This is a genomic window from Pseudomonas putida, from assembly GCF_028682455.1.
In the GTDB taxonomy this organism is placed as follows: Bacteria; Pseudomonadota; Gammaproteobacteria; order Pseudomonadales; family Pseudomonadaceae; genus Aquipseudomonas; species Aquipseudomonas putida_AA.
Genome location: NZ_JANHLD010000002.1, coordinates 342004 through 803376, shown reverse-complemented (window position 1 = coordinate 803376; position 461373 = coordinate 342004). Strand labels below are relative to the sequence as shown.

At 61.7% G+C, this 461373-nt stretch carries 377 protein-coding genes, 9 pseudogenes and 3 riboswitches (2 of these 389 cut by a window edge); of the genes and pseudogenes, 205 read left to right on the top strand and 181 right to left on the bottom strand.

What is annotated here, in order from left to right:
* The 4 genes in view from NPS58_RS14190 to NPS58_RS14175 are tightly spaced (at most 33 nt apart) and all read left to right on the top strand, a layout consistent with a single transcriptional unit that may run on beyond the window.
* Positions 1 to 523: the 3' end of a non-ribosomal peptide synthetase gene (locus tag NPS58_RS14190; protein ID WP_274115981.1), read on the top strand. The gene continues 2525 nt to the left of window position 1, outside the view; only the last 523 of its 3048 coding nucleotides appear in the window; the start codon falls outside the window, past its left edge; the stop codon is at positions 521 to 523.
* On the top strand, positions 520 to 11460 hold the full coding sequence (locus tag NPS58_RS14185; protein ID WP_274115980.1) for a non-ribosomal peptide synthetase: 10941 nt from the start codon (positions 520 to 522) through the stop codon (positions 11458 to 11460). Before NPS58_RS14190 ends, NPS58_RS14185 begins: the two co-directional genes overlap by 4 nt.
* Positions 11457 to 25583, top strand: a complete 14127-nt coding sequence (locus NPS58_RS14180; protein WP_274115979.1) for a non-ribosomal peptide synthase/polyketide synthase — start codon at positions 11457 to 11459, stop codon at positions 25581 to 25583. Before NPS58_RS14185 ends, NPS58_RS14180 begins: the two co-directional genes overlap by 4 nt.
* A gap of 33 nt (positions 25584 to 25616) precedes the next feature.
* Entirely contained in the window at positions 25617 to 26585 is a 969-nt protein-coding gene (locus NPS58_RS14175; protein ID WP_274115978.1) for an alpha/beta hydrolase, read from the top strand.
* 52 nt (positions 26586 to 26637) lie between these two features.
* On the opposite strand, the pseudogene NPS58_RS14170 reads toward NPS58_RS14175, so the two are convergent.
* A pseudogene (locus NPS58_RS14170) lies at positions 26638 to 27210 on the bottom strand (GNAT family N-acetyltransferase); the annotation flags it as partial.
* 65 nt (positions 27211 to 27275) lie between these two features.
* Positions 27276 to 28622: a lysine N(6)-hydroxylase/L-ornithine N(5)-oxygenase family protein gene (locus tag NPS58_RS14165; RefSeq protein WP_274115977.1), complete on the bottom strand. Its 1347-nt coding sequence runs from the start codon at positions 28620 to 28622 to the stop codon at positions 27276 to 27278.
* 178 nt (positions 28623 to 28800) lie between these two features.
* Between NPS58_RS14165 and NPS58_RS14160 the strand changes: the two genes are divergently transcribed.
* The 9 genes from NPS58_RS14160 (at position 28801) to NPS58_RS14120 (ending at position 40550) form a co-directional block, all read left to right on the top strand.
* Positions 28801 to 29796 carry a FecR family protein gene (locus NPS58_RS14160; protein ID WP_274115976.1) on the top strand — a complete coding sequence of 332 codons (996 nt, stop codon included), beginning with the start codon at positions 28801 to 28803 and terminating at the stop codon, positions 29794 to 29796.
* A 143-nt stretch (positions 29797 to 29939) separates the two neighbouring features.
* Positions 29940 to 31607 carry a cyclic peptide export ABC transporter gene (locus NPS58_RS14155; protein WP_274115975.1) on the top strand — a complete coding sequence of 556 codons (1668 nt, stop codon included), beginning with the start codon at positions 29940 to 29942 and terminating at the stop codon, positions 31605 to 31607.
* The gene (gene fhuF, locus NPS58_RS14150; protein WP_274115974.1) at positions 31604 to 32323 is read left to right on the top strand and encodes a siderophore-iron reductase FhuF; all 720 of its coding nucleotides are present in this window, start codon (positions 31604 to 31606) and stop codon (positions 32321 to 32323) included. The genes NPS58_RS14155 and fhuF overlap by 4 nt, the downstream gene beginning before the upstream one ends.
* A 16-nt stretch (positions 32324 to 32339) precedes the next feature.
* Complete coding sequence (locus NPS58_RS14145) at positions 32340 to 34718, top strand: TonB-dependent siderophore receptor (protein WP_274115973.1); 2379 nt, start codon at positions 32340 to 32342, stop codon at positions 34716 to 34718.
* Positions 34719 to 34948: 230 nt separating this feature from the next.
* Positions 34949 to 36385, top strand: a complete 1437-nt coding sequence (locus tag NPS58_RS14140) for an APC family permease (RefSeq protein ID WP_274115972.1) — start codon at positions 34949 to 34951, stop codon at positions 36383 to 36385.
* A gap of 18 nt (positions 36386 to 36403) precedes the next feature.
* The gene (locus NPS58_RS14135; RefSeq protein WP_274115971.1) at positions 36404 to 36991 is read left to right on the top strand and encodes a hypothetical protein; all 588 of its coding nucleotides are present in this window, start codon (positions 36404 to 36406) and stop codon (positions 36989 to 36991) included.
* Between the two features lie 58 nt (positions 36992 to 37049).
* The gene (locus NPS58_RS14130; RefSeq protein ID WP_274115970.1) at positions 37050 to 38093 is read left to right on the top strand and encodes a zinc-dependent alcohol dehydrogenase; all 1044 of its coding nucleotides are present in this window, start codon (positions 37050 to 37052) and stop codon (positions 38091 to 38093) included.
* Between the two features lie 55 nt (positions 38094 to 38148).
* Complete coding sequence (locus tag NPS58_RS14125) at positions 38149 to 39630, top strand: aldehyde dehydrogenase family protein (protein WP_274115969.1); 1482 nt, start codon at positions 38149 to 38151, stop codon at positions 39628 to 39630.
* Between the two features lie 83 nt (positions 39631 to 39713).
* Positions 39714 to 40550: a LuxR C-terminal-related transcriptional regulator gene (locus tag NPS58_RS14120; protein WP_274115968.1), complete on the top strand. Its 837-nt coding sequence runs from the start codon at positions 39714 to 39716 to the stop codon at positions 40548 to 40550.
* A 63-nt stretch (positions 40551 to 40613) separates the two neighbouring features.
* On the opposite strand, the gene NPS58_RS14115 is transcribed toward NPS58_RS14120, so the two are convergent.
* The 4 genes from NPS58_RS14115 to NPS58_RS14100 are packed head-to-tail and all read right to left on the bottom strand — an operon-like array spanning position 40614 to position 46554.
* Complete coding sequence (locus NPS58_RS14115) at positions 40614 to 41390, bottom strand: SDR family NAD(P)-dependent oxidoreductase (protein WP_274115967.1); 777 nt, start codon at positions 41388 to 41390, stop codon at positions 40614 to 40616.
* Positions 41390 to 42574 carry an acetyl-CoA C-acyltransferase gene (locus tag NPS58_RS14110; protein ID WP_274115966.1) on the bottom strand — a complete coding sequence of 395 codons (1185 nt, stop codon included), beginning with the start codon at positions 42572 to 42574 and terminating at the stop codon, positions 41390 to 41392. The genes NPS58_RS14115 and NPS58_RS14110 overlap by 1 nt, the downstream gene beginning before the upstream one ends.
* A gap of 20 nt (positions 42575 to 42594) precedes the next feature.
* A complete protein-coding gene (locus NPS58_RS14105) occupies positions 42595 to 44706 on the bottom strand; it encodes a 3-hydroxyacyl-CoA dehydrogenase NAD-binding domain-containing protein (RefSeq protein WP_274115965.1) in 2112 nt (703 codons plus the stop codon).
* 45 nt (positions 44707 to 44751) lie between these two features.
* The gene (locus NPS58_RS14100; protein WP_274115964.1) at positions 44752 to 46554 is read right to left on the bottom strand and encodes an acyl-CoA dehydrogenase; all 1803 of its coding nucleotides are present in this window, start codon (positions 46552 to 46554) and stop codon (positions 44752 to 44754) included.
* A 206-nt stretch (positions 46555 to 46760) separates the two neighbouring features.
* On the opposite strand from NPS58_RS14100, the gene NPS58_RS14095 reads away from it, so the two are divergent.
* Complete coding sequence (locus tag NPS58_RS14095; RefSeq protein WP_274115963.1) at positions 46761 to 47870, top strand: CaiB/BaiF CoA transferase family protein; 1110 nt, start codon at positions 46761 to 46763, stop codon at positions 47868 to 47870.
* A gap of 255 nt (positions 47871 to 48125) precedes the next feature.
* Positions 48126 to 50813, top strand: a complete 2688-nt coding sequence (locus NPS58_RS14090; RefSeq protein WP_425313070.1) for a LuxR C-terminal-related transcriptional regulator — start codon at positions 48126 to 48128, stop codon at positions 50811 to 50813.
* Positions 50814 to 51054: 241 nt separating this feature from the next.
* Here the strand turns inward: NPS58_RS14090 and NPS58_RS14085 are convergent.
* From NPS58_RS14085 to NPS58_RS14065, 5 genes and pseudogenes are all read right to left on the bottom strand, one after another.
* Positions 51055 to 51974, bottom strand: a pseudogene (locus NPS58_RS14085) (DUF6708 domain-containing protein).
* Positions 51971 to 52909, bottom strand: coding sequence for a DUF6708 domain-containing protein (locus tag NPS58_RS14080; protein WP_274115961.1), 939 nt, complete (start codon positions 52907 to 52909; stop codon positions 51971 to 51973). Before NPS58_RS14080 ends, NPS58_RS14085 begins: the two are co-directional and overlap by 4 nt.
* Positions 52906 to 53831 (bottom strand): annotated as a pseudogene (locus tag NPS58_RS14075) (hypothetical protein). Before NPS58_RS14075 ends, NPS58_RS14080 begins: the two are co-directional and overlap by 4 nt.
* A complete protein-coding gene (locus tag NPS58_RS14070) occupies positions 53828 to 54748 on the bottom strand; it encodes a hypothetical protein (protein WP_274115960.1) in 921 nt (306 codons plus the stop codon). The pseudogene NPS58_RS14075 and the gene NPS58_RS14070 overlap by 4 nt, the downstream one beginning before the upstream one ends.
* Positions 54745 to 58017: a toxin VasX gene (locus NPS58_RS14065; protein ID WP_274115959.1), complete on the bottom strand. Its 3273-nt coding sequence runs from the start codon at positions 58015 to 58017 to the stop codon at positions 54745 to 54747. Before NPS58_RS14065 ends, NPS58_RS14070 begins: the two co-directional genes overlap by 4 nt.
* Positions 58018 to 58552: 535 nt before the next feature.
* Between NPS58_RS14065 and NPS58_RS14060 the strand changes: the two genes are divergently transcribed.
* The 9 genes and pseudogenes from NPS58_RS14060 to NPS58_RS14025 all read left to right on the top strand — a co-directional run bounded on the left by NPS58_RS14060 (position 58553) and on the right by NPS58_RS14025 (position 69065).
* The gene (locus tag NPS58_RS14060; protein ID WP_274115958.1) at positions 58553 to 59698 is read left to right on the top strand and encodes an acyl-CoA dehydrogenase family protein; all 1146 of its coding nucleotides are present in this window, start codon (positions 58553 to 58555) and stop codon (positions 59696 to 59698) included.
* A gap of 34 nt (positions 59699 to 59732) precedes the next feature.
* Positions 59733 to 60875 carry an acyl-CoA dehydrogenase family protein gene (locus NPS58_RS14055; protein WP_274116542.1) on the top strand — a complete coding sequence of 381 codons (1143 nt, stop codon included), beginning with the start codon at positions 59733 to 59735 and terminating at the stop codon, positions 60873 to 60875.
* Between the two features lie 168 nt (positions 60876 to 61043).
* A pseudogene (locus NPS58_RS29635) lies at positions 61044 to 61946 on the top strand (SDR family oxidoreductase); the annotation flags it as partial.
* 33 nt (positions 61947 to 61979) lie between these two features.
* Positions 61980 to 63284 (top strand): MaoC/PaaZ C-terminal domain-containing protein, encoded by a 1305-nt coding sequence (locus NPS58_RS29630; RefSeq protein WP_425313080.1) that lies wholly within the window; start codon positions 61980 to 61982, stop codon positions 63282 to 63284.
* A gap of 110 nt (positions 63285 to 63394) precedes the next feature.
* Complete coding sequence (locus NPS58_RS14045; protein ID WP_274115956.1) at positions 63395 to 64591, top strand: thiolase C-terminal domain-containing protein; 1197 nt, start codon at positions 63395 to 63397, stop codon at positions 64589 to 64591.
* Positions 64592 to 64652: 61 nt separating this feature from the next.
* Positions 64653 to 66353, top strand: coding sequence for an AMP-binding protein (locus NPS58_RS14040; protein ID WP_274115955.1), 1701 nt, complete (start codon positions 64653 to 64655; stop codon positions 66351 to 66353).
* A 28-nt stretch (positions 66354 to 66381) separates the two neighbouring features.
* Positions 66382 to 67674: a histidinol dehydrogenase gene (gene hisD / locus NPS58_RS14035; protein WP_274115954.1), complete on the top strand. Its 1293-nt coding sequence runs from the start codon at positions 66382 to 66384 to the stop codon at positions 67672 to 67674.
* A gap of 19 nt (positions 67675 to 67693) precedes the next feature.
* The gene (locus NPS58_RS14030; RefSeq protein ID WP_274115953.1) at positions 67694 to 68596 is read left to right on the top strand and encodes an SDR family oxidoreductase; all 903 of its coding nucleotides are present in this window, start codon (positions 67694 to 67696) and stop codon (positions 68594 to 68596) included.
* Positions 68597 to 68630: 34 nt separating this feature from the next.
* On the top strand, positions 68631 to 69065 hold the full coding sequence (locus tag NPS58_RS14025) for an acyl-CoA thioesterase (protein WP_274115952.1): 435 nt from the start codon (positions 68631 to 68633) through the stop codon (positions 69063 to 69065).
* A 284-nt stretch (positions 69066 to 69349) separates the two neighbouring features.
* Here NPS58_RS14025 and NPS58_RS14020 read toward each other — a convergent pair whose 3' ends face one another.
* The 7 genes from NPS58_RS14020 to NPS58_RS13990 form a co-directional block, all read right to left on the bottom strand.
* On the bottom strand, positions 69350 to 71005 hold the full coding sequence (locus tag NPS58_RS14020; protein WP_274115951.1) for an alkaline phosphatase D family protein: 1656 nt from the start codon (positions 71003 to 71005) through the stop codon (positions 69350 to 69352).
* Positions 71002 to 72396, bottom strand: coding sequence for an FAD-binding oxidoreductase (locus NPS58_RS14015; RefSeq protein ID WP_274115950.1), 1395 nt, complete (start codon positions 72394 to 72396; stop codon positions 71002 to 71004). Before NPS58_RS14015 ends, NPS58_RS14020 begins: the two co-directional genes overlap by 4 nt.
* A 42-nt stretch (positions 72397 to 72438) precedes the next feature.
* Positions 72439 to 74001, bottom strand: a complete 1563-nt coding sequence (locus NPS58_RS14010; protein WP_274115949.1) for an acetolactate synthase large subunit — start codon at positions 73999 to 74001, stop codon at positions 72439 to 72441.
* Entirely contained in the window at positions 73994 to 75361 is a 1368-nt protein-coding gene (locus tag NPS58_RS14005; protein ID WP_274115948.1) for an MFS transporter, read from the bottom strand. Before NPS58_RS14005 ends, NPS58_RS14010 begins: the two co-directional genes overlap by 8 nt.
* A gap of 84 nt (positions 75362 to 75445) precedes the next feature.
* A complete protein-coding gene (locus tag NPS58_RS14000) occupies positions 75446 to 76507 on the bottom strand; it encodes an NAD(P)-dependent alcohol dehydrogenase (RefSeq protein WP_274115947.1) in 1062 nt (353 codons plus the stop codon).
* Positions 76508 to 76565: 58 nt separating this feature from the next.
* Positions 76566 to 78023 (bottom strand): acyl-CoA reductase, encoded by a 1458-nt coding sequence (locus NPS58_RS13995; protein ID WP_274115946.1) that lies wholly within the window; start codon positions 78021 to 78023, stop codon positions 76566 to 76568.
* Positions 78024 to 78027: 4 nt separating this feature from the next.
* Positions 78028 to 79467 carry a hypothetical protein gene (locus NPS58_RS13990; protein ID WP_274115945.1) on the bottom strand — a complete coding sequence of 480 codons (1440 nt, stop codon included), beginning with the start codon at positions 79465 to 79467 and terminating at the stop codon, positions 78028 to 78030.
* 349 nt (positions 79468 to 79816) lie between these two features.
* Between NPS58_RS13990 and NPS58_RS13985 the strand changes: the two genes are divergently transcribed.
* Genes NPS58_RS13985 through NPS58_RS13975 form a run of 3 tightly spaced genes read left to right on the top strand, consistent with a single transcriptional unit; the run spans position 79817 to position 82108 of the window.
* Positions 79817 to 80968, top strand: a complete 1152-nt coding sequence (locus tag NPS58_RS13985) for an iron-containing alcohol dehydrogenase (protein ID WP_274115944.1) — start codon at positions 79817 to 79819, stop codon at positions 80966 to 80968.
* A complete protein-coding gene (locus tag NPS58_RS13980) occupies positions 80968 to 81393 on the top strand; it encodes an acyl-CoA thioesterase (protein ID WP_274115943.1) in 426 nt (141 codons plus the stop codon). The genes NPS58_RS13985 and NPS58_RS13980 overlap by 1 nt, the downstream gene beginning before the upstream one ends.
* A 28-nt stretch (positions 81394 to 81421) precedes the next feature.
* Entirely contained in the window at positions 81422 to 82108 is a 687-nt protein-coding gene (locus tag NPS58_RS13975) for a TetR/AcrR family transcriptional regulator (RefSeq protein ID WP_274115942.1), read from the top strand.
* Positions 82109 to 82314: 206 nt separating this feature from the next.
* Here NPS58_RS13975 and NPS58_RS13970 read toward each other — a convergent pair whose 3' ends face one another.
* From NPS58_RS13970 to NPS58_RS13960, 3 genes are all read right to left on the bottom strand, one after another.
* Positions 82315 to 83874, bottom strand: a complete 1560-nt coding sequence (locus NPS58_RS13970) for an arylsulfatase (RefSeq protein ID WP_274116541.1) — start codon at positions 83872 to 83874, stop codon at positions 82315 to 82317.
* A gap of 109 nt (positions 83875 to 83983) precedes the next feature.
* Positions 83984 to 85354 (bottom strand): DUF1329 domain-containing protein, encoded by a 1371-nt coding sequence (locus NPS58_RS13965; RefSeq protein ID WP_274115941.1) that lies wholly within the window; start codon positions 85352 to 85354, stop codon positions 83984 to 83986.
* Positions 85355 to 85379: 25 nt separating this feature from the next.
* Positions 85380 to 87173: a DUF1302 domain-containing protein gene (locus NPS58_RS13960; RefSeq protein WP_274115940.1), complete on the bottom strand. Its 1794-nt coding sequence runs from the start codon at positions 87171 to 87173 to the stop codon at positions 85380 to 85382.
* 291 nt (positions 87174 to 87464) lie between these two features.
* On the opposite strand from NPS58_RS13960, the gene NPS58_RS13955 reads away from it, so the two are divergent.
* The 11 genes from NPS58_RS13955 to NPS58_RS13905 all read left to right on the top strand — a co-directional run bounded on the left by NPS58_RS13955 (position 87465) and on the right by NPS58_RS13905 (position 99386).
* The gene (locus tag NPS58_RS13955) at positions 87465 to 88652 is read left to right on the top strand and encodes a lipid-transfer protein (RefSeq protein WP_274115939.1); all 1188 of its coding nucleotides are present in this window, start codon (positions 87465 to 87467) and stop codon (positions 88650 to 88652) included.
* Between the two features lie 64 nt (positions 88653 to 88716).
* The gene (locus NPS58_RS13950) at positions 88717 to 89157 is read left to right on the top strand and encodes a MaoC family dehydratase N-terminal domain-containing protein (RefSeq protein ID WP_274115938.1); all 441 of its coding nucleotides are present in this window, start codon (positions 88717 to 88719) and stop codon (positions 89155 to 89157) included.
* Between the two features lie 10 nt (positions 89158 to 89167).
* On the top strand, positions 89168 to 89593 hold the full coding sequence (locus NPS58_RS13945) for a MaoC/PaaZ C-terminal domain-containing protein (protein ID WP_274115937.1): 426 nt from the start codon (positions 89168 to 89170) through the stop codon (positions 89591 to 89593).
* A 22-nt stretch (positions 89594 to 89615) separates the two neighbouring features.
* Entirely contained in the window at positions 89616 to 90443 is an 828-nt protein-coding gene (locus tag NPS58_RS13940; RefSeq protein WP_274115936.1) for an SDR family NAD(P)-dependent oxidoreductase, read from the top strand.
* A gap of 94 nt (positions 90444 to 90537) precedes the next feature.
* Entirely contained in the window at positions 90538 to 91161 is a 624-nt protein-coding gene (locus tag NPS58_RS13935) for a DUF2889 domain-containing protein (protein ID WP_274115935.1), read from the top strand.
* A gap of 45 nt (positions 91162 to 91206) precedes the next feature.
* A complete protein-coding gene (locus NPS58_RS13930; RefSeq protein WP_274115934.1) occupies positions 91207 to 92619 on the top strand; it encodes a DUF1254 domain-containing protein in 1413 nt (470 codons plus the stop codon).
* A gap of 12 nt (positions 92620 to 92631) precedes the next feature.
* Positions 92632 to 93708, top strand: a complete 1077-nt coding sequence (locus tag NPS58_RS13925; protein WP_274115933.1) for a DUF1254 domain-containing protein — start codon at positions 92632 to 92634, stop codon at positions 93706 to 93708.
* A 39-nt stretch (positions 93709 to 93747) separates the two neighbouring features.
* Positions 93748 to 95316: an arylsulfatase gene (locus NPS58_RS13920; RefSeq protein WP_425313079.1), complete on the top strand. Its 1569-nt coding sequence runs from the start codon at positions 93748 to 93750 to the stop codon at positions 95314 to 95316.
* Between the two features lie 101 nt (positions 95317 to 95417).
* Positions 95418 to 96560, top strand: a complete 1143-nt coding sequence (locus NPS58_RS13915) for an acyl-CoA dehydrogenase family protein (RefSeq protein WP_274115931.1) — start codon at positions 95418 to 95420, stop codon at positions 96558 to 96560.
* A 49-nt stretch (positions 96561 to 96609) separates the two neighbouring features.
* Positions 96610 to 97590 carry an alpha/beta fold hydrolase gene (locus NPS58_RS13910; RefSeq protein WP_274115930.1) on the top strand — a complete coding sequence of 327 codons (981 nt, stop codon included), beginning with the start codon at positions 96610 to 96612 and terminating at the stop codon, positions 97588 to 97590.
* A gap of 20 nt (positions 97591 to 97610) precedes the next feature.
* The gene (locus NPS58_RS13905; protein WP_274115929.1) at positions 97611 to 99386 is read left to right on the top strand and encodes an alkyl sulfatase dimerization domain-containing protein; all 1776 of its coding nucleotides are present in this window, start codon (positions 97611 to 97613) and stop codon (positions 99384 to 99386) included.
* Between the two features lie 307 nt (positions 99387 to 99693).
* On the opposite strand, the gene NPS58_RS13900 is transcribed toward NPS58_RS13905, so the two are convergent.
* Entirely contained in the window at positions 99694 to 101154 is a 1461-nt protein-coding gene (locus tag NPS58_RS13900) for an arylsulfatase (RefSeq protein ID WP_274115928.1), read from the bottom strand.
* Between the two features lie 20 nt (positions 101155 to 101174).
* On the bottom strand, positions 101175 to 102647 hold the full coding sequence (locus NPS58_RS13895) for a flavin monoamine oxidase family protein (protein WP_274115927.1): 1473 nt from the start codon (positions 102645 to 102647) through the stop codon (positions 101175 to 101177).
* Between the two features lie 206 nt (positions 102648 to 102853).
* On the opposite strand from NPS58_RS13895, the gene NPS58_RS13890 reads away from it, so the two are divergent.
* The gene (locus NPS58_RS13890) at positions 102854 to 103930 is read left to right on the top strand and encodes an AraC family transcriptional regulator (RefSeq protein WP_274115926.1); all 1077 of its coding nucleotides are present in this window, start codon (positions 102854 to 102856) and stop codon (positions 103928 to 103930) included.
* Positions 103931 to 104196: 266 nt separating this feature from the next.
* Here the strand turns inward: NPS58_RS13890 and NPS58_RS13885 are convergent, their stop codons facing one another.
* Positions 104197 to 104760, bottom strand: coding sequence for a DUF2889 domain-containing protein (locus tag NPS58_RS13885; RefSeq protein ID WP_274115925.1), 564 nt, complete (start codon positions 104758 to 104760; stop codon positions 104197 to 104199).
* 185 nt (positions 104761 to 104945) lie between these two features.
* Here NPS58_RS13885 and NPS58_RS13880 point away from each other — a divergent pair, with 185 nt between their 5' ends.
* The gene (locus NPS58_RS13880; protein WP_274115924.1) at positions 104946 to 106061 is read left to right on the top strand and encodes a CaiB/BaiF CoA transferase family protein; all 1116 of its coding nucleotides are present in this window, start codon (positions 104946 to 104948) and stop codon (positions 106059 to 106061) included.
* A 173-nt stretch (positions 106062 to 106234) separates the two neighbouring features.
* Here NPS58_RS13880 and NPS58_RS13875 read toward each other — a convergent pair whose 3' ends face one another.
* The 8 genes from NPS58_RS13875 to NPS58_RS13840 all read right to left on the bottom strand — a co-directional run bounded on the left by NPS58_RS13875 (position 106235) and on the right by NPS58_RS13840 (position 114547).
* Positions 106235 to 107050, bottom strand: coding sequence for an enoyl-CoA hydratase/isomerase family protein (locus NPS58_RS13875; protein WP_274115923.1), 816 nt, complete (start codon positions 107048 to 107050; stop codon positions 106235 to 106237).
* Positions 107051 to 107152: 102 nt separating this feature from the next.
* Positions 107153 to 108601, bottom strand: coding sequence for a DUF1254 domain-containing protein (locus NPS58_RS13870; RefSeq protein ID WP_274115922.1), 1449 nt, complete (start codon positions 108599 to 108601; stop codon positions 107153 to 107155).
* 57 nt (positions 108602 to 108658) lie between these two features.
* Positions 108659 to 110227: a long-chain-fatty-acid--CoA ligase gene (locus NPS58_RS13865; RefSeq protein WP_274115921.1), complete on the bottom strand. Its 1569-nt coding sequence runs from the start codon at positions 110225 to 110227 to the stop codon at positions 108659 to 108661.
* Positions 110228 to 110332: 105 nt separating this feature from the next.
* Positions 110333 to 111478, bottom strand: a complete 1146-nt coding sequence (locus tag NPS58_RS13860) for an acyl-CoA dehydrogenase family protein (RefSeq protein ID WP_274115920.1) — start codon at positions 111476 to 111478, stop codon at positions 110333 to 110335.
* Between the two features lie 86 nt (positions 111479 to 111564).
* Positions 111565 to 112395: an SDR family NAD(P)-dependent oxidoreductase gene (locus NPS58_RS13855; RefSeq protein ID WP_274115919.1), complete on the bottom strand. Its 831-nt coding sequence runs from the start codon at positions 112393 to 112395 to the stop codon at positions 111565 to 111567.
* Between the two features lie 35 nt (positions 112396 to 112430).
* Positions 112431 to 112850 (bottom strand): MaoC family dehydratase, encoded by a 420-nt coding sequence (locus NPS58_RS13850; protein WP_274115918.1) that lies wholly within the window; start codon positions 112848 to 112850, stop codon positions 112431 to 112433.
* Positions 112851 to 112860: 10 nt separating this feature from the next.
* Complete coding sequence (locus NPS58_RS13845; RefSeq protein WP_274115917.1) at positions 112861 to 113298, bottom strand: MaoC family dehydratase N-terminal domain-containing protein; 438 nt, start codon at positions 113296 to 113298, stop codon at positions 112861 to 112863.
* Positions 113299 to 113359: 61 nt separating this feature from the next.
* Entirely contained in the window at positions 113360 to 114547 is a 1188-nt protein-coding gene (locus tag NPS58_RS13840; RefSeq protein ID WP_274115916.1) for a lipid-transfer protein, read from the bottom strand.
* Positions 114548 to 114826: 279 nt separating this feature from the next.
* Here NPS58_RS13840 and NPS58_RS13835 point away from each other — a divergent pair, with 279 nt between their 5' ends.
* From NPS58_RS13835 to NPS58_RS13820, 4 genes are read left to right on the top strand one after another with little or no spacing between them, the layout of a single operon-like run.
* Entirely contained in the window at positions 114827 to 115582 is a 756-nt protein-coding gene (locus tag NPS58_RS13835) for an SDR family NAD(P)-dependent oxidoreductase (RefSeq protein WP_274115915.1), read from the top strand.
* A 38-nt stretch (positions 115583 to 115620) separates the two neighbouring features.
* Complete coding sequence (locus NPS58_RS13830) at positions 115621 to 116376, top strand: SDR family NAD(P)-dependent oxidoreductase (protein ID WP_274115914.1); 756 nt, start codon at positions 115621 to 115623, stop codon at positions 116374 to 116376.
* A gap of 27 nt (positions 116377 to 116403) precedes the next feature.
* Positions 116404 to 117192: an enoyl-CoA hydratase/isomerase family protein gene (locus NPS58_RS13825; RefSeq protein ID WP_274115913.1), complete on the top strand. Its 789-nt coding sequence runs from the start codon at positions 116404 to 116406 to the stop codon at positions 117190 to 117192.
* A 38-nt stretch (positions 117193 to 117230) separates the two neighbouring features.
* The gene (locus NPS58_RS13820) at positions 117231 to 118382 is read left to right on the top strand and encodes an acyl-CoA dehydrogenase family protein (protein WP_274115912.1); all 1152 of its coding nucleotides are present in this window, start codon (positions 117231 to 117233) and stop codon (positions 118380 to 118382) included.
* Positions 118383 to 118426: 44 nt separating this feature from the next.
* Here NPS58_RS13820 and NPS58_RS13815 read toward each other — a convergent pair whose 3' ends face one another.
* A complete protein-coding gene (locus NPS58_RS13815) occupies positions 118427 to 121126 on the bottom strand; it encodes a LuxR C-terminal-related transcriptional regulator (RefSeq protein ID WP_274115911.1) in 2700 nt (899 codons plus the stop codon).
* Positions 121127 to 121264: 138 nt separating this feature from the next.
* On the opposite strand from NPS58_RS13815, the gene NPS58_RS13810 reads away from it, so the two are divergent.
* A complete protein-coding gene (locus NPS58_RS13810; RefSeq protein WP_274115910.1) occupies positions 121265 to 122353 on the top strand; it encodes an acyl-CoA dehydrogenase family protein in 1089 nt (362 codons plus the stop codon).
* 67 nt (positions 122354 to 122420) lie between these two features.
* Here NPS58_RS13810 and NPS58_RS13805 read toward each other — a convergent pair whose 3' ends face one another.
* Together NPS58_RS13805 and NPS58_RS13800 are read right to left on the bottom strand one after the other, a co-directional pair.
* Positions 122421 to 122660, bottom strand: coding sequence for a pyocin S6 family toxin immunity protein (locus tag NPS58_RS13805; RefSeq protein ID WP_274115909.1), 240 nt, complete (start codon positions 122658 to 122660; stop codon positions 122421 to 122423).
* An 8-nt stretch (positions 122661 to 122668) separates the two neighbouring features.
* Positions 122669 to 123205 carry a colicin E3/pyocin S6 family cytotoxin gene (locus NPS58_RS13800; RefSeq protein WP_274115908.1) on the bottom strand — a complete coding sequence of 179 codons (537 nt, stop codon included), beginning with the start codon at positions 123203 to 123205 and terminating at the stop codon, positions 122669 to 122671.
* A gap of 152 nt (positions 123206 to 123357) precedes the next feature.
* Here NPS58_RS13800 and NPS58_RS13795 point away from each other — a divergent pair, with 152 nt between their 5' ends.
* The 14 genes from NPS58_RS13795 (at position 123358) to madM (ending at position 138866) form a co-directional block, all read left to right on the top strand.
* A complete protein-coding gene (locus NPS58_RS13795) occupies positions 123358 to 125022 on the top strand; it encodes a DUF1302 domain-containing protein (RefSeq protein ID WP_274115907.1) in 1665 nt (554 codons plus the stop codon).
* A gap of 17 nt (positions 125023 to 125039) precedes the next feature.
* Positions 125040 to 126383 carry a DUF1329 domain-containing protein gene (locus tag NPS58_RS13790; RefSeq protein WP_274115906.1) on the top strand — a complete coding sequence of 448 codons (1344 nt, stop codon included), beginning with the start codon at positions 125040 to 125042 and terminating at the stop codon, positions 126381 to 126383.
* A 73-nt stretch (positions 126384 to 126456) separates the two neighbouring features.
* Positions 126457 to 127476 carry a WD40/YVTN/BNR-like repeat-containing protein gene (locus tag NPS58_RS13785; protein ID WP_274115905.1) on the top strand — a complete coding sequence of 340 codons (1020 nt, stop codon included), beginning with the start codon at positions 126457 to 126459 and terminating at the stop codon, positions 127474 to 127476.
* A gap of 50 nt (positions 127477 to 127526) precedes the next feature.
* Positions 127527 to 129953 carry an efflux RND transporter permease subunit gene (locus tag NPS58_RS13780; protein ID WP_274116540.1) on the top strand — a complete coding sequence of 809 codons (2427 nt, stop codon included), beginning with the start codon at positions 127527 to 127529 and terminating at the stop codon, positions 129951 to 129953.
* 17 nt (positions 129954 to 129970) lie between these two features.
* Positions 129971 to 131374 carry a DUF1254 domain-containing protein gene (locus tag NPS58_RS13775; RefSeq protein ID WP_274115904.1) on the top strand — a complete coding sequence of 468 codons (1404 nt, stop codon included), beginning with the start codon at positions 129971 to 129973 and terminating at the stop codon, positions 131372 to 131374.
* A gap of 193 nt (positions 131375 to 131567) precedes the next feature.
* The gene (gene mdcA, locus NPS58_RS13770) at positions 131568 to 133244 is read left to right on the top strand and encodes a malonate decarboxylase subunit alpha (protein WP_274115903.1); all 1677 of its coding nucleotides are present in this window, start codon (positions 131568 to 131570) and stop codon (positions 133242 to 133244) included.
* Positions 133244 to 134119: a triphosphoribosyl-dephospho-CoA synthase gene (locus tag NPS58_RS13765; protein WP_274115902.1), complete on the top strand. Its 876-nt coding sequence runs from the start codon at positions 133244 to 133246 to the stop codon at positions 134117 to 134119. Before mdcA ends, NPS58_RS13765 begins: the two co-directional genes overlap by 1 nt.
* Complete coding sequence (locus NPS58_RS13760; protein WP_274115901.1) at positions 134119 to 134418, top strand: malonate decarboxylase subunit delta; 300 nt, start codon at positions 134119 to 134121, stop codon at positions 134416 to 134418. The genes NPS58_RS13765 and NPS58_RS13760 overlap by 1 nt, the downstream gene beginning before the upstream one ends.
* Positions 134411 to 135259: a biotin-independent malonate decarboxylase subunit beta gene (locus tag NPS58_RS13755; protein WP_274115900.1), complete on the top strand. Its 849-nt coding sequence runs from the start codon at positions 134411 to 134413 to the stop codon at positions 135257 to 135259. The genes NPS58_RS13760 and NPS58_RS13755 overlap by 8 nt, the downstream gene beginning before the upstream one ends.
* On the top strand, positions 135259 to 136062 hold the full coding sequence (mdcE, locus tag NPS58_RS13750) for a biotin-independent malonate decarboxylase subunit gamma (RefSeq protein WP_274115899.1): 804 nt from the start codon (positions 135259 to 135261) through the stop codon (positions 136060 to 136062). Before NPS58_RS13755 ends, mdcE begins: the two co-directional genes overlap by 1 nt.
* A gap of 5 nt (positions 136063 to 136067) precedes the next feature.
* The gene (locus tag NPS58_RS13745; protein ID WP_274115898.1) at positions 136068 to 136688 is read left to right on the top strand and encodes a malonate decarboxylase holo-ACP synthase; all 621 of its coding nucleotides are present in this window, start codon (positions 136068 to 136070) and stop codon (positions 136686 to 136688) included.
* Positions 136685 to 137620: a malonate decarboxylase subunit epsilon gene (mdcH, locus tag NPS58_RS13740; protein ID WP_274115897.1), complete on the top strand. Its 936-nt coding sequence runs from the start codon at positions 136685 to 136687 to the stop codon at positions 137618 to 137620. The genes NPS58_RS13745 and mdcH overlap by 4 nt, the downstream gene beginning before the upstream one ends.
* Positions 137621 to 137686: 66 nt before the next feature.
* Positions 137687 to 138097 carry a malonate transporter subunit MadL gene (gene madL / locus NPS58_RS13735; RefSeq protein ID WP_274115896.1) on the top strand — a complete coding sequence of 137 codons (411 nt, stop codon included), beginning with the start codon at positions 137687 to 137689 and terminating at the stop codon, positions 138095 to 138097.
* 1 nt (position 138098) lies between these two features.
* The gene (gene madM, locus NPS58_RS13730; protein ID WP_274115895.1) at positions 138099 to 138866 is read left to right on the top strand and encodes a malonate transporter subunit MadM; all 768 of its coding nucleotides are present in this window, start codon (positions 138099 to 138101) and stop codon (positions 138864 to 138866) included.
* A gap of 32 nt (positions 138867 to 138898) precedes the next feature.
* Here the strand turns inward: madM and NPS58_RS13725 are convergent, their stop codons facing one another.
* The 3 genes and pseudogenes from NPS58_RS13725 to NPS58_RS13715 all read right to left on the bottom strand — a co-directional run bounded on the left by NPS58_RS13725 (position 138899) and on the right by NPS58_RS13715 (position 140583).
* Positions 138899 to 139819, bottom strand: a complete 921-nt coding sequence (locus NPS58_RS13725) for a LysR family transcriptional regulator (RefSeq protein ID WP_274116539.1) — start codon at positions 139817 to 139819, stop codon at positions 138899 to 138901.
* Between the two features lie 84 nt (positions 139820 to 139903).
* A pseudogene (locus NPS58_RS13720) lies at positions 139904 to 140092 on the bottom strand (methyl-accepting chemotaxis protein); the annotation flags it as partial.
* Between the two features lie 203 nt (positions 140093 to 140295).
* Complete coding sequence (locus tag NPS58_RS13715) at positions 140296 to 140583, bottom strand: EAL domain-containing protein (RefSeq protein WP_274115894.1); 288 nt, start codon at positions 140581 to 140583, stop codon at positions 140296 to 140298.
* A 416-nt stretch (positions 140584 to 140999) separates the two neighbouring features.
* Here NPS58_RS13715 and NPS58_RS13710 point away from each other — a divergent pair, with 416 nt between their 5' ends.
* Positions 141000 to 142493: an acetyl-CoA hydrolase/transferase family protein gene (locus tag NPS58_RS13710; protein WP_274115893.1), complete on the top strand. Its 1494-nt coding sequence runs from the start codon at positions 141000 to 141002 to the stop codon at positions 142491 to 142493.
* 69 nt (positions 142494 to 142562) lie between these two features.
* Positions 142563 to 142772, top strand: a complete 210-nt coding sequence (locus tag NPS58_RS13705; RefSeq protein WP_274115892.1) for a hypothetical protein — start codon at positions 142563 to 142565, stop codon at positions 142770 to 142772.
* A gap of 6 nt (positions 142773 to 142778) precedes the next feature.
* Here NPS58_RS13705 and NPS58_RS13700 read toward each other — a convergent pair whose 3' ends face one another.
* Positions 142779 to 143681, bottom strand: a complete 903-nt coding sequence (locus tag NPS58_RS13700) for a LysR family transcriptional regulator (protein WP_274115891.1) — start codon at positions 143679 to 143681, stop codon at positions 142779 to 142781.
* A gap of 137 nt (positions 143682 to 143818) precedes the next feature.
* Between NPS58_RS13700 and NPS58_RS13695 the strand changes: the two genes are divergently transcribed.
* From NPS58_RS13695 to NPS58_RS13670, 6 genes are all read left to right on the top strand, one after another.
* The gene (locus NPS58_RS13695) at positions 143819 to 144646 is read left to right on the top strand and encodes an FAS1-like dehydratase domain-containing protein (protein WP_274115890.1); all 828 of its coding nucleotides are present in this window, start codon (positions 143819 to 143821) and stop codon (positions 144644 to 144646) included.
* Between the two features lie 64 nt (positions 144647 to 144710).
* Positions 144711 to 145871, top strand: a complete 1161-nt coding sequence (locus tag NPS58_RS13690) for an acyl-CoA dehydrogenase family protein (protein ID WP_274115889.1) — start codon at positions 144711 to 144713, stop codon at positions 145869 to 145871.
* A 10-nt stretch (positions 145872 to 145881) separates the two neighbouring features.
* Positions 145882 to 147249 carry an MmgE/PrpD family protein gene (locus tag NPS58_RS13685; RefSeq protein ID WP_425313069.1) on the top strand — a complete coding sequence of 456 codons (1368 nt, stop codon included), beginning with the start codon at positions 145882 to 145884 and terminating at the stop codon, positions 147247 to 147249.
* A complete protein-coding gene (locus NPS58_RS13680; RefSeq protein WP_274115888.1) occupies positions 147239 to 148465 on the top strand; it encodes a CaiB/BaiF CoA transferase family protein in 1227 nt (408 codons plus the stop codon). The genes NPS58_RS13685 and NPS58_RS13680 overlap by 11 nt, the downstream gene beginning before the upstream one ends.
* 9 nt (positions 148466 to 148474) lie before the next feature.
* Positions 148475 to 149287 carry an HpcH/HpaI aldolase/citrate lyase family protein gene (locus NPS58_RS13675; RefSeq protein ID WP_274115887.1) on the top strand — a complete coding sequence of 271 codons (813 nt, stop codon included), beginning with the start codon at positions 148475 to 148477 and terminating at the stop codon, positions 149285 to 149287.
* A 258-nt stretch (positions 149288 to 149545) separates the two neighbouring features.
* On the top strand, positions 149546 to 150184 hold the full coding sequence (locus tag NPS58_RS13670; RefSeq protein WP_274115886.1) for a dTMP kinase: 639 nt from the start codon (positions 149546 to 149548) through the stop codon (positions 150182 to 150184).
* On the opposite strand, the gene NPS58_RS13665 is transcribed toward NPS58_RS13670, so the two are convergent.
* From NPS58_RS13665 to NPS58_RS29485, 3 genes and pseudogenes are all read right to left on the bottom strand, one after another.
* Complete coding sequence (locus NPS58_RS13665) at positions 150168 to 152027, bottom strand: ABC transporter ATP-binding protein (protein WP_274115885.1); 1860 nt, start codon at positions 152025 to 152027, stop codon at positions 150168 to 150170. The genes NPS58_RS13670 and NPS58_RS13665 overlap by 17 nt on opposite strands.
* Positions 152028 to 152127: 100 nt before the next feature.
* Positions 152128 to 152478, bottom strand: coding sequence for a hypothetical protein (locus NPS58_RS13660; RefSeq protein ID WP_337994267.1), 351 nt, complete (start codon positions 152476 to 152478; stop codon positions 152128 to 152130).
* Between the two features lie 4 nt (positions 152479 to 152482).
* Positions 152483 to 152596: pseudogene (locus tag NPS58_RS29485) on the bottom strand (hypothetical protein); the annotation flags it as partial.
* Between the two features lie 705 nt (positions 152597 to 153301).
* On the opposite strand from NPS58_RS29485, the gene NPS58_RS13655 reads away from it, so the two are divergent.
* From NPS58_RS13655 to NPS58_RS13570, 18 genes are all read left to right on the top strand, one after another.
* The gene (locus tag NPS58_RS13655; protein WP_274115884.1) at positions 153302 to 153820 is read left to right on the top strand and encodes an Hcp family type VI secretion system effector; all 519 of its coding nucleotides are present in this window, start codon (positions 153302 to 153304) and stop codon (positions 153818 to 153820) included.
* Between the two features lie 61 nt (positions 153821 to 153881).
* On the top strand, positions 153882 to 155894 hold the full coding sequence (locus tag NPS58_RS13650; RefSeq protein WP_274115883.1) for a type VI secretion system tip protein VgrG: 2013 nt from the start codon (positions 153882 to 153884) through the stop codon (positions 155892 to 155894).
* Positions 155891 to 156769, top strand: coding sequence for a DUF4123 domain-containing protein (locus NPS58_RS13645; protein ID WP_274115882.1), 879 nt, complete (start codon positions 155891 to 155893; stop codon positions 156767 to 156769). Before NPS58_RS13650 ends, NPS58_RS13645 begins: the two co-directional genes overlap by 4 nt.
* The gene (locus NPS58_RS13640; protein WP_274115881.1) at positions 156769 to 158031 is read left to right on the top strand and encodes a toxin VasX; all 1263 of its coding nucleotides are present in this window, start codon (positions 156769 to 156771) and stop codon (positions 158029 to 158031) included. The genes NPS58_RS13645 and NPS58_RS13640 overlap by 1 nt, the downstream gene beginning before the upstream one ends.
* A 175-nt stretch (positions 158032 to 158206) precedes the next feature.
* Positions 158207 to 159232: an AraC-like transcriptional regulator QhpR gene (gene qhpR, locus NPS58_RS13635; RefSeq protein WP_274115880.1), complete on the top strand. Its 1026-nt coding sequence runs from the start codon at positions 158207 to 158209 to the stop codon at positions 159230 to 159232.
* A 165-nt stretch (positions 159233 to 159397) separates the two neighbouring features.
* On the top strand, positions 159398 to 159889 hold the full coding sequence (locus tag NPS58_RS13630; RefSeq protein ID WP_274115879.1) for a hypothetical protein: 492 nt from the start codon (positions 159398 to 159400) through the stop codon (positions 159887 to 159889).
* A gap of 115 nt (positions 159890 to 160004) precedes the next feature.
* Positions 160005 to 161153, top strand: a complete 1149-nt coding sequence (locus NPS58_RS13625; protein WP_274115878.1) for an amine dehydrogenase large subunit — start codon at positions 160005 to 160007, stop codon at positions 161151 to 161153.
* Between the two features lie 13 nt (positions 161154 to 161166).
* Positions 161167 to 161706 carry a MauE/DoxX family redox-associated membrane protein gene (locus tag NPS58_RS13620; protein ID WP_274115877.1) on the top strand — a complete coding sequence of 180 codons (540 nt, stop codon included), beginning with the start codon at positions 161167 to 161169 and terminating at the stop codon, positions 161704 to 161706.
* A gap of 3 nt (positions 161707 to 161709) precedes the next feature.
* A complete protein-coding gene (gene mauD, locus NPS58_RS13615; RefSeq protein WP_274115876.1) occupies positions 161710 to 162318 on the top strand; it encodes a methylamine dehydrogenase accessory protein MauD in 609 nt (202 codons plus the stop codon).
* 18 nt (positions 162319 to 162336) lie between these two features.
* Positions 162337 to 162855 carry a methylamine dehydrogenase light chain gene (locus NPS58_RS13610; protein WP_274115875.1) on the top strand — a complete coding sequence of 173 codons (519 nt, stop codon included), beginning with the start codon at positions 162337 to 162339 and terminating at the stop codon, positions 162853 to 162855.
* Positions 162856 to 162907: 52 nt separating this feature from the next.
* Positions 162908 to 163420, top strand: a complete 513-nt coding sequence (locus tag NPS58_RS13605; protein ID WP_274115874.1) for a cytochrome C — start codon at positions 162908 to 162910, stop codon at positions 163418 to 163420.
* A gap of 185 nt (positions 163421 to 163605) precedes the next feature.
* The gene (locus tag NPS58_RS13600) at positions 163606 to 164046 is read left to right on the top strand and encodes a c-type cytochrome (RefSeq protein ID WP_274115873.1); all 441 of its coding nucleotides are present in this window, start codon (positions 163606 to 163608) and stop codon (positions 164044 to 164046) included.
* Positions 164047 to 164162: 116 nt separating this feature from the next.
* Positions 164163 to 165527: a DUF1329 domain-containing protein gene (locus tag NPS58_RS13595; protein WP_274115872.1), complete on the top strand. Its 1365-nt coding sequence runs from the start codon at positions 164163 to 164165 to the stop codon at positions 165525 to 165527.
* Positions 165528 to 165557: 30 nt separating this feature from the next.
* On the top strand, positions 165558 to 165959 hold the full coding sequence (locus NPS58_RS13590) for a DUF1302 family protein (RefSeq protein WP_274115871.1): 402 nt from the start codon (positions 165558 to 165560) through the stop codon (positions 165957 to 165959).
* Positions 165956 to 167401 carry a DUF1302 domain-containing protein gene (locus tag NPS58_RS13585; protein WP_425313068.1) on the top strand — a complete coding sequence of 482 codons (1446 nt, stop codon included), beginning with the start codon at positions 165956 to 165958 and terminating at the stop codon, positions 167399 to 167401. Before NPS58_RS13590 ends, NPS58_RS13585 begins: the two co-directional genes overlap by 4 nt.
* 63 nt (positions 167402 to 167464) lie before the next feature.
* Positions 167465 to 169825 (top strand): efflux RND transporter permease subunit, encoded by a 2361-nt coding sequence (locus NPS58_RS13580; RefSeq protein WP_274115870.1) that lies wholly within the window; start codon positions 167465 to 167467, stop codon positions 169823 to 169825.
* Positions 169826 to 169833: 8 nt separating this feature from the next.
* Complete coding sequence (locus NPS58_RS13575) at positions 169834 to 170808, top strand: WD40/YVTN/BNR-like repeat-containing protein (protein ID WP_274115869.1); 975 nt, start codon at positions 169834 to 169836, stop codon at positions 170806 to 170808.
* A 78-nt stretch (positions 170809 to 170886) separates the two neighbouring features.
* Positions 170887 to 172311, top strand: coding sequence for an aldehyde dehydrogenase family protein (locus NPS58_RS13570; protein WP_274115868.1), 1425 nt, complete (start codon positions 170887 to 170889; stop codon positions 172309 to 172311).
* Positions 172312 to 172399: 88 nt separating this feature from the next.
* Here NPS58_RS13570 and NPS58_RS13565 read toward each other — a convergent pair whose 3' ends face one another.
* Entirely contained in the window at positions 172400 to 173308 is a 909-nt protein-coding gene (locus tag NPS58_RS13565) for a LysR substrate-binding domain-containing protein (RefSeq protein ID WP_274115867.1), read from the bottom strand.
* 143 nt (positions 173309 to 173451) lie between these two features.
* Between NPS58_RS13565 and NPS58_RS13560 the strand changes: the two genes are divergently transcribed.
* The 7 genes from NPS58_RS13560 to NPS58_RS13530 all read left to right on the top strand — a co-directional run bounded on the left by NPS58_RS13560 (position 173452) and on the right by NPS58_RS13530 (position 181637).
* Positions 173452 to 174549: a 2Fe-2S iron-sulfur cluster binding domain-containing protein gene (locus tag NPS58_RS13560; RefSeq protein WP_274115866.1), complete on the top strand. Its 1098-nt coding sequence runs from the start codon at positions 173452 to 173454 to the stop codon at positions 174547 to 174549.
* Positions 174550 to 174626: 77 nt separating this feature from the next.
* Positions 174627 to 175052, top strand: coding sequence for a hypothetical protein (locus tag NPS58_RS13555; protein ID WP_274115865.1), 426 nt, complete (start codon positions 174627 to 174629; stop codon positions 175050 to 175052).
* 27 nt (positions 175053 to 175079) lie between these two features.
* A complete protein-coding gene (locus NPS58_RS13550; protein ID WP_274115864.1) occupies positions 175080 to 175985 on the top strand; it encodes a sterol desaturase family protein in 906 nt (301 codons plus the stop codon).
* Positions 175986 to 176718: 733 nt separating this feature from the next.
* A complete protein-coding gene (locus tag NPS58_RS13545) occupies positions 176719 to 177342 on the top strand; it encodes a hypothetical protein (RefSeq protein WP_274115863.1) in 624 nt (207 codons plus the stop codon).
* Positions 177335 to 179209, top strand: a complete 1875-nt coding sequence (locus NPS58_RS13540) for a helix-turn-helix domain-containing protein (protein ID WP_274115862.1) — start codon at positions 177335 to 177337, stop codon at positions 179207 to 179209. The genes NPS58_RS13545 and NPS58_RS13540 overlap by 8 nt, the downstream gene beginning before the upstream one ends.
* A 14-nt stretch (positions 179210 to 179223) precedes the next feature.
* Positions 179224 to 180210: an ATP-binding protein gene (locus NPS58_RS13535; protein WP_274115861.1), complete on the top strand. Its 987-nt coding sequence runs from the start codon at positions 179224 to 179226 to the stop codon at positions 180208 to 180210.
* A gap of 56 nt (positions 180211 to 180266) precedes the next feature.
* On the top strand, positions 180267 to 181637 hold the full coding sequence (locus NPS58_RS13530) for a hypothetical protein (RefSeq protein ID WP_274115860.1): 1371 nt from the start codon (positions 180267 to 180269) through the stop codon (positions 181635 to 181637).
* A gap of 7 nt (positions 181638 to 181644) precedes the next feature.
* Here NPS58_RS13530 and NPS58_RS13525 read toward each other — a convergent pair whose 3' ends face one another.
* Positions 181645 to 182871 carry a hypothetical protein gene (locus tag NPS58_RS13525; RefSeq protein WP_274115859.1) on the bottom strand — a complete coding sequence of 409 codons (1227 nt, stop codon included), beginning with the start codon at positions 182869 to 182871 and terminating at the stop codon, positions 181645 to 181647.
* A 162-nt stretch (positions 182872 to 183033) separates the two neighbouring features.
* Here NPS58_RS13525 and NPS58_RS13520 point away from each other — a divergent pair.
* Positions 183034 to 183678 (top strand): annotated as a pseudogene (locus NPS58_RS13520) (hypothetical protein); the annotation flags it as partial.
* 76 nt (positions 183679 to 183754) lie between these two features.
* Here NPS58_RS13520 and NPS58_RS13515 read toward each other — a convergent pair.
* Positions 183755 to 184858, bottom strand: coding sequence for a site-specific integrase (locus NPS58_RS13515; RefSeq protein WP_274115858.1), 1104 nt, complete (start codon positions 184856 to 184858; stop codon positions 183755 to 183757).
* 87 nt (positions 184859 to 184945) lie between these two features.
* Between NPS58_RS13515 and NPS58_RS13510 the strand changes: the two genes are divergently transcribed.
* Complete coding sequence (locus NPS58_RS13510) at positions 184946 to 185938, top strand: DNA-binding protein (protein WP_274115857.1); 993 nt, start codon at positions 184946 to 184948, stop codon at positions 185936 to 185938.
* Between the two features lie 29 nt (positions 185939 to 185967).
* Positions 185968 to 186258: pseudogene (locus NPS58_RS13505) on the top strand (IS21 family transposase); the annotation flags it as partial.
* 877 nt (positions 186259 to 187135) lie between these two features.
* Here NPS58_RS13505 and NPS58_RS13495 read toward each other — a convergent pair.
* Both NPS58_RS13495 and NPS58_RS29480 read right to left on the bottom strand, forming a co-directional pair.
* Positions 187136 to 187606 carry a hypothetical protein gene (locus tag NPS58_RS13495; RefSeq protein ID WP_274115855.1) on the bottom strand — a complete coding sequence of 157 codons (471 nt, stop codon included), beginning with the start codon at positions 187604 to 187606 and terminating at the stop codon, positions 187136 to 187138.
* A 655-nt stretch (positions 187607 to 188261) separates the two neighbouring features.
* Positions 188262 to 188498, bottom strand: coding sequence for a BPSL0761 family protein (locus NPS58_RS29480; RefSeq protein ID WP_298730104.1), 237 nt, complete (start codon positions 188496 to 188498; stop codon positions 188262 to 188264).
* A gap of 882 nt (positions 188499 to 189380) precedes the next feature.
* Here NPS58_RS29480 and NPS58_RS13490 point away from each other — a divergent pair.
* The 3 genes from NPS58_RS13490 (at position 189381) to NPS58_RS29625 (ending at position 191930) form a co-directional block, all read left to right on the top strand.
* Complete coding sequence (locus tag NPS58_RS13490; RefSeq protein ID WP_274115854.1) at positions 189381 to 189656, top strand: helix-turn-helix domain-containing protein; 276 nt, start codon at positions 189381 to 189383, stop codon at positions 189654 to 189656.
* Between the two features lie 804 nt (positions 189657 to 190460).
* Positions 190461 to 191093 (top strand): DUF6088 family protein, encoded by a 633-nt coding sequence (locus NPS58_RS13485; protein ID WP_274115853.1) that lies wholly within the window; start codon positions 190461 to 190463, stop codon positions 191091 to 191093.
* A gap of 537 nt (positions 191094 to 191630) precedes the next feature.
* Positions 191631 to 191930, top strand: coding sequence for an antitoxin Xre/MbcA/ParS toxin-binding domain-containing protein (locus NPS58_RS29625; RefSeq protein ID WP_425313067.1), 300 nt, complete (start codon positions 191631 to 191633; stop codon positions 191928 to 191930).
* Between the two features lie 439 nt (positions 191931 to 192369).
* Here NPS58_RS29625 and NPS58_RS13480 read toward each other — a convergent pair whose 3' ends face one another.
* Positions 192370 to 194286: a hypothetical protein gene (locus NPS58_RS13480; RefSeq protein WP_274115852.1), complete on the bottom strand. Its 1917-nt coding sequence runs from the start codon at positions 194284 to 194286 to the stop codon at positions 192370 to 192372.
* A gap of 94 nt (positions 194287 to 194380) precedes the next feature.
* Positions 194381 to 194506 carry a hypothetical protein gene (locus tag NPS58_RS13475; RefSeq protein WP_274115851.1) on the bottom strand — a complete coding sequence of 42 codons (126 nt, stop codon included), beginning with the start codon at positions 194504 to 194506 and terminating at the stop codon, positions 194381 to 194383.
* Between the two features lie 26 nt (positions 194507 to 194532).
* Between NPS58_RS13475 and NPS58_RS29620 the strand changes: the two are divergent.
* Positions 194533 to 195657 (top strand): annotated as a pseudogene (locus NPS58_RS29620) (methyl-accepting chemotaxis protein); the annotation flags it as partial.
* Positions 195658 to 195816: 159 nt separating this feature from the next.
* Entirely contained in the window at positions 195817 to 196530 is a 714-nt protein-coding gene (locus NPS58_RS29615) for a methyl-accepting chemotaxis protein (RefSeq protein WP_425313078.1), read from the top strand.
* A 72-nt stretch (positions 196531 to 196602) separates the two neighbouring features.
* On the opposite strand, the gene NPS58_RS13465 is transcribed toward NPS58_RS29615, so the two are convergent.
* On the bottom strand, positions 196603 to 197442 hold the full coding sequence (locus NPS58_RS13465; protein WP_274115849.1) for an alpha/beta fold hydrolase: 840 nt from the start codon (positions 197440 to 197442) through the stop codon (positions 196603 to 196605).
* 146 nt (positions 197443 to 197588) lie between these two features.
* On the opposite strand from NPS58_RS13465, the gene NPS58_RS13460 reads away from it, so the two are divergent.
* From NPS58_RS13460 to NPS58_RS13435, 6 genes are all read left to right on the top strand, one after another.
* Positions 197589 to 199256 carry a flavin-containing monooxygenase gene (locus NPS58_RS13460; protein WP_274115848.1) on the top strand — a complete coding sequence of 556 codons (1668 nt, stop codon included), beginning with the start codon at positions 197589 to 197591 and terminating at the stop codon, positions 199254 to 199256.
* The gene (locus tag NPS58_RS13455) at positions 199253 to 200068 is read left to right on the top strand and encodes an SDR family oxidoreductase (RefSeq protein ID WP_274115847.1); all 816 of its coding nucleotides are present in this window, start codon (positions 199253 to 199255) and stop codon (positions 200066 to 200068) included. The genes NPS58_RS13460 and NPS58_RS13455 overlap by 4 nt, the downstream gene beginning before the upstream one ends.
* A gap of 97 nt (positions 200069 to 200165) precedes the next feature.
* The gene (locus NPS58_RS13450; protein ID WP_274115846.1) at positions 200166 to 201113 is read left to right on the top strand and encodes an NAD(P)H-dependent flavin oxidoreductase; all 948 of its coding nucleotides are present in this window, start codon (positions 200166 to 200168) and stop codon (positions 201111 to 201113) included.
* Positions 201110 to 202108, top strand: coding sequence for an NADPH:quinone oxidoreductase family protein (locus NPS58_RS13445; RefSeq protein WP_274115845.1), 999 nt, complete (start codon positions 201110 to 201112; stop codon positions 202106 to 202108). The genes NPS58_RS13450 and NPS58_RS13445 overlap by 4 nt, the downstream gene beginning before the upstream one ends.
* A gap of 4 nt (positions 202109 to 202112) precedes the next feature.
* On the top strand, positions 202113 to 202874 hold the full coding sequence (locus NPS58_RS13440; RefSeq protein ID WP_274115844.1) for an enoyl-CoA hydratase/isomerase family protein: 762 nt from the start codon (positions 202113 to 202115) through the stop codon (positions 202872 to 202874).
* A gap of 65 nt (positions 202875 to 202939) precedes the next feature.
* Entirely contained in the window at positions 202940 to 203740 is an 801-nt protein-coding gene (locus NPS58_RS13435; protein ID WP_274115843.1) for a FadR/GntR family transcriptional regulator, read from the top strand.
* A 3-nt stretch (positions 203741 to 203743) separates the two neighbouring features.
* Here NPS58_RS13435 and NPS58_RS13430 read toward each other — a convergent pair whose 3' ends face one another.
* The 5 genes from NPS58_RS13430 to NPS58_RS13410 all read right to left on the bottom strand — a co-directional run bounded on the left by NPS58_RS13430 (position 203744) and on the right by NPS58_RS13410 (position 207965).
* Positions 203744 to 204622: a cache domain-containing protein gene (locus tag NPS58_RS13430; protein ID WP_274115842.1), complete on the bottom strand. Its 879-nt coding sequence runs from the start codon at positions 204620 to 204622 to the stop codon at positions 203744 to 203746.
* Positions 204622 to 204783, bottom strand: coding sequence for a hypothetical protein (locus tag NPS58_RS13425; protein WP_274115841.1), 162 nt, complete (start codon positions 204781 to 204783; stop codon positions 204622 to 204624). Before NPS58_RS13425 ends, NPS58_RS13430 begins: the two co-directional genes overlap by 1 nt.
* A gap of 126 nt (positions 204784 to 204909) precedes the next feature.
* On the bottom strand, positions 204910 to 205662 hold the full coding sequence (locus tag NPS58_RS13420; RefSeq protein ID WP_274115840.1) for an enoyl-CoA hydratase-related protein: 753 nt from the start codon (positions 205660 to 205662) through the stop codon (positions 204910 to 204912).
* A gap of 8 nt (positions 205663 to 205670) precedes the next feature.
* Entirely contained in the window at positions 205671 to 206852 is a 1182-nt protein-coding gene (locus NPS58_RS13415) for an acyl-CoA dehydrogenase family protein (RefSeq protein ID WP_274115839.1), read from the bottom strand.
* A gap of 9 nt (positions 206853 to 206861) precedes the next feature.
* Positions 206862 to 207965 carry an acyl-CoA dehydrogenase family protein gene (locus tag NPS58_RS13410; protein WP_274115838.1) on the bottom strand — a complete coding sequence of 368 codons (1104 nt, stop codon included), beginning with the start codon at positions 207963 to 207965 and terminating at the stop codon, positions 206862 to 206864.
* A 285-nt stretch (positions 207966 to 208250) separates the two neighbouring features.
* Here NPS58_RS13410 and NPS58_RS13405 point away from each other — a divergent pair, with 285 nt between their 5' ends.
* On the top strand, positions 208251 to 209060 hold the full coding sequence (locus NPS58_RS13405) for a FadR/GntR family transcriptional regulator (RefSeq protein WP_274115837.1): 810 nt from the start codon (positions 208251 to 208253) through the stop codon (positions 209058 to 209060).
* A gap of 96 nt (positions 209061 to 209156) precedes the next feature.
* On the opposite strand, the gene NPS58_RS13400 is transcribed toward NPS58_RS13405, so the two are convergent.
* The 6 genes from NPS58_RS13400 to NPS58_RS13375 all read right to left on the bottom strand — a co-directional run bounded on the left by NPS58_RS13400 (position 209157) and on the right by NPS58_RS13375 (position 215662).
* Positions 209157 to 209879 carry a 2-phosphosulfolactate phosphatase gene (locus NPS58_RS13400; RefSeq protein WP_274115836.1) on the bottom strand — a complete coding sequence of 241 codons (723 nt, stop codon included), beginning with the start codon at positions 209877 to 209879 and terminating at the stop codon, positions 209157 to 209159.
* A gap of 122 nt (positions 209880 to 210001) precedes the next feature.
* The gene (locus tag NPS58_RS13395; RefSeq protein ID WP_274115835.1) at positions 210002 to 210982 is read right to left on the bottom strand and encodes an NAD(P)H-dependent flavin oxidoreductase; all 981 of its coding nucleotides are present in this window, start codon (positions 210980 to 210982) and stop codon (positions 210002 to 210004) included.
* Positions 210983 to 211042: 60 nt separating this feature from the next.
* On the bottom strand, positions 211043 to 212209 hold the full coding sequence (locus NPS58_RS13390) for an alpha-hydroxy acid oxidase (RefSeq protein ID WP_274115834.1): 1167 nt from the start codon (positions 212207 to 212209) through the stop codon (positions 211043 to 211045).
* Positions 212210 to 212220: 11 nt separating this feature from the next.
* Positions 212221 to 213009: an SDR family oxidoreductase gene (locus NPS58_RS13385; RefSeq protein ID WP_274115833.1), complete on the bottom strand. Its 789-nt coding sequence runs from the start codon at positions 213007 to 213009 to the stop codon at positions 212221 to 212223.
* A gap of 11 nt (positions 213010 to 213020) precedes the next feature.
* Positions 213021 to 214409, bottom strand: coding sequence for an FAD-binding oxidoreductase (locus tag NPS58_RS13380; RefSeq protein ID WP_274115832.1), 1389 nt, complete (start codon positions 214407 to 214409; stop codon positions 213021 to 213023).
* Positions 214409 to 215662 (bottom strand): amidohydrolase family protein, encoded by a 1254-nt coding sequence (locus NPS58_RS13375; RefSeq protein ID WP_274115831.1) that lies wholly within the window; start codon positions 215660 to 215662, stop codon positions 214409 to 214411. The genes NPS58_RS13380 and NPS58_RS13375 overlap by 1 nt, the downstream gene beginning before the upstream one ends.
* A 195-nt stretch (positions 215663 to 215857) precedes the next feature.
* Here NPS58_RS13375 and NPS58_RS13370 point away from each other — a divergent pair, with 195 nt between their 5' ends.
* From NPS58_RS13370 to NPS58_RS13325, 10 genes are all read left to right on the top strand, one after another.
* The gene (locus NPS58_RS13370; protein ID WP_274115830.1) at positions 215858 to 216568 is read left to right on the top strand and encodes a TetR/AcrR family transcriptional regulator; all 711 of its coding nucleotides are present in this window, start codon (positions 215858 to 215860) and stop codon (positions 216566 to 216568) included.
* A 123-nt stretch (positions 216569 to 216691) separates the two neighbouring features.
* Positions 216692 to 217900 carry an acetyl-CoA C-acetyltransferase gene (locus tag NPS58_RS13365; protein ID WP_274115829.1) on the top strand — a complete coding sequence of 403 codons (1209 nt, stop codon included), beginning with the start codon at positions 216692 to 216694 and terminating at the stop codon, positions 217898 to 217900.
* A 75-nt stretch (positions 217901 to 217975) separates the two neighbouring features.
* A complete protein-coding gene (locus NPS58_RS13360; protein ID WP_274115828.1) occupies positions 217976 to 220087 on the top strand; it encodes a 3-hydroxyacyl-CoA dehydrogenase NAD-binding domain-containing protein in 2112 nt (703 codons plus the stop codon).
* A gap of 2 nt (positions 220088 to 220089) precedes the next feature.
* Positions 220090 to 221208: an acyl-CoA dehydrogenase family protein gene (locus tag NPS58_RS13355; protein WP_274115827.1), complete on the top strand. Its 1119-nt coding sequence runs from the start codon at positions 220090 to 220092 to the stop codon at positions 221206 to 221208.
* Positions 221208 to 222389, top strand: a complete 1182-nt coding sequence (locus NPS58_RS13350) for an acyl-CoA dehydrogenase family protein (protein WP_274115826.1) — start codon at positions 221208 to 221210, stop codon at positions 222387 to 222389. Before NPS58_RS13355 ends, NPS58_RS13350 begins: the two co-directional genes overlap by 1 nt.
* A gap of 163 nt (positions 222390 to 222552) precedes the next feature.
* A complete protein-coding gene (locus tag NPS58_RS13345) occupies positions 222553 to 223638 on the top strand; it encodes an amidohydrolase family protein (protein ID WP_274115825.1) in 1086 nt (361 codons plus the stop codon).
* Between the two features lie 46 nt (positions 223639 to 223684).
* Positions 223685 to 224998, top strand: coding sequence for a phenylacetate--CoA ligase family protein (locus NPS58_RS13340; RefSeq protein ID WP_274115824.1), 1314 nt, complete (start codon positions 223685 to 223687; stop codon positions 224996 to 224998).
* Positions 224995 to 225687 carry a hypothetical protein gene (locus NPS58_RS13335; protein ID WP_274115823.1) on the top strand — a complete coding sequence of 231 codons (693 nt, stop codon included), beginning with the start codon at positions 224995 to 224997 and terminating at the stop codon, positions 225685 to 225687. Before NPS58_RS13340 ends, NPS58_RS13335 begins: the two co-directional genes overlap by 4 nt.
* A 49-nt stretch (positions 225688 to 225736) precedes the next feature.
* Positions 225737 to 227287 carry an AMP-binding protein gene (locus NPS58_RS13330; protein WP_274115822.1) on the top strand — a complete coding sequence of 517 codons (1551 nt, stop codon included), beginning with the start codon at positions 225737 to 225739 and terminating at the stop codon, positions 227285 to 227287.
* A 414-nt stretch (positions 227288 to 227701) separates the two neighbouring features.
* A complete protein-coding gene (locus NPS58_RS13325) occupies positions 227702 to 229084 on the top strand; it encodes a DUF1329 domain-containing protein (protein ID WP_274115821.1) in 1383 nt (460 codons plus the stop codon).
* A gap of 755 nt (positions 229085 to 229839) precedes the next feature.
* On the opposite strand, the gene NPS58_RS13320 is transcribed toward NPS58_RS13325, so the two are convergent.
* On the bottom strand, positions 229840 to 231045 hold the full coding sequence (locus tag NPS58_RS13320; RefSeq protein ID WP_274115820.1) for a cytochrome P450: 1206 nt from the start codon (positions 231043 to 231045) through the stop codon (positions 229840 to 229842).
* 32 nt (positions 231046 to 231077) lie between these two features.
* On the bottom strand, positions 231078 to 231695 hold the full coding sequence (locus NPS58_RS13315) for a TetR/AcrR family transcriptional regulator (protein WP_274115819.1): 618 nt from the start codon (positions 231693 to 231695) through the stop codon (positions 231078 to 231080).
* 256 nt (positions 231696 to 231951) lie between these two features.
* Between NPS58_RS13315 and NPS58_RS13310 the strand changes: the two genes are divergently transcribed.
* Positions 231952 to 232704, top strand: coding sequence for an SDR family NAD(P)-dependent oxidoreductase (locus tag NPS58_RS13310; RefSeq protein WP_274115818.1), 753 nt, complete (start codon positions 231952 to 231954; stop codon positions 232702 to 232704).
* A 22-nt stretch (positions 232705 to 232726) separates the two neighbouring features.
* Positions 232727 to 234184 (top strand): aldehyde dehydrogenase family protein, encoded by a 1458-nt coding sequence (locus NPS58_RS13305; protein WP_274115817.1) that lies wholly within the window; start codon positions 232727 to 232729, stop codon positions 234182 to 234184.
* Between the two features lie 227 nt (positions 234185 to 234411).
* On the opposite strand, the gene NPS58_RS13300 is transcribed toward NPS58_RS13305, so the two are convergent.
* Genes NPS58_RS13300 through NPS58_RS13285 form a run of 4 tightly spaced genes read right to left on the bottom strand, consistent with a single transcriptional unit; the run spans position 234412 to position 237254 of the window.
* The gene (locus NPS58_RS13300) at positions 234412 to 234732 is read right to left on the bottom strand and encodes a 2Fe-2S iron-sulfur cluster-binding protein (protein WP_274115816.1); all 321 of its coding nucleotides are present in this window, start codon (positions 234730 to 234732) and stop codon (positions 234412 to 234414) included.
* 19 nt (positions 234733 to 234751) lie between these two features.
* The gene (locus tag NPS58_RS13295; RefSeq protein ID WP_274115815.1) at positions 234752 to 235498 is read right to left on the bottom strand and encodes a TetR/AcrR family transcriptional regulator; all 747 of its coding nucleotides are present in this window, start codon (positions 235496 to 235498) and stop codon (positions 234752 to 234754) included.
* A 5-nt stretch (positions 235499 to 235503) separates the two neighbouring features.
* The gene (locus NPS58_RS13290) at positions 235504 to 235926 is read right to left on the bottom strand and encodes a DUF3237 domain-containing protein (protein ID WP_274115814.1); all 423 of its coding nucleotides are present in this window, start codon (positions 235924 to 235926) and stop codon (positions 235504 to 235506) included.
* A gap of 14 nt (positions 235927 to 235940) precedes the next feature.
* The gene (locus tag NPS58_RS13285) at positions 235941 to 237254 is read right to left on the bottom strand and encodes a cytochrome P450 (RefSeq protein WP_274115813.1); all 1314 of its coding nucleotides are present in this window, start codon (positions 237252 to 237254) and stop codon (positions 235941 to 235943) included.
* Positions 237255 to 237388: 134 nt separating this feature from the next.
* Between NPS58_RS13285 and NPS58_RS13280 the strand changes: the two genes are divergently transcribed.
* Positions 237389 to 238627: an NAD(P)/FAD-dependent oxidoreductase gene (locus NPS58_RS13280; RefSeq protein WP_274115812.1), complete on the top strand. Its 1239-nt coding sequence runs from the start codon at positions 237389 to 237391 to the stop codon at positions 238625 to 238627.
* 60 nt (positions 238628 to 238687) lie between these two features.
* Here the strand turns inward: NPS58_RS13280 and NPS58_RS13275 are convergent, their stop codons facing one another.
* From NPS58_RS13275 to NPS58_RS13250, 6 genes are all read right to left on the bottom strand, one after another.
* A complete protein-coding gene (locus NPS58_RS13275) occupies positions 238688 to 239449 on the bottom strand; it encodes an SDR family NAD(P)-dependent oxidoreductase (protein WP_274115811.1) in 762 nt (253 codons plus the stop codon).
* 40 nt (positions 239450 to 239489) lie between these two features.
* Positions 239490 to 240425 carry an alpha/beta hydrolase gene (locus NPS58_RS13270; protein ID WP_274115810.1) on the bottom strand — a complete coding sequence of 312 codons (936 nt, stop codon included), beginning with the start codon at positions 240423 to 240425 and terminating at the stop codon, positions 239490 to 239492.
* A gap of 22 nt (positions 240426 to 240447) precedes the next feature.
* A complete protein-coding gene (locus NPS58_RS13265) occupies positions 240448 to 241788 on the bottom strand; it encodes an aldehyde dehydrogenase family protein (RefSeq protein WP_274115809.1) in 1341 nt (446 codons plus the stop codon).
* Positions 241789 to 241798: 10 nt separating this feature from the next.
* Entirely contained in the window at positions 241799 to 242905 is a 1107-nt protein-coding gene (locus tag NPS58_RS13260; RefSeq protein ID WP_274115808.1) for an NAD(P)-dependent alcohol dehydrogenase, read from the bottom strand.
* 100 nt (positions 242906 to 243005) lie between these two features.
* Complete coding sequence (locus NPS58_RS13255; RefSeq protein ID WP_274115807.1) at positions 243006 to 243776, bottom strand: 2-keto-4-pentenoate hydratase; 771 nt, start codon at positions 243774 to 243776, stop codon at positions 243006 to 243008.
* Between the two features lie 71 nt (positions 243777 to 243847).
* The gene (locus tag NPS58_RS13250; RefSeq protein ID WP_274115806.1) at positions 243848 to 244960 is read right to left on the bottom strand and encodes a nitronate monooxygenase; all 1113 of its coding nucleotides are present in this window, start codon (positions 244958 to 244960) and stop codon (positions 243848 to 243850) included.
* 172 nt (positions 244961 to 245132) lie between these two features.
* Here NPS58_RS13250 and NPS58_RS13245 point away from each other — a divergent pair, with 172 nt between their 5' ends.
* On the top strand, positions 245133 to 246077 hold the full coding sequence (locus tag NPS58_RS13245) for a flavin reductase family protein (RefSeq protein ID WP_274115805.1): 945 nt from the start codon (positions 245133 to 245135) through the stop codon (positions 246075 to 246077).
* 31 nt (positions 246078 to 246108) lie between these two features.
* Here the strand turns inward: NPS58_RS13245 and NPS58_RS13240 are convergent, their stop codons facing one another.
* The 4 genes from NPS58_RS13240 to NPS58_RS13225 all read right to left on the bottom strand — a co-directional run bounded on the left by NPS58_RS13240 (position 246109) and on the right by NPS58_RS13225 (position 250260).
* Positions 246109 to 247641, bottom strand: coding sequence for a DHA2 family efflux MFS transporter permease subunit (locus NPS58_RS13240; protein WP_274115804.1), 1533 nt, complete (start codon positions 247639 to 247641; stop codon positions 246109 to 246111).
* Complete coding sequence (locus NPS58_RS13235; protein ID WP_274115803.1) at positions 247634 to 248878, bottom strand: HlyD family secretion protein; 1245 nt, start codon at positions 248876 to 248878, stop codon at positions 247634 to 247636. Before NPS58_RS13235 ends, NPS58_RS13240 begins: the two co-directional genes overlap by 8 nt.
* A complete protein-coding gene (locus NPS58_RS13230) occupies positions 248829 to 249296 on the bottom strand; it encodes a MarR family winged helix-turn-helix transcriptional regulator (RefSeq protein WP_274115802.1) in 468 nt (155 codons plus the stop codon). Before NPS58_RS13230 ends, NPS58_RS13235 begins: the two co-directional genes overlap by 50 nt.
* Before the next feature lie 94 nt (positions 249297 to 249390).
* The gene (locus NPS58_RS13225) at positions 249391 to 250260 is read right to left on the bottom strand and encodes an acyl-CoA thioesterase (protein ID WP_274115801.1); all 870 of its coding nucleotides are present in this window, start codon (positions 250258 to 250260) and stop codon (positions 249391 to 249393) included.
* A gap of 123 nt (positions 250261 to 250383) precedes the next feature.
* On the opposite strand from NPS58_RS13225, the gene NPS58_RS13220 reads away from it, so the two are divergent.
* The 3 genes from NPS58_RS13220 to NPS58_RS13210 are packed head-to-tail and all read left to right on the top strand — an operon-like array spanning position 250384 to position 252555.
* Positions 250384 to 251157 (top strand): SDR family NAD(P)-dependent oxidoreductase, encoded by a 774-nt coding sequence (locus tag NPS58_RS13220; protein WP_274115800.1) that lies wholly within the window; start codon positions 250384 to 250386, stop codon positions 251155 to 251157.
* Positions 251158 to 251167: 10 nt separating this feature from the next.
* Positions 251168 to 252184 (top strand): phosphotransferase family protein, encoded by a 1017-nt coding sequence (locus NPS58_RS13215; RefSeq protein WP_274115799.1) that lies wholly within the window; start codon positions 251168 to 251170, stop codon positions 252182 to 252184.
* Positions 252185 to 252210: 26 nt separating this feature from the next.
* Positions 252211 to 252555, top strand: coding sequence for a DUF6285 domain-containing protein (locus NPS58_RS13210; RefSeq protein ID WP_274115798.1), 345 nt, complete (start codon positions 252211 to 252213; stop codon positions 252553 to 252555).
* A gap of 285 nt (positions 252556 to 252840) precedes the next feature.
* Here the strand turns inward: NPS58_RS13210 and NPS58_RS13205 are convergent, their stop codons facing one another.
* The 3 genes from NPS58_RS13205 to NPS58_RS13195 are packed head-to-tail and all read right to left on the bottom strand — an operon-like array spanning position 252841 to position 255138.
* The gene (locus tag NPS58_RS13205; protein ID WP_274115797.1) at positions 252841 to 253500 is read right to left on the bottom strand and encodes an enoyl-CoA hydratase/isomerase family protein; all 660 of its coding nucleotides are present in this window, start codon (positions 253498 to 253500) and stop codon (positions 252841 to 252843) included.
* A gap of 13 nt (positions 253501 to 253513) precedes the next feature.
* Positions 253514 to 253945, bottom strand: coding sequence for a Zn-ribbon domain-containing OB-fold protein (locus NPS58_RS13200; protein ID WP_274115796.1), 432 nt, complete (start codon positions 253943 to 253945; stop codon positions 253514 to 253516).
* A complete protein-coding gene (locus tag NPS58_RS13195; RefSeq protein ID WP_274115795.1) occupies positions 253942 to 255138 on the bottom strand; it encodes a thiolase C-terminal domain-containing protein in 1197 nt (398 codons plus the stop codon). The genes NPS58_RS13200 and NPS58_RS13195 overlap by 4 nt, the downstream gene beginning before the upstream one ends.
* Before the next feature lie 132 nt (positions 255139 to 255270).
* Between NPS58_RS13195 and NPS58_RS13190 the strand changes: the two genes are divergently transcribed.
* Both NPS58_RS13190 and NPS58_RS13185 read left to right on the top strand, forming a co-directional pair.
* On the top strand, positions 255271 to 256206 hold the full coding sequence (locus NPS58_RS13190) for an alpha/beta fold hydrolase (protein WP_274115794.1): 936 nt from the start codon (positions 255271 to 255273) through the stop codon (positions 256204 to 256206).
* 12 nt (positions 256207 to 256218) lie between these two features.
* Complete coding sequence (locus NPS58_RS13185) at positions 256219 to 257217, top strand: DUF2889 domain-containing protein (RefSeq protein WP_274115793.1); 999 nt, start codon at positions 256219 to 256221, stop codon at positions 257215 to 257217.
* An 18-nt stretch (positions 257218 to 257235) separates the two neighbouring features.
* Here NPS58_RS13185 and NPS58_RS13180 read toward each other — a convergent pair whose 3' ends face one another.
* Genes NPS58_RS13180 through NPS58_RS13135 form a run of 10 tightly spaced genes read right to left on the bottom strand, consistent with a single transcriptional unit; the run spans position 257236 to position 269694 of the window.
* Positions 257236 to 258162 (bottom strand): acyl-CoA thioesterase, encoded by a 927-nt coding sequence (locus NPS58_RS13180; protein WP_274115792.1) that lies wholly within the window; start codon positions 258160 to 258162, stop codon positions 257236 to 257238.
* Entirely contained in the window at positions 258119 to 258886 is a 768-nt protein-coding gene (locus NPS58_RS13175) for an enoyl-CoA hydratase/isomerase family protein (protein ID WP_274115791.1), read from the bottom strand. The genes NPS58_RS13180 and NPS58_RS13175 overlap by 44 nt, the downstream gene beginning before the upstream one ends.
* Before the next feature lie 15 nt (positions 258887 to 258901).
* Entirely contained in the window at positions 258902 to 260050 is a 1149-nt protein-coding gene (locus tag NPS58_RS13170) for an acetyl-CoA C-acetyltransferase (protein WP_274115790.1), read from the bottom strand.
* A gap of 4 nt (positions 260051 to 260054) precedes the next feature.
* Entirely contained in the window at positions 260055 to 261239 is a 1185-nt protein-coding gene (locus tag NPS58_RS13165; RefSeq protein ID WP_274115789.1) for an acyl-CoA dehydrogenase family protein, read from the bottom strand.
* Between the two features lie 13 nt (positions 261240 to 261252).
* The gene (locus tag NPS58_RS13160) at positions 261253 to 262191 is read right to left on the bottom strand and encodes an electron transfer flavoprotein subunit alpha/FixB family protein (protein ID WP_274115788.1); all 939 of its coding nucleotides are present in this window, start codon (positions 262189 to 262191) and stop codon (positions 261253 to 261255) included.
* Between the two features lie 2 nt (positions 262192 to 262193).
* Positions 262194 to 262943, bottom strand: coding sequence for an electron transfer flavoprotein subunit beta/FixA family protein (locus NPS58_RS13155; protein ID WP_274115787.1), 750 nt, complete (start codon positions 262941 to 262943; stop codon positions 262194 to 262196).
* 45 nt (positions 262944 to 262988) lie between these two features.
* Positions 262989 to 265121 (bottom strand): fatty acid oxidation complex subunit alpha FadB, encoded by a 2133-nt coding sequence (fadB, locus tag NPS58_RS13150; RefSeq protein WP_274115786.1) that lies wholly within the window; start codon positions 265119 to 265121, stop codon positions 262989 to 262991.
* A 27-nt stretch (positions 265122 to 265148) separates the two neighbouring features.
* Positions 265149 to 266306 carry an acyl-CoA dehydrogenase family protein gene (locus NPS58_RS13145; protein WP_274115785.1) on the bottom strand — a complete coding sequence of 386 codons (1158 nt, stop codon included), beginning with the start codon at positions 266304 to 266306 and terminating at the stop codon, positions 265149 to 265151.
* A 12-nt stretch (positions 266307 to 266318) separates the two neighbouring features.
* Entirely contained in the window at positions 266319 to 268469 is a 2151-nt protein-coding gene (locus NPS58_RS13140; RefSeq protein WP_274115784.1) for a 3-hydroxyacyl-CoA dehydrogenase NAD-binding domain-containing protein, read from the bottom strand.
* A 16-nt stretch (positions 268470 to 268485) separates the two neighbouring features.
* Positions 268486 to 269694: an acetyl-CoA C-acetyltransferase gene (locus NPS58_RS13135; protein WP_274115783.1), complete on the bottom strand. Its 1209-nt coding sequence runs from the start codon at positions 269692 to 269694 to the stop codon at positions 268486 to 268488.
* 237 nt (positions 269695 to 269931) lie between these two features.
* Between NPS58_RS13135 and NPS58_RS13130 the strand changes: the two genes are divergently transcribed.
* The 4 genes from NPS58_RS13130 to NPS58_RS13115 are packed head-to-tail and all read left to right on the top strand — an operon-like array spanning position 269932 to position 274399.
* Positions 269932 to 270957: a phosphotransferase family protein gene (locus NPS58_RS13130; RefSeq protein WP_274115782.1), complete on the top strand. Its 1026-nt coding sequence runs from the start codon at positions 269932 to 269934 to the stop codon at positions 270955 to 270957.
* Between the two features lie 17 nt (positions 270958 to 270974).
* Complete coding sequence (locus tag NPS58_RS13125; RefSeq protein ID WP_274115781.1) at positions 270975 to 272261, top strand: acyl-CoA dehydrogenase family protein; 1287 nt, start codon at positions 270975 to 270977, stop codon at positions 272259 to 272261.
* Between the two features lie 35 nt (positions 272262 to 272296).
* Entirely contained in the window at positions 272297 to 273448 is a 1152-nt protein-coding gene (locus NPS58_RS13120; RefSeq protein ID WP_274115780.1) for an epoxide hydrolase family protein, read from the top strand.
* A 9-nt stretch (positions 273449 to 273457) separates the two neighbouring features.
* Positions 273458 to 274399 (top strand): NAD(P)H-dependent flavin oxidoreductase, encoded by a 942-nt coding sequence (locus NPS58_RS13115; RefSeq protein WP_274115779.1) that lies wholly within the window; start codon positions 273458 to 273460, stop codon positions 274397 to 274399.
* A gap of 77 nt (positions 274400 to 274476) precedes the next feature.
* Here the strand turns inward: NPS58_RS13115 and NPS58_RS13110 are convergent, their stop codons facing one another.
* The 9 genes from NPS58_RS13110 to NPS58_RS13070 form a co-directional block, all read right to left on the bottom strand.
* The gene (locus tag NPS58_RS13110) at positions 274477 to 276636 is read right to left on the bottom strand and encodes an acyl-CoA dehydrogenase (protein ID WP_274115778.1); all 2160 of its coding nucleotides are present in this window, start codon (positions 276634 to 276636) and stop codon (positions 274477 to 274479) included.
* Between the two features lie 72 nt (positions 276637 to 276708).
* Positions 276709 to 279090, bottom strand: coding sequence for an enoyl-CoA hydratase-related protein (locus NPS58_RS13105; protein WP_274115777.1), 2382 nt, complete (start codon positions 279088 to 279090; stop codon positions 276709 to 276711).
* Positions 279091 to 279107: 17 nt separating this feature from the next.
* Positions 279108 to 281543, bottom strand: coding sequence for a CaiB/BaiF CoA transferase family protein (locus NPS58_RS13100; RefSeq protein ID WP_274115776.1), 2436 nt, complete (start codon positions 281541 to 281543; stop codon positions 279108 to 279110).
* Between the two features lie 148 nt (positions 281544 to 281691).
* Positions 281692 to 282834 (bottom strand): amidohydrolase family protein, encoded by a 1143-nt coding sequence (locus NPS58_RS13095; RefSeq protein WP_274115775.1) that lies wholly within the window; start codon positions 282832 to 282834, stop codon positions 281692 to 281694.
* A 66-nt stretch (positions 282835 to 282900) separates the two neighbouring features.
* Positions 282901 to 283986, bottom strand: a complete 1086-nt coding sequence (locus NPS58_RS13090; protein ID WP_274115774.1) for an acyl-CoA dehydrogenase family protein — start codon at positions 283984 to 283986, stop codon at positions 282901 to 282903.
* Positions 283987 to 283999: 13 nt separating this feature from the next.
* Positions 284000 to 285193, bottom strand: coding sequence for an acyl-CoA dehydrogenase family protein (locus NPS58_RS13085; RefSeq protein ID WP_274115773.1), 1194 nt, complete (start codon positions 285191 to 285193; stop codon positions 284000 to 284002).
* On the bottom strand, positions 285190 to 286473 hold the full coding sequence (locus NPS58_RS13080) for an FAS1-like dehydratase domain-containing protein (protein WP_274115772.1): 1284 nt from the start codon (positions 286471 to 286473) through the stop codon (positions 285190 to 285192). The genes NPS58_RS13085 and NPS58_RS13080 overlap by 4 nt, the downstream gene beginning before the upstream one ends.
* Positions 286474 to 286510: 37 nt before the next feature.
* Positions 286511 to 287341, bottom strand: coding sequence for an enoyl-CoA hydratase (locus NPS58_RS13075; RefSeq protein ID WP_274115771.1), 831 nt, complete (start codon positions 287339 to 287341; stop codon positions 286511 to 286513).
* 28 nt (positions 287342 to 287369) lie between these two features.
* Positions 287370 to 288899, bottom strand: coding sequence for a class I adenylate-forming enzyme family protein (locus NPS58_RS13070; protein ID WP_274115770.1), 1530 nt, complete (start codon positions 288897 to 288899; stop codon positions 287370 to 287372).
* 632 nt (positions 288900 to 289531) lie between these two features.
* Between NPS58_RS13070 and NPS58_RS13065 the strand changes: the two genes are divergently transcribed.
* The 5 genes from NPS58_RS13065 (at position 289532) to NPS58_RS13045 (ending at position 297491) form a co-directional block, all read left to right on the top strand.
* Complete coding sequence (locus tag NPS58_RS13065) at positions 289532 to 291178, top strand: DUF1302 domain-containing protein (RefSeq protein ID WP_274115769.1); 1647 nt, start codon at positions 289532 to 289534, stop codon at positions 291176 to 291178.
* 103 nt (positions 291179 to 291281) lie between these two features.
* Positions 291282 to 292367 carry a WD40/YVTN/BNR-like repeat-containing protein gene (locus tag NPS58_RS13060; protein WP_274115768.1) on the top strand — a complete coding sequence of 362 codons (1086 nt, stop codon included), beginning with the start codon at positions 291282 to 291284 and terminating at the stop codon, positions 292365 to 292367.
* Between the two features lie 29 nt (positions 292368 to 292396).
* Positions 292397 to 294940 carry an efflux RND transporter permease subunit gene (locus tag NPS58_RS13055; RefSeq protein ID WP_274115767.1) on the top strand — a complete coding sequence of 848 codons (2544 nt, stop codon included), beginning with the start codon at positions 292397 to 292399 and terminating at the stop codon, positions 294938 to 294940.
* Between the two features lie 12 nt (positions 294941 to 294952).
* Positions 294953 to 296401 (top strand): MFS transporter, encoded by a 1449-nt coding sequence (locus NPS58_RS13050; RefSeq protein ID WP_274115766.1) that lies wholly within the window; start codon positions 294953 to 294955, stop codon positions 296399 to 296401.
* A 49-nt stretch (positions 296402 to 296450) separates the two neighbouring features.
* Positions 296451 to 297491 carry an NADP-dependent oxidoreductase gene (locus tag NPS58_RS13045; protein WP_274115765.1) on the top strand — a complete coding sequence of 347 codons (1041 nt, stop codon included), beginning with the start codon at positions 296451 to 296453 and terminating at the stop codon, positions 297489 to 297491.
* Between the two features lie 62 nt (positions 297492 to 297553).
* Here the strand turns inward: NPS58_RS13045 and NPS58_RS13040 are convergent, their stop codons facing one another.
* The 7 genes from NPS58_RS13040 to NPS58_RS13005 all read right to left on the bottom strand — a co-directional run bounded on the left by NPS58_RS13040 (position 297554) and on the right by NPS58_RS13005 (position 305989).
* Positions 297554 to 298867: an MFS transporter gene (locus NPS58_RS13040; RefSeq protein WP_274115764.1), complete on the bottom strand. Its 1314-nt coding sequence runs from the start codon at positions 298865 to 298867 to the stop codon at positions 297554 to 297556.
* A 36-nt stretch (positions 298868 to 298903) separates the two neighbouring features.
* Positions 298904 to 300097 carry a M20 aminoacylase family protein gene (locus NPS58_RS13035; RefSeq protein ID WP_274115763.1) on the bottom strand — a complete coding sequence of 398 codons (1194 nt, stop codon included), beginning with the start codon at positions 300095 to 300097 and terminating at the stop codon, positions 298904 to 298906.
* 116 nt (positions 300098 to 300213) lie between these two features.
* Positions 300214 to 301149, bottom strand: a complete 936-nt coding sequence (locus NPS58_RS13030; RefSeq protein ID WP_274115762.1) for a LysR family transcriptional regulator — start codon at positions 301147 to 301149, stop codon at positions 300214 to 300216.
* Positions 301150 to 301195: 46 nt separating this feature from the next.
* On the bottom strand, positions 301196 to 302179 hold the full coding sequence (locus NPS58_RS13025) for an aldo/keto reductase (RefSeq protein WP_274115761.1): 984 nt from the start codon (positions 302177 to 302179) through the stop codon (positions 301196 to 301198).
* A 50-nt stretch (positions 302180 to 302229) separates the two neighbouring features.
* A complete protein-coding gene (locus NPS58_RS13020; protein ID WP_274115760.1) occupies positions 302230 to 303321 on the bottom strand; it encodes an alcohol dehydrogenase catalytic domain-containing protein in 1092 nt (363 codons plus the stop codon).
* A gap of 1921 nt (positions 303322 to 305242) precedes the next feature.
* Positions 305243 to 305779 (bottom strand): hypothetical protein, encoded by a 537-nt coding sequence (locus NPS58_RS13010; RefSeq protein ID WP_274115758.1) that lies wholly within the window; start codon positions 305777 to 305779, stop codon positions 305243 to 305245.
* 18 nt (positions 305780 to 305797) lie between these two features.
* Entirely contained in the window at positions 305798 to 305989 is a 192-nt protein-coding gene (locus NPS58_RS13005; RefSeq protein WP_274115757.1) for a hypothetical protein, read from the bottom strand.
* A 283-nt stretch (positions 305990 to 306272) separates the two neighbouring features.
* Between NPS58_RS13005 and NPS58_RS13000 the strand changes: the two genes are divergently transcribed.
* The 10 genes from NPS58_RS13000 (at position 306273) to NPS58_RS12955 (ending at position 318370) form a co-directional block, all read left to right on the top strand.
* Positions 306273 to 306830 (top strand): hypothetical protein, encoded by a 558-nt coding sequence (locus NPS58_RS13000; protein ID WP_274115756.1) that lies wholly within the window; start codon positions 306273 to 306275, stop codon positions 306828 to 306830.
* A gap of 111 nt (positions 306831 to 306941) precedes the next feature.
* On the top strand, positions 306942 to 307967 hold the full coding sequence (locus NPS58_RS12995; RefSeq protein WP_274115755.1) for an AraC family transcriptional regulator: 1026 nt from the start codon (positions 306942 to 306944) through the stop codon (positions 307965 to 307967).
* A 226-nt stretch (positions 307968 to 308193) separates the two neighbouring features.
* Positions 308194 to 309537, top strand: coding sequence for an MFS transporter (locus NPS58_RS12990; RefSeq protein ID WP_274115754.1), 1344 nt, complete (start codon positions 308194 to 308196; stop codon positions 309535 to 309537).
* A 30-nt stretch (positions 309538 to 309567) separates the two neighbouring features.
* Positions 309568 to 310317: a nitroreductase gene (locus NPS58_RS12985; protein WP_274115753.1), complete on the top strand. Its 750-nt coding sequence runs from the start codon at positions 309568 to 309570 to the stop codon at positions 310315 to 310317.
* Complete coding sequence (locus NPS58_RS12980) at positions 310317 to 311579, top strand: OprD family porin (RefSeq protein WP_274115752.1); 1263 nt, start codon at positions 310317 to 310319, stop codon at positions 311577 to 311579. The genes NPS58_RS12985 and NPS58_RS12980 overlap by 1 nt, the downstream gene beginning before the upstream one ends.
* 205 nt (positions 311580 to 311784) lie before the next feature.
* Positions 311785 to 312318: a sigma-70 family RNA polymerase sigma factor gene (locus NPS58_RS12975; RefSeq protein WP_274115751.1), complete on the top strand. Its 534-nt coding sequence runs from the start codon at positions 311785 to 311787 to the stop codon at positions 312316 to 312318.
* On the top strand, positions 312311 to 312844 hold the full coding sequence (locus NPS58_RS12970; protein ID WP_274115750.1) for a DUF4880 domain-containing protein: 534 nt from the start codon (positions 312311 to 312313) through the stop codon (positions 312842 to 312844). The genes NPS58_RS12975 and NPS58_RS12970 overlap by 8 nt, the downstream gene beginning before the upstream one ends.
* A 79-nt stretch (positions 312845 to 312923) precedes the next feature.
* On the top strand, positions 312924 to 315287 hold the full coding sequence (locus tag NPS58_RS12965; protein ID WP_274115749.1) for a TonB-dependent receptor domain-containing protein: 2364 nt from the start codon (positions 312924 to 312926) through the stop codon (positions 315285 to 315287).
* Between the two features lie 192 nt (positions 315288 to 315479).
* Positions 315480 to 315914, top strand: a complete 435-nt coding sequence (locus NPS58_RS12960) for a hypothetical protein (RefSeq protein WP_274115748.1) — start codon at positions 315480 to 315482, stop codon at positions 315912 to 315914.
* A 68-nt stretch (positions 315915 to 315982) separates the two neighbouring features.
* A complete protein-coding gene (locus NPS58_RS12955; RefSeq protein ID WP_274115747.1) occupies positions 315983 to 318370 on the top strand; it encodes a DUF3772 domain-containing protein in 2388 nt (795 codons plus the stop codon).
* Between the two features lie 22 nt (positions 318371 to 318392).
* On the opposite strand, the gene NPS58_RS12950 is transcribed toward NPS58_RS12955, so the two are convergent.
* The 8 genes from NPS58_RS12950 to NPS58_RS12915 are packed head-to-tail and all read right to left on the bottom strand — an operon-like array spanning position 318393 to position 327449.
* The gene (locus NPS58_RS12950) at positions 318393 to 319433 is read right to left on the bottom strand and encodes an ABC transporter substrate-binding protein (protein WP_274115746.1); all 1041 of its coding nucleotides are present in this window, start codon (positions 319431 to 319433) and stop codon (positions 318393 to 318395) included.
* A gap of 52 nt (positions 319434 to 319485) precedes the next feature.
* Positions 319486 to 320868 carry an aspartate aminotransferase family protein gene (locus NPS58_RS12945; RefSeq protein ID WP_274115745.1) on the bottom strand — a complete coding sequence of 461 codons (1383 nt, stop codon included), beginning with the start codon at positions 320866 to 320868 and terminating at the stop codon, positions 319486 to 319488.
* Positions 320865 to 322304, bottom strand: a complete 1440-nt coding sequence (locus NPS58_RS12940) for an APC family permease (protein WP_274115744.1) — start codon at positions 322302 to 322304, stop codon at positions 320865 to 320867. Before NPS58_RS12940 ends, NPS58_RS12945 begins: the two co-directional genes overlap by 4 nt.
* Positions 322305 to 322353: 49 nt before the next feature.
* Positions 322354 to 323847: an aldehyde dehydrogenase gene (locus NPS58_RS12935; RefSeq protein WP_274115743.1), complete on the bottom strand. Its 1494-nt coding sequence runs from the start codon at positions 323845 to 323847 to the stop codon at positions 322354 to 322356.
* 34 nt (positions 323848 to 323881) lie between these two features.
* Positions 323882 to 325042, bottom strand: coding sequence for an acetylornithine deacetylase (argE, locus tag NPS58_RS12930; protein ID WP_274115742.1), 1161 nt, complete (start codon positions 325040 to 325042; stop codon positions 323882 to 323884).
* A complete protein-coding gene (locus tag NPS58_RS12925) occupies positions 325035 to 325709 on the bottom strand; it encodes a DUF1028 domain-containing protein (RefSeq protein ID WP_274115741.1) in 675 nt (224 codons plus the stop codon). The genes argE and NPS58_RS12925 overlap by 8 nt, the downstream gene beginning before the upstream one ends.
* Positions 325710 to 325719: 10 nt before the next feature.
* Positions 325720 to 326130, bottom strand: a complete 411-nt coding sequence (locus tag NPS58_RS12920; RefSeq protein WP_003201555.1) for a RidA family protein — start codon at positions 326128 to 326130, stop codon at positions 325720 to 325722.
* A complete protein-coding gene (locus NPS58_RS12915) occupies positions 326130 to 327449 on the bottom strand; it encodes a flavin-containing monooxygenase (protein WP_274115740.1) in 1320 nt (439 codons plus the stop codon). Before NPS58_RS12915 ends, NPS58_RS12920 begins: the two co-directional genes overlap by 1 nt.
* Before the next feature lie 253 nt (positions 327450 to 327702).
* Here NPS58_RS12915 and NPS58_RS12910 point away from each other — a divergent pair, with 253 nt between their 5' ends.
* Positions 327703 to 328224: a GNAT family N-acetyltransferase gene (locus tag NPS58_RS12910; RefSeq protein ID WP_274115739.1), complete on the top strand. Its 522-nt coding sequence runs from the start codon at positions 327703 to 327705 to the stop codon at positions 328222 to 328224.
* Here NPS58_RS12910 and NPS58_RS12905 read toward each other — a convergent pair.
* The 10 genes from NPS58_RS12905 to NPS58_RS12860 all read right to left on the bottom strand — a co-directional run bounded on the left by NPS58_RS12905 (position 328209) and on the right by NPS58_RS12860 (position 340571).
* On the bottom strand, positions 328209 to 329180 hold the full coding sequence (locus NPS58_RS12905) for a DNA-binding protein (RefSeq protein WP_274115738.1): 972 nt from the start codon (positions 329178 to 329180) through the stop codon (positions 328209 to 328211). The genes NPS58_RS12910 and NPS58_RS12905 overlap by 16 nt on opposite strands.
* 224 nt (positions 329181 to 329404) lie before the next feature.
* Positions 329405 to 330706, bottom strand: a complete 1302-nt coding sequence (locus NPS58_RS12900) for a carbohydrate porin (protein ID WP_274116536.1) — start codon at positions 330704 to 330706, stop codon at positions 329405 to 329407.
* Positions 330707 to 330860: 154 nt separating this feature from the next.
* Complete coding sequence (locus NPS58_RS12895) at positions 330861 to 331796, bottom strand: electron transfer flavoprotein subunit alpha/FixB family protein (RefSeq protein WP_274115737.1); 936 nt, start codon at positions 331794 to 331796, stop codon at positions 330861 to 330863.
* A complete protein-coding gene (locus tag NPS58_RS12890; protein WP_274115736.1) occupies positions 331797 to 332546 on the bottom strand; it encodes an electron transfer flavoprotein subunit beta/FixA family protein in 750 nt (249 codons plus the stop codon). It abuts the gene before it with no gap.
* Positions 332547 to 332570: 24 nt separating this feature from the next.
* Positions 332571 to 333518: an ABC transporter permease gene (locus NPS58_RS12885; RefSeq protein ID WP_274115735.1), complete on the bottom strand. Its 948-nt coding sequence runs from the start codon at positions 333516 to 333518 to the stop codon at positions 332571 to 332573.
* A gap of 12 nt (positions 333519 to 333530) precedes the next feature.
* Complete coding sequence (locus NPS58_RS12880) at positions 333531 to 335033, bottom strand: sugar ABC transporter ATP-binding protein (protein WP_274115734.1); 1503 nt, start codon at positions 335031 to 335033, stop codon at positions 333531 to 333533.
* A gap of 11 nt (positions 335034 to 335044) precedes the next feature.
* The gene (locus tag NPS58_RS12875) at positions 335045 to 335989 is read right to left on the bottom strand and encodes an ABC transporter permease (protein ID WP_274115733.1); all 945 of its coding nucleotides are present in this window, start codon (positions 335987 to 335989) and stop codon (positions 335045 to 335047) included.
* A gap of 88 nt (positions 335990 to 336077) precedes the next feature.
* Entirely contained in the window at positions 336078 to 337178 is a 1101-nt protein-coding gene (locus NPS58_RS12870) for a sugar ABC transporter substrate-binding protein (RefSeq protein ID WP_274115732.1), read from the bottom strand.
* Positions 337179 to 337362: 184 nt separating this feature from the next.
* Positions 337363 to 339015, bottom strand: a complete 1653-nt coding sequence (locus NPS58_RS12865) for a GMC family oxidoreductase (RefSeq protein ID WP_274115731.1) — start codon at positions 339013 to 339015, stop codon at positions 337363 to 337365.
* Between the two features lie 38 nt (positions 339016 to 339053).
* Positions 339054 to 340571, bottom strand: a complete 1518-nt coding sequence (locus NPS58_RS12860) for an aldehyde dehydrogenase family protein (RefSeq protein ID WP_274115730.1) — start codon at positions 340569 to 340571, stop codon at positions 339054 to 339056.
* Positions 340572 to 340792: 221 nt separating this feature from the next.
* Between NPS58_RS12860 and NPS58_RS12855 the strand changes: the two genes are divergently transcribed.
* Positions 340793 to 341449 carry a TetR/AcrR family transcriptional regulator gene (locus NPS58_RS12855; RefSeq protein ID WP_274115729.1) on the top strand — a complete coding sequence of 219 codons (657 nt, stop codon included), beginning with the start codon at positions 340793 to 340795 and terminating at the stop codon, positions 341447 to 341449.
* 59 nt (positions 341450 to 341508) lie between these two features.
* Here NPS58_RS12855 and NPS58_RS12850 read toward each other — a convergent pair whose 3' ends face one another.
* Positions 341509 to 343020: a CoA-transferase gene (locus NPS58_RS12850; protein ID WP_274115728.1), complete on the bottom strand. Its 1512-nt coding sequence runs from the start codon at positions 343018 to 343020 to the stop codon at positions 341509 to 341511.
* A 187-nt stretch (positions 343021 to 343207) separates the two neighbouring features.
* On the opposite strand from NPS58_RS12850, the gene NPS58_RS12845 reads away from it, so the two are divergent.
* The 5 genes from NPS58_RS12845 to NPS58_RS12825 all read left to right on the top strand — a co-directional run bounded on the left by NPS58_RS12845 (position 343208) and on the right by NPS58_RS12825 (position 348555).
* Complete coding sequence (locus NPS58_RS12845; RefSeq protein ID WP_274115727.1) at positions 343208 to 344353, top strand: acyl-CoA dehydrogenase family protein; 1146 nt, start codon at positions 343208 to 343210, stop codon at positions 344351 to 344353.
* On the top strand, positions 344350 to 345120 hold the full coding sequence (locus NPS58_RS12840; RefSeq protein WP_274115726.1) for a 3-ketoacyl-ACP reductase: 771 nt from the start codon (positions 344350 to 344352) through the stop codon (positions 345118 to 345120). The genes NPS58_RS12845 and NPS58_RS12840 overlap by 4 nt, the downstream gene beginning before the upstream one ends.
* Before the next feature lie 15 nt (positions 345121 to 345135).
* On the top strand, positions 345136 to 346311 hold the full coding sequence (locus tag NPS58_RS12835; protein WP_274115725.1) for a dihydrodipicolinate synthase family protein: 1176 nt from the start codon (positions 345136 to 345138) through the stop codon (positions 346309 to 346311).
* A 64-nt stretch (positions 346312 to 346375) separates the two neighbouring features.
* Positions 346376 to 347233: a sugar phosphate isomerase/epimerase family protein gene (locus tag NPS58_RS12830; RefSeq protein WP_274115724.1), complete on the top strand. Its 858-nt coding sequence runs from the start codon at positions 346376 to 346378 to the stop codon at positions 347231 to 347233.
* 44 nt (positions 347234 to 347277) lie between these two features.
* Positions 347278 to 348555 carry an MFS transporter gene (locus NPS58_RS12825; protein ID WP_274115723.1) on the top strand — a complete coding sequence of 426 codons (1278 nt, stop codon included), beginning with the start codon at positions 347278 to 347280 and terminating at the stop codon, positions 348553 to 348555.
* 184 nt (positions 348556 to 348739) lie between these two features.
* Here the strand turns inward: NPS58_RS12825 and NPS58_RS12820 are convergent, their stop codons facing one another.
* Positions 348740 to 349249 (bottom strand): hypothetical protein, encoded by a 510-nt coding sequence (locus NPS58_RS12820; RefSeq protein ID WP_274115722.1) that lies wholly within the window; start codon positions 349247 to 349249, stop codon positions 348740 to 348742.
* 202 nt (positions 349250 to 349451) lie between these two features.
* On the opposite strand from NPS58_RS12820, the gene NPS58_RS12815 reads away from it, so the two are divergent.
* The 4 genes from NPS58_RS12815 (at position 349452) to NPS58_RS12800 (ending at position 355676) form a co-directional block, all read left to right on the top strand.
* A complete protein-coding gene (locus tag NPS58_RS12815; protein ID WP_274115721.1) occupies positions 349452 to 350450 on the top strand; it encodes a site-specific integrase in 999 nt (332 codons plus the stop codon).
* A gap of 358 nt (positions 350451 to 350808) precedes the next feature.
* The gene (locus tag NPS58_RS12810) at positions 350809 to 354108 is read left to right on the top strand and encodes an Ig-like domain-containing protein (protein WP_274116535.1); all 3300 of its coding nucleotides are present in this window, start codon (positions 350809 to 350811) and stop codon (positions 354106 to 354108) included.
* A gap of 58 nt (positions 354109 to 354166) precedes the next feature.
* Entirely contained in the window at positions 354167 to 355147 is a 981-nt protein-coding gene (locus NPS58_RS12805) for an SCO family protein (protein ID WP_274115720.1), read from the top strand.
* Positions 355148 to 355181: 34 nt separating this feature from the next.
* Positions 355182 to 355676 (top strand): copper chaperone PCu(A)C, encoded by a 495-nt coding sequence (locus NPS58_RS12800; protein ID WP_274115719.1) that lies wholly within the window; start codon positions 355182 to 355184, stop codon positions 355674 to 355676.
* Here NPS58_RS12800 and NPS58_RS12795 read toward each other — a convergent pair.
* Both NPS58_RS12795 and NPS58_RS12790 read right to left on the bottom strand, forming a co-directional pair.
* Entirely contained in the window at positions 355667 to 356812 is a 1146-nt protein-coding gene (locus tag NPS58_RS12795; protein WP_274115718.1) for a glycerate kinase, read from the bottom strand. The genes NPS58_RS12800 and NPS58_RS12795 overlap by 10 nt on opposite strands.
* A 103-nt stretch (positions 356813 to 356915) precedes the next feature.
* Positions 356916 to 358016, bottom strand: coding sequence for a sugar diacid recognition domain-containing protein (locus NPS58_RS12790; protein WP_274115717.1), 1101 nt, complete (start codon positions 358014 to 358016; stop codon positions 356916 to 356918).
* 159 nt (positions 358017 to 358175) lie between these two features.
* Between NPS58_RS12790 and NPS58_RS12785 the strand changes: the two genes are divergently transcribed.
* Together NPS58_RS12785 and NPS58_RS12780 are read left to right on the top strand one after the other, a co-directional pair.
* Positions 358176 to 359510: an MFS transporter gene (locus NPS58_RS12785; RefSeq protein ID WP_274115716.1), complete on the top strand. Its 1335-nt coding sequence runs from the start codon at positions 358176 to 358178 to the stop codon at positions 359508 to 359510.
* Positions 359511 to 359675: 165 nt separating this feature from the next.
* Positions 359676 to 360683: an aldo/keto reductase gene (locus tag NPS58_RS12780; protein ID WP_274115715.1), complete on the top strand. Its 1008-nt coding sequence runs from the start codon at positions 359676 to 359678 to the stop codon at positions 360681 to 360683.
* Here the strand turns inward: NPS58_RS12780 and nahK are convergent.
* The 3 genes from nahK to NPS58_RS12765 all read right to left on the bottom strand — a co-directional run bounded on the left by nahK (position 360661) and on the right by NPS58_RS12765 (position 365671).
* Positions 360661 to 363231 carry a hybrid sensor histidine kinase/response regulator NahK/ErcS' gene (gene nahK, locus NPS58_RS12775; protein ID WP_274115714.1) on the bottom strand — a complete coding sequence of 857 codons (2571 nt, stop codon included), beginning with the start codon at positions 363229 to 363231 and terminating at the stop codon, positions 360661 to 360663. The two genes, NPS58_RS12780 and nahK, sit on opposite strands and share 23 nt — an antisense overlap.
* Positions 363161 to 364324: a nitric oxide-sensing protein NosP gene (nosP, locus tag NPS58_RS12770; protein ID WP_274115713.1), complete on the bottom strand. Its 1164-nt coding sequence runs from the start codon at positions 364322 to 364324 to the stop codon at positions 363161 to 363163. Before nosP ends, nahK begins: the two co-directional genes overlap by 71 nt.
* Before the next feature lie 165 nt (positions 364325 to 364489).
* Entirely contained in the window at positions 364490 to 365671 is a 1182-nt protein-coding gene (locus NPS58_RS12765; RefSeq protein WP_274115712.1) for a porin, read from the bottom strand.
* 335 nt (positions 365672 to 366006) lie between these two features.
* Between NPS58_RS12765 and NPS58_RS12760 the strand changes: the two genes are divergently transcribed.
* Together NPS58_RS12760 and NPS58_RS12755 are read left to right on the top strand one after the other, a co-directional pair.
* Positions 366007 to 367077 (top strand): enoyl-CoA hydratase/isomerase family protein, encoded by a 1071-nt coding sequence (locus NPS58_RS12760; RefSeq protein WP_274115711.1) that lies wholly within the window; start codon positions 366007 to 366009, stop codon positions 367075 to 367077.
* Between the two features lie 16 nt (positions 367078 to 367093).
* Positions 367094 to 368245, top strand: coding sequence for an acyl-CoA dehydrogenase family protein (locus NPS58_RS12755; RefSeq protein WP_274115710.1), 1152 nt, complete (start codon positions 367094 to 367096; stop codon positions 368243 to 368245).
* A 67-nt stretch (positions 368246 to 368312) separates the two neighbouring features.
* On the opposite strand, the gene pedF is transcribed toward NPS58_RS12755, so the two are convergent.
* Positions 368313 to 368750, bottom strand: coding sequence for a cytochrome c-550 PedF (gene pedF, locus NPS58_RS12750; RefSeq protein ID WP_274115709.1), 438 nt, complete (start codon positions 368748 to 368750; stop codon positions 368313 to 368315).
* Between the two features lie 322 nt (positions 368751 to 369072).
* Here pedF and exaA point away from each other — a divergent pair, with 322 nt between their 5' ends.
* Complete coding sequence (gene exaA / locus NPS58_RS12745) at positions 369073 to 370878, top strand: quinoprotein ethanol dehydrogenase (RefSeq protein WP_274116534.1); 1806 nt, start codon at positions 369073 to 369075, stop codon at positions 370876 to 370878.
* A 72-nt stretch (positions 370879 to 370950) separates the two neighbouring features.
* Positions 370951 to 371589: a pentapeptide repeat-containing protein gene (locus NPS58_RS12740; RefSeq protein WP_274115708.1), complete on the top strand. Its 639-nt coding sequence runs from the start codon at positions 370951 to 370953 to the stop codon at positions 371587 to 371589.
* Here NPS58_RS12740 and NPS58_RS12735 read toward each other — a convergent pair.
* Positions 371586 to 372227, bottom strand: a complete 642-nt coding sequence (locus NPS58_RS12735; protein ID WP_274115707.1) for a response regulator — start codon at positions 372225 to 372227, stop codon at positions 371586 to 371588. The genes NPS58_RS12740 and NPS58_RS12735 overlap by 4 nt on opposite strands.
* A 169-nt stretch (positions 372228 to 372396) precedes the next feature.
* Between NPS58_RS12735 and NPS58_RS12730 the strand changes: the two genes are divergently transcribed.
* From NPS58_RS12730 to NPS58_RS12675, 12 genes are all read left to right on the top strand, one after another.
* Positions 372397 to 373062 (top strand): response regulator transcription factor, encoded by a 666-nt coding sequence (locus NPS58_RS12730; protein WP_274115706.1) that lies wholly within the window; start codon positions 372397 to 372399, stop codon positions 373060 to 373062.
* Positions 373063 to 373613: 551 nt separating this feature from the next.
* Entirely contained in the window at positions 373614 to 374711 is a 1098-nt protein-coding gene (locus NPS58_RS12725) for a 3-deoxy-7-phosphoheptulonate synthase (protein ID WP_274115705.1), read from the top strand.
* Positions 374712 to 374743: 32 nt separating this feature from the next.
* Positions 374744 to 375025, top strand: a complete 282-nt coding sequence (locus NPS58_RS12720; protein ID WP_157192695.1) for a peptidylprolyl isomerase — start codon at positions 374744 to 374746, stop codon at positions 375023 to 375025.
* A gap of 143 nt (positions 375026 to 375168) precedes the next feature.
* Complete coding sequence (locus NPS58_RS12715) at positions 375169 to 376974, top strand: extracellular solute-binding protein (RefSeq protein ID WP_274115704.1); 1806 nt, start codon at positions 375169 to 375171, stop codon at positions 376972 to 376974.
* Positions 376971 to 378029, top strand: coding sequence for a microcin C ABC transporter permease YejB (locus NPS58_RS12710; RefSeq protein ID WP_274115703.1), 1059 nt, complete (start codon positions 376971 to 376973; stop codon positions 378027 to 378029). Before NPS58_RS12715 ends, NPS58_RS12710 begins: the two co-directional genes overlap by 4 nt.
* The gene (locus NPS58_RS12705) at positions 378029 to 379051 is read left to right on the top strand and encodes an ABC transporter permease (RefSeq protein ID WP_274115702.1); all 1023 of its coding nucleotides are present in this window, start codon (positions 378029 to 378031) and stop codon (positions 379049 to 379051) included. Before NPS58_RS12710 ends, NPS58_RS12705 begins: the two co-directional genes overlap by 1 nt.
* A gap of 30 nt (positions 379052 to 379081) precedes the next feature.
* The gene (locus tag NPS58_RS12700; protein ID WP_274115701.1) at positions 379082 to 380473 is read left to right on the top strand and encodes a sigma-54 interaction domain-containing protein; all 1392 of its coding nucleotides are present in this window, start codon (positions 379082 to 379084) and stop codon (positions 380471 to 380473) included.
* A 211-nt stretch (positions 380474 to 380684) separates the two neighbouring features.
* Complete coding sequence (locus NPS58_RS12695) at positions 380685 to 382076, top strand: GntP family permease (protein WP_274115700.1); 1392 nt, start codon at positions 380685 to 380687, stop codon at positions 382074 to 382076.
* A gap of 10 nt (positions 382077 to 382086) precedes the next feature.
* Entirely contained in the window at positions 382087 to 382857 is a 771-nt protein-coding gene (hbdH, locus tag NPS58_RS12690; RefSeq protein ID WP_274115699.1) for a 3-hydroxybutyrate dehydrogenase, read from the top strand.
* Between the two features lie 56 nt (positions 382858 to 382913).
* Positions 382914 to 383393, top strand: coding sequence for a serine protease inhibitor ecotin (gene eco, locus NPS58_RS12685; protein WP_274115698.1), 480 nt, complete (start codon positions 382914 to 382916; stop codon positions 383391 to 383393).
* A gap of 25 nt (positions 383394 to 383418) precedes the next feature.
* Positions 383419 to 385380 carry an acetoacetate--CoA ligase gene (locus tag NPS58_RS12680; protein ID WP_274115697.1) on the top strand — a complete coding sequence of 654 codons (1962 nt, stop codon included), beginning with the start codon at positions 383419 to 383421 and terminating at the stop codon, positions 385378 to 385380.
* Between the two features lie 34 nt (positions 385381 to 385414).
* The gene (locus NPS58_RS12675; protein WP_007932676.1) at positions 385415 to 385690 is read left to right on the top strand and encodes a peptidylprolyl isomerase; all 276 of its coding nucleotides are present in this window, start codon (positions 385415 to 385417) and stop codon (positions 385688 to 385690) included.
* Here NPS58_RS12675 and NPS58_RS12670 read toward each other — a convergent pair.
* Positions 385687 to 385947, bottom strand: coding sequence for a DUF1652 domain-containing protein (locus tag NPS58_RS12670; protein ID WP_274115696.1), 261 nt, complete (start codon positions 385945 to 385947; stop codon positions 385687 to 385689). The genes NPS58_RS12675 and NPS58_RS12670 overlap by 4 nt on opposite strands.
* Positions 385948 to 386070: 123 nt before the next feature.
* Complete coding sequence (locus tag NPS58_RS12665) at positions 386071 to 386697, bottom strand: LysE family translocator (protein ID WP_274115695.1); 627 nt, start codon at positions 386695 to 386697, stop codon at positions 386071 to 386073.
* Between the two features lie 163 nt (positions 386698 to 386860).
* Between NPS58_RS12665 and NPS58_RS12660 the strand changes: the two genes are divergently transcribed.
* The 3 genes from NPS58_RS12660 to NPS58_RS12650 all read left to right on the top strand — a co-directional run bounded on the left by NPS58_RS12660 (position 386861) and on the right by NPS58_RS12650 (position 389265).
* Positions 386861 to 387754 carry an alpha/beta hydrolase family protein gene (locus NPS58_RS12660; RefSeq protein ID WP_274115694.1) on the top strand — a complete coding sequence of 298 codons (894 nt, stop codon included), beginning with the start codon at positions 386861 to 386863 and terminating at the stop codon, positions 387752 to 387754.
* A complete protein-coding gene (locus tag NPS58_RS12655; protein ID WP_274115693.1) occupies positions 387738 to 388556 on the top strand; it encodes an AraC family transcriptional regulator in 819 nt (272 codons plus the stop codon). The genes NPS58_RS12660 and NPS58_RS12655 overlap by 17 nt, the downstream gene beginning before the upstream one ends.
* 82 nt (positions 388557 to 388638) lie before the next feature.
* Positions 388639 to 389265 carry a LysE family translocator gene (locus tag NPS58_RS12650; protein WP_274115692.1) on the top strand — a complete coding sequence of 209 codons (627 nt, stop codon included), beginning with the start codon at positions 388639 to 388641 and terminating at the stop codon, positions 389263 to 389265.
* Here NPS58_RS12650 and NPS58_RS12645 read toward each other — a convergent pair.
* Entirely contained in the window at positions 389234 to 389926 is a 693-nt protein-coding gene (locus NPS58_RS12645) for a metallophosphoesterase (protein WP_274115691.1), read from the bottom strand. The two genes, NPS58_RS12650 and NPS58_RS12645, sit on opposite strands and share 32 nt — an antisense overlap.
* A gap of 76 nt (positions 389927 to 390002) precedes the next feature.
* On the opposite strand from NPS58_RS12645, the gene NPS58_RS12640 reads away from it, so the two are divergent.
* Together NPS58_RS12640 and NPS58_RS12635 are read left to right on the top strand one after the other, a co-directional pair.
* On the top strand, positions 390003 to 390521 hold the full coding sequence (locus tag NPS58_RS12640) for a DUF3016 domain-containing protein (protein ID WP_274115690.1): 519 nt from the start codon (positions 390003 to 390005) through the stop codon (positions 390519 to 390521).
* A gap of 78 nt (positions 390522 to 390599) precedes the next feature.
* On the top strand, positions 390600 to 390884 hold the full coding sequence (locus tag NPS58_RS12635; RefSeq protein WP_274115689.1) for a hypothetical protein: 285 nt from the start codon (positions 390600 to 390602) through the stop codon (positions 390882 to 390884).
* On the opposite strand, the gene NPS58_RS12630 is transcribed toward NPS58_RS12635, so the two are convergent.
* Together NPS58_RS12630 and NPS58_RS12625 are read right to left on the bottom strand one after the other, a co-directional pair.
* Complete coding sequence (locus NPS58_RS12630; protein ID WP_274115688.1) at positions 390881 to 391411, bottom strand: DUF2867 domain-containing protein; 531 nt, start codon at positions 391409 to 391411, stop codon at positions 390881 to 390883. The genes NPS58_RS12635 and NPS58_RS12630 overlap by 4 nt on opposite strands.
* A 141-nt stretch (positions 391412 to 391552) precedes the next feature.
* Complete coding sequence (locus NPS58_RS12625) at positions 391553 to 393439, bottom strand: acyltransferase family protein (protein WP_274115687.1); 1887 nt, start codon at positions 393437 to 393439, stop codon at positions 391553 to 391555.
* A gap of 161 nt (positions 393440 to 393600) precedes the next feature.
* Between NPS58_RS12625 and NPS58_RS12620 the strand changes: the two genes are divergently transcribed.
* Positions 393601 to 394272, top strand: a complete 672-nt coding sequence (locus tag NPS58_RS12620; RefSeq protein WP_274115686.1) for an SOS response-associated peptidase — start codon at positions 393601 to 393603, stop codon at positions 394270 to 394272.
* A gap of 22 nt (positions 394273 to 394294) precedes the next feature.
* Here NPS58_RS12620 and NPS58_RS12615 read toward each other — a convergent pair whose 3' ends face one another.
* Entirely contained in the window at positions 394295 to 394627 is a 333-nt protein-coding gene (locus NPS58_RS12615; RefSeq protein WP_274115685.1) for a YceK/YidQ family lipoprotein, read from the bottom strand.
* Positions 394628 to 394853: 226 nt separating this feature from the next.
* On the opposite strand from NPS58_RS12615, the gene NPS58_RS12610 reads away from it, so the two are divergent.
* Both NPS58_RS12610 and NPS58_RS12605 read left to right on the top strand, forming a co-directional pair.
* Positions 394854 to 396440 (top strand): ABC-F family ATPase, encoded by a 1587-nt coding sequence (locus NPS58_RS12610; protein WP_274115684.1) that lies wholly within the window; start codon positions 394854 to 394856, stop codon positions 396438 to 396440.
* Positions 396441 to 396582: 142 nt separating this feature from the next.
* Complete coding sequence (locus NPS58_RS12605; RefSeq protein ID WP_274115683.1) at positions 396583 to 397773, top strand: MFS transporter; 1191 nt, start codon at positions 396583 to 396585, stop codon at positions 397771 to 397773.
* Here the strand turns inward: NPS58_RS12605 and NPS58_RS12600 are convergent.
* Positions 397767 to 398798 (bottom strand): alpha/beta hydrolase family protein, encoded by a 1032-nt coding sequence (locus NPS58_RS12600; protein ID WP_274115682.1) that lies wholly within the window; start codon positions 398796 to 398798, stop codon positions 397767 to 397769. The genes NPS58_RS12605 and NPS58_RS12600 overlap by 7 nt on opposite strands.
* A gap of 134 nt (positions 398799 to 398932) precedes the next feature.
* Positions 398933 to 399544, bottom strand: coding sequence for an FMN-dependent NADH-azoreductase (locus tag NPS58_RS12595; RefSeq protein WP_274115681.1), 612 nt, complete (start codon positions 399542 to 399544; stop codon positions 398933 to 398935).
* Positions 399545 to 399672: 128 nt separating this feature from the next.
* On the opposite strand from NPS58_RS12595, the gene NPS58_RS12590 reads away from it, so the two are divergent.
* Both NPS58_RS12590 and NPS58_RS12585 read left to right on the top strand, forming a co-directional pair.
* Positions 399673 to 400581 carry a LysR substrate-binding domain-containing protein gene (locus NPS58_RS12590; RefSeq protein WP_274115680.1) on the top strand — a complete coding sequence of 303 codons (909 nt, stop codon included), beginning with the start codon at positions 399673 to 399675 and terminating at the stop codon, positions 400579 to 400581.
* Positions 400574 to 400933, top strand: coding sequence for an MmcQ/YjbR family DNA-binding protein (locus NPS58_RS12585; RefSeq protein WP_274115679.1), 360 nt, complete (start codon positions 400574 to 400576; stop codon positions 400931 to 400933). Before NPS58_RS12590 ends, NPS58_RS12585 begins: the two co-directional genes overlap by 8 nt.
* Here the strand turns inward: NPS58_RS12585 and NPS58_RS12580 are convergent.
* Positions 400926 to 401369 (bottom strand): DUF1294 domain-containing protein, encoded by a 444-nt coding sequence (locus NPS58_RS12580; RefSeq protein ID WP_274115678.1) that lies wholly within the window; start codon positions 401367 to 401369, stop codon positions 400926 to 400928. The two genes, NPS58_RS12585 and NPS58_RS12580, sit on opposite strands and share 8 nt — an antisense overlap.
* A gap of 4 nt (positions 401370 to 401373) precedes the next feature.
* Positions 401374 to 402204 carry an undecaprenyl-diphosphate phosphatase gene (locus NPS58_RS12575; protein WP_274115677.1) on the bottom strand — a complete coding sequence of 277 codons (831 nt, stop codon included), beginning with the start codon at positions 402202 to 402204 and terminating at the stop codon, positions 401374 to 401376.
* Positions 402205 to 402483: 279 nt separating this feature from the next.
* Here NPS58_RS12575 and pnuC point away from each other — a divergent pair, with 279 nt between their 5' ends.
* From pnuC to NPS58_RS12530, 8 genes are all read left to right on the top strand, one after another.
* Positions 402484 to 403050 (top strand): nicotinamide riboside transporter PnuC, encoded by a 567-nt coding sequence (gene pnuC / locus NPS58_RS12570; RefSeq protein ID WP_274115676.1) that lies wholly within the window; start codon positions 402484 to 402486, stop codon positions 403048 to 403050.
* Positions 403047 to 403571 (top strand): AAA family ATPase, encoded by a 525-nt coding sequence (locus NPS58_RS12565; RefSeq protein ID WP_274115675.1) that lies wholly within the window; start codon positions 403047 to 403049, stop codon positions 403569 to 403571. Before pnuC ends, NPS58_RS12565 begins: the two co-directional genes overlap by 4 nt.
* Before the next feature lie 326 nt (positions 403572 to 403897).
* Entirely contained in the window at positions 403898 to 404335 is a 438-nt protein-coding gene (locus tag NPS58_RS12560; protein ID WP_274115674.1) for a hypothetical protein, read from the top strand.
* Position 404336: 1 nt separating this feature from the next.
* Complete coding sequence (locus tag NPS58_RS12555; protein WP_274115673.1) at positions 404337 to 404909, top strand: adhesin; 573 nt, start codon at positions 404337 to 404339, stop codon at positions 404907 to 404909.
* Between the two features lie 50 nt (positions 404910 to 404959).
* Positions 404960 to 406285, top strand: a complete 1326-nt coding sequence (locus NPS58_RS12545) for a heme utilization protein (RefSeq protein WP_279841907.1) — start codon at positions 404960 to 404962, stop codon at positions 406283 to 406285.
* A gap of 64 nt (positions 406286 to 406349) precedes the next feature.
* Complete coding sequence (locus tag NPS58_RS12540; RefSeq protein ID WP_274115670.1) at positions 406350 to 407033, top strand: C39 family peptidase; 684 nt, start codon at positions 406350 to 406352, stop codon at positions 407031 to 407033.
* A gap of 32 nt (positions 407034 to 407065) precedes the next feature.
* A complete protein-coding gene (locus NPS58_RS12535) occupies positions 407066 to 407836 on the top strand; it encodes a hypothetical protein (protein ID WP_274115669.1) in 771 nt (256 codons plus the stop codon).
* A gap of 46 nt (positions 407837 to 407882) precedes the next feature.
* Entirely contained in the window at positions 407883 to 409163 is a 1281-nt protein-coding gene (locus NPS58_RS12530) for a transporter (protein ID WP_274115668.1), read from the top strand.
* Positions 409164 to 409252: 89 nt separating this feature from the next.
* Here NPS58_RS12530 and NPS58_RS12525 read toward each other — a convergent pair whose 3' ends face one another.
* Positions 409253 to 410578, bottom strand: a complete 1326-nt coding sequence (locus NPS58_RS12525) for a sigma-54 dependent transcriptional regulator (RefSeq protein WP_274115667.1) — start codon at positions 410576 to 410578, stop codon at positions 409253 to 409255.
* Between the two features lie 317 nt (positions 410579 to 410895).
* On the opposite strand from NPS58_RS12525, the gene NPS58_RS12520 reads away from it, so the two are divergent.
* Positions 410896 to 411162: a hypothetical protein gene (locus NPS58_RS12520; protein WP_028945133.1), complete on the top strand. Its 267-nt coding sequence runs from the start codon at positions 410896 to 410898 to the stop codon at positions 411160 to 411162.
* A 99-nt stretch (positions 411163 to 411261) separates the two neighbouring features.
* Here the strand turns inward: NPS58_RS12520 and NPS58_RS12515 are convergent, their stop codons facing one another.
* The 4 genes from NPS58_RS12515 to cobW are packed head-to-tail and all read right to left on the bottom strand — an operon-like array spanning position 411262 to position 417756.
* Positions 411262 to 411876 (bottom strand): vWA domain-containing protein, encoded by a 615-nt coding sequence (locus tag NPS58_RS12515; RefSeq protein ID WP_274116533.1) that lies wholly within the window; start codon positions 411874 to 411876, stop codon positions 411262 to 411264.
* Positions 411877 to 411923: 47 nt separating this feature from the next.
* The gene (locus tag NPS58_RS12510) at positions 411924 to 412922 is read right to left on the bottom strand and encodes an ATP-binding protein (protein ID WP_274115666.1); all 999 of its coding nucleotides are present in this window, start codon (positions 412920 to 412922) and stop codon (positions 411924 to 411926) included.
* A 1-nt stretch (position 412923) separates the two neighbouring features.
* Complete coding sequence (gene cobN, locus NPS58_RS12505; protein ID WP_274115665.1) at positions 412924 to 416685, bottom strand: cobaltochelatase subunit CobN; 3762 nt, start codon at positions 416683 to 416685, stop codon at positions 412924 to 412926.
* 3 nt (positions 416686 to 416688) lie between these two features.
* The gene (cobW, locus tag NPS58_RS12500) at positions 416689 to 417756 is read right to left on the bottom strand and encodes a cobalamin biosynthesis protein CobW (protein ID WP_274115664.1); all 1068 of its coding nucleotides are present in this window, start codon (positions 417754 to 417756) and stop codon (positions 416689 to 416691) included.
* A gap of 98 nt (positions 417757 to 417854) precedes the next feature.
* Positions 417855 to 418051: riboswitch (cobalamin riboswitch) on the bottom strand.
* Between the two features lie 60 nt (positions 418052 to 418111).
* Positions 418112 to 418339, top strand: a riboswitch (cobalamin riboswitch).
* Between the two features lie 97 nt (positions 418340 to 418436).
* Here cobW and NPS58_RS12495 point away from each other — a divergent pair.
* From NPS58_RS12495 to NPS58_RS12475, 5 genes are read left to right on the top strand one after another with little or no spacing between them, the layout of a single operon-like run.
* Entirely contained in the window at positions 418437 to 418622 is a 186-nt protein-coding gene (locus NPS58_RS12495) for a CbtB domain-containing protein (protein ID WP_274115663.1), read from the top strand.
* Positions 418623 to 418632: 10 nt separating this feature from the next.
* Entirely contained in the window at positions 418633 to 419325 is a 693-nt protein-coding gene (locus NPS58_RS12490; protein WP_274115662.1) for a CbtA family protein, read from the top strand.
* A gap of 1 nt (position 419326) precedes the next feature.
* Positions 419327 to 419728: a cobalamin biosynthesis protein gene (locus NPS58_RS12485; RefSeq protein ID WP_274115661.1), complete on the top strand. Its 402-nt coding sequence runs from the start codon at positions 419327 to 419329 to the stop codon at positions 419726 to 419728.
* A gap of 28 nt (positions 419729 to 419756) precedes the next feature.
* Positions 419757 to 420503, top strand: a complete 747-nt coding sequence (gene cobM, locus NPS58_RS12480; RefSeq protein ID WP_274115660.1) for a precorrin-4 C(11)-methyltransferase — start codon at positions 419757 to 419759, stop codon at positions 420501 to 420503.
* Between the two features lie 54 nt (positions 420504 to 420557).
* A complete protein-coding gene (locus NPS58_RS12475; protein WP_274115659.1) occupies positions 420558 to 420803 on the top strand; it encodes a DUF1272 domain-containing protein in 246 nt (81 codons plus the stop codon).
* A gap of 42 nt (positions 420804 to 420845) precedes the next feature.
* On the opposite strand, the gene NPS58_RS12470 is transcribed toward NPS58_RS12475, so the two are convergent.
* From NPS58_RS12470 to NPS58_RS12375, 20 genes are all read right to left on the bottom strand, one after another.
* The gene (locus tag NPS58_RS12470) at positions 420846 to 421688 is read right to left on the bottom strand and encodes a CsgG/HfaB family protein (RefSeq protein WP_274115657.1); all 843 of its coding nucleotides are present in this window, start codon (positions 421686 to 421688) and stop codon (positions 420846 to 420848) included.
* A 27-nt stretch (positions 421689 to 421715) separates the two neighbouring features.
* On the bottom strand, positions 421716 to 422135 hold the full coding sequence (locus NPS58_RS12465; RefSeq protein ID WP_274115656.1) for a curli assembly protein CsgF: 420 nt from the start codon (positions 422133 to 422135) through the stop codon (positions 421716 to 421718).
* Complete coding sequence (csgE, locus tag NPS58_RS12460) at positions 422132 to 422527, bottom strand: curli production assembly/transport protein CsgE (RefSeq protein ID WP_274115655.1); 396 nt, start codon at positions 422525 to 422527, stop codon at positions 422132 to 422134. The genes NPS58_RS12465 and csgE overlap by 4 nt, the downstream gene beginning before the upstream one ends.
* Complete coding sequence (locus tag NPS58_RS12455; RefSeq protein ID WP_274115654.1) at positions 422524 to 423051, bottom strand: type II secretion system protein; 528 nt, start codon at positions 423049 to 423051, stop codon at positions 422524 to 422526. The genes csgE and NPS58_RS12455 overlap by 4 nt, the downstream gene beginning before the upstream one ends.
* The gene (locus tag NPS58_RS12450; RefSeq protein WP_274115653.1) at positions 423026 to 423400 is read right to left on the bottom strand and encodes a type II secretion system protein; all 375 of its coding nucleotides are present in this window, start codon (positions 423398 to 423400) and stop codon (positions 423026 to 423028) included. Before NPS58_RS12450 ends, NPS58_RS12455 begins: the two co-directional genes overlap by 26 nt.
* A 5-nt stretch (positions 423401 to 423405) precedes the next feature.
* Complete coding sequence (locus tag NPS58_RS12445; RefSeq protein WP_274115652.1) at positions 423406 to 423879, bottom strand: prepilin-type N-terminal cleavage/methylation domain-containing protein; 474 nt, start codon at positions 423877 to 423879, stop codon at positions 423406 to 423408.
* 3 nt (positions 423880 to 423882) lie between these two features.
* Positions 423883 to 425712, bottom strand: a complete 1830-nt coding sequence (locus NPS58_RS12440) for a secretin N-terminal domain-containing protein (protein ID WP_274115651.1) — start codon at positions 425710 to 425712, stop codon at positions 423883 to 423885.
* Positions 425709 to 426209: a hypothetical protein gene (locus NPS58_RS12435; protein ID WP_274115650.1), complete on the bottom strand. Its 501-nt coding sequence runs from the start codon at positions 426207 to 426209 to the stop codon at positions 425709 to 425711. The genes NPS58_RS12440 and NPS58_RS12435 overlap by 4 nt, the downstream gene beginning before the upstream one ends.
* On the bottom strand, positions 426209 to 426757 hold the full coding sequence (gene pilO, locus NPS58_RS12430) for a type 4a pilus biogenesis protein PilO (protein WP_274115649.1): 549 nt from the start codon (positions 426755 to 426757) through the stop codon (positions 426209 to 426211). Before pilO ends, NPS58_RS12435 begins: the two co-directional genes overlap by 1 nt.
* Entirely contained in the window at positions 426744 to 427286 is a 543-nt protein-coding gene (locus tag NPS58_RS12425) for a pilus assembly protein (RefSeq protein ID WP_274115648.1), read from the bottom strand. Before NPS58_RS12425 ends, pilO begins: the two co-directional genes overlap by 14 nt.
* Before the next feature lies 1 nt (position 427287).
* Positions 427288 to 428076 carry a hypothetical protein gene (locus tag NPS58_RS12420; protein ID WP_274115647.1) on the bottom strand — a complete coding sequence of 263 codons (789 nt, stop codon included), beginning with the start codon at positions 428074 to 428076 and terminating at the stop codon, positions 427288 to 427290.
* Complete coding sequence (locus NPS58_RS12415; protein ID WP_274115646.1) at positions 428057 to 429760, bottom strand: GspE/PulE family protein; 1704 nt, start codon at positions 429758 to 429760, stop codon at positions 428057 to 428059. Before NPS58_RS12415 ends, NPS58_RS12420 begins: the two co-directional genes overlap by 20 nt.
* A 53-nt stretch (positions 429761 to 429813) precedes the next feature.
* A complete protein-coding gene (locus NPS58_RS12410; protein WP_274115645.1) occupies positions 429814 to 430347 on the bottom strand; it encodes a response regulator in 534 nt (177 codons plus the stop codon).
* A gap of 230 nt (positions 430348 to 430577) precedes the next feature.
* Entirely contained in the window at positions 430578 to 431222 is a 645-nt protein-coding gene (locus tag NPS58_RS12405; protein ID WP_274115644.1) for a SurA N-terminal domain-containing protein, read from the bottom strand.
* Positions 431219 to 432754, bottom strand: coding sequence for an ABC transporter substrate-binding protein (locus NPS58_RS12400; protein WP_274115643.1), 1536 nt, complete (start codon positions 432752 to 432754; stop codon positions 431219 to 431221). The genes NPS58_RS12405 and NPS58_RS12400 overlap by 4 nt, the downstream gene beginning before the upstream one ends.
* A gap of 5 nt (positions 432755 to 432759) precedes the next feature.
* On the bottom strand, positions 432760 to 433428 hold the full coding sequence (locus tag NPS58_RS12395; RefSeq protein WP_274115642.1) for an SCO family protein: 669 nt from the start codon (positions 433426 to 433428) through the stop codon (positions 432760 to 432762).
* Positions 433425 to 434072, bottom strand: coding sequence for an SCO family protein (locus tag NPS58_RS12390; protein WP_274115641.1), 648 nt, complete (start codon positions 434070 to 434072; stop codon positions 433425 to 433427). Before NPS58_RS12390 ends, NPS58_RS12395 begins: the two co-directional genes overlap by 4 nt.
* Positions 434069 to 436066, bottom strand: coding sequence for a cytochrome D1 domain-containing protein (locus tag NPS58_RS12385; RefSeq protein WP_274115640.1), 1998 nt, complete (start codon positions 436064 to 436066; stop codon positions 434069 to 434071). The genes NPS58_RS12390 and NPS58_RS12385 overlap by 4 nt, the downstream gene beginning before the upstream one ends.
* A gap of 20 nt (positions 436067 to 436086) precedes the next feature.
* Complete coding sequence (gene mnxG / locus NPS58_RS12380; RefSeq protein WP_274115639.1) at positions 436087 to 441960, bottom strand: manganese-oxidizing multicopper oxidase MnxG; 5874 nt, start codon at positions 441958 to 441960, stop codon at positions 436087 to 436089.
* A 177-nt stretch (positions 441961 to 442137) separates the two neighbouring features.
* On the bottom strand, positions 442138 to 442743 hold the full coding sequence (locus tag NPS58_RS12375) for a lytic transglycosylase domain-containing protein (RefSeq protein WP_274115638.1): 606 nt from the start codon (positions 442741 to 442743) through the stop codon (positions 442138 to 442140).
* A gap of 176 nt (positions 442744 to 442919) precedes the next feature.
* Here NPS58_RS12375 and gspG point away from each other — a divergent pair, with 176 nt between their 5' ends.
* From gspG to NPS58_RS12355, 4 genes are all read left to right on the top strand, one after another.
* On the top strand, positions 442920 to 443342 hold the full coding sequence (gspG, locus tag NPS58_RS12370; RefSeq protein WP_274115637.1) for a type II secretion system major pseudopilin GspG: 423 nt from the start codon (positions 442920 to 442922) through the stop codon (positions 443340 to 443342).
* 14 nt (positions 443343 to 443356) lie between these two features.
* Positions 443357 to 444544, top strand: a complete 1188-nt coding sequence (locus tag NPS58_RS12365; RefSeq protein ID WP_274115636.1) for a type II secretion system F family protein — start codon at positions 443357 to 443359, stop codon at positions 444542 to 444544.
* A gap of 39 nt (positions 444545 to 444583) precedes the next feature.
* A riboswitch (TPP riboswitch) is annotated at positions 444584 to 444698 on the top strand.
* Positions 444699 to 444777: 79 nt separating this feature from the next.
* On the top strand, positions 444778 to 445425 hold the full coding sequence (locus NPS58_RS12360; protein WP_274116532.1) for a TenA family protein: 648 nt from the start codon (positions 444778 to 444780) through the stop codon (positions 445423 to 445425).
* A gap of 3 nt (positions 445426 to 445428) precedes the next feature.
* Positions 445429 to 446088 (top strand): TenA family protein, encoded by a 660-nt coding sequence (locus NPS58_RS12355; RefSeq protein WP_274115635.1) that lies wholly within the window; start codon positions 445429 to 445431, stop codon positions 446086 to 446088.
* A gap of 25 nt (positions 446089 to 446113) precedes the next feature.
* Here NPS58_RS12355 and NPS58_RS12350 read toward each other — a convergent pair whose 3' ends face one another.
* From NPS58_RS12350 to NPS58_RS12310, 9 genes are all read right to left on the bottom strand, one after another.
* Positions 446114 to 447124 (bottom strand): YeiH family protein, encoded by a 1011-nt coding sequence (locus NPS58_RS12350; RefSeq protein ID WP_274115634.1) that lies wholly within the window; start codon positions 447122 to 447124, stop codon positions 446114 to 446116.
* Complete coding sequence (locus NPS58_RS12345) at positions 447121 to 447447, bottom strand: Rieske (2Fe-2S) protein (protein WP_274115633.1); 327 nt, start codon at positions 447445 to 447447, stop codon at positions 447121 to 447123. Before NPS58_RS12345 ends, NPS58_RS12350 begins: the two co-directional genes overlap by 4 nt.
* Positions 447444 to 448094, bottom strand: a complete 651-nt coding sequence (locus NPS58_RS12340) for a DsbA family oxidoreductase (protein ID WP_274115632.1) — start codon at positions 448092 to 448094, stop codon at positions 447444 to 447446. The genes NPS58_RS12345 and NPS58_RS12340 overlap by 4 nt, the downstream gene beginning before the upstream one ends.
* The gene (locus NPS58_RS12335) at positions 448091 to 449407 is read right to left on the bottom strand and encodes an MFS transporter (protein WP_274115631.1); all 1317 of its coding nucleotides are present in this window, start codon (positions 449405 to 449407) and stop codon (positions 448091 to 448093) included. The genes NPS58_RS12340 and NPS58_RS12335 overlap by 4 nt, the downstream gene beginning before the upstream one ends.
* 108 nt (positions 449408 to 449515) lie before the next feature.
* Positions 449516 to 450568: a 3-keto-5-aminohexanoate cleavage protein gene (locus NPS58_RS12330; protein WP_274115630.1), complete on the bottom strand. Its 1053-nt coding sequence runs from the start codon at positions 450566 to 450568 to the stop codon at positions 449516 to 449518.
* A 58-nt stretch (positions 450569 to 450626) separates the two neighbouring features.
* Positions 450627 to 451475, bottom strand: coding sequence for a TauD/TfdA dioxygenase family protein (locus NPS58_RS12325; RefSeq protein ID WP_274115629.1), 849 nt, complete (start codon positions 451473 to 451475; stop codon positions 450627 to 450629).
* Between the two features lie 12 nt (positions 451476 to 451487).
* Positions 451488 to 452468, bottom strand: a complete 981-nt coding sequence (locus NPS58_RS12320; RefSeq protein WP_274115628.1) for a quinone oxidoreductase family protein — start codon at positions 452466 to 452468, stop codon at positions 451488 to 451490.
* Between the two features lie 238 nt (positions 452469 to 452706).
* Positions 452707 to 454608 carry a potassium transporter Kup gene (locus NPS58_RS12315; protein ID WP_274115627.1) on the bottom strand — a complete coding sequence of 634 codons (1902 nt, stop codon included), beginning with the start codon at positions 454606 to 454608 and terminating at the stop codon, positions 452707 to 452709.
* Between the two features lie 322 nt (positions 454609 to 454930).
* On the bottom strand, positions 454931 to 455809 hold the full coding sequence (locus tag NPS58_RS12310) for a Dyp-type peroxidase (RefSeq protein ID WP_274115626.1): 879 nt from the start codon (positions 455807 to 455809) through the stop codon (positions 454931 to 454933).
* A gap of 194 nt (positions 455810 to 456003) precedes the next feature.
* Between NPS58_RS12310 and NPS58_RS12305 the strand changes: the two genes are divergently transcribed.
* A complete protein-coding gene (locus NPS58_RS12305) occupies positions 456004 to 456576 on the top strand; it encodes an HD domain-containing protein (protein ID WP_274115625.1) in 573 nt (190 codons plus the stop codon).
* Here NPS58_RS12305 and NPS58_RS12300 read toward each other — a convergent pair.
* Positions 456573 to 457580, bottom strand: a complete 1008-nt coding sequence (locus NPS58_RS12300) for an AraC family transcriptional regulator (RefSeq protein ID WP_274115624.1) — start codon at positions 457578 to 457580, stop codon at positions 456573 to 456575. The genes NPS58_RS12305 and NPS58_RS12300 overlap by 4 nt on opposite strands.
* Positions 457581 to 457752: 172 nt before the next feature.
* On the opposite strand from NPS58_RS12300, the gene NPS58_RS12295 reads away from it, so the two are divergent.
* Both NPS58_RS12295 and NPS58_RS12290 read left to right on the top strand, forming a co-directional pair.
* Positions 457753 to 458529, top strand: a complete 777-nt coding sequence (locus NPS58_RS12295) for a class II aldolase/adducin family protein (protein WP_274115623.1) — start codon at positions 457753 to 457755, stop codon at positions 458527 to 458529.
* 46 nt (positions 458530 to 458575) lie between these two features.
* On the top strand, positions 458576 to 459472 hold the full coding sequence (locus NPS58_RS12290; RefSeq protein WP_274115622.1) for a bile acid:sodium symporter family protein: 897 nt from the start codon (positions 458576 to 458578) through the stop codon (positions 459470 to 459472).
* A gap of 20 nt (positions 459473 to 459492) precedes the next feature.
* On the opposite strand, the gene NPS58_RS12285 is transcribed toward NPS58_RS12290, so the two are convergent.
* The 3 genes from NPS58_RS12285 to NPS58_RS12275 form a co-directional block, all read right to left on the bottom strand.
* Positions 459493 to 460293 carry an AraC family transcriptional regulator gene (locus NPS58_RS12285; protein ID WP_274115621.1) on the bottom strand — a complete coding sequence of 267 codons (801 nt, stop codon included), beginning with the start codon at positions 460291 to 460293 and terminating at the stop codon, positions 459493 to 459495.
* A 1-nt stretch (position 460294) separates the two neighbouring features.
* The gene (locus tag NPS58_RS12280) at positions 460295 to 461212 is read right to left on the bottom strand and encodes a pyridoxal-phosphate dependent enzyme (protein WP_274115620.1); all 918 of its coding nucleotides are present in this window, start codon (positions 461210 to 461212) and stop codon (positions 460295 to 460297) included.
* Positions 461213 to 461291: 79 nt separating this feature from the next.
* On the bottom strand, positions 461292 to 461373 hold the 3' portion of the coding sequence (locus NPS58_RS12275) for a sterol desaturase family protein (RefSeq protein ID WP_274115619.1). 386 nt of this gene lie beyond the right edge of the window; the window shows 82 of its 468 coding nt (coding positions 387-468); its start codon lies beyond the right edge, outside the window; its stop codon occupies positions 461292 to 461294.

The window sequence follows — 461373 nt, the reverse complement described above, 5'->3', positions numbered from 1 at the left end:
GGTGGTGCGTGAAGCACCCAGTGGCGCGCAACTGGTGGCATTCGTGGTCACCCGCGCCGATGAGACGGACGAGCAGCGCTCCGCTCGCCTGCAGGCACAGCTGGCCCTGCGCCTGCCGGCGCACATGATCCCGAGTGCGGTGCGCCGCCTCGAGCGCCTGCCGTTGATGCCCAACGGCAAGGTGGACCGCCGCGCGCTCGCCGCCGAGGCGGTCGTCGAACAGACCTACCAGGCACCGCAGACTGCACTGCAGCGCATTCTCGCCGAAGTCTGGCAGGACGCGCTGGGCGTCGAGCGGGTCGGCCTGCAAGACAACTTCTTCGCCCTGGGCGGCCATTCGCTGCTGGCGACCCGCTTGCGTGCGCGCCTGCAAGAGCAGATGGGCATCGAGCTGCCGCTGCGGCTGTTCTTCGAGGGCGAGACGCTCGAGCGGTTCGCCGCCAAGGTGGCCGAGTTGCAACAGGCGCCTGCCAGTGACCTGGATGCGTTGGAAAACCTGTTCGCCGAAGTGGAGGCTCCATGACTGTTGTCGATCGTTTGCTCGCCCTGGCCCGGCGCTTCGCCGAACTCGACCCCGCCGCACGCCGCCAGCTGGGCGAAAAGCTCAAGGCGCAGGGCATGAGCATCGAAAGCCTGCCGATCCCGCCGCGGCCCGCCAGCCAGGCGCCGGTCGCCGCATCGTATGCCCAGCGCCGGCTGTGGACCCTGTGGCAACTGGACCGGCAGTCGGCGGCCTATAACCAGGCCGGCGTTCTGCACCTTGAAGGCCACCTTGACTACGCGGCCCTGCAGGCGGCGCTCGACACCCTGGTCGGCCGCCATGAAATCCTGCGCAGCCGTTTCGCCGAAGTCGACGGCGACCTGTCGCAGGTGATCGAACCGCCGGCAGCCGTGGCGCTGGCGGTGCTCGACCTGCGCGAGCAGGCCGATCCCGATGCGGCCCTGGCCGACGCGCTGCAAGCGGCGGCCGGGCAGGCGTTCGACCTGTACCAGGGCCCGCTGCTGCGGGTGACCCGGGTTCGCCTGGACGAGCAGCGCCACGCCTTGTTGCTGGCGATGCACCACATCGTTTCCGATGGCTGGTCGATGCAGATCCTGCTCGACGAGCTGGCGCACTGCTATGCCGCCCACCTGCAGGCACGCGCCCCGCAACTGCCGGACCTGCCCGTGCAATATGCCGATTACGCGCAGTGGCAACGCAACTGGCTGGAGGCCGGCGAGGGCGAGCGGCAACTGGCCTACTGGCGTCAGGCCCTGGGCGAGTGCCCGCCGATCCTGGAACTGCCGGCCGACCGTGCGCGGCCGGCCGAAATGAGCTTTCGCGGCGCGAGCCTGGGCTTTGTACTGGATCCGGCCCTGACCGACCGGCTCAAGTCGCTCGCCGCCGCCAGCGGTACCAGCGTATTCATGGTGTTGCTGGCGGCCTTCAAGACCCTGCTGCATCGCTACACCGGGCAGCAGGAACTGCTGGTCGGCGTACCCGTGGCCAACCGCCAGCGCCCGGAAGTCCAGGGGCTGATCGGCTTTTTCGTCAACACCCAGGTGCTGCGCAGCGAGTTGCAGCCACGCCTGGCGTTTCGCACCGTGCTCGAGGCCGTCAAGCAGGCTGCCATCGCGGCCCAGGACTGCCAGGACCTGCCGTTCGAAGAGTTGGTGGATGCCCTGGGCGTCGAGCGCAGCCTGAGCCGCAACCCGCTGTTCCAGGTGATGTTCAACCACGAGCAGCGTGGCAGCACCGCGCTGCATGGCCTGCCGGGCTTGCGTGCACGACTGGAGGTGGGCGCACCGCAAGTGGCCAAGTTCGACCTGAGCCTGGATACCGAGGAAGACGCCAGCGCAGTGCTCTCTGGCGCCTTCACCTATGCCACCGATCTGTTCGATGCCGCGCGCATCGAGCGGCTGCGCGGGCACTTCCTGCGCCTGCTGGCCGACTGCACCGAGCGCCCCGATGCCGCAATCGGCGACCTGGCCATGCTCGATGCCGATGAGCACCGTCAGGTGACCGATGGCTGGAACGCCACGGCGGTCGACTACCAGTCGCCGCAGTGCCTGCAGGTGCTGATCCAGGCGCAGGCCGCCGCCACGCCACAGGCCACCGCGTTGATCGCGGGCGATCGCCAGCTCAGCTACGCCCAGCTCAACGCCACCGCCAACCGCCTGGCGCACTACCTGCGGTCTCGCGGGGTGGGGCCGGAGCACCTGGTGGGGGTGTTCGCCGAACGCTCGCTGGACATGGTCGTCGGCCTGTTGGCCGTGCTCAAGGCGGGCGGCGCCTACCTGCCGCTGGACCCGGACCAGCCCGACCAGCGCCTGGCCTACATGCTCGAGGACAGTGGCGCCACGCTGCTGCTGACCCAGGCGCAGTTGGTGGCGCGCCTGCCGGCCAGCGACCGCGAAGTGCTCTGCCTTGACCGCGACGCGGCGCTGTTCGCCGATTGCCCGGCCCATGACCCGAGCCTGCTCAACCATCCCGACCAGCTTGCCTATAGCATCTACACCTCCGGCACCACCGGGCGGCCGAAGGGGGCGGGCAACAGCCACGCAGCCCTGTGCAATCGCCTGCAATGGATGCAGGCCACCTTTGGCCTCGACACCAACGACCGGGTGCTGCAGAAGACCCCGTTCGGTTTCGACGTCTCGGTATGGGAGTTCTTCTGGCCGCTGATCACCGGCGCTACCCTGGTGATGGCCGGCCCCGGCGCCCATCGCGACCCGGCCGAACTCAGGGCGATCATCCGCGAATCCGGCATCAGCGTGCTGCACTTCGTGCCGTCGATGCTGCAGGCCTACATGGCGGCCGAGTCGCTGGCCGACTGCCCGCGCCTGCGCCTGGTGATGTGCAGTGGCGAGGCCTTGCCACTGGATCTGCAGCAGCGCTTCCTGGCCCAGAGCCGCGCCGGCCTGCACAACCTCTACGGCCCCACCGAGGCGGCCATCGACGTCAGCCACTGGGCCTGTCATGACGCACCGGGGCTGGGCAGCGTGCCGATCGGCCGGCCCATCGCCAACCTGCGCCTGTATGTGCTCGATGGGCAATTGCAACCGGTGGCCGTCGGCTTGCCGGGTGAGTTGTATATCGGTGGCGTGGGCCTGGCGCGCGGTTACCTGGGCCGTCCGGGGCTGACCGCCGAGCGCTTTGTCGCCGATCCGTTCGGCCAGGGCGGCCGGTTGTACCGCACCGGTGACCTGGCGCGCTGGCGCGACGATGGCGCGATCGAATACCTGGGCCGTATCGACCACCAAGTGAAGATTCGCGGCCTGCGCATCGAGCTGGGCGAGATCGAAGCGCGCCTGCTGGATCATCCGGCAGTCAGTGAAGCGGTAGTAGTGGTCGCCGAGGCGGCCGCCGGGGCCCAGCAGTTGATCGGCTACGTGGTCGCCAGCGAAAGCGAGCCCTTGGCCGAGGCCCTGCGCCTGCGCCTTGGCGATGAATTGCCCGACTATATGGTGCCGGCGCAGATCATCGTCCTGGCGCAGATGCCGGTAAGCGCCAACGGCAAGCTCGACCGCAAGGCGCTGCCCAAGCCGGTGCACAAACTGCAGGCCTTCGACGCGCCGCAGGGCGCGGTGGAGCAGGTGCTGGCGAGGATCTGGAGCGAGGTGCTGGGCATCGAGGCCATCAGCGCCAGGGACAACTTCTTCGAACTCGGTGGCGACTCGATCATCGCCATCCAGGTCGCCAGCCGCGCCCGCCAGGCTGGCTGGCAGGTCGGTCCGCGCGACCTGTTCCGCCACCAGACCCTGCGTCAGCTGGCACAGGTGACGCAGGCCCTGGGCCAGCAGCGCGAAGGCGCCGCGCGCCCCGCGCAGGGTCCGATTGCCCAGACGCCTTTGCAGCAGCGCTTCTTCGCTACCCCCATGGCCCAGCGTCAGCACTGGAACCAATCCTTGCTGCTGAGCCTGGACCAGCCGCTGCAACCGGCGCGGCTGGAGCAGGCGCTGAACGCCCTGGTCGCCGAACACGATGCCTTGAACCTGCGATTCGCCCAGGACAACGCGGGCACCTGGCAGGCCGCCTACGCGGCGCCCTCCGCCATCGAGGTCTGGACTCGCCAGGCGGCGGATGCGGATGCCCTGGCGGTGATCGTAGAGCAGGCGCAACGCAGCCTGGATCTTGCCCAGGGCCCACTGTTGCGGGCGGTGCTGATCGACCTGCAGGGTGGCGGCTCGCGGCTGCTGCTGGCGATCCATCACCTGGTCGTGGATGGCGTGTCGTGGCGCATTCTGCTCGAAGACCTGCAGCGGCTGCTGGCCGACAGCAGCGCGTCGCTGCCACAGCGTAGCCATGCCTTCGGCGAGTGGACGCGGTTTCTCGCCGAGCGCGCCGGGCACCGCGATGTGCTGGCGCAGTTGCCCTGGTGGCTGGCGCAGTTGGGCGAGGTGGCGGGCAGCTTCCCGGGCGCGCGCCACGACGGCCCGGCAGCGGTGGGCGAAGCCGTCACGCTGACCCTGCAACTGGACGAAACGCAAACCCGCCAGTTGCTGCGCGATGCCCCGGCGGCGTATCGCACCCAGGTCAACGACCTGCTGCTGTGTGCCCTGGCCCGGGCCTGGTGGCGCTGGAGCGCGCAGCCCGAACTGCTGGTGGAACTGGAGAGCCACGGTCGCGAAGAGCACCTGGCCGACCTGGACCTGAGCCGCACCGTGGGCTGGTTCACCTCCACTTACCCAGTGCGCCTGCGGGCGAGCGAGGGCCTGGGCGAATCGCTCAAGGCCACCAAGGAACACCTGCGCCAGGTGCCGGACGGCGGCCTGGGCTTCGGCCTGCTGCAGCAGTTGGCCACGGCCGAAGTACGCGCGCAGGTGGCGGCGCGTCCGCTGCCGCGCATCACTTTCAACTACCTGGGCCAGTTCGATACCAGCTTCGACGCAGGTTCGTTCCGCCGAGCGGCGGAGCCCTGCGGCAGCAGCCTGGACCCGGCGGCGCCGCTGCCCAATTGGCTTTCCATCGACGGTGGGGTGAACGACGGTCGACTGCAATTGGGCTGGACCTTCAGCCCGCAGCAACTGGACGCGCAACAGCTGGAGCAGCTGGTAGCGCTGTATGAGGCCGAGTTGCAGGCGCTGATCGGCCATTGCCTGACGCCGGGCATAGGCGGGGCAACGCCATCGGACTTCCCACTGGCGCCCCTTCAACAGGCGCAACTGGATGCCCTGGCGGTGCCGGTCAGCCAGGTCGAAGACCTCTATCCGCTGTCGCCCATGCAGCATGGCATGCTGTTCCACAGCCTGTATCGGCCGGGCGATGGCAGCTACATCAACCAGGTGCGCATGGACGTCGAAAACCTCGACCCGGCCCGCCTGCGTGCCGCCTGGCAAACTGCCCTGGACAGCCACGGGGCACTGCGCAGTGCATTCGTCAGCCCGGCAGGCGGCGTGCCATTGCAGGCGATCGTGCGTACTGTCGCGCTGGACTGGCGCGAGGTGGCGGCGAGCGATATCGAGGCGCTCGCCGAGGCCGAGCGCCGCCCCTTCGACCTGGTACGGCCGCCGCTGATGCGCCTGCTGCTGGTAACGACCGGCAGTGGCCGGTATCACCTGATCTGGACCTGTCACCACCTGTTGCTCGACGGCTGGAGCCAGGCGCAATTGTTCGCCGAGGTGATGCAGCGCTATGCCGGGCACGCGCTGCCGGCGCCGGTGGGTCGCTACCGCGACTACATCGCCTGGTTGGCGGGCCGCGACCAGGCCGCCAGCGAGGGTTTCTGGCGCGAGCAGCTGGCGCCGTTGCAGGCACCCACCACGCTGGCCGCCGCCATCGCCCTCGAGCAGCCAGGCCAGGGCACCGCCGAGCACCGCTCGAGCCTGCCGAGTGCTGCCAGCGAGCGCCTGTGCCACTTCGCCCGCCAGCACAAGGTGACCCTCAGCAGCCTGTTGCAGGCAGCCTGGCTGTTGCTGTTGCAGCGCTACACCGGCCAGTCCTGCGTGGCCTTCGGCGCCACGGTGGCCGGGCGCCCGGCAGAGTTGCCGGGGATCGAGCAGCAATTGGGCCTGTTCATCAATACCTTGCCGGTGGTCGCCAGCCCGCAACCGCAGCTGACCGTCGGCCAGTGGCTGGAGCAGGTGCAGGCACTGGGCCTGGCGGTGCGCGAGCACGAGCACTCGGCGCTGTATGACATTCAGCGCTGGGCCGGGCAGGGCGGGCAGGGGCTGTTCGACCAGATCCTGGTGTTCGAGAACTACCCGCTCGACAGCACGCTGCTCAGTGGCCAGGGCGAGGGCCCGCGCTTCACCAATCTGCTGAGCCGCGAGCAGGGCAACTACCCGCTGATGCTGCTGGTCAACCAGGGCGACGCGCTGGCCTTCTGCTACAGCTACGAGCGTGCCCGCTTCGATGCGGCGGCCATCGAGCGCCTCGACGGCCATTTGCATCAGTTGCTGATGGCATTCACCGAGGACGCCAGCATCTGCCTGGGGCAGTTGCCGCTGCTGGGCGCTGGCGAACGGGCGGCATTGCTGCACGCCGGTGCTGCGCGCGACCTCGGCGTGGCGGGCTTCGACCTGGTGGAGCAGTTCGAACGCCAGGTGGCCCGTGCGCCCGAGGCGATTGCCGTGCGCCAGGGCGATGTGTGCCTGGGCTATGCCGAGCTGAACCGCCAGGCCAACGCCCTGGCCCACCGCCTGCAAGCGGCAGGCGTGGGCGCGGATGTGCGCGTGGGCGTGTGCCTGGAGCGCGGTCCGCAGTTGCTGGTGGCCTTGCTGGCCGTGCTCAAGGCCGGTGGCGCCTATGTGCCGCTGGACCCCGAGTTCCCCGCCGAGCGCCTGCGCCACATGCTCGACGACAGCCGTGCGACCTTGTTGCTCAGCCACACCAGCCTGCAAGGCACCCTGCAAGCGCTGGGTGCTGCGGCCGAGTGCTGGTGGCTGGACCAGCCTGCCGCCGACTACCCGGACAGCAACCTGCCGGCCGTGGCCCAGGGCGAGCACCTGGCCTATGTCATCTACACCTCCGGCTCCACCGGCAAGCCCAAGGGCGTGGCCGTGCGCCGCGCCGGGCTGGGCAACTTCCTCGCCAGCATGGCCCAGGCGCCGGGGCTGGCGGAGAACGGCCGGCTGCTGGCGCTGACCTCGCTGTCGTTCGACATCGCCGTACTGGAGCTGTACCTGCCGCTGGTCAGCGGCGCCAGCGTGGTGCTGGTGGACCGCGACACCGCGCGCGATCCGCAGCGCCTGTGGGCGCAGATCGAGCAGCAGCAGGTGACGGCGATCCAGGCCACGCCCTCGACCTGGCGCATGCTTGCCGAGCACCCGCGCCTGCCGGCCCTGGCCGGGCGCCAGGTGCTGTGCGGCGGTGAAGCGCTGCCGGCCGACCTGGCGCGCAGCCTGACCGCGGTCGCCGGCGGCCTGTGGAACCTGTACGGGCCGACCGAGACTACGGTGTGGTCGGCGCGCTACCACCTGGATGCCGAGCACCCGCAGGTGCTGCTCGGCGAGGCCCTGGCCAACACCTCGCTGCATGTGTTGGACGACGACCTGGAGCCGTTGCCGTTGGGCGTTGCCGGTGAGCTGTACATCGGCGGTGAAGGCCTGGCGCGGGGTTATCACGACCGCCCGGGGCTGACGGCCGAGCGCTTCGTTGCCGACCCGTTCGGCACCGGTGCACGGCTGTACCGCACCGGCGACCTGGTGCGCCGGCGTGCCGATGGCGCGCTGGAGTACCTGGGACGGATCGACCAGCAGGTGAAGATCCGCGGCTTTCGCATTGAGCTGGGCGAGATCGAGGCCTGCCTGCTGGCCGACCCGGCGGTGCGCGAAGCGGCCGTGGTGGCGCGGCAGAACCAGTTGGTGGGCTATGTGGTGGCCGACGCCGACGCCGACGAGGTCTTGCTGGGCCGGTTGCGCGAGCGCCTGCAGGCGCAGTTGCCGGACTACATGGTGCCGGCGCGGCTGATGCGCCTGGAGCGCATGCCGCAGACGCCGAACCGCAAGCTGGACCGCAAGGCCTTGCCCGAGCCCGAGCTGCAAGCCCGTGAGCAGGTGCCGCTGCAAGGCCCGGTCGAAGAGCGACTGGCGGCGATCTGGCAGGCGGTGCTGAACGTGGCGCAGGTGGGTGCCGAGGATAACTTCTTCGAGCTGGGCGGCGATTCGATCGTTTCCGTGCAGGTGGTGGCCCGGGCCCGTGAGGCCGGGCTGGCACTGACCCCGCGCGACCTGTTCGAACAGCAGACCATCCGCCGCCTGGCCCTGGTCGCCGGGCAACTGGCGCCACAGCACGCAGTGCCTGCCGCCAGCCTCCGGGTGTCGCTGGACGATGCCGAGTGGGCGCGCCTGCCGGTCGGCCGCGATGTACTGGAAGACGCCTACCCCCTGTCGCCCATGCAGCAAGGCTTGTTGTTCCATGGTCTTGGCGACAGTGCCGAGGGCGTGTACGTCAACCAGTTGGCCTTCGACCTCGACGACCTGCAGCCGCAGCGACTGCACCAGGCCTGGCAACAGTTGATCGAGCGCCATCCGATACTGCGCACGGCCTTCGCCTGGGAGGGCCTGGAGCAACCGCTGCAACTGGTTTACCGCCAGGTTCCGCATGCCTGGGAAGAACACGACTGGCGCGGTCGCGACTGCAGCCCGCAGGCACTGGAACACTTCGCCGCGCAGCAGCGCGGCCTGCCGTTCAGCTTCGATGTGCCGGCGTTGCAGCGGGTGCAGCTGCTGCGCCTGGAGGGGCAGCGCTACCGCTTGATCTGGACCTATCACCACCTGCTGCTCGATGGCTGGAGCAGCGCGCGGATGATCGAGCAGTGGCTGGCGCGCTATGACGATGAAAGCTATGCCGGTGAAAGCACTGCGCAGCCAGCGGGGCGCTACGGCGACTACATCGACTGGCTGCAGCGCCAGGATCCCCAGCGCGGCGAAGCGTTCTGGCACGCACGCACCGCGACACTCGATGCACCGACCTTGCTCGCCGGGACCTCGCCGGGGGTGCCTGCCCAGGCGCAGCAGCACCTGCTCGAGATCGAGCTGGACGCCGGGGCGAGTGCGCGTCTCAAGGATTTCGCACGCAGCCAGCGCGTCACCCTCAACACCCTGGTGCAAGCGGCCTGGCTGCTGCTTCTGCAGCGTCACAGCGGCCAGCGCGTGGTGTGCTGCGGCGTTACCCTGGCGGGGCGGCCGGCCGATCTTGCCGGCAGTGGCGACATGCTCGGGCTGTTCATCAATACCTTGCCGCTGATCGCCGAGCCGGTTGCGCACCAGCGCCTGGGCGACTGGCTGCAGCAGTTGCAGGGCGAGACCCTGCAGTTGCAGGAGCAGGCGCACGTGCCGCTGTACGAGGTGCAGCGCTGGGCGGGCAGCGCCGGGCAATCGCTGTTCGACACCTTGCTGGTGTTCGAGAACTACCCGGTGGACGCCGCCTTGCGCAGCCGCGCGATCCAGCGCCTGCGCATCGATGCCGTGCGCCAGCGCGAGTCCACCCACTACCCGCTGACCCTCACCGTGCACCCGGGCGAGCAACTGCAATTGGCCTTCGCGGCCCGTGGCGAGGCGTTCAGCGAGCAGTTCCTGGCGCAGTTGGGCGGGCACCTGAGCGAGTTGCTGCGCGCACTGCCGGGGGATGCCGAGCGCCGTCTCGGCCAGATGGCAATGCTCTCGCCGGCGGCTCGCCAGCGGGCCATCGAGCGTGCCCGGCAAACGCCGGCACTGGGTAACGGGCGTTGCCTGCCCGGGCTGTTTGCCGAGCAGGCACTGCGCACGCCGTTCCTGCCGGCCGTCACCGACGCGGCCGAAACCCTCGATTATGCCGGCCTGGACCAGGCCTCCACGCGCCTGGCCCGGCATCTGCTGGCCCACGGCGTGGGACCGGATGCGCTGCTAGGGGTGTGCCTGGAACGACGTTGCCAGTTGCTGGTGACCTTGCTGGCCGTGCTCAAGGCCGGCGCTGCCTATGTGCCGCTGGACCCGGAATTTCCGGCCGAGCGCCTGCGCCACATGCTCGATGACAGCGGCGCCCGTTGGCTACTGACCGACAGCGCCTTGCTCGACCAACTGCCAGCGCAGGCCCCCGGCCAGCAGCGCTGGTGCGTGGACCAACTGGTGTTGGCGGATGACCCGCAGGCCGCCGTGGCCTTGCCGGCCATCGACCCGCAGCAGTTGGCTTATGTCATCTACACCTCCGGCTCCACCGGATTGCCCAAGGGCGTTGCCGTGCGCCACGGGGCGTTGGCCAACTTCCTCCTGAGCATGGCCCAGGCACCGGGTGTGCAGGAGGGCGAGAAGGTGCTCGCGCTGACCTCGCTGTCGTTCGACATCGCGGCGCTGGAGCTGTATCTGCCACTGTTGCAGGGCGCCACCGTGGTGATGGCCGAGCGGGTGCTGGCCCGCGATGCCGGGAGCCTGCTGCAGTACATCGCCGATCGGCAGGTGGGTTGCGTGCAGGCCACGCCGTCGACCTGGCGGATGCTCAGCGAGCATCCGCGCTTCAACGGGCTGCAGGGCGTGCGTGCCTTGTGTGGCGGGGAAGCCTTGGCGAGCGACCTGGCGGCACGCTTGCAGACCGTGGTCGGTGAGCTGTGGAACCTCTATGGCCCGACCGAAACCACCATCTGGTCGGCGCGCAAGCGTCTCGCCAGCAATGCCGCGCAGGTGGTGCTCGGCGAGGCCATCGCCGGTACCTCGTTGCATGTGCTGGACGACAGCCTGGAGCCGGCAGCCGAAGGCGTGGCCGGCGAGCTGTACATCGGCGGCGTGGGCCTGGCCCGGGGTTATCACCGCCGGCCGGGACTGACCGCCGAACGCTTCGTTGCCGACCCCTACGGCAGCCCGGGCGAGCGCCTGTACCGCACCGGCGACCTGGTGCGCTGGCGCGGCGATGCGCTGGAGTACATCGGGCGTATCGACCAGCAGGTGAAGATCCGCGGCTACCGCATCGAACTTGGCGAGATCGAAGCCTGCCTGCGCCGTTGCCAGGGTGTGCGCGAAGCCGCCGTGGTGGCCCGTCCCGGGCCGGCGGGGGTGGTGCTGGTGGCTTACGCCGAGGCGGATGCCACGCCGCAGCTGTCCATCCCGGCGCTTTCCACGCTGCTCAAGCAGCAGCTGCAAGCCGCGTTGCCCGACTACATGGTGCCGGCGCAGGTGGTGGTACTGGCGCGGATGCCGCAAACGCCCAATGGCAAGCTCGATCGCAAGGCACTGCCGGCACCGGACTGGCAAGCGCGGCTGCATGTCGAGCCACGCACCGCGCACGAGCGCCAGCTGGCGGCGATCTGGTGCGAGCTGCTGGGGCTGGAGCGGGTTGGCTGCGACGACGACTTCTTCGAGCTCGGCGGGCATTCGCTGCTGCTGACCCGGCTGTTGTCGCGGATCCGCGAGGGCTTTGGCATCGACCTTTCGCTGCAAACACTTTTCGACTACCCCAGCGTCGGCGCCCTTGCCGCACAACTGGAAGGTGCACCTGCCGCCGCTGACGACGGTTTGGAGCTGGATTTCATGAATGATTTGTTGCAAGAACTGGAGCAGGCCGAATGAGTAGTGTCCTCGACCCCAAGGTAGCGGCGCAGGACCGTGAGTTGCAGGCAATCAGCGCACGCCTGGCCCAACTGCCGCAGGACAAGCAGCAACTGTTTCTCGCCAAGCTGGTGGCCGCGGGTGTCAACCTGCGCCGCCTGCCGGTGCCGTGCCTGCCGCGTGACGGCGTGCTGGCGCTGTCTGCCGCGCAGAGCCGGCAATGGTTCATCTGGAAGCTCGACCCCCAGGCACCCACCTACAACCTGCACCGCGCCGTGCGCCTGACCGGCGCGCTGGACCGGGCGGCGGTCGCCAGTGCCCTGGGCGCCATCCTCGCCCGCCACGAAAACCTGCGCAGCCGCTTTCATGACGTGGACGGTCAGCCGCACCTGCTGATCGAACCCTCGGTGGAGCTGGACCTCGCATGCGAAGACCTCGCCGAGCTCGAGCCCCAGGCGCGCCAGGCCCGTGTCGATACCCTGCACATGGCCTGCGCCACTACCCCCTATGACCTGGCCAACGGGCCGCTGCTGCGCGTGACCCTGCTGCGCCTGGCCGCCGATGAGCACCTGCTGTTGCTGGGCGTGCACCATATCGTCGCCGACGGCTGGTCGATGAACTTGCTGGTGGACGAGTTCACTCGCGGCTACAACGCCCATTGCCGCGGTGAGTCCACCGGGCTGGCGCCGCTGACTGCGCACTACGCCGACTGCGCGGCCTGGCAACGCAAGCTGCTGGAGGCCGGCGAGGGCGAGCGCCAGCTGGAATACTGGCTGCAGCGCCTGGCCGGTGAAGCACCGTCGCTGGAGCTGCCGTTCGACTATCAGCGCCCGGCGCGGCCCAGCGGCCGGGGCGCGGTGCTGGGCTTCGAGATTGAACCGGCACTGGCCGGGCGCCTGCGCAAGGTGGCCCAGGCGCGCGGCGCAACGCTGTTCATGCTGCTGTTGGCGGCGTTCAAGGTGCAGTTGTATCGCTACAGCGGGCAGGCCGACCTGCGCGTCGGTGTGCCGATTGCCGGACGTGGCAACAGCGAAAGCGAGCGGCTGATCGGCTTCTTCGTCAACACGTTGGTAATGCGCACTGCCGTGGATGGGCGCGAATCCTTCGAAGCCCTGCTGGCGCGCGTGCGCCAGGGCACGCTGGCCGACCAGGCCAACCAGGACCTGCCGTTCGAGCAACTGGTCGAGGCGCTGGCGCCGCAGCGCAGCCTCAGCCACAACCCATTGTTCCAGGTGATCTACAACCACCAGTGGTACGACACCGCTGCCCTGCAGAGCTTGCACGGCGTGGGCATGCAGTCGTTGCCGCCGGTGATGCGCGCGGTCGACTGCGACCTGGCCCTGGACACCGCCGAAGATGCCACGGGGCGCCTGTTCTGTGAGCTGAGCTACGCCACCGACCTGTTCAGCGCGACGCGCATCGAACGCTGGCGCCGGCATTTGGAGACGCTGCTCGAGCAGATCGCCGAGTGCCCGGACCAGCGCCTGTGCGACTTCGACCTGCACGAGCCTGCGGCCTGGCAACAGCTGCAAGCCTGGAATGCATTGCCTGCCGGCGCCGTGGACGAGCAACTGGTGCACCGGCGCATCGCCGAGTGGGCCGCCCGCACCCCGAACGCCCCGGCCGTACGCTGCGCCGAGCAGGTCCTGAGTTTCGCCGAGCTGGAGCGCCAGGCCAATCAACTGGCCTGCTACCTGCACGCCCGTGGCGTTGGCCCCGAGAGCCGCGTGGGTGTCGGCCTGCCTCGTTCGCCACGCTTGCTGGTGGCGCTGTTGGCGGTGTTCAAGAGCGGTGCGGCCTATGTGCCGCTGGACCTGGACTACCCGCAGGAGCGCCTGGCGTACCAGATCCGCGATGCCGGCCTTGCCTGGTTGCTGGGCGACAGCCGCGACCCGCGCCGGGCGCCGCTGCCGGACGGGGTCGAGCGCCTGGATCTGGACCTGCTGGAGCTGCACGACCAGCCCAATGAGGCCCCGCCGGTAACGCCCCATGCGCACAACCTTGCGTACCTGATCTACACCTCCGGTTCCACCGGCCTGCCCAAAGGGGTCGCTGTGGCCCATGGCCCGTTGGCCATGCATTGTCGGACCATCGGCGCGCGCTACGAAATGACGCCCGCCGACCGCGAGCTGCACTTCATGTCGTTTGCCTTCGACGGTGCCCACGAGCGCTGGCTCACCGCGCTGACCCACGGCGCCAGCCTGGTGCTGCGAGACGACAGCCTGTGGACGCCGGAGCAGACTTACCAGGCCATGGGCCGCTACGGGGTGACCGTCGCGGCGTTCCCGCCGGCCTACCTGCAGCAGATTGCCGAGCATGCCGAAGGCCGCGACGACGTGCCGGCGGTGCGGGTCTACTGCTTCGGTGGCGATGCGGTGCCGCATGCCAGTTTCGAACAGGTCCGCCGGGTATTGCGCCCGGCGTGGATCATCAATGGCTACGGGCCGACCGAAACAGTGGTCACGCCGATGATCTGGAAGGCCGGCCCGGCCGACCAGTGCCAGGCCGGCTACGCGCCGATCGGCGACCGCGTCGGCGCACGCAGTGCCTGGGTCCTGGATGGCGACCTGAACCCGGTGCCGACCGGCGTGTGCGGCGAGCTCTACCTGGGTGGCGAGGGCCTGGCGCGGGGCTATTTCCAACGCCCGGGGCTGACTGCCGAGCGCTTCGTGGCCGACCCTTTCGGTGCCCCGGGCGGGCGCCTGTACCGCACCGGCGACCTGGTACGCCAGCGCGCCGATGGGATCCTCGACTACCTGGGCCGGGTCGACCATCAGATCAAGGTTCGTGGTTTTCGCATCGAGCCGGGCGAGATCGAAGCGCGCCTGCGCGCCGACGCGCGGGTGCGCGAGGCGCTGGTGGTGGCGCGCGAAACCCTCACCGGCAAGCAGCTGGTGGCCTATGTAGCGGCCGACGACGAGCAACTGGGCGCCGAGCTGCGTGGCCTGCTGCGCGAGCAATTGCCGGACTACATGGTGCCGGCGCGGATCATGGTGATGACGCAGTTGCCGCGCAACGCCAACGGCAAACTGGATCGCAACCAGCTGCCCGAACCGGTCTGGCAGACCGACAGCGATGGCTACCAGGCCCCGCAGGGCGAGCACCAGCAACTGCTGGCGCAGCTCTGGAGCGAAGTGCTCGGCCTGCCTCAAGTGGGCGCGCAGGACCACTTCTTCGAGCTGGGCGGTCATTCGCTGCTGGCGGTGCAAGTGGTAGCCCGCCTGAAGAAGCGCCTGGGCCTCGAGGTGCCGGTGCGCCAGGTGTTCGACACGCCGCGCCTGTGCGACCTGGCGGCGGCACTGGCCCAGACCGCCACCGCCAGTCCGGCGCCGGCGCTGCAGGCCCTGGTGCATGCCGACGGCGCACCGTTGTCGTTCAACCAGCAGCGCCTGTGGTTCTTGTGGAAGCTGGCGCCCGACAGCGCGGCCTATAACATTTCCGGCGGCCTGCGCCTGCGCGGCACGCTGGACGTGGCGGCGCTGCAGGCGGCGTTCGCCCAGCTGCAGGCGCGCCATCCGGCGCTGCGCACAGTGTTCGAGGACGATGGCGAGCAGGTCCGCCAGCGGGTCATCGACGACCTGCCGCTGGCGTTCAGCGAGGTCAGCCTGCGCCACCTGGCGGCCGATGCGCGCGAAACGCAACTGGCGCAGCAGATGGCCGAGGAGGCCCGCCAGGGCTTCGACCTGGCCACAGGCCCGTTGCTGCGCGTGCGGCTGGTGCGCCTGGCGGCGGACGAGCAGGTGCTGTTGCTCACCCTGCATCACATCATCGCCGACGGTGCTTCGGTGAAGCTGCTGCTGGACGAATTCGCCACCTGCTACCGCGCCCGGCTCGACGGCGCGGTCGCGCACTTGCCCGCGCTGGCGATCCAGTACGCCGACTTTGCCGTGTGGCAGCGGCAGTGGCTGGCCAGTGGCGAATGCGAACGCCAGTTGGCGCACTGGCGCCAGCACCTGGGGCGCGAGCATCCGCTGCTCGAGCTGCCCCTGGACCACCCGCGCCCGGCGCAACAGAGCTTCAGTGGCGACAGTGTCGACTTCGCGGTGGCGCCTGAACTGGCGCAGCAACTGCAACGCCTGGCGCTGGAGCAGGGCAGCTCGCTGTTCATGCTGCTGCTGGCAGCCTTCGGCACCTTGTTGATGCGCTACAGCGGCCAGTGCGACCTGCGCATCGGCCTGCCCATCGGTGGCCGCCAGCAGGAGGAAACCGAAGGTCTGGTGGGCTTCTTCGTCAACACCCAGGTGTTGCGCCTGAACATCGACGGCCAAGCTTCGTTCAATCGGCTGCTGGCCCAGACCCGCCACGACGTACTGGACGCCCAGGCCAACCAGGACCTGCCGTTCGAGCAACTGGTCGAAGCCCTGCAACCGCAGCGCAGCCTCAGTCACAACCCGCTGTTCCAGGTGTTGTTCAACCACGACCGGGTCGACAGCCTGGCCAGCCTGGCGCTGCCGGGGTTGACGGTCCAAGCGCTGGCCTCGGCCCGGCGCAGCACCCAGTTCGATCTGGTGCTGGACACCCGCGAGTGTGCCGACGGTCAGTTGCTCGGCAGCTTCGGCTATGCCACCGACCTGTTCGAACGCGACACCATCGTGCGCCTTGGCGGGCACTTCCAGCGCCTGCTGCAGGCCATTGTCCAGGCGCCGGACGAAGCCGTGGAGCGGTTGCCCTTGCTGGCCAGCAGCGAGCGCGCGCAATTGCTCGATGGCTGGAATGCCACCGGGCGCGACTACAGCCAGGCGCCGATGCTGCCGCAGCTGATCCGGCGCCAGGCCGAGCGTACTCCGCACGCCTGTGCGCTGGTGCACGGCGAGCGCCAGTTCAGTTATGCCGAGCTCGAGGCGCGGGCCAATCGCCTGGCCCATTGGTTGCGCAGCCAGGGGGTGGGCTGCGATGTGCGCGTCGGGGTCTTCGCCGAGCGCTCGGCGGAACTGGCCATTGCCTTGCTGGCCATTCTCAAAGCGGGTGGCGCGTACCTGCCGCTCGACCCGGACTACCCGGCCGACCGCCTGGCGTTCATGCTCGAGGACAGCCAGGTGCCGTTGCTGCTCACCCAGCAAGCCCTGCTCGAGCGCCTGCCGGCCTGCACCGCGCCGGTATGGTGCCTGGACCGCGACTGGGCGCAGACCGACGACCAGCCGGCGTCGCCGCCAGCGATCGACTACCCGCCGCAGAGCCTGGCCTACTGCATCTACACCTCCGGCTCCACCGGTCGCCCGAAAGGCGTGGGTAACCATCACGCGGGGCTGCTCAACCGCCTGCAATGGATGCAGGACGAATATCGCCTCGATGGCAACGACCGGGTGCTGCAGAAGACCCCGTTCAGTTTCGACGTGTCGGTGTGGGAGTTCTTCTGGCCGTGGTTTACCGGCGCCACGCTGGTCATGGCCGAGCCCGGCGCGCACCGCGATCCGGCGCGCCTGCGCCAGGTGATCGTCGAGCAGCGCATCAGTACGCTGCACTTCGTGCCATCGATGCTCCAGGCGTTCATTGCCGCCGGTGAGCTGGCGGCCTGCAGCGGGCTGCGCCAGGTCATGTGCAGTGGCGAGGCGCTGCCCTTCGAGTTGCAGCAGCAGTTCCAGCAACAGCACGGCGCGGCGCTGCACAACCTCTATGGGCCGACGGAAGCGGCCATCGATGTCAGCTACTGGCACTGCGTCGACGAGCCGGGCCGGCACAGCGTGCCCATCGGCCGGCCGATCGCCAACACCCGGCTGATGATCCTCGACAGCCAGCTGCAGCCGGTGCCGGTAGGGGTCGCGGGCGAGTTGTACATTGCCGGCGCCAACCTGGCGCGGGGTTACCTGGGGCGGGCGGGGCTGACCGCCGAGCGCTTCGTCGCCGACCCGTTCGGCGCGGCGGGCGAGCGTATGTATCGCACCGGTGACCTGGCGCGCTGGCGCGCGGACGGGGTGATCGACTATGTCGGGCGGATCGACCACCAAGTCAAATTGCGCGGCCTGCGCATCGAGCTGGGGGAGATCGAGGCACGCCTGCTGGAACATGCACGGGTGCGCGAAGCGGTGGTGGTGGCCTGGCAAGGAAATGCCGGGGCGCAGCTGGTGGGCTATGTGACACCCGACACTCCCCAGGCAGACCCGCAAGCCTTGCTGGACACTCTGCGCGAGCAGTTGCGCGAGCACCTGCCGGACTACATGGTACCGGCGCAATTGCTGTACCTGGAGAGCATGCCGCTGAGCCCCAATGGCAAGCTCGATCGCAAGGCGCTGCCGGCGCCGCAATGGCAGGCGCGCGGTTACTGTGCCCCGCAGGGCGAGCGGGAAATCCGGCTGGCGGCGATCTGGCAGTCGGTGCTGGGCGTGGAGCAGGTGGGGCGCGACGACGACTTCTTCGAGATCGGCGGCCATTCGCTGCTGGCGGTGCGCATCGTTGCGAAAATTCGCGAGGCGTTTGCCATCGAGTTGCCGCTGCGCACGCTGTTCGATACGCCGAACGTGGCAGGCCTGGCCCTGGCCCTGGAGCGCAGTGGCGGGGCATCGGCCAGCGTACCGCTGCCCCGTGAGCGCCCGGCGCGCCCGGCGTTGTCGTTCGCCCAGCAGCGCATGTGGTTCCTCTGGCAGCTCGACCCGGGCAGCGATGCCTATAACATGCCGGTGGCGCTGGAGCTTGACGGGGCCCTGGACCGCCTGGCCCTGGAGCGCGCCCTCGCGGCATTGCTCGAACGCCACGAAGCGCTGCGCAGCTGCTTCCCGAGCGAGGAGGGCGAGGTCTACCAGCAGGTGCTGCCGGCCAGCCGCTTCAGCCTGTCGTTCAGCGACCTGCGCGCCGAAGCCGATCCCCACGGCGAAGCGCAGGCCTTGCGCATGGCCCAGGCCCGGGCCGCGTTCGACCTGGTACACGGCCCGCTGTTGCGCGGCCAGTTGCTGCGCCTGGGCGAGCAGCAGCACCAGTTGTTGCTGACCCTGCACCATATGGTCGGCGATGGCTGGTCGATGGACATTCTGGTCCGCGAACTGGGCCAGTTGTATGCCGCCGAGCGTGCCGGCGCGGATGCCGCGCTGCCGGCCTTGCCGATCCAGTACATCGACTACGCCCTGTGGCAGCGCGACTGGCTGGCCGGCGGCGAGGGCGCGCGTCAGCTCGACTATTGGCAGGCGCAGCTGGAGGGCGCGCCGCGCATCCTCGAGTTGCCGGCCGACCACCCGCGTCCGGCCCAGCAGAGCTACCGTGGCGCGCATGTCTGCGTCAACGTGCCGGGCGCGCTGGCTGGCGCGTTGGTGCGCCAGGCGCAGGGGCAGCAGGTGACACCGTTCATGCTGTTGCTGGCGGCCTTCAATGTGTTGCTGCACCGCTATGCCCGCCAGGACGACCTGTGCGTGGGGGTACCGGTAGCCAACCGCTTGCGCGGCGAGTGCGAAGGCTTGATCGGCCTGTTCGTCAACACCCAGGTGCTGCGTACCCAGGTCGACCCGGCGCAGCCTTTCAGCGCGCTGCTCGTGCAAGTACGCGACAACGTACTGGCGGCCCAGGCGCATCAGGACCTGCCGTTCGAGCAACTGGTCGAGGCGCTGCAGCCGGAACGCAGCCTGAGCCACAACCCGCTGTTCCAGGTGCTGTTCAGCCTGCAGCGGCACGATGTACGGCTGCGCGATCAATTGCCGGGCCTGCAGATGTCGAGCCTGCCGGGCGAGCGGCGTACCGCGCAGGTCGATCTGGGGCTGTTCGTCGATCAGCGTGGCGAACAGCAGTTCGAGTGCACCTTCAATTACGCCAGCGACCTGTTCGAGCGTGCCAGCATCGAGCGCATGGCCGGGCATTTCCTCCAGCTGCTCGAGGCCCTGCTGGCCGAACCTGCCCAGCCGCTGGGGCGGGTAGCGTTGCTGGGCGTTGGCGAACGGGCGGCATTGCTGGATGCCGGTGCTGCGCGCGACCACGGCGTGGCGGGCTTCGACCTGGTGGAACAGTTCGAACGCCAGGTGGCCCGTGCGCCCGAGGCGATTGCCGTGCGCCAGGGCGATGTGTGCCTGGGCTATGCCGAGCTGAACCGCCAGGCCAACGCCCTGGCCCACCGCCTGCAAGCGGCAGGCGTGGGCGCGGATGCGCGCGTGGGCGTGTGCCTGGAGCGCGGTCCGCAGTTGCTGGTGGCCTTGCTGGCCGTGCTCAAGGCCGGTGGCGCCTATGTGCCGCTGGACCCCGAGTTCCCCGCCGAGCGCCTGCGCCACATGCTCGACGACAGCCGTGCGACCTTGTTGCTCAGCCACACCAGCCTGCAAGGCACCCTGCAAGCGCTGGGTGCTGCGGCCGAGTGCTGGTGGCTGGACCAGCCTGCCGCCGACTACCCGGACAGCAACCTGCCGGCCGTGGCCCAGGGCGAGCACCTGGCCTATGTCATCTACACCTCCGGCTCCACCGGCAAGCCCAAGGGCGTGGCCGTGCGCCGCGCCGGGCTGGGCAACTTCCTCGCCAGCATGGCCCAGGCGCCGGGGCTGGCGGAGAACGGCCGGCTGCTGGCGCTGACCTCGCTGTCGTTCGACATCGCCGTACTGGAGCTGTACCTGCCGCTGGTCAGCGGCGCCAGCGTGGTGCTGGTGGACCGCGACACCGCGCGCGATCCGCAGCGCCTGTGGGCGCAGATCGAGCAGCAGCAGGTGACGGCGATCCAGGCCACGCCCTCGACCTGGCGCATGCTTGCCGAGCACCCGCGCCTGCCGGCCCTGGCCGGGCGCCAGGTGCTGTGCGGCGGTGAAGCGCTGCCGGCCGACCTGGCGCGCAGCCTGACCGCGGTCGCCGGTGGCCTGTGGAACCTGTACGGGCCGACCGAGACCACGGTGTGGTCGGCGCGCTATCACCTGGATGCCGAGCACCCGCAGGTGCTGCTTGGCGAGGCCCTGGCCAACACCTCGCTGCATGTGTTGGACGACGACCTGGAGCCGTTGCCGTTGGGCGTTGCCGGTGAGCTGTACATCGGCGGTGAAGGCCTGGCGCGGGGTTATCACGACCGCCCGGGGCTGACGGCCGAGCGCTTCGTTGCCGACCCGTTCGGCACCGGTGCACGGCTGTACCGCACCGGCGACCTGGTGCGCCGGCGTGCCGATGGCGCGCTGGAGTACCTGGGACGGATCGACCAGCAGGTGAAGATCCGCGGCTTTCGCATCGAGCTGGGCGAGATCGAGGCCTGCCTGCTGGCCGACCCGGCGGTGCGCGAAGCGGCCGTGGTGGCGCGGCAGAACCAGTTGGTGGGCTATGTGGTGGCCGACGCCGACGCCGACGAGGCCCTGCTGGGCCGGTTGCGCGAGCGCCTGCAGGCGCAGTTGCCGGACTACATGGTGCCGGCGCGGCTGATGCGCCTGCAGCGCATGCCGCAGACGCCGAACCGCAAGCTGGACCGCAAGGCCTTGCCCGAGCCCGAGCTGCAAGCCCGTGAGCAGGTGCCGCTGCAAGGCCCGGTCGAAGAGCGACTGGCGGCGATCTGGCAGGCGGTGCTGAACGTGGCGCAGGTGGGTGCCGAGGATAACTTCTTCGAGCTGGGCGGCGATTCGATCGTTTCCGTGCAGGTGGTGGCCAGGGCCCGTGAGGCCGGGCTGGCACTGACCCCGCGCGACCTGTTCCTGTACCAGAACGTACGGGCCCTGGCTGCCCAGGCACAGCCGCTTCAGGCGCAGGCGGCACAGCGCGCCGTGGCGCGGATCGACCTTGCCAGCCTGGGCGAAGAGGCCCGGGCAGCGCTGCCGGTGGGCCTGGAGGCGATTGAAGACATCGTGCCGCTGTCGCCGATGCAACAGGGCATGCTGTTCCATGCCCTGGACAGCGGCAGCGACCTGTACGTGAACCAGCTGGACGTCGTGATCGACGGCCTGGATGCGTCACGCTTCATTGCCGCCTGGGACGAAGTCAGCAACCGGCACGACAGCTTGCGCGGCAGTTTTGTCTGGCAAGGCTTCGCCGACGCCATGCAGGTGATCCACCGCGAGGTGACGCTGCCGGTCGAGCTGCTGGACTGGCGAGAAGCGTCGCCAAGCGAAGAACAGACCCAGGCCCTGGCCCGTGAACAGCGCGAGCGGCCGTTCGACCTCGGCCAGGCACCGCTGCAACGCCTGCTGCTGGTGCAGTTGGGCGCACGGCGCTACCGCCTGGTGTGGACCTACCACCACTTGCTGCTCGATGGCTGGAGCCTGTCGCTGCTGATCGGCCAGGTGCTGCGTCGCTATCTTGGCCAGCCGCTGCCGGCGCCGGGCCGCTACCGCGACTACATCGACTGGCTGCAAAGCCGCGATCCGCTGGTCAGCGAGCGCTTCTGGCGCGAACGCTTGCAACCGCTCGAGGAGCCGACCTTCCTTGCCCAGGCGCTGGGCGGTGAGCGCAGCGAACGCGGTCACCAGGCGATCTACAGCCATCTGGACGGCGCCCGCACGGCGCGGCTCAAAGACTTCGCCCGCAGCCAGCGGGTGACGCTCAACACCCTGGTGCAAGCGGCCTGGCTGCTGCTTCTGCAGCGCTATACCGGCCAGCGTTGCGTGGCCTTCGGGGCCACGGTGTCGGGCCGCCCGGCGCAGTTGCCCGGCTCGCAGGACACCCTGGGGCTGTTCATCAATACCCTGCCGATCGTCCAGGCGCCGCTGCCCGAACAGCGCCTGGGCGACTGGCTGCAGGCGCTGCAGGCCTACAACCTGGCGGTGCGCGAGCACGAGCACACGCCGTTGAGCCAGGTTCAACGCTGGGCCGGGCGCGGCGGGCAGGCCTTGTTCGACAGCATCGTGGTGTTCGAGAACCAGCCGGTCGATCGCCTGCTCAGCGAATGGGACGACGGCGAGCTGCAGTTCGAGACGGTGCGCGGCCATGGCGTGACCAACTTCGCCATGGACCTGATGGTCACCCTCGGCGAGACGCTGGATATCGAGTACATGTTCCTGCGCGAGCACTTCAACCTGAGCCAGGTGGAGGGTATTCGCAGCCACCTCGAGCAGTTGCTCGACGGTTTCTGCGACAACGCCGGCAAAGCGCTGGGCGAGTTGGTCATGCTCGTCCCGCAGGAGCTGCTGGCGCGCGCCCGGCACAACCACCTGGCGCCGCGGCGCAGCTTGCCGTCGATCACCCAGGGCATCGGCGAATGGGCGCGGCGCAGCCCGCACTGGGATGCCGTGCTCAGCGGTGACCAGCGCCTGACCTTCGCCGAGCTCGAGTCGCGCTCGAACCGCCTGGCGCAGTTCTTGCGCGGGCAGGGCGCCGGGCCGGAAACCGTGGTGGGGGTTGCCCTGCCACGCTCGGTGGACTGGCCGGTGGCGCTGTTGGCGGTGCTCAAGTGCGGCGCGGCCTACCTGCCGCTGGACACTCGCCACCCGGCCGAGCGCCTGGCCTTCATCATGCGCGACTCGGGTATGCGCCTGCTGCTGGCGCATTCGAGCCTGGACGGGCAACTGCCTGCGCAGGCGGACGTGACCCGTCTGGCCCTCGACCGCCTGGCGCTGGATGCGCTGGACGATCGGGCACCGTGCGTGGAGGTGCATGCCGACAGCCTGGCCTACTTGATCTACACCTCCGGTTCCACCGGGTTGCCGAAGGCGGTGGCGGTGTCGCACGGGCCCCTGGCGATGCACTGCGAGGCGATTGGCGAGCGCTACGGCATGAGCCCGTCGGATCGCGAACTGCACTTCATGTCGTTCGCCTTCGACGGTGCCCACGAGCGCTGGCTGGTTCCGCTGCTTTTCGGGGGCAGCCTGCTGATCCGTGACGATGAACTGTGGACGCCGCAGCAGACCCTTGCCGCCATGACTGCGCACGGGGTCACGGTGGCCGCGTTCCCGCCGGCCTACCTGCAGGCCCTGGCCAGCCAGGCCGAGGCCGACGGCACGGCACCGCCGGTACGGGTGTACTGCTTCGGTGGCGATGCGGTACCGCAGGCTGCGTTCGAGCGTGCCCGAGCAGCCTTGCGGCCGCAGGCGATCATCAATGGCTACGGGCCGACCGAAACGGTCATCACGCCGCTGTTGTGGAAGGCCGAGGGCGCCACCACCTGCGGTGCGGCCTATGCGCCGATTGGCGAGCGGGTGGGGGCGCGTACCCTGCACGTACTGGATGGCGACCTGAGTCCGGTCCCGGAAGGTGTGGCGGGTGAGCTGTATATCGGTGGCGAAGGCCTGGCGCGGGGTTATCACCAGCGACCGGGGCTGACCGCCGAGCGCTTCGTCGCCGATCCATTCAGCGTTGGCGGGCGCCTGTATCGCACCGGTGACCTGGTGCGTCGCCGCGAGAATGGAACCTTCGACTACCTGGGACGGCTCGATCACCAGGTCAAGGTGCGCGGCTTTCGTATCGAACTGGGCGAGATCGAGGCGCGCTTGCGCGAGCAGCCGCAGGTACACAGCGCCGTGGTGGTGGCCCTGGACGGCCAGGGCGGCAAGCAGTTGGTGGCCTACGTGGCGGCGGTGGCCAGCGACGGCCTGGGCGAGTCGTTGCGCCAGCGTTTGCGCGAGCGGCTGCCGGACTACATGGTGCCGGTGCATGTGTTGGTGCTCGACGCCTTGCCGCTCAACGCCAATGGCAAGGTGGACCGCCTCGCCCTGCCGGCGCCGCAGGTCAGCCTGGACAACCACTTCGTCGCCCCGCAGACCGAGGAGCAGCGTGTGCTGGCAGGCATCTGGCAAGACGTGCTGGGCGTGGAGCGGGTGGGTATCGCCGACAACTTCTTCGAGCTGGGCGGCGACTCGATTCTCAGCCTGCAGGTGGTCTCGCGGGTGCGCAACCATCCGCAGCTGCAGCGGGAAGTCCGTCTGCGCGACCTGATGCGCAAGCCGACCATCGCCGAGCTGCTGGCGCCGGTCGACGCGCCGACGCCAGTGGCGACCACGGCCGAGCAGGTGCTGCCCGAGGGTGAGTTGTTCAACTTGCTGCCGATCCAGCAGTGGTTGTTCGAGGTGCCGATGGAGCAGCGCCAGCACTTTAACCAGGCGCTGCTCCTGGATGTGCTGCAACCGCTGCAGGACGCTGCGCTCAAGCAGGCGGTGGACCAGCTGCTGGCACGTCACGAGGCACTGCGCTTGCGCTTCGTACCGGGCGCGGGTGGCTGGTCGCAGCGTTATGCCAGTGTCGAGGAGGCCGCGCAGGTCGCGGTGCTCTGGCAACTGGAGCTTGCCGACAGCGCCGAGTTGGAAGCGGCGATCCAGCGCGCCCAGCGCAGTCTCGACCTGAGCCAGGGCCCGCTGCTGCGCGTGCTGCATGCCCGCCTGGCGCAAGGCGGCGAGCGGTTGCTGTTGGTGATTCATCACTTGGCCGTCGATGGGGTGTCCTGGCAGGTCCTGCTCGAGGACCTGCTCGCCGCCTACCAGGCGGCCTGCGCCCGCCGCGAGGCCAAGCTGCCCCGGCCCACCAGCCGCTACCGCGACTGGGCGCAGCGCCTGCAGACGCGGGCACGCAGCCCCGAGGGCGAGGCCGAGCTGGCCTTCTGGCTGCAACAGGTGGGCGCAGGCCCGGCCCTGGAACTGCCGGTCGACAACCCCCGCGGGCGCAACCTGGTCGGTACAGCGGGCGAGGCGCACATCAGCCTCGATCCGCAGCGCACCCAGTTGCTGCTCAAGGCAGCCCCGGCGGCCCTGCAGGCACAGATCAACGACCTGCTGCTCACTGCACTGTCACGGGCGGTGTGCCGCTGGAGCGCCAACGACTCGGTGTTGCTCCAGCTCGAAGGCCACGGCCGCGAAGACCTGTTCGACGAGCTCGACCTGAGCCGTACGGTGGGCTGGTTCACCAGCATGTTCCCGGTGCATCTGCGCCCGGGCACCGGCGAGGTGGTCGACTCGGTGCGGGCGGTGCGCGAGCAATTGGCCCAACTGCCTGAGCGCGGCCTGGGCTTCGGTGCCTTGCGCTACCTGGGGCGTGCCGAGGTGCGCCAGGCGCTGGCGCAACTACCGCCGCCGCGCATCACCTTCAACTACCTCGGCCAGCTGGACCAGGTGGGTAGCGGCCAGGCGCTGTTCGGCGCGGCCCAGGAAAGCCTGGGTGACTTGCACAGCCCGTCGGCACCGTTGGCCAACTGGCTGGAGATCATCGGCCAGGTCCACGACGGCCGCCTGGGCATGCGCTGCATCTACAGCCGCAAGCGCTACCGCCCGGACACCGTGCAAGCCCTGCTCGATACCTTCGAGGCCGAACTTCACCGCCTGATCGATCATTGCGAGCGGCTCTCATGAGCCGCGCCACCCCTTTTTCAAGGAACCTGGACCATGTCATTGCACCCTGAACTCACGGCTTTCCTCGACCTGGTGGAGGAGGGCCGGCTTGCCGGCCGTCCACCGCTGCATGCGTTGTCGGCGGTGGCGGCCCGCGAATCCTTCGAGCAGGCCTCCGCGGGCCTGGCCTGGCCGTTGCCCCAGCAGGTCGCACGGCGCGCGTTGAGCGCGCGCACCCGCGACGGCGCCACGCTCGGCTTGCGCCTCTATCTGCCCGAGGACCTGCCCGAGGTCGCCGGCGACCGGCCGTGGCCTGTGCTGTTGTACTTTCATGGCGGCGGCTATGTGGTGGGCGGCCTGGATTCCCACGATGGCATCTGCGCCGAGCTTGCCTGGCGCACCCCGTGCGCGGTGCTCGCCGTGGACTACCGGCGGGCCCCGGAGCATCGTTTCCCCACCGCGCTGTTCGATGCCGAGGATGCCTTGCGCTGGCTGCAGGCCGAGGGCCCCGCGCTGGGCCTGGACGTGAGCCGCCTGGCGGTCGGTGGCGACAGCGCGGGGGCGACCCTGGCCACGGTACTGGCGATCCAGGCGGCGCGTGCGCCCCGGGACTGGCCGCAGATCCGCCTGCAACTGCTGTGTTACCCGAGTACCGATGCCTCGCGCACGACGGTCTCCAGCGACCTGTTCGACGAAGGCTACCTGCTGGAAAGCGCGACCCTGGAGTGGTTCTACGAGCAGTACCAGCGCACCCCGGCCGATCGCCTGGACTGGCGCTTTTCGCCGCTGCTGTGCGAGAACGTTCAGGGCGCGGCGCCGGCGTTCGTGGGGCTGGCCCAGTATGACCCACTGCATGATGAAGGCGTTGCCTACGCCGAGCACCTGCGTAGGGCCGGGGTGAGCGTGACCTGCCGCCAGTACCCCGCGACCCACGATCTGCTGCGCATGGGCGCAATCATGCCGGGAATCGACGAGGTCTACGCGCAGCTGGCCAGCAGCCTGGCCCAGGCGTTGCACAACTGAGGACAACGCAGGGAAGAGGGCCGGGCGCCTGGCGCCCGGCAAGGGGGGCAGCTCAGGGGCCGGGCGGCGGGGTGAAGTCGGCGCGTTCGAGCACCATCAGCGCGGCGCGCTTGTGCGGGAAGTCGAACTCTTTGTGCTTGCTGAAACCCACCGAGCTCATGTAGCCGATCATCTTGTCGTTGTCGGCCCGTGGTTCGGCCACCACGCGGCAGGTGCGCGGCTCGTCGAGCAGCAGCCAGTTGACCAGCGAACGCAGCCAGCAATCGACCTTGGCCGGCCCGCGGTGATGCTCTTCACCCACCAGCATATGGATACCGCGGTCGAATTCGCCGGCCGGATAGAACGGCGCGATGCGGTCATCCTGGGCCCAGTACACCTCGTAATAGGCAAAGGGCTCGTCGTCAAAGCAGCCGATCACGCTGAAGATATGCGGGGTGTCGGCGACTTTCTGCAGGTATTCACGGTGCTCGTCGAGGCTGCCCTGTTCTTGCCAGAAGTGCGCGACGCGGGTGCTGTTCTGCCAGCGGTTGAACCGCGCCAGGTCGGTTTCGATGTCCAGCGTGCGCAGCGAGAACCATAGCCCCAGGCGCTCGTCGTAGCGGCGGTACAGCTCGCCCTGGGGCTTGCTGCGCGTCGATACGCTGGCGGGGCTTAGTTGTCCGGTGGTCATGTTCATCCAGGCAGCTCCCTTCAGGCCGAGGCCGACAAGACGTTGTCGAGCAATTCAAGATGGCCATGCTCGCTGGCCTCGGCCATGTCCAGCAAGGCCTCGGAGATTTCCCAGGCGCGTGCCGGCAGCACCGACAGCAGGGTATCGCTCAGGCCGTGGTTGGCCTCCGAGAAGCCCTGGACGAAGACTCCTGCCTTGAGGTTCGGCGTGGCGCGCACCCGATAGCTGCGCTCGACGTCGAACTCGCCCAGGTATTGCGCCAGCGGTGCCAGCAGGGCCTTGTGCGACTTGCGCTCGTAGCCGGTGGCGAGGATCACCGCGTCATAGTGTTGCGCTTCTTCCTGGCCGGTGGCGACATCGCGCAGGTGCAGGCGGATACCGTGCTCGCCGGCATTGGCGCTCTGCACCTGGGTGCGGCAGCGGAAGGCATGACGCACACGCTGGGAGACTTTCTGGCGATAGAGGATGCCGTAGATCTGTTCGATCAGGTTCAGGTCCACCACCGAGTAGTTGGTGTTGTGGAATTCGCTGATCAGCCGCTCGCGTTCGGACTCGGGCTGGTTGAAGAACAGGTGGGTGTTTTCCGGGGCGAAGATCTGGTTGACGAAGGGGCTGTCGTCGGCAGGCTTGAGCACTTCGCTGCGCAGGATCAGGTCGACCCGCACGTTGGGGTAGCTGTCGTTGAGGTCGATGAACGCCTCGGCGGCGCTTTGCCCGCCACCGACCACGGCAATGCGCATCGGCTCGCCGCGTGCGCAGCGCTGCTGGGTGATGCGGCTCAGGTACTGGGAGTGATGGAACACTCGACCATCGTCGCGCAGCCCCTTGAAGACGGCGGGAATGCGCGGCGTGCCACCGGTGCCGACCACCACCGAACGAGTGCGTCGACGGTGCTCGCGGCCCTGGCTGTCGACCGAGATCACATCCAGCAGCTCGATGTTGCCGTCATTGCCAACCACCGGTTCGACTCGCTCGACGCGGTTGCCGTAGGCGCATTGCTCGCTGAAGTGCCCGGCGACCCAGCGCAGGTAGTCGCTGTATTCCATGCGGCACGGGTAGAAGGTGCCCAGGTTGATGAAGTCGATCAGGCGGCCGTGCTGCTGCAGGTAGTTGACGAAGCTGTAGCGGCTGGTGGGGTTGCGCAGAGTGACCAGGTCCTTCAGGAAGGAGATCTGCAACTCGCTCTGGCTGACCAGGGTATCGCCATGCCAGTGATAGTCGGTCTGCCGGTCGAGGAACAGGCTGTGGGCCCGGCGGCCTGCCGTCTCGGCCTGTTCCTCGAGGGCAATGGCCAGGGCCAGGTTGGAAGGGCCGAAGCCGACGCCGATCACGTCGAAGGGCTTGTTGCTGGACTGTCGCTGGGACATTCGCGAATCCTCCTTTGAAGTTGTGCCCTGAGCGTGTGGCCATGTGGACGGCGCATCAGAAGCGTTCAACAGCTTGACGAATGAACGCGCAGGTTCTTCAGAAGTGCTCGATGCAACGCGGGCATCGGGCAACGAATTAGGGGGCAAGTCCAGCAAAAGCAAAGTGGATGGAGTAAGCTTGGCGAAATTCTTGCGCTGCCTGCACACCATGTCGAATCCCTCCCAGCCCAACAAAGCCCTGAGCGAAATGGCCGCCGACTGGTGCGTGCGTTTGCATTTCGAGGAGTGCACCGACGCCGACCGTGCCGAATTCCTGCGCTGGTACGACGCCGACCCGGCGCACGCGGTGGAGTACGCCAACATGTGCAAGGTCTGGCAAGTCAGCGAGCAGTTGCCGCCGCGTCTGACCGGGCAGGGCGTGGGCCGGACGCGCCGACGCCGTACTGCGCTGTTGCTGGCCCGCGCGGCCGTACTGGTGCTGGCCGCGGGCGCTGCCTGGGGCGCGGGGTGGTCGTGGGGTGTGCTGCCGGGCAGCGTGCGCTATTACGTGGCCGAACAGGCGCGCCGCCAGGTACAGCTGCCCGATCGCAGCCAGGTGGAACTCAACCAGCGCACCGGCATGCTCTACCTGGGTTTTCGCGACCAGCGCCAGGTGTTGCTGCGCGACGGCGAGGCCTACTTCGATGTGCAGCGCGACCTCGACAAGCCGTTCGTGATCAATGCCGACAACGCCAGCGTGCGGGTTACCGGCACGCACTTCAATGTCTGGACCGCCCAGGAGCAGACGACCGTCAGCGTGGCCGAGGGCAGCGTGCTGGTGTCGCGCAGCGAGGGCGGCGACGGTCGCAACCAGGGCGCCGAACTGACCGCCGGCATGCAGGCGGTGGCCAGCCAGGGGCGCTCGCTGCAGCTCAAGCGCGTCGACCCGGCGCGCCCGGCGGCCTGGCGCAATGGCAGGCTGATGCTCGATGACATCAGCCTGCGCGATGCCATCGCGCAGATAAACCGCTACCTCAAGGTGCCCCTGCAACTGGACGGCAACGAGGTCGGCGAGCTGCGGATGGGCGGCATCTACGACACCGCCGACCTGGGCAAGCTGGTCGGTGCGTTGCCCCACGTGCTGCCCGTGAAACTACATCACAGCGATGGCGTGATCCTGGTTTCGGTGCGCTGACAGTCCCCCCGACCGTTCTTTTGCGATTATTCGCTGAATAAATCACATCCTCATTCGTCGATCAGGCATGCCCCTCAACACGCCCGCATCGCGGCCGTCCGCGGACTGGTCGATGGCGGGCGTCAAGCCTGGAATCCGAGACGATGAGCGCACCTGCACGAAGTACCCTGCATGAATTGACGCAGGTCTTGCGTCCCTTCTGGCCACTGTTGCTGGTCTCGACCGTGCTGGGCATTCTCGGTGGCTTGAGCATCACCGGGTTGCTGGCGACCATCAACCATGCCCTGCACGCCGAAGGTGGCGCCAGCCGCGGCGTACTGTTGGGCTTTGCCGGGCTGTGCGTGCTGGCGCTGCTCGGTTCGGTGATCTCCGACATCGGCACCAACTATGTCGGCCAGCATGTGATTGCCCGCCTGCGCAAGAGCCTGGGCCTGAAGATCCTCAGCGCGCCCATCGATCAACTGGAGCGCTACCGCAGCCACCGGCTGATCCCGGTTCTGACCCACGATGTCGACACCATCAGCGACTTTGCCTTTGCCTTCGCGCCGCTGGCGGTATCGTTCAGCGTCACTCTCGGCTGCCTGGTGTACCTGGTGCAGCTGTCGCCGGGCATGTTCCTCACCACCACCCTGGCGATCCTGCTGGGCTCGGTGGCGCAGTACTACGCGCGGGCGCGGGGCATCAAGGGCTTCTTCGAGGCCCGCGACCTGGAAGACGATCTGCAAAAGCACTATCGCTCGATCGCCGAAGGCGCCAAGGAGCTGCGCATCAACCGTCCGCGCCGCCAACGCTTGCTCAAGGAAAGCATCGAGGGCACCGCCGACAGCATCTGCCAGAAGCAGGTGAACTCGATCAACCAGTTCGTGGTGGCCAAGGGGGTCGGCTCGACGCTGTTCTTCATCGTCATTGGCGTTGCCCTGGGTTTCCAGGCCATGTGGCCGAGCACCAGTACCGCGACCCTGAGTGGTTTCATCCTGGTGTTGCTGTACATGAAGGGGCCGCTGGAGCATCTGCTCGGCACGCTGCCGACCATCAGCCGGGCGCAAGTGGCGTTCCGGCGGATTGCCGAGCTGTCCGAGCAGTTCGCCTCGCCGGAGCCGCACCTGCAGGAGGCCGGCACCAGGGCGCTGCCGACCGATATCGCGAGCATCGAGCTGCGTGACGTGCACTACCGCTATCCAAGCGACGAGGGCAGCTCGGGCTTTGCCATCGGCCCGGTCAACCTGACCATGCGCAAAGGTGAGATCGTCTTCATCGTCGGCGAGAACGGCGGGGGCAAGACCACCCTGATCAAGCTGTTGCTGGGCTTGTACATCCCCCAGAGCGGCAGCCTTTTACTCGACGGCAAACCAGTCGACGCAACCCAGCGTGACGACTATCGCCAATTGTTCACCACCGTGCTGTCGGATTTCTTCCTGTTCGAGGACCTGGTGCAACAGGGTGAAGAGGTGCCCGAGGAGGCGATGGTGTACCTGGAGCGCCTGGAGATCGCGCACAAGGTGCGCATCGACGATGGCCGCTTCTCCACCCTCGACCTGTCGACCGGCCAGCGCAAGCGCCTGGCCCTGTTGCAGGCGTGGACCGAACATCGCCCGGTGCTGGTGTTCGACGAGTGGGCCGCCGACCAGGATCCGACCTTCCGGCGCATCTTCTACACCGAGTTGCTGCCGGACCTGCAGCGCCTGGGCAAGACCATCGTGGTGATTTCCCATGACGACCGTTACTTCGACGCCGCCGACACGCTGTTGCGCATCGACAACGGCCGCCTGGTGCAGCACCGCGCCAGTAACGTCGAGGTCGGGCTGACGTGAACCCATCGCTGGCCCAGCGCCTGCCACCGGCACTGCAGCCGCTGGCAACGCGGATGCGCATCGAGCCGGGCAGCGGGGCGCCGCTGCTCAGCCGCTGGCTGGACGCGGACCTGCTGGCCGAGGCGCTGGGTCGCTATGCGCGCAACTGGCCACAGGCCGATCCACGGGCGGTGGCTTCGCAATGGCACCAGCAAAGCAGTGCGCTGATCCTGCCGCCGTTGCTGCTGGCGCGGCTGCTGTACGCAGAGCCGCTGAGCCTGGAGCTGGGGCAGTTGCGCATGACCGTGGACGCCCAGGGCGCCCCCGGCGAGTTGCATGTACCGCCGTCGAGCCAGGCCCGGGCGGGCGAGGGCGATGGCGCGCAGCTGCTGGAGGCGCTGCAGGTGCAGTTGCTGGAGCCCTTTATCAGCCGCTTCGCTCGGCATACCGGCCTGGCGCCGCGCTTGCTCTGGGGCAACGTGGCGCTTTGTATCGACTGGGTCCTGGAGGTAGCCCAGGGTTTTCTACCCACCCGCGCGCTAGGGGAAGCGCGGGCGCATTTTCGCGATGGCCGCCAGGGGGGCGGCTGTCATGCCTTGCGCGGTGCCCTGCGCCGCGACGCCGCCGGCGTCTCGCGGCGGGTCTGCTGCCTGCGCGAACGCCTGGCGTTCGAACGCTGTGCGGTCTGCCCACTGGCCCCGCGCAAGCACCCACACAACCTGCCAACACAACCATAAATCCATCAGGACCATCATGAGCACCTATCCACTGAATCAACAGGCGCAGCGCCTGCGTCGCGGCATCGCCGCCGCTACCCTCGGGCTTGCCATGGCAACGGCAACGCCGGCGATGGCCGAACCCGTGCAGATCAACATTGCGGCCAAGTCGCTGTCCTCGGCCTTGTACGAACTGGGCAGCCAGGCCAACCTGCAGATCATCTACAGCCAGGACACCGTATCGGGCTTGCGCAGCCGTAGCGTTGCCGGGCAGATGGAGCCTGAGCAAGCGCTGCGCCTGTTGCTCCAGGGCACTAACATCGCCTACCAGATCGAAGGCAATCATGTGACCTTGCAAAGCCGCGGCGACGGCGCGGCGATTGCCCTGCCGACCACCAGCGTGGTCAGCCAGGCGTACAGCTCGGTGAGCCCGGATGATGGTTACGTGGCCAAGCGCGCGTCGGCGGGTACCAAGACCGATACGCCGATCATCGAGACGCCGTATTCGGTGTCGGTGGTGACCCGTGAGCAGATCAAGGCCCAGCAGCCCAAGACGGTCTCGCAGGCCCTGCGCTATACCCCCGGCATCAACGCGGAGCTGGCCGGCCCGCAGTTCGTCACCGACCAGATGACCATTCGTGGCTTCCAGCAGGGCACCGGGCGGATGCTGCGCGACGGCACTCGCACCTTCCTGCCGGACTTTCTTGGCTGGGACGCCCCCGAGCCCTATGGCCTGGAGCGGATCGAGGTGCTGCGCGGTGCCAGCTCGGTGCTCTATGGCGCCTCCGACCCGGGTGGCCAGATCAACCTGGTGAGCAAGCGGCCGACCACCGAGCCGCTGCACGAAGTGCAGCTGCAGATGGGCAACCACGATTACAAGCAGGGCGCCTTCGACCTGGGCGATGCCCTGGACGAAGAAGGGATCTGGAGTTATCGCCTGACCGGCCTGTTTCGCGAAGCCGATGCCCAGGCCGATCACATCACCAACCGCCGCGAGTACCTGGCTCCGGCGATCAGTTATCGTCCCAGCGCCAACACCGAGCTGACCGTGCTCGGCGAATACCAGAAGCAGACCGGCAACTTCGCCAACCCGCTGCCGGCCCAGGGCACTGTGTTTCGCGACCCGCGTGGACGCCTGGATCGCGATACCTACGTCGGCGACAGCGCCTACGACTTCATGACCAACGAGAAGACCTCGTTGGGCTACGTGTTCGAGCACAGCCTCGACGAGATCTGGACCCTGCGCCAGAACGTTCGCTACAGCGACTACCGCCAGTCCAGCTCGGAGATCGCCCTGTTCGGTCCGGTGGGCGATCTGTACTCGCGCTACAACGACCAGCGCAAGGGCGATGGCCGCCTGTTCACCATGGACAACCAGGTGCAGGCCAACTTCGCCACCGGGCCGGTGGAGCACACGTTGCTGACCGGCGTCGACTACAACAATGGCAAGTTCGACCAGGACCAGTCGCTCAACTTCATCCTGCAGTCGTTCGACGTGTTCAATCCCGTCTATGGCGAACCGCTGACCTTTATCCCGTTCAGCGCCACCAGCTACGAGCAGAAGCTGTCGCAAACCGGCGTGTACCTGCAGGATCAATTGAAGATCGACAACTGGGTGTTCCTGCTCGGCGGGCGCTACGACTGGGCCAGCAACCAGAAGGACGACCGCGACCCGCAGACCCAGAAGGACGAGAAGTTCAGTGGCCGCGCCGGTATCGTCTACCTGTTCGACAACGGCCTGGCACCCTACGCCAGCTACAGCGAGTCGTTCCTGCCGGTCATGGGCATCACCGCCAGCAACTCGCAGCTCGACCCGGAAGTCGGCAAGCAGTACGAGGTGGGCCTGAAGTACGAACCGCCAGGCAGCAACAGCTTGTACACCATCGCGGCGTTTGACCTGACCAAGGAGAATGCCACCGAAAACGTCGGCGGCTTCTCGCGCCAGGAAGGCGAGGTGCGCTCCAAGGGTATCGAGCTGGAAGGCAAGACCGAGATAACCCAGGGCTTCAACCTGATCGGCAGCTACACCTGGAACGACGTCGAAGTCACCAAGTCCGATGTCGGCAACAAAGGCAACACGCCGTTCCGGATTCCCGAGCACATGGCCTCGATCTGGGGCGACTACAACGTCCAGGGCGGCCCGCTCGAAGGGCTGCGCATCGGCGCCGGCGCCCGCTACGTGGGCAGCACCTTCGGTGACTCGGCCAACAGCTTCAAGGTCGACAGCTATACCGTGGTCGATGCCTTGGTCGCCTACCAACTGGGCAAGCTCGACGCGTCGCTCGACGGTGTAGAGGTGTCGCTCAACGCCACCAACCTGTTCGATGAAGACTACGTGGCAGGCTGCTTCAGCACCGTGGGTTGCCAGTACGGCCAGCAGCGCACCGTTTACGGCACCGTGACCTACAACTGGTAGGTCCGCACGTCCTGGGCCGTGCTCGACAGTACGGCCCTTCGCTTCCCATCCCCATCCGCATTCCTTGACCGAGCCTGGCGGCTTGCGCCTCCAGGCTTCGCCACGCCTTCCTCCCGCGTCTACCCCCGTCGGTGTATGTACAGCTTCAGGGCTGCATTGATAGCGTTACCCCACTTCCTGTTTACGTCACACCGCTTGTCATTAAAAAAACAATAGTGGAGAGGTGCGTTATGAGTAGTTTGAAGTTGAGCCGAAGCCTGGGGTTCTGGGCTGCCTACTCCACATCGGTAGGCCTGGTCGTCTCGGGCACGGCGATGGTGGCGCTGGGTAATGGCTACGGTGTTTCGGGGCCTGCATTCAGCCTGGTGGCGCTGGCGGCCCTGGTGGTGATCCTGTGCATCGCCATGTCGTACTCCGAGCTGGCGGCCATGCTGCCGGGGGCCGGCATGGTGGGCGAGTACACGCTGCCGGCGCTGGGCAAGCTGCCGGCCCTGTTCGCGGTACTGGCCGGCTACATCGTCCTGGTCGGCACGGACGGCGGCACCAACATGATCATCGGCGGCCAGTCGCTGGAGCGATTGACCGGGTGGCCGTGGTACATGTTTTCCCTGGGCATCCTGGCGGCGCTGGTGGCCATCAACCTCAAGGGCGTGGATCTGTTCGGCCGGGTGCAGACCACGCTGGCCATCGCCATGATGCTGATGCTGGGCCTGGTGGGGGTCTGGGGCTTGTCGGGCTTTCAGACCGCCGCGCCCCTGGCCGAGCAACCGGCATTCTCCGTGGGCCCCTGGCAAGACCAGCTCGGCCACCTGAGCCTGGCCATCTGGCTGTTTATCGGCATGGAGTTCGTGGCGCCCCTGGCCGAAGAGGTCAAGAACCCCGGCCGTACCATCCCCCTGGCGATGATCTTCGGCTGCGCGAGCATCTGGCTGGTCGACTTGCTGTTTGGCCTGAGCATCACCCGCTACCTGTCGCTGGAAGAACTGGCGGCCTCGACCATCCCCCATGTCGATGGCGCCGCGGCCATGCTCGGCCAGCCCGGGCTGATCCTGATGGGCAGCATTTCGATCCTGGCGGCGGTGACCACCTGCGACACCTACCTGATCGCCGTGCCGCGCATGCTCTACGGCCTGTCACGGGAAGGGATGTTGCCGAAGATCTTCTCCTGGCTGCACCCCACGGCGAGGACGCCCTGGTTCAGTATTTTCTTCGTTGTAGCGCTGATCCTTATCGTGCTGGTGTACGCCATGGCCAACCAAGCCGACATCGGCCTGATCACCATGATGATCAGCGTGGCCTGCACCACCTGGCTGATGTCGTACCTGATCGCCCAGGTCAATGTGCTGGTGCTGCGGGCCAAGTACCCCAAGGCCCATCGTCCTTTCCGCACGCCGCTCTACCCATTGCCGCAATTGGTCGGTATCGCCGCGTGCCTGTACATGATCGGCTCGCTGGTCGCCGATTCCCAGGTACTGGGGATTGCCGTGGTGTGCTCGGCGCTGATCCTGGCGTTCGGCGTCATCTACCTGAAAAAGACCGGGCAGGCCTTGTTCCAGCCGTTGCCCCTCGACGAAGTGCTGCGCCGGATCGTGCACCGCTCCGAGTCGCTGGACGAGCCCGGCAACCGGGTCGAGGCTGACATGCTCGCCCAGTTGAAACGCCAGTAACCCGACGACGGAGTCAGCATGGATCTCTATTCGATCATCGACCGTCGCGCGCAACAGATGCTGCGGGACACGGTTTCACGCTTTGGCCAGTACATGGCGCAGGACGTTGGCGATGGCCTGCGTGCCGTGTCGGGCCTTGACCACCGGCTGGCCGCTGACGATCTGGTGCTGGAGCATCGCTTGTCCAGCAAGGTGATCGGGCGCATCTATACCTGCCGTTGGCGCTGGAAGGTCGCGGTGGACCTGGGCCCCACGGCGATGAGGATTCACCTGCGCTATCGCGGCTGGAAGCCTTCGAGCCGAACCGCGAGTTTCGTCGGCGACCGCAACAGCACGGCACTGTGCGACCCGCTCAACGCCAGTGCCGTGGTGCTACCGCTGTGCAAGGCCATGGAGCTGGGGGGCTTGAGTATCCATTACCACCCGACAGACAAAACCTGCGAGGTGGTGTTGAGCCCCAACTATGGCGACTTCGTCTGGATGCTCATCCCACCGGTGAAATACGGGCGCCAACCTACACCCGCGGAAGTGGACAGCACGGTGCTGCTCATTCATCACATCGGTTTGTCGCTGCAAGCCAGCCGCTGCGTGGCACTCGCCAGCTGAGCGTGCTGATCGATCAGTCGCAGTGTTGCCAAAAACGTTACTTCATGAGGATCTCGCTATGTTGGACTCGAACCAGAAAACCATGACCGCCGCTGTTCTTCGCGAACTGGGCGGGCCGCTGAACCTTGAGCAGCTGCCGATCCCGCAACCGGGCATTGGCGAGATTCTCATCAAGGTGGTGGCCTGCGGCGTGTGCCACAGTGACGTGCATGCCTGCGATGGCGACTGGCCTACGCCGCCCAACCTGCCGCTGATTCCCGGCCATGAAGTGACCGGGCACATTGCCCGGTTGGGCGAGGGTGTGAGCGGCTACTCGGTCGGCGACACCGTTGGCGTGCCATGGATGTACAGCGCGTGCGGGGCCTGCGAGTACTGCCGCGCGGGCATGGAGACCATCTGCAAGCAAGGCGAGGCCACCGGCTACAGCAAGCCTGGCGGCTATGCCGAGTACATGATTGCACCGGCGGCGTTCGTGGCAAAAGTACCGCAGGGGGCCGATCTGTATGCGCTGGCGCCGATCCTTTGCGCCGGGGTCACGACCTATCGCGGGCTGAAGCGTTCGGGCGCCCGTCCGGGGCAGTGGATGGCCGTGATCGGCATCGGCGGCCTGGGCCATGTCGCGGTGCAGTATGCCAAGGCCATGGGCCTGCGGGTGGTGGCCGTCGATGTCAGTGACGAGAAACTGGAGCTGGCCCACCGCCTCGGTGCCGAGCGCGTGTACAACGTGACGAAGGACCCGGAAGGCGCGATCCACGAAGAGCTGGGCGGCGTACACGGTGTGCTGGTGACGGCCACGTCCAACAAGGCATTCGAGCTGGCCGTGAAGCTGCTGCGGCCCGGTGGCACGGCGATCTACATCGGCCAGCCGGGTGGCGCCGCCGATGAAGTGCGCAGTTCCATCGACCGCATCGTCAACTGGGAGCTGTCGATCCGCGGCTCCAACGTGGGTACCCGGCAAGACCTGCATGAAGCGGTGGAGTTCGCCGCCAATGGCCTGGTCGCGGTGCAGGCGAGCCTGACCACCCTGGACGAGATCGGCGACATTTTCGAGCAGATTCGCCAAGGCACCGTAGTGGGCCGCAAGGTGCTGAAAATTTCCTGATCCTGGTGCCGTTGGCGCGCGAGCGCCAACGGCGCTGCTTGCTTGGAGCTCAATCATGAATGCCGATACTCAGCTGTACATCAATGGCCAATGGGTGGCACCGGTCGAAGGCGGGACCTTCGATAGCATCGACCCGAGCAGCGAGGTATTGATCGCCAGGGTGGCCGCTGCCACCGCCGCCGACGTCGACCTGGCCGTGCAGGCCGCTCGCCGGGCCTTCGATGAGGGGCCCTGGCCGCAGATGAGCGGATCGGCGCGTGCCGCCGTGCTGCGGCGGATTGCCCAGGGCATCCGCGATCGCCAGCAGGCGCTGGCCGAACTTGAGGTGCGCGATAACGGCAAGCCGCTGCCCGAGGCGCTGTGGGATATCGGTGATACCGCGGGCTGCTTCGACTTCTACGCCGACCTCGCTGAAGGCCTGGACGACCAGCAAGAGCACGCCGTGGCCTTGGCCGATGAGCGCTTCAGCTCGGTGGTTCGCAAGGAGCCGCTGGGCGTGGCCGGGGCGATCATCCCGTGGAACTTCCCTATGCTGATGGCCGCCTGGAAAGTCGCACCGGCCCTGGCGGCCGGCTGCTGCATGGTGCTCAAGCCGTCTGAACTGACGCCCTTGACGGCGCTGGAGCTGGCGCGCATCGCCGATGCCGCCGGGCTGCCCGCCGGCGTCCTGAATGTGCTGCCGGGCCTAGGCCAGCAGGCCGGTGCGGCGCTGGCCGAGCATCCGGGAATCGACAAGCTGGCCTTCACCGGCAGCGTGCCCACCGGCAGCAGGATCATGCAGGCCGCCGCGAACGACATCAAGAACATCAGCCTGGAGCTGGGTGGCAAGTCGCCTTTCATCCTCTTTGCCGACAGCGATGTCGAGGCGGCGGTCGAATGGATCATGTTCGGCATTTTCTGGAACCAGGGGCAGGTGTGCTCCGCCACGTCGCGGGTGCTGGTCCAGCGGGATCTCTATGCGCCGTTGCTCGAACGGCTACGCCAGGAGGCCGAGAAGATCCGCATCGGCAACGGCCTGGACGACGGCGTGCTGCTCGGGCCACTGGTGAGCAAGGGCCAGTACGACAAGGTGCGCAGCGCCATTGCCGGCGGCCAGGAGGACGGCGCCCGGCTGGTGTACGGGGGAGGGCGTCCGGCCGGTCTTGACCAGGGCTTCTACCTGCAGCCGACCATCTTCGCCGATGTACCGCTCGGCAGTCGGATCTGGCGCGAGGAAATCTTCGGGCCGGTGGTGTGCCTGCGGCCGTTCGACGATGAAGCCGAGGCGGTGCGCTGCGCCAACGACTCGCGCTTCGGCCTGGCCGCGGCGGTGATGTCCAAAGACCTGGCCCGCGCCGAACGGGTGGCGCGCAAGCTGCGCGCGGGTATCGTCTGGATCAATTGTTCGCAGCCAACCTTCACCGAGGCGCCATGGGGCGGCTACAAACAGAGTGGCATTGGCCGCGAGCTGGGCGAGTGGGGGTTGAACAACTACCTGGAAATCAAACAGATTACCCGCTACGACAGCGACCAGGCCTGGGGCTGGTACCTTAAGTAAGTGCGCCGGTGGCGTGCTGACCAGACTGTCATGCGCCACCTTTCACCCCGGACCCTCAACCCCGTACTTCGAGGTTTGCCGACATGCAACTGCACCTGACTGATTGGACCCGCAGCGTGGTCGAGGTGCTGACCCAGCCCCCCGGTGGCCATCAGCTACGCGCGCTCGCCGCCTGGTTGAGGCGCTTGAGCATCGCGGATCACTTCGTCCTGTTCATCTACGAGGGCAGCTACCGCCCGCTGGCGTTGTTCGACACCTTCACGCCGGAGCAGCGCTGCATCTTTATCGATGAGTACCAGACCGGCCCCTATCTGCTCGACCCGTTCTACCTGGCCTGTCACCCGGAGCAGTCCGAGGGCGTATACAGCATGCGGCAGCTGGCGCCCGACCAGTTCTACAACAGCGAATACTTCCTGACCTACTACCACCACCTCGGCTTGTGTGAAGAAATCGGCTTCTTCATCACCCTGCGCCCCGACACCCACGGGGTGCTGTCGCTGATGCGCCGACGAGGACGCACCCGCTTCTTCGACGACGAAATCAGGCAACTGGAAAGTGCCGTGCCGGTGGTCAGTGCCGCCGTGCGCGCGGCCTGGGAGGCGAACAGCCAGGCCGCCGCCCGGCCGGTGGATGACCATGACCACCTGGTACAGGAGGCCTTTGCCAACTTTGGTCGTGGCTCATTGACAGAGCGCGAGCGTGAAGTGGTCAGGTTGCTGCTACAAGGCCACTCCAGCCAATCCATTGCGCAGAAGCTGCGAATCAGCCCGGCGACGGTGAAGGTGCACCGCAAGAACCTCTATGAAAAGCTGGGGATCGGCAGCCAGTCCGAGCTGTTGGCGCTGTTCGTGCAGGCGATCAAGGGGGAGTCTGTTGAGTTGCAGGCGCAGCGGGCCATCCTGAATGTATCTAGCGCCTGATGTACTGGCTTGATTGACGAGGCCAACAGCAGCCTGGGCTGTTGTTGGCGCAAGCCCGTTCGCTCAAAGACTGCTGACCAACTGCCCACCGTCGATCGACAACACGGCGCCGGACATGTAGCTGCCGGCCTCGCTGGCCAGCAGCAGGAACGGCCCCTCCAGTTCCTCCAGGGTACCCAGGCGGCGCATGGGCACGGCGTCGCGGATGTAGGCAAGGCCTTGTTCCGAGTCGAAGTAGCTGTCGTTCATTTCGGTCTTGAAGTAACCGGGGGCGATGGCGTTGACGCGGATCTGGTAGCGCGCCAGTTCCAGCGCCAATGAGCGGGTGAGCTGCACCACGCCGGCCTTGGCCGCGCAGTAGTGGCTGTAGCCGGTACCGACCCGTAGCCCGAGCATCGAGGCGACATTGACGATGCTGCCGGGGCGGCCGGCCTTGACCAGGCGCTGGGCTGCGCACTGTGCCACCCGCCAGACGCCGTCCAGGTTGGTCGAGAGCATGGCGTGCCAGTCGTCTTCGCTGACCTCCAGGGCCCGCTGGCCATTGCCGATGCCGGCATTGTTGAGTACCACGTCAACGACACCGAAGGTGGCCTCGGCGGCATCGAAGGCCGCCTCGACGCTGGCCCGGTCGGTAACGTCGAGCGCGACGGCGAGGGCCTGGCGACCTTCCGCGCACAGCGCCTCGGCGGCTTGTTGCAGGCGCTCGATGCGGCGTGCCGCGAGCACCACGCGGGCGCCGCTGTCACTCGCCAGACGCGCCAGGTGGGCGCCGATGCCGCTGGAGGCGCCGGTGACCAGTACCGTCTTGCCGGTCAGGGTAAAGCGTTGCAGAGCGTCCATCAGAGCACCTCGAACAGGCCGGCGGCGCCCATGCCACCGCCCACGCACATGGTCACCACTACGTATTTGACGCCGCGGCGCTTGCCTTCGAGCAGGGCATGGCCAACCATCCGCGCGCCGCTCATGCCGTAGGGATGGCCGATGGCGATGGCGCCGCCGTTGACGTTCAGGCGCTGGCTATCGATCCCCAGTACGTCGCGACAATGCAGGACCTGGCAGGCGAACGCCTCGTTGAGTTCCCACAGGCCGATGTCATCGATCTTGAGGCCGTGCTGCTTGAGCAGCTTGGGCACCGCCAGCACCGGGCCGATGCCCATCTCGTCGGGCGCAAGCCCGGCCACCGCGATGCCGCGATACAAGCCCAGCGGTTCCAGGTTGCGTCGCGAGGCCAGTTGCGCATCCATCAACACACAGGCACTGGCGCCGTCGGACAGCTGACTGGCATTGCCGGCGGTGATGCAGCCGCCGTCGATCACCGGCTTCAACCGGGCAAGGTCTTCAAGGGTGGTTTGCGGGCGGTTGCCCTCGTCCTGGCTCAGGGTCACCTGCTCGACACTCACCGCGCCGCTGGCCTTGTCCACCACCTGTTTGCTCACGGTGACCGGTACGATCTCGGCGGCAAACAGGCCGTCGCGCTGGGCGGCGGCGGTGCGCAGTTGCGATTGCAGGGCATAGGCGTCCTGGGCATCGCGGCTGACGCCATAGCGGCTGGCGACCCGCTCGGCGGTTTCCAGCATCGGCATGTAGGCGTGGGGAACGTGCTGCAGGACCTGGGCGTCGTGCTCGGCACCGACCCATTGCATGTGGCGGTTCTGCACCAGGCTTATGTGCTCCTGGCCGGCGCCCACGGTGACCTGCATGCCATCGACCATGATCTGCTTGGCCGCCGTGGCGATCGCCATCAGGCCGGAGGCGCACTGGCGATCCAGGGTCTGGCCGCTGACCGTCAGCGGCAAGCCGCAAGCCAGCACGCTCATGCGCCCCAGGTTCCAGCCGGCGGTACCGGCTGGCATGCCGGTGCCCATGACCAGGTCTTCGATTTCCGCGGCCTCGATACCGGCGCGCTCGACGGCGGCGCGGATGGCGAAGGCGCTCATGGTCGGCGCGGTGGTGGCATTGAATGCGCCGCGGTACGCCTTGGCGATCGGGGTGCGGGCGGTGGAGAGAATCACTGCTTCTTTCATGTCGTTGTCCTGTTGGTCGGTCAGATCTTGCCGATACGGGTATGGCCGGCGGCGACCAGGCGCTGCAGCAGCGGCGCCGGCTGGAACCACATCTGGCCGTAGTCGCCCAGTGCCTGGCGATAGTGCTCGATGCCGGCCAGCACCTTGGCCAGGCCCAGTTGCCCTGCGTAATGCAGCGGGCCGCCGAGCCAGGCCGGGAAGCCGTAGCCATTGATCCACACCAGGTCGATATCGCCAGCACGCTCGGCAATGCCCTCGTCGAGCAGCTGGATGCCTTCGTTGATCAGCATGAACAGGCAGCGGTCGTGGATTTCCTGGTCATCGATGGCCCGGCGCGGCACTTGCAGTTCATCGGCCAGGCGTTCGGCCAGGGCGACCACTTCATAGTCCTCATGGCGCTCGCGGCCTTCATAGCGGTAGAAGCCACGGCCGGTTTTCTGGCCGAAGCGGCCGAGCGTGTAGAGTTCGTCACCGACCGTGTAGTAGCTGGGGTCGTGGGCGATCTGCTCGCGACGGGCGTCGCGGACCAGGAAGTTGACGTCGACCCCGGCAAGGTCGGTCATCGACAGCACTCCCATGTTCAGCCCCAGGCGAGTGAGCACGGCGTCGACCTGGGCCGGCGTGGCGCCTTCGAGCACCAGGCGGTGGGCTTCGCGGTTGTAGGGCTCGAGCATGCGGTTGCCGATGAAGCCGAAGCACACCCCACTGACCACCGGAATCTTGCCGATGCGCTTGCCCAGCTTCATCACGCTGGCCAGCACATCGGGGGCGGTGGCCTTGCCGCGTACCACCTCGAGCAGGCGCATGACGTTGGCCGGGCTGAAGAAGTGCAGGCCGATCACGTCCTGGGGGCGGCGGGTGACGGCGGCGATGGCGTCCACATCCAGGCTCGAGGTGTTGGTGGCGAGAATCGTCCAGGGCTTGCACACCTCGTCCAGGGTACGGAACACCTGCTGCTTGACGCTCAGGCGCTCGAACACCGCTTCGATCACCAGGTCCGCCGCTGCCACATCGGCGTAGTTCAGGGTGCCGCTGAGCAGGGCCATGCGCTGTTCCAGTTGCGCCTGGTCGAGCTTGCCGCGCTGCAGGCTCACCTCGTAGTTCTTGCGAATCTGCGCCAGGCCGCGTTCCAGGGCCTCGGGCTGCAGTTCGAGTATCGTCACCGGGATGCCGACATTGAGGAAGTTCATGGCGATGCCGCCGCCCATGGTGCCGGCGCCGATCACGGCAACCCGGGTAATCGGCCGCAGCGGCGTGACGGCATCGACGCCGCTGACCTTGCCGGCCTCGCGTTCAGCGAAGAACACGTGCCGCAGGGCTTCGGACTGCTGCGAAGCCTCGGCTTGCTTGAACAGCTCGAGCTCATGCTCCAGGCCCTCGATCAGGGGCATGCTGCAGGCGGCCTCGACCGCTGCGAGCACCAGGCGCGGGGCCTGGCGGTCTTTCCAGCGCGCATGATTGGCCTGGCGGTACTGCTCGAAAAAGCCGGGTGCCAGGTTAACCGCCGGGTTGCTGAAGGGCGCCTGCGGGCGTGCCGGCGCACCGGCCTGGAGCAGCGCCCGCGCAAACTGGCGTGCCGCATCCAGCAGGCTGTCGGCGCTGTCGGCAAGGCGGTCGAGCAGGCCCAGTTCGAGGGCCCGAGAGGCGTTGATCGGTTGTCCGCTGATCATCATCTCCAGTGCCGGCTCTGCACCGATCAGGCGTGGCAGGCGCTGGGTTCCGCCGGCGCCGGGCAGCAGCCCGAGGCTGATCTCCGGCAGGCCCAGGCGTACCTGTGGCTCGCCGATGCGGTAGCCGCAGGCCAGGGCCAGCTCCAGCCCGCCACCCAGGGCCAGGCCGCGAATGGCGGCGATCAGCGGTTTGTCGATCTGTGTCAGGCGCAGCAACAGGCCGGGCAGGTCGGGGCTGGCGAAGGACGCCTCGCTACCGAACTCACTGATGTCGGCACCGGCGCAGAACAGCCCGGCCTGGCCGTGCAGGACCAGCGCGCGAACGGCAGGGTCGGCCGCGGCCCGTTCGCAGGCTTCGAGCAGCGCCTCGCGCAGCGGTTGGCCAAGGGCATTGACCGGCGGGCGGGCAAGCCCGATCAGGGCCAGGTCACCTTCAACGTGGTAGTGAATCAGCGTGCTCATGGGAGTTCCTTGACGAAGACGATGGTTGTTGTAGTTGCAAGCCAATCAGAACCAGCGGTCCTGCATGTCGAAGCAGACCCGGTTGCCGTTCATCAACAGCGGGGCCTGGGTGTGCAGCACGGCCAGTTCCCAGTCGATGAAGTAGCGCGCGGCCTGTAGCTTGCCGTTGTAGAAGTCGGCTTCCTCGCCACCGGCTCCGGCATCCAGGGCGCCGCTGGCGACCAGGGCCTGGCGCAACCACAGCCAGCCGACCAGCACCCGGCCGAACAGGTCCAGGTAGACCGTGGCATTGGCCAGGCCCAGGCGGGCATCGTCGGCGACCTGGCCCTGCAGGGCGCGGGTCAGCTGTTCCAGTGCCGTCACGGCGTCGGCCAGGGCCGGCGCCAGCGCTGCGCAGCGCTGGTCGTCTGCGGCGGCCTCTACGGTGGCCCGGGCGTTGTCCAGGAACAGGCGCAGGCCCAGGCCACCGTGCTGGCCGACCTTGCGCCCGAGCAGGTCGAGGCCATGGATACCTTCGGTGCCTTCATGGATGGGGTTCAGGCGGTTGTCGCGGTAGTACTGCTCCAGCGGGTATTCGCGGGTGTAGCCGGCGCCCCCGAGCACCTGGATACCGATCTCCGAGGCCAGGGTGCCGTAGCGCGAAGGCCAGCTCTTGACCATCGGGATCAGCAGGTCCAGCAGTTCGGCGGCGTCGCTGCGTTGTTGTTCGCTGGCAGCGGTGTGGCTGTCCTCGACCAGACTGCTGGCGTACAGGCACAAGGCCAGGCTGCCTTCGGCGTAGACCTTCTGTTGCAACAGCATGCGCCGCACGTCGGCGTGCTCGATGATGGCGACCTGCGGCGACAGCGGGTCCTTGTTGCCCGGCAGGCGGCCCTGCGGGCGTTCGCGGGCGTAGTCCAGGGCGTGCAGGTAGCTCTGGCAGGCGAGGGCGCTGGCGCCCAGGGCAACGCCGATGCGCGCTTCGTTCATCATCTGGAACATGTAGTTCAGGCCCTGGTGAGCCTCGCCCACCAGGTAGCCGACGGCGCCGTCCCGCTCGCCGAAGCTGAGCACGGTGGAGGTGGTGTTGCGGTGGCCCATCTTGTGCAGCAGCCCGGCCAGCGCCACGTCGTTGCGCGGGCCGAGGCTGCCGTCGGGGTTGACCAGCCACTTGGGTACCAGGAACAGCGAGATGCCTTTGGTGCCGGCCGGGGCGCCTTCGATACGCGCCAGCACCATGTGGACGATGTTCTCGGTGAGCTCATGATCGCCGCCGGAAATGAACATCTTCTGCCCGAACACACGGTAGCTGCCGTCTGCTGTCGGGCGCGCGCTGGTGCGCAGGTCACCCAGCGCCGAACCCTGGCCAGCCTCGGTGAGGGCCATGGTGCCGCTGAAGCGTCCGGCCAGCATCGCTGGCAAGAAGCGCTCGCGCAGGTCGGCGCCGGCAAAGCTCTTGATCAGGTTGGCGGCACCGATGCTCAGGAACGGGTAGGCGGTGGTGGCGACGTTGGCGGCATTGAAGTAGGCCATGCAGGCGCGCAGCACCACTTCCGGCAGTTGCAGCCCGCCGTCGGCGAAATCATGCTGGGCAGCAAGGAAGCCGGCCTCGGCAAAGGCATTCCAGGCGGCCCGGGTTTCAGGGATCAGCTCGACCTTGTGGCCGTCGAAACGCGGCTCGTTGGCGTCACCCTTGTGGTTGTGCCCGGCAAAGTACTGCAGCGCCAGTTGCCGGGCCGTGGCCAGCGTGGCGTCGAACACCGCGCGGTCGTGCTCGGCATAGCGTGCACGCTGCAGCAGCGACTCGGTATCGAGCATCTCGTAGAGCTGAAAGCAGAGTTCGCGTTCGTTGAGTAGCCGGTCGGTCATAGTGTCCTCGTCGGGGTTGGGAACTGCATGAGCGACAGTGAACCGGACCCCGGCCATGCCACGCCCCCCCATGTGGAGTGGGGCCCGCGGGAGCAGGGTCGGCCGTGAGCGAAGCCGCTGCAGCCCCCCCTTTTCACGGGGGGGCACATCCCCCACCGGGCCGCAGAATGATGCTATATCCAACCCAATGCTCAATGGAGATCGCTATGCAGACGAAACAGGGGCCACTGGCCGGCCTGAAGGTGGTTGAGATCGCAGGCCTGGGGCCAGGTCCGTTCTGTGGCATGTTGCTCGCCGACCTGGGTGCCGATGTGGTGCTGGTGGAGCGTGGCGAGCAGGCCGGCGACGAAATCGACATGGGCACCGGTGCGATCTACAAGCGCGGCAAGCGCTCGGTCGGCGTCGACCTGAAAAGCGCCGAAGGGGTGCAGACCGTGCTGCAACTGGTGGAAGGCGCCGATGCCCTGATCGAAGGCATGCGTCCCGGGGTCATGGAGCGCCTGGGCCTGGGCCCGGAGGTGTGCCTGGCGCGCAACCCGCGCCTGGTCTACGGGCGCATGACTGGCTGGGGCCAGGATGGCCCGCTGGCCCAGGCGGCCGGCCATGACATGAACTACATCGCCCTGGCGGGCGCGCTGTGGTACGCCGGCCAGCCTGGCGAGGCGCCGATCGCGCCGCCCAGCCTGGTCGGTGACGTCGGCGGCGGGGCGCTGTACCTGGCCATCGGCCTGCTGGCCGGGGTGATGAATGCACGGGCCAGCGGCCTGGGCCAGGTGGTCGACGCGGCGATCGTCGATGGCTGCGCGCACATGCAGAACCTGCTGCTCAGCGCCAAGGCCGGTGGCCACTTGTTCAACGAGCGCGGCCGCAGCGGCCTGGATGGCCCGCACTGGTACAACACCTACCGCTGTGCCGACGGCAAGTATGTGTCGGTGGGGTCGCTGGAGCCGCGCTTCTACGCCTTGCTGCGCGAGAAGATCGGCCTGGGCGACGATCCCGAGACCGCCAACGGCTATAACCCCCGGACCTGGCCGCAACTGCGCGAGAAGTTCGCGACGATCTTCGCCCAGCGCAGCTGCGCACAGTGGTGCGAGCTGCTCGAAGGCACCGATGCCTGTTTTGCCCCGGTGCTGAACCTGGATGAAGCCGCCGAGCATCCGCACCTCAAGGCCCGCCAGGTGTTCGCCCGCGACAACGGCATGCTCCAGGCCAACCCGGCACCGCGCTTTTCGGCAACGCCGGACTTGCGCCCGGGGCGGATCCCGACACGCGGCGAACACACCGACGAGGTGCTGCGCGACTGGATCAAGGCCTGAACCGCAGGCGCCAGATGTTTTGCCGTCAGCCGGTGCGAGAATCTTCGTTGTAGGGTATATGTACAGGCGGCATCGAAGATGTCGCAGGCAAGGTGGAAAAAAAACGCCGGTAAGCTGAACAAGGGAGCGGGAGGCGGGTCGCCCGGGCGGCCGCCTCCTTGCTCTGTACCCTTAAAACAATATGGCTGGTGTGACTCGCCGTGAGTCGGACACCTTCGCACAGGTGAGTGACCCAGCCGCAGATCCGGTCAGAACATGCATTCCGACAAGCTGCTGGTATCGACCAAATTCGCGCCGCCTCGTATTGGCACGCAATCCATTCCCCGCAACAGGCTGCTTGAGGAGCTGCAAGGCATGAGCCATTGCAGTGTCGGCCTGGTGATCGGCAGTGCCGGCTTCGGCAAGACCACATTGTTGGTGCAGTGGCGGGAAATCATGATGAAAGCCGGGGCCGACGTGGTCTGGCTGGCGCTGAGCGCCGACGACAAGAACCTCTCGACCTTCTATGCCTACCTGATGGGCGCTTTGCAGCGCCTGGGCGTGATCGTCGACAGCGAGATTCCCCTGGGCGCGGCGAGCGGCGATTCGATCGACGAGGTGGTCGCGGCGATTGTCGATGGCGCCTCGGGCGTCAACCGCGAGCTGTTCCTGATTATCGATGACTACCATTACGTCGCCGACCCGCGCTCGCACCGCTTGATGCAGAAGCTGCTCGACCACAGCCCGGCGAACCTGCACTTTGTTATCGCCGCGCGGGTGCAGCCGCCGCTGAGCCTCAGCCGCCTGCGCCTGATGGGCATGGTCAAGGAGGTCGATTGCGCCAACCTGCCGTTCGATCTGGCCGAGTCGCGCACCTTCCTCGAGCAGAACCTCGCGGGGCTCAAGCTCACCGCCGAGGAATTTCACCTGATCTACGGGCTGACCAGTGGCTGGCCGGCCAGCCTGCAACTGATCGTCATCCTCCTGCGCAGCAACCCGCGCTCCCGCGAACGCCTGCAGGACCTGGGCTGGCGCTCCGACGACATGCAGGCGTACCTGGCCGAAGACGTCATGGCCCACCTGCCGGGCGAACAGGCCGATTTCATGGAGCGAGTGAGTGTCTGCCGGCGCTTCAACGCGGCGCTGGCCGGCGCCGTCACCGGCAGTGACAAGGCTGGCGAGTTGCTGCAGCGGCTGGAGGAAGAAAACCTGCTGATCTTTCGCGTCGAGGCCGAGGACCGCCAGCCGTGGTATCGCTTTCATCCCTTGTTCGGCGAATTCCTGACCACCCGCCTGATGCGTCGCGAAGCCGCGATGGTCGCCGAGCTGCACCGGCGCGCGGCACATTGGTTTGCCGAGCGCCAACTGCTGGCCGAGGCGGTGCGTCATGCGACCCTGGGCGGTGACCTTGAGTTCGCCGCCCAGCTGATCGGTCGATCCGCCCCCACCACCTGGGCCTTGAACCACCTCAGCCCATTGTTGCGTCTGCTCGACCGGCTGCCCCAGGAGACGCTGTTCTCGCACCCGCGGCTGTTTTTCCTCGGCTGCCTTGCCTACGCGCTGACGGCGCGCCCGGCCAAGGCTGAAGCCTGGCTGGAGCAGTTCCAGCAAAGCGGTGCGGCGCAGCACGTTGACGTCGCATTCCGCCTGCCGATCGTGCAGGCCGCGATCGAGATACAGCATGACCGCACCGAGCCGATCATCGGCTTGCTGCAGGGGCGCAAGCCTTTGTCCGACGACTATTCGGTGATGCGCTACGGCCCATCGGCGTTGCTCGCCATTGCCTATGCGGCCGCCGGCCGGCACGCCGACGCTGTGCGTTGCCTGGATGACAGCCCGATCCCCGAGCAGGATCGCGACGACGAAATGGCCCTGGTGGTGGAGGGCTCGCGGACCCTTTGCTTGCTGCTCGAGGGCCGGGTACGCGACGCCGAACGCAGTGGTTCGGTGCAGCACGCGCGGGCAGTGGCGGTGCATGGCCACCGTTCGGTGAGCGCCTATTCCAGTGCGTCGAGCCTGGCCGATGCCTTTTACGAGCTCGACCGCATCGATGAGGCGCGGGAGGTGCTGGCCAATCGTATCGGCCTGATGCAGTGGGCGATGCCGGAAACCATGATCCGCGCCACCATCAGCCGGGCGCGGCTCGACCTGCTGCAGGAGTCGCCTGGCGCGGCAACGGCCTTCCTGCAGCGTCAGGAGCGCCATTTCCGCACCATGGAGCAGGATCGCGGGGTGGTTCACTGCCTGGCCGAGGAACTGCGCATAGCCCTGCTCGAAAGCGACCGCGCAACCGCCACCGACCGCCTGGCGAAACTCGAAGTGCTGGGCACCAAGCACCAGGCCTCGCTGGGCTTCCAGGCGGAGATCCCGGCAGTGGTGGGTATCGCCCGGGCACGCCTGCTGCTGGCCAGCAACTATCCCGACAAAGCCTTGCAGGCGCTGGCCGAGGTGCGGGCCTATACCCAGCAGTATTCGCGCGGCCAGATGGACGTCGCCGCACTGCTGTTGATGGCTATTGCCCATGCCGACTTGCGTCAGCACGAGCAGGAGAAGGCCTTGTTGCTGCAAGCCGTGCACCAGGGCTGCGCGCTGGGCCTGGTGCGAACCTTCCTCGACCTGGGGCCGGCGCTGGGCAAGCAGCTGGGCCGGTTGAACGACAAGCTGGGGGAGGAGGGCGAGGTTGCCGGCTACCTGGCCGAACTGTTGGCGCGCTTCAATCACAACCAGTCGAGCAACCTGGAGGGCGAGGCTGGCGGGGGCTCGGCGCAATCGCTGTTGACGCCCAGGGAGCTGGCGGTGCTGCAACTGATCAGCCAGGCAATGTCCAACAAACGGGTGGCCCTGACCCTGAACATTTCACTGGAAACGGTGAAATGGAACCTGAAGAACATCTACGTCAAATTGGGCGTCTCCAGCCGCTACGACGCCGTCTCCTGGGCCCGCAATCAGGGCCTGATCGAATAACCCTGGCCATCGCGGGGCAAGCCCGCTCCTACCTGTGGAGCGGGCTTGCCCCGCGATGATTCAGTGTTGCCTGAATTGCGACCGCTTCGCGGCCGATCGCTGGCAAGTCCAGCTCCCACAGATTCAGCGCAGCGAATTGTGCTTTTGACTGCGTCGCCGCTGCCGTCACGCTTTCCCAACGAACAATCCCAGTCATTGCGTGAAAACAGCCGCTTTTTCGTCGTGCCTGCCGGTGGTGTGCTCATCCCTCTTGCACCGTCTGCGCGATCAGTTCCGACTCACGCATGAGAATCGCCGCTTCTAACTCGGGGGAACGCTTGGCCCACTGCTCGGGCGGCAGTGGTTTGGACCATTCGATGATGTCGGGGTAGGTCAGGTCGGGTGGCGGGTATAGTTTCTTCCGTTGTAGATAGGTGGCGAGAGGTGCATTGAAAATAAATACGCCAATCACACCCTCCCACAGCAGTGTTAAAAACCAGCCGCGCTCTTTTGCTTTATCGTTCATGTAATCGACGTAGTAACGCAGACTCCCACCTGAATTGAGTGCGGCGGCTTCTGGAGCAGCCTCAGGCCCATTTCCATATAACTGCGCATGCACTCCCACAAGGCCATGGCCGTCCTACCGCCGCCACAGTTAAAGCCCATCGAAAAATGTTTGCTTTCCTCCTTGGCTTGCGGATCAGGGTTCTCAAAACCGATGATCAACAGTCCCATCGTGGTTCTACCCTCCTGGCTCACCGACGAGTGCTGCGTCGCCGCTGCCGTCACGCTTTCCCAGGGGACGATCCAATACGTGCCATCCGCTTGCGGGACGCATACCTCGCGGCGCTGTCGATTGAAGCGCACTGGCAAGGGCACCTCTCGGAACAGGCCTTGGATTATGAATAGAGTAGGGACCCCCACGATGATTAATCCCCCCCACCATACTATTGGGTCAGGAGTGTAATAACTCATAAGCGCAAACAGAATTGCCATCGGCCATAAGCCCATCACTGCCGAGCCGATACTGTAGTTGCCGATATCAAGAAACACCTCGTTCTTGCGCCAGATGGTGTTGAGCACATCACAAGGTTTTGCCCCGGTGGGAATGGGTAAAGGCGCCAGGTAGTCATTGCGTGAAAACAGCCGCTTTTTCGTCGTGCCTGCCGGTGGTGTGCTCATCCCTCTTGCACCGTCTGCGCGATCAGTTCCGACTCACGCATGAGAATCGCTGCCTCTAACTCGGGGGAACGCTTGGCCCACTGCTCGGGCGGCAGTGGTTTGGACCATTCGATAATGTCGGGGTAGGTCAGGTCGGGTGGCGGGTATAGTTTCTTCCGTTGTAGATAGGTGGCGAGAGGCGCATTGAAAATAAATACGCCAATCAAAACTTCCCACAGCAGTGTTAAAAACCAGCCGCGCTCTTTTGCTTTATCGTTCATGTAATCGACGTAGTAACGCAGACTCCCACCTGAATTAAGTGCGGCAGCTTCTGGAGCAGCCTCAGGCCCAATTTCCATATAACTGCGCATGCACTCCCACAACGCCATGGCCGTCCTACCGCCGCCACAGTTAAAGCCCATCGAAAAATGTTTGCTTTCCTCCTTGGCTTGCGGATCAGGGTTCTCAAAACCGATGATCAACAGCCCCATCGTGGTTCTACCCGCCTGGCTCACCGACGAGTGCTGCGTCGCCGCTGCCGTCACGCTTTCCCAGGGGACGATCCAATACGTGCCATCCGCTTGCGGGACGCATACCTCGCGGCGCTGTCGATTGAAGCGCACTGGCAAGGGCACCTCTCGAAACAGGCCTTGGATTAAAAGCAAGATAGGAAGAAACATAATAACTGCGCCAAAGATTAAAATATCTTGGCTGAAGTCAGAGTTTAAGTTTCGGGTAAAGTAAGACATGGCTAATACCACCATTATTCCGACCCAAATCACCATCACCGCCGAGCCGATACTGTAGTTGCCGATATCAAGAAACACCTCGTTCTTGCGCCAGATGGTGTTGAGCACGTCACAAGGTTTTGCCCCGGTGGGAATGGGCAAAGGCGCCAGGTAGTCATTGCGTGAAAACAGCCGCTTTTTCGTCGTGCCTGCCGGTGGTGTGCTCATCCCTCTTGTACCGTCTGCGCGATCAGTTCCGACTCACGCATGAGAGTCGCCGCTTCTAACTCGGGCGACCGTTTGGCCCACTGCTCGGGCGGCAATGGTTTGGACCATTCGATAATGTCGGGGTAGGTCAGGTCGGGGGCGGATTCAACTTCCAACGTTCAAGCACATCTATTAGCAGTGTGTTGAAAATGAAAATTCCGCAGAAGCCTTCCCACAAAGCAGTTACCACCCAACCTCTCAATTTCGCGCCCTTGATGAGGTCGTCCAGGTAGGTAGCCCAGATCCCTTTCGATCTGTCAAAACGAGCAGTCGCGTCCTCAACAGCCTCAGGCCCAATTTCCATATAACTGCGCATGCACTCCCACAACGCCATGGCCGTCCTACCGCCGCCACAGTTAAAGCCCATCCAATAATGCTTGGTTTCCTCCTTGGCTTGCGGATCAGGGTTCTCAAAACCGATGATCAACAGTCCCATCGTGGTTCTACCCGCCTGGCTCACCGACGAGTGCTGCGTCGCCAGTGCCGTCACGCTTTCCCAGGGGACGATCCAATACGTGCCATCCGCTTGCGGGACGCATACCTCGCGGCGCTGTCGATTGAAGCGCACTGGCAAGGGCACCTCTCGGAACAGGCCCTGAATTAAGGAGAAGATAGGGATGCCCATAATACAAGCCCCCAAAATCAGCGCATCAGGATCATTGAAGATGTAGGCCAACCCCAAGAACAACATCACCCCTAGCCAAATCACCATCACCGCCGAGCCGATACTGTAGTTGCCGATATCAAGAAACACCTCGTTCTTGCGCCAGATGGTGTTGAGCACGTCACAAGGTTTCGCCCCGGTGGGGATGGGCAAGGGCGCCAGGTAGTCATTGCGTGAAAACAGCCGCTTTTTCGTCGTGCCTGCCGGTGGTGTGCTCATCCCTCTTGCACCGTCTGCGCGATCAGTTCCGACTCACGCATGAGGATCGCTGCCTCTAACTCAGGGGAACGCTTGGCCCACTGCTCGGGCGGCAGTGGTTTGGACCATTCGATAATGTCGGGGTAGGTCAGGTCGGGGGGCGGGTATAGTTTCTTCCGTTGTAGATAGGTGGCGAGAGGCGCATTGAAAATAAATACGCCAATCACAACTTCCCACAGCAGTGTTAAAAACCAGCCGCGCTCTTTTGCTTTATCGTTCATGTAATCGACGTAGTAACGCAGACTCCCACCTGAATTAAGTGCGGCAGCTTCTGGAGCAGCCTCAGGCCCAATTTCCATATAACTGCGCATGCACTCCCACAACGCCATGGCCGTCCTACCGCCGCCACAGTTAAAGCCCATCCAATAATGCTTGGTTTCCTCCTTGGCTTGCGGATCAGGGTTCTCAAAACCGATGATCAACAGTCCCATCGTGGTTCTACCCGCCTGGCTCACCGACGAGTGCTGCGTCGCCAGTGCCGTCACGCTTTCCCAGGGGACGATCCAATACGTGCCATCCGCTTGCGGGACGCATACCTCGCGGCGCTGTCGATTGAAGCGCACTGGCAAGGGCACCTCTCGGAACAGGCCCTGAATTAAGGAGAAGATAGGGATGCCCATAATACAAGCCCCCAAAATCAGCGCATCAGGATCATTGAAGATGTAGGCCAACCCCAAGAACAACATCACCCCTAGCCAAATCACCATCACCGCCGAGCCGATACTGTAGTTGCCGATATCAAGAAACACCTCGTTCTTGCGCCAGATGGTGTTGAGCACGTCACAAGGTTTCGCCCCGGTGGGAATGGGCAAGGGCGCGAGGTAGTCATTGCGTGAAAACAGCCGCTTTTTCGTCGTGCCTGCCGGTGGTGTGCTCATGCTTGGCCCTTGGGTTGCAGGTAAATAGCGCCGGGATTTTTTTCTCCAAGTGGGTAACTCCGCACACGATCCAGTTCCGGCGTAGGGTCGTTCCGCAAGGCAATCACGCCCGCATCGTGAGTCAAGGTGAAGGCAATACCTCGCTCACCGCCGATAAAGTCGCGGGCGCCCAACATTGCGATCAGCGGGTTGCGATACCGCAAACGCAGGGAGACTGTGCGCGGTTGCGAGCCAAGGATGCCCGAGGCTGTTTTGAAGGGACCACTCAGACGTAAGCCTTGGCCCTCTTTGGCCGGTATCCAGCAACAGGTGCTGCTGGACAGCCAGTGCGGGGCCATGTCTCGCCAAGGGTGAGGCTGCTGGAAGTTATCGTTCGGGCTATTCTTGATCAAATCGCGAAAGCCCTGAGTATCCAATGGGTCACCGATCAGGCTCAGTTCCAGGTAGGCAGTGCCAGGCTCCGCCCCTGGCAAGTCGATGCTCAGGGAGTTGATGGAACTTTCCGAGGCGAGCCCGGAAGGACCACTGCCACTGCCCGTCACCGATCTGCTCTCCATGCTGACGCGCGGCATGTAGAGCAGACCGTACAGTTGGTTGAGCTCATCCTGCTGCGCCTGGGCCGTCATGGGCTCCAGATTGCTCGCCCGCGCTTTTGACCAGCAGCAGGAGTTAAGGAAGTTTTGCAGTGGCGTTTGCTGGAAAAACCAGGTGATCAGGTACAACACGCCCAGCACGGCAATGACCCAGTTCAGCGGGCCCATCCACAGCAAGTAGCGCATGTTCGCCGCTTCGACTGTCGCTACGCCCGCCAAGGCTCTCGCTGTTTCTCTGAAGCCCAATATCGCTTGGGCGCCGTAAGCGGTTACTTGACCCGCAACCACGGTCTGACGCATCTCGAGCCATGGGTCGATATGTGTTTGCACGTTTTCCAGTTGTATTTGAAGAGAATTCAATTCTTTGAAAGCGGCATAGGCCGAGAGTCCACCAATCACCGCACCAAACAGGGTGAGGGTTGGGGCTGCTGATCCAAGAAAATGAAATCTATCTTTCGCCAGACCCACCCGCACCTGGCTATCAATCACTGCCACCAACGCAGCGGCTGCATACAACGAAGCGGAAGCCGTATCGTTCACACGCTGACGGTCCATGCCCTCCAATGCCCCAGCCTGACTCAGGTAGTTATTCGCGTTGAGCGTGTTCAGCAGCAAGGCTGCCAGGGGGACGACTCCACCGCTATTGACCACAAAGGGGGAGTTCTTGATGCCTGCCACGCGTCCGGCACCGATGGCCTCCCCGGTATTGCGGGCCCATTGAGCCAGCCCTTCGGCTTTTTGCCCCAACAGCGTCCAAACCTGGCGCCCACCTTCGGTGACGGCCTGCAAACGCGTGTCGCTGCCCAGTCGAGCGGCAATGAAAACGCCGAGCCAGGCACCGCTGAAGGTTCTATCGGCTTGGAGCAGTAGCAACGAAGCCGCCAGACGGTTGACCAACACGCTCCATGCACTCTGGGCGTCTCGGGCCATGGACGCGATGTCATTCAGAATCGGTGCCGTCAGAGGCGCCAGCACATGATGGGTGGCGGAAATGTTGTCGGCGGCCAGCGCTGCCATCAGTTCATTCAAGCGCGTGGTGGTGCTGACTGCGGTACCCAGCGAAGGCGTCCAGGCATGGAACAGGTGGGTCAGTGCTCCGCCATCGGCGCTTCGCACGTGGTCGGCGTATTGTTCGGCGCCCTGGGCCCGAATGCATTGGGCGGTCAGGCAACCGGTGGCCAGTTCGGTCAACCAGCGCCGGGTGTCCAGGTCGTGGTAATCGACAAACCAGGTGCCGTTGTTGGAGCGCTTGAGGTACAAGCGCCGGTCGGCGAACAAGGCTCGATGGCGTTGTTCGACCTGCTCGAAATGCGCGGGGGCGGTGGTATCGAGCCAGGTGTTCATCGCCTCCAGGTTGATGTATTGACTGACCTTGGCACTGAACAACTTGTCGTCGAGATTGGCTTGCTTTTCGGCGCGGTACTCGCGTACCACGAACTCCGCTTCACTGTACAAATCGTCCGGAATAAAGGCCCGCACCGGTGCGACGATGGCGGCGATCCGCGCATCGCGGGCGCGCGCTTGCGCCGCGCCAGGTTGGCCGCCGTAACGACGGGCCTGAGTTTCCGCCTTGAGTTGTTCGTCCAGCCGATGCTGGGCATCGAGCATCACCTTGCCCTGCTCAGGCGTGAGGCTGATGTCGCGATCCTTGTAACGGTAGTTCAAGGTACCCGCCAGTTCGGCCCCGTCTTCGCTGATCAGGCTGCGCACAAAGCCGCCGATACTCAGGCGCAGGTTGTTCTCGCCGACCCATTGTTCGTGGCGCGTTTCCAGCCATTCTTGCTCATGGTTGATATCGCGCAGCACCCCCAGGTCATCATCCAGGCAAGCAAAGACCGGGTACAACCCCTTCGCCTGGGCTTTGGCGGTTTCCAGCCAATCCTGAGTGCTCTGGCCTTCCCAGCGCACGGCGCTCCATTCGCCCGGAGGTTCGTCGCTGGCGGTGGGGTGCTGGGCGATGACCTTCTCGCGCTCACGCATGCGGTGCATCGCATCGGTATAGGCGTTGATATTGGTTGTTGTGGGGTCGTTCATCACCGCTGCGCCCAGCGCGGTCGTCTCGTCATTGCCGCGTTGTTTATCGGCCTTCATCGACCGGGCGTAGATCGCCGGGACAAGTTCGGCCATGACCTGATCGGCGTTGGCCAGCGGCGGGCAATGAGGCGCCTGCAACTCGTTGGCCACCGTGCGCAAGGCCACGTGGCGCATGCGCGCGCTGCGCTGGGCACTGCTGTCGTTCAACGACTTACAGTGCTGCGGGTTAAGGGGATACTCGCTGTAGAGCATCCAGGCGTCGTGGTTTTTTTTCAGGGCCAGCCCCGCCAGGGTACCCTCCAGCACAACGGTGGAATCGGCCTCCAGCGCTTGCTCGCTGAGCAAACCATTCGGGGCGATGGCATAACGCTTGAGAGGGCCTTGGTCCTGCCACAGGTAAAGAAACCCTTCCCGCAGGCGGCGCGCCGCCACGGGATGGCTCTGGATGGCCACACCGGGAGCGCAGCAGGGATGGGCGGCTTTCTCTTCTGCCAGTGCATAGCGCACCGGGACTACGAACACTTCAGGCTGACTGGCCGGGCATGGCGTCATGTGACTGTTGATGTCTTCGTGTGGCATCGCCTTGGCGGCTCGGTCAGCCCGAGCCAGTCGATCGACCATTTCCAGTTTCTCTGCACTCATGCAATGAACTCTCTTTCAGTGAGCTGCTGACGCTGGAGCTCGGTAGTTAGTTATCCAGGCACTGCGCCGGAATAACCCCGTTTGTTGTCAAAGATCTCTTCAAGGTTCATGCCGTTTTTTACAAAGTCCTTGTATAACAATGAGATAAGTCGAATAAGCGCATAAAATGACTGAATTTGAGCTCGCAACCCTCGAAAAAGTGCGCAAGAAGTTGCGCAGTACTGCGCAACTTCTTGCGCACTCGCCGGCATCGCACGGTTTATATGCGCTGTAGCAATCAATCCACAGGGTTATTCACAATTCACTGCGCAACTTCTTGCGCAGTTGAGCTGATGTGAACGATTTACAGGGGCGCTTTAAAAGGAAGCCATACACTTTGCCAATGTAAAGGTGCCGCAAACCCGCTCCTACCTACCCCTTGCCAACCACTCATCCCCCCCCACCCGAGGGGGACGCGGCCATTTCGTTGCCCCTATCGTGGACTTATTCAAGACCGGCACAAGCGGTCAGAAGAACCCGCATAGAGGAGAGGGCAATGATTCCACGCACCCTGTTTGATCAAGAGCACGAGGCGTTTCGAAATACCGTTCGGCGATTTTTGCTGGAAGAGTGCATGCCGCACCGCGAGCAATGGGAACACGACCATCTGGTACCTCGTGCGATCTGGCAGCGTGCCGGTGAACTGGGCCTGCTCAATGCCACCACCCCGGAGGCCTACGGCGGCCTGGGCCTGGACCGGCTGTTCTCGATGATCACCAACGAAGAAATCTACCGCGCCGGCCTTTCCTCGGGCCTGATCGGCTTTGGCGTGCATGACATCGTCGCCGGTTACCTGAACAACTTCGGCAGTGAAGAGCAGAAGGCCCAGTGGCTGCCGAAGATGGCCGCCGGGCTGGCCATCGGTGCGGTGGCAATGACCGAGCCGGATACCGGCTCCGACCTGCAGGCGGTCAAGACGCGCGCCGTGCTCGACGGTGACGAGTACGTGATCAACGGCTCCAAGACCTTCATCTCCAACGGCAGCCACTGCGATTTCGCTGTGGTGGTGTGCAAGACCGGCAACAGCGGCAAGGGCTCGCAGGATATCTCGCTGATCCTGGTCGAGGCCGGTCGTGCCGGTTTCAGCAAGTCCAAGCCATTGCGCAAGGTCGGCCTGCACGCCCAGGACACCACCATGCTGTTTTTCGAGAACGTGCGCGTACCCAAGTCCAACGTGCTCGGCGGCGAAACAGGCCAGGGCTTCAAGCAGCTGATGAAAGAGCTGCCCTGGGAGCGCCTGAGCATCGCCATCAGCAGCATCGCCGGCTCCGAAGCCGTGCTGGCCAGCACCCTGGACTACACCCGTGGGCGCAACGTGTTCGGCAAGCCGATCTTCGAGTTCCAGAACACCCGCTTCAAGCTCGCCGAATACAAGGTCGAAGTCGCCGTAGGGCGCAACTACGTCGACCTGTGCATGGGCCTGTGCCTTGAAGACAAGCTGACCCCCGAGGCCGCCGCGGCCGCCAAGATGTGGTGCTCGAACCTCTATTCCAAAGTGGTCGACGAATGCCTGCAGCTGCATGGTGGCAACGGCTACATGCTCGAGTACCCGGTGGCCAGCCACTACCTCGATAGTCGCGTCCTGCGTATTGCCGGTGGCGCCAACGAAATCATGAAAGAGCTGGTCGGGCGCACGCTCTGACCCCGGCCGCAGCGAGGAAATCATCATGGAATACCTGATCCCCCGTACCCTGTTCAGCGCAGAGCACGAAGACTATCGTCGCCTGGCCCGACGCTTCCTGGCCGACGAAGTGCTGCCGTTCCACGCCCAATGGGAAAAGGAAAAGCGCGTACCCCGCGAGGTCTGGCGTCGAGCCGGTGAGCTGGGCCTGTTGTTGCCGTGCATCCCCGAGGAGTACGGCGGCTACGGCGCCGACCGCCTGTACGCAATGATCGTCGGCGAAGAGAACTCCGGTTCCGGCGCCTCCGGGTTGGCTATCGGCTTTGGCGTGCATTCGCTGGTGGCCGGCTACATCCTCAACTACGGCAGCGAAAGCCAGAAGCAGACCTGGTTGCCGAAGATGGTCAGCGGCGAGGCGATCGGGTCGATCGCCATGACCGAACCCAACACCGGTTCCGACCTGCAGGGTGTCAAGACCCGTGCCGTGCGTGACGGCGACGAGTATGTGATCAACGGCTCGAAGACCTTCATTTCCAACGGTGTGCAGTCCGATTTCGCCGTGGTGGTGTGCAAGACCGGCACCACCGGTACGGCCAAGGACGTCTCGCTGATCATCGTCGAAAGCGGACGCCCCGGCTACGCCAAGTCGCAGCCGCTGGAGAAGGTCGGCCTGCATGCCCAGGACACCTGCATGCTGTTCTTCGAAGACGTGCGCGTGCCGTGCAGCAACCTGCTCGGCGCAGAAGAGGGCCAGGGCTTCGGCCAATTGATGCGCGACCTGGCCTGGGAGCGCATCACCGGCGCCATCGGCTTCCAGGCCCAGGCCGAAGCCGCGCTGCGCCACACCATCGAGTACACCAAGGGCCGCACCGCCTTCGGCAAGGCCATCATCGATTTCCAGAACTCGCGCTTCAAGCTCGCCGAGCTCAAGAGCGAGATCCAGATCGGTCGCTCCTGGGTCGACAGCTGCATGGCCCTGGCCCTGCGCAACGAACTGAGCCCCGAAGCGGCCGCCGCCGCCAAGCACTGGACCGCCGAGCTGAGCCTGCGGGTGGTCGAGGAATGCCTGCAACTGCACGGCGGCAACGGCTACATGACCGAATACCCGATTGCCCGCTTGTACCTGGATACCCGCGGCAACCGTATCTGGGGTGGCAGCCGCGAAATCATGAAGGAAATCATCGCTCGCACCCTGTAAGGGCGGCTTGGCTGCGTTCGCCCGGGGGGGCGCTCGATTGCAAGGTCCCTCCAGGTGGCGTGTTTTTCAACCTGTTGTCGCGCTTGCGCGAATGTGTCGCTACCGGCGTCTGGCCATTGGGGCCTGAACGACCGGGTCAATAATAAATCCCCATGGGAGGAGAACACCGTGTCACAACAACTTCGCTTCGACGGTAAAGTCGCCATCGTCACCGGCGCCGGTAACGGCCTGGGTCGTGCCCACGCACTGCTGCTGGGCTCCCGTGGCGCCAAGGTCGTGGTCAACGACCTGGGGGTCAACCTGGAAGGCGTCGGCATGTCATCAGCCGCGGCCGATGCCGTGGTGGCCGAAATCCGCGCCATGGGCGGGGAGGCGGTTGCCGACTACAACTCGGTGGCCGATGCCCAGAACATCGTCAAGACCGCCCTCGATGCCTTCGGCACGGTCGACATCCTGATCAACAACGCCGGTATCCTGCGCGACGTGTCGTTCGCCAAGATGACCGAAGAGCAGTGGGACATCATCCAGGAAATCCACGTCAAGGCGGCCTTCAAGCTGACCCACCTGGTGTGGCCGATCATGCGCGAGAAGAGCTACGGCCGGATCATCATGACCGCCTCGGGCTCCGGCATCCATGGCAACTTCGGCCAGGCCAACTACTCCGCCGCCAAGGGTGCGCTGATAAGCCTGGGCAAGACCCTGGCCTTCGAGGGCGGGCAGAAGAACATCCGCGTCAACACCATCGCCCCGGTTGCCGCCTCGCGACTGGTAGTCGCCAGCGGCATCCTGCCCGAGGAAGTCCAGGCCAAGCTGCAGTCCGAGTACATCGCGCCGCTGGTAGCCTGGCTGTGCCACGAAGACTGCCCGGAAACCGGCGGCCTGTTCGAAGTCGGTGGCGGCTTCCACGCCAAGTACCGCTGGGAGCGTTCCCAGGGGCGCGTCCTGCACGCCGAATCGCTGAGCCCTGAGCTGGTGCGTGAAAACTGGGAACGCATCACCCAGTTCGACGAGCACTCGGTCCACCAGAGCAATGGCGGCGAAGGCTTCCAGGAGCTGTTCGCACGCCTGGAATCGCCGGCCAAGGGCGGCAACCAGTACGTCGATATGGAAGTGGCGGCCAATGCGGTCTCCTACCTGGAAACCGAGTACGACCAGAACGACGCCGCGCTGTACGCCCTGGCGGTAGGCGCCGCCAAGGATCCGCTGGACGAGACCGAACTGCTGTACATCAACGAGTTCAAGGACGAAGAGTTCCGCGTACTGCCGACCATGGCGGTATTGCCGGCGACCCAGGTGTTCCTGCAGGCGATCAAGTCCGGCAAGCCGAGCCTGGAAGGCCTGGAACTGCCGTTCGCCAACGGTCTGCATGGCGAGCAGTACACCGAGATGTACCGTCCGCTGCCGCCGGCTGCCAAGCTCAAGCACACCATGCGCCTGAAGCAGGCGATCGACAAAGGCCGTAGCTCGGTGTCGATCCTGGCGGTGGAAACCACCGACGAGAACGGCGTGCCGCTGTTCTACAACGAAATCACCAGCTTCTACGCCGGTGTTCCAGGCGCAGGCCTGGAGAAGGTGCCGAGCACGCCGCTGCCGGAACTTCCGTCGCGCAACCCCGATGCCGTGATCGCCGAACAGACCGACGTCAACCAGGCCCTGCTGTATCGCCTGTGTGGCGACTGGAACCCGATGCACGTCGATCCGGACTACGCCAAGGCCGCCGGCTACGAGAAGCCTTTCCTGCATGGCCTGTGCACCTTCGGTTACGCCGGTCGCCATGTGATCAAGGCGTTCTGCAACAACGATTCGCGCCTGTTCAAGAGCATCCGCGTACGCTTCGCCTCCATCGTGATGCCTGGCGACACCCTGGAAACCCGCATGTGGCAAGAGTCGCCGACCCGCGTGCTGTTCGAGATGCGTGCCGTAGAGCGTGACGTGGTGGTCCTCAAGGGCGGCGTGGTGGAAATCTTCGACAAGGTGCCGGACATCAAGTCGCTGACCGAAGCCTCGAAGGAAGAACCCAAGACCCTGACCGCCGACGACGTCTTCGGCGTGTACAAGGCTCACCTGCAGGCGCACCCGGAAATTGCCACCGAGTCGCAGATGATCATGCAGTTCGTGGTCAAGAACCGTGACTCCAACTGGGTCCTGGACCTGAAGAACGGCAAGGGTGACCTGTACCAGGGCATCGCCGAGAATGCCGACGTGACCATGACCATCCAGGAAGTGAACATGCCGGAACTGGCCTCGGGCGAGGAGCCCCAGCTGCAGAAGCTGTTCTTTGCCGGCAAGCTCAAGCTGACCGGCGACACCATGGCGTCGAAGAAGCTGGAGGCCTTTGCCAACATCGACCAGAAGCTGTATGCCGCGGCAACCGCCGAGCGCCTCAGCAAGGCCGCCAACCCTGCCTGAGGAACAGCGGATAGGCCACGCTGAGCACGAATGAGCGTTCAGCGTGAGCAGAAACCCTGCCGTCGCCGTCATCGCACGGGGCGGCAGGCCCCTGTTTCAGGAGAACAACCATGAATCGTCGCGTCAATGTGATTGGCGTAGGCCTGACCCCGTTCACCGCGTTCGGTGCCACTAGTCCGTACTACGCGCTGGCCGCGCAGGCGGGTCGCCTGGCCTTGCAAGATGCTGGCATCGAGTTTCGACAGGTCGAGGCGGCCTACGCCGGTTTTGTCTATGGCGATTCGATTTCCGGCCAGCGCGCCATTGCCGAGCTGGGATTGACCGGCATCCCGATTATCAATGTCGCCAACCACTCTGCCAGTGGTTCGACAGCGCTGTACCTGGCGCGCCAGGCCATCGAGCACGGCATCGCCGAGTGCGTGCTGGCCGTCGGCTTCGAACAGGATTTGCCCGAGCACTGCGATCGTCGCTGGCTCGACCTGCAGTCGCCGGTGGCGCGCCATTCGCGGCTGATCCTCGATCGATACCCCGGGGAAACCCAGGTGGCCACGCAACTGTTCGCCAGCGCGGCCAGCGAGTACATGAAACGCTATGGCACCCGTGCCGAAACCCTGGCCATGATCGCGGTGAAGTCCCGCGAGCACGCCGGGCGCAACCCCCAGGCGCTGTTGCGCCAGGCCCTGAGCCTGGAGCAGGTGCTGGCGGCCGAGACCGTCTGCGCACCGCTCACCCGGCCGCAGTGCTGTGTGCCGGCGTGTGGCGCGGCGGCGGTGCTGCTGTGCTCCGATGCCTTCGCGCGCAAGCACGGCATCGACAATCCGGTCTACATTGCCGCGCAAGCGATGGCCACCGACCTGCCCAGCACCTTCAACGAAGGCGCGGCGATCAAGGCGGTGGGCTACGACCAGGCGTTCGCCGCCTCGCGTGCGGTGTACGAGCGCGCCGGTATCGGCCCGGAAGAGGTGGATGTCTGCGAGTTGCACGACTGCACCAGCGCCAGCGAGCTGCTGCTCTACGAAGCGCTGGGTTTCTGCCGCGAAGGTGGCGCCGAGAAGCTGATCGAGGACGGCGACAACACCTATGGCGGCAACTGCGTCATCAACCCCTCGGGCGGACTGCTGTCCAGGGGCCATCCGCTGGGCGCCAGCGGCATGGCCCAGTGCGTGGAGCTGGTCTGGCACTTGCGCGGCAGCGCCGGGGAGCGCCAGGTCAGCGGCGCGCGGATTGCCTTGCAACACAATCAGAGCATTGGCGGTGCCTGTGTCGTGACCATGTATCGTCGCGACCAGGCCCAGGGAGCTGTGTGAAGGACCGGTAAATTACAATAATCAGGCGGGTGTACCGCCTTAAAGATCTGTAGGACCTGCCATGAACAACAAGCATAAATACATGACACTGCTGCACTGGTTTCTACATTGGGAGTCGACCACCCCCGATGCGATCTACCTGACCCAGCCTTGCCCCGATGGCACGGTGGTCGACTACAGCTGGCGCGAAGTCGGTGATCAGGCCCGGCGCATGGCCGCCTACCTGAAATCGCTGGAGCTGCCGCCGCTATCCTCGATCGGCATCCTGGGTAAGAACAGCGCGCACTGGATCATCGCCGACCTGGCGATCTGGATGGCCGGGCACAAGAGCGTGCCGCTGTACGCCACCGCCAGCGCCGACACCGTGTCTTACGTGCTCGACCACGCCGAGGTGCGCCTGTTGTTCGTCGGTCGGCTCGATGGCGACGCCGCCGCCTGGGCTGCCGCCAGCCGCGATATACCGTTCCACCTGCCGGTCATCAGCCTGCCGCTGTCGGCCCGCAGCGAAGGCGAGCAGTGGGCCGATATCACCGCTGCGGTGACGCCGCTGCGCGAAATCGAACTGCCGCAGCCGGACGACCTGGCGACCATCCTCTATACCTCCGGCAGCACCGGCAACCCCAAAGGCGTGATGCACAGCTTCGCGATCATGTGCCGGGCGGCCGAAATCAACGCCATGACCCTGTACAACGGCGGGCGCGGCCCTGGCACCCAGGAGCGCCTGCTGTCCTACCTGCCGCTGGCCCATGGTGCCGAGCGCCAGGGCGTGGAGTCGGCGTCGCTGCGCTTTGGCATGCAGGTGTTTTTCAATGATTGCCTGCAGACCTTTGCCGCGGACCTGCGCCGGGCTCGGCCGACCATGTTCCTCTCGGTGCCGCGCTTGTGGGTCAAGTTCTACCAGGGCATCAACGCGCAGATCGCGCCCGAGGTGCAGGCCGCCGCGTTCGCCGACCCTGAGCAGGCCGCGCTGATGAAACAGAAGATCCTCGGTGCGCTGGGCCTCGACCAGGTGCACACGGCCTTCACCGGCTCGGCGGCCTTGCCGGTGCCGGTGATCAACTGGTACCGCGAGGTTGGGCTTGAACTGCTCGATGGCTACGCCATGTCGGAAAACTTTGCCTGTTCGCACTTCAGCCGCAGCGGCCGGGTGCGCGTGGGGTACGTTGGCGAGTGCCTGCCGGGGGTCGAGTGCCGTATCGCCGCCGATGGTGAGATCCTCGTCAAGAGCCCCGGACAGATGCTCGGCTACTTCAAGCAACCGGAGCTGACCGCCGAGAGCTACACCGCCGACGGTTTCTTCAAGACCGGCGACCGCGGCGATATCGATGAGCTGGGCAGGTTGCGCATTACCGGACGGGTCAAGGAGCTGTTCAAGACCGCCAAGGGCAAGTACGTCGCCCCGGTGCCGATCGAGGCCAGGCTGGGCGGTCATCCGCGGGTTGCCGAGGTCTGTGTGACCGGCATGGGGCTGCGCCAGCCGTTCGCCCTGCTGACCCTCAACGAAGAAACCCGCCAGGCCCTGGCCAACGGCCTGCAGCGCAGCGAACTGGCTGCCGAGCTGCAAGCGTTGCTGGCACAGGTCAACGAGCAGCTCGAAGACCACGAAGTGCTCGACTGCCTGGTAGTCGTCAAGGACCCGTGGACCATCGACGGCGGCCTGCTGACCCCGACCATGAAGATCCGTCGCGACCCGATCGAGACGCGCTACGCCGGCCGCGGCGAAGCCTGGTGCGACAGTGGCCAGCGGGTCATCTTCGAATGAATCTGCCAATAACAATCAAGGAATCGTCATGTCCAAGCATCTGAAAACCTCGAAGCCCCAGGAAGTCAAAGCGCAGATCAACGCCCAGGTGCGCGACACGGTCAGTGCCATCCTCGACAACATCGCCAGCCGCGGTGACGCCGCGGTACGCGAGTACTCGGAGAAGTTCGACAAATGGGCTCCGGCGAGCTTTCGCCTGAGCCAGGACGAAATCGACGCTTGCGTCGCCTCGCTGGCCCCCGAGACCCTGGCCGACATTCGCTTCGCCCAGGAGCAGATCCGCCGGTTTGCGCAGGTCCAGCGCGACTCGATGCATGACGTCGAGGTCGAGACCCTGCCGGGTGTGGTACTGGGTCACAAGAACCTGCCGGTCAACAGCGTCGGTTGCTACATTCCCGGCGGCAAGTACCCGTTGGTGGCCTCGGCGCACATGAGCGTGCTGACCGCCAAGGTGGCCGGGGTCAAGCGGGTGATCGCCGCCGCGCCGCCATTCGACGGCAAGCCCTCGGCGGCCATCGTCGCGGCCATGCACCTGGCCGGCGCCGATGAAATCTACTGCATGGGCGGGGTCCAGGCGATTGCCGCGATGGCCCTGGGCACCGAGCATATCGCCGCGGTGGACATGATCGTCGGCCCGGGCAATGCCTTCGTCGCCGAGGCCAAGCGCCAACTGTTCGGCCGCGTCGGCATCGACCTGCTGGCCGGTCCCACCGAGACCCTGATCATCGCCGACGACAGCTGCGATGCCGAACTGGCGGTGGCCGACCTGCTTGGCCAGGCCGAGCACGGCCCCAACTCGCCGGCGATCCTGCTGACCAACAGCGCGGCCCTGGCCGCGGCCATCCCGGCAGAGATCGAGCGCCAGCTGGCCAAGCTCGAGACCGCGCCCATCGCCCGTGTGGCCTGGGAGGAATACGGCGAGATCATCCTCTGCGAGTCCTATGAAGAGATGGTGGTCGAGGCCGATCGCATCGCTTCCGAGCATGTGCAGGTGATGACCCGCGACCCGGATTACTTCCTGCACAACATGAGCAACTACGGCGCGCTGTTCCTCGGTACCCGTACCAACGTTTCCTATGGCGACAAGGTGATCGGCACCAACCACACCCTGCCCACCAACCGGGCGGCGCGCTACACCGGCGGCCTGTGGGTCGGCAAGTTCATCAAGACCTGTACCTACCAGCGGGTACTGACCGACGAGGCGTCGGTGCTGGTCGGTGAGTATTGCTCGCGCTTGTGCGCCCTGGAAGGCTTCGCCGGGCACAAGGAACAGGCCGACATCCGCGTGCGGCGTTTCTCCGGCAAAGCCGTCAGCGCCTGAACCAGTACCGGGAGTTTCCATGAAACAGTTGCACGACAAAGTAGCGGTCATCACCGGCGCCGCCTCGGGGCTGGGCAAGGCCTTCGCCGAGCACGCGGCCGGGCAGGGGATGAAGCTGGTCCTGGCCGATATCCAGGAGCAGGCCCTGCACACCACGGTGGCGCAGCTGCGCGCCGGCGGCGCCGAGGTGATCGGCCTGCGCACCGATGTCAGCAAGGCCGAGCAGGTGCAGGCCCTGGCCGATGCGGCGCTTGCCGAATTCGGCGGGGTCCACCTGTTGTTCAACAACGCCGGGGTCGGCGCCGGTGGACTGGTGTGGGAGAACAGCGCCCAGGACTGGGAATGGGTGCTGGGCGTCAACCTGCACAGTGTGATCCACGGGGTGCGCATCTTCACCCCGTTGATGCTCGATGCCGCTGCCAGGGACCCGGGCTACCAGGGCCATATCGTCAATACCGCGTCCATGGCCGGGCTGGTCAACGCCCCGGCGATGGGCGTGTACAACGTCACCAAGCATGCCGTGGTGGCACTGAGCGAAACCCTTTACCAGGACCTGAGCCTGGTCAGCGAACAGGTGCATTGCTCGGTGCTGTGTCCGTTCTTCGTGCCGACCGGGTTCAGTGACTCGGACCGCAACCGCCCGGCCGACCTGGCCAACCAGGCGGCGCCGAGCCGTTCGCAGCGGGTCGCCCAGGCCAACAGCCACAAGGCCACCAGCGCTGGCAAGGTCAGCGCCGAGCAGATCGCCAGCCTCACCTTCGAGGCGATTGCCGCGCAGGATTTCTACATCTACTCGCACCCCCAGGCCCTTGGCCTGGTGCGCGAGCGCTTCGACGCCTTGCTCGATGGGCATCGTCCTGGCGATCCGTTCGCCGGCAGAAGCGAGGTCCGCGCGCGGCTGATCGACGACCTGCGTAGTTGAGTGCAACTCCATTTCTTTGAATACAGGTATCGCCATGAGCAAACCCGTAGCCTCGTCACGTGACGAGTTCGGTCATTTCCTGCGCATCCCGACCCGTTGGATGGACAACGATGTGTATGGGCATGTCAACAACGTCAATTACTACAGCTATTTCGACACCGTCGTGAACGAGTACCTGATGCGCGCTGGCGTGCTCGATTACGAGCGCGGCGAAACCATCGGGCTGGTGGTGGAGACGCAGTGCAATTACTTTCAGTCGATTGCCTTTCCTGACGTGATCGATGCCGGCTTGCGGGTGGCGCGCCTGGGGACTTCCAGTGTGCGCTATGAAATTGGTTTGTTTCGCGAGGGTGAGGCGGCAGCGGCTGCCCAGGGGCATTTTGTCCATGTGTATGTGGACCGGCAGTCGCGGCGGCCGCAGCCTTTGTCCGAGGCGTTGCGTGGGGTGCTGGATCCGTTGGTTGTCTAGCGCGATCGGCCGTAGGCCAGGCAACGCCTTTGTCTGTATCTCATGGGCTGGCGAGCATATCCATTTGCCAAGGTGATACTGAGTCACCTTTGATCAAGGTCAAAAGCACAATTCGCTGCGCTCTTGCTGGCCTGCGCGGTACCTGTGGGAGCTGGCTCGCCCGCGATCGGCCGCAAAGCGGTCGCAGTTCAGGCAACACAGCATGTATTGGCTGAACTGGTCATCGCGAGACAAGGCCCGCTCCCACCGAGCTAACTGATCAAGACAGTTGCTCGCACCTGGGTTCACGCGGTGCGCGGTATTTCGTAGACGAGGGTGGGTTGCATCGAGTCGATCTGCCCCAGCGCCTGGGGCGGGCGCCAGGTGTAGAGGGAGAACACCAGCTTTTGCGGGGTCACGTCGATCACCGTGAAGCCGTTCTTCTCCATGGGCGGGAGGGTCTGTTCCATGTCCACCTGTAGCGAAGGGCTGGACTCGATGCTGCGCACCGAGGACGGGAAGGCCAGGTCGCCGGTGCCCAGGGTACCGGTCATCACCACATGCACCGGGTTGGCCAGGGCCAGGTCGGCGGAGCGCTTGATACGGCCGACGGCGCTGGCATGGAAGTCGCCCTGGATGATCACCGGGGCGCGCCGGGTCTGCGCGCCGAGGGCCTGGAGCAGGCGCTGGTGCTGGTCGAACCAGCCCGCTTGCCAGCCGGGCTTGGCAATGTCCAGGGTCAATTTGCCGGTGTCCTTGTCGAGCAGGTCGGGGTACCAGTCGCCCAGTTTGCCCGATGAGTAGCCGAACGGCAGCGAGGGCACATGCATGAAGTGCTCGGTGTCCTGTGCGGCGGTGCGCGCCAACAGCCAGTCTTCCACCCAGCGCGGCAGCACCTTGGCATGGATGCCCTTGTTGTCCAGGTAGCGCCGGCAGTCGTACAGCACTGCCTCCAGCAACGTGCCGTAGCGCAAGGTGCCAAAGCACATGTTGCTGCCTTGCGCCAGGTGGGCCTTGTTGCCGCCGGGCAGCCAGTGGGGTCGATTGCGGTCGGGGAGAAATTCCGGGTAGTACAGCTGCTGGGTCTGTTCGGCGCCCAGGGTGCCGTAGCTGTCCGGGGGCAGGGTAGCGAGTTTGTCGTCGAACTCATCGTTCTCGAACATGTCGTGATCGTCGGTGACGAAGAACGCCGGGGTCGAGCGCAGGGAGGTGCCGTACAGGCCGCTGATCTGGTAGTCGCAGACCCGGGTGAAGATGGCTTCGTTGCGCGGGTGCAGCATCGGCACGCGGATGTCCAGCGGGCCGCCGAACTTCGGCCAGACCATTTCCTGGTACTGCTTGAGCCGGGGCTTGGAGATCGAGGTTTCCAGGTCGTAGTAGATATGGTCGCCGTTGGCGATCACCACGTCGGGCTCGAAGGCCAGGCCGCGGGCAAGCAGCTGCCGGCGTGCCGCCATGTCGAGGAAGATGGTCTTGCCGTTGATGGTCGGCCCGTCGTAGCCCCCGGCACAGGTGTAGGCGAGAATGCGCAGGCGCTTGGGCGTGGCATCGGGGTCGGGAAAGGTCTTCAGCGGCCAGGCATCGCACAGCGGCGCGCCGCTGCGGTCGGTGATCCGCAGTTCATAGGCGGTGGCCGGGCGCAGCGCGGCAACGTCGAAGCGCCAGAAGCGGCCTTGGGGATCGGTCTGCACTCCGGCATGGACCTTACCGTCTACCAGCAGGTAGGGGGCGGCCTGCAGTGGTGCCTGGAAGGACGCCTTGATCAGGAAGCGCTCGTGGTTGGCGGTGGGAATCAGGTGAGTCAACTGCCCCGGGTTCCAGTCGCTGTCGTTCTGCGCGCCGGCCATTGCCGGCCAGCCGAGCATGCCCAACGCGGCGGCGCCGAGGCCGAATTCGAGAATCTCACGGCGGTTTAGCTCGAAGGCCGCCGTGGCGGGTGCATCAGGGGTGGTTTTTTTCATGGTTGGGGTCCTGTGGGGCAAGGCAAATCGAATACTCGCCCTGGGTTGAGCACGCCTTTGGGGTCGAGGCTGTTTTTCAGTCGGCGCATCAGGGCGATCTCCGCCGGAGTGCGCGATACACCGAGCCAGGTTTTCTTTTCCAGGCCGATGCCATGCTCGGCGGAGACTGCGCCGTTGAGTGCCTGCAGCGGAACGTAGACCATCCGGTCAAGCTCGCTGCGCGCGGCGGCGTCCAGGTCCGGCACATGCACGGCGACATGCACGTTGCCATCGCCGAGGTGACCGAAGGCCCACAGCAGCGCGCCCGGCCAGCGGGCCTGCAACCTTGCCTGCAGGGTGTCGATGTAGCGGCCGGTATCGTCCAGGCGCAGGGCGATGTCATAGGCCTGCAGCGGCCCGGCCCGGCGCAGTTGCGCCACATCGTCACGCAGGGCCCACAGCGCCTGGCGCTCGCGGGGGTTCTGGGCCAGTGCGGCATCCACCACCAGCCCTTGCTCCATGGCTTGGCCGAGCAGCTCGGTCAGGCGCTGGGTCGGGTCGCAGGCGCCGGCACGGCTTTCCACCAGCACATACAAGGCATGCTCCTGGGACAGCGGTGGGCGGCTCAGGGCGGGCGGCGTGGTCACGGTGCGGTAGAACGTCGGCCACATCACTTCGAATGCCGACAGGCTCCCGTCCAGCGCCTGGTCGAGGCGGCGCAGCACCGGGCCCACCGCAGCGAAGTCGGGCAGTGCCAGCAGTGCAGTGGCGCATTCGGCAGGGGCTTCGCACAAGCGCAGGACCACCCGGGTGACGACGCCCAGGGTGCCCTCCGAGCCGATGAACAGCTGCTTGAGGTCATAGCCGCTGTTGTTCTTCACCAGTTGGTTCATGGTATCGAGCACGGTGCCGTCGGCCAGCACTACCTCCAGGCCGCGCACGTTGTCGCGCATCATGCCGTAGCGGATCACGCTGTTGCCGCCGGCATTGGTGGCCACCATGCCGCCGAGGGTGGCGCTGCCGCGGGCGCCGAGGTCCACCGGCACCAGCAGGCCGGCAGCCGCGGCGGCGGCCTGGGCTTGTTCGAGGATCACGCCGGCCTCGGCCACCAGTACACGCTGAGTGGCATCCACCGCCTCGATGCGGCGCATGCGCTCCAGCGACAGGATCACTTCGCCGGCACCTGCATCGGCGCCATGCACCAGGCCGGTCAGGCCTCCTTGAGGCACGACCGCGACGCCGGCCCGGTGGCAAGCGGCGAGCACCGCGCTGACTTCGCCCGTCGTGGCCGGACGCACCAGCAGCCTGGCCTGCTGCGCCGTCCCGCCGTGGCGCGTGCGCAACTGCTCGTCGCACAGCAGGCCGTTGCTGCCGACGATGGCGAGCAAGGTGTCGTTCAGGGATTCGAGCATGGAAGGGGGCTCTCCAGGGACTTTGCCGTGTAGCTGTCGCACTCAGACCACCAGTTCGATGAGGAAGGGCCCCGGCTGCCGGTTGGCCATGGCGAACAGCTCGTTGAAGCGCTCCATGGTCTGCGCGCGGTCGGCCGCCACACCCATGCCGGTGGCCAGTTGCACCCAATCCAGGTCCGGGTTGCCGATGTCGAGCATGTCCAGCGCAGTCTTGCCGCTGCTGGCACCGACGCTGGCCAGCTCGAGCTGGAGGATCGCGTACTTGCGGTTGGCCAGGATCACCACGGTGACATCCAGGCGCTCGCGGGCCATCGACCACAGTGCCTGCGGGGTGTACATGCCCGAGCCATCGGCCTGCAGGGCGATCACTCGCCGCTGTGGCGCAGCAATGGCCGCCCCCAGGGCCATCGGCAGCCCGCCACCGATGGCGCCGCCGGTCACCTGCAGCCAGTCATGGGGCGCGGCATTGACGGTTGCGGGGTAGAACGCCTGGCCGAAGGTGACGCTTTCATCGACGACGATCGCCTGCTCCGGCAGCAGTGCGTTCAGGCTCTGGGCCACCGCCTGGGAGCTGATGGCGCCGCTGCCGGGCGCGGGGTTGCCCGCAGCGGCAAGCGAGGGCTGGACAACCGGCGCATCCAGCGCCTCGGCCAGGCGTGCCAGGGCATCGGCCAGGTCTTGCTCGGGGCGGGCCAGTACATGCACCACGGCCTCATCCGGGTAGGGCCGCGAGGATTTGCCCGGATAGGCGAAGAAGGTCGAGGGCACCGGCGTGCCGACCAGGATGATGTTGGCGATACCAGCCAGCTTGGCCCGCGCCGCGTCGCCGAAATACGGCAGGCGCTCGACCGCAAAGCGTCCGCGACCCCGGGCGACCCGGGCGTTGGCGGTGGTCGACAGCAGCCGTGCGTCGGTGGCGGCTTTGATGCCATGGGCGCTGGCCAGGGCGTCGTGTTCCAGCGCGCGGCCGGCCAACAGCAGCAGGGTCGGCTGTCCGCTGCGCAGTACCTGGGCCATCTGCGCAATGACAGTGGGCGAGACCTTGGCGGCGGCTGGCACCGGCAGGGGCGCGGCAACCTGGCCGCCGTTGTCCCAGCACACATCCGACGGCAGGATCAGGCTGGCTACCCCGCCCGGTGCGCTGCTGGCTGCCTGCACCGCCAGCGCGGCGCTGGCACCGACCGCCTGCGCGCAGTCGACAGTGCGCGTCCACACCGAGAGCGGGCGGGCCCAGCCTTCGGTGTCGGCGGTCAGCGGCGCGTCGTAGGGCCGATGGTAGGTGGCCTGGTCGCCGATGATGTTGACCACCGGGGTGTGGGCGCGGTAGGCGTTGTGCAGGTTGGCGAGACCGTTGGCCAGCCCCGGGCCGCAATGCAGCAGGGTGGCCGCGGGTTTGCCGGCGATCCGTGCGTAGCCGTCGGCGGCGCCGGTGACCACGCCTTCGAACAGGCCGAGCACGCAGCGCATGCCGGGCATGCGGTCGAGGGCGGCGACGAAGTGCATCTCACTGGTGCCGGGGTTGGCAAAGCAGGTGTCGACGCCGCAGTCGAGCAGGGTTTGCACCAGGCTTTCGGCACCGTTGCAGGGCGTTTGGCGATCAGTCATGGTCGGCTCCGGAAGGCGATTGTGCGGGGTTCTGGCCGGCCTTGCGGCGCTCGTTGAGGCAGTGCGCGGGTATTCCGATGAGCAAGGCCACGGCGCCCAGCACCAGGGCCAGGGCGATCAGGTCGAAGGCCAGGTAGAGGTTGCCGGTGGCTGTCTTGATGGCGCCGACCAGCGATTGGCTGACCACCCCGGCCAGGTTTCCGAGGCTGCTGATGATGGCGATGCCGCCGGCGGCACCGGCAGCGCTCAGGAAGGCCGGGGGAATGGTCCAGAACAGAGGCACGGCCGACAGCGCCGCAGCGGCGCCCAGGCTCATCAGGGTCACCGACAGCCACAGGTGGCCCTGGACGAAGCCGAGCAGGGCAAAGCAGCCGGCGCTGACCAGCAGAGTACCGGCCAGGTGCCAGCGCCGCTCCATGCGCCGGTCCGAACTGCGCCCCAGCAGGTACATGCCGCACACCGCACCGAAATACGGCAGCGTGGCGATCATGCCGATGGCCCTGAGGTCTTCCAGGCCGAAGCCGCGAATCAGCGTCGGCATCCAGTACGACACGGTGTTCGAGCCGCTGTAGATGCAAAAGTACACCAGCCCCGCGATATACAGCCTGGGGTCGCGCAGGGCGGCACCGAGGTGGCCGTGGCTGGCGGTGCCGGGGTTGCTCAGCTCGGCGGCCAGGCGCTGCTTTTCGTCCTCGCTCAGCCAGGTGGCCTGCGCCGGGCGGTCGGTCAGCCAGAACCAGCCGAACAGGCCCAGGAGGATTGCCGGGGCGCCGGTCAGCACGAACAGCACCTGCCAGTCACGCAGCCCCAGCCAGCCGTGGAACTGGGTCATGATCCAGCCGGCCAGCGGCCCGCAGATGATCCCCGCGCACACCCCGGCCATCATGAAGGCGGCGGTGATGCGCCCGCGCAGCGCGGCCGGGAACCAGTAGGTGAGGTAGAGAATCACGCCGGGGAAGAAGCCGGCCTCGGCCATGCCGAGGAAGAAACGCGCCGCGATCAGTTGGTTGGCGCTGGTGACGAAGGCGGTCGCCACGGTCACCAGCCCCCACAGCACCATGATCCGGGTCAGCGTGGCGCGGGCGCCGACACGTTGCATATAGAGATTGCTGGGCAGCTCGAAGAGGATGTAGCCGAAGTAGAAGATACCGGCACCGATGCCATAGGCTGCGTCACTGAGCACGATGTCTTCGGCCATGCGCAGCTTGGCGAAGGAGATGTTGATGCGGTCGATGGCGTTGATGACGAAGGCCACCAGCAAAAAGGGCATCAGCCGCCAGATCACCTTGCGGTAGATGCTGCGCAGGTCGACGGCCGGACAGGCCGGGGCGAGCGGCACGGTGTGCTCGATTGGAGTCATGGAGGGTTCCTGTTACCGATTGTTATTGTTGTCGGGTTCGGCGAGGGGAGGGCGCTGCGGCGGCGGGCACCGCAGCGCGATGCTTCACTCCAGGCGCACATCCTTGAGCGAGGCCATGTCGATGACGAAGCGGTACTTCACATCGTTGGCCAGCATGCGCTCGAAGGCGTTGTTGATATCGGCGATGGCGATCGTTTCGCAGCTGGGCAGCACCTGGTGCTCGGCACAGAAGTCCAGCAGGTCCTGGGTCGCCTGGATGCCACCGATGATGGAACCGGCCAGGGTGCGATTGTTGCGCATCAGCAGGCCGCCATGGATCGGCTCCAACGGCTCGATGGCGCCGACCAGTACCATCACGCCCTCGCGGCCGAGCAGCATCAGGTACGGGTTGACGTTGTGCCGGGTGGGAATGGTGTCGAGGATGAAGTCGAAGGCGTTGCTGGCCGCCAGCATCGCCTGGCTGTCACTGGATAGCAGCACATGGTCGGCGCCCAGGGCGCGGGCGTCGTCGGCCTTGCCGGGCGAGCTGGTGATCACCGTGACCTCGGCCCCCAGGGCGGCCGCCAGCTTCACCGCCATGTGACCGAGCCCGCCAAGGCCGACCACCGCCACCTTCGAGCCCTTGCCCACGCCGTAGCGGCGCATCGGGTTCCATACCGTGATCCCGGCGCACAGCAGCGGTGCCGCCTGGGCCGGGTCGAGCCCGGCGGGCATGCGCAGGACGAACTGCTCGCGCACCACGATCTGGTCGGCGTAGCCGCCATAGGTAATCTCGCCGCTGTGGCGGTCCTTGCCGTTGTAGGTGGCGGTCGGCCCCTTGGCGCACAGTTGCTCCTGATGCTCGGTGCACGGCGTGCATTGCTGGCAACTGTCGACCAGGCAGCCGACGGCGACCTGGTCGCCTACCTTGAAGCGGCTGACGCTGCTGCCCACTGCCGTGACCTTGCCGACGATCTCATGGCCGGGTATGCAGGGGTACACGGTGTTGTTCCAGTCGTTGTGCACCTGGTGGGCGTCGGAGTGGCAGACGCCGCAGTAGCCGATGGCGATGGCAACGTCGTCGGCGCGCAAGGCGCGGCGTTCGAAGCGCATCGGGGTGAGTGGGGCGCGTGCTTGCACGGCGCCGAATCCTGTGCAGATGGTCATGCTCGATTCCTCGGTTGAAGATGACGGCCGCCCTGACCGGTGCAGGGGCGGCGCAGGCTCAGATTGACGGGCGCAACCACGGCGCCGGGGTGTTCTCGGGCGAGGCGATCTGGTTGGAGATCCATTTGCCCATGCGCCGCAGCGGCTCGATGGAGTCCTGCGGCGCTGCCCATTTCATCACCGCTGCATAACCCAGCGAGACGATGCGTTGCGCGCCATACAGCGGCAGGATGTCCTTGAGCTCATCCTTGACGCTTTCCGGGTAAATGCCGACGGTCTGGGTGTAGGCGTCCACTGCAGCCATCACTTCATCCAGGTGGTCGATCGGTACCAGGTTGGCGGTGCGGTCATCCAGCAGGGTGGCGAACGACACCGGCTCCGGGATCTGCGAGCAGATGATCGCGCCTTCGCCGTCCTTGCCGCCGATCACCTGGTACCACTCGTCGTCCAGACGCAGGGCGTCGACTTCGGCCTTGAGGTTCTGGTCGTAGCGCTTGGGCACGGTGCTGAGGGTGTTGGGCAGGGTCTGCATGGCGTCGTAGACATAGCGGCCGAGGGTGTTCAACTGCGCCAGGCCGGCTTCGTCGGTGCCGCTTTGCACGTAGACCACGCGGGCGCACACGCAGCCCTTCTGGTTCAGCGCACCGATGTCCGCGGCCAGGCGCACGGCGGCTTCGCGCATGCTCGCTTCGCTGTCGAAGGTGCCCTTGCCGAGGATGCTGGCGCTGCGCTTGGGGTCCAGGGAGATCAGTTCCAGGCCCGGCTGGATGTACTGGGTCACATGCTTCATCGAGGCATAGCCGCCCCAGGCGACGATCTTTTCAAGATTCTGCGGCTGGTACAGGCGTTGTTCGAAGGCCTGGTCGCCGCCTTTCCAGTAGGCCACGCTCAGGTGCCGGGTCAACGGATGGTCCGGGGCCATGTCGACCATGGTGCGGGCGATGGCCAGGGCGGTGAACGGGTCGTTGGACGGCGCCTTGATGATCGCGTCGCTGCGCAGGACCATATTGCGGATGATGGTCAACAGCGACAGCGCCGTGGCGTTGCCGGCGACGATGTGCAGGGTGCGGGCGCCGAAGCAGCGGGTTTCCAGCTCGCTGCCGTCGATCAGGCGCTGCTTGACCCAGCCTTCGAGGTATTTGATCCCGACCGTGCTTTCCACCTCTTCGGTGATGGCTTCGCGGCTGAGCATGCGGTGCAGGCCCATGTAGCTGCCCCTGACCATGGTCGGGGTCACCGGTGCGGTGAGGTAGGACAGCTCGCAGGCTTCCTGCAGGTAGGGGTTGCTGGCAAAGTCCAGGCGCTCGCCCAGGGCCTGTGCGTACTCGAGGATGTCCTCGAAGCTGAGCTTGTACAGGTCGGCCAGGCGGGCCGGGTCGCCCAGCGGCAGGCGGTCGAGATACTTGTGCGCATCCGGGGTCAGGAAGGCCAGGTCGCCGCCACGGCCGCCCACTTCGATCAGGTTGTCGGTGATGACAGTGCCGCGGATGATCATCGGCGCGATAGGTTTGCTCACGGGTTCAGCCCTCGAAAGTGTTCAGGAAGTCCATCGCTTCGCGATGTGAGTTTTCGGTCGCGGCGCAAGTGATCTTGTCGTCGCCGCCGTTTTTTTCGCTGTAGCGCTGGATGGGCCCGGCGACATAGACACTGGGTCGCCCGCACGGGCACGGCTGGTCCCAGTCGATGGTGATTTCATCGCCTGTGATGAAGCCGCCCCAGCGCACCTCGGCACCCAGGTCGAAGAACGCCGCGCGCCCGGTCACCCGGCCTTTGCGCGCCAGCGGCTTGCTGGTCTGCGGGTCGAGCAGGTAGGCGATGACCGTCGGGGCGAGGTGAAAGTGGCCGTGTTCGCAGCGCATGTGGGAGCCGCCGATCACCTCCGACATGGCGTACGACTCGTGGATCTGCTTGATGCCGGTGAAGCGCCGTATGTCGTCCTGCCAGCCTTCTGGCTGCACCGCACCCTTGGCGCCGCCGGTGGTGGCGATGTAGGAGTCGGGGTGGAAGACGTTTTCCAGGCCGCACTCGAGGCCGGCCTTGGCCATGTTGTGCAGCAGGTTCCAGGTTGCGCCGATGTACACCCGCTTGCCCTTGAGGGTGATCGACATCTGTTCGAAGAACGCGGCCAGGTGCTGGGGCATCTCGGCCTGCAACTGGTCGAACTGCTTTTTGCGGGCCATCAGCTCCGGGCTGATTTCCAGGCGGTCGAGGGTGCCCTTGGCGTGCGCCGCTCGGATCTTTGCGCCCAGGTGGAGCATGTCGCTGCTCAGCGTGGTCGGGTAGGCGGCATGGAAGTGCGCCTCGTCCGGCAGCAGCGTCTTGATCAGGAATTCAGAGGCGCGCACGTGGCTCAGGTAGCCCTTGCGGTAGTAGGGGTAGGCGGTGTGCAGTTCGGGCGTGGGCGAGTCCGGGCCATCCATGTTCCAGGCGAACAGGCGGCGGATCTCGAAGGTTTTTTCGAATTCGCGCACGCCATGGGGCAGGAACGACAGGCTCCCGGAGGTGCCGGAGGTATGGCTGATGCGCAGTTGCGGCACGGCCTTGTCCATCGTCTCGAACCAGTCGTCCAGGCCCTGGCAGGCACTGACGTCGGCCGCAAGAATGGCCTCGCCGACTTCGGGAGTGACCAGCCTCGCCAGCCATTTGTTGATCTGGGCAAAGTTGCACTTGGCCAACAACGACGGCGGGTAGGACTTGTACACCGTGTGCTCGAACAACAGCGGCACGGCATCGTTGAGCTGCTCGATACGCTCGATGCCTTCGGCGTCGGCAAGTTTCTTCAGCACCGGTATGCGTTCACGCAACTGGCCGAAGCGCTGCTGCAGGCCGCACAGCTGCATGGCCTCGATGTCGGCGCGGGGCAGATGGTTCCAGGCCTGTTGGGAGTGATTGACCAAGGCCGTCGGGTCGCTCAGCAGGAGCTTGGTCTTTTGTTCTATCGACTGTTGCGCAGTGGGCATCGTCTGGCTCGCTACTCATGAAGATGAAGTCCCGGCTGACGCCGGTGCGGCCGGCGAGGGCCGCGTTGAGGACCTGCTGCCAGGCCCTGAGCCGAGTATGGGGGTAACGGGGGGTGCGACCGTTCCGGATTCCGCTACCGGGTGACAGGAGTCAAGGCATTGATAAACAAGCAATTAATGGCTGTTCCGGAAAAGCCTTCGGCGTTGCTTCCGGGTTTGCGCGCACCCCACTCTTAAAGAGGGGGAGGCCAGCATCGAGGCGGTACTAAGGTGGGCAGATCCGTGGCTGGGCGTTACGTCTGCGTGACGCTGGCCCTATGTCGAGAAACCAGCCAACGATGAGGTTTTCATGCTGAACATGGCCTTCCAGACCACCAAGTCCCTGGTGATCGAACGCGGCGCGGCGCGCCGGCTTGCCACCCAGGTGCGTGCGCTGGGCGCAGGCTCGGTGCTGCTGGTCACCGACCCCGGGGTGGTCGCCGCCGGGTTGCTGGAGCAGGTACTGGTCGGCTTCGAGGGTGAAGACGTGGCGGTGACGGTCTACGCGCAGGTGCAGGCCGACCCGCCGGAGTCGGTGATCCAGGCTGCCGTCGAGGCGGCCCAGGCCTGTGGCGCCGACTGTGTGGTGGGGCTGGGCGGCGGCAGCTCGCTGGACGCTGCCAAGCTCGCGGCATTGCTGGCCTGTAGCGGTGAGTCCCTGGTCGAGGTGTACGGCATCAATCAGGCCAAGGGCCCGCGCCTGCCGTTGATCCTGGTGCCGACCACCGCCGGCACCGGCTCGGAAGTGACCGCGGTGTCGGTGGTGACCACCGGCGCCGGGGAAAAGAACGTGGTGATCTCGCCCTTGCTGCTGCCAGACCTCGCGGTGCTCGACGCCACCCTGACCCTGGGGTTGCCGGCCCATGTGACCGCCGCCACCGGCATCGACGCGATGGTCCATGCCGTCGAGGCCTACACCAGCAAGCACCTGAAGAACCCGTTGTCCGACTGCCTGGCGCGCGAGGCGTTGCGCCTGTTGTCGGCCAATCTGCACCGCGCCTGCCAGGACGGCGCCGACCTTGAAGCCCGCGAGAACATGCTGCTGGGCGCCTGCCTGGCCGGCATGGCCTTCGCCAATGCCCCGGTGGCGGCGGTGCATGCCCTGGCCTATCCGATCGGTGCGCGCTTTCATGTGCCCCATGGGCTGTCCAACGCCCTGGTGCTGGGCCCGGTGCTGCGCTTCAACCTGGAGGTGGCGGCGCCGCTGTACGCCGAGCTTGCCGATATCGTCCTGGCAGACCTGCAAGGCTCCGATCTGCACAAGGCCCATGCCCTGGCCGACTACCTCGGCACCCTGACCGGCGAGCTGCGCCTGCCGACCTGCCTGCGCGAGGTCGGGATCACCGAGGCCGATATCGAGCAACTGGCCGTCGATGCCATGAAGCAGACCCGCCTGTTGGGCAACAATCCACGTGAGGTCGGGCTTGACGATGTGCGTGCGATCTACCGGGAGGTGTTCTGATGCGTCCTACCCGGGAAGCGTTCCGGCGTTTTTACCCGATCACCACGCGCTGGGGCGATCACGACTCCTATGGGCATGTGAACAACGTCGTCTATCACTCGTACTACGAGTCGGCGATCAGCCAGTTCCTGGTCGAGGAGGGTACCCTCGACATCGGCAGCAGCCCGGTCATCGGCCTGATCGCCGAGAATTGCTGCAGCTACTTTGCCTCGATCAGTTTCCCCGACCGGGTCACCATCGGCGTGAAGGTCGCGCACCTGGGCAACAGTAGCCTGCGTTATGAGCTGGGGCTGTTTCGCAATGACGAGCAACAGGCCAGCGCGGCGGGCTACATCGTCTATGTGTACGTCGACCGGGTCAGCAACCGCTCGGTGCCGATTCCGCAAGCTGTACGTACGGTACTGGCCACCCTGGCCGACCAGTAGGTAGCGCGATCCGCTACAGGAGTGTGTCATGACCAAGCCCGGCCGCGAGCGAAGAGACACCGCCGACGACCACGTCCTGCAGGTCGAGATCCCCGCCCAGCCCCGCAAGGAGCCGCGCCAGGCGCGCTCCATCGCCCTGGTCACAGCGTTGAAGCAGACCGGGCGCTGGATCCTCGAGCGTGAAGGGCGCGAAGCACTGACCGCCTTGCGCCTGGCCGAGGAGGCCGGGGTGGCGATCAGCTCGATCTACGAATACTTCCCGGCCATGGAAGCGCTGATCGCAGCGATCTTCGAGGACTATCGGCTGGAGGTGCGCGCCGAACTGCACGCTGGTATCCGCGCATTGCCGCCCAGTGCGACGCTGTTCGATGGCATTCTGCTGACCCTGAGCATCGGCCTGGCCGTGCATTACAAAAAGACCCTGTTCGACCCCGCGTTCAGTGTGCGTTCGACTCACTATGACGAGTTGGTGCGCCTGGATCTGGTCAAGGCCAAGCAGCTCTGGAGCACCAGCGCCACGTCGACGCTGATGGAGCGTTTTGCCAGTGAGATTCGTGTCAGGGATCGCGAGAAAGCCGAGTTCCTGGTGTTGCATACGTTGCTGACTTTGCCGCGGGCCATGCTGCTGGAAAAGCCCGAGTATCTGGTGGCCGACGATACGCCGCTGATGATTGCGCGGATGGTGCATGCGCTGTTGACGACACCAGATGAATGAATCGGTGGGCTATCCATTATTTGCGGTGATGTCGAGTCACCTTTGCCTCCTTGCGCAATGGTCTCGCCCCACCAGCGGCCCTTGAAGATCAAGAGCACGAGTCGCTACGCTCTTGCTGGCTTGCGCGGTACCTGTGGGAGCGGGCTTGCCCGCTCCTACAGATGCAATTATCAGTAGCGGGGTTGCTCCGCGAGAGGCCATCGGGGTCAGGGCTTTTGCGCCGCTTTCTGGCGCAACAGTTCGACCACTTTGGCGTCTACCTGGCGACGCACCTGGTCGATGCTGAAGCTTGCCGGCAGTTGGCTGGGCGGGTATTCCATGAAGGTTTGCAGGAACTTTGCCGCACGCATGCTGGCGATCGCTGCCAGGTAGCCGGCCTTGGTACGCCAGGCGTCGTACTGGTCGGAGACGATGTCGGCCTCCTCGAACGGGTCCATGCGCAGGTTGAAGATCTTCGGGATGCGCAGGCAGACGAAGGGCTCTTCCCAGACTTCGAAACCACCGGGCTTGCGTTGCTCGCAGAACACCGCCTTCCAGTCGTCGAAACGCATGGCCACCAGTTCGCCGTCGTCACTGAAGTAGTAGAACTCCTCCCTGGCGCTCTTGCTGGTCTTGCCGGTCAGCAGGTCGAGCTGGTTGTAGCCGTCCAGGTGCACCTTGTAGTCCTGCGTGCCCACGCGTGTGCCCTGGAGCAGTTGCGCCTTGATGTCGGGGTTGCCGACGGCCGCCACCAGGGTCGGGAACCAGTCCAGGCCGGCAAACATCGCGGTAGACACCTCGCCGGCAGGGATCTTGCCGGGCCAGCGGACCATCGCCGGTGCGCGGAACGCGCCTTCCCAGTTGGAGTTCTTTTCGTTGCGAAACGGTGAGGTCGCCGCGTCCGGCCAGTGCCGCTTGTTGGGGCCGTTGTCGGTGGTGTAGACGACGATGGTGTTGTCGCTGAGCTTGAGGTTATCGAGGGCGGCAAGCACCTGGCCGACGTGGCCGTCATGCTCGATCATGCCGTCGGCATAGGTATTGCCGGGCATGCCGCTCTGACCCTGCATCGACGGTCGCACATGGGTATAGGCATGCATGCGGGTGGTGTTCATCCAGGCGAAGAACGGCTTGTCGGCCTTCGCCTGGCGAGTGATGAAGTCGATGGTGGCGTTGGTGATTTCGTCGTCGATGGTTTCCATGCGCTTGCTGTTGAGGGCGCCGGTGTCCTCGATCTTGCCATCGGCGAAGGCATGCAGTACGCCGCGCGGTCGCAGCTTCTTGGCGTAGGGGTCGTTCGGGTCCTTCGGCCAGTAGGCGTGCTCGGGGTTTTCCTCGGCGTTGAGGTGATAGAGGTTGCCGAAGAATTCGTCGAACCCGTGCTGGGTGGGGAGGAACTCGTTGCGGTCGCCCAGGTGGTTCTTGCCGAACTGGCCGGTGGCATAGCCCATGGACTTGAGCACCCGGGCCAGGGTGACATCGCGCTGCTGCAAGCCGATGGGCGCGCCGGGCGAGCCGACCTTGGTCAGGCCGGTGCGCAAGGGGCTCTGCCCGGTAATGAACGCCGAACGTCCGGCGGTGCAGCTGTTCTCGGCGTAATAGTCGGTGAACATCATGCCCTCGCGGGCGATGCGGTCCAGGTTGGGGGTCTTGTAGCCGACCACGCCGAAGGCATAGGCGCTGATGTTGGTCTGGCCGACATCGTCGCCGAAGATCACCAGGATGTTCGGTGGCGCGGCGACGGCACCGGCCAGGTGCAGCAGGGCGCCGACGGCGAGGGCCAGGCGCATGATCAGGGTTTTCACGGTTGCATCTCCTTGGTTCAGGCAATGGGGGTGCAGATGCAACGACGCCCCGGGAACGGGGCGTCGTTGTCAGTGGCGCGGGGCCGCTGGTCGGTCAGCGGATACCGGCGTTGCGCAGTGCCGATGGCGTGAAGTCCGACTTCTTGGTCACCAGGCCATAGCGCGGCGCGAACTCGGCCTCGTTGGTCATGCCGCCGACGAGGTAGCGGCCGGCAATCAGGTCATAGAAGCCCTGGGCGGCGGAGGCGCTGAGCTGGTACTTGTAGTTGGCGTACAGGTGGTTCTCGCCGACGCGCCACAGCTGGCCACGACCGTCGTAGTGGTCCACCTCCACCAGTTGCCAGGTGTCTTCGTCGAAGTACATGTCGCGCTTGGCGTAGACATGCCGCTCGCCGGGCTTGAGGGTGGCCTGGACGTGCCAGACGCGGTGCAGTTCGTAGCGGGTCAGGTCCTGGTTGATGTGCCCGGGCTTGACGATGTCGGCGTACTTGGTGCTCGGCGATGCCAGCTTGTAGCTGTTGTAGGGGATGTACATCTCCTTCTTGCCGATCAGCTTCCAGTCATAGCGGTCGGGCGCGCCGTTCATCATGTCGGCGTTGTCGGAGGTACGCAGGCCGTCGGAGGCCTGGCCGGGTGCGTCGTAGGCCAGCTCTGGCGCGCGGCGTACGCGGCGCTGGCCGGCGTTGTAGATCCACGACTTGCGCGGCTCCTCGACCTGGTTGATGGTCTCGTGGGCCATGACCACGGTGCCGGCCAGGCGTGCCGGGCCGGTCACCGCGAACTTGTAGTAATAGAGCACGTTCTTGTCGGCCGTTTTGTCGACGCCTTCCATGTACTGCGGGAAGCTGTTCTCGTCGCTGGCATTGACGATGGTGTAGGCGCCGTTGACCTGCGGTGCGGCCTGGGCAGTGTCTTTCTTGGTGTTGGCGCCGCGGTAGCGGGTGACGTGGTTCCAGTACACCTCGACCCCGGTCTTGGGAATGGGGAAGGCGTAGTAGCGCAAATCGGCGAAGTTGGCCAGGCCGTTGCCGTCGTTGGACAGCTCGGTGGCAACCGCGCTTTTCTTGGCGATCTCGTAGACGCTATCCGGCACCGAGGCGCTGCGGTGCGACGGGTACACCGGGATCCGGTAGGTCTGCGCATAGCGCTTGAACATCGCCATCTGGCCTGGGGTCAGCTTGTCCTTGTACTGCTCGGCATTGGCAGCGGTGATAACGAACAGCGGCTTTTCGTTTTCGTACGGATTGCTCAGGAAACCGTGGCTGTCGGCGCTACCTGCGTCTTTCTTGAGGCCACCGGTCCAGGCCGGGATGCTGCCATCGGCGTTGCCGGCTTTTTCCGCACCCAGCGGGGTGAGGGTGGTACCGAGCTTGGCGGCTTCCTCGGGTGAAACCGCGGCCATCACGCTGGTAGCCAGCATCGACAATGCCAGGGCGCCTAATTGCTTGACGAGAGTGCTTTTCATGGGTGTTTTCCTCTGCTGCGGGCCGTCAGAAGTTCACGCCGAAACTCAGCGAGACGTAGTCACGATCTGTGTTGGTGTTGAATTGGCCACCGAAAAAGTCGGTGTAGCTCAGACTGGCGGTGTAGGTGTTGCGATAGTCGGCATCCAGGCCGAGGCTGACCGCCTTGGTGCCTTCTTCGAACGTAGGGCCAGTGCCGTCGACGTCATGGGACCAGGCCAGGTTTGGCGCCAGGTTGATACCGGCGATGACGTTGGGGTATTCCTGGCGCACGCGAACCCGATAGCCCCATGAACTGGTGGTGTAGAAGCCCTTGTCGTTGCACTGCTGCTGCGGGTTGCTGATGGTGTTCAGGCACCCTGCGTTGGCGGCATCACCGCCAGGAATCACCCCGCCGCCGAAGATCGAGCTGCGGCCGAAGCGCAGGTCGCTGCCATCAGCGTCGCCCAGGCCGTTGATACGGGTGTAACCGACCTCACCGATCACCGTCAGGCGTTCGCCGCCGAGAATCTGCGACCAGCTCTTGGTGGCGCTCATCTGCCCCTGGAACACCGGCATGCGCTTGTAACCGGTGACCAGCGAGCCCGGATCGTTGGGCGTGGAGTGGCCGGCGACGAACAGCGGTGAAGTGGCGGTGTTGATAGCGGCGTTGTTGACGTCGGCGTTGTTCAGGCCCAGCGGCATGTTCGGCCGGTAGCTGATTTCGCCACCCAGGGCGACGCCTTCGACGTTGGTGGAGAAGCTCAGGCCATACAGGCGGATATCTTCGGGGTAGCCGACGAAATAGCTGGAGTTGCGCACTTTGTCGATCGGCGAGCCATTGCGCGGCACGGTGGTCTGCACGAAGTTCAGGGTCGGGCTGCGGCTGTGGTAGTTCATCACATAGGCGCCGAGCTCCATGTCATCCCATTGCGGCACGAACCAGCGCAGGGCCAGGCCGTACTGGCCACTGTCGCGCGCATCGTCATCGTCCTGGCGCTGGAAAATCGCACTGCCGGGGATGGTGTTCAGGCGTGGGTCGCCCTGGGCAAAGTCCGGGCCTGCCGCCACCAGGCGATCGTTACAGCCTTGGGGCAATGGATCGACACCGAAGAAGGTGCCGCAGTTGTCGACCACCGACTTTTTCCATTCCAGCTGGTAGAAGGCCTCGACGTTGAAGTTCTCGGACACGGCCTGGGAGACATACAGCATGCTCACCGGGAGCAGGCCTTCCTTGACTTCCGAGCCTGGCCGGCGCAATGCCGCGGCATCGACCGGGTTGGCGCTGTTGATCGAGTTGCCGATGAAGGTGCTCTCGCCCCAGCTGACCACTTGCTTGCCGACCCGCACGTTGCCGGCCAGGTCGCCCAGGGTGTAGTTGTGGTAGACGAAGGCATCGAGGAATTCCGCGCCCGAGGACTTGGCGAGGTCGTCGCGGCCGTTGTCCTGGATATCGTAGAACAACCGATGCTCGTCCTTGAGTTCGAAGTCGTACCAGTATTTTCCGCGCACGAACACGCCGCTATCGCCGTATTTCAGTTCCAGGTCGTGCAGGCCCTTGAAGATCTTCGAGAAGGTCTCGCCTTTCTTGAAGTTCTGGCGGTTATCGTCCGCCGAGCGGGTACCGGTGTTGCCGCGCAAGCCTGTGACGTTGGAGGTGGAAACAAAATCCGGGTCGGGTCCACGCACGGCCCAGCTGGCGCCGATCGACAACGACGAATCGAACTGGCCACGAATCTCGCCGATTTTGAAGTCGATGGCTTGGGCCTGGCTGCTGGTGCCCAGGGCGACCGCAACGGCTAGCAGGTGTGGCTGCAGTGTTGCGAGTTTTTTTATTGTCATGTCGCGCTCCACATACCTCTGGTTTTTGTAGTTGTTGTTTTTTTGAACAGCGATCAAACGCTAAGCCGGGTCGGAAAAATCCTTCCCCCCTCAAGCGGGGGGGCTGGCGTTCGCTCCTCAGGGGGGGCAGGGAAAAACCTGCCGCAGCTTTGCAGATGCACGCCGATCCCCCTCCACTTGAGGGGGCAGGGTGGGGGTCCGGTTAAGTAACCATCGACCCACAGGTTGCTGTGATCGCCGCCAGCCAAGCGCGACGAGCGGCGCCTTGAACAACTGTCCCTGGAGGAAGTGATGTCGCAGAAAACTTACGTCGCCGGCGTCGGCATGATTCAGTTCACCAAGCCTGGCGCCAGCGCCAGCTACATCGAGATGGGTGCCGAGGCGATCCGCCTGGCGCTCAAGGATGCGGGGGTCGATTACAAGCTGGTGCAGCAGGCCTACGCCGGCTACGTCTACGGCGACTCCACCAGCGGCCAGTCGGCGCTGTACGAAGTCGGCCTGTCGGGCATCCCGGTGATCAACGTCAACAACAACTGCGGCAGCGGCTCCACCGCCCTCTACCTGGCGCGCCAGGCCGTGGAAAGCGGTGCGGTCGAATGCGCCCTGGCCTATGGCTTCGAGCAGATGCAGCCAGGCGCGCTCAAAGATCACTGGACCGACCGTCCGGGCACCTACGGCAAGGGCAATGCCGTGGTCGACCAGATCTTCCCGGAAGGCGATGGCATGCCGCCAGCGCTGCGCTTTTTCGGTGGCGCCGGCAAGGAACACATGGATAAGTACGGCACCCGCATGGAAACCTTCGCGATGATTCGCGCCAAGGCCAGCCGCCACGCCGCCAACAACCCGCTGGCGGTGTTCAAGAAGGTCCTTACCACCGAAGAGGTGATGGCTGACCAGGTGATCTTCCCGGGCGTAATGACCCGCCTGATGGCCTGCCCGCCAACCTGTGGCGCCGCCGCGGCGATCATCTGCAGCGAAGCCTTTGCCAAGAAGCACGGCCTGCGCACCGATGTGACCATCCTCGCCCAGGCACTGGTGACCGACACCCCGGACGCGTTCGAACCGCCGTCGCTGATCAGCGTGGTCGGCGTCGGCATGACCCAGCGCGCCGCCCAGTTCGTCTACGAGAAAGCCGGTGTCGGCCCTGAAGATATCCGTGTCTGCGAAATGCACGACTGCTTCGCCCAGAACGAACTGCTGACCTATGAAGGCCTGGGTTTCTGCCCGGTGGGCGGCGCCGAGCAGTTTGTCGTCGATGGCGACAACACCTATGGCGGCCAGGTGGTGGTCAACCCGTCCGGCGGCTTGCTGTCCAAGGGCCACCCACTGGGCGCCACGGGCCTGGCCCAGTGCTACGAGCTGACCCACCAGCTGCGCGGCAGCGCCGGCGCACGTCAGGTCGACGGGCTGCAGCACGCCCTGCAGCACAACCTGGGCCTGGGCGGCGCGGGCATCGTGACCCTGTTCGGTCGCGCCTGACTGGCTGTGCGCACGCGCCTTGCGGGCGTGCGCACCTCCCACTTTCTGACAGGAACCCAGTGCAATGGCAGACAAGAGTCTGATCGGCCGTTCGCTCGGCGTGACCCATGCCGAGGTGGAAAAGGGACGCTTGCGTTTCTTTGCCAAGGCCATCGGTGAAACCGACCCGATCTACACCGACGAAGCGGCGGCCAAGGCTGCCGGGCATAAATCCCTGCCGGTGCCACCGACTTTCCTGATGTGCCTGGAAAGCGAGGGGCGCGATACCGACCACATCGTCGAAGGCATCTTCGGCTTCGACCTCGGGCGCATCCTGCATGCCGAGCAGGGCTTCGTCTATCACGCCATGGCCTACGCCGGTGACGTGCTGACCTTCGATACCCGGGTGGTCGATGTGTACGAGAAAAAGGGCGGGGCGCTGACCTTCGTGGTGCAGCAAACCCGTGTCAGCAATCAGGATGGCGAGCACATCGCCGATATCCACTCGTCGCTGGTGCAGCGTTGAGGAACCAAGCATGGCAAGCGTGAATTTCGATGAACTGAACGTCGGCGACGAGTTGCCGCTGATGCGCCTGGCCCCCGTCAACCGCACCACGCTGGCGCTGTATGCCGGCGCTTCGGGTGACCACAACCAGGTGCACATCGACCTCGATTTTGCCCGCAAGGCGCGCCAGCCGGACGTGTTCGCCCACGGCATGCTCTCGGCTGCCTACCTGGGGCGACTGTTGACCAGCTGGGTGGCGCAGGCGCAGATCCGCGAGTTGGCGGTTCGTTTTGTCGGCATCACCCAGCTTGGGCATATCCCCCACCTGAGCGGCCGCATCACGGAAAAATTCCAGGTTGACGGCGAGCGTCGGGTACGCCTGCAGATCAACTGCGCCAATCAATACGGCGAGCCTCGGCTGGCCGGCGAAGCGGTCGTGGCCCTGGGCCCGCAATAACAACAAGAAAAGGTGAACAAAGATGAGCAAGCTTGAAGGAAAAGTGGCCCTGGTGACCGGCTCCGGCCGTGGTATCGGCCGCAGTGTCGCCCTGAAGCTGGCCAGCGAAGGCGCACGGCTGGTGATCAACGACCTCGACGAGGGGCCTGCCCAGGACGTGGTTGCGCAGATCCGCGCGGCCGGCGGCGAAGCCGTGGCGTGCGTGGGTAGCGTCACCGCGGTGGACTTTGCCGAGCGCCTGGTCAAGACCGCCATGGACAACTTTGGCGGCATCGACATCATCGTCAACAATGCCGGCTACACCTGGGACAACGTGATCCAGAAGATGAGCGACGAGCAGTGGTATGCGATCATCGATTGCCATATCACCGCGCCGTTCCGCATTCTGCGCGCCGCCCAGCCGATCATCAGTGCCATGGCCAAGCAAGAGGCCGCCGAAGGCCGCGTGGTCAACCGCAAGGTGGTGAACATTTCCTCGGTGTCGGCATCCGGCAACCCGGGCCAGGTCAACTACTCCACGGCCAAGGCCGGTGTGCTGGGCATGACCAAGGCCCTGTCCAAGGAGTGGGGGCGCTACCGGGTCAACGTCAATGCCGTGGCCTTCGGTCACATCGAGACGCGCCAGACCCAGCCGGTGGAAGGCGATCCGACCTTCATCGATATCGAAGGGCGGCAGATCAAGGTGGGCATCAGCCCGGCGACCGTCGAGGCGTCGAAAACCTCGATTCCGCTGGGGCGTCCCGGCAACCCGGATGAAGCGGCCAATGCCGTGTACCTGTTCTGCATTCCGGAATCGGACTATGTGTCTGGCCAGGTGCTGGTCTGTGGTGGCGGGCTGGGCACGGTGTGATCCATCGGGTTTCCCTTGCCATGGACGGCACTTGTGATGCAACCGCATCGACGTTGCGGTTGCTCTTTCCCGCTCATACTTGCGAGAGCGCTCGATGAACCAAGACGAATCGACCGCGCCCACCCGGCGCCTGCTGCACACCCGCCAGGTTACCTGTACCGGCTACCTGCGCAGTGATGGCTTGTTCGACATCGAAGGACGGCTGCTCGACACCAAGGGCTGTGACACCGAGATGCCCTTCGGCACCATTCCGGCAGGCGGCACGCTGCACCAGATGTATCTGCTGATGACGGTAGATGCCGACCTGGTAATCCAGCATGTCGAGGCCCGCTCGGAAGTGGTCCCCACCCCCGGTTGCGCGCAGATCAGCCAGGCCTACGCCGCGCTCAAGGGCGTGAAGGTCGGCGCCGGGTTCAAGCAACGGGTGGCCGAACGGGTAGGGGGCATCAACGGTTGCACCCACCTGAGCGAGCTGCTCGGTCCGATGGCCACCACCCTGATCCAGACCACTGCACCGATCCTGCGCGAGCGGCTGTTGTTGCGCGAGCAACAGGAACCCGGCTTCAAACGGCCCAAGCACTGGGTCATCGGCACCTGCCATACCTACCGCAACGACGGCGAAGTGGTGCGCACGCTCTGGCCGGACTACTACGAGCCCGGGCAAAACACCGGCACGGACACCAACGTCCCCGACGCCAGCGACCTCAACCATCGCTGACAGCCAACCTGCCGACATGGCAGGCCCACAAGGAGAAAAACAATAATGAAACTCCCGCTTCTCTCTCCCACCCGAACAGCCTCGGTACTGCTCGGCAGCGCCCTGGTCGCATTGAGCTTCAGTGCGGCGGCGCTGACCCCGGAACAAGCCCGTTCGATCGCCAAGGATGCCTACATCTACGGCTTCCCGATGGTCGACCACTACCGCATCCAGCATGCCTACTTCGTCGACCGCAACAGTGGCGAGTTCAAGGCACCATGGAACACCCTGCACAGTGATGCCCGGGTCTACACCCCGGACGACAGGGCGATCCAGACCCCCAACTCAGACACCCCGTATTCGCACCTGGGCGCGGACCTGCGCAGCGAGCCGCTGGTGCTGAGCATGCCGGCGGTGGAGCAGGGGCGCTACTACACGGCGCAGTTCATCGACGCCTATACCCACAATTTTGCCTACGCCGGCAGCCGTACCACCGGCAATGAGGCGGCCAACTTCCTACTCGCAGGCCCGGACTGGAAGGGCCCTACCCCGGCCGGGATCAAGGCGGTGTACCGCTCCGAAAGCGAGTTTGCCTACGTCTTCTACCGCACCCAGCTGTTCAACCCCGCCGATATCGACAACGTCAAGAAGGTCCAGGCCGGGTTCAAGGTGCAGCCCCTGTCGGCCTACCTGGGCAAACCGGCACCGGCGCCGGCAGCGAAGATCGATTTCCCTGCGCCGCTCACTGCTGCCCAGGAGCGCACCTCGCTGGAGTTCTTCAGCCTGCTCAACTTCCTGCTCGGCTACAGCCCGACCCATCCTTCGGAAAAAGCCCTGATGGAGCGTTTCGCCCAGCTTGGCATCGGTGCCGGACGCAGCTTCGATCCCAAGGCGCTGTCGCCCGAGCTGCGCAAGGCGATCGAGCAGGGCATGGCCGATGCCTGGCAGGCCAATACCGAGCTGGACAAGCTTGCGGCCAGCGGCAAGTTGACCAGTGGCGACCTGCTCGGCAGTCGCGACTACCTGAAAAACAACTACCTGTACCGCATGCGTGCGGCGGCCTCGGGCATCTATGGCAACTCCAAGGAGGAGGCCATCTACCCGACGTACTACCAGGATGCCGACGGCCAGCGCCTGAACGGCAGCGGCAAGGGCTATGTGCTGCGCTTTGCCGCCGACCAGTTGCCGCCAGCCAATGCCTTCTGGTCGCTGACCATGTACGAGCTGCCGACCCGTCACCTGGTGGCCAACCCGCTCAATCGCTACCTGATCAACTCGCCGATGCTGCCCGACCTCAAGCGCGATGCCGACGGCGGTATCACCCTGTACATCCAGCAGCAGTCGCCCGGCCAGGACAAGCAGTCCAACTGGTTGCCTGCGCCCAAGGGTGAGTTCCTGGTCGCCCTGCGCCTGTTCTGGCCCAAGGAACAGGCGCTGGATGGCGAGTGGCAGAAACCTGCCATGTATAAAGCAAACTGAACGGTGCCTTCGATGAAAACAACAACAACGACCCACGAAATCGTCAACACTACGCCAACCCTGCGCCTCCTGGTCGCCGCCCTGGCGCTGGCCGGCTGCACGCTCGTACAGGCGCAGACGCAGACGCCGGTCAGCGATGCCCAGCAGGTGACCGTCGACAACTTCACCCGTGCCGAATCCGCGCGGTTTTTTGCCAATGTGGTCAAGCGTGGCGGCTTCGGCGCCTTTGCCCACCACCGCCAGTTGCTGCCCATCGACATGCAGGCGGTGGTGCGGCCCAATCGCGACACCCTGTATTCCTCGGCGGTGTTCGACCTCGACGCCGGGCCGGTCACCGTGACCCTGCCCGATGCCGGCAAGCGCTACTTCTCGATGATCGCCATCAACCAGCAGCAGTACACGCCCGGGGTGGTCTACAAGGCTGGCAGCTATACCTACGACAAGGCGCAGCTCGGCAGCCGCTACCTGTTGCTGGGGGTGCGGACCCTGGTCGACCCGGCCGACCCTGCCGACGTCAAGGCCGCCCATGCGTTGCAGGACGCCATCAAGGTGCGCCAGGACGGTGGGCCCGGGCATTTCGAGCCGGGCAACTGGGACCAGGCGAGCCTCGCCCAGGTGCGCAAGTCGCTGCTGGCACTGGCCAGCACGGTGCCGGATTCGGGCGGCATGTTCGGCTCCCCGGCGCAGGTCGATCCGATCCGCCACCTGCTCGGCAGTGCCGCGGCCTGGGGCGGCAATCCCGAGAAGGATGCCTATTACCTGAACGTCACCCCGACGCGCAACGACGGCTCCACGGTGCATCAACTGGTGGTCAGGGACGTGCCGGTCGATGCGTTCTGGTCGATCAGCGTCTATGACTCCGCCGGTTACTTCCAGAAAAACCCGTTCGACGCCTACACCCTCAACAACCTGACGGCCAGTAAAGGCGCCGATGGTTCGGTGAAGGTCCGTTTCGGTGGCTGTGACGGCAAAGTCGCCAACTGTCTGCCAACCATGCCGGGCTGGAACTACATGGTTCGCCTGTACCTGCCCCAGGCACAGATCCTCGACGGCAGCTGGCGCTTCCCGCAGGCGCAACCACTGCCATGACTTCTCCCGAGCTGCGCAACCCGAAAAGGAGTTTTTATGATGTTGCCCGTTAACCGCTGGCTAGGCACCTTTGCGCTGGCCGCTTCATTGCTCGGAGCCGCCAGCGGCGCCATAGCCGCCGACAAACCGAACGTGCTGGTGATCTTCGGTGACGATATCGGCTACTCCAACCTCAGTGTCTACAACCAGGGCATGATGGGGTACGAGACTCCGAACATCGACCGTATCGCCCAGGAAGGTGCGCTGTTCACCCACGCCTATGGCGAGCAGTCGTGCACCGCCGGGCGCTCGGCCTTCGCGCTGGGCCAGCACCCGTTCCGCACCGGCTTGCTGACCATCGGTATGCCCGGCTCCGACCATGGCATTCCCGACTGGGCACCGACCATCGGCGAGGTGATGAAACAGCAGGGCTACACCACCGGCCAGTTCGGCAAGAACCACCTCGGCGATCGCGACCAGCACCTGCCGACCAAGCACGGCTTCGACGAGTTCTTCGGCAACCTCTACCACATGAACGCCGAGGAAGAACCAGAGACCTACTACTATCCGAAGGACCCGGAGTTTCGCAAGAAGTACGGCCCGCGCGGGGTGATCCATGCCTACGCCGACGGCAAGATCGAAGACACCGGGCCGCTGACCCGCAAGCGCATGGAAACCATCGACCAGGAGCTGGTGCAGGCCACCGGCAACTTCATCGACAAGGCGCACAAGGCCGACAAACCCTTCTTCGTCTGGTTCAACAGCACACGCATGCACGTCTGGACCCACCTGAACGAGGAAGCCGAAGGCAAGACCGGCATCGGCCTGTATCCGGACGGCATGGTCGAGCATGACGGCCAGATCGGCCAGTTGCTGAAAAAGCTCGATGACCTCGGCATCGCCGACAACACCATCGTTATCTACACCACCGACAACGGCGCGCAGAAGGTCAGCTGGCCGGACGGCGGCACCTCGCCGTTCAATGGCGAGAAGGGCACCACCAACGAAGGCGGGCATCGGGTGCCGTTGCTGGTCAAGTGGCCGAAGGTGATCAAGCCCGGTAGCCGCTTCAACAACCTGATCGCCCATAACGACTGGATGCCGACCCTGGCCGCCGCAGCCGGCGATTCGACACTGGTCGCCGACATGGCCAAGGGCAGCAAGCTCAACGGCAAGGATTACCGCGTGCACCTGGATGGCTACAACTTCCTGCCGTTCTTCAAGGGCGAGGCCAAGGACAGCCCGCGCGAGGAGTACCTGTACTTCAGCATGGGCGGTGAACTGAACGCCTTGCGCTGGCGAGACTGGAAAATCAGTTTCGCGTCCATGGAAGGCTCGTTCGGTTCCGGTACCCGCACGGTCACCAACGTGCCGACGGTAACCAACCTCAAGGCCGACCCGTTCGAGACCGCGCGCAAGGAATCGCCGTTGTCGGCCCGCTGGGCTGGGGACCAGATGTGGCTGTTCGTGCCAGCCCAGGCGCAGATCCAGAAGTTCATGGCGACCATCCCCCAGTACCCGTTCCAGGCTGGCGCCAGCCTCAACCCGGCCAGCATCAGCTACCAGAGCCTTGCCGTGAAACAGGCCATGAGCAAGCTGCAAAAGCTCGAACCCGCCGCTGCGCAGTGAGTCGCGCCGCCCCCTCTCCCCGAGGGGGCACCTGGCGGCGAGATTTTCCTATCGTGGGCTGGACCCTGTCCGGCCCACGTACCCGTCCTTGAGGAAATGCCATGATCCCCCGCGTTTTGTTCGACCATGAACACCAAGAGTTTCGCAATACCGTTCGCCGCTTCCTGGCCGAGGAGTGCACGCCGTTTCACGAGCAGTGGGAAGAAGACCATCGCGTGCCCCGGGACATCTGGTTGCGCGCCGGCGAGCTGGGCATGCTCAATGCGACCACCCCGGAAAGCTACGGTGGCCTGGGCCTGGATCGACGCTTCTCGATGATCGCCTCCGAAGAGATTGCCTTCGCCAACACCAGCGGCCTCAACGGCTTCTCGGTGCATGACATTTGTGCGGGCTATTTCATCAACTTCGCCACCGAAGGGCAGAAGATGCAGTGGCTGCCGAAGATGGCCAGCGGCGAGGCCATCGCCGCGGTAGCCATGACCGAACCCAACACCGGCTCCGACCTGCAGGCGGTCAGGACCCGGGCCGTGCTCGATGGCGACGACTATGTGATCAACGGCGCCAAGACGTTCATCTCCAACGGCACCAATTGCGACATCATCGTCGTGGTGGCCAAGACCGGTAACACCGGCAAGGGCTCCCAGGACATCTCGCTGATCCTGGTAGAAGCCGACCGCCTGGGTGTAAGCAAGTCCAAGCCGTTGCGCAAAGTGGGCCTGCACGCCCAGGACACAACCATGCTGTTCTTTGAAGATGTACGCGTGCCCAAGGCCAACGTGCTTGGCGGGGTGCCCGGCCAGGGCTTCATCCAGTTGATGAAAGAACTCGCCTGGGAACGCCTGGCCATCGCCATCAGCAGCATCAGTGGCGCCCAGGCGGTGCTCGATCACACCATCGACTACACCCGTGGCCGCAACGTGTTCGGCAAGCCGATCATCGACTTCCAGAACTCGCGGTTCAAACTCGCCGATCTGAAAGCCGAAATCACCGTGGGCCAGACCTACGTCGACCGCTGCATGGAGCTGTGCCTGGAGCACAAGCTGTCCAGCGAGGCGGCCGCGGCGGCCAAGCTGTACTGCTCCGAGCTGTATTCGAAAGTGGTCGACCAGTGCCTGCAGCTGCATGGCGGCAACGGCTACATGCTCGAATACCCGGTAGCCCGGCACTACCTGGACAGCCGCGTGACGCGTATCTACGGCGGCGCCAACGACATCATGCGCGAGCTGGTGGCGCGCACGCTCTAGTTACCCCCCGGCCGAACCGAATCCACGATCATTGTCCAGGAGCGTCACCATGCAGGACGTGCAGCACCAGATACTGTCGGTCAACGGCATCGAACTGAGCCTCTACAGCAGCGGCCCCGAACACGGTCGCCCGGTCTGGCTGCTGCATGGTTTTCCGGAAAGCTGGTACTCCTGGCGCCGGCAGATCCCGGCGCTGGCGGCGGCGGGCTTTCGCGTGCTGGTCCCGGAAATGCGAGGCTATGGGCAAACCAGCGCCCCGCAGGCGGTCGAGGAATACGACCTGATCACCTTGTGCGCGGATATCCAGGCGGCCATGGATGCCCTGGGGCAGACCGAGGCATGCGTGGTCGGTCACGATTGGGGCGCACCGGTGGCCTATCACTTGGGCCTGCTCGAACCCGAGCGGGTCAAGGCGTTGGTAACGCTCTCGGTGCCCTACGGCGGGCGGCCCAGGCGTTCGCCCCTCGAACTGCTGCACAAGGCCTTCGAGAACCGCTTTCATTACATGCTGTATTTCCAGCATCCGGGCGTGGCCGAGGCCGAATTGAACGCCGATATCGCCAACAGCCTGCGCCGGATCCAGTTCGGTCGCGGCGCCAGTGAGTCGTTCCTGCAGGACAAGCCGGCCGACAGCCGACTGTTCGACGGTCTCGGCGATGTGCCGGCCAACCCGCCCTGGTGCAGCGAGGCGGATTTCGAGGTGTATGTACGCACCTTCGCCAGGGGCTTTGACGGCCCGTTGAACTGGTATCGCAACTTCGACCGCAGTTGGGCGCGCAGCGCCGACCTGGCCGGTCGCCAGATACTGCAACCTACGCTGTTCCTGCTCGGTGAGGACGACCCGATCGGGCGCATCGAAAGCATTTCGCAGGAACGTATGCCCTCGGTGATCCCCGACCTCGAGCAGCATCGCCTGGCCGAATGCGGCCACTGGACCCAGAATGAGCAGCCGCAGGCAGTCAACGCACTGGTCCTGGACTTTCTCGCCCGCCGTTATCCGGCCCGGGGCGATCGACAGCGACAACAATAAAAACATTCAAGGAGTGATATATGCCGCGTTTTCCATTGGCCCCGCTGGTTGCCGGTATGCTCGCCGCCAGTGTCGTGTTGCCGCTGCTGGCCGGTGACGGGTTGTTCATGGGCGCGCCGGTGCAGGTGGGTAAAACCGCCAGTGGCGCGCTGATCAACCAGGCGGTGCTCGACAATGGCAAGTTGGTCAGGCACCAGGACAGCAAGCCCTACAAGCTCACCGAAGGGGTGTGGATCTTGCCGGGGCCGATGCTCAACGCAGCGGTGATCGAAGGCCCCGAGGGGCTGATCGTCTGGGAAACCGGCGAAGGGCTGGAGGATGGCACGCGCTATCGGCAAGCGATCCGCAGTTTCAGCGACAAGCCGATCAAGGCCCTGATCTACAGCCATTCGCACTACACCAAGGGCGCGCGCACACTGCTCGAGGGCGAAAAGGATGTGCTGACCATCGGCCACCCCAAGCTCAACGAGAACATGAAGATCGGCGGCCTGGGTTCCTACTACCCGGAAGTCGAGCCGCTGCAGCGCTCGCGTGCCTACCAGCACGCGCAGATCGCACTGCCCGAGCAGGGCCCCGATGGCAAGGCGGGCTTTGCCGTCAGCATCGGCGAAAGCGGCTTTGTGCCGGTGAACACGCCGGTGCAGCATGGTGAGGAATTGGTCGTGGCGGGGGTGCGGCTGAAGTTCCTTAGCCGGGGTGGTTCGGACACCGACGATGGCATCACCGTGTGGTTGCCCGAGCGCAAGGTGGCGCTGAACAACCTGGTGTGGCCGTGGATGCCGAACTTCTACACCCCGCGCGGCGCCAAGTACCGCGAACCGCGGGACTGGAGCCTGGCCCTGCAGGACCTGATTGACCTGCAACCCGAATACCTGGTCAACCAGCATGCGCTGCCGGTGTCCGGTAGCCTCAAGGTGCAGCAAACCCTGAACAACTACCGCGACTTCATCAACCTGGTACTCGACCAGACCCTGCGCGGCATCCTGCAGGGCAAGGGACCGGATGAGCTGCGTGACTTCATCAAGCTGCCCCGGCACCTGGCGCAAGACCCGTGGATGTTCGAGTCGTATGGCCAACTGGACTGGTATGCGCCGGCGATCATGAACCATGCCCTGGGCTGGTGGGATGGCGACGCCGCGACCTTGGTGAAACTGCCGCCGCGCGCCAGTGCCGAGCGCCTGGTGCCGCTACTGGGCGGTCGTGACAAGCTGCTCGCCGAGGTACGCGCGGCGCAGGGCAGGGGCGAACTGGCCTGGGCCCTGGAGTTGCTGGGTTATCAGTTTCGCCTGACCCCGGACGATACCGAAACCCGCCAGCTCAAGGCCGACCTGCTGCGCAGCAGCGCCCATGCCGCCACCGCCAGCATTACCCGGGCGTTCATGTTGAGCCAGGCCCTGGCGCTGGAAGGCAAAGTCAGGCTGCCCCAGGTAATACCGCCCAACCCAGCGCAGATCGCCGCCAACCCGGTGCGCTTCGTCGATGAACTGCGGGTACGGGTAGACCCGATCAAGGCCCAGGACACCGATGCGCTGATGCGCTTCGATTTCATCGACGCCTCCAAGCCATCGGCGGCCTTGCACCTGCGTCGCGGCGTGGCATTGTTCATCGAGCAACCGGCCCAGTACCGGCGCCCGGCGGATTTCGTCCTGCGCCTGGATGCGGCCAGCTTTACCGCGTTGTTCCTCAACAAACAGAGCCTTGGCGAACTGCTGGACAGCGGCAAGGTTGAACTGAGCGGCGACAAGGCGGCGGCAACCGCGTTCCTGGCGCTGTTCGATCCGTACAAAGTGTTCTAGGCGGGGGCTTGCCCCGGGAAGATACCGGTACAACCAGCAAATCGGGTGATGCCTGGGTTACGGCCGCGTTGCGGCCGATCGCGGGCAAGCCCGCACCCACAGGTGCGGCGAAGGCCGAAGATGCGAAGCGTAGGGCCCCTGGTGGGGCGAGAATTTTTGCTTACTTTTTTCGACTGAAAAAGCAAGGCGCCGTAACGGCGCAAGGGTGACTTGCCATCACCACAAACAATGGATCAACACACAAGGCCGCATCGAGTAGCAAGCCCACCCCACCCATGTCATGGCCGGGAGTGGGCTGCGGGGTTAACTACTTAGGCGGGGTGTAGGGATCCGGTGTACCGGCCTCGATGGGCGGGTACTGCTTGAGGCTGGCCTTGAACGCACCAATGAGTTTCATCATCGGATGCACCAGCCAGGTATTTTCCACCATCACATCGTGCTCCTCCCTGAGGTCGGTCAGCAGGTTCACAGCCTTGGGGAACGGCAGCGTCTGCGCCGGGTCGTACATGCTCTCCTGCCAGACCAGATGCAGCTTCCAGTTGCGCCACTTGATCGCCGTCAACCGATCGGCGACGTACGCCGGGAAACCTTCACGGTTGGACTGCGCCTGCTTGCCGGTCAGGAACGCCAGCTGGTCGACACCATCCACGGCCCGGTCCTGGGGCACTTGCGCACCGCCAAGGCGGGAGAGAGTAGGGTACAGGTCGGCAATGTGGACGATCTCGTTACTGACCCGGCCAGCCGTCGCCTGGCCCGGCCAGCGCAGGATGAACGGCGAGCGCAGGCTGGCTTCCATGGCGGTGAAGTAGCTGCCGCGCCATGGGCCGTTGGCGCCTTTCCAGGGGTAGGTCGCCTCGCCGCCGTTGTCGCTGGCAAAGATCACCAGGGTGTTGTCCTCGACGCCTGCGGCCTTGATCGCATCGAGGATCTGCCCGGTACGGTGGTCCATTTCAGCCAGGGCATCGGCCCAGGAGCCATTGCCGGTCTTGCCGACGAACTCAGGGTTCGGCTGGGTCGGCATATGCACCAGCGAGAACGGCACGTAGGCGAAGAACGGCTTGCCGTCCCGGGCGTTGCGCTGGATGAAGTCCACCGCGCGGCTGGCGATCTGCGCATCGAGGGTGCGTTTGCTGGCCAGGTCGAGCAGGGCGACTTTGCGCGCCGGCTCGCCCTTGCGCGCCTCGTAGATGTATTGCGCCGGTGCCACCGACGGGTCCCAGCCCTGGCGACTGCCCAGGGCCGGACGCAGGTTGTCGGTATCGTCGGCCGACGACCACATCGTCTCGTCGAAGGTGCGCGGTACGCCAAACCATTCATCGAAGCCCTGGTGGGTGGGGAAGCGCTGTTCGCTGCTGCCCAGGTGCCATTTGCCCCAGATCCCGGTGGCATAGCCCTGGGCCGAGAGCAGTTCGGCCAGGGTGATCTCCCATTGCGTCAACCCGTCGGGCGCACCGCCGCCCGACACCTTGTAGGTGCCGGAGCGGATCGAGAAGCGCCCGGTCATCAGCGCCGAGCGCGACGGCGTGCATTGCGCTTCGACGTTGAAGTTGGTCAGGCGCACGCCCTCGGCGGCCAACTGGTCGATCCGCGGGGTCTCGGCGCCGCGCAGCGCACCGCCACCGTAGACCCCCAGCTCGCCGTAGCCGAGGTTGTCCATCAGGATCAGCACGATGTTCGGTCGCTGCGTGTCAGCCAGCACCTGCGGCGCCGCGGAGGCTGCAAAGAGCGCCACGGCGACGAGCGCCGTAGCGAAGCGTGTGAGTTTCATCGATTACTCCTGCGCACGGGTCAACCGAGCAGCTTGCGGGTACGGGAAGCCGCTTTGCCGCCCGCGCTGATCGCACCATCGATAAAGCCGCGCCAGCCTTCGCCGTGGTCGCCCTGGCCGAAGATCACCCGGCCGCGGTCCTGCTGGAAATGGGCGTAGTACTTGCCCAGCCAGTTGGGTCGATAGCTGCAGTAGGTACCACGGGCATAGGGGTCCAGGGTCCACTCGTAGCCGTAGCAGGTTTCGACTTCGATACCCGGGAAAAAGCTGTCGAACACGGTCTGCACCGCGTCGCGGTCCTGGAAGTCGAGCTTGGCCGGATCACTGCCGAAGCAGGCGAACAGGGTATGGTCCTCGGCCTTGGCATAGGTGGTCAGCAGGCTCAAGGGTTGGTGGGAGTCGGCAATGCCGGTCCACTTGCCTTCGCTCGGCAGCTTGCCACGGGTGCGCACGAACACCTTGAAACCGCTGCCGGTGTGGGTCTGCTTGGCCGCCTCGACCAGCGCCGGATCCAGGGCAGGGGAGAAGTTGATACGCGGCAGCACGTTCATCGGTACTGCGACGATCACGGCCCCGGCCACCAGGGTCTGGCCCTGCTCGGTGGTGACCAGTACCCGGTCGCCCTTGTCTTGCACCTGGGTGACCGGCGTTGCCAGGCGTACTTCGGGGCTGGCATCGGCGATCATCGCGTTGATCAGGCTGATGGTGCCGTCCTTGAAGGTGTAGCGCCCCAGCGAGTCGCTGAACTGCGACAGCTCCCAGCCCGGTAGCGCCCACCAGCGCAGCACGTCGGCATAGGAGGCCTGATCGCTGGTGGTGTGGGAAATGCCGGCGATGTAGGCATCCACCACGGTGCGTTGCAGTGGCGTCAGTTGCAGCTGCGCGTAGCGGTCGGCGGCGCTCATCGAATCGACGGCGGTCAGTTGCTTCCAGGTGTAGTGGGCGTCATAGGGACGCTCCCACAGCTTGCGGGCATCGGCGAAGTAGGCGTAGATGCCCTGCACGGCACTGACCAGATCGGCGCCGGCAAGCTCCATGCGCTTGCCCTGGTGGACCACCGACAGGGTGTCCTTGCCGGCTACGTGGTGCTCCGGGGTTTCCTTGAGCTGTATCCCGTAGCGCTCGACCTCGGCCCAGACGAAGGGCTGGGTCCAGTGGATCCAGGTGCCGCCCAGCTCGACCTTGTGGCCGGCGAATTCGCTGCTGTAGGTGCGGCCGCCGAGCCGGTTGCGCGCCTCCAGCAGCAGGGTCTTGTAGCCATTGGCGCTGCTGTCGCGGGCCGCGGTGACGCCGGCGAAGCCGCCGCCGATGACGATGACGTCGTAGTCGCAGCCGGCACTCTTGCAGCTGCCCTGCGGGCCCTGCGCCGTGACCGCACCCACCTGCGCAGCACCGACCGCCGCCGCTGCTCCGGCCGCGCCGACCACGCCGGCGTTGCGCAAAAATTTACGACGGCTCACGCCGCCCTTGGCTTCTTGTTCTTGTTCTGCCATTTCCATGCATCCTCACAGTAGAGTGAATTGCCCGTGGGCACCTGGCTGGAAAATGACAGCAAGCCGCCAGCAGGTATCGCCCAGGGGCGTCAATGAATTTGTCATTGCGCGCCAAAGACCGACCCCCCCCATTCAGGGAGGGCGTACGGGCGCTGACAGGGGTTTAATCAGAATTGTCCAACTGCCATGCACAGGGGGTCGAGCGCATGTCCCAGGCGAATTACACGGTATTCAGCGAAACCCTGCTGCAGCGCCATGCCGCGCTGTTTCGTCCCTTTCTGGCCGAGGTCGGCTTGAGCCCGGAGGTGGTGGAGCATGCCAACCAGGAAATTCCCCTGAGCCGCTATATCGCGCTGCTGGAGCTGACAGCCGAACAGACCGACCCGTGCCTGGGCTTGCGCCTGGGGCTGGGCCAGTTGAGTGAGGCGACCACGGCCAGCGCCCTGGGGGCTTTTGGCCATGCCGCGCGCAGCGTCGCCGATGTGCGCGGCATGCTCGAGTTCATCAGCCGCTACCTGGTGGTGCATGCCCATGCCAACGAGTTGCACTGGTATGTACGCGATGACCAGGTGCATATCTGCTATCGACTGACCGACCCCGGCATCAGCCACTGCCGCCAGGATGCCGAGTTCGCCATTGCCGGGCTCTACAGCACGCTCTGCCGGGTGACCGACAACCAGTTCGCGCCGCTGCTGGTGGATTTCATGCATGCCGAACCCGGCGATACGGTGCTGCATCGCCAGACCTTCCAGTGCCCGCTGCGCTTCGACCAGCCCTTCAACCGCCTGGTCTGGCCAGGGGCAATTCTCGAGCAGGCTCTGGCGACGGCCGACCAGAGGCTGTTCCAGGCGCTGCTGCCGTACCTGGAAGAGCAACGCAGCAGGCGCCTGGCTGCCATCGACCTGAGCGCGCGTATTCGTCAGGTGGTGCTCGATAACCTGCACGTCGGTGAGGTTCGCCTCGACGTGATCGCCAAGGAATTGCGCCTGAGCGCTCGCACATTGCAGCGGCGCCTGCAGGAACAGGCGCTGGAGTTCAATGCCTTGGTCGATGATATTCGCCGGATCAAGGCACAGCAGTATTTGCAGCAGTCATCGCGGAGCATCACCGAAATCGCCTCGGGACTGGGCTATGCCGAGGCGAGTTCGTTCACCCGGGCGTTCCGCCGCTGGACCGGACAGACCCCGCGGGCATACCGGCAGAGCTGTGGGAGAACATCTACTACAAGGCCGATGTGTCCAGCCGCTATGGCGCTGTGCTCTGGGCGCGCCGGCACAACCTGATGAGCTGACCTCCGGCGTGGACGGCGCGACGAGCACCCCGTCATTGCAGTTGCGTGGACTGCACTGGGCAGGGTGCTCGTCCGTTTCCAGCCCGCGCAGCTTAGGGGCTGCTGCGCCTGGCGCCACCCCCTTTTTTCGGGGAGGGGTGGCCCTACGAGCCGTCCCCCTCTCCCTGAGGGGGAGAGCATCCCGCGTCAACCAAATCAGGCACAACGACGTCGCGCCCTGCCGGGTTCACCCTCGGATCGTTCGCTCCATGGCGCTCGCTACGGTGCAGCCTCCGGCCAGATCAGCCGAACTGCCTCGCCGTCAGCCCGGTAGGCATGGCAAGTACCGATGACCCAGGGCCTGGGTACCTGGTAGCTGGCGTCACGCTCATGCCTTTGCTGTTCGGCCTGGTGCTGGAGAAAGAACGTGGTCTGGTAGGCCGTGGTCGCCATGGGGCCGAGGAGCTCGGTGAGGTGGGTGCAACCCAGGCTCGCGCCGACCCGCTGGAGCACCCGCTTCTTGAAACCTGTACCGATTTTCAGCCCGACGAGCTGCGCATACACCGCGTTGATCTCGCTGCAATAGGGCGTAGGCCCGACCTCGGTACACGCCTCCAGGCCATGAATCACCAGGTCGAGGTCGATGACCATGGTCAGGCGCATCTGGTGGATGGGTTCGCCTGCGCGTACATACTTGAAGACCATGTCGCTGTCGTCGGACTTGACGTCCTGCAAGCGGCCTTCGATTTCATACAGACCATCGCTGCGCTCGTAGCCGCTGCAGATCACCTGGCGCGTGTGCAGGAGTCTGCGCGTGGTACGTTGGTGTGGCTGGATTGTCATGCCCATTACCTTGTCATGCTGGAGGGACGGCTCTATCGGTCGCTTCGATTGTGGGTTGGCTGCAGACTGAAAAACACCACCTCTCGTGGGTTGGAGGCAGCGCCGCTGAATTCGCTTAACCTGCTGGCGCACTGCTATGCGTGAAGAACCGCCGCGACCCGGCAAAAACAAAAGGAGAGCGCCCCATGTTGTCAGGTATCAAGGTTGTGGAAATTTGTGGAATTGGTCCTGGGCCGTTTTGTGCCATGCACCTGGCCGATCTTGGCGCCGATGTCATTGCCGTCGAACGTGGCGACCAGGGTGGTGGCAGGGCGAACCTGGTAAACCGCGGCAAGCGCTCCGTCGCCGCCGACCTGAAAACCGCCGAAGGGCGTGAGTTGGTACTGCGCCTTATCGAAGACGCGGACGTGCTGATCGAAGGCATGCGCCCAGGTGTCATGGAGCGCCTGGGCCTGGGGCCAGAGGTTTGCAAAGCGCGCAATCCGCGCCTGGTGTTCGGCCGCATGACCGGCTGGGGCCAAAGCGGCCCGATGGCGCAGGCAGCGGGGCACGATAACAACTACATCTCGCTGTCTGGCGCGCTTTACCACAATGGCACGCCCAGCGAGCCACCCAGCACTGCGATTACCCTGCTTGGCGACATCGGTGGCGGTGCGTTGTACCTGGCGGTTGGATTGCTGGCCGGGGTGCTCAAGGCGCGCCAGACCGGGCAGGGCACCGTTGTGGACGCCGCGATCCTCGACGGTTCGGCGCACATGATGCAACTGATGCTCTCGACCCGTAATGCGGGCTTCTTTGGCGAGGGCTTCAAGCGCGGCAACAACCTGCACGACAGTTCGCATTTCTATTCGACTTACCGCTGCGCCGATGGCGAGTTCATCACGCTGGGCTCCATCGAGCCCCAGTTCTATGCGCTGTTGCTCGACAAGTTGGGCCTGCAGGACGATCCACGCTTTGCCCGGCAATGGGACAGCAAGCAATGGGGCGAGATGCAGGGGCACTTCGCCGAACTGTTCCAGACGCGTACCCGTGCGCAATGGTGCGAGCTGCTGGAGTACACCGATGTTTGCTTCGCGCCGGTCTTGAGCCCTGACGAAGCGGCACGCCACCCGCATAACACCGCGCGCCAGGTGTACTTCGAGCGTGATGACATGCTGCAGACCGTGGCTGCACCGCGCTTTGACGACAAGGTCGTGGTACCGGGGCCGATCCCGCGTTTTGGTGAACACACCGAGCAAGTGCTGGCGGCACTGGACGACGCCCAGGCATCGATCTGGCGCTCAATGGCAGGAGCGGGCTGACCAAGCCAGTTGCTCCCACTGGCACATACATACCTGTGGGAGCCGGCTTTGCCAGCGATGGGCCGGTGCAGTTTGCCTGGTAGGTGGTGGCTGGATTACGACCGCTTTGCGGTCGATCGCCGGCAAGCCGGCTCCCACACAGTGTGCAAGACAGTTGCTCCCACCGAGTGAGCCTACAAGCGCTTGTTGGCTTGCTCTTGTTTGAACCGGGCAAACACCACCTGCATTTCTTCCGAACGCGCGGCCAGCGCCTGGGTCCGGTTCTCGAGTTCGATGGCTGCCTGCAGCGACGATGCATCGACGTTGGTCTGCAGTCCCTGTTTGGTCAGGCGCATGGCAAACGCCGAGTTGCGGGCAATCTCGCGCGCCACTTGATAGGCGCTTTCAAGCAGGTCCTCGGCCGCCACCACATGATTGGCCAGGCCGATCCGTGCCGCTGCCGGCGCATCGATAATGCGCCCGGTGAGCATCAGTTCGCTGGCATGCGCCAGGCCGACGATGCGCGGCAACAGCCACGACATCCCCACATCGCAGGCCGACAGCCCCAGCCGGGTGAAGGCCACGCCAAATCGCGCCCGCTCGCTGGCAATGCGGATGTCCGCCGCCAGGGCCAGGGCCAAGCCACCGCCGGTGGCCGCACCGTTGACGGCCGCTATCAGTGGTTTGGGCAGCAGGCGCAAGGCGCTGACCGCGCTGCCGGCCAGTTCCTGGATTTTCATGTACGCCTCGATGCTCAGCCCCGGCAACTGGGCGGCCACGTCCAGGTCCAGGCCCGCACAGAAGCCACGGCCGTCACCGGTGAGGATCAAGGCGCGCACGTACGGGTCGGCTTCGGCGATGCAGGCGAGCTGCTTGAGCTCGGCAAACATCTCAAGGTCAATGGAATTGAGGCTTTCAGGGCGGGCCAGGGTGACCAGGACGATGCCTTCGGCATCAGGGCCGGCAATACGCAGGCGCGTGAAAGGGCTATGGGCGAGGGATTCGCTCATCGACAAGTGCTCCGTTTGGATGATTGGAAACGAGGAAGGGCGGGCGAGGGTTGCCCGCCAAGCACGCATCGGTGCACTGAAGGCACCGATGCGCTGAGGCTGTCAGTTGATCTGCTCGATATCGTTGAGCACCCAACTGCGGTCCTTCATGGTCGGCTTGGGCCCGTAGATACGGAACAGGGTGAAGAAGCGCTGCCCCGGCTGAGTACTGATCCAGTTGCTTTCCTGGCCCGCGGGCGGCTCGGGAGCGAAGTACAGGTCTACCGTGCCGTCGGCATTGCGCTTGAGCTTCTGGTCATAGGAGTCCAGGCCGACTACCGGCGCCTTGCGGATGAAGCCGCCGGTGCTGGCATCGTAGGCATCCACTGACCAGAACTCATTGGCCGGGGCATCGGCAGGAATGCGCAGGCGATAGCGCTTGCCGCCATCCAGGGGCTGGCCCGTGGCGGTCTGGTAGCTCTTCATGTACACATGCGGGGAGGGCGGCACGACCGGGCCGAACATTGCGAACCAGGCGAAGGCACGTTCATCGAGCAGCAGGCCCTGTTGCGGCAGTACGAAAGTCACCTTGGAAGGCAGGGTGCTTTTCGGGTTGGCCAGGGTCCGCCACTTGCGCTGGTCGCCCCAGATGGCCAGGCCGGACTCTTCATAACCCTTCATCAGGTAGGCCTGGGCCTGTCTGGCAGCGACCTTGAGCATGTCGCGGCGCTGGGCGTCGGGGTTGAAATTCAGCCCCTTGCCGATATCCAGCGAACGAAACTGGCCCATGATCGCCACATCGCGCTCCTGCAGCGGCTCCTCGGCGACCATCGCGGCCAGCGAGTCATAGTAGCTGTCGTCGAACCTGGCAATGGCGTCATAGACCTTGTCGGCCATGTCGATGAAGCGATTGGCCGGGGCCTGGTCGGCACTGGCCAACGGGTAGACCTTCAGGTTCTTCAGGTAGTCGACGCCGGCGGCCAGGTCTTTCTCGGCCACGGACCGGGTAATGACGCGCAGCAGGCTGTAGTTGTTGAAGGTCTTGCTCGGCACGGCGATGTAGCCGGCGGGCACTTGCCCCTCGAAGCCGGGTGGCAGCAGTAGGTAGCGGCCGCCCTTGCCCTGGTCGTCGCCGTTGTTGCCGACGTTGACCAGCGGCGTGGTCCAGGCGTCGATCAGCGTTCCGTACAGCCCGGCGTCACGCGTCGCCGGGATATCGACCACCACAGGGCCATCCTTGAGATTGACGAAGAACATCACGTACAGCGTGGAGTGGTTGGGGGTGGTGGTCTGGTTGCGCCAGTCCGAAGGGCGCGACCAATACATGATGTCGTTGTACTTGGCGCCGGCATCGCGAAAGTAGGCCTGGCGCATGGCGTTGAAATTGGCCAGCGGCATGCCCCAGATGGCGGCCTCCAGTGCGCGACCTTCCAACAGGCGGGTGCCGACCTCGGGTTGATTGGCCGACGCCGGTGCTTTGTGCAGTACCACCAGCAACAAGGCGAGCAGTACAAGGGTGGCCGCGACTTTGGTGCGACCGATGAACGGGGGTAGGGCAAAGCGTGTTGTCATTGTTCTGGCTCCGCTGGCAGCAGGATAGCCCCCTGCCTGTGCGCAGAGGGCAGGGGGTCAGGCGATATTGCGCTGGTGGTCTTTCCAGAAGGCCTTGCGCAGCTCGTTCTTGAGGACTTTGCCGACGCTGGACAACGGCAAGGTTTCACGGAACTCGACACTGCGTGGGCACTTGTAGCCCGCGATGCGCTCGCGGCAATGGGCAATGATCTCCTCATCGCTGACCGACACACCGGGCTTGAGGATGATGACCGCATGCACGCTCTCGCCCCACTTCTGGCAAGGGATGCCGATCGCGGCGATCTGCGCGACGGCCGGGTGGCTGGCGATGGCCGTTTCTACTTCGGCGCTGTAGATGTTCTCGCCACCGCTGACGATCATGTCCTTGAGGCGGTCGCAGACGTAGATGAAACCGTCGTCATCCATGTAGCCGCCGTCGCCGGTGTGCATCCAGCCATTGCGCAAGGCTTCGGCGGTCTCCTGCGGCTTGTTCAGGTAGCCGAGCATGACGTTCGGCCCGCGTACCACAATCTCGCCCACGGTGCCGCGCGGGACTTCGTTGTCGTGGGCATCGACGATGCGTATTTCCACGCAGATGGCCGGGCGACCGGCCGAATACATCTTGCCGCTGTCGTGGTGGGCCTGGCAGTGATACTCCTGCGACAGGGTGGTGGCCATCGGCGCCAGTTCGGTCATGCCATAGCCCTGGGAGAAACCGGCGGCGGGGAAGGCGGCCTGGGCGCGAGCGAGCAACGCCGGGGTGATGGGGGAGGCGCCATAGCCGATCGTGGCCAGTGAGCCCAGGTCCAGGGCGCGGGCCTCGGCGGACTTGTCGCGGCAGTCCAGCAGCATCTGGATCATGGTCGGCGCCAGGAGGATTTCGTTGATGCGCTCCTGGTCGATGGTCTCCAGCACCTGTTGGGGTGTGAAGGAGGGCAGCACCACATGGGTCCCACCGCTCAAGAACAGCGCCGTCATGGCGGCGAAGTCGGCCAGGTGGAACATCGGCATTACATGCAGGAAGACGGCTGCAGCCCCGTAGCTACCGCCGTTCAAGGTCGCCATCGAGGAAAACGCGACATTGCTGTGGCTGAGCATCACGCCCTTGGGGAAGCCGGTGGTGCCACCGGTATAGAAAATGCCCAGCAGTGCATCGCCGCTGCGACGCGCATCTTCGATCGGGGTGGCGGCGGCCAGCAGCGCTTCATAGTTGAGCATGCCGTCGGGGGTCGGGCCATCTCCGGCGTAGATCAGGGTACGAATGCTGCGGGCTTCGGCGGCCACTTTGCTGCCCAGGTCCTTGAAGGTGTCGTCGACGATCAGCACCGAGGTCTGCGAGTCATCCAGGGAATAGATGATCTCGGCCGCGCTCCAGCGGATGTTCACCGGGTTGAGCACCGCATCGGCCCAGGGCACAGCGAGGTAGTACTCGATGTAGCGCTGCGAATTGAGCGAAAGCATTGCCACACGATCGTCGCTGGCCACACCCAACCCTTGCAGGGCGCCGGCCAGGCGCGCAACGCGGTTGCCGAGCTCGGCGTAGCTGATACTGCGCCCGGCAAAGCGCACGGCGGTGGCCTGGGGCCTGGCTTGCAGGTGACGATGCAAACCTTGAGTGATGTACATGGGCTACTCCAATCTTGTTGTTATCGTTAGTCGTATCGCCACGGTCGGCACGGCGCGGGTACGCAGCAGCTGCCGAGTGCCGTCCCTGGCAGGACAGCACCGCTGTCAGAGCGAACGGCCGACCAGTTCGCGCTGGATTTCGTTGGCGCCGCCGTAGATGCGCGCCACCCGGGCATCGGCCCACATCCGCGCGATCGGGTATTCGTTCATGTAGCCGTAGCCGCCGAAGAACTGCAGGCAACGGTCGAGGACCTCGCTGTTGCGTTCGGTCAGCCAGAACTTGCCCATCGAGGCACTCGCCGAATCCAGCGTGCCCTCGACCCATTGCTGGATCAGATGATCGCAGAAGGTCCGCGAAGCCAGTACGGTCGCCTTGACATCGGCCAGGGCGAAACGGGTGTTCTGGAACTCCAGCACCGCCTTGCCAAACACCGTGCGCTCGCGGGTATAGGCCAGGGTCAGCGCCAGGGCGCGTTCCATCTGCGCGGCTGCGCACATTGCGATCTGCACGCGTTCGTAGGGCAGTTGCTTCATCAGGGTATAGAAGCCCTTGCCCTCGACGCCGCCGAGCAGGCAGTCGGCGGGAACCTCGACGTCATCGAAGTACATTTCCGAGGTGTCGGAAGACTGCAGGCCCACCTTGTCCAGGCATTTGCCGCGGCGAAAGCCAGGCAGCGAGGTGTCGACCAGGAAGATCGAAATGCCTTTGGAGCCGCTGCTCTGGTCGGTCTTGGCGACCACGGCCACCATGTCGCTGAGCTGGCCGTTGGTAATGAAGGTCTTGGCGCCGTTGATGATATAGCGGTCACCCTGTTTGACCGCGCGGGTGCGCACCGCCTGCAGGTCGGAACCGGTGCCTGGCTCGGTCATGGCGACCGAACAGATGACTTCACCGCAAGCGATCTTAGGCAGCCAGAACTGCTTCTGTTCCGGGGTGCCGTCATCGAGGATGTAATGGCCGACGATATGGTTGATGGTCAGGCCCAGGCCCGACACGCCGGCATAGTTGAGTTCGTTGACCACCGCGGCGACGTGGGCAGGCGTACCGCCGGCACCGCCGTACTCCTCGGGCAGGTCGGGCAGGATCATGCCCATTTCACCGCAAGCCAGCCATGACTCGCGGTCGGCCTGATGCTGCTCACGCCATTTCTCTTCGCGTGGGGCCAGGGTCTGGGTGACGAAGCGACGAATGCTGTCGGCAAAAGGTTGTACGTCTTCAGTCATCCACGGCGAGCGATAGTTTTCCAGCATGGCAAGTTCCTCGGCTGTTTTTGTATTTTTAATCCCGATCACGCCTGTTCAATGCAGTAACAGGCGTGAGCCAGAAGCAGCGATTATCAGAGGCTGCCCATTCCGCCGCCACAGACGATGGTCTGACCCGAGACGTAGTTGGCTTCCGGCAGGCACAGCATCACTACCGAGCCTGCGGCCTCTTCAGCGGTACCCGGGCGGCCCAGGGGGATGTTCTGGCTGGCGCCGTCGATCATTGCCTGTTGTACGCCGACCTTGATCTCGCGGCCTTCGATGTTCACTGTCTTGCTCTCGGTACCGGCCAGCGCCTGGGTCAGGCGGGTATCGATGAAACCGAAGGCCACGGCGTTCACGCAGACCTTCATGCGGCCCCACTCGCGCGCCAGGGTCTTGGTCATGCCCAGAATGCCGGCCTTGGCCGAAGAATAGTTGGTCTGACCTGCGTTGCCGCCAGCGGCGACCGACGAAATGTTCACCACCCGGCGGAACACTTCCTTGCCTTCGGCGCTCTCTTTCTTGGCCTGGGCGCTGATGATCGGCTGGGCCGCGCGCAGAATGCGGAACGGGGCTGTCAGGTGGCAGTCGACAATGGCGTACCACTGCTCGTCGGTCATCTTCTGGATGACGTTATCCCAGGTGTAGCCGGCGTTGTTGATGATGATGTCGATGGCGCCATAGTTCTGCACGGCGGTCTGCACGAAACGATCGGCAAAATCGGCGGCAGTCACGCTGCCGACGCAGGCTACCGCTTCGCCGCCGGCATTGCGGATTTGTGCCACGACTTCTTCGGCAGGGCCGGCATCCAGGTCATTGACCACGACACGGGCACCATAAGCGGCCAGCTGCAGCGCTACGCTGCGGCCGATACCACGACCGGAACCAGTCACCAGGGCAACTTTACCTTCAAGTTTTTTCATCATGTACTCCTATGGATTTTTGTTTTTTTGCGGGTTCAGACCAGGGCGACAATGGCTTCGCCGGCGAGTTTTTCCTCGCCATACTGATTGGCGCAGCGAATGGCCAGGCGGACCAGTTTTTCGCCATCTTTCTCGTATTTTTCTGTCACCTTGCCGGTGCAGCGTGGGATGTGACCCAGTTGGGTGATGCCGGTGAAGCGGATCGACAGTTTGCGTACTTGCTGCTGCGGCACCCAGTTGGTGAGCAGGCGGCCCAGGTAGGCAGCCGAGAGCATGCCGTGGGCAAACACATCGGGCATGCGCGCCTTGCGGGCGAAGTCGAGGTCGATGTGGATCGGGTTGTGGTCACCCGAGGCGCCGCAGTACAGCGCCAGGGTGGTGCGGTTGACCGGCTGCAGGGTGAGCAGCGGAATTTCATCGCCAACCTGGATATCGGAGAATTGAACGGTAGTCATCGACGGTTCCTTAACGTTGTACGAGAGAGCAACGGAGGTCGGCGATGTGTTCGCCATCCTGGTTGGTGACGCGGACTTCGTTGACCACGAACTGCAGGCGTCCGCCGGCTTTTTCGTAGACATCGACAATCTTGCTGTCGAACGTCAGCACATCACCGGCAACCGCGGGCCGGTGATACTCGAACGATTGTTCGGCGTGCAGGATGCGGCCCAGGTCGAACTCATAGATGCGCAGTTGCGCTTCGATGTCGCGATTTTCGCCACCCAGGCACATCAGAAAGGTCGGCGGTACCGGCAGGGAGCGGTAGCCGGCGGCTTTCGCCGCGTCTTCGTCGGTGTAGATCGGGTCAGTCTCGCCAATTGCCTTGGCGAAGAACCGCAGGCGGCCTTTTTCGACTTCGGCGGTGGTTACGCCGAGCGAACGGCCGATCAGACTTTTGTCTGCCATATCACGTGCTTCCTAGTTAGGGTCTGGAAAAGCGCGCCGGGCTGGCGGCGCGCGTCATCTATCAGCCGCGGCCGAACAGGGTGACGATGCAGGCGCCGCCCAGGCCGAGGTTGTGTTGCAGGGCGAGGTTCACCCCTTCGACCTGGCGTGCCTGGGCAGTACCACGCAGCTGGTGGGTCAGCTCGTAGCATTGCGCCAGGCCCGTCGCACCCAGTGGGTGACCCTTGGAAAGCAGGCCTCCGGACGGGTTGGTGACAACCTGGCCGCCATAGGTGTTGTCACCGTCGAGCACGAACCGCTCGGCTTCGCCAACGGCACACAGGCCGAGGGATTCGTAGGTGAGCAGTTCGTTATGGGCGAAGCAGTCGTGCATTTCGGCCACGCGAATGTCGCGAGGGTCGACACCGGCTTTTTCGTAGACCGCCTGGGCGGCACGCTGGGCCATGTCGAAACCCACCATCTGGATCATCGAGGGCGGCTCGAAGGCGATTGGCTTGTCGGTCGTCAGGGCCTGGGCCAGGATCACCACATCGGTACGCAGGCTGTGCTTCTTGGCGAACGCTTCGGTGCAGACAATGGCGGCAGCGGCGCCGCAGGTCGGCGGGCAGGCCATCAAGCGGGTCATCACACCTGGCCAGATGACCTGGTCGTTCATGACGTCTTGGGTGCTGACCACTTTGCGGAACATGGCCAGGGGGTTGTTGGCGGCGTGACGGCTGGCCTTGGCGCGAATGGCTGCGAAAGTGCTCATCTGCGTGCCGTATTTTTCCATGTGCTCGCGGCCTGCGCCGCCAAACATCTTCAGCGCCATGGGAAGATCGGCAGCGTCGGACGCCAGCTGGTCGACGATGGCGATGCTTTTGCCCATCGGGCCCGGGCGATCGTCCCAATGGCTCTTGAGCGCGCCGGCCTGCATCTGTTCGAAGCCCATGGCCAGGGCACACTCGACTGCGCCACTTTCAACTGCCTGGCGGGCCAGGAACAGCGCGCTGGAGCCGGTCGAGCAGTTGTTGTTGACGTTGATCACCGGAATGCCGGTCATGCCGACTTCATACAGTGCGGCCTGGCCACAGGTCGAGTCGCCATACACGTAGCCCACGTAGGCCTGTTGGATCAGCTCATAGCTCAAGCCTGCATCCTTGAGGGCCAGGCGTACCGCTTCCGATCCCATTTCGATGTAGGTGCCGCTGGTACCTGGTTTTACGAAAGGAATCATGCCGACGCCGGCCACGTAGGTTTTCTGCGACATCTCAATCTCCACGCTCAGTTGTTGATGCTTCGTCATGGACACCAGGCGAAGCGCCAGCGGCAAGGGATGCCGCCCACACTTCAACTCTGGCCTATCGGCAGACGTACGTAACCTGATCAGGATGGGTGGGGTGGCCATGGCCTGGCGGGCGCGCCAGACCCCAGCCGTAGTGGGTGGTCTGGTGGCTCGGGCACTGTAATAACCTTGGTCGCCTACTTGCTTTGTGCCTGCGCGCCGCATCGGAGCCGGCAGCGAGCACGACTCACTCTGGGAGCTTCTATGACTCTTCTGCACAACAAGGTAGCGATCATCACCGGCGGTGCGTCCGGTATCGGCCGGGTCACGGCCCAGCTGTTTGCCCGTGAAGGTGCCCGTGTGGTGATCGCCGATATGAACGACGCCGCAGGCCTGGAGCTGGTCGAGCAGATCGAGCAGCACGGCGGCCAGGCCCACTTCCAGCACCTGGACGTATGCCGCGAGCAAGACTGCGCCGCGCTGGTCGATGCCGCGCTGACGCGCTATGGCCGTCTGGATATCGCCTTCAACAATGCCGGCATCTTCGTGCCGCCGGTGCTGCTCGAAGATCAACTGCTGGAGCAATGGCAGCGGGTGCTGGACGTCAATCTCACCGGGGTTTTCAACTGCCTGGTGCCCCAGCTCCACGCGATGAAGGCCAATGGCGGCTCGATCATCAATACCGCCTCAATCGCCGGACTGAGCGGTACGCCGGGCTCGGCTGCCTACAGTGCCTCCAAGCACGGTGTGATCGGGCTGACCCGCAGTGCCGCGCTGGAGTACGGCAAGTACCGCATTCGCATCAATGCCCTGTGCCCGGGGCTGGTGGCGACCCCCATGACCCAAGGCCCGGACAGCGGCTTCAACAGCAAGATGATCGACATGGCGGTGAAAAACGCACCGTTGCGCCGTCAGGCCGCGCCCGAAGAGCTGGCGGTGATGGCCCTGTGGCTGGCCTCGGACAAGTCTTCGTATGTCACCGGTGCGCACTTCGTCGTCGATGGCGGCGCCACGGCGTAGCGAATCCTCTTCATCTCACATTCATAACAGGAGCTTGTATGACGCTATTACAAGGCAAGGTGGCCATCGTGACAGGAGGCGCCTCCGGCATCGGCAAGGCCACCGCACGGCTGTTCGCCAGCGAAGGGGCGCGCGTGGTAGTTGCCGACACCAATGAGCAGGCCGGGCAGGCGGTGGTCGACCTGATCGAGCAGGTGGGAGGGCGGGCGTTCTTCCAGGCCGTTGACGTGCGCCGCGACGAGCAGTGCGCGGCGCTGGTGGCGGCGACCCTGGAGCGCTTCGGCCAGCTCGACATCGCGTTCAACAACGCCGGCATTAGCGGCACCCCGGGACTGACCGAGTCGCAAAGCCTGGAGCAGTGGCGCCTGGTGCTGGACATCAACCTGACCGGGGTCTTCAACTGCATGGTGCATCAGTTGCGGGCGATGAAGGCCAGGGGTGGCTCGATCATCAATACCGCCTCGATCATGGGCCTGCAGGGCACCCCGGGGGCCGCCGCCTATTCGGCGTCCAAGCATGGTGTGATCGGCCTGACCCGCAGCGCCGCCCTGGAGTATGGCAAGCATGGCATCCGCATCAATGCCCTGTGCCCGGGTTATGTCACCACGCCGATGACCACCGGATCCGAAAGCGAATTCAATGCCCGCACCCTCGAGATGGCTCTCAAGACCGTCGCCCTGCGGCGTCTGGGCGAGCCTCGCGAGCAGGCCGAAATGGCCCTTTGGCTGGCCTCGGATAATGCGTCCTATGTCACGGGCGCGCATTTTGTTGTCGATGGCGGTGTCACCGCCTGAAACCCTTGCAGCAGCTGTGGAGGCTCCATGAATTACGCACATTACCAGTTCATCAACTTCAACCTGGACAACGGCGTGCTGACCCTGCGCCTGAACCGCCCGGAGGCGATGAATGCCATCAATGCCGGCTTGCATGAAGAACTGTCGCAGGTGTTCGCCGACATCGCCGCCGACCGCGAGGTTCATGCGGTGGTGCTGACCGGTGAAGGCCGCGGCTTCTGTGGCGGTGGCGACCTGAGCTGGTTCCGCGACATCACCCCGCAAGGGGTCGACAAGCTGTTTCGCGAAGCGCGCAAGCTGATCATCGACCTGCTGGAACTGCCGCAGCCGATCATCGCCGCTGTCAACGGCCATGCCGCCGGCCTTGGCGCCACCCTCGCATTGTTCTGCGACATCATCTATGTGGCCGACTCGGCCAGGATCGCCGACCCCCATGTGCGCATCGGCGTGGCGGCCGGCGATGGCGGGGCGGCCATCTGGCCCTGGCTGGTGGGGCCGGCACGGGCCAAGCAGTACCTGCTTACGGGCGACAGCCTGACGGCGAGCGAAGCCGAGCGCATCGGCCTGGTCAACCAGGTGGTGGCCGCTGATGCGGTACTGGACCACGCCACGGCGATGGCCCGGCGCCTGGCGGACGGCCCGCGCCTGGCCATCGCCGCGAGCAAGGCGTCGGTGAACAAGATCCTGCGCGACACGGTGAACCTGGTGCTGGATACCTCGTTGGCCCTTGAGAAAGAGAACTTCTACAGCGCCGATCACAAGGAAGCGATCAATGCCTTCCTGGAGAAACGTGCGCCGGTCTACTGCGGGCGCTGAGTCGCGGTCGTTCTGTCACAACCTTAGGAGGTATCGCGATGACCCCGCAATTGAATCGGTTCCCATGGATGACCGAGGAACTGGAGATGTTCCGCCAACAGGTGCGCCGCTTTGCAGAAGAGCGCATGTTGCCGCAGGCGGAAAAATGGCGCAGCCAGGGCTTCATCGATCGGCAGATCTGGCGCGAGCTGGGCGAGCTGGGGATGATGCTCCCGGAAATTCCCGAACAGTATGGTGGCGCGGGTGTTTCGCTGGCCTATCAACTGGTGGTGGTTGATGAACTGGCGCGGGCCGAGATGCCGATGAAGCATTCGGTGCATTCTATCGTCGCCCATTACCTGCTCACCTACGGCAGTGAAGACCAGCGCCAGCGCTGGTTGCCCAAGCTGGCCAGCGGCGAATGGCTGAGCGCTATCGCCATGACCGAGCCCGGTTGCGGTTCGGACCTCAAGACCTTGCGTACCCATGCCCAGCGCCAGGGCGACCACTATGTGCTGAACGGTTCAAAAACCTTCATCACCAACGGCTCCACCGCGCAGTTGATCGTGGTCGCCTGCAAAACCGATCCGAGCCTGGGCGCCAAGGGGGTTTCACTGCTGGCGGTCGAAGTGGAAAACCCGCCGCCGGGTTTCCGGGTTGGCAGGCTGCTGGACAAGATGGGGCAAAAGTCCGCCGATACCTGCGAGCTGTTCTTCGACGACGTCAAAGTGCCGGTCGAGAACCTGATCGGCTGCGTCGAAGGCCACGGCTTTGCGCAAATGATGAGCGAGCTGCCCTGGGAGCGCCTGATCGTCGCCGTGGCGGCTGCCGCAGTGATCGAGCGGGCCGTGGAGCATACCGTCGAGTACACCCGCGAGCGCAAGGCATTCGGCCAGAGCATCTTCGACTTCCAGAACACCCGCTTCAAACTGGCCGAGTGCGCGACCATCGCGCATATCGTGCGCGGTTTCGTCAATGACTGTACGCAACGCCTGCTCGACGGCACGCTCGACCCGGAGGCGGCCTACATGGCCAAGTGGTGGTGCTCGGAGCAGCAATGCAAGGTGCTCGACGATTGCCTGCAGTGTTACGGCGGCTACGGCTACATGAACGAATACCCCATCGCGCGCATGTATGCCGACGCGCGGATCCAGCGGATCTACGGCGGTACCAATGAGCTGATGAAAGAGCTGATCGCGCGCAAGCTGTAACGGTGCCCGGCCCGCAGTGCCTTCCCGGCGCTGCGGGCCGGCTGTCAGGGTATATCGGGCTTGTTGGCGCGCTTGCGGGCAATGATGATTGCCTCGTAGCGGCTGGAAACCCCGAATTTCATGAAGATATTGCGCAGGTTCCACTTCACTGTCTGGTCACTGATGTTAAGGGTCCTGGCAATACGCTTGTTGGGCATCGATTGTTCGAGCAGGCCAAGGATGTCTTCTTCGCGCTTGGTCAGGGCCACCTCGCCGGGGGCTACGCTCTGGCTGCCTGGGGTGCTGGCTTCACTGCCTGTCGAGGGCACGCCGACATGGGAGCGCAGCTGCTGCTGGTAGCGTTCCATGGCCTTGCCGGGCAGTCCGTCGAGCGTGGCCAGAAGCAGGCAGGCCTGGTCACCCTCGTCGAGGAAGGTTCGCATCAGGCCGAGGGTGTAGCCATGGTCCAGCGCATTGATCAGGCAGGCCCGGGCGTTATCGCCAAGCCCCAGGTCGGTGAGTGCCAGCGCCTTGAGCAGATTGGCTTTCGCCAGTAGCACGCCGCGCCCCAGCGCCTGGCCGACACTGATTGCGTCCTCCAGCGCCTGCACGGCTTGCTCGGGCAACTGGCTGGCCCGCGCCAATCGGGCCCGGGAGAGCGCGGCGATGGCGACGATTTCCCGGTCACGGGCCTTTTCCCCCTGGTGCTGGATGGCCAGTTCGTCCAGTTCGCCCTGGAGCATCTGGCCATGGCGCCAATCGCCCCGCTGCCAGTCATCGCCAAGCAGTTCCATGCGAATCTGCTCGGCGAGCATCAGCGCAATGCCACGGTCAAGCCGGCGGGCGCGGAAGTGCTCGGCGCGCTTGTCCAGGTAGTCGAGCGCGGCGCGGGGAGCTTCCTGCAGGAACTGCAGGCGTGCATAGGTAAGGGCGGCGCTGTAGGTGCAGGCAGGGACCGAGAAACTCAGCATGTCGAGGCGGTTGACCAGGGTTTCGCGGGCATCGTCGATGCGATTCTGCTCGTATTGGACCTCGGCTACGATCGCGGCGCTGGTGCAGGCGGTGATCGAGCGCCGGCCATGCACCGCTTCGGCCTGGGCCAGCATGGGGCCGGCGTAACGCTCGGCCTCCAGCACCTTGCCTTCGAGCAGCGCCGCCACCGCCATGGCGCTGCGGGCAATCAGCGCCGGCTCGTCGGAACTGGCCTGGGTGACCGAGCGAAACGTGGTGCGTGCCAGCGCGTAGTTACCGAGCATGGCCTGGTTGCCGATGATCAGTCCCAGGCGAAAATGCTCCAGCATCGGGTTGCGCAACGGCACATCGCTCAATGAGTCGATGGCTTGCAGGCTGCGCTCGGAATCATCCTGCTGGCCGGCGATCATTGCGCTCACCAGGGCGACATGAATCGCGTACCTGGGCTCGCAGTTGGAAGCCTTGAGCAGCTCGAGCCAGCGCTCGCTCTGCTCCAGGCGCGCGCTCAGTGCATAGCCCCAGGCACCGAACAGCGCCAGCCGTGGGTGCTGGGAGAGCAGGGCGGGTGGCACCCTTTCGACCCAGCGCAGGAAAATGCCCAGATGGCGGATGTTGGTCAGGGGTTGCAGGGCGTTTTCCAGCAACTCGATGATGGTGTCGAAGTCTTCGCTCAGCAGGGCGTGGCGCAGCGCCTCGATCACCAGGTCCTGGGCGGCGAACCACTGCGCCGCGCGTTGATGCAGGCCGCGCACGTCCTGATTGCTTTGCTGCAATTTGTGGGTGAGAAATTCGGCGAACATCGGGTGCAGCCGGTACCACTGGTAGCGGTCCTCCATGTCGACCGGCAGCAAGAACAGGTTGAGCGACTCGATGGTGGCTATCAGTTGCGCCGCATCGCTGCACCCGGTCAGTTGGGCGGCCAGGTCGGCATTGAAGCGCCGCAGGATGGAAATCTGCTGGAGAAACTCGATCAGGCCGTCGGGCAGGTTGGCGATCACATCTTCGGACAGGTAAGCGCTCAGGTCTGCACTGTTGGGGGCCAATGCGCTGAGGCCCGAGCGTTTGCGCGGCACCGATTTCAACGAGATCGACACCAGTTGCAGGCCGATCGGCCAGCCATCGGTCTGGGCATGAATGGTGTGGGCAGCATCCAGGTCGATTTCCGCGTCCAGGTGAGCCTTTAGAAACGCCAGTGACTCCCGGAAATTGAACGACAGCTCATTGCCGCCGATTTCACACAATTGTCCCATTGCCCTCAGCCGGCCGAGCAACAAGGACGGCGCCACCCGCGAGGCAATGACCAGGTGCAGGTTAACCGGGGCACTGTCGATCAGGGTTTGTACCAGTTGGTTGATGCGCGGCGAAACGACCTGGTGAAAGTCGTCGAGCATCAGGTAGAACTCGCTGCCCAGCTGCGCAACGGCGTTGATCACTACCGACGCCACCGCCTGCAGGCCTTCGTTGTCGTTGCTATCGCCCAACAGCAGCAGATCATCGTCCAGGGGCACCCCTACCTGCTGCAGGGCGCCGATCAGGCTGGCGCAGAACAGGGTGAAGGTGCCGTCTTCAGGGATCAGCGACAACCAGCAAACAGAAGCGCCCTGTTTGATCAGGTCAAGCCGCCACTGGGCCAGCACAGTGGTTTTGCCGAATCCGGCACCGCCGCAGACAACCACGACCTTGCTCTGATGAGCCTGGTGCAGATGGGCTGCCAGGTCTTCACGGACAATACTGTTGGCAGGTATGCGCGGTGGTGCAAATTTGGTGCTGACAAGCAGGGAAGTCGACTTCATCGATGCTCAAGTTCTTTTGTTCTTGTTATCGGCCAGTATGGGGTACCGCTACCAACCTTTCCCACCCCAATAAGGGTGGGCGTTTTCAGACGCATATTCGGCTATTTTTGGGCTTTCATCGACGCCGAAGAGCCTAAGTTGAAGATTCCACAACTCACCGACATTCAGCAACTGTCAATCGATAGCATGCGCACTTTCGTCCAGCAGGAAGTGGCGCCCAATGCTGCATCGATGCGTTTTGGCCCGGCATCGCGCGAGCATCTCCTGGAGTTTACCCAGGCAGTCGCCGATTTCGGCCTGCCGGGCCTGGCGGTGCCCAAGGCATTCGGCGGCTCGGGCATGGACTGGGTGACCCAGGCGCGGTTGTTCGAAGAATTGGTCAAAGGCAGCCCTGAGCTTGCCAGTGTGGTGCTGGTGAATATGCTCGCCGTCGAGCTGCTGATGAGCCAGCCGGCCCTACGCAGCCAATACTTGCCGGACCTGCTGGCCGGACGCAGCATCGCCGGCCTCGGGCCTGCGCTTGTCGATGGCAAGCCGGGCAACGCCCTGCAGGCACGACGGGTGGGCGAGGGCTTCATGGTCGATGGCAACATCGAAGAAGTGGCCAGCGGCATGTGGGCGAACTTCTTGATCAGCAGCGTCTCGCTTGACGATCAGTCGTCCTGCTTCCTGTTGCTCGATCGCCGCCGCGACCGCTACGAAACCCGTGGCATTCGCCTCGAGAGCAACGCTGCGCGCGTCCAACTCACCGATACCCCGGTCGGCGCCGACTACTGCCTTGGCGATGCCGGACCGAACGCCCTGCTGTCGCGGCGCTTGCAGGTGTTTCTTCGCTTGCATGAGGGCATCGCCCGGGTGGCGCAAGGGCAGGCGATCCTCGACGCAACCCTGGCAGCGGCATCCCTGCCGCCGGTGCACGAAGGCCCAGCGGCCGGTGAGCAACTGCTGACCCTGCACCTGGCCGAAATGATCACCCAGATCGAGTCCGCGCGCTTGATGTGCCATCACGGCTTGATGCTGGCCCAGGGCGGCGGAGACTGCGAGGCGCAAGCGAGCATGGCGCTGTTTTTTGCCCAGGGTGCGGTTGCCCGCGTCGAACGCCATGCCGATTGGGTCGACGACTCGCAGAGCGTGCGCCGCCCAGTGTTCACCTTGCAGCTTGGCCCGCTGTCCTGCGCGCCGAGCAAGGATCAGGCGCGCCACATCGTCAGCCGCCGCGTCAACTGACCGGCTAGCCAGCTAAGGGGAAATCGCAAGCAGCTCGTCCGAATGCGCAGCCACCTCAAATAGAGAGCTATGCCTCGACGCCAATGAATAGCTTTAAATCTGTTGGGAGTGGCTGACTTATAATTTCTGAAATCTGTACGACTTGCTCGCTAGTTAACAGCCATTCGCCTTCTGCCATTGCGTTAAGGCTTTTATGACCGAGCGCTTGAACGATTTGATCGTTAAAAGAGCTATCAACATAAAGCTCAAACTTAATCAAGTCATCTACTGGGTCGTCAGGTAGAAAACCACTGATACACAGGTACATAGGTACTCCTATTTTTCTACTTTTCGGCCCGGTTTTGCTGGTTTTGTTTGTTCGCCAGTTTCAGCGTCAAACTCACCTAAATGTTTGCCTTGCTTATCGTAAATCTCAACGGCGCCATGCTGACTGTCCCATTCATAAATACGACCTTTACGATCCTTCCAACGCCTACGAATTGCTCCCCCGCCTTGCACTCTGGTTTTAGCATCTGCTTTTACGGCATCAGGGAACGCCGTAAGTCTTCCAGGTGGTGGGTGATAGCTATGATCACTCATCACGCTCAACGAGATACAAATCGGCTGAATTCCGGTGTTCGGAAACCAGATGATAGCGTCCTGGTAATCGGGCGGGTGCACCGGGTTGACCGGAATACGGTCGGCTTGTTCGGTCGCAGGGTACACCCACGCCGCTGGCTGCAACGAGACGCCTTCTAGGGCCGCAATCCCCAACACCTCGTTGGGATCGACGGCCGGCGTCCAGATGATTTGGACCCCATCCCCATGTTCGCTGAACCATCCACCCTGTGGGTGGGGTGGCGTACCCCCCATTTCTGGCTGGGCCCCTCCTGCCGTAGTGGGTGGTTTCAGCGCGGCGCCAAGCCCTTAGGCTGGGTTCAAGGCACACCGCACATTGCTTTGTCCCTTAGCTGTACCAATCCAAACAATGAATAAGAAAGTGCTTTGCACAAGATGGAGGGGTAATGAAGTCCGCTCAACTGTGGGTGCGCGAAGGCCATTTGCACAAGGCTGCGCTGAGTATTGCTGTCACTGCGATTTCTTCCGGGCTGCTGCAGAGCGCCCATGCGATCGCCATCGACACCGGCAATCCGGACGTGCAGGTCCGGTGGGACAACACCATCCGCTATAACCTGGGCTATCGGGTCGACCCCCAGAACGATTCGATCCTCGCCAACCCGAACTTCGATGACGGCGATCGCAACTTCGAGCGCGGCGTGGTCACCAACCGCCTTGACCTGCTCAGTGAAGCCGACATCGTCTTCAATCAGCGTTATGGTGCGCGCGTCAGTGCCGCCGCATGGTATGACCAGGCGTACGAAAACCTGGACAACGATAACGTCGCCACCTCCAACCACGAATCGGACGGCCAGCCCGCGCTCGGTCTGAGCCGCTACGCGAAGCGTTATTACCACGGTCCGTCGGGGGAGATCCTCGATGCCTTTGTATTCGGCCAGATGGAGGTCGGCAGCGTTCAGCTCAACGGCAAGCTCGGCCAGCACTCGCTGGCCTGGGGCGAAGCGCTGCTCACCGGGGGCGCGGTGCATGGCGTGTCCTATAGCCAGAACCCGCTGGACCTGGGCAAGGCCCAGGCGTCCCCGGGCATCGAAGCCAAGGAGCTGTATCGGCCACAGCCACAAGTCTCCACCCAGGTACAACTGACACCGGAGTTGTCCCTGGCGGCGCAGTACTTCTTCGATTGGGAGCGTATGCAGATGCCGGAGGCGGGCACCTATTTCGGTGCCCAGGACATCGTCAACGAGGGCGCCGAAACCCTGGTTGCCCGTCCGGGCGTACCCGGCGTGCGCCTGCAACGTGGCTCGGACATCATCAAGGAAAAGCATGGCGACTATGGCCTGGCCGCGCGCTGGCGTCCCCAGTGGCTGGACGGCACCCTGGGCTTTTACTACCGCAATTTTACCGACAAGCTGCCGCAGGTGTACCAGCAGGCGTCCAGCCGTACCTTTGGCCTGGCCTACGGTGACGACATCGACCTGTATGGCGTGAGCCTGTCCACCGTGCTTGGCGGCTTGAGCGTCGGTGTCGACCTCAACTACCGCACCAACATGCCGTTGGTCAGCAGCGTTGCGGCCTTGCCTGCGGGCGCATTGCCCGACGACACCCCCGGCGCGCGCGGCAACACGGTGCACGGCCTGGTGAACGCCGTGGGCACGCTGGCGAGCTCGCCCCTGTACGACTCGGCTGCCTATGCCGCCGAGCTGACCTGGAACACCTGGACTTCGGTGACCGACAACAAGGCCCTGTTCAAAGGCAATGACAGCTACAACGCCGTCGACAAGCCGGACAAGAACGCCATCGCCATGGGCCTGAACTTCACTCCGACCTGGTACCAGGTGTTCCCTGGTGGCGACCTGTCGATGCCGTTGAGCTACTCCCAGGGCCTGCGCGGCAACTCGGCGGTGACCCTGGGCGGCAACGAAGACACCGGCAGTTACTCGGTGGGACTGGGCCTGGACTACCTGTCGCAGTACCGGTTCGACCTGAAATATGTCGACTTCTTCGGTGATGTCGACAAGGACGTCAACGGCGTGGTGAGCGTCGCCAACGGTACGTCCGCCATCCTCAGGGACCGCGGTCTCATCACCTTCACCTTCAAGACCACGATCTGAGTGGCGAGGACGATTTCATGAATGCATCCCATAAAGTGCTCTTCGCAAGCCTGCTGTCGCTGTATGGAAGCCTGGCGCTGGCCGCGCCGGACTACAGTCAGCTGGGCAAAACCCTGACGGCCTTCGGTGCACAGCAGAGTGGCAACGAGGACGGCAGCATTCCGCCCTATACCGGTGGCCTGGCCGCGGCACCGGCTGGCTTCGACAAGAATTCCCATGTACGGCCCGACCCTTTCGCGAATGAAAAGCCGCTGCTGTCGATCAACCAGGGCAACGTCGACCAGTACGCCAGCAAGCTCACCGCCGGCACGGTGGCGCTGATCAAGCGCTACCCGAGTTTTCGCGTCGATGTCTATCCCACCCACCGTACCGCGGCGTTCCCGCAGTGGGTGCAGGACAACGCCATCAAGAATGCCGGCAAGGCGAAGCTGGACGCCGGTGGCACCTCGGTTTCCGGCGTGCACGCCACGACCCCGTTCCCGATTGCGCAAAACGGCAATGAAGCGATGTGGAACATGCTGATGCGCTACAACGGCGACACCATGGATTTTCGCAAATTCACCGCCTTCAACGTCACGTCGGCCGGTCAACTGACGATTTCCACCCAAGGGCGTTTCCTGGTCGAGTCCGAGTACTACAACGATGCCAAGCAAGGCAGTAGCCTGCTGCAACGTACCCGCGCCGACTATGTCGGGCCGGCGCGCCGTGCAGGGGAGGCGGTGATGATTCTCGAGCCGGCCAACTATGAAGAGGCCGAGCGCCGCGCCTACCAGTACCTGCCAGGCCAGCGGCGGGTCAAGTTGGCGCCCGACCTTGCCTACGACACGCCCAATACCAGCACCTCCGGCATGTCCACCATGGACGATGTCGGGCTGTTCAACGGCAAGCAGGACCGGTTCGACTTCAAGCTGGTAGGCAAGAAGGAAATGTACGTCCCCTACAACGCCTATCGCATGGTGTATGCCAGCAAGCCCGAGGAGGTCTTCAAGGCCAACCATATCAACCCGGACTATGTCCGCTGGGAGCTGCATCGGGTGTGGGTAGTGGAAGCGACGCTCAAGCCCGGTGCACGGCATATCTACAAGAAGCGCGAGTTCTACCTCGATGAAGACAGCTGGGCGCCGCTGGCGGTCGATCAATACGACGCCCGCGACAGCCTCTGGCGTGTCGGTTTCAACTACCCGACCCAGAGCTACGACGCGCAGACCTTCACCAGCTTTACCGCCGGGCACTATGACCTGATCGGTGGCAACTACTACATCAACCTCTGGCCGGGCCGCGATGGCCTGCGCATTGCCGCCGAACACCAGCCGGACAACTTCTGGTCGCCGGACTCCCTGGCGGGTAGCGGTATCCGCTAAGCCGCCGGGCCAGGCCCCCTGCGCTATCGCTGGTAGCGCAGGGGCTTCGATCATTCCAAGAAGGACTTACGCCATGTTCGAACCTTGGCTGCGGCCGGTCATTGCCCTGGCTGCGCTCAGTTGTCTGCCGGTGCAGGCGCAACCGGCCTTCCGTGATCCGTTGGACGTTGCCCCGATGCACAGTGCACTGGCGACCCAGGCCCCGCTCAACGCAGTGACCCGTGCGGGCGACCGATTGGTCGCCGTGGGCCTGCGCGGCAGCATCCTCTACAGCGACGACCTGGGGACCAGCTGGACGCAGGCCCGATCGCCGAGCAGCACCGACCTGACGGCGGTGTACTTCTCGACGCCGCAGCTGGGCTGGGCTGTCGGTCACCAAGGCGTGGTACTGCACAGCAGCGACGGTGGCCTGAGCTGGAGTCGTCAACTCGATGGCCTGGGCATCGGTGCGCTGTTGCGCCAACAGGGCGAGGCGGGGGCTACCGCCCCCCTGCCTGCCGAAGGCAGCAGCGACTTCCCCTTGCTCGACGTGTGGTTCGAGGATGCCCGCAGGGGCTTTGTGGTCGGTGCGTTCAATCTGATTCTGCACACCGAGGACGGCGGCAAGAGCTGGAGCTCCTGGTCGTCTCGTACGCAGAACCCGCAGGGCTTGCACCTCTATTCGATACGCTGGGCCGATGGCGCGCTGTTCATTGCCGGCGAGCAGGGCCTGGTGTTGCGCCTGGATGCGCAAAGCCAACGCTTCGAGGCACTGGCAACGCCCTACAAGGGCAGCTTCTTCAACCTGGTTGGCACGCCGCAGGTGGTCCTGGCCGTCGGCCTGCGGGGCACTGCCTATCGCAGCAGCGACCGCGGGCAGTCCTGGCACAAGGTCGAGACGGGCCTGGGCAGCAGCCTGGCCGGCGGCACCGTGCGTGCCGATGGCTCGATCGTGCTGGTCAGCCTGGCGGGGGACGTGCTGCTCAGCCGTGACCAGGCGCGCAGTTTCACGCGCCTGAGCATCGATCGCCCTGCGCCGTACTTTGCCGTGGCCGACGCCGGCCCGGCCGGGCTCAGCCTGGTCGGCATCCGTGGCGTACGCCTGGCCAAATAACAAGAAAAGCGGAGACTGCTGTGGCTACTGGTACCGACACACTCAATGACATGCCCGTCGTCAATACCCTCAAGGAATTCGACGCGCACTCCGGCAACCGCCTGGAACGGTTGATCTTCAATCACCGACTGCTGGTCGTGCTGTTCTGTGCCGTGGTCAGCGTGTTGCTGGCGTACTCGGCAACCCGGCTGGTGCTCAATGCCAGCTTCGAGAAGACCATACCGCAGAGCCAGACCTACATTCGCAACTACCTGGAGCATCGCAATGATCTGCGCGGCCTGGGCAACACCGTCCGGGTCGTGGTGGAGAACCCTGAGGGTGACATCTTCGATTCACGTTATCTGGAGACTTTGCGCCGGATCAACGACGAGGTGTTCCTGACCCCGGGTGTCGACCGTGCTTCGGTGAAGTCATTGTGGATGCCGGTGGTGCGCTGGAATGAAGTCACCGAGGACGGCTACTCCGGCGGCCCGGTGATGCCCGACAACTACGACGGCTCGCCTGGCGCAATCGACAGCCTGCGCCAGAACATCGCCCGGGCACAGTTGCTGGGCAACCTCGTAGCGGGCGATTTCACATCGAGCATGATCTTCGTGCCCTTGCTCGATCGTGACCCGAGTACCGGCCAGGCCCTGGACTACCGGAAACTTTCCGGCGCCCTGGAGCAGATCCGCAGCAAGTACGAGCACGGCACGGAGCCCGGGACTTTGCCGGTGCGTGTGCACATCGTCGGCTTTGCCAAAGTGATGGGTGAACTGCTCGACGGTGTGCTTGAGGTCATGAGCTATTTTCTTGCCGCCGCGCTGATCGCCGCGCTGATCATCTTCGCCTACACCCGCTGTGCGCGCAGCACGGTGCTGGTGCTCAGTTGCTCGTTGATCGCGGTGATCTGGCAGTTGGGCCTGGTACGTGCCCTGGGTTATGAGCTGGACCCTTACTCGATCCTGGTGCCCTTCCTGATTTTTGCCATCGGTGTGTCCCACGGTGCCCAGAAGATGAACGGCATCATGCAGGACATCGGCCGCGGCACGCACAAGCTGGTGGCTGCACGCTATACCTTCCGGCGCTTGTTCCTCGCCGGGCTGACCGCGCTGCTGGCCGATGCCGTGGGTTTTGCGGTGCTGATCTTCATCGACATCCCGGTGATCCAGGACCTGGCCATTACCGCCAGCATCGGTGTCGCCGTCCTGGTGTTCACCAACCTGATCCTGCTGCCGGTGATGCTTTCCTACTCGGGCGTTCGTCCGGCGGCGGCGCGGCGCGCATTGCGTCGGGAAGGGCGAGAGTCGGCAGCCTGGTCACTGCTCGAGCGCTTCACCACGCGCCGCTGGGCGATTGCCACCATTGGCGTGTGGTTCATCCTGGCGGCCGCAGGTTTCGCCATCAGCCTGCAACTGAAGATCGGCGACCTCGACCCCGGCGCGCCGGAGCTGCGCCGCGATGCCCGCTACAACCTCGATAACGCCTACATCACCAGCCACTATGCGTTGTCCAGCGACCTGTTCGCGGTCATCGTCAAGGCCGGCCCCGATGGCTGCCTCAAGTACTCGACCCTGGTGGAAATCGACCGGCTCAGCTGGACCTTGCAGAACACCCCGGGGGTACAGACCACCAGCTCGTTTGCCGATGCTGCGCGACGCATCACGGCCGGCTCCTTCGAGGGCAACAACAAGTGGCTGACCTTGTCGCCCGACCAGGCGGTGCTCAACTATGCCGCGCGCACCGCGGCAGCCAACAACCCCGAGCTGTTCAACGAAGACTGTTCGATCATTCCGGTGGTTGCCTACCTGAAGGATCACAAGGCCGAGACCCTGGATGGCGTGGTCAAGGCCAGCGAAGCCTTTGCCGCGGCGCACAACACCGATGAGCGCCAGTTCCTGCTGGCCGCCGGCAGCGCCGGCATCGAGGCGGCGACCAATATCGTCGTACGCGAAGCCAACCGCAGCATGCTGTTCTTCGTCTACGGCGCCGTCATCCTGTTGTGCTACATCGCCTTTCGCAGCTGGCGCGCGGTGGTGGTCGCGGTGGTACCGCTGGTGATCACCTCGATCCTCTGCGAAGCGTTGATGGTGATGCTCGGCATGGGGGTGAAGGTTGCCACCTTGCCGGTCATCGCCCTGGGTGTCGGCATTGGCGTCGACTATGCGCTGTACCTGGTGAGCGTCCAGCTGGTGCAGCAGCGTGCCGGCGTGCCACTGCGCGCGGCCTACCGGCATTCGGTCGACTTCACCGGCAAGGTGGTGGCGCTGGTCGGCCTGACCCTGGCCGCCGGGGTGGTGACCTGGGCCTGGTCGCCGATCAAGTTCCAGGCCGACATGGGCATCCTGCTGACTTTCATGTTTGTCCTGAACATGATCGGAGCACTGGTGCTGATCCCGGCGATGTCGCATTTTCTGTTGTCCGATGGTCATTTCCGTCGCTTGTGCCCGGCTCCCGCCCGTGCACAGGCGACGGTTGAACGTAGCGTACTGGTTTGACTTTCAAGGAGAGAAACATGAACAACCGCACACGGGCGCTGGCCCTTGCTTTTAGCCTTTCATTGCTCGCGCCGGCCTATGTCCAGGCAGCGACAACCGACAACACCGGCCTGCTCATGTCGCCCGAGCAGGCCCGTGAGGAGCAGGCCTATGTGCTCGGGGTCCAGGCCTATCTTTGGGGTTACCCGCTTTATCACTACGATATTTCGGGAGAAAAGAGCCGCCAAGTCGGCGCAGTCGGGGTCAACAGCCTGCGCAAGTTCACCGCGCTGAAGACGGCCAAGGAACGTTTCGTGGTCACTCCCAACAACGTCACCATCGACGCCTATGGGCATCTGTTCCTCGCCCAGGAACCGGTGGTGGTACACGTACCGGCGCTCACCGAGCCGCGCTGGTACCTGGTACAGATCGGCAATTCGTTCGATGAGGTCACCTTCAATGTCGGGGGTATCAAGGGCGCGCGGCCGGGCGACTACCTGATCACCGGGCCCGACTATCGCGGCAGCGTGCCCAACGGCATGACCCAAGTGCCGCTGCGCACCGAGAAAGGTATCGTAGCGGTGCGCATCCTGGCCAAGGACGAGACTGACATCGACGCCGCGGTGCAGGCGCAAAAGGGCTTCCAGGTGATGCCGCTGTCTGCCTACCTGCGCCAGGGGTTGCAATACCAGCCCGGCAAACCGCAGCTTCCTCCAGATTTCAGCGCTTCGGCCCCTGCGAACTTGCGCTTCTTCGAGCGACTGGGGCATGCCATGCAGCAGTCCCTGCCGTTGAGCGGCGATCGAGACGAGGGGTTGCTCACCGCCTTCAACCAGATCGGCTTGAGCGTTGCCAACGGCTTCGCCTGGCAGACCCTGGACGACGCCACGCGGCGAGGCCTGGCCCGCGCCGCCAAGGCCGCCGAGCAGATCGTCGACCAGCGCTGGAAAGACGTCGGTGAAACCACCAATGGCTGGCGCTACACCCTGGCAGGCGGTCGCGCCGGCCATGATTTTGCCCTGCGCGCGGCGCTGGCCAAGAACGTGGTGGGCGCACAACTGTCCGAGGAGGTCGTGTACCCCAATACCCGGGTGGATGCCAAAGGCGCTGCACTCAACGGCCAGAACGCGTACGTCCTGCGTTTCGCCAAGGGTCAGCTGCCGCCCGTGTCGCTGTTCTGGAACCTCTCGCTGTATGGCGACGACATGCTGTTTGTCGAGAATGCCTTCGGCCGCAACAGCATCGGCAACCTGACCGAAGGGCTCAAGCCGGATGCCGATGGCTCGCTGACCCTGTTGATTCAGAAAGAACGTCCCGCCGACACCGCCAACTGGCTGCCGGCGCCAGAGGGGGATTTCAACCTGACCATGAGGTTCTACGGACCTGCCACGTCAGTGCTGGATGGCAGCTACCGCTTGCCGGCGGTGGAGCGGGTGGACTGAACCCGAATCGCGGGAGTACAAATGTACTCCCGCGCGTTCGTCGTTACCCTCGATCCACCAGGAACGTGGAGGGGCAGCGGTTTGGCTCCTTCATTGTTAACCTGACCGTAATGGTTCGTCAGTCTGCTTGATTGATGCCCCGGTCGGTTGGTTTCACAGTGTGCTCACTACAGCGAAGACGCGTGGAGTGAGCATGACAACAACAATATCCCCCGACCCGCGCTGGTCGAGTCGCCGCGCTGCCAAGCAGCAGCGACTGCAAAGCGTGCAAGCGTTCGCCGATGGCGTGGTGCTGCCGACCGAACGAATCGTCGAAGCCCTCGAAGCACTGATATTGCCCGCAGACCGGGTGGTGCTCGAAGGCAACAACCAGAAGCAGGCCGACTTTCTCTCTCGTTCGCTGGCCAAGGTGGACCCCGCCAAGCTGCATGATCTGCACATGATCATGCCCAGCGTCGGGCGCCCGGAGCACCTGGACCTGTTCGAGCGCGGCATTGCCCGCAAACTCGACTTCTCGTTCGCGGGCACCCAGAGCTTGCGCATCAGCCAGTTGCTCGAGGACGGGCTGCTGGAAATCGGCGCGATCCATACCTACATCGAGCTGTACGCCCGGCTGGTGGTCGACCTGATCCCCAACGTGGTGCTCTCGGCAGGGTTCATGGCCGATCGCCAGGGCAACATCTACACCGGCCCGAGCACCGAGGACACCCCGGCGCTGATCGAGCCGGCGGCGTTCAGCGATGGCATCGTCATCGTCCAGGTGAACCAGCTGGTCGATGATGTCAGCGACCTGCCACGGGTGGATATCCCGGCCTCCTGGGTCGATTTCGTGGTGGTCGCCGACCAGCCGTTCTACATCGAGCCGCTGTTTACCCGCGACCCCCGGCATATCAAACCGGTGCATGTGCTGATGGCGATGATGGCGATCCGCGGCATCTACGAGAAGCACAACGTCCAGTCGCTGAACCACGGCATCGGTTTCAACACCGCGGCCATCGAGCTGATCCTGCCGACCTATGGCGAATCCCTTGGCCTGAAGGGCAAGATCTGCCGTAACTGGACCCTCAACCCGCACCCCACGCTGATCCCGGCGATCGAGAGCGGCTGGGTTGAAAGCGTGCATTGCTTCGGTACCGAGTTGGGCATGGAGCAGTACATCGCCGCGCGCCCGGACGTGTTCTTCACCGGCCGCGATGGCTCCCTGCGTTCGAACCGAATGCTCTGCCAGCTGGCTGGCCAGTACGCCGTGGACCTGTTCATCGGCGCCACCTTGCAAGTGGATGGCGACGGCCATTCCTCCACCGTTACCCGGGGCCGCCTGGCCGGTTTCGGCGGCGCGCCGAACATGGGCCACGACCCGCGCGGCCGGCGTCATGGCACCCCAGCCTGGCTGGACATGCGCCAGGAGCAGGGCAGCGCCCCCGAGGCGCTGCTTGAGCGCGGCAAGAAGCTGGTGGTGCAGATGGTCGAAACCTACCAGGAAGGCGGCAAGCCGACCTTCGTGCCGACCCTGGACGCCATCGAGGTAGCCAACAAATGCGGCATGCCGTTGGCACCGATCATGATCTACGGCGACGACGTCACCCACCTGCTTACCGAAGAAGGCATCGCCTACCTGTACAAGGCGCGCTCGCTGGAAGAACGCCAGGCGATGATCGCCGCCGTGGCCGGGGTTACCGCCATTGGCCAGCGGCACAACCCCAAGGATACCGAGCGCATGCGCCGCGAAGGCCTGATCGCCTGGCCCGAAGACCTGGGCATCCGCCGCACCGATGCCACGCGCGAACTGCTCGCGGCCAAGAGCGTCGCCGACCTGGTGCAATGGTCGGGTGGCCTGTACAACCCGCCCGCCAAATTCAGGAGCTGGTAATGCACGCACTCAACCTGAACATCCGACCGGTCTCGATCAGCGAGCAGCTGGCCGACTTCGCCGTCGATGCGCTGATCGATGAAGTCGACCTGTCTCCCAAGCCGGCGTTGGTCGATCGCCGTGGCAACGGCGCGCACAGCGACCTGGACCTGGGCCTGATGCACGCCTCGGCGCTGTCGCTGTGGCCGGCTTTCAAGGCCATGGCAGAGGCAGCCCAGGGCATCGGCGAGATCGGCTTGTCGCTGCGTGAAGCAATCGGTGCCCTGGGCCGCGAAGGCGAGCAGGCGATGCTGGCCACCACCGCTGGGGTCAATACCCACCGTGGCGGCATCTGGGCGCTGGGCCTGCTGGTGACCGCGGCGGCCCTGGCGCCCGGTGAACTCGGCGCCTCGGCTGTGTGTACCCGCGCCGCGCGGCTGGCCTTGCTCGATGATCGCTTTGCGCCCCGTGCTGCCAGCCACGGCCGCCAGGTCAACCGGCAGTACGGCACCGGCGGGGCCCGTGAGCAAGCGCAACAAGGGTTCCCGGCGGTGCTGCTGCACGGTTTGCCGCAACTCAAGTGCAGCCGCGCCGCTGGCCATGGCGAGCAGAACGCCCGGCTCGATGCCTTGCTGGCGATCATGACCCGGCTGGAGGACACCTGCGTGCTGTACCGCGCAGGCCTTCACGGCCTGGCATTGATGCAGGACGGTGCCCAGGCAGTGCTGGATGCCGGGGGCAGCGCGAGCCTGTCCGGGCGCAGGCGCCTGCTGGCGCTGGACCAGCAACTGCTGCAGTGCAATGCCTCGCCCGGTGGCGCCGCTGATTTGCTCGCGGCGTGCCTGTTAATCGATCGCCTGGAGCAGGGCGAGCTGAATGTTCAGGGAGCATGTTGATGGAAACCTTGAGTTTTGAATTCCCCGCCGGCCAGCCTGGCCGCGGACGCGCGCTGGTCGGCTGTGTCGGCTCCGGGGACCTGGAAGTGCTGATCGAGCCTGGCCTTGCCGGCACCCTGAGCATCGCCGTGCAGACCTCGGTCAATGGCAGCGCGGTGCGCTGGCAGCAGGTGTTCGCGCGGATCTTCGAAGGTCGCACGCCGCCGGCGCTGCGCATCGATATTCATGACTTCGGCGCGACCCCCGGGGTGGTACGCCTGCGTCTGGAGCAGGGTCTGGAGGAGATCGGCCATGACTGACCACACCCACTTGCTGCACAAGCGCAGCTTTGTCGAGCTGAGTGCTCGCCAGCGTGCCCAGGCGCTGCTCGACAGTGGCAGCTTTCGCGAACTGATCGACCCGTTCGAACGGCTGATGTCGCCCTGGCTGGTCAAGCAGGGCGTGGTGCCCCAGGCCGATGACGGGGTGGTGATTGCCAAGGGCCTGGTCGATGGCCTGCCGGTGGTGGTCGCCGCCATCGAAGGCGCTTTCCAGGGCGGCAGCCTGGGTGAGGTGGGCGGCGCCAAGATCGCTGGCGCACTGGAACTGGCGGCCGAAGACAACCGCAAGGGCATTGCCACCCGCGCCGTTTTGTTGCTGGAAACCGGTGGCGTGCGCCTGCAGGAAGCCAACCTCGGCCTGGCGGCGATTGCCGAGATTCATGCGGCCATCGTCGACCTGCGCCAGTACCAGCCGGTGATCGGTGTGATTGCCGGCAGTGTCGGCTGCTTTGGCGGCATGTCGATTGCCGCCGGCCTGTGCAGTTACCTGGTGGTGACCCAGGAGGCCCGCCTGGGCCTGAACGGCCCGCTGGTGATCGAGCAGGAAGCCGGTGTCGATGAGTACGACTCCCGCGACCGGCCGTTCATCTGGAGCCTGACCGGCGGCGAACAACGCTTTGCCTGCCAGTTGGCCGACCGCTACGTGGCCGACGAAGTCAGCCGGATCCGCAGCGAAGTCGGCGCGCTGTTGCAGCAAGGCCTGCCGCCTGTGCAGCGCAGCCAGCAGTCTGGCTATTACCTGCAGCGCCTGAAGGAGCTCGACACCACGGCGCAAATCGACCCGGCGACGGTTCGCCGCCTGTATCAAGGAGAGCGCTGATGAGTACCTGTTCGCTGCGTGGTCTGCACTGGTTCCAGGCCCTGGGCCGGGAGGCCGTGGAGGCCAATGACGTTCCACCTTCGTTGAAGGTCGCCGATGGTCGGCTGGGGGAGTGGCCGGTGCGCTACCTGGCCGTCGTCGCCGATGCACATAACCGCTTTGTTCGCGCACGCCAGGGCGAAGTCGGCCTGGTGGAAGGCTGGGGCCTGGCCCAGGCGGTGGAGCAAGCCATCGCCGCTGACCGCGACCAGGCTCACAAGCGGGTATTGGTCGCGATTGTCGATGTGCCGAGCCAGGCCTATGGCCGGCGCGAAGAAGCGCTGGGCATACATCAGGCCCTGGCCGCTGCCGCCGACAGCTATGCCCGTGCGCGCCTGGCCGGGCACCCGGTGATAGCGCTGCTGGTCGGCAAGGCGATGTCCGGGGCGTTTCTGGCCCATGGCTACCAGGCCAATCGACTGATTGCCCTGGCCGACGATGGGGTCATGGTGCATGCCATGGGCAAGGCCTCGGCGGCGCGGGTCACGCTGCGCAGTGTCGAGGAGCTCGAGGCCCTGGCCGCCAGCGTGCCGCCGATGGCCTATGACATCGACAGCTACGCAAGCCTTGGGTTGTTGTGGCAAACCCTGGCGGTCAGCGATGCCGAACAGCCTACGGCCGCTGACCTGGGGCGGGTAGTCGAATGCCTGGTCGAGGCGGTCAAGGATATTCAGCGCAGCGGCCCGGACCTCGCTGGCCGACTCGGCGCGAGCAACCGCAGCGCCTCGAGCCGGGTGCGCGAATTGCTGCGCGCCCAGTGGTAGTAGCCATGGACCGCTACTTGCCTCACGACCTGCTGTGGACCGCGTGTGTCGACTGGTTACCAGCCGACGCGCCGGACTGGGCGGTCAAGGTTCTGCAGCAAGGCCAGCCGGTGGTGGTGCGTCGAGCCAACGGGGTGCCAGGGCAGGTCGCCGTGGGCCTGCGCGGCAGCAACCGCGAACAGCGTTATGCGAGCTGGATACCGGCAAGCAGCGTGCTGCATCGGCTCAGCCCGGAGCAACTCGCTGCGCACCCGCTGGGTGAGCGGCGATGGCCGGCGCTGCAGGCCTTGCAGCAACTGAAGCCGGTGCTCGAGGCGACGGGGCTGGTCTGGGGCGTCAGCGGCAGCGCGGGTTATGAGCTTGCCTGCGGTGTGGCTGCGTTGCATCAGCACAGTGACCTTGACCTGATCGTGCGTACCCCCGTGCCGATGTCGCGGCCGGCGGCCCGGCAACTGCTGGAGCGCTTGCAGACCCCGCTGTGCCGCATCGATGTACAGCTGCAAACGCCCGGGGGCGCAGTAGCCCTGGGCGAGTGGGCCGGCGACGCACGCCAGGTACTGCTCAAGTCCAGCGCCGGCGCCTGCCTGGTGGCTGATCCGTGGCTGGTCTCGGAGCGACTGGCATGAGCAGTTGGCTGGTGTTCCCGGGGCAGGGCGCACAGAAGCCGGGCATGTTGCATGGCCTGGCGGATGAGCCGCTGGTGCGCGACTGCATTGCCGAGGCCTCGGCGGTACTCGGCGAGGACGTCCTGCAGCTGGATTCGGCAGCGGCGCTGGCGTCTACCCGTGCGGTGCAACTGTGCCTGCTGGTGGCCGGGGTGGCCTGTGCCCGCTTGCTGTTGCAACACGCACCGGCGCCGGCGTATGTGGCGGGGCTTTCGATCGGCGCCTATCCGGCGGCGGTGGTGGCGGGTGCGTTGAGCTTTGCCGATGCGTTGAGGCTGGTCAGCCTGCGCGCGGAGTTGATGCAGCAGGCCTGGCCCTACGGCTATGGCATGACCGCCATCATCGGCCTGGAGCCTGCGCGCGTCGAAGCGCTGTTGGCACAAGTGCACAGCGAAGCGACTCCGGTGTACCTGGCCAACATCAACGCCGACAACCAGGTGGTGATCGCCGGCAGCGACGCGGCCATGGCCCGTGTTGCCGAACGGGCGCGCAGCGCTGGCGTGGTGGTCTGCAAGCGCCTGGCCGTCAGCGTGCCGTCGCATTGCCCGCTTCTGGAGTCGCCCGCCCAGGTACTGGCTGCCGCATTCGCCCAGGTGACCGTGCATGCGCCGCGGTTGGGTTACCTGAGCAGCAGCCGGGCCAGGCCCCTGCATAGCGCCGAAAGCATCCGCGATGAACTGGCCTTCAACATGTGCCGGATCGTCGATTGGCGGGCAACGCTGCAAAGCGCTTACGAACGCGGTGTACGCCTGCAGATCGAACTGCCGCCGGGCCAGGTCCTTACCGGTCTTGCCCGGCGGGTGTTCACCCAGGGCACCACCCTGTGCTTCGAAGGCGCCCGTCTGGATACCCTTGTTTCACTCATGCAACGGGAGGGCTTGAGCCACCTCTGAACCTGCTCTGTTTTGCCCGGTACAAAAACAATAATTGAAGGCGGTACACCCTGGAGGACAACAACAATGATTATTTACGGTGTGGCTTTACTGGCGATCTGCACGCTGGTGGGCATTGTGGCAGGTGATTTGCTGGGCGCGCTGATGGGCGTGCAATCGAACGTCGGCGGGGTCGGTATCGCGATGCTGCTGCTGATTTTCGTGCGCTTGTACATGCACCGTCATGGTGGCTTGAGCAAGGAATGCGAGCTGGGCGTGGGCTTCTGGGGCGCGATGTACATTCCGGTGGTAGTGGCCATGGCCGCGCAACAGAACGTGGTCACCGCCTTGCATGGCGGGCCGATGGCGGTGCTGGCGGCCATCGGTTCGGTGTTGCTGTGCGGCGCCACCATCGCCCTGATCAGTCGTACCCACAAAGGCGAGCCATTGCCGGCCGAGCCGCTGGACGTACTGCCATCGACCAACGGGAGTCATTGATATGCTCGACGTCATCGTAAAAGGCCTGGAACACAACGGTCTGATCACTGCCTTCGCGTTTGTCGGGGTGATCATGTGGGTCTCGGTGGTGCTGTCCAAGCGCCTGACCTTCGGCCGGGTACACGGCTCGGCCATCGCCATTGTCATCGGCCTGGTGCTGGCCTGGGTGGGCGGGACCCTGACGGGTGGGCAAAAGGGGCTGGCGGACCTGGCGCTGTTTTCCGGGATCGGCCTGATGGGCGGCGCCATGCTGCGAGACTTTGCCATCGTTGCCACCGCGTTCGAAGTCCAGGCTACCGAGGCGCGCAAGGCCGGGATGGTCGGGGCGCTGGCCCTGATACTGGGCACCATCCTGCCCTTTATCGTCGGCGCCTGCGTCGCCTGGGCGTTCGGCTACCGCGATGCGGTGAGCATCTCGACCATTGGTGCGGGCGCGGTGACCTATATTGTCGGGCCGGTGACCGGCGCTGCGATTGGTGCCAGCTCCGAGGTGGTGGCCTTGTCGATTGCCACAGGGTTGATCAAGGCGATCCTGGTAATGGTCTGCACGCCATTCGCGGCACGCTGGATGGGGCTGGACAATCCACGCTCGGCCATGGTGTTCGGCGGCCTGGCAGGCACCGTCAGCGGTGTGACGGCGGGGCTGGCGGCCACCGATCGGCGGCTGGTGCCCTACGGCGCGCTGACCGCCACCTTCCACACCGGGCTGGGTTGCCTGCTGGGCCCGTCGCTGCTGTATTTCGTGGTTCGCGGCCTGGTCGGGGCGTGAACCCGAGCCCTTTGCCCGACCGGGCAGGGGGCTCAACCCTTGGCATGGCGGCCGGCATACATCCGGCATTCGGCCAACAGGGCCAGCAGGTTCGGATCGCGCTCCTTGGCCTTGAGGAACACCACGCCGATATGCTGTTGCAGGCTGTAGCGGGCCTGCAGCGGTATCAACTTCACGCGGTTCTCGTACACCGCGGCAATCCGACCTGGCAGCAAGGCATAGCCCACCCCGGAGCTGACCATGCTGAGCAAGGTGAAGATATCGTTCACCTGCATCGCCACCTTCGGGGCGAATCCCGCCTGATCGAACACACTGACGCCATCGCGGTGAGTGGCAAAGCCCTGGGTCAGGGTGATGAAGGTCGACTCGCGCAGCTCGGCCAGGTCTACTTCCGTGTGGGAGGCAAAGGGCGAGTCGACCGGGGTTGCGAGAAAGATATCGTCGCTGAACAGTTCTATCGACTCACAGTCCGGGTCATTGGTGCTCTCGTCCAGGGAGACCAGGATCGCGTCGGCCTCCATGTTCTTGAGCTTGTACAACAGGTCGAAGTTCGAACCCAGGATCAGATCGATGTTGAGCTCGCTACGGCGAATCTTCAGGCCCATGATCAGTTGCGGCACGGTCTTGACCGTCAGTGAGTACAACGAGCCCAGCTTGAATCGCTCGGCCGAAAACCCTGCGGCTTCACGGGTCAAACGCACCGTGTCGACGACATCCTGGATGAGCTTCTGGGTTCGCTCCTCAAGCACATAGGCGCTTTCGAGCGGCGTGAGGTTGCGGCCTTCGTGCTTGAACAACGGGCAGCGCAGGGCGCTTTCCAGCGAATGAATGGCCCTGTGCACACTCACGTTGCTGGTCTGCAGCTGCGCCGCCGCGCGGGACAGGTTCCCGGTGCGCATGAAGGCGAGAAACACTTCGAGCTTTTTCAGGGTGAGCTCTTCATCGATCAGCATGGTCGGCCCCGGGTCATTGTTGGTCTGATTATGCCTGTATGCAGAGATTTCAGGATGCCTGGCGACAGCGTCCTCAAAAACAGTGCTGGCCTGCATTGAAGCCACGGCAGAGAGGGTACTGCTTTGTATCGACTCGATCAGATTCTCGATTTCCAGGGTAGAGGCCTGTGTGCCGTGGGCCAACGCGCGGATTTCGTCAGCCACTACGGAAAACCCCCGGCCCCGGTCGCCGGCACGTGCTGCCTCGATAGCCGCGTTCAGTGCCAATCGATTGATTCGATGTCTTGCTCCGATGTTCGGATATTGCCCAGTTGCAAGTAGGCGAACAGGCCCAGAGTTATAACGAAACAGACAATAACGCCAAAGCAAATGTGCGCACGGGGTGCGATATTGAGCGAACGAACGTTCATGACAAACTCTCGGGTTGAGGGGCGAACAAACAATTGAAAGTTGTTGAGTGGCTGACTGAGTGCAGTTCAGGTTTTCGCCGTGCCAATACGCCTCGATCGACTCCAGCTCAGCAGTTGTTCGACCTGCATCGCCTTGCCGAAGAGGAAACCTTGCATCATCTGGCAGCCGGCGGCCGTCAGCCAATTTGCTTGTTCAAGGGTTTCAACGCCCTCTGCAACGGTTTCTATATCCAGTTTCGCCGCCATCATCAGGATGGCCCCGGCATCCGCTTCGGTTTGTTCGCGCGCATCCAGAATGCCGAAATACAGGTGTTGCCAGGCAACCAGCAGTAAAACGATCAGAAAGGCCAGCATCACAGAGAGCCAGCGACGCGTGCAGCGGCGTATATCCAGGACGTTAGTAGCGATACAGGCGGGCGATGAATGGGCGATTGAAGTGGCTTTCATTCAGGTCAACAATACACAGGTTCAACGGTATGAAACGCCGTGTGCAACGCAGAACAAGTGCTTGCGCCGGGCGATGTTAAAACAAGGGTCTGACTCATATAGGTTTCGTTGTTCGAACGACGAATTGTTGAATGAAATAGCCATGCCATCATGGGTGTACGGGCGCAATGTAATCAATGTTTTCATCGTTAATGCCAGCGTAACGATTGGCGCCTTTGCTTGATTGATGGCCCAAGTTGTTTGCCGTAAGAATGTCTGGACCCAGCAAGTTTCAGTGATTTCAGACAATAGCCCTCACGCGTCAGCAATCGAGATAACCATCCATGTACCGTGACCGTATCCGCTTGTCCTCCCTGCACAGCAAGGTAATGAGTGCGGCTGATGCCGCTGGCCTGATCGAGGACGGCATGACCGTCGGCATGAGCGGTTTCACCCGCGCCGGCGAAGCCAAGGCCGTGCCCCGGGCGCTGGCCGAGCGCGCCAAGCAGTCGCCCCTGCAAATCAGCCTGATGACTGGCGCCAGCCTGGGCAACGACCTGGACAAGCAACTGACCGAGGCCGGTGTCCTGGCCCGTCGCATGCCATTCCAGGTCGACAGCACCCTGCGCAAGGCCATCAACGACGGCAAGGTCATGTTCATCGACCAGCACCTGTCGGAAACCGTCGAGCAACTGCGCAACCAGCAACTCAAGCTGCCGGATATCGCGGTCATCGAAGCGGTTGCCATCACCGAACAAGGCCACATCGTGCCGACCACCTCGGTGGGCAACTCGGCCAGCTTCGCGATCTTCGCCAAACAGGTGATCGTCGAGATCAACCTGGCGCACAACGCCAACCTGGAAGGCCTGCACGACATTTATATCCCGACCTACCGCCCAACCCGTACGCCGATCCCGCTGGTGAAGGTCGACGACCGCATCGGCAGCACCGCGATCCCGATCGACCCGGCCAAGATCGTCGGCATCGTCATCACCGAGCAGCCGGACTCGCCGTCCACCGTCCTGCCACCGGATGACGAAACCCAGGGCATCGCCAACCACCTGATCAACTTCCTCAAGCAGGAAGTGGCCGCAGGGCGCATGACCAACCAGCTCGGCCCGCTGCAGGCAGGCATCGGCAGCATCGCCAACGCGGTGATGTGCGGCCTGATCGATTCGCCGTTCGAAGACCTGACCATGTACTCCGAAGTCCTGCAGGACTCGACCTTCGACCTGATCGACGCCGGCAAGCTGAGCTTTGCCTCGGGCAGCTCGATTACCCTGTCGACCCGCCGCAACGCAGACGTGTTCGGCAATCTGGAGCGCTACAAGGACAAACTGGTGCTGCGCCCCCAGGAGATCTCCAACCACCCTGAAGTGGTCCGCCGCCTGGGCATCATCGGCATCAACACCGCCCTCGAGTTCGACCTGTACGGCAACGTCAACTCCACCCACGTCTGCGGTACGCGGATGATGAACGGCATTGGCGGTTCCGGCGACTTCGCCCGCAACGCCCACTTGGCGATCTTCGTCACCAAGTCCATCGCCAAGGGCGGTGCGATCTCGAGCGTGGTGCCGATGGTCAGCCATGTGGACCACACCGAGCACGATGTCGACATCCTCGTCACCGAGCAGGGCCTTGCCGACCTGCGCGGCCTGGCACCGCGCGAGCGCGCGCGGGTGATCATCGACAACTGCGTGCACCCGGATTATCGCGCTGCACTGAATGACTACTTCACCCGCGCCTGCGAGCGGGGCGGGCACACCCCGCACATTCTGCGCGAAGCCCTGGCCTGGCACGAAAACCTGGAAGAAACCGGGCGCATGCTCAAGAGCTGACTCATCGGATAACGCTGCCTGGTCACCCAGGCTCGCTTTCCACTGCAGGGAGGCAGGAACAGCGGTGGGTTGTACGAAGCCCATCGTTTGCAAGCTGCCATGAAGGCAATGCACCGCCCGCTGCCCACGATCAGCGGGCGGTGCACTCCATTGGTGCCAGTTGGGCGACAAGACCCGGATGCAGGCTTCATTTCCAATTTCAACGTAGCCAAGCTTGGGGTCAAGCGCCGAACGCTCGCGGTCATGCGCGCCAAGGAAATGGGCTTGCTGTCGCCATGACGCGAATTATCGGCCCTGACGCGCGCCAGACGCCTGCAGCGTCTGGATCAAGGCTTGCGTGCAAGCGGGCAGTGCCTGTAGGTCGCGCACCAGGATGCTGCGTTCGCGAACCGCCCAGGGCTCGTCCAGCTCGACGATCGACAGTTTCATGCTCAGGGCATGGCGGCGTGCGGCGGTCTCGGGAATGACGCCAATGCCGACGCCCGCCTCGATCATGCGGCACACCGCCTCGAAGCCCGACAGCTGGATGCGTAGCGGCAGGGACTGGCCGATTTTCTCTACTTGCTCACGCATGAAGCTGTTCAGCGTGCTGCCATCGTGCAGGCCGATATGGGGGAACTGCAGGGTATCGGCCAGGGGCAGGCGGCGCTGTTGCGCCAAGGGGTGTCCGTGGGGAACGGCCAGCACCAGGCGGTCGGTACTGAAGTGCAGCACTTGCAGGCCATTGGCATGTACAGGGCCGGCAATGATGCCCAGGTCGGAGGAGCCATCCAGCACCCCGCGAACGATGTCGCGGTTGAGCTTTTCCTGCAGGTCGACGTTAACGCCAGGGCGCAGCGCAAGAAAGCCTGCCAGTACCTGGGGCAGGAACTCGGTCACTGCGGTGGTATTGGCGAAGATGCGGATGTGGCCGATGGCGTCGGTCCCGTAGGCGGTGAATTCGCTTTTCAGGTACTCCACCTGGCGCAGGATCAGGCGGGCGTGATGCAGCAGGCGCTGGCCTGCCGGCGTGACCTCGACGCCACGATTGTCGCGATAGAGCAGGCGGTTGCCCAGTTGGTTTTCCAGGGCCTTGATCCGCGCGCTGGCGGCAGCGGGCGAGAGGCAAGCCTTGCGAGCGCCCTGGGTCAGGCTGGGGGCCTCGGCAATGTGAATGAACAGACGCAGGTCGGCCAGATCGAAGTGCATGGGCGGGCTCAAGGTCGGCGAAAAAGGTGTGCTTGGCGTTCGGCTATGGCGAACGCTGGATTATGAAAAGACTGATTCATCAAACGCAAGCCCCTCGGCATGCTTGTTTCAACCTTGAACGAGCCTGGACTATCGCCATGAACCCTCCACCTTATGCCGACTGGATCGGCCGCCGGGAACAAACCCAGGAGTGCCTGAGCGGTAACCTGGTCAAGCGTATCGCCGCGACACTGGGCCAGGCGGCACCGGCGCCCGGCGATGTGTTGCCGCCGCTGTGGCATTGGGCGTTCTTTCAACCGGCCATCGATCAACTGGCGCTGGGGCGCGACGGTCATCCAGCGCACCTCCCGCTGCTGCCACCCACCGGCAATCGCAACCGCATGTGGGCCGGAGGACGGATGGAGTTCTTCGAGCCCCTGCGCGTGGATGCCCAGGCAACCCGCTCCAGTACCTTGCTCAATGTCGAAGAAAAGGCTGGGCGCACCGGGGCATTGCTGTTTGCCACCCTGCGGCACGACTACCTGCAGGACGGCAACCTGTGCCTGCGTGAAGACCAGGACATCGTCTTTCGCGAACCCAACCCGCCACGACTGGGGGATGGCGAGGCCATGCCGCCCGCGGACTGGCAGGACAACGTCGAGCCGACGACGACGCTGTTGATGCGCTACAGCGCGGTGACCTTCAACACCCACCGGATTCATTACGACTGGCCTTACGCCACTGGCGTCGAGGGCTACCCGGGGCTGGTGGTGCACGGCCCGTTGATTGCCACTCTCAACCTGCGTGCCTTCTGCCGCGCCAATCCCGACGTGCGCCTGCGAAGTTTTGCCTATCGCGGGGTGCGCCCCTTGATCGCCCCGGAGCCGTTTCAAGTCGGCGGTCGTATCAGCGCGCCCGGCAAGGCCGAGTTGTGGGCGGGCGATGAGCGCGGCATCGCGCAGCAGGCCGAACTGACCTTCGACTGACCGAACCAGGCATTCGCCCCGCTTACCGCTGCACCCAACATCAAAACAAGAACCAGGAGTAACGATGAATCCCAACAGTGAAGCGCTCAACGCCATTCGCGAGGGCGTACGGGCCTTGTGCGCCGAGTTCGATGCCGCCTACTGGCGCCGGATTGACGAGCAAAAGGGCTTCCCGGAGGCGTTCGTCAGCGCCATGACCCAGGCAGGCTGGCTGTCAGCGATGATCCCGGAGGAGTTTGGCGGTTCTGGCCTTGGCCTTGCCGAAGCTTCGGTGATTCTTGAGGAAGTGAACCGCAGTGGTGGCAACTCAGGCACCGTTCACGGGCAGATGTACAACATGTTCACCCTGCTGCGAAACGGTAGCGAAGCACAGAAGCGCTACTACCTGCCCAAGCTCGCCAGCGGTGAACTGCGCCTGCAATCGATGGGGGTGACCGAGCCGACCACCGGTACCGATACCACCAGGATCAAGACCAGCGCAGTGCGCAAGGGTGACAAGTACGTCATCAATGGCCAGAAGGTGTGGATCTCGCGCATTCAGCATTCAGACCTGATGATCCTGCTGGCGCGCACGACGCCGCTTGATCAGGTGAAGAAAAAGTCCGAAGGCATGTCGATTTTCCTGGTCGACCTGCGCGAGGCGATTGGCAACGGCTTGAGCGTCCAGCCAATCGCCAACATGGTCAATCATGAAACCAATGAGCTGTTCTTCGACAATCTGGAGATTCCAGCCGACAGCTTGATCGGCGAAGAAGGCAAAGGCTTCAAATACATCCTCGATGGCCTTAACGCCGAGCGCACTCTGATTGCCGCCGAGTGCATCGGCGACGGCCGCTGGTTCATCGACAAGGCCAGCCAGTATGCCCGCGATCGCGTGGTGTTTGGTCGCCCGATTGGCCAGAACCAGGGCGTGCAGTTCCCGATTGCCGAAGCCCATGTCGAGATAGAAGCCGCCGACCTGATGCGTTGGCGCGCCTGCGAGCAGTACGACAGCGGCGTCAATGCCGGTGCCAGCGCCAACATGGCCAAGTACCTGGCGGCCAAGGCGTCCTGGGAAGCGGCCAATGCCTGCCTGCAGACTCACGGCGGCTTCGGTTTTGCCTGCGAATACGACATCGAGCGCAAGTTCCGCGAAACCCGCCTGTACCAGGTGGCGCCGATCTCAACCAACCTGATCCTGTCGTACGTGGCCGAGCATCTGCTCGAGCTGCCACGCAGCTACTGAGGCCATCATCGTGAGCCATACCCGTACACTGGCTGCATTTCTGGCACGCCTGAGCTACAGCGATTTGCCCGACGCTGTGCTGGCACGAACCGAAGACCTGTTTCTGGACTGGCTGGGGTCGGCACTGGCCAGCCAGGGCGCCCATCCCATTCCATTGTTCGAGCGTTATGCCGCGAAGATGGGCCCTGCTGACGGCACTGCAGGCATTCTGGTCAACGGCCGGCGCAGCTCGGCGTACTTCGCCGCACTGGTCAATGCAGCGTCCTCGCACCTGGTGGAGCAGGACGACTTGCACAACAGCTCGGTGCTGCACCCGGCCACCGTGGTCTTCCCGGCAGCGCTGGCGGCGGCCCAGGACCTGGGCAAAACCGGGCAGCAGCTGCTGCTGGCGTCGGTCGCAGGCTACGAGGCGGGTATCCGTATCGGTGAGTTCCTCGGCCGCTCGCATTACCGCATCTTCCACACCACGGCGACCGTCGGCACCCTGGCGGCGGCGGTCGCGGTCGGCAAGCTGATGGACTTCGACGAAGAAGCCTTTATCAACTTGCTGGGCAGTGCCGGTACCCAGGCGGCAGGGCTCTGGGAGTTCCTGCGCGATGCTGCCGATTCCAAGCAGTTGCACACCGCCAAGGCGGCCGCCGATGGCCTGCTGGCGGCGTACCTCACCGCCGATGGCCTGACGGGTGCCCGCGATATCCTTGAGGGCGAGCAGGGCATGGCGGCGGGCATGTCCAGCGATGCGCGTCCTGAATGCTTGTCCGATCGCCTGGGCGAGCGCTGGGCCCTGCTGGAAACCTCGTTCAAGTTCCACGCCTCCTGCCGGCACACCCATCCTGCCGCCGATGCGCTGCTGGCGTTGATGCAACGCGAAGGGCTGCAGCACGACCAGGTCGAACGCGTCATTACCCGGGTACATCAAGGGGCGATCGATGTATTGGGGCGGGTGACCGTAGCGCAAACCGTCCACCAGGCGAAGTTCTCCATGGGCACGGTGCTTGGGTTGATCGCTGTACACGGCAAGGCGGGCTTGACGGAGTTCGACCAGTTCGCCCTGAGCGACCCGCGGGTCAGCGCCTTTCGCGACAAGGTAACGATGCAGCTCGACGCCGAAGTCGATAGAGCCTACCCGCAACGCTGGCTGGGGCGGGTCGATGTGCTGACCGTCGATGGGCGCTGCCTGCATGGTGCAATCGACTCGCCCAAGGGCGACCCCGACAACACCCTGGCGCGGGAAGAACTGGAAGACAAGTTCCGGCGTTTGCTGGCCTATGCCGGAGCGCTGGGGGCGGATCACGCCGGAGTCCTGATCGAGCGCGTATGGGGCTTGCGCCAGGCAGCGCATCTGAGCGACTTGATGGAGATGAACCATGGCTGCTGAGTCGAATACGCCAAGACCGCTGGATGGCATCACGGTACTGAGCCTGGAGCATGCGATTGCCGCGCCATTCTGTACCCGTCAACTGGCGGACCTGGGCGCGCGGGTAATCAAGGTCGAGCGCCCCGGCAGCGGGGATTTTGCCCGCGGCTACGACCAGCGGGTACGGGGCATGGCTTCGCATTTTGTCTGGACCAATCGCTCCAAGGAGAGCCTGGCGCTGGACCTCAAGCATGATCAGGCGCAGCCGGTACTCGAAGCCCTGCTGCAGCAGGCCGACGTGCTGGTTCAGAACCTTGCACCGGGCGCAGCGGCGCGCATGGGCTTGTCCTATGAAACTTTGCGCACGCGTTACCCGCGGCTGATTGTCTGCGATATCTCCGGTTACGGCGAAGGTGGCAGCTATGAACACAAGAAGGCCTACGACCTGATGATTCAGAGCGAAAGCGGCTTTCTTTCGGTCACCGGTGGTGCGGATGAAGAGGGGGTGGCCAAGGCCGGTTGTTCGATCGCCGACATCTCGGCGGGCATGTACGCGTACACCGGCATCCTGTCGGCGCTGTTACTGCGTGAGAAAACCGGAGAGGGCAGCCGCGTCGACGTGTCCATGCTCGAGAGCCTGGTGGAGTGGATGGGCTACCCGATGTACTACGCCTTTGAAGGCGCCACGCCGCCGCAGCGTACGGGTGCGGCGCATGCAACCATCTATCCCTATGGTCCGTTCCCCGTCGCCGATGAAGGAACGGTGATGCTGGGCTTGCAGAACGAACGGGAATGGCAGCAGTTCTGCACCCTGGTGCTGGAGCGCCCGGAACTGACGGTCGATCCGCGGTTTTCCGCGAACTTCAAGCGCTCGGAAAACCGCCAGGCCTTGCGCGACATCATCATTGAGGTGTTTGCACGGCTGGGCTACACGGCGGTGGTCGAGCGGCTGGATGCAGCGCAGATCGCCAATGCCCAGGTCAATGACATGGCATCGGTGTGGAAGCATCCGCAACTGGCGGCCAGGCAGCGCTGGACCGAGGTGGCCAGCCCGGTAGGGTCACTGCCAAGCTTGTTGCCGCCGGCCAGCAGCAGTGCTTACTCGCCGCGCATGGATGCGGTTCCCGGCGTTGGCCAGCACAGCGTCAGCGTGCTCGCAGGGTTGGGCTACAGCGCTGCGCACATCAGCGAACTGACGGAAACCGGTGCCATCCAGAACGGCGCCCTTCGCGACTGAGGCTTTGCTATGTCATGCACTATTGTTCGCTCGGCACTGTTTGTGCCGGGCAATCGGCCAGAGCGCTTCGACAAGGCACTGGCCAGCGGCGCGGACGCAGTGATCATAGATCTCGAGGACGCCGTGGCGCCGCAGGACAAGCCTCAGGCCCGAGTGAATCTGCAGGCGTTCCTGGAGCGGCAAGCGGATGCGCGGGTGCTGGTTCGGGTAAACGCTGCCGGGCACTGCGAGCACGAGGCCGATCTGCAGCTGTGCCGCAGGCTCCCGGGGGTGGTTGGCATCCTGCTGCCCAAGGCAGAAACACCGTCCCAGGTGCTGGCGGTTGCCGCCACCCACAAACCGGTGTGGCCATTGATCGAAAGCGCCAGGGGGGTTCTGGCCATCGAAGCTATCGCGGCCTGCGCCGGGGTAGCCCGGCTGACCTTCGGGGCCCTGGACCTGGCGCTTGACCTGGGTATGCAGGCCGGTTCCCGTGCGGCGGACAGCGTGTTCGATCAGGTTCGCTATGCGATGCTGCTGCACTCCAGGGTCAACGACCTGGCATCGCCGTTGGACAGCGTCTATCCCGATTTCGAGAATGCAGCGGGGCTCGATGCGGCCATGCGTCGTGGTCGCGACATGGGCTTGGGCGGTGCCTTGTGCATCCACCCACGCCAAGTGGCGGTCATCCATGCAGCCCTGGCGGCTACGGCGCAGGAAAAGGCCTGGGCGCAGCGGGTGCTGGACGCCGCCACCTCGGGCCAGGCGGTATTCGAAGTGGATGGGCAAATGGTCGACGCGCCGGTGATAGACCGTGCGCGCCGACTCCTGGCTCAGGGCTGAGCAGTCAAGCAGGCCGTTGATGTTGCGAGGTGGGATTTCACCGTGAACTCGGAAATAGAAGGCAGCATGACAGTAGATCGAACGGACCATACGCTTGGGTTGCGGCTGTAACCCTGGATTGCGAGCCCGCTAGCCAGAAACCGGGTAGAGTGTTCACCAACCTGCTCACAAGGGCCCTCACTCGATACGCGTCGGCGCGCCAAGCGGCTGCAGCGAACGAACCGGGCATGAAACCGTCCATCAATCGATAGTTGAAGAATGAATCGTCCGTTGTTTGTTTCTCTGGATGGCCCCAAGGGCACTGGCAAGACCACACTGCTGGAGGCCGTGACGAAAGTATTGAGGGCAGCCAACCAGAAGGTGATCCGCCTGTGCGAGAAAAAGAGCGATCCCTACAGGGGTGAAACAATGGCCCTCGTTAACCAGTTCGTCAGGAATCCCTCCCGGGACCTGGAGTTCGGGGTTTGTGAGCGTTTTGCTGACAGCCGCACCTGGATTTCCCAGCATGTGCTGACCCGGCAGCCACCCGGCAGCATCATCCTGATCGATCGCTGGTACCCCTCCGATGCGGCGTTTCGGCGGATGGTCCCCTTTGCAGAAATTCTCCAGTTGAACCTTGAGCGAAACGTGCAAGTGCCGGACCTGCACGTCGGGGTGGTCACCGACCCTGAAATATCATGGGCGAGGGCAGCGGCACGCTCGCGTGGCTTGAGCAGTACAGTGATGCACACGCTGGAGGAGCATGTCGCGTGCACCGAGGCCTTCGAACGGGCGGTTGCCGATCACGGCTGGGTGCTATGCCGCAATGAAGGATCGATCGAAGCGGCAACCCTGCAGGTGGTTGCCCAGATCTATCGGGTGCTTGATCGGCAGGCCTCGCTCAGCCCTGGTCCATGACCTCGGCCACGCCCTGATCCTCACCCAGGAAGCCGCCGCTCTGGTGGTGCCACAGGTGCGCATAGATGCCGTTCTTGGCGAGCAGTTCGGCGTGGGTACCTTGCTCGACGATGCGTCCTTCATCCATGACAATCAGCCGGTCCATGGCGGCAATCGTCGACAGCCGATGGGCGATGGCGATCACCGTCTTGCCCTTCATCATCTCGTCGAGGCTTTCCTGGATGGCCACTTCGACTTCGGAATCGAGCGCGCTGGTAGCCTCGTCGAGCAGCAGGATCGGGGCGTTCTTGAGCATCACCCGGGCAATCGCGACGCGTTGGCGCTGGCCACCGGAAAGCTTGATGCCGCGCTCGCCCACCAGGGTGTCGTAGCCGGTACGGCCTTGCCGGTCGCTCAGTTGGCTGATGAACTCATCGGCCTGGGCACTGGCCGCGGCCCTGCGGATTTGTGCGTCGCTCGCATCGGGCCTGCCGTAGGCGATGTTGTCGCGAATGGAGCGGTGCAACAGCGAGGTGTCCTGGGTGACCATGCCGATGGCGCTGCGCAGGCTGTCCTGTGTCACGTGCGCAATGTCTTGTCCGTCAATGCGAATCTGCCCGCTGTCGACATCATAGAAGCGCAGCAGCAGGTTGATGAGCGTGGACTTGCCCGCGCCGGAGCGGCCTACCAGGCCGATTTTCTCACCTTGGCGAATGTCCAGGCTCAGGCCGTCGAGTACCTGGCGTTCGCCACTGTAGTTGAAGCTCACCTTATCGAAGCTGACCGCACCGCCGGAGGTCACCAGCACGCCTGCGTCCGGCGCATCCTTGACCTTGGGGCCGCGGGTGAGGGTGGCCATGCCATCCTGGACGGTGCCGATGCTCTCGAACAGCGAGGTCATCTGCCACATGATCCAATGCGACATGCCATTGATACGCAACGCCATGGCGGTGATGGCCGCCACGGCACCTGCACCGACCTCACCCTGGTGCCAGAGCCACAGGGCATAGCCACCTGCTGCCATGATCAATGCCACCACCAATGCCTGGTTGACGATTTCGAACTGGCTGACCAGGCGCATCTGGCGAAAGCCGGTCTGCTTGAAGTCTTCCATCGCGGCCCGTGCGAAATGCGCTTCGCGATTGGAGTGGGAGAACAGCTTCACCGTCGTGATGTTGGTGTAGGCGTCCGAGATGCGTCCGGTCATCATCGAGCGCGCATTGGCCTGTTCCTGGCCGACTTTCCCCAGGCGGGGCACGAAGTACAGCATGGCCAGGCCGAACAACACTACCCAGGCAACGAAAGGCAGCATCAGCTTCAGCGCGAAACCGCCGGCCAGTGCGATGATCGCAATGAAATACACCCCGATCCCGGGTGCGATCTCGATCAGGGTGAACAGCAGGTCGCGCACGGCCAGCGCGGTCTGCATGACCTTGGTGGTGACCCGGCCGGAAAACTCATCGGAAAAGAACGATAGGCTTTGCCGTAGCATCAAGCGGTGGAAGTCCCAACGCAGTCGCAAGGGCAGGTTGATCGCCAATATCTGGTGCTGCACCATGGTACGCAATGCCACCAGCCCGACGCTGGACACCATGATGATTCCCATACCCCACAGCACCCGACTTTCCTGCGCCGCCGCATCACCACCTGCCTGCCAGGTCGCGAGCAGATCCACGACCTGACCGAGGAAAGCGAACAGCCAGGCCTCGTAGATCGACACGCCAGCGCTGAGCAGCGCGAACGCAAGAATATAGCCCCGTGCACCTCGGGTACACGCCCACAGGAAGCGGGCCAGCCCCACGGGTGGTGGCGGAACCTCGTCGGGAGGAAAGGGGTCGAGCCTTCGTTCAAATGCGCCCAGCATGGCGGTCTCCACAACGATCAAATTGCGCAGATTCTGCCATTGAACCGTTGCTTTGGGGAGTTTGCGAGGTCAAGGTACGGGGCGCCAATGGGTGTTGCCGCTAGCCCACCAGCCGTGCGCGGTCCTTCCAGTACTTGTCGCGCACCTGGCGTCGCAACACCTTGCCGACCACCGCCGACATCGCCACGGCCGGGTGCGAGTTGAGCCCAGCCTCCACCTCGATGGCATAGACGTTGAAGCCGCCGCTGATGATCATGTCTTTCTTGCGGTCGACGATATAGAGGAAGCCCTCGTCATCCAGATAAGCCAGGTCGCCCGACTTCCAGAAACCCTTGGAAAATTCGGCCGCCGTGCCTTCCGGATTGTTGTAGTAGCCGCAGATGGTGGCGCGCGAGCGCAGCCACGTTGGGCGCCACCCGGCCCGCGGAGCTGAGGCGCCTGGCGTCTGCATCGAGGTGGTCAGCCTTGCATAGCGTGGTTACCGGATGCAGGCACTCGGTGGAGCCATATATCTGCTGGAAAATATTGCCGAAGCACGCCTGGAGTTGCTTGAGCTTGCTTGGGCTCATCGGCGCGGCGCCGTAATAGATCGTGCGCAGTGACGACAGGATCAGCCATCAACCGTTACGCCCACTGAGCTTGCAAATCGCCGCGCGGCAGGGCCATCCCCGGATCAGTACATTCAAGACCCTGGCGGATCTGACACAGGAGCGCTGGGCCTTGCCCCAGGCACCCTCGCGCATGTACCAGGTATTGGCTGATTCGTTTGCCAAGTGCGGGCTACCGCCGCCGGTCGTTGCCGTGGAATGGACGGGGTATGGTGTGTCCATTGCCGACTTCCTGCGCAATACCGATCTACTTGTTCTGGCGCACCGATGGCTACCTTTCCCCGCTTTGCCAGGAGTTTCGTGATGAGCTGATTGCTTATTACAGAGGGCCTGTATCAGGGCTGTAACATCAGCCAGGCGATTTTGTTAAGTGCGCAAGAAGTTGCGCACCTCAATGTCGAAAAAAGCCACTTTTTTGGGCTGCAGGCCACGTAATACAAGGCCTGGAAGCAAGTGCGCAAGAAGTTGCACAGTACTGCGCAACTTCTTGCGCACTTTTTATGGGTTTTTCACCGGAATTTCCAGTGCCGCCAATGAGGCTAGCGCTGAAAGCCCCATTCTAGAGGCCTCTAACGGTTTGTGGCACGGTCCTTGAAGGAGGATAGCGTGATCCAGCGGGTGTTTTACCCGCCGGACGACACTATTTTTCAGAAAAGGAAAGTATCCATGGCTACCCCCGCTTACATGTCCGTTACCGGCACCAAACAAGGCTTGATCACCGCCGGGGCCTTCACTGCCGATTCGGTGGGCAACACCTACCAGGAAGGCCACGAAGACCAGGTCATGGTCCAGGGTTTCCAGCACGAAGTGATCATTCCGCGTGACCCGCAGTCCGGCCAGCCCACCGGCCAGCGCATCCACAAGCCGGTGGTCATCACCAAGGTCTTCGACAAGGCGTCGCCATTGCTGCTGGCGGCCCTGACCTCTGGCGAGCGTCTGACCGAGATCGTAATCCACTGGTACCGCACCTCAGCGGCTGGCACCCAGGAACACTACTACACCACCAAGCTGGAAGACGCGATCATCGTCGACATCAAGGACTACATGCATAACTGCCAGGACCCTGCAAACGTGCACTTCACCCACCTGGAAGACGTGCATTTCACCTACCGCAAAATCACCTGGACCCATGAAGTGTCCGGCACTTCCGGCTCCGATGACTGGCGCGTGCCGGTCGCCGGCTAAGGCTTACCGATCATCATGAACCGCATGGGCCTCGGCCCATGCGCTTGTCAAGGGTAACGCCATGTTCGCTTCGACCAATACCGCACACTTTGAGCTACTGATCCCCACGGTGCGCAATGACTTCAAGGTACTGGCCTTTGCCGGCCCCGAAGCCATCAGCACCCTCTATTCGATCGAGATTGAGCTGGTCAGCGAGTACCCGGACTTCGATCTGGAGAGCCTGCTCGGTCAACCCGCGTTTCTGCGCTTCGGGCACAATGGTGAAGGCCTGCATGGACGTATTGAAAACGTTCTCGTGGGGGAGGCCGGCAAACGCCTGACCCGTTACCTCCTGACCCTGGTGCCCGCGCTGCATTACCTGCAGTTCAGCTACAACCAGCGGATTTTCCAGCAACTGACGGTACCGCAGATCGTCGCTCAGGTGCTTAAGGGCCATGGGATTCTGGCCGATGCCTTCAGCTTCCATGTCAGCACCAGCCCCGAACGTGAATATTGCACGCAATATGGCGAAAGCGATTTTGCCTTCATCCAGCGCCTGTGCAGCGAAGACGGGATTGCCTGGCACCACCAGCACAGTCTGGACGGCCATCATCTGGTCTTTACCGACGATCAGACTTACTTTCCGAAGCTGGGCGAGACGCCTTACCAGCAAGACACTGGCATGGTGGCTGAGCATCCGGTGGTCAGTCACTTCGCCGTGCGCTTCAGCACCCGCACCAGCACCACCACCCGTCGGCACTATGACTTTGAGCGCCCAAACCTGGTGTTGGAGAGTCAGTTCGCTGCCGAATTCGCGCCTGAACTTGAAGACTATCGTTATCCGCTGTGCTTTGAGCGCGAGAAAATCGGCAAGCAACTGGCCAAACAAGCGCTGGAGCGCCATCGTAGCGATTACCAGTTGGCCCAGGCGAAAAGCAACCAGCCGATGCTACGCAGCGGCCATTTCCTCAAGCTGACCGATCACCCCCGGGCGGCCTGCAACGACCTGTGGCTGCTGCTCGGCGTGGAGCATGAAGGCAAGCAACCGCAAGTGCTTGAAGAGTCCGTCACCAGCGACGCCAAGCCGGACGACGGATTTACCCAAGGTTATCGCAACACCTTCAGGGCGATTCCCTGGGATGTGTTTTACCGTCCGCCACTGCTTTCCCGTCCCTCGCTGCTGGTCAGCCAGACCGCCCGGGTGACGGGGCCGCAAGGGGAAGAAATCCACTGTGATAAGTATGGGCGGGTAAAAGTCGAGTTCAACTGGGACAGGGCCGGGCTGAACAGCGACAAGAGCAGTTGCTGGCTGCGAGTTGCTTCGAACTGGGCTGGCGAAGGCTTCGGCGTCGTGACCATTCCGCGTGTCGGCATGGAAGTGCTGGTGACCTACCTGGAGGGCAACCCCGACAATCCGTTGATTACCGGTTGCGTGGCCAACAAAGTCAACGCGCCGCCGTACTCCTTGCCCGAGCACAAGACCAAAACCGTGTTGCGCAGCAGCAGTTCCCCCGCCAATGGCGGCTACAACGAACTGTCGATTGAAGACCGTGCCGGACAGGAGTTGATCTACCTTCGCGCCCAGCGTGACCTGGCGCAGAAAATCGAGCATGACAGCCGATTGGAAGTCGGTAATGTGCGCCAGGAAACCATCAAGGGCAACAGCATTGCGGTGCTGGAGGCGCAAGACCAGCGCACCGTCACCGCTGATCGCAAGGTCAACCTCAAATCCAACGATTACTTGCAGGTCGCTCAGAGCAGTCACACCCGTATAGGCCAAACACTGGTCGCCGAGGCGGGCCAGCAGGTGCACCTCAAGGCGGGGGCCAACCTGATTCTCGACGCTGGCGTCAGCATCACCTTGAAAGGCGGTGGCCAGCACATCGTCATTGGCCCGGGTGGCATCTTCAGCAGTACTGAGATTCAGCTCGGTGGCGCACCTGCTGCCGGCACTGCAGCGGCGCCATTGCTGCCAGGCATGCTTGAACCGCTGCCAGCGCCGAAGCTATTGGAGTCGGCTCAACGCAAGGCATTGCTGCGGGCCACCCCGCGCTGCGAAATCTGTGAGCGCGCCGCGCAGGAAGGTCTGTCATGAGTAGCGTCAGCTCGGCCAACTACCTGCTGATTGATGGCGTCTTGCGCCCCGATGCGTTGTCAGCGTTGTATCAGCGCACTGAGGTGCTCGAAATCGAGCCGTTGTACCTGAAGACGCGCTGGGCTCCGTTGCACGATCTGGGGCCCATCCTGGTCTCGATCCACGGCTCGGCAAACCTTGTCGACGAAACACTCGACAATGCCACCCGGCAAGCTGATGCAAGTCTGCTGCACAGTGACGCCTCGATGAGCAACGTCGCCGACCACCTGCGCCGCTTCATCGACCCGCCTGATGTACTAGGGGGTAACGGCTTGCTGCGTTTTGCCGACCCGCTGGTGACACACCATTGGCTCGACAGCTATCAGGGTGCACACCTGGATGCTGTGCTTGGGCCGATAAGCACTTGGCACGTTCCGCAATCCCCCCATGCCTGGGAGCGTTCCGAGCTGCCTGTGTGGCGAAGCTTTGCTCGTCAAGCAGCCCAACCCGGGTGGGTTGATAGCCTCGGCAGGCTGGGAGAAGGGCAACTGAGCGCACTCGATCAGGCGGCACGCTGGAAGCTCATCGAGCAACTGTACCGAAGCCTTGAAAAGGACCATCCCCGACATTTGGCGCGTGTTGATAAAGGTCAGCTGAACCGCTGGTTCAACGAGCGCCTGGATCAAGCGCAAGCCTGGGGCCTTGGCAGCGAGCGCAGCGTTGCGATCTGGGTCGAATTCAGTTTGCGCTGGGGTGATGACTTCACTTCGCGCTTGGATGCCCCTTATCAGCAATGGCTGGCTCGCACGCCAGACGCACACAGACTCGCAACAGAGCTGCGTATCCAGCAGATGGAACGTGACGGCCTGGCGCTTGAATTGAACGAGGACGCGTGATGCACAAGCCCGCAACAGAAGCCGAACTGAAACAGGCCCGGCGTAACCAGCAATTCACCAACGCGCCTATCGGCAGGGGGCAGTGCCCTTGGCAACAGGCGCAGGTGGCGATCTTCCCGGTGCGCTATGCCCTGGACGAATCCCCCGAAGTAAAAGGCAGCAGCCAGGGCCCGCATGCGCTTCCCCGCGACTGGCCACGCCAGTCACCCGAGCTGAAAACCCGCAGTTACACCCTGCGCCAACTGCGCGATGGCTGGGTCTATGTATGGAACAGTGTCGAGCAGACCTTCCATGAGTACCAGGTCAGCGGCGAGTATTTCACCCGGCACCCATGGACTGACGCCCAGTTGAATCAGGATGTGCGCCACAATCCTGGCGAAACCCAGCCGTACCTGCTCTATTCTCGGCGCAGCCATCTGCGTATCGCGTACTCGCCCGTGCAGTGGACCTGGCGTATGTGCGAGTTGATGCGCAGCAGCGCGCCCGGGCAGCGCCAATGGATGCGCGAAGTGGATTTGCCGACGTATTGCGTGAGCGGCCAGGTCGATCACGGCGATGAGCTTACCGAGCTGGGCAAACGCGTGGCCGACATCCTCATCACCGGTGAAACGCCGCCAGTCTTTACCAGCACTAAGTTGCCGACCCAGGCCACAGAGCCTGGCGTCCCCTTCAAGGCGGCGATTGAAGAAGCCCTGGTGCAGTGCCTGACACAATATCGTGCTGGCGACGCTTGCAAACCACCTATTGGCAATCCTGAGCTGTTGCCTCACATGGAGTTGTTACTTCTACAGGCTCGACAGGCGGGAGGGCACAATGTCATTGATCAACTGAATGCTATGTGCGAGAACGCGCAGGCACAGAAGCGCTGGGGACTACTTTGTGAGGTGTGGTTATGCCTTGCCCAAGCAAACTACACGGATGGTCAGCTAAACATGGCCAGGTACGCGTTGAAAAAAGGGCAAGCATTGTCACGCCAACTGGGCTTGAACCACCTCGAAAGTGCCTTCCACGCGCGATATCCCGAGCTCATGCTTTCGGGTGGCGACTCAATGATCGAACCCAATGCCATTTTGTTGAGCCGTCGAGAGCTGACTGTACTGGAAATGATTGCCCAGGGATTGTCCAACCAGCAGATTGCCGGGGAGTTGCACTTATCACTGCATACAGTGAAAAGCCATGCGCAAAAAATCAACGCCAAGCTGGGTGTTTCGAGCAGGACTCAAGCGGTGGCCCGCGCCACGCATCTGGGGCTGATAGTTTGAAGCGTGACGCGCTTGGTCCTTGACTCCCGGTGAGCCGGAAATCGGGATTATATTGCAAAATGTTTCTGAGTCTCTAGGATGGCGATTGGTCAGGCAATGGCTCCCAGTCATGGCCTTTACATAACGATAAGAACCGCCATGACCTTTCGGGCTTGGGTGGTCGGCGCTGTCCAGTATGTCGAAATTCAATACTCACACGATCTTCGCCGAGAATTTTTTCCGGCGACATAAAGAGCTTTTTGCGCCATACCTGGCCGAGGCCGGCTTGGACGAACATATTCTGTATACCCCGGAGGCCGAGATTCCGGTGGCGCAGTATGTGGCGTTATGGGAATTGCTTGGGGCCAGGGTGTCGCCTTCGATTGGCCTGCAAACCGGTCTGCAGACTGACAGCAGTGTCTTTGGTGCCTATGGTCATGCCATACGTAGCGCACCAACCATGGATCTGGTGTTGCGCTGCCTGAGCCATTTCATCGTGGTGTTCACCCAGGCTACAAATCTGTCGGTGGAAGACGATGGCAAGCATGTCCTTGTGATGTATCAGATCACTGATCCCTGCATTGTGCAGCGTCGTCAGGACGCCGAGTTTTCGATTGGTGCCGCGCTCAGTGTATTGCGTGAAGTCACGCGTAATCCCCTATTGATGCCTGTACGGGTGAACTTCGAACATCATGCGCCAGTCGATCAGGCGCAATACCGCGAGGCTTTTTCATGCGCCGTGCACTTCAGCCAACCGGACAATCGCCTGTACTTCTCTCGCGACATACTTGACATGCCGGTATGTACTGCCGACCCCCGCCTGTTCCAAGCGCTCGAGCCATTTCTCGAAGCCCAGCGCAAGTGCCGGGCAGCCGCCACTCATTTGCTTAGTCGACTGGGACACCATATTGCAAGCAGTCTGAGCAGCGGCGGTGCCAGTCTCGAACAAGTGGCAAACAGCATGGGCATTGGTCCTCGGACCTTGCAGCGACGGCTGTCCGATCATCAGGTTGAATTCAGTCAGATGGTTGAAGAGGTACGTCGATCGCTCGCGGCCGACTACGTTGCGCGAAACGATTACAGCCTCACAGAAATTGCGTTGTTGCTTGGCTATGCAGAAACCAGTTCATTCAGTCGCGCATTTCGGCGTTGGACCCGACTGACGCCGCAGCAGTATCGCAAACAGGCACATCACCTCGCGAGTGATCCACGTCTGGCCTGACGTACACGGTCAATCAATTTGACACCTTCGGGCAAGCCCGCACACGACCCCACTGTTAGTCTCCTTCCCCGGCCCGCCACTCACATATAGCGACCGCTCGCGTCTTTTTACAGGCGCGGTGTGTGCTGTGTGGTGTGTGCACGTCTATATCCCGAGGAAGAACAATTGAAAAAAACAATAATTTGCCTGATGTCGCTGGCAACGCTGACCGGGCTGTCCGCCCCTTCGTTTGCAGCACCGCCAAAAGTTGTCTTTGACCTTGGCGCTGTGGTCAAGCATCACGGGGTCATCGGCAGTCCCGATGGAAAGGCCAACGTCAGTTTCTTCGCCGAGGGTGCTGGGCGCATGCAGGTGGAAGGCAAAACTTTGCATTTCTCCATTGCATGCAGCGGTACCGATATCTATGCCGGCGACAAGGTTGCTGATGGGATGGCCGATTGTGAACTGAAGTCTTCCGGGGCTGGCACTGTCTATGCCCATTTCCAGAAAGTATTCGATGCCAATGGCCAATGGCATCAGCGTGGGCATTTCGTCTTCAGTGGCGGTACGCAGGACTTCGCCACAGTGACGGGTGCAGTTCCTGTCTACGCCAGTGTGCTGAAAACCGGTGAGAGTGGGATGGCGTTTTTCGTCGAAGGTGGTAGTGAGGCCCTCTGATGGACATGCGCAACGTGCTAGTCCCGCGGCGAGAGCTGGTTACCCGGGCACACTCGGCCACCAGTGGATTGCCACCCCTTTTGATTTGCCTAAAGAACACAAGAAGGAGTGTCCCATGCGAATAACTCTGGGTGCTGCCTGCACCGCGTTGGCACTGAGCGTGTCGTTACTTGGCATCACCAATGTTCAGGCGCAGTTGGCGGAAGAAACTGCCGGTCATGCCGTCCTTCCATTCCCGCCAGAACCGCATCGCAGTTATGTGAATGTTATCGAGTTCGACAATCTGGTCGTTTCCCGCGTCGTCGTAATCGATCCTGATGCCAAGCGCATGCTTGGTATGCTCAGTACCGGCGGGGCCGCGCCAATCGTGTTGGCGCACGACGGCAAGACCATCTACAGCGCCGACACGTTTTACTCGCGATACACCCGCGGTACCCGGACGGACGTACTCACTGCTTGGGACAGTTCCACTCTGGCGCCAAGCTGGGAAGTAGAGATTCCGGCCAAGCGTGCGTCGACGCTTACCGAGCGGTTTTCTCTAGGGCTTAGCAGCGACGACCGCTTGGCCTATATCTACAACCTGACGCCCTCGACGTCGGTCACTGTTGTCGATACGCAGACGCGCAAGGTGCTCAGTGAAATTGCCACCCCTGGCTGCATTCTCAGTTACCCAGTCGGCAAGCGCGGTTTCGCCTCACTGTGCGGTAACGGCAAACTACAGGTGGTCACGCTGAATGAGGACGGCAAGGAAAAGTCGCGGACCCAGACGCCATTCTTCAGCCCTAATGAAGATCCGTTGGTGGAGCGCGCCGCAGTATCGGGTGAGACCTATTATTTCGTCACCACCAGCGGCGTAGTACACGCGGTCGACCTGTCCGGAGCAACACCAAAGGTACTACCGACCTGGTCGTTGGTCGATGAGCAGGAAAAAAAATCCGGCTGGGCACCTGGAGGCTTGCAGTCGATAGCGGTCGCCCCGGCCCTGGATCGCTTTTACGTGATGATGCACCCCGATCATAAGCCGCTCAACTGGCAGGACCCGAGCCAAACCATCTGGGTTTACGATCTCAAAACGCAGAAGAAAATCGGTGTTCTGGAATCGCCCAACCCTGTCTGGAGCGTGCACGCCACCACTGACCAAAGCCCGTTGTTGCTCGGTACCAATATCGCGGGCGGCATAGAGGTTTTTGATCTCAACAGTGGCAAACACACCGGCACTATGGACAACGTCGCAAAGACTGCGACCTTGATTCTGAGCCACTAAGGGGAGAGACCGCATGCAACTCGACCCAATACTCGTCTTCGCTAGCTCCTTGGCAATGACGGTCATCCTCGCCAACGCGGCCACCCACAAGTTTCGCTCGCCCCGGTGGTTTGTCGCCCAGGTCGCCGACTACGGGCTGTTGTCCGAGTCAATGGTGAAGCCGTTTGCCCGATTGCTGCCGTTGTTCGAAATGGCGGTTGCGCTGGGCCTGCTGGTTCCGCAGACCCGCTTGATCGCGGCATTGCTGGCGGCCCTATTGATGGCGATCTACGCCACGGCAATTGGTGTGAATCTTTGGCGTGGGCGTCGCGATATCGACTGTGGTTGCGCCGGTCCTGGCCAGATGCAGCCATTGCGTCCGGTGTTATTGCTCCGCAGTGCGCTGCTGATCGCATTATCACTGCTGGCCGCCGCTGAACCGCAAGCGCGGTCGATCGGGCACTTCGACAGTGTCGTGATTATTTCTTCAGCAGCGGTGACGCTGCTGCTGTATGTCGCGGCGGACGGCCTGATGGCCAACGCCCCGCGCCTGCTCAAACTAATTGGACGGTGAATTATGCAAACCCTGATTGTTTCCAATCTATTGCTTTGGTGCCTGATGCTGGCCCTGGCATTTGTGCTCATGGGCCTCGTACGACAGATCGGTGTGTTGCACGCTCGCGTGGCCCCGGCTGGCGCGCTGATGATCGACAAGGGCGTGGCGGTTAATTCGCAGGCACCCAAGCTTACCGTCGCAGACCGTGAAGGCAGACCGGTTAATTTTGGTTATGCAGGGGAGAAGTCTCAGTTGCTGTTCTTCCTTTCTCCGACGTGCCCGATATGCAAGTCCCTTTTGCCTGCGATCAAGTCCGTGTCCAGGCAACGAGCGGACGATCTCGATGTTATCTATGTGAGCGATGGCGATCCTGTTGCGCAAGAAGCCCTGATCACAGGGTTCAATCTTGAAGGTGCAACGTATGTGGTCGGACCGGAAGCCGGCATGACCTACCAGATTGGCAAGTTGCCGTATGTGGCCCTGATCGATAAGGGCGGCATTCTGCGCGCCAAAGGGCTGGTGAACTCGCGCGAACACCTCGACAGCCTGTTCGAAGCCGAGCACATGGGTGTTTCCTCCTTGCAGGACTTCCTGCACGGGAATGCTCACGCCGCCAACGCACAACAATAAAAAGCCGGAGTAATCGCGATGAAACTACTTGATTTGCTGTTCGAGCGCTCGACACGTCGCATGGCCGATGTCACCTCGCGTCGGCAGGCACTTTCGCGCATTGGTTCCTGGATGGTGGTGGGAGCAGCATTGCCTTTGTTGCTGCCAATCGACCGCACTTCAAAGGCTCTTGCGGGCCAATCCGGCGTTGCGGGCGATCCGGGCGATCCCACCACCTGTGACTACTGGCGCTACTGTTCGATTGACGGCTTTCTGTGCAGCTGTTGCGGTGGTTCGGTGAACACTTGCCCACCCGGGACCGAAGTCTCCCAAATAGCGTGGGTCGGCACCTGTCGCAATCCGGCGGACGGCAAGGACTACATCATTTCCTACACCGACTGCTGCGGCAAACAGAGTTGCAACCAATGCGCTTGCAACCGTAACGACAGTGAAGAACCGATGTACCGGCCGTTCAGTAACAATGACATCAACTGGTGTCTGGGAGCGACTTCCTCGGTCTACAACTGCACGATTACGTTGGTGCAAGGTGTCGTGTAGTCGGACTGGACAGGGGCTGAACAGGCCAAGAATGGCTGCCAGGCACCTGCTGATGCTTATCGGCCTGACGCTCGCATTCGCAACCACGCTTTGTCATGCCCGGGCTGTCCCTAGTCCGGGCCAGAAACCCGCTCCGGGCAACGAGGTGGCGCAAACACCCATCGCCGAAGCGGGTTACAGCCCGGCGGTGAATTACGAGCTGCAATGTTCCGGTTGTCATCGCAACAGTGGTGAAGGGTCCAAGGCCAATGACACGCCGCGCCTGGCAAATTTTGTCGGAAACTTTCTCCGTGTACAGGGAGGGCGTGAGTTTCTGGTCCAGGTCCCAGGTGTTTCCCAATCAGCCTTGAGCGATGCGCAGACCGCTGCCTTGCTCAATTGGATGTTGCGCGAGGATGGCATGGCTGGAGCCAGCCGTCCGGTGGATGTCAAACCCTACTCGACCGAGGAAGTCGCCGCACTTCGCAAACAACCGATGTTGAGTCTTCCACAGACTCGCGCGGACCTGATTGCCCAAATGCGCACCCAGGGCATCGCTATCGACGACGTTGTTACGCGGCCCTGATACAGCAGTTGGTTTTCAATACTTGACGTCCGCTGTCATGAACTCTGACGTGCGTTGGCAAGCTAGTCTGCGGCGGCGTTGTTAATTTGTTCACACGAGGCCGGCATGCGATTTCCCTCGTCGACACTAGACGTCACGGGAGGTATGCCCCTCGTCCGATAACAATGAAAATGAGGGGAGGGTGTATGGCCGGTGATGAGAGTCGTGGGGGAGTCAGGCGCGAGTTCCTGAGGGGAGCTTTCATTCGTCATCTGCTACCAGTACTGGGTGGGGCATGGCTGTCTTTATCAAGTTTCAGCGCGCAAGCTGCCGCTGTCTGCGACCCGGCCCCGGGGCAAAAGGTGTTTGAAACCCGTTGCAGTGCATGTCATTCGCTGAGTGAGCACAAGGTTGGACCACGACTGGATGGTGTGTTTGGCAGAAAAGTTGGCAGCGCCGAGGGTTTCGCTTACAGCCCGACACTGGAGCAGGCGGGATTCAAGTGGGACGCGGAAAAGCTTAATGGTTTTCTCAACGCTCCGATGAGTTTCCTGCCGGGTACCGCAATGGGATTCGGTGGTCTGCACAATACAGATGAACGTCAGTCTGTGGTTTGTTTCCTGCAACGACAAGGCAGCCAGTCATGAACATGTTCCTCGGCGGCCCATCCGAGAGCTTGCCGAATTACGCCTGATCCGTAATGCACACCACCGCGAAGCGGTGGAGTTACTCCTGCACAATAATTTCAATGGGAGAGCAACGCATGATGACTCCGTTTAAGAAATCTTTGCTTGGCAGCGCGCTCATAGCGCTGTTCAGTGTGAGCACTGTACAGGCTGCAACCTCGGCTGACCTGGCTAGGCTGGGCGGTGACCTAACGCCGTTCGGCGCGGAGAAGTCCGGCAATGCCAGCGGATCAATCCCGGCCTGGAATGGTGGCCTGACCCAGGCACCGGCCGGTTGGCAGCCGGGACACGGCGACCCGTATGGATCCGACAAGCCCCTCTACTCGGTGGACAGCAAGAACCTGGTGCAATATCAGGCCTTACTGCCAGCCGGGCAGGCCGCCCTGATCAAACAGTATCCGGGCTATCGCTTGGATGTGTACCCGACACATCGCAGTTGCACCTTTCCGGCCCAAATCGCCCAGCGCACCAAGGAATTCGCCGGACAGAGCAAGATCGGCAGTGACGGCTGGAACCTGGAACAGGCTGTAGGGGCAGCGATCCCGTTCCCGGTGCCACAGACCGGCATCGAGGTGATGTGGAACTACAAGCTACGCTATATGGCCGTGGGGCGTCGCGCCCAGATTTCGTTGCTGGTGCGTGAAAAGAGCGGGGAACTGTCCGAGTTCAAACAATGGGCTAGCGAGTTCTATCCTTACAACGATCCCGCAGTGAAGAGCCCTGCGGATACAGGTGGAATCGAAGCCAAACTCCTGTACGACGTGCTTTCACCGTCCTCGCGCGCCGGGGAGATGTACCTTGTGCACGGTTATCTCGACAAGCCGCAGGACTCCTGGATTTATTTTCCCGGCCAGCGCCGGGTCCGTCGCGCACCGTCGTTTGCTTACGACAATCCGATTGCCGGCACCGACAGCCTGTACTTCGTCGACCAGATCAACATGTTCACTGGGGCTATGGACCGCTACGACTTCAAGCTGATCGGCAAGAAAGAAATGCTGGTGCCGTACAACTCCTACAAGTTGATCGACAAGCGTAACAAGTACGCAGATCTGATTGGCCAGGACTACCTCAATCGCGATGTGCAACGTTATGAACAGCATCGTGTCTGGGTAGTCGAAGCCACGGTGAAAGCAGACAAGCGTCACTCCTTCGCCAAGCGAGTGTTCTTTGTCGACGAAGACAGTTGGACCCTCTTGCACGTGGACATGTACGACGCCAAAGGCAATCTCTGGCGTGTCCAGGAAGGCAGCCTTTGGGCCAACCCGCAGACCCAGTCGTGCACCGGGTTCGAATACACCAGCTACGACCTGACTGCCCACCGCTACATCGCCGACAACTTTACCCAGGAAGGCGAGATATTGGATCTGACGGCCGGACTGGAAGGACGGGTCAGTGACAAGTTGTTCAACTCCAATGAACTGCGTCGGCGCGGTGAACGTTAAGCAGCGGTAACGTCCTCGTAAGGAAGAGCTATGCACAACAATAAAAAAGGTGCGGCTTCAGCCGCGCCGGGCTTCGCTCGCGCAAAAAATCATCTTGCACTTGCAGTAATGGCAGCTTCAAGCCTGATGTGGATGTCGGACAGCCATGCCATGCGTTTCGGCTCCGACGATGGATTGTCCGGCAGTTTCGACTCGACCCTGTCTTATGGCATGTCCTCACGCATGCAGTCGCGCGATTGCCATCTGCTGGGAGGCGACAGCGGCGGTTGCAACGACGGCACCAGCACCGGGTTGGGGAACTACTACAACCTGAGCAAGGCTGAAACGGCTACGCCAACGCCGACATCAGTTACACCAATGCCGACGATGGTGACCTCAATTACAACAAACACGATGTCTTCTCCAGTGTCATCAAGGGCACTCATGAATTGAGCCTGAAGTTCGGTGATGGCTGGAGCGCACTTGGTCGGGTGAGCTGGGCCAAGGATTTTAAGATGGATGACACGCGGCGCACCGATATCGATGATGACGCTGACGAACGCATGGACCTGCTCGATCTATGGGTGGCCAAGAGCTTCGATGTTGGCGACATGCCGGCCAAGGTCAAGGTCGGTAATCAAGTGATCAGTTGGGGCGAGGAAATCTTCGTCACTGGAGGCATCAATCAGATCAACGCACTGAGCCTGCCGAAATACCATACCCCCGGCACTCAGTTGAAAGAGGTATTCGTTCCGGCACCAATGGCGTCGTTCAACCTTGGTTTGACGGATAACCTCAATCTCGAGGCGTATTACCAGTTCAAGTGGAATGCCTATGACCTTGATCCGGTAGGCACGTACTTCTCCAATATCGATCTAATCGGCAAAGGCCACCGGACGCTTTACTACTCCAGCAGTTACGTAGATGGCATCCTGGGTCCGGGTACTTGTGCGGGACTGACGCCCACCGGTCACTGCGGCGAGCCATCGATCAGCGGCCTGGATGACCCGACTCTGGTTGCCAACGGCCTGGCGATTCCCTATGCCGGCGAGCGCGAAGCCAGGAACAGCGGCCAGTACGGACTCGCGCTGCGCTGGACAGCGGAAGATATCGGTACGGAGTTCGGTCTGTTCTACGAGCGCTATCACGACAAGCTGCCCTTTATCGGCTACACCGCAGTGTCTGATCCGGACAACCTGCGGGTCGACAATTTCTTCGTCAATTATGGCGAAGATAAAGACCTGTTCGGCTTGTCGATGAACACCATGGTCGGCCCGGTTGCCGTCGGCGCTGAGTTGTCCTATCGACCCAATGACAGTGTGGGCATTGACCCGACTGTACCGTTCGGTTCTGCGTTCACCGGGCAATTCAATCGCTTCAGCGTGTTTGACACCGGAACCAGTAAGGGCTTCGTTGAAGAAAAGAAATGGCAGGCTCATCTCAATGCCATCTACACCTTTTCAGCCAACGACACGCTTGGCTTCATTCCGACCAGTCTGGGTGCGTCCGACGGTTTCCTCCTGACCGAGGCTGTGGTCACTTATTACCCCGGCCTGGATACCTCGGGAGAGACACCTTACTTCCTGCCGGATTATTCGCTGCCGGACAAAACCTCATGGGGCTACGTGAGCGAGTTCGGCATCAATTATCCAAACGTGTTTGGCACCGGAATCACGGTGACACCTCAACTGGATTTCGCGCATGACGTGAATGGCACCTCTCCCAATGCCTTGCCATTCGTAGAGGGGCGCAAGTCGCTGACCACAGGCGTGTTGTTCAACTACCGCGATCGCTGGAAAGGCGGCGTCCAATGGGTTCAGTTCTGGGGCGGCGGGGATAACAACCTGATGGCTGACCGTGATTTTTTGAGCGGCAACATTTCCTACTCGTTCTGATGTCGTGCCTTCCCTCCACGCTCGATGGAGGGAAGATCATTTCCGTTTTTCAGGAAGACTCACATGCTGGCTTCTCTGGTGCTCGGTCTCGAGCAATTCTTTTTTCGACGTCGTCTGTCGACATTGGCAGTGCTGGCATTAGTGACGCTGGTGATGGCCGGTTTCGCCTCTCAGTTGCGCATGTCGGCTGGTTTCGACAAACAGTTGCCACAGCAACATGAATTTATCCAAACCTTCAACAAATACCGGGATGTGCTGTTCGGCGCCAACCGCGTCATCGTGGTGCTACACGCGAAAAAGGGTGATATCTGGAACAAGCCGGCCATGACCCGACTGTATGACTTGACCCAGACAATGTTTTTCATGCCCGGTATCGACCGGCGTACGGTCACTTCGTTGTGGACCCCCAACACCCGCGCAGTGCAGATTACAGAGGAGGGCATGAAGGCCGAGGATGTGGTCGGTGGCGACGTCACAGTTGGCACCTTGGATGATCGGGCCATCGTTGGTATACGCGAGCGCACCATCATTGGCGGCTTTGTCGGCAGCCTGGTGGCCAATGACTACTCTGGTGCCATGGTGGTGGCTGAACTTGCTGATCCCGACCCGCAGACCGGTAAACGGCTGGATTACCTGGAGTTCAGCAAACGACTGGAAAGCGAAGTCAGGTCCAAGTTCGCCGATGCTGACTACGATGTGCAAATCATCGGTTTTGCCAAACAGATGGGCGATATTGGAGCGGGTGCAACCAGTGTCATGGGCTTCTTTGCGTTAGCCTTTCTGCTGACGTTGGCTGCCGTCTATTGGTATACGCGCTCCTGGGTGCTGACTTTCTTGCCGTTGTGCTGCTCGTTGGTATCGGTGATTTGGCAGTTTGGCACCATCACCTTGCTTGGGTTCGGACTTGATCCACTGGCGATTCTGGTGCCGTTCCTCGTGTTCGCCATTGGTGTGTCCCACGGCGTGCAACAGGTCAACTTCATATCCAAGGAAGTTTGCAATGGTGCCGACGCAATGACCGCTGCGCGCCGCAGCTTCAGCGGTTTGTTGGTGCCAGGCACGTTAGCGTTGATCACTGCTTTCGTTGGCTTCGCAACCCTGGTGCTTGTGCCGATCCCAATGATTCGCGAACTGGCTATCACCGCTTCGGTAGGCGTGGCCTACAAGATCATCACCAACCTCATCATGCTGCCAGTGCTGGCCAGTTTCTTTCATTTCAATGCCGGGTATGTCGACCGAGTCAAACGTCTGCAGGCCTGGCGCGATGACATTATGAGCAAACTGGGGCGTCTGGCTGAAACCCGAAATGCAGCGATTGGCTCAATTCTGTGCCTGATGTTGCTGGGTGTGGCCGTTTGGCAAAGTCAGGGGCGGCATGTTGGGCATGTGTTGCCGGGTGCACCCGAGTTGCACAGCGATTCGCGCTACAACCTGGACGTCGAAAGCGTGGTCAGCCATTTCGGATTGGGGCTTGATCTGTTTACTGTGGTGGTGGAAACGCCGAAAAACGGCTGCTACCAGCATGCCGTCATGGCTTACACCGATCGCCTGACCTGGTTCCTGGCTAATGTACCCGGTGTTCTGTCGGCACAGTCGCTGCCCGCCCTGACCAAGCTTTCGGCTTCGGGCGTCAATGAAGGCAATCCAAAATGGGCAGCGCTGCCAGTTGACGAATTGAGCATTGGCGAAGCGGTGCGCCAAGTACCCGAGGCCCTGCGCCTGTATAACGCCGATTGCACCATCCTGCCGATCAACCTGTATCTGAAGGACCATAAGGCTACCACTTTGAAAACTGTGGTCGCGGCCGTACAGCAGTACCGGATGGAGCACCCAATGGAAGGCGTTACCGTGCGACTGGCCAGTGGCAACGCTGGGGTTCAAGCCGCCACCAACGAAATCGTCGAAACCTCCGAATTGCCAATGATGCTCTACGTCTATCTGACCATCGTGCTGCTGGTCTTTCTGGTGTATCGCGACTGGCGGGCGATGGTCGCCTGTTGTGTGCCGCTTACCCTGGCGACATTCCTCGGCTATTGCTTCATGAAGTCGCTGGACATCGGCCTGACCGTCGCCACGCTGCCGGTGATGGTCCTCGCCGTCGGTATCGGCGTGGATTATGCGTTTTATATCTATAACCGTCTGCAGCTTCACCTGGCCGAGGGCAAGGACATCGTCACGGCCTTCAAGCTCGCCCTACGCGAGGTCGGTGTGGCCACCATTTTCACCGCCATCACGCTGTCGATTGGCGTTGCTACATGGTCTTTTTCGGCGCTGAAATTCCAGGCCGACATGGGACTGCTGCTCACCTTTATGTTCATGGTCAACATGCTGATGGCAATTACTTTGCTGCCAGCAATAGCGGTGATGCTGGATGTGTTGATTCCACGTAAGGGGCCGGTACGTGCGCCCCTGTTAGCGCATTGATCGGGGGCATGAAAATGACCAGGAAAAACTTCACTCCGTTACGTTGGCTGGCAGTCGCTGCCTTGCTCGCCGGAGGCAGCCAAGTACTCAACTGCCACGCCGCCGGGAATGTCTCGGCCATGCGTCTGGCGCACGCGGAACAAACCCCGCTGGTCGCAGTAACGCATGCTGGTGACAATTTGGTTGCAGTAGGGGATCACGGAATAGTGGTGCGTATGGATGGCAGAAACTGGCGGCAGGCAGCCACCGTGCCAGTTGACACCCTGCTGACTGCGGTGACTTTCGTCGATGCGCAAAATGGTTGGGCCGTGGGTCATGGCGGGGTGCTGTTGCATACCCGCGATGGTGGCGAAAACTGGACTTTGCAGCAACGGCTAGAAGGAGAGCCGGTTCTGTTATCGGTCTGGTTCGGGGACACCCGGCACGGCATCGTCACGGGGGCTTATGGCTACGCCAGCGAGACCCATGACGGCGGCCAAAGCTGGCAGCGCCTGAATGTAAGCGCCGATGGCGATGACTACCATCTCAACCAAATTTTCCCTGGGCCCCAAGGCAGTCTGTTCATCGCGGCAGAGAAGGGGACCGCCTACCGCTCACGTGATAACGGCAGCTCATGGGAGTCACTGGACACTGGTGCAAGTGGCTCGCTGTGGAGCGGCACGGTACTACGTGACGAACGTGTCGTGCTGGTTGGCATGAGCGGCAGGGTGCTGGTCAGTGCGGACAATGGCGACTCCTGGCATGAGGTGGATAGCCACAGTCGTGAATCAATCACTGCCGTGACCCAGTTGAAAGATGGACGCGTCGCGCTGGTAGGGAATGGCGGACTGGTGAGTATCGCCAATGCTGGCACGCAACGATTCCATACCGAAATACGAACTGACCGTCAGAACCTTGCAGCCCTGGCGTCAGCGGATGATGGGTCGTTGATGGTGTTTGGGGCCGTGGGCGTGGCGACACAAGACCTGGTTTCATTTAAGTGAATTACAGGTGGTACCAACGACACCAATTGGCTGACTCATTTTTACTGCGCTGGACAAACAATAATTTTAGGAGCCTGCATGAGCATTGATTTCACGTCTCAATACTTGATGACCATCGATGGTCAGACCATAGCCAGTGATTGCCGCATCGAGGTGATCAATCCAGCCACCGAAGACATCATTGCGCTAGTACCTGACGCCAGTGCTGATCAACTTGACAGTGCCGTCGGGGCAGCACGGCGAGCTTTCCCTGATTGGGCGGCGAAACCCCTTGAAGAACGCCAAGCGCTGGTCCGGGCAATTGGTGAAAGGGTTCTTGAAAATCTGGAAGGCTTTGCCCAGTTACTGACGCGTGAGCAAGGCAAGACGTTGGACTATGCGCGTTACGAAATAGGTGCGTCTGTAGCGTGGTTCCAGGAGTTCGCGAGAGTGGCACCTACCGAGACGATCATCGAGGACAGCCCAGAGCATCTGGTAAAGACTCGCCGTGTTCCGATCGGTGTTGTTGGCGCGATCGTCCCTTGGAATTTCCCAGTACTACTGGCCGCATGGAAGCTGGCACCTGCCTTGGTCGCCGGAAACACCGTCGTATTGAAACCTTCTCCTTTCACCCCCCTTACAGCACTCAAACTCGGGGAATTGATCAACCAACTGTTGCCCCCTGGTGTAGTGAACGTTGTCAGCGGCGGAGACAACCTCGGGCCCTGGCTGACCGCCCACCCGCAGATCGATAAGATTTCATTTACTGGCTCTACCGCTACTGGGCGTCGCGTAATGGAAAGCGGATCACGGAACATCAAGCGCATTACACTGGAGCTAGGGGGTAATGATGCGGCAATCGTACTGCCGGATGTTGACATCGTTCAAACCGCTGAAAAATTGTTCTGGGGAGCATTCAGCAACAGTGGTCAGTTTTGCCTGGCGATCAAACGATTATTCATCCATGAGGACATCTATGAGCCACTCGTCCAGGCGCTTGTTTCCTATGCCCGTACGGTCAGAATCGGAGATGGCAGCCTACCCGATTCCCAGTTGGGTCCGGTTCAGAATGCTCTGCAGTTCCAGCGTTTGAAAGATCTACTGACCGATATTCGCGATCAAGATCAACGAGTATTGCTGGGGGGAGAGGTCCCACAGGGACGAGGTTATTTCTTCCCGATCACTCTTGTCGACAACCCTCCTGATGATTCGAGAGTCGTCAGCGAAGAGCCATTTGGACCGATTCTTCCAGTATTGAAGTACCGGGATATTGATGAGGTTGTCGCGCGTGCCAACAGCAGCGAATACGGTTTGGGCGGTTCGGTGTGGAGCAAGGATGTGGAGCTGGCTACGAGCATTGCGCTTCGCCTTCAAACCGGCAAGGTATGGGTCAACGAGATCCATGTGCTGACTCCCTATACGCCCCTCGGTGGTCATAAACAGTCGGGGCTGGGTGTGGAGAATGGTATAGATGGGCTCATGGAGTACACAAACTCCCAGACAGTTTCAATTCGTCAATCGTAATTTTGGAACTGGACTTCACTTCTGGCCGACCCGATAACAGGAAACTGGTGGTGTAACGGAACCCGCCTTGTGAAGCATTGAGCTCTCCTTACAGTCGCTCGCAGATCAAAGCGATCCCGTTGCGCAACCAGCGATGCGCCGGATCTTCTTCAACGCTGCGATGCCAGCTCAGGTAAATCGGCACCTCCAGTCCTTCGAGCGGGGTTTTGAAACATTTGAGCTGGTGCAACTCGGAGAATGTCTTGGCCATGCGCGAGGGCATGGTGCAAACCACATCACTGCCAGCGACAATCCACGGCATGCTGAAAAAGCTGTGGACGTGCAAATAGAGCTCCCGGCTCAGCCCTAGCCTTTGAAGATGACGCTCGACCGGACGCGGGTTTTCGGTGTCACGCCATTCCAATACCAGATGCTTGAGCGTCACATACTGCTCCAGGGTAAGTCGATTGCTCACCAAGGGATGGTCGCGACGCACCATGGAGTAAAGCTCCTCAGACAGCAGCAGTTGGCTGTCGAATGCGTCGCTTGGCATGGGCTCTGCCCATAGGCACAAGTCGATCTTGCCGTAACGCATCTTCTCCTTCAGGTCACGCTGCATGTACGTTTCGACGTTGATCTGCACATTGGCACCGATCGCATCGAGCCAACGCATCAGAGGCGACAGCAGTACCACCTCGCCGTAGTCCGAGAGCACTAGATTGAACGCACGCGTGCTCGAGGTGTAATCGAAATCCGCACCTTGGGTCAGGGTCGTCATGACCATGTCGAGAATCTTGCGTATCGGCGTCGCAAGTTCTTGGGCTCGTAGAGTAGCCCGCATGCCGTGGCCCGTGCGAATGAACAAATCGTCCTTGAATACATGGCGCAGGCGCGACAGTGCATTACTGATCGCCGGCTGGCTCATGCCGATTCGGTCCGCTGCCCGGGACAGATTCTGCTCGGCCATGATGGCGTCGAAAACGGTCAATAGGTTGAGATCCACACTGCGCAGATTCACCGTACAGCTCCTCTTTGAACGAACAAAGTAGCGACGATATCAGTTGGCGATATATCAGACTTAGTAATTATCCATTTTTATTGGTTTGGCGTAAGTCGTACCGTTTCTCCACAGACAAAAACAAGAACAAGAGGTACTTCGCCATGACCACTCAAGTCGCCATCGAAGCCGCCATTGAGGCGCACAACGATTTATGCCTGACCGTGTCGGGCACTGAAAAACGGGCCAGCTTGCGCGAAGGTGAAAGCCTGCTCAAAGCCTGTTTGCGTCAAGGCATCAAAATCCCTCATTTATGCTTGGTAGGCGACTGCGGTTCCTGCCGTTGCCGATTGGTGAGGGGCAGGGTGCGTTTGAAAAAGGACATCTCCCAACACGTCGACGGCCAGGCTCTTGCACGTGGTTACCTGTTGGCTTGCCAGAGTGTCGCCCTCAGCGATGTCGAAATGGTGGTGCCAGGATTGTCACCCTCGGATGAGGGCATGACCCTGTTTACTATCGGGGGGCGTATCCGCTCCTGCGAAAAACTGAATCACGATATTTGTCATTTGGTCATCGACCTCGAGTCATCGCTGAGCTACACCGCCGGGCAATACGCGCAGCTCAGCGTTCCAGGCCATCCCGAGTTGGCCGACCACCCCCGTTGCTATTCCTTTGCCGAGGCGCCCCGGATCGGCGGCCAACAACAAGTATCTTTCCATGTACGGCGAGTACCGGGCGGCGCGTTCACCGAATGGTTATTCACTGCTGATCGCTGTGGCCAGTCCATCAGTCTGACCGGGCCATTGGGCGACTTCGCCCATCGAGCGGATCAGCGGCCGATGGTTTGTGTCGCCGGTGGCAGTGGCCTGGCGCCCATCAAGGCCATCCTAGAGGACCTGCTTCAACGTCAAGCTGGGCCGGACGTGACCTTATTCTTCGGCGCACGCAGCGAGGCTGATCTTTATTGCCTGGACGCACTCAAGGCCTTGGAGACGTCATGGCCCGGGCCAGGGCGGCTGTTGTTCGTCCCCGTGCTTTCGGCATTGCCGGCAGATTCGGCGTGGCCTGGTCTCACCGGATACTGCGGTGAGCACCTCGCAAATTACTCCAGCCTGGCGGACAGCTCCTTTTACCTGTGCGGGCCTCCACTGATGATTGATTCAATCTTGAACAGACTGCATGGGGAGGTGGACGAGCAACACATCCACTTCGACCGCTTTCTTGACCGCAGCACCCTGCCAACCGATGAGGAAAAACAATGACAATCCTTAACCCTCGACTGTTTCTAGTGGCTACCATTTTGGCTGCTTCCACTCAGGCCCTCGCTGCGGAGTCGACAGTGAGTTTCGATCTGGGAGCAGTGATTAAGCATCACGCTGAAGTCGGCGCCGCGGATGGCAAGTCGAACATGAGCTTTTTCGCTGAAGGCGCCGGAAAAATGCTGGTCCAGGGTAGGGAAGTGCGCTTCTACGCCGGCTGCAATGGCATCGATATCTACTCCGGCAAAAAGCTGGTGGATGGTTTCGCTGATTGCGAGTTCACCTCTATTGGGGGCGGCAAGGTTTACGCCCACTTCCAGAAAGTGTTTGCGGCCAATGGTGAGTGGCAGCAGCGCGGCCATTTCGTCTTCAGTGGGGGTAGCAAGGATCTCGCCGGAGTAGCCGGTAGCGTTCCGGTGTTTATCAGCGTCAATCCGCCTGCAGTTGGCAAACCAGTGTTTTTTGTCGAGGGCGGTCCTGAAAGGGACCAAGTGTCGGTCAACTGAGGCTTCAAACAAAAAGAGGGCTACACCATGACGCTGGACATAAAAATCGTCTTGAGCGCTTTTGTGCTGCTGTTGTTGATGGATATTGTCAGTGGCGAATTTAAAAAACCGCGCATGTTCACCATGAACGAACTGGGCACCAGTCTGTTGAGTATTCTCACGTTATTTGCCGTGCGGGCAGGGCAGTTCGCAGCGGTGAACTATCTGTTGATGTGGCTGATACCCACCGGCCAAGGGGTGCTCGCCAGTGTCAATCCGCTGTTGGTCTTTGCAGTCGCCATCCTGTTGGACGACTATGGAAACTATTGGGTGCATCGTCTCGGGCATACCTTGAAGTGGGCATGGCGGTTACACAAACCACACCACACCCCGACCCATCTCAATGTATTGGCGACCCTGCGCAACAATTGGATCTTTTATCTGCTGATCCCCAATACCATGAGTACTGCGCTGCTGTATTTCCTCGGTGCCACCGAGGCTTCGATGGCGATGCTGTCGCTCAAGCTGGTGATTCTTTACCTGCAACACAGCGGTACACGCTGGGACTTGTGGTTACGTCGTGCGGGGGCTGGTCGCGTCTTACTGAACATGTTGGAAAAGATCTTTGTGCTGCAAGACTACCATCATGTACATCACGGTCTTGGTCGCTATGGCAATGCATCGGCCAACTACGCCAATTTGTTCGTATTCTGGGATCACGTCCATGGCACCAGTATGGGAACCCCCCACAAACGACAAGACGCCTACGGTTTACCTGTCGGGGTCAAGGTTGAGCCTTGGTATGAACAGCTATGGTGGCCGTTCTTCGGTTTGCAGATGAAATCGAAGCAACCAGCACCCGTTCAGTTGCGCAACTATTCTGAAGCAGAACTGGCGAGCGCAGCGGCGGTGATCATTACCGCCAGTGGACAGGCCATTGCGGTATCGGCCTAATCAAAGTTTCAGAAGGACATGAGGCTGCTGCTTTTGCGACCATAACTGGGTTTCCAGGCTGCGTTACCGAGGAAGATGACCTGTGATTTGATTTGGGTACAATAGGGGCTGCTCGCGGCCCTTTTGTTAGCCGTCCAACATCTCTTTAATTTCCGTATTTCCGCGTCCCTGTGTTTTTATCGATATGTTGCCAGCTTCGTTTTCCCCAACGTGCCAGAGCGCAAATTTCGGAAGGTTGAACCATTCCGATGGCCTTGTTGCAGCAGGAAAGGCAGAGCGGTTTTCGTACGAAGGTGCTCCATCAACTATCGACATCAAAGCGATGTATGCCGCGATTATCCCATTTAAGTAACCAAGCGAAGGGGGGGTAATCAAGGCGGCCATCTAAGCTATTGATCTCTCGGTATCATTTTTTCCTGCCATCCTTGCGACTTCGAAAATTCGAGACTTTCAAAATTTGAAACTCAGCATTTGACATGCATCCATCGTATTTGACGATCTCAGCTAAGCATTTCTAATAGAATCCAGTTATAAATCGAAGATGGTTTATAAAAACCTCTGGGGTGCCTGCTTTTTTAGGAGTAAAAAATATATTTAATATTCTCATAAGATATAATTACTAGCCATCTGCCGTCCATAATTCTTATCTAATTATGAAACTTTCGAGTTTATGTGCAATTTCGAAACTGTGTAACATCATGATTTTAAAGATATTAGTAAAAAAAGGCAGGCAATGGACCCACTTTCCCATCCCTCAAGACCGGCGGGCGCCCCAGAATTCGTGGTGTTCAGTCATAAGCAAAACGAAAAGGTCAGCTTGTTCTGCCGACCCACCCTGTGGCGATTCGCCGAGGTGGAATTTGATCCTTGGGTGAGCGATCTGAGCGTGAACCAGCGTTTCATCGAATTGGCCAAAGTTAGAATTCCGATCGCGCTCGCCTTCGAAAATAACCACGCGTCAATCATTGTGGTGTCCAAGCCATGCCTTGGCACCTGCACGACCGTTGAAGTTCAGAGTTATGCCGACGATAACGGCTTTCTCTGCGAAATTTTAGGTACTGACTTCCTCAAATCTGAACGTACCCGCTATGAAAACTACCTACTCATGCTTTCCTATATCAACAAGCAGAGAGATGCACTGACTGAGCGCAATCTTCGTGAAGTGATGAAGCTCCTCCCAAGGCATGGACTTACGGTGAGCAGCGCTATGCAGGCGGTTGAGCAGGATTTTGGCGAAAAGAGCGCAGCTTTGGTGTTCGAGTTGGTCAGAAAGAGCCGATTGAACGTCAAGAATTTGAGTTCGACAAAATTAAGTGGGGCATCCCAATTAGGCTATGGAGATGCTCAGGATGAGTGATCAACGATTTTCTAGGTCCGAACGCGAACGAGAAGGTTACGATTGTGATAAGTGGCGTGCGGTTGACTTAACTGTCTTGTCGGATGACCTTCGAGGTCCGACGGAGAATCGCATTAAAGCCATCCGGGCGTTCCTGAAGGAAGGTGCATCACTAGAAGAAATTCAAGAAAAATACGGCATACCCCGCTCAACGCTCTATCGAGTCATTGACAAATGCGAAGCGCTGGACAAATCCGGAAGTCCCGCTGGCTGGGTGGCCGCAATACCTTATAAGCGAAGTGGTGAAAGAAAATATAATCGGACAGCTCAGTCCGGTTCCTCCGCTACCCAAGGGTATTCCGGTTCTTTCACTCATTTCGTTGAGCAACATCCAGATGTGGATGATTGGCTGAAAGCGCAAGCTCGCAAATATAAACCCAGGAAATCTGGCGGCGACTACTTTATAGCGGTTCATAAAGCGTTCATACGCAAGTGTATCGAGGCTGGAGTCACTGAGCAAGAATACCCATTAAATCAAAAGACCGAAGGTATAAGCGGGCTTAGGAGGTGGCTGCAGGATAAACATCGAGAATTGAAAGCGGAGCAAGAACTGATGTCCTCGCAAGCTAACGAGGGCAGCCGAGATATTGATCCATCGGACATCTTGGAGCAAGTTGAAGCAGACGGACACAAATTGGATCTTCGCTTGGTTATTCGCGAAATGGATGCCTATGGAGAGCCTGTTGAATATGAAATTCTCAGGCTCTGGATAATTTGCCTGATCGAAAAGTTTTCAAGATGCGTGTTGGGCTATTCATTAGCACTGGGTCATAACTATGATCAAGTCGACTTGCTTACGGCGATTTATCGAGCCCTGAGCCCACACGCTCGACCACCCCTGAATATTCCTGATACCCGTTATCGCGATGAAGGGGGGTTCCCCTCAGAAAGTTCGGGGGCGTGGCAAACCTGGTCCACACTAAAACTGGATAATGCTTGGGCGCATAAGGCGAAGCATGTGATTGAGGTGCTAAACGATAAGCTTGGCTGTGTGGTGGAGTTCGGCAGACCGCACACGCCCAATGACCGACCTATTGTGGAGCGTTTTTTTCTCTATTTGGTGCAAAATTTTTCTCACAAAATAATTGGTACCACGGGTGGTGAATCCACAGACGAGATCAAGGCACGTTTATCGCCAAAGTCCAAAAATCCTTTGAAGATGTTGCTGTCTCTAGAAGAGCTAGAAAGTGCCATAGACATTGTGATCTCTGACTATAACGGTCGGCCGCACGCGTCAATCCAAGGCCATACCCCATTGGACTTGTTCCTCATGCGTATGGAGGCAAGGGCGTTGCCGCCGAACACGCTGCCTACCCGTTATAAAAATGAGGCAGCGTTTACGAGAGTTCGCGAGCCAAAGACCGTGCAGTCAAATGCCAAATATGGGGGCGCGTTCATTAACTTTGCTTACCAGAAATACCGAAATCCGGACGTATTGCGGAGTAATTCGGCGGGGCGGAAAATGATCATCGAATACTCTCGTAGAGATGTATCTTCGATCAATTTGCTTGATGAGTCTGGTGCATTTATAGGTGTGCTGACACCGCCGCCACCTTACTCAATCACGCCACACAGCTACAAATTACAGACCGAGATTTCAAAGGCCGTGAAGGACAGACAATTCCGTTTTATGGAAAATGAGTCATTCACAGAAGCTGTCCGTAGGTTTCAATTGAAAGGTAACAAAATGACTCGAGAGAGCGCGACGAATCTTTACAAAAATACTGGCATGGTTTCAGCAGGCTCGTCTGTCGAGGAAGAAATGCCTCGCCCGACATCGCAATCACAAGTCGACAGAGCAAAGTTATTTAAAGTTTTCACTTTTTGAAATAGAGGCTGCAAATGGATATCCAGGATACGCGCCCCGTCGAGGTTGATCTTCATCCTGTCTGCAATCAGCGGTATTTGATCCCGACATTTTCGATCGGTGAGATTTACGCGCTTGTGCTTAAGGTTATTCGTCGCAGAGACTCTGGTTTAGTCATCTGGGGGCATACCCGTTACGGTAAAACCTGGGCAATTCTTTATTGTCAACAATGCCTTGCGCAAGATTTTCCGGATTTTCCGGTTGTGATCTACAACGCAAAGCGAGAAACATTAGCCACGAAAGGTAATTTTTATAACTCACTGCTGGAGGTGGTCGGTCACAAGCAGTGGAGTGACAATGTTAGCCTTTCAAAAAAACATGTTAGGTTAGTGAATTTCATGGAGCAAGCAGCGCGCAAGGATCCACGACAGGTCTTTATTCTGTTCGTGGATGAAGCTCAGCGGCTTCAGCAGCAGCATTTTGACTGGGTCAAGGATATCTACAATGACCTGCGGCTAAAGGGTATGACATTGCTCCCCATCTTAGTAGGGCAGCAGCAACTACTCGACCAGAAGCAAGCCTTTCTCAATACCGGTGTGGAGGGGGAGGCTATTGTCAATAGGTTCATGCTTTACGAGCACCCTTTTCGCGGTATACGCGAAAAAGAAGATTTCGCGACCTGCCTTGGCTTTTTTGACAGTACCCCTTATCCGGCCAATTCCACATGGACGTTCACCAGATTCTTTGTCCCACAGGCATATGCTAATGGATTTAGGCTGGCGCAAATGGAAGACATATTGTGGGATTCTTTTTGTGATGCTTATAAGGAGTTGAAGTTAAAAAGCAAAATGGAAATACCGATGCAGTATTTCAGTAAAACGATAGAGATTATTTTGCGCGATAGTGTCGACATGGATCACCCAGACTACACCATCACCAGAGAGTTCAGCTTGCAATCTATCCGTGAGTCTTGGTTTCAAGCCGCAACGCGAAATAGTAAATCTGCTGATCCGAACGCTTGATAATGATCATCGTCCCAGATACTAAAACACTGAGCATCAACCCTAGGTACTGTCCGGTGGCCCCACTGTACTTGGCTTACGAATCTGCATATTCGCTTCTAAGCCGGTTTGCACTCTATAACGTCATCCACGGGGATGCACTGGTCAAGATCTTTGCACCACCAAAGGATGGGGGGAACGGCAAGCGTAACCGATTCCCAAACCTTGCCCACAGCGCGTCGGTGAGTCCGGTAGCGATTCAAGAGTGCTTTACACTCGATACGGCGCAGCAAGAAGCGCTCTTCTTGGTGCCGTCCGCCGTACCGAGCATTGATCACATCGCAACCACCTTGAGAGTGTGTCCGGTGTGCATGGTACGTGGCGTGCATTACTCGCTGTTTCAATACTTGCTCATTAAACAGTGCCCAATCCATCAGATTGAGTTGAGCCAGGCGTGTCGGACGTGCGGCGGGGGAATGGATTACTCGTTGAATAGCAAGTTGTTCCATGGCCCATACAGCTGCAACCATTGTGGCCATCTGCTGCGACTCAAGGAAGGGCAGAGTGGCCGGTCCTATTTGAATAGATCGGGGCTGGAGCGGCTCATCCAGGCACATCGAATTTTTGAGCGCGGCAAGGACCGCCAGGTATTTTTTGATGTAAATCAGCCGACAAATATTTACTTTGATAATACTGCTCAGTTTTCTTCGGTCATCACTGATTTTGCGGTGCATCAGCGTGCGCTGTTCAACGAAGTTCAGTCTATGGCCGCATCAGGTCACTGCGATAAAAGTGAGGGATTTTACAGGGTTAGCAACATCAGTCGTTGCTCGCCAGTTAAAGAAATGGACATCGAGCTGACGGCTGAAGAGCTCGTTCCAATCTTGAAGTGTATCTTCCGAAAAATTAGAAAGCGTTTTCTTCCTGAAATCAAGCTGAGCAAGCATAAGCTTGCCGGAATATGGCGGAGTGTTGAGCAGAGTGAGGTACCCAGGCAAGGGTATCAACTCGTCGGCTATCTTGACTGGCTATGTTTCTGGTATGGGATTCAAACACCCTCCGACTTGTGCTCGAAAGCAAGGCCATGTGCTATTATGAAGCTGAGAGCTTGGCTTGAATCGAAACGTACGCACGGCGTATTTGCCTCACTAAAAGGAGGGCGTGAAAAGAATTGGCTGATGTCGAAAATATTAGCTCATGAAATTATTTTTTTCATGAGTAGGCAGCTACTCCGGCTATCCGAATTGGAGAAAATCTGCTCTAGGACGAATGCCAGTCATGTCGTCTATCACCGCTGGGTAGGGCCCACTGCTTGGGCATTGATTGTCCTTCCCCAACAGGCCGCTTGTGAATTCCACTTTTCAGCCCGCTCCGGTTTCGCCGAACTCAGTTGGTTGAAGGTGAGCAAACCAGCTCAGCGAGAGACGTATCTGTCGCTGTCACATTAATAAACGATTAATTTTCGCCCCAATCGGCCCAAGCCGATTCATCGATATCTTCACCGACAATAAGTAAACGTTTTTTTTGCAGCTTGGGGCAATGAGTATTGTCAGTTATCTTTCCGCTGTCTGATGTTTCTGATTCGGGCAACACCAAGGTAGAGTTGCGGATCGCAGTGTCCCAGTCTTCGTAAAAGTATTGAGCCTCTAGTGTCGCCGACGCCGAATGCTTCGTTGCCGTATTTAAGCTCTCAGAAAATTGAAGGTTTACAACGGTGTTGATCTTTTCATGGGGTGAAATGGGCATGGTACGTTCACCAATAAACCCTTCCGGGAAAGGAGTTGCTCCTTTTACGTACAGTTTGGTATCTGTGGGGCAGATCACGCTTGTCACCATCAGCGCAAAGCGATAGCGTCGCTCTATTTCCATCTCTATGTCATGGGCGCTCATCTTGAGTTCGACTTCAGCGTAGCCCATGGTGAAAAGATGTTGGTGATCGTCTCGATACTTCGAAAGGTGGAAATACCGGCCAAGCAGTACTTCAACGAGGGTGGCTGTATCCTCATTGAGGCAAGCCGTTAGCTCGTTACCATATTTGAAATGCCAGTCATCATTTTCTTGGCGCTCAAAATCAAGGCTTAAGGCCGCAGCCAAGTCGGATGTTGTGCATCCAGTTTCCTGCAACAAACGGAGCATCGCTAGATCCCTCACCCAAGATCCTAGACCTCTGCCCGTTCTGCTTATTAATTCAAGGAGATCGGCCGAGTACAGTTTGGGCTTTGAGGTTAGCTCTGTAAGATGGACGAAATGCTTAGCGTGTTTGTAGAGCTTTTTCATACTGGAGCGGAAGGGGTCCAGATTTTTGCGGAAACAATGTTCCTGCCAGTTCATGGCTGCGGCAATTCTGGATGCAGCCTGTCTGCTGGTGAGTCGACCGTAGCCCTTAAGTTTGCGCCTGATAAGTAAAGTATCAATATCTGTTCGTAAGTATTCACACGCGAATTCGCTAGGTTCTACTGGGTCCAGATAGAGGCTGATGTGTGTGAGATAAAAATAGACATAAGCTTCCAGGGGAAGGCTATCACTGAGGGATTTGTACTGTGTGTGGCGCAGCCATAGATCGAAATGTTGTAGGTAGCGAGTTACTTTGCGTCGCCTGTACTTTGGCACGGTTTGAACAAGGAAATCTGAAATTTCCTGACCTAGGCTGGGAATAAAATACACCGTTACGATGTCTGCCATTTGGCTACTCCGACTTGACGGGCGTATTGTGGGTTGGATTCAACCCTGCCCTGAGCAATGGCTAGTCCATCAAGCTAAGGTGGCTCCTAACCCTCTGATATTAGTCACCAGCGTTGCGGAGGCAAGTGAATCGCCCCTAGTTTCGTAGAAAACGCCTCCCTGCAGCCGGAAAAGGTCATTGAGTTCCACGAGTACCTGGAAAGTATCCCCTCCACCCATCGTGAACTTTGGAACCTAGCGATCGATCGCCTCCTAGACTTGAAGCATGAGCTGGATGACGGCGACTCGAGATATGCCGAGATCCTGCTTAAGACGAACCAGGAGACTTCCATCTGCAAATTTATCGGCAGTTGGTTAAGAGATCGTGCGGCAGGGCGCTACGTCGTTACCCAGGAAGAACAGCTAACCGATGACAAGCGTCCTGATTACAGAATCCAGAACAGTCAGTTCGACGGCCCCGTACCTGTCGAACTGAAACTTTTGCAAAACTGGAGTGGCCCCGAACATTTCGAGCGACTCGAGAATCAGCTGTGTGGCGACTATCTACGCGGCGTCGGCTCGAGCTGCGGCATTTTTTTGCTAGTGAACCAAGGTGGTCAAACCACTTGGGCGTCGCCGCGCAATGACCAGGTACAATTCGATGATCTGGTCACCGCTTTGCAAGATTACTGGCTGGCTATCGCTCTGAAGTTTCCAAACGTTGAGGACATCAAGATCGTCGGCATCGATTTTACAAAGCGGGGCGGCAGAGCTGCAGCGGTAGCTACCGATGCTAATCAAGCCATGGCGAGCGACGCCGAGCTGTAGTGAATCTATGGCTGTGCTCATTCAGATGGTAAAAGAGATGCCTTGAGGTTTTTACCTACGCCACTGTTATCAGCAATCATGTTTCGGGTGGTGTTTCAGTACCGGGTGATTCGCCAAACAACTGACTGGCGCGGCTATCCAGCAAGGCCCCGGCCTGAAAGTAGCCCATTACTGTGGTCACGCTGCGGTGCTCGGTCATCGCCATCACCTCGCCCAGCGGCACGCCCTGGCGTCCGGCTTCGGTAACGAAGCCCGAGCGCAGGCTATGGGCGGCCCAATCACCCTCAAGCCGGGCCAGTGCAGCCCGGCGTTTGACGATACGCGCGACCTGGTCGCCTGATAGGCCAGTGGTGCCGACCCGGCCACCCTTGTACAAGCGCCGAAACAGCGGCCCGCTGTTTGCCGGGGCTGCGGCCAGCCAGGCATCCAGGGCCTGCGCTGCTGGGCCGCGCAGCGGCTTCTCGCGCCGTACGCCGCCGGTTTCGGTCTTGGTCGCCCCGAGCGCATACAACCAGGTGCCGGCATCCAGTCGGCGCAGGTCCTCAATCTGCAAGCCGATGACTTCCGAGCGCCGCCGCCCGCCGCCACTCCAGGCCAGCAACAGCAAGGCGCGATCACGCACGCCGCGTACCCCGTCGGTGCAAGTGGCGAGCATCGCCTGCAACGGCTCCAGTACCACCGCCGTTTTCTTCCGGACTGAAACGCCTTGACGGGCCTGGGCCTTACGCGCTTCACGCAGCAGGGTTTTCACCGATGCCTGCTCACACGGGTTCTCCCAGTCTTTGAGACGATGCCACTTGGCGAGGACGGCGAGGCGGTGGCTGACCGTGCTGTAGGCCAGCGGTCCGGGTTTGCCCTTGACCCCGGCAGCGACCAGAGCGGCATCGACCTCAGTGGGCAATTGCTGGCACCAGCCGTTGGCACCGTCTGGGCGCGCTAGGTGATCGACGATGAACTGCACCGCCACTTCCGGTGGTAGGGCGCCGTCGCCGAGCGCCCGGCCGTAGCGCAGGCGCAGCCAGGCGGCCCCATAGGCGAGGGCGCTGCGATAGCTGCGCACGGTGTTGACGGCAGTACCGGCGGCAATAAATGCCTCGGCGGCGGCACGGGTACTGTCGGCCAGGTCGTGCAGTGCCAATGGGGTGTTCAATCCGTTCTCGAAGGATTGTGTATTATCCATTACGTTCAACGTATTATTAATTGAGTTTTAATTTTATAAGGTCGGATAAACTATGATTATCAGACCTAATATAGCGGAGGGCGGGGTATGGCGGTAGGCGTACCGGAAAACGACGTGTTCGCTGCGGCGGACGCGGTACTGGCCCGTGGCGAACGGCCAACGGTGGAGCGGGTGCGCCTGGAACTGGGGCGCGGCAGTCCGGCTCGGGTCGGTGCGTTGCTTGATCAGTGGTGGGAACAGCTAGCCGGGCGCTTGCGCGGTGAAACCCGACTGCCCGGGCTGCCGACGGAGGTGGCGCAGGCCTTTGTCGCGGTGTGGCAGCAGGCGACCACGCTGGCCCAGGGCGTTGCCGAGCAAGCGTTGGCTGCTCAGCGACAGGTGTTGGCCGATGAGCGGGAGGCGTTGGCAGCCCTGGAGGCCCGCGCCCGTTTGGAAGCGGCGCAGGCCCGCCAGCAAACGGCTGAAGCCTTGGCCGCGCACCAGAATGCCGAGACACGCATGGTTGACCTTGAGCAATTGCTGACCGAGCGTCAGGCGCAGATCGACGATCTGCGCAAGCAGCGCGAAGAACTCCTGGGGCAGCGCGACGATGCGCGAGCGCAACTGATTGAGGTCCGCCAACACCTGCAGGACAGCCGCGATAAGGTCGAGCAGGTGCGCGAAGAGCAGCAGCGCTACACCCGCGATGTCGAGGACCGAGCCTACCGCGAGATTGATCGAGCGCGCGAAGAGAGCAGGGCGTTGACCGTCCAGCTCAAGCAGGCCACCACACGCGACCAGGCCCTTCAGCGCGCTTTGCTGGCGGTCCAGGCAGAGCAGGCCGAGGCGCGCGAGCAGCGGGGGATCGCTCAGGCGCGGAGCGAAGCGTTGCAGCGCGAGCACGACCACGCCATTCAGGCGCTCGCCACTGCGAGTCAACAACACCAATTGAAGCACCGTGAGTTGGCTGATGCGCGAGAGCAGGCAGCTGCTTTGGGCGCGCGTGCCGAATTGTTGAGTCAGCAACTAGCGGAGGCAACGGCTGGCCCGGGAGCAGGCGAGCGCAGTCGAGCATCGAATAAATCAACCCGTAGGAAATAACTGACAGCTGAGCTGCCGTACGGGCGTAGCGCTCGTGGCGCTGGAAGCAAAATAAGTCTGTACAAGCCTTTGTACTGGCAACCTTGCACTCGGTGAGGTTGCATTGCGATTGGAGTGTAGAAGGTCCACTGATCGGCGGCCTGTTCCCATGCATCCAGGTCCCGCATATGAATTTGTGCGTCGCTCGCGCATTTTGGTTGGTTGCCTTTCCCAGGCAAGGCCCCGAGATGTTGCTCTATGTCCATGCCTGCTCGTTTGGTGGGTTAGGTGGGCTGCCGCGTCGTAGCATCTACGACAACATAAAGACCGCTACCGACAAGGGTGCGCATGACTGTCGGATACCAGGGATCTGTAGATTTCAATGACGATGGGATGAGGTGGCGCACATTACCCGCACGGGTAGGTCGCAAACGTGCCAGCCTTGGAGAGCAGCTGTTTTGGTGCGCGTAAGGTTGCAAGCGAATGCGCGCGTCTTATTGGCTGATGCGATTTTGCCTATGCTGCCTGAATTCGATTATCCACCCGAAGACTCAGAAATGATGACCTTGCGCGGGACTTCAAAGCCGATGTAAGGGCATTCTCGTATCAGCGCCAACTTTCCCTGGGCACGGGATTAAAAAGGAGAATTATTATAGGCTCGAGGGTGGGGGAATGGTGCGCGTCGAGAGGGCTAACGCAGGAAAGGCTACTCCTAGACCTGCGAGAGAAATAGCGTGCAGCCCCTGTAAAGAAACTGCGAACTAATAATGAACACCAGTAGCTCCGGTGAGCCGTTCCCTTTAGCATGGGATTGGGATGCACTCATTGAGGGCGTAGTTCGCCATATCAACGACCTGGCTTCGGACTCCCGTCGACTTTTCGAGTCGATGGCTGTCTCAAGATTTCTTGGGCAGCATTGCGGATTGGTTTAAGCACTATCGCACCTTCAACCAACTCGATAGAAAGTGAGTCACCGAGCTTGACGTTCAAACCTGCAAGGACCTCAGGTGGGAGATCAATGATGACATCCCCGCTGCTATCGCCGGAGTCTTGGCATATAACTGTCATCCGTTCTGGTTCAATCCTATGTGTATTTCCGTCCCTTTCAGCCATCGCTGGTGTACTGAATTAACATCCTAAGCTGTTAATCGCAGCCAGAGGATCTGACCCGCCAAACGGGAGTATTCTCAAATTGGAATCAATCGTGCTCACCTCTCCTCAATCCCGCCAAAGCGCTGAATAGAGTTTAATATCATTTTCAGGAGCTTTGACATCGCTCTTTTCACCTTGGTGATCAAGAAATCGCTTTCTTGTGTAAAGTTTTCGGGAGGCCTTACGTTTTCTTAGGTCCAGATCTCCAAGTTTGTAAGATCCACTTTTGGTGCGATAGACAACGGCGCTCTCACGAGTGTCGACACCCGAATGAACAATGACGCTATCGAGTTCCTCTAGAATCCAATGGCTTTGTCCGCTGATTGATGGCGGACACATCATCTGAACGTGCTGGATTTCGACATCCTTGGCCACTTGCAGATAATGAAGAAGCTCATACGCGCACTCGACAATTGCCGCACGGTTTTTCAGCCCCGTGTGCATGCAGGTTATTGTGATTACAAAGCAAAGCCCCTCAATCTCGCAATGCGTCCACGTACGTACTTCCCGAGGCACGGGGTCAAAAAGCAGAATCACGAATGGCTCCAGGTAAGGGGTGGTACGCGGCGAGAGAGCTAGCAATGTCAAGCTGTCGAGGTCGCGCGAACAGCTACCTCAAATGAGCCTCAAGGATACTGCCAATGCAAAATGAACGCTATAGGTTGTAGCTCGATAGGGCTCATTATGGCGTATTGCTCCTTTTGTCGGGTACGTAATATGGACCCAAACCAATCGCTTGGTACTGCTTGCGGGAAGCGCGAGGACGGCAAGGACTCACGCAGCAAGATTCGGCGATTGCCAGCAGCAGGACCTATCTGAGCAGCCTTGAGAAAGGTATCGAGGTTAAACCTTGAAAAAGTGATCGCGATTTCACTCCCCGCTTGGCTTTGATCCTCTGAACCTCCTAGTCGGCACTTGGGCCCCTGGTGGATCTATTTTCGCTCGTCGATCGCCTCAAAATAGAAAGCGCCCAATGATCTGGGTGACACTGGAGAGCGTGGTTTCGGGGAGTGGGTATTCTGGGATGACCCAGGCTTGAAACGGCGCGGGATTAGAGGTCATTGGCACATTGAAAATTCTGACTGCAAGCGTAACGGGGTTTGCTTTAAAGTTCGCGAGCAGCATCGCACTTACGCTGGAGGTTGGAGGGTGAGAAAGCCTGCCATTTAGGCCCGCTTGACGGCCTACCTGATTATTGGAATTCCTTAAATACGGGGCTGAAAACGGGTCCTATGAAATCCACTTCCAATCCTTCTGCGCTCGCCTCAATCCTACCAGCCCGATCTATGTCATCCGCCGTAGGAAAATGCCTTAGCAAAAATTTAGCATCCTGTCGTACCTGGTCGGGTAAAGCGTCATTTTTCGCGAGTTCGATAAGGAACTCACGGGTCGCAACGACTGCACGAGAGCGTTCGCGGGGTATGGTCATATGGGCATATTTCAAAGGCATGGGCACACTAGTATCGGCCTTCACCAGCGTGAAGCCAAGATGGGTTTGCCTGGAGAACTGAACGTTTCCTCGCCTTCTGCAACATCGTGCCAGAAGATCGGGGCGGGAACCCCTGAGCGGTAACCCAATGATAGCGAGGGCAATGCCGCTAGACTGCTTGCAGTGATCAAGTGTTCGACGCAGACCGAACATCAGGCATCAGTCGCCGGAACCTCTTCGATACCGCTCAACCAAAACGTTCGATATCCGACTTTCTTTTCAGAAGCCCAAGCAAGCCTCTCGCTATTGAACTGACGTAGTCGCTGCCAGTTGTAGCGCTGCACCATGAACCGGCCCGCTGTGGATCAGAACCTATTGAGGCCGTCCAAGCTGCTCATAAGCCATGTCCAAAGCGTTGATGATCGGATCAGCATCAGGCTGTCATGAAAACACCTGATGAGCCGCGCTTTACAACGGCCACGGCGAAATCTCGCTTTAGCGACACTCAGGGGCAATCGTCGGCGTATGCAGCAGCTCCCCCGAAGCATGTAAAATTCCGCCCTGAACAATGAATATTCAGGTTCATGATACGAGCTTCAACAACAGCGCTTGCAGTTTGCGAGGGGGCGGGCGCATGCCAGGTGTTGAGATTCAGTGCAGGTGACCGAGACTTACAATCTCTTAACTTCACAGGGAGAGCCGTATCAGCAGTACGAGTATGAGATTCAGGCAAAGCGTTCAAGACGCGCTCCGCTGGGCATTTTTTGGCCGTTGAGTGGCCTGTCGCCAGTTGGAGTCTCGATTTCACTAGAAATGAACACTATAGATTGTAGTTCTATCGTGTTCGATAGTTCTTCATCATTCCTTTTAAGAGGAATGACGATGGATATCCGTGAAGCCCTGGGAGAAGCCCTGCGGCGCATGCGTACTGCGCATGGCCTGACCCAGGAGGATTTCGCTTTGGTGAGCAGCCGAACCTATGTGAGCACCCTCGAACGGGGAAAAAAGGCGCCGACCCTACAAAAAATCGACGACCTAGCCGGCAGAATTGGTATTCACCCGCTGAGCCTCATCGTGACCGCCTATTTGATCCAAGCGCCTGAGTCCAGCATGGACGATCTGATCACCCGGCTTAGAGAGGAGGCCATCGAGCCTTGAGGCATTGTTCAGAGTCTGAAGCTGAATGAGGGGGAGGCGCCGCGAGCCAATTATGAGCGCCATAGTGTTCAATGAGTGCGCTATCGTTTACCATCGCGACACTCTCCTGCGAGAACGCTGGGGAGCAGCGTAGACATCCGTAAAAGATTCCATGTCTAAAGTGGCTCCCTTCTACACCGAAATGCCTATGTCACCGACGTGCTCCTCGTTTCCTCTGTAGCGGTTTGGCTCAAAACGCTGCATGGCTTCCAGATCTTAGGCTCGTGAGCAGTAGCAATGGCCCATTGGGCGTCGTTAGCGTCGAGGCACATGTCAGCAGAGCTCTAGCCGGTCCGGTGGTAAGCCTATCGAACGCGCCATTTAGAATTACAACCCTTCGTTCGATTTTGGTACCAGCAACGCCCGATGTTGGCCACCCCGTCGCTCTTTGTGGCTGTGCGTGATTATTGTGGTACGAGTGCAGAACGGGGTGTACACGCATGGGCCAACTGACGTTGGACCGTGGTGTGAACGCTGAGACAGCCCATTGGCGATATGGGAGGATGGCAATGCCCAGTAAGAGCGATGCTCGAAGAAGCTGTAGCGCTGTCTGTCCTATCATTGGCGGGCCGTGAGCGAAACAGTCGGTCGCAAGGAATAGTGAACGATTCCTGGTTACGCACGCGAGGCAATCACGCTAAAGCACCGTAGTTACCCGCGTTACATATGCCGCATTAGGGCAAGGAAGTGTTCCAGAACCGCGGGAAATGTACGTACATATTGGATTTCCATCGTCCAATGATTTGGAGGCGGGATCACGGTAAAATGAACTTAACACTCTCAATTATCAAAAAATTGCTTGGCATGCGTAAAGGTTCCGCTTTTACTCGCCTCGTGTTTAAGGACTTGGGAACACCAGCGAGTATTAACGGCGTCTTGGCCCGACTCGCTCGAGCAGGCGTCTTGGAGCGAGTGGTTCGTGGAGTTTACATGCGCCCCAAATGGAACGTGTACATAGGCAATGTTCGACCGTGTCCAACGCAAGTAATGAAAGTCATCGCCAGCGCGCGAGGAGAGGTCATTCAGTGCCATGGCGCAGAAGCCGTTAGAATGTTCAGGTTGAGCACACAAATACAGGTCCAGCCTATCTATTACACCAGCGGCCGAAGCCGAGTGATTCAAGTGGACCGAGCTCTTATTCGACTGAAGCATGTGAGCTCCAATCGTTTGCAGTATGCCGGAACCAGGGTGGGGCTTGCGCTAACCGCGCTCCATTTTCTGGGCAAAACCGAAGTAAGCGACGCGGTGATCGCCCAGATCTACGGTATGTTAAACGAAGGTGAGAAGCGGTTGCTGCTAGCGTGCAAAATGCCGCGCTGGATGAAATCAGCCTTAATGCGAACTGAGGTTGGCAACCTGGACAGGTTATTGACTCAGGAGCGTGCGACGTCGAACTAGTTCAAGGTAGAAGGTGCAGGCGCAAAGATCACTAGAAAGAGGAGGAGGGCACGCATTAATCGTGTGCTCCTAGGGTTGTCAGCCCCTTGCTCAAGTGACTTGCTACTAGTCACGCCGTGTTTTACCACCGAATATTATTTCGGCGCATGTATGGTTACAGTAATCAGCTGCGGCTTTCACTATTGAGGCAGTGCTATGCCGCGTACAACTCCCGTCGCTGATCTTACTCTATTGCCTAAGGCGCGCTGACTTAGGCAAATGTTTTGGCTGTTTGAAGAAACTCCCTACGGAGAGCGACCCAGGTCCGATCTGACTTCAAACTCCAGCCAGGCTGAGCATGGAAGTGCTGTGGTGAAGATTTTACCAGAGCAGTCTGATTACTGATGGGCTCGGATAGGGTGGCCTGACTTGGACCATCGTTCCGCAGTGTAATTTCGCAGCGTACTGCGATTTCAACTACCAGGGTGGCTCCACCTAGAAAATGAGGCGCACTTTGGGAATTGAGTTTGGCAAGTGACATTCCGCTGCATTAATGTAATGTCCATCGCCAAGGGGCCAAAGGAGGTGACGGGTATGGCTGTAATTAGCATCGTAGCGCTTTGCTCGCTCCCACTCGTGTGTTGCTGGAGCGCTCAAAATCGGTGTTACGTGGCACGCCGGGATCAAGTGTTGATGAGGGTTGCTCAAATCCTGGGCAATGAGCGACTAGCTTTTGAATGGATGACTCGGCCGGCGCTGGGTTTAAATAGGCGGACACCCATGAGCATTCTGGCAGATCCCGATGGCTACGCGCAGGTGCAAGACCATTTACTCAGAATTGAGCATGGCGTCTATTGATATTTTCAAGCGGGACATCTTGGGGGTTGCATCTCACTTGCTACTTAAACTCGGCATTCGGATTCGACCCAGACTTGTGGTAAAGGATTCAGTACGTTAGGGAGCCCCCACGCTGATAATTGACCGGCAATAATTTTCCGTTTGCTTCAACAGATCCGAAACGAAGGAGAAAGCAAAGGGATCTAGTAAAAGCTCCCACAAATGGTCCCAATGCCAACCGAGGAGCGTAACGGACACTATCAGGCACGCAGCAGAAAGCAGTTTTAGCCATATACGCTGTTGGATAACATTCCAGGTGCGAATAAGTTCAGACATTACCAATGCGATCAGAATGCAGCAGCCCATGATAGTATCCTGTCACGCAGAATCAGCGTTTGCTAAGTCTGGAGTGAATCCAGATTGAGATGAAGAAGGGGACGGTTAACAGTCCCCTTAATGTTCAGCTCTGCAATTCGGGTTTCAGTGATATCGAAGTGCGCCCTGACAGCATCACGGTCAGTTTCAATTGCCCCTTCGCGTCGGCCTGGACGCTGGTCTGCGAGTCGCAAACGACCAGCTGATAGTGAGCATTAGCCTTCAAGCGTTCAACCACTATGACCTCGGGACCTGGTTCCAGACCAGGGTAAAGTGTCATATCCAGGTCATCGCCATGACTGAATGCTCGGGCTACGAGTACTTGCGGGTAGCGTGCCTGGGTGAGCAGTGGTCCTCGTTGCGTGCACGGTAACGGCCCTTCATTTACAGTTCGACTCCAGTCACCCTTGCGCAAGATGCGACTGCGGACCATGTCGGCGGCCAGTCCACTGGAGCATTCATACTTCAGTACACCGTTTTCGCGAGTTGGCTTGCCGATATCTTCCAGCAGGCGCAGCAACTCATTCACCACGGCGGTATCGCCCATTTCCCCAGCCGCACCCAGCATATGTTGGATGTGTCCTATCGGAGCCTTGCGATAGCGACCGAAGTCGACACCTTTTTCCATCCCTTCAATGGTGGTCTCACCGTCCTGTTCTTTTACATAGTCTCGCCTGGCCAGGGCCCACGCCTGGCGTGCTCGCTCAGGCAACAATGCATGTGCCAGCAGAGCAAGACCTTCATTACCGAATGGGAAGGCTACTGATGTACCGGTGATCTCATTGCGGAGTACGATCAGATCACCGTCTGCCAGTGTAAATTCATTTTCCAGATTTTCCCGGAAACGGGGCATGTGCTTTACGGCCAAGTGGGTATCAAACAATCGGTCATAGGCAATCAATGTCATCATGCCCATGAAGTTGCACGGCGTGTAGATCCAACCCGGCTCACACGGATAGAGGCAGAAATCAGCGCGGCTGAAATTTTCATCAATAGAGCGCGCGATGCTGTGGATGTCGTGGGCAAAGCGGCGTTTGCCCCAGGTGAAAGTCAGGCTGCCCGGCTCGGTGTAACGTCGATCACCACTTGATGCCATGTACAGACAGACTTGCAAGCCAAGAAAACCTGTCAGCATGATGTTGTCACGGCCTACCGGATCGTAACGCCAGGAGAAATGGCCCCACAGCCGTTCCCAGCGCCAGTACCCCCACACTCTCTTATTCAGCGCCTTGTCGATCGCGTTACGCTGAGCACAGTTTACGTACCCTTGGAAGTTGGGTGTGTAGACGGTCTGCATTACAGCTAGCGAATAGCCGATGCTGTTCAACTGATAGCGCAGCGCGGAGGTCTGAAACTGCTCGATGGTCTGGAAACCCTCGAACGAACCGATCGGTTGCAGTGCCAAATCCAAGTTGAAGCGCAAAGCCTGCAGTTCGTCCAGGCTCAACTCCCGCTGCTCAGCGGGTGGGGCTTCAGTTGCGCGAGTGGTAACTGCGCGAGTAGCTGTTGGCAGGTAGGTACTCCGCTCTTCACGACGCATCAGCAGTTGAGCCTGCGCCTTGCGCTGCTTGATCGTCCCACGAATTCGATAGAGAACGAACAGCCCCACTGCCAACGCTGCGCCTATGGGTGAGCTCGTCTCGCCGACCAACCCTGCAGCGAGCAGCGCGGACCCGAGCCAGATGATGATTGGCGCGACGATCATTCCCGAGCCGAACCAAGCGATGAGCGCTACCAGATACAAAGCCAGTGTCAGTGGCACCAGCAACAGGGCCCAACCGCCGACAGAAAAAAAGCCGGCTCCAGGGAACAGCAGGCCGAGACCGAAGGCTTGCAGGGCTGTATGTGCCCCAAGAACCGAGGGCACCAGGCCGAGCAATGCGCAGAGGATATAGACAATGCTGGTACGGCGTTTCTTTGCTCGAGTCATGGGGCCTTCTTGGCTGGCACCAAGATGAACCGGGGCACTGACGTCCGCGGCCGGTCGGTTGAGGCTGGACATTATTTTTATTCTCCAGACGATTTATGAGTGTATAAGCAAGTAAATCATAGATATGATTATTATGTTTGTACACCCATTGAATTGCGCCAGGGAATCACGCCAGCGACTGCGCGGCATCGGCATCGGCATCGGCATCGGCATCTGACACCTGGTCGGTAATTCTCAAGAGCAATCCACAGTCTGCGAAATAATCATAAAAATCAGAGGCGCTCAGTGACAACTCTCTTGCATCCCGCCACCTCACTCATGAATCGCCTGAGTTTCGGCATGAAATTCAGCCTGATCAGCATCCTGTTTTTCGTGCCTATGCTGGCTACCAATTACTTTCTAATTCGCGATGCCTATGCCCAGTACATCATCACGAAAACAGAGCTAGCCAGTCTTGGGCCGTTGGCCACGAGCCTGAACATTCGTAGCGACATGGAAAACCTAGAGAACTTGATACGGATTCAAGTCCAAGTGGGTGTAGCGAATCAAAACGAGGAGCTGAACGATCGTATCAAGCGTCTGGAGTTGAGCTTGATTTCAAGTCTTCGAGAGCTGCAGGTTGTCGCCTTGACCCCTGCACAAGGTGACGACATCAACGCCAAGCGGGCCGCTCTTGTTCAGTGGTTGCAAGAGGCACACGACGACGCTACACAAGCCAAACAACAGCATCAGATCAAACAACAGCTAGGAAACGTGCAACTGTTGCTCATGTCCGGTGTTTCCGTCGGTGGTTTGTCGCTTGATCCAGGTCCCGATGAACGAAAGCTAGTCGATCTGATGGTTGATAGCGCCGCCGATGTAACCCTTGCGCTGGGTGAAGCTCGGTCACTCGGTGCGTTTTTGTTGGCTAGCGGCTCGAGAAGTTCGGGTGCCCTTGGGAAAGTGGAAAGTGCTTTGCAGCAGATGGAAAAACTGCAGGCCGAATATGGCCAGCACATTGAGGGGGCGCTGGCTGGCAATGGCCGTGCAAGCTCGATGTTGACAGCCAAGGCAAGTGCTAGCCGCGACTCTCTGGCGGCCAGCAGCGCCCTGCTGGATAAGTATTTGCTGCAGGACACTGACACCAGTGCTTCCTGGGAAAAATTTTACGATCAGATGAGCGTCGAGATCGATAAGACCGACCAGTTCTACAGTGCGATCCTTTCCTACCTGGATTCTGAGCTGAGGCAGCGCTTAGTCACTGATCAACAGCGCATGATCTTGCTCGTGGCCGCATTACTGTTGGTATTCGTCTCGATCGGGTATTTATACGCTGCTTTTTATGCGTCAATCCGCAGTACGTTGAAGAACTTCAGCCTGGTGATGGACGATATGGCGGCCGGGGATATGACAGTCCAAGTGGGGACCCAAAGCCAAGACGAACTGGGTGAGCTAGGTAAGGTTATAAACGGCACTATCGTCAAGGTGCATCAGTTGATTCAAAGGGTAGGGCAGACGGTCGCGGAGGTCGAAAGCCAAGCTTGCCGGGTTGAGGCCATTTCCAATGAGAGTAGCCAAGCCGTATCTGACCAACGTCAGCAGATTGAACTGATTGCGACGGCGATGAATCAACTGTCCGTCACCGCGCAAGACGTGGCACGAAGTGCAACTGCTGCGGTAGACAGCGCCCAGAGTGTCAACGAGGAAACCGTTATTGGCCGTACCCTGGTCGAGTCTCAGGTCGGCAGCATTGAGCAACTGGCCGGAGAGATAGACCAGTCGGTGGCGGTCATCAATCAGCTCGCAAGTGATAGCAGTACGATCAGTCAAGTGCTCGATGTCATCAAGGCCATTGCTGAGCAGACCAACCTGCTCGCACTCAACGCAGCCATCGAGGCTGCTCGGGCAGGCGAGCAAGGACGCGGATTCGCAGTGGTAGCTGATGAGGTGCGCAGCCTTGCCAAGCGCACACAAATCTCCACTGAAGAAATCGAGCTCACCATAGGCAAGCTGCAAACGGGTGTCAGCGCCGCCGTCAAAGCGATGAATGCGAGTCATCAAATGGCTAGCAGCACCGTCGACCAGTCCACTCAGGTGAGATTGTCGTTAGAGAAGATCTTCGAGGCCGTGGCCAGCATCGTCGACCAGAATCAACAAATTGCAACTGCTGCCCACGAACAAACAACAGTGACGCACGACATAGACCGCAACATTGTGCAGATCAACCATGCGGGCGACCGTACAGCCCACGGAGCCAGTCAGACCGAGCAGGCCAGTCGTGCGTTGTCGGAGCAGGTAGGCCAGTTAAAACAACTGATTGGTGCCTTTCGGGTTTGACTGGCATTCCTAAGGCAATTCCGAGTAAACGCCCCTTGTGATCGAGCGCGCAGGGGGCAAGCGGGATGACTGTTAAAAACCGCGCAAAAAGCCTTCAATCGCTTGATTGAACACATCGTTGCGATCACCCGCGACCATGTGTCCGGCCCCTTCGACATCGACATACTGCGCATGAGGAATCAATTCCAGCAAGTGCTGTACACCTTCCTGGCTAACCACTTCGCTTTGCTTGCCACGTACGAGCAAGGTGGGGATATGCACGTGCCTGGCCGCATTCTCCATTCGGATAGTCAGTTCTCCCATGTCGGTTCTGGAGCGGTCGTTCTGGAATTGCGGGTCCCAGTGCCAGTGATAACGACCATCGCCCTTAAGTCTTAAGTTTTTCAGGAGGCCCTGAGGTGAGGAAGGACGTGGGCGGTCTGGAATGTAGGCTGCAACAGCATCCGCGGCGTCCTCCAGTGTGGCAAAGCCTTGCGGGTTGCCACGCATGAAGTCGTGGATATGTCGTATTCCCACTGGGACCATGCGTGGAACTACGTCGACCAGCACCAGAGCTTTAGCCAGAGGCTCACTCGATTCACCAACCGCCAGTAAACAGGTGGCTCCACCTAACGAAGCACCCACCAGAACGGGGAGGTGATGGAGAGTGGAGATAACGGCTTTAAGATCGGCGATGAAGGCGTCGACTTTGTAATCTCCATTTTCAGCCCACTTGCTATCACCGTGACCTCTCAAGTCAAGTGCCAGGCAATGGTAGTCCTGGTCCACCAGGCTGCGCGCTGCCTTGCTCCAAGAATGACGCGTCTGGCCACCCCCGTGTAAAAAAACTACCGCCGGAGCCTTGGGGTTTCCGCCAACGTCTGCGCACAACGTGACGTGATCGCCATCGAGGTAATGGGTAAACAGTGTCATTTGACTGCTCCAAGGAATTCTCTTCATCACCGTCGACGTCGAACAGCTGGAATAATTTCTTACTCTTCGAATAATGATGTGTATGCTATAAATCATACACACAATAATTCGGCAAAGTGAAGCCGAGGTATTCAGGAGACAGTGAGATGAGTGAAGCGCAGCAAGGCAAGGCCAGCGCCTGCCCGGGTGAATTCGATGTCATCGTCGTCGGGGCAGGTTTCGCCGGGTTGTATCTAGTCCACAGCTTACGTCAGCGAGGTCTGAGCGTGCGCGCTTTCGAGGCCGGCTCCGATGTAGGGGGTACTTGGTTCTGGAATCGTTATCCAGGTGCTCGCTGCGATATCGAGAGCGTCATTTACTCCTATTCTTTCTCCAACGAGCTCCAAGATGAGTGGCGCTGGTCGGAGCGCTACGCCACTCAAGCTGAAATCCTGGATTATATCCGGCATGTTGCCGATCGCTTTGAGTTGCGCCGGGATATCCAGTTCAATACTCGCGTCAGTGCTGCCACATTCGATGAGCATCTTGAGCGATGGACGGTGGAAACTCAGGAGGGGCAGCAGATAAAAGCCCGTTTCCTTATCATGGCTACCGGCTCGCTGACCATTCCAAAGCCAGTGGACATCCCAGGTCTGGAGGATTTCAAAGGCGCTTGGTACCACAGCACCAATTGGCCTGCTGAGGGCGTGGACTTTACTGGCAAACGCGTGGGCCTGGTGGGTACGGCATCGACGGGCGTACAAATGGTTCCACTTATCGCCCAGCAGGCGGAACATCTGACGGTGTTTCAGCGCACTGCCAATTTCGTCTTGCCCGCTGGGAATCGACCGCTCAGCGAAGACGAACAACGTCATTACCGCGCAACCTACCCGCAAATCCGTGAAAAAACCCGGTATTCCAGTGGTGGTTCTCACTATCAGTTCAATGACAAATCGGCCCTCGTTGCAACGCCCGAAGAGCGAGAAGCCATCTATGAAGAAAACTACCGGATCAATGGCCTCGCGTTCCTAGGCTCGTTCAATGACCTGCTGATCAGCGAAGAAGCCAACGCCACTGCGGCGGACTTTGTACGCGGCAAGATTCGCAGTGTCGTAAAGGATCCACAAGTGGCCGAGGACCTGTGCCCAAATGATCATCCTCTGGGCTCCAAGCGCTTGTGCATCGGCAGCAACTACTTGGAAACCTTCAACCGCTCGAACGTGAGCCTGGTAAATTTGAAGCGCACGCCGCTTGAGTGCATTACCGCCCAGGGTATGCGCACGAGTGAAGAGGCATTGGCGTTTGATGTGCTGGTGTTCGCAACCGGCTTCGACGCCATAACCGGGGCGCTGTCTCGCATTCAGGTGACCGGCCGGGATGGGCTGAAACTCAAGGACAAGTGGAAGGATGGCCCGCGCTGCTATCTTGGCCTGGCGACAGCGGGCTTCCCGAACCTGTTCATCATGACGGGGCCGCAGAGCCCCGGCGCGCTGGCAAATGTGGTTGTGGCCATTGAGCAGCATAGCGACTGGATCATGGACTGCATTAGTTACCTGGGCCAGCAAAAAAAGACCTTGATCGAAGCGACTCCGGACGCTGAAAACGCTTGGGTAGAAAAAGTCGCGTCGCTAGCCCAGATTACGCTTCATCGCAAAGGCGCATCCTGGTACTCCGGGGCGAACGTTCCTGGTAAGCCGCGGGTGTTCATGCCCTTTGTCGGTGGCTTCGGTAATTACCGGCGCCTGTGCGATGCCGTAGCCGCCAACGGCTATGAAGGCTTTGTGTTATCAGGTTGTGCCGCTGGCGCAACGGCTCATCAGGAGGAATTGGCATGACTCGCACGGTATTGATTACAGGTGCTGCCAATGGGATTGGCAAGGCCACTACTGAGCTGGCTGAGGCCAAGGGGTACAAAGTTATTCGCGCGGATTTGCACGAAGGCGATGTGGCTTCGGATCTTTCTACCCCCGAAGGACGGGCAGAACTGATTGCCAGTGTGCAGGCATTGTGCCCTAACGGGCTTGATGCAGTTATTACCTGCGCCGGCTTGCTGGTGTCCAGTACGGCCAGTGCCAGCTTGAATTACTTTGGCACTGTCGACGTTCTGGAAGGGTTGCAGCCGTTACTACTCAAGTCGCAATCACCGCGAGTGGTTCTAGTGTCTTCACGCATGGCGTATGCCAACGCGGCCGACTCAGCCTTGGTCGAATTCTACCTGGCTGGAAATGAGAAGGCCGCCAGAGAAAGGGCTCAAGATCTAGTTGCCCGTGTCGAAGCACAAACCGAGAGCCGCCTGGTCAACCAGCGAACGCCTGTGGGGATCTATGCCAGCAGCAAGGTCGCCATTGCCCGTTGGGCTCGCCGTGCAGCCGTCAGCCCTCGCTGGGGGGGCAGTGGCATTATTGTAAACGCCGTCGCCCCCGGATTTATTGAAACCGAGGCAGGCTTGGCGTTGCGCGATCATCCCGTGCGCAGTCAGGTTGTGCGGGACATGCATCCACAGACATTGGGCCGCTACGGCCGTCCAGATGAAGTGGCAGAGCTGATGTTGTGGCTCACCAGTCCCGCCAACAGCCTGATGATTGGTCAACTCCTGTGCATCGATGGTGGCACCGAAGTACTTGAGCGTGGTGATTCACACTGGTAGGCACTTGACTGCTGCCACGCCAGGGCCAGCGGTCGGCCTACAGCAATCCGTTTTCGAGTTTTGCACGACATCACTCATTCCTGAGACGGGAGAGTTTATGCCATTACCCACGCTGCTACGTGACAGCTTACGTTTGCCCTTGGTTGCTGCCCCGATGTTTCTGGCTAGCAGTCCGAAATTGCTGCTCGCCCAGTGCCAGGCGGGTATCGTCGGTTCGATGCCTGCGTTGAATGCACGTAGCAGTGGGCAGTTGGATGACTGGTTGGGGGAGATTGTGGAAGGTCTAGCAGCCACTCCGTACGCTGCCCCGTTTGCCATCAACCAGATATTGGCCCCTGCCAATCTGCGCCAAGATCGTGACCTCGATATTCTGGCAAAGCACCGAGTGCCGGTGGTTATCACCAGTGTTGGTTCGCCGGGTGAGGTGGTTGCCACAGTGCATGATTACGGTGGTTTGATATTCCATGACGTGGTCAGTGTGCGGCATGCAGAAATAGCGGCCGCCGCTGGGGTCGATGGCATCGTGGCCGTGTGTGCAGGGGCGGGCGGGCATGGTGGTCAGCTTAATCCGTTTGCCTTTGTCAGTGAAATCCGCCGCTTCTTCCAAGGCACCCTGTTGTTGTCCGGCGCGCTGGCTCATGGCAAGGACATTCTGGCAGCGCAACTGCTCGGAGCGGACTTGGCCTATATGGGAACGCGCTTTCTAGGTACAGCCGAATGTGAAATTGATGCTGTATATAAACAGATGCTGCAGGATTCCTGTGCCGACGACATCGTTTACACCGATCTGTTCAGTGGGCTGCATGGCAATTATCTGAAGGCCAGTATTACTCGCACGGGTTTGAATCCCGAATGTTTGCCAGCACCGCCGCGACCCGGCGTCGGCACCGGTGGCCATGGCAATTTCAAATTGTGGAAGGACATCTGGGCGGCCGGGCAGGGGGTCGGTGCGATCGACGGCTTGCCACGTGTTGCCTCTTTGGTCGATGACCTGGAGCAGCAGTACCGTGCCGCCTTGCGACAAGCCCAGGCGATAGCATCATGAGCGCCCCGCGTATGAGGGCCGTGCTGGGCCGACGCCTTGAAAACCTGGACGATTATACGCTTGAGAATGTACCGGTGCCGGAGCCGGGGCCAGGTCATGTACGACTGAAGATCTACAGCACCGGTCTTGGGTTCGCCGATGGTTTGCTTTGTACCGGCCGCTACCAGCTCAAGCCACCTTTGCCCTACGTTCCCGGTTGTGAATTTGCCGGAGTGATCGATTCTCTGGGGCCTGAGGTAAGTGGTTACGGGCTTGGCCAGCGGTGCGCCGCTTTGGCTATGGGAGGCGGCTGTGCAGAATATGCCGTGGTGCCGGTTTCAAGCCTTGTGCCTGTGCCTTCGGGGCTGAATTTTTCGCGCGCTGCGGCGTTCTGGGTCGATTACACCACAGCATTTCATGCCCTCCAGGACCGTGCGAGCCTGCAACCTGGTGAACGAGTAGTGGTTCTCGGTGCCGCCGGTGGTCTTGGCCTCGCGGCAGTTCAGATCGCCCGCCTGCTGGGCGCCCAGGTGATAGCTACAGCATCCACGGCCGACAAGCGAGAAGCAGCACGGACTGCAGGTGCACATCACTGCGTAGACTCGAGCGCAGCCGATTGGACGGAGCAATTGAAGGTGCTGACCGATGGAAACGGTGCGGATGTGATAGTTGACCCCGTTGGTGGCGATGGGTTTGAGCGGGTATTCCGGCGCCTGGCCTGGGGCGGTCGTTACTTGGTCATGGGATTTGCCGGAGGCAGTATTCCGAATCTGGCAACTAACCTGGCGCTGTTGAAGGGCGCTGCTCTGATGGGGGTCGATATCCGTCAGTTTGCGTTGCGCGAGCCGGAAAAAGCCGCTGCTTCCCGTGAGCAATTGGCCCAGTGGGTAGATGCTGGTGCTTTGCAGCCGAATGCAGGCATCACCTATGGGTTGAACGATTTTCGCTCGGCGCTCGCCTCAACGTTCAGTCGCCAGCGTATCGGCAAAACCATAGTGAACCTGCAGCAGGAATGAAATCGTGAATCTGATCGAGCATCAACGCCAGGGCAGTTGTGCTGTTCTGACCCTAAATCGCCCAAGCGTACTCAATGCACTCAATGATTCCTTGCTTGATGAGCTGGACCAGCATCTGGAACGCATAGCGAATGACGACAGTCGCGCACTGATTATCACCGGCCGAGGTCGGGCATTTTGCGCAGGCTCTGATCTCAACGAACGAGAGGGCGATCCGGCCTTGCGCATTGCGCGTATGCACCGCCTGATTTTGCGCCTGGCCGAGTATCCGAAAATCAGCGTAGCTGCAATCAATGGGGCCGCCATGGGCGGTGGCCTTGAAGTTGCGTTGGGCTGCACGTTCCGAGTCAGTGTTGCACAGGCTAAACTGGCTGTCCCGGAGATAAGGTTGGGCTTGATACCGGTATATGGCGCTACTCAGTTACTCCCTAGACTCATTGGTCGATCACCTGCTTTGCGCATGATGCTGGATGGAGAAGCGCTGGACGGCCGAACTGCCTATAGTGTAGGTTTGATAGATCATCTTACTGATAGCGACGATAATCTGCTGGATGCAGCCTGTGTATTTGCGGCTAAGTACAGCCGTTACAGTCTGCCAGCCCAACAGGCAATACGTCAGGCAGTTCGCGAAGGTAATGAACTTTCGCTAACGCAAGGCCTTGCATTGGAAGCAGGTCTTGGCCGCCGCATTGGTACGAACCACGATGCCAAGGAGGGTATCCAGGCATTCGTGGAACGGCGCGAGCCGGTGTTCAAAGACTGCTGACCACCGGGTCCACTGGCGTCGGCAGCTATTCATTCGTGGATGCCCATGACCTCTAGGACTCAAGCATGACCAACGCAAGTGCAACGATCGCTCTTTCTTCCAGTCCTCGGAAACAACCGTTGCAGATCCCAAAGGCTCCGCAGATCGTGGCTTCCCGACTCAAGAAATTGATCGTATCCGGACAGCTTAAAGAGGGCGATCTCTTGCCCGCCGAAAGCAAGCTGATGGAAGAGTTCGGCGTGTCGCGCCCGACTATTCGAGAGGCGTACCGGATTCTTGAGGCTGAGCGTCTGGTTACTGTTTCTCGGGGGGCCAAGGGTGGTGCCGTGATTCATGCACCGGACCCGGGTCTCATCTCTAATTATGCGCTCATGGTGCTGCAGTGCGAAGGTACACGGGTAGCTGAGGTTTATCAGGCGCGCTTGGCTGTTGAGCCGGCTGCAGTACGTATGGTGGCCGCAAAGGCCAAGAAAACTGCCCCGGCAATCCTGCGGGCCTCCCTGGAGGCCGAACGCGCAGTGGTCGAGGACGCCGCCGCCTTCGCCCAAGCCATCGCAGAGTTCCATCGTCTGGTGGTTGAGCTGTCGGGGAATCGCCCGCTGATCCATCTCTGGGGCGCTATTCATGAGGTAGTTGTGCAGCACCAGGCATTAGCAGTGTCGGCTTATCGACGTACCACGCAAGCCGAGGAAATCGTTGCTAATGCTGCCTACGGTCTGCGCTCCCAAGAGAAGCTGATCAAGCTAATTGAAGCGGGCGACGAGGATGGCGCTGAGCTGCATTGGCGCAAGCATATGCAAGCGGCCAACAAGACTTGGATAGCCGGTTACGAAGAAACCACAATTGCCGAGATTATGCAGGACTGAAGCTCAGTGCACTGCGTTTTGCGGTTGTGCGTAGTACCCGACGGCTACTAGAAAGCGACCGCTACGTCGTATCAACGTGTTTTTCGGCTCTGGTTTGCCGGTGACTGGATTACGCCAGGCGTAGCTGATCTGAGCCTCCTTTTTGCCGTCTATTGCCTTTAGCATCTGCTGGCCAATCGGCTGGCCGTCAACGGCTTGAAGGCGGCGAAAGTCAGTGCCAACAAGCCTAGGGTTGTAACCGTGCGCTACCATCTTGAGCGTATCGGTATCGACGACGAACACATACAGGTCATCACGATTGAATGCCTTATCCAATCGGTTAATGCGTTCTAGGGTGGTTGCCGGGGCATGATCCATGGCCGTGATCGCTTCGTCGAGCAGAACCTGGGCAGCGTGGGGGCTTGAGCGTGGCAAGTAATAACCCACTGCAAAGATCTTGTCGTCTACCCGCTGATACCAGATCTTTTTGCGTTCGATCTCGCCATCCTTTGGATTGAGCCATCGGTACTCTTCGCTGTGCATTTGACCATCGCTTGGTTGGAGCAGAGCATGATCAAAAGCGGGCTTTCGATCGTCGTCCAGAATAGGGCGGATGTCTCGGCCAATGTAGATCGCGGACAAACCACCACTGGCGAGCATCACGCCTCGAGTGTCGATCACATAAACATATTGCTCATCACGTGTGAATTCACCCTGGCGACTGATTTGCGCCAATGCAGCCTCACCGCTCTCTCGATAATGGCTTACTGCTTTTTCAAGCAGAGCACGAGCCTGATCAGATTGTTGACTGTAGCTTGCGTCTTCACCGACCGTGCTTGAATACGCCGGATAGTTAGAGGCAAGCCCTAGAGTCAGGGCCGTCAATTGCAGTATTTTTTTCATCAATGAAAGACACCAAACCAGGAGGGGGAATACGCGGGTGGGTCGGCGTCGACTTGTTGCGTCTGCGGCGGATACTCGTACTGGCGGCGGCCGCTATAGACCTCCGAGCAGGCAACAAGGGCCAGCAGGACAGCTCCTGCCAATGCGTAGAGCGCGCTCATGTTCATCCCTCTTATTTGTGGTTCGGGCTGTGAACGTAGGTATTTATGATTGTAATGATGTATATGTATTTTGCAAGTCGTTATTGATTAGACGGTCATGGTGTTCCATGGCCGTCTGACGGCCAACTATTTGCGCTTTTCAAGTATCCGCTGCAGTTCTGCTTTGGTTTCTTCGCTTTGCAGGCGGGCAATGAACTGCAGGTTTTCCTCCCGTACCACCGCCTTCAGAGACTCCAGCAAAGGCGATTTGAGCAAGCGTTTACTGATCTGCAGCGAAGCAAGTGGAGCCTTTGCAAAGCGTTCGGCTTGGGCGGTGGCAGCGGCTAGGCACTGTGCCGGGGTATCGAGCAGGTGTGTACATAGACCCCAGTTCACTGCCGTGCGCGCATCCAGGCTCTCGCCGGCCAGGATTAACTGCGCAGCACGGCCATGCCCCAAGCGCTGAGGGAACAGCAGGCTAGCGCCGAATTCCTGGCAAAGCCCAAGTTTGACGAAGGGCGTGGCGAACTGGCAGTCGACACTGGTGTACACCAGGTCACAGTGAGGTAAGAGGGTGGTGCCGATACCGATGGCTGCACCGCAAACTGCGGCGATAAGTGGTTTATCCAGATCGATTACAGCGTCCATGAAACGAAAGGCCGGCGCATCGAGACTTTCCGGTGGCGACTGCAAGAACTCCTGCAGATCATTGCCACTAGTGAAGCAATGCTCGCCTCCACTGATTACCACCGCATTGATGCAGTCATCCGCCTGCGCTGAACGAATCAGCGTCGCGAGATCGTCATACATTTGCAATGTAAGGGCGTTGTATTTTTTTGGGCGCTGTAGCGTGATTCCCAGCCAGCCTTCATGCTGCTGTACTTCGATGAATTCAGCCATGATGCATCCTAGCGGCACTGGGAGAAGGGAATGTTTTTATCGACCCGGATTTCTCCGGGCATCCCCAGGACCCGTTCCGCAATCTGGTTGCGCAGTATCTCGTCCGTGCCGCCGGCAATACGCAATGCTGCTGCCCATTCGTAGCCATGCTGGAACTTGTCGCCTTCAGCTTGAAGTTTTTGTAGCCCTGTGACATCCAGAGCCATCGCGCTGAGTTCCTGCAAAGTATTGGCGTAAACCAGCTTGCTCATCGCCGCAATGGGGCCGGGCGTTTCGCCCTTGGACAGCGAAGTCAACAAACGGAAGCGGAAATAGCGCAGGCCCATTTCCTGGGTCAGCAATTGCGCCATCTTGAAGCGATCCAAACTGGCACCGGATGACTGATCCTGTGCACGCTCGATCAGCTCCAGTACGTTTGGTAGCGCTTGGCTCTCTCCACCGACATTGACCCGCTCATTCATAAGCGTGGTCATTGCGCATTTCCAGCCATCGCCTACGGCACCAATTCTGTAGCGGTCAGGAATCCGCAAGTCAGTGAGAAACACCTCATTGAATTCCGACACACCTGAAATCTGTTGAATTGGACGCACCTCGATGCCAACACTACGCATGTCCACTACAAAGAATGTCAGTCCCTTGTGTTTGGTTGCTTCTGGATCGGTGCGCGCCAGCAGGATGCCCCAGTCGGCGACATGCGCCCAGGAGGTCCAAACCTTCTGGCCGTTGATGACCCAGTCGCCACCATCCTTGACCGCACGGGTTCGGACGTTGGCCAGGTCCGACCCTGCCGAAGGCTCAGAGAACAATTGGCACCACAGTAGCTCACCTTGCAGGGTCGGCTGGGTGAATTGCTCGATTTGTTCGGGTGTACCATGAGTGCGCAACGTTGGCACGGCCAGTTGTGTACCGATCGTGACGAAAGGGCCGACGGGTACATCGTATCGGGCCTCTTCGTCCTGAAAGATCACTTCCTGCATTGGCGTACCATCGAGACCGCCTTCGGCTTTTGGCCATCGGATGGCAGCGTAGCCTTCGCGGGCCTTCTTCGCTTGCCAGGTTTTTGCCTTTGCAATGAAGGAAATCACGTCGGTATGGTCGCTGGAGCTCATGAAGTCCTTCGCATGGGTATCGAGCCACGTGCGGACCTGCCCGCGGAATTCAGCTTCGGACGGAGAATCATTGAAATCCATGGGAGCTCCTTAGCGAATCTGCAATTGATTGAGCGAGGTATCAGCCAGTAACTGGTCAACCCAGGCGCCAGGTTGGCCCAAGATCACTGCTAGAAGGCGTGAACGCTTATAAAAGAAATGACAATCTGCTTCCCAGGTGTAGCCAATGCCCCCATGTAAATGGATGCATTCGCGAGCGGCATATTCGAACGCAGTCGTGGCGCTCAATCGGCTGGCGGCAGCGGCGAGGCTGCGATCGGCGTTCTCTCCCGCATACATGGCCCAGGCACCAAAGTAAGCATTGGAGCGGGCCAGTTCGATCTTCACGGCCATATCGGCCAGCTTATGCTTGACCGCTTGGTAGCTGCCAATTGGACGTCCAAAAGTATGCCGCTCGAGGGCATAGTCGCGAGCCAATTGACAGGCTGCGTCCGCGCCGCCGATCTGTTCGAAGGCGGTAAGAATTGCGTCCTGGTCAACTACCTGCCGCATGGCTCTTTGGGCTGCTTCGCCTTCTGCCAAAACCACTACAGGAGTCTGATCCAGCTCCAGCACTGCATAAGGTACAACATCGTCCAGGCTGCGAGCCCCACGACTCGGGAGCGGCTGTTGCTCAAGGTCGACTAAAACCAACGCCGGCTGGCCAGCTTGTAGCACCGGAAGGATCGCTGCATGGGCTTGCGCGGCGTAGGCCAGGGGCTCGCAGTTGCCTGTTACTACACCGCTATCCAGGTGCAGGCTGACGCTATCCCACCTTAAAGTCGGCTGGGCAGCAATGATCGCTTCGCCACTGGCAATTCGACTCAACCAGATTGCTGCTTCTGGCACCTGACAACGTTTAAGCAATTCGGCGCCGAGGAAGACGGTTCCGTGAAATGGCACGGGCGCTAAGCTGCGGCCGAACTCCTCGGCCAGTACGCATAGTTCCAAGGCCCCTAGCCCCAGGCCTCCTTGCTCTTCTGGAATCGCTACCGCCAACCAGCCAAGTTCAGCCACTTGTCGCCACAGTTCGTGGTCTATGAGCGCACCCTGCGCGATACGTTCGCGCAGGGCATGGAAAGTACTCGTTTCGCTTAAAAACCGGCGGGCTTGCTCGCGCAGCATTTGCTGCTCATCTGAAAAATCAAAGTTCATGATGGTCCCTGGCTAGGATCGACTGTATACGTAATAATCATATACACGTTTATTTGTAGTTGTCTAGGATGCCGATTGGGTATTGCTCGATGTTGCCAGAGTTTCGGGATCCTTAGGGAGTGCTAGTGATCCGGCGCTACGCTCGCCACGTCAGAGTCATTTCTTAAATAAGATGTGTTACATTTAAATCATAGCTATCATTAATACTATAGCGGCTAGTCGCTGGCGACCTGCGCGGTTGTGTGGCTTCGGGCGGTTCCAATTTCAATTGCGGGGACGATATTCATGAGTGAAATGAAGGATTTACAGCTTCGGGCGAGTCGCGGTGTCGAGCGTCGCCAGGTGCTGCACATACCCAAGGCGCCACAAATTGTTGCCGCTCGGATTAAGAAGCAAATTGTTCGAGGGGAGTTGAAGGAAGGGGATACTTTGCAGGCCGAAGGCCGACTGATGGAGGAGTTCGGGGTTTCCCGTCCTACCATTCGTGAAGCCTTTCGCATTCTGGAGGCAGAGCACCTGATTACAGTTGCCCGAGGTGCGAAGGGCGGGGCAATCGTCCACGCTCCGGATCCCCAGCTGATTGCCAGCTACGCACTGATGGTGCTGCAGTTTGAAGGTACTACCGTTGCCGAGGTTTATCAGGCGCGTATGGCTTTCGAGCCTTCGGCGGTGAGGTTTGTCGTCGAGCATGCAGCTCAACAGGCGCCAGCGCTACTGCGTGAAGTGCTTGAGCAGCAGCGAGAATGCTTCGAGGATCCGGTGGTGTTCGCTGCCGAAGTAGCGCGCTTTCACCGCTTGCTGGTGGAGCTGTCGGGCAATAAACCGCTCATCCATTTGTGGGGCGCTATGCACGAAGTGATAGAGCGTCATCAGGCTGCAGTGGTTGCCTTGAAGCGCCGCGACGTATCGCTCGAAGGTGCTCGTTTGGCAGCGGTTGCAGGGCTTAAGTCTCAGGATAAGCTGATCCAACTGATCGAGGCACGCGAGATAGACATGGCTGAAGCCCATTGGCGCAAGCACATGGTTCGCGCAAACAAGGTTTGGGTCACCGGCTATGAGCACATGCTGATATCCGAGCTGTTCCAAGAATTTTGATTGAGTACGACCTGAGTATTGCTTGCCTGCACGTCGGCCCTGAGCCCGTTGGTGCAGAGCAAGCGATCACTTAGGCATCGGCAGATCGACAGGAGTTCATGCGACTTGAAGGCTTGCGCCGTTGAGCTTAGGTACCAAGTCGATGCAGCCCAGGCGTGCCGAATAGTTTATTTCTTCATTCATGTCCGTCAGTGACAGGGCCCTGCCCAATTGGCTCTCACGGAGGCAGTGTTCTGGGGATTCATACTGACGGTATACCGCCAGAGCGATCTGGCAGGTATCCGTTAGCTGCCATCTGCCGGAATGCTGGGTACTGAGTTGTTCGATCAGGTAACCGGCCAAGTACAGATCTTCCAGATTCACTCGTCCTGCCGATCCGGAGCAAATCAGCACCAGGGTCTGCTCTTTATGCTGTTGCAGCTGGTTGACGACAGCTGGAGCGTTGAGAAGGGCGGCGGCGTAGACTTGCGCTGCGCTATTGGCCTGACGCAACGCTACAGTGCCATTAGTGGTGGCATAGACCAGGCTGCGCCCGCGCAACGACTGACGTGACAAGGCCAGAGGCGTATACGCACTGAAGCCGGCAATACTGCGCAGGTGCTGTTCACCCGAAAGGACAAAGCTGTCTTGAGCGAAGCCCCGAACAGTCTCTAGCGCCATTTGCTGGTTCAATACGGGGTAGACATCAGTAGCTCCCTGGTTAAGAGCGGTGACGATGCTGGAAGTGGCGAACAGCACGTCAATAACCACGGCCACTTTATCGTGCAGAAAGCTGGGCTCTAAGTCTTCCTTGCGCAGGACCACATTTATTCTTGCCATTGTGCAGTTTCCTCGCGGCCAACGTGACGTACCCAGAGACTGGCTGGCAGGGCCTGGGTACGTGACGATAAACGCTTTCGTTTTGTCGTGGCTGAAAGTGTGCGACTTACTTTTGCTTTCAATCAGTCAAAGTAGGTTTGGGCACGGCCGAGATGTTCTTTGCATTCCTTGACCATGCGTTCAAGCAAGATGGCGCAGGATGGAATGTCGTCGATGAGGCCGATGACCATACCGGCAGTAACAATCCCACCGTCCACATCACCGGCTTCGAGGGCGGCTTTGCCCCGTGCACCAGCTACCAGCGGGCGTATATCAGCGAACTCACAACCACCCGGGCGACGTTCGATGCCGACCACCTCTTCGGAAATGCTGTTCTTGAAAACGCGGGCGCTGTTACGCAGAGTGCGAAAGATGAGGTTGGTGTCCCGCTCAGTGGCATTGACCAGCGCTTGCTTGATATTCATGTGCAGCGGGGCTTCCTCAGTACAGACGAAGCGAGTCCCCATGTTCACGCCTTGGGCCCCCAAGGCTAGTGCCGCCGCCATGCCGCGACCGTCGCCGATGCCACCGGAAGCAATAACCGGGATCTTCAGCTGACGGACCGCCGCAGGGATGAGTACCAGGCCAGGAATATCTTCCTCGCCTGGATGACCTGCACATTCAAAGCCATCGATACTGATGGCATCCACACCCAGGCGCTCTGCGGCCAGTGCATGACGGACAGCCACGCATTTGTGAATGATTTTCACACCGGCCTCCTTCAGTCGTGGCATGAACTCCACGGCTTTATTGCCGGCGGTTTCAACAATTGTCACGCCGCCCTCGATGATCGCCTCAATGTACTCGGCGTAGGGGGGCGGGCTGATGGTCGGAAAGATGGTCATGTTGACGCCGAATGGCTTATCAGTCATCTGCCGGCATCGCGCAATTTCCTCGGCCAATGCTTCCGGTGTTGGCTGGGTCAGGCCAGTCAAAATGCCCAGGCCGCCCGCATTAGAAACAGCAGCGGCGAGTTCGGCTCGACCGATCCATTGCATGCCGCCCTGGATGATGGGATAGCGGATACCCAAAAGTTCTGTAATCTGCGTCTTCACGGCATGCACCTGTTTAGTGGCTTTGTGGTCTGTTCAATTATAATAATCATATATACCATTATGCCGCAACTATGAGTTTATGGTGCGCGGATCGATGAGCCAGTCTCGGTTGAGTTCGCTCACGCGGGCGCAACCGATCTGAGCCATGGTGCGAGCGATGTCACGGGTGTACAGGTCGCAAACTTTTTGTGCTCCCTCCATTCCTGCAGCCGCACAGCCGTAGAGAAAACTACGCCCACTGAAAACGAAATCGGCTCCCAGTGCGAGGGCCTTGACTACGTCTTCGCCACTGCGCACGCCGCTATCGAAAAGTACTTTGGTACAGTCGCCGACGCCGTCGACTACCGCGGCAAGGCAGTCCAGTGCCGCGGGCGCGGACTCCAGTTGACGACCGCCATGATTGGAAACCCAGACCCCGTCAGCGCCTCGCTTGACACACTCTCGCGCATCATTTGTGTCCAGGATGCCCTTGATAACCAGGTAGCCGGGCCAGTCATGACGCAGTTCGTCCAGATCGCTCCAGCTCAGGTCTTGTTTGGTTTGTCGCGCCAGTGCCGCGAGTACCGGATTGCCACTGCCGGTACCGATCAAGTGGCTCAGGTTTTCGAAGCTCAAGCGCCCTTGGCGCAACCAGTGCCATAACCAGACTGGGCGCTTGAGTGCAGCAGCCACGGTGCGGGGAGTCATGTGAAACGTTGCGACACCAAAGCCATTGCGGGCGTCGCGATTGCGGTTCGGGGCGCTGGGAAGGTCGGCTGTCACCACCAGGACCTTGACGCCCGCATCCCAGGCCTTGCGTAACAGTTCGCGATTTAATGCGGCGTGGTTCCGTGAGTAGAGTTGAAACCAGGTTTGCGTGGGGGCAAGCGCTGCAACCTTGTCAACACTCAGCGTCGCCAGTGTGCTATTGACCACAGGAATTCCGTTCTTTTTCGCGAGCATTCCGAGATCATGGTCAGCGCTGGGCCAGATCAACTGGTTCATTCCTGTGGGGGCAATACCGATAGGCCAGGCGTAGGTCTGACCGAAAAGTTCAATGCCGGTATTTACCTTCTGGACGTTCAGACCTCGCAGGTAGCGCGGCTTAAGGAGCACTTGCTCGAAGGCACGCGCGTTGCGTTGGACACCCGCGTCATCGCCGGCACCGCTATCCAGGTAATCAAATGCGAAGCCTGGAATTCGCTGACGCGCAATCGCCACCAAATCCGAGACCGTGACAGCTTTGTTCAGTGTCATTCGAGGCATGCTCACACCACCGGGCTCATACCGCCGTCGACGTTGATGACGCTACCCGTAATGAACGAGCCTGCTTCGCTGGCCAGAAAACAGGCGAGATCGGCGAATTCCCGCGGTTGTCCTGCGCGTTGCAGTGGAATGCCCAGGCTGACAGCCTTTGCGTGCATGTATTGCTCGTAGGATTGTTTGCCGTCGCTATTTGCATAACCTCGGCGAAACTGGTCACTTTCAATAATCCCGATCGCCAGCGCATTGATCAGTACGTTATAGGGTGCGCACTCTCCGGCGAGCGCTTTGGTCAACGCCATGGTCGCCGCACGGCTGACGCAGGTCGGCGCGGTATTAGCGCGAGGTGCCTTGGCGAACACGTTAATGCTGTTGAGAATCCGCCCCCAGCGTCGCTCCTTCATGCCAGGCAGGGCCAGCCGGCTAAAACGGATAACCGGAAATAGCTTTAGGTCCAGGTCGTGTTGCCATTGGGCATCAGTCAAGGTCTCGAATTCACCGTGGGCATGTTCGCCGGCGTTGTTGAGCAAAATATCGACTTTGGCGAAACGTGTCAGGACGGCGGCGAAGCTTGCTTCGACTTGCTCGGCCTGAGTCACGTCGCAAACAAATCCGGCAGCGTGGCCGGGCGCGAGGGCATTTAGCCGTGCGACTGCCGAATCCAATTGCACTGAGTCGCGGGCGATCACTGCGACGCTCGCACCACTACGGATGAACCGCTCTGCGGTGGCGAACCCCAGGCCTTTGCTGCCACCAGTGATCAATGCCACGCGTCCGCTCATATCAATTTGCATACAGGAGTCACTCAGGTAAGAGGCTGAGCGCTCAGCACTCGGCCGGGGTTGAGGATGTTCTTGGGATCGAGGCTACATTTGAGCGCGTACATCAGCGACATCTCTTCGGGAGTTCGTGAGTAGTGCAAGTGCGTGACCTTGCTCTGTCCGACACCGTGTTCGGCAGCCATGGATCCCCCCAAGGGCGTCAATGGCGAATAAAGCAAGGTGCAGAGTTGCTCGTAGGTTTCCTCCGGCATTTTTTCGGCGAAACGCACGAATGCATGCAGGTTTCCATCGGCGATATGGCCGAACACCACCAGTTCGGCTGCCGCCCACTGGTCAGCCAACCTTTGCGCAACGGTGGACAGGTAATCTGACATTGCCGAGGGGGCCAGGCTGATGTCGAACACAAACCAGCTTGGCGCGGTCATGATCCACAACACCCGTTCACGTACCTCCCACAGCGCATTGCGCTGGTCGTGCGAACTGGCCAGTACGGCATCGACTGCCCACCCGTGCTCCAAAGCCTGCTGCATGATGGTCTCGAAGTGCTCTCTATCACGCTCGGGTGTTGCGCCGCTGGTCTCAACCAATACATAGAAAGGCTGATCAGCAGGCAGGGGGGCAACATGCCCTTGGATTGCACCGCGGTAGAAACCCTTCCACATGACTTCAAAGCTCGTCAGGCTGCCGGGAAAGTTCTGTTGGCAATGGGCAAGCAGTTCAGTGACCTCGTCGAAGCCCGATAATGCCAGCAATGCAGTGTTTTGACTGATAGGAAGCGGCCGTAGGCGCAGTACCGCACGGGTGACGATGCCCAGAGTGCCCTCGCTACCGATGAAAAGCTGCTTCAGGTCGTAGCCTGCATTGTTTTTGAGCATACGATTTAGCGAAGACAAGACGGTCCCGTCAGCCAGTACCACTTCGAGTCCAAGTACCTGTTCGCGGGTCATTCCGTAGCGAAGCACCTGACTGCCGCCGGCATTGGTGGCAATGTTGCCACCCAGGGTCGCGGAGCCGCGCCCGCCATAGTCGACGCCGTAGCCAAAGCCCAGAGGTTGCAGCTGCTCATGCAGTGTTTGAAGTACGCATCCGGCTTGCACCAAGGCGATGCTGGAGCGGGTGTCGATGTGCTCGATGGCATTGAAGCGCTCTGTGGATATCGCTACCTCATTGGCGTGGCTGAAACCGCCACCGCCACCCATACCCCCCAACACCGTAACGGGCTGGCCAGCTGAGTGGCAGCGCTTGAGAATGGCACTGACTTGTTCGGTACTGCTCGGACGCAGCAAGCAGCGTACTTGTAGCGCCTGCTCCGGCCTACTGGGCGCTACACTGCGCTGGGCGGCCTGTTCGGCATTCAATATCGCCGAGGGTTCGAGCAAGTCGGCAAAATCACTGGCAAACAACCCGCCCATCAGACTTCCTCCGGAAGTGACAACAGCGCCGAATCGGCGACGTGGTACAGCCCGTCCTTGAGGCAGAAGCTGGGATGCAGCAGTCGCTCGGTAAGAACCTGATCGTCAGAGGTATCGGTCAATCGCCAGCGGCCGCGCAGATCGTCGAGTACCGTGATATCGGCCACTGCGCCGATTTTCAACGTGCCGACACCATCTTGCTCCCTCAGAAATATCCTTGCTGGATTTGACGTGGCCATCGGAATGACTCGCTCCAGGGGAACGCCAAAGGCCATCAACAGGTTCATGCCGGCGGCTACACCGGGATGGCCATTGAACCGACCGCGCCCGCCGGTATCGATATGAGGGTCCTTGATCGCGGTGTTATAGGCATGGATGTCGGCACCCAGCGTCTGTGGCAGGAAGTCCTGCTCCAGGCCTTGGCGAACCAATTTGAAGTTGGTCGCTGCGCCGTAGCCCAAATCGATATGGATACCGCTGGCGATGGCTTGGCGAACCAGGGAACGAACTGAGCCATCAGCGTTGAAAAAGCCCCCCAGGCGATCGGTATAGGCGTGGGCGAAAATATCGCCGGCACGCATGAATGGCAGTACGGTCTCCAGCACCCGCTCAGACGGGAATTGCGCATGAACCTCTGCAGGTAAGCGCCACAGTTCACCCATGTGCACGTACATCGGCACTTTGGCCTGATCGACGATGGTTCGTACTTTGCGTATCGAGGCATCGCCAAATTTCAGCAGGCTCGCTTGTTCAGCCCAGAACTTCATACCTTTAGCTACTTGCGGACTGGTTTCGAACGCCTTGAGCGTGGCCTCGACATCGATGGTGCCGGGTGTGAACTGGTCAGGGTAAGAAAAGCCGCCAACTCCGCCCGCAGCATAGGGTGCGAGGAACGCATGGACGCGGTTGGCCTTGGCTTTGACCACGTACTCCACGAAGCCGGGCAGGGTGGCTGCGCTTACACCGCCTTGCTCCACCAGTGTTGTTACGCCGGACTGAACCCCCACCCAATTGGCGTCCATGCCCAGGACACCTGTGATGTAACGGAACACATGTGCGTGGGGGTCGATCATGCCTGGGATGACCAATTTCTGACGAACGTCGATGACCTCCGTAGCGTGGCTGGGAGGCAGGTTTGCCTCGATGGCGACAATGCGACCCGCCGTGACGGCCAGGTCGTGAATACCGTCGAGACCGGTGGCAGGGTCGATTACTCGTCCGCCTTTGAGTATCAGGTCGTAGTTTTTATGCATGGCGGGTACCTCATGCAGGCATCTGTTGTTTTTGTCTCCAGCGCCTTTTCATGATATTCATCTAGCTGATTAAGCCCTATCCGGAAATCATCCTTTTCGAGCGATGGCTAATTAGCTGAAATATAAGAAATTTAAAAAAAACTCAGCACGCAGCTCCGGATTCTGCCCCCGGAGCTTCGGCCAGAAGGTTTTAAAATGGGATACATTCCTCGCAACCTTACTCCTTCAGGCGACCCTATTCCGCCGGTCGCCCTTCTTGCCGAGGCCAGCCAGGTACTTGAGCATTTTGGTCAATTGCGCAAGCAGCCGCGTCAGGCGCGATCGGAGGCGCTAGTGGTGGCGCTCAGGGATGCTGCCCGACATTTGCTGGAACACGAAGGGCGCCCAGCCCTGACGTTGATCCGCTTATCTGAATATGCCGGTGTCGCTGCCAGTTCGATCTACGAATATTTCCCAAGCATGGATAGCCTCGTGGACGTGCTATTCGCTGAATATTGCGATGAAACAGGCCAGCAGATGCAGGCCGATGTTTTACAACTTCCCAGCGATGCATCGTTGTTCGACGGCGTTTGTGTGATTACCCGCCACGCATTGGGTCTGCGGCATCGACTGCACTCACTTGATCCTGAGACCAACAGCCGACAGGTGCGCTACTACGAACAGCTGCGGCTGCTACCCAGAGATGATGGCTACATGCCGCCGTTGGATGGTTCGGCTCGGCTGTTGTTCAAGCGCTTCTCTGGGGACATTCAGGCCCGTGATCCAGACAAGTCCCTCTATCTTTTTTGCCGCACCTTGCATCTGCTGGTGCGCTCCATTGCCATGGAGCGCCCGCACTACCTGGGTGACGAGAGCACCTTGCGAGAGGTAGCACACATGCTTCACAGCCTGTTGACTCAGGCATAAATGCCAAAGCGTCGGGCGATTGTCAGTGACGGTTGTTTATCATATAAAGGATATATATGATTAAAACAAATATCGGCACGGTGCCTTGTGCTGAATGGGTTGAATCGGATGGGGAGAGAGACGGTGGTTGATGCCTATATTTTTGATCATGTACGCACGCCTCGCGGTCGTGGTCGCGCCAACGGCGGATTGCACGCCGTGCCGTCCGTGGAGCTAGCGGCTCAGGTATTACGTGCAGTGCAGCGACGCAGTCAACTCGATACACGTGAGGTAGAGGAGGTCGGCTTCGGCATCGTCACGCCCTTTGGTGAACAGGGCTCGAACCTGACCCGTCCGGCGATTCTGATGGCTGGTTATGACCAGTCGGTGCCTGGTTTTCATGTCGACCGTGCCTGCTCCTCGGGCTTGGATGCGATTAACCTGGTGGCAGGGCAAGTGATGGCTGGTCAGTTGGACCTGGCGATCGGCGGCGGTGTCGAATCCATGTCCAGAGTGCCAATGGGCTCGCAGGGCAGCGCCTGGGCACGTGACCCGGCGGTGGCGTATAGCACTTACTTTGCGCCCCAGGGCATAGGTGCTGATTTGATTGCAACCCGTTCAGGGTTTAGCCGGGCGGATGTTGACCGCTATGCACTGCATAGCCAACAGCGCGCTGCCCGGGCGTGGAATGAAGGGCGTTTTTCCCGTTCAGTGGTCCCGGTAGTGGATGCCCTCGGTAGCACCTTGCTCAATCGTGACGAACACCTACGCCCTGAAACACGCGCCGAAGACCTCGCCGCATTGCAACCTGCATTTGCACAAATGGGCACGTTGGGCGGCTATGACGCCATTGCCTTGCAGAAGTACCCGGAAGTCTTCGAAATCGACCATGTGCATACGGCCGGTAACTCCTCGGGGATTGTTGACGGTGCCGCCGCCGTGCTGGTGGGCAGCCGCGAAGCAGGTGAGCGTTTGGGACTCAAGCCGAGGGCGCGCATCCGCAGCTTTGCCTCGATTGGTTCTGACCCGACCATCATGCTCGATGGCCCGGCTCCTGCTTCGTTGCGAGCCCTCAAACGCGCCGGAATGAGCGTTGCCGACATCGATTTGTTCGAACTCAACGAGGCTTTCGCATCGGTAGTACTCGAATACATGCGCGTCCTGGACATTTCCCATGAGCGTATCAACGTCAACGGTGGAGCAATCGCTCTGGGCCATCCCCTTGGGGCTACAGGCGCAATGCTGCTGGGTACCGCCCTGGACGAATTGGAGCGCAGCGGCGCCGGCACCGCGCTGGTCACCTTGTGCGTCGGTATCGGTATGGGCGCAGCGACGATCATCGAGCGCGTCTGAAGACCTCACTTTACGGAGCAGGGCATTTCCATGTTCGAAAGTATTCAGTATTGCCTGGATGACGCGGGTATCGCCGTGGTCACCCTGGATGTTCCCGGCCAATTGGCCAATACCATCACGACTCAACTGCGCGACGAACTGGCTGAAGTGGTCAACCGGGTAACCGGTGATGCGGGCGTGCGCGGTGTGATCATCACCTCGGCGAAAAAAGATTTCGTTGCCGGCGGTGATCTCAAGCAGATTGTTCGCGACCTGGCGCGCGATATCTCCACAGAGGAAGCTTTTGCGATGGCCACGGCATTTAGTCCGTTGCTGCGAAAGTTGGAGACCTGCGGTAAACCTTTTGTAGCTGCGATCAACGGTTCGGCGCTGGGGGGCGGGCTGGAAATTGCGCTGGCCTGCCAGCACCGTGTCGTCGTGGATAATCCGAAAATCCTGCTGGGTTTGCCCGAGGCAACACTCGGCCTGATGCCAGGTGCCGGCGGTAGCCAGCGCCTCCCTCGGCTGATTGGTGTTGCACAAGCTCTGCCACTGATGCTCAAGGGCACCCTGATGGGCCCGCAGGCGGCGTTCGACAAGGGAATCGTGCACCAAGTTGTCGCAGCCGATCAGCTGTTGGCAACGGCCAAGGCCTGGGTTCTGGAGCACGGCGATGCTCAGCAACCTTGGGATAAGAAAGGTTATCAAGTGCCCGGGGGCGCCGGTTTCGCCGATGTCGAATTGGGCAATCTCTATAACCTCAACGCGACTCAAATCGCTCGTGATACCGGCCGCAACCTGCCGGCACCGATTGCCTTGCTCAGCGCGGTGGCGCGTGGCACCGCGGTGCCCATCGATGCGGGTTTGCACATTGAGGCTTGTGAGTTCGCCAAATTGGTCATGGACCCTACGGCGTGCAACATGGTCCGCACGCTGTTCGTCAACAAAGGTGAGCTGGAGAAGCTCAGTCGCCGGCCCAAAGATATCCCTCCGGCCAGCCTGCGCAAAATTGGTGTGATTGGTGCTGGGCTGATGGGAGCAGGTATCGCCCACAGCTCTTCGATTGCCGGACTTGAAGTGGTGTTGCTCGACGCCAGCGCCGAACAGGCTGCCAACGGCAAGCAGCGTTTGGCCGATGAGTTCGCCAAACGGATCGCTAAAGCCCGAATGCAGCAAGCGACTGCCGATGCGATTTTGCAACGCATACAGACCACCGGTGACTACGCCGCGCTGGGCGATTGCGACTTGGTGGTCGAAGCGGTCTTCGAAGACGTCAAGGTAAAGGCCGAGGTATTCGCCAAAGCCCAACAGCACTTACGCCCCGGAACGATCCTGGCATCCAATACCTCGACGCTCCCGATCAGCGGAATGGCCCGTGATCTTAAGGCGCCGACCGGGTTTATCGGGTTGCACTTCTTCTCCCCGGTGGACCGCATGCCGCTGGTCGAAGTTGTGGTCGGTGAGCAAACCAGCGAACAAACCCTGGCGCATGCTCTGGATTACATCCGCTTGCTGCGTAAAACGCCCATTGTGGTCAAGGATTCACGAGGCTTCTTCACTTCGCGCGTTATCGCCGCTTACTTGCAAGACGTATTGGCGATGGTAGCCGCAGGGGTGAAGCCGGCATTGATCGACAACGCGGCGAAACTGGCCGGTTTTCCCATCGGGCCGCTGTGCTTGATGGACGATATTGGCCTGGAGAACGGCTACAAGGCGGCCAAGGCAGAACGCAGTGCCCTGGGCGAGCAGTGGAAACCGTCACCAGGTTTCGCCGTACAGCAACGTTTTTGTGACGAGCTGGGTCGAATCGGCCGCCGTGTCGGCAAGGGGTTCTACGACTACCCGGACGCAAAGCGTGAGCTGTGGGCCGGGCTGGCTGACGTTTATGCCCCGCTGGCCGAACAACCATCTGTGGAGCAAATCAAGCAACGCATGCTGTATTCGCAAGCATTGGAGGCAGCCCGGTGCATGGAGGAGGGCGTGATCACTGATCCTGCCGAAGGCGATGTGGGCTCTATCCTGGGAATTGGTTTCCCAAGCTGGACTGGCGGCGTTTTCAGTTTGATCGATACGGTCGGTGCCGAGGTGTTTGTCGAGCGCTGTGAGAATCTGGCCGAAATTGCAGGGGAGCACTTCAAGCCATCGGCCTGGTTACGTGAACGTGCCACACGTGGCGAGCGCTTCTACCCACGTGACAGTGGAGCCTGAATATGAATTTCGATTTTTCTGCCGATCAAGAGCAACTGCGCGACCAAGCCCGGCGCGTATTTGCCAATAGCCTGGCCAGTGCCCGATCACTGCTGGAATCTACATCCACCCACGATCAGACATTGTGGCGTTCGATTGTAGAGCTAGGCTGGCCGGCCGCAGGCATAGCCGAGGAAGATGGCGGTCTAGGCTTGTCTGCATTGGAGTGGTGTGTACTGGCCGAGGAGGCCGGACGCACCTTGGCGCCGATTCCTTTTGCCAGCTCCGTTCAGCATGCCAGCATGGCTTTGCAGCAAGCTCCCGGGTGCGAAGACAGTAAATCCTTGCTGGGTGCGTTGGCAGTTGGTGAATTGATCGCCACTGTGGCGTTCAACGAGCGTGGCCAGCGCAGTTGGGTGGAATTGCCGACAGCGCGAGTCGCTGCAGGGCGACTAACGGGTATCAAGGTCATGGTTGCCGATGCACATTTGGCTGATGTGTTCATTATCTCGGCACTCGACGAACAGAATCGACCTGGCTGGTGGCAAGTGCACGCACGTGCTGACGGGGTCAGCCTGGTAGCTGTCGAGTCGATCGACCGCATCCGCCGGCATGCCGATGTTCATTTTGCCAATGCATTGGCAACGCCACTGGCGGCAGGGCAAGACTGGCAAGCACTGAGCGAGCGTGCGCTGGACGCCAGTGCTGTGCTGACGGCATTCGAGCAATTGGGCGCGGCGGAAGCGTCCTTGGCGATGACGCTTGAGTATGTCAAAACCCGCAAGGCCTTCAATCGCCCGATCGGAGGCTACCAGGCGGTCAAGCACACGCTCGCCGATGTGTACGTAAAAAACCAACTGGCTCGCAGCCATTGCTACTACGGTGCCTGGGCTCTGACCCAAGCCCCCGATCAATTGCCTCGTGCCGCTGCTGGGGCGCGATTGGCCGCCAGTGATGCCCTCAACGTAGCCGCCGAGGCAGCAGTCGAATTATTCGGTGGCATTGGTTTTACCTGGGAAAGCGACACCCAACTGTTCTACCGGCGCGCCCGATTGCTGGCCACTCAACTGGGCGGGCGAGCACTGTGGGCACAGCGATTGGTGGCGGCATTGGCCCGCGAACAGTTAGAGGAGACGCACTGATGGATTTCCTGGATACCCCCGAACAAGCGCTTTACCGTACCCGTGTCCGGCAGTGGCTAATCGAGCATGCGCCGGCCTGTGAGGTCAAAGCCGAGGAAGATCTGTCGGAAGATCGCTTCATGGAGCGTGCCCGTGCTTGGCAGGCACACAAGTACGATGCCGGTTTTGTCGGCATCATGTGGCCCAAGGAAGTCGGCGGACAGGGTGCTTCCCCCATCGAACATGTCATCTTCCACCAGGAGGAAGAAGCCTGGAGTGTGCCCAATGTCCCCTTCGCCGTGGGCATTGGCATGTGCCTGCCGACCTTGTTCACCCACGGCTCTGCCGATGTGGTCGAACGCTTCATGGTCCCAGGGATGCGCGGTGAGGAAATTTGGTGCCAGTTGTTCTCGGAGCCTGCAGCCGGTTCGGACCTGGCAGGATTGCGCACCCGGGCCGTACGTGATGGTGACCAGTGGGTGCTCAATGGGCAGAAAGTCTGGACATCCTATGCCCACGAGGCGGACTACGGCATCGTACTGGTGCGTACCGATCCCAGCCAACCCAAGCACAAGGGCCTGACCATGTTCTATGTGGACATGCGCGCCCCAGGCGTCGAGGTACGGCAGATTCGCACGCTACTCGGTGATGCCGAGTTCAACGAGGTGTTTTTCACCGATGTACGCATTCCTGACAGCCAGCGACTGGGTGCAGTAGGCGACGGCTGGAAGGTCTCCTTGAGTACCCTGATGTTCGAACGCTTGGCTGTCGGCGGCAAGCCGGCCGGGGCACCCGATGCCCGTGACTTGCTGGCCCAGGGGTTGGTTGATGTTGGCCAGGCTGAAGCGTTGGCAAAGTTTTATGTGGCCGACGAAGGTATCGCCCTGACACGCCTGCGTTCGATGACTGCGGTATCGCGCGGCGGGGTGCCAGGGCCGGAAGCCTCCATCAATAAACTGGTGATGGCCAAGACGTTGCAGGACATGAGCGGTTATGCACTGGAACAGCTTGGTGTCGACGGATTGCGTGAGTTCGACGACCCTCGGGCACGCAGTTACAACTATTGGTACTTGTGGTCAGCAGGCCTGCGTATTGCCGGTGGTACCGACGAAATTCTGCGCAATATCATTGCCGAGCGCGTGCTTGGCTTACCTGCCGAGCTGCGCAACGATCGCGACACACCCTTCAACCAGTTGAATTGAATGGCTTGAGGTTAGGTGGGGTGGAGATGGAGTTGAAGAAGGACACCTGAAAGACCCATTTAAAATATTAATCATCAATATGATTTGAGCGGCTTGCGGGAGCCGTATCGGCTACAGCATAATCAGCATAATGATTAATACTAAAAACAAGAGGGAGATCCAGATGTCCGGCCATTTCATTTTTAGCGCCGATTCACATGTGCTTGAGCCCCACGACCTGTTTGTTCAAGGCCTGCCCCCCTCTTTGCGGCGCCACGCGATCCGCGCTGAAAAGCAGGGCGATACGCTGGTCACGCGAACTGATGAGCAAGTCATTTTCAAGATGCGCTTGAATGTCGCTGACATTGGGGGCAGCAAGCGCGTCGGCCTTCACAATCTCGACGGGCGTTTGGAGGACATGGAAAAAGACGGTGTCGATGCGGAGATCTGCTTCCCAAGTCTCGGGTTGTGGACTTATGCACTGGAAGATATCGAGGCCGAGCTTGCGACGTGTCAACTGTATAACGACTGGAATAACCAGTTTTTCCAAGGCCACCTAGACCGTTTTGTACGCTGCGCAATCCTGCCCGTTCGTGATTTGGCGAATGCCATCGCCGAGTTGAAGCGGATCGCGGCCAAAGGTATTACTGCCGCCATGCTGCCTTCGGTTACCAGCAGGGGCATCCCTCGCTATAACGATCCTGCCTGGGATCCTGTGTTCAGGACGGCAGGAGAGCTGGGGGTAGTTCTGGTAATGCACACCGGTACCGGCCTTGAAACCGTGATTCACGAGCGCGGCCCGGGCGCGGCAGTCGTCAACTATACCCGCCAGATGAGTGACGGCATCGAAGCTGTCACTTACCTGGTTGCCGGCGGGGTTCTGGATCGCAACCCCAAAACCCAAATAGCTGTGATCGAGTGTGGTGCCAGTTGGCTCGGAGCGTTGGCAGAGCGCATGGACGAAGTCTTTTTTGCCCATGCAGCATTTGTTCAACCCAAACTTTCGACCAAACCCAGCGACATTATTCGCCGCCAGGTGAAGGCATCCTTTCAGCACGATCGCGCCTGTATCGCTGCCCGGGCAGTGACCGGTACGGGGGCGCTGATGTGGGCTTCGGACTATCCGCACGCCGAGGGCACATTCCCCAACTCACGAAAAATCATTGCTTCACTGTTCGAGGGTATCGATATCAGCGAACAGGAAAAGGCCGATATTCTCGGCGGGAATGCGGCCCGACTTTTCCGCCTTGCTCGACCGGAGTTTCTGTAACCCGGCGCCCGACCACTGATAGCCACGACAATAATAAGGTAACGCTATGACACGACTGGACGACGACAGGTTTTTCGACCCCGACATTGAAACGATGTCTCGGGCTGATATCGAGAGGCTGCAGGAGGCACGGATTCTTAAGTTGATCCCGTATGTCTACAGCCGTTCGGCATTGATTCGTGAGGTTTGGGATGAGGCAGGCATCAAGCCTGAAGACATCAAAAGCCTTGCAGACTTCAAGGCCAAGGTGCCGTTCATCGACAAGGACCGTATCCGTCAGTTTCGCGATGAACATGGCGATCCATATGGCGGCCTGGTCTGTGTCGGTCCACCCCATTTGCGAGGCGTCGGTTTCACGTCCGGAACGACCGGCGATCCGACCCCGTTGCCGCGGTCGGAATACCACGTTGCGATCGCAGGGCTCAAGCGCGAGCTTTGGCACATTGGCGTTCGGACCAATGACTTCTTCACCTATGCACTGTTCACCTTCCGTGAAGGCCTGAACACTGACAAGTGGCTGGACAGTGGCTTTCGCCCAGTTTCGCTGCAGCACTTGCCCAGCGAGATGCCTCATTTGGTCAAGTTGTCCCGTGAATTGCGCCCTAAAGCCATGTTCATGCTCTCCACGCCACTGATTATCGCGCTGGAGAAATATGAGAAAGAAACCGGTGATGACCTCAAGGAGGCATTCAGCTCTTATCAGGGCGTTGTGTTCGGCGGCGAGCCGATGAGCCCGCATTTTCGTGCTGTGGTCGAAGGCTGGGGCCTCGAAATCTTCGAGTTGAGCTCCTTGGGTGATATCACCACGACTATGGACTGCCGCGCCCATGACGGCATGCATACCTGGGAAGACATAGCCCTTATCGAGCACCTGGACCCAAGCGGTGGTGCCGAGATGCCCGATGACTCTAGAGGCGAGCTGGTTGTCACCGCGCTCTTGGACGATGTTGGGCCGTTGATTCGTTACCGTACCGATGACTTGGTGCAGTTCACCCGCAAGGCATGTAGTTGTGGACGGACACACGGGCGGCTCAAACCCATTGGGCGAAAAGGTGATGAGATGCTGATTCAGGGGCGCTCGATTCTGCCGATTGACATTTTCCCCCTGATGGAGCAGTTCGCCGAAACTCGTACCGGCTTATTCCAGCTGGTCCGTCCGCAGCGCGAGGCCGATGTACTGACCTTGCGCGTGGGCTATGAAGAGACCGCACTGCAAGGCAGCCTCGAACAGTTGGAAGCGCGGGTTGCAGATGCGGTTTCTACCGCATTGCAGGTACCGGTGAAAGTTCTCCTTGCGACTAATCAGGCCTTGCTCAAGGACGGGCCACCAAACAAGATTCCGAGGGTGACCAAGCAATGAAGAGTCCAGCTCAGCCATCAATCGCGCTTTCCCCCATGGCCGTTGGCCGCTACTTCGATGCCCAGGGCGAACGCCAGGCCCTGATGTATTCATCTTTGGAAGTTGAGCGTTCCACACGTTCGATCCTCAGGGTGCTCAACACCTTCGATTTCCATATGGGCAGTAATCTGATGATTACCGCGCTGTTTGATCAGGGTGTACAGGCCTTGGGCATGGAGCGTGCGGTGATGCAGTTCAACATGGTGGCGGTTTCGGCCGACTCTTCATTGTTCGATGCTCGCAGGGTCGAGTCGATCATTCGCCGCTTCCACTTGGTCGGTGCTTACGGCATCACCGCCGCCACGCTGGATGGATTGGTAGGGCTTGGCCATGATCCGCTCCAACTGTTTGCCGGCATGGTGGTCTGGGCATGGCCTGATGCTTACGAGCGATTGGCTGGTCAACCAGGATTGAGGGTATTGCGTTGCCTGGAGTTAGGCCCGGCAGTGGCCATCGAATGCAGTGCCGGTGCGGGGGCTCATATCGACCGCTTCGAATGGGCAGTCGACGCGATCGACGGTGAAGTCGTACTCAGTAGCCGCCTGGACCGTTGCCAGCCATTCCATCACTACCACACCGGTTTACGCGGCCAGGTGCTGCACGGCGCTTGCAGTTGCGGCAGTGCAGACCCTCGGGTAGTTCCAGCATGACACGCTTCACCCCCGGCGCTGCCGGGGGTGATGGATGAGGACTCGTAAGATGCAACACGCCCAGACGGCTCAAGATAACTTCACCCTGATTCGCATGCACGGCGTAGCAGATGTTTTGCGTGAGCACCGGCGCTCGCGCCCAACCATGCAAGCAGTCGTGGATGGCGACGTACGCCTGACGTGGCCGGAACTTGATGCGCGGGTGAACCGTCTGGCCCATGCCCTCCAAGCTGCCGGCGTGACAGCCGGCGAGCGAATACTGTGGCTGGGCCAGAACGATTTCAGGGTACTCGAATGTTTATTGGCGGCAGCTAAGCTGGGTGCGATTTTTTGCCCCGCGAACTGGCGCCAAAGCGCGCACGAACTGGTCTTTGTCATTGAAGACTTCAAACCCGTTGTAGTGCTCTGGCAGCAGCTGGAGGTTGGGGAGGCGGTGGCCCATGCGCGTGAGTTAAGTCAGCACCCTGCGTTATGGGTTCAAGCCGACGATGAGACGGGCTACGAGCAGTGGATCGCTGGACAGCCGGATATCGATATCGATATCCGGGTAGATGCGGACACCCCGTTACTGGCGATCTATACTGCGGCCTTTGGAGGCCACCCTAATGCGGCGCTGCTGACGCAAGGCACCATCCTTTATCAAGGCCTGATGCTGGCTTATACCGAGAGCATCAGTGAAAGCGCCGTTTTCCTCAACTCAGGTCCGCTGTTTCATCTGGGCACCCTGACGTCGACCCTGGCGACTTATCAGTTCGGGGGCAAGAACGTATTCATCGCTCGTGTGGACGCTGAGCGCATGCTGCAACTGATTGAACAGGAACGGGTCACCCACGCCTTCGTTGCGCAGCCGACCCTGGAACAGATTCGCCAAATCAATGCTGATGGCCGCTTCGACGTCTCAAGCCTGTGGTCTTCACCACTGGCTCCGGAGTGGACCAACCCTATGGTGATGCCGCAAAGTGCGCCGCTCAACCGGGCCCCTCGGCTCTATGGCCAAACCGAATTAATGGGTTTTACGGTAATGGGCTGGCTGGGTGGCGAAGGTGCCGGACGCCCCTCGCCATTGGTTCAGGTACGCATCCTGGACGATGGTGGTCAGGAAGTACCCGAGGGCACAGTCGGGGAAATCAGCGTACGTGGTGCGCAAGTCATGGCGGGCTACTTCGATCGGGATGAGGAGAATCAGCAGCGCACTGCGCATGGCTGGTACCGTACGCGTGACCTTGGCAAGCGCTTGCCAGACGGTGCCATTGCCTTCGTGGGACCTAAGACCACGATGATCAAGTCTGGTGTAGAGAATATCTACCCCGCCGAGATCGAAAGTTGCCTGCGAATGCTGCCGCAAGTCCTGGATGCCTGCGTTATAGGTGTGCCAGATCCCGTCTGGTCCCAAAACGTCAAGGCCCTGGTGGTTTTGCGCGCAGGTCAGCATCTAGATGCCCAGGCGCTGATCGAACATTGCAGGGTACGCATGGCTTCGTACAAAAAACCGAAGGTAGTCGAGTTCGTGAACAGCCTTCCACGTGGCCGTGACGGTCAGTTAGACCGTGATGCCGCCAACGAGCTGCATGGCGGTGGGGGTTATCCCTCCACCGCCTAACCCGAGGACATTTGCGCTGTACAACGGCCCGACCGGTATTGACCGGCCGGGCTGTCTGCATTCTTTGCACGGCATCCACTCAAGACATCGGTAAATGTCTTATTCAGCGTTGACGCATAATCATCAATAGGATTAAGATCATTAACAGGATAGGGCCGGGAATCGAGTCTTTCCCCCCTCATCTTGCGGTACCTCCGTTGAATAAGCGTCACCTACAAAAAATCCAAAAGGGTGGGGAGGTTTCAATGAATGCAAGCCTGCTGTTAACCGTGAACAGCACATCTCGAGTGCGTTCCACTCCGCGGATCCCCGTCTTGATATCACCTCTGGTCCTGCCTGCAGACGTGCAGTCAGTTGCCTCGCGTTCGTTCGCTCGCGCTTGAACCTACCTTTCGAAGAGCCAAGGAGAACATCATGTCGTACTCGATTCACGCATTGGCCGCAGCTATTGCCTTGAGTGTCGCCGTTACTGCCCACGCCCAACCGAGCCAGCAGGAAATCGATCAACTGGGTAAAAGCCTGACCCCGTGGGGTGCGGAAGTTGCTGGTAACAAGGATGGCAGCATTCCAGCATACACCGGGGGCATCAAAGCGCCACCAGCCGCTTATAAACCAGGTGATACACGCCCCGCTGATCCTTATGCGGACGAAAAGGCAATTTTCACTATTACCAACGCCAACTTGGATCAGTACCGGGACAAGTTGACCCCTGGCACGCTAGAGTTGTTCAAGCGCTTCAACGACTTCAAAATCGAAGTCTATCCAACGCATCGCAGCTATCCGGAAATGGCCAAGGACCGCATCGCCGGCACCTTGAAAAACGTCAACAATCCGGAATGCAAGACCGAGGGCGGCGGTGTCGGTTTGCGCGGCTGCTGGTTTGGGACACCGTTCCCGATTCCGAAAAGTGGGTATGAGGCGATGTGGAATGCCTTGACCCGTGACCAGACAGAATACGAACTGCGGATGGAGAGTTGGTTGGTCGATACGGCCGGAAACCGGACAATGACCAACGAGTCCTACCAAAACTCTGACTATCCATATTGGGATTCCAAGGCAACTCCTTACGAGGGCAGTGCCGATAATTACTATCGCATGCTCAACCGAACAGTAGCGCCATCGCGCGACGCCGGGCAGAAGGCATTGATCTGGTATCCCGCGCGTTTCGACCAACAGGATCAGCGCACCTGGTCCTACACAACCGGCCAGCGTCGTACACGCTTGGCACCCGAATTTTCCTATGACACACCGAGTGCATCATTGTCAGGCGCACTCAACTATGACGAGTTGAACTTGTTCTCCGGGCGTATGGATCGCTTCGACTTCAAATTGGTAGGCAAGAAAGAAGTTATCGTGCCTTACAACCAGTTCAAGTTTCTTTCCATGACGCCGGAACAGTTGCTGGACAAGAGTTTCGTCAATCCACAAGGCGTGCGCTGGGAATTGCATCGGGTTTGGGAAGTTCAAGCAACCCGCAAGGAGGGCAAGCGTCACATCGCAGCCCAGCGTAACTTCTATATTGATGAGGACTCCTGGGCCTTGGTGGCTGCTGAGGCCAAGGATGATGCCGGCAAGATTTTCCGTGTCGGCTACAACTTCAGCTTTCCACAGTATGTACGCAACGAATCGGGGGCGGCAGGCACCATGAGCTTCTGCACCCTTACCTACGACCTGAGCAAAGGTCAGTACATCGTCAGCAGTTATATCAACCCCAAAAATGGCTACATAAAACAAGTACCGCGCAGCCCGGACTACACGTTCCGTTCCGAATCCATGGCGGGGACAGGAGTGCGCTGACTCCTGCATAAAAGTTGTAATTCAGGCCGGGTGTCGGGTGCAGAGGTTTGCCCGATATCCGGCTTTTTTGTGCACATAACCGAGATAGCTTCACGCTGGTTGATGGATATCGAAATGCTGATCAACTTTCGCACATGACCGACTATCCGAAGTACGACCTGCTTACCTCGGACGTCTAGAATTCATAAGGGGGATCACTTCAATGTGTCCTTACGAATCTAGAGGTCTACGATGAAAATCGTTTTTTCGCTAGCGCTGGTAGTAGCCGTCGGATCTATGGTCGGATGCGCAACTTCACCGCAGCAGATCACCTCCGTTTCCCTGAACGCGACTACGAGTAATCCCGGCCGTATCGCTGAAGCCACTCTGACCCCGATGGGTAGTCAAACGGACCTTTGGTTGTTTGTGAGTGGTGTGCCCATTCAAACGTCCTATCCTGCGCGCTTGTACACTTATGTGTATTCGGGAAGCTGTGGCAGCCTTGGGGCTAAACCTGTCTACGACCTGAACCAAACAGTAAACACACAGTACTACTCGCCTGGCCCGGGCATCCATCTTCGCAAGAGCGTACCGGTGGTATATGACACGCTGCACGCTGGAGGCTATGCATTGGTTGTACGGGGAGGCCCAGCCGATGGGGGGCACGAACTTTTCTGCGGCAAGCTGGGCTGAGATAGTTGCCTGGTGACAGAGCGCTCATCGCTTGCTCCCAGCGAGCAAGCGATCGGCCAATAGATACCAAGATATCCCTGTAATTAGTCAGTATTTACCGGGCTCCAAACCAGCGGCAATGAGGTGATTGTGGCGACCGCGCGCGCCGCGAACTTCACTTCGGTGCCAGGCTTGATTTCAAAGTCAGGAATACGCTTGAACCATTCCTCGATGAACAGGCGCAGTTCGATGCGTGCCAGTATCGAGCCCATGCAGCGGTGTACACCGCCGCCGAAGGTAGCGTGTATCGGCTTGTCGCGGTTGAAATTGACGGTCAGCGGATCTTCGAAGCGGCGTTCGTCCAGTCCGTCGAGGGCGGTGGGGACGACAACCATATCGCCGGCCTTTAGGTCGATGCCGTGGTATTCGACATCCTGGGTCACCTCGCGGGCCAGGTTGGCGATAGGGTAGCGGCGCAGCAACTCTTCCACAGCGTTGTTGATCAGGCTTGGGTCCTCTATTAACTGGCGACGATGCGCTGGGTTGAGGGCAAAGAAGCGGGCGAAGAAGCCCATCATTGAGGCCACGGTGTCCAGGCCTGCGAGCAACAACAGTGTGAGCATGCCGGTCAGGTCGTAGTCGTTCAGCAATTCACCGTCCACCTTGGCGGTAGCGATCGAGCTAAGCAGATCATTACCCGGATTGGCGCGGCGCTCTAAGACTTTTTGCATGCCATACCCAGCAATCTTGATCAGCGCTTCGCCACGTAACCGCTCGTCCTCCTCGCGCACTACGATCTCGGCCAGGTCAGTGAGGAGGCCGCGATCCTGTTCAGGCAAATCGACAATGTTCATGAAGATGGCGACGGGCAAGTGCTGGGCGAACTCACTGACGAACTCGCATTCGCCCCGGGGCTTTAACGCCTCGATAAGTTGGATGGCCAGCACGCGGGCACTTTCCGTCAGGCTGGCCACGGCTTTCGGCGAAAGGGCGGCGGCCAGCAGACTGCGGTACTTAAGGTGCTGCGGCGGATCAACCTGCAGCGGTTTGAGTAGTGGTCGCTCAATCGTCGGCTTCGGTACGACAATCTGCCGGGAAGAAAAGTGTTGGTGATCATTGAGCACTTCGTTGATGTGTTCGGAGCGGGTTACCACCCAATGACCGCCATTGTGTGGCGTCCAGAAAATCTCCGGGGCCTTGCCATGCAGCAATTGCTGCATGCCAGCTTGGTATTCAGCGCCGTCGATCGCGAAGTCGTAGATGTTGAAGTCGAACACACGGTCTGCGGGTACATGGGCGGGGATGGTCACGGTGGTGTCCCTCTTGTTGTTTGGCTGGCGTATCAGGACAGCTCGATGCCTGCGGGGCGACCGAGCAGGTCATAGATCAGGCGGATGAAGAGTCTCCCGGGACTACTGAAGCGATCCTGTGTGGTTTTGCGTTCGAACTGCAGGCCATGGGTGAAGGTGTGGACGACGAAGGTAATGTAGTCCGGGTCGGCGCTTGCCTCGCAGCCGGTGGCGCGGCACAGGCTACCAATCATCTCCAGCAACTGTTGCATGGTCTCGCCATTGACGGCTTCAAAGCGTTCGCCGAACTCCGGGGAACGTTCGGCCTCCAGGCGCAGTTCGACGGCGAGCAACCACCATTGGCGCTGACTGGCGTCTAGGTCGAATTGTTGTTCCAGGCGTTGCAACAGTGTGACGGGGTCCAGGGACTCGTCGATCAGCGTGCGCCACTGGGTGATGGCCAGGGAGTTGTTTTCTCTCATCAGTTCCAGGGCCAGGTCGTTTTTGCTGGAGTAGTTGGAGTAGAACGCGCCCCGTGAGTAGCCGGCGGCCTCGGTGATGCGATCGATGGAAGCGCCGGCGATACCGTACTGGGCAAACTCGCTGCGCGCCGCGGCGCGCAGACATTGCCGCGTGATGTCCTGGCTTTCCTGTCGGGTGATTCTGGCCAAGGCACTCTCCTTTTGGTTGTTGCGAATTTGAAATACATCACGCATCTGAATCTTTATCGTATTTATGATCCGGGCGCTCGTCAACAAAACATCCATATGATTTATATTTATTCGCAGATGCTCGGCGATTACAGATGCAGTTTGTATTTCAAATTTAATCGTGCGTATCATCTATATAGATGTGGCGTAGCGAGCCCGACTGTCCGTCATGCTCGACGCGTTAACGAGTGACAACAACAAGATGGAGAGCAAACACATGAGTTTCGACAACAAGGTTGCGATCGTTACCGGTGGCGCCCAAGGCATGGGGCGCGAGTATGTTCGTTTGTTGGTGGAGCAGGGCGCCTGCGTGGTGATCGCCGATATCAACCAGGATCAGGCTCAGAGGGCTGCTGCTGAGCTGGGTTTCAAAGAGCAGTTGCTGGCGGTCCGCACCGACGTGGGCGACCTGGCTTCTTGCGAGGCCTGTGTGAGGGCCGCCGAAGAGCGCTTTGGCGGCGTCGATTACCTGGTCAACAATGCCGGCTTGCTATCGGCGGCTGCCTTCACGTCGCTGATCGATATTCCAGTGGAAAAGTACCGGCAGATCACCGAGGTGATGCTCAACGGCCAGCTGTGGATGGCTCGTGCCGCGGTGCCTGCGATGCGTAGGCGTGGTGGCGGTGCGATCGTCAATGTGTCTTCGATCGGCGCCTATCAGGCCACCGGCGTGTATTCGCTAACCAAGTTGGGGGTCAACGGACTCACCATCAATCTGGCGCGCGAGTTGGCCAAGGATAATATCCGCGTCAATGCTGTCGCTCCGGGTACGGTTGCCACTGAGGGTATGCAGCCGCTGATGAGCGTGGAGCAGATGGCCCAGTGGGGACAGATGCTTGGTCGTCCTACCGAACGTGTGGCTACGCCGGACCTGATCGCCCAGGTGGGCCTGTTCCTGCTGTCGGATGCGGCGAGCTACGTGCGCGGGCAGATCATCGCGGTCGATGACGGCCAGCAAATTCGCGTCTGACCCAGCCAAGGAGATCAGCAAGATGAGTCAAGACCGTACCCCGCCTGCCAGCAGCCTGCTGATTGGCGAGCATGAATTGAGCAGTGCCAGTGGCGGCGTGTTTGCCCATATCAACCCGGCTACTGGTGAACACCAGGCCAACATTCCTCTGGCTGGACCTGCCGAAGTCAATCAGGCCGTGGCCTGTGCCAGCCAGGCTTTCGAGGTCTGGCGGCGCCTGCCCGGAGCGCAGCGCGCGTTACTATTGAACCGTTTTGCCGACCTTATCGACACACATACCGACGAGTTCATCCGCCTGGCCGCGATCGAAGGTGGCACGCCGATCACAGTCGGAGCTGGTGGTCCGCGTCTGGGGGCGGAATGGACGCGCTACTACGCCGGTTGGGCCGACAAGATCGATGGTCAGGTGGTATCCATGCCGCCAGCCGAGGAACTGATCTACACCCGGCCTGAGCCTTATGGGGTGATCGGCATCATCATCACCTGGAACGGCCCGCTGATCTCCCTCGGCATGAAGGTGGCACCGGCCCTGGCCGCTGGCAACACCGTAGTGATCAAGCCAGCTGAGCAAACACCCTTTGTCGCCCAATTGTTCGCCAGGTTGGCGCTGCAGGCAGGGATTCCACCGGGGGTGATCAACGTACTGCCGGGCTCCACGGAGGCGGCGCAAGCCTTGATCGGTCATCCGCACGTGCAAAAGGTGACCTTTACAGGCGGCCCGGCGACGGCACGCAAGATCCTTCACCAGTGTGCCGATCTGCTCAAGCCCGCTGTGCTGGAGCTGGGTGGCAAGTCCGCCAATATTGTTTTCGAGGATGCGGACGTTGCGGCTGTGGCACAGATGGCAGCATTCTGGAGCGTTGGCCTGCTCAGTGGTCAGGGTTGCGAGCTGCCGACCCGGTTGCTGGTGCAGGACAGCATCTATGATGCCATGGTTGAGGCCGTCAGGATGGTAGCCGGGCACCTGCCGCTGGGTGATCCCTTCGACCCGAACACCATTGTCGGTCCAGTAATCAACGAGGATGCCTGCACGCGCATCCTCGGCATGGTGGAGCGGGCTAAGCGCAGTGGTGCTGGGCGCCTGGTGCTGGGTGGTGAGCGACTTGGTGGCGAGTACGCCAACGGCTACTACCTGCGGCCTACGGTGTTCGCCGACGTCGATCCAGCCAGTGAGATCTCGCAGCAGGAAGTGTTCGGCCCGGTGCTGGTGATCCAGCGCTTCCAAACGGAAGAGCAAGCCATCGCCCTGGCCAACTCCACCGGCTATGGCTTGGGCGGCTATATCCAGACCCACGACCTGGGCCGTGCCAACCGCCTGGCTGCGGCGCTGAAGACCGGCTATGTGCACATCAACGGTACGCGCAATATTCCGGCCTGCGCGCCTTTCGGCGGGATAGGCCTGTCCGGCTACGGCAAGGAAGGCGGACGTCCCGGATTGGACGAGTTCATCCGTTTGAAAACGGTGAGCATGCCGGCGTGAAAAAGGGCCCTCGACGCAGAGGGCCCATGTAATCGTGGCTGAAAGGAACCTGAATTTGAAACCACTGCATTTCGCCTGGGCTTGCTCTACCGTGCCGATGAGCTAGCGCGCCTGCCGCGGACAACACGGCTGCCGCCATGAGCGACTTACATTGACTCGTTAGCTGCGACGCTGTGGCCGCATCGCAGCGTTCGTGTTGGCGAAAGTGGCGTAATAACCAACTCAACTCAGAACTGACGTTCCGGTATCCGCACTATCAGTCCGTCCAGGGCATTACTCATGAACACCTGACACGCTAGTCGGCTGTTCTCCCGCACGTCCAGGGCGCCGTCGAGAATTTCAAGCTCCTCATCAGTGGCTGCTGGTACGCATGCCATCCAGCCAGGGTCGACATAAGTGTGGCAAGTTGCACAACTGCAGCTACCGCCACAGTCGCCCAGTATCCCCGGGATCAGATTGGCAACCGCTATTTCCATCAGATTGGTGCCTTCGTTGGCCTGCACGGTATGTGCGGTTCCGTTGGCTTCGATGTATGTGAGGTTTGGCATCGGTTTGTGTCCGTTGTTGTTATAGAGGGGTGTGGCCGGTGATTTCCTGACGAAACAGTGCCAACAATTGGTGGACTTCCATAAGTCGTGCCTCAAGCCTGGCCAGGCGCGACTCGACACCTTCAGCCCCTTCACAAGATGGCAGCAGAGCAGCAGTGGGAGGTATCAGCACAGGTAACACGAAAGTATCCAAATGATGGCGCAGGCGCTCTGCAGTCCAGTCATCGCTGGCCTTGATCTGCAGAAGCTGGCGAACCAGCCACTCGATCATTTCATCAACGTCGAGCTCAGCACGCAGTTCTCCGCGGGCTTTGGCGGCGCCGATAACCGGCAGCAGGATGCGACTGATCTTGGCGCGAAATACCGAACTGAAAAGTTCAAGGCCACTGCGCGATACACCGCTATTGAGCAGGCCCCTGAGCAGCGCATTGCGGGGCACTTCCAAGACCGACCAACAGACGAATTGGGCGATCCGCTCCGGTAGCGAGTCGGCCCCGGTCAGAATCTGTTGGGCCTTGGCTTCCATTGGGCGTGACTGGGCATCGAGTACGGCAGCAAACAAACCTTCCTTGCTGCCATAACGGCGATACAGGGTAGCGCGGGAAAGCCCGGTAGCGCGGGCGATATCATCCATAGACACTTTGTCCAGCCCCATCCGGACAACACAGTCGGTGGCAACGGTGATGAATTGCGGCGTCAATTTCAGGCCGCGCGCGTCGCTACCTGTGCCAGAGAGTGAAGTGTTGTTTGGCAGGGGCCGGAGCATAAGGATCAATTCGCCTGGTAGATGTCGTAGACGAGGGTATCGTTCTCGCCCTTGACGCCGCGCCCAACGGCCTGGACTTTATTCAGCCAGGCGTAGCGGCTATCGCCGGTTTCGAAGGTCGGTGTGATCATGAGTGGGGAAGTGCCATCAGCGCCGACGCTTGCGCGGCCGGTATAACTGACATGGATCAACGCACCGTCATGGGTCTCCAGAGTGCAGCGCACATCGACGTGCAAGGTACCGTCAGGACTTACCAGAGCCCAGTCGGCCGCGGCAACTGGCTTGAGGGTGGCGTTCAGGCGTTCGCCTTCCCACTGCGCCGATAACACATCGACAATGGCGCGTGTACCGCGGGGTGTGTTGGGAAGGTAGTTTGGCGTACCCAGTTTGAGTGTGGCAGTGGCGAGGTGCGTAAGGGTAATGCTCATTTTAATTGTCCTTATCAGTGGGATGAGTGCGGTTGGGCAGTGGCGCCAGTGAAGGGGCAGGTTTGTGGACGTGAGGCATTGGAGGCATAGAAGCTCAGGCTGTTATCGGCGTTTGCCGATTTACCTGGGCTGAAACGCACCGGCATTTTGTTGATGCCGTTGGTGAAGTTCGAGCGCAGGCGCTGCACTTCGCCATCCAGCTGGATATCCGGTAGGCGTGTGATGAGCTCCTTGAACATGGCTACCAGCTCGGAGCGCGCCAGCATGGCACCGAGGCAGCGATGGATACCGGTCTTGTGACCGAAAGCCAGGTGCTCGCGAGCATTGGCACGACGGACATCGAATTTGTCCGGATCGCTGAAGACGGTTTCATCCCGATTGCCCGAGCAATACCACATCACTACCTTGTCGCCGGCCTTGATGGTATGGCCGTCGAGTATGTAATCAGCCTTCGCCTTACGTGCAAAGCACAGCGCTGGTGTAGTAACGCGCAGCATTTCTTCGATGGCGTTGGGCAGCAACGAGAGGTCCTCCCGCAGGGCCTGCATCGCGTCGGGATTCTCGATCAATTGCAATGTGCCATGCAGGATTTGGGTGCGCGTGGTCTCGTTACCGGCAGTGGCGAGAATCAGGAAGAAGCAACCCAGATCGAACTCGGACAGCATCTCGCCGTCCTGCTGGGCGTTGGCCACAAGGCTGAACACGTCTTCAGTAGGTTGGGCGCGACGCTTGGCGGCAAGTTGCATGGCGTAGGCGAACATTTCCTGTTGCGCCTTGTGCATGCCACCTGCGCTAGAGATGCGTGGATCTTCGCCGCCGAACATGGCATTGGCCCAGTCGAACAGACTCTGTCGATCCTCGGCGGGCACACCGAGCAGGTCGGCGACTACTTCAATAGGCATATGAGCGGCCAGGTCATGGAAGTCACACCTACCTTGCTCGATCACCGCATCGATGGACTCCACCGCCAACTGGCGGATGCGGTCCTCGATTTTCGAGATGGCCTTGGGGGTGAAGCCGCTCATGATCAGCTTGCGCAAGGTGGAGTGTCGAGGCGGGTCGGAAAGGATGATCATCTTTCCAACGGTTGCGGCCAACACCTCTTCAGGAACATCCAAAGGCGATACCCCCGTCTCGGAACTGAATACTTCGACGTTGTTCTCCACTTCCTGGATGTCTCTATAACGGGTTACCGACCAGAACCCACTGCCATCCGCACGGGTCTGCCAGCTTACCGGGTGTTCTTTTCGCAAGAAGGCAAAGTACTCATAAGGAACACCACCTTCAAATACGCCAGAGTCGGACAGGTCAACATCACCAAGCTTCATGAATTACACCTCTTCTTGTTGTGGGTGAGACAAATCAGCGGTTGTGTTCCAGCAATTGAGTCGCTGCCATTGATTTGTATCTTATAGATGATTAATGTGATTGCAACAAGGTCAACAAAAAAAGGTGCGCAACGATGTCCAAGTCAATCAAGCTCTGCGACGTTCTGATCGTCGGTGGCGGCCAGGCCGCTGCACAAACAGCGTTTGCCCTTCGACAGCAGGGCTTCGCAGGTAGCGTTGTGTTAGTCAGCGATGAACCGGTATTGCCCTATCAGCGCCCGCCGTTATCCAAGCAGTTCCTGCGCGGCGAGGTTTCCCTGGAGTCCCTCCAACTGTGGCCCGCTGCAGCGTATGAACAAGGCCGGATTGAGTGCATGCTGGGGACTACGGTCGTTCGGCTATTGCCCGATCTGCACCAGGTAGAGCTTCAAGGCGGGCAGCGACTTGGCTATGGCAAGCTGGTACTGGCCACGGGTGGCAGGGCGCGGCGCCTGACGTTGCCGGGGGCGGAGCTTGCAGGTGTTGAGGTGTTGCGTACTCAGCAGGATGTGCTTGCAATTCGAGACGGCTGGCAGGCGGAGCAACGACTTGTCATCGTCGGAGGCGGCTATGTAGGGCTGGAAGTGGCGGCAGTAGCCAGAGGGTGTGGCCACATTGTTACCGTGCTGGAGCAGGCCGAACGGGTACTGGCCAGGGTCACGGCGCCTCAGCTGTCACAGTTCTACGAGAAGCTTCATCGCGGTCACGGGGTGGAAGTGCTCACCAACGCCGCGGTGGTCGGATTCCAGGCCGATGCGTTAGGCAAGAACGTTGCCGCAGTGGTGCTGACTGATGGCCGGGTCATCCCTGCCGATCGAGTGATTGTGGGCGTTGGGTTGATTCCCAATACTGAATTGGCTGAGCAGGCAGGTCTGGCGCTGGAAAATGGCATTCGGGTGGATGCTTTCTGCAAGACCAGCGATCCGGACATTTATGCTGCAGGGGACTGTGCGAATTACCCCTGTGGCTTCTTTGGGCGACGTATGCGCCTAGAGTCGGTGCCCAACGCCAATGAGCACGCACGCTGCATCGCGGCAAACTTGTGCGGGCAGAACCAGCAACTACAGGCATTGCCCTGGTTTTGGTCGGATCAATATGGTTTGAAATTACAAATGGCGGGGCTGTCTGAAGGGCATGACCAATTCGTTCTGCGTGGCTCGCTCGCCGACGGTCAGTTCAGCGCGTTCTATCTCAAGGGCGGCCAACTGATTGCTGTCGATTGCGTGGGTCGCCCGGCGGAGTTCATGCAGGCTCGGCGTCTGATCCAGCAGCGTGTACCGGTGCAAGCTGAACAATTGGCGGATGAGTGCGTAGGTTTGAAAGGGTTGGCCTGAGCGGCGGCTAGCAATGCGGGACGGCTCACGCACCAGCCGCCCGCAGAATCTGTCGGGTGTTTAGCGCAAGCGGATCCCGCCATCGAGCCGAATGGTTTCACCATTGAGCATGACGTTGACGATGATCTGCTCGGCCAGTAGCGCAAAGTCTTCCGCTTGACCCAAACGACGTGGGAAAGGGGTCGCCTGGGCAGAGGCCTGCAAGCGATCACTGGGCTTGTCGGCTAGCATGGCGGTTGCAAATGGCCCCGGTGCCACAGTCATTACGCGAATGCCATGGTTGCCCAACTCCCGGGCAGCCGGGAGGGTCATGCCCACCACACCAGCCTTGGAAGCACCATAACCCACTTGACCCGCGCCGCCATCGAAAGCACATACCGAAGCGACTGTCACGATCACGCCACGCTCGTTATCGGAACCGACAACCGGATTGTTGCGCATCCGTGCCGCAGCCAGACGAAGAACGTTGAAGGTGCCGACTAGGTTGATATCGACAATTCGTTGATAGTTAGCAAGATTGGCCGGATTGCCATCGGCATCAAGTAGAAACTCGGTTTCAGCAACACCGGCACAATGGATGACCCCGTGCAGGCCAGAGGTCCCGCTGGCAGCCTCGATGGCCTGCCCCATGTCGGCCTCACTGCGTATATCGCCTTGCAGGCCCTTGGCGTTAGGGCCCAGCGCCTCCACCGTGCGTCCGATGTCCGCGCTGATGTCGCTGAGCAGCACGTTCGCGCCACCAGCCAACAGTCGTTTGGCGGTAGCCAGTCCCAGCCCTGAGGCAGCGCCGGTTACCAGAAAATTTTTGCCTTTGATTTCCATGAAACAGTCCTATTGAATTTTTAGGGTAGGAACTTGTTACTCAAACGCGAGCCAGCGCTGTTTGCAGTGCATCAATGGTCTCATTCAGGGCTTGGTTGGAAAGCTGAAGCATCCCGATGTAACTCATGAAGCCATGAATCGCACCGGGGTATACCAGGCTGTGAACCGGAACACCCGACAAGCGCAAACGTTCGATGTAGGCCAGACCTTCGTCTTTGAGCGGGTCGTAACCACCCACCACTAGCGTCGCAGGCGGTAAGTTGTACAGATCGTCAGCCTTTAATGGGCAGCAATAGGGTTTGTCGGCATCTTGTGGTGCAGTCAGGTATTGCTCCCAGAACCAGCGCATCATGTCGGTCTCGAGGAAATAACCAATGCCCACCTCGTGGTAGGAGGTACGACCTAGGTCATTGTCGCAAACCGGGTAGAAAAGCAATTGGTGCGCGATGGCCGGGCCACCGCTGTCACGCGCTTTGATGCAGACGTTGGCAGCCAGGTTACCGCCAGCACTGTCACCACCCACCAACAGTCGCGACGGGTCGATCGAAAGCTCCAAGGCTTGTCCGGCTACCCATTGCACAGCTGACCAGGCATCGTCGAACGCCGCCGGAAACTTGGCCTCCGGTGCGCGTCGATAGTCCACCGACACGACCAGGGCGCCAAGCCGGTTGCTCAAAGCACGGCACAGGTTATCGTGGCTGTCCAAGTCGCCCAGTACGAAGCCGCCACCGTGGAAGTAAACCAGCGCTGGAAGCACACCTTTAGTGTGTGGGCGATAGAGCCGCACGGCGATATCCGAACCGTTGCCAGCAATCTGGCGATCGCTGACCTCGGCCAGGGGTTCGCCCTGGCCGCGGTTGACACGCTTGGCGTCAGCCAGTGCCCTGAAGGTTTCAGCGGTCAGCTCTTCATAAGGCGGTAACTTCAGGGCGCCGAAAGCATTCAGCAATCCCTGCATTTGCGGATCAAGAGACATGTGATGGAGTCCTTGAGAAGGTTTAGGCGCTCTGCTGGACCAATACCGAGCGGGCATTTGACAATTCGAGGAAGCCAGCGTGCCCGTGATAGCGACCCATGCCACTCCCGTTCACGCCGCCGAATGGCAGGTTCTTCTCAACGAAGTGCATCATCACATGGTTGACCGTGACACCGCCGGAGGAGGTCTGCAACAGGACCTGGTCGATGAACGCCTGGTCATGGCTGAAGATGTACATGCCTAGCGGCTTCCCCGTGCGATCGATCTGCGTGAGTACCTCGTCCAAGTTGTCATAGGCCAGCACCGGCAGCAGTGGACCAAAGATCTCCTCCTGCATGATGCGAGCATCCAACGGCACGTTGTCGAGCAACGTCGGGTGGATGGTCAGGCTTTCTCGTTCGGATTGGCCACCGCGCAACACCCGCGCACCACGCTGACAAGCGTCCTCGACATAGCCCAGCACCCGTTCGAAGTTGCGCGTGTTAACGATGCGCGGCAGGCGCTCGAGGCTCAGTTCGCCGTTGACGTAAAACATCTTCTCGATGGTTTCGGCCAACAATCGGCAGAACTCTTCATGAAGCGAGTGGGGCACCCATACGTGGTCCACTGACAGGCACAGTTGGCCGGCGTTGTTGAAGCGGCCACCGACTACTTTAGCGGCGGCTTCATGCAGGTCGTACGCACTGTCGAGAATGGCCGGGCATTTGCCGCCTAGCTCCAGTGTCACTGTAGTCAGATGCCGCGCGGCGGCAGCCATTACACGTTTGCCTACTGCCGGACTGCCGGTAAAGAACACGTGGTCGAATGGCAGTTCTTGCAACGCTTCTGCGACTTCGATGCCGCCTTCGACCACAGCGACGTCTTGTTCGTCAAACACCGAGCCGATCAGCTCGGCGATCACTGCGCTCGTCGCAGGCTGAAGTTCATTAGGCTTTACGATGGCACTGTTGCCGGCGGCAACGATCGCCACCAGCGGCGCCATGACCAGGGCAAAAGGAAAGTTCCAGGCGCCGAGCAGCAGTATGACGCCGCGTGGCTCATACTGGATGTGCGCGGCAGTGTTGGGCAGGTAAGACGACTGCGCAACGGGCTTAGGTGCCATCCATTGCTCCAGTTGGCCAATGGCCGTCGCCAGCTCACCCAACACCGAGGCGATTTCGCCGCCTTTGCCGCCGTTGGGAGCCTTGCGAAGGTCTTCATACAGGGCTTGTTCGATTTGCGGGATGCGCGCCACGATGGCGTCTTTCAATTTCGCAAGCTTGGCCCCACGGACGTCGGCGCTTTCCTGTTTGCGCGCCACACGGGTGGCGCGTTGAAGGGCGAACAGCCGTTCGATGCGATGATTATTGTTTTCAACGGACATGGCTTCTTCCTCAAGGCAGGCGCAGGACAGGTTTGATCGCGCTGCCGTCATGGGCATCGTGGATCGCTTGGTTGATCTGATCGAATGGGTAGAACCGAATCAGCTTCTCAACGGGAAGCAGTCCGTCCTTCCAATAGCCGATCAGTTCGGGAATGAACAGGTCCGGCACACCGTCGACTCCGGCCATGATGCTGCCCTGGATCTTGATGTTCTTGCTTTGCACTTCGATGGGGTTGAACGTGACGCTGGCCTGGGCGCCGGCCATGCCCACCAGCACCACATTGCCGCCAATACCCAGGGCAGAAATGGCCTGTTGCATCACCACTGGGACACCGGTCGCCTCAACACTGTAATCGGCGCCGCCTCGGGTAATTTCATGGATCGCCGCCACTGCATCGGTGTCGCTGGCATTGATCACATGGGTGGCGCCTAGCTCTTGGGCAAGGTCGAGGCGGCTTTGCACTTTATCGACCACGATCCGCTGTCTGCAGCCGGCAATCTTCGCCGCCATCAGCGCAGCCAAACCGACACCGCCGGCACCGAACACAACCAGGTTGGAGCCCGCGCGCGGTCGCAAGGTGTTCAACACCGCTCCGGCGCCGGTCTGGATACCGCAGCCCAGGGGCGCAAGTACCTCCAACGGCAAATCTGCATCGACTTTAATCACATTGCGTTCGCTGGTCAGCGAGTGGCTGGCAAACGAAGATTGGCCAAGGAAACCGGCGAACACCGGCTTGGCATCGTGTTGGTGCGTGCATCCGCCATCGCAGGTCTTCCCGCCGGACATGTTCAAGGCGCGGAAGCTGGTGCAGTACGAAGGATTAGCGGCCAGACATGACGGACATTTACCACAGGAGGATGTGGTCATGATGACGTGATCGCCTACAGCTATTTTGCTCACCTGACTGCCAACCTTTTCCACCACACCGGCCCCTTCATGACCGAATAGTACTGGCCAGGGCATTGCCGGATTCGCCAATACGTTGAGGTCGGTGTGACACAGGCCGGTGGCTACCACTCTCACCAGAATCTGTTGAGGGCCGGGATCCGCGATATCAACCGATTCGATAGTCAGAGGGCCGTTGCTTGCGAACGCCAGGGCTGCTTGGATTTTCATGTGGCACTACTCCTTGTTATTTTTCTAGGTGATACTGGGAAGTGACTAAATCATGTATATCATTGGTATTTATTGGCGGCAAGCTCAGGCTCTCGCCGGCTTAAACAAAGGTCACGAAGGCCGAGCCAACCCCGGCAAGCCGGGCTTCGAATAAACCGCCGTGCTTGGGCACGGTGATCAAATCGCGGTAGGGGTTACCCGTCGACACCAGGGTTCCGGACTCCAGAAACAACCCACTGTTCGCCAATTCTCGGGCCAGCCACAGTACGGCATTACCCGGATGATTCATGATGTGAGTAAGCGAACCTTCAGCCAGACGACGACCTTCATGCCAGGCTGCCATGTTGAGGTCGAAGTCACCCAGCGTGTGTGCCGCAATCCACGGCCCGCCCAGGACCAACATACCGCTCAGGGCGTTGTCGGCTTCGATCTGGGTGCGGTTCGGAATGCCACGAGCGTTTTGCTCACTGGCGCTCGGTTGCCATCCGGCCCATCGGCTATCAGCAATCTCGATCCCTGCGCAAACATGTGATTGTCCAAGCAACTCTTCCAGGGTGGCCGTCGGATCCAGGGCGTCGTCCAGGCAGAACACCACTTCGGTCTCCACCAGTGGGTCGAATAGTCGATCCCGGTGCAACGATGCAGGGCCCTGGATGATCATGTCGTCAGTCAACGCACCCCAGGTCATCGACATAGACACTTTGTATCCGCGGATGAGCGCCGGATTGCCTGCTGTCACTAGCTGCAAAGACCGGTGCTTGACGGCGACGGCCTCTGCCTTGGTCATGTCCTTGGGAGGTTCTATGGGGGTCAGAGTCTGGCGGGCCGTCACCAAGCGGGCAGCCAAAGCGTGGATGTGCTGTTCGTTCATGGTGATAGCCTCACTTGAAAAAAAGGGCCGGCGGTGGGGAACACGAACCGGGCCCTTGGAAACACGTGGGTCTATTCGGCGACCAGAGTCTGCAGCCGATCAGTGGCGTCCAAGTATTCGCTGAGCATGTTGTAGAAGATCTCTTTCACGGTGGTTTCACCGTGCATGTCGCCGACGATCTGGCCCACCGGGTGGCTCATATAGTCCACGGCATGGGAGCGCTCGATACGGGTGCGCGCTTCGTATACCGAAATAGTCTGCAAGGGCATCGGTAGAGGCTTGGGCGCACCGGGTTGTTCGAAAGCCTCGGTGAGTTTGCTACGCAGCATGCGACAGGGTTTACCAGTCATCACGCGAGACTGAATAGCCTCCTCCGAACGGGCGTCAAACAGCCGCTGCTTCATTTCAGGTGCCAGTTCACTTTTGTCGGTACCGAGCCAGATGGAACCGCACCAGACACCCTCGGCGCCCATGGCCATGGCGGCGGCCATCTGCCTGCCGCGGCCAATGCCGCCGGCTGCCAATACCGGAATCGGCGCGACAGCATCGACCACTTGAGGCCAGAGCACCATCGAACTGACCGTGCCAGTATGCCCGCCGGCCTCGCTACCTTGGGCGATGATGATGTCCACACCTGCTGCAACTTGTGCTTTGGCGTGATCCAGGCGTCCCACCAACGAGCCGACTTTGACGCCTCGGGCGTGAAGCTCATCGACCTTGTGCCGAGGTGGTGTCCCTAGCGCATTGACCACCAGTTTCACCAGCGGGTGGCGCAATGAAATTTCAATCAGCTCTTCAGCCGATTCAGGGGTCATGTGCAGCCGTTCCAGATACTCCTGGACCATACGCTGCGACTCGCCGGCCGGTAGGGGAGCCATGCCGGCGTCGTCACAGAGCTGGCCAAGAAAGCGTTGATTGACTTCAGGCAGTGGCGGCAGTGTTTGCAGGCGCGCGGCCGATTGCTCGTAACGATTTGGGATGAGGATGTCCACGGCATAGGGACGACCTTCGATGTGCTCGTCAATCCAGGCCAGCTCTTGCTCAAGCTGCTCGGGTGAGAAGCCACTGACGCCCAATACCCCCATTCCGCCCGCCTTGGAAACTTCAGCCACGACGTCCCGACAGTGGGAGAAGGCGAAGATGGGTAATTCGATGCCTAGCATTTCACAGACTTGAGTCTTCATTGTTATAGCTCTGCTCAGTGATGATGATCCGTGCATTATGGTATATATGATTAATATGAATACACAAGCCCAGATCACGACCTTATAGCTTGATTAATAGATATATAATTAATATGATTTTCTAGACCGTTCGCCTGCAGAGGGCGGACAGCGGTGAACCGAGGAGAGCAGCGTGAGTCAGTCAAATGTGGTTATTGATAGCCGGCAGTTCCGCAACGCGCTGGGCGCCTTCGCCACCGGCGTTACCATAGTCACCACTCAGGATGCCGAAGGCCGGGATGTGGGGCTGACAGCCAGTAGCTTCAATTCCGTGTCTCTGGAGCCGCCCATGGTGCTCTGGAGTCTGACCAAGACCTCAGGGAGCTTGCCGGCGTTCATGGAGGGCGAGTATTTCGCCGTGCACGTACTGGCGGCTGATCAGCAGTCGACGTCAGACCGGTTTTCCAAACGGGGCATCGACAAGTTTGAAGGCCTTGCGCTGGAGCGCGGTGCAGGGGGCGTTCCGTTGCTGGGTGATTGTTCCGCACGTTTTCAGTGCCGCACGAGTTACCGCTACGAGGGCGGTGATCACATTATTTTTGTGGGGGAAGTGATCGCATTCGATCATTGGGCCCATCCTCCCTTGGCGTTCCATGGCGGGAAGTACGCCAAAGTCTTTCCGCGTGCAGCAGCCGTCGCCGAGATCGAGGATGTGGGCAGTAGTTTCAATAAGGACTACCTGGGCTTTTTACTCGGTGTGGCGTCCATGCAACTCGCCGTTCCGGTACGCTCGGCCTGGCAGGCTATGGGGTTGAGCGAGTGCGGGTATTTCGTCCTGAGTGTACTCGCTGCCGGTAAACACCGAACCTTGGCACATATCAATCAAATTCTGAGCCTGGGCGAGCACCATTTCGATGACGCAGAAATGGACCGACTGATAAGCGCTGGCTGGATTACCGTGGAGGGAGAGGGTGTATCGCGCCAATTTGACCTGACGACAAAAGGGCGCGAGCTAACAGTGAAGTTGTTTGTACAGGCCAAGTCCGCTGAGCAGAAAGCCATCGAAGGTCTGGATTGGGATGACCTGGCCTTGCTCAAGGGAATGTTGCAGAAGATCATCCGCAATACTCGGGTGTAACAGGAAGGGCGCCACTTGCGGGCGCCATCCCTCAGTCGAGCACCATCGCCTCATCATCGGCCCGGTCGGGCTTGCCGCTGGGCCGCATCAGCAGCAGTAGTGGCATGACTGCTATTGCCAGTAGCATCAACAACCTGAAGTCATTGAGATAGGCCATGCTGGTGGCCTGGTGAGTAATGGTCTGGTCCAGCAGTGTTCGTCCCGCAATACCGGCAGGGTTGAAGTAACTGTTGGCCGCCCAGCTTTCCAGTGCTCTGTTGAACGGCGTTATCAAGCCGCTGATTTCTTCGTGCAGCACCTGGGTGTTGCGTGTCAATAGCACCGTTACCAGTGAAATGCCGACACTGGAGCCGACGTTTCGCGACAAGCTGAATAGGCCCGTGCCATCAGCTCGCAGCTTGGGATCCAGCGTTGCGAAAGCAATGGTGTTCAGCGGCACGAACAACAACCCCAGGCTAGCCCCCTGCACGAAGCCCACCGCGATCAAGGTGTGCATCGACACATCCGGCGTCCAGCCGGACATCCAGTGCATCGACAGCGCCGAGAGCAGCAGCCCGGTGAACAGCAGCCAGCGGGTATCGACCTTGCCGATAATCTGTCCGGCCAGGAACATCGTAAGCATGGTGCCCAGCCCTCGGGGGCCCATGGCCAGGCCCGCATCGAGCACTGGATAACCCATCAGTTTTTGCAAGTAAGGGGTCATTAGTGCCAGTGAGGCGAGATAGGTAATACCGATGATGAAAATGAAAACGACCCCTAGCGCAAAGTTACGGTCCTTGAATAGGCTGGGGCTGATGAAGGGCTTGTCAGCCGTAAACATGTGCACTAGGAACACGTAGCTCGCCACCAGTGCCACCACCAGTTCGAGGAGGATTTCCCCGGAACTGAACCAGTCCAGATGCTCACCGCGGTCCAGCAACAGCTGAAAGGCAAGAATTGCCACGCTCAAAGAGCCAAACCCCAACCAGTCCAGGCGTGTTTCACGGTCGACGGTGGTTTCGCGGACGTATTTCATCAAACCGACAAATGCCAGCAAGCCGATCGGCAGATTGATGAAGAAAACCCAGCGCCAATTCAGGTGTTCCGTCAACCAACCACCCAGTACTGGGCCCAGCACCGGGCCGACCATCACCGAGACGCCGAACAGCGCCATCGCCGAACCTCGCTCCTTCAGGCTGTAGCTGTCGAGCATGATGCCCTGTGACAACGGCACCAATGCCGCGCCCGCCAGGCCTTGTAGCAATCGGAACAGGATGATCTGCTCCAGCGTCTGGGCCAGGCCGCAAAGAATTGAGGTGATGACGAAGCCGACGATTGCGCTGAGCAGCACGCGTTTACGGCCGAATCGACGGGCCAGAAAGGCTGACGGCTGCGTCATGATTGCAGCGGCGACGATGTAGGAAGTCAGTACCCAGTTGATCTGATCGGCGCTGGCCGAAACGCTACCCTGCATATACGGCAGGGCGACGTTGGCGATGGTGGTATCCAGCGCCTGCATGATCACGGCAAGGATGACGCAACAGGTCAGCAGCGCACGATTGGGCGCGACGCCTCCGTCATTCATGGCCAGCATCCTGGCTAGAGCCCCATCCGAAAGCCATGGTTCGCGAGCGGCCGGTGTCAATCTCGGTCTCCACGCTCATGCCATGGCGCAGGGGCGGCTTTCCAACCTGATCATCGATCCGAATGCGCACCGGGATCCGTTGCACTACCTTGACCCAGTTTCCCGTGGTGTTCTGCGCCGGTAGCAGCGAGAAACTCGAGCCTGAAGCGGGGCTGATGCTCTCGACCTCACCGTGCCAAACAACGCCAGGATAGCTGTCAACGCGAATTTCTACCGGTTGGCCTGGTCGCACGTGCGTCAGCTCGGTTTCCTTCGGTTGGGCCGCAACCCAGAGTGAGTGGCTCGCCACTAGACTGAGACCTGATTGTGGTGGTTGCAGATAACTACCGACCTGGAGGGCGTCCACATTGGTAACTATGCCGTCAAACGGTGCCCGCACTACCGAGTTGTTAAGATTGCGCTTCGCTTCGTCAACCAGGGCCTTGGCTTGCAGCCAGGTTGGCTGCTGCTCCACAGGGATGTCCAGCCGGCCACCTAACTGGGCCAAGACGGCCCTGGCCTGGGCCTTGGCGACTGCTATTTTTTTCAGCGTGGTGTCGAGGTCATGGCGCGCTTGATCATAAGTAGCGCGGGATACGGCATTGACGGCCAGAAGCTTTTCCTGGCGTCGGAACGCTTGTTCGAAGAATGGCAGCTCGGACTGAGCCTGATCGATTTCGGCCAGTGCCTGACTGTACCCCGCTTGTTGGTTAAGTATTTGGTTGCGTACCGTTCCAAGGTTGGCAGTAGCGCTGGCTAGGGCAATCTGGAAGGGTTCGGCATTCAGGCGGAACAGCACCTGCCCACGGGCAACCATCTGGTTGTCCTTCACTTCGATGGCGTCGACCAGCCCGGACACATCGGTGGAGACGGCGACCTTGTCAGCCTGTATATAGGCGTTATCAGTGGATACCACGCGGCCGCCGGTTGCATACAGATAGCCGCCGCCGAGTAAGGCCAATGGAATCAGCAGGAACAGCGTTTTGCGAACGCGCTGACGTTTGGGATTAGCGGTGGCGTCGCCAGGACCAGGCGGGGCGTTTTGCGCCGTACGCTCGAGGTCTAGGTACGCAGGTCCCTGTTCGCGATTGTCCGGACGTGGCTTAGCGGGGATGTGAGGGGAGGCAGGTGCGCTGGAAAGTGTGGGCTCAGACATGATCAGCCTCACCAACGGCATCGACAGGTTGATTGCAGGCATCAATCAAGTGTTCGCGCATACGCGATAGCAAGTCGAACAACTGGCGTTGTTCTTCATCGGTAAAGCTCCCGATGGCCTCGCTGCGAGTCTGATTACCCAGCCCGCGCAAGACATCCAGCAAGGGTACTGCTTCGGGTGTCATGAAAAGCTGCGTGACCCGACGATCGCTGGGGTGCGGGCGACGTTCGATCAAGTTGCGCTCCTGCATTTTGTCGAGCAACCGCACCAGTGTGATCGATTCGATTTCCATAAGATCAGCCAGGCCTTTCTGATGAATACCCTCGTTCTTTGAAAGAATTGCCAGAACGTGCCATTGCGACCGGGTAAGGCCGGTATGTCGGGAACGTTGTTCGAATCGCTTGCGCATCAAGCGTGCGGCATCGTGCAGGACGAAACCCAAGGTCACAGGAGTAGGCATGGTCGCACCGAAATTATTGTTAGCAGGCTAATGATAAGCATGCCTGTGACAAGTGTGCTAGTTGTTTTGTGCGGTTGCTATGTCTCGATACACATCAGCTCTGGCGAAACAGGGAATGCTGGGCAACGCTCGCCACCAGCGTGCCTTGCTGGTCATAGATATCTCCGCTGACCAGTCCCGCGCCGCCACGCAAGGCAGGGCTTTGCAGGTCGAACAGCAACCACCGGTTCACATTCGGCGTTTCGTGAAACCACAGGGCATGGCTCAAGGTTGGGGCGAAAAATTTCCGCGACAAGCGTTCGTCTACATGTGGCAGAACCATGGGGCTATTGACCCAGGCGTCCGACATAAAAATCAGGGCTGCTTCATGCAGGCGCGGATCATCCGCGACAGGCAAGCGGCTGCGCATCCAGTATCGCAACCGCGTACCTCGGCCTTGGCAAAACAGAAAGGCTTCGCTGTCTACTGGGCGCAGTTCATGCAATTGCGTCCTGCCCAGTACCCGTACCATTCCCTCGCTCAATCGTTCGCGATAGTGCTCGGCAAGCTCCACCAGGTCCGGCAATCCGTCCGGACCTGGTGCGTCAGGGAAGGGCTGAGCATGACTTGCGCCTTCTTCCGGATACTGGAAGCACAGGCTGGCACGCAGGCAGGCTTGGTTTTGTAGTTGCACCTGAACCTCCAGATTGCTGAAGGTGCGGCCTTGCAGGGTGGGCTCAATCCGGTAGCGGGGTGGCGGTGTGAGCGGGTGCGGGCGCAGGAAGCTGGCATGGATCGAGCGCAGTGCCCTGGTCGTTTCGATCTGGGTTGCAGCAGCGTAGAAAGCCTGCGACATCAGTTGGCCACCGAATACATTACCGGACAGATTCGCCTGGCCACACACCCCCTGATAGAGGCCATCTCGCGGTTGCAGTTGGACCAGTTCGGCGAAGCTTTGAGGGGGCAGAGGGTGCTGTGTATCCATGTGTACGCCTTGTATTCATGTGAATTGCTAAGGTGATTTGACGCGCATTGCGACGTAACTAACCTTGTATAAATATATAGACAATTGATATGATTATTCGAAAGAAATTTCGAGGGATCTGCCATGGTCGACGCCACACTGCACAAATTGTTCGGGCTGGAAGGTAAGCGGGCGCTGGTAACGGGTGCTTCCTCGGGATTGGGTCTGCATTGCGCTCGGATACTGGCGCTGGCCGGTGCCGAGGTGGTGTTAGCGTCCCGGAGGATCGACCGCTTGCGCGACCTGGCCGCGGGCATGCCGGGGAAGGTTTCAGCTGTCGCAATGGAGGTGTCCGACCAGCAGAGTGTGCGTCGCGCCTTCGATGAAGTGTGCGCGTGTATTGGTATGCCAGACATCATCCTCAACAATGCTGGTGTGACGATCACCAAGCCGGCCCTCGAGCAAACAGAAGCAGATTTCGATGCAGTGCTCGATACCAACCTGAAGGGTGGTTGGCTAGTTGCCACCGAAGGTGCGCGGCGCTTGGTAGCGGCCGGGAAAACAGGTGTGATTATTAATACTGCGTCGATTCTTGGGGAGCGTGTAGCCGGTGCGGTGGCGCCCTATGCCATTTCCAAGGCGGGTGTGGTGCAGGCTACCAAGGCGTTGGCGTTGGAACTGGCTCGTTACGGTATTCGCGTCAATGCCTTGCTACCCGGCTACGTGGTGACAGATTTGAACCAGGATTTTCTCAACAGCGAAGCCGGTGAGCGCTTGCGCCAGCGTATTCCCAGCCGCCGTTTCGGCGAATTGACCGACCTCGATGCACCCTTGTTACTGTTGGTGGGGGACGGGGGACGGCATATCACCGGCGCGACCCTTGCTGTCGACGGCGGTCACTTGGTCAGCGGACTTTAGGAGCGCGATAGTGGACAATCAGCAACAGCAACGACTCGCCGAGTATCTGGCGACCACCAGCCATGCCAGTTCCGCGCAACTGACCACCGTACGGCTGCTCTCGGGAGGCGCCATTCAGGAAAACTGGTTGGTTGATGCCGAATTCAGTGATGGCCCCCATGCCGGCATTCAAGCGCTGGTGGTTCGTAGCGATGCTGCATCTGGGGTGGCCTCCAGTCATGGCCGGGCCCAGGAGTTCGCCTTGGTCAAGGCTGCTTACGACGCGGGCGTCACTGTGCCGGAGCCACTTTCGCTGTGTACCGATGTACGGGTGCTGGGGCGGCCGTTCTTTGTCATGCGGCGTATACAGGGGACCGCCAGTGCACACCTTATCTGCCGACCCGGCTCCCCTTGGGGAGGCGACCGCGGTGAGTTGGCCGAACGGCTGGGTCGGGAAATGGCGCGAATTCACAGCATTCGGCTGCCCCACCCTGAGCTGGAGTTTCTGCCGAGTTATGACCAGGCGCCTTCACTTTATCTCATCGAGAAATATCGGGCATTTCTGGACAGCCATCATACGGCTTACCCTGCATTGGAGTGGGGCTTGCGCTGGCTCGAGCGCCATGCACCGCAGCGTGATCTGGTCGTGCTGTGCCACCGGGATCTGCGCACTGGCAATTACATGGTCGACGAAAACGGGCTTACCGGGATCATCGATTGGGAGTTTGCCGGCTGGAGTGATCCACTGGAGGACATTGGTTGGTTCTGTGCAAAGTGCTGGCGCTTTGGCCAGGACGCGCTGGAAGCAGGCGGCATCGGCGAGCGCGAGGCATTTTACCGTGGGTATGAGGTCGAAAGTGGCCGAACGATCCCTCGCGAACACGTGCGCTACTGGGAAGTGATGGCGCATCTGCATTGGGCGATAGTCTCCATTCAGCAGGCGGAGCGTCACCAGACAGGTGAGGAGAACTCTTTGCTGCTTGCGTTAACAGGGCATATCACGCCTCAGTTGGAGTGGGAAATTCTGAATATGACGGAGCATGATTGATGCGTACACGTCCCGATGGAGCCGACTTGTTGGTCGTCGCGCAAAAGCTGTTGCGGGAGCAACTACTGGTGGTATTGCCTGACGAGCACAAACACAATGCTTTGATGATCGCCAATGCCATGGGCGTGGCGATCCGTCAGATGCAGGCGGGTGAGGCAGCGCAACATGAAGAGTGCCGCAGTCTTGAACGACTTCTGCAGCGTCCGCTCAGCGATCCTTCGCAGGTGAATTCCGGCAATCGTGAATTGAGCATGCTGTTGCGGGCGGGCCTGGCCGATCCTGGCCAAGCCAAGCGAACCGAGGTGCTCAACCATTTGCGACGTGCGGTGCGCCAGGCTGTGACTGAAAGTAATCCCAAATACCTGACTTGATCGTTCAATGGCCCAAGCGCGTGTGCGGCGTGCCTTCACATACGACGTTCATCGGTGAAGACCCGTCGTACAGTAAGCGTGCGCAAGGGCCACCCGTAAAATAAAAGCTCGGCAGCCGCAAACGCAGGTGCCGGGCTTTTTCAGTGACGGCTATCGAACTTCAAAGATTTTCTGCTGCTTGCGCAGGGCCTCCACATCCAACTGAGCCTGAGCAACCGGATTGCCCAGCAATGGATACTTGAGCGATTGCACAATGGCTTGTGAGCGCGGAACGTCGAGGGACTCCTAGATTGCGCGTACGGTGCCCTGCACAGCAGCTGCTGGCTTGGCGGCAATCCTGGCCGCTAATTCGTGCGCCCGGTCCCACAATGCTTCGTTGGCGGTAACTTCACTGACCAGACCGATTCGAAGGGCAGTGGGCGCACTGATGCGCTCATCATTACCCAGCAGCGACATGCGCAGTACTTCGCCCAGCGGCAGGCGGTAGGACATCCCAATCGGCTCGACCGCACAGACCATGCCGTATGACACGTGAGGGTCGAAAAATTGTGCATCTTCGGAGCAAATGATGATATCGCTCTCGTTGAGCCAGTAAAACGCGCCGGCACAGCAAAGGCCATGCACGGCAGTGACGACCGGCTTCCACACCTGGTTTGCGCGAGCACCAAGGCTTTCGCCCGGGTCACGCTGGTTCCAGATGTTCTCGGTGCCCAATACGTTTTCACTCGCGTGCTGCTTGACGTCGGCACCTGTGGAGAAGGCGCGGCCCGGGGCACCACGCAAAACCACCGCGCGAACGTCTTCGTTCTCGCGGATGTGTGCCCATAGGTGGTCGAACTCACGCAGCATCGTTAGCGTGAAAGCGTTCATCGCCTCGGGGCGATTGAGGGTGATGGTGCCGACCCCGTCAGGGCTCACGTTAAAAAGCAGAGTTGTATATTCCATGGAGGCTCCGGGGTCAGACTGCGCGGAAGACAGGCTGTTGCCAGCCTTCGGTAATCGGGTTCCAGTCAACCGTAATGGCCATGCCGATGGTGACGGCTGCCGGTTCGATGTCGATCAGGTTGGAAACCAGGCGGATGCCGGGGGCGTCATCAAGTTCGACGACCACCGGAATGTAAACGAAATCCTCCACACCCGGAAATGGCGAGCGATTGCATACTGCATAGCTGTACACCGTACCTCTACCGCTCAGTTGCGGCCATTTCGTATTCTGGCTCTGACAGTGCGGACAGTAGGGGGTAGGTGGCATGCGAAACGTCTGGCAGTCACCGCATTGGGCTGCCACCAGACGACCTTCCTGGGCCGCCAGCCAGAAAGGCTCGGTCCACGGATCAGTGGTGATGTGCACATGCTCGCCGGGAAGGGCGCGTGAAAGGGACTGCGTCATGCGGATCTCCTGAGAATGAGGCCAGAAACCGGAATCGAGGCGGGGCCGCCCGTGACCAGTGCGGTCTCGGCGTTGGATACCTGATTGATCGCTGTACCGCGCAACTGCTCCACCGCTTCGAGGATGTGGGTCATGCCGATGATGTAGGCCTCGGACAATTGTCCGCCATGCGGGTTGACTGGCAGGCTGCCCGTGCCAAAGCGTATTGCACCGCTCTCGACGAAAGGCCCGCCTTCGCCCTTGCCGCAGAAGCCATAGTCTTCCAGCTGCATGATGACCATCGGGGTGAAATGGTCATAGATCAACGCGACATCGATGTCGGCCGGCTTCATTCCTGCCTTGTCGTACAAGCGATCGGCAATCGATTTATGTCCGGAGGAGGCGAAGTACTCATCACTCATGCCCATGCCAGCGAAAGCCCGGCCCCATTCGCGACGCCCGCCATGTGCCGCAGCGCGCACCAGCACCGGCTTTTGCTTCAGATCCTTGGCACGTTCCGTCGAGGTGGTAATCACCGCGACTGCACCGTCGGTTTCGAGGCAGAAATCCAGGCGGCACAGCGGGTCGGCGAGCATCGGCGAGGCAAAATACTCTTCCAGGGTCAGCGGTGTACGGCGGATCGCTCCGGGGCGGTTCAGGGCATTGTTGCGGCTACTGATCGCCACTTCAGCAAACGCTTCGCGCCGGGTGCCATACAGATGCATATGTCTACGCGCCAGGACTGACATCAGATGCCCGGGACCGACCAGTCCAGATGGCTGCAGAAACGAGTTTTCAGGGTCTGGCTTCAGGGCGCCGAACACTGTGCCCAAGCGCTGGTTGCGCTGCTGCAGAGCCATAACCGTAACGACATGCTTTGCCTCTCCAGCGATGATTGCTGCCGAAGCGAGACCAATTGCACCGGCCGAACCGCCGCCGCCGCCGGTCAGCGTGGCAGTGAAGGTAACTTCCGGTATGCCCAGCATCTCCATGATGCTGGCGGTGTCCATCGTGTCCAGATAACCGGCCTTGGCACCGCCGTAGTAGGCGAAGCCGTCAATGTCCTTGACGTTCAGTCCAGCGTCTTTGCAGGCGGCCAGGATCGCTTCGCCAATCATCTCGTTGATTGTGCGCGGCCAGGACTGGCCACGCACGTAATAGGGCGTGGCGCCCACACCGACGATCGCGGTTTTGTCGCAGTGTTCCCAGGTCATGCGAGTCCCTCTTTTCTGCGCTTGTTCTTGTGGTTCGATGAGGATAGCGCGGCGATATCTTAAACGTCTATATCATTATACTCTTAGCGCGCTATGATATTCCCCAGGCGCCATTTCATCGAGGAGAGTGCCGTGATCGAAACCCTGACTTCTAGCGAAAGCTGTACAGAGGACGCAAGCGGTTACTGCGCGCAGCATGTATCGCGTTCGGAATTTATCGAGGTGCGTGGTAGCCGCCACCATTTGCGTCGTTGGGGCTCGCCGCAGGCACCGTTACTGGTGCTGCTCCATGGCTGGATGGACAACTCCGCCACCTGGCAGTTCATGGTCGACCAGTTGCAGCATGATTGGAACATTATCGCGCTGGATTGGGCCGGCTTTGGCTTGAGCGATAAACGTGAATATTACGCCTTCAGCGAGTACCTGGCGGATCTGGAAGCCTTCCTTGATCTGGTAAGTCCGGGTGAGCCGGTACGCGTTGTGGCACACAGCATGGGCGCCAATATCGCCAGCTTGTACGCAGGTGTCCGGCCCGATCGCATCCACAGCTTCGTCAACCTGGAAGGTGTCGGGCCGTTTCCAAACCACCTGGCGACCCTCGCTGCCCGAATCGGCAACTGGCTTGATTCACTGTCCCGCCCGGGCGCTGGGCGTACGGTGCATTTGCCGGATGTGGCCAGCATGGTGCGGCGGATGCTTCGAAAAAACCCGCGCCTCGATCAGGCCCGGGCCGAGTTTCTGGCCCGACACTTTGTCGAACCTGATTCTGCGGGCGGGGTGCGTATTGCAGCAGACGTCAAGACGTTCAGTTTCATTCCAATCTTCCCGCATGCCGAGCAGGTTGAAACCTTGTTGTCGCGAATCACTGCCCGGGTGCTGTTCGTGCGGGGTGCGGATTCGTTCGTGAGCCAGGCCTTCAATGGACATGAAGCGGCGCTGCAGCGTCGCTTTGACTGCGTAGGCGGTTCACGAACGGTGTTGATCGAGAATGCCGGCCACAACCTCCAGCATGACGTGCCCGCTGAACTGGCGGCATTGATAGATGAGTTCCTTGAACAAGACCAATAGAAGGAGCGGCCCATGAGTGATAAACAGCCCCATTTACTTGGCCCGATTGGCCATGCCCCTCTACGGCGTGCGGCTTCCATCAGACGCACCACATCGATCGATGTGTTCTGGCCCGGCGGATATGGTAGCGACGGGCACTTCCGTGGGATTGGCCGTGACATCTACAGCAACAGTGCCGACAGTCCTCCGCAGACACTGGCCTTGCAACGTTTCGAGGCGGTAGTCAGTCCGCAGCGTGAGATTGCTCGACTCAGCACCGTACCCGCCCGGCCATCCGCCATGGCGTTGGTGGGCCTCAATGCCGGCAGCCAATTGCGTAAAGCCCTGGATGGCGCACTAGCAGAGGACCTGGTCAACAGTGCCCCTCTTTATCTATTGCTCGACGACCTGGCGGGCGCCAGTCTCGTGGCCAATTGGGCCTGGTCGCGCTGGGGGGATGGGTGGCTGAACCAATTCATACCGATTTCCGATGCGCTCGCGCTGGAGCAACGCCGTAACAGCATGACAGGCGTATGCACCGGGTTTGCCGAAGGTTCCTCTGCCATCACGGATATCCGTGGCCAGTTGCATGACGCCAGGGCCGTGCCGGCGCTTGCGCACCCGGATGATCCTGCAGGATGGCACAGGTTGCCGGCCAGCAGCGGCGTCACCATGCGCAGGGCGCGTCGTATCGATGTATGGCACGAGCAAGGACGGCTTCGGATTGACGCCATGTTCCAGGACAGCGCCAGTACACCCGACGGTGGGCGGATGGCGGTGCATGAATATGGCCTGCAAGCCACTGCCGATACGCAAAGCGCAAAGTTACTGACCTTGGTGGCACAGCCTAGAGTGCTGCCATACCCCGAGTGCCCGGCTGCAGCTGACAATGTCTCTCGACTGATCGGATTGCCCTTGGCCAGTCTGCGCCAACAGGTGTTGTTGGCGCTGCGTCGGGAACTGGGGTGTACCCATCTGAATGATGCCTTGCGCGCCCTGGCCGAAGTTCCTGCACTGGCCCGGTGTATCTAGCCGCTGACGCCTGTTTCTTCATCGTATGCGATACAGGCCTTCCTGGGACACGCTCGCCACCAACCGGCCCTGCCGATTGTGAATACTGCCAATGGTCAAGCCCCGTCCCTGTGCAGCCCAGGGGCTTTGAGCATCGACCAGCATCCAGTCGTCTGCCCGTTGAGGGCAATGAAACCAGAGTGCGTGATTGAGGCTGGAAACATAGATGTCGGTGTCGAGCTTGTGCTCTCGGTGCGGTGTCAGTGCAGTAACGCCGAACCAGAAGTCAGACAGGTAAGCCAGCGCAGCGTAGTGCTCGTGAATGTCCAGTGCCAACGGTTGTTGGGTTCGCATCCAGTAACGAAAGCGCGCCTTGGGATCACGCTCAAGCAGGAAGTTATCGGGTTCCAGAGGGCGGATTTCCACCGCGGTGTTGCGACCGATGAACTGCCGCTCCACCAGGTTCAGGCGTTCAAAATACTTATCGCGCAGTTCGGACAGGTTCAACAGGGTTTCTGGCGCCGCGGCCGGTTGCGGTAAGAACTGATGCTCCATACCGGCCTCGCCACTATGAAAGGCTACGGTGGCGACGGCTATACAACGATCATTCTGTTCCAGGTGCACCAAACGTGTAGCGAAGCGCTTGGTTTGCTGAACCCGCTCCACCCGCACCAACATCGGTGCGTCCAGTGCGCCGGGGGCAAGAAAATTCAATTGCAGGGCAGACGGCTGCAATTGAGCTTCTACCGTAGCCTGCGCGGCCGCGCAGGCCAAGGCCAATGATTGACCGCCGTACACCATCTGGTTCTGGTTCGCGTGGAAGCGATTGCAGATGAAGCGGTCGCTGCCTTGAGCTTGAAGGGCGAACAAAGAGGCGATGTCGCGTCCGTCCCAGAGCCTCGGTTCAGATAGATTCATGCCATCAAAGCCCAGTAAACGCGGCGGTACGCTTGGCAAAGAAGGCATCCCGGCCTTCAGCAAAGTCTGCCGAGCCGATCAACAATGCCTGTGTGTCGGCCTCCCAATCCAACAAGGCGTCGAGGGTTATGGGGGCACGCGCCAGGAAGCTCTTGGTCGAAGCCAAGGGCCCCGGAGCGGCCTGGGCCAGTTGCCCGGCACGCTCTAGCGCGTGCTCCAGCACTTGGCCCGCCGGCACGAGAAAATCCACCAGGCCGATGCTGGCAGCCTGTTCTCCATCCAGGATCTGTTGAAACATCAAAACCTGCCTGGCTTTGGGCAGACCCAGGCGTTGCGGCAGAGTCCACAGTGCGCCCCAATCCGGCATGACTCCAACCTTACCGAACACCGCACCGAAGCGGCTTGCAGAGTCCGCGACAACGAAGTCGCAGGCAGCTGCAAGGGAAAGACCGGCCCCAAACGCCGCACCCTCTACTGCCGCCACCACGGGCAGCCGGCCACTGACAATGGCGCGAATGACTCGATGGCCGCAACGCATGTCGGCGCGCATTGCCAGCCCTCGCGTGTCCAAACCATCCAGTGGTCCGCCTGCGCAGAAATGCGCACCGCCGGTGATTACTATGGCGCGCACGTCGCGCTGGTCTTGCAGTGCTTCAAGCACATCGGCCAATGGCCGATAGAGCTCTGGTACCAGGCTATTACGCTTGGCGGGCAGGTTGAGCGTGACCAGGGCGATTGCGCCCCGGTGTTCAACGGTAACGACTGCACTCATGCTTGATTCCCCGATTTACAGACGCTCGATGATGGTGACGTTGGCCAAGCCGCCGCCTTCGCACATGGTTTGCAATCCGTAGCGGCCCCCGCAGCGCTCCAGTTCATGGAGCAGCGTGGTCATCAGCTTGGTGCCGGTGGCGCCGATAGGATGGCCCAGTGCAATGGCACCACCGTTTACGTTGGTGCGCATCGGGTCATAGTCCAGCTCCTTGAGCCAGGCCATGGATACCGAAGCAAAGGCTTCGTTGATTTCAACGCGATCGATGTCGCTCATCAGCAAACCGGCCTTCTTCAAAGCGTGGCGGGTGGCGGGGATTGGCGCAGTCAGCATCCACACCGGGTCATCGCCACGTACGCTCATGTGCACGATGCGCGCACGCGGGGTAAGGCCATAGCGCTTGACTGCCGCCTCTGAACACACCAGCACGGCGCTGGCAGCGTCGGACATCTGGCTTGAAATGGCTGCGGTGAGTATTCCGTCCGGGAGGATGGGCTGCAGGGTGGCCATTTTTTCCAGGCTGCTGCGCCGAGCGGTCTCATCCATGGCAAAGGTGCCGAACGGGACCACCTCGCGGTCAAAGTGACCTGCCTCGATGGCCGCCAGTGCGCGGTTGTTGGACTCCAGCGCATAAGCTTCCATATCCGCACGGGTGAAGCCCCATTTCTTCGCGATCATTTCAGCAGCGGCGAATTGCGACAGTTGTTGTTCGCCATAGCGCGCGCGAAAGCTTTCAGCGGTGGTCCAGGGGTCAGGGAAACCCAATTCAGCGGCGGCATACAGCGCAGTGTTGATCGGGATCTGGCTCATGTTCTGCACGCCCCCGGCAACGACCACGTCCTGGCTACCGCTCATCACTGCCTGGGCGGCGAAGTGTACGGCCTGCTGGGAAGATCCACACTGACGATCGATGGTAACTCCCGGCACTGATTCGGGCAGGCCTGCACCGAGCCAGCAAAAACGGGCGAGGTTGCCCGCATTCGGGCCGATGGCATCAATGGCACCGAAGATGACGTCGTCGTAATCCTCGGCAGGAATGTTGTTGCGTTCGACCAGCGCCTTGAGCACATGGGCACCCAGGTCCATAGGGTGGACCTGGGCCAAACTACCGGCGCGTTTACCCGTGGGGCTGCGCAAGGCATCGACGATATAGGCTTGCTGCATAGTCCTACTCCTTGGCTTCCAGACGTTTGCGCTGCTGACGCATGATGGTCTTGGCAATGCTCCAGCGGTGAACTTCCGAAGGACCGTCATACACGCGAAAAGCACGAACATCGGCGAAGATGCGGGCAACGATGGTTTCATGGGTAACACCCTGTCCACCGAGGATCTGTACGCTGCGATCCACTACGTCCCAGATCGCTTCGCTGGCGACAACCTTGGCAACACTGGACTCATGCTTGCCCAGGTCGCCCTGATCCAGCACCCAGGCGCAATGCCAGACCGCCAGGCGGGTGAGGTGCAGGTCCATTTCATTGTCCGCCAGCTTGAAACCGACACCTTCATGGTCACCCAATCGCTTGCCGAATGCTTCGCGCTCATAGGCATAGGCAGCGGCGACATCGTGTGTTCGGCGGGCGGCACCTAGCCAGCGCATGCAATGGGTCAGTCGGGCAGGGGAGAGACGAACCTGAGCATATTTGAAGCCTTCCCCGAGCTCACCGAGGATGTCCTTGGCCGGAACGCGCAGATTCTCGAACCGCACTACGGCGTGGCCGCCTGCAAAGCAGCTGTCCAGTGCATCCATAGCACGCTCAATATGGATGCCTGGACGATCCATGTCAGCCAGGAACATGGTTGCCCGACCATCTTCAAGCTTGGCCATAATGATGGCGAAGCTGGCGCCCTCGGCGCCGGTAATGAACCACTTGACGCCGTTGATCACAAATTCGTCGCCATCGCGTACGGCAGTGGTGGCAAGCATGCTGGGGTCCGAACCTGAACCGGGTGCCGGTTCGGTCATGCAGAAGCACGAACGAATTTCACCTAGCGCCAATGGCTTGAGCCAACGCTCTTTCTGCTCATCCGTGGCGATGACTTCCATCATGTGCATGTTGCCTTCGTCAGGCGCAGCGATGTTCAAGGCGACAGGGCCAAGCGGAGAGTATCCGGCCTCCTCGAACAAGATCGCCTTGGCAACGTGGTTCAGTCCCAGGCCGCCGAGTTCAACTGGCATGTGCGACGAAAGCAGGCCGGCCTCACGAGCCATGCCGATCATCTCCCGGCGCAGTGATTCACTTGGGCCATGCGCGGTGCAGCGCGGATCCTTTTCAAGGGGAATGATGCGTTCGGCGATAAAACGACGGGTGCGGTTTTGCAGCTCCAGAAGCTGCGGCGACAAGCTGAAATCCATGATTGAAATCCGGTCAGTGGGAGAGGGCGGCGGTCATTTCCGGGACGGCGTCGAACAGGTCGGCGACCAGTCCGTAGTCGGCCACCTGGAAAATGGGTGCCTCTTCGTCCTTGTTGATGGCCACGATGATTTTCGAGTCCTTCATCCCGGCCAGGTGCTGGATCGCGCCGGAGATGCCTATGGCTACATACAGCTCCGGGGCCACGATCTTGCCGGTCTGCCCAACTTGCAGGTCGTTGGCGGCAAACCCTGCATCCACAGCGGCACGCGAAGCCCCCGCAGCCCCACCCAGGGCGTCGGCCAATGGAGCGATCAACGCTTGATAGTTTTCTGCACTGCCCAATGCGCGGCCACCCGAGACAACAATCCGCGCGGCAGTCAGTTCCGGGCGCTCGGATTTGGCCAACGCTTGGCCGATCACCGTGGCGGCTACCTGCTGTGTCGGCACCGGTATTGATTCTATGCTGGCGCTGCCACCGGTTGTTGGTGCTGCGTCGAAGGCAGAAACGCGCACAGTGATGACTTTGAGCGAATCGTGGGACTGTACGGTGGCAATGGCGTTGCCGGCATAGATCGGACGCTTGAAGGTGTCGGCCGATACGACTTCGATAATGTCTGAAATCTGCGCTGTATCCAGTGCTGCGGCCACTCGAGGCATCACGTTCTTGCCCGTGGTGGTGGCTGCCGCGATCAAGTGGCTGTAGGCCGGAGCAAGTTGAGTCAACAAGGGTGCCAATGTCTCGGCGACCGGATGTTCTAGGGCCGGATCCTGGGCGAGGATAACCTTGCTGACGCCATTCACTGCAGCGGCCTGTTCGGCTACAACGGTTGCGTTATGCCCGGCCACCAACACGTGAATGTCGCCACCTACTTTCAGCGCGGCGGCAACAGCCTTGAGCGTGTCACCCTTGAGCTGAGTATTGTCGTGTTCGGCAAGAACCAGAATGGTCATGTTCAGATCACCTTTGCGTCGTTGTTCAGTTTGGCCATCAGTTCGGCCACCGAGCCCACCTTGATACCGCCTTGACGTACTGGCGGGTCCTCGACCTTCAGGGTCGAGAGGCGGGGAGCAATATCGACTCCCAGTGTTTGGGCCTCGACGACGTCCAGTGGCTTTTTCTTGGCCTTCATGATGTTGGGCAGCGAGGCATAACGAGGCTCGTTCAAGCGCAAGTCGCTGGTGACCACTGCGGGCAGACCAAGCTGGACAGTCTCCAGGCCACCATCGACTTCCCGTGTGACCTGCAGGTTGTCGCCGATAAAGGTTAGTTTTGAGGCGAAGGTGCCTTGGCTCCAATTACCCAATTGCGCCAGCATCTGCCCGGTCTGGTTACAGTCATCATCGATAGCCTGCTTGCCGAGAATGATCAGTTGCGGCTGTTCGCGTTCGGCAACCGCATGCAGCAGCTTAGCCACCGCCAACGGTTGCAGCTCGGCGTCGCTCTGAACCAGAATCGCCCGGTCTGCCCCCATGGCCAACGCCGTGCGTAAGGTTTCCTGGCAGGCCGCTGATCCGAGAGAAACCACGACAACTTCGCTGGCCGTTCCTTGTTCTTTCAGGCGCACCGCTTCCTCGACGGCAATTTCGTCGAAGGGGTTCATGGAAAATTTCACGTTGCTCAGGTCCACGCCGGAATGGTCGGTCTTGACCCGAATCTTGACGTTGTAGTCGACCACCCGTTTGACTGCGACTAGTACTTTCATGGTTGTGCTCCGATCTCAATCTTGATCCTGGATCTTGTTCCAGGCTCAGCTGTAATAGCGCGCGCCACTGGCAGCACGCTCGCGCATGCCTTCCGTGGGCTGATATAACGGGCCCAAGTGGGCATAGCGTTCGCAACGTGCGAGTAGCGGCTGAGCTCCCAACCAGTCGGCATACTTCAAGGCGCCACCCACCGAGCGTGGAAAGCCCACGCCAAGAATCAGGGCCATGTCGATCTCAATGGCCGACTCGGCAACGCCTTCTTCGAGGCAGCGGATCGCCTCAATGACAGTGGGCAGCATCACTCGATCGACCAGCGCTTCAGTAGTGAACGCCGTCTGGCCCTTGGGCTGGATCTTCTTGAGCAGTTCATGCACCTGCGGGTCGGTAGTTTTTACCGGACGCCCCTTGGGATCGTTGCTGTAGCGGTAAAAACCCTGTCCATTTTTTTGCCCGAGACGGCCATTGGCGACCATCAACTCAACGGCGTGGGCGTAGCCAGGGACCATGCGCTGACCGTAGCCACTACTGATGAAGCGAATCACGTGCTCGGAGGTGTCCATGCCGATCACGTCCTGCAGATAGGCGGGGCCCATCGGCCAACCGAAGGCTTCCAGGGCAGCATCCACGACCTGGAAGTCTGCACCGTCATGGATCAAGCGCAGAAAGCCCAGCACATTGCCGGTCAGGATGCGATTGACCAGAAAGCCCGGGCAGTCCTTGACCACCACTGGCGTCTTGCCCATGGCACCGGCATAGCTGGCAATAGTGGCTGCTGCCTCATCGCTGGTGCGCGGACCGCGAATGACCTCCACCAGCGGCATGACCGGAACCGGGTTGAAAAAGTGCATGCCGACAAAATTTTCCGGCCTGGCCAGTGCTTCCGCCATTTCAGCGATGGACAGCGAAGAGGTGTTGGACGCCAGGACGGTATTGCTTGAGACGCGCTGCTCCACTTCGGCCAGCACGCTTTGCTTGACCTTCATGTTTTCCACCACCGCTTCGACTACAACATCGACCTGGTCAAAGCCGTCGTAGGTCAGCGTGGGGACGATCGATGCGAGAATAGCGTGCGCTTTCGCCTGCGGCAGACGGCCCGCAGTAACTTGTTTGTCGAGCAGCTTGGCCGCTTCGTCAACACCCAGGTCCAGCGCTGGCTGGGCGATGTCTTTCATCAGCGATGGTATACCGCGGGCGGCGCTGGTGTAGGCGATACCGCCCCCCATGATGCCGGCACCCAATACGGCTGCGTGCTTCGTGGAACGCCCGGCCTTGGCGTAGCCCTTGGCCTTCTTTCGCAAGAATTGATCATTGATGAACAGCTGTACCAGGGCATGAGCTGCCTGGGTCTGGGCAATGGCGGCGAATGCGAGGTTTTCGGCCTTGAGCGCTTGCTCAAGGTTTACTTCGGCAGTGTTTTCCAACAGTTCTACTGCAGCCAGCGCTGCCGGTACTTGTGGGTGACGCTTGCAAGCGTCGACCTTAGCCTTCGCCAACATCTCACTATCGAGAGTAAAACCTCCCTCGCGTAACTGGCGCCGTTCGCGCCAGGTGGTTTCACCGGCTGCAAGCGACTCGAGTAAGGCGAGGGCCGAATCGGCAAGCGCCGCTTCATCGACCACCATGTCCACGGCGCCCGCGTCCAAGGCTGTTTCGGCACTTTGCGACTTGCCACTGGTCACCCAGTCCGCAGCCACGGCCCCCCCTACCAAACGGGGCAGGCGTGCCATGCCGCCGAGGCCCGGGAAGATACCCAGATTGATCTCCGGCACACCGACCTGAGCGTTACTGGCCAGTACCCGGTAGTCACATGCCAGGGCCACTTCAAACCCACCGCCCAGGGCCAAGCCGTTGATGGCGCAGACAACCGGTGCCGGCAAGCACGATAGCGCTGTGAACACTTGGCTCTGGCCACGGTTATGGGTGGCCAGTTCGGATTCCGGCCGGCTGAACAATTCGGTGAATTCGAATATGTCCGCGCCAACGACGAAGCTGTCTTTGGCGCTGGTGACAAGAACCCCACGCAGATCCGCCATCTTGGCCAGCACTACGAGCGCCGACTGCAGCTCGGAAAGGGTGGCTGCATCGAACTTGTTGACGGCCTGGCCCTGGCGATCGAAGCACAGCTCGACCAACTGCTCACCCAGTGAAGTGAGGTGCAATGTTTGACCTTGATACATACTGGCAACCCTTCTTGTTATGGCGTCTTACTTGAGCTTGCGATCATCCAGGCCGAGGCTTCGGCCAATGATTTCCTTCATGATCTCGCTGGTGCCGGCAAAGATCCGAGAGATCCGTGCATCGCGATACATCCGCGAAATGCGGTACTCGTCCATGTAGCCGGCGCTACCGTGCAGCTGGACACACTCATCCATCACCCGGCCTTCGAGTTCAGACGTCAGCAGCTTCGCCGAGGCGGCAGCTTCGGCGCTGAGCGTTCCTGCGTTCATTTGCAATACCAGTTGGTCAACCCAGGTCTGCTGGCAATCGAGTTGGCTGCGTAACTCAGCGAGCTTGAAACGGCTGTTCTGGAAACTACCGATGGGTTTGCCAAAGGCCTTGCGCGCCATCACGTATTCAAGGGTCAGGTCGAAAGCGACCTGGGCATGTGCCAGGGACTGACAAGCACCGAGCAGGCGTTCTTCGGCCAGGCCCTCGGCCAGATAGGCGAAGCCCTTGGTGGCGTCGCCCAGTACATTCGCCTTGGGAATGCGCACGTTGTCGAAGAACAGAATGACGGTGTCCTGAGCATCAAGGCCCATTTTTTCCAGCGGTGTACGACTGACGCCAGGCCAGTCGGCCTCGACCAGGAACAAGCCGATGCCGTACTTGTTTTCCGGCTGGGTGCGTGCGGCAACGACGATCAGGTCGGCGTTCAAACCATTGGAGATATAGAGCTTGGAGCCATTGAGCAGCCAGTGATCGCCCCGGTCTTCGGCGCGAGCTTTCATCCCTGCCAGGTCCGAGCCAGCATCGGGTTCGGTCATGGCGACCGCGAGGATGGTCTCGCCACGGGTGCAACCAGGTAGATACTGCTCACGTTGCGCGTCGGTGCCAAAGCGTTGCAAGTAAGGGGCAACAATGCGTGAGTGCAGGGTGAAAAACACGCCAATGTCACCGTAACGGATCACTTCCTCATAGAGGATCTGCTCGTAGCGCAAATCGGTCAGGCCGCTGCCGCCATAGCGTTCCTCAGCCCACATCAGCAACAGTCCCTGATCGCCGGCCTTACGGAAAATCTCGCGGTCGACCCGCCCTTGCTTGCGCCACTGTTCGACATGCGGGGCGACTTCCTTCTGCACGAACTTGCGAACCTGTTCGCGGAACAGTTCGTGGTCTTGGTCGAAAATCAGGCGGTTCTGCATACAAGAGCCTCCTTAGCGTGCGGTCTGGGGATGGAAAGTGAGACCGTGTTCGGATCGCTCACGGAGCCAGGACGAAGGCCTGAAGCGCTCACCATACAGGTCGGCCAGACGATCACATTCAGCGATAAAGGCCGGTAGCCCGATGCTATCGATCAGCGACAGGGTGCCCCCCGTCCAAGATGGATAGCCCAGGCCGAGAATGGCGCCAAGGTCGGCATCTGCGGGATCGAAAATCACGTTCTCTTCGACACAACGCGCAGTTTCCAGGGCCATGATGTAGAGCAGGCGATTGCGCACGGTCTGGACATCTGGTTGCGCTTGGGCGATGGGAAAAAGCTCGGCCAACCCCGGCCACAGGTGTTTTTTGGCACCTTGTGGGAACACATAGAACGCGCCGCCACTCTTGCGTCCCAGACGGCCGATTGCGTTCATCTTCTCGACGATCGGACGGGCATGGCTGCGCAGGAATTCCGCGGGCAGATCGTCAGCATGGGCTTGGTCGATGACGCGCTTCTGCAGATCCAGCGACACTTCATCGGTAACAGCCAAGGGGCCCGTGGCCATTCCGGCCAGGCGTGCCGCATTCTCGATCAGCGCCGGATTCACGCCTTCAGCGAGCATGGCCATGCCCTCATCGGTGTAAGTGCTGAAGATTCGGCTCGTGTAGAAGCCCGGGCTGTCATTGACCAGGATCGGGGTCTTGCGCAGGAGGCCGACGAAGTCCAGGGCATGGGCAATGGTCTCCTGGCTGGTTTGGTCACCGATGATGATTTCCACCAGTGGCATACGTTCGACGGGCGAAAAGAAGTGCATGCCGATGAATTTCTCTGGCCGCTGGGAGTAGGTCGCAAGTCCGCTGATTGGAAGGGTGGAGGTATTGCTGGCGAAAATCGCCGAACGCATCAGCGGCGCCTCGGCCTGGGGAATGACCCGGGCCTTGACCTCGCGGGTTTCGAATACGGCCTCGATTACCAGATCGCAACCGTCAAGTTCGGCAAACACATGGGTCGGGGCAATACGGCGCAAAATGGCATCGGCGTCTTCACGGGTCTGTGTGCCACGCTCGATAGCCTTGTCCAGAATGCGCGCGGAGTAGGCCTTGCCGCGTTCGGCGGCAGCCTGGTCGGTATCGATCAATACCACTTCAATACCGGCTTGAGCCGAAACATAAGCAATGCCTGCGCCCATCATGCCCGCACCGAGGACGCCAACCTTGCTGACCTTGCACACGTCATAGCCTTGAGGGCGGCGGACCAGTTTGTCTGCCGCGCCCTTGTTGATGAACATTGTGCGCATCAGGTTACGGGCAACCGGATTGGCCAGCAGCGAGCCAAAGTACTTGGCTTCCACAGCCAGTGCGGTATCGAATGGCAATTGCGTCCCTTCGAACACTGCACTGAGGATGGCAAGGCGAGCCGGGTAATTGCCGGCGTCACGCTTGGCCAAGGTGGTGTTGTATTGGAACGACTTGACCGCATGTGGGGCAAGGCAACCGCTGCCGCCAGGCACGCTGTAGCCTTTGACATCCCAAGGCTGGTTGACCTGGGGATGAGCCAGCACCCACTCGCAGGCAGTTTCGATCAATCGTTCTGCAGGAATCAGAGCATCGACCACACCCAGTCCAAGGGCTTGTTGTGGCTTCAAGCTGGCCCCTTCGAGCAGCAGCGGTAGCGCCTTTTCGATGCCGATCATGCGTGGCAGGCGCTGGGTACCACCGCCTGCCGGGAGCAGGCCTACACTGACCTCCGGCAAACCGACCACAGCCTTCGGATGATCTACCAATACGCGGTGGTGGCAGGCCAGAGCCAACTCCAGTCCACCGCCAAGGGCCAAGCCGTTGAGGGCGGCCACGAAAGGTTTCCCGCCGGTTTCCAGGCGTCGCATCATTGCGTTTTCACGGGCAAATCGCTGGCTGGCCTGCACCGCAGTGACGCCCTGGCCGTAAGCATCCACCAGTACCTTCAGATCGGCCCCGGCAATAAAACTGCTCTTTGCAGAGGTCACCACTGCGCCAACAATCGTTGGGTCGCCAAGCACATGCTCGACCATTGCACTCATATCATCGACAAATTCTGGGGTGAAAACGTTGACTGAACGCTCGGGCACATCAATGTAAACGACGGCTACGCCTTGTGCGGTGACTTCAAGTTTCAGGGTTTTCATCAATCAGGCTCCAGTCTCAAATCCGTTCGATCAGGGTGGCGGTAGCCATGCCAGCGGCGGCACACAGGGTGATTACTGCAGTGTTGAGGTCGCGACGCTCCAGTTCGTCGAGCACTGTGCCGACCAGCATCGCGCCGGTGGCGCCGAGCGGATGCCCCATGGCGATGGATCCACCGTTGACGTTGACCTTTGCTGGATCGAGATTGAAGTGGCGCATGTAACGCATGACGACCGACGCAAAGGCTTCATTGACTTCGAACAGGTCAATGTCCTGAACCGTAAGGCCGGCACGCTGAAGCAGTTTTTCGGTGCATGCCGCCGGCCCCGTCAACATGATTGCCGGCTCCGATCCGATAGAGGTGTAACTGCGGACCCTTGCCCGTGCACGCAAGCCAGATGCCTGGCCGAACTGTGCGTTGCCCACCAGAATCGCTGCAGCACCATCGACAATGGCGCTGGAGTTGCCAGCGGTGTGGACATGACGGATGGACTCCACTTCGGGGTAACGCTGCAGCATCACGCCATCAAATCCGGCCTGGGCACCTATGCCCTCGAAAGCAGGTTTGAGTTTGGCCAGATCCTGGGCAGTGGCGTCGCAACGAATCGCCTCGTCGCGCTCAAGCAGTGGTTCGCCGAGGATATCTCGCACAGTGAACAGCGAGCGGTCGAAAAAGCCATCCTGCTGGGCAGCCGCTGCCCGCTGCTGGCTGCGCAATGCGAAGGCATCGACCTCTTCACGGCTGTAACCATCCTGCTCGGCGATCAGGTCGGCTCCGATCCCTTGGGGGATGTACCAGGTCTTGTGGATGACCTGAGGGTCGGTATAAACGGCGCCGCCATCAGAGCCAATTGGCACCCGCGACATCGCCTCCACGCCACCGGCAACAATCGCCTGGGCTTGTCCAGCCCGAATGGTCGAGGCTGCCAGGTTCAGGGCTTCGAGCCCTGAAGCGCAATAGCGATTGAGCTGAAAGCCGGGCACGGTCTGCGCATAGTCGGCATTGAGTGCTGCTATGCGAGCGATGTTGCCACCTTGTTCACCCGCGGCCATTACGCAGCCCAGCATGACGTCATCAACCAGCGCCGTATCGAGTTGATTTCGGTTGCGCAGGGCAGTCAGCGCCTGGCTTGCCAGCGCGGTGGCTGTGACCTCATGCAAGGCTCCGCCGGCCCGGCCTTTACCGCGCGGGCTGCGTACATGGTCGAAGATAAGAGCATCATTCACGGGAGGTCCCTCGAAGTGGCTAGCAACGGTCAGCAGCACGCTGATATGGGGCTAAGATTATAATCATATACATCATTAAACAAGTGGCATTATCACCCTCCGGTACCTCCTATTGGCTCGATAACCGGGGGTGATTATGCGAGATAAGGAAGCTTGACAAGGGTAATAATCATATTGATCATTTAACTACATAAACAGAAAGCGCTTTTTCGAAGCGCCATCCACGGAGTTCTGACGATGTCGGCCAATTCCACTGCGTTAGCGGATCTTTCTCGTTTGCAAGCCTGGCTCAGCAGCCAGTTGGGACCTCAGCGTTCCTTTCACATTTCCACCGTCCAGGGCGGCGCCAGTAACCTCATCTATCGAATTGACTACAACGGTGCCGCCTATGCGCTTCGGCGCCCGCCGGCAGTGGCCAATGACGCCAGCTCCAACAACATCCTGCGTGAGATGAGGCTACTCAAGGCCATCGGGGCGACGAGCATTCCTCACACTCGATTGGTAGCGGGGTGTGAGGACAGCGAAGTGATTGGCGTGCCTTTCGCACTGTTGGAGTGGCATTCAGGTTTCACCGGCAAGAATCCTTTGCCGGCCGATGTTGCGCCGAACCCTGAGGCACATCGTCAATTGGCACACGAGCTGATTGACGCCTTGGCTGAGCTGGCCAATGCCGATTGGAAGGCCATTGGCCTGGAAGACTTTGGCAAACCCGAACGGTTTCTGGAGCGCCAGGTGTCGCGATGGTCCTCGCAGTTGGAGCGCTACAAGGTTCGCGAGATTCCAGGGTTGGAAGCGCTGGGTCGATGGCTGGCCGAGCACACACCGCACATGCAACGCTCCGCACTCATCCACGGCGATTATCAGTTCATCAACGTAATGTACGAAGGCTCAGCTCCCGTGCGTCTGACCGCGATCGTCGATTGGGAGATGGCGACCATCGGCGATCCGCTACTGGATCTGGGTTGGGCCCTGGCTGGTTGGCAAGATCCCGGGGAAGACGCGACGTTTGCCGACTATATCGATTGGCAGTGGATGCCTGCACGTACCGAACTCGCTGCTCGTTATGCGAAAAAAACTGGGCTGGGACTGGACCATCTGCCGTATTACATGGCGCTGGCGATGTACAAGCTGGCGATCATCATGGAAGGCGCCTATGCCCGCTACAAGGCCGGCAAGTCCGACCACCCGGTGCACGCCAGGATGGAAATAGATGTGCCCAAGATGATCCAGCGTGGCCTACGCTTCGCTGCCCAACTTTCCTAACGTCAGGATCGACCAGCATGTGGGATTTTAGTACTGAGCCAGAATTTCAAGGCAAACTCGATTGGATCAAGCACTTCGTCAAAGAAGAAGTTGAACCGTTGGACACACTTTGGCCGGACATGAGCGCCCCCTATGACACCGCTAACAAAGCTGCGCGGGCGATCATAAAACCGTTGTGTGACGAGGTGAAAAAGCAGGAGCTTTGGGCCTGTCACTTGGGGCCGGAGCTGGGTGGGCAGGGGTACGGCCAGATCAAGCTGGCACTGATGAATGAAATCCTCGGTCGCTCCAGTTGGGCGCCGACGGTATTCGGCACCGCCGCTCCCGATACGGGTAATGCAGAAATCCTCGCGATGTTCGGCTCTGAGCAGCAAAAGGCTCGTTTTCTACAGCCTTTGCTCGATGGCGATATTGTTTCCTGTTACTCGATGACCGAGCCACAAGGAGGCGCCGACCCTGCGGTGTTCACCACGACCGCTGTGCGAGACGGAAATGATTGGGTGCTCAATGGTGAGAAATGGTTTTCTTCAAATGCCCGCTACGCCGCTTTCCTGATTGTCATGTGTGTCACCAATCCGAATGTACCGGTTCACGCCGGCACCTCGATGTTCCTGGTTCCCGCTGACGCTCCTGGCGTGAATATCCTGCGCAATCCTGGTGTGTACGGTGAGAGTCCAGGCGAAGGCGCGCACGCTTATATACGCTACGAAAACGTGCGAGTGCCTGCCGATGCATTGCTGGGGGAGGTGGGCACGGGCTTTGCGGTCGCCCAGGCGCGTTTGGGGGGAGGCCGCGTACACCACGCCATGCGTACCGTCGGACAATGCCAGAAGGCAATCGACATGATGGCCGAGCGGGCGTTGTCGCGGATCACGAAGGGTGAATCACTGGCCAGCAAGCAGATAGTTCAGCAGTACCTCGCCGACTCATACATCGAACTGCAGCAATACCGCCTGTTGGTGCTACAGACCGCTTGGCGCATTGACAGTGGCCATGATTACAAAGCCAACGCCATGCACATTGCGGCGATAAAAGCCGCAGCGCCGAAGGTCTACCACGACATTGTCCAAAGAACCATGCAGGTTCATGGCTCGCTCGGTGTCTCAGAGGAGATGGCGCTTGGGCAGATGTGGATTTACGCCGCCTGCGTGGGCTTGGTAGATGGACCGACCGAGGTGCACAAGACCACCGTGGCCAAGGGCGTGCTGAAGAGCTACAAGCCCCATGACGGAATGTTCCCCTCCCAACATCTGGTAGCTCGTCGTGCCGCTGCCATGGACAAATTCAAAGACTACCTGGCGTAAAAAGCCGATTACAAGCGCCTTAACGAGGACACGCCATGCAGCTCCCCGGCATTCGCTTCAGCATCCATACACCTGAGTCTGCTATCGATGACCTGCGTACTCGCCTGGTCAATACCCGTTGGCCGAACCAGCCGGCCAACAGTACCTGGGCGTTTGGAACCCACAGCGATTACTTACAGCGCCTGGTGCAGTTCTGGGCCAGGGATTTTGACTGGCGAAGCTGGGAAACACGCATCAATGCTTTTGAGCAGCGCCTGGTCGAAATTGATGGGCAGGTTATCCATGTCCTGGTCGAACAGGGGTCCGGGGATAATCCGCTGCCTCTGCTGCTGACCCACGGCTGGCCGGGCTCTTTTTTGGAGTTCATCGATCTCATCGAGCCGCTGGCCCATCCTGAGCGTTTCGGCGGGCGAATCGAAGATGCCTTTACGGTAGTGTTGCCCAGTTTGCCTGGCTACGGCTTTTCACCATCGCCACAAACCCCCATTGGACCACGCGCCATCGCCCGGTTGTGGGGGAAACTGGCCAGTGAAGCATTCGGCTTCAACCAGTATGTGGCTCAAGGTGGGGACTGGGGGGCAGTGGTGACCGGACTGATGTCGCGCCAACACTTGTCAGGTCTTAAGGCGGTGCATCTGAATATGTGCGGCAACGTACCTATGATTGCCTCTGACGAGCATTTGGCGCCCGAGGAGCAGGTCTGGTTTGGGCGTATGGCAAGCATGCAAATGCACGAAGGCGCCTATCAGCAGATCCAGGGGACCAAACCCCAATCCCTTGCCTACGGCCTGACAGACTCACCAGCAGGGCTGGCAGGCTGGGTTTGCGAGAAGTTCCAGTCCTGGACCTTGGGCAGCAGTGATCAGGACCCGCCCTTCAGCCTGGACTGGATGGCCGCCAACCTGACCCTCTACTGGTTGAACGGCATCAATGGCGCGAATTGGCTGTACTACGCTGCTCGCAGTGGTCAGGACAGCCGCGTGGCGATCGGGGAACATAACACGGTGCCCGCAGGCTTCTCGTTGTTTCCTAACGACCTTATTGCACCCGCTCCGCGCTCCCTGCTGGAACGGATCTTCGATGTACACCACTACCGGGTATTCGACAGCGGCGGGCATTTTCCAGCGTTGGAGCAAGGTTCATTGTTGGTCGAGGAGCTGCGTCAATTCTTTGCAGATTTTCGTTGAGGGGCAGGCGTGAACAAAGCCGAGTTGTTGTCCAGCCTGCGACTGCCATTGATGGCCGCACCGATGTCAATCGCATCGAACCGTGCGTTAGTCAGTGCGGCAATTCAAGCAGGTGTCATGGCCTGCTTCCCCACTCATAACGCAGCGCGCGAAGGCGGTCTGGCGGTGTGGATTGATGAACTGCAAGCCTTGCAGCGCCAAGGCCTTGAACGGGGAGAGGCCATTTCCGCATTTGCAGTCAATATCAATGTCTCCCGGGCCAAACCTAGAGCGTTGCTCGCCGAGGAAATTGCGGTGTGCCGCAACGCTCGGCTACCAGTTATCACCAGCAATGCGGGCGACCCCAGCGAGTTGGTCAAGCAGGTGCACGACTGGGGCGGCCTGGTGATCCATGACGCCACCACCGTCGAGCAAGCTGAGCGCGCGATAGCCGCAGGCGTCGATGGCTTGATGCTGGTCTGTGCTGGCGCTGGCGGACTTGGCGGGCTGTTGTCGCCTTTCGCCTTTGTGCCCAAGGTTCGGCGGATGTTCGACGGCATCATCCAGTTAGCTGGGGGGGTTGCCGATGGCGCAGGAATCGCTGCTGCACAAACCTTGGGCGCCGATATGGTGTGTATGGGGACGCGCTTCATCGCTACGGTCGAATCCGGTGTCGACTCAGGGCATAAACAGATGCTTACTGAGTCGGGCAGCGCCGATGTGCTCTGGACCGATGCGATTTGCGGTATTGCGGCCAACTTCCTCAAGGCCTCGATCCGTCAGAATGGTCTGGACCCTGCTTGCCTGCCAGCATTGACCGATGGTCGTACCAACATCCCCGCGTCGATAAAACCCTGGAAAATGGTCTGGAGCGGAGGGCATAGCGTTGAATTGATTGAACACGTGCCGACGCTGGCGCAGCTGGTGTTGGAGTTGGAAGAGAGTTACCGCAAGGCGAGGGGCACGACGTAGCTGTTTAAGTACGAAGAAGCCCGCTTTCTCCTAGACCTCGAATCGAATCTCGGGGCGTGGGCAAAGCGGGCTTTTTGTCAGCGAGGCAATCCCAGCCCACGCTGGGCAATCAAGGTTCGTTGGATCTCATTAGTTCCACCGCCGATGACCATCATGATCGACTGGCGCAGCACCTGCTCCAGTTTGCCGCCGCAAGGTGCATCTGGGGCGAGTTCACCAAGCGTGCCACTGACACCAAGCAGATCCAGCGCAGCCTCGCCTAGGCGCTCCATCAGCTCGGCCGTGAAGGCTTTGCTCATGGCTGCCTCGTACACCGGAGTCTGCCCTTGTTCCAGCATACCGATACTGCGCCCCAACAGCTGGCGAGCCACTTCGATCTCCGCGGCCAATTGCCCCAGCGTGTCGCGGGCTACTGGGTCGGCACCGCGCAGGCGAAGCTCGGCAACCAGGCGTTCATAGTTGGCACGGATATGCGCGACGAAACCGCCCATCTGTACGCGTTCTGTGGCCAGCGCGCTGGTGATGATCGTCCACCCCTGGTTGACCTCACCGACCAGTGCGGTTGCTGGTACCCGCACATTGTCGAGAAATTCGGTGCAGAACGTGTGACCGTAAAGCGCCATGGAGGGATGCACGGTGATACCTGGGGTATTCATCGGCACGATAAACAGGCTGATACCGGCATGGGCTTTGGCGGTCGGGTCAGTACGTGCCGCCAGCCAGAGGTAGTCGGCATCTTCGGCGAAGGTGGTCCAGAGTTTCTGGCCATTGATGACCCATTCATCACCGTCGCTCACGGCAGTGGTACGGATGGCCGCCAAGTCGGAACCGGCACTTGGTTCGCTATAACCCAGACAGAATCGAATTTCGCCTGCGCGGATCTTGGGCAGGAAGAACGCTTGCTGTTCTGGCGTGCCGAACTGCATGAGGGCATGCCCTTGAATTTCACCGCCGGGCTTGGGAATACCAGCCTGTTGGACTTCCTCGATAAAGGCCAGTTGCTCCAGTGGTGTACGTGCCTGGCCGCCAAAACGCTCGGGCCAGCCCAGTGCTAGCCAACCTTGCTTGCCCAGGGCGCGCGTGAATTTTGGTACAGACTTTCGCTCCGCGAACGGTAATTGCTGGTACGCCGACTGATGCAAGTCCGTCCAGTTGGCTTTGAGCCAGTCTCGTACTTCCTGGCGAAAGGCGTTGCCGGCCTGACCCAGGTCGTACTCGGGAAGGCGCTGGCCATCGTCGACCAGAAACGCCGCCAGTTCCTGACGTGCGCGACGCGCACCGCCCAGGCGTGACAGGTCTGCATGCACGCGACGAAAATGCCGCGGCGCCTCATGCTCTTCGCTGTAGCCAATGGCGCCAAAGCTGTGATGAACCTCCAGCGATACCTGACGCAATGCCGTGCTGGCATAAGCTATGGCGGCCGAGGCGTAGAAGCGCCAGTCAGGGTTGCCCAGGTCATGGCTCTGAGCAGCATTTGCCAGCGTCAGGCGCACGCCGTCGAGGCGGGTTATGCAATCGGCGAGCTTGTGCTGCAAGGCCTGGAAACGACCAATGGGCTGGCCAAACTGTTGGCGCTCCTTGACATATTCGACCACCATCTCGAAGGCACGATTGGCCGCGCCCAAGGCCCGAGCGCAATAACCCAAACGGGCGAGGCGGTCCAGGTCATGGGTGTTGGATTCAAGGACCTGGACGGGCGTCGCGCAAAAATCCAGCCGGTGAAGAGCAGGCACAGCCAAGCCCGGCAGGGTGGTGCGGCTGATACCTGTAGCGTTCAGATCAATCAGGCGTACGCCAAGGGCAGGATCGATCACCAGCAATTGCTGCAGTTGGTCCAGATCGTCAACGATCGCCAGATGGCCATCCAGCTTGCTGTCGCGCTCTGCCAGGCGAGCGCCTTCTTCAGTGAGTGCAACGCCGACAGCGCACCCGCCCTTGGCAAGGGAGTCAATCAGCGGGAGGGCTGGTGCATCGACCAACAAGCGATTGGCCAGGAAGCTGCCATGTAATGGCGCAGGGCACGCATGTTTGCCCATGCCTTCCATGACAATCAGCCATTCGCGCAAGCCACCATAGGCTGGGTCGCTGCCCAGGGCGGTCAAGCCAAGTTCCGCCAGGCCTTGCCAAATTCCAGCAAGATCGGGCTTGAGATAGTCCCAATGGCTGCTCAGGTAGCCCTCTAGGCTGTCCTTGAGCATCTGGCGCTCTTCATTACTAGGGAGTGTCGTGGCGTTCATAGTCATAACCTTGTGACTGCTCGTTCGCACATTTCGCGCCCACGAGCAGCACTATCGATAGGGAGGGCCGTGTTAACGATTCTTCCAGACCGGCTTGCGTTTCTGCGCAAACGCCAGGCCACCTTCGATTCGGTCTTCACTATTGACGACTCTATCGATGGCTTTGTAAGCAACGCGCACCGCTTCAGTTTCGCTGGCGTAGTAATCCTGCTCGTTGAGCAATTGTTTGGTCAGACGAATACTGTTTGGCGAGCACTCAAGCAGGGACTCGGCCAGTTCACGAGCCGCCTGCAGTGCAGTGCCCTCTGGCACCACACGGTTGATAAAGCCTAGACGCTGGCCTTCCTCTGCACCGACCCGTCGACCGGTAAGGATCATTTCGATGGCCTGTTTGTAGGGGATTTGTCGGGTCAGGCGCTGCAGGCCACCGGCACCTGCCAGCAATCCCACGCGCACTTCGCTTAGGGCGAACTGGGCGGCGCTGTCAGCGACAATCATGTCGCTGGCCAGGGCAATCTCGAACCCGCCACCCATGGCAAAGCCATTCACCGCACAGATGATCGGTTTCTCGCGATTGAGTCGTGCAGTCAGGCCACCGAAGCCATTGCGCGGCATCCACATGCGCCGACCGGTCGAAGCGGCCTTGAGGTCATTGCCGGTACAGAAGGCACGCGTGCCAGCACCGGAAATGATCGCAACCCACAGAGATTTGTCCGCTTCGAAGGCGTTGAAAATCTGGTCCAGCTCGTCATTGGCTTCAGGGACCAACGCATTGTTGACCTCTGGCCGATTGATGATTACCTCGAGAATCGGGCCGCGGCGCTCGACCTGGACGAATTCATACTGATCGAGCAGGTGCTTGGGGGCCGGCGGTACCAGGCGATCGAGGGACGCTTCACTCATGGCAAAGCGGTTCACGCCTTGCAGCAGTCTGACGCAAATATTCAACTCCAGACCATCCTGGCTGCTGAATGCCTGGAGTGCCTCGCTATCGTCGGCCACGCTGTTGGCGACGAAACGCTCACCGGTGCTGTTCAGGCGACCGATGACGATGACTTCCTTGGGACCTTGTTTGTCGTGCAGTACGGTGTAACTTTCGACGCTGGCCCAGCCATTGGGTGACAGGGTCAGGGCCGGGGCGGGCAGGGCGTCGATCTGTGCCTGATACTTGCTGCTATCACAGGCCTTGAATGGTTTGGGGATGGTCGAGTAGACGCCCACTGCATGAGTGGACAAAAATCCGCCGTTAGCCCCCACCAGCCCGTACGCGCCTGGATCGGCGCGCAGGCGCTGGACCACTTCGGCCAGCGCATGCATCGAGTAGTTGTTACCTGGACCACCGAAGAATGGCAGCCCCCCGGTCAGTGTCAGGCCACGAGGGTCATTGGGTTTGATGTTCAAGGTGTCGATGGCGCTGAATACAGCAATTGGGAAGCAGCTGTAGATGTCCAGGTAGCGGACCGCGTCGATGCCGATCTCCGCCTCCTGCAGAGCATGCTGATAAGCCAATGCCATGGCGGGAGAGCTACCCAGATCCTGGCGCTCAAGCACTGAACGTTCGTCCAGGGCGCTGTAGCCGTGCAGGTACACCCACTTGTGTTCTGGCACCCCCATTTCCCGGGCCAGCCCTACTGTGGTCAACAACACGGCCGCACCTTGGTTGACCTGGTCACGGGCAACCACCGAGATCGGATGCGGGTCGCCAATCAAACGGTTTTCGGCGCTGACGGTGGCGATTGCTTCAGCACTCCAAAGCTTTTGGCTGCTGGCATGGGGGTTTGCATGCGCCACTTCGCTGAGCGGCGCCATCAACCGACCCATTTCCTGCGCATAGTGCTCGCGTGACATCCCCAGGCGCTTACGCCGCGCCTGCTCCAGCAAGGGATAGACAGTGGTCGGCATGATCATGTTCTGATCATTCATGTACTTGGTGCGCATTGCGCCCACGTTCCAGTGACGATCATCTACGTCACTGGGGTATTCCTCTGCCCAATCCAGGTTCTGCTTGGCGGCTTGAGCGGCACGTTGTGTCGAGGCGGCCTCGGCGCCACACAGCAATGCTAAGCGTAGCTCGCCAGCGTGCAAGCGCTCACAAATTTCGCCCACCAGCTTCTGTGGTTCATCGCCACAGGCGGGGGAGTACACTTGTACTCCCGGCGTCGCACCCAGGCGTTTCGCCACTGCAGCCGGTACGTTGTTGGGTCCGCCAAAAGGCGCTCGCAAGTGCCGCATCGGTGCGGGAGCCGAATCGGCGACGGTACGAATGGCGTAGATGGCGTCGATGCAGCTGGTGAGCTCAGATGCACTCTGAGCATCCTCACAGGCGGCTTTAGCCGCTTCGGCGGCAAGATCAGTGGGCGATAACTGGCGGTAGCCGGCCTCATCGAGACGTTCTGAATACTGGCCGACGCCGATCAGCACAGGGGTGGAATCCTTGATCAATGGTTGGCTCACAATCGAATCCTTATTAGTCATGCCTTGGCAGGCGCAGCGGCAACGTCTTCCAGATGCCCGTCGTTGATCAGTGCCTCGATGTCACTCGGGGCCAGCCCAAGTAAACGCTCAGCCAGTTCGCGTGTGTGTTCACCCTGCAAAGGCGCCGGATCCAACAGCGGTTCGGGCATATGCAGGGAATGGGCGATGCGGTTTTCGGTAGGCAATGGTTCCGGCAGGCCCGGATGCACCAACTCGCGGATGAAATCGCGTGCGGCGTAATGCGGGTCACTGCGGTAGTCGCTCAGGCGTTGCATGAAGCCTGCGGGTACGCCTGCAGCCTGCAGGGCCTGGGTAACTGATTGGGGGCTGCGCTGCGCGGTCCACGCGGCCACCAGAGCATTGACTTGCTCCCGGTTGGCCAGCCGTCCCTGCGCTGTCGCCAGGCTGCTGTCGTCGGCCAGGTCCCGACGATCAATGGCACTGAGCAAGCGCAGCCAGTCGTCGTCATCACGAACTGAAACCGCGCACCATTGATCGTCCCCGGCACAGGCGAAGACACCGTCCGGCACTTGCCAGGCTGAGTGATTACCCTGAGCCTTGAATGAGCCCGGTTGCAGGGACTCAAGCAAAAATTGCTCGCTAGTGCCGTTGAGGAATATCTCGGCCTGGGCAACGCTGACTGTCCCACCCAACCCAGTACGCTCACGACGCAGCAGCAGTGCCAATACACCGACTACTGCAACTCGCCCTGCCATATGGTCCGGGAAGATGGTCACGCCATCGCCGAAGAATTCCGGCATCTCCGGGTAGCGCCACAACGAGGTCATGCCGGTAGATGCGCGAACAAGGGGGCCGTAGCCGGGGGTGCGACTCTGAGGTCCGGAATTGCCCATGGCGCTGCTGTCCAGTACGACGATGCCTGGGTTGATCTCCTTGAGCACTTCGTATCCCAGTCCCAAGGAGTCCAGTGTGCCCGGTTTGAAATTCGACAGCACCACGTCCGACTTGGCCACCAGTTGCTTGAACAGGTCCCGACCCGTTTCGCTGCGCAGATTGATGCCCAGACTGCGCTTGTTGCGATGACCTTGGGCGATCGAAGGCGTAATGGGGGCACCGGTCATGGATTGACGACCCCCGTCAGGGAATGCGCGGTTCTCGATCTTGATGACTTCCGCCCCCTGGTCTGCCATCAAGCGGCCGGCCTCGGCGCCAGCGACAATCACGCCTAGGTCGAGCACTCGTACGCCCTCAAGCGGGCGGCGCAAGAAGGGTTTCTCGTGACTGCTCGCATGTTTATCCGCAGCAGCTGTTTCCTCTAACAGCGCATTGGTGTCGGCACCCAGCCTGGGCGCAGAGTGACGAACCCCCGCGCGTCGACCATCCAGTTCCAGATAACCGGACGGGACCTGACCGCGGACACCCTCGCTCAGTTGCAACGGAACGAAGGAGCTGCGGGCTATAAAATGCTCGTCTTCAAGGACCTGTGAAGGTTCGGACACGATAGCAATCGGCACCCCGTATCGCTGGCCGGCGAGCAAGAGCTCGGCAGCAGTGTTGCGAGCGAACAGTTCACCCGTCAGGGCATTGATCTCGGCGCACTTGGGCATGCGCTTGGCAATGCTGAGGTATTGCGGGTCATGAAACTCATGATCAGGCCCCAACCAGTCGCGCAGGCCTTCCCATTGACGAGGATTGAGCGCGCAGATCCGCACGAAACCATCTTTGCAACGCAGGATCGGGTACATCGGCACGGCTGCGGGCCGGTCATGGCTGGTGGAGTCAAGTGCTGACTTGCCTGCCTGGGCACTTCCTGTGACACCGAGGCCCGGGTCCAGTACTTGGGCGATCGCTTCTTGAATGGAGAAGTCCAGATGGTCGCCGCACCCGGTCTTCAGCCGCTGCCACTGACCGAGCAATGCAACCCAGACGGCCTGCATCGCTGCCGATTCCCAACATAGATTGCCCGGCGGCAGCAGAGGTGTATGGCCCGGCCTGCCAGAACGGCAAAGTACACCGCTGAGCGCCGCGTGAACCGCGTGACTCGCGCAATGGTCTCTGTAGGGGCCAGTAAGACCAAAATCGCTGACCGACAGTACTACCAGGCCGGGATAACGACTGCGCAGATCACCTACCGGTAAGCCCAATCGGGCCAAGTTGTCGGGGCCGCTTGCATCCAGCAGCAGGTCAGTGCTGGCAAGTAGACGAATGAAGGCTGCTTTATCGGCATCAGCGTTTAAGTCCAGCACCAGACTGCGCTTGTTGGCATGATGGGTGGCGAAGTACAGGCTGGTGCCCTGGAACATCGGGGCGATATGACGGCTGGCGCTACCGTGTGGCGGTTCGAGCAGGATGACTTCGGCACCCAGATCAGCCAGCAAGCGCCCGGCCATATCAGTCTTGCCGTCGGCCAGCTCGACAACTCGCATGCCTGCCAGGGGCAGCGTCGGGTCGGTGGAAGCTGCATTGATCATGCTTCACTCCTAGTTCGCAGTATTGTTTTTGTTAGGGACTGCTTTTAATCAGATATATCATTGCAATGTTTGTTGTTCAAGCCTCTTCCGCCAGGCAGTCCCTTGGAATCTATAATGGGGCGCATTGCGCACCCCATGTATTGCAGGCTCAGGCCGACAGCGCCCGTGCGGTTTCCTCGTGCACGACCGCAGGTTCGATACCGAACATCTTCGCGGCGTTCAGCCCCAATACCGCCGCTTTGTCGGCATCAGTGAAATGCGGTACTTGCTCAAACATCCCTTCGACCAGCGTTCGCGAATAAGGGAAGGTGCCTTCGCTGTGTGGGTAGTCGGTGGCGAACAGGAAGTTCTCGATGCCCAGGCCCTTAGCTGTCAGCAGGCAACCAAGATCATTCTGGAAAGAGCAGTGCACTTGATCGCGGACGATTTGACTAGGTTTGCGCGCAAGTTTCGGATGAATAGACGGGGCATGGCCTTCGTAAACTTCATCCATCCGCTCAGCCAGGCCCAACAGCCACCCCGCACCCGCTTCTACGAACAGAATGTGGGCGTCCGGATTGCGGTCCAACACGCCGCCGCCCACCAAGGCACTGATCACATCCACGGCATCGTTCATTTGCCGTGAATAGTTGAACAGCGCGGCACCGGGACCACGCAGGGCACGTAGGTTGACGTTGCCTACACCGGTGTGGAAGGCCATCGGAATACCCGCTTCGGCGCACAGCGAGAAAAACTCGTCCCACGCAGGGTCATTGAAGGCCTGGATCGAATCGAGGTTGACGGTTGGCATCATCACTGCCCGGTAACCGATGGCAATGATACGTTTGAGTTCGGCGATGCCGTCTTCAAGGTTAACCAGTGGAATGACTGCTGCAGGCACCAGTTTTGAACGCACGCCCTCGACATAGCCCCAGGCCCAATCGTTATACAGGCGGGCACATTCGCGCGAAGCTTCGGCGTCGGTGATTCGGGAGATCAATAGACCGAGACTGGGGAACACCAGCTCAGCATCGACGCCATCGCGTTCCATGTCGGTGAAACGTGCTTTGAGGTCACGTGTGCCCAGGCGACGGATGTCGACGAGGTCATCCGATTCTCCCACCTTGTGGCTATGAAAGCCGAGTGGGATCTTGAACTGGGTGACGTCGCCAATACGGTTCAAGCGCATTTTCTTTTCGACGTCGATTTCCACGTTTGGGGCCCACTGCTGCAGGTGTGCAGGCAAATTGGCGGTGAACAGGTCTGGCGGTTCGACGATATGAGCGTCGCAGCTGAATACGAATGGGCGCATGGTAATTCTCCTGTCAATGGCTTCGTTGGCGTGCCAATGGCCGCCGACTCTGATGCTCAGTGCTGATCAACGGTTATCTGCCAGATACTGGCGCAGGCTCAGGGCACTGCCCAGGTGCGCCGAAAGAAACATGGCGCGTTTCAAGTACAGGTGCAGGTCGGCTTCCCAGGTGTACCCGAAGCCCCCGTGCAACTCGATGGTCTTGCGCGCGACGTGAAGGTAGGCATCGGCCAGATGAGCCTTGGCCAGCGCAGCGTGGCGACTGGCACCCGATTCACCGGTAGCGACGCACTGTGCGGCGTGCCAGACCAACGGACGGTTGGGTTCACCCTCCAGAGCAATTTCCGCCAGCTGGTGTTTTACGGCCTGGAACTGGCCGATTGGCACCCCAAATTGTTCGCGCACCTTGGTGTACTCGGTGGCCAGCTCTACGCACTTGGCAATACCACCGCATGCCTGTGCGGCTTGCAGAGCAAGACCAGCATCGACCAGTGCCTGGCTACAGGTGCTGCCGTTGGCTAGTGCCTCGATATTGCCTTCATTGACCTGGAAATCGGCAAGGAAACCGATGGGGTCGACGCAGGGTTTGTCAAGGCGTAGCAGGCTTGGTGCCTGAGGGTCAACCACCCCAAGACCGCCACCCGCCAAGCCGGTGACGATCAAGGTCGGAAAATGGCTGCCGGAAACTTCCACATTGGCCAATGTCAGATTTTTTTCACCGCCTGCCTGTGCCTGCCAGCTGTCAGGTCGATAGCTGCCTAGGCGTCCCTGAAGGGCGACACTGCCCACGAGCTCCCCACTGGCCAGTAGCGGTAACCAACGGGCTTTCTGTTCGGCGTTACCGGCTTGTGCAATGGCGAGGCAGCAAAGTTGATGGCCAATGAAGGGCAGAGGTGCGGCACTGGCCCCAATTACCTCGTTGATCAACACCGCGTCGAACAGCGAAAGACCAGTCCCGCCGTCCTCTTCGGCGATCAACAAGCTGGCGAATCCGAGTTCGGCGAACGCTTGCCAGAGGTCACCGAGATCCCGACGCCAGTCGCCGTGGCGATCGGCAATACGGTGCAAAAACAAGGGCTCGGCATGTTCGGCTAGGAACTTGCGGGCGGTGTCGACGAAGGCAGTCTGGTCGTCGTTGAGCAGGTAGTTCATGGCTGATTCGCCTTCAAGATGCCATCGCCGGATCACGGGGCAAGCCCAGACCACGTTCGGCGATGACATTGCGTTGAATGTTGGAAGTGCCGCCGGCAATGGCAATGCCCAGCGAGCCCAGGTACTGGTTGAGCCATTTCTCCGGCCCTGCTTCGGCTTCACGGCCAAATGGCGAGAGCATAAAGTCATCGCCGAGGATGTCCCGGGCGATGTCAGCCACCTGCGCAGCGATACGCGTGACGATGAGTTTGTTCATCAGCGCAACGCTACCGGCATCTTGGCCGGCCAGACGCAGGGCGAACTGACGCTGCATGTTGTGGTAGTGGGCGCTGACCATGCCCTCCAGCACAATCAGACGATCGCCGATACGGGGTTCCTCGATGGCCGGGCGGCCGTTGTAGAGGCAACGCTCGGCCAGCTCCACCAGCTTGCGGTGCAGGGTCACCGACCCTTCCGCTGCGCCGATGAAGCCAGCACGTTCGGCAGACAGTGTGGTCTTGGAGACCTTCCAGCCTTCACCTCGCTGACCGACAATCCAATTGGCCGGGGTGCGAGCACCGTCAAAGAAGATTTCGCTGAACTCTTCACTGCCGTTGATCTGCCGCAAGGGGCGAATGGTTATGCCGGGCTGTCGCAGGTCCACCAGCAGGTAAGAAATGCCGGCATGCTTTCCGGCTTCTGGCTCTGTACGTGCCAACATGAACAGGTAGTGAGCCTTGTCCGCGCCGGAACTCCATATTTTTTGACCATCAATGATCCATTCATCACCTTCCAGGCGCGCCTTGGTGCGGATCGACGCCAGGTCTGAACCTGAATTAGGTTCGCTGTAGCCTTGAGCCCAGCGGATCTCTCCACTCAGCGTTGGGGGGACGAACTGGCGTTTCTGCCATTCCTCGCCACACCCCAACAATGTCGGCACCAACATGCCGTAGCCGACACCGGGCACTTCCAGCGGCGCCCGAGCGCCGTTGAAGACCTGCTGAATAATTTGCGCCTTGAGGATATCGGCCGGTTGTTCTGAACCGCCGTAGGCTTTCGGCACGTTGCGATACAGATAGCCGTGCTCGGTAGCGAGCAGCCGAAAGGCCCGCTCATTCGCAGCGCGTTCCGGTCCCTTCACGGGTTTCCAGTGAGCTGCCAGGAACGCCTCGACTTGCGCGCGGTAGGCGAGCAGTTCGGGAGTGTCGAGAAAGCCATTGCTACTCATGACTTGCGCTTCCCGGCCAGTAGTTCCCAGTGACGCGCCATCATCTTCGAGGCACGCGCTTGCAACTCGTGAGGCACAGGCGGCAGTACCAGAGCGCCGTCACGGCTGGGGAGGGCGACGACCGCATCGCACAGAACAGTGTCTTCACCGCGCTGGTTGGTCATTTTCACCTTGACGTCTACCAGGTTGAGGCCATTTTCCACGCGCTTGCCCACCACTTCACCACTGATGAACTGGGTGTCGCCCATGTAGTTGAACTTGCGGATCTCGTCGTACTGCTTGTAGACCCAGCCGTTGTCACCGGCCCAGTCGGTTAGGTAGCGGAACAGATAGTTTTCACGCATGACGCCATAGTCGTACGCCATCGGATTGCCGATTGCCTGGGCCCAATCGCTGTCCCAGTGCAAACGCTGAGCAACATCCGGGACGCCGTAAGCATTCTTGACGTAAAACGGCGCGATGCGCTTGCGGTTGTTGTTCCACATCCGGCCGGTACGCAGGCCATAGGGAACCCAACCGTAACCACCACCATGGAAATTGACCACGTCGGTGACGGTCAACGGCCCACTGGCACCACCAGGCAGCGCGCTGCCGATTTCCAGGTCTTCGAAGTACAGGGTGTCAGCGCCACGGGAACGCTCAGCCGAGTAGACTTCATCAATGCGGGCCAAGTCTTCATCGCTGTAGGTCGCCGGTTGAATGTCCTTGTACTTACCGGTTTCGCGTGCTTTCTTGCGCTCGGTGAGAATTGCTCGGTAGCGGTATACCGAAACGACCTCCCCCCGTTGGTTGACCTTCACCTGACTGTTGAAGCGAGTGACCGAACGGCCAGCGAACTCCGACTGTTTGACTTCCAGGCCATCTTCGCCGCCGAAGCTATAGAGGGTGTCACCCGGAAAGATTGGGCGGTAGAACGTCCACTCGCCACCGGAAATGAACATGTGGATGCCACGGAACAGGCTCTTGGTTGCCGCTTTCAATTCTTCAGGCAGCGGATCACCGAGCATGGGGCGGTTAATGACGCCCGCCATCATCGACGGCGCGATCACCGAGCCCCAACGGCTGCTGGCAGCATGGTCAGGGTTGCAGAACAACGGGTTGTCGCTGCCGCAGGCATAAGCGAAGGAGCGAATATTGTCGATCGAGGCTGTGCCAATCTGCTCCTGGTCGCGGCTGGCCAGATCGACATGCAACATCAACTTGGCGCGCTCGATATCGTGGTCAGTCAGTTCGTAGGCGGTGGCTTTTTTGAAGTCTTCGGTCAGGGTCTGGTCGGACATGGTGTCTCCGTCTGTTCTTCGCGTAGTCGAGTGGGGATCAGCTACCGCTGAAAACCGGGTCGCGGCGTTCGATGAAAGCGCGCACAGCTTCTTTGTGGTCGTTTGTCTGCGCGCTCAGGACATTGAGGGTGGCCTCCAGGTCCAGGGATGCGGGCAACGGCATCTCCAACGCAGCATTGAGGTTTTGCTTGATGTAGCGCTGGATGATCGAGGAGCCCGATGCCAGTTGCCGCGCGAGCGCGTAGGTGTTGTCTTCCAGCGCGGCATCGTCCACCAGCCGCGAGGCGTAGCCGATTCGCACGGCTTCGGCGGCGTCGATGCGCTCACCGAGCAACATCAGCTCGCGGGTCTTGGCAGTACCGAGCAAGCGAGTGAGGAAATAGCTGACACCATAGTCACCGGATAACCCGGCCTTGGCAAAGCCCGTCATAAAGGAGGCGTTATCGGACACCACCCGGAAGTCGCAGGCCGCAGCGATTGCCATCCCCACGGATACAGTGGCACCGCGGATCATGGCGATGGTTGGCTTGGGCATTTCGAACAGCTGGCGAGTGGCGTCCATGTTGCCGCGCAACCAGTCGATGCGAGACGCCAGGCTATCGGGTGCCTTGGGCTTCTGCGGCTTTGATTCTGTCTCTGCAGACGGATCCTTTTTCGGTTTGCCACTCAAGTCGCCACCGGCACAGAACCCACGGCCAGCGCCACGAATCACAACAACCCGGGCTTCTGGATTTTTGGCCGCTTGGCCGACCGCTTCGGTAAAGGCGCGCATCAACGCTGGATTAAACGCGTTCAGACGCTCAGGACGGTTGAAGGTCAGCGTTAGAACGCCGTCTTCAAGGTCTTGCAACAGCACTTGCTCGGACATAGGTCCCTCCGTTCGGCCGGGGGCGGCTTCAGATAGCGGTCTGCGTGATGGGATCGGGTGCGGTAAACAGCTGGCGTACTTCGTGCTGGCTGATTTTCAGCGAAGGGGTGCGCGGCAAGTTCTCAACCATCAACCAGCGCACCGGGACCTGGTAGGCCACCAGTTTTTCTTTCGCAAACGCGGTAAGCTGGGTTTCGTCCAGCGTGAATTCTGGACGAACTTCAAGCGCCGCAACGGGTACTGCTCCCAGGCGCGGATCAGGCAGTCCAACCACGCAGATTTCCTTGATTGCCGGGTGCTCACGCAGCACGTGCTCGACATCTCGGGGCAGTACTTTGAAACCGCCACGAATGATTGCCGAATCCGAGCGGCCGCGAATGAAGATGAAACCGTCGTCATCGATCTCCGCGAGGTCGGTGGTACGTACCCAGCGGCTTGCGTCGACTTGAGCTGAACGAACTTCCAGCAGACCGATGCTGTTATTGCCCAGGACTTGTTCGGTTTGCATGTCAATGACTCGAACCTCGCAGCCTGGCTGAGCACGGCCAACCGAACCGCGTTTTTGCTGGGCGAATTCTTTGTGATCTCGCAGGCTCCAGCCGGCCACCGCGCCAGCAAACTCTGTGGCGCCGTAGGCATCGAGCAAAGGAATGTTGTAACGGGTTTCAAATTCGATCTGCAGGGCCGGTTCAAGCGGGGCGCTACCGGTACGAATTGCCAGCAGACTTTCGATGTCACTCTTGGCCACATCAGCATCGAGGATCATGCGGATGGCTGTCGGTGGAAGCGAAACCATCTTTGGCCGATAGGTTGCCACCGCCTGGCTCCATTCCTGGACCGAAAATTTCTCCTGGATCACGATGGGGCGGGCGGAGGTGATGGCCGCAACGGCGAAATACATCCCGCCGATGTGTACCAACGGAATGGTGAGCATGGCCGGGCTGGTTTTCAGGGTCAGGCCGGAGATGGCGTTTCCAGCTTCGTAATGCGCCGCATCGGACAACGAGGCTTCGAGCTTGGCATAAGGCAGGGCAATGCGTTTAGCGGGGCCTGTGGTGCCACTTGAAAGCATCAGGATGGCGGTTTCTCGAAGATCGGGCAAGGTCGCCGCATCAAGCGTGAGGTCAAGCCCTGGCTGCGCAGCCACGGTCAGGTTGTCGCCGGAACTGACACTCAGCCCCAAGCAGCCTTTGGCTTTTGCCGCGGTCATAAGTGCGGGTGCCTGCCAGTCCTGTTCGTCGGCAATCAATGCACCTACCTGCGTGGCTTCAAGGTCACGGGCAATCTTATCCGCCGACTGAAAAGGGTTGAGTGTTACCACACACCGCCGTGATGCAAGGACTTGCAATAGCGCACACAGCTGAGCAGGGCGATTGCGCAGCAGTATTCCAACAGGCGCACCTTCGCTCAGGCCTGCGGCACTGAGCAAATCGTTGGTCTGAGACATCAGCGTTGACATCTCACCCCATGAGTACCAGCGCTGCTTGTATTCCAATGCGGGCGACTCCGGGGCAAGCGCAAGTACGCTGCGGATTCTCAATGCAAGGTCAAGCGTCATAAGCGTGCTCTCGTGTTGTGGTCCACTCGCCCCGATCAGGGCATGGCAAGTGAGGATGAAATTATCATATCAATGAGCTGTATGATTAAGCAAATTGTTTACCGTGCTCATTTTTTTGAAAACGTCTACAGCTCCCGTAATACGGGCTCTTCGAGCGAGTACTCACTGGCCGGCAAAAAAACGGCAGAAAACAAATTTAGAGTTTCAGGCGTGAGGCTGGGCGGCGTCGCACGCACATAGAAAGCTGATTGCTATTAATTTCAGATGCCGTCCTCGCGATCATCACGCCTTCTATATGCCCCTCCAGAAAGCTTGCGCACTTATGGCTGCAACCTGAGCCCAGGCTACTTGCGTAAACCGCTAGCGCAGCGAAACTGCCGTTCTTCCTACCTATGCCTCCATCAGCGCGAGCGTGTCTTGCTTACCCCTCTCAATAAAAGCGAAGCCAGTTGGAGCAATGCCTTCCCGCCCTGCGTTTTGGAAAAAAGCACTTCGTCACGTTGACGCCTAATCATTTATAGGATTAGGATGATTAACACGATAGGGCGGGAAGGGACCTGACCTGATTCGCAGTAGCTCAACTAGAAAAACACTCCGCATAACAACATCAACAACAGTGTTTGGAGGTTCAAATGAGTGCAAGCAAGCTGCCAGCCGTATTCGGCAGAGGCTACCGGGACGCGTTTCAGGCAGCCGGCGTGGTGCTTGCGGTGGGGGTGCTGACCCCTGCGCAAGCCATGGACATAAATACGGGCATCGATGGCCTCAGTGCTCGCTTCGACAATACTTTGCGCTACAACCTGGGTTACCGGGTCGATGGACGTGATCGGCGAATCGCCAACACTGCCACTGCCGACGACGGTGACTTCAAATTTGACAAGGGTGATGTCGTTACCAACCGCATCGATCTATTGTCCGAGTTTGAGTTGGATTGGCAGAATCAGTTTGGCCTGCGCACTTCGGGAACGGCCTGGTATGACCAGGCGTATGACGATGATGACGTCAAGAGCAACCCGGATCTGCCTGGCGTTTCCAGCTACGACAACAACAAATACTCGTCGTACACGAAGCGCTACTACAACGGTTTCTCAGGTGAGCTACTCGATGCCTTTGTCTATACAAACCTGACGGTTGCGGAGCGACCGATCAACATCAAGTACGGGCGCCATGTTGTGTATTGGGGCACTTCACTGTTCTCCCAGGGTGGCATCGCTTATAGCCAGCACCCGATTGATGCCAAGAAAAGCGCGGCGACCCCAGGCACCGAGACGCGTGAAACGTTCCTTCCGCTCAATCAGGTGTCGTTCCAGACCCAGGTCACCGATAACATCTCATTCGCCGGCCAGTACTACCTGGACTGGGACCATATTCGCGTCCCTGAGGGTGGAACTTTCCTGGGATCGGCAGACTTCCTGCTTGATGGTCCTGATCGTCTCGGCGGCGTAGGTCCTACAGCAAACTTCCGGGTCGACGACCCTCTGGAACCTAGCAAAAAACGCGGAAACTGGGGCGTAAGCACCAAATGGACTGTTCCGGAGCTTAATGCCACCACGTTCGGCCTGTACTATCGTGAGTTCGATGAGAAGAACGGCTTCTGGGTAATGCGTGACCCCAACGCCCCCACCCACCTGCGCGCCGTCTTCCCCCGCGACACAAAGCTGATTGGCCTGAGTATGGACACGACCATTGGTACCTATGCCGTCGGTGCAGAGATCATGACCAGGAGAAACGCGGGGTTGAGCTCAATAGGTCTGGCTCCAGGCGATGAAGGTGCGCGCGGCAACACTTGGCATGCGTTGGTCAACACCATTGTTTCGCTACCAAACACGCCACTGTGGGACACCGGCACGTTCACGGCCGAGCTGACCTACGACTACCTGGACAAAGTTACCGACAATGAAAACCTCTTCAACGGCGAGGATACCGTGGGATGCCCGCTGGGTAAGAAGGCCGGGTGCGCAACTCGTGATGCAGTAGGTTTCAACATCTCAGTCAAACCCCAGTATCTGCAGGCGTTCCCGGGAGTCGACCTGGGTATTCCTTTGACGTTGGGCGGTGGTCTTCACGGTAACACCGCGGATTTTGGCGGCACGAGCGAGGGGTTGTACACCTATTCGGCAGGCATCGAGGCTGATATCCGCAGACAAGTCACAGCATCGCTCGTCTGGGCAGATTCCTCGGCGAACATCGTGCGCAATGGTACGGGCTATACCGGTGCCGGCGCGTGGCAGACAACTGACCGTGGTCGCGTGACCTTGACCCTCAAAACTTCATTCTGATTTGTTGCGAAGCGCACAAGGGGCGGCGCGGCCGTCCCCTTGACGTGATAGCCGCTGGGTCACCCGGCACGATAAAAATAATAACGGTAGAGGTGGGTTCGACATGAAAAAACAATGGTTAGGTTGGTGTATTGCCTGGTCGACGCTGTTGATCGGCCATATGCCTTTCGCTGCTGACCCTGTCACAGTCGATCCCCTCGAAGTTCCGTCATTAACAAGCACGTTGGCGAATTCAACCCAGTTGGTCGGCATTGCCCACGCCGGCCAACGATTGGTGGCAGTAGGTTGGCGGGGACATATTCTGTATTCCGACGATCAAGGAATCAGTTGGCAACAGGCCCGCGTGCCGGTAGGTGTCGACCTGACTGCGGTGAATTTCCCCAGCCCACAGCACGGCTGGGCAGTAGGGCATAGCGGTGTGATTCTTCACAGTGAGGACGGTGGTCAGAACTGGGTCAAGCAACAAGATGGCTTCAGTACCGGTAGGAGCATGGCCAGCTATTACCAACAACGTCTCGCCCAGGCCAATGAAGACACCAAGTCGATCTACCAAGGCCTGCTGGATCAGACCCAACTCAATTACGGCACGGGACCAGAGCAGCCGTGGCTTGATGTGTGGTTCGAAAACGACCGGATTGGCTACGTCGTTGGCGCATTCAACCTGATTATGCGCACCGATGACAGCGGCGTGAATTGGACGCCCATTCTTGAGCAAGTCGATAACCCTGACAGCCTGCACTTGGGGGCGATCTCCCAGATCGCAGGAGACCTATATATCGCTTCCGAGCGCGGAACAGTCTTTCGTCGTGAAGGTGAGCGATTCGTTCCCTCTAACACTGGCTACAGAGGCACCTTTTTCGGTGTGGTCGGCAACGATAACGTCGTACTTGCCTATGGTTTGCGTGGCACGGTCTATCGCAGCCTTGATAAGGGGCATAGTTGGGAAAAAGTTGATACCGGCATAAGCAATGCGCTAACGGGTAGTGCAGTGCTTGCGGACGGGCGTATTGCCTTGGTCAGCCAAGGAGGGCAGATGCTGGTTGCAGACCCGAGCGGCAAACAGTTTGTCCCAGTAACGATTTCGCGCAGTACCCCGCTGGCCGGTGTCGAGGTTCTTGACGCTGGCCACGTGGCATTGATTGGAAGCAACGGAGTCCAGGTCGAGCCTTTACCGGCATCCGGCAGCTGAGCCACCCGTCTGACTGAATTGGAGCAATCATGGCTGTCAACACCGAAGAACTGCGCCTGCCTGTGGTGCGAGAACTCAAGGATTTCGACCAACAATCCGGCAACTGGCTGGAGCGGCTGATATTCAACCATCGAATCTGGGTGATCCTACTGGTCGTTGCTGTAACGCTGGTGTTGGGTTTTCACGCCACGCGCTTGGCTGTACAGGCGCGTTTCGATGACATGATTCCGCAGTCACACCCCTACATTCAGAACTATTTCGCCAACAAGTCCGAACTCAAGGGATTGGGTAATTCGTTGCGCATCGTCGTGCAGACAGAACAAGGCGATATTTTCGACAAGCACTATCTGGATGTCGTAAGGCAGATCAACGACAAGCTCTTTCTTACCCCGGGTGTGGACCGTGCGTTCATTCGTTCCTTGTGGACACCGATTGTGCGCTGGACCGAAGTGACCGAAGAAGGATTCAGTGGTGGGCCAGTGATGCCGTTCAATTACGACGCATCGCCTGCATCGCTGGAGACATTCAAACAGAACGTGATGCGAGCGAACCTGCGCGGCAACTTGGTAGGCAAGGACTTCAAGTCCAGCATGATCTTCGTGCCACTTCTCGATACCTTGCCTGAGACAGGTGCACCGCTGGACTACCGTGTTTTGTCGACCTTGCTGGAAAATGAAGTGCGCGACAAGTTCCAGTACGCTGCGAACGTCGAACATCAAGTTAACCAGCTACCACAAGGTGGTCCCTATAAGATCCACATCATCGGGTTTGCCAAGCTGGTCGGTGATCTCATCGATGGCTTGGTCCAGGTGATGTTCTTTTTTGCCATCTCGGCTGCGATCGCGACGCTTGTCATCTACCTCTATACCCGTGACTTGCGCAGCACCCTGTTATTGGTAGTTACCGCCGGTATAGGGGTTGTCTGGCTACTTGGCTTGTTGCAGCTGTTGGGCTACGACTTGAACCCTTACTCGATCCTGGTGCCGTTCCTGATCTTCGCCATTGGTTTGTCTCATGGCGCGCAGAAGATGAACGGCATCATGCAGGATGTTGGGCGCGGCACACACAAGTACGTTGCCGCACGCTATACCTTCCGACGTTTGTTCCTCGCCGGGCTTACAGCGTTGATCACCAACGTGGTGGGCTTCGCGGTTTTGATGATCATCGATATCCCCGTTATTCGCGACCTGGCCATGACTACCAGCTTGGGCGTCATGGTGTTGATCTTTACCAAGTTGTTCTTCATTCCAGTTGCACTGTCTTACACAGGGGTCAGCGAAAAAGCCGCCTTGCGTAGTCTGCGTGAGCGAGGTGACGGCAGGGCTGGCGCCTTTGGGTTTTTGCTGCGATGCACCGAGCGGCGCTTTGCACTACCGCTGGTGATTGGCGCCGTTGTTGTCGGCGGTGTCGCGGCCGCTATCAGCTTGACCAGCTTGAAGATGGGCGATTTGGACCCCGGGGCACCGGAGCTACGTCCGGATTCTCGCTACAACCGTGATGTGGCCTACATCAATGAACATTATGGCCTCTCCAGTGACCAGTTCGCGGTGATCGTCAAGACCAGCAAAGATGGAATGCGTAAGTATGAATCGCTGGTGGAGCAGGACCGTCTGGCCTGGGAATTGGATCAACTACCCCAGGTGCTGATGACCTCGTCGGTAGCTGGCGGTATTCGACAGGTGGCCTCGGGCTCATTCGAAGGCAACCCCAAGTGGGCAACTATCCCACGTAACGAGCAAACCTTCGGTAACGTCACGCAGAATTTGCTGGTCGGAAACCCTGAGCTGATGAATCCCAACGGCAGCGTCGCGCCTGTGATTGCCTATCTGAAAGATCACAGCGCCGACACCCTCGATGCCGTCGTGAAAACCACCGAGGCCTTTGCCGCCAAGCACAATACCGCCGATCGTCAGTTCTTGCTGGCAGCTGGTCCTGCCGGTATCGAAGCCGCCACCAACATTGTGGTCAAGCAGGCCAACTACCGGATCCTCGGTCTGCTCTATGCCGCTGTCGTGGTGTTGTGTCTGATTACCTTCCGCAGTTGGAGGGCCGTTATCGTAGCCATGGTTCCTCTGGTGATCACCTCATTCCTGTGTGAAACATTGATGGTGATGCTGGGTATCGGTGTCAAAGTGGCGACCCTGCCAGTTATCGCCTTGGGCGTAGGGGTCGGTGTGGACTACGCGTTGTACTTGTTAAGCGTGCAACTGGCTGCCCAGCGCCGTGGCGTACCGCTCACCGAAGCCTATGGGTTAGCCCTGAATTTCACCGGGCGTGTGGTAGCGCTGATTGGGGTGACGATGGCTGCTGGCGTGATCACCTGGGCATGGTCACCGATCAAGTTTCAGGCCGACATGGGCATCCTGCTGACCTTCATGTTCCTGTGGAACATGCTCGGTGCACTGACTTTGATCCCAGCGTTGTCATATTTCTTGCTTCGTGACGTCGGCAAAGAGTTGCGCCAGTCACAGGATGCCGAAGGGGCAGTCCAAGTAACGCAGCTACACCGTGCCGGATCATCAACCGATGTCTATGTCGATCAGCCAGAACAACCGTTGGCCTCGCGGGCCTGAGGAGTCACGACCATGGGTGCACAGCACAATAGAGGCTGGAAGCGTGTGATCGCTGCACTGATGCTGGCCGAAATAGCTTCAGCGTTCGAAGTCAGCATGGCTTTTGCAGCACTGCCAACGTTTTACAAGATGTTCAACGACCCCGGATTGGTAGGGTGGGTCATCACTGCCTATCTGTTGATGGCGGCAGCCGCAGCGGCCATTTGTGGACGAATCGGTGACATCTACGGGCGAAGCCGCGTTTTGATCGTCATGCTGGTACTGGCTGCCGTAGGATCAATGATCAGCGCGCTAGCCGATAGCCTGGAGGTGATCGTGCTGGGGAGGGCTGTGCAGGGCGTTGCGGCTGCAGTGACCCCTCTATGCTTTGGCCTGGTGCGCGAAAACCTACCTCAAGACAAAGTGCCATTGGGTATCGGTATTGTCGCCGGGACCATGTCAACTGCTGCGGGCGTGGGTTTTGTGGTGGGTGGGCTGGCTATTGACTACTTGACCTGGCACTGGATTTTTTACATCAGTACTATCGCTGCAGTGATCGGGCTGGTCCTGGTGATGTGGTTACTGCCACCCTCGCCGCGCAAGCCACAAGGCGAACACTTGGACATACTGGGCGGGGTAATGTTTGCACCTGCAGTAGCAGGTTTGTTGTTCGCCCTCACCAAGGCGCCGGCCTGGGGCTGGGCAGATACCCGCACCCTGGGTCTGGGAGGCGGCAGCCTGGTGTTGCTGGTGTGTTGGGGGCTATATGAATGGCGACACCCGACACCACTCATTGACGTTCGGCTGTTCCGCAATCGTCAGATCGCATTGACAAACCTATGCTACGTACTGATCTCGGTAGGGGCCATGCAATTTGCACAAGTGCTCTTCACGCTGCTGCAGCAGCCTGCCTGGACGGGTGTCGGCCTGGGTGTCGCAGCCACTATGGCCGCCATGATCAAGTTGCCTTCATCGTTAGTCGCAATCGTGGCCTCTCCGTGGGCGGGTTACATTTCTGGCCGCCATGGCGCGCGGCGGGCAATGCTCTATGCAATGTTCTTCCTGATCGGCGGCTGGGCAGCATTAACCATTCATCACAGCACAATCTGGTTCGTGGTATTGGCGGTGATGGCCAACGGGATCGGTACGGCCATTGCCTTCAGCGCAATCCCGAACCTGATCGTTGAGGTCGCACCGGCTCAGCGTATCAGTGAGATAACCGGTCTGACTCAAGTGATTCGAACCACCTTTATGGCCGTGGGTGCGCAAATGGTTGCCTTCGTTTTTGGTGCCCATACCATTACCAGCAGCGAGCATCCCGGTACCTTCCCTAATGAACAGGCCTACACCACTGTCTTCGGCATCATTACCTTGCTGTGCGTGGCATGCCTCTTAGTGTGTCTGGCGTTGCCCCGGCGAGGTTCGCCAGGATATGCCCTGCAAACTGACGAGAAGCCCTCGGGCGAAGTGCACGTGCGTTAAAACGAGCACTAGTAGTTAAAGACTTGCCATCCTGCGTTGGAGGTTCCGTGTGCCCGAATCATTGATGCCTGAGAACACCATTGTTCGTCTAAACCGTGTTCCGGATCCTGGTGTATTGCCAGCAGACATTTTTGAGTTGGCCACGGAATCCATGCCTGACTTGCGTCCGGGCCAAATGTTGGTCGAAATCATCTACCAGACCATCGATGCCGGAAGCCGCGCCATGCTGGACAGCTCCAGCGGGTATGTATTCACAGTAAAGCCGGGGGATCGCTTGCCGGCTTCGGCGAGTATCGGCCGGGTTGTCAGTAGCCGTTCTGATCAGTATGGCGAAGGTGCACTGGTACGTTTGTTCGGGGGAACGCGCCAACGCTACCAGCGCATTGATCCCGAACGTTGCGTCGGTCTCCAGGTCCTGGAGTCGGATGTAGTGGACCCAATGCACTACCTGGGCATCCTGGGCATTACAGGGTTTACTGCATGGCTGGGTATCACCGACATTTGCCGACCAGCGCCAGGTGAGACCGTGCTGGTTTCCGCAGCTGCAGGGGCAGTGGGCAGTACTGCTGGCCAGTTCGCGAAAGCCTTGGGCGCAAGGGTTGTTGGAATCGCCGGCGGTGCAAGGAAGTGCCAATACGTCCGTGACCAGTTTGGCTTCGACGATTGTGTGGATTACCAGGCTACCGACTTTTCAGAGCGCCTGGCACAGGCTTGTCCGAAAGGCGTCAACAGCTATTTCGAAAATGTGGGCGGTGCAGTCCAGCAGGCGGCCTTCTCGCTGTTGTGCGATTTCGCTCGCGTGGCGATGTGTGGACAGGTCGCGCAGTACAGCGGCGGGGGGGAAGTGCCAGGGGCCAATCTCATGACCGCGGTTAATCGGCAGCTTGAGGTGCGAGGTTTCCTGGCTCATACGCACTATCACAGGCTGCCGTCGTTCATGGCTCAGGTGGGGCAGTGGTATCGACAAGGCAGGCTGATCCAGTCCCACAATGTGGTCCAGGGCATGGAAAACCTGCATGAAGCTATCAATTCACTGGTAGCGGGGCGCAATATCGGTCAGCAAGTACATCAGCTGGCGGCGTACCCTTGATCATGCTGTGCAGCGTCGTCCGGTAGATGACGGCGCGAGTCACCGCATTTCCCCTTGAAGGATCAACTTGTTTCAGGCGAAGGGGCGAGTTGTCGGCGACCAACACATTCCTGACCAATTTCGCTGCCGTCATTCAATAACTGCTGACGAGTCAGTTGGGGATTGATACCAACGAAACCTAACAGAGCGACACCCAGCGTACAGATTCCAAAGCATGCGACTGCAATTTCGAATCCATGCGCGATGTCATTGCCATTCAATGCAATCAGTTGCCCGACCAAGGCGGGGGTCACGATGCCTGCTGACGTTTGCACGGCATTGTGCACCGCCAGCAGCGATCCCCTTTGCGGCGTCGGGGTAAAATACGCAATCAGGGTCATGCTAAAGCGTGGCAATGTCGCTAGTAAAACAGTGGCCAGGAACATCAGGGTCAACTTGATACTGGATTGATCGGTGATCGCTATTGCCGCCAACATCGCGCCCCCGGATAGACAACAGACTAACGGCGGCACAACCATTGCGCGAAACATACTGGCCCCTCGTTTGTAAGCGCGCTGAGCCAAAGCGGGTACCAACAACCCGCTGACAATCGCCATGCTTGTCATGCTCAAAAGGTAGGCGCTGAGTGCCTGAGTCTGAAGTCCCATTCCCTTGTTCAGGTAAACGATCGTCCAGCTGAAGCCGAGGGCTGCAGGGGTGTAGCAAAAAAATCCCAGAAGGGTCAGGCAGATGAATGTGCGATTCAACAACAGGCAACGGTAGGAGACTCCTTGGGCGCCAGGCTGGGTACCATTAACCTCACTGTGTTGATCGCCTTCGCGGCCAAACACTAGCCACGCCACCATCCACACGAACCCCGCAGCAGCGAGTAGCAAGTAGGCCATACGCCAGCCCAGTCGCTCGATGGCGAAAGGCAGTACCAAAGCGCCGATCAAACTGCCAATCATGATCGAGGTATAGATCAGCGAGGACGGCAGCATTCGTTCTGAAGGCTCGTACCATTTGAATGCAGCGTGCTGGGTGACGGCTGTTGCTGGTCCGGTTCCGGCACCGAGCAGCACCCGACTGGCTATCAGGGTCGCCAACTGGCTACTGAAAGTGACCATGGCTTGTGCAGCCATCCAGACTAATGACATGCCTACCAGGATCCAGCGAGTCTGAATGCGATTGGCCAAAAAACCCACCATGACACCGCTCAAGGAGTACAGCAGGAAAAAAGCGCTACCTACCATCCCGTACTGTTCGGGCGTCAGCTGCAACTCCTCGATGATTTGCACCCCCGCGAAGGCAAAAATCGTTTTATCCAATGCACTGATGATCATTACCGTCATCAACAGAGCCACGATGATGTGACGTCTATTTACAACCTTAGTCATGTTGATCGCCTCCTGGCGACTGCGCTGGGGAGAGTGTCAAACCAGGTAGGTCTGTACCAAACGAGCCCAATAGCTGGCGCCATAGGCAATAATCTGGTCGTTGAAGTCATAACCGGGATTGTGCAGACCATGTACCTCGCAGCCGGTGGCGGCGCCGTCGCCATTACCAATCGCTACGTAGCAGCCAGGTATTCGCTCAAGCATCCAGGCGAAGTCTTCGCTACCGAAACTGCGTTTACTCGAGCTGGTAATGAGATTCTCCTCTCCCACCAGTGAAGTGATGACCTTCTGCGCCAGGAGGGTTTCCGCCACGCTGTTGTTCAGGCAAGAAACAAGCTGGCGATAATCCATCTCCAGGTCCATGCCATGGATCATTGCCACGCCCTGCGCGACCTCATTGATACGCTGCTTCAAATGAGCCCGCACATCTGGGTCGACTGCCCGAATGCTGAGTTTGAGTGTGGCATGGGCGGGAATCACGTTGGGCGCATCACCTGCGTGCAGGGCACCGATCGTAATGACGGCAGCTTCCGTTGCAGCAATACTGCGTGACACGATGGTTTGCAGGGCCAGAACCATTTCAGCAGCAGCAACGATTGGATCTCGGGCCAAGTGAGGCATTGCGCCGTGACCACCTTGGCCGATCAGGCGGATGACAGCCTGGTCTGAAGACGCTCCCAGTGTACCGCTTCGAGCGGAAAAGCAGCCTACAGGCAAGCCAGGGGCATTGTGCAGCGCATACACGGCATCGCACGGAAAACGCTCGAAAAGACCGTCATCAATCATGCTTACTGCACCGCTAAGGGTTTCTTCGGCCGGTTGAAATATCAGATTAAGCGTGCCATTGAAATTTCGATGCTCGGCCAGATACCGCGCAGCGCACAACAACGTCGCGGTATGCCCGTCGTGGCCACAGGCATGCATCTTGCCAATGTGTTTGCTTTGATAGGGCAAGTCATTGTCTTCTTCGATAGGTAGAGCATCCATATCGGCACGCAAACCTATTGCCCGCAGACCCTCCCCAGCCTGCAGAACACCGACAACACCGGTGCCACCTATACCTTCATGGACCTGGTATCCCCATTGGTGCAGGTAAGAAGCTACTAATTTACTGGTTTCGCGCTCCTCGAACCCCAGTTCCGGATATTGATGAATGTGTTGTCGAATGGCCGCAAAATCACTTTGCATTGCCACGATTTCTGGAATTAGCCCGAGAGGCTTTTGGGACATGCCGGAATCTCCATTGTATAAAGTGGGTGATTCGCAGCATGCCAAGCTCTGGTGCAGTGGAATAATCACTAAAGCGTATGGGGATAGGGCTTTTGCATGGCAAAGGTAGAGCGCGCTCAGCAGACCAGCATTTCGTCACTAACCTGGGGCTGTCCTGTTACACAGCGATTGCCATAGAACTCGTAGACGATATCTTCTGCCAGGGCGGCTGCTTCGCGAGTCAACAGGCTGGCTTCGCGACTGACCATGGAAAAGGTAAACGAGGGTACTGCTTCAATCACCTGCAATACCTGTAGGTGATCGCGTAAGTCCCCCAAGGCCATACCGCGCTTGGACCAGAAACTGACCGCATCTGTACGCGTGGCCAACTCCAAATACATGACCAATGAAGAGCAGGTCATCAGATTGTCTGGCGGCATCAGTCGTTGCTCGGCAAACATCGAAGCCACGGGTGAGTCTTCGATGCGATCGGGCAATATCCAGTTCAGCTTGCGCAGGTCGCGCAGTGCACGCAACTCGCTGCTGGGATGGTCTTTGCGAACGGCGAGGGCACCAGGCTCCTGGTACAACTCAATGCATTCAAACCCTTCGAGATGACGTGCGCCTCCATACGATGTCAGTACCAAATCCAGTCGCCCTTCGCGCATCCCTTCGATCAATTTACTAGGGCGCAATTCTTCGATCTGCAGACGGACTTGGGGGTGACGTTGGCGAAATCGAGCCACACAATCAACGAACCTGGTGCTCGGGGTCACGGGTGAAACCCCAAGGGTCACGCTACCATCCATTGAGCCTTTGAGCGTTTCTATCTCGTGCTTGGCGCGGCGGACTTCCTCAACAATCAATCGTGCCCGAGTGACCAGGTGTTCACCGTACTGGGTAAGGGTGATTCCGCGATTTGAACGCACCAACAAACTTACACCCAGCTCTGCCTCGAGTTCCTTGATACTGCGCGATAGGGAAGGCTGGGAAATGTGCAGTGTCCTGGACGCTTCCTGGATACTGCCACTTTCACAGATAGCCAATAACGCGCGAAGCTGGTGAATCTTCATAGTGGCAACGGACCTGGGATTGTTGGCAAAAAGGATGGTTTACTGTTCAGCTGAATCCAGCCACTTCGTGCGGAACGTAGGGTGCTTCCAGGCGCTGTATTTCTTCGGGGATCAGTTGCACGCTCAGTGCGGCAATGGCATCGGTCAGATGATGGGGCTTCGATACGCCAATCAACGGAGCGGTTACGCCAGCGCTTTGCTTGACCCAGGCCAGCGCAACTTGAGCCCGCGACACCCCCCGTTCAGTAGCGATAGCTGCCACCGTTTCGACCACTTCACGATCGGAATCGGCTGTTCGTTGGGTGTAATAGCGCTTACCGACATCATCGGCCTCTGCGCGTTCGCTGCTTTCATTCCAATCTCGTGTCAATCGCCCGCGCGCCAGAGGGCTCCAGGGTATAACTGCGATGCCCGCATCCCGACACAATGGGATCATCTCGCGCTCTTCCTCCCGGTGAATCAGGTTCAACTGATTTTGCATGCAAACGAACGGGGTCCAGCCATGGCGTTGAGAGGTATACAGAGCTTTGGCAAATTGCCAGGCGTACATGGACGAGGCACCTAGATACAAAACCTTGCCCGCTTTGACGAGGTCGTGGAGGGCTTCCAGGGTTTCCTCGATAGGCGTGTGATAGTCCCACCGATGGATCTGGTACAGGTCGATATAGTCGGTGCCCAACCGCCGCAGGCTATTGTCGACTTCATTGAAAATAGCTTTGCGCGACAAGCCACTGACGTTGGCTGAACGTCGCGAGTTGAAGAAGACCTTGCTGGCAATCACTACTTCGTCGCGTCGAGCGAAATCACGTAGCGCACGACCTAGGATCTCCTCCGAGTTTCCGTCGGAGTAGACATTCGCTGTGTCGAAAAAATTGATACCGCATTCAATGGCCTGCCGTATGAGTGGCCGGCTCTTTTCTTCATCCAGCGTCCAGGATTGTGCCCCACGATCGGGTGCGCCGTAAGTCATGCAACCTAGAGCCAGCGGTGATACTTCAAGACCGGTGTTGCCGAGTTTGATGTGATTCATTTGGATTCCAGGAGTGATAAAGCACGGCGCTGAAATACATCGCTCAGGGATCAGAAAATGACGACGGAGCGTATAGCATCACTTCGTTTCATTCGTTCAAAACCTTGGTTTATCTCGTCCAGAGCCAAGCGGTGAGTGACCAATTCATCCAGGCGCAGTTTGCCCTGACGGTACCAATCGATAATTTTCGGTGTATCAGTGGCAGGGTTTGCATCACTGGTGAGGGTGTTGCGGACGGCGCGACCGTACTCGAAAAGACTGGCGGGTAAATTGATCTGCTGATCGAAAGGCGGTGCGTTTACTACCAGGCAGACCCCCCAGTAGGGATTGGCCAATTCCACGGACTGTTTGAGTTGCTCTAGATCGCCCGTACACTCGAATACATAATCCGCAGGCCCACCAATCAAGGTCCTGATGTGTTGTATAGCTGATCGGCCAAGTTCACTTGGGTTGATGAAGTCGGTTGCGCCGAATAGTCGAGCTGCATATTCCTTATCTGCTGATGTACCAATGACGATGATACGCTTGGCGCCGGCAAGCTTGGCCGCTTGCACTACATTCAGACCAATCGAACCGGTACCCCACACCACCACCGAACTGTCGCTTCGAACATTTGCGTTGAACAAGACCGCTACCACGCTGGTGACTACGTCACATGCCATTAACGCAGCAGACTCAAAAGGGATGTCCTCTGGGATTACCGTCAAGTGATAGCTGTGCAGCACGGTATGGCTAGCGAAGGTCGAAGCCTGTCCGATTGCCGCCAACGAATGGTCGTTCCACTTGAATAGAGGCGCACTGTTGGCCAGCCCTATGTCTTCGCAATACGAGCCGAAAGAGGAACGACACGAACGACAATGTCCGCAGCGGGGAAGGTCGTTGAAAATAACGTGATCACCTGGCTTCACGTTCTCTACACCCTGTCCGCACTCAAGAACTATGCCTGAGCCCTCATGACCAAGGATGGCCGGAAACCTTTGGGGAAGCTTGCCCTCAATCACAGAGAGATCGGTATGACAAAGCCCCGACGCTTTGAGTTGGACCAACACCTCTCCCTCGGAGGGTGACCTGAGGTGCACGTCTTCAATGGTCAATGGCACCCCAACACCATGAGCCACTGCCGCTCTCACCTTCATACTCATAGCATTCCCCAACGGCTAGGTGTTGATCTGCAAGGGCCACAAGAATGGCTTTATCATATTAATCATATACACCATTGCATGGCGCTCTTGCAACTCCAGTGCGCCCAGGACTAGAGCGACGGCATCTACTTCACGATCCAGCCTCCCTGATATCCCCACAGAAAATTTCGACATCACCGTCGGCCGGCGTAGTGCGAACAACTATGGAATAGTCATCTGAAAGCAGATCTGGCATTGCAACATGAGCGCTTCTTGAGTACGTCCAGGCACGTGCTCTCGCCATGCGTTCCGTGTCGATCCGATCATTCATGGCGTAAGCGATGGGTCCCGGTTGCCTGCAACTGCCTTTGTTGATGAAGGTGTATAGGCGCAGGGGCAAGGAGGTACCATCCGGAACTCCACTGATGAAAAATGTGAAGCCGGTCTGCTTGCCTTGATTGGCCAGGGTAGCATTCGCTACTTGTCCAGCATTCTGTCGAGTGGCATCCAGAGACACAGTCACTACATGAGTTGATGATGTGGTACATCCCCAGATGTTTGCGAAGATTAGTAAACAGCTGAGTTGGCATTTGAAGTTCATTGTCGACTTCCTAAGTTGAAGAAGAGCAACGGAAACATTGAGTGTAGCCGATCAAGGCTTGAATAGGCCCAGGAGAATTTCCCTGGGTTTCGTAGAGACTTCCATGCATTGAAATGCTACCAATCAATAGGTATATCCAATGGTTTGAAGGAAGGAGATCCACAATGGCTCATTGCTCACGCCGTATCCGAGGCGATACAAGAAACCCTCAACCGGCACGTGCTCTGAATGGTTTACCGGCAGGTATGCACGGCATGCGATGTCCTTGTCCAATCGCTCAGTTGGGTACACCACCAATATTCTGAGAAACGCGGTGTCTTCCAAATTGGCAGCGCACATTGATGAGCGGCCCATATACATTCGAGCACCACGCTGCGGTTTCTGTTGTTTTTTGGAGTGGAGAACATTGAGCTTTCTTGGCGCGGCGCGAACAATTTTTTTAAATCTCTACGCTGGTCTTCGGCAATTGCGTGTTGGCCAAGTCTTGGCTCAAGAAGCCAGCGCCCATCTTCATAAGCGACATCGATGTGTGGGCGTAAACCAGGCTCATTTAGGCAGCGTAAAACTCTGGTTCGGTAGCACTGCTAGGGCAGCAGCCAGTCTATCGGCGATGCGCTTTTCCAAGGCTCAAAGTTTCCGACAATCCGTATAGGCGGTAATTGGGAAAGGAGGAGGGTGCGTACACACTCAATTATCCCCAATTATCTTATCAACAATAATTGCGCTGTATGCCCTGACTTTGAGCCTTCCATGGGAGGACAGGCCGATTGTGAGATGTATTTGGTCTCCGTTTGAAGCGCCTTCATGAGCAGCAAGTACGGTATCCCATCATGCACCAGCACATCATGCGAATGGCGCGACGATTGGCAAGCAAATAAGCACGATCGGTGCCCGCTCGCATGTCCATCTTTAAAACTCCCGACGCAAACCTGGCACCCAGAAAGCGATTCATGAATGTCGTTTAATTCAGCTGACATCAAGCGATTATTTCACTAACGATATGCAGATTTACTTCCGAGTACTCTTGAGTCTAGCTCAGTGTGCAGGCCGAAAACTTAAGGTTGGTAAATCTACGGGAGACGGAATTTCGAATTTTCAGAAAAACAACCGACAAAGTTTCAAATTTTCAGAAAAACGAAAGCAATACGTGGAAGTTCAGGGCCAAAAGTTTCAAATTTGCGAAGTCGCAAGCCATCTCTATCATTTTTAAGTAACGCTCACAACAGGTGACAGCTCAGTGGGTTCTGATACAGAATCAGATTTAACATAATATACATTATGCGAAAGCCTCTATAGAGGTTCGGGGGGCTCTGGAGGCTGCTTTTCAGCCTAGATGGAACCCTAGACTACTATCGGTCCTGCCGACTTCTGAAAGCTCTGAATAAACGGATCCTTTGAGCCTTGTTGCTTGTGATACTCAACGATTCGCGGAATGACATCCTGCAGCACGCCGACTAAGCCCGTGCAGTACCACTGGCGAGCATTCTTTTCATAGCGATACCGTGCGTTCGTAAACACATAACGGTTCGATTCGATTTCGTCGACATGGCGATGCAGACCAACGCTACGTCGTATGCTTTCAGGGATTGCATGAAACAGCATCAAAAGATCATGCCAGTCGATCCTGTCACCGGCGTTTCCTGCAGCCTTTAGCTGTTCATACGCAGCCTTGATCATGGGTTTATCCAGCTCATAGGTTTCCCAGAGCGTCCCCAGGTTGCTGTTCGGCACTGCCACAAAACTCTTCAATAAAATTTCCATACCCAAGGCGGCGTTGATCTGGGCTACATCCATCAGATCATCACCACGTAAAAGCTGCTTAGCTCCACGTAGGTACCGGTAAGCATCCTCGACCATTCGAGCAGATAAATTTTCCATAAAAGGTCCAATATGGGTTCAGATCAGCTTAATCATCACTGCGGTCACGGTAGAAATACTGCCGATCAACCCCAATGCAATAGCCATGGGATACCAGAAAATCTCGCTGGTGATTTTCCCTGTCTCAATGTTGATTTTTTTCGTATCCTTCATCAGTTTGATGATCTCAAGGTGGATCTCTTCGGTTTCAGCCTGGCTTAGCTGGGGCATATGCTCTCCACTTCTTTTAGATGCTTCCCGTGAGGATACCAGTATCTGGTTTCTCGAAAAGTGCCCTTCGCCCCTCACCTTTTTGATAACAAAAAATTATAACTCAACTAAATGACTATTTAGTTGAGTTAAGTTTAGCCGCCCCAACAGATTCGCCTCCCGCGCCCTCAAGTCCGTTTAAAAATAGGACTATTCCTAACCCCAGCAACACTCCCGCCAGATACAGTGCGTTAGGACGTGTTCCGTGAACTAAGTCAGACCATTCAAAAAGGAAGAGAATGTTATGCGCGCTGTTGTCATGCAAGGAAGTTATGGTGTCTTCCCTACCGAGAATCTGTCGCTCTCCATGCCCGCCATACAAACCTGTATCGGCCTGTATGGGGAAGACGCGAATGCCAGGCGGCTCGTGTGCGCTCACTTCGATACGGAAAAGCAGCTGAACCACAACATGAGTAAAATCCTGACGGCGATCCATCATTCGGGCATGCAGGCTGGCAGTACCCGCATCAAATTATTTGGTGGCGATGGACGTCTATCGCTCTTGAGGTGCACGCCTCCGTCCACCTACATTGGCATGCGGATCATCGATGCGTTGAAGGCAGCAGGCTTTAGCAAGATCGAGTACACGCGGCACTATTCCGGGCTGTTTGCGCAAACATTCAATTACGAGTATCGCAACGGAGTGAGTGTGGTAGTGCCGGTGTTTTCTGAAGAAAGCTTTCCGTTTCTGGGTATTCATTCGGCGGTTTATCAACGTGCCCGTTCGCGTATCCAGAAACGGCCCGATCAATACACGGCTCAGGACGCGGTGATGGACGACATTACCCAGTACTATCGGTAATCAGCCCCCTACCCTTTAAACGCTTGGCGCATGTGCAAAAATGTGCGCCCCGCCGTTCACGGCCATCTGTTAAGTTTCCTCCGGCTTGAACCAACGGATGGAGACGACAGAATGCTCGCTGCCTATAAAGGAACCACTTCCATCAGCCTTGTGCGTGAAGCCCTTTATGGCGCAGCCCAGCGGGGGCTGTGTACTGCCCTTCCCCTTCAGCAAGCCCGTATCGATCCGCAATTGCTCCTTTCTCCCAACGCGCGTGTCTCGGCTGCTGCCTTTTCACGGCTGTGGGTGGCCTTGTCGGACATGCTCGACGATGAGTTTTTCGCCATCGACAGCCATCCCTTGCGCCGTGGCAGCTTTCGCCTGATGTGCCATGCAACCATTGACTGTGAATCGCTGGAGCAAGCGCTGCGCCGGATTCTCGCGTTCCTGCGCCTGGGGCTGGATGACCTGTACGGCGAGTTGCGGGTAGACGGTGATTCGGCGCAGATCATCATCCACGACCATGGCATCGAGCGGCGGCTGTTCAGCTACGGTACCTGGCTAATCCTGGTGCATGGGCTGTTGTGCTGGCTCGGCAACCGCAGGATACCGCTACAGGCGCTGAGCTTTCGCTCGCCGCGCCCCGACGATGACAGTGACTACCGGATGCGATTCTGCGAACACATCGAGTTCGGTGCGCCGGCAACCGTCGTGCATTTTGATCCCGGTTTCCTGAAGCTCAAGGTGGCCCAGAGCCACGAGAGCCTGGCGACCTTTCTCAGGGAGGCGCCGGCCAGCCTTGTGGTCAAGTACCGCAACGACGCCAGCTTGAGTGCGCAAGTGAGGCAACGGTTACGCGACCACCGACCGGAAGACTGGCCGGCGCTGGATGAGATCGCCAACCACTTGAGCATGTCCAGCTCCACCCTGCAGCGGCGCTTGCAGGCTGAGGGGGTGAGTTACCAAGGGCTCAAGGACAGTCTCAGGCGCGACATGGCCATCAACTTTCTCGGGCAATCGGACCTGACCGTCTGCGAAGTCGCCGCCCAGGCAGGCTTCCAGGAAACCAGTGCCTTTCACCGCGCCTTCAAGAAATGGACCGGGGTAAGCCCCGGTGCGTATCGCCGCACCAGCACGCAAGAGTTCAGGGTTTCCTGACCCCTCGCCGTAATCAGTACCACCCTGCATTCCCCCATGCCGCTGCCCATGATCGCAGCCGCGCGGCTGCGGCGACGGGTGTGTCCATTTCGGTCAAACACAACGACGCCCACGGGCATGTGACGCATGGGTAAACCACCCTAGGATTCGCAGCAGGTTGCCCACTGGGCCCTGGCATCACGACTGTGCACTTCACAAACAAGAATAAGAGCGAAGGAAGACAGATATGCAATCAGTGAACGTATATGCGTTGGCAGGGGATTCAAAGTTCAATCGGTTTCACGGGCGCATCCTGTTCTGGTGTGTGCTCATCCTGATCATCGACGGCTATGACCTGGCCGTGGTCGGTGCGGCACTGCCCGCCATCATGCAGGACATGAACGTCGACCCCACCAGCGCCGGCATCATGGCGGGCTCGGCGCTGATGGGCACCATGCTGGGCGCAATCTTCCTCGGCACCCTGGCTGACCGGATCGGTCGTCCGCGCATGATCGCCATCTGCGTGGCGCTGTTCAGTATCTTCACCGCCGTGGCGGGCCTGACCGATGATCCGGTCAGTTTCAGCATCGCCCGCTTCATTGCGGGCCTGGGCATTGGTGGTGTGCTGCCGGTGTGTACCGCGCAGATGGGTGAGTACTCGCCGCTGAAGTTGCGCACCCGGCTGATCACCCTGGTGTTCGCCGGCTACTCGGTAGGCGGCATCCTGGTGGCGCTGACCGCCAAGCAATTGATCGAAAGCTACGGCTGGCAATGGGTGTTCTACGTCGCAGGGCTGCCTGTGTTGCTGATTCCCTTCATTCTCAAGAGCATGCCGCAGTCGATCGGCTACTTGCTCCGTACCGGTCGCCAGGATGAGCTGCGCGAGATCGTCCAGAAGATCGAGCCGGGCCTGCCCCTCGCCAACTCCGCGGTGGTGACCGGCAACGCCCCCGTACAGAGCACCCAGGAAACCCCGGTACGCGACCTGTTCAAGCAAGGGCGCGGCTTCAGCACCGTGATGATCTGGACCGCGTTCATGACCGGCCTGTTCATGGTCTATGCCCTGAACTCCTGGCTCACCAAGCTGATGGCAATGGCTGGCTTCAGCCTGGGTTCTGCGCTGAACTTCGTGATCGTCTTCAACCTGGGATCGATTGCCGGTGCCATGGTCGGGGGCTGGTTGAGCGACAAGTTCAACATCAAGTATGTGCTGGTGTGCTTCTACATCATCGGCGCAATCGCCCTCACCCTGCTGGGCTTTACCCGCGATACCACGCTGCTGTTCGCCGTGGTGTTCCTGGTAGGCGCCTCGACCCTGGGCACCCAGTTGCTGGCCTATGCCTACGCCGGTGACTTCTATCCCTCCGAAATCCGCTCCACCGGTGTTGGCTTTGCTTCCGGCGTGGGCCGCATCGGCGCGATTGTCGCCCCGGTGCTGATCGGCTGGCTGGTGTCGTTGGCCCTGCCGCTGCAGCAGAACTTCATGGCCATCAGCCTGGCGGGCCTGATCGGTGCCCTGGCGGTCACCCTGATCAACCAGTCCAGGGCGCAATCGACCCAAGAGAAAAAGGCCTTGGCGCTCTCGCGCTGAAATCGCCTGAACACACCTGCAGGCACGAATATGAACCGACTATCGCCACCGCCAGCCTCCGCACAGCTTGTGAACCAGGCGGTTGACTGGGCCATCACGACGCGACGCAGTATCCGGGCATTTCTGGCCAAGGACGTGGCGCAGGCAGACATCGAGGCCATCCTCGATGTCGCACGCTTCAGCGCCACTGGCGTGAACATGCAGCCCTGGCATGTTCACGTGGTGACCGGAGAGGCAAAGGCGCAGCTGTCGCGCACCATCGCCGAACTCGACGACGACCCAGCGCAAAGCGCCCATCTGCAGGACCCGTACGCGTACTACCCGCACCAATGGAAAGCGCCCTACCTCGACCGGCGACGGGCCGTGGGCTGGGCGCTCTACGGATTGCTCGGCATCGACAAGGGCGACAAGCAGCGCATGCACAAGCAGCACGGTCGCAACTACCGGTTCTTCGATGCCCCGGTCGGCCTGCTGTTCACCATCGACCGAAGCCTTGGCGAGGGCAGCCTGCTCGACTACGGGATGTTCTTGCAAAGCGTGATGGTCGCCGCGCGTGGCCGGGGCTTGCACACCTGCGCGCAAGCCTCCTTCCTCAAGTACCACTCCCTTATCTCGCAGCAACTGGGCATTGCGCCCGAGCAGATGCTGGTGTGTGGCATGAGCCTGGGCTACGCCGACCCTGCCTGTGTCGAAAACACCTTGGTGACCGGTCGGGAACCGGTCAGTGCATTCGCCACGTTTCACTTTGATCACAACAACAAAAATAAAAGGTGCCTGTAATGTCGAAACACCCTGTGAAGCTGCTGCTCGCCACGGCTGTTGCCGCCCAAGCCCCGGTGGTAATGGCGGACTTCGTCAACGACGCAAAGGCAAGCCTTGAACTGCGCAACTTCTACTACAACCGCGACTTTCGCAACGACGATGCCCGCCAGAACAAGCGCGACGAATGGGGCCAGGGCTTCATTCTCAACCTGCAATCGGGCTTTACCGAAGGGACGGTCGGCTTTGGTGTCGATGCCCTCGGCCTGCTGGGAGTCAAGCTGGACTCCAGCCCCGACCGCACCGGATCGGGGCTGCTGGCCTACGATTCCGAGCGCAATGTCGAGGACGAGTACAGCAAGATGACCGTGACCGCCAAGGCGCGCCTGGGCAAGAGCGAACTGCGCATCGGCGGCATCAACCCGGTCATGCCGTTGCTGGCAAGCAACAACAGCCGCCTGCTGCCCCAGGTGTTTCGCGGTGGTAGCCTGGTGTCCAACGACCTGTCGGGGCTGACCTTCTCGGCCCTGCGCATCAGCAAGGTCAAGCAGCGCAACTCCACCGACTTCGAATCCCTCACCGCCACCGGCTACGCGCCGGTGGAAGCGGACTACTACAACTACCTGGCCTTCGACTACAAAGCGCTGCCGACGCTGACCTTGAGCTACCACGTCGCCGAACTTGAAGACCTGTACCGCAACAACTACGTCGGGCTGAAACTCAATCAGCCACTCTCGGTCGGTACCCTGATTACCGATGTGCGCCTGTTCGATGCCAACGAGACCGGCGACAAGAGCCTGGGCGAAGTCGACAACCGTACCTTGAGCAGTTACCTGGCCTACAGCCTCAAGGGCCATACCCTCGGCGGTGGTTACCAGAAGGCCTGGGGCGATACCCCGTTCGCCTTCGTCAACGGCACCGACACCTACCTATTCGGCGAGTCGCTGGTGAGTACGTTCACTGCGGCGAACGAGCGGGTCTGGTTCGCCCGCTACGACTTCGACTTCGTCACCCTGAGCGTTCCCGGCCTGACCCTCGGGGTGAAGTACGCCAAGGGCGAAGACGTCGACCCGACCATGGTCAATACCTCACAGGCAGCCGGCCTTCGCGCAACGGGCGAAGACGGCAAGGAATGGGAACGCATGACCGATATCACCTACGTGGTCCAGGGTGGTCCGGCCAAGGGGCTTTCGCTGCAATGGCGCAACTCAACCAACCGCTCCACCTACGCCGACAGTGCCAACGAGAATCGCTTGATCCTGCGCTATACACTGAACTACTGATGCAGGAGCGGGCTTGGCCCGCGATGAGGCCAGCACAGCCTGCACTATCGGGCTTGCCTGGCCTCGACCGCTTCGCGGCCTCCAGGCAGTCCGAGCGTAGCTAAAAACGCCAATCATCCTCCCCTTGCCTGCTTCGCCCCGGCATGACAGCATTCGCAACCGCACCAGCTTCCCATTTAGATTCGTTTTCGCCAGAGGTCTTGTTGTGCCGGGCCAGCCCGTATCCCCTCTTTCCGAGCTCTATCAGCGCCATCACAGCTGGCTGTTCGGCTGGCTGCGCAAAAAACTGGGCTGCCCGGACAATGCCGCCGACCTGACCCAGGACACCTTCGTCAAGCTGCTGGGCCTCGAGCATCTGCCAGCGCTCAAGGAGCCCCGGGCGTTCCTGCTGGTGGCGGCCAATCGCTTGTTGATCAACCAGTACCATCGACGCCGGGTCGAAGAAGAAACCTTGCGCAGCATGGCGATACTGCTGGAACAAGCCACCCAGCAAGGCCCGGAGCAGATCGTTGCGGTGCGCCAGCTGTTGGCCAAAGTGTTGCTGTTACTGCTCGAAGAACTGGATGAAAAACCTCGCAAGGCCTTCCTCATGGCGCGGGTCGATGGCTGCTCGTACGGTGAAATCGCCCGGCACCTGCAGGTCTCGCAGAGCAGCGTCAAGCAGTACCTGGCCAAGGCGCTGGCTCACTGTCATGCACGCTTGTTCGATGCCATGCCCGAAGGGCGTGCGCATGACTGAGGCCCGGACCCTGGACACCATTCGCGACCAGGCGGCCGAGTGGCTGGTACGCCTGGACGAGCACCCGACGCCTGAAGACCTGGTGCAATTTCGTACCTGGTGCGAAGCCGACAGCCGTCATGGCCAGGTTTACCATCAGTTGCAGCAACTGTGGCAGGCCGTCTCGCCGCCCTCTCCCAAACGCTCACGACGTATGGCCGCCATCGGCCTCGCTCTGGCCTTGCCGGTCGCCGTGGCCGCCGTGCAGTTGCTACCACTGCAAGGCAAAATCAGCCAGCCCGCTCCCAGCACATCGCATCTCGCGCAGCGGGTGTTTCACGATCGGCCATTGCCCGAGGTATTGGCCGAGTTGGATCGCTATCGCCCCGGGCTCATCTGGAGCGACACGTCCCGATTGCAAGACTTGCGCTTTACCGGGGTACTGCCGCTGCAAGACAGCGATGCTGCCTTGGCGTTGCTGCAGGCAGCGCTGCCGATTCGCGTCGACTTCTACGGCCGTTACCTGGTGAATGTGCGGCCCCGTTGAAAATTTTCCAAACTGACTGCCCGAATCGCTTGCAGCCCGGTCATTGAAGTAAACACAGTCGATTGCACGGGCTTTACCGATGACCAACACCACCGCTTCAATTTTTTGCCGCAGCGCTTTGGCGCTGGCCCTTGCCTGCGCCGCACCGGCCTTTGCCGACAACGCCCAGGCCACCTATCACTTCGAGCAGGCCAGCCAGTCGCTGGACAGTGCCCTGACCGCATTGGCAACCCGCACCGGGCTTGCCATCGGCGTGGATGCCTCGCTGCTGCGCGGCAAATCGGCACCTGCGCTGCAGGGCGACTACAGCGCCGGGCAAGCGCTCGATACCCTGCTCCGGGGTAGCGGCCTGCAGTGGAGCTTGAGCGGAGAGAACAGCATCGTCGTACAACCGGCGCCCGTTGCGGTCGACCTGGGCAGCGCCCCCATGGCGCTGTCTGAAACCCTGGTCACTGCCTCGCGCAGCGAAGCCAGTATCGCTTCGATTCCGGGTACCGTTCAGGTGATCGAGGCCCCGCAGATTGCGCAACAGTCCGCCGCCGGGCGCAAGGTCGCCGATATTCTGGGTACCCTGGTACCGGGCCTGGCGCCCTCCTCCGGCACCATGAGCAACTACGGCCAGACCCTGCGCGGGCGCTCCGTGCTGGTGTTGATCGACGGCGTTTCACAGAATGCCAGCCGCGATGTGTCGCGCCAGCTCAACAGCGTCGCACCTTCGAGCATCGAGCGCATCGAAGTGGTGTCGGGCGCCAGCAGCCTTTATGGGGCTGGCGCCTCGGGCGGCATCATCAATATCATCACCAGGCGCAACGACGGCCAGGCGCTGGCGATGAGCAGCCGCGTAGGGCTTAGCAGCGCCGACAATTTCAACCACAAGGGTTTTGCCTACGAAGGCTTCCAGAGTGTGACCGGGCGCCAGGACGCGCTGGACTGGTACCTGTCGGCGGACCTCGTGCAGCGCAACGACCAGTTCGACGGCAACGGCAAGCGGATCCCCCAGGAGGCTTTCCAGGGCAGCAACATGGACACCGAAAGCCATGACTTGCATGCCAAGTTCGGCTACGACCTCGATGACCAGCGCCGCACGAGCCTCGCCCTGCAGGAGTATGAGGACAAGCAGGACACCGGCTACGTGGCCGGCACCCGCAATGGTGAGTCGGTGGCGATCAAGGGCCTGCAACTGAGCGACCAGCCCTTCACCCACAACCAGGCGGTGAACTTCAACTACAGCGACAACGACCTGTTCGGCCACCGACTGCTGCTGGAGAGCTACTGGCGCAAGCAGCAGGCACGGTTCTTCCCGTACAACTGGGGCAACAACGCCGGCGTCGTGGCCTCCGAGAGCGACGCGCGTGTGTATGGCCTGCGCGCTGCCGTGGAAAGCAGCCTGCCAAGTATTGGCAGCGCCACGGGCGGCCTGGTATGGGGGGCGGACTTCGAGAACGAACAGGTCAGTCAGGACGGTGACCGCTACAGCGTCGATGGCCTGGTTTATACCCCCACGGGCCAGCGCTACGCCTTCGGTCCCGATATCGAAACCAACACCACGGCGCTGTTCGCCCAATCCACCTGGGACATCGGCGACTGGACCTTGCGCGGCGGCGCCCGCCACGAGTGGATTCACAGCGATGTGGACGACAGCGTAGCGTTCGGTGGTATCTGGCAGGCCGGTGTCTCGGAGGTGTTGCCCGGTGGCACCTTGAAGTACGAAGACACCCTCTACAACCTTGGCGCTGTATACCACCTGAGCACTGCCCAGGATGTGTTCGTCAACTTCAGCCAGGGCTTCTCGCTGCCCGACATCCAGCGGTTCCTGCGTGATGTGCGCGGCAGCTACGACATCCACGACCTCAACGCCCAGGCCATCAAGGTCGACAGTTACGAGCTGGGCTGGCGCGGTGACTGGAAAGCGTTGCAGGCCAACGTCACCGTCTTCGAGAACCGCTCGGACGTCACCCAGTACTACGATTCGGTCACCCGCGCGCAGCGCCTGATCGACCAGAAAGAACGGGTGCGCGGGGTCGAGAGCAGCCTGACCTATAACCTGGATGAAGCCTGGTCGCTGGGCGGCACCTACGCCTGGACCAAAGGCGAGACCCATCAGGATGGCCAATGGCGCGACCTGCCGGCTACCCGTATCTCACCGGCCAAGGCCACGACGTTTGTCGAGTACGAAAACCAGGGCTACGACCTGCGCCTGCAAGCCATGCGCCTGGAAAGTTATGACGACGGTTTCAACGATGGCAATGGCCGCAAGATCGAAGGCTACACCACCGTCGACCTGCTGGCCGGGGTGGCCCTGCCGGTTGGCAAGCTGGAGATGGGTATCTACAACCTGAGCGACCGCAACTACGAAACGCTCTATATGCAGGCCAATGCCGCCGCCCCCTACCCCCACGCCGAGGGACGGCGCCTGGCGCTGAGCTATGCCGTGGACTGGTGATTTGCCGCAACTCGCCGGCACTCGGCTCATATTGTCGGAGCCGGCCTTGCTGGCGATGCTATCCGCGGGCGTCAGGAATCGTTGTCTTCGACGCGCGCGGTGAGCACGTCCCCAATGGCATAAAAGTGCCCACCGGCAATGTAGTGCAGGCTGTGCCTGGCGGTAGCGTTCGCCATCGATGCGGAACTCTGTGTGACGTTCAGCTACTCGAAAGTCAGTTCCGGTCAAATGGGTGACCAAGGTCTTTTCGGCCCATGCACCCGTGTTGCTACGCATCCGCTGAAATGCGAGATCAAGGGCGTCCCCACGATCAACCATAAAGACCTGCTTGACAATGCCCTGGACGGTGCAAAGGCCTCGACCCGGCTCAGTTTGCAGTGCCTGGGCCCGGCCAGCGTTACTGTCTCGGCATCCAGAACAAACGCTTCAGGCGTGCAACTCAGAAGCGACAACAGTCTGTACTCGACGATAACCGTCAACGGTAAAGACGCCAGCGCGGGTATCAATGTGGCGGTTTCGAGTGGCCTGAGTACCTGGCTCGATATCACTTCGACCTTGAGCACCCGCGGAGCAGTTACCCCGGGGCCGTTCTCGGGCTCCACGGTGATCACCGTTTCACCCCCGTGAGACCACGCGGTGGCCCCGTTAATGACCTACCCTCTTAGCCTGGGAGATCAACACAACCGGGCATTCCTATGGGTAATGCATTGAAGTTAATCGGCGTCATCGCACTGGTGCTACTGGCGCTGGGGGCCGAACGCCTGTGGGCGGTGGAGCTGTCAGGCGCACCGGCAGCCACGAGCGCTACTGCGGTCACCAAGGTCTCGCAAAGCGACTTGCAGGCCCTGCAACTGCGCCTGGACAGCCTCAAGCAGCAGATTTCCCAGGCCACCAACTACAGCCAGCTCGAAGGCCCGCAGGACAAGCTGCAGGCGCTGATTCTGGATATCAACCGCCTGTCGGCTGCCTTGCTGCCTGAACAGGAGCAACTGCGTGCGCAACTGGAAGTATTGGGGCCGACCTCGGACGACAATCTTGCCCCCGGCCAGTCAGACATCGCCGCGCAGCGCGGCTCGCTCACCGAACAAAAAAGCACCCTCGATGCCACTCTCGGCACTTTGGCCGCACTGAAGGAAAACGCCACCAATCTGATCACTCAGATTGCCGCCCTACGGCGCAGCATGCTGGAAAGCGAACTGACCTTGAGCACCCACAGTCTGCTCAATCCAGCGTTCTGGTCGCCGGTGTTCAGCCCTTCGCCTGACGACCGCCGACGCCTGCAGGCGTTCATGGCCCAGTTGGGCGAAGCCGCTGACAACATGTTGCAGCCTGGGCAGCGCTTGCGCACGGTCGTACTGGTGTTGCTGGCGTTGATCGTCTGGACCGTGGGACGACGACTGGTCGAGCGCTGGCTGGCCTGGGTGTGCATGCACCGCTTGCCCGAGGGTCGCTTGCGCCGCAGTTCACTGGCCCTGGCCTCGGTGCTGGCGACCTTGCTGAGCACCGGATGCGCGCTACAGCTGTTGTTTTACGCCGGTACTCGCCTGGTACCGTTACCAGCGACGCTGGCGACCTTTTCCGGGGAATTCGAAAAGCTGGTGTACACCTGCGTGCTGATTACCGGCTTGAGCCGCGCATTGTTGTCGACCCGTCATCCATCCTGGCGCTTGCCAGACATCGCCGACCCGGTCGCCCTGGCACTGCAGCCTTTTGCCCGGTGGTTGGCCGGCACCTTGCTGGTTCTGGTGACGGTGGTGCTGGTCGCCAACGGTGCCGGCATGAGCAGCCAACTGGTGATAGCCGCCCGGGGCATTGCCGCGCTGGTGATCACTGGCATTATCATCGTGCTACTGGTGCGTACCAGTCGCGTGCGAAGGGCGATGGCCGCCGCCGGCGACGCGCCCGAAGCCGCCTCGACCGTAGCCGGCCTGGTGTACACCTTCGCCAGCATCGCGATGCTCGTATCGGTGCTGGCCCTGCTGACCGGCTTCGTGTCGCTGGCCAGGTTCATCACCTATGAGGTGGTGTGGTTCTTTATCCTCATCGCCGGCTTCTATCTGCTCACGCAGGTGTTCAAGGACGCTTGCGAGTCGCTGTTTTCGCCCAGGCTGGCCAGTGGCAAGGCGCTCAAGGACCTGCTGGGCATCGGTGATCGGCGCCTGGAGCAGGTAGAAACGCTGATCTGCGGTTTCGGTCGCGCCGCACTGTTGCTGCTGGCGGTCATCACGCTATTTGTCGGCGGCATAGGCACCACGCTCGGGCAACTGCTCAGCAACATCGTCGCGTTCCTGGGTGGTGCCGGGTTGCGCCAGTTCAATATCATTCCGGGTCATCTGTTCAATGCCCTGTTGGCACTGGGGCTGGGTATCTACCTGATCCGCGCCCTGCGCCGCTGGCTGGACAACGAATTTCTACCCAAGACCGACATGGACCCGGGCATGTGTGCCTCGCTCAGCACGCTGTTCGCCAACATCGGCTATGCGCTGGTGATTCTGCTGACCTTGTCGGCCCTGGGCGTGAAGTGGACCAACCTGGCCTGGATCGTCAGCGCGCTGTCGGTCGGTATCGGCTTCGGCTTGCAGGAAATCGTCAAGAACTTCGTTTCGGGCTTGATTCTGCTGACCGAACGTCCGGTCAAGGTCGGCGACCTGATCAGTATCAGCGGAGTCGAGGGTGACATCCGCCGCATCAATGTGCGCGCCACCGAAATTCAACTGAGCGACCGCTCGATCGTCATCGTTCCCAACTCCCAACTGATTTCGCAGAACCTGCGCAATGTCACCCTGGGTGGCAGCGCTCAGGGAGTGGCCACACTTGAACTGGTGTTCCCGTTGGACATCGACCCCGAGCAAGTCCAGACCCTGCTGTACGACACCTATTGCGAACACGAGACCATCCTCGACAAACCCGCGCCCTTCGTGCGCTTCAGCAAGCTGTCGCCCGATGGCATAACCCTGACGGTCACCGGCTACGTCAGCAGCCCGCGCATCGTCGGCACCACCAAAAGTGATCTGCTGTTTGAAATCCTCAAACGCCTGGGGGCCGCGGGTATTGAACTGGCCAAACCGGCGGCCAGTGGGTGATCGCGTTGCTACAGGTCCTCTGTCAGCGCGCCGCCCAGGCGTTGAAACGCTGCTCCAACTCTTCTCCATGATCCACCCAGAACGCCGCATCCACTGCCTGCGCCTGAGCAAGGTTGGCCTGGGCCGTCGGCAGTTGCTGCTGCACCGCTTCAGGCAACAGCTTCAGTGCGTCGCGATGCACCGGCCCATAGGGAATCTCCTCGGAGAACACCTTCTGCGCCTGCGGCTGGCTGGCAAAGGCGATGAAGTCCTCGGCCAGTGCCTTGTTCGGCGTGCCTTTCACCACGGCCCAGTATTCCGGGTCGTACAAGCTTTGCGGCCAGACGATACCCAGTTTCATCCCTTCCTTCTGCGCCGAGGCAATACGCCCGTTGTAGGCGGCGCTCATCACCACGTCACCGGCGATCAACCACTGCGCCGGTTGGGCGCCGGCCTCCCACCACTGGATGTTGCCCTTGATCTGGTCCAGCTTGGCAAAGGCCCGGCTCACCCCTTCCGGAGTCGCCAGTACCTCGTATAGTTGGTCTGGCTTGACGCCGTCAGCGAGCAAGGCGATTTCCAGGGTGTACTTGGCACCCTTGCGTAAACCGCGCTTGCCGGGAAACTCGGCGACGTTCCAGAAGTCCGCCCAGGAGGTCGGCGCCTTGGCCAGTTTGTCGTGATCGTAGGCCATGACCATCGACCAGACGTAGGTGGCCACCCCGCATTCGCTCAAGGTACCCGGCACGAACTGCGCCGCATCGCCAAAGCGCGTCGGGTCCAGGCGTTCGAAAAGGCCTTCGTCACAGCCACGCAGCAGCTCCGGGCTTTCGACTTCGACCACATCCCAGCTGGTATGGCCGACATCGACCATGGCCTTGATTTTCGACAGCTCACCGTTGTACTCGCCGGCGACGATACGTCCTGCGCCGCTGGCGTTGAAGGGTTGGAAGTAGGCCTTGTCCTGGGCCTGCTTGGTGGCACCGCCAAACGAAATGACAGTGAGGCTCTGGGGCGCCGCCAGCGTGGCGGTACTGATCAAAGCCAGGGCGAACGGAACACAGCAGCGCAAGGATCTGGACATGGAGCGGTTCCTCGAAAAGGCCGGCACGCCCGCGCGCACCGGCCGCAGGGGCTTAAAGGCGACCGTATTCGCGGGCGGTGCGATCTACTGCAATGCGGGTCTTGTCGACCAGCTCGTCGATGTCGGCGTGGCTGGCCACCAATGCCGGCGCCATGATCATCCGGCCCAGGGTCGAGCGGATGATCAGGCCCTCTTCAAAGCCGATGGTGCGGCAACGCCAGGCCATGTCGTTCTCGTTGGCGAAGCGCTTGCGGCTGGCCTTGTCTTCGGCGAACTGCAGCGCCGCCACCAGGCCGGTGCCCTGCACTTCGCCGATCAATGGGTGATTGCCGAAGACTTCGCGCAGACAGCGTTGCAGGTAAGGCCCGGTCTCCTGCTTCACCTGGCTGACGATGCCCTCGTCGCGCAGCGCCTTGAGGTTGGCGATGGCCACCGCTGCCGCCACTGGGTGCCCGGAGTAGGTCAGGCCGTGGGCAAACACCCCGCCCTGCTCCACCAGCGCCTGGGCGATGCGCTTGGACAGCACCAGCCCGCCCATGGGGATGTAGCCGCTGGTCAGGCCCTTGGCGATCGACAGGGTGTCGGGCTCGAAACCAAAGTGCTGGTGGGCGAACCACTCGCCGGTACGACCAAAGCCGCCGATCACTTCATCCGCACACAGCAGTACATTGTACTGGCGGCAGATGCGCTGGATTTCCGGCCAGTAGCTTTCTGGCGGGAAGATCATGCCGCCAGCACCCTGGAACGGCTCGGCAACGAAGGCAGCGACGTTCTCGGCACCCAGTTCGAGGATTTTTTCCTCCAGTTGGCGTGCTGCGCGCAGGCCGAACTCGGCCGGGCTCAGGTTGCCTTCATGGGCGAACCAGTAGGGTTCATCGATGTGCGCGACATCCGGGATCACCCCGCCCATGTCGTGCATGAACTTCATCCCACCCAGCGCCGTGGCGCCCAATGTCGAGCCGTGATAGCCGTTCCAGCGACCGATCATGATCTTCTTCTGCGGCTTGCCGACGATCTGCCAGTAGCGGCGCACGGTACGGATCAGCACCTCGTTGGCCTCGGAGCCGGAGTTGGTGTAGATCGCGTGGCTGTAGTGCGCTGGCAGCAGGCTGAATAGCAGCTCCGACAGCTCGACCACCGCCGGGTGGGTGGTGTGGAAGAACATGTTGTAGTACGGCAGTTGCTCCAGCTGTCTGCTGGCGGCAGCGGCCAGGTCCTTGCGACCGTAGCCGAGGTTGGTACACCACAGGCCCGACATGCCGTCCAGGTAGCGCTTGCCGTCGTTGTCCCACAGGGCCAGGCCTTCACCGCGCACGATCACCCGCGGGCCTTCCTCGTTCAGGGCCTTCTGGTCGAGAAACGCATGGATGTGGTGCGCGGCATCTGCGGCCTGGTAATCGCCGGTGCTGCGGTCGGGTTTCACTTGAGCGGTCATTGCGAGTCTCCTTGCGGGTTTTTATCGTTGGCGGTGCTCAATGCACATTCCAGGGGTTCAGGCTTGAACAGCGGCTTGCCCATCACGCACTTGATCCACAGCACGGCGATGATCGAGACCACCAGCAGCACCAGGCCTGCGTAGGCAAAAATCGAGAAGGTCATGTCCGGGCTCGGCGAGACATGCCAGATCGCAAAGAGCATGCCGGCGATACCGAACACCTGAGGCAACGGGTAGAACGGGGTTCGGAACGGCCGGGCCACCTGCGGGTAGCGCCGGCGCAGGGCGATCACGTTGACATGGGTGATGATGTAGGCCAGCAGCCAGGCCAGTGCCGCCGCCAGCAGCAGCTGGTTGATGGCATCCGGGTGGTCGTGCATCAGCAGCAGCGGCAGGCCGGTGATCGCCGAGACAAACAGCACTGCGACCCACGGCGCGTCGGTGCGTTTGCTCTCGCGCTTGAGTACCCCGAACGCCTGGCCATTGCGAGCCATGCCCAGGAGCATGCGCGGGATGGCCGCCAGGGAGCTGTTGAGAGTGCTGCAGGTAGCGGTGATCGCGGCGGTCACCAGAAACACCTTGCCCGCCTCGCCGAATACGGTGGTAGCGAACAGGTAGTGCGGCAACACGTTGCTGGCAAGTTCGGCCTGGGGCACGGTGAGCAAGGCGCCCAGGCAGTACAGGGCGATGATCACGAAGATCACCGTCAGGCCGATCATCATCGAGGCCGGGATGTTGCGCTGCGGACGACGGGTCTCCTCGACCAGCGGGCAAACGAACTCGGCACCGACAAAGCCCCACACCGCCATGGCCGTGAGCGCAATCACTCCCAGGCCCAGCGGGTTCCAGCCGCTGCCTTCGAACAGGCTCGGGTTGGGCGAGACGATATCGCTGTTCATCGCGCTAAGGCCCATCACCAGCAGCACCACGACCATGACCACCGCCAGCACGGTCTGCAGCCTTGCGAAGATGTCGATGTTGAACAGGTTGAGCACGGTGAACAGCACCAGCACGCCCAGGGCCACAGTCAGTGGCGGCATGGAGTGCGGGTATACCTTGTCGATGATGAACTCCATCAGCAGCAGCTCGGCCGACAGGGCGAACATCGCCACCACCACGTAGCCGGAGAAGGTCGCCAGAATCGCCGGGAACTGACCGATCGCCACCTCGGTGTAGCTGCTCAGGCTACCGGCGCGGGGGATCATCAGCGCAAGCTCGGAAAACGAGCAGGCATAGCTCAGGGCCAACAGCCAGGCCAGGGCCAGTGGCACGATAAAGCCGGCCCCGGCGATGCCGACGCCTTGCAGCATCAGCACCATCACGCCCTGGGACACCACCAGGCCGATGGCCACGGCCAACAAGGCGGTCAGGCCCAGTTTCTTGCTTCTCACAGGCGGCGCCAGGGCCCCAGTGGTCACGCTTGCATTGCTGTTCATCGGTTGCTCCGTCTTGTTTTTGTACTTTTCGATAACAGAGTGGGGCTGCTCAGCCGCGCAGTTGAACCCAGGTAGTCTTGAGCTGCGTGTACTTGTCGAACGAATGCAGGGACAGGTCCCGACCAAAGCCCGATTGCTTGCCGCCGCCAAACGGCACCGTGACATCCAGGGCGTCGACGGTATTGACCGACACCGTCCCGGCATTCAGCCGCCGCGCCACGCGATGAGCGCGGTTGAGGTCATCGGTCCACACCGAGGCGGCCAGGCCATAGATGTGATCGTTGGCCAGCGCCACCGCCTGGTCTTCATCGTCGAACACGCTGACGGCCAGCACCGGCCCGAAGACCTCTTCGCGGGCCAGGGTCATGTCGGCAGTCACGCCGGTGAAGATGGTCGGCTCGATGAAGTTGCCCGAACCCTCGACGCTCAGTTGCCGGCCGCCGCAGACCAGGTGCGCACCCTCGGCCTGGGCTTGCTCGATGTACTGCATGATCCGCTGCGTCTGGCGCGTATCGACAATCGCCCCTGCCCTGCTCGCCGGCTCCAGCGGGTTGCCGGGTGCCCACTGGCGCGCCTTGTCGATCAAGCGCTGCACGAACGCGTCATGGATGGAGCGCTGCACCAGCAGGCGCGAGTTGGCCGAGCAGACTTCGCCCTGGTTGAAGAAAATCCCGAAGGCGGCCTTTTCAGCGGCCAGGTCCAGGTCCTGGCAATCGGCGAACACCAGGTTCGGGCTCTTGCCACCGCATTCCAGCCACACCTGCTTGAGGTTCGACTGCGCGGCGTACTGCATGAAGTACTTGCCCACCTCGGTAGAGCCGGTGAACACCAGCGCATCCACGTCCATGTGCAGGCCCAGGGCCCGCCCGGCCACTTCGCCGAGGCCCGGCACCACATTGAGCACGCCGGCCGGGATCCCCGCCTCGAGCGCAAGCTCGGCCAGGCGCAGGGCCGAGAACGGCGACTGCTCGGCGGGCTTGAGTACCACGCTGTTGCCGGCAGCCAGGGCCGGGGCCAGCTTCCAGGCGGCCATGTCGAGCGGGAAGTTCCACGGCACCACCGCCCCGATCACCCCCAGCGGCACCCGGGTGATGGTGGCCAGGACGTTGCTGGCGGTCGGCGCGACCTGGTCGTAAAGCTTGTCCAGGCTTTCGCCGTACCAGGCAAACACATGGGCGGCGCCGGGTACGTCGATGTTCCAGGCGTCCATCACCGGCTTGCCCATGCTCAGCGAGTCGAGTAACGCCAGTTCATCCCGGTGCTCCAGCATCAGTTGCGACAGGCGCAACAGGATCGCCTTGCGTTCGGCCGGTGCCATGCGCGCCCACGGGCCATGCTCGAAGGCACGGCGGGCGCTGCGCACGGCGCGGTCGATGTCGGTTTCGCCACAGGCAACCACCTTGGCCAGTAAACGCTGGGTGGCCGGGTTGATCACCTCGAGGCGCGCACCGTTCTGCGCTGCATAGGGTTCGCCCTCGATAAAGGCGCTGTCGATCAGCCGTTGCCGCGCTGCCAGGGTTGTCCAGTCTTTGAAATCGTTCACCGCAGACTCCTTGTTGTTATCCGCTGTTGGAGAATCAGGGGGTAGATAGGTAAGCGGCCAGCCGGTCCATCAGGCGGTCGCAGGCCACCATCTGTTCGAGGCTGACGAATTCGTCGGGCTTGTGGCCCTGGTCCATGCTGCCGGGGCCGCATACCACTGCCGGGATGCCGGCCTGGTCGAACAGGCCGCCTTCGGTGCCGAAGGCCACGGTGCTGAAGTCATCGCTGCCGCACAGCTGTGCAACCAGTTGCGCGGCAGCGCTGTCAGGCGCGGTCGCCAGGCCCGGGTAGGCCGAGATCGGTTCGAAGCGAATCGCCGTATCGGCGTTGACCGCGCGCATGGCGGGCAGCAGCTGTTGCACGGCGTAGCTGTGCAACTCGTCGACGACCGCCTGCGGCTCGAAGGCCGGCAAGGCGCGGACCTCGAAGTCGAAACGGCAGTCGGACGGCACGATGTTCAGGGCCGTACCGCCCTGGATCACCCCTACCTGCACCGTGGAGAACGCCGGGTCAAAGCGCAGGTCGTGGTGCTCGGGTACGGCCAGGCGCTGGCCGATCTCGCCCAGGCGACCGATCAACCGCGCCGCCTGTTCGATGGCGTTCACGCCATACGGCGCGTAGGCCGAATGGCACGGCGCACCGTGCACGTGGCAACGCATGGCCAGCTTGCCCTTGTGACCGAGCACCGGCTTGAGCTCGGTGGGCTCGCCGATCAGGCACAGCACAGGCTGGGCGATGCGCTGGGGCAGCACCTCCAGCAGGCTGCGCACGCCCAGGCAGCCGACCTCCTCGTCATAGGAGAACGCCAGGTGCACTGGGCGGCGCAAGTCGCTGTCCAGGAACATCGGCACGGCGGCCAGCACCGAGGCCAGGTAGCCCTTCATGTCGGCGGCGCCGCGTCCGTACAGCCTGCCGTCGCGCTCGGTCAGGTTGAACGGCTCGACTGTCCAGGCCTGACCGTCCACCGGTACCACGTCGGTGTGACCCGACAGCACCACGCCACCCGCCACTGCCGGGCCGATACTGGCCAGCAGGTTGGCCTTGCTGCGCTCGGCGTTGTAGATCAGCTCGCAGCTCACACCCAGGTCCTGCAGGTAGTCGCGCACGAACTCGATCAAGGCAAGGTTGGAGTCTCGGCTGACCGTGGCAAAGCCGACCAGCCTGGCCAACACGGCGCGGCTGCGCAGCTCACTCATCGCCCGGTACTCCGTAGCTCGGCGCCAGGGTCGGATTGAGGGCGCGGGTGAGGTAGTCCTGCAGTTGTGGCTCGTAGGCGCTCCACAGTTTGTGCAGTTCACCGATGGGGTTTTCATCGGCCCAGTCCACGCGCAGGTCGACAATCGGCCAGACCAGCTCACCGACTACCGACACTGCTGCCGAATGCACAGCGCCCGCCTCGCCCCCGGCGTCCTGCCCGGCCTGCAGCGCCGTGAGCAGGCGCGCCGCGAGGCAACCTTCGCTGTTTTCAAAGGCCTGGACCATGCGTTCGATCACCGATGTGTTGGCCAGCAGATTGCCGGCCGCCACGCATTGGTCACCGGCCAGGGCGTTGTGGGTGCCGAGGGTATGGGTACCACTGAACACCGCGGTGCGCCCCTGGGCATCGACCACCGCCACCTGGCGATACTGGCTGTAGCCGTTGCGGGTCAGTGCATGCTCAAGGGCCTGGTGCGCAGCGAGACCTTCATTCAAGGCATCGAGCACCTGCGGGCCCAGGGCAGGCAAGGTGATGTTCTGACTCGACACCGCGCCCACGGCGCTGCGCAGCCAGGGGCAACGTGCGCCCACGGCGATGCTCGAAGAGCTGATGGCAATGCCTAGCTGGCCGGTTTCGGCGCAGCGACCGACGATGGAAAAGGTCATGGCAGGCTCCTTATTCGGGGATAACCGCAATAACGTCGATTTCCATCAGCCACTGCGGCTGCCCCAGGGCACTGACCACCAGCCCGGTGGAGATCGGAAACACACCCTTGAGCCACTTGCCGACTTCCTGGTACACCGGCTCGCGGTAGCGCGGGTCGATCAGGTAGGTGGTGGTCTTGACGATGTGGCTCAGGTCGCTGCCGGCTTCTTCAAGTAGTTGCTTGACATTGCGCATGGCCTGCTCGGCCTGGGCGCGCGGGTCGCCCAGCCCTACCAGCTGGCCGTTGAAGTCGGTGCCCACCTGCCCGCGTACATACACGGTGTTGCCGGCGCGCACCGCCTGGCACAGGTCGTTGTCCAGGGTCTGGTTGGGGTAAGTGTCCTTGGTGTTGAACATGCGAATGCGGGTATGAGTAGGCATCAACGGGCTCCCATGAGGCTGGCGGCTTTGAGGTGGGTGTCGGGGGCCAGGGCCTGGCGCTGCGAGGCATCCCGGTAATCGAAATAGGCGCGTTGCTTGATGATGTGTTCGGCGATGTGCCGGGCGTCGTGCCACACCCCCCAGATAAAGGCCGAGCCGCGACGGGCCAACCATGGCAGGCCGACAAAATAGATACCGGGCTCGCTGGAGACGCCGCGCTGGTGCTGTGGTTTGCCGTCGGGCTTGAAGGCATCGACCTGCAGCCAGTTGTAATCGACCGAGTAGCCGGTGGCCCAGATGACCGTGGCGATGCCGGCCCTGGCCAGGTCCAGCTCGAGAATCGGCTGGGTCATGCATTGCGGGTCCGGCAGCATGATCCGCGCTTGCGGCTCTTGCGGCAGGTCCAGGCCGTTGGCTTGCACATAGGCGTCGGCAGCATCGAGCAGGGCCAGGTAGTTTTCATCGCCGCGGGCAATGTTCTCGGCAAGGTTCGACTCGAAACTCACCACGCCGTTATTGAAAGCCTTGGTCAGCCCGACCAGGGTCATGCCCTGCTGGGCCAGGCGGCGAAAGTCGACGGTGTGGCCGCCACGGGCACCGCTTACCGCGATGGTCACGTGCTCCTTGCCCGGCTGCACGCCTTCGGCGTCCCACAGGCCGAGCACCCCCAGCCACCAGCAGAAGTCGCGGTTGCGATAGGCACGCGGCGGACGGTCGTGGGCGCCTACCGAGAGGTAGACCTGCCTGCCGGCGCGCTGCAGCTCGTCGGCGATCTGCACCCCCGACGAGCCTGCACCCACCACCAGCACGGCGCCTTCGGCCAGTTGCTGGGGGTTGCGGTACTGGGCGGAGTGCATCTGCGTGACGTTGCCGTCGGCAGGCGCGATGGCCGGGATCAGCGGGCGCTGGAACGGGCCAGTGGCAACCACCACATTGGTGGCCTCGATCACACCCTCCGAGGTTTCAACGGTAAAGCCCGGGCGCCCGACATTGCGTTGCACCTGGGTCACCTCGACGCCGGTACGTACCGGGGCGTTGAATTTCTTCGCGTAGGCTTCGAAGTAGTCGGCCACCTGCTCCTTGGGCGCAAAGGCATCCGGGTCGAGGCCTTCGAATTCCAGGCCCGGAAAGCGGTCGTGCCAGGCCGGGCCATTGGCGACCAGCGAATCCCAGCGTCCGGTTCGCCAGGCTTCGGCGATGCGATTGCGCTCCAGCACCAGGTGCGGCACGCCGAGTCGGCCCAGGTGTTCACTCATGGCGATGCCGGCCTGGCCGGCGCCAACCACAAGCGTGTCTATTACGGTTTTATTGTTTGTCATCTCTGCGCCCTACTGAGGTTCCCCACGCGGATGGCCGTGGGTGGGTGTAGGCCGCATTCTGGGCAGAGGCAGGCAATAGCGAAATTATGATTTTTGTGGTTGCTGGAGAGTAAAAAGCTTGGGAGGGCCAGAGTCCTGGGTTTGTGCGGGACGAAGAGTCCTTCGCGGAGAAAGCTGGCTCCTACAGGTTTTGGGCAGGCTGGGTGGGGGTGGGGTTGACCCGCGGATTGCCCGTTGTTCAAACTCTCACGCCATGACTATCACCCTTCGCTTCGCACACCCTGCTGACGCCCCGCTGCTGCCTGCCGTCGAACGCGCAGCGGCGCAGTCGTTTGCCGCAGTCCCAGGGCTGCAGCACATCGCCAGCAGCCCTGTACTCGATGCCGATCGACACTTGGACTTCATTCTCAGGCAACACGAATGGGTGGCGGTGGATGCCCAGGATCGCCCGCTGGGTTTTCTGTGTGGTCAGGATTGCGGCGAGGATTGGCACATTGTCGAGCTATCGGTGCATCAGGCCGCACAAGGCCGGGGCCTGGGCCGCAGGTTGATAGCAACAGCCGCCGACTGGGCACGGGCAAGCGGCTATGCGGGGCTGACCCTGACCACCTTCGCCCGGGTGCCGTGGAATGCGCCGTTCTATGCGCGCCTTGGGTTCGAGTGCTTGACCGCCGAACACTGCAGCGACTTTCTGCAACGCCAGTTGGCAGCGGAACACGCCCACGGCCTGCGTGATCGCTGCGCCATGCGCCTTGGCCTTCAGGGTGTGTCCTGAACCGGTTGCGCCGCCTTTTCTGCCTGCCGTAGCTGTGCCTCGAGCTTGCCGATCAGTTGCAGTTGCTGACGCAACTCGGTGACCCGTTCGGCCAGGCTCAATGCCAGGTTCTGGTTCTGCTTTTCCAGTTCGCTGCGCGAACCTTCCCGTTGCGCCAGGTCTACCTCCAGCCCCTGGATCTGCGCCTGGCGCCGGTCGTTCTGGGTCTTGAGCGTGCGCTGGGCGTCCTTGAGCGTGCGGATCTGTACCAGCAAGCCTTCGTTGTCGCGGTTCAGGCGGGTCAGTTCGTCCTGCTTGACGATCAGCGTCTGCTGCAGCTGGCGCAGCTCGACCTGAAGTTGCTGCACCTGGCCCTCGTGACGGCGCTGCTCCTGTTCGCGCTGTTCGCGGCTGGCGCTGCGATAGTGCTCCAGGGCATCGCGGGCGTGCTGGTGTTTCTCTTCCAGCGAGGCGATCTGCTCGTCCTTGTCGGCCAGGCGCAGGTTCAGTTCGCCCACCGCCTGGGTAAGCGTGGCGTTGCGCGTGTGTTCGGTCTGCAGGCTGCTGCGGGTGGTGTCGAGCGCCTCTGACTGTGCGGCCAGCGCGGCCGCCTGGATCTCGTGTTGCTGCTGCAATGCCGCCAGCGCCTGCTGGCTGATCTTCACCTGGGCCAGGAGCGTCTCGCGCTCTGTCTCGAACGCGCTGCGCGCCTCCTCGATGCGCGCCTCCCCTTCTTCTCGCAATTGCTCGGACAACTGCTCGACCAGCGTCGCCAGGGCGCCGCTCAGGCCCGGCGCGCTCATCGGCGCGGCCGGATGTTGGCTGTCGAGCTCCTTGAGGTAGCGATGAATGGTGGTTTTCGAACCGGTATTGCCCAGTTCGATACGTACCGCGTCGATACTCGGGTGTACACCACGTGCGAGCAGCGCCTGGCGTGCCTTCTGCACGATTGCCTTGTTGATACCGCCGCGGGCCATGGTGACTCCTACTATTTCGTAATGTGGTACGTACTATGTATTTACATGGTATCTCAACGAAAAAAAGGATGCCCTAAAAAGCATCCTTTGAGATTAAATAATAACGGCTTATCGAATGTTAGCGCTAAAAAACAGGGTAAAACGCCATAGCTCGGTACGAACAAGCCCGCCCCTGCCGGTAGGAGTGGGCTTGCCCCGCGAAAGCCTGCCTCGCGAACAGCGCGCTAGAAGCTGCTCTGCAGCTTCACCCCCAGCACCCAGGCATCATCCACCTCGCTCACACCACCCGGATCGCGCACGTACTGAACGTTGGGGCGAATCACCAGCCATCGGGTCGCATGAATGCCGTAGTACAGCTCGGCGTCGTACTCATTGCCCTGTACCGGCTGATAGGCAGGGTTGTTGTAGTCCGACAGGTTGTTGGCCTGGTTGATGGCTTTCTGGTTATTGCGAAACCGCGAGTTGGTGCTGATACGGGCAACACCGAAGCCGAGGTCGTCCTGGGGGCGGGCGTCGAAAACACCCTTGTAGGTGAAGCCGAGTTGGATGAAGTGGCCGACCTGGCTGGTCTCGCGGTCCTGGACCGTGACGTTGGCAAACACCGACAAGCCCCGGTTCACATCGCCGTTGCGGCGGGTAACCTGTTGCTGGGCGACCAGCCAGTAGCCGTACTTGCTGTCGTGTGACACCAGTGCGCTGGACAGGTCACCGGGTGCTTCACGCTTTTCGACGTCCGTCGCATCAGCGCTGCTGTAGTAGGCGCCCACGCGGTACTCGCCAGGTAGCGAGTTCACTGTCGGCGTCCAGACCAGCTCCACCGGCATAATCAGGCCTTCACCGCCGCTCATGTTCAGTTTGAAGCCGTTGTTGTCTTCCAAAAGCGAAGGGTTGTGTTCGTAAACCCCCACTTGCATGAACACCTGCGGCGTCAGTTGGTACTTCACCCGCCCGGCCCATTGCGAAATGGGCCAGTTGTACCAGATGTTACTGCCGGCCCAGTTCCCCATCTGCGACCCACACAGGGCCAGGTTCTGGAAGTCGCAGGGAAAGCTGTTGAAGTCTTCACCTTCACCAAATCGTCCGAACTTGACGTTCAGCGCTTGATCAAAGTACGACTGGCTAATCCACATCTGGGTCAGGCGCCACGTCTGCCCTCTTCCCCAGACCTCCTGGTTCGACGAATACATGGGCGCGCGCGGATCACTGATGCGGTCATTGCTGATATTGCGGCCTTCACGCTCGGTGATGGCCAGCTTGAACGTTGCATCCTGCCAGCCCAGGACTTTCTGCAAGTCCAACTGCGCCCCCAAGGTAAATTGGCCGCTCCAGCGCGCCGTTTTGTCCTGGTTGTAGCCACCGTGGGCGTTGTATCCCAACTCCCCTACATAATCGAGTGTGAAGGTGTAGCCCTTCTCTATAAGTTCGTTGCGCACACCGCCCCAGTCGCCGGTCATGCCCAGTGCATCGGGATCGAACGGCGCTGCCGCCTTGGCCTGGCCGGCGCAGGATAGTGCCAGGCCGAGCATCACCAGGGCTTTGTTGCGGGCGAGCGACAACCGCCCGCTTGAATGAGAGCAATACATGTGTGGCGACCTCTATTGTTATTGATATGAGTCTTGAGCGCACAACCTGCCAATCACGGCATGCATCAGTGCATGCCGTGATCAATCATCCAGGGGTTCACAGCAGCGATTGAAGTTCGGGCACCGATTCGAACAGATCGGCCACCAGGCCGTAATCAGCCACCTGGAAGATCGGCGCCTCTTCGTCCTTGTTGATCGCAACGATCACTTTGGAGTCTTTCATGCCGGCCAGGTGCTGGATGGCGCCCGAGATCCCGACGGCGATGTACAGCTGTGGTGCAACGATCTTGCCGGTCTGGCCGACCTGCATGTCGTTGGGTACGAACCCTGCGTCGACCGCTGCGCGTGAAGCGCCGACGCCTGCGCCCAGCTTGTCGGCCAGGGCGTACAGGTGTTTGAAGTTGTCGCCATTCTGCAGGCCGCGACCGCCGGAAACGACGATGTTGGCGGCGGTCAGTTCGGGGCGGTCGGACTGGGCCAATTGTTCGTCGATGAAGTGGGAGATACCAGGGTTGTGGGAGGTGGCGAGGTGTTCGACGGCCGCGGGATCGCGAGGCAATCCCGCGGCTACGGGGTCGAAGGCAGTGGCACGTACGGTGATGACCTTCACGGCAGCGTTGGACTGCACGGTGGCGATGGCGTTACCGGCATAGATCGGACGCTTGAAGGTGTCAGCCGATTCAACCGAGATGATCTCGGAGATCTGGTCGACGTCCAGCAATGCGGCCACCCGTGGCAGAAGGTTTTTGCCGTTGGAGGTAGCTGGCGCCAGAATGTGGCTGTAGGCAACAGCGACGTCAGTCACCAGCGGCGCGACGTTTTCTGGCAGTTGGTGCGCGTAGGCAGCGTTGTCGGCAACCAGCACCTTGGCGACGCCGGCGAATTTCGCTGCGGCTTCAGCAACACCACCTACGTTCTGGCCAGCCACCAGCACGTGGATGTCGCCACCGATCTTGGCGGCAGCTGCAACAGCGTTCAGGGTGGCCGGGGCAACGGCACCGTTTTCGTGTTCTGTGATAACCAGGATTGTCATTTAGATCACCTTCGCCTCGTTCTTCAGTTTCTCGACCAGTTCAGCAACCGACTTGACCTTGATACCAGCGCTGCGAGCAGCCGGCGCTTCGACTTTCAGGGTCTTGTTGGTGGAAGCGGTGGAAACGCCCAGCGCGTCTGGAGTAACGGTTTCCAGCGGCTTTTTCTTGGCCTTCATGATGTTTGGCAGCGACGCATAGCGGGGCTCGTTCAAGCGCAGGTCGGTGGTGACGATCGCAGGCAGGTTCAGCGCAACAGTCTGCAGGCCGCCGTCGATCTCACGGGTAACGTCGACCTTGTCGCCAGCGATTTCGACCTTGGAGGCGAAAGTGCCCTGGGCGAAGCCGGTCAGCGCTGCCAGCATCTGGCCGGTCTGGTTGTTGTCGCTGTCGATGGCTTGCTTGCCAAGGATCACCAGCTGAGGTTGCTCTTTGTCGACCACAGCCTTGAGCAGCTTGGCCACGGCCAGGGAGGTCAGCTCGTCGGCGGTCTCGACCAGCAGCGCACGGTCGGCACCCAATGCCAGGGCCGTGCGCAACTGCTCCTGCGCCGTAGCGGGGCCTGCGGTAACCACCACGATCTCGCTCGCAACGCCCTTCTCTTTCAGGCGTACGGCTTCTTCCACGGCGATTTCGCAGAAGGGATTCATGGACATCTTCACGTTGGCAAGGTCGATGCCCGTGTTGTCGGCCTTGACCCGGACCTTCACGTTGTAGTCCACCACGCGTTTGATTGACACAAGGATTTTCATTGTTGCGATTCCGTTTGAGCAGGGTTACTTGACGATCGGAAGCTTGGAACGATCGAGCGTGAAGGCCACGGCAATGATCAGAATCACGCCGAAGACAATTTGTTGGGCAAAGACGCTGATTCCGACGAAGGTCATGCCAATGCGGACCACCGAGACCAGCAAGGCCCCGATCAGCGTGCGCCATACACCGCCCACGCCACCGGTCAGGGCAGTGCCGCCCACCAGCACCGCGGCAATGGCCGGCAGCAGGAATTCGTTGGCAAGGGTCGGCGAGCCACTGGAGAGCCGTCCCGCCATTATGATCCCGGACAACGCCGCCAGCCCCGCCGACAAGGCGAAGGTCATGACCTTGATGCGGTTGACGTTCAGACCCGAGGCCCACGCCGCCGGCTCACCGGCACCGACGGCATTGCCAAAGCGCCCGAACGGGGTTTTGCGGTGCAGGAAAATACACAGCAACAGCACCACCAGCGCGACCAGTACCTCGTTGGGAATGCCGGCGGTCTGCCCGGTCACCCAGCCGAACCAGGCATCGCGCTGGGCGCCGTCGATATTGATGGTGCGGTTGCTGGACAGCAGCATGGTGAGGCTGGTGACCACCCCGCCGATGGCCAGGGTGACGATGAACGACGGTATCCGCAGCCGCGTATGCAAAAAGCCGCTCAAGGCCCCGGCGCTGACGCCCACCAGGATGCCAATGGCAAAGGCCCACATGCCGAAGCCCGGCAACAGCAGCGCAACGATGACACTGGCCATCGAGGCCACCGCCTGGGACGACAGGTCGATGCCGCCGATCAGCAGCACGAAAGTGATGCCGGTGGCCATGATGAATAGCGTGGCGGTATCGGCGAGCAGGCCGAATATCGCCCCAGGATGGATAAAGCCGGGGTCGTAGCCGGCAATCAGGGCAACCAGCACAATCAGGGCCAGCAACGGCGCCTGGGTGCGAAAATCATTGAGGGTGATAGGCATCGATTTGCTCTCTCAGACCATGTACTTGATGAGATCGACCTGCTGCGGCTTGCTACCCGGCAGGCACTCGAAGGACTGCGCCACCTCGCCGTCGCGCATCACCAGGATCCGATGGCTCAGGCCGATCATTTCCTCCAGGGTGTCGGCGGTCAGAATCACCGCTATGCCCTCGCGGGTGATTTCGCGGATCAGCTGGTAGACGTCTTCCTTGGCGCCCACATCCAGGCCGCGGGTGGGGTGGTCCAGAATAAGGATCGTCGAACCTGCGTTGCGCCACTTGGCCAGCACCACCTTCTGCTGATTGCCGCCGCTGAGGTTGAGCAGCAAGGCATCCGGCCCTGGTGTCTTGATGCTCAGGCGCTTGATCCAGTCCTGGGCGATGGTGCGTTCGCGTCCTTCATCCAGCAGGCCGCAGTTCGTCACCTGGCCGATCCGCGCCAGGGTCATGTTCTGTGCCACGCTGAGCATCGAAACGATGCCTTCGACCTTGCGTTCGCGGGGGATGTAGCCGATCCCGGCTCGAATGGCCGCAGCCGGCCCACTGCGGGTCAAGCGCTTGCCGTGCACCCGGACTTCCCCTTCGCTTCGTGCCTGCAGGCCGGCGAGCACCCGGCACAGCTCTTCGCGACCCGAGCCGATCACCCCGGCAATACCAAGGATTTCACCTTTGCGCAGGTCGAAGTCGATGCTCGCAAAACTGCCTTCCAGTGCCAGGCCGCGCACCTGCATCGCCACCTCGGCCCGGCAGGACTGCTGCAACGACTCGCGATAGAACTCGGCCTGCAGCGAACGCCCCACCATCAAGGTGTGCAGGCGCTCTTTCGACGCTTCGGCCGCCGGCATCTGGGCAACCACTTCGCCATCCTTCATCACATATACCCGGTCGCTGAGCTCAAGCAGTTCGTCCAGCCGGTGGGATACGAAAATGAACGAGGCACGGGACTTGAGCTGGCGCACCAGGCGGAACAAGGTGTCGATTTCGCGCTGCTCCAGCACCGAAGTGGGCTCGTCCAGAAGAATCACCAGGTGGCCCTGGCAGCGCTCCTCCAGCGCAAGCGCCTTGGCCAGCTCGATCATCTGGCGCTGGCTGAAGCTCAGCTCGCTGCAGAGCATGCCCGGGTCGATATCCAGATTGACCTTGGCCAGTTGCACCCGGGCCGCCCGGTGCAGTTTTTTCCAGTTCAGCCAGCCCCAGCGGGAGAACTCGTCTTCGCGGCCCATGAACAGGTTTTCCGCCACCGACAGGTTGGGCAGGATCGACTGTTCCTGGTAAACCATCGCGATACCCTGTGCAGTCGCCCCACTGGGGCTGTCGAGGACGATGGGGCTGCCATCGAGCTCCAGATGACCCTCATCGGGCTGATAGACGCCGGTGAGGATTTTCATCAGCGTCGACTTGCCCGCGCCGTTTTCGCCGATCAGGCCGACCACTTCGTGTTTGCGCACTTCAAGGTCGATGCCCTTGAGCACGGTAACGCCATTGAATCGCTTGGTGACATTGTTGAGGGTGAGCATGGGCGGCCTCCTTATTTGACGACCCGTGCTTTGGCACGGTCCAGGGCGATGGCGACGGCAGCGATGATCAGCACGCCCTGCACACCTTGCTGTACATACGGCGCAACCCCCATCAGGACCATGCCGTTGCTGACCACGACTACGATCAGTACCCCCAGCAACGTGCCCAGGGGGCTGCCATTGCCACCGGCCAGCGATGCCCCGCCCACCACGATGGCGGTAATGGCGGTAAACAGCTGGCCCTGGGCAATCAGGGCGTGGCCCTGGCCGAACTGCGCCACCGCGAGGATGGCAGCCAGGCCATAGAACGCACCGGCCAGGGCAAAGATGCCAATGCGCGTGCGGCTCACGTTGACGCCGTTGAGCCGCGCCAGGTCTTCACCGCCGCCAATGGCCAGGGCATGGCGCCCCAGCACCGTATGGCGCGAAACGAAATGCGCGACACCCAGCGCCAGCACCACGATCCACACCGACAGCGGCAGGCCCATCAGGCGGTACAGGGCGATCGCCCGCACATCCATGTCCAGCACGCGCACGGTATTGCCCTGCAGCAACGCGGTAGCCAGGCCAATGCCGACGAAGCCGACACCCAGGGTGGCCATGAACGACGGGATGCGCAGTTTGACCTGCAACAGGCCGTTGAGCAGGCCGGTCAGCGCACCGACCAGAATGGCCACCGGCAAGGCCCACAGGCCTATGGCGTGGGCGTTGAGGTTGTTGCCCACCAGCAGGGCAAAGCACACGGCCGCAACCGCGACCACCCCTTCCACGGACAGGTCGATGCTGCCCATCTGGATCACGAACATACCGCCCAGTGCCATCAGCAGTGGGATCGAGCAGGTGGTGGCGATACGCACCAGGTTCATCGGGTCGAAAAAGTTGCTGTTGATCGAGCCGATCAGCAAACCGATGAGCAGCAGGACAATCAGCGATGAAAACCGTCGCAGGCGGACCATGACGATAACTCCGGAAAACAGGCATTGAGAAAGCTTCGGCACTACGGGCAGAACGTCCGTGGCTCGCCGAATGACGGTGGCGCTTGGGCTACGAGGTGTAGCGAATAGGGCCGGCGACACGCCCCCAGAAATCATCCAGGTCCACCACGGGGGTGGACTTGAAGTTGCTGGCGTAAAAGGCCTCGACGTTCGCCTTGGTCACCAGCTGCGGGCGTACATAGAACTCACGGTGTTCGTGAGGCTCGCGTGCAGGGTCGATACGACCGGTCTTGGCGGCATGCCCCAGGGCCAGGCCCATGCTGCCCAGCCAGTACGGATCAAGGCTGGTGGTGGCGATGTACTCCCCGGTGCGGATGGCCTCGACCGCCTGTTCGATACCGTCGATGCCGACCACGGGAATCAAGCCGGCAAGGCCCTCGCCGCGTAGTGCTTCGAGCGCACCCATGCCCATGTCGTCGTTGGCGCACCAGATGCCCTTGATATCGCTGTTGAAGCGCGTCAGCCAGGACTGCACGATGGGGAACGCCTTGTTGGCGCTCCAGTCGGCAGGCTGGAAATCCAGCAAGGTGATACCCGGGTACTTTTTCAGCGCAGCCTCCAGGCCGCTGCGCCGGCCAATGGCCGCCACGTTGCTGAGGATGCCGCCCAGGGCGACTACACCGCCGCTGCCACCCATGGCCTCGAACAGTTCGATAGCCACGGCTTCGCCTACCGCCTGGCCGTCTTCGGAGATGTGCGCCACCCAGTAGGGGCTGTAGTCCCAGGGATGCATGTCGTCGGGCTTGTTCCACACCGTGGTGACGTACACCCCGGCCTTGACGCACTGCTCGATGATCGCCCGTGCGTCGGCCGAATCGTTGGGTTCGATGTTGAGGACCAGGTTGCCCTCGGTCTTGGCGATCAGGGCCCGGATATCGGCGATGCCCTTCTGGCTGTTGCCTTCGGTCACCAGGGGCGAGTAGGGAAGATTCTGGCTGGCCGCATACGCTTCCCCGCCGCGATTGAAGATCGCGTGGTAGGGGTTGGTCAGCGAGCGGAACGAGTTGGAGAACGTCAGCGTGGTCTGTGCCCACAGCACGCCGGGCATCATTGCCGCCACGGCACCGGCGCCGGCAAGGCTGGCAGCGCCAAGCAGCAGCTTGCGGCGGCTGAGTTCCAGAAAACGGGCGGGATCATTGTTGTTATTCATACGGCCTCCGGGTGCAACGCACCGGGTGAGTGATCCTTTATTGTTATTTATGTAACCAACTAGTTATTTATAAATCCAACGCAGCGAGGATGCAATCACTAATCGCTGCGGCGCTTGAGGAAACCAGTCGAGGGGCCTGGGGAGAGGCCGCGCAGCGCACCTGGGCGCTACGCGGACAGTGGCGTCACACGGCGTTTTGTACAGGGCTCAGGTCATTTCGTGCCTGCACCTCGGAGGGTGCCAGGCTGCGCCCCAGGATCAGGTCGGCACCCTTCTCGGCAATCATTATCGACGGCGCGTTGGTGTTGGAACTGATCAGGCGCGGCATCACCGACGAGTCCACCACCCGCAAGCGCTGCACGCCACGCACGCGCAACTGCGGATCGACCACCGCCATGGCGTCTACCCCCATCTTGCAGGTGCCCACCGGGTGGTACCCGGTGCGCCCGCAGCGCCGGGCGTAGTCTTCGTAATCGGCCTGGGTACGGACACTGTCGCCAGGAAAGTGCTCGGCCTTGATGTAGCGACTGAGCGAATGCTGGGCCATGATCTCGCGGCTGAGCTTGATCCCCTCGACCGAAACATGCAGGTCATAGGGGTCGCTGATGTAGTTGGGGTCGATCAGCGGTGGCTGCAACGGGTCGGCACTGCGCAGGCGCACACTGCCTCGGCTGCGGGGGCGCAGAAAGTAGGAGTTGAGGGTACAGCCGGAGCCCGACGGCACCGGCGCAATCCCCGCCTCCACCCCGGCACCCGGCAGGAAGTGGAACTGCAGGTCAGGCGTCGTGGCGCGAGAATCGCCGTACCAGAATGCACCGGCCTCGGCGATATTGGAGGTGACCGGCCCCTTGTTGAACAGTTTGTACTCAAGCCCTGCCATCAGCATCATGTGCGGCTTGGCGTACTTGTCCAGGCTCTGGGAGCCCTTGAGCTCATAGACGATGTCGATATCGAAATGGTCCTGCAGGTTCTGCCCGACCCCAGGCAGGTCCTGCTGTACCTCGATACCCAGGCGAGTCAGCTCCTCGCCGGGGCCGATCCCCGAAAGCATGAGGATCTTCGGCGAGCCAATGGCCCCGGCTGCAACCACCACCTCCCGCTCGGCAGCGGCAAACCGCACTTCGCGCGAGCCACTGCCCTGCACGTACTCCACGCCAGTGGCCTGGCCGTCTTCGACACGGATGCGCGTTACCAGGCAATCGGTCTGGATGGTCAGGTTCGAGCGCCCGCGAATCTTGCTGAGGTAACCCTGCGCAGCGCTGCAGCGTCGCCCGCCACGCTGGGTGACCTGGTAGGCACCGCAGCCTTCCTGGCGGGCCCCGTTGAAGTCGGTGTTGTAGGGAATACCGGCCTCCTGGGCGGAGCGGATGAACGCCTTGGTCACCTCGTTCACGCTGATCAGGTCGGACACGCCCAGCGGACCGTCGGTGCCGTGGTATTCGTTGGACAGGCGCTCGTTGTCCTCGGCCTTGCGAAAGTAAGGCAGCACGTCGCGGAACGACCAGCCCCGGCACCCCTCCTCCTGTTCCCAGTCGTCATAGTCCTTGGCGTTGCCACGGGTATAGACCATGGCGTTGATCGAGCCACCTCCACCGAGCACCCGGCCTTGGGGGAAAAGTACCGAGCGGTTCTTGATCTCGCCCTGGGCCACGGTGTCGTAGCCCCAGGTCAGCGGTCCGCCGGTCATCTTGAAAAAGCCCACGGGCATATGGATATAGGGGTTGGTATCGGCAGGCCCGGCTTCGAGCAGCAACACCCGCACATCCGCCTGTTCGCTCAGGCGCGCCGCCAGTACACAACCGGCGGAACCACCGCCGATAACGACATAATCGTACATTCTTGTTATCTCCAGTCTTGTTGTACTGCTGTCGACGATCAGGCGCTGACCCAAGGTGTGCGCGGGCCCATCTGCACATGCACAGACTTCAGCTCAGTGTACTCCTCGACGCCGTAGCGTCCGGTTTCCCGGCCGATGCCCGACTGCTTGAAACCACCGGAGGGCAATTCCGGTCCGCCGGCAATGGTGGTGTTGACCCACACTCGTCCGGCCTTGATCCGACGCATCGCTTGCAGCGATGTCTCAAGGTCGCGGCTCCAGATGCTCGCGGCCAGGCCGAACGGCGTGTCGTTGGCCAGCGCCATGGCCTGGTCGAAATCGTCGAAGGCGGTGATGGTCAGCACCGGGCCGAAGATCTCTTCGCGGGCAATCACCATGTGCGCGGATACATCGGCAAACACCGTGGGCTGCAGGTACAGGCCGGTGGGCGAGGCAATTCGTTGGCCTCCGTACACCAGTCGCGCCCCCTCCTCGTGCCCCTGGGCGATGTAGCCCAGCACCCGGTCAAGGTGACGGGCTTCGGTGATCGAGCCCACTTGCGTGCCGGGCTCCAGCGGGTCACCGATGCGCACCTTGTCGAGCAAGGCGCAGATCTTGTCGGTCAGCGCTCGCTCGACACCGCGCTGGACGATCAGCCGACTGCCGCTGACGCAGCATTGCCCGGCGTTGAAGCAAATACCGAAGACGATGGCATCGGCAGCGGCATCCAGGTCGGCATCGGCGAACACTACCTGCGGGTTCTTGCCGCCCAGCTCCAGGCCGACTTTTTTCATGTTGCCGGCAGCCGCCGCCAGGGTCAGGCGTCCTACCTCGGTGGAGCCGGTGAACGAGACCATGTCGATATCGGCGTGCTCGCTGATCGCCTGGCCCAGCACCGAACCCGGGCCGGTCAGCACATTGAGCACACCATCAGGCAAGCCGGCTTCTTTCATCAAGCCCGCCAGCATCAGGGTGGTGCCGGAGGTCAACTCGCTGGGCTTGGCGACCACGGTGCACCCGGACGCCAGGATGAACGGCAAGCGCTCGGCGAGGATGAAGAAGGGAAAGTTCCACGGCGTGATCAGCCCCACGACACCCACCGGCTCACGGGTCACCAGGCCAAGCAGGCTGTCGCCGAGGTTGTTGAAGGTATCGCCATGGAGCGCGCGCGCCTGGCCTGCGGCGTATTCCCAGATGCCGGCGGCGCCCAGCACTTCGCCCCGGGACTGGCTGATCGGCTTGCCGGTTTCAAGGGTTTCGCACAGGGCCAGGGCTTCGCTGTGCTGGCGAATCAGCTCGGCGGTGCGCAGCAGAACGGTGGCGCGAAAGGCGGCACCCGAGCGTACCCAAGGGCCATGGTCGAAGGCCTGACGCGCAGCGTTGACGGCCTGCTCGACATCGGCGACACCGCCTGACGGGTAGACGCTGACCGGCACTTCATGGGACGGACTGTAACGGGTCACCTGCTTGAGTGCGGAGCCCTGGGTCCACTGGCCGTCGATGAACATGTCGAAGTGGCGCGGCTGCCGGGGCAGCTCAAGGCGTGGCGTATTGTCATTGTTGTTCACGGAAAACATCCTCAGTACAGCGTTCAATTCGGGCCAGCCACTCGCAATGCCTAGCTGAAGTGGCCGACCGCCCAACAGGTATAACTAACTGGTTGTTTACATACAAGCCTCGGGCTAAGCTTTGTTTGTCAGCCTTATGCCCTCGCGGCTAAGCTCGTTGCCCCTAACGCCGCAGGTCTTTGAACCCTGCGCCAGGAAGAACAGTACCCAAGCTCCGGAGAGCGCTTTACATGCCCAGGAAACCCGCCGAAGAGGCCGCCGCACGACCGACCCGCGATTCCGATGCGACACGGCTCAGAATCCTCAATGCCGCCCAGGTCGAATTCGCCAAACTGGGGCTGGCCGGCGCCCGCATCGACAGCATCGCGCTGCGCGCCAAGTCGAACAAACGCATGATCTACGAGTATTTCGGCAACAAGGAGGGACTGTTCGAGGCCGTGCTGGAGTCGGCCTACCAGGCCATCCGCCAGGCCGAACGCAAGCTCAGGCTCGAAGAGCTCGAGCCGGTCGAGGCCATCACCCAATTGGTGACCTTCACCTGGAAGTACTACCTGAAGAACCCGCACTTCCTGACCCTGGTCAACAGCGAAAACCTGCACAAGGCAGCCCACCTCAAGCGCGCCCGGGAAAAAATGCATGAAATGCACACCCCGATGGTGTCGATGGTGGCCGAGATCCTCGCTCGCGGCGTCGCCCAGGGCGTATTTCGCGAGGGTGTCGACCCTATCCAGCTGAACATCTCGATCGCCGCCATCAACTACTACTACCTCAACAACCGTTTTACCGGCGAGATCATCTACGGCTTCGACCTGATGTCGCCCGAGGCCTTGCAGGCGCGGATCGACTTCAACGTCCAGACCATTCTCGGCATGTTGCGCCCGAACTGACAGCAGCGTCCGGCGCAGCCCCTCACGGCCACCCAGGTTGCTGCGAGAGGCGGCCCGGATCACACCAGGCCTGCCACGGCGACGTTGCGCACGATCGGGGTGAAGTTCATGCGCTCCAACACATCGCGCTGGATATCCACGCCACGGGCGACCTCGATCAGCTCGATGCCTTCAGGTAGCAGGCGAAACACCGCGCGCTCGGTGACGTAAAGCACCTCCTGGCCGTTGCGCAGCGCCTGCGGGCCGCTGAAGGTAATGTGGCGCACTTGCTCCACCAGCTTGGGCACTTCGCCCCGGCGCTCGATCTGCAGGGCGTCGCCCACTTTCGCCACGTCCAGGCCCTTGGCCTCGAAAGCGCCGCAGAACACCACCTTGCGCGCGCCCTGGGTGATGTCGATGAAACCACCCGGCCCCACCAGGGTGCCGCCCAGGTTCGAGACGTTGACGTTGCCCTGCCCGTCCATCTCGCCCATGCCCAGGAAGGCAAGGTCGACACCGCCGCCACTGTAGAAGTCGAACTGATCGAGCGAAGTGACGATGGCCTGGGGATACAAGGCCGCGCCGAACATCGCGCCGCCCATCATCCGGCCGTTATGGATACCCTGCTCGATGCTGCCCCAGTAGCTGTCCTGCAGCCCGCGTTCGGCGAGCAACGACGGGATGCCCCCGGGAATGCCGAAGCCGAAGTTGAGCGACATGCCGGGGATGAACTCGTTGGCGGCACGTTCGGCAATGATGCGGCGGATATCGTCGGCCATGGGTTGTTCGCTGGCCGCTGAGGTGGGCCGGGCCTCACCACTGATCGCCGGGTCATAGTCGGCTGCCACGCACTGGCGTTGGTCCGCTACCACGACCACTTCATCGACCAGTACGCCGGGGATACGCACCAGGCGCGCCGGCACGAATGCGCTGTCACTCAGCGCTCGCACCTGGGCATACACCTTGCCGCCACTGTTGTGGGCGGCCAGGGCCAGCGCGTAGGCATCAAGATCGGCCGCTTCGTGGCACAGGCTGATGTTGGCGCTGGGGTCGGCCAGGCTGCCACGGACAATCGCCACATCCACCTTGAACGGTTTGTAGCGCAGGTAGGTCCGGCCGTCGATCTGCAACCGCTCGACGATGTCCTCGGTTGCACTGCCGTTGCATTTGCCACCGGCCACCGCCGGATCGGCGAAAGTCCCCAGGCCGATGTGGGTAATCAGGCCCGGGCGCCCGGCACCGATTTCACGCATCAAGCTCATGATCACCCCGGCGGGCAAGCTGTAGGCCTGAATCTGGTCGTTGCGCGCCAGCGCCTGCATTTTCGCCGACCAGCTCCAGTGCCCGCCGATCACCTTGCGCACCAGCCCCTTGTGAGCCAGGCGCTCCAGGCCGCTGCCGCGCCCGTCGCCAATGCCCAGGGCATGCACCAGGGTGAGATCACGCGGATGTCCCGTGCCCAGGAACGACGCCTCGATGGCGGCCAGCAATGCATCCGGTTCCAGCAGCGTGCCCGAGCCACAGATTGCCAACGTCGCGCCATCGGCTATCCGGCTGGCCACATCTGCTGCTGATGAACAGCTTCTTCTCATTGTTTTTTCCTCATCGTTTGCCGGGTCACGGGTCAAGCCTGGGTTCAAGAGAGTGCTTGACGCCTACCGAAAGGACGCATTAAATAAATAACCAGTTGGTTACTTAAAAACACTTTAGATCAGCCCGAAAAAGAACACAACCCACAGCGCGAGGCTCCCCTCGCCGCCTACAGAAAGGAAAAAAACAATGCAGCTTTCTGAAACCCACCTGCAGATTCAGGACCTTGCACGGCGCTTTGCCGACCAGGCCATCCGCCCGATCGCCGAGCAGCTCGACCATGACGAAAGCTTCCCCGCGCCGCTTTACCGACAAATGGGCGAGCTCGGCCTGTTCGGCATCACCGTGCCCGAGGAGTTGGGAGGTGCAGGCCTCGACACCATCGCCTATGCCCTGGTGATGGAGGAACTATCGCGCGGCTACGCCTCGGTGGCTGACCAGTGCGGCTTGCTGGAGCTGATCGGTACCCTGCTTTCGGTGCACGGCACCGCTGCGCAATGCGAGCGCTACCTGCCCCCGCTGTTGAGTGCTCGACAGCACCCGGCCTATTGCATCACCGAGGCCGAGGCCGGGTCAGACGTGTCGGGCATCCGCACCACCGCGGTACGGACCGATACAGGCTGGCGGCTCAACGGCTCGAAACTATGGATTCACAACGCACCGGTGGCCGACCTGGCCTTTGTGCTGGCGCGCACCGACCCTGCCGCTGGCAAACGCGGCATGAGCATCTTCATTGTCGACTGCCATCTGCCGGGCGTGTCCAAGGGGCCCAAGGAGCACAAGATGGGCCAGCGCGCCTCTCAGGTCGGCGGCCTGACGTTCGACAATGTCGAACTGCCGGCCGATGCCCTGCTGGGCGTCGAAGGCCGGGGCTTTCACATCATGATGAGTGCCCTGGACAAGGGCCGGGTGGGCATCGCGTCGCTGGCTGTCGGAATTGCCCAGGCGGGGTTGGAGGCAGCCCTGGAATACGTGCCGCAACGCAAGCAGTTCGGCAAGCCGATTGCCGACAACCAGGGCCTGCAGTGGATCCTCGCCGACATGGCCAAGGACATTCGTGCCGCGCGCCTGCTGGTGCAAGACGCCGCCGGCCGCCTCGACCGCGCCGACAACGCCACCATCGCCTGCTCGATGGCCAAGTGTTTTGCCGCCGACATCGCCGTTGCCCAGACCGCCAATGCGGTGCAGTTGTTCGGCGGTAGCGGGTTCATCCGCGGCTTTGAGGTCGAGCGCCTGTACCGCGACGCCAAGATCACCCAGATCTACGAAGGCACCAACCAGATCCAGCGCACGATCATTGCCCGCGAGCTGCTCAACCAGGGAGCACGCGCATGACTGCCCGCCCAACCGCACTGGTCACCGGCGCCCGTGCCGGTATCGGCCGGGCCATCGCGGTCGGCCTGGCACAGGCCGGCTTCGATCTGGCGTTGCTTGACCTGCACGCCGACCCGGCCCTGCAAGAGACCGCCGAACTGGCCAGGCAGCTTGGCGCCAAGGCCGCGGTGATTGCCGGTGACATTGCCGCCATCGACCGCCATGACGCGCTGCTGGATGCCGCTGAACAAGCGATCGGGGCGCTGACGTGCCTGGTCAATAACGCCGGGGTGTCGGTGTTGTCACGGGGCGATCTGCTGGAGGTGACACCCGAGAGCTTCGACCGCTGCCAGCAGATCAACAGCCGCGGCACTTTCTTCCTCACCCAGGCCTTCGCCCGCCGCTTGGTCAAGCGCCCGGCCGGCCAGGTGCCGCGCAGCGTCGTCACCATCACCTCGTCCAATGCCCGGGCTGTCTCCGTGCTGCGCGGCGAGTACTGCGTGTCCAAGGCGGCGCTGTCGATGACCTCGCGCCTGTTCGCGGTGCGCCTGGCCGAGGCCGGCATCGGTGTGTACGAGGTACAACCCGGCCTGATCGCCACCGAAATGACCGCGCCGTCAAAAGCCCGCTACGACGCCGAGATCGAACGTGGCCTGACCGCCATCAAGCGCTGGGGGCAACCCGAGGATGTGGCCCGCGTGGTGGTCAGCATGGCGATCGGCGCCCTGCCCTACACCGTTGGCCATGCCGTGCCCGTCGATGGCGGCCTGCTGATTCCCAAGTTCTGATCTGGAGTGCCTCGCATGTCTTTGAACATCAACCTGCCCAGCGCCCAAGCCGGTCATTCATTGCAGCGCTACACCCTGGCCGGCGTACCACTGGCGGCGCCGCAAAGCCCGCTGCCGGCCAATCGCATCGCGCTTTCCGCCGCTCACGTGGTGGCCGATCCATTCAGCGCCACTCCACCCGGTGGCAAGGCTGCGATCGACTGGACGCGCACGCTCGACTATCGCCGCTACCTGCTGCAACAAGGCTTGGGCATCGCCGAGGCGATGGACACCGCCCAGCGCGGCATGGGCCTGGACTGGCCCACGGCGCTCGAACTGATCGAACGTACCCTCAGTGAGACCCGCGACATCCGCCACGCGGTGATTTTCTCTGGCTGTGGCACCGACCAACTGGCAGTGGACGAGGTCCGCACCCTGGATGACGTGGTGCGCGCCTATGCCGAGCAACGCGATGCCATTGCCAAGCTCGATGGGCGGATCATCCTCATGGCCAGCCGGGCCTTGGCCCGCGTGGCGAAAACGCCGTTCGACTACCGCCTGGTGTACCGCAAGGTACTGGCTGAAGCCGACCAGCCGGTGATCCTGCATTGGCTGGGCGACATGTTCGACCCGGCACTCCGGGGATACTGGGGCAGCGAGCGCTTCGAAGAGGCGCTGGATACCTGCCTGGACGTGATCCATGAAAACGTCCACAAGGTGGACGGCATCAAGATTTCCCTGCTCGACAAGGACAAGGAGATCCTCATGCGCCGGCGCCTGCCGAGCTCGGTAAAGATGTACACCGGCGACGACTTCAACTACCCCGAGCTGATTGCAGGCGATGAACAGGGTTACTCCCATGCCCTGCTGGGGATCTTCGATGCCATCGCACCTGCAGCCTCGCAGGCACTGGCAGCCCTGGCACGGGATGATCTGGCCGGGTACCGGCGTCTACTGGAGCCGACCCTGCCCCTGGCACGGCTGATCTTCAGCAGCCCCACCCAGTACTACAAGACCGGGGTGGTGTTCCTTGCCTACCTCAATGGCCACCAGGAGCATTTCATCATGCTCGGTGGTCACCAGGCCCTGCGGCCGCTGCCCTACTTCTGCGAGGTGTTCCGCCTGGCCGACCAGGCCGGGCTGCTGGCCGACCCGGCCCTGGCGGTCGCGCGGATGAAGCGCTTCCTGGCGCTCTACGGCGTCGATGCCTAGCCCCGCTGCGCAGTGCCCCGCCTGGTGGCGCTGCGCGCTCATCCTCTGCCCTGGTGAGTAACCTATGCCTGACTCCACATCGCACCTTCGCCTCGACCACTGTTCGATCAACACCGCGACCCTCGGCCACCGCCTCCCCTTTGCACAAGCGCTGGAGCTGATTGCCCAGGCGGGCTTCGGCTACGTTGCGCCCTGGCGCCGCGACCTGGAGGGCCGGGACCTTGCCCAGGCACGCCGCCAGTTGCGCGATTGCGGCCTCAAGGTCAATGCCTACTGCCGCTCAACCTACCTGCCGGCTACAACGCGCCAGGGCTTCGAGGCTGCCCTGGAAGACAACCGCCGGGCTATTGAAGAAGCCGCCGAACTGCAGGCCGAGTGTTTCATCATGGTCGTCGGCGGCCTGTCCGAAGGCTCCCGCGATCTTCCGGCAGCACGCGCCCAGGTCACCGAGGGGATCGGCTTGCTGCTGGAGCACGCCCGCCGGCACCGGGTCGCCCTGGCCCTGGAACCCTTGCATCCGATGTACGCCGCAGACCGCTCCTGCCTGTCGACGCTGGAACAAGCCCTGGACTTGTGCGAAACCCTGGAACCGGACGGTTTTGATGCACTGGGCGTGGCAATCGATGCCTACCACTGCTGGTGGGATCCCGCGCTTGACCGGCAGGTGCACCGCGCAGGCCAACAGCGCCGCATTCTGGGCCTGCACCTGTCTGACTGGCTGGTGCCCACCCGTGACCTGCTGCTCGACCGCGGCATGATGGGCGATGGCGTCATCGACCTGCGCAGCCTTCGTCAGTCAGTCCAGGCTGCCGGCTACCGGGGGGCAACAGAAGTCGAAATCTTCTCGCGCGACGACTGGTGGCAGCGTGAACCTGATGAGGTACTGCGCACCTGCGCCCGGCGCCTGCAACAACACTGCTGACCCCCCCCTGACTTTCCTACAACAACAAGAATGAGAAAACCGCCATGTCCCGGTATCGCTGGCAGATTTGCGCCCTGTTGTTCTTCGCCACCACCATCAACTACCTGGACCGCCAGGTGCTCGGTCTGTTGAAGCCGCTGCTCGAGCAACAATTCCACTGGAGTGAGACGGACTACAGCTACCTGGTTGTCGTGTTTCAGGCCAGCTATGCCATCGGCTTGCTGGTGTTCGGCAAATTGATCGACCGCTTGGGCACCAAGCTGGGCTATGCCGCCTGCATCGTGGTCTGGAGCCTGGCAGCCATCGGCCATGCGGCGGCGCAATCGACGCTGAGCTTCTTGTTCATGCGGGCCTTGTTGGGCCTGGGTGAGTCCGGCAACTTTCCGGCAGCGATCAAGGCCGTCTCCGAATGGTTTCCACGCAAGGAGCGGGCATTGGCGGTGGGTATCCTGACCTCCGGCACCAGCGTCGGTGCCATCCTGGCGCCTGCGTGCGTGCCTTGGCTGGCGGTCAATTATGGGTGGGAGTCGGCGTTCATCATCACCGGGCTCACCGGTTTCGTCTGGCTGGTGTTCTGGCAGATGCTCTACCGGGCACCGGCCAACCACCCCGGTATCAGCCTCGCCGAGCTTGCCCATATCAACCAGGATGCCCAGGCTGAGCCGCAGGTCAGGATCAAATGGCGTGAGCTGCTGGGGATACGCTCGACCTGGGTGTTTGTGATTGGAAAACTGCTCACCGACCCCATCTGGTGGTTCATGTTGTTCTGGCTGCCCTCCTACTTCTCCAGCCGGTTTGCCCTGGACCTCAAGCACCTGGGCCTGCCGTTGATGATCGTCTACTGCGCAACGTCCATTGGCAGCATCGGTGGCGGGTGGTTGTCGTCACGCATGATCGCCGCGGGCTGCTCGGTCAGAACGGCACGCAGCCGTGCGATGCTGATGATGGCCGTGCTGGCCTTGCCGATCGGGCTCTCGAGTTACGTCGACAACCTGTGGGTCATGGTCGGTTTGTTGAGCCTGGCTGCTGCCGCGCACCAGGGCTGGTCGGCCAATTTGTTCACCACCGTTGCCGACAACTTCCCCCGTTCGCAAGTGGCCTCCGTCATGGGCATCGGCGGTACGGCAGGTTCGGTGGGTGGCATGATCTTCCCGCTGGTTGTCGGCATCGTGCTGGAACATTACAAGGCGCTGGATAATCTGACGCTGGGCTACAACCTGATTTTTATCTTCTGTGCCAGTTCCTACCTGGCCACCTGGATAATCATGCAGGTACTGTCACGTCCTGGTGGGGCACGGGTCCAACACCCCTTGAAGTCCTGACTGGATGATCAACGAGAACAAAGGCATTCAGTCTGTGGCGGGTGCGGCGGCGATACATGAAAGCATCGCCGCCGCACTGGCCTCATCGCTGGCGAGCCAGCTCCCGCAGGGTTGAGGTGTGTACTGGTGGGAGTTGCCCCGCGAGAGGCCGGCAGGTGGGCTGTCCCGGTTAGGCAGCCGTCATTCAGCCGTTGGCGTATCCAAACGTCCGCCCTGCACTTCCGTTGCTTCTGAACAAACCAATGGGAAGCATGTGGTTTATATAGGGTAGAACGTTAGTTCTTTCCAAGTTTGACTCAGGCCTGTAATGCCCGCTGCCATTGTTCCAGGCTATTAGATGGCCGCGCTCGAAAATCATCTCTCCCGCAAAATGCACGCTCCCCACGAATTGCCGCCCGTTACGATGTTCTCGACTCAACGATGTATGTCCACCCACCGAACCAATTTTGGCGCAGACTATCCTCCAGGGCTCCCACGAACGAATAACGAAGATGTAGACACCGTCAGCCGATTTCATTTTCCCCAGTAGTGGGCTGTGGATGAAATATCGATCGCCGTGCTTGCGAAGCTCATGAATATCTATTTCCGACGCTGGCGCCTGATAAAGGTCATGCTTGACCAGTATCTGAACAATCTGAGATCGGTGTCGCAAGACCGAGTCAACTTGACGTACCACTTCAGGATTGAATGGCATTATTTTTTCCTTGATGTTTTCTATCTAAAAAATGCGTGAAATAAACATACATATTTCAATTGTCGACTGTGCCACTTGGCTATCTCGAAATTGTGAGTACACCGGTTATCGATTACAAGTCGCTACACTTAGGAACGCTCTGAAATTGACTGCTTGATTTGTAAAAAGTACCACTAAACACACACTGTAGGAGCGCGGTACAATGCGCGCCTTGCACACCACCTTCAAAAGGCCGGCAATGAATACCATCGAGCGTTACCTGCAGGCCGCCACCCGGGACAATACCCGGCGCAGCTACCAGGCCGCAGTGGAGCACTTCGAAGTGAGTTGGGGCGGGTTCTTGCCGGCCACCGCCGACAGCATTGCCCGCTACCTGGCAGACCACGCCTCGAGTCATTCGATCAACACCCTCAAGCAGCGCCTGGCAGCACTGGGTCAATGGCATGTCAGCCAGGGTTTCCCCGACCCCACCAAGGCACCGATAGTGCGCCAGGTACTCAAGGGCATTCGCACCCTGCACCCCGCCGAACCCCGCCAGGCCGCCGCTCTGCAAATCCAGCACCTGCAACAGGCCGTCGCCGTGCTGGAAACCGAGGCCCGCCAGGCCCGGGAACAGCAAGCGTTGCCTGCGCTGCTTCGCGCGCGGCGCGATGTGGCGCTGTTGCTGATCGGTTTTTGGCGCGGGTTTCGCGGCGATGAACTGGCGCGCTTGCAGGTGGAGCACATCCAGGCCGAGGCCGGTCGGGGCATGTCCATCTACCTGCCGCGCAGCAAGGGCGACCGTCAGGCCCTGGGGGTGCGTCACCAGGCCCCGGCCCTGAAAGTGCTGTGCCCAGTACAGGCCTACCTGCAATGGATCGAAGTGGCAGGCATCGCCCGGGGCCCGGTGTTTCGCAAACTCGACCGCTGGGGCAACCTCGGCGAGCAGCCACTCAACAGCAACAGCCTGATCGCCCTGCTGCGGCGCATTCTTGAACGCGGTGGCGTGCCTGCTTCCTTATATACCAGCCACTCCTTGCGCCGGGGCTTTGCCACCTGGGCCACCAGTAATGGCTGGGAGCTCAAGGCACTGATGAATCACGTGGGCTGGAAGGACGCCAAGTCGGCCTTGCGCTACATCGATGCCTCGGCGTCGTTCGGTGAACTGGCCGTGCTCGAAGGAACCACCCTGGCCCTCCCCGGGGCCGTCGACCTACCCTGATAACCCTTCGCCAGCACAATCGGGGAAAGTTGGATCCCACATTAGGGGAAATACCCCCACCCTAATAATTACTGCGCTATCGATTGCCCCTGCGCAGCAGTCAAGCCATTGAATAAAATGCGCTTTTTAGGCACGTCCCGGCTCATCTGGCGGTTGGCTCAACTTTTGCGTCAAGCCCAAGGCAAGTGGCCAATGGCTATTTCCTCGGGCTGGCCTGAAGCAGCCCACGGTACGGATCGGGGTAAGCGCTATGCATCATTTCTCAAAGCGTCGTTCATCGCTGTTCATTTTCAGGCAACCAGGCGTACTGCCGGTGCTGCTGGGTACCTTCAGCGCCGTCACCGCCAACGCGGTCCCCATGGACGATGTAAGCCCGCCCTCACCCACCGACCCGTCGGCCTATACCCAGCCACGCACCGACGTCCAGGCCGCACTCGATGAACTCAAGCTGTTGCCCGAAGGCAACCACGGCTCCTTGGCCCTGCCCAATGGTGCATGGGGCGACAGGAACACCCCGCGCACAGAAAACGCGCTGCCGCCGTCGCAGCAAACCTCGTTCAACTATCCCACCAACGGCAAGGCAAGCCCGCTGTTCGGCGCCCAGCCCTTTACCCAGCAAATGTTGCTGTACGAAGAATTCGGTACCGAAAAGCTCGACCCCACTGCCGAAGCTGGCAAGCTGCCCTTTCCGCCCCCCACCCTGGGGGCCGGCCCCGAGCAGGACCCCAACAGCGTTGCCCGCAGCGGGCCTGCAAGCCCTGCGCTGGAAGCGTTCCTGCGCCAGCCGGGGCTGTACCCTTTCCCGACCCAGTACTCCAACGTGCTGGACCGCAACCCCTGGAAAGCGCAGATCGAAACCTTCCTCAACCGCCAGCCGGTCGGTTCGCCTGCCGAAGGGCGGCCACCAGGAAAAGGTTGGTCGCACCAACGCTGGAACGAGTTCTACCCGCAGGCATCGGTGAAGACGGCGCAAATTGGCGCACGGGTGAACCGCGGCCTGCGCGACAGCAAGCAGATGCACGGCTACAGCAAAGGCGAGTTCGGCCCTGATGGCCTCTACAACAATACTGCCGGCGTCACCACTACCAAGGGCTCTACCAAGGGCATCGAGATTCGCTTTCACCCCAACATGCCGGTCCAGGACCACAAGAACCTGTGGACCTTCGACGGCACCCTGCCGCCCAAGCTGCTGATGGTGCGCTATGGCCAGCCGGTGCTGATGCGCCACTACAACGGCCTGCCGATCGATCCGGCGGCCAACGGTGGTTTCGGCCTGCACACCCTCAGTACCCACGAGCACAACGGCCACTCCCCGGCCGAGAGCGACGGCTACGCCAACGCGTTCTTTTTTCCCGGCCAGTACTACGACTACCGCTGGCCCGTGCAACTGGCCGGCTACGACACCATCAACACCGAGGCCAAGGACCCCCGCGCAGCCTTCCCCTGCGCTCCCGGGGAAACACTCTGGGTCAACGACTCGAGCCCCGGCCTCAAAACCTGCGAGAACGGCAGCATCAAGATTCGTGGCGACTGGCGCGAGACCATGAGTACGCACTGGTTCCACGACCACATGCTCGACTTCACCGCCCACAACGTCTACAAGGGCAACGCGGCGATGATGAACTACTACAGTGCCATCGATCGCGGCAACGAGACCTTCGAGGACGGCGTCAACCTGCGCCTGCCCAGCGGTTCGGCCCTGCCCTGGGGGAACCGCGACTATGACGTCAACCTGACCTTCGCCGACAAGGCCTGGGATCAGAGCGGCCAGCTGTGGTTCAACCCGTTCAACATCGACGGCTTCATCGGTGACCAGATGATGGTCAACTGGCTCTACAAACCCTACTTCGACGTGCGCGCGCGCAGCTATCGCTTTCGCATCCTCAATGGCTCGGTGTCGCGCTACATGAAGATCGCCGTGGTGCGCGAAGTCCAGGGCAACGGCGGCGAGTTCCGCGGACCGCAGGGCTCCGGCGTCTCGTATGTGCGGGTGCCGTTCCACATGATCGCCAACGACGGCAACCTCATGGAGCACGCGATTCCATTCGACGGCAGCATGGACCTCAATGGCAATGGCGACCTCAAGGACGACAACGGCATCCTGCCGACCATGGCCATTGCCGAGCGCTACGACATCATCATCAACTTCAGCAAGAACGGGATCAAAGCCGGCGACAAGATCTTCTTCGTCAATCTCATGGAGCATGACACCGGCAAGGGCCCGAGCAAGGAGGCGGTGTCGCTGGCCGACGTGCTGTCCGAGAAGTACAAGGCGGTGATCGATCAAACCAGCAAAGGCCCGCGGTGGCGCGATGGCGACCCGGTGGTGGGCAAGTTCCTGCAACTCAACGTCAAGGCCTACAGCGGCCAGGACACCAGCATGGACCCGGTCGCCTACGAGCCGGCCAAGCCGGGCAAGCCTGCCGGCAAAACCATGATCCCGCTGACCATCCAGCGCGACGACCCAGCCATGCAGGCCAAGCTCAAGCTCGCACGGCACCGCAGCTCCGAGTTCGGTCGCTCCGATGGCACCGACACCGCCCCCTGGACCATCAAGACCGACGGCGGCTTCGGCTACTCCATGGACCCCCGGCGTATTACCGCCGCCCCGCAACTGGCCAACGGCCCCACCGATGCCGGCTACGGCGGTGACGGCACCCTTGAGGTGTGGAAAATCAAGAACGGCGGCAATGGCTGGAGCCACCCGGTGCATGTGCACTTTGAAGAAGGGGTGATCCTCAACCGCGACGGCAAGGCGCCGCCTGAATGGGAAAAATGGGCGCGCAAGGACCTCTACCGCGTAGGCCCCGAGGTGGACAGCTCCGAGGAAGTCGAAATGGCCATTCGCTTTCGCGAGTTCGCCGGGACCTTCATGGAGCATTGCCACAACACCCAGCACGAAGACAACTCCATGCTGCTGCGCTTCGATCTCGAGCACCCGGGGCAACTGCAATTGATGCCTTCGCCCATGCCCACCTGGGACGGTGTCGAATTCATCGCCTCCGCCGCGCTGCCGTCGTTCCGTGACAAGGACGATGACACCGAGGGCCCCGATGACGACAAGCCCAACCAACTGCCCGTGGCGGTCAACGACAGTGGCGCCACCAAGGCCGGCACGCCGATTACCCTCAACGTGCTGGCCAACGACAGCGACCCGGATGGTGACCTGCCACTGGCGGTGGTCAGCCTGGAGCAACCAGACTCGGGCACCGGCAGTGTCGGTACCGACGGCACCCGGGTGACCTTTACCCCGCCTGCAACGGTTGCCGACGCCTACACCGCGACCTTCGAATACAAGGTCAAGGATGCCCGCGGCGCCATTTCCAAGCTGCCGGGCCAGGTCAGCGTCGCGGTCACACCGGCGCCTGTGGAGGTCGACCAGAACATCAAGGTCACCAGTGCCAAGGCCACGGTTCGCAGTGGCGACCGCTACACCTGGGACCTGATGGGCACCAGCGCGTTGAAGATCGGCGACACCCTGACCATCACCGCCGCGACCGTGAACGGCCCATTGAACCTGGGTACCGCATCGGTGCTTGTCGGCGGCACCTGGCGGCTATCGGCCAATACCACCGGGAGCGCACCCTCGCAACCGGCGACCGTGACGATCAAGCCCGCCAGCGGCAAGGCTGTCACGGCGCCAGTCACGGTACGTTGAAACCGCCCCGCGCTCCCGTTCGGCACGCCGGGCGGGAGCGCTCGAGGAGACCAAGAACATGGGCAGGACAATCGCTACAACGCTGCGCCGCGTGTTGCTGCTGACACTGTGCAGCGTGCAGTGGGCATGGGCACAGGCCCCCGAGAGCGATCCCGGGCAACACTGGGGCGAGAACTACTTTCCCAACACCGCCCTGATCAATCAGGACGGCCAATCCGTGCGTTTCTTCGACGACCTGATCAAGGACAGGGTGGTGGCGATCAACTTCATCTTCACTTCCTGTACCGATTCCTGCCCCCTGGAAACCGCACGCCTGCGCCAGGTGCAAAAGCTGTTGGGCGAGCGTGTGGGGCGCGATGTGTTCTTCTATTCGATCAGCATCGACCCTGAGACCGACACGCCCGAGACCCTCAGGCAATACGCCGAAAAATTCCAGGTGGGACCCGGCTGGCAGTTCCTCACCGGCCGCAAGGACGAAATCACCCAGTTGCGCCAATCGCTGGGGTTGTTCATCAAGGGGGTGGACGATGGCAACACCAAGGACCACAACCTGAGCCTGATCATCGGCAACCAGGCCACTGGCCGCTGGATGAAAGCCTCGCCGTTCGAGAACCCCTACGTGTTGGCCGATCGCCTGGGCAAGAGCCTGCACAACTGGAAGCTGGCCAGCACCCAGACCAACGATCATGCCCAGGCGCCGACCGTACGCCCGCCCAGCGCCGGCGAGCAGATCTACCGCACGCGCTGCTCCTCCTGCCACACCCTGGGCGACACCCAGCATGCCGGTATGCGCAGCATCGGCCCGGACCTGCTGGGGGTGAACCGCCAGCGCGACCCGACCTGGCTCAAGCGCTGGCTCAAGGAGCCCGATGTGATGCTGGCCGAGAAAGACCCGCTGGCCATCGCCCTGTATGAGCAATACAACCGCCTGGCGATGCCCAACCTGCGCCTGGGCGAGCTGGAGATTGCTGCCGTGCTGGGCTACCTGGAAGAAGAAACCGACCGTTTGCAGCCTGTTCAGCAGGCACGTGCCCAATAGCCCCAACCAAGCCGCTGACCACAAGGAGCTGGCAATGAACATTCGCATGATCGGGCTGAGCGCCCTGATGCTGTGCGCCGTACCGGCCCTGGCCCAGGAGTACAGGACCGGCGATTTGCTGATCGAGCAACCCTGGTCGCGGGAGTTGCCTGCCGGGCTACCCGGTGGCGCGGCCTACTTCACCGTGCACAATACTGGCAGCCAGGCCGACCAATTGGTCGGCGCCAGTAGCCCGCGTGCGCAAAGGTCGATGATCCATGCGCAGTCTTCCAGCGATGGCCTGATGCCGATGCAACACGCCCAGGCCTTGGCGATTCCCGCCCATGGCGAAGTGACCTTCCAGCCCGGTGCCAACCATGTGATGTTGTCGGGCATGGAGCAGCCGCTCAAAGCCGGCGAACAGTTCCCGCTGACGCTGGAGTTCGAGAAAGCCGGCAAGGTCGAGGTGCTGGTAAGCGTGCAGCCGGCCGATACCCAGGCCAGCCACCATGACCATGCCGGTCACGGTGGCGGCATGGCTCAGCCTTGAAGGGTGCCCGCGCAGCGCCACAGGCGGGCGATGTCCCGAGCCCGCGCCTGCAGTAGCGGCGCCGCCTGGGCGCAGGCCTGCTCAAGGCTCATCGGGCCGCTGGTCAGGGCAAAGGCGGCGTCGATGCCGTGGGCATAGAGCTGCTCATAGCCTTCACCGAGAGTCCCGGCGATCACCACCACCGGCACCGTGTGACGCCGCGCCACACGGGCAACACCGAACGGCGTTTTGCCGCGCAGGGTCTGCGCATCGAAACGCCCCTCGCCGGTGATCACCAGGTCCGCGCCCTGCACCGCCTGCTCCAACCCGGCCAGCTCGGCGACCACCTCGATGCCCGGGCGGAACGCCGCCTGCAGGAAGGCCTTGGCGGCAAAGCCCATGCCCCCGGCGGCGCCGCAACCAGGGAAGTCACGCACGTCTTGTCCCAGCCACTGCGCGCAATGGTCGGCAAAATGCCCCAAGGCCTGGTCCAGTGCCTGCACCTGCTCGGCGCTGGCGCCCTTTTGCGGGCCGAAAATGGCCGATGCACCGTTAGGCCCGCACAACGGGTTGTCGACGTCGGCGGCCACTTCCACCTGGACCCGAGCCAGGCGCGGGTCCAGCCCACTGGCATCCAGGCACGCCATGTGCGCCAGCGCCAGGCCGCCTTCGGCCAGCTCCTGGCCCTGGGCATCGAACATCCGCACCCCCAGCGCGCGCAGCATGCCGCTGCCGGCATCGTTGGTGGCGCTGCCGCCGATGGCGAGGATGATCCGCTGGGCGCCGGCGTCGAGCGCGGCGCCGATCAACTGGCCAGTACCGAAGGTGCTGCTGCGGCAGGCATCGCGTTGCGCCAGGCCCAGCAACTGCAGGCCGCTGGCCTGGGCCATCTCGATGATTGCGGTGCGGCTGTCCGCCAGCCAGCCCCAGCCGGCCTGCACCGGTTCGGCCAACGGCCCGCAGACCTGTTCACTGCGCAGCTCACCTGCGCAGGCGGCAACGATGGCCTCCATGGTGCCTTCCCCACCGTCGGCCATCGGGCACTTCACCAGTTGCGCGCCAGGCCATACCTGCGCCAGGCCCAGGGCAATGGCATCGGCCACCCCTTCGGCGCTGAGGCTGTCCTTGAACGAGTCGGGGGCGATGACGATTTTCATTGTGATTCTCCTGCTCCAGATCGCTGCATGCTGACAGTTGGGCCGCTGGCAAGCCTCGGTCGGATGCACAAAGGCAGCGATCAAGCTTTGGTCACTTCGCCAATCAGCTGTCGGCGGGCAGCAATTGCAGGCCAAGGTACAGGCTGAGCAGCCCCTCGAGGCGCAGCGGATCGACCTCGCTCAGCTCGGCGATACGCTCCAGGCGATAGCGCAGGCTGTTGCGGTGGATGCCCAGGGCATCGGCGCAGGCCTGGCTCTGGCCATCGTGGTTGCACCAGGCACGCAAGGTTGCCAGCAATTGGCCGCTGTTGTCCTTGGCGCGAATGCGTTGCAACGGTTCAAGCAGTTCATCCAGGGTGTCGTCGTTGCGATGGCGCCACAGCAGCGCCGGCAGGCGATAGCGCGACAGGGTCAGGATGCGCTCGGCGGGCAACACCTCGCGCCCGTAGGCTTGCAGGTCGCGGACCCGGCGGTAGCCCCGGCGCAGTTGTTCCGGGCTGTGCGCCGCGCCGCCACAGGCCAGGCGCTGCACATCCCAACCATGACGCTGCAGTTTTTCCAGCAAGCGCGACTCGTCCAGGGCCACGCTGGCAGGCCTGCACCAGAGCAGCGATTGGCGGGCCGGGCTGACGCACCAGCTGTCCGGGTAGCGGCTCATCAACCAGCTGGCCAGCGTCTCGGCACCGGGGCCGGTCGCCAGTTCGAACAGGCAGGGAATGCGCGGCAACTGTGGCTTGAGTCCCAGTTGCCGGGCTTCATCCACCAGCCGTGGCGAGTCTCCGGTACCGCCCAGCAGCAACGCCAGCAAATCATCGCAGCGTTGCCGTCGCCATTGCTGCTCGACTTGCAGGTGTCGTTGGGCCAGGAGCATTTCGGCAGTCATGCGTACCAGTTCGGCGTAGGTGCGCAACTGTTGCGGGTCGCCGGTCAGGCCGAGCACGCCGATCAGCCGACCATCGAGCAGCAGCGGCAGGTTGACCCCCGGCTGAACACCCTTCAGGCACTTGGCGGCTTCGACATCCAGCTCGACGATCCGGCCATTGGCCAATACCAGCTGCGCCCCTTCATGCCGGGTGTTGATACGCTCCGGCTCGCCACTGCCCAGAATCAGGCCCTGGCTGTCCATGACGTTGACGTTGCAGGGCAAAATGGCCATCGCCCGATCGACGATATCTTGCGCCAGGTCATGGTCCAGTTCGAACATGGGAGGATCCTTGTTGTCGCAATGATTGGTCCGCGGCACAGCAGGCCGCTGAAAATGCTGTGCAAAAGCACAAAGACAGCCACGGTCCGCTCACCGAGACTCATCGCAGGCCGCCTCGACGAAGGCTGCTGCGATAAACATAACAACAGAGAGCAAATCATGTCATACAGCCCTGCCCCTGACCAAGGCCAAGACGACACCCGCAATGCGCTGTATCGGCGCATCACCCTGCGGCTGATTCCGTTCATTTTCATCTGCTACCTGTTCAACTACCTGGACCGGGTCAACGTTGGCTTTGCCAAATTGCAGATGCTCGACGCGCTGAAGTTCAGTGAAACCATTTATGGCCTCGGCGCCGGTATCTTCTTCATCGGCTACGTGCTGTGCGGCCTGCCCAGCAACCTGGCGCTCAACCGCTTCGGCCCGCGGCGCTGGATCGCGCTGATGATGATCGCCTGGGGCACGTTGTCGACGTGCCTGTTGTTCGTCACCACGCCCATGGAGTTCTACGTGCTGCGCCTGTTTACCGGTGCGGCAGAAGCGGGCTTCTTCCCCGGCATCGTGCTGTACCTCTCGCGCTGGTTCCCGGCCACCCGCCGTGGGCGGATCATGGCCCTGTTCATGTCGGCGATCCCGGTCTCCGGGCTGTTGGGCGGGCCGTTCTCCGGCTGGATCCTCAACCACTTCGCCGCCGGCCAGCATGGCCTGGCGGGCTGGCAGTGGATGTTCCTGATCCAGGGCCTGCCGACCGTGCTGCTGGGCTTCATGGCGGTTTTCTTGCTCAGCGATGGCTATGCCACGGCCAAATGGCTGAGCCCGGCCGAGCGCGAGATGATCAAGCATGACCTGGCGATCGATGCCGCCAGCAAACCGGTGACCACCAGCGAAAGCGTACTGTCGGTATTCACCAACCCGCTGATCTGGACCTTCGGCTTCATTTATTTCTGCATCCAGAGCGGCGTGTATGCGATCAACTTCTGGCTGCCTTCGATCATCAAGAGCCTGGGCTTCAGCGATGCCCTGCTGATCGGCTGGTTGAGCGCCATTCCCTACTTGCTGGCCGGGGTATTCATGCTGCTGGTGGGCCGTTCGGCAGACTTGCGCAACGAGCGTCGCTGGCACTTGGTGGTGCCGATGCTGATGGGCGCCGCAGGCTTGCTGATTGCAGTCAACTTCGCCCACAGCCCGGCCATCGCCATCGTCGGCCTGAGCATCGCCACTATGGGCGCCCTCACCGGCCTGCCGATGTTCTGGCCGATGCCTACCGCCCTGCTCAGCGCCGGGACTGCGGTGGCGGGCCTGGCGATCATCAACTCGGTAGGCCAGATGGCCGGCTTCCTGAGCCCTTACCTGGTGGGCTTCATCAAGGACCAGACCGGCTCGACCGATGCGGCATTGTACTCGCTGGCGGGGTTGATCGTGGTGGGTAGCCTGGTGGCGTTGCGCGTCTCGCGAGCGCGCACGAGCGCTACCGCAGCCGAACAAGCCCGCTGACGGCATGTAGGAGTGGGCTTGCCCCGCGAATAGACCGGTACATCCAGCAAATTGGCTGATACCTGGTGTACCGATCGTGGGGCGAGTCCGCTCCTACATGGCTTTTAATCACTGCCATACCTGTGTAAAAGAGATCGGATCGATACCGCCAAGGGATACGCGATCATGATCTACCGTCCACTGGGCCGCAGCGGCCTGCAGGTGTCTGCCCTGACCCTGGGCAGCATGATGTTCGGCGAACAGACCAGCACCGACGATTCGCTGCATATCATCGACAAGGCCTGGGACCAGGGCATCAATTTCATCGACACCGCCGACGTCTACAACGGCGGGCGCAGCGAGGAAATCGTCGGTGAGGCGATCGCCCGCAACCGTCATGACTGGATACTGGCCAGTAAAGTCGGCTTCGGTGCAACCGAGGGTATCCCCAACCGCACCGGCCTCAACCGCAAGCACCTGTTCAACGCTATCGAGGCGAGCCTGACGCGCCTGGGCACCGACTACCTGGATATCTATTACCTGCACCGTGAAGACCACGGCACCCCGCTGGAAGTCACCGTCACCGCCATCGGCGACCTGCTGCGCCAGGGCAAGATCCGCCACTGGGGCGTCTCGAATTTCCGCGGCTGGCGCATCGCCGAGATCTGCAATGTGGCCGAGCGCCTGGGGGTCGCCAAGCCGGTGGTCAGCCAGCCGCTGTACAACATCGTCAACCGCCAGGCCGAGCCCGAGCAGTTGCAGGCGGCCGCCTTCCACGGCCTCGGCATCGTGCCCTTCAGCCCCCTGGCCCGGGGCGTTCTGAGCGGCAAGTACGCGCCCGACAGCGTGCCGGACGCCAACAGCCGTGCAGGTCGCCAAGACAAGCGCATCCTGGAAACCGAATGGCGGCCCGAGTCGCTGGCCATCGCCCAGAAGATCCACGCCTACACCCAGGAAAAAGGCGTGGGCATGGTCGAGTTCGCCATTGCCTGGGTGCTCAACAACCAGCTGGTCAGCTCGGCCATCGTCGGCCCGCGCACCCAAGCCCAATGGGACACCTACAGCGGTGCGTTGCAGGTGAAGATCAGCGCCGAAGACGAAGCCTTCATCGACTCGCTGGTGACTCCGGGCCACGCCTCCACCCACGGCTACAACGATGTCGCCCATTTTGTCAGCGGGCGCCTGCCGCGCTGAGTTCACAGCCGATCAGGTGGCTGATGGCAGCCTTGAGCTTCATCGGTCGCACAGGCTTGTGCAGCAAGGTGTGCCCCCGCTCGCGCACCTGCTGCTTGAGTTCATTGCTGTAGTTGGCGGTGATCATCAATGCCGGTAGCGGTGTGCGGCGCTGGGCGTTGATCGCCGACACCGCATCGATGCCATTACGCCCGCCGTCCAGGTGATAGTCGGCGATCAGCAGGTCGGCCGCCGCCGTGTTGATCGCCACCTGCCGGGCCAGGTCCTGCTCGCTCAGGGCGACCACCACCTCGCAGCCCCATTGCTCCAGCAGCGTCGCCATCGCCGTACAGATCGCCTTGTCGTTGTCCAGCACCCAGATCCTCGCGCCCAGCAGCCGCTCGCCTGGCGGCTCGTTCCGCGTCGCCGCATGCACCGCCCGGACTACCTGGCGGCTGCACGGCACCTCCAAAGCAAACACTGAACCCTTGCCCGGAACCGAGCGCAGTTGCAGGCGGTGGCCGAGTATCCCGGCAATTTTCTCGACAATGGCCAGGCCCAGCCCCAGGCCACGGTCCTGGTCGGGGCGCTGCACATCACCACGCTTGAATTCCTGGAAAATCTCTTCGCGCTTGTCCTCGGCGATACCGATGCCGGTGTCCCAGACCTCGATCCATACCCGCCCTGCGCGTCGCCGACAGCCCAGCAGCACGCGCCCGCTCGGGGTATAGCGGATGGCATTGCTCAACAGGTTGCGCAGGATCCGCGCCAGCAGCTGGACATCGCTGCGCACATACAGGCTGCAGGGGCGATAGGCCAGGCGCAGGCCTTCGTTACTGGCAGCATGAGCGAATTCGGTGGCCAGGTTATCGAGCAAGTCCCCCAGGGCAAAGGTGGCCATGTCGGCCTTGATCACCCCGGCATCCAACTTGGAGATATCGACCAGGGTACCCAGCAGGCTTTCGACATCATCCAGCGAGTGGCTGACGCTGCGCACCAGCCCGGGGTTGGCGCTCTGCTGTTCAAGCAAGGCACTGGTGAACAGCCGCGCGGCGTTCAGCGGTTGCAGCAGGTCATGGCTCACGGCGGCGAGGAACTTGGTCTTGGACAGGTTGGCCTGCTCGGCCTCCTGCTTGGCGCGGGTCAGCTCGGCGGTGCGTTCGCGCACTCGCACCTCGAGGTTCTGGTAGGCCTGGTGCAGGGCTTCGGCGGTGCGCCGGCGCTCGGTGATGTCGCGAATGAGCACGAAGATCCCGACCACCTCGCCACTGGCGGCGCGGTTGGGCACATAAGAGCGCAGCATGTAGCGCTCCTGGCCGTTGACGTGGGTCTCGGCGCATTCGAACGTCACGCTCTCGCCACCCAGCGCGCGGGCAATGTAGCCTTCCAGGCGCTGGTAATGCTCGGGGCTGTGCACCTCACGCAGGTTCTGACCCAGCATCACCCCACGCGGCCAGCAGTACCACTGCTCGTACACCTGGTTGGTGAACTCATAGACCAGCTCGGCATTGAGGTAGGCGATCAGCGCCGGCACATGGTCGGTGATCAGGCGTATCCAGCGCTCGCTCTCGCTCAGGGCCTCGGCATGCAAGTAGCGTTCGGTGATGTCGGTGAAGGTGTTGACGAAGCCGCCGGTAGGCAGCGGATGGGTGCGGATCTCCAGCATGCGCCCGTCATACAGGCGCTGCTCCCGCTCATGGATACAGCGGCCGTTGTCGTCGCGGCTGTCGGGCGTCAACAAGGCCAGCTCGCTGTCGGCGATCACTTCGGCAAAGGGCCTGTGGGCAGCAATCGGTGCCAGGCCGCTGAGTTCGAGAAATCGCCGGTTCCACAGCTCCAGCACGCCCTCGGCGTTGACCATCGCCACCCCCTGGGACAAATTGTCGACCGCGCGTTGCAGCAGGTGGGACTTTTGCGCCACCGCCAGCTCGCGGCGGCGGGTTTCACTGTGCTTGAGCTCGGTGATATCGGTGAACAGCATGACCCGCCCGCCGTCGCGGGTCGGCCGTTCACTGACCTGCAACCAGCGCCCGCTGTGCAGGCGGTACACCCAGTGATCGTCGCTGGCGCCGCGCTGCTCTTCATTGAACAGCCCGGTGCTGTACATCAGGCGCTTGACTTCGGCCAGGCGCATGCCGCTGATGATGCGGATCCGGCTGTTGGCCCAGAACGCCTTGAAGCGGCTGTTGAACAGCACGATGCGCAAGTCCGGGTCGAACAGTACGAAGGCATCGGAAATACTCTCGATGGCATCGACCAGGTGCTGGTGCGCGGTCTCGGCGCGCAGCCGGGCGTCGCTGAGCAAGTGGTTGCTGGCCTTGAGCTCGACCAGGGTCTGGTTCAAGGCATCGGTGCGCTCGCGCACCTGCTCGGCCAGCACCACCGAATGCTGGAAGGCGGCGTAGGCGTCATCGGGGCGCGCCCCGGACTCCAGGCGTTCGATCAGCGCAGCATTGATGCGCTGCAGCTTGTGGTTGGCGCGGCGCAGTGCCTCGAGTTCAAGGCTCGAGGCGCTGGCGTGGCCGTCCAATGGCAACGCCGGTGAAAGTCTGGTTGATGTGCGTGCCATTGAACTGTTCCCCGTAGGAGTTGAAACCCAGCACCTGCTGGCTGCGCAAGTAGGTGCCGACCGCGGCCAGGTTGTCGCTGCCTTCGAGCTCCAGGCGGCGCAAGAAGCAGTCGCAACCGATGGTCACCAGCAAGGGCCCCAGGCGTTGCTGCAGACCGTCGAAAAGGTTGCGCAGGTTCGCCAGCATCGGCCCCGGGCGCATGGCGGTGAGCACGATGCCGTTTTCCACGGCGCAATAGAAACTCAGGCTCAGGTCGTCGTGCACCTGCTGGATCGCCCGAACGTAGTAGCGATCGTTAAGCCGGACCGCCAAGGGATGCGCGGCGAATACCCGATGGTCCAGTTCGGCCACCGCAATGCCGATCAATCGGGCGTATTCCTCGGCAGCCGGCTCCGCATTGAGCTCGTGCACGCGACGCAGTTGGCGATCGGCCCGGGTGACCACCAGCTTCTCGTCCCGTGGCTCCAAGTGGTGGGTGGTGAACACTTCGAAATCCAGCCCGGTGTTGACCAGCAACACCACGGCCGCCCCGTTGTGGAAGGCGCCCTCGAAATACACATGGGTATGGCTCAACTGGTTGTCGTCACCGGCCGAGCCACCGAAGTGCGGAATGTCTCCCAACGCGGCGCTGAGGGCGGCGAGCACGGTTTCTTCGCGGCTCGACAGCCCGTCGAGCAGGGTCAGGGCGAAGCTGTGGCCCTTGATGGGCGCCAGGCTGTTGCTACGACAGCCAGTCACCAGGCGCTCGACCATGGCCTGGGCCTGGAACAGGCTGAACTGTTCCATGGCGTCGATACGTTCGGCAGCAATGGAAAACTGCCGGTGATCGAACCCCAGGGCGGTCACGCAGCCCCGGCCATAGCCTTGGGGGGTGATCTCGCCGGCACTGGTGCAACCGGCCAGGCGAATACCGCCGAAGCTTTGCTGCAGCGCCACGGCCAGGGCTGGCAGGTCGTAGCTGGCCGAGCAGAAGAACAACACGAATCCCAGGTGCGGGTGCAGCAACTGGGTGGCCAGCTCCTGGGCTACTTGCTCTGCGGCGCTGGCGCGCGAGACTGCGCTGATCACGCCTTCGCTGGAAAATGACTGCATGGCGACGGGCTCCGCCCTGGAAGATGCAGGCAGTCTAGGGCGCCATGCAAATGGGCCGAATGCTACTTGGGTAGCGGGTCGGGGTGTCGTTGGTAGGAGCGGGCTTGCCCCGCGAAGCGATCTCAAACCAGCATCGCATCGCGGGGCAAGCCCGCCCCTACCGGTTTACCAGGTCAGCACCGCCCCCAGCGCCAGAGTGTCGGTGTCTTCGTTCTGCGCATCCCCTTCGTGCCCGTCGATCTCGAACTGGTTGTACTCGGCCACGAGCTTGAGGTTGTCATTGATGTCATGGAACAGCGCAATGCCCCGCGTCTCGTAATCGGCCCCGGTGTTCACCGCGCCGTTGCCGTCGTCCTTGGTCCTGCCGTAGGACAACGCCAGGCGGTTCTTGCCGAAACGGTACGAGCCCTGCACCAGGTAACCGGTGCTGTCCACCTCGCGCAAGGTCGCCTCGCCGGCGTTGTTGGTGAAAAACGGGTTGATGCCCTTGGCGGTAAAGCCCGAGCCGGTCAGCGAGAAACCACCCATTTTGGCTTGCACGCCATAGCCCACGCCCTTGGAGGTCACCGAGTCGACGTTGCTGTCGGTGTTGTCGGAGGTCTGATAGCTGCCGTTGAGCCAGCTGTAGATCTGCGCGCCGCCCAGGTCGAACTGGTAGGTGATCTCGCTCTCGGTACGCGGGTTTTCCTGGTAGGCCTTGCCCACTGCGCTGTCGTCGTTGGTGTCGACCGGGTCCATGATCCCCACCGCCACCCGCAAGCCTTCCATCAAGGGGGTGCGGTAGGTGATCTGCGAAGTGGGGAACGGGTATGGGTAACCGCTGCCGATGTTGCCGAACGACACCCCGCCCCCATCCACCAGCCCCAGGGTGTCGCTGACCTGGCCGTAGCCCGCCAGCAATTCGTCGAGCAGGATGTTGGAGCGGGCGAACAGGCCGAAGTCCTTGCCGATCAGCACTTCACCCCACTCGGGGTTGGCCACGGTACCGTAGAACTGCCGCACATCGATGGCCGTGTCGGTGCCGTTGGTTTCGCTGTCGTTGATGGTCACCCAGAACGAGGCGCGTGCACCGAGTTTCAAGGTATCGGCCTGGCGGGTCATGTTGAAGCCCAGGGTGTTGGGCAAGAAGCCCATCTTCACTCGCGACTGGCGCCGGTCGTACTGCTCGCCGGCGCGGTCGATGTCGCTGTTGACGTAGAAGGCGTTGATGTAGCCGTCGGTGGAGAACGTAGTCTGGTCCTTGTCGTAGAGCATGATGTCGGCGCAGGCCAAGGGGCTCAGGGTCAGGGCAGACAGGCTGGTGAGCAAAGGCAGGATACGGCGATGAGCATTGTTATTGTTGTGCATGACGCGCTCCGCAATCGGGGTGACTGATTCGGAGGCGATTATCGAAAGGCCTGTGCGCGGCCCATACGCTGCCTTGGCGGCAAGTGCCTGCTGCTTTGGCGCAGGCAGGTCGAGGGGTGGCAAGGGGAACTACTCCCCCCTTCGGCCGTGTTACAAGGCTAAAGTGGCAACACCCGACCCGGAAGGCGCACAGGCATGCAAAAATGCAGGGGCCAATTGCAGTTTTACGAATTGTAATAGGCAAATTTGCACTGTTAGGATCCCCTGATCCTCAAGCGCCTACCCAGATCGTGATATTTCACGTGGAAAATCAATAACAAAGCAGGGAGACAGCGATGACCGCGCACGTTCAAACGCCAACCGAGGCGCCGATCCTGGCCCAGGTTCGCAACCATATCGGTCACTTGACCCTCAATCGCCCGGCCGGCCTCAACGCCTTGACCCTGGACATGGTGCGCCAGCTGCAGCGCCAGCTCGATGCCTGGGCGGCCGACTCGCAGGTGCAGGCGGTGGTGCTGCGTGGCGAAGGCCCCAAGGGGTTCTGTGCCGGGGGCGACATCCGCTCGCTGTACGAGAGCTACAAGGCCGGCGACAGCCTGCACCGCGATTTCTTCGTCGAGGAATACGCCCTCGACCTGTGCATCCACCACTACCGCAAGCCGATCCTGGCACTGATGGACGGCTTCACCCTGGGTGGCGGCATGGGCCTGGCCCAGGGCGCCGAACTGCGCGTGGTCACCGAGCGCAGTCGCCTGGCGATGCCGGAGGTGGGCATCGGCTACTTCCCCGATGTGGGCGGCAGCTACTTCCTGTCCCGCGTGCCGGGCGAGCTGGGCACCTACCTGGGCGTGACCGGGGTGCAGATCGGCGCCGCCGATGCCCTGTACTGCGGGCTGGCCGACTGGTACCTGGACAGCGACAAGCTGGGCCTGCTGGACGAGCGCCTGGATACCCTGGTGTTTGGCGACCACCCGCTCAAGGACCTGCAAGGCGTGCTGGCCAAGCTCGGTACCCAGACCCTGGACGATGCACCGCTGGCCAAGCTGCGCCCGGCCATCGATCACTTCTTCGCCTTGCCCGAGGTCGGCAGTATCGTGGAGCAACTGCGGGCAGTGACCGTGGCCGACAGCCACGAGTGGGCAACCAGGACCGCCGACCTGCTGGACACCCGTTCGCCGCTGGCCATGGCCGTCACCCTCGAAATGCTGCGCCGTGGCCGTCACCTGGGCCTGGAGGACTGCTTTGCCATGGAGCTGCACCTGGACCGACAGTGGTTCGACCACGGCGACCTGATCGAAGGCGTGCGCGCGCTGATCATCGACAAGGACAAGCAGCCGCGCTGGAACCCCGCCGCCCTGGCCGACCTCAACCGTTCGCGTGTGGCCCAATTCTTCGAAGGCCTGTAAGGCCTGGAGTACGCAGATGCAAGACCTGGAACTGAGCGAAGAACAGATCATGATCCGCGACATGGCCCGTGATTTTGCCCGTGGCGAAATCGCGCCCCATGCCCAGGCCTGGGAAAAGGCCGGCTGGATCGATGACGATGTCGTCAAGAAAATGGGCGAGCTCGGCCTGCTCGGCATGGTGGTCCCGGAGCAATGGGGTGGCAGCTACACCGACTACGTCGCCTATGCCCTGGCCGTTGAAGAGATTGCCGCCGGCGATGGTGCCACCGGTGCGCTGATGAGCATCCACAACTCGGTGGGCTGTGGCCCCCTGCTCGCCTACGGCAACGCCGAACAGCAGCAGACCTGGCTCGAGCGCCTGGCCAGCGGCCAGGTGATCGGCTGCTTCTGCCTGACCGAACCCCAGGCCGGCTCCGAGGCGCACAACCTGCGCACTCGTGCCGAACTGCAGGGTGATCACTGGGTCATCAACGGCGCCAAGCAGTTTGTCAGCAACGCGCGTCGTGCGGGCCTGGCCATCGTATTTGCCGTCACCGACCCGGACCTGGGCAAGAAAGGTATCTCGGCGTTCCTGGTGCCCACCGACAACGAAGGCTTCGTGGTCGACCGCAGCGAACACAAGATGGGGATCCGCGCCTCCGACACCTGTGCGGTCACCCTGAACAACTGCCGCGTCCCTGCCGCCAACCTGCTCGGTGAGCGTGGCAAGGGCCTGGCAATTGCGCTGTCCAACCTCGAAGGCGGTCGTATCGGCATCGCCGCCCAGGCGCTGGGCATCGCCCGCGCCGCGTTCGAAGCGGCCCTGGTGTACTCCCGTGATCGCATCCAGTTCGGCAAGCCGATCAACGAGCACCAGAGCATCGCCAACCTGCTGGCCGACATGCAGGTGCAGATCAATGCCGCACGCTTGCTGATCCTGCATGCCGCGCGCCTGCGCAGTGCCGGCAAGCCGTGCCTGAGCGAAGCCTCCCAGGCCAAGCTGTTCGCCTCGGAAATGGCCGAGCGGGTGTGTTCCAAGGCGATCCAGGTGCATGGGGGGTATGGGTACCTGGAGGACTACCCGGTCGAGCGCTACTACCGCGATGCGCGGATTACCCAGATCTATGAAGGCTCAAGCGAAATCCAGCGCATGCTGATCGCCCGGGAACTCAAGCACTACACCTTGTAGAAGCGGGCTTGCCTTGCGATGCGATCTGTCAGTCACATCGCATCGCGGGGCACGCCCGCCCCTACCGTCACTCGTCAACGTGGACGGTGTCCAGGTAACTGCGCACCGCCCACAACGCTTCCTGGCTCAGGTAGTCGGCCATCTTGGGCATGTACACCCGGCCATCGCGCACCGCACCGTTGCGGACCCGCTCCACAAACCACTCATCACCCGCCGCGCCTTCATCAAGCAGGCGCAGGTCCGGGGCAATGCCGCCGGACTTGGCTTCCAGGCCGTGGCAGGCCGCGCAGTTCTGGTTGTAGGCCGAGGCGCCGATCGACACGGCTTCGTCATGATCCTTGCTGTTGCGGTAGGGGTTTTGCGCACGCCACTCTTCACCCAGTTTTTCCAGGTTGCCGATGTTGACCGCCGTCGGCGTTACGTTGCCATGGGCGAACACCGCCGCACTGCTCATCAGGCCGCCCACCACCATCAGGCTCAACCAGGCGTTTTTTGCTGTTGTCATTGTTCTGCCCTCGACTGCTGTTTGCACGCGAACACCTCTCGACTGAAAGGTTGCTCGCCAGCTTAGGCAGCCGCCGGCAAACGCCCCATGCTGCTTTGGGGGCCGCGTTCTACTCCCTTGGTCGTAGCGCTTGTGGAGCAGTGCCAAATCACAGGCGGTTTGGGAAGTTTTCCCGCAAAGGGCGGGAGTTTTTCCGTATCAAGCCGGGCGGGGAAATCCCAGGCTAGAAGGGCCAAAACCTTCATTGGGAACTCCAACCATGACAATAAGATCGTTACCCGCCCTCAAGCCCCTGACTGCCGCCGTGCATGCCGTGTTGCTGATGGGCAGCCTGGCCCTGACTGCACCTGCCTTCGCCAAGCCGGTGAGCTGGGATGACATTGCCGATGACCACAAGAGCACCGGCAACGTGCTGCAGTACGGCATGGGCACCAACGCCCAGCGCTGGAGCCCGTTGGCCCAGGTCAACGACACGAACGTGTTCAAGCTCACCCCGGCCTGGTCGTATTCGTTCGGTGACGAAAAGCAGCGCGGCCAGGAGTCCCAGGCCATCGTCAACGACGGGGTGATCTACGTCACCGGTTCCTACTCGCGGGTATTCGCCCTCGACGCCAAGACCGGCAAGCGCCTGTGGACCTACAACCACCGCCTGCCCGACAACATTCGCCCCTGCTGCGACGTGGTCAACCGCGGCGCGGCGATCTTCGGCGACAAGATCTACTTCGGCACCCTCGATGCCCAGCTCGTGGCCCTGAACAAGGACACCGGCAAGGTGGTGTGGAAGAAGAAGTTCGGCGACCACAGCGCCGGCTACACCATGACCGGCGCCCCGACCCTGGTCAAAGACCAGAAGAGCGGCAAGGTGCTGCTGATCCACGGCAGCTCCGGCGACGAATTCGGCGTAGTCGGCCAGTTGTTTGCCCGCGACCCGGACACCGGCGAAGAAGTGTGGATGCGGCCCTTTGTCGAAGGCCACATGGGCCGCCTGAACGGCAAGGACAGCACGCCGACCGGCGACGTGAAAGCACCGTCCTGGCCAGATGACCCGAGCACCGAGACCGGCAAGGTCGAGGCCTGGAGCCACGGCGGCGGTGCTCCGTGGCAGAGCGCAAGCTTCGATGCCGAGACCAACACCATCATCGTCGGTGCCGGCAACCCCGGGCCCTGGAACACCTGGGCGCGGACCTCCAAGGACGGCAACCCCCATGACTATGACAGCCTGTACACCTCCGGCCAGGTCGGCGTAGACCCCACCACCGGTGAAGTGAAGTGGTTCTATCAGCACACCCCCAACGATGCCTGGGACTTCTCCGGCAACAACGAACTGGTGCTGTTCGACTACAAGGACAAGGACGGCAAGCAGTACAAGGCCACCGCCCACGCCGACCGCAACGGCTTCTTCTATGTGGTCGACCGCACCAATGGCAAGCTCAAGAACGCCTTCCCGTTCGCCGACAACATCACCTGGGCCAGCCACATCGACCTGAAGACCGGGCGCCCGGTCGAAAATCCGGGCCAGCGTCCGGCCAAGCCCGAACCTGGCCAGACCAAAGGCAAGCCGGTGGAAGTCTCGCCACCGTTTCTGGGCGGCAAGAACTGGAACCCCATGGCCTACAGCCAGGACACCGGGCTGTTCTACGTGCCGTCCAACCAGTGGAAAGAGGAGTACTGGACCGAGGAGGTCAACTACAAGAAGGGCTCGGCGTACCTGGGTATGGGCTTTCGCATCAAGCGCATGTACGAGGACCACGTAGGCTCGCTGCGCGCCATGGACCCGACCACCGGCAAGATGGTCTGGGAACACAAGGAGCGCCTGCCGCTGTGGGCCGGGGTGCTGGCCACCAAGGGCAACCTGGTGTTCACCGGGACCGGCGACGGCTACTTCAAGGCCTTCAACGCCAAGACCGGCGAGGAGTTGTGGAAATTCCAGACCGGCAGCGGCATCGTCTCGCCGCCCATCACCTGGGAACAGGACGGTGAGCAGTACATCGGCGTGACCGTGGGCTATGGCGGTGCGGTACCGCTGTGGGGTGGCGACATGGCCGAGCTGACCAAGCCGGTGGCCCAGGGGGGTTCGTTCTGGGTGTTCAAGATCCCGGCCTGGGATACCAAGACAGCTCAGCGTTAAGCCCTTCGCGGGGCAAGCCCGCTCCCACACCTGTAGGAGCGGGCTTGCCCCGCGCCCGCCAAGGAGATACTGATGAACTACCTTCCTTTACTGCTGGTCGTGACCCTGTCCCCCGCCTTCGCCGACGACGATACCCAGCAGCGGATCAACGGCTGCCTCATCGCCCCGGAAAGCCAGTGCGCCAACATCGACCTGCGCGGTGCCGACCTGAGCAACCAGGACCTGCGCAAGATCAACCTGTCGGGCGCCGACCTGCGCGGTGCCAACCTGCGCCATGCCCGCCTTGACCTGGCCAACCTGGAGAAAGCCAACCTGCAAGGCGCCAACCTCACCCGCGCCAGCCTGCAGCAAAGCAACCTGCGCCTGGCCAACCTGCAAGGCGCCACACTGATTGCGATACAAGGCTGGGGCATGTTCGCCCAGGGCGCCAACTTCAACGACGCCAACCTGAGTGCGGCCTATCTGGAGTTCGCCCGGCTTTCCGGGGCCAAGCTGCACAACAGCAACCTGCAGGCAGCCGACCTGGAAATGACCTGGCTGAGCAAGGCCGACCTCAAGGGGGCCAGCCTGGCCGACGCCAACCTGCAGGAAGCCAAGCTGGGAGAGAGCAACCTGGAACGCGCCGACCTGCGGGGCAGCCGCCAGCACTACGCCAACTTCCAGGACAGCAACATGGATGGCTGCCAGGGCTGCCCGGACACCTGGAACTAAGCAGCCACCCGCAATAGCCCGACTTCAATGGCCAGGTGCACCATTTCGGCCTGGGAGCTGACCTGCAGCTTGCTCTTGAGCAGGGTCAGGTAGTTGGACACGGTCTTGCTGCTCAGGCACAGCTGTTGGGCGATCAGTCGGTTCGAACTGCCTTTGGCCAGCATCAGGAAAATCTCGATTTCCCGCTGGCTCAGCCCCTGCAGCCGCGCATGCACACCTTGGCCGCCATGGGCCTGCAAAGCCAGGGCGGTGGCCAGGGTCTGTTCGATATAGGCATGCCCGCACAATACGCGCCGCACCGCCTCGAGCAGTACAGCCGGCTCGGCGTGCTTGGAGAGAAAGCCGCACGCACCGGCATCCATCGCCTGGCGCACCAGGCCCAGTTCGGTGTGTTCACTGAAGAACAACACCCGCAGTTGCGGCAAGCGCTGGCGCAGGCGCCGGGTGGTTTCCAGGCCACTGATGCCCGGCAGGTCGAAATCCATGATCACCAGGCCCGGCAACTGCTCGCCGACCTTGATCAAGGCCTCTTCACCGCTACTCGCCTCGAGGATGGCAAGGCCTTCCAGCCCCTGTTCCAGCACCCGGGCCAGGCCCAGGCGCAGCATCGGATGGTCATCGACCAGCAGGATGGCCATGGCAGTGTTCCTTCTCAGCGGGCAGATACGGCCATGCTAGAGCCAGCCCCTGCCCTGGCGCCTACTACTTTGGTACTGTTTGGCTTGTCGATGGTCGCATTTCCAAAGCGCTGCACCTGGCCTGTAATGAAGGGGTGCAGCGACAACCACAACAATAAGGTGCAAAGCCATGTACAAGATTCTGATCGCCGACGACCACCCGTTGTTTCGCGAGGCCATCCACAACGTGATCAGCGATGGTTTTCCCGGCAGCGAAGTGATGGAAACCGCCGACCTGGACAGTGCCCTGGCCTTGACCGGGGAACACGACGACCTGGACCTGATCCTGCTGGACCTGAACATGCCCGGCATGCATGGCCTGGGTGGGCTGATCAACCTGCGCAACGAGGCACCGACCATTCCGGTGGTGATCGTCTCAGCCGAGCAGGACAAACAGATCGTGCTGCAGGCCATCACCTACGGCGCTGTGGGCTTTATCACCAAGTCGTCGCCGCGTTCGCAGATGACCGAGGCCATCGAGCGAATCCTCAATGGCAACGTCTACCTGCCGCCCGATATCATCCGCACGCAAAAGGCCGGCACCCGGCGCAACCACAACGAGCACCCGGGTTTTGCCCCCGAGCTGCTGCAGGCCCTGACCCGCAAGCAGTTGCTGGTGCTCGAACGCATGACCAAGGGCGAATCGAACAAGCAGATCGCCTACAACCTGGACATCGCCGAAACCACGGTCAAGGCGCATGTGTCGGCGATTTTGCGCAAGCTCAACGTGCACAACCGCGTGCAGGCGATCCTCAGTGCCGGCGACATCGACTTCACCGCCTACCTGCGACGATAGCCGGGTTAAATCGTGCAGATGGAAATTAGCCATTGAAACCGCGCCAGCGCCTGAAGTAAGCTCAGGCTCATCAACTGGAGAGTCCCATGTCGCAGTCCACCCTCACTCACGCACAACACACCGATCGCCTCTCGCGCCCTGTGGCGGTTGCTGGCGAGTGCGCGACGGTCGCTCCCGCTGCGTTTTATTTTGGGTATTGGTTTAGCCACAGGCGCCGCTGATACCCACACCGGCGCCCACTTTCAAGGGGCCGCCGAACACGAGAATACTCAAACCCCCGGTCGGCCCCTCCGATCGGGGGTTTTGTTTTTAGCCCCCACGCAACCGAACAGATACTGAGGATTACCCCATGAACTACGCCACCTACCACCGTTACCCAAGCTTTACCGCCTGGCGATTTAGCCAATCCCGTTCGGGCCAGCCTGCCGCCTCCGATCGGTCACTTGTTGGTGGCACCGCTACACATGACGCCAATCAGGCCAACTGTCGAACACCTCGATAGGGCCGACAGCGCGGGCAAGACCCCGCCATCCGCCCAGGGAATCCAGAACATGCAATCGTCCACACTCGCTCTGCCACTGTCCGAATCCACCGCTGCCAACAGCGCCGTCAGCCAACGCCTGCCGAGCCCGCTGTTGCTCAAGCAGCAGATGCCTTTGTCCACCGCCCTCGCCGCCCAGGTCGAACGCCACCGCCAGGCTGTGCGCGCCATCCTCGATGGCGAAGATTCGCGCCTGCTGCTGATCGTCGGCCCCTGCTCGCTGCATGACCCACGTTCGGCCCGTGAATACGCCCAGCGCCTGGCGCACCTGGCTGAAGAAGTCAGCGACCAGATGCTCCTGGTGATGCGCGCCTACGTTGAAAAGCCGCGCACCACGGTGGGCTGGAAAGGCCTGGCTTACGACCCGCACCTCGATGGCAGCGATGACATGCACGCCGGTATCGCGCTCTCGCGCGGCCTGATGCTGAGCATGCTCGAATGCGGCCTGCCGGTGGCCACCGAGCTGCTGCAACCGATGGCAGCTGGCTACTTCGACGACTTGCTCAGCTGGGCGGCCATTGGCGCACGCACCACCGAGTCGCAGATCCACCGCGAGATGGTCAGCGGCCTCGGCCTGCCGGTAGGGTTCAAGAATGGCACCGACGGCGGTGTCGGCATCGCCTGCGACGCGATTCGCAGCGCCGCCCACAGCCATCGCCACTTCGGCATGGACGCGCAAGGATTCCCGGCCATCATCGAAACCCTGGGCAACCCGGACACCCACCTGGTGCTGCGCGGCGGTAACAAAGGCCCCAACTACGACCGTCAGAGCATCGCCCTGGCGCGCCAGGGCCTGGCCAAGGCGGGCGTCAGCCCAAGGGTGATGGTCGATTGCAGCCATGCCAACAGCGGCAAAGACCCGATGCGCCAGCCGCAGGTGTTCAACGAGGTGCTGGAGCAGCGCTTGCAGGGCGATGCCTCGCTGATCGGCATGATGCTCGAAAGCCATTTGTTCGATGGCTGCCAGGCGCTGGGCGCTGCACCGCTCAAATACGGGGTGTCGATCACCGACGGCTGCCTGGGCTGGGACGGTACCGAAGCGCTGTTGCGCCAGGGAGCGGCTGCGTTGCGTGACATTGCGCAGGAAAAAACCGCTGCAATCCGGTAGTCTCGGCACTTTCTTGCAAAGGAGTATCTCCCATGGCCAAAGCCACTGCCCGTCACATCCTGGTTGCCACTGAAGACAAGTGCAATGAACTGAAGGCTCAGATCGAAGCCGGTGCCGATTTCGCCGAAATCGCCAAAGCCAACTCCACCTGCCCATCCAGCCGTCAGGGCGGTGACCTGGGTTCCTTCGGCCCAGGCCAGATGGTCAAGGAATTCGACACCGTGGTGTTCAGCGCCCCGGTCGGCACCGTTCAAGGCCCGGTGAAGACCCAGTTCGGTTATCACCTGCTGGAAGTGACCAGCCGCCAGGACTGAGTCCATCGCAGCTGAGCCGGCCCAACCGGGCCGGTTCAGCTGCAGCGCCCCGAGCTGCTAAGCTACAGCCACACTCGTGGGCACAGGTAGTCAGGCACTTGCAACTCGCTCCTTCCTCTCTTGCTGTAGTCTTCGTCCTAATCTTGGCCTGGACCCATGCCGCCCTGGCAGCCCCCAGTCACGCCCTCACGGTCTATGGCGAAGCACCCCGCTATCCCGCCAGTTTCAAGCATTTCGACTACGCCAACCCCGACGCCCCCAAAGGTGGCATCTTGCGCCGCTCGGCGATCGAGATCGGCCAGTTCGACCATGTTTTGCCCTATATCGACAAAGGCACCGGCGTTGCCGAGGTCGATGGCTGGTTGTACGCGCCCCTGGCGGTACGCTCGCAAGATGAGCCCTACACGGTGTACGGCCTGATAGCACGCCAGCTCGAGCGCGACCCTCAAGGCCTGTGGCTGCGCTTTTACCTCGACCCCCGCGCGCGCTTTGCCGATGGCCAGCCGGTGCGTGCCGAGGATGTGCGCTTCAGCTACGAGACGCTGATGCAAAAAGGCAACCTCAAGTACCGCACCCAGTTCGCCGATGTCGAGCGGCTCGAGATCGAGGGGCCTCGGCAGATCCGCTTTCACTTCAAGAGCAACCTCAACCGTACCCTGCCCCTGGATCTTGCCACGCTGCCGGTGCTGCCCGAGCACTGGTGGAAGGACCGCGACTTTGCCAGCGGCGGCGGCTTCGAGGCGCCGGTGGGCAGCGGGCCTTACCGGATCGGGGCGATCGACAACGGCCGCAGCATCACCTTTGAGCGCGACCCGACCTGGTGGGCCCGCGACCTGCCGGTCAACCGCGGCCGCTACAACTTCGACCGCCTGCGCATCGAATACTTCGGCGATACCGAAGTGGCACGCCAGGTGTTGCGTGGCGCAGGGTTCGACTACAACCGGGAGTTTTCCGCCACCGGCTACTCCATTGGCTACGCCAGCCCGGCCCTGGAAGACGGTCGCCTGCAACGCGCCCATCTGGCCAGGCAGGCACCGCAGACGGCCCAGGGATTCGTCTTCAACTTGCAGCGGCCGGTGTTCAAGGACCGCCGGGTGCGCCAGGCGCTGGCCATGCTCTGGGATTTCGAGTGGAGTAACCGGCAGATGATGCGCAACCTGTACATCCGCCAGCAGAGCTTTTTCTCAAACAGTGTCCTGGCGGCCCGGGCGTTGCCCGACCAGGGCGAGCTGGCGCTGCTCGACCCCTTGCGCGGGCAGGTGCCGGACGAGGTGTTTACCCAGGTGTTCGAAGCGCCGCGCACCGATGGCTCGGGGCTGATTCGCGACAAGCAACTGCAGGCGCTGGCCTTGCTCAAGGCGGCAGGCTGGAAGCCCGAAGGCGATCGACTGGTCAATGAACAGGGCGAGCCACTGCAATTTACCTTCCTCAACGCCCAGACCGGGTTCGAACGCGTGTTGCTGCCCTGGAAGCGCAACCTGGCGCAGATCGGCATAACCCTCGACATCCGCCGTATCGACCCTTCGCAGTACGTCAACCGGTTGATGGCCCGTGACTACGACATGATAGTCACCGGCTACCCGGTAACGACTTCGCCCGGTATCGAGCTGTACAACTTCTTCGGCTCGACCTCGGCCAACGATCCGGGCTCGAACAACTACATGGCCCTGCAGGACCCGGCGGTGGACCGGTTGATCGACGGCCTGGTCAAGGCCACTACCCAGGCCGACATGCTGCGCCACGCCCATGCCCTGGACCGGGTTCTGCAGTGGAACTACTACTGGATTCCCAACTATTACCCGCCCGGCTCCTCCACCGTATGGTGGAACCGCTTCGGCCTGCCCAAGGTGCAGGCCAGCAACGACGAAGGGCTCGATAGCTGGTGGGAGATCAGTCCCACGGCGCTGACCAACGTACAGATGGCCGAGCGCCTCAAGGAGCAGCCATGACCGCCTACATCCTGCGGCGGCTGCTGCTGATCGTTCCGACCTTGCTGATCATCCTGCTGGTCAATTTCGTCATCGTCCAGGCCGCGCCCGGTGGCCCGGTGGAGCAAGCTATCGCCCGTCTGCAGGGCATCGGCGGTGGCGCGCCTGGGGCCAGCGTGGAAACCCTGCATGCCAGTTCCCGGGCTAGCCGTGGCCTGGACCCCAAGCTGATCGAAGACATCAAGCACCAGTACGGTTTCGACAAATCGGCGCCCGAGCGCTTGTGGCTGATGCTGGGCCAGTACGCCCGGCTGGACTTTGGCAACAGCTTCTTTCGCGGCGCCAAGGTCACCGACCTGATCCTTGAGAAAATGCCCGTGACCCTGTCGCTGGGCTTCTGGGCCACCTTGATCACCTACCTGGTGTCGATCCCCCTGGGGATCCGCAAGGCGGTGCGCCACGGCACGGCGTTCGATGCCTGGAGCAGCAGCCTGATCGTGATCGGCTACGCCTTGCCGTCATTTCTGTTCGCCCTGCTGTTGATCGTGCTGTTCGCCGGCGGCACCTCTTTGAACTGGTTCCCGGTGCGTGGCCTGGTGTCGGAGAACTTCGATCAACTCAGCCTGCTGGGCAAGGTGGCCGACTATTTCTGGCACCTTGTGCTGCCGGTAGGTGCGCTGGTGATCGGCGGTTTTGCCACCCTGACCTTGCTGACCAAGAACGCCTTCCTCAACGAGATCACCCGGCAGTACGTGATTACCGCCCGGGCCAAGGGCCTGAGTGAACGGCGGGTGCTGTACGGCCATGTGTTTCGCAACGCCATCCTGCTGGTGGTGGCCGGCATTCCCCAGGCCTTGATCACGGTGTTCTTTGCCGGCTCCTTGCTGATCGAGGTGATTTTCTCCCTCGATGGCCTGGGCCGCATGAGTTATGAGGCGGCGGTATCGCGGGACTACCCGGTGGTGTTCGGCTCACTGTTCATCTTTACCCTGTTCGGCCTGTTGATCCGCCTGGTCGGTGACCTGTGCTACACCCTGGTCGATCCACGAATCGACTTTGCCACGAGGGCGCATTGATGTTCAGCCTGTCGCCGGTCTCGCGCAGACGCCTGCACGCTTTTCGCCGCAACCGGCGGGGGTGGTATTCGCTGTGGCTGTTCATATGCTTGCTGGTGCTGAGCCTGGGTGCGGAGCTGGTGGCCAACGACAAGCCCTTGCTGCTGGGCTACCAGGACCAGCTGTATTTCCCGGCCTTCAAGCGCTACACCGAACGGGAATTCGGCGGCCAGTTGCCGTTCCAGCCCGATTACCGCAGCCAGTACGTGCAACAGCTGATCAAGGACCAGGGCGGCTGGATGCTGTTCGCGCCGATTCCCTTCAGTGCCGACACCCCCAATTACGATTTGCAGCAACCCACGCCCAGCCCGCCGACGGCGGTGAACTGGCTGGGCACCGACGATCAGGCCCGGGACGTGCTGGCCCGGGTGTTGTACGGAACTCGCATCTCGATCCTGTTCGCCCTGGCGCTGACTGTGATCAGTACCGTGATCGGCATTGCCGCCGGTGCCCTGCAGGGCTATCACGGCGGCTGGGTCGACCTGATCGGGCAGCGCCTGCTGGAGGTCTGGTCCGGGTTGCCGGTGCTCTACCTGCTGATCATTCTCAGTGGTTTTGTCGAGCCCAACTTCTGGTGGCTGCTGGGGATCATGGCGCTGTTCTCCTGGCTGGCCCTGGTAGATGTGGTGCGCGCCGAGTTCCTGCGCGGGCGCAACCTGGAGTACGTATTGGCCGCCCGCGCCCTGGGCCTGCAGGACCGCTGGGTGATCCTGCGGCACATCCTGCCCAATGCCATGAACGCTACCCTGACCTACCTGCCGTTCATTCTCACCGGGGCCATCACCACCCTCACCGCCCTGGACTTTCTGGGCTTCGGCATGCCCGCCGGCAGCGCCTCGCTGGGTGAACTGGTGAACCAGGGCAAGCAGAACCTGCAGGCACCCTGGCTGGGCTTTACCGCGTTCTTCGCCCTGGCGCTGATCCTGTCGCTGCTGGTGTTCATTGGCGATGCCTTGCGCGAAGCCTTTGATCCACGGGCATAATTCCAGCCTTTGACCTCCAGGGAGCGGCCCATGCCTGCCAGTGACAGCCTCAAGGACTACCAGCAGGTACGCCTGCTGGCGATCCGATCACTGTTTGAAATCATCGAGCAGTCCAGTGAAGGCACCATCATTGTCGATCGCGATGCACGCATCGTGTGGATGAACGAGCGGTATGCGCGACGCTTTGGCCTGGAGGACGCTGCCAGCGCCATTGGCCAGCCTTGCGAAAGCGTGATTCCCGGCAGCCTGATGCGCGAGGTGTTGAGCAACGGCCGACCGATCCTCCTGGACATGCTAGACACCCCCAAGGAGCCCCTGGTGGTCATGCGCTTGCCAGTACACGACGGCAATGGCGAGCTGATCGGTGCCATCGGCTTTGCCCTGTTCGACGAATTGCGCAGCCTGTCGCCCCTGCTCAAGCGCTACGCCAGCATGCAGCAGGAACTGGCCTCGACCCGCTCGCTGCTGCAGGCCCGCCAGGCCAAGTACAGCTTTGCCCAGTTCATCGGCACCAGCGCCGCAAGCCTTGAGGTGAAACGCCGGGCCCGGCGTGGCGCGAGCAGTGATTCGGCCGTGTTGCTGCTGGGCGAGACCGGCACCGGCAAGGAGCTGCTGGCCCATGCCATCCATGCTGCTTCGCCACGGGCGCACAAGGCCTTTGTCAGCATCAACAGCGCGGCGATCCCCGAAACCCTGCTCGAGGCCGAGTTTTTCGGCACCGCGCCGGGCGCCTATACCGGCGCCGACCGCAAGGGTCGTCCCGGCAAGTTGCAACTGGCCGAAGGCGGCACCTTGTTCCTGGACGAGATCGGCGACATGCCGCTGCCGTTGCAAAGCAAACTGCTGCGGGTGCTCCAGGAGAAGGAATACGAACCAGTGGGCTCCAACCAGATGATGCACAGCAACGTGCGCATCATTGCCGCCACCTCTACCGATCTTGCCGCGGCCATGGCCCGGGGCGAGTTCAGGGCCGACCTGTATTACCGGCTCAACGTGCTGCCGATCCAGGTGCCCCCGCTGCGCGAGCGCCTGGACGATTTGCCGGCGTTGAGCGAAGCGATTCTTGAAGAGCTCGGCAGTCAGCATGAACTGGACCCCGATGCCCAGGCGCTGCTGGCCCGCCATGCCTGGCCTGGGAATATCCGTGAACTGCGCAACGTACTGGAGCGCGCCACCCTGCTCGCCGACCGGCCTCGCCTGGATGCGCAGGACGTGCAGGCCGCGCTGGGCAATCTGGCGCCGCTGACCGTGCTGGCGCCGCAGTTGAGCTATAAACAGGCGTGTGCCGAGTTCGAGCGCAAGCTGCTGGCCGATACCCTCGCGCGCTGCGCCGGGAATGTGCCACAGGCCGCGCAGGTGCTGGGGTTGGGGCGGTCGACGCTTTACAAGAAGTTGGTTGCGCTGGGGATCTCATCTCAATAAAGAGACTTTCGTTTCTTTTTTGAGACTTTATCGCGAGGCTAGCCCGCTCCTAGACGTTGCAGGAGCTGGCTTGCCAAGCGAATCTCCTGTTAGAGACAAAACCTCCCCGGAATCTATAAATATTCATATATTTCAACAACATAGCTACTTGGCACGATTCCCGCTATCTCCAGCAACCTACAAAAACAAGATGCACCCAAGGAGACACTCGATGAGTGTGATCATCGCCCTGGCAGCCCTCGCGCTGCTCATGCTGGCTGCTTACCGTGGTTATAGCGTTATTCTCTTCGCCCCCATCGCCGCCCTCGGTGCGGTGTTGCTCACCGACCCTTCCGCCGTCGCCCCGGCTTTTACCGGGGTGTTCATGGAGAAGATGGTCGGCTTTATCAAGCTGTACTTTCCGGTGTTCCTGCTCGGCGCGGTGTTCGGCAAGCTGATCGAACTGTCGGGCTTCTCACGCTCCATCGTTGCCGCTGCCATCCGCCTGCTCGGCACCCGCCAGGCCATGCTGGTGATCGTACTGGTCTGCGCCTTGCTGACCTACGGCGGCGTCTCGCTGTTCGTGGTGGTGTTCGCGGTGTACCCGTTCGCCGCCGAGATGTTCCGCCAGAGCAACATCCCCAAGCGCCTGATCCCGGCGACCATCGCCCTGGGCGCGTTTTCCTTCACCATGGATGCCCTGCCCGGCACCCCGCAGATCCAGAACATCATCCCCAGCACCTTCTTCAACACCACTGCCTGGGCCGCGCCCTGGCTCGGCCTGATCGGCACGGTGTTCGTGTTCTGCACCGGCATGCTGTACCTGCAGCGCCAGCGCAACAAGGCCCAGCGCGCCGGCGAAGGCTACGGCACGGAGCTTCGCAACGAACCGGAAACCGCCGCCGACCTCAAGCTGCCCAACCCCTGGCTGGCGCTGTCTCCCTTGCTGCTGGTGGGAGTCATGAACCTGCTGTTTACCCACTGGATTCCCGCCTGGTACGGCAAGACCCATACCCTGAGCCTGCCGGGCATGAGCGCTCCGGTGCAAACCGAGATCGCCAAGCTCACGGCCATCTGGGCGGTCGAGGCGGCGTTGCTGCTGGGCATCCTGCTGGTGCTGGTGGCTGGCTTCGGCGCAATCAAGAGCCGCCTGGCCGAAGGTAGCAAGAGCGCCGTCAGCGGCGCGCTGCTGGCGGCGATGAACACCGCGTCCGAATACGGTTTCGGCGCGGTCATCGCCTCGTTGCCAGGCTTTCTGGTGCTGGCCGACGCCCTCAAGGCCATTCCCAACCCGCTGGTGAACGAAGCCATCACCGTCACCTTGCTGGCCGGTATCACCGGCTCCGCCTCCGGCGGCATGAGCATCGCCCTCGCGGCGATGTCGGACACCTTCATCGCCGCGGCCAACGCCGCCGACATTCCGCTTGAAGTGCTGCACCGGGTAGCCGCCATGGCCAGCGGCGGCATGGACACCCTGCCGCACAACGGCGCGGTGATCACCTTGCTGGCCGTCACGGGCCTGACCCACCGCGAAGCCTACAAGGACATTTTTGGTATTACGCTGATCAAGACCCTGGCTGTGTTCGTGGTCATCGCCACCTTCTATGCCACCGGTATCGTCTAAGGAGCAACCCATGCATCTCAACGGCAAGACAGCAGTGGTCACCGGGTCCACCAGCGGCATCGGCCTGGGCATCGCCCACGTCCTGGCCCGGGCCGGGGCCAACCTGGTACTCAACGGTTTCGGCGATGCCAGTGCGGCCATCGCCGAGGTCGCCCGCCATGGCACCCGCGTCGGTCATCACCCGGCGGACCTTGGCGATGTGCAGCAGATCGAAGACCTGTTCGCCTATGCCGAACGCGAGTTCGGCAGTGTCGATATCCTGGTCAACAACGCCGGCATCCAGCATGTCGCACCAGTCGACGAGTTTCCGATCGAGCGCTGGAACTCGATCATCGCCGTCAACCTTTCTGCGGTTTTCCACGGCACCCGCCTGGCCTTGCCGGGCATGCGCCAGCGCAATTGGGGGCGCATCGTCAATATCGCCTCGGTTCACGGCCAGGTCGGATCCGTCGGCAAGGCCGCCTACGTCGCGGCCAAGCACGGGGTGGTAGGGCTGACCAAGGTGGTAGGCCTGGAAACCGCCACCAGCAACGTCACTTGCAACGCCATTTGCCCGGGCTGGGTGCTGACCTCGCTGGTGCAAAAACAGATCGACGATCGCATTGCCTCGGGGATTCCCGCCCAACAAGCCCAGCATGATTTGCTGGCCGAGAAACAGCCTTCGTTGGCCTTCGTCACTCCCGAACACTTGGGTGAGCTGGTATTGTTCCTCTGTAGCGAGGCTGGCAGTCAGGTTCGTGGCGCTGCCTGGAACATCGACGGTGGCTGGCTGGCCCAGTGACGGGCGGCCCGGGATCTGGCTGCGGCATCGTGCTTTTTTATCTGCAAGGAGGCCTTATGCGCCCTATCCCCCTCACCGCGTTGTTCACCCTGACCCTGGCTGTCGGTACTTCGGTACAGGCCGCCAGCCTCAAGGATGTTGCGCCCTACCCCGAGGCCGAAAAAGGCTTTACCCGCCAGGTCATCCACCTGCCGCAACAAGCCGACGAGTCGGCGTTCAAACTCGAAGTCATGGCCGGCAAGCAGTTGCAGGTCGACTGCAACCGCCAGCACCTGGGCGGCAGCCTGGAAGAGAAAACCCTGCAAGGCTGGGGCTACAGCTACTACCGCCTGGAGAAGGTCATGGGTCCGGCCTCGACCATGATGGCCTGCCCGGACAACACCAGGAAAGAAGCCTTTGTGCCCGTGGTCGGCGACGGTTTCCTGCTGCGTTACAACAGCAAGCTGCCGGTGGTGGTCTACGTGCCCGAAGGCGTCCAGGTGCGCTACCGCATCTGGTCGGCGTCGGATGAAGTGAAGAACGCTACAGTGGAATAAACGGGTCCAACCAAGGGGACGCGGCATGAACGACGTGCTCTGGCAACCGAGCAAGGCTCACATCCAGGCAACACGCATGGATGCCTTTCGCCGCGAGGTCAACCGCAGGTTCGGCCTCACGCTTGCCAGCTACGGCGAGCTGCACCGCTGGAGCATCGAGCAGCGTGCCGCATTCTGGCAGACCCTGGCCGACACCTTCGACGTGCGTTGGCATCAGCCGGCCACCGAGGTACTCAGCGAAGGCCGGCACATGCCCGACGCCCGCTGGTTCAGCGGCGCCACTCTCAATTTTGCCGAACACCTGCTGCGCCGGCGCGATGATCAGCCGGCGCTGATCGTTGTGCGCGAGGACGGTGAACGCCGGGTGATCAGCCACGCCGAACTCGCCGAGCAGGTCGCCGGGCTGCAACGCAGCTTCAAGGCCTGCGGCATTGGCGTTGGCGATCGGGTTGCCGCCTGCATGCCCAACACCTGGCAAACCCTGGTGGCCATGCTTGCCTGCACCAGCCTCGGCGCCATCTGGTCCTGCTCCTCTCCCGAGTTCGGTACCCACGGCATCATCGACCGCTTCGGCCAGATCGAGCCCAAGTTGCTGATGGTATGTGCGGGCTATCAGTACGCCGGCAAGACCATCGACCAGGTCGACAAGATCAACGAGGTATTGGCCCGCTTGCCAAGCCTCGAACAACTGCTGGTGGTTCCTTACACCCGCACGAACACCCGCAGCGACGAATTTCACAGCAGCGCCCGCATCGGCCTGTGGGACGACTTCTACCAGCCCGGCGGCGAGCCGCAATTCACCCCATTGCCGTTCGACCACCCGCTTTACATCTTGTACTCCAGCGGCACCACCGGTGTGCCCAAGTGCATCGTTCACAGTGCCGGTGGGGTGCTGCTGCAGCACCTCAAGGAGCATGGCCTGCACAATGACCTGGGCGCGGACGACGTCCTGTTCTACTACACCACCTGTGGCTGGATGATGTGGAACTGGCTGGTCAGCGGCCTGGCCGTCGGTACCACCCTGGTGTTGTATGACGGCTCGCCGTTTCACCCCACCCCCGAGCGCCTGCTCGACCTGATCGACAACGAGCGGATCAGCGCCTTCGGCACCAGCGCCAAATACCTGGCCGCACTGGAGCAGGCCGATGTGCAGCCGCGCCGAAGTCACCGCTTGGGTTCGCTCAAGCTGTTGCTGTCTACCGGTTCGCCGCTGTCGCCGGAGAGCTACGACTACGTCTACCGCGCATTCAAGGCAGACCTGTGCCTGGCCTCGATGTCTGGCGGTACCGATATCTGCTCCTGCTTTGTGATCGGCAATCCGGTGCTGCCGGTACGCCGCGGCCAGATCCAGTGCAAGGGCCTGGGCATGGCCGTGGAGGTCTGGGATGACCACGGCCATGGGTTGGTCGGCGAGAAAGGCGAACTGGTCTGCACCCGGCACTTTCCCGCCATGCCCCTGGGTTTCTGGAGCGACCCGCAAGGCGAGCGCTTTCGCGCAGCCTACTTCAGCCAGTTCCCCGGCATCTGGGCCCAGGGCGACTACGCCGAGCAGACGCCTGATGGCGGCATGCTCATTCACGGTCGCTCGGACGCCGTGCTCAACCCCGGCGGCGTGCGCATCGGCACCGCAGAAATCTACCGTCAGGTGGAGAAGATCGAAGAGGTACTGGAGAGCGTCGCCATTGGCCAGCGCTGGCACAACGATGTGCGCGTGGTGCTGTTCGTGCGCCTGCGCGAGGGCCTGGTGCTAGACAAGGCGCTACAGTCGCGGATTCGCCAGGAGATCCGCAGCAACACCACCCCGCGTCATGTACCGGCGGTGATCGCCGCCGTCAGCGATATCCCGCGCACCATCAGCGGCAAGATCGTGGAGCTGGCGATTCGCAACGTGGTGCATGGCGAGCCGGTGAAAAACACCGATGCCCTGGCCAACCCCGAGGCGCTGGAGCAATTTCGCGACCGCCCGGAGTTGCGCGATCAGGCATAATGGCGCGTTTTCCGTATCGCAAAGGCATTTTGAAATGAAAGCACAGGCCCGGCACATTCTGGTCAAGACCGCTGAAGAAGCCGAACAACTCAAGCAACGCATCGCCAAGGGCGAGGCGTTCGACGTGCTGGCCAAGAAGTATTCCACCTGCCCGTCGGGCAAGCGCGGGGGTGACCTGGGCGAAGTGCGTCCGGGGCAGATGGTCGGCGCCATCGACCAGGTCATTTTCAAAAAACCGCTGCGCACCGTGCACGGTCCGATCAAGAGCAAGTTCGGCTATCACCTGGTGCAGGTGTTCTACCGCGATTAAAGGCTGTCGCTGCGTCGTCCTGCCCGGAGCCGGTGCTGGTCGGCCAGGTCGTTGCGCAGGCCGACGATCAGGTTGGAAATGGCCCGGCTGCTGGTCAGCTGATCGGCACTGATGCCGGTCACCAGCAAATCCACCCGTTCGCAACTGCGATCAAATACCCGCACCGTCAGCGAGCGGTCCGCTGCCTGGGTGCATTGGCAGCGCACGGGTAGAAAACTGCTTTCTATGATGTTGCGCAACTCCAGGGTCGAGAGCATCGGTACGTCTCCTTGGCAAGTGGCGGGCAACCGTTCCATGTGCCCGATTCCCAGCCACAAGCCTAGGACATTTACCGCGCCTGGTTCAGAACCTTTCTCTATAAGCCCCTTCCCCTCGAGGCGTCATGCGCGCCGCGCCGCCAACAGGCCAACCCCTGCCAGGCCGAGCAAGGTCGCACTCGCCCGGTTGAACAGCCGCCGCGGCCCGGGCTGGTTGAACCAGCGCTGCAGGTAGGCGCCAAGCCAGCCGTAGAGAGCGATGGCCAGCCACTCCAGCAGCAGGAACATCCCACCCAGCCAGGCGAACTGCTCGGACACCGGCACCGGGCTGCCGACCTGGATGAACTGCGGCAAAAAGGCGGTGAAGATCAGGATGGCCTTCGGGTTTCCCGCCGCCACCCAGAACTCCTGGCGGGCCAGGCGCAGCGTGCCACTGCTGCGTCCGGCGACCACGGTAGCGGCGGCCACTGGCGCGTGCCACAGTTGCCAGGCGATGTAGAACAGGTAGGCGGCGCCCAGCAACTTGATGGTCAGGAACAGGTACTCGCTGGTATGCAGCACCACCGCCAGGCCCATGGCCGCCAACCCGATCATGCCGGCGAATGCTAGCAACCGCCCGATGCCTGCCACACAGGCAATCCGCAAGCCGTAACGACTGGCATTGTTCAAGGAGAGCAGGTTGTTCGGGCCTGGCGCCATGTTCAGGGCGAAGCAGGCGGGCACGAACAAGGCAAGTGTGGATAGCTCCATGGCGGTTCTCCGGTGGCAAGGCCACAAGATTCGCTCCGGGCGCTATCAGCGTCAAGGTACAGTTGGGGATGAAAACTGTGCGTGTACGTCGCGCGCCACGGTTGACTTCTACCGTGCAATCCACTTGCATGGTGCTCCTGCATCCCGCCCGCAGAGACAGCCCATGAGCATGATGGAACAGACAGTACAGTGCCCGGACGGCACTCGCTTGCACGCCTCGCTGCACACCCCCGACAACACCCCGACCGACACACCGGTGATCGTGATTGCTGGCGCCCTGGGCGTGCCGATGCGTTTCTACAGTCGCTTCGCAGAGTTCCTGGCCGACCGGGGCTATCGGGTCATGACCTTCAACTACCGGGGTACCGGCAAGGCCGCCGGGCCGATGCCCAGCGAGTTGCTGCGCCTGGAAAACTGGGGGCGCCAGGACCTGGACAGCATGCTTGGCAGCGCCCTGGCACTTGCAGGCGGGCAACCGGTCTACCTGATCGGTCACAGCATCGGCGCCCAGTTGCTGGGCCTCGCCCCGCGCTCCCGAGCCTTGCACGGCGCTGTCTTCGTCGGCGCATCCTTCGCCTACTGGCGGCGCTGGCCTTCGCCCCAGCGGGTGAAATACTGGACCTTGTTCAAGTTGCTCATCCCACTACTCACCCGCCTGTCGCCAACCTTTCCCGCCCGCGCCGTCGGCCTTGGCTCGGAGAACCTGCCAAGCAGCCTGATGCGCGATTGGGCGACCTGGGTCAACCATCCGGACTACCTGCTGTCGCCTGCGGCAGGGCTGGATGCCGCACAGGCCTATCGTACCCTCTCGCTCCAGGTACTCTCGTTGCAGTTCGCCGATGACGCCTACGTGCCACCCGCCGCTGCGCAAAAGCTCTACAGCAGCTACCCCGCCCTGCACTTCGAGCTGCGTCACAAGGCGGACCTACCAGCACCTGTCGGGCATTTCGGCTTTTTTCGCGAAGTCAGCGGTGCGCCGTACTGGCCAGAAGTCCTGGCCTGGTTGCACGCACAACACCCAGTATCGACCGGTGAACAGCATGCGCAGGGTCGCTGAACTTCAGAGCGCATTCTGGCGTGACCCAGCACTGCCGTTTATCGAAAGCCGCCAGGCCTGCGACAGCCGCGCCTGCTACAAGCCCCACAGTCACCCGACCTTCTCCATCGGCGCCGTGGACCGGGGCCGCAGCCTGTTCACCGGTGCAGGCCAGGGGCAGGTGCGGCTGGAGCCCGGCACACTGGTTTTTGTACCCGCCCGGCGCATGCACGCCTGCAACCCCGAACCTGGCAAGGCATGGAGCTACCAGATGCTGCATCTGGACGCTGGCTGGCTGCAGGCACTGCGCCACGAGTCTGGCCACTCGACCTGCGACAACGAGCCGGTCCGCATCAGCCGCGACGGACAAACCTACCAACGCCTGTGCCAGCTCAACCAGGTGTTGTTCTCGACGACACCGGCAGTTGAAAAAGAGGCGGCGCTGATCGAGTTCCTGGGCGACTTTGATGCCGATACTCATCCACCGCTAGCCCATTCGGTCCTGCCGCCGCTACCGGAGGGCGCGCTCAAGTCGGTGGTGCAATGCCTGCACGAAGGGGCCCACAACACGCTGTCGCTGGGTGAGCTGGCAGAGCTGGCGGGCATGGGGCGCTACCAACTGATCCGCGCCTTTCGCACTGCCACCGGCTTTACCCCGCATGCCTTCCAATTGAATCAACGGGTAAACCTGGCCCGTGGCTGGTTGCGCGAAGGTAAGCCGGTTGCCGATGTCGCCTACCGCCTGGGGTTCGCCGACCAGAGCCATTTCCAGCGCGTGTTCAAGGCCTACACCGGGGTCACGCCGGGACACTACCGCAGCTGATCGCCCTGCAATTTTGTTCAATACAGCCACGTCAACCTGCCCGGACAATCGCCAGCCCTGTCGCTGAACAAGATTGAATTTCATGGAGCAGTTCCTGATGGTTGCCGCCGCGCATTTTCTCGCCCTGCTTTCGCCGGGGCCGGATTTCTTCCTGGTGGCGCGCAGTTCGATGAGCGCAGGCTGGCGGGTGGCAACCGGCGCCTGCCTGGGCATTGCCCTGGCCAACGGCGCGTTTATCCTTGCAGCCTTCGGCGGGCTATCGGTACTGCAGCCGCACAGCCCGGTGTTCACTGCCGTTCAACTGGCCGGCTGCGCCTACCTGCTGTACCTCGGCTGTTTGTTCATTCGCCATGCCGGCGGCAGCTCGCTGGCCGCTGCCGATACCACCACTGTGGTGCAAGCGTCCTGGTGGCAGGGGCTGGGCATGGGCTTTATGTCCGGGGTCCTCAATCCGAAGAACGCGCTGTTTTATGTCAGCCTGGCGAGCATGGTCGGTGGCACCGGGCCTGGCTGGAAGCTTTTTTATGGCGTGTGGATGTTCGCGGTGGTTCTGGGCTGGGATGTGCTCGTAGCCTTGGCCATCGGCAATTTGAGGGTGCGCCGGCGTTTCGCCCGGGCGCTGCCCTGGCTCGAACGGGTGTCGGGTGCGGTACTGGTGCTGCTGGCCCTGGGCGTGCTCATTCACCTGGTATGGAATTGGCCAGGGTAAGGCTGCCCAGCTCCAGCACGCTGAAGTGGCCTCGGGACCAACCGCCGGTATCGATGTGCCAGATGTTGCCCAACACCCGCACCCTGTGCAGCGGGGTGTGGCCTACGATCAGCGCGCGAAGCCCGGCAATGGGTGTGTCGTCGTCGATCTGCAGGCGCCGGCGCGACCACTGGCAATACTCCTGAACGTCTTCGCCGAGGTCCTGCAACTGCTCGCACAACGCCGCCCAACTGGCACACGGACAATCGGCATGCAGCAGGCCCACCAGCCCACCCGCTGTCTGGACTTCAATCGCCAGGGGCATGCGCGCGAAACGCTCGGCAAAGTGCGCCTGCTCGCTACTTGGCAGATCGAGGAACCAACCGCCACCGGCAGCGCGGTACTGCCCATAGTCCAGCCAGCCGCCGTTGACATGGGTCACCGCCAGCGCCTCGTGGTTGCCCTGCACTGCATGGAACCAGGGTTGCGCCAACCAGTGAAGTGCCTCGGTGCATTCGGGGCCGCGGTCGACCAGGTCGCCCACGCTGAACAGCCGATCCACCTGCGGATCGAAACCGACACGATCCAGTTGTGCCTGCAGGCGCTGAAAATGGCCATGGATATCCCCCACGGCAAAATCCCGGCCCTGTTCATTCACCGCGAACCGCTCGATCCTACCCACGTGGTACTCCCCTGACCTGCCACCCTTGCAGGCGTACAATAAATGCTGTGCAGACAACTGCACCTGGAGGTGAATCATGCGCCCTGCCCTGACCTTTGTCGCGCTGAGCCTGCTGGCGTCGAGCAGCCTGGCGCAGACGCCCTCGGCGTCCTCTGTCGAGGTCATTTACGACAAGCCCGAACAGTTTCGCGATGCCAGCCTGGACAGCCACGGCTACGAGCGCGGCGCCGACGAATATGTCATGACGGAACTGCGCAAATACCTGGAGCAACTGGGTAAGCGTTACCTGCCGCCCGGCCAGACCTTGCGCATCGACATCCGTGACATCGACCTGGCCGGCCGCTACGAACCTTGGCACCCTCAAGCCTATGAGATCCGCTTTATGCGGGACATTACCTGGCCCACCATCGACCTGCACTACGTGTTGTCGCAACAGGGCAAGACCCTGAGCCAGGCAGACGCCCGCGTGAGCGACAAGACCTATCTGCAACGCCCTGGCCGCCGGGCCCAGAGTGATCGCCTGTATGCCGAGAAGGCCATGCTCGAAGAGTGGTTTCGCAAGCAGTTCGCCGTGCAGCGCCACACCTCGTCCTGAACCCATCGAACTGTCGGCAACGGCGTGAGGTCCAATCGAATAAGCCTGTTCGGTCCGAACAGTGCAAGGAGGAACCCTATGGTCACTCACTTCAAGGTCGCAGGCCATCTGGCCTGTGGTCATCACGGCAACAAACTGGTCTCCACAACCGAACTCAACCGGGTCAAATGCCGCAGCTGCCGCAACACCGACGCCTACAAGGATGCACGGCGTGAGCAACGCAACGCCGCCCGCCGAGCCGCGCGCAAGGCCCGCGCCCATCCCGCTGCCAACGACTGGCGCGCCGCCTGGACCGAGCGTCTGACCGCCCTGCCGGGCTTGCAGCGCCTGCCTCGCGGCTTTCATGGCCAGGCGTTCGTCTAGGGCTGGGTGCGGAGCAAACGGCCCAGGGCGATTGGTGCAATGAAACGGTGAAATGGCGCCACCGGCAGCATGTAGAGGCGCCCGAGCAGGTTATGGGTATGCACCACGGTCGACACCACCACAGTACGCGTGTCGTCGACCGTGGCGGGCTTGCAAAGCAGCGAGATGTAGACGTCCAGATGCTTGTCGCGATCGACCAGCAACACCTCTTCGGCAGTATTGCGGATCAGGGTGAAAACCCCCACCCGCTCGCCGGGCTGGTAGCTCGCCGGATCGCGCTGGCGATCGATGCGCGTCAGCCGCCCCAGGTCCTTGAGCCCGAAAGCTTGCACTACACGATTTCGCAGCGCCATGAGGTTGTCGATCCAGCCGGGCATGCCGGCCATCACGTCGAGAAAACACGCCATGGCGGGTCGATGCGAATCGGCCAGCACAACTTGCTGGGCATCGATGAAACTGGCGCGGGTCACCTGCGGGTAGATCAGCGAGGCAACCGGTACGTTGCAACGAACGACTTCAGAGGGCATGCGCGCGTGTCCTTACGGGCAGATGGAGGAAGGCAAAGTAGACGAATTACACAAATTGCTCGATCAAGCCAAAGAAGCACAAAAAGCCGGCAACGAGCAGTTGTGCAACTCATCTACCGAGCGTGCACTTCGGCTCTACAGTCATTCCGCGTGTGAAAGCGACGATTCCTTTCCCGTAGCAGCTCTCAACAGGTAAGCACGCTCGAGAAACTCCTTTACGTAAGGCACTGCAACGGCCCCGTAACGCTGCGAGCCCACCTCATTGAGGTGGTGGGTGTCCTGATAGATCAATGTGTTGTCTTGTACAGGCACGTGAGAAAAAAACTCATCGGCCGATAGATCAAGAAATTCTGCATTTTCATGCCTGGCGACCAGGTCCCTTACTTTCGAGTTGGCGGCTGACCATTCCGTATTCAGGGCGGCAGTCAGATCAAGGCCAATGCTGTTGACCCGGTAAATCCGTTGCGGGTTCGACGTCAGCATGGGCACTTGAGCCAATACCAATACCTGTTGATTTCGAGCAGCTGCTGTCGATAAGAATTGATCCAACTGCGCCATAAACTTGTCACTGGGTGCCTGGTATTGCCACATACCTGCAATGATGATCCCATCAGCTGCGGATGTGTACTTTTCCCCTTCAACAATCTGGTCCAGACACGCTTGGCGCGCCCCTTCAAGAATCCGCTGCGCATCAAAGCCGGGAATAGTCACACAACTGCTAGAAGTGATGACTTTGATTTTTGCATGGATGGCGTTCCCCACAATATCTGCAAAGTAATTCAATTGCGCTGCGTGGCTATCCCCTAGCATGAGCAACGTGCGCTCCGATGTTTTGTCGCCTCGAATACAGTCGCCCACGATCTTGCCGTGACAGATCTCAGCATCTACCGCATACCGAGTGAGGTTTACGGGCAATGGCGCCACCAGCTTGCTGTTCAGCGCCCCGGCCGCCGCCAACACTGCAATCGAAGCGCCCCCCAGCACACCGAGCCGGGTAACTGTCGATGGCATTGAAACACGACCGCGAAAAGGTGCTTCGACATAACGATAAGACAGCCAGGCGCAAGCCAGGGTGAGAGCAGCAAACAACAATCCAGCGCTTGCTCCTAGTTCATACCTTCCCGAAAAATAGCGTAGAGCCGCCAGAATCGGCCAGTGCCACAGGTACAGCGAATAGGACAACGCGCCCAGAAACACCAGGGGCGGCAGTGACAATAATTGGTTCAACGTGGTGTAACGGGTAACCAGCAGCAACGCAGCGCCCAAACACGCTGGCAGTGCCAGCAACCCCGGGAAATTCTGGCCGTCAGAAACAAGAATGAAGCTCGACACCATCAATACGGCACCAAGCCAGGCCAGGCCATCAGAAGCGCGCTTTTTTAATTGATGGCCTGCGGGAACAATAGCCGCCAGGCTGCCTATGAGGAACTCGGGAATTCTCGCGGCCAGGGAAAAGTACACTGTCTGTCGAAGATCCTGTTGAAGCAGAAACTCCGAATAGGCAACCAGAGAAACGGTTATCAGGATCAGGGCCGGCGCCAACAACCGCTTGGGCGTCACTATCAACACAAAAGGCAGTAGCAAGTAGAACTGCATCTCCACCGCCAGCGACCAAGTGTGCAGTAGAGGCAGTTCATGTGCTGCAGGTGCAAAATAGTCATTCTGCGCAGCAAAAAAGCCATTGCTATTGAAGTACAACGCTGCCTTGACGCTGTCCTTGAAGGAATCAAAGTCCCTTGGGATGAGTAACAGCCCCATGCATGCAGCGACAACGATCAGCAGCACCAGGTAAGCCGGCACGATCCGTCGCACTCGTTGCATGTAGAAGTCGACGAATGAAAACGTACCGGCCTCTTTTTTGCGCAGAATGATCTGGGTAATGAGAAACCCGGAGATCACAAAGAAGACATCTACGCCAATAAAGCCACCTGGCAACCAGTGCTTATTGACGTGAAACAGAATTACACCGAGAACGGCAATTGCCCGAAGGCCTTGAATGTCGTTCCTGAGCTGGGCGCCATTGGTCATCGATTGTCTCGGTCTTATTCTTGTGTTTGCGAATTTTTTTTGGGGGCAGTCGTTTCGGCGGCCATCTTACCGCAACACCTGCGTTCGGGTGTAAGTGCCCCACAGCCGTCGAGCACTTGCCCTACAGTATTGAAATCGGTTCCAGACGCAGGGTGCCCAGCATGTGTGGAAGACTAAGCCAATACCACGGCATCCACGATTTCGTCGACGCCCTGAGCATGCCCAATCCGCTGGCCAACCATGTTGGCGACCAACCCCTTGCGTGCTACAACGTCGCCCCGACCTCCCAGGTAGCTCTTCTGCACCTGAACGAGGGTGTCGTTCATGCCCACCGGGTGCGCTGGGGATGGCGGCCACACTGGGCCACGGTCCGCGCGGCGCCAATCAATGCCCGGGTCGAGAAAGTGGCCCACGGCCCGTTTTTCAGGGCCATCTGGCCGCACCGGGCCATCGTGCCAGTCGATAACTGGTTTGAATGGGTCGATGAAGGCGGGCCGAAGAAGCAGCCCTACCTGGTCAGGCGTCGGGACGGGCGTCCAGCCCTGTGTGCGGGCATAGGCCAGTTCAGCACCGTCGCCAGTGAGCACGATGGCTTCGTCCTCATCACCGCAGACAGTCTCGGTGGCATGGTCGATGTGCATGACCGGCGGCCGGTGGTCTTTGCCCCTGAACTGGCGCGCCAATGGCTGGAGCCGGCCATGCTCAGGGAACAGGCCGAGCAGATGGCCCTCGACCTGGGCGAGCCGCCTGAAGCGTTCGAGTGGTTCCGCGTGAGTCTTGCCGTGGGCAATGTGCGCAATCAGGGCGCCTCACTCATACAACCTGTGACGTGAAAGCTGTCGGCAACCTTCACCTTTACTCGGCCTGTCTCTTGGGGATACTGCCGTCCCTGCTCTGCAGGTAGAGGGTGTAGGGCAACACCACGGTGTCGGCTACCCCTGAGAGCAGCATGTCCACCAGCATCAACTCGGCCGACGGCCGGCCATAGCCGCTGCTGCTGTTACCGGGCTCAGCATGCAGCGCGCAAAAATCCAGAATCGCGCCGCTGTAGATGCGTGGAACGGCATCGCAATGAGATTGCCACCGGGCAAGCTCGTTGCTCGCCACCTCGTCCGCCTTGAACACGGTATTGATCGTTCCGCAGCCGGTCAGGAACAGGGGAAGCAGTGAAAGGGCCAAGCTCTTCATTTCGCTCATCCTTGTGACTTTTGCAGCGATTGACTGACATTGCCCCGCCATTGTCCCCGAACCGGCGCCGGCGTGCCAATGCAACAAGCGGACAAAGGCAGGATGTAGAACAAGACGCCAAGTGTTACAATCGGCGGCTTTATGCCCTGGCCCTATGCGCCGGGCCTCCGTGAACGTCGGCAGTACGACACGCGTCACACCTCTGGAAACCCCGCAGGAACCTCCCTTGATCTCCACCGCTAACATCACCATGCAGTTCGGCGCCAAGCCGTTGTTCGAGAACGTCTCGGTCAAGTTCAACAACGGTAACCGCTACGGCCTGATCGGCGCCAACGGCTGCGGCAAGTCGACCTTCATGAAAATCCTCGGCGGCGACCTGGAGCCGTCCAGCGGCCAGGTCATGCTCGAGCCGAACGTACGCCTGGGCAAGCTGCGCCAGGACCAGTTCGCCTACGAAGAATTCACCGTGATCGACACCGTGATCATGGGCCACGAGGAGCTGTGGCGGGTCAAGGCCGAGCGCGACCGTATCTACTCGCTGCCGGAAATGACCGAAGAAGACGGCATGGCCGTGGCCGAGCTTGAAACCGAGTTCGCCGAGATGGACGGCTACACCGCCGAATCCCGCGCCGGCGAATTGTTGCTGGGCCTGGGAATCCCGCTGGAACAGCATTTCGGCCCGATGACCGAAGTCGCCCCAGGCTGGAAGCTGCGTGTGCTGCTGGCCCAGGCGCTGTTCTCCGATCCTGAAGTGCTGCTGCTCGACGAACCGACCAACCACCTGGATATCAACACCATCCGTTGGCTGGAAAGCGTGCTCACGGCGCGTAACAGCACCATGATCATCATTTCCCACGACCGTCACTTCCTCAACAGCGTGTGCACCCACATGGCTGACCTGGACTACGGCGAACTGCGCCTGTTCCCGGGCAACTATGACGAGTACATGACCGCCGCCACCCAGTCGCGCGAGCAACTGCTGTCGGACAACGCCAAGAAGAAAGCCCAGATCGCCGAGCTGCAGACCTTCGTCAGCCGCTTCTCGGCCAACGCCTCCAAGGCCAAGCAGGCCACTTCGCGCGCCAAGCAGATCGACAAGATCCAGCTGGCCGAGGTCAAGCCATCGAGCCGCGTCAGCCCGTTCATTCGCTTCGAGCAGACCAAAAAGCTGCACCGCCAGGCGGTGACCATCGAGAAGCTGTCCAAGGGTTTCGAAGGCAAGACCCTGTTCCAGAACTTTAGCTTCACCGTCGAAGCCGGCGAGCGCGTGGCGATCATCGGCCCCAACGGTATCGGCAAGACCACCCTGCTGCGTACCCTGGTCGGTGAACTGACTCCGGATGCAGGCGAAGTGAAGTGGACCGAAAGCGCGGAGCTGGGCTACTACGCCCAGGACCACGCCCACGACTTCGAAGAGGACGTCAGCCTGTTCGACTGGATGGGCCAGTGGACCCAGGGCGAGCAAGTGATCCGCGGCACTTTGGGCCGCATGCTGTTCTCCAACGACGAGATCCTCAAGTCGGTCAAGGTGATTTCCGGTGGTGAGCAAGGCCGCATGCTGTTCGGCAAGCTGATCCTGCAAAAGCCCAACGTGCTGATCATGGACGAACCGACCAACCACTTGGACATGGAATCCATCGAAGCGCTCAACCTGGCGCTGGAGAACTACCCCGGCACGCTGGTCTTCGTCAGCCACGACCGTGAGTTCGTATCCTCCCTGGCCACGCGCATCATCGAATTGAGCGCGACTGGCGTGGTGGACTTCAGCGGCACCTACGACGACTACCTGCGCAGCCAGGGTGTAGTGGTCTAAAGCCCTCGCGGGGCAAGCTCGCTCCTACCTGCAGGAGCGGGCTTGCCCTGCGATCCTTTTAAAAATTAGTTAGCCTGCTTTCTTTTATCTTCGCCGCCAGCGATCATGGGACCTCTCCCACCGCCTGCCAGCGAACGAGCCCATGTCTGCGCACCAACCCGTCCCCGCCAGCACCCTGCCAGTTACCCTGCAGATCCTCTCGATCGTCTTCTATACCTTTATTGCCTTCCTCTGCATCGGCCTGCCCATCGCAGTGTTGCCCGGCTATGTGCATGACCAGCTGGGTTTCAGCGCCGTTATCGCCGGCCTGACCATCGGCCTGCAGTATCTGGCCACCCTGCTCAGCCGTCCCATGGCCGGCCGGATCGCCGACGGCCAGGGTACCAAGCGGGCCATCATCTACGGATTGATCGGCATCGCCGCCAGCGGCGCGCTCACCGCGCTATCGGCGCTGACGGTCGAGCTGCCGCTGTTGAGCCTGCTGGTGCTGCTGGGTGGCCGTGTGTTGCTGGGCCTGGCCCAGGGCCTGATCGGTGTCGCCACCTTGAGCTGGGGCATTGGCGCGGTCGGGGCCGAGCACACCGCCCGGGTGATTTCCTGGAACGGTGTTGCCTCCTATGGCGCCATCGCCATCGGTGCTCCGCTGGGGGTGATGCTGGCCGACAGGGTCAACTTCGCTACCCTTGGCCTGGTGCTGACGGCACTGGCGGCGCTGGCCCTGCTGGTGATCCGCAACAAACCCTCGATGCCGGTGGTGCGGGGCGAGCGCCTGCCCTTTTGGGCCGCCTTTGGCCGGGTCGCGCCCTGCGGGATGGGCCTGACCCTGGCCTCGATCGGCTACGGCACCCTGACCACCTTCGTCACCCTGTACTACCTGGAGCAAGGCTGGAGCGGTGCCGCCTGGTGCCTGAGCGCCTTCGGCCTGTGCTTCATTGTCTCGCGGTTGTTGTTCGTCAATGCGGTCAACCGCTTTGGCGGCTACCAGGTGGCAATGGCCTGCATGAGCACAGAAGCCCTGGGCCTGGCGCTGTTGTGGCTGGCTCCGAGCCCGGCGCTGGCGCTGGTGGGCGCAGGGCTGGCCGGCTTCGGCCTGTCGCTGGTGTATCCGGCACTGGGCGTGGAGGCGATCAAGCAGGTACCGGTATCCAGCCGCGGTGCCGGGCTGGGTGCCTATGCGGTGTTTTTCGACCTGGCGCTGGCCATCTCCGGCCCCTTGATGGGCGCAATCGCCGTGCACCTGGGCTATGCCTGGATCTTCTGCATCGCCGCCCTGCTGTCGCTGGCCGGTGTCGGCCTGGCGCTGACGTTGCTGCGGCGCGCCCGGGCTCACTGATCTGCGGTGTCCAAGCCGACCGGCCGGGTGAGGCCCAGGGCGTGGGCAAAAAAGTGCGCGGCCTCGGCCTGCAGCGACAAGTGGATGTCTTCGCGGTCGACGCCTTCAGGGTCATCGCAAAGCGCCCCCATGTGCTGGCGCTGCTCCTCATCGCACGGCGCCATGAATACAAAGTGCCCGGCACCGGCCAGCAACCGGTAGTTGGGCGTGACCGGCAGTTTGCGCGCAAGCGCCTGGGCGTTTTTCTCGATGGCCAGCAGTTGGTCGTTGTCACCGCTGTAGATCAATGCCGGGACCTTCACCTGTGCCAGTGCCTGGCGACCGAACATCAGGCTCAGCGGCGCCATCAAGAGCAATGCGTGCACACGCGGGTCGGCTTCGGCGGCAAGGTCGGCGCGGTCGGCAATCAATACTCCGTTGGTCCTGCAGGCATCGGCATCGCGAGGGTGTTCCCGGCAATAGCGCTGCAAACGCTCCAGATCGGGCTGCGCTCCTGACAGTATCAAGGCCGTTTCTCCGCCTGCGGAGTAACCGATGACCCCCACTTTCTCGCCGCTGACATAGGGCGCAAGCCAGGGGTCGGCGAGGCTCGCGGTGATCGCCGCGCTGATCTGCAACGGCCGGCCGTAGAGATTGCTCAAAGTGCCAAGGCGGCTGTGGTCGTGGGCGTTGTCACCGGGATGGGTGACCGCCACCACCACGAAGCCCCGACGCGCCAGGGCCGTGGCCAGGTCGTGCAGGGCCAGGGGCGAGCCGGTGTTGCCGTGGGACAGCATCAACAGGGGGTAGCGCCCCATCACCATGGGCGCACCTTCGAACGCCTCGACCCGGTAACCGTCTATCCGGCTGTTGCGCTCCGGGCCGCTGGAGGGGTAGAAGGCCAGCGCCTGCACCGGCCTTGCGTCCAGCGGGTCGGCGAACACCAGGCGATGCAGGCCCACGCTCCAGTGCTGCACCGGTTCGGCCTGCGCAGCCGTGGCGATTACCAGCACAAGCACCAGCCACAACCCGGCAAACCTTCGCATCGCCTTTCACCCCGCCCACCTGACGAGTTGCCCAGCCTCGAGCATATCGCCGGGTACGCCTGCGCAGATGAAAGCTCAATGAAAAAACCGACAGCAAGCCTGGCCTGCTGTCGGTCGGGTGAAGCACTTGCCGATCAGGCGGCGGCAAACAGCTCGCTGCTGATCTGCTGCTGGGCAGCGCTCATGGCGTTGGCGCGCGGCTCGTCACCGTAGGCCAGGCCGTGGGCACGAACGATTTCAAGGTCGGTGACACCGATAAAGCCCAGGAACACCTTGAGGAACTCCTCGTGACCGACACCGGTAGGCTGGCCGGCATGCAGGCCACCGGCAGTGGAGACCAGCACCACCTTTTTGTCGCCACACAGGCCCTCAGGGCCAGCCTCGGTGTAGCGGAACGTCTTGCCGGCCACCGCGACGCGATCGATCCAGGCCTTGAGTTGGGTCGGTACGGTGAAGTTGTACATCGGTGCGCCGATCACCACGGCGTCGGCATCCAGGAACTCCTGCAGGGTTTCGGCACTGAGCTGGGCTTCGTGGTGCTGGGCGGCGTCACGCAGGGCTTCCGGGGTACCGGCGGCAACCAGGGTGGCGGCGGAGAAGTGACTGATGGCGTCGGCCGCCAGGTCACGGTAGACCACTTCAAGGGATGGATCGGCGGCTTTCCAGGCCTCTACCACACTGCGGCTCAGCTGACGGGAGGCGGAATTGTCGCCCAGGATGCTCGAATCGATATGCAACAGTTTCATGGGACTCTCCTGAATGAAGACCGCACCTGGGCGATCACAATGGAGACAATCCTACCGGGACGCCGAATAGCTGATAAGTCGGCAAAAATGCGTTAGTTTGTCCTACTGACAGGACAATGGAGTTGGCGATGCAGGACCTCAACGACCTTTTCTACTTTGCCCGCGTGGTCGAAGCCGGGGGCTTTGCCGCAGCCGGGCGCCTGCTCGGCATTCCCAAGTCGCGACTGTCCCGGCGCATCGCCGAGCTCGAAGAGCGCCTGGGCACGCGCCTGTTGCAGCGCACTACGCGGCAACTGAAGCTGACCGCCGTAGGCGAACGCTACTTGCGCCACTGCCAGGCCATGCTGCTGGAAGCGGAGATGGCCGACGAGGCCGTGGCAAGCATGACGAGCGAGCCGCGCGGACGCCTGCGAGTATCGTGCCCGGTGGGCCTGGCCCACACCTTGCTGCCGCAGGTCATCAGCCGCTTCCTCGAGCTGTACCCGCAGGTGCAGCTGGACATGATCCTGCTAAACCGCAGGGTTGACCTGATTACAGAAGGGGTCGATGTGGCCTTGCGCGTGCGTGACCTGGGCGATGAAGACCCCGCGCTGGTCACCCGGCGTCTGCGCCAGGCGCAGATGTACCTGGTGGCTGCCCCGGCGTTCGCCGCCGCCCACGCGCCCGCCACACCCGACGACCTGGCCGGCTTGCCGGTGCTAGGCGCCACGGACGCCGACCGCCTGGTGCACCTGCGGCTGCTCGACGCCCAGGGCCGCAAGCAGGAACTGGCCATGGAGGCGCGCCTGGCCATCGACGATTTCGTGGTACGCAAGGCAGCGGCCATGGCCGGCCTTGGCTTCACCGCCCTGCCCATCATGCACTGCGAAGAGGAACTGGCCCGTGGCGAACTGGTGCGCCTGCTGCCAGACTGGTCGCTGCCCGGGGGCTATCTGCAGGCGGTCTATCCGCATCGGCGGGGCCTGTTGCCTGCGGTGCGGGTGTGGATCGATCACCTGGTGGCGTCGTTCGCCGAATGTGGGGAGCGTTATGTCTGAGCGAACAATGAGCGAGGCGCAGGTTGTGGCGTTCTGCCTGGGGCTGCCGGGTGCGCGGGAAGACTATAAATGGGGTGGTGTGCGGGTGTTCTCGGTGGCCGGCAACAAGATGTTCGCGGTGCTCGACCTGGCGGGCGCCGGTTTGTCGTTCAAGGTCGACGCCGAATTGTTCCTGGGCTACGTCGATCGCCCGGGGGTACGCCCGGCGCCGTACCTGGCGCGGGCCCACTGGATCAGCCTGGTGCCCCCCTACGCGATGGGCCGCGACGAACTCAGCGAGCTCTTGCAACGCTCCCACCAGCTGGTGGTCAGGCGCTTGCCCAAGCGCCTGCAACCGGGGCTGCTTACCTGAACAGCGACCCCAGGGCGCTGCCCAGCCAGCGCCCGTCCAGCAGCAGGTGATCGATCCAGAACAGTTGGTGCAAGGCCACGATGGCCCAGAACGTCAGCTGAAACGACAGCTTGCGGGTTTTATGCCGAAACCGCTGCTGGGCCAGCAATGCCCCCGGCCAGCCCCCGCAGAACTCACTGGCGTGCAGGACCTTCTCCGGAGTGCGCCAGGCCTGGTTGCGGGCCTGCTGCTTGTCACGCCAGTACAAGGCAAACGTCACCAGGCTCGCCAGCGGATAAGCCACCGCCGGCAACCAGGCCCCGTTCAGCGCCATCTGCAACGCCCCGCCCAGCGGCAGCAAACACAGGCCGACAAACACCAGAAGCTTGCCGCGCAGGTGCTGGACACCGCCATTGCCGCGTTCGGCACGTCGCGGGGGAGTTTGCACACGGCTCATCGCATCAGCCTTGTGCGGTCGCCCAGTCGACCCAACCGAACTGCCAGGTCGCCAGGATAATCAGGCCGAAGACAATGCGGTACCAGGCAAACATCGCGTAACTGTGGCTGGCAATGAACTTGAGCAGCCCGCGCACGGCGATCATGGCGAAGATGAACGACACCACGAAACCTATGGCAAACACCGGAAAGTCCCCCGGCTGGAACAAGTCACGATACTTGTAGCCCGAATACACCGCCGCACCGACCATGGTCGGCATCGCCAGGAAGAACGAGAACTCGGTAGCCGCCTTGCGCGACAGGCCAAACAGCAGGCCGCCGATAATGGTCGAACCCGAGCGCGAAGTACCCGGCACCATGGCGAGGCACTGGGCGAAGCCGATCTTCAGGGCATCGGTCCAGCGCATGTCATCGACTTGCTCGACAGTGATCACATGTTCCCGGCGCTCGGCCCAGAGCATGATCACCCCGCCAACCACCAGGGCCAGGGCCACGGTGATGGGGTTGAACAGGTAATGATGAATCACGTCGGCAAACAACACCCCCAGCACCACCGCCGGCAGGAACGCGATCAGCAGGTTGGCGGTAAAGCGCTGCGCCTCTCGCTGCCTGGGCAACCCCAGTACCACGTCGAAGATCTTGCGGCGAAATTCCCAGACCACCGCCAGGATGGCGCCGAGCTGAATGATGATGTTGAAGGCCATGGCCCGCTCACCACCGAAGTTGATCAGGTCTGCAACAACGATCTGGTGACCGGTGCTGGAAATCGGCAAGAATTCGGTCAAGCCTTCGACAATACCCAGTATGACGGCCTGCAGGCCAGTCCAAAGATCCATTATTCCCCCACGAAGCGATGCCCCCAGGCATGCCCCCGTTATAGTTTCCACAAGCGCATGGCGATTCGAGTGCCCGGCCGTTCTGCAGCGACTGTTGGTCGCAAACTCGGCCGAAAAGTTCAGCCGCCCGCCAGGTTTGCCCTGAGGGGCCGAAATCCTACCAGACCTCTGGCGCAAACGCTGCTGGCAGGCCTATACAGGCAGCGGCTCATCGAGTCGGCAAACGCCGCGGCAACGGTTACAATCCCCGCCCTCCCCAACAGCAGCCAAGGATCGCCGATGTCCGGCCTCGAACTGTTCGCCGCCGTGCTCGGCGTTATCGCCGTGTGGCTCACCACCAAGCAGAATCCCTGGTGCTGGCCGATCGGCCTGGTGATGGTGCTGCTCTACAGTTGGGTGTTCTTTGAAGTACGACTGTACTCGGACATGCTCCTGCAATTGGTGTACGCCGTGCTGCAGCTCTATGGCTGGTGGCAGTGGACGCGCCCGGACAGCAAGCGCCAGGCACGCCAGGTCACTTACCTTGACGCTCAACCGATGATCTTCGGCCTGGGCCTCGGCTTGCTCGGCAGCCTCGCCCTGGGCGCCGCGATGGCCACCTGGACCGATGCCGCCCAGCCCTGGCTGGATGCTGCCCTGACCGGCTTCAGCCTCGTGGCGCAGTGGTGGATGGCACAGAAGCGCGTGCAGTGCTGGCTGCTGTGGATCGTGCTGGATGTGATTTTCGTCGGCCTGTTCTTGTACAAGGGGCTGTACCTGACCGCCGCGCTCTATGCCTTGTTCACCCTGATCGCGGTGCAGGGCTGGCGGCAATGGCGGCGTGATCCTGCATTGGTGAGCGCATGAAGGTCCTGGTCCTCACCGGCCCCGAATCCAGCGGCAAAAGCTGGCTCAGTGGCGAGATCCAGACCCGTTTCGGTGGTGAACAGGTGGGCGAGTATGTGCGCTACTTCATCGACGAACACCGTCGCGACACCTGCTATGCCGATATACCGTCAATCGCGCGCGGCCAACTGGCCTGGGAAGATGCCGCCCGAGCCCGCAGACCTTCACTGTTGATCCTCGACACCCATCTGTTGAGCAATATGCTCTGGAGTCGCACGCTGTTTGGCGATTGCCCGGCATGGCTGGAGGACGCGTTGCTGGCGCGCCATTACGACCTGCACCTGTTGCTGTGCCCCGAGTCTGTCGCCTGGCACGACGATGGGCAACGTTGCCAGCCGCAACTGACCGAGCGCCAGGCGTTCTTCCAGGCGACCCATGATTGGCTGGCAGTGCACCGGCAGCCCTTTGAAGTGGTGCAAGGCAGTTGGGAGCAGCGTAAGCGTGCAGCCTTCGAAGCGGTGAGCCGGTTGCTCCAGGCCTGATCACCCTTTGCCCTGCGACAAAATGTCCACTTCTGAAACACTGTCCACCACTCAAACCTGCTACTTAGAGCGGCCAGCGCCTCTACGCGGGAAAGTGTTAACACGCTGAAACAGTCGTCCTTGGAGCCCCTTGGGGCGCCCTGGCGGCCGCAGGATCGCCGCGTGCCCAGGTCCTGTGTCTCAACAGCGTTACAACTTTTTTTGACTCCTTCGACAAATAAACCCAATGCGTTGATTCTCAACACTAAATCAAAACCGGCACACCTTCTGCTCTCTTACTTGCAACGCTGAACAGGACCAGCACCTCGAAAGAAGGAATTGCCATCGTGGGAAGAATAGATAAAGGCATTTACCGCCTCCTGTTGCTCGGATGCGCATTGGGATCAAGCATCAGCTTTACGGTCCAGGCTGAAAACGGGATCGTCGTAATTACCCGGGATGTGCAGCCGCGCAATGCCATGCGTCCACCCCTGGCCCCAGACCCCTACCCGGTGACCGTCAACACCAACCCGTCCGCACAAATCCTCAGGCAGACAAACGAGTTGAGCGATGGTGACTTCGCCTCGGTCAGTAGCGGCGCCGGCATCAACGCCCTGATCACTCAGCAGACCAACAACCTGGGCACCAGCATCACCAACCAGACCCAGTTGCCAAACCTCGCCGGCGGGCGTTCTGGAAACAGCGGCAACGGCATCTCCAACATGGTCAACTCCAGTGTGCAGAGAGGCCTGGCGCCCCTGCAGATACTGACCGGAGGCAAGTGAGATGAAGCATACGCTGCTGATTCTGGCCTCGTTGTGCAGTGCATCGGCCTTCGCCCAACCTCCTGTGACCAACACTGCCGACATCGACAATTCCGGCAAGCAGTACCAGGGTAACCTCACGGTCAACCAGGCCGCCGGTGACTTGCAGCAGCAGGCCAACGCCCGGGCCTTCGCCACCGGCCACAACGCCAGCGCGACCACCGAAATCCGCCAGCGCATGCGCTCCCAGGTCGATCCAGCAATGGATGCCCGGGCCAGTATCCGCGGCGACTCCTTCAGCAACGGCAGTGGCGCCGTAGGCGTCAACCAGAGCGCAGGCGCCAGCAACCAGCAAGCCAACGCCCTGCGAATCACCATCAGCACTCAACCGCAAAACATCGACGACAGCGTCCTCATGCAACAGAACGTGGCGCTGCTCAACAACTCCGATCCAACTGACTCAGCACCCGGCTATCGCCAGGTCACTACCAGTGACCAGGCCTTCACCGGTAGCCGTGGAGTGATTCAGTTGAATCAGAGCGCCGGGGTGGGAAACCGAATGGCCAACACCCTGAACGTCCGGGTCGCGGATTGACCCAAGGTAAGCAACAACACTTAACCTAAAATAAAGTACGGAGAATCACCATGAAACCTTCGATGGCACTCAAGCCTCTGGTTTTCGCAATTGCTGCGGTCATGGCTGTTGCTGTACAAGCTGGGCAAAACGATCGTCGTGGCAATGACCACCATCACAACAATGGTCACCACCATGGCGGCGGTCAACAAACTCCTCCTCCAAAACAAATGAATGTCACCGCCAATGCCGGTGCCTACGATGAGCAAAACAGCGAAGACAACCGCATCACCAACGAAGGCACCATCAACGGCGCCGCAATGACCGACTCGGCCACTGGCACCAGCGGCAACGTCGGCGTCAACGTGGCTGCCGGTGCCGGCAACCAGCAGGACAACGCCGCCGCCATCGCCAACGCCGGTTCCTCCGTCGCGGAAATCGACAACACCTTCGTGTTCGGCACTGCCAACGCAACCGCCAGCGTTTCGCAGTACAGCGACAACAACAAGGTCAACAACTACGGCAGCACCAACTCTGCGCTGATGAGCGGTTCGGGCAGCGGCGGCAGCGGCAACATGGGGATCAACGTTGCCGGTGGCGACCTCAACCAGCAGAAAAACACCATGGCCATTGCCAACAGCAATGCACCACTGGGTAACGCAAACGCTACCGCCTCTGCCGAACAGAACGGCCCTGGCCTTGTCGTGAACAACAACGCCGATCGTACCTATCGCGTGGATACCATCACCCTTACCAAATCGGCGAGCGGCAGCACGTTCTACGGTAAGGCTTCCAACGCGAATGGCAGCAACAGCTCTTCCTCGAACTTTGAGGTCGCAGGTTCCAAGGGCTGGAGCGCAAGCGGCTCCAAAGGCTTTGAAGCCAGTGGCTCCAACAGCCATGAAGCCGAGGGAGCAGCCAGTGCTTCTCTGGAAGCTTCGCTGGAACTGTCTGCAGACGCGTCCAAGACTGTGTCCTGGGATTATGGCCGTCACAACAATGGCGAGCGCACCAACTCTGTAGAAGGCTCGCTCAACGCCGAAGTCAACGCGTCGGTGGAAACCGAGTGGAGCAAGTCGCACAGCTCATCTTTCGAGAAGGCCTACGACTCGTCCTTCGAGAAAGAGTTCGAATCTTCGTTCGAAAAATCGGGCAGCAAGTCGTCCGAGTCTGAGTACGATCATTCGAAGAGCTACGCTGAAAGCAGCGCCTATGACCTGAGCAACACTATCTCGTTCCAGGTGCTGACCCCAACCGGTTGGGCAAACCCTGTCACCAACACCGCAGTCCTCAGTGGCTCGGTCAACGGCGGCAGCGGCAACCTGGGCGTCAACGTGGCAGCCGGTGTGGGCAACCAGCAAAGCAACTCGCTGGCCATCTCCAACACCTCGATGTAATCGCTGTGGCTTGGAGGCCCCCTTCGGGGGGCCTTTTTCACGAGAACCAGGGAGGCGTCCGATCATGCGCATTATCGCTTTGGCGTTCTTGCTATGCCTGACCACACAGAGCGAGGCGGCTCAAATGCCACTGACCGTTCTGTTGCCGGGTGGCGCGGTGGTCTACAAACCGATCCAGAGCGTGCGCGAACGTAAATTTGCAGACCTGGTACAACAGAAAACCGACTTCAGCTGTGGGGCAGCATCGCTGGCGACCATCCTGCGCCAGGCCTACTGGCTGGACGTGGACGAAGCACAGATCATCGAAGGCATGCTGGCACACGCCGACCAAGACCTGGTGCGCGTGCAGGGATTCTCCATGCTCGATATGAAGAAATACGTAGAAAGCCTGGGCATGCGGGCCCGCGGCTACCGGGTACAACCCGATACCTTGCACAGTATCCGCATCCCCACCGTGGTACTGCTGGACATCCGTGGCTACAAGCACTTCGTGGTCATGCAGAAAGTCGACAAGGACTGGGTGTACATAGGCGACCCGGTACTGGGCCACAAACGCTATAAAATCGAAGATTTTGTCAAAGGCTGGAACGGCATCATCTTTGCCGTCATCGGCAAGGGCTACGACAAGACCAATGCCTTGCTCGACCCGCCTCTACCGTTGACTGCCAAGACCCGTGTCAACGCCTTTACCCCGGTGCAAGACGCAGAGTTGATGGATTTCGGATTCATCCAAAGCGACTTCTTCTAATGACAAGGAGCATGAGGCTCCGGGAGTTTCCAATGAGAACTTCAATCTGGGTAGCCGTGCTTTGCATGGCTGCCAGCCTGCCAACCCAGGCTCAGGTACTCAAGCCCATCGAATTGAAAGATCAGGAACTGGCGAACCTGCGGGGCCGCTACGTGATGCCCGGACGCATCATCAGCTTCGGCGTGGTCATGACCAGCACCTGGCAGAACGTTCAGGGTGACTTGATCGGCGCAAAGGCTTCGCTACAAGTCCAGCAATCGACCCTCAAGCCCCAGTTCTACGTATCGACCTTCAATGAACCCGCCAATGGCTCATCGCAATCGCAAAGCGCCAGCGCCAGTACAGCCCCCTCGCCCGGCACCGGCAGTGTGACCGGCGGCGCCGGCCTGACCACCACCGAAGGGGTCACCCAGGTCGTGCGGGCCGCTGGCGACTACAACACCGCGTACAACAACGTCGATATCAACGTCACCAAGGCCAATGAGGCGCCAGTCACCCAGACCCAGGGCAACCCATTGGCCACCGGCACACCGGCGGTCCTTTCCAATGAAGCGGGCTCGATGAGCGTCTCTTCCTCCGGCACGGGTGTGCAAATGAACATCGTTGCCAACAACAACCAGGGCAGTACCGTGCAACGCCTGGCCCAGGGCGGTCTGCTGCAGAACACCACGCTGATGGGCGCTGGCAACCGTGTGACCAACCTCACTTCCCTCAATGTCGTGCTGCGCGAGAACGTGCCGACGGCCGGGGCGCTCAATGGCAGCCTGGACCAGCTCAAAGGACTTCGCACACCTGGATTCTGATCTACGCTCTGTCTCATCAAATGTAGTCAGAAGGGACGGCTAACCCATGCACCGATCTTTAACGCTCAGAGCTATCGTCTGTTTGACTAGCCTGACGCCGGCCACATTGCTATACGCAGCGACCGACCCTCAGGTTGAAGCACTAAAACAAGAACTCAGGGAGCTGAAACAGCGTTACGAAGCACAACAGAACGCGCTGATGGTACTTGAACAGCGCGTTCGCCAGGTTGAAGAAACACCTGTCACACCGCAGCCCAAACGCCTTACCAAGTCGCCCGCCGAGCCCACCCGCGGCGGCCAGACGGTGGCCGCGGGCGCGCCCGGGACCACTGGCAGCTCGTACGGCCAGTCGCTCAAGGAGGATTCGGAGCCCGCACAAAGCGTGTCCAACCTCTATGACGAGGCCAGCGGCTTCTTCGGTGGCGGCAAGTTCAGCGTCGAAACCGGCCTGACCTACACCCACTACGACACCCGGGCCCTGGTCCTCAACGGTTTCCTGGCCCTGGACTCGATTTTCCTCGGCAACATCAACCTGGACCGTATCAAGGCCGATAACTGGACCCTGGACCTGACCGCCCGCTACAACATGGACCAGCGTTGGCAGTTCGACATCAACATCCCGGTAATCTACCGCGAATCCACCTATTCCTCGGGGGGTGCGGGCGGTGCCGGGCCGGTATCTTCCGATGCCACCGTCAAGCGCGACCCCACCATTGGCGACGTCAACGTCGGCGTGGCCTACAAGTTCCTCGACGAGTCGGAGAACCTGCCCGACGCGGTGGTCACCCTGCGGGTCAAGGCCCCCACCGGGGATGATCCCTATGGCATCAAGCTGGTCAACGACCCCACCAACGACAACCTGTCGGTCCCTGAAGACCTCCCGACCGGCAACGGTGTCTGGGCGATCACCCCAGGTATCTCGCTGGTCAAGACCTTTGACCCTGCCGTACTCTTCGGCAGCCTGTCCTACACCTACAACATGGAGGACTCCTTCAGCGACATCAGCCCTACCATCAACACCAAAGTCCCGGGCGACGTGAAACTCGGTGACTCCTGGCAGATTGGCGCCGGTATCGCGTTTGCCTTGAACGAGAAGATGAGTATGTCGTTCTCGTTCACCGACCAGTTCTCCAGCAAGAGCAAGATCAAGCCCGATGGCGGCGACTGGCAGTCGGTCCCGAGCAGCGACTACAACGCGGCCAACTTCAACATCGGCATGACCCTTGCCGCCACCGACAACCTGACCATCGTGCCGAACCTTTCCATTGGCTTGACCGACGACTCGCCGGACTTTTCCTTCAGCTTGAAATTCCCATACTACTTCTGAGCCTTGCGCCCACGAAAAAGCCCGCTTCGGCGGGCTTTTTCATTTCGCGGAGACTGATGCGACCCGGTAGGAGCGGGCCTGCCCCGCGATCAACGAATCTGATGCTTGTGCAACAGCCTGTAGAAAGTCGGCCGTGAAATCCCCAGCACCTTGGCGGCAATGCTCAGGTTGTCACTGTGCCGGTTGAGCACATCGCACAACGCCTGGCGTTCGGCCCGATGCTTGTAGTCTTCCAGGGTTCCCATGCTGGCTACGAAAGCATGCTCGGTGGCCAACCCCAGGTCCTGAGCCTCGATCTGCCGCCCCTCGGCCAGGACCAGGCCACGCCTGACCCGGTTGGCCAATTCGCGCACATTGCCGGGCCAATCGTGCTTGCCCATTGCCACCAGGGCGTCCTCGCTGAAACTGCGCGGGCGCCGCCCGGTTTCCAGGCTGTAGAAACGGGAAAAATGACTGGCCAGCATCGACAGGTCGCCATGCCGGTCACGCAGGGGGGCGGTGACTACCTGCAGCACATTGAGCCGGTAGTACAAGTCTTCGCGAAAACGCCCGCTCTCGATGGCCTTTTCGAGGTCGACGTGGGTGGCGGCCAGTACCCGCACATCCACGTCGATCGGCTGGCTGCCGCCAACACGTTCGATGTGTTTTTCCTGCAGAAAACGCAGCAGGTTGGCTTGCAATTCCAGGGGCAGGTCGCCGATTTCATCGAGAAACAGGGTTCCGCCATTGGCGGCTTCGATTCGCCCGATCTTGCGTTGGTGAGCACCGGTGAACGCGCCTTTTTCATGGCCGAACAGTTCCGACTGGATCAGGTGCTCCGGAATGGCGCCGCAGTTGATCGGCACGAAGGGCTTGTCGCGACGCTGGGATTGGCGATGCAGGGTGCGCGCCACCAGCTCCTTGCCGGTACCGCTCTCCCCGCGAATCAGCACCGGTGATTCGGTGGGCGCCAGTTTGCTGAGCAACTTGCGCAGTTCGCGGATCGGCCGGCTGTCGCCCAGCAGTTCGTGCTCGGCGCCATCGACATGAACGTTGCCTTTGCCGCGCAGGCGCGCCATGCCGAAGGCCCGGCCAATGGTGACCTGAACCCTGGAGACATCGAAGGGCAAGGTGTGGAAGTCGAAAAACCATTCGCAAACAAAGTCGCCGACGTTCTGCGTGCGCAGCTCATCGGGACTCAGTACGGCAATCCATTCGGTGTTGCTGCGGCTGATGAGGTCTTTCACGGCATCGGGGTGCTGCAGGTGCGAGGCCTGCAAACGCAACAAGCCGACATCGCAGGGATACTCCTGGGCCGCGGACAATGTACAGCTGTACACGTCCCAGCCGACATTACGCAGCCCTGGTAATAAACGGTGACAATCATCGCAAGGGTCGACGATCAGCAAGCGGCGGTTGGACGAAGGTTCAAGCATGACCTTTCCTTGGCGCCAAAAGTTGGAATTTTAATAGAAACAGCACGTTGGCAGGCCCGTTTGTAACAGTAGCAACGATGTGTCAGACGCCCACTACCGTCTGTCTGCAAAGCCGGCACGATAAATGGCCGCCGGGAATTTTCCTCAACTTTCAACGTCACAGCCGGCGCCGGTTAGAATTTTTTTGCCGAAAACAAAAAAATTATAAACCTGCATGTGACTCCACCCGGTACTGCGTGCATCAGTACAAGTAACTCACCGCCGCACAGCGCGCGGTACTTTTATTTTTTGTTTGGGCCCACAGAGAGACCGAACCCATGAATGCCCCGCTCCGTGTCAACGAAGCACTGCTGATTGCCGACCACGCCTTCGAGCCCTTCCAGTGTGTAGCCTGGGATTCGCCAAACGGTACTGGCGAACTTAGCCTGGCAGTGATCGACCGGACCAGTACCCGTATCGGCAGCAAACAGGTGCCAAGCAGCACCTATACCGACCCTGCGCAATTGGCGCACCTGATCGAAGAAGTGCGCGCCGAATTGAGCGAAAAAGGCTACGACCTGCAACCCTGGTCTATGCCTAAGTAACTTCTGCCTGACACTCACGGGCAACTTTCTAGTTGCCCGATCCTTATAGTGCGACACTTGGCCGCACGGTCTTCACGTACTGTTCTGTACGCCTCTTATTTATTCAATCACTTTAAAACTGTCTATTGCCTGGTAGTCGGCGTTCAACTGCTGCGCCAATAAGCGCGCACGCCCAAGGCGCACGGCAGCGCGTTCCATATCGACCAGCAAACTTGGGCACGGCAGTGGCGCCACTGGCTCCCAGGCCTTGAGCCGGCCGTCGGTCAGCACCAGACAGCGCTGTTGCTCACCGGGAAACTGGCGTTGGCGGGCCAGCAGCCAATGGCGCGCCTGCTCCAGGGCTGCCAGCAGGGGCGTCCCGCCACCGGCGCCCAGGTTGTCGAGCCACGGCTGCAATGCCGCGCTGGCCTTGAGGCCATGGCGCTGCCAGCTCGGCGCGTTGCCACTGGCGGTGAGCAAGGTCAAGCGCGCCCGCTGCCGGTATGCCTGGTCGAAAAACCCGGCCAGCAGGCCCTTGGCCTGACTCAAGGCCTGGTGACGGCGGGTCGAGGCCGAGGCGTCGACGATCACCAGCCACAGCTCTTGGGCGCTGGCCCGGCGCTGCTGCCAGCACAGGTCGAGGCGTTGCCGCGGTCGTCCCTTGAGCAAGGTGGCGGGCCAGGCGACCCTGCCCTGGGCGGCGTCGCGGGCGCGCCCCCTGGAACCTTGCTTGATGCTACCCGGGCGGGGTCTTGCATCCGCCGAGTGCGGGCGACGGATGCTCAGGGCTTTTTTGCCCAGTTCGGCACCTCGCGCCGCGCGCCGGTGGGGGCTGCATGTGGCGGCATCTCTCCCCAGGCGCCCTGCCCTTGTTGACCGGTGGCCGACTGGCCGCCCTGGGGCTCGGGGGCAGTTGCTTGCTGCGCAGTGCTTTGACGACGACGGTGACGCAGGGCGAACTCGGCCACGGCATCGATATCCTGCGCCTCGATGTGCAAGGCATCGCGCCAGGCGGCGTGGGCCCTGGCCGCCCGCAACCAGACCAGGTCGGCCCGCAAGCCGTCGACGCCAGCGCCGAAACAGCGTTCGGTTATCTGTGCCAGGGCCTGGTCATCGAGCGGAATCTGCGCCAGGCGTTCGCGCGCCCGCTGGCACCGCTCGCGCAACTGCGCCTGGGCCGACGCCCAGTGGGTACAGAAGGCGTCGGGGTCGGCATCGAAATCCAGGCGCCGACGAATGATCTGGCTCCGTGCTTCAGGTGCCGGTTGCCCGTCCAGGGCCACGTTGAGGCCAAATCGATCGAGTAATTGCGGGCGCAACTCGCCCTCTTCCGGGTTCATGGTGCCGATCAGCACAAAGCGGGCGCTGTGGCGGTGGGAAATACCGTCGCGCTCGACCCGATTGGTCCCGCTGGCCGCCACATCCAGCAGCAGGTCCACCAGGTGGTCGGCCAACAGGTTGACCTCATCCACATAGAGCACACCGCCGTCGGCCTTGGCCAGCACGCCCGGCGAGAACTGCGCCTTGCCCTGCCCCAATGCCGCGTCCAGGTCCAGCGTGCCGACCAGGCGCTCTTCACTGGCACCCAGCGGCAGGGTCACGAACGGACCATCGCCCAACAGGTCGGCCAGGCCACGGGCCAGGGTGCTCTTGGCCATGCCGCGCGGGCCTTCGATCAGCACGCCGCCGATCTTCGGGTCGATGGCGGTCAGGCACAGGGCCAGTTTCAGCTCATCGGCGCCGACCACGGCAGACAACGGGAAATGTGCAGGTTCAGTCATCTCAAGTCTCTTCTTCGCCATCGAGCAGTTGCTCTTCCAGGGCCTCGCGATAAGCCCCCGGTGCCTGCCACAAACCACGCTGCTGCGCTTCGAGCAGGCGTTCGGTGATATCGCGCAGGGCCTCGGGATTGTGCTGGCGGATAAAGTCGCGGGTCGGCGCGTCGAGCACGTAGGCGTCGGCCAGCGACTGGTAATGGTGATCGTCGATCAGGTGCGTGGTGGCATCGAAGGCGAACAGGTTGTCGACTGTCGCTGCGAGTTCGAATGCCCCTTTATAGCCGTGGCGCTTGACCCCGTCGATCCACTTGGGGTTCAGCGCGCGGGCGCGGATCACCCGGTTTAGTTCTTCCTTGAGGGTACGGATGCGCGGCCGGTCCGGCTGGCTGTGATCGCCGTGGTAACTGGCCGCCGGCGCGCCACCGAGGCTTTCCACGGCAGCCAGCATGCCGCCCTGGAACTGGTAGTAATCGTTGGAGTCGAGCAAGTCATGCTCGTGGTTGTCCTGGTTCTGGATCACCGCCTGCACCTGGCCCAGGCGCCGGGCAAAGTCGGCCCGCGCCGGCGTGCCGTCGTCCGCAGCGCCATAGGCGTAGCCGCCGTGGTTGAGGTAGACCTCGGCGAGGTCCTCGCGGCTGTGCCACAGGCGCCCGTCAATCGCATTCTGCACCCCGGCACCATAGGCTCCGGGCTTGGCGCCGAATATGCGCCAAGCCGCCTGGCGTGCAGCCTGCTCGGCCTCGACACCCTGGGCCAGCAACTCGGCACGCTCGCTGCGCACCCTGGCGGCCAGCGGGTTGAGATCATCGGGCTCATCCAGTGCCGCGACCGCCCGGACGGCGGCATCGAACAGGTTGATCAGGTTGCCGAAGGCATCGCGGAAGAACCCGGACACCCGCAGTGTCACGTCCACCCGAGGCCGGTCGAGCACACTCAACGGCAGAATCTCGAAGTCATCGACCCGTTGACTGCCACTCGCCCACACCGGGCGCACGCCGAGCAAGGCCATGGCCTGGGCGATATCATCGCCGCCGGTGCGCATGGTCGCCGTGCCCCATACCGACAGGCCCAGTTGGCGCAAGTGATCGCCATGGTCCTGCAGGTGGCGCTCGAGGATCAGGTTGGCCGAGGCAAAACCGATGCGCCAGGCAGTAGTGGTCGGCAGGTTGCGTACATCCACGGTGTAGAAGTTGCGCCCGGTGGGCAGCACATCCAGGCGGCCACGACTAGGCGCGCCGCTCGGGCCTGCCGGTACAAAACGACCCTGCAGGGCGGCGAGCAGGCCGTGCAGTTCAGCCGGGCCACAAGCATCGAGCTGGGGCGCGACAACCTCGACCAACGCCCGCAACACAGCCTGCACCTCAAGCCATTGCTCGCCCTCGGGAACCTGCGCAGTGCTCGCCAGGCTGTCGGCGATCAACCGGCCCGCCAAGGCTTCAAGGCGCTCGCGCGTGTCCCCGGCCGTTCGCCACAACCCGGCATCGACCTGCTGCAGCAGCGCCGGGCGCGGCCCGCTCCAGGGTTGGCCCAGGTCGCAATCGAGGGGGTCGAACCCCAGCGCCAGCGCCTTGGCCAGTGCGCGCAGCAGACTGGCGTTGGCCCCGCGCCCATCACCTCGGGCAACCCGTAGCAAGGCCAGCAAGGTATCGGTGCGCAGGCGCCCGGCGGGCGACTCGCCAAACACATGCAAGCCATCGCGGATCTGCGACTCCTTCAAGTCGCACAGGTAAGTGTCTAGCCGAGGCAGCCACACGGCAGCGTCGTCCAGCTCGCCTTCAAGCTGCAGCTCGCGGTCGATATGGTTGTCGCGCACCAGCTCGAGGATATCGCGCTGCAGTTCACGGGCGCGACGCGGGTCAAGCAGCTGCGCTTCGTAGTACTCGTCGGCCAGCGCCTCCAGGTGACGAAGCGGGCCGTAGGTTTCGGCGCGGGTCAAGGGCGGCATCAGGTGATCGATGATCACTGCCTGGGTACGCCGCTTGGCCTGGGCGCCCTCGCCCGGGTCGTTGACGATGAAGGGATAGATGTTCGGCAGCGGCCCGAGCAAGGCGTCCGGCCAGCAACTGCCGGACAGGCCCACGCCCTTGCCCGGCAGCCACTCGAGGTTGCCGTGCTTGCCGACATGGATGAGCGCATCGGCGCCATAGCCGTGGCGCAGCCAGAAGTAGAACGCAAGGTAGCCGTGCGGCGGTACCAGGTCGGGGTCGTGGTACACCGCGCTCTGGTCCAGCTGGTAGCCCCTGGCCGGCTGGATGCCGACAAAGGTCAGGCCAAAGCGCAAACCGGCGACCATCATCCGGCCATTGCGGCACATAGGGTCCTGCTGTGGCTCGCCCCAACGTTCGCGCACCGCGTCCTGGTTGGCCTGGGGCAAGGTGGCAAAGGCGGCCAGATAGTCGTCCATCGCCATGCTTTGCAGGCAGGGGCGCTGGTCGAGACTGTCCAGGTCATTGCTGACGCCGCCCAGCAGCGCCTGAATCAGCGCCGTACCACTGTCGGGCAGTTGGCCAAGCGGATAACCCTGCTCCTTGAGGGCACGCAGGATATTCAACGCCGCTGCCGGCGTATCCAGGCCCACGCCATTGCCGATGCGCCCGTCCCGGGTCGGGTAATTGGCCAGGATCAGGGCCACGCGCTTGTCCGGGTTGGGCAACTGCGCCAATACACACCAGCGCCGCGCCAACTCCGCGACAAAGTCCATGCGCTCGGCATGAGGGCGGTAGCAGACCACATCCGACTGGCTGCGTTCGCTGCGCCAGGCCAGGTCCTTGAAGCTGATTGGCCGGGTAATGATGCGCCCGTCCAGTTCCGGCAACACAATGTGCATGGCCAGGTCCCGCGCCCCCAGGCCCTGCTCGCTGGCCTCCCAGCCCGGTTCGTTGTCCTGCGCGCAGATGGCCTGCAACACCGGAATGTCACGGCGAAACGGCCGCAAGTGCGGCTGTTCGGGGCTGGACTGGGCAAAGCCTGTGGTGTTGATGATCAAGGCGGCATCGACTTCATCCAGCCAGTCTTCGACCTGGGCCAGGCAGCCGGCTTCCTTGAGGCTGGCCACGGCAATCGGCAAGGGGTTGAGCCCGGCCCGCTGCAAGCGCTCGCAGAAGGTGTCGATAAACGCCGTGTTGGCCGCCTGCAGGTGAGAGCGGTAGAACAGGATCGGCACCACCGGCTGCGTCACCTGCCAGTCGGCATACCAGTCCTGCAATTGCGCGGCGGCCTTGCGGGGGTGATACACGGCAGTGCGCGGCAGTTGCTGCGGCTCGCTCCAGGGGTAGTCACGCTGCAGGCACTGGCTGGCCAGGCAGTTGAACAGGTTCAGGGCATTGGCCTTGCCGCCCTGGCGCAGGTAGTGCCAGAGCCGCTCGGCGTGCTCGGCCGGCACCGTGCTCAGGCTGCTGAGTTCCGGGTCGGGGCGGTCATCGCCCGGCACCAGGATCAGTTGCACGCCACGGGCAGCCAGCTCCAGCAATTGCTCGACCCCGTAGCGCCAGTAGCCGACGCCACCGTGCAGCGACACCAGAATGACCTTGGCGTGACGCAGCACCTCGTCCACATACAGGTCGACCGAAGCATGGTTCTGCACCTGCATGGGGTTGGCCAGGCGCAGGCTGGGGAAATCCTCGGGCAATTGCTGGGCGGTCTCGGCCAGCAATGCCAGGTGCGAGTCACCGCTGCAGAGAATCACAAGCTGCGCCGGGGTCTGCCCCAGGTCGGCAATGCTGTCGTCCGGCACGAAGCCGCCGGGCTGGGTCCGCAGCAGGTGCATGAATCAGGCGCCCAGGGCGGCGCGCAGGCTCGCTTCCAGTCGAACGGCGTCGAGTGCCTGGCCGATCAGCACCAGGCGCGTGGTGCGCGGCTCTTCGCTGCGCCAGGCGCGGTCGAAGTGCTTGTCGAAGCGAGTGCCCACGCCCTGGATCAACAGGCGCATCGGCTTGCCGGGGATCGCCGCAAAACCCTTGACGCGCAGGATGCCGTGCTGCACGACGAGTTGGGTCAGCGCGTCGAGCAGCAGGCTTTCGTCTGCTTCAGGCAGCTCGATGGAGATCGAATCGAAGGCGTCGTGGTCATGATCGTCGTGGTCGTCGCCGTCATGGTGCGAGTCGTGGTGGGTGCGGCGGCCGTCGATATGCGCTTCGGATTCGGCGCCCAGGCCCAGCAGCACCTCAAGGGGCAAGCGGCCGCTGCTCGCTTCGATCACCTTGACCGCAGCCGGCAACTCTTCCTGCACCTCGGCGCGGACCTTGGCCAGGTCGTGCGGGGCGATCAGGTCGGCCTTGTTCAGGACCACCAGGTCGGCGCTCGCCAGTTGGTCGGCGAACAGCTCATGCAGCGGCGATTCGTGGTCCAGGTTCGGGTCGAGCTTGCGCTGGGCATCGACCTGTTCCGGGTAGGCGGCGAACGTGCCGGCGGCCACTGCCGGGCTGTCGACCACGGTGATCACCGCATCGACCGTGCAGGCGTTGCGGATTTCCGGCCACTGGAAGGCTTGCACCAGCGGCTTGGGCAGGGCCAGGCCGCTGGTTTCGATCAGGATGTGATCCAGGTCGCCACGGCGTGCCACCAGCTCGCGCATCACCGGGAAGAACTCTTCCTGCACCGTGCAGCACAGGCAGCCGTTGGCCAGTTCATACACGCGGCCGCTGGCCTCTTCTTCGCTGCAGCCGATGCTGCACTGCTTGAGGATCTCGCCATCGATACCCAGCTCGCCGAACTCGTTGACGATCACGGCAATGCGCCGGCCCTGCGCGTTGTCGAGCATATGACGCAGCAGCGTGGTCTTGCCCGAGCCCAGAAAGCCGGTGACGATGGTGACGGGGAGTTTGGCCAGTGTTTTCATGTCGATGCCCTTGGCAGCAAATGGCGGGCATGCAGGACGAGAACCGCGGGCAGTACTGCCCGGGCGCGTTCGCCACCGGATCACCCCGCCCGGTTTAATGTCGGAAACTGATCGAGGCAGGTCTCCTGGCTCGCATTGCACCGGCTGGTAGCCCGTTGAACGACGCCTTCCCGCAGCGATGCAGTGGCTGTGTCGAACCTTTCAATGCTTACAGTTGCGGGGGCAGCCGCGGCTTGAACCGCGTTCCCGTCTTAGCTTCGGCACGCACCGAAGAACCTCGAAGCGGCTAGGCTACGCAGTGCCCGGTGAGCGGTCAACTGCTGTCACAATTGACGCTTGCGTAGTTGCGTGATTTGCTAGTGCGATTCGTTTGGGTGCCCTTGACAGGGTGAAACGGGAAACCGGTGCGTCATACACGTGTTATTCACGGCGTAGGACAAGTCCGGTGCTGCCCCCGCAACGGTAAGCGAGAAAAGCGTCAGAACCACTGTGCCCGTAGTCTGGCATGGGAAGGTGACGCCTTCGGCGCGGCAATCTGCCCGCCCTCGCCAGCCCGGAGACCGGCCCAGGCTCGATTTGACAAACCCGCGGTGGGCGGGCGCTGTTGCAACCCCTGGGCGGAATCCGTGCAGGGGTTTCTTGCGCTTGCCTGTTGCTGACAACACCAAGAGGAAAGCGCCATGCGTACCAGTACCGCCAGTCACTCCGCCGTTACCCCCTCAACCCTGAGCCAGCGCCTGCTGGTTGCTGTCGGTGCCTCGCTGCTGGGCCTGTGCCTGGTCTACTTTGCCGGCTTCTCGCATATTGAAGCGGTGCACAACGCTGCCCACGATACTCGCCACAGCGCCGCCTTCCCTTGCCACTGAGTACCGACCGATGATCAAGCGTATTGCGAGTACCGCAGGGTTCGCGGGCCTGCTGGCCGCCCTGCTGCTGACCCTGCTGCAAAGTTTCTGGGTCGCGCCGCTGATTCTGCAGGCGGAAACCTATGAAAGCGCCGCACCCGTGGTCGAGGCCCATGAGCATGCGCCGGGTGTTGCCGCCGACCATCACCATGACAGCGAAGCCTGGGCGCCTGAAGATGGCTGGCAGCGGGTGCTGTCGACCACCGGTGGCAACCTGGTGGTGGCCGTTGGATTCGCCCTGATCCTGGCCGCGCTCTATACCTTGCGCGCGCCTAGCAGTGCAGTGACGGGTGCCCTCTGGGGCCTGGGCGGCTTTGCCGTGTTCTGCCTGGCACCGACCCTGGGCCTGCCGCCAGAGCTGCCGGGTACCGCCGCAGCAGACCTGGCCCAGCGCCAGGCCTGGTGGGTGGGCACCGCTGCCGCCACCGCCGTGGGGCTGGGGTTGATCGTGTTCGCCCGCAACTGGCTGCTCAAGGCCCTGGGCGTGGTGCTGCTGGTGGTGCCTCATGTGATCGGCGCGCCGCAACCTGAAGTGCACGAGATGCTCGCTCCCGAGGCCTTGGAAGCCGAGTTCAAGGTCGCCTCCCTGCTGACCAACGCTGCGTTCTGGCTGGCCCTGGGGTTGATCAGCGCCTGGCTGTTCCGCCGCCCGAACCAGGCCTGACATGCAGTTGTTTGTCGGCCTGGGTTGCCGACGGGGTTGCCCTGCCGAGGCGCTGGGCAACTTGCTGGAGCGCACCCTCGAGGCCCACGACCTGCCGCTGGCGGCGGTCGCGGGCCTCGCCAGTATCGACCTCAAGCACGACGAGCCAGGGCTGCATCAGTTGGCCCTGCGCCTGGGTGTGCCCCTGCTGTTTTTCTCGGCCGCGCAACTGGCGGCGTTCGAATTCCGCTTGAGCCACCGCTCGAAAGTGGCCTTTGCCCACAGTGGTTGCTATGGCGTCGCCGAAAGCACCGCCCTGGCCCTGGCCGAACAACTGGCCGGCCCCGCTCACCTGCAGGTCACCCGCACCCTGCACGCCGATGCCACCTTGGCATTGGCCACCGCCATCGGCATTGGCGGATAATCCCCGCTTTATTTCCCAAGGACTGTGCATGACCGTCTACTTTATCGGTGCCGGCCCCGGCGATCCCGAACTGATCACCGTCAAGGGCCAACGCCTGATCCACCGTTGCCCGGTGATCATCTATGCCGGCTCCCTGGTGCCTGCTGCCGTGCTCGAAGGGCACAGCGCCCAGACCGTCATCAACAGCGCCGAGCTGCACCTGGGGCAAATCATAGAGGCGATCAAGGCTGCCCATGAGCTGGGCCAGGATGTGGCCCGGGTGCACAGCGGCGATCCAAGCCTGTATGGCGCCATTGGCGAGCAGATCCGCTACCTGCGCGAGCTGGGCATACCCTTCGAGATCGTCCCCGGCGTCACCGCGGTGGCAGCCAGCGCCGCCCTGCTCGGTTGCGAACTGACCTTGCCGGACATCGCCCAGACCGTGATCCTCACCCGCTTCGGCGATCAGTCACCGATGCCCGAGGGCGAGCAACTGGCAGACCTGGCCCGCCACCGCAGCACGCTGGCGATCCACCTGGGGGTCAAGCACCTGGAACGCATCGTCGAGCAGCTGCGCCCGCATTACGGCGGCGACTGCCCGGTGGCCGTGGTGCATCGCGCCACCTGGCCGGACCAGGACTGGGTGCTCGACACCCTGGACGGGATTGTCGCCCAGGTTCAGGCCAAGGGTTTCCGGCGCACTGCGCTGATCCTGGTGGGCCGGGTATTGGCCAGCGACAGCTTTGCCGAATCGGCGTTGTACCGGGCCAGCCATGCCCACCTGTACCGGCCTTGATACCCGCTACATTGAATCGCGGGGCAATCCCGCTCCTACCCTGAGGTGTTGACCATGCTTGAATTGCGACCCAACTGCGAATGCTGTGGCTGTGACCTGCCGGGCGACAGTCAGGACGCGCTGATCTGCTCGTTCGAGTGCACCTTCTGCCGTGACTGCAGCGAGCGCACCCTCAAGGGCCAGTGCCCCAACTGTGGAGGCGAGCTGGTCAAGCGCCCACCGCGGGCGACGGAGAAACTGGCCAAGTACCCGGCGTCCACCCAACGAATCGTCAAGGCACAAGGCTGTCCCACCCACTGACCGGTAGGAGCGGGCTTGCCCCACGCAGACCGGCACAATGGTTCATGGCGCCTGGTACTGGCTCAGGTACTTGTCCAGTACCGCCTTGTCGCCACTGCCATCATCGGCCACTTGCCACAGGCGCCGTTCGATGCCCTGGGCCAGCAAATGCCCTACCGCCGATTCAATCGCCGAGAGCACGCACAGCTGCGCCGGCTCGTTGGTGGTGTAGCCCACTTCGGCTTCCAGCAGTTTCTTGAACTCGATGAACTTGAACACCCCGGCACTGCGCCCGACCGAGTAGATGGTCTTGCTGGTCATGACGTTGGCCAATACCTGGCCGCTGCGCACGTCCACTGCCCGCAGGTTGACCGAGACCTGGTCGACCCGGTACTCGCGGGAAATGTCGATACCCAGGTAGCGTGCGCCCTCCCCGCCGCTGCGCACGTTGGTGTCGTAGGCGATGATGCCGCCTTCGAGCATCAGGTTGGCAGCCTGCAGCGGCGGCAGTTCGCCCTGGATGTTGACCGGTGTGTCGGGCTTTTTCTGCGAGGCGCGGATGATCTTGCGTTCGGTCAGCAGGTTCTGCAGGCCTTCGCGTTCCAGCACCACGAACCAGCCACTGGCCTGCAGGGCATCCATCAGCATGCTCGCAGCCCCCTGGGTAACGCTGGTGGAGAACGAACTTGCAGGCGTGGGCTTGTACTGCCCGGTCTGGTCGCGAAACCCGTACACCACCGCCATCAACCGACCTTTGGGCCGTGGCATGTTGAGCAGGTCATAGTAGGTGGAGGCCCGCGGCGTCAGGGTCGGGCTTTCGCTGTCCTGTTCGGCGGGCATCGGCTCGCGCAGGCTGCAGCCCTGCAGGGTGGCCAGAATCATCAGTGCGGTCAGAAATCGTTTCATGGTTGTTTCTCCCCGTAATCCCGCCCGTCAAGGGTTCAGGCCGTTCACCAGAACTTCCGAAACTTCACCGGTGGCCCGATCGGTGATTTGAATGGTCAGGGCCCCGGAGTCATCCAGCACGTTGATCAGGAAGGCATCGGTCTGCAGGCTGCCGGTGTTGCCGTTATTGATGTTGGTCAGCAGTTGCGAGAGCAGGCGCGACTCCAGCTGGCTGGTAAAGCGCTCCAGCGACGAGGTGCTGGCCAGCGCCGAGGCACGGTCCTTGATGGCCGGATCGTCATGATCGTTTTGCGCCTGGGCGTTGTTGAGCAGCCAGGTGCCGTTGAGCGGGTTGCCGCCGAATGCCGGGTTGACCGGGGTGTACACCAGTTCGGTGGCACCGGCCTGGCTGCACAGGGCAGTCAGCAGGACCAGGGACGCCAGGCGGCAGGTTTTGTTGTTGTTCATAGCTCGTCCCTCTCAAGATCGGTGGTGTCTTGCAGCAGCATCTGCAGCTTGCGCTGGATGATCTGCGCCTTGACCAGGTCAGCCGCCTCGTACGCGGCGTCCTTCAGCTCGGTGGTGTTGGGTGGCAGAAAGCGTTTGTAGATCACACGTTGTTCGTACTCGACCGTCACCAGGCTGCCCCAGCGCGCGTCCGGTCGCTCGCGTACCACCAGGTTGAAATCCAGGCGGCTGGTGGCACGCAGCCGCTCGGCAAAGCTGTAGTAGAAGTCATGGCCGATGTGCGAGATGGTGTTGTCGACGATAAAGCCCATCATCTCGTCCTCGGCGCCACCGCGGGCGGTGCCAGCAAGCAGCACCAGCGCCAGGGCGCAGGCGGTCAGTCTGCGGTTCATTGCCCGGCTCCTTGCGGCGCGTCGTTGCGCACGCCGCCGTTGTCGGCAAAGGCCTTCTCGGCCACGAACTGCCAGTCGGCGTAGTGGGCCAGGCCTTCGAAGTCCGACCACTGGGCGGCAAAACCGGTCTGCTTGAGCGGCGCCTGTTGCGACCGGCTGTAGACCCCGGTGATGCGCCCGTCGATGGAACGCACCAGGCCCCAGTCGTCGCTGCCGGTGATCGGATCGCTGTAGAGCTGGCGAATGTGCCGCTTGGGGTTCGGGTAGCGCGGGTCTTCGAGCAGCTCCTCGAGGGTCTGCGGGTATTGGGCCAGGCCCGGCGAGCTGCGGTAGTAGCTGCGTAGCGCCTGGGCATACTGGGTGCCGACCCACAGCAGGTCGCGCTCGCGTTCGCGCTGGGCGACGGTCGACCACAAGGTCACGGTGCAACCCAGAGCGATGCCGGTCACGGCGATCAGCAACAGCACGCCCAGGTAGGTGAAGCCCGCCTCGGCAGGGCTACCACTCGGCATAAAGGCTGCCATCACGCGCCCTCCCGGTTGAACCGCTCTTGATATCGGCCACCGAACCCGCCACGCCTTCAGGCGGAGCCACCACTTGCCACAGGTCGCGGCGCTCGGTGATCGGGTCCAGGGGGGCGCTGCGCAGGTAGCGTTGCTCGACCAGTTGCTCCAGCGACTCGGGGTAGCGCCCGGTGTCGCCGTAATAGTGGTCCAGCGCCTCGCGCATGACCGACAGGCTCTGGCGCAGGGTGGCTTCGCGAGAGGTCTCCAGGCTCTGGAAGTAGCGCGGCATGGCGATGGTCATCAAGGTGGCGATGATCGCCATCACCACCAGCAGTTCGATCAGGGTGAAACCTTGGCTACGTTTCATGCTGCTCACCACTGCCCGTAGGCGATGCCGTTGAGGCCCTTGCCCCGCGCCCGGGAGTAAACGTCGAAGACGTCCTCCCCTTCACGCGGATTCTGGGCGGAGCTTTCGTAAGTGCGCAGGCCCCAGCCGCCTTCGTCGTCGCGCCTGGCGGCAACCAGCGGGTCGCGGGGAATGCGGCGCAGGAAGTAGAACTTGGCCCCCTTGGCGCTGCGCACATCCCTCACTCCATCGACCAGCACCTGCAGGTTTGGCGGGTAACCGGTCGAATTGAGCGATTTTTCGATGTAGCCGGCGTCAAAGGCGCGCTTGTACGCGTCGATGGCGTCGCGGATCTGGTACAGGGCGGTCTTGAGCTCCTGCTCCTTGCCCCGGCGTACCAGGGTTTCGGTCAGTGGTGCGGCAATCGAAGCCAGCAACCCGAGCAGGGCCAGGGTCAGCATCACTTCAATCAGGCTGAATCCTGCCATTGACCGTTTCATGGCTCAGTGCCTCACGCCGGTAGGGACAGCAGCGATGGGTTGCTCGGTCTCGACGTCGACATCGATGCTGCGGTTGAGGTTGCGGATCTGCATGCTGGTCTCGGTACCGGTCGGGAACTCCATGTCCGAGGGGCTCTGGTACGGCAGGTTGCGCACGATCCGCGGGGTGATCGACAGCACCAGCTCCGACTGGCTCTTGTCGTTGCGGTTGCTGCCGAACAGCCGGCCAAGGCCGGGAATATCGCCAAGGCCTGGAATCTTGTTGCCGCTGGCGCCTTCGTCGTTGCGCACCAGCCCTGCCAGTACCTGGGTTTCGCCGTCGTGCAGGCGCAGGCTGGTCTGGGCGTTGCGGGTATCGACCTGGACCGGGATGGTGCCCTGGCGGGTCGGCTCGAGCGGTTTGGCGTTGCTGACTTCAAGCGAAATCTTGATGGCCACTTCGTTGTTCAGGTGTACCACCGGGGTCACTTCGAGCTTGAGACCCACATCCAGGTAAGTGACGCTTTCGGTGATCACCGGACCCTGGGTCGAAGGCACCGAGGTGGCGCTGATGATCGGTACCCGCTGGCCAATGTGGATACGCGCCTGCTCGCGGTTGCTGACCCGGATCACCGGGCTTGCCAGGGTATTGATGTCGTTGTCCTGGGCGTTGATCTTGGCCTGGGGCGACGGCGAGAAGGTGATGCGCTCGGAGTTGATGCCGCGCAACTGGTCGATGGTGCTCACCGGGTTGCCGTCGTTGTTGAGGATGCCGAAGGTGTTGGGCCATTGCAGGCCCAGTTCGAGGATCCGCGAACGGGCCACTTCCATCACTTCGACCTCCAGCACAACCTCGGGGTTGGACTGGTCCTGGGACTGCAGCAGTTTCTCGGCCATGCGCACCGCGTCCGGGGTGTCGCGCATGGTCAGGGTGTTGAGGCGCTCATCGACGAACACGTCGCGGGTCTTGAGCATGGTCTTGACCATGTTCAGCGCGGTGTTGGAGTCGATGCTGGTCAGGTAGAAGGTGCGCATGACCAGTTCCTGGTAGTCCTTGGTCTTCTGCGGCGAGTCGGGGTAGATCAGCAAGGTGTTCTCGTTCACCACCTTCTGGTGCAGCTGGTTCTGTTCCAGCAGCAGCGACACGGCGTCCTCGATGCGCACGTCACGCACGAAGATGGTGGCTTTCATGTCGGGGCGCAGGTCTTTGTCGAAGATGAAGTTCAGCCCGGCGACCTGGGACAGCACCTCGAAAATGGTCTTCAGGTTGGCGTCGCGAAACTCCAGGGTCACTGGTTTTTCCAGCTTGGTCTGCAGTTGCGGGTTGGGCTGGGCGGTGCGGCTCTGCACCAGCTCGATGTCCTTGCGCAGGGCCAGGCCGGCTTCGTTCTGCGGGTCGAGCTGCAGCACTTCGCGCATGTGCCGCTCGGCACCGAACAGGTCGCCGCTGCGCAGTGCCGCCTGGCCCAGGGCAACGCGTTCACCGAGGTTGCGCATCAGCTCGATCTGGCGCACGGCGTCCTGGGCGCGGCGGTTGTTCGGTTCCAGGGTCAGCACCCGGCCATAGCCCATGCGCGCCCCGGCGAAGTCGTGGCGGCTGCGGTCGCTGTCGGCCTTGGCCAGCAGCTCTTCCACCGACTGCTTGCGGCCCTGCATCAAAGCGATGTTCAGCTCGGTGTCGCGGGGGTCTTCCTTGAGGGCTTCTTCGAGCCGCGCGATACCGGCTTCATACTGGCCTTCGTTGATCAACGCCTGGCCATCCTTGCGTGCGGCAGTCGTGCCGCAGCCGGCCAGGGCGACGCACAGTGCAAGCATCAAGAATGGCGCTTTGTTGCACAACCTGGACGAATTCATGGTGCGCTCCCTACAGACAAGGTCTGGGACAGGTGCAGTGGCAGGTAGACCAGGCTCAGCTCCGTGGCGGAGATCTGCTCGATCCGGTAGATGTCGTCGATCACATCGCCGCGACGCACGACGTAGAGTTTTTCGCCGCTTTGCAGGAACACCTGCTCATCGCCGAGGTTGTGCAGGCGGCCCACGAACTGAAATGGCAGCACCGGAGCCGAAGGCGCCGCCACCACGGGTGCTACGGCAACCGGCTTTTCGGTGACCGTGGCCATTTGTGCGGCCGGCTTCCAGCTCTTGCTCGGGAACAGGTCCCGCGGTTTGAGCGTGGTGGGTTTGGCGGCTTTGCCAGCCGCGTCGGCCGCGGCGACCTGGGCCTTGTCGGTGACAGCGACTGCGGCGGTGGTATCACCGGCCTCGTCGTCGAAAAAGTACCCCGGTGCCCAGGCCAGTACGGCCGCAGATCCGAGAAAGGCCAGCCAGGCCAGGCGGCGTTGAGTGTTCATCATGACCTCGACAGGTAAAGGGTCATCCGCAGGCGGCCGGTCAGCTCGCTGTCGCCGATCTTCTTGCGTTGCAGATCGACATCTTCGAGCACCAGCGCCGGCAATTGACCGAGCAAGGCATGGACAAATCGGCGGATCTGCGGATAGCTACCGCGCACCGGCAGGAGAATCTGGTAACGCGCCAGCTGGGTCTTGGGGTCAACGCCCAAGGCGTACTCGCCGCGCGCCAGGCTGATGCGTTCGGTCTTGGCCAGGCTGTAGATGCGGTCGATGGCCTCGGTGGCTTGGGGTTGGGCCGGTAGCTGCTTGTGAAAGTCCTCCAGTTCGCGCTGAGGCACCTGGGGCAGTTTCAGGGTGCCACTCTTGAGCTGGTGCAACTGGGCCTGTGCATCCAGGTTGCGGGCCTCGAGGTCCTGCACTCGCTGCCACTGCGGCACCACGGCGACGGCGCCGTAGAGCAAGGCAAGTACCACCAGGGCGCCACCGGCCAGGCCAACCACACCGAGCTGCTGCGCACGTTCGTGCAGAATCAGGCTAGGGATGCGCATTGCCGATCTCCCAGGTGGCCGACAGATTGAACTGCACCGGATGCTCGGGCTGCTTGGCCATGATTTCATGGTTGAGCAGCGACACATCGCGCAGCTCGCCACTGGCTTCCAGGCGTTTGTGAAAGGCCAGCATCGCTTCCAGGTCGCGGGCTTCGGCGCTGATGCGGACCTGGCCCTTGCGGGCATCCGGGGTCAGGGTCAGCAAAGCCACATCATCCTGGGGCAGGCCTTCGAGCATGTTGAACAGGCGCTCCCAGGGGCGTTGCAGCTGCTGCGAGACACTGCGCATCTGCGCCAGCTTTTCGGTTTGCTCGCGGCTTTGCGCCGGGGTCAGCGAGCTGACCTGTTCCGGACGCTTGCCCAGTTGCCGCTCGACCTGCTGCAACTGTTGCTCCAACGCGTCGTGCTGCCGATCGAAGCCTTGCTGCACCAGCACCGCGCCCAGTACCAGGCTTGCGCCGCCAACCAGCAGCGCCCAGGCGCCCAGGTGGGTGCGCCGTGGCTGAAAGTCCAGCTCCAGGCGGCGCATCTCAGGCCACCGCCCGGGACATGCTGCACAGCACGTCGCCGCCTTGTTCGGCCAGGGCGCACAACTGTACGCCGCTCAGCGCCGGGGGTTGTTCGAGACGGCCCGGCGCATGCAGGAACACCGGCAGCTCACGTTCGCCGGCGTTGAGTTCGCACTGGCGGGCGATCAGTGCCTTCAGCGCCGCATCGCTGTCACCGCAGCCCTGGGCGCTGACCTGCTGCCAGTTGCCGTTCTGCGCCAGCAGGCACACGCTGCGTTGTGGCTCGGCCAGCACGAACAGGAAGTCGCCCTGCCCCAGTTGCCCGGCAAAGCGGTTGTAGGCGGCCATCAGGTAAGGGCGGACCGAGCGCAGGCGCAGGCCCAGGGCCCGACAGTGATCGTTGAGCCGTTGCAGCAGCGCTTCGGGTACTGCCGTGGCAATCCGCGCAGAACCTGCGGCTTCCGGCGACACCACCAGGCGCCAGCCGTCCAGGCTCTGGCCGTAGTGGGCTTCGAAGCAGGCCCGGGCATAGTGGTGCAGTTCATCCGGGCGGTTGATGGCGGCGCTCCAGGGCACCAGGCAGAAGCGGCAGTACTGCGCCGACAGCAGCAGTTGCAGCTGCGCACCCTTGCAGCGTTGCTCGGCCAACAGACTGTGCAGGGTGTCCAGGGCCTGGCTGGCGGCCTGGCTGCGCTCGGCGATAAAGCCCAGGCTGCCCAGCCACTGTTGGTCCTGGCCTTGCAGCCGGGACAGGCCTACACCTTGTGCGCCAAGCACGGCGACGAATCGATCAGGCGACAAATGTGACACGATTGATCTCCTCCAAGGTGGTCCGCCCATCGCGCACCAGTTCCAGTGCCGAACTGCGCAGCAGGCGTAGCCCGCGTTGGCAGGCCAGGGTGCGGATCTGTGCCAGGGGGCGACGTTCGACGATCATTTGCCGCAGCTCGTCGTCCAGGTGCAGCAGTTCGGCAATCGCAGTACGCCCGCGATAGCCGCTGCCCCGGCACTGGCCGCAGCCGCTGCCATGGACAAAGTGGTAATCGGCCACTTGCCCGGCCTCCAGCCCCGACAGGCTCAGTTCCTCTTCGTCGGGCTGATGGGGGGCGGCGCAGTGCGGGCACACCAGGCGGATCAGGCGCTGGGCCAGGACGGCGTTGAGGGCGGAAACAAAGCTGTAGGGGTCGACCTGCATCTGGCTGAAGCGGCCGATCACATCGAAGACGTTGTTGGCGTGGATGGTGGTGAACACCAGGTGGCCGGTCAGCGCCGATTGCACGGCGATCTGTGCGGTGTCGGGGTCGCGGATCTCGCCGACCATGATCTTGTCGGGGTCGTGACGCAGGATCGAGCGCAGGCCCCGGGCGAAGGTCAGGCCCTTCTTCTCGTTGACCGGAATCTGCAGCACCCCCGGCAACTGGTATTCGACCGGGTCTTCGATGGTGATGATCTTGTCTACGCCGTGGTTGATCTCGCTGATCATCGCGTAGAGGGTGGTGGTCTTGCCGCTACCGGTGGGGCCGGTGACCAGGATCATGCCGTAGGGCTCGTTGGCCAGCCGGCGCAGGCTGCGCAGGGTGTGGTCTTCAAAGCCCAGGGCCTGGAGCTGCACGCCGCTGACGCGGTCGGCGAGGTCCTGCTTGTCGAGCACCCGCAGCACCGCGTCTTCGCCGAAGATGCTTGGCATGATCGACACACGAAAGTCGATCTGCCGGGCGCTGATGCCGATCTTGAAGCGACCGTCCTGGGGCACGCGCTTCTCACCGATGTCCAGCTCGGCCATGACCTTGATCCGCGAGATCACCTGCTCGGCGAACTCGCTGCCGCTGACCTTGCTGATGCTGTTGAGCACGCCGTCGATACGGTACTTGATCACCAGGCCGTTGCCGGTCACACCCAGGTGGATGTCGCTGGCATGCATCTTCAGGGCGTCGTAGAGGGTCGAGTTGACCAGCTTGACCACCCGGCTCTGGTCTTCGCTGATGCTGGCCAGCGACAGGCTTTGCACGGTATCCAGCTCTGCCACCGCCTCGCTGTCGTTATCCAGCGAGTCGACGGCATGAAAGCTTTCTTCGTGGCGGGCCAGGAAACCGGTCAGCTCGGCCGCTTGCACCAGGTACAGCGGTGCGCCCTGCAGGCATTCATCGATCCAGGCAAGACGGGCGGTGTCGAAGGGGTCGGCGAACACGCCCAGCGCCTGGCCGTCGTGTTCGAGGAAAATGAATTCGCGCTTCAGGCACTGGGCCAGGCTGACCCGGTCGAACAACGGCGTGGCGGCGAACAGTGCCTGGCCGTCGAGTACCGGGTAATGCAGGGTGGTGCCGAGGGCTGCGACAAAATCGGCGGGGGCAAGGCCGCTCAAGCGTTGCAGGGTGTCGATCAGGCGTTCGGCACTCTGCTCGGCGGTGGCACGGGCCTGGGCAAGCAACTCGCGACCCAGGGGCGCAGGCAGCGTAGCCTGGGCGGGGACAACGGCGAGCGACAAGGTTTCCATGGCTTGCTCTCCAGCGCGGGGCGCGGCAAGCCATGTTCAGGTTTGCTCGCGCGTTACTCCCCGGTGAGCAGTTGGTCCTCGTCCGGTCCTGGAGGCCTTGCGCCGTTACGGCGGCGGTCTGCCAGCACCCAACTACCATCGAACAACTGCAGGGGGAAACTTTCACTCCTGCTCTGGCGTCGTTCGACGAATCCTGTGTCCGTGTTGCCGGTGCCCTTCTCTTCGCGCTTGATGCCCATCAGGTCGAAGACTGCGCGGGCCAGTTCCGAAAGGGGAAAAGGCTTGAACAGGATATGACTGACGCCCAGCTGGGTGGCACGCTCACGGACCTCGGCGGTCGGATGGGCGGTGATCAGCACGAAATGACAGTCCCTGCGTTGGCGCACAGTCTCCAGTACCTGAAACCCCTCCATGTCGGGCAAGCGATAATCGAGCACTATCACGTCGGGTTGGGTGCGTTCGGCTTCGCCGATGGCCGTTTCCCCGTCGTAGGCAACATGGACGTTCAGGCCTTGCGAATCCAGGTACGCCTGGATATTGCCCGCAAGGGTCTGTTCGTCATCGACTACCAATACTGTGTTAACCAAGGTCGACTCCTCGAAGCACCACAGGCCCGGTTTCCCGGTCTGGCGAAGTGCGACCTTGTACAGGCTTACGCATGCTTCGTGCCAGACATGAGACGGCGCTATTAACTGTGCTATGTCGTTGATTCTTTAAGCGTAGACGCAAATGGCCCATGCGCCCTCCCCCCAATGCCGGGGACCGGCTGGCACTTTGCCCCTACTGATGCCCCCAACATTGGGGGTCAGGTCGATCGTCAGTCAAGTTTCTGCACCTGCCCGGCGTCTCGAAGTCGCTGTAGCAAGGCGTGGCGCGCCTGCGCCTGTTGCTGATCGATGAGGAGAGATTTTGCCAAGGCCAGTCCCTGTTCAGATTCGACAGAGCTGCTGGCGCTTTGGTTCGGTTGCGCTTGAAAAGAATTCTCGTTCGCCAGATAAAAAGCCTTTACTTGTGCAGCATCGGGCTCGGGCACTCGCGTGGCATCCATGAAGACCCGTTGCGCAGCCAGTTCATGGCGGGTGTAGTCGGCAAAGCTCTTGCTGTCGAAGCCGGCATCGGCCAGACGCTGCTCGAAGACCTGGGCGGAACCGAACGCCTGGCGCAGCCGGTCGATCTGCGCGTCCACTTGCGTGTCGCTGACCGTCACGCCCTGGCGCTGGGCTTCCTGCCAGAGCAGCTCCTTGTCGATCAGGTCGTTCAAGGCCTGGTCGCGCAGGCGCTTGTACACACTGGGGTTGCGGATACTGGTCAGCGCCCTGCCACGGTCCTCCAGGTACTCGGCAAAGTAGCGTTCGAGGCGCAACTGGCTGATGGCCACGCCATTGACCAGGGCCGCGGGCGGGCTCTCCTGGGCCTGCAGCGGCAGGGCCAACAGGCACAACAACAGACCGAGCAGTTTCATGGCGAATTCACCTCGACGACAGGCCGATAGGCGGCAACCGGGCGGAACACCGGGCCGGGCATTTCCAGGGTTACTACGTGGGCGCCCGCCAGGCCCTGGCGGCGTCCGGGGCCAAAGCCCAAAGGTGGGGTGAGGCCGGTTTGCACGTCGTGCAGGCTTTCGAGCGCCTGCACGAGCTTCTCCCGGCTGGCATCGCGACCAATGCGTTTGAGCGCATCGCCCAACAGTTGCATGGCGCACCAGGTGCTCACCTGCAACACACCCTGGCGGCCATCCAGGCCCTGGCGCTGGCGCAAGGCGCTCAGCGCCTCGCGGCCGTACGCCGTCCAGTCGCCGGGAACGAAGGGATAGGCCAGGAACACCCGTCGCGACCAGGCATCGGGCACCTGCGGCAGTTGCCCGGCCACCTGGCTCGAGGCAGCGAACAAATACGGTGTATGGCCCGCCTGCTTCAGCACCCCTGTCAGTTGGCTAAAGCTATCGCCCTGGCCGAGAAAGAAAATCGCCTGCCCTTGCCCATCCCATGCCTCGAGCGACTGCGCCTGCACATCGCTCCAGCCACGGTCCTGCAGGGCATGCTCAAGGTTGCGGGCCAGGCTCGCCCTGGCCTCGTCGGCATACACAATCCGTGTACTGGCCCGCTCCAGGGCGAGGTTGGCCTGGGCATAGTCGGCCAGGCTCAACAACTGTTCGCGCAAGCCCGGCAAGGGGTCGAAGATCTGCACACTGTCCGCCAGGGCCGGTGCCGTACCTACCAACGGTACCTTCGCCTGCTCCAGGCGCGTGGCCAGGGTGGACTCCAGTGCCGGCGCCAGCGGGGCGATCATCGCGAACACCTGTTCCTGCACCAGCAATTGGCCCAGGGCTTTCTCGGCGCTATCCCGGTCGGGCCCGGGGTCCAGGCTGACCAGTTCAAGCTGGCGGCCATGAATACCGCCCTGCTGGTTCAGCTGCGCGATGCGGTCGCGGAGCACCGCCGCGACTACCTTGGCCGAATCGGCCAGCGGGCCCTGGGTGGGCAGCAAGGTGCCCAGGCGCAAGGTCTGTTCTTCTACCCCCGGGTCGCGGTCATCGGCCAGGCGCTTGAGGTAGGCGTTGAGGTTGCGCTGGTCGGCCATGCTCAACACGAAGCGTGGCATCGCCGGGTCCAGTCGGTTGCCGCCAGGGTCGCGGCCCTCCTGGATTGCCCGGGCCAGCGTGGCCTCGGTGTAGGCCGGGTAGTAGCGGCCGTTGGCCTGGCGCAACTGCTGCCCCACCGCCAAGCGCTGCCAGCTCAACACCGGCGGGCGCACGCCGCCTTCGGCGCGGCCCAGGCCATCGGCGCCATGGCAACTGGCGCAGGGCACCACACTGGCCGGTACCAGCATGTCCGCCGCTCCGACCCGCGCCGACACCTGGGCATCGCTGCTCGACAGTCCCTCACGGTACAGGCGCTTGCCGGCAAGCTCGTTGGGGGTCAGGTCCAGGGCAGGTGCCTGGACGCTGGCGACCAGCATCAGCACCAAGGCCCCTGCACGCAGCACGGCGTTCATGCTGTTCAACGTCCGGCCAGCGGTTGCGACAGCAGTTGCAGGCGCTGGGCGATCGCCTGGGCGGGCGCGTCGGGGCGGATCTTGCTCCAGCGCTTGTTGGCTACGTCACCGGCAATCAATTGGGTGGAATGTTGTTCGGGGCTTGGGATCAGATGCCCCAGGCGCGCCAACACCAGGTCCATCTGCGCTTTTTCGCCGGTCAGGAACAGCCAATTGGGGCCGTCCACCCCCTGCTTGCGGGCAAACTCCTTGAGCACTTGCGGGGTGTCGTTGGTCGGGTCGCTGCTCAGGGAAATGAAGGTCACCTTGCTGGCCTGCTCCTCACCCATGGCTTCGCGTACCTCGCGCAGTTTGCGGGTGATCAGCGGGCAGGCGTCGTTGCAGTGGGTGAAGATCACATTGAGCATCACCACCTTGTCTTTCAGCACATCGCTGTAGAAGCGCAAGGTTCGGCCGTTCTGGTCTTGCACCAGGCTGTCGGTGAAATACGCCTGGGCGTCGTGGGTGCCGGCGGTGGGTGTTACCGCGCGGGGATCGACCGCAGGAGCGCCGCCCGGCTCGGGTGCGTGGCCCTCATGGGCGAACGCCACGGCGCTGAGTATCCACAGGCAGGCGGCCAGCACTAGCCAATCGCCACCGCGCATGCAGGTTCTACTTCCCGAGGCGGCGCTCATGGCTGCACCTCCTGGGCAATGGCGGTGTGCTTGGCATGCACCCGACGGGCGCTGAGCCGGTCGATTTCGGTGACCAGCAATGCAGGGTCGGTGAAGCCGTAGAAGCGCGTCCACTTGCCGCTGCGACCATCGCCCACCAGGATCAACGGCGGGTGCTCGCCCAGGTTGGCGCTGAAGCTGCCCAGGCCCTTGAGGGTTTCGTTGACCGCGTACGGCGTGCCGGTCAGCCAGCTCCAGCCGGGGCCGGCCTGGAAGGTCTTGGCATAGTCGAGCAGGCGCTTGGAGTCGTCACGCTGGGGGTCGACGCTGATCGATACCAACTGCACCTCGCTGCCCACCCGGCCGCCCAGTTGCTTCTGCACCTTGGCCATGATCGAGGACACCACCGGGCACACCGTGGTGCAGCTGGTGTAGATGAAGCCCATGACCACCAGGCGATCGGCCACCAGGTCCTTTTCAAGACGCACCGGCATGCCGTTCTGGTCCAGCAGTTGTACATCGGCAAAGCGCACCGAAGTTTTTTCCTGGTGGGCGGCAGGCGTGCCGTGGCCGCTGTGGTCGACACCATTGTGGGCCTGGGCCAGGCCACAACTGGCAGCCAGCAGGCACAGGCTGAACAGTCTGCAACGATCGAGCTTTTTCATCGCGAACTCCTTGAACCGGTGTCAGACGCTTGTTGGGCCTGCGCGGGCAGCACCCGCAGGCTGGCGTAGTTTTTCTCGGCAAAGGCGGCGCCCAGCGACGGCGCCTGGACATGCAGGTACCAGGCGCCGCTTTCAGCCAGGTCCAGGGGGGCCTCGTAGACTCCATCACCCACCTCTGTCACCTGGCTGTTGCGAGCTCGCGAGGTAGGTGCGAGGAAGTAGCGCACACTCAGGTCCTTGATGCCGTTACGCGGGGTGCCGTTGCCCTCGACGATGCGAAAACGCGCTGTGAAGGGGTTGCCTTGCACCACCACGGCGGGCTCGAGCATGAACTCTATCTGCGGCGTCTGCCGATGCGCAGCGGTGGGCGAAGCGGACACCTCGGTGCTGAAGCAGTGGATGATCTGCGGCTGGTTGAGCAGGAACGCCACGTCAAAAGTACCCGCGGCCGGCAGCTTGACCGTGGAGCTGTAAACCCCCGGCGCCACCTCACGCAGGCTGCGGTCGATCACCAGCGCAGCCCGGGCGTTGTGGCCCCGGTTGGGGTAGCCGGACATCGGCGCGTTCATGCCTTCGGCATAGAAATAAGTGGTGTTGTCGGCCGGATTGACCACGAACACCGAGTTTTCGTCGCGGGCCACGGTGAGCCCCTGGGCCAGCGGCAGGTCCCCGGCCTGGCGCGGGGGCACGGCCCCGGCGTCGAAGCCCTGGACAATGGGCTGGCGCCCTTCGCCGAGGCTGCTCAGGTTGATCATGCTGACCTTGGACGAAGCCAGGCCGCGGACATAGGCATAAGCCTGGGTAAAGGTCAGTTGGTAGGGTTCGGCGGCCACCGGCAGGCTGTGGATCAGCCTGTCGGTACTGGCGTCGATCACCAGCGCTTGGTTTTCCAGGGTGTTGAGGACGATGCCAAAGCGCCCGTCACGGCTGAAGCGCATCGGACCCAGCCCCTGCTTGCCCTGGATCAGGTGGCGCTGGGTGTGGCTGCGCGCATCGATCACGCTGACGGTCCCGTCACGCCCGTCCGCCACATACACCGCCTGGGACAGCGCCGAGTAGGCCACCGACAAGGGGTGCGAGCCCACCTTGACGGTCTTGACCAGGCGCATGTCGCTGGCGTCGATGACACTCAAGGTGCCGCTGTCGCGGTTGCTGACAAAGGCGTAGCGCGAGTCGGCACTGAAGGCGATTTCGTGGTGGCCGGCGCCGGTGGCGAAGAACTTCATGGCCTTGCGGCTGGGCACGTCGATGACGGTGACGCCGCTCTGGGCCGGATCGCTGGCGTTGTTGCCGACCCACAGCAGGCGCTGGTCCGGCTGCAGCGCGACCCGCAGCGGCTGCTTGCCGGCGGCGATGCTGCCGATGCGCTGGAAGGTCTCGGTGTCGATCAGGGCCACTTCCCCGCGTTCGGGGATCGACACAAACACCAGCTTGTCATCGCCGCTCGGGGTCCAGTCCATCGGCTGGCCGGGCAGCTCGATGCGCGCCAGGGTACTGGTGACACCGCCCACCGACACCGACGGGTCGATCACGGTGAGGCTGGCGTCCTTGTTCAGCACCAGCAGGAAGTAGCTGTTGAGGTCGAGCAATGGCCGGGCACCGATGCTGCTTTTGAGGAACAACGCCACCCGGGCCTTGCAGCTTTGGCTGCGATCCTTGACCGCCTCGCCGGTCAGCGCCGGGTCCAGCCAGGCGCCGGGGGATACCCCCGACAGTGGCTGGCCGCTGTTCTGGTCAGTGATCTTGAAGCGCACGTTGGCAAAAGCCCCTTCGGTCAGCACCCCGCCACTGCCCAGTGGCCGGGCCTCGAACTCGACGGTGACCCCGTCGCGGCTGAGCCGGCGCAAGGCCTGCGGGTCAGCGCTGGCTTCGGCTTCGGCCTTGGCCAGCTCGCTGCGCGGGTCGCACCACAGGCTTTCATAGGCGACCCCCAGGCCCATCAGGGCCAATCCGGTCAGCAGTCCCAGGTACAACGGTCGGTTTTTCTTGATCATGACCTCTCCCCCTTTCCTTGCTACTGCGCTGGTGGTGTAACCGGTGGCGCTTCTTCCGTTACCCGCAGGATGCCCCACAGCCCCGAGGCATTACCGTATGCAGCGTAGTCGCGGTACAGATAGTCGCCCGGCACCGCATTGGCCCCACCGGCACTGGGCACCATGAAGCTGAAGTGCGCGGCCGGCAGCACGCTTTCCTGGGCGCCGATGAACATCGCCTGCGGGTTGTAGCCAAAGCGCACCGACCCGATCCCCGGCAGGTTCAAGGGGTAGCCGCTGACGTCGGACTTCTCGGCCTGGTAGTTGTGCAGCGGCCAGATGTGCCCATCGAGCTGGTAGGTGATACCGCGGCTGCCACCGGTCGGCATCAACACGTGGTTGCGCAACGGCTGGCCCGGCTTGGCCCAGAGCACCGGCGTCTGCGGGTCGCTGCCCACCAGGGCGTTGCTGTAGGCCATGTGCGCGTTGGGGACATCCGCCCAGCCGTAGCCGTCGGCATGGCCGAACGGCGCATCCGGGGCCAGGCCGAAGCGGAACCACAGCGGCTCGGTCTTGTAGTTGATGGCCATGTTGGAGTTGTCTTTCGGGTCGCCCGGTACGCCATTGCCCTCGGTGGCTATACCTTCGACCGGACGGCCGTCGGACCAGCGCATGTTCAGCGCCCGCTGCCACACGGTGGCAAAGTCGCGGTAGGCTGGCTGGCCCGGCACCTGCACCGTGGCCGAGGCCCGGCTGGCGGTGTCTTCGGTCCAGGTGGCAGTCTGCGGCACGATGCTCATGGCGCCCACCAGGCCTTTCTGGCCCTGCTTGATGACATCGGCCGGGGTGATGTTCAGGCCGCCGAATTCGATGGCGGTGGTGTTGATGTTGTCCACCGAACGGCCCATTTGCATCACCGGCTTGCCTTCACGTTCCAGGTGACCGGCGTAGTACTGGTACACCTTGCTCGGGTAGGCACCGCTGCTGCCATTGCGCGGCGGTACGGTCTGCACCGGGTTCTGGCCGACGTTGGCACCGTCCGACTTGGTGATGTCGTAGGCCAGCAGTTGGGCGTGCAGGCCGACGTGGCTGGACGGCCGCATCAGGTTGTTGTTGAAGGCGGTGGAGCCCTCGCTGCCCTGACGGTCGCGCTTGACCACGTTCTGCATCACCGCCGTGCTCGGCAGGTCCGGCATCACCAGGGGCAGACGGTTTTCGAGGGTGATCTTGAGGCAGTCACCGGCTGCTGCACGCAGTACCAGGGGCTCGATCGGCACGCCAGGTTTCAGCTTGCCGGTCACAGGGTCCAGGTCGGCCTTGCGCACATAGAGGATGGCGGTCGGGTCATGCAGCGGCCCGCTGTGGCCACCCACGGTGAAGGTCTCGCCGTCCTCCGGATCGGTCACGGTCACCTGCGGGATGCTGGTGCGTCGGCTGTTGTAGACCAGGGTGCCGCCATTGGCCTTCAACGGGCCGCCGACATGCTGGCCGACGCCGCTTGGATCATTGATGCTGACCGCCAGCGGGTTGCCGAGGATGTCGTTGGCAAGCGCCGCGACGATCTCGTAGCTGCGTTGCACGGTCGGCCGGGTACCGATGCCATTGGCGTTGGCGGTGTAGCGCGGGCAGATGCCGTCGAACGCCACGGTGTTGCGCGCCGCCATCGGCAAGGGGTTGTTGGGCAGCGGGAACAGGTCGGGACGGTTGGCGGTGTAGTTGCGCATCACCCCCCAGATCCCGTTCCAGTAGCCTTCATGGGCCGCATCGAGCGAGTACAGGTAGTCGCCGTTGGGCGCAGACGAGCTGGAGATCATCGACACCGGCGCCATGAAGCCCAGTTGCTCGGAGATACCCACCATCTGCGAGGATTTCCACCCGGAGTTCGAGCTGTTGCCATAGCCCGAGCCATTCTGCAGCCATTTGACGCCGTGCAGGGTCACGTTGTGCTCCTCTTCATGGCCACCGGCGTGCATGCGCAGGCGCACGTTGTCACCGGAGTAGGTCCGCAACATCGGCGTGAACGGGTCACCCGGCTCGGCGCCCGCCTTGTTGATGTGCGGCGGGAACAGCGTGGTGCCGCCGGTCGGGCCGACTGCAGAGGTGATCGCGGCCGGCGACAGGTTCATCGCCGGGATGGCACGGTCGGTACGGCTCTGCATGGCGAACGCCAGGTCACCGGCCATGCCGTCGGCCTGCATGCCACGCTTGCCGTCCGGGGCTACCTTGTTGGGGTCGTAGACCCGCAGGGCCAGTGGCTCGTTACGGTAGTTGACGACGAACATGCCTGGGTCATCCACCGAAATCGCTTGCGGGCAAGGCCGCGACGGGCATCCCGGCGACAGGCCGCCGCGCGACTCCACCACCGCCTCGAGCAGGTTGGACGCCTTCTGCCGAACCGGCGGGTTGATCGCGAAGCGGAAGCTGTCGGCGGTTGCCGGGTAGGCTTGCGCGTTGGGGATACCGTCCGGGCCTGCGCCCACATACACACCGGCTTCATAGGCGTGCTGGAAGTCGCTGTATTCCAGGAAGAACTCGCGGTAGCTATCGTTGCGCCCGTCACCGTCCAGGTCGCCGGTCTTGACCACCGCCTGCCATGAGGTAGGGCCGCCGTCTTCGCGCACCGCCGGGTTGTACAGTTGCTCGCCGGTCTCGGCGTGATACCAGGTGGAACCTGCTGGTTCGGCCAGCACGGTGGCATACAGGCCCAGTTGCTGGTGCGTCGATGGGCCGAGGTGATCGTGGGTGAAGATGGTGCCCAGGCCACGGTCGACGTTATGCACGTTGACTACAGGGTCTGCGAACCAGCGTTGCATGGCCGTGCGCGCGCCCACCCAGTCGGCCCGCCCGTAGCGACCGAAGAACGGATGGGTCTTGGCCACCGGGCACTCGGCGGTGCCTTCGCGCGGGTCACCACTCACGCACTGGTTGAACTCGCGAATGGCATGGATACGCTCGACCACAGTGCCGGGCGAGAGAATACCGTCTTCGTAGTTCCAGCCGTTGGCCGAGCCGTCGGCGGCCGTCAGGTCCCATTTGGGCAGGTGGATGTGCTGGCCGATCACGTCGGTCGGGGTGCGCACCTGGTAGTCGTCCATCTCGTAGTACGACGGGATCAGGTTGGTGTGCTGGTACATCACGCAATCGAAGGTGTTCATGCGCATCACCAGCGGCTCCGGTGGGCGCTGCTTGTTGATCACCGGCCACACGTCTTCCCACAGGGCAATGATGCGCGCCTGCGGGAAGTGGTAGCCGACCTTGTTGTACACCGCGTCGAACTGGATGTTGGCGCCTTTATAGATGCGCGGACGGTCGGCGGTGAAGGTCGAGGAGCCGGTGAAGGTCATGGCGTCCAGACGTTCACCACTGTTGAACTCGCCATTGCCGGCTGCCAGGGTCAGGCGCTTGGCGCGGTCATCCATGCACGGCTCGAAGAACGGTGCGCCGGCGGTGGGGGCCGCGCCGTTGGTGCGGAAGTTGCGCGCCACGGTCTGGCTGTCCGGCAGTACTGCATAGCTTGGATGTTCGAGCTTGGAATGGAAGCTCATCGCCGCCTGCTCGACGTCGGTGCCCTCCTCCGGCAGGAACACCGCCTTGGCCTTGGTGATCGACTTGGTGAAGTCCAGCGCCGTGGTGGTGATATTGGCCTCGCCACCGGCGGCCATGCCGTCCAGGGAGTGGCGTGGCAGACCACCGTCCCACCCCCCCACCTGGGCCGGGTCGAGGTTGGCCCACAGGGCATTGCCGGTGTTTTTCAGGGCAGTGGCCTTGGCCGGGTCAAGCATGTCCAGCGGTGGGGTGGGCGGACGTTGGCCGACCGTGCTCTCCATGCCGCCGATCCAGAATGGATAGCCGGGGTTCTTCAGGCTGCCGTCGGCGTTGCGGTTGGCTTCGCTGCGGTCGACCAGCACCAGCGAGCCAATGGCACGCGGGGCCTGCTCGTGGTGACCGGAGTCGTCATCGCCCTCTTGTTCGTCGTCATCGTCGTCGTTCTCGGCGACCAGGGTCGGGGCCAGCTTTGGAATCACCGCCACTTTGCCCGGCATGGGCGCCATGGCCTTGCCAGGCAGCGGCACGATGGCCGGGATAGGCGTACCGGCGACGATCTCGCCGTCGGGCAAGGCCCGGGCACCGGCGGCAGGTTTGCCGCTGCGCAGTGCGTAGGGTTCGCTGTGATAGCCGTCCTCACCCTGACTGGACACCTCCAGGCGCGTGCCCTCTTCGAACACGTCGTGTACCCGCCACATGCTCCACATACCTTGGGCGAAGTGCGGGTAGAAGTGGCAGTGATAGATCGCATCGCCCGCGACCCGGTTGCGGTTGCCCGAACCGCCGTTGGCGATTTCGTAGGTGTAGCCCACCCCCGGGCCAATGCCCTGGGCGTCGACGTAGTCGGAGTTGTCGTCGTTGGGGTTGAACAACCACTGGTGCCCGTGCAGGTGGAAAATATGCTGCTCGTGGCCGTTGTGGGTGTTGCGAAACTTGACGAAGTCACCGATGTAGCTGTGGTTGACGTTGGCAGGCTCTGCCGGGTACAGGGCCATGGTGGCCTTGACCCCGATCTGGTCGGCGCTCGGCGTTTGGCCAGGGCGCAGGTTCTCGAGGCCGACGTTGGCGGGTACATCCACCAGCATCGCCACGTCACCGACGGTGTGCGAACTCAGGAAGAACTCTTCATAAGAGCATGACAGGCAGTCATGCATCGGCCCCACGCCCAGGCGATTGGCCACCACTTCCGCGCCCATGCCGCCAGAGCCGTAGTTGATCATGAACGAGTCGCGGGTCGGCTCCAGCACGTGGCCCATCACCGGGTCGGCCCAGTAGCCGGGGAAGGCCTGGGTGGCGGCCGCTTCATCGGTGAACTGCGCGGCGAAGTCGCGGAACGGCTCGAGGCGGTTGGGCACCGCCGGGTTGCGCTTGCCGAGGCTTTCCAGCGGGTAGGTGGACGGCGGGAAGCTGCCGTCGGTGTTGGGGCCCATGACCACGGCATCGGACTCACTGGAGATGATCTCGTTGCCGTCGACCATGGCGATGATCGGCGAGCCGGCCTTGCCCTCGCGGATCCATGGCTCGCGCTGAGGATAGCGCGCCTGGTAGTCGACGATGGGCTGGCCGGTCGGCGCCCGCCCGGTAGTGCTCAGGCGCATCTCTTCTTCGGTGAGGGTGTTGCGGTAGGTGCGGGCGAACTTGGGCAGCACCACCACCTGGCCGAACAGGCCGTTGGCGACGTTGCCGGCGCCACCCTGGCCGCCGAAGGTGGCGCCCTGGCTGGTCGCGGCGAACGCGCCTTCGCGCTCGGCGTACAAGGTGTAGGTACGGTTGGCGCCGGGGGCGATCAGGAAGTTGCCGTTGCGGCCGGTGTTGGCGGCGATGTCGCCGATGCTGTTGACCGCCTGCATGCCGTTGACCTGGAAGCCCACGTGGCGGTCGGTGACCTGGTCATCGACCACAAAGCTTTCACCGCCTTGTTCATTGCCTTCGTTTTCGAACTCGTTCTCTTCGCCTTCGGCCTCGGGGCCTTCGTTTTCTTCTTCGTGATCGATCCCGTGCTTGTTCGGGTTGGCCTGGTAGGCCAGCAGGTTCTGCAGGTTGATGGTCAGGCAGTCACCGGCGGCCACCCGCAGCACAATGGGACGTGGGCGCTTGTCGGGCCGCAAGGTGACCTTGCCGGGCACCGCCGCCCCGCCATTGGCCAGGGAAACCTGATGTTCGTCGACCACGTCGCGGCGCAGGGCGAACATCATGCCGTTGGCGTTCTGCGCCCCCAACCGGTTGAACATCAGGGGCTGATCGAGTGCAACGACGTTGGCCACCAGGTTGCGTTCGCAACGCACCGCGGCCTCGCTGCCTTCCTGCCAACCCAAGGCGGCAGCGGCGAACAGCAATGAGGTAAGGACAGAGCCTTTTAGTGGGGTCATTGTGCACCTCCGCTGGTGCCTGGGTTCTCTGGGAAGGCTTGAGCAAGGCCCGTGCCAGGTGGTTTTTTACTTAACTATCAATAGCCTGGAGCCCGTAATGAATCCTGATTGGGGGGGATTCCCCGGTATTCCCCACTAAACGGGGAATCCCTTATCGCCGGGCAAGTCCAGACGCCATCACAGCGGCGCATCCACGGCCAATCCCTGCAGCCGCCGGTACTGGCGCAACACCTTGGGTACATAGCGCTGGGTCTCGGCATACGGCGGCACTACCCGTCCACGGCGCATCACCGCGTCGGGGCCGGCGTTGTAGGCCGCCACCGCCAGGGTGATGTCGTTGTCGAAGAGAGTGAGCATGCGCTTGAGGTAGCGCGCCCCGCCCTGCACGTTGGAGGCAGGGTCCAGGGCATTCTTGACGCCCAGCTCCCTGGCGGTATCGGGCATCAGTTGCATCAGGCCCACCGCGCCACTGGCCGACCGGGCATTGGGGTCGTAGCGTGACTCGGCCTGGATCACCGCATGCAGCAGGGCTTCAGGCAGGTCGTTGGCCTTGGCCGCCGCCGCTACCACCTTGGCATAAGGCATCCCGGTGATCAGTTGCGCCTGGCCACTGCTGGCAAGGCTCGCGCCCGGTTCGCTGATGACGCGCTGGTACTCGCGCCCGGGTCGGTGGACGTTGGACAGCACGTAGCTGCCATCGGCCTTGATCGAGATATAGACATCGGCCTGGACCGGGCTGGTCGATGCCAGACAGACAAACATTCCTGCAGTGAGCCAGCGCATGCTGCCGCCCTCCCCGTTGCGTCCCCCGAAAAGTGGGGCATATGCCCCGATTGCCGAGGCTTTCAGCCAGTGACGCAAGCACTGTGCCGCCTTGCCATGCCCGTGGCGCAAAGGCTTGGCGCAGACGCGCACGGCATTTGCATGAGGCATTGCAGGCGCACAATGGAGGGCTGGTCATGAACAACAAGAAACGCGCACAACAGGGATTCACCCTGCTTGAACTGCTGGTGGTACTGGTGGTGCTGGGGCTGTTGGCCGGTATCGTCGCACCCAAGTACTTCAGCCAGCTGGGGCGCTCCGAGGCCAAGGTGGCGCGGGCGCAGATCGAAGGCCTGGGCAAGGCCCTGGACCTGTATCGGCTGGAGGTAGGGCATTACCCCAGTTCAGAGCAAGGCCTGAACGCCCTGGTGGCGGCCCCCAGCGACGAAACCCGCTGGTCGGGGCCCTACCTGCAGAAAAAAGTCCCGCAGGACCCGTGGGGCCGCAACTACATCTACCGCCAGCCTGGCGAGAACGGCGAGTACGACCTGCTGTCGATGGGCAAGGACGGCCAACCCGGCGGTGACGGTGAAAACGCCGAGATCACCAGCTGGCAGTAAGCGAGGAACACGCCATGCGCTACGAGCTCAAGGCACTGGGCAAGGCCGGTGTGGTGCTGCTGACGCTGGACGCCCAGGATGCCGGGCAAGCCAGGCAGCAGGCCGAGCAACAAGGTTTGCGGGTGGTCAGCGTGCGCAGTTGCGAACGCTTTGCCAAATTGCGCTGGCGCCGTGGCGAGGCGTTCGACCTGGTGCTGTTCAGCCAGGAGCTGACCACTCTGCTCAATGCCGGCCTGCCGCTGATCGACGCCCTGGAGAGCCTGGCCGAGAAAGAGTCGGCCCCCCAGGCGCGCAAGACCCTGGGCGAACTGGTGCGCCTGCTGTACGAGGGCAAGTCGTTCTCCCAGTCGCTGGCGCAATTGCCCAGTGTATTCCCGCCGCTCTATGTCGCCCTGGTGCAGTCGAGCGAGAAGACCGGCGCCCTGGGTGATGCCCTGGGGCGCTACGTCGCCTATCGCCAGCGCATGGACGAAGTGCGCCAGAAGATCATCAGCGCCTCGATCTACCCCCTCTTGCTGTTGCTGGTTGGTGGCGGCGTGGTGCTGTTCCTGCTGGGCTATGTGGTGCCGCGCTTCAGCCTGGTGTTCGAGGGCCTGGGCACGGAGCTGCCCTGGCTGTCGCGGCTGCTGATGCAGGCCGGGATGTTCCTGCATGCCCATCAGGCGCCGCTGGGTATCGGATTTGTCGCAAGCATGGTGGGGCTGTTCGTGCTGCGACGCGATCCCCGGGTACGACGCTGGCTCAACCGCCAGCTCGAACGCTTGCCGGCCCTGCACCGGCGCCTGGTGATGTACGAGCTGGCGCGCTTCTACCGGTCGCTGGGGATTCTGTTGCAGGGCGGTATCCCGATCTTGACGGCCATGCAGATGGCCCGCGGGCTGCTCGGTGCAGCCGCCAGCCTGCGCCTGGAGCAGGCTTGCGAACGGGTGCGCGAAGGCTTGTCGCTGTCGGCGGCGCTGGAGGCCGGGCAACTGGTGACGCCGGTGTCGTTGCGCCTGCTGCGCGCCGGTGAGCAGTCGGGCAACCTGGGGCAGATGATGGAGCGCAGCGCCGACTTCTACGATGAAGAGATCGGCCGCTGGATCGAGTGGTTCGTGCGCCTGTTCGAGCCGCTGCTGATGACCTTCATCGGGCTGTTGATCGGCTTTATCGTGATCTTGATGTACATGCCGATCTTCGAGCTGGCCTCGAGCATTCACTAGCCGGCAACGTGACATTCCTGTGCGCTTGCTGTATAGATTCGGCCCACCAAGGGGAGCCCGGCAACGGGCTGAGAAACCGCTGGCGCGAGCAGCGCGGTGACCCTTCGAACCTGATCCGGATCATGCCGGCGAAGGGATGGGGATAGCCAACCTGCCTTTTTGCCGGTCTCACTGCGAGGCCGCCCATGTCTGCTACCACCGGTCTCGCTGTCGCCATCAATGAGGACAGCAGGATGACCGAACGCTTTACCGACACCCTCCGCCGCCAGAGCGAACCGAGCTGGACCCAGTCCATCGAGCATCGTTTCGTCAACGAACTGATGGCCGGCACCCTCGACGATGCCGTCATGGTCAATTACCTGATCCAGGACCATCGTTTCATCGACAGCTTCCTGACCCTGCTCGGCGCCGCCATTGCCACGGCCGATACCTTCGAGGCGCGTATCCGCCTGGGTCGCTTTACCGGGGTGATTTCGGGGGAAGAGAACACTTATTTCCTGCGCGCCTTCGAAGCGCTCGGAGTCAGCGAGGCGCAACGCCTGCAAGCGCCGGACGCAGCGCCGACCGCAGGCTTCAAGGCCCTCATGCGCGAAGCGGCGGCCACCCGTTCCTACGCAGCGGCCCTGGCGGTGCTCAATGTCGCCGAAGGCCTGTACCTGGACTGGGCCCTGCGGGCACCCAAAGTTCTGCCGCCACGCTTTGAACACGCCGAATGGATCACCCTGCACGACAACCCCGATTTCCAGGCCTTTGTCGCCTTCCTGCGCAGCGAGCTGGATCGGGTCGGCCCTGCCCACGTGCAGGTCAGCACTGATTTCTTCCTGCGCGCCGTCACCCTGGAACATGCCTTCTTCGACGCCGCCTACGACCTCAAGGGATAAGCAATGGACATCTTCGATCGCCTCAAGCAGGCAGCCGCCGCCGACTGGAACAGCTACGTCGACCACGCCTTCGTCCGCCAGATGGGCGCCGGTACCCTGGCGCAACCGGCCTTTCGCAAGTACCTGGTGCAGGACTACCTGTTCCTGATCCAGTTCGCCCGCTCCTGGGCCCTGGCCGCCTACAAGAGTCGCACCCTGGCCGACATCCGCTCGGCCCAGGCGGGGCTGGCGGCGATCCTCGACGAGACCGAGCTGCATGTGCGCCTGTGCCAGCGCTGGGGCCTGTCGCCCGACGCGCTGGCGGCCACGCCGGAACACCAGGCCACGGTGGCCTACACCCGTTTCGTGTTGGACTGCGGCGCGGCGGGCGACCTGCTCGACCTGCATGTGGCCCTGGCACCCTGCGTGATCGGCTATGCCGAAATCGGCCGCAACCTGAGCCCCGACGGTGTCGAAGCCCTGGCCGATCACCCGTATCGCGAATGGATCGGCGAATACGCCGGGGCCGGCTACCAGGCGGTGGCAACGGCTGCCCGGGCGCACCTGGACGACCTGGCGTCACGGACGATGACCGAGCGTCGGTTCGAGGAGTTGGTGAAGATCTTCGCCCAGGCCTCGCGCCTGGAAGCAGACTTCTGGCAGATGGGCCTGGACGCCGAGTAAGCCCCGGCGCCCCCGGCATTGGGGGCTACAACCCCCAATGCATCAAGGCCAGCACCAGCACGACAAGGAACACCGTCTCCCCCACCATCAAGGCAATGGGCTTGATGCCTACCCTGGCCAGTTCCTTGAGCTGCGTCTTCATCCCCAGCGCACTGATCGCCACCACCAGGCACCAGCGCGACAGGTCATTGACCCCACCCTGCACCAGCGCCGGGACCCAACCGGTACTGTTCAGGCAGGCCAACAGCACAAAGCCCACCGCGAACCACGGCAACAGTGGCGGCCGCTGCCCGCTGGCATCGTCCCCGGCGCGCCGGGTGATCATCGCCGCCACCACGATCACCGGCAGCAGCATGGCCACCCGCATCAGTTTCACCACGGTCGCCACATCGCCGGTCTCGGTGGACATGCTGTAGCCGGCCCCCACTACCTGCGCCACATCATGAATGGTGGCCCCCAGGAACACCCCGGCCTGTGGCGGCGAGAGCTGCAACCAGTCGGCAATCATCGGGTAGACAATCATCGCCAGCGTCGACAACGCCGACACCCCGATCACCGTGAACAGCGTGGCATGCTCCTTCTGCTTGTGCGCGGGCAAGGCCGCCGCCAGCGCCAACGCCGCCGAAGCCCCGCAGATCGCCGTGGCACCGCCGGTCAGCATGCCGAACAACCGATTGAAGCCCATGGCCTTGGCGACCACCATCGACACCCCGATAGTCACCACCACGATGATGACTACCAGTGCCACCGGCTTCCAGCCGAGGCTGGCGATTTGCTCGAGGGTGATGCGCATGCCCAGCAGCGCGACACCGATGCGCAGCACCGTGCGCGCGGTGAATTCAATACCGGCCTTGCAACGACCGTCCGCCGCGAGGAAGTTCAGGGCCATGCCCAGCAACAGGGCGAACAGCATCACCGGCGCGTCGTAATGTTCACTCAGGAAACTGGCCGCCGCCGCCGCGATCAGGCTGACGACAAAACCCGGTGCCAGTTCTCGTGCACGGTGGTTGACGGTGGCAATGGCGATAGTGCTCATGGGCCGGGCTCCTCGGAATCCACAACGATAAACACCTGCTCGCCCTGGCGCTCGACCGGGTAGCTAGGCACCTTGAGCGCCGTCGAATTGAGCAGGTACCCGCTGGCCAGATCGAAGCGCAGGCCGTGGGCGCAGCACTGGATCACCCGCCCCTCCAGGCGCCCGCCACACAGCGAGGCGCCCTGGTGCGGGCAGCTGTCGTCGATGGCGTACAGGGTGTCGGCGACGTTGAACAGCGCCAGGCTCCTGCCCTCGAATTCCACCAGCGCGCGGCAGTCGCGCGCCGGCACCTTGTGGCCGGGTACCGGATAGCGAAGCGTCATGCTGTCGCCTCTTCCAGGGACTCGCGTATCACCTCGAGCAGCACCTCCACAGGCTGGGCGCCTGACACCACCCGGTGCTGGTTGAAACTGAAGCACGGCACACCACTGGCTGGTGCCGGGCTGGCCCCGATGAACGGGGTGGCGTCGCCGCGCAGGCAGTCGGCAACCTGCGCAGGCATCAGCCCGCAGCCCTCGGCAATGCTCAGCAAGGTGCTGCGATTGCCCAGGTCCTTGCCCTGGTGAAAGTAGCCGGCAAACAGCTGATCGAGCAGCGCCTGGACCTGCGTCGGGTTGCCCAGGGCCACCGCGCGCTCCAGCAAGCGATGGGCATCGGCGGTGTTGGGCATGCGGCTGATGCGGGAAAAGTCGATGGGCTCCCCCGCCGCGTTGGCCGCCACCTTCACCTGCGCCTGACGATGGCGCACGGCCTGTTCGCTGCCCAGTCGCTGAAGGTAGAACGCCTCGAACGGCAAGCCTTCTGCCGGGACGTTCGGCAACAGTTGCACGCCCCGCCAGCGCAGGTTGACCTGTAGCTGGGGGTACTCGGCACGCAATTGCCCCAGGGCACGCTCGAGGTGACGCTGGCCGATCAGGCACCAGGGGCAGATAAAGTCGAAAAATACATCGATGGACAACACGGGCTTCACGGTTTCAACTCCTGGGCCACGCCTGGCTCGGCTGCGTGTGGATCCTGCAGGCGAGCCATATCGTTGTGGTAGTGGCGTTTGGCGATAAAGAACACAGCCGCCGCGCCGATGCTGATCAGCGGCACCAGCTGGAAGGCGGCATGCAGGCCGATCACGTCGGAGACGCGGCCGGTAATCAATGGCCCCGTGGCCAGGCCCAACAGGTTGTTGGCCAGGGTCAAGGTGGCGAATGCCGTGCCATGCACAGAGTAATGGGTGAGGTTGGCGACCATAGCGCTGGACGGCCCGTTGGTGCCGGCGGCGATCATCATGCCCAGGCAGATCAGCACCAGTTGCGCGGTGCCCGAAGGCAAGGCGAAGGCCAGCGACAGCAGCAGGCAGCTGCCCAGGCAATAACCGATGGCCAGGCTGATCTTGCGGTCCGGGCGCTGGCGGCCCAGGCGGTCACAGAGCATGCCGCACAGAATGATGCCGATACCGCTGCACAGCACGATGATGGCGGCCACGGCCCCGGCTTTGTCGGTGCCCATGTCGTAGTAGCGGTTCAGGTAGCTGGGCATCCAGACAATCACCGTACCGCCCACGAAAAGCTGCAGGCCGCTGGCCACGTAGGCGGCGATCACCGAACGGCTGCCATACAGGGTATGCAACGGGCGGGCGACCTTGCAGGCGGCTGCCGCGGCGCGCTTGGGGGCGATCTTCGCTTCCTTGACGATCAACGGATACAACACCGCCAGCAGCAGCCCGAACAGCGCCATGCCGGCAAATGCCCAGCGCCAGCCAAAATGCTGGGCCATCACCCCGCCCAGGGCCATGCCCAGCACCGAGCCGAACATGCCGCCGGCCATGAAGGCGCCGGCCAGGGTGGCGCGCATGTCGCGGGGGAATACCGCCACCACCACGGCGATGCCGACGCTGCCATAGGCCGCTTCCCCAACACCCACCAGAAAGCGGGCAATGAACATCTGCTGGTAGTTTTCCGCCAGGGCGCAGCCCAGGGTCGCCACGCTCCAGAGCACGGCCATCAGCACCAGGCTTCGGATCCGGCCAAAGCGGTCGGCCAGCAACGACAGTGGGAAGGTCAGCAGCCCCACCATCAGGGCCACAATGCCGCTGAGCAGGCCCAGCTGGCTGTCGGTCAGGGTCCATTCGCTCTTGAGCAGCGGGAAAACGGCATTCAGGACCTGGCGCGACATGTAGTCGGAGATCAGCAGGCCAAAGGTCAAGGCAAAGACAATCCAGGCATAGCGCCGCGGAATGCCACGTGAAGTGTCGGCACCATCATCTGTGGCGCTGGCGATATAGGCGGCCATGCTGCCTCCTCTGGTTGTCTGGCGTAAATCTTGTTGTTATTGAAAAGCCTGACTGGCAGCGCTGTAACGGACGGGTCGGCGCGTAGCGGGCACGCCGACCCTGGCCCATCAGGCGCGCTGGGGTACACCCTTCTGGCCTGGCTGGCGATTGGGTGCCATGCCATTGGCCTTCAGGGTTTCCTCGATGCTGTTGTACTGCTGGCCAATGCGGTAGATGGCGCGGGCCTCCTTGCCGTTGGCGATCTCGCGGCCCAGTTCGTGGGCCACGCGCACGGTCTGCTGGATCTGCTGTACCGAACCGAAGCGCTTGCCGTGCTGGTCGATAATGGTGTCTTCGTTGCCACAACGCGGGTGCAGGCCCATGGCCAGGGCCATGGTGTTGAACGGCAGCACGTTCTTGAGCAGCGATTCGGCGGTCAGGGTGCAGCCGTTGGGCGCGCGGTGGATGAAGTTGAAGAAGTTGAACGGGTTGGGGCCGTCGAAACCGCCACCGATGCCGATCCAGGTCAGGTTCAGCGGGCCCATGTAGTCGCCCTTGCGCACGATGCGCTCCAGGGTTTCCAGGGCGTGCATGCCGGTCAGCTGGAAGTGCGGCTGGATGTTGCTCGCCTGCAGGCGGCGCAGGTGCTCACGTACCCAGGCAGGCCCGGCCGGCACGGTCATCTCGCTGTACGCGGCCTGGATCGCCGGGTTGGCCAGGGAGGTGCCCTCCAGATATTCCGGGTAGAGCAGCTCCATGATGTTCATCTGGGTGGTGTTGATCGCCACGGTGACCTGGTCGGGACGCGGGGTCAGCTCGGCGAGCATGTGGCGGGTGTCGTCGGACAGCCACTTGGCGGCTTCGCCGTCGCTTTCCGGCGCGAAGGAAATCGAACCGCCCACCTGGATGATCATCTCCGGCACCGCTTCGCGCACGCCGGCAATCAATTCGTTGAATTTGGACAGGCGCTTGGAGCCCTTGCCGTCCAGCTCGCGTACGTGCAGGTGGAGCACGGTGGCACCGGCCTCGTAGCAGTCGACCGCTTTTTGTACCTGTTCGTCCATGGTCAGCGGAATGTCTTCGGGAAAGTCCTCTGGCATCCATTCCGGGCCATAGGGCGCGACGGTGATCACCACCTTTTCCATGTTTTCCGGGTGCAACGAATCATCGAAGAATTGCATGCTGTCATCCTCAGTCTTGTTATTGTCTTTTGTCTGCCGTGGGGCGGATCGGTAAGGCTTAGAAGGTACGGTCGCCCTTGATCCCGGCGCGTTCCATCTTGCGGTGGCAGGGCGGGTAGTCCATGACCGCGTAGTGCTGGGTACTGCGGTTGTCCCAGATGGCGACGCTGTTGGGCTTCCAGCGCCAGCGCACCTGGTACTCGGGCAGGTAGGCCTGGCTGATCAGGTAGCGCAGCAGGTCGGCGGCGCCGGGGTTGGCGTCCTGGCCGAAGCGCACGCGCTGGGGGGTGTGGTAGTTGCTGAAATGGGTGGTGAAGGCGTTGACGAACAGCACCTGCTCGCCGGTTTCGGGATGGATACGCACCACCGGGTGCTCTGCATCGGGGTACTGGGCCTTGAGCGCCAGGCGTTTTTCAATCGGCATCGCGGCGCCGAAGCTGGCCTCGATACTGTGTCGGGCGCGCAGGCCCTCGATCTTCTGTTTCACCTCGTCGGGCAGGTTCCGGTAGGCCAGGACCATGTTTGCCCACATGGTGTCGCCACCCACCGGCGGGCATTCCACGCAGCGCAACACGCAGCCCATGGGCGGTGCCTCGCGCCAGGTGGCGTCGGTGTGCCAGGCGTTCTCGTAGCGATCGGCCGGCTGGTCGGGGCGCTTGTAGATCTGCACCAGGCCGGGGTGATCCGGATCGCTGCCGGCCACCGGGTGGTCCTCCAGCTCGCCAAAGCGCCGGGCAAAGGCCACATGCTCGGCGCGGCTGATGTCCTGGTTGCGCAGGAACAGCACCCGGTGCTTGAGCAGTTGTTCACGCAACTGGTCGAACAGGCCATCGTCGTGGACCGCATCAGCCAGGTTGACACCGGTCACTTCGGCACCGATGGCGCAGGTCAGTTGTTCGATGTGCATGTGTTGCCCTCTTCAGATGACGAAGATCGAGGAGCCGGTGGTTTTCCGCGCTTCCAGGTCACGGTGTGCCTGGACGGCATCCTGGAGGGCGTAGTGCTGGTTGATTTCGATCTTGATCCGGCCGCTGCTGACGTGATCGAACAGCTCGCCGGCAAGGTCGGCCTTCTCCGCAGGGTCGGCGATGTAGTCGGCCAGTGCCGGGCGGGTCAGGTGCAAGGAGCCCTTCATGGCCAGGATTTGCGGGTCGAACGGCGCGATGGTGCCGGACGCAGTGCCCACGCAGACCATCAGGCCGCGGCGCTTGAGCGAGTCGAGCGAAGCCATGAAGGTGCTTTTGCCGACACTGTCGAACACCACATTGACGCCGACGCCGTCCGTCAACTCGCGCACTCGCTTGGCGACGTCTTCGTGGCTGTAGTTGATGGTGTGGGTGCAACCGTGGGCCCTGGCCACTTCAGCCTTGGCTTCGGTCGAGACGGTACCGATCACGTTCACGCCCAGCAATTTGGCCCACTGCGAAACGATCAGGCCCACGCCGCCGGCGGCAGCGTGCAGCAGCACCGTGTCGCCCGGCTTGAAGTCGTACAGGCGACGCATCAGGTAGGCCGAGGTCAGGCCGCGCATGGTCATCGCCGCGGCGGTTTCGAAGGCGATGGTTTCCGGCAGCTTGATCAGCGCGGCGGCGGGGATCAGGCGCTCGGTGCAATAGGCGCCCAGGGTGTTGAGGAACCCGGTGTAGGTCACCCGGTCGCCGACCGCTACCTGGGTGACGCCCTCGCCCACTGCCTGCACTACGCCCGAGGCTTCCACGCCCATGCCATTGGGCATCGGGATCGGGTAGGTGCCGTTGCGAAAGTAGGTGTCGGCGTAGTTCAGGCCTACCGCCACCTGGCGCAACCGGACCTGGCCCGGGCCGGGCTCGCCGACCTCAGCGTCCTCATAGCGCAGCACCTCGGGCCCACCGGTTTGATAGAAACGTACGACTTTGGCCATGCATGTCACTCCAATCATCGATCTGGACGCACTGCGTCAGTTCTGGTTGATTGGACTCTAAGCCCTGCGCCTGCGAGGTGCTTCGCATCGGACGACACACTGTTTTCATTTGATGACAACCCGCGCGCTACTGGCCGCCCACAGGGCTTTCTCGTACGTTCGCCACGCCCTCTTCACCTTGCCAACGAGCCGAAGCGCAAGCTGCGGCCGGCTAACTCAACCCGTAGGAGCGGGCTTTTCACATCTCGACCTGGGTGCCCAGCTCGATCACCCGATTCAGCGGCAAGTTGAAATACCGAAGGTTGCTGTTGGCATTTTTCAGCAAGAAGGCAAACAGCCCTTCCCGCCAACGCGCCATGCCCATGCGCTTGGTGGCTATCACGGTCTCGCGACTCAAAAAATACGTCGTGCCCATCGGGCTGAAATCCAGCTCCGGCAAATGGCACAACTGCAAGGCCGCCGGCACATCCGGCTCCTCGGTAAAGCCGAAATTCAAGTTGACCCGGTAGAAGCCCTCACCAAAACGCTGCACCTCGAAACGCTGCGCCAGCGGCACCCGTGGCCGATCCTGCGACACCACGGTCAACAACACCACGCGTTCGTGCAATACCTGGTTGTGCAGCAAATTGTGCAACAACGCATGGGGCACCGCATCCGCCCGCGCGGTCAGGAACACCGCGGTACCCTGCACCCGATGCGGGGGTTGCGACGCAATGCTGGCGATGAACAACGGCAGCGGCAGCGCCGACTCATCCAGGCGCTCGACAATGATCTTGCGCCCGCGCTTCCAGGTGGTCATCAGGATGAACAAGCCGATGCCGGCAATCACCGGGAACGCCCCACCCTGGAAAATCTTCGGCGCGTTGGCGGCAAAGTACAGGCTGTCGACCAGCAGGAAACCCAGCAGCAACGGCACGGCCAGCCAGCGCGGCGTCTTCCACAGCAACAGCACCACGGCAGCCGACAGCAAGGTGGTGATCAGCATGGTGCCGGTCACGGCCACGCCATAGGCCGCTGCCAGGGCGCCGGAGGACTCGAAGCCGATCACCAGCAGCACCACGCCGACCATCAGCGCCCAGTTCACCGTACCGATATAGATCTGCCCCTGCTCCTGGCTTGAGGTGTGCTGGATGAACATGCGCGGTACGTAGCCCAACTGGATGGCCTGGCGAGTCAGGGAAAACGCCCCGGAAATCACCGCCTGGGAAGCAATGATGGTGGCCAGGGTCGACAGCCCGATCATCGGTACCAGGGCCCAGCCTGGCGCCAACAGGTAGAAGGGGTTGCGCACAGCCTCCGGGTTGCCGAGGATCAGCGCACCCTGGCCGAAGTAGTTGAGCACCAGTCCTGGCAGCACCAGCAGGATCCAGGCACGGGCAATCGGCTTGCGACCAAAATGGCCCATGTCGGCGTAGAGCGCCTCGGCACCGGTCAACGCCAGCACCACCGCGCCCAGGATGGCGACGCCGATGCCCGGGTGCACCACGAAGAACTGCACCGCCCAGGCCGGGTTCAGCGCGAGCAGCACCTCCGGGCGCTGGACAATGCCATGGATACCCAGGGCCCCGAGCACGGTGAACCACAGCACCATCACCGGGCCGAACAGGATGCCGATGCGTGCGGTGCCGTGCTTCTGGATCAGGAACAGGCCCACCAGTACCACCAATGAGATCGGCACCACCCAATGCTCGATGCCATCGAAGGCCAATTGCAGCCCTTCCACCGCCGACAGCACGGAAATCGCCGGGGTGATCATGCTGTCGCCATAGAACAGCGCAGCGCCGAACAACCCCAGCAGCACCAGCACGCGGCTCAGGCGCGGGTACGGCGCCGCGGCCCGGCGCGCCAGTGCGGTGAGGGCCATGATGCCGCCCTCACCCTGGTTGTCGGCACGCAGCACGAACAGCACATACTTGACGGTCACCACCCAGATCAGCGACCAGAACACCAGCGACAGGATGCCCAGCACCCCGTCATGATTGGCCTGCACGCCATAGTGGCCGGCGAAGACTTCCTTGAGGGTGTAGAGCGGGCTGGTGCCAATGTCGCCATACACCACGCCGACGGCGGCGACGAGCAGGCTGATTGACGAAGTTTTTGCGGGGGCATGAGGTGTCGCGTGGGAGGCAGTCGGGTTCACAGCAAGCGTCTCGGATCCGGAACGCCGCCAGTATCCGTGCAAGCGCTCAACGCCGGCGTAAAAAGTCCGTAAAAATTGAACACCGGTAGGAGCGGGCTGGCCCCGCGAGAGGCCAGTACAGCCTCCACTTTCGGAGTTGCCTGGCCTACGGCCGCTTTACGGCCGATCGCGGGCAAGCCCGCTCCTACAGGTACCGCGCAGGCCAGCACCGCAGCGTAGGGCTCATGGTGGGGCAAGACCTTTGCCAAAGTAAGGCGCCGTAAGGGCGCAATGGTGACCCGGCACCTGCACAAATGATGGATATGCCCACCGCCCGCACGAATCAACCGAGCAAGGCACTCAGGTCAAGGCCCGCTGCGCCCATCGGCGGGCACCAGTAGTAACCGCCGGTCAGCGGCCGGCTGAAGCGATACAAGGCATCGACCACACCATCGTCCAGCCCGCTCATCCGCCGCAGTTGCACTTCGAACGCATCGAACGAATGACCGAAAGCCAGGAACGCCAGCCCCGCCCCCCGCTCATCCGCCCAAGGCATGGAGCGACGTACGATAAAGGCCTCCGGCGCGAAGCTTTCCTGGGCGGTACGCTTTACATGCGCCGATTCCGGGGCATCGTCGAGCTCTTCATTGTCGGCCTTGCGCCGACCGATAATGTCGTCCTGCTCGGCCTGCGGCAGCGCCTTGAAGCAGTCCAGGTCATGACGCCACAGCTGGAACGCGGCAAAGCTCGACCCACTCACGCCCGGCACGCCGCCGGCAACGATCGCCGCCTCTACCGCGGCATCGGCCACCGGGTTCTCGGTGCCGTCTTCATAACCGGTCAGGTCATGGCCGCTCTTGTGGCGAAAGGCGTCGGTCGCCTCGACCAGGGCGAACGCCGGGGCCAGCAGCTTTTCCAGGTCCTGGCTGAGCAGCCACAGGTCACCGCGGTCCTCACCGCGCACCCACAACCACAGGTCGTGCTGGGTGCAAGGGTTGTCCACTGCAGCAGTCAGCTGCGGGAAGTCTCGCAAGCCTTCGATGCTACGGCCCAAGGCCTTCACCAGCGGCGCGCCGAAACCGGCCACCACGCGGCTGCCATCCACCTGTTGCAACAGCGCATCGAGCACACTGGCCAGCGCGGCCGGCGTGTGCAGGGAGAAGAACAGGTGACGGGCTTGAGTGGGAACGGGAGCGGCGAGAATGCCTGGCTGGAACTGCATCGGAAGTCGGATCCTTGAGTAAAGCCGCGAATGCTACTGCCTGGGGCCAGGGTCTACAAGCGCGACGCCTTGACGCAGGCACGGCCAACAATGGCCAACAAAGATAACAACCTGGCGCCCGGAGTGATTGGGCGCACGGCACCCAGCTCCCTATGCTCGGCCCAGCCACAATGGCCTTGACCCTGGAGCCCTGCATGAATGCACGCGCGCGCTTTACCCACATGGACAACGGCACCGCCGAGGACTGGGCAATCATCGCTCGCCACTTTCCCGATTTCGCTGCAGGCTTGCCCGAGCGCATCCTCGCCCACCTGAGGTTGCTCGAGGGTGACTTCGGCGGCTTTGCGGTGGATCGCCTGACCCATTCCCTGCAGACCGCCACCCTGGCCTACCGTGCCGGTGAAGACGAAGAGTACGTGGTCTGCGCCCTGCTCCACGATATCGGCGACACCCTGGGCAGCTATAACCACGCCGATATCGGTGCGGCCATGCTCAAGCCCTTTGTCAGCGCCGAGAACCACTGGATGATCGAGCACCACGGCATATTCCAGGGTTACTACTTCTTCCATCACCTGGGCATGGATCGTTTCTTGCGCGAACAATTCAAGCACCACCCGCAGTACCTGCGCACTATCGAGTTCTGTGCCCGCTACGACGCCGCCGCCTTCGACCCGGCGGGCGAAACCCTGCCACTGGCGTTCTTCGAGCCCATGCTGCGTCGGGTGTTCGCCCGCCCTCGGCAATCGCTGTACATGGCCGCGAGCTAAGGCGCGCGGTTGGCCCGGTATTCGTTGGGGGTGGTGGCGAACCAGCGGCGAAAGGCGCGGAAGAAATTGCTCGGCGCAGAGAACCCCAGCAGGTAGGAGATCTCCTGCAGGCTCAGCCCGGGCTGGGCCAGGTACTGTTCGGCCAGGGTGCGGCGCGTGTCGTCGAGCAACTGGTGAAAACTGCTGCCCTCATCCTGCAGGCGCCGCTGCAAGGTGCGCTCGGACAGCAACAGGGCCTGGGCCATGACCTCCCGGCGAGGCTCGCCCTGGGGCAGCAGGCGACACAGCAGCAGGCGTACCTGGTGCGTCACCTGGCCATCGGTGAAGCGTGCCAGATAGTCGTCGGCAAAGCGCTGGTGCAACTTGGCCAGGGCGGCATTGGCCGTGGGCAGTGGCGCCTGCAGGTCGGCGCGTTCGAAGCACAGGGCGTAGTGCTCGGCATCGAACTGCAGGGGCGCCTGGAATACCTCGGCGTAGGGTGCAAGGTCCTCGGGCGCTTGACTGCGAAAGCACACTCGCCGCAGCTGCAAGGGCCGATTGGCCAACCAACGGCAGAACGCCAGGAAGTAAGCCAGCGAGCCTTCGGCACTTTGCCGGGTCGAGGGCAGGCGGTCGCCATGAATGGCCAGGGTCAGGTCGTAGCCTTCGTCGGTAGCCTGCAGGGCCAGGTCTGCGCCCTCGCCGATGATCCGCTGGTAGCGCACCAGGCTCTCGATACCTTCGAGCAGCGTGTGGCTGGACATCACCGCATACCCCACCACATGAAAGGCCGACGGCCGCACGGCGCGGGCCATGCCAAGGCCAATGGCCGGGTTGTCGGTGACCTGCGTCGCGGCTTGCCACAAACGGGTCATGCCGTCCTGGGGGAAGCGTGCCTCGGCGTCGCTCAGGGCCGCGTAGTTCATGCCCAGGGCCCGGAACAGTTGACGACAATCGACGCCCTGGTGCTCCAGGGACTGGACGATGGTGCTGGCCCAATGGGAAGAAGTGGTGCGTTCGGTCATCAACGGACTCTTGTTCGATCGGTGCGCAGCAGTTCTACACCACTGCCCGCAGGCGAACAACCTTACCGGTCGGTTGACCCGCAAGGCTACCAGTCTGGCTGCCAAGGCGAGTTCCGCGCGAGCGCCGGCTGGCTAGACTCAGGGCCAAAACCACAATAACAAGGAGTGCCCCATGCCTAGCTTGAATTCCCCTCTGGATGTCCAGCAACAGGTCTCGGCCCAGGAGTGGCAGACCCGGGTCGACCTCGCCGCCTGCTACCGGCTGATCGCCCTGCACGGCTGGGACGACCTGGTATTCACCCACATATCGGCCAAGGTGCCAGGCACCGAAGACTTTCTGATCAACCCCTATGGCCTGATGTTCCATGAGATCACCGCCTCGAGCCTGGTGAAGGTCGACCTTGAAGGCACCAAGCAGATGGACAGCCCCTTCGAGATCAACCCGGCCGGCTACACCATCCACAGCGCCGTGCACGAGGTGCGCCACGACGTCAATTGCGTGTTGCATACCCACACCGCCGCTGGCGTTGCGGTGTCGGCGCAGCAGGCCGGTATCCTGCCGCTGTCCCAGCAGTCGATGTTCGTGCTGGCGAGCCTGAGCTACCACGACTACGAAGGTGTGGCCCTGCACGCCGACGAAAAGGCCCGCCTGCAAGCCGACCTGGGCCTGAGCCACTACATGATGCTGCGCAACCACGGCCTGATGACTTGCGCAGCAAGCGTGGCCGATGCCTTTCTGATGATGTTCATCTTCCAGCGAACCTGCGAGATCCAGCTGATGGCCCAGGGCAGCGGCGTGGCGCTGGCCGAGATCCCCAAAAGTATCCTCGCCGGCACCCAGGCCATGCTCGCCGGCGTACTGCGCAGCAGCACCGGTATGGGCGGCGCATTGCCGTGGCCTGCGCTGCTGCGCAAACTCGACGGGCAGATGCCCGGCTACGCGGCCTGAAATCCTCGCCTACACTGGCGCTCATCCCTTTGCGTGAGACCCGGACATGACTGCATCGCCATTGCTCAGCGCCTTTTTGCCCATCGCCCTGGGCTTCATCATGCTCGGGTTGGGGCTGACCCTGACCCTGGCCGATTTTGCCCGGGTGGTGAAATTCCCTCGTCCGGTGATCATCGGCCTGGCCTGCCAGATCCTCCTGCTGCCGTTCATTTGCCTTCTGATCGCCAAGGGGTTCGGCCTGGCCCCGGCGCTGGCGGTGGGCCTGATGCTCCTGGCCGCCTCCCCAGGCGGCACCACGGCCAACCTGTTCAGCCACCTGGCCCATGGCGACGTGGCCTTGAACGTGACCCTGACCGCTGTCAATTCGTTGATCGCGATCCTCACCATGCCGCTGTTGGTAAACCTGTCGCTGGCCTACTTCATGACCGCCGACCAGGCGATCCCGCTGCAGTTCACCAAGGTGCTGCAGGTGTTCGCCATTGTCCTGGTGCCTGTCGCCCTGGGCATGCTGATCCGTCGCCTGGCGCCAGGTTTTGCGGCGCGCATGGAGCGGCCGATGAAGCTCGTCGCGGCACTCTTCCTGGTGTTCACCGTGGTCCTGGCCCTGGTCAAGGACTGGCAGACCGTGGTCGACTACGCCCCCGTGGTGGGTGGCGCCGCGCTGTTGTTCAACCTGTTGAGCCTGGGCATCGGCTACTGGCTGCCGCGCCTGCTCAAGATCCCCAAGCGCCAGGCGATTGCCATCGGCATGGAGATCGGTATCCACAACGGCACGCTGGCCATTGCCCTGGCTCTGGCACCGAGCCTGCTCAACAACTCGACCATGGCCATCCCGGCGGCTATCTACAGTTTGATCATGTTCTTCACCGCCGCGGCTTTCGGCTGGTGGGTAAGCCGCGCGCCCCTGCCCCTGGAAGCCGAGTTGCCCCGCGATACGCTGTGACCGATACGCCGCTAGCGCGCCTACCGTGTTCGTGATTGCAGGGTGCGGGGTGGCGCGCCGTAGGTGCGGCGAAACAGGCGGCTGAAATGCGCCTGGTCGTAAAACCCCAGGTCCAGGGCAATCGCGCTCAGCGGCTGGCCGGCCAGCACCCGCGGCAAGGCGCGCTCAAGACGTAACTGGGTCAGCCATTGCTGGGGTGGCAGCCCGCAGTGGTTGCGAAAGCGGCGCAGCAGCTGCCAGGGGCTCAAATCGACGAACGCGGCCATCTCTTCCAGGCTCGGCGGCTGGTCGAGGCGCGACTCCAGCCACTCCCTCAACTGCTGCCAGTGCCTGGGAGCGAAGCCGTTGCCGTGATCGCTGACCGTGAGCGTGGAGCCCATGCCCAGCAACAACGCCAGGGTTTCCCACAACTGTGCCTGGAACGCCAGCGGGTCGTGGGGCTGGTGCAGGCCGTCGAGCAACCGCTGCAATTGCGGGTGGCGCAGTTGCCTGGCGTTAAGAGTGGGCAAACCTTGGCGGCCGTCGCTCAGGTCACGGCTGACCTCGGCCAGCCAGGCCGGATCCAGGGTAAGGATGCGAATGCCGTAGCCCTGGTCGTTGGCACTGGCACCGTCGTGCACATGCTCCGGGGCCATCAGCAGGATGTCCCCGGCGCCGGCCAGCTGGCGTTCGCCACCGGCAGCGTAGCGCTGCTGGCCGGCGACGATCAGGCCGATGTGGTACTCCAGGTGAAAATGCCGTGGAAAGGCAAATTGCTGGTAACGGGCATCGATCAGGCGAACGCCCGGATGGCCCCCGGCCTGGTGAACGACTCGCTCCAAATCAGCAGGCCGCCCGCCACTGGCGGATCTGGTCGAGGGTCGCGGTCACGCCGCCACAGACGATCACCAGCACCTTGGCGTAGTGCTTGAGCGCCTCGCTGGGCGCATAGGCCAGTGCCAGCGCGGCGCCGCAGGCAGGCTCGACCAGCAGGCGCTGGTCCGACAGGAACCGCTCGCACGCCTCCAGCGCTGCCTGGTCGCTGACCACGTGGCTGAACACCGGGCGCTCCTGGCTCCACTGGAACGCACGCTGGCACACCTGCCTGGCGGCCAGCGAAGTCGCCACGGTGTTGACGCTGTCCAGCGCAACCCATTGCTTTTGCGCCATGGCAGCCGCCAGCGACGCGGCGCCGGCGGTTTCGACGGCGAACACCGGCACCTGGCCCCAACCGTTGCGCGCCAGGCCCTCGCACACACCGGACAACAGCCCGCCGCCGCCTACCGCGACTACCACCGCATCCGGTGTGAATCCACTGGCTGCGACTTCGTCGATCATCGACGCGTGGCCCTGCCACAGCAGGGGGTCATCGAAGGGATGGATATAGGCGTCATCGTCGCCCAGCAGCGAAAGCGCCAGGGCGTTGGCTTCGTGCCAGGCCTGACCGTGCACGATCACCTCGGCCTGCTCCTGGCGGATCAGTTGCCTGGCTCGTTCGGTGGTGGTTTCCGGCACCACCACGGTGACTGCCAGGCCCAGGCAGCGCCCGGCGTAGGCCACGGCGATCCCGGCATTGCCGCCCGATGACGACACGAAGCGGCGCTTGCCCTGTTTGGCGTAGGCTTCACAGGCAGCACCGATTCCACGCAACTTGAACGAGCCCGAGGGCTGCAGGGCATCCAGCTTCAGCCAGATGTCCAGGCCACTGGCCAGGCTCAACGGGCGGGATGCCAGCAGCGGGGTTTCGATATGCAGGCTCATGCACTTACTCCATGTGGGGAACCGCTCCAGCGTACGCTTAACGGGGCCGGCAATCTTGTATGAAATTGCGCAGCGGCTCCTACAGGTGCTTGCGGCGCTCGCGCAGCTGGCGCTTGAGGCGGTGCAATGGAGGTGCGTACAAAAAGCCGAACGATACGTTG

What these genes read in the sequence shown, in the direction of transcription:
- NPS58_RS14185 (WP_274115980.1), top strand. Translation starts at nt 520, where the DNA reads ATGACTGTTGTCGATCGTTTGCTCGCCCTGGCCCGGCGCTTCGCCGAA.
- NPS58_RS14180 (WP_274115979.1), top strand. Translation starts at nt 11,457, where the DNA reads ATGAGTAGTGTCCTCGACCCCAAGGTAGCGGCGCAGGACCGTGAGTTG.
- NPS58_RS14175 (WP_274115978.1), top strand. Translation starts at nt 25,617, where the DNA reads ATGTCATTGCACCCTGAACTCACGGCTTTCCTCGACCTGGTGGAGGAG.
- NPS58_RS14165 (WP_274115977.1), bottom strand. Translation starts at nt 28,622, where the DNA reads ATGTCCCAGCGACAGTCCAGCAACAAGCCCTTCGACGTGATCGGCGTC.
- NPS58_RS14155 (WP_274115975.1), top strand. Translation starts at nt 29,940, where the DNA reads ATGAGCGCACCTGCACGAAGTACCCTGCATGAATTGACGCAGGTCTTG.
- NPS58_RS14145 (WP_274115973.1), top strand. Translation starts at nt 32,340, where the DNA reads ATGAGCACCTATCCACTGAATCAACAGGCGCAGCGCCTGCGTCGCGGC.
- NPS58_RS14140 (WP_274115972.1), top strand. Translation starts at nt 34,949, where the DNA reads ATGAGTAGTTTGAAGTTGAGCCGAAGCCTGGGGTTCTGGGCTGCCTAC.
- NPS58_RS14135 (WP_274115971.1), top strand. Translation starts at nt 36,404, where the DNA reads ATGGATCTCTATTCGATCATCGACCGTCGCGCGCAACAGATGCTGCGG.
- NPS58_RS14130 (WP_274115970.1), top strand. Translation starts at nt 37,050, where the DNA reads ATGTTGGACTCGAACCAGAAAACCATGACCGCCGCTGTTCTTCGCGAA.
- NPS58_RS14125 (WP_274115969.1), top strand. Translation starts at nt 38,149, where the DNA reads ATGAATGCCGATACTCAGCTGTACATCAATGGCCAATGGGTGGCACCG.
- NPS58_RS14120 (WP_274115968.1), top strand. Translation starts at nt 39,714, where the DNA reads ATGCAACTGCACCTGACTGATTGGACCCGCAGCGTGGTCGAGGTGCTG.
- NPS58_RS14115 (WP_274115967.1), bottom strand. Translation starts at nt 41,390, where the DNA reads ATGGACGCTCTGCAACGCTTTACCCTGACCGGCAAGACGGTACTGGTC.
- NPS58_RS14110 (WP_274115966.1), bottom strand. Translation starts at nt 42,574, where the DNA reads ATGAAAGAAGCAGTGATTCTCTCCACCGCCCGCACCCCGATCGCCAAG.
- NPS58_RS14105 (WP_274115965.1), bottom strand. Translation starts at nt 44,706, where the DNA reads ATGAGCACGCTGATTCACTACCACGTTGAAGGTGACCTGGCCCTGATC.
- NPS58_RS14100 (WP_274115964.1), bottom strand. Translation starts at nt 46,554, where the DNA reads ATGACCGACCGGCTACTCAACGAACGCGAACTCTGCTTTCAGCTCTAC.
- NPS58_RS14095 (WP_274115963.1), top strand. Translation starts at nt 46,761, where the DNA reads ATGCAGACGAAACAGGGGCCACTGGCCGGCCTGAAGGTGGTTGAGATC.
- NPS58_RS14090 (WP_425313070.1), top strand. Translation starts at nt 48,126, where the DNA reads ATGCATTCCGACAAGCTGCTGGTATCGACCAAATTCGCGCCGCCTCGT.
- NPS58_RS14080 (WP_274115961.1), bottom strand. Translation starts at nt 52,909, where the DNA reads ATGAGCACACCACCGGCAGGCACGACGAAAAAGCGGCTGTTTTCACGC.
- NPS58_RS14070 (WP_274115960.1), bottom strand. Translation starts at nt 54,748, where the DNA reads ATGAGCACACCACCGGCAGGCACGACGAAAAAGCGGCTGTTTTCACGC.
- NPS58_RS14065 (WP_274115959.1), bottom strand. Translation starts at nt 58,017, where the DNA reads ATGAGTGCAGAGAAACTGGAAATGGTCGATCGACTGGCTCGGGCTGAC.
- NPS58_RS14060 (WP_274115958.1), top strand. Translation starts at nt 58,553, where the DNA reads ATGATTCCACGCACCCTGTTTGATCAAGAGCACGAGGCGTTTCGAAAT.
- NPS58_RS29630 (WP_425313080.1), top strand. Translation starts at nt 61,980, where the DNA reads ATGGAAGTGGCGGCCAATGCGGTCTCCTACCTGGAAACCGAGTACGAC.
- NPS58_RS14045 (WP_274115956.1), top strand. Translation starts at nt 63,395, where the DNA reads ATGAATCGTCGCGTCAATGTGATTGGCGTAGGCCTGACCCCGTTCACC.
- NPS58_RS14040 (WP_274115955.1), top strand. Translation starts at nt 64,653, where the DNA reads ATGAACAACAAGCATAAATACATGACACTGCTGCACTGGTTTCTACAT.
- hisD (WP_274115954.1), top strand. Translation starts at nt 66,382, where the DNA reads ATGTCCAAGCATCTGAAAACCTCGAAGCCCCAGGAAGTCAAAGCGCAG.
- NPS58_RS14030 (WP_274115953.1), top strand. Translation starts at nt 67,694, where the DNA reads ATGAAACAGTTGCACGACAAAGTAGCGGTCATCACCGGCGCCGCCTCG.
- NPS58_RS14025 (WP_274115952.1), top strand. Translation starts at nt 68,631, where the DNA reads ATGAGCAAACCCGTAGCCTCGTCACGTGACGAGTTCGGTCATTTCCTG.
- NPS58_RS14020 (WP_274115951.1), bottom strand. Translation starts at nt 71,005, where the DNA reads ATGAAAAAAACCACCCCTGATGCACCCGCCACGGCGGCCTTCGAGCTA.
- NPS58_RS14015 (WP_274115950.1), bottom strand. Translation starts at nt 72,396, where the DNA reads ATGCTCGAATCCCTGAACGACACCTTGCTCGCCATCGTCGGCAGCAAC.
- NPS58_RS14010 (WP_274115949.1), bottom strand. Translation starts at nt 74,001, where the DNA reads ATGACTGATCGCCAAACGCCCTGCAACGGTGCCGAAAGCCTGGTGCAA.
- NPS58_RS14005 (WP_274115948.1), bottom strand. Translation starts at nt 75,361, where the DNA reads ATGACTCCAATCGAGCACACCGTGCCGCTCGCCCCGGCCTGTCCGGCC.
- NPS58_RS14000 (WP_274115947.1), bottom strand. Translation starts at nt 76,507, where the DNA reads ATGACCATCTGCACAGGATTCGGCGCCGTGCAAGCACGCGCCCCACTC.
- NPS58_RS13990 (WP_274115945.1), bottom strand. Translation starts at nt 79,467, where the DNA reads ATGCCCACTGCGCAACAGTCGATAGAACAAAAGACCAAGCTCCTGCTG.
- NPS58_RS13985 (WP_274115944.1), top strand. Translation starts at nt 79,817, where the DNA reads ATGCTGAACATGGCCTTCCAGACCACCAAGTCCCTGGTGATCGAACGC.
- NPS58_RS13980 (WP_274115943.1), top strand. Translation starts at nt 80,968, where the DNA reads ATGCGTCCTACCCGGGAAGCGTTCCGGCGTTTTTACCCGATCACCACG.
- NPS58_RS13975 (WP_274115942.1), top strand. Translation starts at nt 81,422, where the DNA reads ATGACCAAGCCCGGCCGCGAGCGAAGAGACACCGCCGACGACCACGTC.
- NPS58_RS13970 (WP_274116541.1), bottom strand. Translation starts at nt 83,874, where the DNA reads ATGCGCCTGGCCCTCGCCGTCGGCGCCCTGCTGCACCTGGCCGGTGCC.
- NPS58_RS13965 (WP_274115941.1), bottom strand. Translation starts at nt 85,354, where the DNA reads ATGAAAAGCACTCTCGTCAAGCAATTAGGCGCCCTGGCATTGTCGATG.
- NPS58_RS13960 (WP_274115940.1), bottom strand. Translation starts at nt 87,173, where the DNA reads ATGACAATAAAAAAACTCGCAACACTGCAGCCACACCTGCTAGCCGTT.
- NPS58_RS13955 (WP_274115939.1), top strand. Translation starts at nt 87,465, where the DNA reads ATGTCGCAGAAAACTTACGTCGCCGGCGTCGGCATGATTCAGTTCACC.
- NPS58_RS13950 (WP_274115938.1), top strand. Translation starts at nt 88,717, where the DNA reads ATGGCAGACAAGAGTCTGATCGGCCGTTCGCTCGGCGTGACCCATGCC.
- NPS58_RS13945 (WP_274115937.1), top strand. Translation starts at nt 89,168, where the DNA reads ATGGCAAGCGTGAATTTCGATGAACTGAACGTCGGCGACGAGTTGCCG.
- NPS58_RS13940 (WP_274115936.1), top strand. Translation starts at nt 89,616, where the DNA reads ATGAGCAAGCTTGAAGGAAAAGTGGCCCTGGTGACCGGCTCCGGCCGT.
- NPS58_RS13935 (WP_274115935.1), top strand. Translation starts at nt 90,538, where the DNA reads ATGAACCAAGACGAATCGACCGCGCCCACCCGGCGCCTGCTGCACACC.
- NPS58_RS13930 (WP_274115934.1), top strand. Translation starts at nt 91,207, where the DNA reads ATGAAACTCCCGCTTCTCTCTCCCACCCGAACAGCCTCGGTACTGCTC.
- NPS58_RS13925 (WP_274115933.1), top strand. Translation starts at nt 92,632, where the DNA reads ATGAAAACAACAACAACGACCCACGAAATCGTCAACACTACGCCAACC.
- NPS58_RS13920 (WP_425313079.1), top strand. Translation starts at nt 93,748, where the DNA reads ATGTTGCCCGTTAACCGCTGGCTAGGCACCTTTGCGCTGGCCGCTTCA.
- NPS58_RS13915 (WP_274115931.1), top strand. Translation starts at nt 95,418, where the DNA reads ATGATCCCCCGCGTTTTGTTCGACCATGAACACCAAGAGTTTCGCAAT.
- NPS58_RS13910 (WP_274115930.1), top strand. Translation starts at nt 96,610, where the DNA reads ATGCAGGACGTGCAGCACCAGATACTGTCGGTCAACGGCATCGAACTG.
- NPS58_RS13905 (WP_274115929.1), top strand. Translation starts at nt 97,611, where the DNA reads ATGCCGCGTTTTCCATTGGCCCCGCTGGTTGCCGGTATGCTCGCCGCC.
- NPS58_RS13900 (WP_274115928.1), bottom strand. Translation starts at nt 101,154, where the DNA reads ATGAAACTCACACGCTTCGCTACGGCGCTCGTCGCCGTGGCGCTCTTT.
- NPS58_RS13895 (WP_274115927.1), bottom strand. Translation starts at nt 102,647, where the DNA reads ATGGCAGAACAAGAACAAGAAGCCAAGGGCGGCGTGAGCCGTCGTAAA.
- NPS58_RS13890 (WP_274115926.1), top strand. Translation starts at nt 102,854, where the DNA reads ATGTCCCAGGCGAATTACACGGTATTCAGCGAAACCCTGCTGCAGCGC.
- NPS58_RS13885 (WP_274115925.1), bottom strand. Translation starts at nt 104,760, where the DNA reads ATGACAATCCAGCCACACCAACGTACCACGCGCAGACTCCTGCACACG.
- NPS58_RS13880 (WP_274115924.1), top strand. Translation starts at nt 104,946, where the DNA reads ATGTTGTCAGGTATCAAGGTTGTGGAAATTTGTGGAATTGGTCCTGGG.
- NPS58_RS13875 (WP_274115923.1), bottom strand. Translation starts at nt 107,050, where the DNA reads ATGAGCGAATCCCTCGCCCATAGCCCTTTCACGCGCCTGCGTATTGCC.
- NPS58_RS13870 (WP_274115922.1), bottom strand. Translation starts at nt 108,601, where the DNA reads ATGACAACACGCTTTGCCCTACCCCCGTTCATCGGTCGCACCAAAGTC.
- NPS58_RS13865 (WP_274115921.1), bottom strand. Translation starts at nt 110,227, where the DNA reads ATGTACATCACTCAAGGTTTGCATCGTCACCTGCAAGCCAGGCCCCAG.
- NPS58_RS13860 (WP_274115920.1), bottom strand. Translation starts at nt 111,478, where the DNA reads ATGCTGGAAAACTATCGCTCGCCGTGGATGACTGAAGACGTACAACCT.
- NPS58_RS13855 (WP_274115919.1), bottom strand. Translation starts at nt 112,395, where the DNA reads ATGAAAAAACTTGAAGGTAAAGTTGCCCTGGTGACTGGTTCCGGTCGT.
- NPS58_RS13850 (WP_274115918.1), bottom strand. Translation starts at nt 112,850, where the DNA reads ATGACTACCGTTCAATTCTCCGATATCCAGGTTGGCGATGAAATTCCG.
- NPS58_RS13845 (WP_274115917.1), bottom strand. Translation starts at nt 113,298, where the DNA reads ATGGCAGACAAAAGTCTGATCGGCCGTTCGCTCGGCGTAACCACCGCC.
- NPS58_RS13840 (WP_274115916.1), bottom strand. Translation starts at nt 114,547, where the DNA reads ATGTCGCAGAAAACCTACGTGGCCGGCGTCGGCATGATTCCTTTCGTA.
- NPS58_RS13835 (WP_274115915.1), top strand. Translation starts at nt 114,827, where the DNA reads ATGACTCTTCTGCACAACAAGGTAGCGATCATCACCGGCGGTGCGTCC.
- NPS58_RS13830 (WP_274115914.1), top strand. Translation starts at nt 115,621, where the DNA reads ATGACGCTATTACAAGGCAAGGTGGCCATCGTGACAGGAGGCGCCTCC.
- NPS58_RS13825 (WP_274115913.1), top strand. Translation starts at nt 116,404, where the DNA reads ATGAATTACGCACATTACCAGTTCATCAACTTCAACCTGGACAACGGC.
- NPS58_RS13820 (WP_274115912.1), top strand. Translation starts at nt 117,231, where the DNA reads ATGACCCCGCAATTGAATCGGTTCCCATGGATGACCGAGGAACTGGAG.
- NPS58_RS13815 (WP_274115911.1), bottom strand. Translation starts at nt 121,126, where the DNA reads ATGAAGTCGACTTCCCTGCTTGTCAGCACCAAATTTGCACCACCGCGC.
- NPS58_RS13805 (WP_274115909.1), bottom strand. Translation starts at nt 122,660, where the DNA reads ATGTACCTGTGTATCAGTGGTTTTCTACCTGACGACCCAGTAGATGAC.
- NPS58_RS13800 (WP_274115908.1), bottom strand. Translation starts at nt 123,205, where the DNA reads ATGGGGGGTACGCCACCCCACCCACAGGGTGGATGGTTCAGCGAACAT.
- NPS58_RS13795 (WP_274115907.1), top strand. Translation starts at nt 123,358, where the DNA reads ATGAAGTCCGCTCAACTGTGGGTGCGCGAAGGCCATTTGCACAAGGCT.
- NPS58_RS13790 (WP_274115906.1), top strand. Translation starts at nt 125,040, where the DNA reads ATGAATGCATCCCATAAAGTGCTCTTCGCAAGCCTGCTGTCGCTGTAT.
- NPS58_RS13785 (WP_274115905.1), top strand. Translation starts at nt 126,457, where the DNA reads ATGTTCGAACCTTGGCTGCGGCCGGTCATTGCCCTGGCTGCGCTCAGT.
- NPS58_RS13780 (WP_274116540.1), top strand. Translation starts at nt 127,527, where the DNA reads ATGCCCGTCGTCAATACCCTCAAGGAATTCGACGCGCACTCCGGCAAC.
- NPS58_RS13775 (WP_274115904.1), top strand. Translation starts at nt 129,971, where the DNA reads ATGAACAACCGCACACGGGCGCTGGCCCTTGCTTTTAGCCTTTCATTG.
- mdcA (WP_274115903.1), top strand. Translation starts at nt 131,568, where the DNA reads ATGACAACAACAATATCCCCCGACCCGCGCTGGTCGAGTCGCCGCGCT.
- NPS58_RS13765 (WP_274115902.1), top strand. Translation starts at nt 133,244, where the DNA reads ATGCACGCACTCAACCTGAACATCCGACCGGTCTCGATCAGCGAGCAG.
- NPS58_RS13760 (WP_274115901.1), top strand. Translation starts at nt 134,119, where the DNA reads ATGGAAACCTTGAGTTTTGAATTCCCCGCCGGCCAGCCTGGCCGCGGA.
- NPS58_RS13755 (WP_274115900.1), top strand. Translation starts at nt 134,411, where the DNA reads ATGACTGACCACACCCACTTGCTGCACAAGCGCAGCTTTGTCGAGCTG.
- mdcE (WP_274115899.1), top strand. Translation starts at nt 135,259, where the DNA reads ATGAGTACCTGTTCGCTGCGTGGTCTGCACTGGTTCCAGGCCCTGGGC.
- NPS58_RS13745 (WP_274115898.1), top strand. Translation starts at nt 136,068, where the DNA reads ATGGACCGCTACTTGCCTCACGACCTGCTGTGGACCGCGTGTGTCGAC.
- mdcH (WP_274115897.1), top strand. Translation starts at nt 136,685, where the DNA reads ATGAGCAGTTGGCTGGTGTTCCCGGGGCAGGGCGCACAGAAGCCGGGC.
- madL (WP_274115896.1), top strand. Translation starts at nt 137,687, where the DNA reads ATGATTATTTACGGTGTGGCTTTACTGGCGATCTGCACGCTGGTGGGC.
- madM (WP_274115895.1), top strand. Translation starts at nt 138,099, where the DNA reads ATGCTCGACGTCATCGTAAAAGGCCTGGAACACAACGGTCTGATCACT.
- NPS58_RS13725 (WP_274116539.1), bottom strand. Translation starts at nt 139,819, where the DNA reads ATGCTGATCGATGAAGAGCTCACCCTGAAAAAGCTCGAAGTGTTTCTC.
- NPS58_RS13715 (WP_274115894.1), bottom strand. Translation starts at nt 140,583, where the DNA reads ATGCTGGCCTTTCTGATCGTTTTACTGCTGGTTGCCTGGCAACACCTG.
- NPS58_RS13710 (WP_274115893.1), top strand. Translation starts at nt 141,000, where the DNA reads ATGTACCGTGACCGTATCCGCTTGTCCTCCCTGCACAGCAAGGTAATG.
- NPS58_RS13700 (WP_274115891.1), bottom strand. Translation starts at nt 143,681, where the DNA reads ATGCACTTCGATCTGGCCGACCTGCGTCTGTTCATTCACATTGCCGAG.
- NPS58_RS13695 (WP_274115890.1), top strand. Translation starts at nt 143,819, where the DNA reads ATGAACCCTCCACCTTATGCCGACTGGATCGGCCGCCGGGAACAAACC.
- NPS58_RS13690 (WP_274115889.1), top strand. Translation starts at nt 144,711, where the DNA reads ATGAATCCCAACAGTGAAGCGCTCAACGCCATTCGCGAGGGCGTACGG.
- NPS58_RS13680 (WP_274115888.1), top strand. Translation starts at nt 147,239, where the DNA reads ATGGCTGCTGAGTCGAATACGCCAAGACCGCTGGATGGCATCACGGTA.
- NPS58_RS13675 (WP_274115887.1), top strand. Translation starts at nt 148,475, where the DNA reads ATGTCATGCACTATTGTTCGCTCGGCACTGTTTGTGCCGGGCAATCGG.
- NPS58_RS13670 (WP_274115886.1), top strand. Translation starts at nt 149,546, where the DNA reads ATGAATCGTCCGTTGTTTGTTTCTCTGGATGGCCCCAAGGGCACTGGC.
- NPS58_RS13665 (WP_274115885.1), bottom strand. Translation starts at nt 152,027, where the DNA reads ATGCTGGGCGCATTTGAACGAAGGCTCGACCCCTTTCCTCCCGACGAG.
- NPS58_RS13660 (WP_337994267.1), bottom strand. Translation starts at nt 152,478, where the DNA reads ATGCAGACGCCAGGCGCCTCAGCTCCGCGGGCCGGGTGGCGCCCAACG.
- NPS58_RS13655 (WP_274115884.1), top strand. Translation starts at nt 153,302, where the DNA reads ATGGCTACCCCCGCTTACATGTCCGTTACCGGCACCAAACAAGGCTTG.
- NPS58_RS13650 (WP_274115883.1), top strand. Translation starts at nt 153,882, where the DNA reads ATGTTCGCTTCGACCAATACCGCACACTTTGAGCTACTGATCCCCACG.
- NPS58_RS13645 (WP_274115882.1), top strand. Translation starts at nt 155,891, where the DNA reads ATGAGTAGCGTCAGCTCGGCCAACTACCTGCTGATTGATGGCGTCTTG.
- NPS58_RS13640 (WP_274115881.1), top strand. Translation starts at nt 156,769, where the DNA reads ATGCACAAGCCCGCAACAGAAGCCGAACTGAAACAGGCCCGGCGTAAC.
- qhpR (WP_274115880.1), top strand. Translation starts at nt 158,207, where the DNA reads ATGTCGAAATTCAATACTCACACGATCTTCGCCGAGAATTTTTTCCGG.
- NPS58_RS13625 (WP_274115878.1), top strand. Translation starts at nt 160,005, where the DNA reads ATGCGAATAACTCTGGGTGCTGCCTGCACCGCGTTGGCACTGAGCGTG.
- NPS58_RS13620 (WP_274115877.1), top strand. Translation starts at nt 161,167, where the DNA reads ATGCAACTCGACCCAATACTCGTCTTCGCTAGCTCCTTGGCAATGACG.
- mauD (WP_274115876.1), top strand. Translation starts at nt 161,710, where the DNA reads ATGCAAACCCTGATTGTTTCCAATCTATTGCTTTGGTGCCTGATGCTG.
- NPS58_RS13610 (WP_274115875.1), top strand. Translation starts at nt 162,337, where the DNA reads ATGAAACTACTTGATTTGCTGTTCGAGCGCTCGACACGTCGCATGGCC.
- NPS58_RS13605 (WP_274115874.1), top strand. Translation starts at nt 162,908, where the DNA reads ATGCTTATCGGCCTGACGCTCGCATTCGCAACCACGCTTTGTCATGCC.
- NPS58_RS13600 (WP_274115873.1), top strand. Translation starts at nt 163,606, where the DNA reads ATGGCCGGTGATGAGAGTCGTGGGGGAGTCAGGCGCGAGTTCCTGAGG.
- NPS58_RS13595 (WP_274115872.1), top strand. Translation starts at nt 164,163, where the DNA reads ATGATGACTCCGTTTAAGAAATCTTTGCTTGGCAGCGCGCTCATAGCG.
- NPS58_RS13590 (WP_274115871.1), top strand. Translation starts at nt 165,558, where the DNA reads ATGCACAACAATAAAAAAGGTGCGGCTTCAGCCGCGCCGGGCTTCGCT.
- NPS58_RS13580 (WP_274115870.1), top strand. Translation starts at nt 167,465, where the DNA reads ATGCTGGCTTCTCTGGTGCTCGGTCTCGAGCAATTCTTTTTTCGACGT.
- NPS58_RS13575 (WP_274115869.1), top strand. Translation starts at nt 169,834, where the DNA reads ATGAAAATGACCAGGAAAAACTTCACTCCGTTACGTTGGCTGGCAGTC.
- NPS58_RS13570 (WP_274115868.1), top strand. Translation starts at nt 170,887, where the DNA reads ATGAGCATTGATTTCACGTCTCAATACTTGATGACCATCGATGGTCAG.
- NPS58_RS13560 (WP_274115866.1), top strand. Translation starts at nt 173,452, where the DNA reads ATGACCACTCAAGTCGCCATCGAAGCCGCCATTGAGGCGCACAACGAT.
- NPS58_RS13550 (WP_274115864.1), top strand. Translation starts at nt 175,080, where the DNA reads ATGACGCTGGACATAAAAATCGTCTTGAGCGCTTTTGTGCTGCTGTTG.
- NPS58_RS13545 (WP_274115863.1), top strand. Translation starts at nt 176,719, where the DNA reads ATGGACCCACTTTCCCATCCCTCAAGACCGGCGGGCGCCCCAGAATTC.
- NPS58_RS13540 (WP_274115862.1), top strand. Translation starts at nt 177,335, where the DNA reads ATGAGTGATCAACGATTTTCTAGGTCCGAACGCGAACGAGAAGGTTAC.
- NPS58_RS13535 (WP_274115861.1), top strand. Translation starts at nt 179,224, where the DNA reads ATGGATATCCAGGATACGCGCCCCGTCGAGGTTGATCTTCATCCTGTC.
- NPS58_RS13525 (WP_274115859.1), bottom strand. Translation starts at nt 182,871, where the DNA reads ATGGCAGACATCGTAACGGTGTATTTTATTCCCAGCCTAGGTCAGGAA.
- NPS58_RS13515 (WP_274115858.1), bottom strand. Translation starts at nt 184,858, where the DNA reads ATGGATAATACACAATCCTTCGAGAACGGATTGAACACCCCATTGGCA.
- NPS58_RS13510 (WP_274115857.1), top strand. Translation starts at nt 184,946, where the DNA reads ATGGCGGTAGGCGTACCGGAAAACGACGTGTTCGCTGCGGCGGACGCG.
- NPS58_RS29480 (WP_298730104.1), bottom strand. Translation starts at nt 188,498, where the DNA reads ATGACCATACCCCGCGAACGCTCTCGTGCAGTCGTTGCGACCCGTGAG.
- NPS58_RS13490 (WP_274115854.1), top strand. Translation starts at nt 189,381, where the DNA reads ATGGATATCCGTGAAGCCCTGGGAGAAGCCCTGCGGCGCATGCGTACT.
- NPS58_RS13485 (WP_274115853.1), top strand. Translation starts at nt 190,461, where the DNA reads ATGAACTTAACACTCTCAATTATCAAAAAATTGCTTGGCATGCGTAAA.
- NPS58_RS29625 (WP_425313067.1), top strand. Translation starts at nt 191,631, where the DNA reads ATGTCCATCGCCAAGGGGCCAAAGGAGGTGACGGGTATGGCTGTAATT.
- NPS58_RS13480 (WP_274115852.1), bottom strand. Translation starts at nt 194,286, where the DNA reads ATGTCCAGCCTCAACCGACCGGCCGCGGACGTCAGTGCCCCGGTTCAT.
- NPS58_RS29615 (WP_425313078.1), top strand. Translation starts at nt 195,817, where the DNA reads ATGAATCAACTGTCCGTCACCGCGCAAGACGTGGCACGAAGTGCAACT.
- NPS58_RS13465 (WP_274115849.1), bottom strand. Translation starts at nt 197,442, where the DNA reads ATGACACTGTTTACCCATTACCTCGATGGCGATCACGTCACGTTGTGC.
- NPS58_RS13460 (WP_274115848.1), top strand. Translation starts at nt 197,589, where the DNA reads ATGAGTGAAGCGCAGCAAGGCAAGGCCAGCGCCTGCCCGGGTGAATTC.
- NPS58_RS13455 (WP_274115847.1), top strand. Translation starts at nt 199,253, where the DNA reads ATGACTCGCACGGTATTGATTACAGGTGCTGCCAATGGGATTGGCAAG.
- NPS58_RS13450 (WP_274115846.1), top strand. Translation starts at nt 200,166, where the DNA reads ATGCCATTACCCACGCTGCTACGTGACAGCTTACGTTTGCCCTTGGTT.
- NPS58_RS13445 (WP_274115845.1), top strand. Translation starts at nt 201,110, where the DNA reads ATGAGCGCCCCGCGTATGAGGGCCGTGCTGGGCCGACGCCTTGAAAAC.
- NPS58_RS13435 (WP_274115843.1), top strand. Translation starts at nt 202,940, where the DNA reads ATGACCAACGCAAGTGCAACGATCGCTCTTTCTTCCAGTCCTCGGAAA.
- NPS58_RS13430 (WP_274115842.1), bottom strand. Translation starts at nt 204,622, where the DNA reads ATGAAAAAAATACTGCAATTGACGGCCCTGACTCTAGGGCTTGCCTCT.
- NPS58_RS13425 (WP_274115841.1), bottom strand. Translation starts at nt 204,783, where the DNA reads ATGAGCGCGCTCTACGCATTGGCAGGAGCTGTCCTGCTGGCCCTTGTT.
- NPS58_RS13420 (WP_274115840.1), bottom strand. Translation starts at nt 205,662, where the DNA reads ATGGCTGAATTCATCGAAGTACAGCAGCATGAAGGCTGGCTGGGAATC.
- NPS58_RS13415 (WP_274115839.1), bottom strand. Translation starts at nt 206,852, where the DNA reads ATGGATTTCAATGATTCTCCGTCCGAAGCTGAATTCCGCGGGCAGGTC.
- NPS58_RS13410 (WP_274115838.1), bottom strand. Translation starts at nt 207,965, where the DNA reads ATGAACTTTGATTTTTCAGATGAGCAGCAAATGCTGCGCGAGCAAGCC.
- NPS58_RS13405 (WP_274115837.1), top strand. Translation starts at nt 208,251, where the DNA reads ATGAGTGAAATGAAGGATTTACAGCTTCGGGCGAGTCGCGGTGTCGAG.
- NPS58_RS13400 (WP_274115836.1), bottom strand. Translation starts at nt 209,879, where the DNA reads ATGGCAAGAATAAATGTGGTCCTGCGCAAGGAAGACTTAGAGCCCAGC.
- NPS58_RS13390 (WP_274115834.1), bottom strand. Translation starts at nt 212,209, where the DNA reads ATGACACTGAACAAAGCTGTCACGGTCTCGGATTTGGTGGCGATTGCG.
- NPS58_RS13385 (WP_274115833.1), bottom strand. Translation starts at nt 213,009, where the DNA reads ATGCAAATTGATATGAGCGGACGCGTGGCATTGATCACTGGTGGCAGC.
- NPS58_RS13380 (WP_274115832.1), bottom strand. Translation starts at nt 214,409, where the DNA reads ATGGGCGGGTTGTTTGCCAGTGATTTTGCCGACTTGCTCGAACCCTCG.
- NPS58_RS13375 (WP_274115831.1), bottom strand. Translation starts at nt 215,662, where the DNA reads ATGCATAAAAACTACGACCTGATACTCAAAGGCGGACGAGTAATCGAC.
- NPS58_RS13370 (WP_274115830.1), top strand. Translation starts at nt 215,858, where the DNA reads ATGGGATACATTCCTCGCAACCTTACTCCTTCAGGCGACCCTATTCCG.
- NPS58_RS13355 (WP_274115827.1), top strand. Translation starts at nt 220,090, where the DNA reads ATGAATTTCGATTTTTCTGCCGATCAAGAGCAACTGCGCGACCAAGCC.
- NPS58_RS13350 (WP_274115826.1), top strand. Translation starts at nt 221,208, where the DNA reads ATGGATTTCCTGGATACCCCCGAACAAGCGCTTTACCGTACCCGTGTC.
- NPS58_RS13345 (WP_274115825.1), top strand. Translation starts at nt 222,553, where the DNA reads ATGTCCGGCCATTTCATTTTTAGCGCCGATTCACATGTGCTTGAGCCC.
- NPS58_RS13340 (WP_274115824.1), top strand. Translation starts at nt 223,685, where the DNA reads ATGACACGACTGGACGACGACAGGTTTTTCGACCCCGACATTGAAACG.
- NPS58_RS13335 (WP_274115823.1), top strand. Translation starts at nt 224,995, where the DNA reads ATGAAGAGTCCAGCTCAGCCATCAATCGCGCTTTCCCCCATGGCCGTT.
- NPS58_RS13330 (WP_274115822.1), top strand. Translation starts at nt 225,737, where the DNA reads ATGCAACACGCCCAGACGGCTCAAGATAACTTCACCCTGATTCGCATG.
- NPS58_RS13325 (WP_274115821.1), top strand. Translation starts at nt 227,702, where the DNA reads ATGTCGTACTCGATTCACGCATTGGCCGCAGCTATTGCCTTGAGTGTC.
- NPS58_RS13310 (WP_274115818.1), top strand. Translation starts at nt 231,952, where the DNA reads ATGAGTTTCGACAACAAGGTTGCGATCGTTACCGGTGGCGCCCAAGGC.
- NPS58_RS13305 (WP_274115817.1), top strand. Translation starts at nt 232,727, where the DNA reads ATGAGTCAAGACCGTACCCCGCCTGCCAGCAGCCTGCTGATTGGCGAG.
- NPS58_RS13300 (WP_274115816.1), bottom strand. Translation starts at nt 234,732, where the DNA reads ATGCCAAACCTCACATACATCGAAGCCAACGGAACCGCACATACCGTG.
- NPS58_RS13295 (WP_274115815.1), bottom strand. Translation starts at nt 235,498, where the DNA reads ATGCTCCGGCCCCTGCCAAACAACACTTCACTCTCTGGCACAGGTAGC.
- NPS58_RS13290 (WP_274115814.1), bottom strand. Translation starts at nt 235,926, where the DNA reads ATGAGCATTACCCTTACGCACCTCGCCACTGCCACACTCAAACTGGGT.
- NPS58_RS13285 (WP_274115813.1), bottom strand. Translation starts at nt 237,254, where the DNA reads ATGAAGCTTGGTGATGTTGACCTGTCCGACTCTGGCGTATTTGAAGGT.
- NPS58_RS13280 (WP_274115812.1), top strand. Translation starts at nt 237,389, where the DNA reads ATGTCCAAGTCAATCAAGCTCTGCGACGTTCTGATCGTCGGTGGCGGC.
- NPS58_RS13275 (WP_274115811.1), bottom strand. Translation starts at nt 239,449, where the DNA reads ATGGAAATCAAAGGCAAAAATTTTCTGGTAACCGGCGCTGCCTCAGGG.
- NPS58_RS13270 (WP_274115810.1), bottom strand. Translation starts at nt 240,425, where the DNA reads ATGTCTCTTGATCCGCAAATGCAGGGATTGCTGAATGCTTTCGGCGCC.
- NPS58_RS13265 (WP_274115809.1), bottom strand. Translation starts at nt 241,788, where the DNA reads ATGTCCGTTGAAAACAATAATCATCGCATCGAACGGCTGTTCGCCCTT.
- NPS58_RS13260 (WP_274115808.1), bottom strand. Translation starts at nt 242,905, where the DNA reads ATGAAAATCCAAGCAGCCCTGGCGTTCGCAAGCAACGGCCCTCTGACT.
- NPS58_RS13255 (WP_274115807.1), bottom strand. Translation starts at nt 243,776, where the DNA reads ATGAACGAACAGCACATCCACGCTTTGGCTGCCCGCTTGGTGACGGCC.
- NPS58_RS13250 (WP_274115806.1), bottom strand. Translation starts at nt 244,960, where the DNA reads ATGAAGACTCAAGTCTGTGAAATGCTAGGCATCGAATTACCCATCTTC.
- NPS58_RS13240 (WP_274115804.1), bottom strand. Translation starts at nt 247,641, where the DNA reads ATGAATGACGGAGGCGTCGCGCCCAATCGTGCGCTGCTGACCTGTTGC.
- NPS58_RS13235 (WP_274115803.1), bottom strand. Translation starts at nt 248,878, where the DNA reads ATGCCTGCAATCAACCTGTCGATGCCGTTGGTGAGGCTGATCATGTCT.
- NPS58_RS13230 (WP_274115802.1), bottom strand. Translation starts at nt 249,296, where the DNA reads ATGCCTACTCCTGTGACCTTGGGTTTCGTCCTGCACGATGCCGCACGC.
- NPS58_RS13225 (WP_274115801.1), bottom strand. Translation starts at nt 250,260, where the DNA reads ATGGATACACAGCACCCTCTGCCCCCTCAAAGCTTCGCCGAACTGGTC.
- NPS58_RS13220 (WP_274115800.1), top strand. Translation starts at nt 250,384, where the DNA reads ATGGTCGACGCCACACTGCACAAATTGTTCGGGCTGGAAGGTAAGCGG.
- NPS58_RS13205 (WP_274115797.1), bottom strand. Translation starts at nt 253,500, where the DNA reads ATGGAATATACAACTCTGCTTTTTAACGTGAGCCCTGACGGGGTCGGC.
- NPS58_RS13200 (WP_274115796.1), bottom strand. Translation starts at nt 253,945, where the DNA reads ATGACGCAGTCCCTTTCACGCGCCCTTCCCGGCGAGCATGTGCACATC.
- NPS58_RS13195 (WP_274115795.1), bottom strand. Translation starts at nt 255,138, where the DNA reads ATGACCTGGGAACACTGCGACAAAACCGCGATCGTCGGTGTGGGCGCC.
- NPS58_RS13185 (WP_274115793.1), top strand. Translation starts at nt 256,219, where the DNA reads ATGAGTGATAAACAGCCCCATTTACTTGGCCCGATTGGCCATGCCCCT.
- NPS58_RS13180 (WP_274115792.1), bottom strand. Translation starts at nt 258,162, where the DNA reads ATGCCTTCTTTGCCAAGCGTACCGCCGCGTTTACTGGGCTTTGATGGC.
- NPS58_RS13175 (WP_274115791.1), bottom strand. Translation starts at nt 258,886, where the DNA reads ATGAGTGCAGTCGTTACCGTTGAACACCGGGGCGCAATCGCCCTGGTC.
- NPS58_RS13170 (WP_274115790.1), bottom strand. Translation starts at nt 260,050, where the DNA reads ATGCAGCAAGCCTATATCGTCGATGCCTTGCGCAGCCCCACGGGTAAA.
- NPS58_RS13165 (WP_274115789.1), bottom strand. Translation starts at nt 261,239, where the DNA reads ATGGATTTCAGCTTGTCGCCGCAGCTTCTGGAGCTGCAAAACCGCACC.
- NPS58_RS13160 (WP_274115788.1), bottom strand. Translation starts at nt 262,191, where the DNA reads ATGACCATTCTGGTTCTTGCCGAACACGACAATACTCAGCTCAAGGGT.
- NPS58_RS13155 (WP_274115787.1), bottom strand. Translation starts at nt 262,943, where the DNA reads ATGAAAGTACTAGTCGCAGTCAAACGGGTGGTCGACTACAACGTCAAG.
- fadB (WP_274115786.1), bottom strand. Translation starts at nt 265,121, where the DNA reads ATGTATCAAGGTCAAACATTGCACCTCACTTCACTGGGTGAGCAGTTG.
- NPS58_RS13145 (WP_274115785.1), bottom strand. Translation starts at nt 266,306, where the DNA reads ATGCAGAACCGCCTGATTTTCGACCAAGACCACGAACTGTTCCGCGAA.
- NPS58_RS13140 (WP_274115784.1), bottom strand. Translation starts at nt 268,469, where the DNA reads ATGAAAACCCTGAAACTTGAAGTCACCGCACAAGGCGTAGCCGTCGTT.
- NPS58_RS13130 (WP_274115782.1), top strand. Translation starts at nt 269,932, where the DNA reads ATGTCGGCCAATTCCACTGCGTTAGCGGATCTTTCTCGTTTGCAAGCC.
- NPS58_RS13125 (WP_274115781.1), top strand. Translation starts at nt 270,975, where the DNA reads ATGTGGGATTTTAGTACTGAGCCAGAATTTCAAGGCAAACTCGATTGG.
- NPS58_RS13120 (WP_274115780.1), top strand. Translation starts at nt 272,297, where the DNA reads ATGCAGCTCCCCGGCATTCGCTTCAGCATCCATACACCTGAGTCTGCT.
- NPS58_RS13110 (WP_274115778.1), bottom strand. Translation starts at nt 276,636, where the DNA reads ATGAACGCCACGACACTCCCTAGTAATGAAGAGCGCCAGATGCTCAAG.
- NPS58_RS13100 (WP_274115776.1), bottom strand. Translation starts at nt 281,543, where the DNA reads ATGATCAATGCAGCTTCCACCGACCCGACGCTGCCCCTGGCAGGCATG.
- NPS58_RS13095 (WP_274115775.1), bottom strand. Translation starts at nt 282,834, where the DNA reads ATGCGCCCATTCGTATTCAGCTGCGACGCTCATATCGTCGAACCGCCA.
- NPS58_RS13090 (WP_274115774.1), bottom strand. Translation starts at nt 283,986, where the DNA reads ATGAACTACCTGCTCAACGACGACCAGACTGCCTTCGTCGACACCGCC.
- NPS58_RS13085 (WP_274115773.1), bottom strand. Translation starts at nt 285,193, where the DNA reads ATGAGTAGCAATGGCTTTCTCGACACTCCCGAACTGCTCGCCTACCGC.
- NPS58_RS13080 (WP_274115772.1), bottom strand. Translation starts at nt 286,473, where the DNA reads ATGTCCGACCAGACCCTGACCGAAGACTTCAAAAAAGCCACCGCCTAC.
- NPS58_RS13075 (WP_274115771.1), bottom strand. Translation starts at nt 287,341, where the DNA reads ATGTCCGAGCAAGTGCTGTTGCAAGACCTTGAAGACGGCGTTCTAACG.
- NPS58_RS13070 (WP_274115770.1), bottom strand. Translation starts at nt 288,899, where the DNA reads ATGACGCTTGACCTTGCATTGAGAATCCGCAGCGTACTTGCGCTTGCC.
- NPS58_RS13065 (WP_274115769.1), top strand. Translation starts at nt 289,532, where the DNA reads ATGAGTGCAAGCAAGCTGCCAGCCGTATTCGGCAGAGGCTACCGGGAC.
- NPS58_RS13060 (WP_274115768.1), top strand. Translation starts at nt 291,282, where the DNA reads ATGAAAAAACAATGGTTAGGTTGGTGTATTGCCTGGTCGACGCTGTTG.
- NPS58_RS13055 (WP_274115767.1), top strand. Translation starts at nt 292,397, where the DNA reads ATGGCTGTCAACACCGAAGAACTGCGCCTGCCTGTGGTGCGAGAACTC.
- NPS58_RS13050 (WP_274115766.1), top strand. Translation starts at nt 294,953, where the DNA reads ATGGGTGCACAGCACAATAGAGGCTGGAAGCGTGTGATCGCTGCACTG.
- NPS58_RS13040 (WP_274115764.1), bottom strand. Translation starts at nt 298,867, where the DNA reads ATGACTAAGGTTGTAAATAGACGTCACATCATCGTGGCTCTGTTGATG.
- NPS58_RS13035 (WP_274115763.1), bottom strand. Translation starts at nt 300,097, where the DNA reads ATGTCCCAAAAGCCTCTCGGGCTAATTCCAGAAATCGTGGCAATGCAA.
- NPS58_RS13030 (WP_274115762.1), bottom strand. Translation starts at nt 301,149, where the DNA reads ATGAAGATTCACCAGCTTCGCGCGTTATTGGCTATCTGTGAAAGTGGC.
- NPS58_RS13025 (WP_274115761.1), bottom strand. Translation starts at nt 302,179, where the DNA reads ATGAATCACATCAAACTCGGCAACACCGGTCTTGAAGTATCACCGCTG.
- NPS58_RS13020 (WP_274115760.1), bottom strand. Translation starts at nt 303,321, where the DNA reads ATGAGTATGAAGGTGAGAGCGGCAGTGGCTCATGGTGTTGGGGTGCCA.
- NPS58_RS13010 (WP_274115758.1), bottom strand. Translation starts at nt 305,779, where the DNA reads ATGGAAAATTTATCTGCTCGAATGGTCGAGGATGCTTACCGGTACCTA.
- NPS58_RS13005 (WP_274115757.1), bottom strand. Translation starts at nt 305,989, where the DNA reads ATGCCCCAGCTAAGCCAGGCTGAAACCGAAGAGATCCACCTTGAGATC.
- NPS58_RS13000 (WP_274115756.1), top strand. Translation starts at nt 306,273, where the DNA reads ATGCGCGCTGTTGTCATGCAAGGAAGTTATGGTGTCTTCCCTACCGAG.
- NPS58_RS12995 (WP_274115755.1), top strand. Translation starts at nt 306,942, where the DNA reads ATGCTCGCTGCCTATAAAGGAACCACTTCCATCAGCCTTGTGCGTGAA.
- NPS58_RS12990 (WP_274115754.1), top strand. Translation starts at nt 308,194, where the DNA reads ATGCAATCAGTGAACGTATATGCGTTGGCAGGGGATTCAAAGTTCAAT.
- NPS58_RS12985 (WP_274115753.1), top strand. Translation starts at nt 309,568, where the DNA reads ATGAACCGACTATCGCCACCGCCAGCCTCCGCACAGCTTGTGAACCAG.
- NPS58_RS12980 (WP_274115752.1), top strand. Translation starts at nt 310,317, where the DNA reads ATGTCGAAACACCCTGTGAAGCTGCTGCTCGCCACGGCTGTTGCCGCC.
- NPS58_RS12970 (WP_274115750.1), top strand. Translation starts at nt 312,311, where the DNA reads ATGACTGAGGCCCGGACCCTGGACACCATTCGCGACCAGGCGGCCGAG.
- NPS58_RS12965 (WP_274115749.1), top strand. Translation starts at nt 312,924, where the DNA reads ATGACCAACACCACCGCTTCAATTTTTTGCCGCAGCGCTTTGGCGCTG.
- NPS58_RS12955 (WP_274115747.1), top strand. Translation starts at nt 315,983, where the DNA reads ATGGGTAATGCATTGAAGTTAATCGGCGTCATCGCACTGGTGCTACTG.
- NPS58_RS12950 (WP_274115746.1), bottom strand. Translation starts at nt 319,433, where the DNA reads ATGTCCAGATCCTTGCGCTGCTGTGTTCCGTTCGCCCTGGCTTTGATC.
- NPS58_RS12945 (WP_274115745.1), bottom strand. Translation starts at nt 320,868, where the DNA reads ATGACCGCTCAAGTGAAACCCGACCGCAGCACCGGCGATTACCAGGCC.
- NPS58_RS12940 (WP_274115744.1), bottom strand. Translation starts at nt 322,304, where the DNA reads ATGAACAGCAATGCAAGCGTGACCACTGGGGCCCTGGCGCCGCCTGTG.
- argE (WP_274115742.1), bottom strand. Translation starts at nt 325,042, where the DNA reads ATGAGTGAGCTGCGCAGCCGCGCCGTGTTGGCCAGGCTGGTCGGCTTT.
- NPS58_RS12925 (WP_274115741.1), bottom strand. Translation starts at nt 325,709, where the DNA reads ATGACCTTTTCCATCGTCGGTCGCTGCGCCGAAACCGGCCAGCTAGGC.
- NPS58_RS12920 (WP_003201555.1), bottom strand. Translation starts at nt 326,130, where the DNA reads ATGCCTACTCATACCCGCATTCGCATGTTCAACACCAAGGACACTTAC.
- NPS58_RS12915 (WP_274115740.1), bottom strand. Translation starts at nt 327,449, where the DNA reads ATGACAAACAATAAAACCGTAATAGACACGCTTGTGGTTGGCGCCGGC.
- NPS58_RS12910 (WP_274115739.1), top strand. Translation starts at nt 327,703, where the DNA reads ATGACTATCACCCTTCGCTTCGCACACCCTGCTGACGCCCCGCTGCTG.
- NPS58_RS12905 (WP_274115738.1), bottom strand. Translation starts at nt 329,180, where the DNA reads ATGGCCCGCGGCGGTATCAACAAGGCAATCGTGCAGAAGGCACGCCAG.
- NPS58_RS12900 (WP_274116536.1), bottom strand. Translation starts at nt 330,706, where the DNA reads ATGCTCGGCCTGGCACTATCCTGCGCCGGCCAGGCCAAGGCGGCAGCG.
- NPS58_RS12895 (WP_274115737.1), bottom strand. Translation starts at nt 331,796, where the DNA reads ATGACAATCCTGGTTATCACAGAACACGAAAACGGTGCCGTTGCCCCG.
- NPS58_RS12890 (WP_274115736.1), bottom strand. Translation starts at nt 332,546, where the DNA reads ATGAAAATCCTTGTGTCAATCAAACGCGTGGTGGACTACAACGTGAAG.
- NPS58_RS12885 (WP_274115735.1), bottom strand. Translation starts at nt 333,518, where the DNA reads ATGCCTATCACCCTCAATGATTTTCGCACCCAGGCGCCGTTGCTGGCC.
- NPS58_RS12880 (WP_274115734.1), bottom strand. Translation starts at nt 335,033, where the DNA reads ATGCTCACCCTCAACAATGTCACCAAGCGATTCAATGGCGTTACCGTG.
- NPS58_RS12875 (WP_274115733.1), bottom strand. Translation starts at nt 335,989, where the DNA reads ATGGTCCGCCTGCGACGGTTTTCATCGCTGATTGTCCTGCTGCTCATC.
- NPS58_RS12870 (WP_274115732.1), bottom strand. Translation starts at nt 337,178, where the DNA reads ATGAATAACAACAATGATCCCGCCCGTTTTCTGGAACTCAGCCGCCGC.
- NPS58_RS12865 (WP_274115731.1), bottom strand. Translation starts at nt 339,015, where the DNA reads ATGTACGATTATGTCGTTATCGGCGGTGGTTCCGCCGGTTGTGTACTG.
- NPS58_RS12860 (WP_274115730.1), bottom strand. Translation starts at nt 340,571, where the DNA reads ATGTTTTCCGTGAACAACAATGACAATACGCCACGCCTTGAGCTGCCC.
- NPS58_RS12855 (WP_274115729.1), top strand. Translation starts at nt 340,793, where the DNA reads ATGCCCAGGAAACCCGCCGAAGAGGCCGCCGCACGACCGACCCGCGAT.
- NPS58_RS12850 (WP_274115728.1), bottom strand. Translation starts at nt 343,020, where the DNA reads ATGAGAAGAAGCTGTTCATCAGCAGCAGATGTGGCCAGCCGGATAGCC.
- NPS58_RS12845 (WP_274115727.1), top strand. Translation starts at nt 343,208, where the DNA reads ATGCAGCTTTCTGAAACCCACCTGCAGATTCAGGACCTTGCACGGCGC.
- NPS58_RS12840 (WP_274115726.1), top strand. Translation starts at nt 344,350, where the DNA reads ATGACTGCCCGCCCAACCGCACTGGTCACCGGCGCCCGTGCCGGTATC.
- NPS58_RS12835 (WP_274115725.1), top strand. Translation starts at nt 345,136, where the DNA reads ATGTCTTTGAACATCAACCTGCCCAGCGCCCAAGCCGGTCATTCATTG.
- NPS58_RS12830 (WP_274115724.1), top strand. Translation starts at nt 346,376, where the DNA reads ATGCCTGACTCCACATCGCACCTTCGCCTCGACCACTGTTCGATCAAC.
- NPS58_RS12825 (WP_274115723.1), top strand. Translation starts at nt 347,278, where the DNA reads ATGTCCCGGTATCGCTGGCAGATTTGCGCCCTGTTGTTCTTCGCCACC.
- NPS58_RS12820 (WP_274115722.1), bottom strand. Translation starts at nt 349,249, where the DNA reads ATGCCATTCAATCCTGAAGTGGTACGTCAAGTTGACTCGGTCTTGCGA.
- NPS58_RS12815 (WP_274115721.1), top strand. Translation starts at nt 349,452, where the DNA reads ATGCGCGCCTTGCACACCACCTTCAAAAGGCCGGCAATGAATACCATC.
- NPS58_RS12810 (WP_274116535.1), top strand. Translation starts at nt 350,809, where the DNA reads ATGGACGATGTAAGCCCGCCCTCACCCACCGACCCGTCGGCCTATACC.
- NPS58_RS12805 (WP_274115720.1), top strand. Translation starts at nt 354,167, where the DNA reads ATGGGCAGGACAATCGCTACAACGCTGCGCCGCGTGTTGCTGCTGACA.
- NPS58_RS12800 (WP_274115719.1), top strand. Translation starts at nt 355,182, where the DNA reads ATGAACATTCGCATGATCGGGCTGAGCGCCCTGATGCTGTGCGCCGTA.
- NPS58_RS12795 (WP_274115718.1), bottom strand. Translation starts at nt 356,812, where the DNA reads ATGAAAATCGTCATCGCCCCCGACTCGTTCAAGGACAGCCTCAGCGCC.
- NPS58_RS12790 (WP_274115717.1), bottom strand. Translation starts at nt 358,016, where the DNA reads ATGTTCGAACTGGACCATGACCTGGCGCAAGATATCGTCGATCGGGCG.
- NPS58_RS12785 (WP_274115716.1), top strand. Translation starts at nt 358,176, where the DNA reads ATGTCATACAGCCCTGCCCCTGACCAAGGCCAAGACGACACCCGCAAT.
- NPS58_RS12780 (WP_274115715.1), top strand. Translation starts at nt 359,676, where the DNA reads ATGATCTACCGTCCACTGGGCCGCAGCGGCCTGCAGGTGTCTGCCCTG.
- nahK (WP_274115714.1), bottom strand. Translation starts at nt 363,231, where the DNA reads ATGGCACGCACATCAACCAGACTTTCACCGGCGTTGCCATTGGACGGC.
- nosP (WP_274115713.1), bottom strand. Translation starts at nt 364,324, where the DNA reads ATGCAGTCATTTTCCAGCGAAGGCGTGATCAGCGCAGTCTCGCGCGCC.
- NPS58_RS12765 (WP_274115712.1), bottom strand. Translation starts at nt 365,671, where the DNA reads ATGCACAACAATAACAATGCTCATCGCCGTATCCTGCCTTTGCTCACC.
- NPS58_RS12760 (WP_274115711.1), top strand. Translation starts at nt 366,007, where the DNA reads ATGACCGCGCACGTTCAAACGCCAACCGAGGCGCCGATCCTGGCCCAG.
- NPS58_RS12755 (WP_274115710.1), top strand. Translation starts at nt 367,094, where the DNA reads ATGCAAGACCTGGAACTGAGCGAAGAACAGATCATGATCCGCGACATG.
- pedF (WP_274115709.1), bottom strand. Translation starts at nt 368,750, where the DNA reads ATGACAACAGCAAAAAACGCCTGGTTGAGCCTGATGGTGGTGGGCGGC.
- exaA (WP_274116534.1), top strand. Translation starts at nt 369,073, where the DNA reads ATGGGCAGCCTGGCCCTGACTGCACCTGCCTTCGCCAAGCCGGTGAGC.
- NPS58_RS12740 (WP_274115708.1), top strand. Translation starts at nt 370,951, where the DNA reads ATGAACTACCTTCCTTTACTGCTGGTCGTGACCCTGTCCCCCGCCTTC.
- NPS58_RS12735 (WP_274115707.1), bottom strand. Translation starts at nt 372,227, where the DNA reads ATGGCCATCCTGCTGGTCGATGACCATCCGATGCTGCGCCTGGGCCTG.
- NPS58_RS12730 (WP_274115706.1), top strand. Translation starts at nt 372,397, where the DNA reads ATGTACAAGATTCTGATCGCCGACGACCACCCGTTGTTTCGCGAGGCC.
- NPS58_RS12725 (WP_274115705.1), top strand. Translation starts at nt 373,614, where the DNA reads ATGCAATCGTCCACACTCGCTCTGCCACTGTCCGAATCCACCGCTGCC.
- NPS58_RS12720 (WP_157192695.1), top strand. Translation starts at nt 374,744, where the DNA reads ATGGCCAAAGCCACTGCCCGTCACATCCTGGTTGCCACTGAAGACAAG.
- NPS58_RS12710 (WP_274115703.1), top strand. Translation starts at nt 376,971, where the DNA reads ATGACCGCCTACATCCTGCGGCGGCTGCTGCTGATCGTTCCGACCTTG.
- NPS58_RS12705 (WP_274115702.1), top strand. Translation starts at nt 378,029, where the DNA reads ATGTTCAGCCTGTCGCCGGTCTCGCGCAGACGCCTGCACGCTTTTCGC.
- NPS58_RS12700 (WP_274115701.1), top strand. Translation starts at nt 379,082, where the DNA reads ATGCCTGCCAGTGACAGCCTCAAGGACTACCAGCAGGTACGCCTGCTG.
- NPS58_RS12695 (WP_274115700.1), top strand. Translation starts at nt 380,685, where the DNA reads ATGAGTGTGATCATCGCCCTGGCAGCCCTCGCGCTGCTCATGCTGGCT.
- hbdH (WP_274115699.1), top strand. Translation starts at nt 382,087, where the DNA reads ATGCATCTCAACGGCAAGACAGCAGTGGTCACCGGGTCCACCAGCGGC.
- eco (WP_274115698.1), top strand. Translation starts at nt 382,914, where the DNA reads ATGCGCCCTATCCCCCTCACCGCGTTGTTCACCCTGACCCTGGCTGTC.
- NPS58_RS12680 (WP_274115697.1), top strand. Translation starts at nt 383,419, where the DNA reads ATGAACGACGTGCTCTGGCAACCGAGCAAGGCTCACATCCAGGCAACA.
- NPS58_RS12675 (WP_007932676.1), top strand. Translation starts at nt 385,415, where the DNA reads ATGAAAGCACAGGCCCGGCACATTCTGGTCAAGACCGCTGAAGAAGCC.
- NPS58_RS12670 (WP_274115696.1), bottom strand. Translation starts at nt 385,947, where the DNA reads ATGCTCTCGACCCTGGAGTTGCGCAACATCATAGAAAGCAGTTTTCTA.
- NPS58_RS12665 (WP_274115695.1), bottom strand. Translation starts at nt 386,697, where the DNA reads ATGGAGCTATCCACACTTGCCTTGTTCGTGCCCGCCTGCTTCGCCCTG.
- NPS58_RS12660 (WP_274115694.1), top strand. Translation starts at nt 386,861, where the DNA reads ATGAGCATGATGGAACAGACAGTACAGTGCCCGGACGGCACTCGCTTG.
- NPS58_RS12655 (WP_274115693.1), top strand. Translation starts at nt 387,738, where the DNA reads ATGCGCAGGGTCGCTGAACTTCAGAGCGCATTCTGGCGTGACCCAGCA.
- NPS58_RS12650 (WP_274115692.1), top strand. Translation starts at nt 388,639, where the DNA reads ATGGAGCAGTTCCTGATGGTTGCCGCCGCGCATTTTCTCGCCCTGCTT.
- NPS58_RS12640 (WP_274115690.1), top strand. Translation starts at nt 390,003, where the DNA reads ATGCGCCCTGCCCTGACCTTTGTCGCGCTGAGCCTGCTGGCGTCGAGC.
- NPS58_RS12635 (WP_274115689.1), top strand. Translation starts at nt 390,600, where the DNA reads ATGGTCACTCACTTCAAGGTCGCAGGCCATCTGGCCTGTGGTCATCAC.
- NPS58_RS12630 (WP_274115688.1), bottom strand. Translation starts at nt 391,411, where the DNA reads ATGCCCTCTGAAGTCGTTCGTTGCAACGTACCGGTTGCCTCGCTGATC.
- NPS58_RS12625 (WP_274115687.1), bottom strand. Translation starts at nt 393,439, where the DNA reads ATGACCAATGGCGCCCAGCTCAGGAACGACATTCAAGGCCTTCGGGCA.
- NPS58_RS12620 (WP_274115686.1), top strand. Translation starts at nt 393,601, where the DNA reads ATGTGTGGAAGACTAAGCCAATACCACGGCATCCACGATTTCGTCGAC.
- NPS58_RS12615 (WP_274115685.1), bottom strand. Translation starts at nt 394,627, where the DNA reads ATGAAGAGCTTGGCCCTTTCACTGCTTCCCCTGTTCCTGACCGGCTGC.
- NPS58_RS12605 (WP_274115683.1), top strand. Translation starts at nt 396,583, where the DNA reads ATGTCTGCGCACCAACCCGTCCCCGCCAGCACCCTGCCAGTTACCCTG.
- NPS58_RS12600 (WP_274115682.1), bottom strand. Translation starts at nt 398,798, where the DNA reads ATGCGAAGGTTTGCCGGGTTGTGGCTGGTGCTTGTGCTGGTAATCGCC.
- NPS58_RS12595 (WP_274115681.1), bottom strand. Translation starts at nt 399,544, where the DNA reads ATGAAACTGTTGCATATCGATTCGAGCATCCTGGGCGACAATTCCGCC.
- NPS58_RS12590 (WP_274115680.1), top strand. Translation starts at nt 399,673, where the DNA reads ATGCAGGACCTCAACGACCTTTTCTACTTTGCCCGCGTGGTCGAAGCC.
- NPS58_RS12585 (WP_274115679.1), top strand. Translation starts at nt 400,574, where the DNA reads ATGTCTGAGCGAACAATGAGCGAGGCGCAGGTTGTGGCGTTCTGCCTG.
- NPS58_RS12580 (WP_274115678.1), bottom strand. Translation starts at nt 401,369, where the DNA reads ATGAGCCGTGTGCAAACTCCCCCGCGACGTGCCGAACGCGGCAATGGC.
- NPS58_RS12575 (WP_274115677.1), bottom strand. Translation starts at nt 402,204, where the DNA reads ATGGATCTTTGGACTGGCCTGCAGGCCGTCATACTGGGTATTGTCGAA.
- pnuC (WP_274115676.1), top strand. Translation starts at nt 402,484, where the DNA reads ATGTCCGGCCTCGAACTGTTCGCCGCCGTGCTCGGCGTTATCGCCGTG.
- NPS58_RS12565 (WP_274115675.1), top strand. Translation starts at nt 403,047, where the DNA reads ATGAAGGTCCTGGTCCTCACCGGCCCCGAATCCAGCGGCAAAAGCTGG.
- NPS58_RS12555 (WP_274115673.1), top strand. Translation starts at nt 404,337, where the DNA reads ATGAAGCATACGCTGCTGATTCTGGCCTCGTTGTGCAGTGCATCGGCC.
- NPS58_RS12545 (WP_279841907.1), top strand. Translation starts at nt 404,960, where the DNA reads ATGAAACCTTCGATGGCACTCAAGCCTCTGGTTTTCGCAATTGCTGCG.
- NPS58_RS12540 (WP_274115670.1), top strand. Translation starts at nt 406,350, where the DNA reads ATGCGCATTATCGCTTTGGCGTTCTTGCTATGCCTGACCACACAGAGC.
- NPS58_RS12535 (WP_274115669.1), top strand. Translation starts at nt 407,066, where the DNA reads ATGAGAACTTCAATCTGGGTAGCCGTGCTTTGCATGGCTGCCAGCCTG.
- NPS58_RS12530 (WP_274115668.1), top strand. Translation starts at nt 407,883, where the DNA reads ATGCACCGATCTTTAACGCTCAGAGCTATCGTCTGTTTGACTAGCCTG.
- NPS58_RS12525 (WP_274115667.1), bottom strand. Translation starts at nt 410,578, where the DNA reads ATGCTTGAACCTTCGTCCAACCGCCGCTTGCTGATCGTCGACCCTTGC.
- NPS58_RS12520 (WP_028945133.1), top strand. Translation starts at nt 410,896, where the DNA reads ATGAATGCCCCGCTCCGTGTCAACGAAGCACTGCTGATTGCCGACCAC.
- NPS58_RS12510 (WP_274115666.1), bottom strand. Translation starts at nt 412,922, where the DNA reads ATGACTGAACCTGCACATTTCCCGTTGTCTGCCGTGGTCGGCGCCGAT.
- cobN (WP_274115665.1), bottom strand. Translation starts at nt 416,685, where the DNA reads ATGCACCTGCTGCGGACCCAGCCCGGCGGCTTCGTGCCGGACGACAGC.
- cobW (WP_274115664.1), bottom strand. Translation starts at nt 417,756, where the DNA reads ATGAAAACACTGGCCAAACTCCCCGTCACCATCGTCACCGGCTTTCTG.
- NPS58_RS12495 (WP_274115663.1), top strand. Translation starts at nt 418,437, where the DNA reads ATGCGTACCAGTACCGCCAGTCACTCCGCCGTTACCCCCTCAACCCTG.
- NPS58_RS12490 (WP_274115662.1), top strand. Translation starts at nt 418,633, where the DNA reads ATGATCAAGCGTATTGCGAGTACCGCAGGGTTCGCGGGCCTGCTGGCC.
- NPS58_RS12485 (WP_274115661.1), top strand. Translation starts at nt 419,327, where the DNA reads ATGCAGTTGTTTGTCGGCCTGGGTTGCCGACGGGGTTGCCCTGCCGAG.
- cobM (WP_274115660.1), top strand. Translation starts at nt 419,757, where the DNA reads ATGACCGTCTACTTTATCGGTGCCGGCCCCGGCGATCCCGAACTGATC.
- NPS58_RS12475 (WP_274115659.1), top strand. Translation starts at nt 420,558, where the DNA reads ATGCTTGAATTGCGACCCAACTGCGAATGCTGTGGCTGTGACCTGCCG.
- NPS58_RS12470 (WP_274115657.1), bottom strand. Translation starts at nt 421,688, where the DNA reads ATGAAACGATTTCTGACCGCACTGATGATTCTGGCCACCCTGCAGGGC.
- NPS58_RS12465 (WP_274115656.1), bottom strand. Translation starts at nt 422,135, where the DNA reads ATGAACAACAACAAAACCTGCCGCCTGGCGTCCCTGGTCCTGCTGACT.
- csgE (WP_274115655.1), bottom strand. Translation starts at nt 422,527, where the DNA reads ATGAACCGCAGACTGACCGCCTGCGCCCTGGCGCTGGTGCTGCTTGCT.
- NPS58_RS12455 (WP_274115654.1), bottom strand. Translation starts at nt 423,051, where the DNA reads ATGGCAGCCTTTATGCCGAGTGGTAGCCCTGCCGAGGCGGGCTTCACC.
- NPS58_RS12450 (WP_274115653.1), bottom strand. Translation starts at nt 423,400, where the DNA reads ATGAAACGTAGCCAAGGTTTCACCCTGATCGAACTGCTGGTGGTGATG.
- NPS58_RS12445 (WP_274115652.1), bottom strand. Translation starts at nt 423,879, where the DNA reads ATGAAACGGTCAATGGCAGGATTCAGCCTGATTGAAGTGATGCTGACC.
- NPS58_RS12440 (WP_274115651.1), bottom strand. Translation starts at nt 425,712, where the DNA reads ATGAATTCGTCCAGGTTGTGCAACAAAGCGCCATTCTTGATGCTTGCA.
- NPS58_RS12435 (WP_274115650.1), bottom strand. Translation starts at nt 426,209, where the DNA reads ATGAACACTCAACGCCGCCTGGCCTGGCTGGCCTTTCTCGGATCTGCG.
- pilO (WP_274115649.1), bottom strand. Translation starts at nt 426,757, where the DNA reads ATGCGCATCCCTAGCCTGATTCTGCACGAACGTGCGCAGCAGCTCGGT.
- NPS58_RS12425 (WP_274115648.1), bottom strand. Translation starts at nt 427,286, where the DNA reads ATGCGCCGCCTGGAGCTGGACTTTCAGCCACGGCGCACCCACCTGGGC.
- NPS58_RS12415 (WP_274115646.1), bottom strand. Translation starts at nt 429,760, where the DNA reads ATGGAAACCTTGTCGCTCGCCGTTGTCCCCGCCCAGGCTACGCTGCCT.
- NPS58_RS12405 (WP_274115644.1), bottom strand. Translation starts at nt 431,222, where the DNA reads ATGAAACTGCTCGGTCTGTTGTTGTGCCTGTTGGCCCTGCCGCTGCAG.
- NPS58_RS12400 (WP_274115643.1), bottom strand. Translation starts at nt 432,754, where the DNA reads ATGAACGCCGTGCTGCGTGCAGGGGCCTTGGTGCTGATGCTGGTCGCC.
- NPS58_RS12395 (WP_274115642.1), bottom strand. Translation starts at nt 433,428, where the DNA reads ATGAGCGCCGCCTCGGGAAGTAGAACCTGCATGCGCGGTGGCGATTGG.
- NPS58_RS12390 (WP_274115641.1), bottom strand. Translation starts at nt 434,072, where the DNA reads ATGAAAAAGCTCGATCGTTGCAGACTGTTCAGCCTGTGCCTGCTGGCT.
- NPS58_RS12385 (WP_274115640.1), bottom strand. Translation starts at nt 436,066, where the DNA reads ATGATCAAGAAAAACCGACCGTTGTACCTGGGACTGCTGACCGGATTG.
- mnxG (WP_274115639.1), bottom strand. Translation starts at nt 441,960, where the DNA reads ATGACCCCACTAAAAGGCTCTGTCCTTACCTCATTGCTGTTCGCCGCT.
- NPS58_RS12375 (WP_274115638.1), bottom strand. Translation starts at nt 442,743, where the DNA reads ATGCGCTGGCTCACTGCAGGAATGTTTGTCTGTCTGGCATCGACCAGC.
- gspG (WP_274115637.1), top strand. Translation starts at nt 442,920, where the DNA reads ATGAACAACAAGAAACGCGCACAACAGGGATTCACCCTGCTTGAACTG.
- NPS58_RS12365 (WP_274115636.1), top strand. Translation starts at nt 443,357, where the DNA reads ATGCGCTACGAGCTCAAGGCACTGGGCAAGGCCGGTGTGGTGCTGCTG.
- NPS58_RS12360 (WP_274116532.1), top strand. Translation starts at nt 444,778, where the DNA reads ATGACCGAACGCTTTACCGACACCCTCCGCCGCCAGAGCGAACCGAGC.
- NPS58_RS12355 (WP_274115635.1), top strand. Translation starts at nt 445,429, where the DNA reads ATGGACATCTTCGATCGCCTCAAGCAGGCAGCCGCCGCCGACTGGAAC.
- NPS58_RS12350 (WP_274115634.1), bottom strand. Translation starts at nt 447,124, where the DNA reads ATGAGCACTATCGCCATTGCCACCGTCAACCACCGTGCACGAGAACTG.
- NPS58_RS12345 (WP_274115633.1), bottom strand. Translation starts at nt 447,447, where the DNA reads ATGACGCTTCGCTATCCGGTACCCGGCCACAAGGTGCCGGCGCGCGAC.
- NPS58_RS12335 (WP_274115631.1), bottom strand. Translation starts at nt 449,407, where the DNA reads ATGGCCGCCTATATCGCCAGCGCCACAGATGATGGTGCCGACACTTCA.
- NPS58_RS12330 (WP_274115630.1), bottom strand. Translation starts at nt 450,568, where the DNA reads ATGCAATTCTTCGATGATTCGTTGCACCCGGAAAACATGGAAAAGGTG.
- NPS58_RS12325 (WP_274115629.1), bottom strand. Translation starts at nt 451,475, where the DNA reads ATGCACATCGAACAACTGACCTGCGCCATCGGTGCCGAAGTGACCGGT.
- NPS58_RS12320 (WP_274115628.1), bottom strand. Translation starts at nt 452,468, where the DNA reads ATGGCCAAAGTCGTACGTTTCTATCAAACCGGTGGGCCCGAGGTGCTG.
- NPS58_RS12310 (WP_274115626.1), bottom strand. Translation starts at nt 455,809, where the DNA reads ATGCAGTTCCAGCCAGGCATTCTCGCCGCTCCCGTTCCCACTCAAGCC.
- NPS58_RS12305 (WP_274115625.1), top strand. Translation starts at nt 456,004, where the DNA reads ATGAATGCACGCGCGCGCTTTACCCACATGGACAACGGCACCGCCGAG.
- NPS58_RS12300 (WP_274115624.1), bottom strand. Translation starts at nt 457,580, where the DNA reads ATGACCGAACGCACCACTTCTTCCCATTGGGCCAGCACCATCGTCCAG.
- NPS58_RS12295 (WP_274115623.1), top strand. Translation starts at nt 457,753, where the DNA reads ATGCCTAGCTTGAATTCCCCTCTGGATGTCCAGCAACAGGTCTCGGCC.
- NPS58_RS12290 (WP_274115622.1), top strand. Translation starts at nt 458,576, where the DNA reads ATGACTGCATCGCCATTGCTCAGCGCCTTTTTGCCCATCGCCCTGGGC.
- NPS58_RS12280 (WP_274115620.1), bottom strand. Translation starts at nt 461,212, where the DNA reads ATGAGCCTGCATATCGAAACCCCGCTGCTGGCATCCCGCCCGTTGAGC.